Genomic DNA, 453,004 nt, shown 5'->3' on the forward strand with positions numbered 1-453,004 from the left:
ATTCAGGGTCGTGACCTGGAACATCTCGCCGGCGCCCTCGCAGTCCGACCCCGTGATGATGGGCGCGTGCACATGAAAGAATCCCTGCTCGTGGAAGAAGCGATGCACCCCGTAGGACAGCTCAGCCCTGATGCGGTTCAGGGCGCCGAACTTGTTGGTGCGGGGACGCAGATGGGCGATGGTACGCAGATACTCGTCGGTGTGCCGCTTCTTCTGGAGCGGGTAGCTCGGGTCCGTCTCGCCCAGAATTTCCAGGCTGTGGGCCTTGAGCTCCCACTTCTGACCCTGCCCAGGAGATTCCACCAACGCTCCCTCCAGGCGGACCGCCGCGCCCGTCCCGACCTTCTCCATCAGTCCGAACCCCTCAGCCCCGGCATCGACGATGGCCTGCAGGTTCTTCAGGCACGAGCCGTCATTGATCTCAAGGAAGACGAACTCCTTGCTCTCGCGCTTGGTCCGCACCCAGCCCTGGACCACCAGCGACGGCACTTCAGACTCGGACAAAAGGACATCGGCCACTCTGATATTCTTCATTTTTCCCCTCGGGTATGAAACGGCTAGAGCATGTCCACGGGATCGAGATCCACGGACATGCGGACATTTTTTTCCGTACGCAGCGTCTTGCGCATCTCGGCGCACACGCCCCTGATGGCCGGCCAGCTGTCGGCCTTGAGCAGGCACTGGAAGCGCTTTCGCCCGCGCAGCACGGCCAGCGGCGCAGGCGCCGGCCCCAGAACCCTCACACCGGACGCAGCCCCCAGGGCGCGGATGCGTCCCCCGAAGCTCGCCAGCAGTTCGCCCTCGGGCTGGTCCGTTGGCAGGGAGATGCGCACCAGGGCCAGCTTGACGAAGGGCGGATAGCCCATGGCCCGGCGCAGGGCGATCTCCCTGTCGAAAAAACCTTCGTAATCGTTGTCGCGGATATACTGCCAGCAGTAGTGCCCGGGGTTCCTGGTCTGGATCAGCACCCGGCCGGGCTTGTCCCCGCGGCCGGCCCGGCCCGCGACCTGCACGAGCATCTGGAACGACCGTTCCGTAGCCCTGTAATCCGGAAGATTCAAGCCCAGGTCGCCGTCCACGACCACCACCAGGGTCACGTTCGGAAAGTGGTGCCCCTTGCTCAGCATCTGCGTGCCGACCAGGACCTGGGCCTCCTGTCTGGCGAAGGCCGACAAGGTGTCCTGCATGGAGCCCGCCCGGCGGGCCGTGTCGCGGTCCAGGCGCAGGATGCGCGTGTCCTGGGGCAGTTCGTCGCGCAAAAACTCCTCCAGGCGCTCGGTCCCGGCCCCCAGGGGCAGAAACTCGTGGCCTTTGCACGACGGGCAGGACAGGGGAAAGAGCAGCGTGTAGCCGCAATAATGGCACAGCAGTAGTTCGCGCCGCTTGTGCAGCGTCAGGGAGACCTGGCAATGCGGGCACTTGAGAGGCGTGTCGCACGACTCGCAGTAAAGGACGGGCGCGTAGCCGCGCCTGTTGTGCAGGATGATCGCCTGCTCCCCGGCCCGAATCGTCGCCACCAGGGCGTCACGCACGGATGTGGCGAAGGGCCCGTGTTCTGGAGGTTCGGAGCGCAGGTCCACCAGCGTGACCTCGGGCAACCGCGACTCGCCGATGCGGTTTGAAAGAGATTCCACCGCGATGCCGCCGCTGCGGGCCGCATGAAAGACCTTCACGTCCGGCGTGGCCGATCCCATGAGCAGCAGCCCCCCGCTGCGGGAGATACGGCCGTAGGCCAGCTCCCTGGCCTGGTAGACCAGGCCTTCGTCCTGCTTGAAGGAGGCGTCGTGCTCCTCGTCGAGGATGACCAGCCCGGGCTCCAGCGGCAGAAAGAGGCTCGACCTGGTGCCGACGACGATGCAGGGCTCCGTCCTGCCGGCCAGCTCCGCAAACGTCCGCAGCCGCTCCCCGGCGGCCAGGTAGCCGTGAAACAACCGCACCGGCGCCTCGGGCAGGGCCGAGCGCACATCCTCGAAGAGTTTCAGGGCGATGGCCACTTCCGGGGCCAGGAGCATGACATGCCGGCCAGCGCACAGGGCCCGCCTGGCCAGTTCCATGTACACGGCCGTCTTGCCGCTGCCCGTCACGCCGAAAAGCAGTGCCGATTCGGGCGCATCAGCCTGAAGGAGCCCCCAGAACCCGCCCACGGCCCGTTCCTGTTCGGGCGTAAGGGTCAGCCGCACCGGGCCCGACGCGCAGACGTCAGCGATTTCAAACGCGGACTCGACTTCCCGGACCAATCCCTTGCGCGCCAGGGTAGCCAGCACCTGCGCGACGCTTTTGCCGAAATGCCCGGCCAGGGCCTTGGAGGACGACACGCCGTGCACGTCCAGGTAGCGCAGGACGTCGAGCTGGGCCGTGGCCTGCGGGCGGACGGCCCAAGGCGGCTCCGACGTCAGGGAGTAGAGCCGCTCGGTCCGGCGCTGGGCCACGACGGGCGAGAATCCGCCATCCAGCCACGCTGCGGCCAGACCGACGCGGTCCCCGCTCCCGTCCAGTTCGCCCAAGGGGACGATCCGGCCATCGCGGGACCTGAAGGACGGGACCTCGCGCAGCGCCGACGGCAGCACGCGGGCCAGGATCCGTCCCGGCGCGTCCATCTGGCGCACGGAAAGGTCACGAATGAAATCGAGGTAGGCTGGGGAGAAAAAAGGCTCCAGGTCCACGGGCCAGACCACGTCGCGGCACGCGCACCCTTCGGGCTCGGGCACGTCCGTCCCCACGATCACCCCAACCCGCAGCGACCGCCCCAAGGGGACGATGACGCGCACGCCCTCCCGCCACATCTCACTCGGCAGGGACGCGGGCAGGGAATACGTCAGGGCGCTGTACGGGGCGCAGAGGAGGAGGACGGAACAGTACTGACTCATGGGCTCCACGAAAAAGAGAGGGGGAACGGACCGGACCGTTCCCCCGTGAGGATCGGGATGGCGTCTAGCGGGAAGGCGGGATCAGTTCGCGCAGGCGGGCGATGAGGTCGTAGCGCAGATCCTCGTCCTGCAGGGCGAAGTAGATGTTGGCGGTCAGATAGTCCACCCAGTCGCCCACGTCGAAGCGCTGTCCGCGCAGCTTCACGGCCAGAAGGCGATTCTCCCGCGCCATGGACTGCAGGGCGTCGGTCAGCTGGATCTCGCCGGTGTGGTCGGGCTTCAAGCCTTCGAGATGCTTGAAGACCTCGGGCGTCAGCACGTAACGGCCCACCAGGGCCAGCCGCGACGGCGCGCTTTCCATGTCGGGCTTCTCCTTCACGCCGCGGATGCGGTACAGTCCGGGCGCGAACTCCTCGGCGTCGATGATGCCGTACTTGCTGACGCGGTCGCGCGGCACTTCCATGACGCCGACCACGGGCATGCGCTCGTTCTTCCAGACTTCGAGGAGCTGGTTGATGCCGGGGTCACGGTTGAACATGAGGTCGTCGCCAACCATGACGGCGAAGGGCTCGTCCTTGACGACCTCCTTCGCGCAAAGCACCGCATGGCCCAGGCCCAGCTGCTCTTTCTGACGCACGACTATGATGTTGGCCATCATGGCCACCTTGCGCACCTCGGCCAGCAGATCCGTCTGCCCCTTGCGTTCCAGCAACTGCTCCAGGGCGAGGTTGTAGTCGAAATGGTCCTCAATGATGCGCTTGTTCTGGTTGTTGACGAACACCACGTCCGACAGGCCCGAGGCGATGGCCTCCTCCACGATATATTGGATGGAGGGTTTCCGGAACACCGGCAGAATTTCCTTGGGCACATTCTTGGTCGCCGGAAGTGATCTGGTTCCCCACCCTGCCACCGGAATGACAACTTTACGTACCTGCATGGATCGCTCCTTGTTTAAACCCGACGAGGGCGGGCTTCCCCCGCTCCTCAAAAATTGTATTTCAGTCCAGACTCGTCTCCACGGCCTGGGTCAGATCGTCGCACAGGTCGTTGACCAGATATTCATCCTGGGCTTCGACCATGATGCGGGCCAGGGACTCGGTCCCGGAATAGCGCAGCAGAACGCGACCCGTCCTGCCCAGACGCTCCTCCGCGTTCTTCACCGCCGCCTGGATGGAGGGTACGTCGACAAAGGGGACTTTCCGCTTGACCTTCACGTTGACGAGCTTCTGGGGGAAAGGCGTCAACAGCCCGGCAATCTCGGAGATGGAACGCTGTCTGGCGACCATGATGCGCAGCAGCTGCAGCGCCGCCAAGGTCCCGTCGCCCGTGGTCGAATGCTCCATGAAGACCAGATGGCCGGACTGTTCCCCGCCGAGAAGGTACCCGCCCTTGCGCATCTCCTCAACGACATACCGGTCGCCGACCCTGGTCCGCAACAGCCGGCCGCCGCGTTCCTGCATGAAGACCTCCAGGGCCATGTTGCTCATGACCGTGGCGACCAGGGTGTTGCCGGCGAGGGTCCCGCGGGACAGCATCTCGTCCGCGCACACGGCCATGATCTGATCCCCGTCGAGCACGGTGCCGTGCTCGTCGACCACGATGAGCCGGTCGGCGTCCCCGTCCAGGGCCAGGCCGATGTCGGCCCTGTGCTCCCGGATCTTGGCCGCGAGCCCCTCGGGGTGCAGGGAACCGCAGCCCCTGTTGATGTTCAGGCCGTCGGGCTCAACGCCGAGGGTCACGACCTTGGCGCCGAGCTCCTCGAAGATGAGCGGCGCGACGCGGTACGCGGCCCCGTGGGCGCAGTCGAGGACGATGGTCAGGCCGTCCAGGGTCATGCCCGCCGGAAAGCTGTGCTTGAGTTCGACGATGTAGCGCCCCGGGCTATCCTGAATCTTCCTGGCCCGGCCGACCTGATCGTACGCCGGGTAGTCCCAGGCGAAGGCCGGATCCGTGACCATGGCCGCGATCTCGTTCTCCGCCTCGTCGGCCAGCTTGAAGCCGTCCTTGTCGAAGAACTTGATGCCGTTGTCCATGTACGGGTTGTGGGAGGCGGAGATGACCACGCCCAGGTCGGCGCGCATGCTGCGCGTCAGAAAGCTGATGGCCGGGGTCGGCATGGGGCCGACCAGGAAGACGTCCATGCCGGCGGCGCAGAAGCCCGAAGTCAGGGCAGATTCGAAGACGTACCCCGAAAGGCGCGTGTCCTTGCCGATGACGACTCGGTGCCGCCTGCTGCCGTTGCGGAAATACTGGCCCGCGGCCAACCCGAGACGCAGCACGAGTTCCGGCTGCATGGGGTGGCTGTTGACGCGCCCCCTGATTCCGTCCGTTCCAAAAAGCCTGCCCATCCGCTCTCCTCTTATGGGGTCAGCGACTCGTTGCGCCGCACGATGATTTCCACTTCCTCGGGCTTGGACTCCAGCAGCTCCACCCCGTCCGGAAAAAGGCGTTCGGGCTTGACGACGCTCTGCCCGAGGGCCGGATTTCCCCCGGGGTCCACCACCATGCGCAGCTGCTCCCGCCAATCCTTGTCCTTGAGGAGCCGCACCGGCACGAGCAGCCTGACACGCACGAACTTGGGTTCCATGACGTACGTGAAGGCCGGATACTCCACGGCTTCCAGATTCACCTTGATCCAGATTTCCTGCTTGATGTGCCCGAAGTGCACGTCATAGCTGACCGAGGACACCGACGTGCGCACATCCGGGGGAAGCAGCAGGCGGGCCCGGCCCGACGCCGTCAGGCTGCCGTCCTCGGGGACCTGCACGCGCACCGTGGGGATTCTGTCCACCTTCTCCAAGGCGCTGGCGAACCCGGTCACGGTGACCTGATCCGGCACCACGGTGGCGTTCTTGAACTGCGTATCTTCGCCGGGCAGCCCTTCCCAGTCAAGGTGGACCGGCACGCTCTTGGAAACCATGACGTCAGCCACGAGTTCCAGGCGCGTCGGATTGATCTCCACGACCTCCACCGCCGAGGTAATGGCCATGCTCTCGGGCACGAGGGGAATGACGTTGGCCCCGACCTGAACCTTGGCCAGATCGAGCTTGTAGGCCAGCCGGCCCGTGTTCAGGGACCGGACCTGGTTGCTCGTGCCGCGAATGCGCACCTGCAGCTTGTTGACCAGCCCGGAGGTGATCTCCATCTGTTGGGGGAGATTCACGAATTCGAGCGGCACCTCGAGCCACGTCTCGACCTTCTCCTGCCCCGAGACCACGTACCAGCACGCCAATGCCAGAAGCAGGGCCAGCGCTCTGTATTGCCAGTTATTCCACATCATTTCCTCAACGCAGCGGCAAGAACTTTCTTCAGGCGGACCTCATTGAGGCTGCTCGTGATCCGCCCGCCCACGGCCAGGGATATGCTGCCCCGCTCCTCGGACACGATGAGGGCCACGGAGTCGGTCTCCTCGGTCACGCCGATGGCCGCGCGGTGCCGCGTGCCCAGCGCTGCCTCGTGCTTGAGGCCCACGGCCAGGGGCAGGATGCACGCCGCGGCCTCGATGCGGTTGTCGCGGATGATGACGGCACCGTCGTGCAGGGGCGTGTCCTGATGAAAGATGGTCAGGAGCAGGTCCTTGCTGAAGGCGGCGTGTAATTCGATGCCGCCCGAGACCACGTCTCCAAGGGGGATGTTGCGCTCGATGACGATGAGCGCCCCGGTCTTGCTCTTGGCCATCTGCACCAGGGCCAGAATGAGGTCGTCGAGGACCGCCGACTGCACGGTGTCCTTCTTGAAGATCGTGGTCGCGCCCATGACGGCCAGGGCCTTGCGGATGTCCCGGCGGAACAGGATGATGACCACGAGGAAGATGGAGCCCAGAAAATTGCCCAGCAGCCAGTTGAGAGTGTACAGGCCGAATTCCCCGGCCGCGAAGTAGGCGATGACGATGAGCAGCAGGCCGTAGATGACGGAAACGGCGCGGGTGCCCTTGATCAACAGGATGATCCGGAAAAAGATGTAGCCCACCAGCAGGACGTCCAGGATGTCCTTCCAGGTGACTTGCAAATTGCCGATGGTGTAGCTCAGCACCCGTCCTCCCCTTCTCCCGCCAATGCCCGCGCGACCAGCAGGCCGTCGCGCGCCTCACGCACCTCATGCACGCGGTGGATGCGGACCCCCCGACCGTAGAGCGTCACCGTGGCCGCCAGGGTCGGGGCGTTGCGATCCCTGCCGTCGCGCCCAAGCAATCCCTTCCACAGCGACTTGTTGGAAAGGCCCATGTACACCGGCCGCCCGAACTCGAAAAACCGCTCGATATTCCGCAGGATCTCCAGGTTGTGGCCCAGGGTCTTGCCGAACCCGATGCCGGGGTCCAGGACCACGTTCCCCTCGGGTACGCCGGCCCGGACCAGCGCTTCGAGACGTGCGGCGAAAAAAGCCCTGATCTCGTCCACGACATCGTCGTATCTCGGCGCGACCTGCATGTTCCCGGGAGCGCCCTGACTGTGCATGAGCACGTAGCCCGGCTTCAGGTCGGCCACCACGTCCATGAACCCCGGGTCCACGCCCATGGCCGAAACGTCGTTGACGATGACGGCGCCGGCCTCCAGGCAGGCCCTGGCCACGCAGGCCTTGGTCGTGTCCACGGACAGGACCGCGTCCGGGCGTGCCCGGAGCACCCCCTCGACCACCGGCAGGACGCGCTGCAGTTCGACGTCCGCCGGGACCGCTTCGGCGAAGGGCCTGGTGCTCTCGCCGCCAATATCCAGAATGTCCGCGCCCTGGTCAAGAAGATGCAGTGCCTTGTCCACCAGCGCTTCGGTACCGCAGGCGCTGCCGCCGTCGTAGAACGAATCAGGGGTGGCGTTCAGGATTCCGACGACAAAAAAGGGGGCAGGACCGAGGGTCCTGCCCCTGAGCACATCCCAGGAGACGTTCTCTGCTCTCTCCCGGGACATGCGCTACTCGCCCGCCTTGTCGCCCGCGTCCCCCTCGTCCAGGGCGAAGCCCTCCTCGCCCGCTTCCGCGGACGAATCAGCGGCCGCAGCACCGGCCGCGTTCCGGCCGCCATTGCCCTGCGGGGCCAGAGGCTCTCCCTGGATGATCTTGGCCACTTCCTCGCCCGTGAGGGTCTCGCGTTCGATGAGGGACAGGGACAGGGCGTGCAGGAGTTCGATGTTGTCCTGCAGGATGGTCTTGGCGCGGTTGTAGGCGTCGCCCAGGATGCGCTTGACCTCGAGGTCGATGAGCTTGGCGGTCTCGTCGCTGTAGTCCTTGATGTGGGCCATGTCACGGCCCAGGAAGACCTCGTCGTCCTTCTTACCCAGAGCCATGGGGCCGAACTCCTCGCTCATGCCCCACTCGCAGACCATGCGCTTGGCCATGGCCGTGGCGCGCTCGATGTCGTTGCCCGCTCCCGTGGTGATGGAGTTGAAGACGAGTTCCTCGGCCGCCCGGCCGCCGAAGAGCACGGCCAGGTTGTTCTGGAGATAGGTCTTGGAGTAGGTGTGGCGGTCATCCACGGGCAACTGCATGGTCACGCCCAGGGCGCGGCCGCGGGGGATGATGGACACCTTGTGGATGGGGTCCGTGCCCGGCAGGAACTTGGCCACCAGGGTGTGCCCGGCCTCGTGGTAGGCCGTGGTCTTCTTTTCCTCGTCGCTCAGGATCATGGAGCGTCGCTCCTTGCCCATCATGACCTTGTCCTTGGCCTCCTCGAAATCGAGCATGGTGACCTTGTCCTGGCTCAGCTTGGCGGCGTGCAGGGCCGCCTCGTTGACCAGGTTCTCGAGGTCAGCACCGGAGAAGCCGGGCGTGCCGCGGGCCAGGACGTCGAGGTCCACCTCTGGCGACAGGGGGGTCTTTCTCGTGTGCACTTCGAGGATGCGCTTGCGGCCCTTGAGGTCGGGGTTGGGGACCACGACCTGACGGTCGAAGCGGCCCGGACGCAGCAGCGCCGGGTCGAGGACGTCGGGACGGTTGGTGGCGGCGATGAGGATGACGCCCTCGTTGGACTCAAAGCCGTCCATCTCGACGAGCATGGCATTCAAGGTCTGCTCGCGCTCGTCATGGCCGCCGCCCAGACCCGCGCCGCGCTGACGGCCCACGGCGTCGATCTCGTCGATGAAGATCAGACAGGGAGCATTCTTCTTGCCCTGGATGAAGAGGTCGCGCACGCGGGCCGCGCCCACGCCGACGAACATCTCCACGAAGTCGGAACCGGAGATGGAGAAGAAGGGCACCCCGGCCTCGCCGGCCACGGCCCGGGCCAGCAGGGTCTTGCCCGTGCCGGGACCGCCGACCAGCAGCACGCCCTTGGGGATGCGCCCGCCCAGACGCGTGAACTTCTTGGGGTTGCTCAGGAAGTCGACGATCTCCTGCAGCTCCTCCTTGGCCTCGTCCACACCGGCCACGTCGGCGAAGGTGACCTTGGTCTCCTCCTGGGTGACCATTTTGGCCCTGGAGCGGCCGAAGGACATGGCCTTCCCGCCGCCGCCCTGCATCTGGCGCATGAAGAAAATCCACACGCCGATCAGAAGGAGCATGGGGAACCAAGAGATGAGCACCGTCATGTACCAGGGTGCGTCCTCCTCGGGCTCGGCCTTGACCTGCACGTTGTTCTTGACCAGCGTGTCGACCAGGGTCGGATCGTTGGGCGAATAGGAACTGAAGCGCTGGTCGTTGACCAGCACGCCGGTGATTCGCGAACCTTGAATCTTGACGCTGGTGACCTCGCCCTGACGGACCTTGGTCAGAAATTCCGTGTAGTTGAGATCATTGGGCGGCACGGGCGGCTGATTGAACAGGTTGAACAGGACAATCATGACCATGCAGATCGCGGCCCAGAGGACCAGATTCTTGGAAAAACTGTTCAAATGAGAAAACCTCCATAAGCCGGGTCGTCACAGGTCCCTCGCCACCGGCCGTCTTTGTCGTCATAGTGGGTTCATGCTTAGCTGAACGAGATGTGATTGTTAAGTTCAGTTTCAGGAATGACAAGCAAATTTTCGTAGAAATACGCCTTTTTTGAAAGGTCGCCCGAAAACCTTGATCATTGTGCGGGGCATTGATAGATACGTGCCTCCCAAGGGGGGAAGCGTATCGTCACCGGTGTGGCGCCCGGTCTTCAAAACCGGTGGAAGGTCGAGAGGTCTTCGGTAGGTTCGACTCCTATACGCTTCCGCCACCCCTACGCATTGTTCAGCCCGCTCCGCCCGTCTCGCACCTCTCCAGAAACCGACCTTATGCGATAGCCAACCGCTCCGCGCAGTTCGTACGTTCCTCAGCCGTGGAGCGCGTCCGTCGATTGCGGGGTGCTATGCGGCAAAATCCTGCGGGAGAATGGCCCAGGCCGCGCGCCGGCCGGCCTGGAGGCTGCCGTACTCTCCGTCGATGCCGAGGATCTTCGCGGGATTGAGGGTCACCATGGCCAGGAGCTCGACCAGCGGCGTGCTCGAAGACAGCACGGTCTTCACGGCGCGCAGTTCCTCCCACAGGTCCGGATCGGTGTTGGAGGCGAGGGAATCCGTACCCAGGCACAAGGGCACTCCGGCGGCTCGCAGGGCCGCGACAGGAGCCTCGCCCACGCCGATCCGGCTGTTGCTGCGCGGGCACAGGCAGACTCCCGCCCCGCTTCGCGCCAGGATGCCGATGTCGTCCGCGTCGATGTGGACGCAGTGCACGGCCAGCGTCCTGCCATCCAGCAGGCCAAGCTCGGACGCGTACGCAACGGCGCTCATCCCGGGCGAGACGAAGCCTTTGGGCAGGATGCGGCGGGCGCGCACAAATTCGGCAAACGCTCCTCCACACCCCAGGAACAGTTCATTCTCCCCCGGCGCCTCGGCCAGGTGCAGGCTGAAGGGCCGGTCGCGCGAGACGCACCAGCCCTTGGCTTCCCGGGCCAGATCCGAGGCCGTTGAATAGAGGGCGTGCACCGACGGGCTCCAAGGGCCGGGCCAGTCGGCAGAGGTGAAATCGGGCAGACCGCGACGGCCGGACACTTCGCGAAAAAGATGGCCGCCCATTCCTTCGGCCTCCAGGACGCCGCGGACCATCACCGCCTCCCGGCCGACAACGTCCGCCACGAAGCAGGTTCCGGAGTTCCGGGCCGCGGCCACTGCGCCCGCCACATCGGCCCGTGACGCGCGTTGGGCGCGCAGGGCCACGAACAGCCCGTCCGCCCAGGCTTCAAACCCCATGCCGATGGGAATCCTGCCCGCCAGATGTGACAGCTCCAGATGGGCGTGCGCGTTGATCAGCCCGGGCACCAGCGTCACGTCGCCCAGATCACGGCACGGCCCCGACGCCTCCTTCCAGGGGACGACAGCGACGATGCGACCGCCGTCGACCAGGATGCAGCCGTCGACGATCTCGGGGCACCCGGGGTCCATGGTCAGGATGCGCGCCGCACGGTAGGCCGCCGTCATGTCCCCACCATCCCGCAAGGCGGACCATAACAAAAGAGGCGGCCAAGCCGCCTCTTTTCAGAACACGTCGTTCCGCGGTTATTTGTAGATCTTGTCGGCATCCTTCAGCACGTCCTCAGGCACCTTCACGCCCATCTTCGCAGCGGCCTTCTGGTTGAGGTGCAGAACGAGTTCCTGCTGGGTCTCTACGCACGTGGTGCCGGGGTCGGCCTTGTCCACCAGCAGGCGCTTGGCCATGAGGCCCGTCTGATAGCCGTGCTGGTAGTAGTCGAAGGCCAGGGCGGCGACGGTGCCGCGCTGCACGGAATCGACGTCGGCAGAGAAGACGGGCAGCTTTTCCTGCTCACAGACCTTGATCACGGATTCCAGGGCCGAGATAACGGTGTTGTCCGTGGGCAGGTAGATGGCGTCGACCTTGCCGACCAGGGACTTGGCTGCCTGGTAGACGTCGCTGGTCTTGGCCACGGAGGCTCCGACGACCTCGAAGCCGGCCTTGGCACCTTCGGCCTGGACCATGGCCACGGTGGTCTTGGAATTGGCCTCGCCGGCGTTGTAGATCACCCCGAGCTTCTTGAGGTTCGGGAAAAACCGCAGGATCATGGCCATGTGCTTGTCCACGGGCAGCATGTCCGACACGCCCGTGATGTTCTTGCCCGGCTTCTGGAGATCATCCACCAGCCCCGCGCCGACCGGGTCCGTGATGGCCGTGAAGAGCAGCGGCGCCACGGCCAGAACGGGCGATTTCTTGGTCGCCACGGCGCAGGCCTGGGCCGAGGGAGTGGCGACGGCCAGAACCAGGTCCGGCTTCTCGCCGGCGATCTGGGCCGCGATCTGGTTGGCCGTGGCCATGTTGGCCTGGGCGTTGTGCACCGAGTACGTCGCGTTGACGCCCTGGGCCTTCAGACTGTCCTGGAAGCCCTTGAGCACGGCGTCCAGGGATGGGTGTTCAACGAACTGATTCACGGAAATGGAGTACGTGGCGGCATGGCCCTGACAGACAAAGGCCAGGATGCACAGGACCGTCATGATGGCTTTCTTCATAATATTTCCTCGCTTGGATTCGTGGGGACTACCGGATGCGGAACATGTCCACGAGCCCTTTAAGCTGTTCGGAAAGCGCGCGCAACTCCTCGGCATGCTCCCGCACCGTGACGCCGTTGCGGGTCATGTCGGTGGCGGACGAACTCACTTCGGCGATCTGGCTGGTTATCTCGCCGGCCACGCCCGACGTCTGGCTCACGTTGTGGTTGACCTCATCGAGACCCTGGGAGGCCTGTCCGATGTTCTGGGCGATGTCGCGGGTCGTGACGGACTGCTCCTCCACGGCCGCGGCGATGGTCGTGACGATGGCGTCGATGTCGGTGATGACCTTGGTGATCTCGTTGATGCGCGTCACGGTCTGGTCGGTGGCGCCCTGGATGCCGCTGATCTTGCCCCGGATCTCGTCCGTGGCCGAAGCGGTCTGGTTGGCCAGTTCCTTGATCTCGTTGGCCACGACGGCAAACCCGCGTCCGGCTTCGCCCGCCCTGGCGGCCTCAATGGTCGCATTCAGGGCCAGGAGGTTGGTCTGGGACGAGATGGCCGTGATGGTCTGGGTCACGGAATGGATCTCGCGGGCCATGGCGCCCAGGTGGTCGACGTCGGCCGACGTCGCTTCGGCCGTGCTCACGGCCACCGCGGTGATCTCCTTGGCCCTGGCGGTGCTGCGCGAAATCTCGTCGATGGTCGCGCTCATTTCTTCGGAAGCGGCGGCCACGGTCGAGATGTTGACCGACGCCTGTTCGGTGGCCGCGGCCACGGAGCGCATGTTCGTGCTCATCTCCTCGGACGCGGCGGCCACGGCGTCGGAACGGGTCTGGTTGTCCGCAGCCACGTCGGCCACCGTCTCGGACACCGATTTGAGCTGACCCGAAGCCACGGCCAGGGTGCCCACGCCGGAGATGATCTCCTGCATCATGGACCGCATATGATCCGTCATGGAGTTGACGCTCTGGGCCAACTGGCCGATCTGGTCCCGGCTTCTGGTATCCACGTGCACGGTCAGATCGCCCTTGCTGATCTTTTCCGTGGCCTCGGCCACGTCACGGATGGGTACCAGGACGGCCCGCCGGAGGAAAAAGGACAGGCTGCCGAGGAGCACGACCAGGCCCGCGGCCATGATGCCGCCGACCTTGGTCTGGTTGCTCAGCATCGCGTTCATCTGGGGCGAAATGTCCTGGGTCATGACCATGACCCCGAGCACCGGCTGGTTCGACCCGTGACAATGATGGCAGGACTCTTCGTTGGGGATGGACTTGATTTCGAGGAAGGCGGGTTTGCCGTCGATCTTGGTGATGGACTGGCTCATGCAGTCCTTGCGCAGGCAGTCTTCGAGCATGGTGGTCAGTTCCGCGCTCTTGACGACGTCCGTGACCTCCTTTCGCAGGAACTGGTCCGAGGTGGAGTAGGTGACGTTGCCCTTGAAATTGGTCAGGTGGATTTCGATGTCTTCATAGCGCTGCCCCACTTCCGCAAACTTGCCCGTGGTGCCGGCGTTGTCGCCGATGGCCATGGGTTCGCGGATGGCCATGGAGAGCATCTCCGAAATGCGGGCGGCGTTGACCTCGACCTCATGCAGGGTGCTGGCCCGCTGCATGAAAAAGGTTGCCGTGAACAGCGAGCCGAAAGTCAGGATGAGCACCGCAAAGGTGATGCCGAGGATCTTGGCGCCCAGGGATCTGCTGAAGATGTTCATGGCGGCCTCCTAGTGGGCCCCGCCGTACAGCAGGGGCTTGAAGTTGAAGGCCTTGACGCGGCTCTCGTTGTGGCAGCCCTGGCAGTCTTCCATGGTCAGCTTGCCCTTGATGAGCTCCGTATCGCCTCCGCTCTCGACGTGGTCCCGGCCGGGGCCGTGGCACACTTCGCACCCTGCGTCCGCAACATGCGGCGTCTTCTCGTAGCTGACGAACCCGCCGGGCTTGCCGTAGCCGGTAGTATGGCAGCCGTAACACTGGGCCAACTCCGTTTCCGTCAAATCCGACGCCATGATCTTGATGGACTTGTCCGAATGGGCTTTTTTGGCGTATTTCGTGAAGTTGTCGTACTGTTCCTCGTGACAATCCTTGCAGGCCGCCGTGCCTACATACGAATTCTCCGCCAAGGCCGGCACAGGACACAACATGCACGCCAAGAAGACGACATGGCACACCTTGCGAACGATCTGAGCCTTCATCCCACCTCCTCGCATCAAACCGGCACGGTCAGTCCGTTTCCGATAAATTTTAATGCGTGTACGTACATTACCGTATGACGTCAATAACAGCCTAGGATCGCGGTAGAAATATTCGTGCACCGAAAATCCGGGCGCGCAAGGATGACGTGTGTCTGGCGCTGTCCCATCCGCCCCTGTCATACACCACGCGTCGGCGTTGCCCGCACCGTCATGGCGACGCATCGCCGCTACCATCCCGACTTCGCAAGCAGGCGTACGACCGCATATCACCGCCCCTACCCTGCCGGACTTGCCGCCCGTTGAAAAATTAAGCTTCATGTTACGATCCTCCCTTATGGTTCCTGCTCGATGACTTCTTGTTTATTGGAAAGGAGGAGGTGGATGATACTCGAAACAAAACGTATTTTCAGATACAAATGGCTAATTGATTACACGCTGATCAGAACACATAACTACTTATAGATGAGTATGCTACGAACGATGGCAGCCGAACCACGGGTACGAAAAAGCCCCCGTCGACGAAGCGGCGGGGGCTTTCGGCACGACGCGCGAGGCAGTCGGCGCGTTCGTGTGCTGTCCGTCAAAAAACGACGGCGCTAGACTTTCTCCGACAGCCAGGACGCGAGTTCGGAAATCTGCGCGCCGACAGAATCGGGTCCGGTGCCTCCGGGAACGTGCCGGCGGGCGACGGCATTATCGTAGTCGAGCACGGCGAAGACGTCCTCGCCGATGTCGGCCGAGAAACGCCGCAGGTCCTCGATGCTCATGTCCTCGAGACCGATCCCGCGTTCCTCGGCGAAGGCCACGGCCGCGCCGGTGATGTGGTGGGCCTGGCGGAAGGGCACGCCCTTGGCCGCCAGGTAGTCGGCCAGTTCCGTGGCGTTGAGGAAGCCGGCCTTGAGGGCCCGGCGCATGCGCTCGGCGTTGAAACCCAGTTCCGAGAGCATGCCGGCCATGATGGCCAGGGACGGCGACACCGTGTCGTGGGTGTCGAGGAAGGGTTCCTTGTCCTCCTGCATGTCGCGGTTGTAGGCCAGAGGCAGGCCCTTCATGAGGGTCAAGAGGCCCATGAGGTCGCCGTAGACGCGGCCCGTCTTGCCACGCATGAGCTCGGCCACGTCGGGGTTCTTCTTCTGGGGCATGATGGACGAGCCCGTGGAGTAGGCGTCGGGCAGGCGCACGAAGCCGAACTGCGGGTTGGCCCAGATGATGATCTCCTCGCACAGCCGCGAGAGGTGCATCATGACGAGGCTCCCGCAGAACACGGACTCCAGGACGAAATCGCGGTCGGAGACGGCGTCCATGCTGTTGGCGAAAGTACCGCCGAGGTCCAGGGTCCCGGCCACCTGGGCGGGATCCAGCGGGTGCGTGGTTCCGGCCAGGGCCGCCGCGCCCAGGGGTGAAACGCACACGCGCTTCAGGGCGTCGCGCACGCGGTCGTGATCGCGGCGGAACATCTGGGCGTAGGCCAGCAGGTGCTGGGCCAGGCTGACGGGCTGGGCCGGCTGGAAATGGGTGCAGCCGGGCAGCAGCACGCCCTGGTGCTCTTTGGCCCGCTGCACGAGGGTGTCGACCAGCGCCTTCAGGTTATCGGCCCATTCTTCCAGGCAGGCGGCCGTGAAGAGGCGGAAATCGAGCGCCACCTGGTCGTTGCGGGAACGCCCGGTGTGCAGCTTCTGGCCCGGCGTGCCGACGAGCTCCGTCAGGCGGTGCTCGATGTTCATGTGCACGTCTTCGAGGTCCTGCCGCCAGACGAAGGTCCCGGCCTGTATCTCGGCCCGGATCTGCTCCAGCCCCCGGTGGATGGCCTCGCAGTCGGACGGGGTGATGATGCCCTGCTTCGCCAGCATTGAGGCGTGGGCCTTGGAACCGTCGATGTCCTGGGCGCACAGCCGCGAGTCGAAACCCACGGAGCATGTGTAGCGCTCGACCAGGGGGGCGGTGTCCCCGGTGAACCGGCCGCCCCACAATTTCTTTTCCTTGGATGCCGCGCTCATGTCCTAGCCCTTGATCTTGTTCAGGAAAGGCTGGCGGGCCTGCAGGCGCAGACCGTGCAGCTTGATGAAGCCGGCCGCGTCGGCCTGGTTGTAGACCTCGTCCTTCTCAAAGGTGGCCAGCTCCGGGTTGTAGAGCGAGTACGGGGACTTGCGGCCCAGAGGGTACACGCCGCCCTTGTAGAGCTTGAGGCGCACCGTGCCGGTGACCGTCTCCTGGGCCTTGTCCATGAAGGCCTGCAGGGCCTCGCGCTCGGGCGCGAACCAGTAGCCGTTGTAGACCATCTCGGCGTAGCGCGGGATGAGTGTGTCGCGCAGGTGCAGCAGCTCGCGGTCCATGCACACGCCTTCCAGGTCGCGGTGGGCGCGCTGCAGGATGGCCCCGCCCGGGGTCTCGTAAACGCCGCGGGACTTCATGCCCACGAAGCGGTTCTCGACCATGTCCAGGCGGCCGATGCCGTGCCGTCCGCCCAACTCGTTCAGGGCGGCGAGCATCTTCGCCGGCGTGAGGGCCTGGCCGTTCAGGGCCACGGGGTTGCCCTTCTCGAAATCAAGGATGATGACCTCGGCCTTGTCCGGCGCCTGCTCGGGGTCGACGCTCATCTGGTAGGTGCCCGGGCCGGGTTCGGACCACGGATCTTCCAGTTCGCCGCCCTCGAAACTCAGGTGCAGGAGGTTGCGGTCGCAGGAATACGGCTTCTCCTTGGTCACGGGCACCGGGATGCCGTTCTCCTTGCAGAATTCCAGAAGCTGCGTGCGGGAGTTGAGGTCCCACTCTCGCCAGGGGGCGATGGTCTTCAGGTGCGGGGCCAGGGCCAGGGTGGACAGCTCGAAACGGACCTGGTCGTTGCCCTTGCCCGTGGCGCCGTGGGCCACAGCCTGAGCCCCTTCGGCCAGGGCGATCTCGACCATCTTCTTGGCGATGAGGGGCCGGGCAATGGACGTGCCGAGCAGGTAGCCGCCCTCGTAGACGGCGTTGGCCCGGAACATGGGGAAGACGTAGTCGGCGACGAACTCCTCCTGCAGGTCCACCACGTAGGCTTTGGTGGCGCCGGTATTGAGGGCCTTGTCCTCCAGGCCGTCGAGTTCCTCGCCCTGACCCAGGTCGGCGGTCATGGTGACGACCTCGCACTCGTAGGTCTTCTTGATCCACTTGAGGATGGCGGAGGTGTCGAGACCGCCGGAATAGGCCAGCACGACTTTTTCGATCTTGCGCATGAAAACTTCTCCTTTATGTAGAGCGGACTGGCCGCCTCAGCTGTAAATCCATTCCAGGATGGCCTTCTGCATGTGCAGACGGTTCTCGGCCTGGTCGAAAACGATGGACCTGGGCCCCTCGAAGACCTCCTCGCTGACCTCCTCGCCGCGGTGGGCGGGCAGGCAGTGCAGCACCTTGGCCGACGGGTCGGCCAGGGACAGGAGCTCCTCGTTGACCTGATACCCGGCAAAGGCCTTCTCGCGGCGCTTCTGCTCGGCTTCCTGGCCCATGGACGCCCAGACGTCGGTGTTGACGAAATGGGACCCGGCGATGGCAGCCTTGGGGTCGTCGGTGATGTAGACCTTGGCGCCCATCTTGAGGGCTCGTTCCAGAATCTCGGTCCTGGGCATGTAGCCCTCGGGGCAGGCCAGGTTCAGCTGAAAGCCGAAGTAGATGCTGGCGTTGATCCAGGAGTGGGCCATGTTGTTGCCGTCGCCGATCCAGGACACGACGAGGTCTTTGAAATTCGTGGTCCGCTCGAAGATGGTCAGCATGTCGCTCATGACCTGACAGGGGTGGTAGAGGTCCGTCAAAGCGTTGACCACCGGAATGGAGCCCCAGCGCGCCAATTCCTCGACGTTCTTCTGGGCGAAGGTGCGCACGACCATGCCCTGCACGTAGCGGGACAGGACCCGGGCCGTGTCGGCCAAGGGTTCGCTGCGGCCCAGCTGGGAGTCGGCCGGCGTCATGAAGATGGTGCTGCCGCCCAGGTGGCGGATGCCGACGTCGAAAGAAACGCGCGTGCGCGTGGAGGCCTTCTCGAAGATCATGGCCAGGGTTTTGCCGGCCAGCAGCGTGGACCGGTAGTCCGTGTCCTTCATCTCCTTGGCCCGCCGGACAAGGTCCATGGCCTCCGTGGCCTTGAGATCCAGTATGGATAGAAAGTGCTTCATGGTGTCACCCGATCATCCGGAGATACGGTTTGAATGTTGCGTGCGTGAACGCAAAAAAATTTTTTCCTACAAAGCTTGTTCATGGTTTGTAAAGGGAATTGCAACACCACGAAATAAAAATGAAAAAGCCGACGAAAACACGTCGGCTCGCGAGTGGTCGGAAGCTGTGCCGGCGCTATGGGCGCAGGTGGCGGGCGAAGCCGTCGGCCATGCTCAGGGACAGGGCGCGCATGACGGCGTAGGTGGGGTTCTCGGGCAGGCGCACCTGACTGCGAACCACGACGTAGTCCTTGGCAGGCCCGGCCTCCATGGCTGCGGCCTGGGCCGCGGACCAGATCAGGGTCCCGTCGGGCACCCAGTACACCTCGGCCGTGATGCCGACGGATGTCCGGCCCGCGCCGCCGCCCTCGTAGAACTGGGAAACGTTGCCCGTGACCAGAATATTGGCGCCCTTGGCCCTGGCCGCGGACATGGCCGCGTCCAGCCCGGCCCAGGGCTTCGAGGAGTCGTACTCCATGGCCCCGAAGACACGGCGCTCAAGCCACGCGCGCCGGAAGACGTCGGCCATCTCCCGGCCCACGTCCTTGCGCACGGCGATGTCCTGGCGCAGGGCGAAGGGAACGATCAGGGCCCGGTAACCCGTGTCGGGCATGGACGCGGGCGTCACCGCCTCGACCAGTTCGCCCATCAGAATCTCGGCGTCATCCTGATAGTCGATCCCATAAAGGTTCACATCGTAACGATCCATGGACGCGCACCCCGCCACGAGCAGGACGCAGGCGCAGAGAAGGAAAAATTTCATGACAGCATCTCCTTGGCAGGCGATTTCAAGCAAGATAGGTACCAATGGCCCGACAAACCACCCAAGGAGCTTCGACGTGACCCCGACCATGCGCTACCGTCTCGCCCATCAGGACAGTCTCCTGGGCGTGGCCTACTTCACCCCCGAACCCGCCGAACCCCTGACCCTTGAGCAATGCCTGGACCACGTCCGCAGGCTGCCCGGCGACGAGTTCATGCGCGCCCACGTCCGACCGCTACTGGCCGCCATGGCCCCGGCGAAACTGCGCGCCCTCTTCGACGCCGCCGACGAGACGGTCCGCGCCCTGGTCCTCGAAACCGTGCTTCTGACCCCGGGCCTGCGGGACCTGTGGCCGGAAATGCGCCCCGCGCTCGACGGGCTCAAAGGCTGCACGTCCCAGCTCTTCCTGGCCAGCGCCGCCCTGCCCGACCATGACCTGCACGCGGGGACGAGCCGGCTTCTGGCCGCGAACATCTTCGAACACGCCCCCCTGCCCGCCGAGCCGGCCGACGACGCATTGGACTCGGCGCCCGACAACCCGGCGGCGGACCCGGCCCGCATCCGGGCCTCCCTGGAACTGCCCGCCCCTTGCCCCAGGCGGCCCGCCGAAGCCACCCGCGCCCTGGCCGAGGAACGGCTCTACGGCCTGGGCGTCCTGGACGGACCCGAGATGCGCCATCACGCCTCGCTGGCCCCATGGGGCCTGCTGCGCCGCTGGCGGCTGGACCGCGCCACGCGCTGCGGCGCCTTCGACCACCGCCTGCAGGGGCTCATGACCAGCTACGGACGCGGCCTGACCATGGACGACGCCCGCGTCTCCCTGGCCATGGAGATCGTCGAGCGCTACAGTTCCTTCGCCGACATCCGCGACATGCGCGTCTCGGGCAGCCAGGACGACGGAGAGATCCGGGTCGCGCCCTTCGGCGCCCTGGGCGGCGAGGCCCTGGACCCAAACGCCATGCGCCTGGAAGTCCCGTACGCGGACCAGCCCCTGCACTGGATCGCGGGCCGGGGCCGCCGAGGCGAGACCAGGCTCGTCCCGCTGCAGGCCGTGTACCTCTTCACCAACCTCGACGAAGTCCGCCTCTTCAGCGGCCTGGGCTCCACGGGCCTGGCCTCGGGCAACACGCCCGAGGAGGCCAAGGTCAGCGGACTGCTGGAAGTCATCGAGCGCGACGCCGAGGCCGTCAGGGTCTTCGACCCGGCGCGCTGTTTCCGCGTGGAGAGCCGCGACGACGCAGTGCGGGAGCTTCTGGAACGATACCGGGAGCAGGGCGTCGACCCCGTCTTCCAGGATCTGACCACGGAACTGGGCGTGCCCTGCTACAAGTGCTTCGTGCTCCTGGCCGAAGGCGGACTGGTCAAGGCCACGGGCGCGTCCCTCTCGGGCCGCCGCGCCGCGCTCTCGGCCCTGACCGAGACGCCCTTCCCCTTTCCCGGAGGTCCGGCGTCGGCCAAGGGCCCGCGCGACCTTCCGGTCCGCCTGCTCGAAGACCTGCCGGACCACTCGACGGGCTCGGCCGCAGGCGACCTGGCCCTGCTCGAGGCCATCCTGGAGGACAGGGGGTACGAACCCGTCTACGTCAACTTGACAAAGAGGGAACTGCGTTTGCCCGTCTACAGGGCCATGGTGCCGGGACTTGAGATCGTTTCGGATTTCGACCGCTTTACGCGCGTGGGCCCCCGCCTGTGGCGGGACGTGCTCAGATCGAGGGGAAGATGCGGGTGACGGACGTTTCCGGGTCGGGCCGTACCGCGGCCACGGCCAGGTCCGTCAGATCGTCCATCTCCGGGCCGTGGTCGTGGCCCATGAGGTGCAGCAGGCCGTGGGCCAGCAGACGCACGGTGTATTCGTGGGGGTCCTGGTTGTAGAGGCGCGTCTCGCGGGCCAGGGTGTCCACGGACAGGACGAGGTCCCCGAGCCAGTCGTCCCCTCCGCCGGGGAAGCTCAGGATGTTGGTGGGCCCCAGGCAGCCCATGAACGAACCGTTCAGTTCGGCCATCTCCCGGTCGTCCACGAGGCGCAGGGAGAGCTCCCACTCGTCCAGGCCGAAGCACCCGGCCAGGCCCTCGAAAATCTCCATGAGCTCCGGCCCCGAAAGGGGAAAGCGCGGGTCCGCGGGAACGCATTGCTCCAGGTGCAGCATCAGCCCCTGCCCTCCCGGGCCAGCGCGGCCTGACGGTGCCGGTCGTAGGCGCGCACGATGCGCCCGACCAGGGGGTGGCGGATGACGTCGTCCTCGGTGAAGTGGATCATGGCCACACCCTGGACGCCCTCGAGGACCTCCACGGCCTGCACCAGGCCCGAGCCCACGTGGGCCGGCAGGTCGATCTGGGTGACGTCGCCCGTGACCACGGCCCGCGAACCGTAGCCCAGCCGCGTCAGAAACATCTTCATCTGCTCGGGGGAGGTGTTCTGGGCCTCGTCGAGGATGACGAAGGCATTGTTCAGCGTCCGGCCGCGCATGAAGGCCAGGGGCGCGATCTCGATGGCCCCGGCCGCAATCATCTCCTGCACCCGGGCGTAGTCGAGCATGTCGTTCAGGGCGTCGTAGAGGGGCCGCAGGTAGGGGTTGACCTTCTCGACCAGATCGCCGGGCAGGAAGCCGAGCTTCTCGCCGGCCTCCACGGCCGGGCGCGTCAGGACCAGACGCTTGACCTTCTTCTGCAGGAAGAGGGACACGCCCACGGCCACGGCCAAGTAGGTCTTGCCCGTGCCGGCCGGGCCGATGCCCAGGGTCAGATCCAGCTCGCGCATGGCGTGCAGGTACTCGCGCTGGGTCACGGTCTTGGGGCAGACGGTCTTGCGCGGGGAGACCGTGAACAGGGCCTCCTGGTAGTATTTCTTGAGCGGCGTGGAGGGGTCGCGCAGCATGATGCGCAGGCTCTGCTCGATGTCGCGGTCGAAGAGCTGATGCCCGCCGCGGACCAGGTCGTAGATCTGGGCGAAGTAGCGGCAAACCAGATGCACCATGTCATGGTCGTCGCCGAAAACAGAAAGCTCGCTGCCGCGGCTCTCCACGGTCACGCCCGTGATCCCGGCCACGGTCTCGAGATGGGCGTTGCCGGGCCCGAAGACCTCGCGGGCGAAGTCCGGATTCTCGAAGGTTATGTCCTGTCTCTCCATGCGTCCTCATGCTGCGCCGAAAAGGCCGCCCCGGCGGGGCGACGGCCGCGCATTTGCAAAACCGTGCGGAGTTCCGTAGAGGAATTCTTCCGCACCTACATACCGAAAAGTGAAGCATCACAGGCCGCGAAGCCTCATATCATATGAAAGACGACAAACGAACCACTGACAACCTGCCGGCCGTCAGGCCGGAAACGCAGCTTGCTTTCCAGGAAGCAAGAAGCATGGTGAGGAAAGCATTCGTGACGGCCATCAAGACCAATCTCGCATTTCTTGCCTGCTCCGGCCTCTACGCCTACCGCTCCGGGCAGCGCTTCTGGGAACAGAAAGGCAGCTCGTGGTGGGCCAGGACCCGCGCCTTCTCCAAGACCGCGTACCTGGCCCTGCAGGAGGACGCCTTCGGCTCGGACATCCGCATCGAAACCCTCGACTTGGACAAGGTGCTGGAGGGCAGTCGCCCGACCCTGTCCATCCCGGCCACGCCCGAAGCCGTGGACGACCTGATTCGCCCGAAAAAGCCCTAGCCGCCGATGGCCGTCATGGCCCGGTCGCAGACCTGGTTGGTCTGGCGGTCCTGCAGCAGCCTGTAGCCCATGGGCTTCTCCTGATTGGCCCTGGCGAAGAGGTCGAGCAATTCCTGGGTGGAGTGCTGCGGGTCTCGCAGGATGGAGCGCACGTCGTACTCCTTGTCGGAAAAGAGGCACGTCCGCAGCTTGCCGTCCGAGGTGACCCGGAAGCGGTTGCAGCTCTCGCAGAAATGGTTGCTGACAGCCGAAATGACGCCGATGCGCCCGGACCCGCCGGCAATGCGGTACATCTTGGCCGGGCCGCTGTTGCGCGAGGCCTCGCGCACCTCGTCCAGGGGCACGAGCTCTTCCACCGCCGCGACGATGTCCTTGGCCGGCCAGTAGTTGTCGCGACTCCAGCGCGACTGGTAGCCGATGGGCATGAACTCGATGAAACGCACGTCCACGCCGAGATCCCGCGCAAAATCCACGAATTCCGGCAACTCGTCGTCGTTGATGCCCTTCAGGGCCACGACGTTGATCTTGACCCGCATCCCGGCCGCAAGACAGGCGTCGATACCCGCCCGGACCAGTCCATACGCGTCGACGCCGGTGATTTCCTCGAACTTCGCGCGCTGCAGGGTGTCCAGAGAGATGTTCAGACAGGCCACCCCGGCCTCCCGCAGCTCCTGCACACGCCCGGCCAGCATGGTGCCGTTGGTGGTGATGCGCAGGTCAAGGGACGGGTACTTGGCGTGCAGGCGGGCCAGAAAGGGGATGAAGCCCTTGCGGGCGAACGGCTCGCCGCCCGTGAGACGAACCTTCTCGACGCCGGCGATCTTGGCCACGTCCACCAGCTCGAACATCTCCTCGAAGGTCAGAATCTGCTCATGGGGCAGGAATACCCATTCGCTCTGGGGCCTGCAGTACAGGCAGCGCAGGTTGCAACGGTCGGTTATGCTCAGCCGCAGGTAGCTCACCTTGCGGCCGTGGGAATCGATAAGCATGGACACCTCGCAAAGGTAGTGTGGCCGCAAGACCTAAGTCTTCCCGCGGCGCATGTAAAGTCAGCTCCCCATATCGAGGCGCAGCCGCTCTTCGAGGGCGGGATCGATGACCGGCCGGACCATTCGCAGAACCTTGTCGACGCCGACCATGCCCAGGTTCGCCCCCTTGATGGTCCGCACGTCCCTGACCAGGCACAGCAGCACATCGCCGCGGTCGGCCATCTTCAGGTGACTTGCCAGGGCGGCCAGGGCGGCGGCCTCCAGGATGGTCCGCTCGGGGACCTCCTGGGCCGGGAAATCTCGCCTGACCACGACATGGGCGCCGGGTCCGTCCTGGGCGTGCAGCCAGTAGTCAAAGGGGCTGGCCGCCTTGGTCAAAAGCTGGTGATTGGCTTGGGCGCTACGGCCGCGCAGGATGAGGAAGCCGTCGGAGGAGCGGTAGGTCCCGACCTTGATGCCCCTGTATTTGGCGGGCAAAGGGCTCGGCGCGGCTGGCGTCAGGGACGTGTCGGACGGCGTGGCCGGCGCGATGCGGCCCGCCCGCGCATCGTCAAGTTCCCGGCGCAGGGCCTGGGTCCTGGCGGCGACGATGCCCATGCCCCGCTCGCCCTTGGCCGCGCGGGCGAAAAATCTGGTCATGTTCTCACGCACGGTCACTCCGGGATCCAGGCGGAGTTCCACCTCCCCACCATTCCCGTCGCAGAGCCGGACCACTGCCAGACGGGCGTCCTTGTCCAGACCGTGCAGGTGGGCCTGCAACGCGAGCCCCTTTTCACGCATGGCGACCATCTCCCCGAGACGGGACCGGTCCGCCTCCACCCGCGCCAAAGCGCGCTCGATGCGCCGGATGTTGCGGGACCTCGCGTCGTCCTCCCCGCCGTGCGCCCTGGCCATGTCGGCCAGGGTCCGGCCGTGGGCCTGCTGCGCGGCCTCCAGGACGCTCGCGCAGGTGCCGCCGCCTTCGAGGGGCCAGAGGCCGACCTGGCTACGGCCGCGGTGGTCCAGCCCGAAACAAAACGTCCCTACAGCGCCGCTGGCGATGTCCCGCAGCAGGCTCCGCGCCTGGTCCTCGGGGAGGAAACGCAGCCGGTTGCGCAGGGGCGGCGTGAGATGCGGTAGCTCGCGCCACAGCCCGTCTTCGCCGATGATCCGCTCAAGCTCCGGCCAGACGGGCGCCATGCCAAATTCGGGCGGCAGGGAGTCGACCAGCGAAGGCGGGGCCGCGAGATCGAGGATGAGCCAACGCCCTTCGCCGGCGGAAAGCTCCAGGGCCAGACGCCGCCGTGGCCAGTCCGAAACGAGGCCGTGCACGCGCCGGTCACGCAGGCGCTTGCGCAGCCACATGGCCCGGCCCGAAGGGGTCGGGGGATTTTCCGGTTTGTGCGGGGAAAGGAAAAGAAAGGGGGTGGGCTTGCCGGTGCACAGCACGAGATGCCCCGCCCGGCCCATGCTGAAGGTCCAGGTGTCAGGCAGGGGCGCGAAGACCTTTTCGATGCGCAGGCCCCGGATGCGCGCGGCCAGTTCCTCGGCCACAAAGCGAAAAACGCTGGCGTCCATGCGTGTCCTTCAAAAAAACAAAAAAAGCGCGTGCCAGAGCGGTACGCGCCTTGATGAACGTGAAGACCAGGGGGCGGGCCTAATCGCCGCGCAGACGCTCTTCCTCTTCCCTGCGGCTCTTGCACTCGATGCACAGCGTGGTCATGGGACGGGCCTTGAGGCGCGGAATCCCGATGTCCTCGCCGCAGTCTTCGCAGACCCCGAAGGAGCCGTCGTCGATGCGGTCCAGGGCCTCGTTGATCTTCTTGATCAGCTTGCGGTCCCTGTCGCGCAGGCGCAGGGTGAAGGTGCGGTCGGACTCGGCGGAGGCCCTGTCGGCGGGGTCGGAGTAATACTCCACGTTGTCCGACATTTCCTCGATGGTCGCCTCGCCCTGACGCTGGATGTCGTCAATCATCTTGGTCAAATATTCTCTGAAGAACTCAAGGTCCTTGGCTTCCATGATTTGTCCTCCTGCAGGCCAGTTGCCTAGGGAGAGAGTTACTATTCACTGCACACCAAAAAGTAAACCCCCTGCGGACTCCGACGGACAATTTCAATAATAATAAGCTTTCTCGCTTCAGGTGCAAAGAAAAAAACAGATTTTGGTTGACAGCCGACACCGCCCTTTATAAACACGACTCCTCGTTGAGCGGGAGTAACTCAGTGGTAGAGTGCAACCTTGCCAAGGTTGAAGTCGCGAGTTCAAATCTCGTTTCCCGCTCCACAGAAATGGCGGCATAGCCAAGTGGTAAGGCAGAGGTCTGCAAAACCTCCATTCTCCAGTTCAAATCTGGATGCCGCCTCCAAGACTGCGGGAGTAACTCAGTGGTAGAGTGCAACCTTGCCAAGGTTGAAGTCGCGAGTTCAAATCTCGTTTCCCGCTCCAGAAGACAAAGGCCGGTCCAACCGGCCTTTTCTTTTTCCAACGGACGAAAAAAAATGCTTGCATCCCGGATGACGTCCGATTAGGAAAACTCTCTTCGAACGCGGGAGTAACTCAGTGGTAGAGTGCAACCTTGCCAAGGTTGAAGTCGCGGGTTCAAATCCCGTTTCCCGCTCCATGCGACGCTAAAGGCCGGTTTCCCGGCCTTTTTCTTTCCCGCCCATAATGCCGCAGCTACTTGCGGCCCCCGAAGATGGAGCCGAGCACACCGCGCAGGATCTGCCGCCCAAGCTGCGTCCCTATGGTCCGCGCCGCGCTCTTGACCATGGCCTCCCCCAATCCCTGGCGGCGGGAAGTCCCCGTCAGCCAGTCGAAGGCCCCGCCCCGGGCCGCCTCATTCTTCTCACGCGCCTCCGCTTCGGCCCGTCCGCGGGCCTGGTCCGCCATGCTCCTGGCCCTGGCCTGCAGGAGTTCGAAGGCCGACTCGCGGTCGACCATGGCGTCGTAGCGGCCCTTGAGGGGCGAACGGCCGAGGATCTGGGCGCGCTCGGGCTCCGTCAGCGGCCCGATCCGGGACTGCGGCGGACGCACCAGCACCCGCTCGACCATGCCGGGGCGACCCTTGGCGTCGAGGACGGACACAAGGGCCTCGCCCGTCCCGAGCTCCGTGATGGCCGCGGCCGTGTCGAAGGCGGGGTTGGCCCGGAAGCTCTCGGCCACGCTGCGTACGGTCTTCTGCTCCTTGGGCGTGTAGGCCCGCAGGGCGTGCTGGATCTTGAGCCCCAGCTGCCCCAGGACCTCGTCCGGGATGTCGGCCGGCGACTGGGTAACGAAGTAGACGCCCACGCCCTTGGAGCGGATCAGGCGCACGACCTGCTCGATCTTGTCGACCAGGGCCTTGGGCGCGTTGTCGAAGAGCAGGTGCGCCTCGTCGAAGAAGAAGACAAGGCTCGGGCGCTCGGGGTTGCCGACCTCGGGCAGCTGCTCGAAGAGCTCCGACAGCAGCCACAGCAGAAAGGTCGCGTAGATCTTGGGCGAACGGGCCATGAGGCCGGCCGCGTCCAGGATCGAGATCACCCCGCGCCCGGAAAAATCCGTGTGCATAATGTCCGCCAGGGCAAGGGCCGGCTCGCCGAAGAAGACGTCCCCGCCCTGCTCCTCCAGCACCAGAAGCTGCCGCTGGATGGCCCCGACGCTGGCCGGGCTGATGTTGCCGAAGGTCGACCGCAGTTCGGCGGCGTTCTCGGCCATGAAGGCCAGCATGGCCCGCAGGTCCTTGAGATCCAGGAGCAGCAGGCCCTGTTCGTCGGCGATGCGGAAGCAGGCGTACATGATGCCCGTCTGGGTCTCGTTGAGCTCCATGAGCGTCGAGAGCAGCAGAGGCCCCATCTCCGAGACGCTGGTCCGCAGCGGATGGCCCGAGACGCCGAAGACGTCCCAGAAGACCGTCGGGTTGCCCTCGAAGGCGAAGCCGTCGGCCGGCATGAGCGCGAGGCGTTCGTCGATCTTCGGGTGAGGATTGCCGGGCGCGGCGATGCCGGACAGGTCGCCCTTGATGTCCGCGGCGAAGACCGGGACGCCCATGCGCGAGAAGCTCTCGGCCAGGATCTGCAGGGTGATGGTCTTGCCGGTGCCCGTGGCCCCGGTCACCAGCCCGTGCCGGTTGCCCATGGCCGCCAGCTGGTACACGCCAGCCCCGTCCGCCCCACCGAGAAGAAAGCGTTGTCCGTCGATCATGTGACGCTCCTTGTGGATCGAATCGAGAATATTCCCCAAACCCTAGCATACCGCGCGTCGAATACAAAGCCCATTGACTTGTGCGCGAACCCCCGCCAAAACGGCGTTCTGCGGATTCCCCGGCCGGTTCTCCGGGTGCCAGGCACCGCGCCAACCCAAACCGTTTCAATTCGGACCATTATGATCAAAATAAATCCGTGTCCCAAGGGCTACGTCACGGACCTGGACAAGACCTGCACTCCCGAGGAGACCGTAGCCCGGGCCCGCAAGGCCCTGTCCCGCTCCGGCAAAAGCATCCTGGCCCAGACCCGGCGCATCGACACCGGCCGGCTGGGCATCCCCGTGTTCATGTCCATCTGCGGCGAGGACGCGCGCGAGATCATGCCCACCCGCAAGCAGATGGGCAAAGGCGCCTCCCCGGCCCAGGCCGAGGCCTCGGCGCTGATGGAGCTGGCCGAGCGCTTCAGCTACTTCTCCTTCTGGAGCGACCCCTCGAACTTCCGGCCCATGACCTGGTCCCGGGCCCGCGAGATATTCGGGGAGAGCCTGCTGCCCATCTCCTTCCTGATCCAGTCCGTGGCCGACAAGGCCGGCCACGAGGACGCGGCCCGCATCCTGGATCTCCTGCCCTGGCGCTTCGCGCCGGTCACGGATATCGGCACGGGGCACGAATACATGGCTCCCCTGGACTGGTTCAAGAAGCTCAACGAGTTCAACGGCTCCTCGGCCGGCAACACTCTGGAGGAGTCCATGCTTCAGGGCGGCTGCGAGCTGGTCGAGCGCCACGTCTGCGCCGTGGTCGACCGCACGCGGCAGGAGACGCCGAACATCGACCCCGCCTCCTTCACGGACCCGGTCCTGGTCGAGCTGTACGGCAAGTTCATCCGCAACGGCCTCAAGGTCTGGCTCAAGGATTTCAGCCTCGGCCTGCCCGTGCCCACGGTGGCGGCCCTGGTCATGGACCCGGCCACCTTCCCGCACAAAAGCGAGATCGTCTTCACCGCCGGCACGGCCTCGTCGCCCCAGAAGGCGGCCATACGAGCCCTGACGGAGATCGCCCAGCTCGGCGGCGACTTCGAGAGCTGCAGCAACTACGAGGCCTCGGGCCTACCCAAGTTCACCCACCCGGACCAGTTCGACTGGCTCACGTCCGGCCCCACGGTTCCCATCGATTCCCTCCCGGCGAACCAGGACGCGGACATCGCCACGGAGCTCACGAACTTCTGCGCACGGCTCAAGGAGCAGGGCTTCACCTTCTTCTCCGTCGACACCACGCAGCCGGGCCTTGACATCCCGGCCAACTACAACTTCATCCCGGGCTTCCTGTTCCGGGAGCGCACGCCCATGGCCTCCCTGGGCCTCTTCGTCGGCCGCATCCTGGCCGAGGACATGGACCCGGACCAGGCCGAAGCCGGCCTGTCCGTGCTGGAAGAGGTCTATCCCGACGCCCACTACCTGCCGTTCTTCCGGGGCCTGGTGGCCCTGCGCCAGGGCGAGATCGACCGGGCAGCCAGCTGGTTCGCCACGGCCGAGCCGCAGCAGCCCGAGGCCGACGACCGCGGCCTGGCCGCCTTCTATCAGGCCTACGCCCTGTCCCAGCAGGGCCTGTGGGCCGAGACCATCCCGCACCTGGACCGGGCCGTGGGCCACTGCCCCGAGGTCAAGGAGTACTTCAACCTGCGCGGGGTAGCGTACTTCAAGCAACAGCACTACGCGGGCGCCGCGGCCAATTTCGAACTGGCCCTGAACCTGGACAGCGGCTCGGCCATGGACCTTGCAAATCTCGGCCTGTGCCATAAATTCATGAACAACGCGGACAAGGCGCGGGAGCTCTTGGGCGAAGCCCTGCGGCTCGACCCGAACCTTGATTTCGCACGCACCCACCTGAACGAACTGGAAGCCCGATAAGGAGGACTCCATGGACATCAGCAAGAAGATAGCGGAACTCAAGACCGAAACCGGTTTCCGGGAAAACGTGGGCATGGTCCTGGTCCACAACGGCGTGGTCCGGGCCTGGTCGCGCAAGGACAAGGGCAAGGTCGGCCGAGTGAAGATCGAGGTCGATCAGGCCAAGGTCGAGACCATCCGCAAGGAGATCGAGGCGCGCCCCGGCATCTTCCGCGCGGTGGCCGAAGCCAGAAGCGGCGAGTACGTGCCGGGCGACGACCTGCTCTTCCTCATCGTGGCCGGCGACATCCGCGAAAACGTCAAGCCCGCCCTTGCGGACCTTTTGGACCGCGTCAAGGCCGAGGCCGTGACCAAACAGGAACTTTCGGAATAACCGGAGAAACGAACCATGAAGCGTCATCCCCTTGCCACACTGCTCTGCACGATCCTCCTTGGCGCATCCCTTGTCCTGTCCACGGCCGCTTTCGCCGCCACGGACCTGCCGACCCCGACCGGCGGCACCAACTTCGACTACGCCTGGCTCAAGGGCCGCGCCCGTCATCTGGCGCAGCAGCCCTACGTGGACCACGCCGGCGAAATCCCGGAATCCCTCAAGAGCCTGAGCTGGGACGCCTACATGCAGCTGGCCTTCGACTCGGAGCACGCCCTGTGGAAAAGCGATCCGTCCCTGTTCCGGGCCGAACTGTTCCACCTGGGCCTCTTCTTCAAGACGCCCATCACCATCTATGAACTGCAGGACGGGAAGGTCAAAGAGCTCGACTACACCCCCGACCTCTTCACCTACGGCAAGTCCGGCGTCAAAGGGAAGGACCTGCCCAAGAACCTTGGCTTTGCGGGCTTCCGCCTGCGCTACCACACGGACTGGACCCGCGACCTGATCGCCTTCCTGGGCGCGAGCTACTTCCGCGCCGTGGGCGGCGAGATGCAGTACGGCATGTCGGCCCGCGGCCTGGCCGTGGACACGGCCCTGCCGCGTGACGAGGAGTTCCCGACCTTCACCCATTTCTGGCTGGAAAAGCCCCGTCCCGGCAGCGACACGACCACGGTCTACGCCCTGCTCGACTCGCCCAGCGTGACCGGCGCATACCGTTTCGACATCCGCCCCGGTCAGATGCTGACCATGCGCGTCGACGCGGCCGTCTACCCGCGCAAGCCCATCGAGCGCCTGGGCATCGCCCCCCTGACCAGCATGTTCATGGTCGGTGAGAACGACCGCCGCATGAACCACGACTGGCGCCCCGAACTGCACGACTCCGACGGCCTGGCCATGCATAACGGCAACGGCGAGTGGATCTGGCGGCCCCTGAACAACCCGCCCTTCCTGCGTTTCAACGCCTACATGGACCACAACCCGCGCGGTTTCGGCCTCGTCCAGCGCGACCAGAACTTCGACCACTACCAGGATGACGGCGTGTTCTACGACAAGCGCCCGAGCGTCTGGATCGAACCCATCGGCCAGTGGGGCACCGGCTCCGTGCAACTGGTCGAGATCGCCAACCTCGACGAGACCTTCGACAACATCGTGGCCTTCTGGAACCCGGCCGAGCCCGTCCAGGCCGGTCAGGAGCTGCTCTACAGCTACAACATGTACTGGGGCACCACGCCTCCGTCCCAGACGAAGCTGGGCAAGGTCGTGGACACCTTCACGGGCCTGGGCGGCGTGGTCGGCGTCATCCGCAAGTACTACAGCCAGCGCTTCGCCGTGGACTTCTCCGGCGGTGACCTGGCCATGATCGGCAAGGACACCAAGATCACGCCGGTTCTGGAGACCTCGGCCGGCCGCATCGAGATCACCTCGGTCCGTCCGCAGCACGCCATAAACGGCTTCCGCTGCATGTTCGACGTCGTGCCGCCGGACGACACCCAGACCCCCATCAACCTGCGCCTCTACCTGGAGGCCGACGGCCGTCCCCTGACCGAAACCTGGATCTACCAGTGGACGCCCCCGGCCGCAGGCGACCGCCGCCTCTTCAACCCGGGGCACCTGGAAAAACAGCCTGGCGCCAACTAGACGCACGAAAGGGCAGGTCCTCGGGCCTGCCCTTTTCCTTTCCCGCTTCAAAACCCGGGACGCCAGCCGTTCCGACCCTCAGCCCATGAACGGCGCCGCCAGCTCCCGCACCCGCAACGCCTCCTCGTCCTTGCCGTACTTGATGCAGCCCTGGGCGTAGAGCCGGACCCGCTCCCGCAGGGACGCAACGGCCATGGCCCGCTGCTCGGCGGTCAGGTCCATGGTCCGCAACAGATCGACGACGGCGTAGACGCGGTACAGGTCCAGGCCGATGATGCGCCGGGACAGCTGGTCCGCGTGCCCGCCGGTCTTGACGGTCAACGCCTCGGGCACGAGCCCCACTGGATGGCGCGCTCCGACACGCAGCCACAGGCTGTAGTCCTCGCAGGCAGGCAGGCGCTCGTCGAACGGCCCCAGCTCGTCCCACAGCCGACGCGAGAACATGACGCACGACGGGCTGATCAGGCAGAGCTCCAGAGATTTCTCCAGAAACCAGCCGGCTGGCTTGGCGTGCCTGAAGCGCGGGTTGACCCGCACGCCGTCGCGGATCCAGATCTCGTCGGTCTGGCAGATCTCGAAGCCGCTTTCGTCCATGAAGCGGACCTGCCGCTCAAGCTTTTCCGGAAGCCAGTAATCGTCCGAGTCCAGGAGCGCGATGTAGCGGCCGCGACTGGCGGCGATGCCCAGGTTGCGGGCGGAGCTGACCCCTTTATTTTCCTGACGCATTCCCGTAAGCCGGGGATCGTCGAATCCGGCCATGACCTCTGCGGTGCGGTCGGTGGAACCGTCGTCGACGACGATGAGCTCAAGGTCGGGGAGGCTTTGCGCCAGCACCGAGGCTACGGCCCGGCCCAGAACGTCCGCCCGGTTGTGGGTGGGAATAATCACGGAAACACATGTCATGAGATGCATCCAGGTCGTCAATGTGCGGTGGTTCAACGCCACCGCGTGGTACGCCATGTTCCTCGGCCGCCTGCTGATCGAGGCCGGCCACGAGGTGCTCGTTCTCGGTCTGCCCGGCACCCTCTCGGCCCGCAAGGGCGAGGAGTGGGGGCTGCCCATGCGGCTTCTGGAACTGAACACGGCCACGCCCTGGGGCATAGCCGCGCTCTACGCCGAACTCAAGGGCCTGGTGCGGGAGTTCAGGCCCGACGTGGTCAACTGCCACCGCGGCGAATCCTTCCTGCTGTGGGGGCTGCTGCGCAAGGAACTGGGCTCCTTCGGGTTGGTCCGCACCCGCGGCGACCAGCGCCTGCCCAAGGCCAATTTCGTCAACCGCTGGCTGCATAACGATGTCAGCGACGCGGTCATCACCACCAATTCGCCCATGACCCGCCATTTCCTGGACGCCTTCGGCTTGAAGCCGTCCAGACTGCACGAAATCCTCGGCGGCGTGGACACCGCCGCCTTTCACCCCGACGCCGAGGCCAGGGAGCGCATCCGGGCTGAACTGGGCTACGGGGAACACGATTTCGTCGTCGGGCTCCTGGGCCGTTTCGACCGCGTCAAGGGACAGCTTGAGCTGATCAAGGCCGTGAGCCGACTGCGTAGCGAGGGGGCGGGGCGGCTGCGCCTCCTGTTGCTGGGCTTCGACTCGGCCACGCCGGAGGCGACCGTGCGCGGCTGGATCGCCGAACACGGCGTCGAGGACGTGACGACCATCACCGGCAAGCGCCCCGACATCGCGGCCTGCCTGAACGCCCTGGACCTGGGCGTGGTGGCGTCCCTGTGGTCCGAGACCATCGCGCGGGCGGCTCTGGAGATCATGGCCACGGGCGTGCCCCTGATCGGCACGGACGTGGGGGTCATGCCCGACCTGCTCGAACCCGCGGCCCTCTTTCCGGCCGGGGACGAGAAGGCCATGGCCTTGCGCATCCGCGCGGCCATGACGGACCCGGACCTGATGACGACCCTGCGCGAAGGCCAGCGCAAACGCATGGGAGGCCTCTCGGAGCAGGCCTTCCTGACCCGCACCCTGGCCGTGTACGAGGGACTGCGATGAAGCGCGTCGCCCTGCTGCTGCCCACCCTGAGCCGCTACGGAGGAGCCGAGCAGTTCGGTTTCCGCCTGGCCGGATACCTGGCCGCGTGCGGCGACTTCGACGTGACCTTCGTCTGCGCGAAGCAGGACGGAGAGGCGCCCGAGGGCGTACGCGTCATCCGCGTCGGCCGGCCCGTGCCGGGCAAATTCGGCAAGACCCTGTGGTTCGTCCTGGCTGCCGAAGCCGTGCGCCGCAGGGAGAAATTCGACGTGACCATCGGTCTGGGCAAGACGCTCTTCCAGGACATCGCGCGCCTGTCCGGAGGACCCACCGGACCGTTCTGGGACCATTCCATCAAGGCCTTCGACGAAGGGCTGCCGCGCACCGTCAAAAGCCTCTCCCGCCGCCTTTCGCCGGGCAAGCAGCTCTCCGCGGCCGTCGAGCGTCTGATGATTCGCAACACCCGGCTGCTCGTGGCCAACTCCCACTTCGTGCGCGACCTGACCGTGGCGACCTTTCCCTACCTCAAGGCCGAGAACATCCCCGTCATCTACAACCAGCCCGACCTCGGCCGCTTCCGCCCCGGCCGGCCGGAGGACAAACCGGCCCTGCGCGAACGCTTCGGCCTCCCGGCCCAGGGAGAACTGATCGTCACGGCGGGCACCAATTTCCGCCTGAAAGGTGTGCACATCCTCATCCGCGCCCTGAGCAGGCTGCCCGCCTCCTTCCGCCTGGCCGTAGCCGGAGGGCGGGGCAGTTCCGAAATGCTCGCCCTGGCCGGTTCCCTGGGCGTCGCGGACAGGGTCCGCTTCCTGGGCCGCGTCGACGACATGCCGGCCCTGTATCAGGCCGGGGACATCTTCGTGCTGAACACCTTTTACGACGCCTGCGCCAACGCCGTGCTCGAAGCCCTGGCCTGCGGCCTGCCCGTCGTCTCCACGGCCTGCAACGGCAGCTCGGCCTTCCTGCGTCCCGACGCGGTCCTGCCCGACCCGACCGACCACACGGGACTCGCCGGACGCATCGAGGCCCTCGTCCACGGCGGCTCCACGGCCAGAACCGATTTCAACCCGCCCCGCGGCCTCGAGCCCTACGCGGAACTCATCCGGAAGTTTGCATGACGGACCTTTCCTCCTTCAACCCCGCACGCATCCTCGTCTGCCAGCTGCGCCAGATCGGCGACGTGCTGCTGACCACCCCGTCCATCCGCCTGTTGCACGAACGATTTCCTGGCGCGGCCATCGACGTCTTCACCGAAAAGAAGTGCGTCCCGGTCCTGGAAAACAACCCCCACGTGCGCATGGTCTGGGCCCTGGACAAGAAAGCCCTGCCGAACTTCCTGGCGGAGCTGCGCTATTACGCCCGCATCGCCGCCGAAAACTACGACCTCGTCGTGGACTTCCAGCAACTGCCCCGCTGCCGCTTCGTGACCCTCCTGAGCCGCGCCCAGGTCCGCCTGACCTATCCGCCGCCGTGGTACAACCGTCTCCTCTACACCCACTGGGCTCCCCCCACTCCCGGGTATTCGGGCAAATTCAGGGCCGGCATCCTTGCGCCGCTGGGCATCGTCTGGAACGGCCAGGCCCCGGAGCTGTTCCTGGCCGACGAGGAAAAGCGCTGGGCCAAAACCTATCTGGCCGGGTTCGGTCTGGAGTGCGGGCGATTCATCACCCTCGACCCGACCCACCGCCGCTCCACCCGCCTCTGGCCCGCCCGTCACTATGCGGACATGGTCGCCAAGGTCCATGCGGCGCGCCCGGACCTGCGCTTCTTCATCCTCTTCGGTCCCGGCGAGGAAGCCATGGCCCGGGAGGTGCTGGAGCACTGCCCCGTTCCTGAAGCCTGCGTCCTGCCGGACACGGTCATCGGCCTGCGGCAGATGGCGACCGTGCAGTCCATGGCGCGGCTGCACGTGGGAAACTGTTCCGGACCGCGCCACTTCGCGGTCTCCGTGAACACGCCGACCCTGACCATTCTCGGCGCCACGGGCGGAGGCTGGCGCTTCCCCTCCGACGCGCACAGCGACATCTTCGAAGACCTGCCCTGTCGCCCCTGCAACGCAAATTTCTGCGCACGCAAGGACCACGCTTGCCTCGAAAACCTTCCCCCACGCCGTGTCGCCGACCGGGTTCTGGAAATCCTGGGGGACTGAGCGCCCGGGACGGGCGGCGTATTGCCCCCACCACGATTCGCGTCTATTGGTACAGCGGCTGGATGCCACTGCGTCCCGAAATTTCACCCAAGGAGCGACCTCATGAAAAAAACCATCCTCGCCCTCTGCATACTCCTGTGCTGCACGGGCCAGGCCATGGCCGACGCCCTGGACACCTTTCTCGACAACGTGAACGTCCAGGCCGCCGGAGACCGTCATGGCGCCATCGCCAACATCGGCTCCCATTTCGGGGTGCCCTCCTCCGACGTCGAACTTCTCATGGGCACCACCGGCAGCCTGGCCGACGCCTTCATGGTCCTTCAGCTCGGACGCTGGACTGGCCTGAGCCGCGACAGGATCATGGGCGTGTACGGTTCCAGAAAGGGGCAGGGCTGGGGCGTCATGGCCAAGGAACTCGGCATCAAACCCGGCTCGGCTGAGTTCCACGCCCTCAAGAACGGGGACTTCGGCTACGACCCGCGCCGCCCATACGACGACAAGGGTGACGCCTCGAAAAAAGGCGGGGCCGCGGACAGGGGAGGCAAACCGGACAAGGCTGGAAATTCCGACAAGAGCGGCGGCAAAGGGAACAAAAAAGGTCCCGGCAACAACGACAACCTGCTGCCCTCGGACCAGGGCGGCGGCAAAGGAAAGAAGAAGTAACGCCCCGGCCTTTACTCGGGACGGTTTGCACCGTCCCGAGCCGCTTCTCGAGCCGTGTAGCAGACCCCGCACTCGTCGTGGTACTGCTCCCAGATGGCCATGAATTCCTCACGATTCTCCAGCAGGATGTCGACCAGGCACGGGTCGAAATGCCTGCCGCTCTCCTCCAGAAAATGCGCGAACACCTGGTCCCAGTTCCAGGCCTCGTGATAGACCCGCTTGTTGGACAGGGCGTCAAAGACATCGGCCACGGCGACGATGCGGCCGTGGACGTGAATCTCCTCCTCCCTGAGTCCCTGCGGATAGCCGTTGCCGTCCCAACGTTCATGGTGCAGCAGCACGATGCGGGCCGCCGTCTGGATGATGGGGCTCGTTGAACGGCTCAGGAGTTCGTAGCCACGCCGCACGTGGCTCTTGATGACCTCGAACTCCGCGGGCGTCAGGGGGCCCGGCTTGTTCAGGATGGAGTCGGGGATGCCGATCTTGCCCAGGTCGTGAGCCGTGGAGGCGATCTTGAGCATCTCCGCCTCCTCCTCGGGCAGGCCGTACTTGAGAGCCATGAGGCGCACATACTCCGACACGCGGCGCACGTGGCTGCCGGTCTCGGCGGAGCGGCACTCCATGGTTTCGGCGATGTGGAAGATGACCTCCTTCTGCGTGTCCTCGATGCCCTTGTTCAGGAAAAGGTTGTCGAAGGCCAGGGAGACGTTGGTGAAGAAGAGTTCGAGCAGATCGTGGTCGTTCTCGTCCAGTTCCCGGCCGACCTCGAAATAGAGGAAATTTTCCGAACCTGTCCTGCTCTTGAAGTACCAGGCGCACTTGCCGTCCTCGCAATAGAAGCCGTGGGCCCTGTTCCTGGCCCTGTCCAACGCCTTGTGCACCGTCTCCCCACGCACGTCCTCGATGGGGCGCTCCACGAACTCGCAGAACTCCCCCGTGGCCGCCAAAACGATGGAGCGGCCCTTGATCCCCGAGGCGGCAAGGCCCGAGGCGTGGCTGTAGACGGCGTCCTTCCTGAGCTGGAGGATGGCCGTCAGCTGGCTCAGTACCCCGCAGCCGAGCTTCTGCAGGGACTGACGCTCGAAGATGTCCGAGGAGGCTTCGATGATGCGCTTGAGGCCCTGGCGGTTGTCTTCGATGGTCGTGATGAAGCTGTAGCTGCGCAGGGCCGAGACGATGGTCACGAGCATCTTTTCCAGGGTCAGCTCGGTCTTCTCCTTGTAGTCGTCGATGTCGTACTCAAGGATGACCTTGGCCGCGGGCGCCTTGCCCGGCTGGCCCGTGCGCAGGATGATGCGCACCGCCAGGTTTTTGAGCTCCTCGCGGATGTGGCGGACCAGCTGCAGACCGCTGTCGTCGGTCTCCATGACCACGTCCAGGAGGATGACGGCGATGTCGTCGTGCTCGCGCAGCACGGCCTTGGCCTCCTCGGCGCTGTAGGCGTGCAGGAAGCCGAACGCGCGGCCATGGTACTCCTGCCCCGAGAGCATGTAGACGGTGACGCTGTGGACATCGGCCTCGTCGTCCACGATCAGGATCTTCCAGGGCTCCTCGGCCGGCCCCGGAGCCGGTCCGGCCTGCCGCTCCTCTTCCTTGAACAGGATTTCGTCGTTGTCGGTCATGCCTCTCCTTGCCCCACGGGGACACGCACCTGGAATGTCGTGCCGTGGCCCGGCGCGCTGCAGCAGGTGACGGTCCCGCCCAGGGTGCGGGTGACGATGTTGAAGACGATGTGCAGGCCCAGGCCCGTGGAGCCCTTGGCCCGCGCCGTGGTGTAGAACGGTTCGAAAATCTTGTCCTGCACCTCGGGCGGCATGCCCCGCCCGTCGTCGGAATAGGTCAGATTGAGGGAGCCGCCGACCCGCGCGATCCCGATGCGGATGAGCCCGGCCTGACCCTCGTCATAGGCGTGGGTCAGCGAGTTGACGATGAAATTGGTCAGGATCTGCGACAAGGCGCCAGGGTAGCTCTCTACGACCAGGTCCTCGTCGCAGTCCACCTCGACCTTGTGCATGGTCTTCTTGAGCTTGGGGCGCAGGCTCAGGAGCACCTGCCCGACATACTCGCTGACATTGAAACTCCTACGGTTCTCGGAGATCTGGTCCGCGGCGACCATCTTGAAGCTGCGGATCAGGTCCGAGGCCCGGTTCAGGTTGAGCAGGCTCATCTCCAAGCCTTCCCGCGTGGAATCGAGGTATTCCGAAAGGTCCGAACGCTTCATCTCGCCGCGGCCGAAAAGGTCGCTCAGGACGCGGTTCTTTTCGGCCATGGTCGAGGTGGCCGACAGGGCCACGCCCACGGGGGTGTTGATCTCGTGGGCAACGCCCGCCACCAGTCCGCCGAGGGCCGCCAATTTTTCGGACATGACCAGCTGGCCCTGGGCCTGGCGCAGGTTCTCCAGGGCGGACTGCAGGTCCGCGTTGGCCTTGGCTAGTTCCGCGGTGCGCGTGAAGACGCGCTCCTCCAGCTCCGAGTTCAGGAGGCAGCATTCCTCCTCGGCCCGCCTCCTGTCTAAATCGTGCCCTTCGAGGCTCGACGCCATGCGGTCGAAGGCCGCCGCCAGCCGCCCGAGCTCGCCGTCGGTGTGATCAAGGCCAGTGCGGGTGCTCAGATCGCCCGTGCCCAGGCGATCCGTGGCCGCCATGAGGCGATCGAGCCGCCGCAAAATCGCGTGCTCCCCCACGAACCAGGCCGCCGCCAAAGCCAGCGCCGCGGCCAGGGCCAGGGAAACGAAGTTCCAGATCAGCGCCCGCCTGGCCGAGGACAGGGCCTGGCCCTCGGGCTGCCCGAGACGGATCATCAGCCCCTGCAGGGGGGTACCCTCAAAATCGAGACGCTTGAAGCTGTAGAGCCTGCGCACGCCGTCCACGCCCCTTTCCAGGAAGGTGCCCTCCTCTCTGGCGCCCGACATGCGCGCGATCATCCGTGGCAGATCGGGCACCCAGGTGTATTTCTGCGTTTCGGGAAAACGCGTCAGCCGGATACCCTCGACATCCGTCAGCGTGAAGATCGAACCTTCGGGGAGATGGAAGTCGTCGAAAACCTTGCTGAAGTAGTTCAGATCGAAAGAGGCCGCCAGGACGCCGCCCACTCGTCCCGCACGGTCGGCCACGGGCTGGGCGAATTCCATGACGACATGCCGCGTGGCGTTCACCAGGCGGTAGGGACCCATGGCGAAACGGCCGGTCTGCGTGGCTTCCTTGAAAAAAGGCTCGTTTTCGATGCTCGAAAAGGAGTCTGCCGGGGAAACAGCCACGATGCGACCCGTGGTGTCGGACAGGGCCAGGGCCACGTACGCCGGGTGGGCGGAGAGCATTTCTTCGAGCAGAAGCTGGGCGCCCAGGGGATCGAACTGCTGCACCTCGCGCGCCTTGGCCAGGGTCGCCAGCAGGAGACGCGCGTCCGCAATGATCTGCTCATGGTGCCGGGCCATGAGCTGAATCTGCCTCAGGGCCGAGCTCTCGGCGCTTTGGATCGTGTTCTCGCGCAGGGTGTACCCCGTGACGAGCATGACGCCCAGGGCAGGCAGAATGGCCGTCAGAACCAGGAAAATGAGGCTGGCCCGTATGGAGGAGAAGGCAGGAATTCGCATTGTCCCTCCGGCAGACCGCAGAGACCGGTTTCGGTTCTCGAGCGTGTCTGCAGGAAGGATATCGGCCGGAAAGGAATGTCGCAAGACATTCCCGCGCAACGTGCGTCAGGCGGGAATGTTTGTGCGCGTCGGGCGGATCAGCGCTGCATGGCCACGGTGCGGGCGATGGAGTAGCAGTAGTCCCCGATCTTCTCCAGCCTGGCCAGCAAGTTGATGAAGGCCAGGCCGCCCTCGATGCCGCACTTGCCGACCTTCAGGCGCTCGATGTGCGCGTCGCGCATGGTTTCCCGCATGGCGTCGATGGTCCGCTCCGTGTCCTCGGCCCGGGCCATGAGGCCTTCGGGCTGCTTGATGAGAGCCTGGTTGATCATATTCAGGAACTCGTCGACCTTGGCCGAGATGACGAAGAGGTCACCCATGGCGTTCTCGCTGAAGCGCAGCTCCTTGTCCACGATGTCCTCGCACAGGAGGCCAAGAGCCTCCACCGCATCGCCGATCCTTTCGAGGTTGTTGACGATGCGTATCTGCTCCGCGATATCGTTCGAGATTTCCTCGTTGAGCTCGCTTTGCATCGTCTTGGCCAGGAAAGTCGAAATGGCCTTGTGCGCGTCATTGATGTGGGTCTCGAAACGCTGTCGCATCTTCACGGTGCGGTGGTCACGCTTTTCCAGGCTCTCCAGGGCGTTGGCGTAGGCCGCGTTGACCGTTATCGACATGCGGTGGATTTCGCCGCGCACCTGGGCCAGGGCGGCGACTGGGTTGTCCTCCACGTGCTGATCGAAGACCGGCAGGCGGAACAGGTCGTCGCCGGCGGTCTTGTCCTTGGGCGAGCACCAGGTACCCACCCGGATGAGTACAGGCAGGAAAAAGAGAAAGACCACGGCATTGGTCAGGTTGAACAGGGTGTGGCCGTTGGCCAGATATCTGCCGACATGCGGGTACTCCCCATTGACCTGCATGTCCCAAGGCTGCGCGCCGGTCAGATGGACGCTGACCCATTCGACCCCCTGTAGGAAAAACGGGAAGATGGCCAGCATGATGCAGACGCCGAGCACATTGAACATCGTGTTGGACCTGGCCGCCCGGTGGGAGTCGCTGCAGCTCGACCCGATGGTCGCCAGTTCGGCGGTGATGGTCGTGCCGATGTTCTCGCCCAACACCAGGGCCATGGCCGACGGGAAGTCGAGAAGCCCCTGGGTGGCCAGGGTCATGGTCAGACCGACCGTGGCCGACGAGGACTGCAGGATCATGGTCAGGATGCAGCCCGTGGCCACGCACAGAAGCACCCCGCCCATGGAGGACGCGTCGAACTTGGTGAAAAAGGCGATGAATTCGGGATCCGCGCGCAACGGCTTCAACCCGTCGCCCATGACGGTCATGCCGAAGAAGAGCAGGCCGAAGCCGAGGATGACTTCGCCGAGATAGCGATACTTCTTGCGCGGGGAAAAATACTTCAGGGGCACGCCGATGGTGATGGCCGGCAGCGCCAGGCTCGACAGCTTGAAAGCGATGAGCTGGGCGGTCATGGTCGTGCCGACGTTGCAGCCGAGCATGACACCCACGGCCTGGTTCAGGCTCATGAGGCCGGCCGAGACGAAACTTATGAGCATGACCGTGGTGGCCGACGACGATTGGACCAGGGCCGTGACGGCAGCACCCGTGGCGAATCCGACGACCCGGTTGTTGGAGACGGCCTTGAGGACGTTGCGGATCCTGTTGCCCGCGGCCATCTGCAGGCCTTCGGTCATGAACTTCATGCCCAGGATGAAAATGCCGAGGCCCCCAAGGGTCTGAATCAAAACATCAAACATGTGGTATCCGTGATCCTTGTGTTACATTCGTATGACAGCGAACCGAAATCCGAATTCCTGTAGAGTATCTCCGGCGGTAAGAAAAGATTTTTTACGATTCTGAAACAGGCCTGAAACAAAACGGACATTTTCAAAATTTTTCAGCAGGATCAGATTGTTACAACTTGATTACGCGTCCGTTTGCAGCCATTTCCGACAAACCAAATCAGAAAGTTTTCCGGCAAATCGCGCGCCGAGTTGCGAAAATCCCCCGGGGCTGGCATGGTTGAACCGAAAAACCGCAGCCTGATTCGCACCCCAAGGAGGATGCCCGTGGACAAACAACAAGCCTTCGTTCTCTGGTTCGACGAAATCGGTATCGAGGACGTGCCGCTGGTGGGCGGCAAAAACGCGAGCCTGGGCGAGATGTTCCGCAACCTGACGGCCAAGGGAGTGCCCGTGCCCGGCGGATTCGCCGTGACCGCCAAGGGGTACCGGCACCTGCTGGACAGCTCCGGCGCCATGGACAGGATCAAAGGCATCCTGCACGGCCTCGACACCCACGACATGGACAACCTGATGGAACGGGGCAGCCGCATCCGCTCCCTGATCCGCGGCCTTGAATTCCCGGCCGACCTGCAGGGCGCCATCGCCGAGGCCTACCGCAAGCTGGAAGCGCAGTACGGCCAGGGCGTGGATGTGGCCGTGCGCTCCTCGGCCACGGCCGAGGACCTGCCCGACGCCAGCTTCGCCGGCCAGCAGGAGACCTACCTCAACATCCGCGGCGTGGAGGACCTCCTGGACGCCTGCCAGCGCTGCTTCGCCTCCCTTTTCACCAACCGCGCCATCTCCTACCGCCAGGACAAGGGCTTCGACCACTTCTCCATCGCCCTGTCCATCGCCGTGCAGAAGATGGTCCGCTCGGACCTCTCGGCCAGCGGCGTCATGTTCTCCATCGACACGGAGACGGGCTTCCGCGACGCCGTGTTCCTGACCGGCGCCTGGGGTCTGGGCGAGAACGTGGTCCAGGGCGCGGTCAACCCCGACGAGTGGTACGTCTTCAAGCCGACCCTCAGGCAGGGGTTCAAGCCCATCATCATGAAGCGCGTCGGCGGCAAGGCCATCAAGATGATCTACACCACCGACGCCAAGGCCCCGACCAAGAACGTGGCCGTACCCGAGGAGGACCGCCGCCGCCTGGTCCTGTCCGATGACGAGGTCGTGGCCCTGGCCCGCATGGCCTGTACCATCGAGGAGCACTACAGCGCCATCCGCGGCCAGTTCACGCCCATGGACATCGAGTGGGCCAAGGACGGCCAGACGGGCGAACTGTTCATCGTCCAGGCCAGGCCCGAGACCGTACATTCCCTCAAGGACCGGGCCACCCTCAAGAAGTACGTGCTGCAGGAAAAGGGCGAGGTCCTGGTCCAGGGGCAGTCCGTGGGCGAACTCATCGGCCAGGGGCCCGTGCAAGTCATCAAGTCGGCGAGCATGATCCACGCCTTCCGCAAGGGCGAGGTCCTGGTCACGGACATGACGGACCCGGACTGGGAGCCCATCATGAAGATCGCCTCGGCCATCGTCACAAACCGCGGCGGCCGGACCTGCCACGCGGCCATCGTCAGCCGGGAGCTGGGCATCCCCTGCATCGTCGGCACGGGGAACGCCACCACGCGCGTGAACCAGGGCGAGAACGTGACCGTGGACTGCTCCGAAGGGTCCGTGGGCACGGTCTACCGGGGCCTTCTGCCCTTCGAGGTGCAGGAGACGGATCTGGGCGCCCTGCCCAAGCCGAAGACCAAGATCATGATGAACCTGGCCAGCCCCGAGCAGGCCTTCGAGAAGAGCTTCATCCCCAACGAGGGCGTGGGGCTGGCACGCGAGGAGTTCATCATCAACTCCTACATCAAAATCCACCCCCTGGCCCTGCTGAACTACGAGAACCTGCCAGACGAGATTTTAAAGCGCGCCATCGCTGACATGACCTCGGGCTACGCGGACAAGGCCGAATACTTCGTGGACAAGCTGGCCGAGGGTGTGGGGATGCTCGCCGCCGCCTTCCACCCCAAGCCGGTCATCGTGCGCCTGTCGGACTTCAAGTCCAACGAGTACGCCAACCTCATCGGCGGCAAGCTCTTCGAGCCGAGCGAGGAGAACCCCATGATCGGCTGGCGCGGCGCCTCGCGCTACTATTCGGAAGGGTACAGGGAGGCCTTCGGCCTGGAGTGCCGGGCCATGAAGAAGATCCGCGAGGACATGGGCCTGACCAACGTCGAGATCATGATCCCCTTCCCGCGCACCGTGGAGGAGGCCAAAAAGGTCATCGAAACCATGGCCGGGTACGGCCTGAGGCAGGGCGAGAACGGCCTCAAGGTCATCGGCATGTGCGAGATCCCGTCCAACGTCATCCTGGCCGAGGAGTTTCTCGAGGTTTTCGACGGCTTCTCCATCGGCACCAACGACCTGACCCAGCTCATCCTGGGCGTGGACCGGGACTCGTCACTGGTGGCCCACGTCTACGACGAGCGCAACCCGGCCGTGAAAGAGTTCGTGCGGCAGGTCATCGAGGTGGCGGTGAAAAAGGGCAAGTACATCGGCATCTGCGGCCAGGCCCCGAGCGACTATCCCGAATTCGCCGAGTTCGTGGTCGAATGCGGCATCGGGTCCATGTCCCTGAACCCCGACACGGTCATCAAGACGACCCTCATCGTGGCCGAGCTGGAAAAGCGGCTGGGCATTTCCTGACCGGTCCGTCGCGGCCGGCGCCGGAGCCCTCCCTGGGGAGGACGGCGCCGGTCGGGGCGACCTCGACAGCGCCGCCGCGTCAGCGTAGCATTCGGACCTGCAGGCGAAACGGATCCGACTGAACCTCGGCTTCGAACCGGCACGCCCCTTTACACTTTTTTACACCCGCCCGGATGCGGCGGGGGTGCGCCGCGCCGTTTTTTTCCGCATAATCCCGAACATGACCCACCACGCCACCCTCCCATCGGGAAGCAACATCCTCATGGTCGACGACGACCGGGAACTGTGCCGCCTGCTGCAGGAATACTGCGCCATGGAAGGGCTGCCCCTGCGCGCGGTCCACAACGGCGAAGCCGGGGTGCTCATGGCCCTGAGCGGCAGTTTCGACCTCGTCATCCTCGACGTCATGATGCCCGGCATGTCGGGCACGGAGGCCCTGCGCCGCATCAGACTCCAAAGCATGGTGCCCGTACTCATGCTCACGGCCATGGGTGACGACGAGGACCGCATCCTGGGCCTGGAACTGGGCGCCGACGACTACGTACCCAAGCCCTGCACGCCGCGCGAGCTCGTGGCCCGGATCAGGGCCATCCTGCGCCGCATGGGCCAATCCCATGACGGGCTCCAGGACATCCTCTCCAATGGCGACATCCGTCTCTGGCCGGGCAGGCGCACGGCCGAGGTGAACGGGCGCCCCCTGTCCCTGACCGGGGCGGAATTCTCCATCCTCACTGTTCTGACCCGGCGCGCCGGACAGCCCGTCAGCCGCGAAACCCTCTCCGAAGAAGGCCTGGGCCGTCCCGTGACGCGCTTCGACCGCAGCCTGGACGTGCACCTGTCGAGCATCCGCCACAAACTGGGGCCCGGACGGGACGGACGCCCCCGCATCCAGACGCTGCGCGGCCGGGGCTACCAGCTGCTGCAGGACGAATGACATGGGCCGCCTGTTCTGGAAGTGCTTCGCGGCCACGTGGCTCACGCTCATCCTGGCCGGCGCGGCCACCTTCTTCGGGATGCGCCTGTACCGCCTGGCCGAGGACCCCGAACACCTCCTCATGCACGGGCCGAGGGCCGGGTTCGAGCTGGACATGGCGAAGGTCGTGCTCAGACATGCCGGTCCCGAGGCCCTGGCTCACGCCCTGGACGAAACCGGCAGCTCGATGCTGGTCATCGGGCCCACGGGCCTCGACATCCGGGGTCGCGTCCCCGATGCCGGCCTGGCGGCCGCAGCCCTGAACAGTTCCGGGTCATCCCTCCCGGACGGCATCGTCCGCGTCGACACGGCGTCGGGCGTCCACACGCTGCTCATCCCCGGCGCCCCCCCGTCGCTCGACCCCGCGAAAGGCCCGCCCCCGCCTCCCCCGTCGCCAGGGGAGCCCCTGGCCTTCGCGCTCGTGGCCAGCGTCCTGCTCTCGGCCCTGCTGGCCTGGTATCTGGCCCGACCGGTGAAGGAGCTGCGCGGGGCCTTCTCCGCCATGGCCGAGGGCCGCCTGGACACCCGCGTGGGAGATGCCATGCCCCGGGGCGACGAATTTGCCGACCTCGGCCGTTCCTTCGACCGCATGGCCGAAAAGCTGCAAACGCTCATCCTGGCCCAGCGACGCCTTCTCCACGACGTGTCGCACGAGCTGCGTTCGCCCCTGGGCCGGCTGCAGGTGGCCCTGGGCATCGCCCGCCGCGACCCGTCCCGGGCGGACTGCGTCCTGGAGCGCATGGAGCTTGAGGTCGAACGGCTGAGTGGGCTCATCGGCGAGATCCTGTCCCTGACGCGACTCAACTCGGGCGTGGAAACCGAGCCGGCGGAGCGCATCGACCTGGGGGAACTGGCCGAGGGCCTCGTGCACGACGCGCGTTTCGAGGCCAGCGGCAGGGGCTGCGAGGTGCGGCTGGAGGAACTGGCCCGGATTCATGTCCATGGCCGGACTCGCCTCCTTTCCCGGGCGTTGGAGAACGTGATACGCAACGGCCTCAGGTTTTCGCCCCCCGGAGGGGAGCTGACCGTTGAAGTCGGCTTCAGCGACGGGTGGGCCGTGATCCGCGTCAGCGATCAAGGGCCCGGCATCCCGGAAAAGGACATCGCGGCGGTCTTCGAGCCCTTCGCCCGCGGCCGCAACACAGGCGAGGCCGACGGTTTCGGCCTCGGCCTGGCCATCGCGCGAGGGGCCGTCGAGTTGCACGGCGGGACTATCGAAGCGGCCAATCGGGAGGAAGGCGGGCTGCGCGTTGAAATCCGCCTGCCCTCGGTCATCCCTTGAGCAAGAGCGGCCACACGATCCGGGACATGACAACATGCTCCGGAACGGATACATCAGGCCGGAACACAATCTCCGTTCCGTTTCCATGCATACCCGGAGCAATGCATGCCTTCGTCCCGGAACATCCCCCTCGTGACCTACGTACGGCGGACCCTCGTCGCCCGCCTGGCGTTCATGGCCGCGGTCATCGCGCTGGGCATGGCCGTGCTGGCCTATATGGCCGAGGAGCGCATGCTGGCGCGGGAAGTCGTCTTCGAGGCCCGGATCGGGATCGAGGAACTGGCCGACCGCACGCGGGAACTCATGGTCATGGACAACCTGCGGCCCAGGGAGGCCTTCCGCAAGACCCTGGCCGAACTCGCCGCCTCCAGGCCGAAAAGAAGAAACGGCAAAGTCGTCTACGCAGGATTTTCCAAGCCCGACATCGAAGGCGCCGAGGAGTATCTGGACAGGACGTTCGTGCTCCATCAGGCCGTTTGGGATTACGTGCACTCCGGCAGGGCACCGCACGCCGGGCCGGGGGAAGCATGGTCGCAGACGACCGTCATCGCGGACCTGCTCTGCGTCCATGCGGTGCTGCCCCTCGGCGACCCCGCCCGCAACGAGACCGGGCAGGCCGAGATCGTCTTCGTCCCATCCCCGGAAATCCTGGCCGCCATGAGCAGGAAGTCCTTCATGACGGCGGGCATCGTTGTGCTCATCACCCTGGCCACCACGGGACTGCTCTACCCCGTGGTCCTGCGTCTGACCGACCGTCTGGTGGCCTTCTCCCGCAACATGCAGGCCGCCAACTTCGAGACCCTGTCCCTGCTGGGCTGCGTCGTCGCCAAGCGCGACAGCGACACCGACGACCACAACTACCGGGTGACCCTCTACGCCCTGCACATGGGGGAAGCCATGGGCCTGGACGCGGACCAGATGCGAGCCCTGACCAAGGGCGCGTTCCTGCACGATGTGGGCAAAATCGCCATCAGGGACGACATCCTGCTCAAGCCCGGCAGGCTCACCAGGGACGAATTCGAGATCATGAAGACCCATGTCCGCCACGGCCTGGACGTCATCGACCGTTCGACATGGCTGCGCGACGCGCGGGACGTGGTCGGCGGACACCACGAGAAATACGACGGCGAGGGCTACCCCGGCCGGCTGGAGGGTACGGACATCCCCCTGACCGCCCGCGTCTTCGCCGTGGCCGACGTCTTCGACGCCCTGACCTCCCGCCGCCCCTACAAGGCGCCCCTGAACTGCGCCGAGGCCCTGGGCATCCTTGTCCGCGGTCGCGGCAAACACTTCGACCCCGAAGTCGTGGACGTCTTCGCCTCCATGGCCAAAGACCTGCATGAGCGCTATGCGCACAAGACGGGGAGCGACCTCAAGGCCGAACTCATCGACATGTCCTGGAGGTATTTCCAGGCCGACGCGGAAACCCTGGTCTGACACGACGCGACCGCCGCCCGGAGCCCCGCGCGGCGGCCACGCCTGGGGCTCCCTTACGCCCTGATGGAAAACCCGTTTCCCGACAGGGCGGACATGCCGTCCTCCCCCACCATCCTGTACATTTCGTATCTCGAAGCAGCCAATGCCTGCGAGGCGCCCGCCCCGGAAGACGTCCCGCCCCGGCCGGACGCGCCGCGCCCGGCGAACTCGGCCGCCGAGACGAGGCCGTCCCCGTCGGTGTCGAGGGACTGCAGCACCTCTTCCGCATCGACATCCGCGCCGGTGGCCTCGTTCCGCTCAGCCACCGCCGCGGCCAGTTCCGTCGCATCCACCACGCCGTCCTGGTTGGTGTCGGCCGCGTCGAAGATTTCCTGACCGCCGCCCGAAGACGGCATGTTTCCGCCGCCCATGGGCATGTCGGCATTGCCCTGGCGCAGGGACTCGAGCCCGGCCGCATGCTCGGCCTCGGTCACCAGCCCGTCGCCGTCGGCGTCCATGGCGGCGAACAGCTCCGCCGCGTCCACATCCCCGCCCTGGGCCTTGTTTTTGGCGGCCACGGCCGCCGTCAGCTCCTCTTCGGTGATGTTCCCGTCCCCGTCGGCGTCCGTCTGCGCAAAAAGTTCCTGGGCCAGTGACGAGGCGCTCATGCCGAGATTCGTCATCATGCTGGCCTGGGCCAGATCCTTGTGCAATGCGGCCAGGCCTTCCTCGTGTTCGTCCTCGGTCACGAGGCCGTCGCCGTCGGCGTCCAGGGCGGCGAACAGTTCCTCTGCGTCGGACCCCTGTCCGTTCCCGGCTTTGGCCGCAAGCGCCGTCTTCAGCTCCTCCTGGTCGATGGCGCCGCTGCCGTCGGCGTCCGTGGAGGAAAAAAGTTCCTGCGCCATCCTGGACGGGTCGGGCCTGGACCTGCCGCCCCAGATGGACGCCATGCTCTGGGAGAACCCAGACGAGTCTATACCGCTGATCATGACTGACTCCCTTGTCAGAAGTTCATGGGCAGAAAAAGAAGGCCCACGGCGGGCCATCCCTTCCTGCCTGAAAGCGGCAGCAACGCGCGGTCCCATTCAGTGGCCCTGGACGTAAAGTTATCTGAAGCTGGGTAAAGATCGCCGCAAAGACGACGCGAGACGCACATGTTCGTCTGGCGCCGCCGGCATGGCGACGCCCTGCATTCTATATGAACACCCTGTATTTACATGGAAAAATAGGGAGAATAAGGACGCACGAGTTTAACGCCCGGCTCCCGGGCAAGCTGGACGGCCCAAGCTCCTCCTTGCCTGACGCGGTGCACATCCGATAGCACGGCCCATGGGCGCCGTCCGGCGCCCGCAGAATTTCACCGCTCACGCTGCAGGAGGCCGCTCATGTTCGTCGTCATCGTCGATATCGCCGTCAAAAGGGATTTCATCGAGCAGTTCCGGGAGGCGGTCATCCGCCAGGGGAACAATTCATTGACCCTGGAGGAGGGGTGCCTGGGCTTCGACATCCTGCAGGACCCGGCGGACCCTGCCCGCTTCACGCTCTACGAGTCCTATCTCGACAGCCGGACCTTCCACGACGTGCACCGCGCCACACCGCACTTCGCGGATTACGCGGCGACGACCTCGGACTGGGTGGAAAGCAAGAGCCTGAGGGCCATGACCAAGATCTGGCCTCTGGAAGACGATTGACGGGGCCGTCCGCGGTTGCGGACGGCGCTATTTCAGGTATTTGATGGCGGCGAAGCCGAGGACGGCCAGAACCGCGAGAGCCGTGGCGGCCAGTTCGAAATGGCGCTCCATGAAGGGCTTGATGCGCGCGCCGAACATGCGGATGAGCCCCGCCACGAGGAAGAAGCGCATGGACCGGCCCAGGACCGAGGCCAGGACGAACTGCGCCAGGTCGAAGCGCATCATGCCCGAGGCGATGGTGAAGACCTTGTAGGGGATGGGAGTCACGGCAGCGATGAGCACGCCGAAGAATCCGAAGTTCTCGTACCACGCCTTGACCATCTCGACCACGGCCTCACCATGGTACATGCGCACGATGGGCAGGCCCACGGTTTCCCACAGCCCCCAGCCGATGAAGTACCCCAGCAGGCCGCCCACCACGGAGGCGGCCGTGCACCACAGGGCCAGACTGAGCCAGCGGCGCGGGTTGCAGAAGCACAGGGCGATGAGCAGGACGTCCGGCGGCACGGGGAAGAAGGAACTCTCGGCGAAGGACAGGATGATCAGCGCCGGCAGGGCATAGGGCGTGGCCGCCCAGTGCAGGGTCCAGTAGTAGAGCTTGCGCAGGGGGTTGCGCGTGGCGCGGGCCCGGGCCAGGTCGCCCGAAGGGGGTGTGTCGTTGCATCGCATGGCCGCGGCACATCAGCATAAAAGACCGGAAATCACAACTGCAAAGCGCGGTTGCCCGCAACCCTTCGCTTTTCTTTGGATCATCCGGGTTGAGCGTCCAGACTATCATCGGATGCCCACAGACGTCGTTGAACGTTGATCCGAGCGCACCACCACAAGTGAACCGTCATCGCGAGCGCAGCGCGGCCTGGTCGGACAACGCGCGAGATCCATCCTCGACGTGCGCTGGAATACAACCGGAAAAGATCTTGAAAAACTGGATTGCCGCGTCGAAGACTCCTCGCAATGACTGGCTTCCACATTGATTCATCCTGCTTGAACGCGGCCAGAGTTGACCTGTCGCGGCTCACAAACTCATGGACGCTCAAACCCGGAAGAGCCTTTTCTTTTCCCCGCTTTTCCCGCACAGTCCCCGCGAACATTCTCCGCACCCCGAGACCGACATGGCCCCACGCACGTCCACCAATCCCGCCCCCGGCAGCAAGCCCCACAGGCGGGCCTTCGCCCTGCCCTGGCCCCTGCCGGCGCTGCTGACCTGGTCCGCGTGCTGGGCGCTCTTCCTGATCCTGCACGACCTGCAGCTGCCAATGGGATGGTCCGCCGCCGGCGCCACGGTCGTGGGCGTCGCGTCCGGCGCCTTTGCCCGCTCCTCGTGGCGCAGGCTGTTCATCGCCGCAGGCTTTCCCCTGTCCCTGGCCGCGTCGGGGCTGGGCGCGGGTCTCCCGGCCTGGGGCTGGCTCCTGGCCCTTGGTCTGCTCGCGTTGCTCTATCCCATGAAGACGTGGCGCGACGCCCCACTTTTCCCGACCCCGCACGGCAGCCTCGCGGACCTCGACACAGTCGCGCGTCTGCCCGCCGGGGGCCGCATCCTCGACGCGGGCTGCGGCCTGGGCGCCGGGCTGGCCGAACTGCGCAGCGTCTTTCCCGACGCGCAGCTCACGGGACTGGAGTGGAGTTGGCCCCTGCGCCTGGTCTGCGGCCTGCGCTGCCCCTACGCCCGCGTCCGGCGTGGCGATATCTGGAAGGAGGACTGGTCGGGCTACGACCTGGTCTACATGTTCCAGCGGCCCGAAAGCATGGGCCCGGCGGCGGACAAGGCACGCCGGGAACTGCGACCCGGCGCGTGGCTGGTCAGCCTGGAATTCGAGGCCCCGTCCCTGCGCCCAGAGGCCGTGCTGCGCAACGTCCACGGCAAGCCCGCCTGGGTGTACCGCATGAAGTGAGCGCGGCATTGCGCCGGGAACGCGAACCGCGGGACGGAAAATTCTTGGATTCCCGCCTTCGCGGGAATGACGCATGCCTTTTTGCGCGGACAGCGCCCCAGAACGGACTCGCGCAAGGCTGCATTGCGCAGGCGCAAAAAAAACCCCATCACGGTCACGTGACGGGGTTTTGGCTGTTTTTGCGTCCGATCAGGGCGGAATCACTGCCGGCTGGCGACCTCGTGTCCCTTGTGCAGGGCCTTGGACAGGGGGATGATGTCGGAGGCGGAGCAGAACAGGCTTTCCCTGGTCGCGCCTTTCAGGGCCTCGCACAGCACCTCGTCCATGCTTTCAACGAGGACGATCTCCAGATCCTTGAGCACGGCCTTGGGCACTTCCTTGAGGTCCCGCTCGTTCTCCTTGGGCAGGAGCACGCGGGTGATGAGACCGCGGTGGGCGGCCAGAAGCTTCTCGCGCACCCCGCCGATGGGCAGGACCCGGCCGCGCAGGGTGATCTCGCCCGTCATGGCCACGTCGTTCCTGACCGGGATGTCGAGCAGGGCCGAGGCCAGGCAGGTGGCCAGGGTGATGCCGGCCGAAGGTCCGTCCTTGGGCGTGGCGCCCTCGGGCACGTGGATGTGGATGTCCACTTCCTTGTAGAAGTCCCGGCGCAGGCCGAAGAACTCGGACCGCGAACGGATGTAGCTGATGGCCGCCTTGGCCGACTCCTGCATAACGTCGCCGAGCTTGCCCGTGATCTCGATCTTCCCGCCGCCGGGCATGAGCGCCACCTCGACGAAGAGGAGCTCGCCGCCGACCTGGGTCCAGGCCAAGCCCGTGGCCACGCCGACCTGGGCCTCTTCCTCGCGCTGGTCGTGACGGACCTTGGGAATGCCCAGGTAGGTGCCGATCATGGACTTGGACACGGTCACGGTCTTGTCCATGTCGCCGTCTTCCACCAGGGCGCGCGCCACCTTGCGGCAGATGGAGGCCAGTTCGCGCTCCATGTTGCGCACCCCGGCCTCGCGCGTGTAGCGGCGAATGATCTCGAGGACGGCGCCCTTGGACAGGCTCAGGTTCTCAGGCTTCAGGCCGTGCTGCTCCATCTGCTTGGGCAGGAGGAAGTCCGTGGCGATGCGCTCCTTCTCCGTCTCCAGGTAGCCGGGGATGTTGATGATCTCCATGCGGTCCTGCAGCGGCAGCGGGATGGTCTGCAAGGAGTTGGCCGTGGTTATGAAAAACACCTGCGACAGGTCGTAGTCCATGTCCAGGTAGTGGTCGTTGAAGGCGCTGTTCTGCTCCGGGTCCAGGACCTCCAGCAGGGCCGCCGAGGGGTCGCCCCGGAAGTCCATGCTCATCTTGTCCACCTCGTCCAGGCAGAAGACCGGGTTGTTGGAGGACACGCGCTTCAGGGACTGGATGATCTTGCCGGGCAGGGCCCCGACGTAGGTCCGGCGGTGGCCGCGAATCTCGGCCTCGTCGCGCACGCCGCCGAGCGACAGGCGCACGAACTCGCGCCCCGTGGCCCGCGCGATGGACTTGGCCAAAGACGTCTTGCCCACGCCGGGAGGGCCGACCAGGCAGAGGATGGGTCCGCGCAGCTTCTTCACCAGGGCCTGTACGGCCAGGTATTCGAGGATGCGCTCCTTGGGCTTCTCCAGCCCGTAGTGATCGTCGTCGAGGGTCTTCTGGGCCTGCTTGATGTCGATGTCCACGTCGCGGAGCACGTTCCAGGGCAGGGCCAGGATCCAGTCAACGTAGTTGCGCAATACCGCGTATTCGGCCGAGGACGGCGGGGTCTGGCGCAGCTTCTTCATCTCGGCCATGGCCTTGGAGCGTGCGTCCTCGGGCATGTCCTTGGTCTTGAGCTGGCTCTCCAGGTCGTCGACGTCGGCCTTGGGGTCGAAATCCCGGCCCATCTCCTTGTGGATGGCCTTCAGCTGCTCGCCCAGATAATAGTCCTTCTGGTTCTCCTCCATCTGCTTCTTGACGCGGCCCTTGATCTTCTTCTCCAGGGAGAAGACCTCGACCTCCTCCTGAATCAGCTCGTAGACCCGTTCCAGACGGCGCACCGGGTCACGCAGTTCGAGCACGCCCTGCTTGCGGTCGTAGGTGGCCTTGAGGTGCGGCGCGATGCTGTCGGCCAGGCGGCCGGGCTGGTTCACGCTGGTGATGGCCAGGACCGTCTCCTTGGCCAGCTTGCGGTTGACCTGGGCGTACTCCTCGACGGACTCGTGGGCGGCGCGCACCAGGGCCTCGCCCTCCACGGGGTTGCCGTCGACGTCGGGCAGGGCCGTGACGCGCACCATCTGGATCTCGTCCTGGACCACCAGGCCGTAGGCCTGGTCCCAGGAGGCGCGGTACAGGCCCTCGAAGAGAACCTTGATGGTCCCGTCGGGGAGCCGGAGCATCTGCAGGACCTTGCTGACCGTGCCGACGTCATAGAGGCCGTCCACGTCGGGCCGTTCCTGGCTCGGGTCCTTCTGGGCCACGAGGAAGATGCGCTTGTCGTAGGTGTCCAGGGCCCGTTCGATGGCCTTGATGGAGGAATCGCGGCCCACGAAAAGCGGCACGATGGATTTGGGGAACATGACCACTTCACGCAGGGACATGACCGGCAGGGTCAGGCTCCCGGGGTGGTTCTTCTCGAAAATGATGGCATCGGACATGGCTGGTCTCGCTGGTTGAGCCCGAGCGGGGTCAGGCGCTCTTGGCCTCGGGCTTGAAGAGGATGAGGGGTTCCTTGCCCTCCTCCACCACGGCCCTGTTGATGACGCACTCCGTCACGTCCTTCATGGACGGGATGGTGTACATGATGTCGAGCATGATGGACTCCATGACGGAGCGAAGGCCGCGGGCGCCCGTTTCGAGCTTGATGGCCCTGGCAGACAGGGCCTTCAGGGCGTTGGTCGTGAACTTGAGCTCCACGTTCTCCAGCTCGAACATCTTCTGGTACTGCTTGACCAGGGCGTTCTTGGGCTCCTGCAGAATGCGCATCAGGTCGTCCTCGTTCAGCTCCGTCAGGGAGGTGATGACCGAAATGCGGCCCGTGAACTCGGGGATGAGGCCGTAGCGGATAAGATCCATGGGGTGGACCTGACGCAGGAGACTGTCGGTGTTGGAGTCCTCCTTACGGCGGACCTTGGCGCCGAAGCCCATGCTCGAACCCTGCACGCGCTGCTTGACGATGTCCTCCAGGCCGATGAAGGCCCCGCCCACGATGAAGAGGATGTTGGAGGTGTCGAGGCGGATGAACTCCTGCTGGGGGTGCTTGCGGCCGCCCTTGGGGGGGATGTTGGCCACGGTGCCCTCGATGATCTTCAGCAGGGCCTGCTGCACGCCCTCGCCGGACACGTCGCGGGTGATGGAGGGGCTGTCGGACTTGCGGGAGATCTTGTCGATCTCGTCCACGTAGATGATGCCCTTGGCCGCGGCCTCCAGATCGTAGTCGGCGTTCTGCACGAGCTGGACCAGGATGTTCTCCACGTCCTCGCCCACGTAGCCGGCCTCGGTCAGGGTCGTGGCGTCGGCGATGGCGAAGGGCACCTTGAGGATGCGCGCCAGGGTCTGGGCCAGGAGCGTCTTGCCCGAGCCCGTGGGCCCGATCAGCAGGATGTTGCTCTTGTCCAGTTCCACGTCGCCCTTGACCCGGGCGTGGTACTTGATGCGCTTGTAGTGGTTGTACACCGCGACCGAAAGGATCTTCTTGGCGTCGTCCTGCCCGACCACGTAGTCGTCGAGGGCGGCCTTGATCTCCTGGGGCAGGGGGATGTCCGAGGAGTCAAGGTCTTCCTTGCGGTTGTCGTTTTTCAGAATGTCGTCGCACAGGGCGATGCATTCGTTGCAGATGTACACTTCGGGACCGGCGATGAGGCGCTGCACCTCGTCCTGACCCTTGCCGCAGAAGGAGCAGCTCAAATCCTTGCCCGTCCTCTTCTTTCTTTCCGCCATGGGATACCTCGTAAAAACCCGATCAAACCTGTTATTCCAGTTCCTTGCGTGACGCCAGGACCTGATCGATGAGCCCGTATGCGCAGGCTTCCTCGCCGCTCATGAAATAGTCGCGCTCCGTGTCCTGCTCCACCTTCTCCAGGGACTGCCCCGTGTGGTTGGCCAGGATGCCGTTCAGCTCGCCGCGCAGGCGGATGATCTCCTTGGCCTGGATGGCGATGTCCGTGGCCTGGCCCTGGAATCCGCCCATGGGCTGGTGGATCATGATGCGCGAGTGCGGCAGGGAGTAGCGCATGCCCTTGGCGCCGGCGGCCAGGAGCACCGCGCCCATGCTCGCGGCCTGGCCGATGCACAGGGTGGCCACGGGCGCGGAGATGTACTGCATGGTGTCGTAGATGGCCATGCCGGCCGTCACGGAGCCGCCCGGGGAGTTGATGTACATGTTGATCTGCTTCTCCGGGCTCTCGGACTCCAGGAAAAGCAGCTGGGCGCAGATGGAGTTGGCGACGTGATCGTCGATGGGCGTGCCCAGGAGCACGATGCGGTCCTTGAGCAGGCGCGAATAGATGTCGTACATCCGCTCGCCGCGGCCGGTGTTCTCGATGACGAATACGGAATTGCTGACCATGAAAGCTCCTGAAACAAACGGGTGAATGCTGGTACCAAAGATTTGAAAAATAACGATCCGGGGCAGGGTGTCAAGGGCTGGGCGGAAGAGGACGCGGCCGTCCGGTGTCTGCCCGCGCATGGCCTGCCGGGACCGGACGCCGCACCGTAAGGAAAGGGCCGGGACAAGACCCGGCCCTTCGTGAGCTTATGCGTCCTGAGCGTCCTGGGCCGCCGGGGGGACCGGCGTGACCTTGGCGTTCTCGTAGATGAGGTCCATGGCCTTGTCCGCCAGAACCCGATCCTTGAGGGGGATCATCAGGTTGTGCTGTTCGTAGTAGTCCTTGATGGAGTGGAAGTCCTGGCCCGTGGAGGCGGCCATCTTCTGCAGGACCATGTCCACTTCCTGCGGCTCCACCGTCAGGCCCTCGGCCGTGGCGATGGCCAGCAGCACCAGGGAGGACTTGACCACGTCCTCGGCCGCGGGGCGGTTTTCGGCGCGCATTTCGGCGGGCGTCTTGCCCAGGGAGTCGAGGCTCTTGCCCTGGCGTTCCAGGCGGCCCTGCAGCTCCACGATCTGCTTGTCGATCTGCTCCTCGACGATGCTCTGGGGCAGCTCGAAGCTGACCTGGGCCTTGATGCCGTCCAGGAGCTTCTTCTGGGCGTCGCCCTTGACCAGTTGCTTGCGGGTCGAGAGGTAGGACTTCTCGATGGCGTCGCGCAGGTCCTGGACCGAGGAATAGCCGCCGGCCAGTTCGGCGAAGTCGGCGTCGACCTCGGGCAGCTTGCGTTCCTTGATGGCGTGCAGGGTGACCTTCATGGTCACGGTCTGGCCGGCCAGCTTGTCGTTGATGAAGTCGGCAGGGAAGGTCAGTTCCTTCTCCACGGTCTCGCCCGGGGTCATGCCGATGACGATGTCCTCGAACTCGGGCAGGGAGTTGCCCTCGCCCAGGGGCAGCTCGAACTTGTTGGCCGCGATGCCTTCCATGTCCACGCCGTCCTGCATGGCCTGGAAGTCGATGACGGCGATGTCGCCGCTGACGACCTGGCGCTCTTCCCTGATGATCACGGTCTTGGCCATGTTCTGGCGGATGCGCTCGATGACGTCGTCAACCTGCTTGGGATCGACGGCCACCTCTTCCTCCTCGACCTCGAGGCCCTTGTACTCGGGCAGGTCGAAGGCCGGGGCGATCTCGAAGGAGAAGCTGTAGGAGAACTTCTCGTCGCGCTCCATCTCCTTGGCGTCCACGTCGATGCGCGACAGGGGGGAAAGCTTGGTTTCGCCCAGGATCTCGTTGATGTGGTAGTTGATGAGGTCCGTAGTGGCCTCGCCGTAAATCTGCTTGCGGAACTTGGCCTCGATCACGGACGACGGGACCTTGCCCTTGCGGAACCCCTTGATGTCCGCGCCTTTGCGGTACAGGGCCACGGTGGCGGACAGGGCGGCATGCACTTCCTCGACATCCACCTCGACGGTCACCTTGCGCTTGACCGGGGACAGTTCTTCGACTTTGTATTCCATGACTCCACTCCTTGATGATGGGCGCACCCTCGGGGGCCCGGATAGTCTTCTCTGGTGCGGGCGATAGGATTCGAACCTACAAGCTTTTGGCGCCAGCTCCTAAGGCTGGTGCGTTTACCGTTCCGCCACACCCGCAATCCGCAAAAGAGGGTCCATAGACGAGCCTTCACGGGCCTGTCAACGCATGCATTGACCGCAAAAGCCCGCTCTTACCCCCATTTCGCCCGTTTTTCCGGCCTGTTGGGCTATGTTTGACTCTCTTTGGCCAGGCGCACGGCCAGGGAGGTGTGGCGCAGACGGCCGCGCTCGTTGCCCAGCCCCATATGCATGGCTCGGCGCGACCCCATGAGCACGGCCAGCTTCCGCGCCCTGGTCAGGCCGGTGTAGATGAGGTTTCTCTGCAGGAGCATGTAGTGCTGCGTGACCACGGGCATCACCACGGCCGGGTATTCGCTGCCCTGACTCTTGTGCACGCTGATGGCATAGGCCAGGCCGATCTCGTCCAGCTCGTCGAAACCGTACTCCACCTCGCGGCCGTCGAACTCGGCCGTCAGAACCTCGTCCTGGGTGTCGATGCCGGTGATGCGGCCCAGGTCGCCGTTGAAGACGTCCTTGTCGTAGTTGTTCCTGAGCTGCAGGATGCGGTCCCCTTCCCGGTACGTCCGCTGCCCGCGGACAAGCTCGCGGCCGTCGGGGTTCAGGCGCTCCTGCAGGAGGCGGTTCAGGATGAGGGTGCCGACCTCGCCCTTGTGCATGGGAGTGAGCACCTGCACCTCGGTCATTGGGTCCAGGCCGTAGGCCTCGGGGATGCGCTCGCAGACCATGCGCAGGATCAGGGCCTGCAGCTCTGAGAGGTCCTCCTTCTCGACCCAGAAGAAATCGGCCTTGGGCGGCGCGTGGGGGCTGCCCTGGGGAAATTCGCCCTCGTTGATGCGGTGGGCGTTGACCACGATCATGCTCTCGCGGGCCTGGCGGTAGATGTGCGTCAGGCGCACGGCCGGGATGGTCCCGCTTTCGAGCATGTCGCCCAGAACGTTGCCCGCGCCGACCGACGGAAGCTGGTTCTCGTCGCCGACGAAGACCAGGCGGCAGGTCAGGGGCAGGGCCCGCAGCAGGGCCAGGCACAGCCCGCAGTCGAGCATGGAGACCTCGTCCACGACCATGACGTCGGCCGGGAGCTTCTTGTCCTCGTTAAACTCGAAGCCCGAGGCCGGCTGGTAGCGCAGCAGCCGGTGCAGGGTCACGGCCGTGAAGCCCGTGGCCTCGGAGAGGCGCTTGGCCGCGCGGCCCGTGGGCGCGGCCAGGGAGATGCGCAGGCCCAGGGCCTTCAGCGCCCGCACCACCACCCGCGTGATGGTCGTCTTGCCCGTGCCGGGGCCGCCGGTGATGATGGACACCTTGTGACCGCAGGCCGACTCCACGGCCAGGCGCTGCTCGTCGGACAGGGTCAGGGACTGCCGCTGCTCCTCGCGCTCCACGGCGGCCGAGATCTTCTTCGGGTCCATGCGGATGGCGTGGTCCAGCAGGGCCCGCAGACGGGAGGCGATCTCGCGCTCGGTCTTGTAGAAATACGTCAGGTACACGGCCTCGGCCACGCCCTTCTCGGGCAGGGGCTCGATGACCAGACGCTTGCGCTCGACCAGGGCGTCGATCTGCTCCTCGATGAGCTCCAGGTCGTGGCAGCCCAGCAGCCGGGCCGCCTCCTCCGCCAGGACGGGCCGGGGCAGGAAGACGTGCCCGGCCCCCTCGGAGGTCTGGCGCAGGCAGTACTCGACGCCGGCCTCCAGGCGCTGGGGCGCGTCCTCGGCGAAACCGAGTTTGAGGGCCACCTCGTCTGCCGTGCGGAAGCCGATGCCGTGGATGTCGTAGGCCAGGTCGTAGGGGTTGGCGCGCAGGCGCTGCACGGCGCCGGCCCCGTACTGGCGGAAGATGCGGTGGGCGAAGGTCGTGGCCACGCCGTGGGTCTGCAGGAAGAGCATGAGGCCGCGCACCTCGCGCTTCTCCTGCCAGGACAGGACGATGCCCTTGAGCTTGGCCGGGCCGATGCCCTCGATCTCGAGCAGCCGCTCGGGGTCCGAATCGAGGATGTCGAGGATCTGGCTGCCGAAGCGGGCCACGAGCCGGTCCGCCATCTTCTCGCCGATGCCCTTGACCGCGCCCGAGGCCAGGAAGCGCCGGATGCCGCTCAGGGTGGCCGGCATGACGTGCTCGCAGCCCTCGGCCTTGAACTGCCGGCCGAACTTGGGGTGCTCGACCCACTCGCCCGTCAGGCGCAGGGACTCGCCCGGCGCGATGTCGCCCAGGGTGCCGACCACCGTGACCTGGCCCGGCCCGGCCGGGGAGTCCAGCCGGGCGATGACGTACCCGTTCTCGGGGTTGTGGTAGACGACGGTGACGACTTCGCCCTGGACGGTGTGCATGATCCTAGAGCGACTGCCGGTACTTGAGGGACTGTTTGAGGGTTTCGCGGTCCACGTACTTGATCTCGGAGCCCAGCGGGATGCCCTGGGCCAGGCGCGTCACGGAGACCTGGGGGAAGCCGCGCGTGACCAGGCCGTGCAGGTAGGTGCTCGTGGCCTCGGCCTCCATGGTGGAGCCCAGGGCCAGGATGACCTCCCGCACCTCCCCTTCGCGCAGGATGGATTCCAGCCGCGAGATCTCCAGGGAACGGGCATCGACCCCGTCCAGGGGCGAGAGCAGGCCGCCGAGGATGAGGTAGCGCCCCTTGAATATCCCGGACTCCTCCATGACCACGAGGCTGTCCCACTCCGAGACCAGGCAGAGCTGTTCGCGGCTGCGCTTGGGGTCCGCGCAGATGTGGCAGGGGTCCGTGTCGGCCAGGGAGCAGCAGCGCGAGCAGATGTGCAGGGCGCTGCGCAGGTTCTCGATGTCCCGGCCGAAGGCGCGCACGGACTCCTCGGGCCACTTGAGGAGCGTCATGGCCATGCGCAGGGCGCTCTTGGGCCCCACTCCGGGCAGGGCCGAGAACTGGTCCACGATCTTTTGCAGGGGTGCGGGAAGTCGCTGCACGAGGGGTTCCTAGAACAGGCCCGGGATCTTCATGCCGCCGGTGATCTGCGACATCTCGGCCTGCACCGTGTCCTTGCCCTTCTTGATGACCTCGTTGACGGCCGAGAGGATGAGGTCCTGCAGCATTTCCACGTCCTCGACGACCGCAGGGTCGATCTTCACGGACAAGAGTTCGCCCGCGCAGGTGGCCTTGACCGTGACCATGCCGCCGCCGACGCTCGTCTCGATCTCCTTCTTGCCGGTCTCTTCCTGGGCCTTCAGCATCTTCTTCTGCATGAGCTGGGCCTGTCTGATCAGTTCGTTCATATCTCGTTCTCCTGTGCTTTTCCGTTGATCGGGGGCCGGACCTCGACGATCCGGGCCTGAAATTTCTCCTGGGCCTGCCGCACCACGGGGTCGGCCTGGGCCATCTCCTTGAGCTCGGCGCGGGTCTTGCGCGCCTCGGCCACCGGCGTCTCAACCCGCACGTTCACGCCGGGGCCGTAGTAGGCCCGGGCCAACTCCGTCAGCACGGGCAGGCCGGCCCGCAGGCGGTCGCAGAGGAAGGCGTGGGCGCTCGTCAGCACGAGGTCCGCCCCGTTCAGCTCGCCGCGGGCCTTGTCCAGGGCGGGCAGGGGGCGGCTCCCGTCGGGCCGCGCGGCGCAGAAGGCCACGAAACCCGGCCAGGTGCGCGGCCCGGCCGGGGGCGCTGGAATGGACGGGCCGGCCTCGGGACGGGCGCCGAAAGCCGCTCCGTTCTCGCGGACCATGGCCGCCGGGGCCGCAGGCTCACGCACCTCGCGCGGGGCCGCGGCGGCCGGACGGGGCGGTGCCTGGACCTGCGGCTGGGCGGACGGCTGGGGGGCCGGCCGCGGCGCGGGCGCAGGCCGCTGCGGCGCACCGGCGGGGGGGCGCGAAAATCCGTCGGGACGCGGCGCGGGGGACGGGGCCGGAGCCTGGGCGGCGCGCGGCGGCGCGGCCTGGCCGGCGGACGCACCCTGGCCGGGCGCGGCGGCGCCCAGGGCCAGCAGGTCAGGTAGGCAGGCCAGGTTCAGAAGCAGAAGCTCCAGGGCCAGGGCCGGCTCCATGCTGGTCAGGACCTTGCGCTGGCTGTCCATGGTCATCTGCCAGGCCGCGTGCAGGTGCCCCAGGCTGAAGCGCGGCGCGAATTCCGCCCAGACGTCGATCTCCTCGGCCGGCAGGTCCATGAGGCCGCGCGCGGCGTCGCCCATCTGGTTCAGCAGAAAGAGGTTGCGCCAGCACCCGGCCAATTCCCGCAGAAAGAAGCCCAGGTCCGCGCCCTGGTCCAGGACCTCGGTCAGCAGGGCGTGGAGGCCCCGCAGGTCCCGGCCGTGCACGCACTCCACCAGACGCGCGAAGATCTCGCCGCCGGCCAGCCCCAGAACCTCGCGCACGTCGGCCAGGGTCAGGCTCTCGGAGCCCAGGGCCAGGACCTGGCCCAGAAGCGACATGCTGTCGCGCACCGAACCCGCCCCGCGCCTGGCGATGAGGGTCACGGCCGAAGGCTCGGCCGGGGTGCCCTCGCGTTCCAGCACGCCGCCCAGGTGGCGCACCAGGTCGGCCTGGGGCAGACGCTTGAAGACGAAATGCTGGCAGCGGCTGACGATGGTCTGGGGAAATTTTTCGGGCTCGGTGGTGGCCATGATGAAGGTCACGTGCCCGGGTGGCTCCTCCAGGGTCTTGAGGAGCGCGTTGAAGGCCGCCTTGGAGAGCATGTGCGCTTCGTCGATGATGATGACCTTGTAGCGGCACTCCAAGGGGGCGTAGCCCACGTCCTCCTTGAGGCGGCGGACGTTGTCCACGCCGGTGTTGGAGGCGCCGTCGATCTCGACCACGTCCACGGCCGCGCCGAGGGTGATCTGGCGGCAGACCGGGCACTGGTTGCAGGGCTCCTCGGCCGGTCCGTTCTGGCAGTTGAGGGCCTTGGCGAAGATGCGGGCCAGCGTGGTCTTGCCCACCCCGCGCGTGCCGCTGAACAGATAGGCGGGGGCCACCCGGCCCGTGGCCGCGGCGCGGGACAGGATGCGCTTGACGGAGTCCTGGCCGGCCACGCTGGCGAAGTTCTGGGGGCGGTAACGGGCGGTGAGGCTTTCCTGACTCATGATGTGTTCGGCGGGTGCGGAAATTGACGAAACGCCGGGCGCAGGCAGGCCGCGCCCAGCGGGCAATAACGGGAGGCTAGAAGCTGTAGCGGGCCAGCCACTGGCCGTACTTGGGGTTCTCGCCGCGCAGGACCTTGAAGTAGGCGTCCTGCAGGGCCGCCGTGACCGGGCCGCGGCTGCCCTGGCCGATGACGCGGCGGTCCACCTCGCGGATGGGCGTGATCTCGGCCGCGGTGCCGGTGAAGAAGGCCTCGTCGGCGCAGTACAGCTCGTCGCGGGTGAAACGGTCCTCGACCACGGTGTAGCCCAGGTCCTCGGCCAGGATCATGACGGACTCGCGGGTGATGCCCGAGAGGATGGAGCCCAGCGGCGAGGTCTTGATGACGCCCTTGCGCACGATGAAGATGTTCTCGCCCGTGGCCTCGGACACGTAGCCCTCGGCGTCGAGCATGAGGGCCTCGTTGTAGCCGTCGGCCAGGGCCTCGCGCTTGGCCAGCACGGAGTTGACGTAATTGCCGCAGGTCTTGGCCTTGGTCATCATGACGTTGACGTGGTGGCGCGTGAAGGACGAGGTCTTGACGCGGATGCCCTTCTCCAGGGCCTCGGCGCCGAGGTACGCGCCCCAGGGCCAGGTGGCGATGATGGTCTGGATGGGGTTGTCGCCCGGATAGACGCCCATGACGCCCGCGCCGATGAAGGTCAGGGGACGGATGTAGCCCTCGGACAGCCTGTTGACCTTGAGGGTTTCGATGATGGCCGCGCTGATCTGGTCCTGGGTGAAGGGGATGGTCATCTCGTTGATCTTGGCCGACAGGAAGAGGCGCTCCACGTGCTCCTCCAGCCGAAACACGGCCGAGCCGCCGTCGGTGCAGGCGTAGCAGCGAATGCCCTCGAACACGCCCACGCCGTAGTGCAGGGTGTGGGTCAGGACGTGGACCTGGGCTTCGTCCCAGGGCACGAGTTTGCCGTCGAACCAAATCTTGTCTGCTTTCTGAACCATGGAATCCTCCTCGCGGTGGGCGTCGTTGTGGCGCGGCGGGGCGCACGGCCCCGAGCGTCGCGGAACACTAGGTCAAGGCGCATGTCCCGGTCAAGGGAGGCCCCCCAAGGCCGCAGGCCCTTACGAATCCTTGTTGTGACTGGAGCGGAAGATCATGCGGATGGGCGTCTTGTCCATGCGGAAGACCTTGCGCAGCTGGTTCTCCAGGTAGCGCACGTAGCTGCCGCCGAAGAGCTTCTCGTCGTTGACGAAGAAGACGAAGGTCGGCGGCCGGGAGTCGGCCTGGGTCATGTAGTAGATCTTGCCGCGCCGTCCGCCCATGACCGGCGGCTGGTGCCGCTCGGTGACCATCTTGACCAGGCGGTTCAGCTCGCCCGTGGTCACGCGCTGGCCGCACTGCTCCCAGAGCTTCTCAATGAGCGGCAGGAGCCCGCCCAGGCCCGCCATGGACACCGACGACGAATAGAGCACGGGCACATGGCCGCAGAAGGCGAACTGGTCCACCAGGTCCTTCTTGGTCTTGGCCAGTTGGTCCTTGGTCAGGAGGTCGATCTTGTTGACCACGATGATGAAGGGGATCTTCTCCGTGTCCAGAAAGGACAACAGCCGCTTGTCCTGCCCGACCACGCCGTCCATGACGTCGAGCACCAGCACGACCACGTCGGCCTGCTTGGCGGCCTGCATGGAGTGCACGACGCTGAAGTATTCCAGGGAATCGGTGACCTTGGACTTGCGGCGCACCCCTGCGGTGTCGACGAAGGTGTAGGTCTTGCCGCCGCGCTGCACGGTCACGTCCACGCAGTCGCGGGTGGTCCCGGCCTCGGCGCTGACCATGAGCCGCTTCTTGCCCAACAGCGCGTTGATGGTCGAGGACTTGCCCGCGTTGGGCCGCCCGAGCAGGGCGACCTTGAGACCGCCCTGAGGTTGCTCCACGCCCTCGCACAGGTCCTTCGGCAGCGCGGTCTCGATCATGTCGCGCAGATCGCCCATGCCGAAACCGTGGGCCGCGGACACGCACTGCAGGGGAAAACCCAGCGCGTAGAAATCCGCCGCCAGGGTCTCCTCCTGTTCGGGGCCGTCGACCTTGTTGATGATGACGCGCACTTCCTTGCCGCTTTGGCGCAGATACTGCCCGACCTGCTCATCCTGGGGATGCAGCCCGGCGCGGCCGTCGACGATGAACAGGATCAAATCCGCCCCGGCCATGGCTTCCCGGGCCTGCTCGAAGATGCTGATCTCGATCTCGTCGCTGGAGTCAGGGACAAGTCCGCCCGTGTCGATGAGCATGTAGGCGCGCGTTTCACCGCGCACCTCGCTGAAGATGCTGTCCCTGGTCACACCGGCCATGTCGTGGGTGATGGAGACCCGCTTCTTGATGAGGCGGTTGAAAAGGGTGGATTTGCCCACGTTGGGACGCCCGATGAGGGCCACCATGGGAAGCTGCTGGTTCATGGTCTGCGTTCCTGGCCGATGATCTCGGCGATACTCGATGTGTATGGCGGGGAAAGCACCCCGCGTTCGGTGACGATGCCCGTGATCAGGGAGTGATCCGTGACGTCGAAGGCGTAGTTGAAAACCGGGACCCCGTCGGGCGTGATCTGGGTGCCCCCGACGTGGGTCACTTCCAGGGGCGTGCGGTCCTCGATGGGGATGAGGGAGCCCTCGGGCGTGGCCAGGTCGAAGGTGGAGCTGGGCGCGGCCACGTAGAAGGGAATGCCGTAGTGCCGGGCCAGGATGGCCACGCCGGACGTTCCGATCTTGTTGGCCACGTCGCCGTTGGCCACGATGCGGTCGGCCCCGACCACGACCTTCTGCACCAGCCCGCGCTTCATGAGCAGCGAGCAGGCGTTGTCGCAGGCCACGGTCACGGGGATGCCGTCCTTGTGCAGCTCGTAGGCCGTCAGGCGCGCGCCCTGCAGGAAGGGCCGGGTCTCGTTGGCGATGACGGAAATTTTCTTGCCCATGTCCACGGCCCCGCGGATGACGCCCAAGGCCGTGCCGTACCCGGCCGTGGCCAGGGCACCGGCGTTGCAGTGGGTCATGACCGTGTCACCGTCGGCCAGGAGCTCCCCGCCGAAGCGGCCCATGGCCTTGTTCATGGCGATGTCCTCGGCGTGGATCTTCTGCGCCAGGGCGAGCCAGACGTCGCCCAGCTCGCGCGGGTCGGCCACGCCGCTTGCGGCGCCGCGCATCTCGTTCACGGCCCAGGCCAGGTTGACGGCCGTGGGCCGCGCCTGAGCCAGAAAGCCGAGCAGCCGGCCGAGTTCGTTCGTCCAGTAGGCCCCGGCGGCCATGGCCTGCTTCAGGGCGATGCGGCAGCCGTAGGCCGCCGTCACGCCGATGGCCGGCGCGCCGCGTACGACCATGGTCTGCAGGGCGTAGATGACGTCATCCACGGTGCGGCAGGCGAAGGTCTCCTCCACCAGGGGGAGCTTGCGCTGGTCAAGGAGCAGCAGGGCGCAGGCCTCGGCGTCGAATCGGATGTGGTCTTCCATGAGAGTCCTTTTCAAGAGAGAATGGGAATTATGGGAGTCATGAGATGTATGGGGTTTTGTGCATAAGTCCCATGACTCCCATGATTCCCATCCTCTTTTCCCAAAAAAAACCGGGCCACCAAGCAGCCCGGTTTCCACAGACAGGGGCGGAGCCGCTTCTTCAGGAGCGCTCGGTCACTTCCACCAGGTGGTAGCCGAACTGCGTCTTGACCGGTCCGTGGACCACGCCCACGGCTTCGTTGAAGCAGACGTGGTCGAACTCGGGCACCATCTGGCCCGGGCCGAAGGTGCCCAGGTCGCCACCGCGGCGGCCCGACGGGCACTGGGAATAGTTGCGGGCGAGTTCGGCGAAGTCTCCGCCTTCCTCGGTGATCTTCTTCTTCAGGGCCTGGCAGACCTCTTCGGTCGCCACCAGGATGTGACGGGCACGTGCTTTGGCCATGGTGATCTCCTTGATTTTTTCGTGGCCCTAACCCGATGCCCGCCGCTTGGCAAGACGCCTCAGGCGTAGCTCAACATGTGCGCCGCGACCTTGTCCATGTCCACGGGGCGCCGGTACATGGCCCCGTCCCTGCACTGCGGCAGGAGCGTCTCCTTGGACGGCCGCTGCTCGCGGAAGATGACGCCGATGGGGATTTCCTCGCCGAAGAGCATGGCCGTCTTCATGGCCTCGTCCCAGTTCGCGGGGTCGTGGGAGACCTCCTTGCAGCGGGACTTGTACCAGGCGAAGGTGTTGACCTTGTTGAAGGAGATGCACGGCGAGTGCATGTCCACCAGGGAGAACCCCTTGTGCTGCATGGCCGCGGCGATGGTCGCGGCGGCGTGCTCCTTGAGACCCGAAAAGGACCGGGCCACGAAGGAGGCGCGCATGGCCACGGCCACGGCCACGGGGTTGAAGGGCTGGTCGAACACGCCCAGGGGGTTGTTCTTGGTCACGTGGCCCGTCATGGTCGTGGGGCTCGCCTGGCCCTTGGTCAGGCCGTAGATCTGGTTGTTGTGCACGATGAGGGTAATGTCCAGGTTGCGGCGGATGGCGGCCAGCAGATGGTTGCCGCCCTCGCCGTAGGAGCAGCCGTCGCCCGACTCCACGACGACCTTGAGCTCAGGGTTGACGAGCTTCAAGGCCTGGGCCGGCGGCAGGGCGCGGCCGTGCAGGCCGTTGAAGCCGTTGCCCCGCACATAGTGCACGATCTTGGCCGCCTGGCCGATGCCCGAGACCAGGGCGAATTGGTGCGGTTCGAGGTCCTGCCGGGCCAGGGCGTCCTTCAGGGCCAGAAGCACGTCGTGGTTCCCGCAACCCGGGCACCAGGCCGTGACGTGTTCGCCGTATATCGTGCTGTCGATCATAATGCCTCCAGGATGGGAGCCAGGCGCTCCAGGACGTAGCCGGCCGTCAGGGCCCGGCCGTCGTAGCGCAGGACGGAGTTGGCGATGTGGAAACCCGTGGTCTCGCGCAGCAGCCGCGCGAACTGAGCCGTGCTGTTGCCCTCCACGGCCACCACGCATTCCGCCGCGTGCAGGCGCTGCAGGAAGGTTTCGGGCGCCAGGGGCCAGACCTGGGTGAAGCACAGACTCGCGGCTTTGACGCCCCGCCCCTGCAGAAGTCCTGCGACTTCGCGCAGGACTTCGCCAGAAGAGCCCCAGCCCACCAGGAGCAGGTCGGACTCGTCCTCGCCCGTGAAGACGGGCGGCAGGACCTCCGCCTGCAGCACGTCCATCTTGGACAGGCGCTTGTCCTGCATGCGCACGCGGATGTCCGCGGCCTCGATGATGTGCCCCTGCTCGTCATGCTCGTGGCAGTCGGCCAGGACCAGGCTCTTGCCGTGGCCCGGGATGCGGCGCGGCGAAACGGGCGCGGACCAATCGTAACGGTGGTAGCCGTCCGGGTCCGCGTCGCTCAGGTCGGGCTCTGCCACGGACGGCAGGGAGCCGAGGTCGAAGGGCTCCACGGACCGCACGGCGCTGGCCAGGTACTGGTCCGAGAGGATGAAGACCGGCCCCTGGGATTTCTCGGCCAGGTCGAAGGCCTTGTGCGTGAGGTGAAAGCAGTCCGCGACATCGGCCGGAGCCAGGATGGCGCGGTGGAACTCGCCGTGGCCGGCGCGCAGGACCAGCTCCAGGTCGGCCTGCTCCGTGCGCGTGGCCAGGCCCGTGGCCGGGCCGGGACGCTGGGCCACGGCGAAGACCACGGGCATCTCCATGACCCCAGCCAGGCTGACCGCCTCTGTCATCAGGGCAAAGCCGCCGCCCGAAGTGGGCACGATGCTACGGGCCCCGCCAAAGGACGCGCCCAGGGCCATGTTGGCCGCCGCGATCTCATCCTCGGCCTGCTCCACCACCACGCCCATGTCCACGGCCACCTGCGCCAACCCCTCGGCGATGGAGGTGGCCGGCGACATGGGGTAGTAGCCGCAGAAGCGCACCCCGGCGGCCAGGGCGCCCAGAACCAGGGCCTGGTTGCCGTCCATGGCCAGCCGGGTCACGGAGTCGCCCTCGCCCGGCAGGGGCAGGGACGGCGCGTTGTCCGCGGCCCACTGCATGGACGCGGACAGGACACCCAGGTTGCTGGCCACGATCTGGTCGCCCTTGGCCCGGAAGTTTTCCGCCACAAGCTCCCGCAGGATGTCCGCCCCGATGCCGAGCATGGCGCCGAGCACACCCATCAGGGCCACGTTGCGGAAGACGGGCCGCGAGGCCAGTTCGGCGAAGGGGATGCCGATGAGGCCGGGTTCGGGCGGCATGTCCCAGCCGCCGTCGACGAGGATGACGGCCCCGTCTGCGAGCCTGGCCCGGTGCAGTCCCACGCTTTCGCGACTCATGGCCGCCAGCAGGTCGAAGGTGTCGGGCGGACCCTGCACCGGCCGAGACGCCAGGCGCATGCGAAAATTGTTGTGCCCCCCGCGCACGCGGGACATGACGTGCTGCACGGTCAGCAGGTGGCGTCCGGAACGGACCACGGCCTTGCCCAGGAGTCCGGCCACCGTGTCCAGGCCCTGGCCGGCCTCTCCCCCCAGTATCAGATGAAGTTCTTCGCGCACGAATCTCTCCTTGGTTTCCCGTGGTCGCGACAACGCCGCACGGAAGTGAGCATGATGGCCCCTTTCGTTGCACATTTCGGCCATGGAGACAACCGCGGCCTGCCGATTGTCATGAAAATGACCCGGCGCAGGCTTTACGCCATGGCGTGAAATCCTTAATGCAGACCCGTCCGCACACCTTTCAAGGAAACGATCATGTCCTCAGAGCATTTCGTCATCGGCATCGACACCGGCGGCACCTACACCGACGCCGTGGTCCTCGACCGGCGCACCGGCCGGGTCCTGGCCGGTGCCAAGGTGCCGACCACGGCCCACGACCCGGCCCTGGCCATCGGCCGCGCCCTCGCGGACGTCCTGGCCGCTTCGGGCGCGGAACCGGGGCGGATCGGGCTGGTCACGGTGTCCACCACCCTGGCCACCAACGCCCTGGTGGAGGACAAGGGCGCCGAGGTCGGGCTCTTCGTCGTCGGCCACGACAAGCGCCTGCACGTCCCGGCGGCCGACTCGCGCTTCATCCCCGGCGGCCACAAGGCCCGGGGCGTGGAGGTCGAACCCCTGGGCATGGAGTTTCTGCTCAAGGGAATCTCCGCCATGCGCGGCCATGTGGACGCCTACGCCGTCTGCGCCCTGCTGGCCTTCGACGACCCGACCCACGAGCTGGTCGCGGCCAAGGCCATCGAACTGACGGACCCCAAACCCGTGTTCTGCTCCCACCAGGCCAGCAGCCTGCCCGGCATCGAGGAGCGCGCCTCCACGGCCGTGCTGAACGCCCGCCTGCTGCCCGTCATGCAGGACTTTCTGCAGAGCATCGACCGCTCCATGCAGCGCTTGGGCCTCACCTGCCCCGTGCGCATCGTGCGCGGCGACGGCAAAAGCATGGACCTCGACCAGGCCCTGCGCAACTCCTCCTCCACCGTGGCCAGCGGCCCGGCGGCCACGGCCCTGTTCGGCGCCGACGCCGCGGCCGGCGACACGGCCGTCATCGTCGACGTGGGCGGCACAACCACGGACATCACCCTCATTCGCGACGGACGCCCCGTCATCCGCGAGGAAGGCATGACCATCGGCGCCTGGCGCACCCATGTGCAGGCCGTGGAGATGTACACCGTGGGCCTGGGCGGAGACAGCGTGACGCAGGTTTCAAGCGGTCTGATCTCCCTCGGTCCGGCCCGGGTCGTGCCCCTGTCCCAGGCCGGGCTGCATCTGGATGGCGCGGCCCTCGACGCCGTGGAGAACCCGGCGGACTGGCTCGGGACGGACATGCGCGGGCAGTGCGTGCACCTGGCCCCGGGGACCATCCCCGGCGACGACCCGATCCTGCGCCGGCTGGCGGAGCGCGGCCCGGCCACGCCCTGGCAGCTGCGCCGGGACATCGGCATGGCCGAGTCCAGCCTGGAGAAGGCCATCGCCCGGCTGCAGGCGGCACGAAGGGTCGTGTCCTGCGGCTTCACGCCCACGGACGCGCTGCACGTGCTGGGGCGCCTGTCCCTCGGCAACAAGGATGCATCCCTGCGGGGGGCGAAGGTCCTGGCGGAACTGTGTGGCATGGCCCCCGAGGAGTTCTGCCTCCGGGTGCTCGAAAAGGCCGAAGGGACCATCGCCGCCACCATCCTCGAAGCCCTGAGCACGCGCGAGGTCGGGCCGGCCCTGGCCAGGTTCATGGGCCAGACCGGACAGAGCCACCTTCTGGACATCTCCATCCGCCTCAAGGCGCGGATCATCGGCATCGGGGCGGCCGCGCCGTTCCTGCTGCCGGCGGTGGCAGAACGCCTGGGCACGGAGGTCGTTTTCCCGGACCATTACGAAGTCGGCAACGCCCTGGGCGCGGCCGTCATGGACAGCATCAACGCGGAGGCATGATCATGCATTTCAGGGAACAGTGTTTTGCGGCGGCCATGGAAATCTGCAGCGAGAGCGAAGCGGCCGAGGTCGTCCACGGCTGGGTGCCCGGCGGATCCGGTTTCGTGGTCCACGCCTGGGCCGAGGTCGAGGGCGGCGTCTACGACCTGACCGAAAGCGACCGGCCCATGCGCAAGGCCGACTACTACGCGCACATGGGCGTGCGGCCCGAGCTGACCCGGCGCTACTCCCGGGTCGAGTATTTCACCCTCATGGCCGAAACCGGGAGCTTCGGGCCCTTCGACAAGGAGCTCTTCTTCGCCAACGAGACGGCCACGCTGGCCCAGGGATGACCCTGCCCTTCGCCGGTGAGGTCGCGGCCCTGGCCGCGGCCTTCATCTGGTCCGTGGCGACCTTCCTCTACACCCGCACGGGCAACCGCGCCCCGGCCGTGTTCCTGAACCTGGTCAAGGGCGCCGTGGCCGTGGCCATGCTCACGGCGACCATCCTGACCCTGGGCGACGCGGCGCCGGACCTGACGACGGCGCAGTGGCTGTGGCTGGCCGGCAGCGGCGTCGTGGGCATCAGCATCGGCGACAGCGCCTATTTTTCGGCCATCAAGCGCATCGGCCCCAGCCAGACGCTCCTGATCGAGTCCCTGGCACCGCCCCTGACTGGCGTACTCGGCATGCTTTTCCTGGGCGAAGCCATCGGCCTGACGGCCTGGCTCGGCATTTTCCTGACAATGTCGGGCATCCTCTGGGTGGTCACGGAGCACCGGCCACGCCAGCGCCCCAACCTCCCCGGCCTGGCCTTCGCCTCCCTGGCCGCCCTGTGCCAGGCCCTCGGCATGGTCCTGTCCCGGCAGGTCATGGTCACCTCCGAAATCACGCCCCTCTGGGCCGCCCTGGTCCGCCTGGGCGCCGCAAGCCTCGTGCTGTGGGCCGTCCTGCCCGTGATCAGACCGGGCCTGGTGCTGAACCGCGAAACCTGGCGGGCCGTGGGCACGGCGCGCCACGGCTGGGCGCTCTTCGTCCTGGCCGTGTTCCTGGGCACGTTCCTGGGCATCTGGCTGCAACAGGCCTCCCTCAAAATGACCAGCGCGGCCGTGGCCCAGACCCTCATCTCCGTCAGCCCCCTCTTCGCCCTGGGCCTGGCCAGGCTTGGCGGGCACCCCGTGTCGCGGCGCAGCGTCGTCGGCGCCCTGGTCACCCTGTGCGGGGTGGCCCTTTTCTTCCGCTGAACCGACCACTCCCCGCCGCGCCGACGGAGCGCTGGCGGAGCGGCGGGCGGCAGGGCTTGCGTTTTGGCTTCGTCCTGCTATTTCTGACGGCTCCGGACCCGGACATCCATCCCCAGGGGAGCCCCATGACAGATCAGTTTTCCTGTCCCGTGCAGACCCAGGCCGACCCCGTCAGCCTGGTCGTCTTCGGCGCCACCGGGGATCTGGCCATGCGCAAGATCTACCCCGCCCTGGCGTCCCTGTGCCGCAACCAGCTCCTCAGCCACGACACGCGCATCCTGGCCGTGGGCCGCACGGAGATGGACAGCGAGCAGTACAGGCAGCAGCTCGGCGACAGGCTGGCCGGCGTCGTCCCCTCCTCGTGCCTGGCGGATCTTGCCCCCAGGGTGAGCTACCTGCGCATGGACCCCGAAGAACCCGCGTCGGCCCGCTTCCTCGCCCTGGCCCTGAACGAGCTGGACGGCGGCGCCAAGGACCGCCTCTTCTACCTCGCGGTGCCGCCGTCGGCCTACATCCCCCTGGCCACGGCCATCGGCGAGGCCGGCCTGGCCCGGCAGGACGAGGACAGGCGCGTGCGCGTCGTCGTGGAGAAGCCCTTCGGCCGCGACCTGCCCACGGCCCGTGAGCTGGACGATGTCCTGCACCGCTATTTCCGGGAGAGCCAGATCTTCCGCATCGACCACTACATGGCCAAGGAGACGGTGCAGAACGTCCTGCTGCTGCGCTTCGCCAACGCCCTCTTCGAGCCCGTCTGGAACCGCCGCTACATCGACCACATCCGCATCACCGCCGCCGAGGACCTCGGCATCGGCCACCGCGCCGGGTTCTACGACCAGGCCGGGGTCCTGCGGGACATGTTCCAGAACCACATGATGATGCTCCTGGCCCTGTGCGCCATGGAGCCGCCGTCCCTGTTCGACGCCGAACTGGTCCGCGACGAGCGCTCCAAGGTCTTCCGCTCCCTGCGCCCCCTGGACCTGAAGCGCCTGGACGAGCAGCTGATCCTGGGCCAGTACGGGCCGGGCATGGTCGACGGCAAACCCGTGCCCGGCTACCTGCAGGAGCCCGGCGTGCGGCCGGACTCGGCCACGCCGACGTTCGCCTGGATGAAGGTCTATCTGGACAACTGGCGCTGGCAGGGCGTGCCCTTCCATCTCTGCTCGGGCAAGCGCCTGGCGGCCAAGCACACCGAAATAACGGTGCAGTTCAAGAGCGTGCCCGTGTCCATGTTCCGCAAGACCCACGGCGGGGCCATCCCGCCCAACAGGCTGGTCATCGGCATCCACCCCCACGAGGTGGTCCGCCTGGAGGTCCAGACCAAGGGCCAGGGCTCGCGACTGTGCCTGCAGGGCCAGTCCATGGAGTTCTCCTACGGCGCGCAATCCGATCTGGGCCGCCTGGACGACTACGCCAAAGTGCTGCTGGACTGCATCACCGGCGACCAGACCCTCTTCTGGCGCCAGGACGCCGTGGAGCTGTGCTGGGGCTTTCTGACCCCGGTTCTCGACCGCTGCGACTGCGCGGACGACGCCTTGCCCCTGCACACCTACGTCGCCGGAGGGCCCGGACCAAGGGAGGCGGACCGCGCTACGCCCTAAAGGGCCACAATTTTCAGCACAACGGACGCACCACCCGCAACCATCAACCCGACACGCATCAGGAGGACCCATGGCCGGTTTCGAAGGCATCAAATGGGCCGGTTCCCAGGCTCGCTACACGCTCCACGACAAGGCCTTCGCCATGGTGCCCACGGCCGACAAGGTCCCGGCGGTATCCCGTTCCATCCACTACGGGATCTGTCTGGCCTTCGAGGGCATCCGCTACTTCATCGGCCCGGCCGAGGACGGCAGCCTGCACATCCAGTTCCTGAACCTGCACAAGAACCTGCAGCGCTTCCGCCGCTCCATCTCCTTCAACCTCGGCACGGCCCAGCAGGCCATGGTGCCGACCGAAGAGGAGCTTGAAGGCCTGATCCTGCACTACCTGCGCAGCCCCGAGCTGGCGGACTTCATCCGGGAGATGGGCGAGACCGGCGGCCAGGGCTACCTGCGGCCCTTCACCGTGGACGAGTCCCAGTCCATCGGCGTGACCTTCCCCGAACGCCCGTCCATCCGCATGGTCACCTGCACCTACGACCGCTACCTGGGCGAGCCCTTCAGTGGCGTGGTCGTGCCCAACCTGGTGCGGGCCGTGGGCGCCAACGGCACGGGCAACCTCAAGCTCGGCGTGAACTACCTCCTGAGCGTCAAGGCCGTGGACGAGGCCAAGAGCATCCTGCCCGAGGCCAGCTCCGCCCTGTTTCTGGACGACCGCCTGGACCTGCCGCTGCGCGACCGCCGCATCACGGAATGGGATTCGTCCTGCTGCCTCATCGCCATGGCGGACGGCACGGTGGTGAAGATCCCCGAGAGCCCGCTCATCCTGCCGTCGGTGACCATCCAGGGCATCTGCGCCATCCTGCGCGAGGACGGCGTGACCGTGGAGGAGCGGGACATGACCTACGGCGAGTTCATGGCCCGGGCCGAGGCCGGGGAAATCGCGGCCATCGCCTCCATCGGCACGGCCGGCATCCTGAACCGGGCCCAGCGCCTGATCATGGTCGACGAGAACAACGCGCCCTGCTGCGAACTGCGCGCCCAGACCGACCACCCCATGTACCACGCCCTGGGCAAGGCCAGGCAAACCTACTGGGACATCTACCAGGACAAGGCCCCGGTACCCGCGGGCATGACCCTGCAGAGCTACCTGATCTGAAATGCGCCGAAGGCCTGAAAAACGTTCTGGCAAGGCGCGAACCGATTTTGGAGGGCGAAGTGTTGCCGTCTACATGAGCCCTTCAAAATCGGTGAGCAACGCAGTCCAGAACGTTTTTCAGGCCTTCGGCTGTTGACAACCGGGCCCGGACCCCATATCAGGCTTCCCACGCCTGGGGATGTAGCTCAGCTGGGAGAGCGCTGCGTTCGCAATGCAGAGGCCAGGAGTTCGATCCTCCTCATCTCCACCACAGGAAAAGTCAGGGTCTGGATGTAACAATCCAGGCCCTTTTTCTTGGCCGAAATTCCTCCACGCCCCCTTCCGACCTGCCGAAAAACCTCGGCCCACTCACTTCCTGAGAGATTCCCAACGGTTCAGGTTTTTTCCACGCCGTCGGAAGATTCGCTCCAAGCGCAGCATCCCTGACCATCAACCATCCCAGGGGTTTACGAGATGCACTGCGATGCCGGCGAAGTCCTTCACGTTGCGCGTGACCAAAGCCAGTCCGTGCGCCAACGCCGTGGCCGCGAGCAGGCTGTCTATGGCCGGCAGCGGGCGGCCGGCCTCGGCCAGCAGCCTTCCCCAGCGTTCGGCAACAAGTCTGTCCACAGGGAGAATCCGGCCGGAAAAAAAAGCGGGCAGTTCGTTTTCCAGCCAATCCTGCAAGGCGTGCCGACGCCTAATCTCAACGACCCGTTCGACTCCGTGGCGGATCTCTCCCACCGTCAAGACGCTCAGGTACAGGGACGCCGCAGGCTGTTTCTCCACCCAGCCCACGACATGGGGATCGGGCGACTTGCGGCGCAGCTCCGAAAGGACATTCGTATCCAGCAAATGGCTCACAGCAGCGTCTCCCGGCTCAGGCTCGTGTCACGATCCATCTCGACATCATCCAGCCCGTACAACGGCGACCGCCGCATGAACTCCACCAGGTTCCCCTGGGCCTGAGTAAGCCTCTCGAAAGCTTCCCTGGAAAGGACCACGGCCACGGACTTGCCATGCACGGTGATGTTCTGAGGCTGCTTCTGCGCCAGCTTGACCAATTCGGACATTTTGGCCTTGGCTTCCTGGATTTGCCATGTCTGCATATCGGACCTCCAGCGTTCTGACTTGACTAGTCAGAATATAGACAAAAGCCCGCAACCTGACAAGACGCTCCTGTGCGGCAGTCCCGTGTCCGGCATCACGTACTCATCTTTCCGTGACCATTGCGGCACGTTGCCCCGCTCCGGCCGACGAAATCACCTCGATGACTCAAGCGTGTTGCACTCCCCGCGATTCTTCAGCTATGGTCCACGACTGACCCGCCCATCCGCACGATTGCCCTCCCTTCATCGGACGGACGGAACCTCAACCCAGGAGGCATCATGGAACTCTCGGTGAAAACGAAAATCGGCGACCTGCTCGACGCGTACCCTTTTCTGCTCGAATATCTGGTCAAGCAGTCGCCGAAGTTCTCCAAGCTCGAAAACCCCTTCCTGCGCAAGACCGTGGCCGCCGTCGCCTCGGTCTCCAAGGCCGCGGCCCTGGGCGGGCTCGACCCGGACGATTTTCTTGCCGGCATCGCGGTGGAGATATTCAGGAAGTCCAACGACTCCGTCACCATGGTCAACAGCGGCGGGCGGGCGGAGCACGCGCGGGGCGTGTCGCGCGAGGAGCGGATCGAGGCCTTCAAGGGTATCGTCATGCGCCTGCACGGGGGCGAATCCCTCGACAGCCTGCGGCAGGATTTTCACGATCTGCTCAAAGACGTCTCCCCGGCCGAGGTCGGCGCCATGGAGCAGCGCCTCGTGGCCGAGGGCATCCCGGAGTCGGAAATCAAGAAGCTGTGCAACCTGCACGTCGAACTGTTCACCGCCGGTTCCGACAAACCCGAACTGCCGCCCCTGCCCGACGGGCACCCCATCCGCACCTTCCAGGCCGAGAATGTCCTGGCCGAGGAAAAGGCGGCGAATCTGTCCACGATCCTGGGCGGTGTGCGGGACGAACTCGGGTATTCGGGGGCGCGGAATGCCCTGAAGAACGGAGTCGCGGACCTGGCCGCCATCATCCGGCACTACGAGCGCAAGGAAAACCAGCTCTTCCCCATCATGGAGGCCCACGGTCTGACGGCCCCGCCGCAGGTCATGTGGGAGATCCATGACGACATCCGGGCCATGTTCAAGAAGGCCCAGGCCTGCCTGGAGTCCGCGCAGCACGCCCCGGCCGCGGAGGCCGTGTCCGAGCTGGTCCTGGCCGTACGCGACATGGTCTTCAAGGAGGAGCGCATCCTCTTCCCCATGGTCTTCGAGGCCTTTACCGAGGGAGACTGGCGCAAGGTCAGGCGGGGCGAGGCGGAGATCGGCTTCGCCTGGGTGGACCCGGGGAATGCCTGGCTGCCGGCCGAAGGGACGGCTGCCGTCGGCGGAGCCGCAGGCCTGATACCGCTCGACTGCGGACGCATGGAGCCCGAGGTGATCAATGCCCTGCTCAAGCATCTGCCCGTGGACATGACGTTCGTCGGCCCCGACGACCGCGTGCAGTACTTCTCGCAGACCGACGAACGGATCTTCCCGCGCAGCGAGGGCATCATCGGCCGCGAGGTGTCCAAATGCCATCCGCCCAAGAGCGTGCATGTGGTCGAGGAGATTTTGGCCCGATTCAAGAGCGGGGAGCGCGACACGGCTGAATTCTGGATCGAACTGGGTGGACGCTTCATCCACATCCGCTATTTCGCGGTCAGACGCGACGGCCGGTACCTGGGCTGCCTCGAAGTCAGCCAGGACGTCACCGCCATCCGCGCCCTGGAGGGACAACGGCGTCTCCTGGACTGGACGTGACGACTGCACCGCGGGAAGCCCGGACAATCTTTCGAACCGGTTCTCGTGACGCGGCGAGACCTTTGACCGCGCGCAAATCCGTAATTCCACTCTGACCGTTGCCGGGCGGCGTCTCTTTCATGGGACGCTGCCCGTTCCGTTACACGTTCGAGCATCCGGGACGCGAGGCAGGCGACGCCGTGCACCCTTGCGCTTTGTCTTCCGACTCGCGTAAGAAATATCCAGGGCGACGACGCCCACGAGAATTCACCCCCGTCCACACCAGCGAGGCCCAATGTCCCGGAAGCGGAAGGCCAGCATCCCCAGCGCGTTTTTGCGCTTCACATCGATCATCTCGACCGCGAGCCTGCTGCTTCTGGGCGTCTTGTGGGTCTGCGACGACATCTACCATTTCGAAAAGGACAGCGCCGAATACCGGCAGGAATTCCTGGAGACGCGCAAACGCGAAGTCAGACACGAGGTCGACGCCTTTCTGGCCGAAATCGCGGACCGGCGCGGCGCCCTGGAAGAGTCCCTGCGGCGGAACATCCGTGACCGGGTCGACGAGGCCTGGTCCGTGGCCGACAACCTCTACCGGCACAATTCGGGACGCATGGGGCGGAAGGAACTGGCCGGGATGATCCGCGAGGCCCTGCGCCCCATCCGCTACAACGACGGGCGGGGCTATTTCTTCGCCACGGGCCTCGACGGGGTGGAGCAGCTCTTCGCCGACCGGCCGGAGTTCGAGGACCGGAACCTCATGGACATGAAGGACCCGTCGGGAAAACCCGTCATCCGGGACATGATCCGCATCGCCAGGGAACGGGGCGCTGGTTATTACGAATATTTCTGGACCAAACCCGGCAGCCCCGGGCGCGACCACCGCAAGCTCGCCTACATCCGCCACTTTCCCGCGCTCGAATGGCTCATCGGCACCGGGGAATACCTCGAAGACGTCGAGAACGACCTCAAGGCCGAAATACTGCGTCTGCTGGAACGGGAACATTTCGGACAAGGCGGGTACCTCTTCGCCGGCACCCTGGACGGCTTCGGGCTGGCCGGTCCGGCCAAGGGCAGGGACATGCTCGCCATGACCGACGCCAACGAGCTGAAGGTCGTTCAGGAACTCGTCGCCGCGGCCAAGGGAGGCGGCGGCTTCGTCGAATACGTCATGCCGCCCGTCGTGGGCGTCACCCCGCACCGCAAACTGAGCTACGTGGCGCCGGTCAAGGATTGGGGCTGGTTTGTCGGCGCGGGCGTCAACCTTGACGTCGTCGAGGCGGACATCGCGCGCAAACGGCACGTCATCATGACCAACAGCATCAAGCACACCGCCATGCTGCTCGGTCTGCTCGGCCTCATCTTCCTCATCCAACACATTGCGGCCCGACGCGCTACGGCCAGGCTCCGGGAAGGTCTGGCCGCCTTCATGGACTTTTTCAGCCAGGCCGGTAGGTCCGAAGCGACCCTCGCCCCCGGCTCGCAGCCCTACATCGAACTGGAAAAGCTGGCCGCCACGGCCAACTCCATGATCGACGGACGCCTGCGCACCGAAAAGGCCCTGCACGACAGCGAGGCCCGGTATCGGCGTCTGGTGGACAACGCCCTGGACGCCATCTTCCTAGCCGACCGGTCCGGCCGCATCATCGACGCCAACAACGAGGCCTGCCAGAGTCTCGGATACACTTTTGCGGAACTCACGGCCCTGAACGTCTGGGATGTGGACATCCATGCATCGGCCGAAGGTTTCGGACAACTCCTCGACATGCTGAACGAAAAGGGAGCCGCGATGCTCCAGGGCGCCCACCGCAAGAAGGACGGCACCGTGTTTCCGGTGGAGATTCAGACCACCGTCTTCCAGGAGAACGGCGACCTGCTCGTCCTCGGCGTGGCCCGCGACATCTCCGCGCGGATCGAGGTCGAAGAAAAGCTCCGGCAGTCCGAAAAGACGTTCATCCAGCTCTTCCAGTCCTCGCCGGAAGCCATCTTCCTCGTGCAGACGGAGAGCGAACGCATCAGGGAGGTCAACGAGGCCTGCGTGCGCCTCTTCGGCCATGCCCGTGAGGACCTGCTGGGGAAAACCGCCATGGAAGCGGGCCTGCACGCCCGCCAGAGCGATCGTGACACGATTCTCGGCCAGTTGCGCCGGGGCGGGGAGATCAAGGACTACGAACTGCAGATGCGGCACAGGGACGGACGCATCCTGGACTGCGTGCTCTCGAGCCAAGTTCTGAACATCGGGGGCGAACGCCATCATCTGGCATCCTACCACGACATCACGGAACAGAAGAAAATCCAGGAAATGCTGATCCAGTCCGAAAAAATGATTTCCGTCGGCGGCATCGCAACGGGCATCGCCCACGAGATCAACAACCCGTTGGGCATCATCCTGCAGGCGGCCGAGAACCTGGCGCTCAGGACACGGCCCGATTTCCCCAAAAACCTGGAAGCCGCCGAGGCCGTCGGCCTCGATCTCGGGCTCATGGACCGCTACATGAAAGTCCGCAAGCTCGACGTCTTCATCCAGGACATCCGCGAGGCGGGCATCCGGGCGGCCTTCATCGTGCGCAACATGCTCGACTTCAGCCGGCGCGGCGAATCCAGACGCAGCATGTGCCGCATGCGCGACATCACGGAAAAGGCGCTGAACCTGGCCCGCAGCGACTACGACCTGAAGAAGCACTACGATTTCCGCAACATCCGCATCAACATCAAGGAGGAGCCCGATATCCCGGCCGTTTTCTGCAGCGAGACGGAGATGGAGCAGGTTTTCCTCAACCTCTTCCGCAACGCGGCCCAGGCCATCGCCTCCGCCGACATCCCCGCGGGCGAACCGCGCATCGAGGTCCGCATCTCCGTCCCGGCCGAAGGCTGGGTCCGGGTGGAGGTCGAGGACAACGGCCCGGGCATCCCGCCAGAAGCGCGCAGGCGCATCTTCGAGCCCTTCTTCACCACCAAGAAACCGGGGGAGGGAACAGGCCTGGGCCTGGCCGTGAGCTACTTCATCGTGACCAGCGGACACCGCGGAAGGATCCACGCCGCGCAGGGCTCCGCGGGCGGGGCCTGCTTCACCGTGGACTTGCCGGTCCAGCCCGGGAGCACCCCGCAGAACGCGGAGCGCTGACACGCGGAAACGCCGCCTTCCGGCTGGCGCTCGAAGATGCGCATGGGCAGGTCTGCCGCGTAAAATGCGGCAGGCGCTCCGCTCCCGACATTTTTCTTTGCAGAACAAAAAAACCGCGTTAGCGTCCGGTCAGCCCCGCGAGGGCCTTCTCCAAAGAACACTCAGACAGAGCACCGAACATGCGTCCCAAGCTCAGAACGGGTTACCCCGTGACCGTCCACGGCCAGACCTTCACCAAGGTCGGCATCGTCTGCGATGTTTCGACCTACGACCTCGACGGCGCCCTGCAGGTTGTCTATGTGGACGCGGCCTTCAAGGCCCGGCGCACGGTCGTGGTCTGGCGGGACGGCCGCTTCGAGTGGGCCGACCCGTCCACCCCCGGCATCGACGCCGAAAACGACCCCGCCCTCGAAACCTACGTGACCACGGTCAAGAACGGCCGCTACTAGACCCCCTCCAGGCGGCAGTGCTGCTCGTAGAAGGCGCTGCCCCCGCCCATGTCCGTCTCCACCGCCCGGATGATGCGGTTCACCCCGCCCCCGAACCTGCCCCACGGCCCGCGCCTGTAGACGACGCAGCCAGGGTGGACGGCCGCGTCCGCAGTCAAATCCACATCCAGGAACCCGAGTTCCGTGACGATGCGTCCCGGACCGGGCCCCAGCCCCAGGGCGCGCAGCGTGTCCGGATGCACGGCGACCGCTGGTCGCGCGGCGTGATCCTCGGGCAGGATCTGGGAATGAACGAAGCGGCGGTTGATGAGGGTCAAGAGCTGCAGCGGGTACCCGGCCGGCGGGTCCAGGGGCGGGTCCAAGCGGGTGGGCAGGCGGTACAGGCCGTCGGCGTGGCCGAAACGCAGGCCCTCGAAGGCCACGGCCGGATGGGTCGAGCGGGCGTAGCCCGCGACGCGCAACTCCTCCAGGGTCGTATCCAGGGTGCGCGAGCACAGGGCCCGGCGCAGGGCCTCCTCGGGCTTCGGCAACTCCAGGCCGAGCCGGCGCCCGAGGTCCGAGAGGATGTCGTAGTCCGTGCGCACGCCTGCCGGGGGCTCCGCGGCCTTGCCGCTCCACTGCACGTACTCGTGCATGAAGGAGCCCACGGCGTCGTCCTGTTCGAGCATCAGCGCCACGGGCAGGACCAGGTCCGCGACCTCGGCCGTGTCGGTCATGAAGGCGTCGCAGACCACGACGAAATCGAGGCCGTCCAGGGCGCGGGCCACCGCGCCGGCCTCGGGGAACTGGTTGGCCGGGTTGATGCATTCCACCCAGGCCATGCGCACGGGCGGGTCGGCGCGGGCGATCTCGCGGGCCAGGTCGGGCATGAGCAGCGTGCGGCCGTAGCTCGTGGACGCCTTCCAGGGCACGTCGAAGTTGGCCATGGAACTCAGGTTGTAGTAGGCGCCCCCGCCGCTGCGGCCCACCTGCCCAGAGAGCATGGCCAGGGCGTTGACGAAGCGCACGTTCTGCCCGCCGAAGCGGTAGCGCTGCATGCCCCAGCCCAGAAGGGAGGCCACGGGCGAGGGGCCGGCGTACAGCCCGGCCAGGAAGTCCGCGTCCTCGCGGGACGCCCCGCACCACCGAAGCGGTTCATCCCCGCAGCCGTCCAGGAGCGCCCGGAAGGCGGGCAGGTCACGGCAGGCCGCCGCCACCTCCGGCGCCACGCCCTTGCGTCGCAGCACCTCCTGCAGCACGGCCGCGGCCAGGAAACGGTCCGTGCCGGGGCGGATGCGCACGAAGCGGTCGGTGAACCCCTCGGCCGTGTCCGCGCCCGGCGCGATGGTCACCACGGGCACGCCGCCCTTGCGCAGCTGCCGGACCATGGCCGCCGTGTGCACGGAGCCCCGCTTCAGGTCGCGGCCCCAGTTGACCAGGGCCGACGTGCGCAGGATGTCCGTGATGTCGTTGTGGCGCAGGGCACCGAAGTCCTCGACGCAGGCCGATATCCCGGCCTCGTCGCACAGGGAGCCGTGCAGACCCGAGGCGCCCAGGGTGCGGAAGAAGAGCGTCGAGAGGAACTTGACCACGCCCCGGTTGCCCGAGCCGCGCACGTGCAGGATGGAACGGGGCTCGTCCCGGTACAGGTTCATTTTCTCGGCGCAAAGTCCCAGGGCCTCGTCCCAGCCGATGTCCCGCCACGCGCCGTCAACCTTCAGGCGAGGGGAGCGCAGGCGGTGCGGGCTTGCGAGCCTGCGGCGGTGCACGTCGAGCTTGGGGCAGACGAAGCCGCGGGTGAAGGGGTGGTCGGGGTTGCCGCGCAGGCGCAGCCCGCCGGGGCCGTTTTCGGCCACGATGGAGCAGGCGTCGGGGCAATCGAGGGTGCAGGCGGTGATAGTCATGTATTCTCCACAAGGGCCCAGTACCAATGGGCATTTATGCGTGTTCGTCCGATCGTCAGGAGTCGTTCTAATCCCGGCGTTGACGGAAGCCAAGGCCGGCGGCAAGGTCGGACCATGTCGAACATTCTGAACCTGAACCAGACCAGCCGCGACCGGGTCGAGATCCTGGGCCGGGCCGTGAGCGAATCCGAAGGGGCCACGCCCCTGTACCTGGAGCGCATCTCCGCCGGCTTCCCCTCCCCGGCCGACGACTACATCGAAACCGCCCTGGACCTGAACACCTACCTGGTCCGTAACCCGGCCGCCACATTCATGGTCAGGGTCAGCGGCGACTCCATGTCCGGCGCGGGGATACACGACGGCGACATCCTCGTCGTGGACCGCTCCGAGGAGCCCGTTCCGGGCAAGATCGTGGTCGCGGTCCTGGACGGCGAACTGACGGTCAAGCGGCTGGTCCGCAAGGACGGCCAGATTTTCCTCGCCCCAGAGAACCCCCGCTACCGGCCCATCGCCGTGGCCGCCGAGCAGAATCTGCACGTCTGGGGCGTGGTTTCGGGGGTGGTGCGGAGGCTCTAGTGCGCGATTTCTACCTCATGGTGGACTGCAACAACTTCTACGCCTCCTGCGAACGCGTCTTCGACCCGTCCCTGGAAGGCCGGCCCGTGGTCGTCCTGTCCAACAACGACGGCTGCGTCATCGCCCGCTCGAACGAGGCCAAGGCCTTGGGAATAACCATGGGCGAGCCGGCCTACAAGCGCGAGGACTTCTACGCCCGTAGCGGCGTGCGCGTCCTCTCCTCCAACTACGCCCTCTACGGCGACATGTCGGCCCGCGTCATGCGCACCCTGGGCCAGTTTTGCGCCGAGGCCGAGATCTACTCCATCGACGAATGCTTCCTCATGCTGCGGGGCCTGAACAGCGCGAGTCTGCTCGACACGGCCCGCGAAATCCGCGCCACGGTGAAAAAATGGACGGGCATCCCCGTGGGCGTGGGCATCGCCCGGACCAAGACCCTGGCCAAGGTCGCCAACCGCCTGGCCAAGAAGGGCGACGGCACGCGGTTGCTGGAGGACGAGGACGACATCGACCGGGTCCTGCACTCCACGGAACCCGGCGACGTGTGGGGCATCGGCCGCAGGAGCGCGCGCTTCCTGGCCGCTTGCGGGGTGCGCACGGCCCTGGACCTCAAGCGCCGCCCCGACGACTGGGTCCGCCGCCAGCTGACCGTGACGGGCCTGCGCACGGTCCTCGAACTGCGCCAGATCCCGTGCATCGCCCTGGAGGACGCCCCGCCCCCGGCCCGGTCCCTGGTCTGCTCCCGCTCCTTCGGCACGCGCGTCGAGAGTCTGGCGAGCCTGGAGGAGGCCGTCTCGGCCTATGTGCAGCGGGCCGCGGAGAAGTTGCGCCGCAAGGGCCTCGTGGCCGGGGCCGTGCAGGTCTTCCTGGAGACCAACCGCTTCCAGCCGGGGCCCCAGTACTGTGCCAGCCGCGGCCGCGCCCTGCCCGCGCCCACTGCCGACACCCTGGTCCTGCACGGGCCGGCCCTGCAGATCCTGCGCGAGATCCACAAGCCCGGCTACAAATACCAGAAGGCGGGCGTGATCCTGTTGGACCTCGCCCCGGCCGGCCAGCGCCAGCTGTCCTTCCTGGAGCCGAGCGGCGAGGAGAAGACGCGGCGGGACGCCCTCATGCGGGTCATGGACCGCGTCAACACCATGCACGGCCAGGGCACCCTGACCCTGGCCGCCTCGGGCCTGGGCAAGAAGGAATGGCACATGCGCCAGGAGCGCCGCTCCCCCCGCTACACCACATCCTGGGCCGAGCTGCCCGTAGTCCGCTGAAACCGCCACACATCAATTCCGGGCTGCGTTGCTCACCGATTTTGAAGGGCTCATGGGGACGGCTACATTTCGCCCTCCAAAATCGGCTTACCCATGCTGGGCACACCCTCGCCTTGCCAGAATTGATTTGTGGACGGTTTCGAAATGATGAGTCGTCATGAATCTTCCAAATTTCAACCTGCTTCCTCAAGGACCAGTATGCGCTTCGGACTGTGCTGCCTCTTCGTGGCCGAACCCGTGACCTTCCGCACCACCACGGCCAAGGCCCTCTCGGCCCTGAGCCGCCGCGACGCCCTGGCCAAGGCTTCGGGCGTCTGCCTCCACAACGCCCGGAACCTCCTGCTCGCGGTGCAGACGGTGTACCGGCTGGGCATCGGCGCCTTCCGCATCATGTCGCCCCTCTTCCCGCGCATGACCCACCCCGAGGTCGGCTACAATCTGGAGGACCTGCCCGAGGCCGAGGCCATCGCCCGCAACATGGCCGATGTCCGGGACTTCGCGCGGGGCCACGACGTCCGCCTGAGCTTCCACCCCGACCAGTTCGTGGTCCTGTCCTCGCCCCACGCCCACGTCATCGAAAGCTCCGTGCGGGAACTGGAGTACCAGGCCTTCCTGGCGGACCTGACCGGGGCGGACGTCATCAACATCCACGCCGGCGGGGCCTACGGCGACAAGGCGGCCGCCTTGAAACGCCTGTCCGCCGTGGTCCGGGAGCTGCCCGAAGGCGTGTCCTCCCGCCTGACCCTGGAGAACGACGACGTGACCTACTCCGTGCGCGACCTGCTGCCCGTGTGCGAAGATCTCGGCCTGCCGCTGGTCTATGACGCCCATCACCACCGCTGCAACCCGGACGGTCTGGGCGAGGCCGAGGCCACGGACCTGGCCGCCGCCACCTGGAAGGGACGGGAGCAGTACTGCCACATCTCCTCGCCGCGCGAAGGGTGGAAGAACAAGCCCAAGCCCCATGCCGACTACATCGACCCCGCGGATTTCCCGGCCTGCTGGCCGGGCCGCGCCATGACCGTGGACGTGGAGGCCAAGGCCAAGGAGCTGGCCGTGGTCCGCCTCATGCGCGATCTCGCCCCGACCGCCTGAGCGTGGCTAACGCGGAGCGCAAAGGCGCGCCGCGAACATTCTCTCGCCGGCAGCCGTCGGCAGCCTCCGAACATGCGGCACAAACGCGACATGGCAAAATATTTGTCATACGAATCTGGACAAGATTCCGCGCCTGACTTATATGTAAGACAGCCGTTTTTTTCGCCGAAACGGAAGGAGACACGCCATGACCGAAAAACGAAGCGCCACCCGCAAGGCCAGCCTGGAACCGTGCAGCATCGAACTGTACGCGGACGGCAAGGGGCCCCTGCCGTCGCGGGTCATCAATTACAGCCCGGGCGGTCTGATGATCGAACTTGACCACCCCCTGACCAAAGGCGAACCCGTCAAGATCCGTTTCCGTCCCGGCATGGAAAACGCCCAGCGCCTCGGCGAAACCCACTGCGTCGGCATGGTCCGCTGGTGCGCGCCGCAGGAGGGCCTGTACTCCGGCCGGTACGGCGTGGGCGTGCAGATGCCCCAGAGCGTGAGGACAATCAAGGCGGCGTAATACCTGCCAAGATCATCATTTCCGAAATTGCCGGCCCAAGCGGACGAATCCGCTTGGGCCTTTTTTTGTCCGCCGTCCCGGCAGGTCGCACACCTCGGGCGACCAAGGCCGCTCAACCTCCAGGGCATCCCGCTTCGCGATCACGCCATCTTTGCATCCCGGACAAAACGTATTAGGGTCGTAGCGTCCTTCCCCACGCTCCCGGAGCCGCGGCCCATGAAAACCTATCAGGAACTGGCTCGTTCGGCCGGAGGCGGCAGCAAAACCGCCTTTTGCGAGCTCATGCGCCGTTTCTCCGACATGGCCAAAGCCGTGGCCCTGCGCCGGCTGCGCGATCCGTCCCTGGCCGAGGACGCGCTGCAGGACGCCTTCCTGACCGCCTGGCTGCATCTGACCGGCCTGCGCAACCCCGACGCCTTCCCGGCCTGGCTGCGCGGCATCGTGACCAACAGCTGCCGCCGCATGCTCCGCGCCCACCCGCCGGACATTCTGACCTCCGACCTGGACAACATCGAGGACTTGCCCTCCGACGACCTGGACCCTTGGGAACACTACGCCCGCTTCCAGACCCGCGACATGATCCGTTCCCTTCTCGCCTCCCTGCCGGGAGTCTATCGGGAAGCAGCCGTGCAACGCTATCTGCTGGGACGCTCCTACGAAGACATCTCCTCTGCCCTGGGCGTGCCCGTGGGCACCATCAAACGCCGTCTGCACGATACCCGCGAAAGGATGATGCGCGCCATTGCCGACCATGACGCGCAGACCATCCGCGTCGGCTGCCTGCCCATCTCCGACCACCTCCTGCCCATGATCGCCCAGCAGCGTCACGACCAGACCGCCTTTCATGTCAGCCTGCGCAGGTTCATGTCCTGGTCGGAACTGGCCAAAGCCATGGTCAACGAAGCCCTGGACGCGGCCATGATGATGGCGCCCCTGACCATGGTCCTGCACAACCGGGGCGTTCCCCTGAAATGGGCCCTCGACGGACACCACGAGGGCAGCGCCATCACCATGCAGAAATCGATGATCAGGGACGGGGGCAGCCACGGCTTCCCGGGCCGCGATCTTGCCGGGGCAACAATGGGGCTGCCCCACCCTCTGTCCACGCATGGCATGCTGATGCGATCCGTCCTGGGCCTGGGGCCAGGGGGCAGGCCCTTCCGTCCCGTCTATCTCAGCCCCTCCTGCATGGCCCTCCCCCTGGCCCGCAGAAACCTGGACGGTTTCTTCTGCTCCGAACCCTGGGGGCTCATGGCCGAAAACGCCGGGACGGGCTCCGTCCTCATCCGCTCCCGTGACCTGGCGCCGGGCCATGTCTGCTGCATTCTCGCCGTCCGCAGCGATTTCGCGCGCGGCAAGCCGGAACTGCTGGACGGCTACCTGAAGCTGCTCCTGGCCGCCGCGGACTACGCCCATGCGCACCCCATGGAGAGCGCGGCCATCCAGTCCAGCTACACCGGAGTGGACAGGGACACGGCCGCCTCGGTCCTCAAACGAGGCTTCGTGACATTCCACGACCTCGCCCCGAACAGCGTCCGGGCCGGCCAGGTCATGAACATGGCCTTGCAGGCCGGCATGCTCGACCGGCCCTGCGATCTGAACGACCTGCTCCTGCCCCGGACCACCTGATCCTGCTCCCCCGGCAACGGACTTGACCGAACCTTTCTCCACGCGTTCGGCACTCTCCTGCATAGGGATATGCGCCACGTCGGCGCCCAACCCGCAGCAAAGAGGAGTCGCCATGATCGAAATCCGGCTGGTCACCCCCAACAGACGGGAATTCAGACCGGACGTGTATCGCCCGGGGATCATCTCCCTGTCGCGCATCCTGTGGGGCTCCATGGGCGGGGGGATAATCCTGGCCCTCATCGCCCTGGCCGGCACGGCCACGGGCGTCGGCGTCCTCTACCCGCCCCTGGCCGCTACCTGCTTCATCGGCGCCACCTGCAGCTACCTGCGCGTGGCTCGACCCAAATCGGTCATTGTCGGGCACTTCATCGCCACGGTGGGCGGGCTGCTCGGCGTCCACGCCGGCGACCTGCTTGCCGGGGGCACCGCTCTGCTCGTCCCCGTGAAGCTCGGCCTGGCCGTGCTCCTCGCGACCGCGCTCATGCAGCTTCTCGACGCCGACCACCCGCCCGCGGCAGCCACGGCGGCCATTCCGGCCATCCTCCCGCTGCCCGCGCCCGCCATGATCCTGCCCCTGCACATGGCCTGGGGCGCCGTCCTGGCCGTACTCCTGGGCGTCGTTTGGAACCGTTTCTGGTTCGAGTGTCCGCCGCCCGAAGAGGGCTGCGGGCGGTCCTGGTTCAATCTCGGCATGGAGAGAGCGGATATCGTCGGCGCGGGAACCTGCACCGCCGCCGCCCTGCTCATGTGCGCCAGGCCGTGGAGCCGGGCCGTCTACGAAGCGGGGATGTGGGTCATGCTGGCGGGACTGGCCGTCATGTCCCTGCACCATTTCTTCGGCGCGAAGGTGCTCGTGGGGGGAGCCGCGACATGCTGCACTCTCGCCAAACCGGCAACGGGCGGACCCGCCCCGTACCGTGGGTCAACCGAAAAGGAGGAGAAACATGAACGGTAACTGGTATCCGACGGTATGCTACCAATGCAAAGCCGAATGCGCCATCGAGGCCCATGTCGTGGACGGCCGGGTCACGGAGGTGCGAGGCAACCCGAAATTCCGGGGCAAGGCCTGCGTCAAGGGCATGGCCGGCGTGACCCTGCAGTACTCCAAGGACCGGCTGACCAAACCGCTCAAGCGCGTCGGCGAACGCGGGGAGGGCAAATTCGCCGAGATATCCTGGGCCGAGGCCCTCGACACCATCGAAGCGAAACTCAGGAGCCTCTATGATCGAGGCGAAGCCCACAAGCTGACCTACAGCTTCTTCCCGCACGCCCTGACCGACCCCAAATGGCATTTCCTCAACGCCTACGGCGGGTACATCAACACCGGTCTGCCGCACTGCGACTCGGCCAAGATCGTGTCCCAGATCAAGTGCTGGGGCGGCATCCCCAACCACCACATCCCGCCGGCCTGGTTCACCATGCCCAAGGACGGCGTCATGCTCCTGGCCGGCCGCCACGCCTTCGGCTGCCTGGACGACGCCGTGGCCGCGCGCGACATCCTGGAGGCCAAGGACCGCGGAGCCAAGCTCGTCGTGGTCGACCCCATCTTCAGCCCCGACGCGGCCAAGGCCGACTGGTGGATACCCATCAAGCCGTCAGGCGACACGGCCCTGTTCCTGGGCATGATCAACTACCTCATCGCCAACGATCTCTACGACAAGAAGTTCGTCGAGGAATGGGTGCGCGAGGGCGACTTCGAAAAGGTCAAGGCCCACGTGAAAGCCATGACGCCGGAGGCCATGAGCAAAATCTGCGACGTGCCGGCCCGGGACATCGTCAGGCTGGCCGAGATGTGCGCCGCTGCCCCGGCCGTGGGCGTGGACGGCTTCAAGTCCATCATGCTCGGTCAGGCCCTGGATTACGGCCACGCCTGGGCCATCTTCCTGGCCATCACCGGCAACATCGACAACCCCGGCGGCCAGCCCCTGCCGGACCTGACCCCCCTGTCCCCGGTCACACCCCTGCCCAAGGGCCCCGCGCCCCTGCACGACAAGGGCTTCCACCGCACCGGCCCCAACCGCGACAAGTTCGCCAAGTACAGCTTCATCCTGGAACCGACCTGGTACGAGACACAGGCCATCAAGGACGACGGTCTCAAGATCCTCCTGGTCACCGAGGCCAACCCGGCCCTGACCGAAATGGGCAGCAGGGAGTGGCAGAAAGCCGTGTGCATGAAAGACAAGAACGGGAACTACAAGCTGGAGTTCCTGCTCAACACGGACATCATGCTCTCGGAGACGGGCAAGTACGCCGACATCGTGCTGCCCGACCAGACCCATTTCGAACGCTGGGAACTCCTGTACATGCCGTGGTGGTACAACTTCGGACACGGCGTGCTCCTGCGCCAGCCTCTGGTCGACCCTCCGGGCGAGGCCAGACACTCCAACATGGTCTTCATCGAACTCGGCAAGCGCATCTTCCCGGAATACTTCCAGTTCAAGGACGACGTGGAATACTACGACATCCAGCTGAGGGGCCTGGGCCTGTCCGTGAAGAAGCTGCAGGAGATGGGCGGACGGTGGTCGCCCGGCACTTTGGGCTTCCGCAAGTACCGCGAACGGGGCTTCGGCACCCCGAGCAAGAAGGTTCACCTCTACTGGGAGGACTTGGAAGACATCGGCCAGGCCCTGCCCCGGACCATTCTGGCTCCCGAGTACGAGGCGGACGCCGAAAAGTACCCGTTCATCATGATCAGCTACCGCCGCATCCACATCAACGGCACGGGCCCCTGGTCCGTGAACAACGCCCAGCTGCGCGACCCGGCCTCGGGGCAGCCCACCAATCCGGCCATCATCAACCCCGCAGCGGCGGCCAAGCTCGGCATCAAGGACGGCGAGACCGTGACCATCTCCTCGCGCACGGGCAGCGTGACCACCCCGGTCAAGCTGACCGAGCACATCCGGCCCGACTGCATCGGCATCATGCACGGCTTTGGAGCCAGCGTGGGCAGCGTGGGGGCCGGGGCGGGCGTGAACGACAACGACCTCATCCCCGACGCCGGGGCGCATCTGCACTGGCAGGACCTCGTGGGCGGCGAGGCCCATGTCTCCACCCGCGTCCGCGTCAGCAAGTAAGGAGGAAACCATGAAGCAATTAAGCCTCGCCATAGACCTGGACCGCTGCATCGGATGCAAGACCTGCGTGGTGGCCTGCCGCAACAGCCACGGACTCGTGGACCACGAAAACTGCATGCCCGGGGAGATCCCCTACTACCTGCGCGTGGAATCCGAGCGCAAAGGGGTCTACCCCAACCTCTCGGAAACGAGCTGGGTCGTGCCCTGCCAACACTGCAAGAACGCCGCGTGCATCAAGGCGTGCAAGGCCGAAGCCATCGTCAAGGACGCCGAAACCGGCATCGTGCGCATCCTGGCCGACAAATGCGCGGGCGGCCGCGACTGCATCGAGGCCTGCCCTTACGGTGTCATCCAGTTCGACGCGGCCGCAGGCAAGGCCCACAAGTGCGATCTGTGCTGGGACCGCGTCCACATGGGCGAAAAGCCCGTCTGCGCGGAAGCCTGCATGACCGACGCCATCCGCTTCGGGGAGAAGGAAATCCTGAAGATGCAACTTGAGGCAGAAGGGAAGGAGATCGTGATGAAGATGAGCGCCCAGTCCATGCTCTACTTCCGCACGCCCGTATAGAAATCGTGAAGCGCAGCGGCGGGCCGGAAGCGTCCGCCTCCGTCCCGCCGCTGCTTTGGAAGAAACCGGCGCCCCGCATTGACCATGCCCCGCCCTCGCCGCTAGGCTGAAGTCCCGGCCGGACCCGTCCGGCGCGCACCCGTCAACCAACGCAGGGAGCATGATCCACACGACCACCCGACACATCCCCGCCACCGGCCAGAAGCTGTGCTTCGACGCCGCAGGCAACCCAGTGGACTGCAAGGGCAGTGGACAGGACGGCGAGTTCCGGAGCGGGCAGCCTTGGCCCGGTCCGCGTTTTGAGTTGCAGGGAGGCGACCTGACCCAGGACCGCCTGACGGGCCTGATCTGGCCGCGCGTCGCCTCCGTGGGGGATTTCCCCATGTCCTGGGCCGAGGCCCTGGACGCCGTGGCCGCCATGAACCGCGAGCAGGCCTTCGGCCACGCCGACTGGCGGCTGCCCAACCGCCGGGAGCTCCTGAGCGTGGTCAGCCACAACCATCACCGCCCGGCCCTGCCTGCCGGGCACCCCTTCACGGTCAGCCAGACCTGGTACTGGACCTCGACCACGGCCGTCATCGCTCCCGACTGCGCCTGGCGCGTGCATCTGGAAGGCGGCCGCATGTTCTACGGCGACAAGACGCGCGACGCCATGGTCTGGCCCGTGCGCGGGGAAAGCTCGCTCCTGGCATGGACCGGACAGCGCGGGTGTTGGGACTCGGCGGGAAACGTCGTGACGTGCGCAGAGACGGGACAGGACGGGGAACAGCGGCGCGGGTCGCCGTGGCCCGACCCGCGCTTCGCACTGGAGGGAGCTGAAGTGCGCGACCGCCTGACGGGCCTGCTCTGGACCCGCTCGGCGGACCTGCGCGGAATCGGCACGTGGGAGGAAGCTATCCGGGCGGCGCGGGAGCACCGCGCGGGAGGGATTGTCTGGCGGCTGCCGAACATCAGGGAGCTGGAATCCCTGGTCGACGCCGAGCGCCACGACCCGGCCCTGCCGGACGGGCACCCTTTCGAGAACCCGCAGGAGGCCTACTGGTCATCCACCAGCAGCGCCTACTCGCCCGACTGGGCCTACTGCCTGTACCTGCACAAGGGGGCGGTCGGCGTGGGCTTCAAGGCCGGGGCCGAATTCTCGGTCTGGCTCGTGGCAGTGGAATCTACTCCGGGGTGACGCGCACCGCGCAGGCCTTGAATTCCGGGATGCGCGCCAGAGGGTCCAGGGCCGGGTTGGTCAGGACGTTGGCCGCGGCCTCGGCGAAGTGGAACGGGATGAAGACGTGCCCTTCGGCCACGCGCTCCGTGACCTGGGCCCTGACCGAAATCTCCCCGCGCCGCGAGGCCACCCGCACCCGCTGCCCCTGGAGCACGCCCAGACGCGCGGCGTCGGCCGGGTTCAACTCCACGAAGCATTCGGGCACGATGCGGTTCAGCCCCTCGCTTTTGCGGGTCATGGTCCCGGTGTGGTAGTGCTCCAGCACCCGGCCTGTGCCGAGGGTCAAGGGATAGGCCGCGTCGGGCGTCTCGGCCGGCGGCTGCGGGTGCACGGGCACGAAGCGCCCCCTGCCGCGCGGGAAGCTCTCGCGATGCAGGATGGGCGTGCCCGGATGGGTCTTGTCCGGACAGGGCCAGATCAGCCCTTGACTCTCGATGCGGCGGTAGTCGATGCCGCCGTAGATGGGCGCGGCCTGGGCGATTTCGGCCATGACCGCCTCGGGCGAGTCCGGGCCCGGACCCAAGCCCAGGCGTTCGGACAGCATGTTCAGGATGCGCCAGTCCGGCAGGGCCTGCCCCGGACAGGGCACGGCGGCGCGCACGCGCTGCACGCGGCGGTCGGTGTTGGTGAAGGTGCCGTCCTTTTCCAGGGCGGATGCCGCCGGCAGGACCACATCGGCCAGCCGCGCCGTCTCGGTCAGGAAAATGTCCTGCACCGCCAGGAAATCAAGACCTTCAAGCCGCTTCCGCACATGCGAGACATCCGCATCCGACACGGCGGGGTTCTCGCCCATGATGAACATGGCCCGGACCTGCGGGGAGGCGAACATCTCCGTGGCCGTCAGGCCGGGGGTTCTGGACAGGGAGGTCATCCACAGGCTTTCCATCCGGCCCAGGGCCGCTTCGTCGTCCACCCGTCCGTATCCGGGCAGGACGCCCGGCAACCCGCCCATGTCGCAGGAACCCTGCACGTTGTTCTGCCCCCTGAGCGGGTTGATCCCCGCTCCGGGCCGCCCCACCTGCCCGCAAAGCAGGGCCAGGTCGGCCAGGGCCAGGACCGTGTCCGTGCCGCAGGCATGCTGGGTGATGCCCATGCAGTACAGGATGGTCGCCGCCCCGGCGCGGGCGTACAGGCGGGCCGCCCGCTCCAGGTCGGCGGATGGAATTCCGGTCGCGGACTGCACGTATTCGGGGGTATAGGGCTCCAAGGCCGCGCGCAGCTCTTCGAACCCTTCGGTGCGGCTGTGGATGAAGGCCCGGTTCTCCAGGCCCTCGCGCAGGATGACGTGCATGAGGCCGTTGACCCAGGCGATGTCGGTGCCCGGCGCCGGGCGCAGCCAGAGATGGGCGTGCCGGGTCAAGGCGACGGCGCGCGGATCGACGACCACGAGTGTCGCCCCGGCGCGCACGGCACGCTTGACGCGGGCCGCGAAGACCGGGTGCGTCTCGGTGGTGTTGGAGCCCGTGACCAGAATCACCTCGGCGTTGCCCACATCGGCCATGATATTGGTCGGCGAGGCGCTGCCGAAGGCCTGCACCAGGGCTTCGAGGGAAGAGGCATGGCACAGCCGCGCGCAGTGGTCCACGTTATTGGTGCCCAGACGGCGCGCCAGTTTCTGGAACAGGTAGTTTTCCTCGTTGGTGCAGCGGGCCGAGGCCAGAAAACCCAAGGCATCGGGCCCGTGGGCGTCGCGGGCGGCCAAAAGGCGGGCGGCGACCAGCTCGATGGCCTCGTCCCACCCGGCAGGGACCAGCGCTCCGTCGCGTCGGACGAGCGGTGTGGTCAGGCGCTCGGGGTGGGCGGTGAAATCCAGGGCGAAACGCCCCTTGACGCACAGGCTCCCTTCATTGTGGCCGTCCTCGGCCCCCAGCACATGCCGGATGCGGCCGTCCTGAACATACACGTCCATCTGGCAGCCCACCCCGCAATACGGACACGTGGTGCGCACCGGGCGGGTTTCGCACAGGCGCGGTTTGCGGCGGGCGTCCACCATGCTCAGCGCTCCCGTGGGGCAGACCTGCAAACACTCGCCGCAGAACACGCAGTCGGACTCGGCCAGGGCCGTGTCGCACCCGGCCACGATCTTGGCGGCCGCGCCGCGGTAGCCGTAATCGATGGCCTCGTTGACCTGGATCTCGTTGCAGGCCTGCACGCAGCGGCCGCAGAGGATGCACTTGAAAAAATCGCGCACGATGAACGGGTTGCCCGTCTCGGGCCGGTAGCGGGGCCTCGGCCGCTCGAAGGAACCCGTGCCCACGCCGTAGCGGTAGGCCAGGCTCTGCAGGGCGCAGTCCCCGGCCGCCGGGCAGAGCAGGCAGTCGTGGTTCCCGGAGTCGAGCATGAGCCGCAGGATGGCCCGGCGGGCCCGCAGCACGCGGTCCGAATCCGTGTGCACGATCATGCCCTCGGCGGCAGGGGCCGCGCAGGACGCCACCAAGGTGCGCGCGCCCCAGACCTCCACCACGCAGATGCGGCAGGCGCCCGTTGGTGCGCAGTTCGGCAGGTGGCACAGGGTCGGGATGAAGATGCCGTGGGCCTTGGCCACTTCAAGAATCGTCTGGCCGGGCGTGAAGACGCACAGCGTGTCGTTGATGGTCAGTTCCATGGCGTCCCCGTCAGTCGATGCAGTCGAAAGGGCAGGCCTGAAAGCAGGCCAGGCATTGCACGCATTTTTCGCGGTCGATGCGGGCAGTCTGTTTTTTGGCCCAGATCACGGCCCCGGTCGGGCAGGCCTTGAAGCACAGACCGCACTTGCGGCAGCGCGACTCGTCCACCTCGAACTTGAGCAGAGCCACGCAGCGCTTGGCCGGACAGCGCTTTTCGGCGATGTGCGCCTCGAACTCGTCCCGGAAATGGCGCAGGGCCGAAAGGATCGGGTTGGAGGCCGTCTGGCCCAGGCCGCACAGGGACGCGTCGGTGATGACCGCGGCCAGGTCCTCCAGGGCGCGCAGGTCGCCGGGCTCGCCCTTGCCTTCGCAGATGCGGGTCAGGATCTCGAGCTGCCGCCTGGTCCCCTCGCGGCAGGGCGTGCACTTGCCGCAGGACTCGTCCTGGATGAAATCCATGAAGAAGCGGGCCATGTCGACCATGCAGGTGCGGTCGTTCATGACGATGACCCCGCCCGAGCCCATGATGGCCCCGGCCTTGGTGATGGCCTCGTAGTCCACGGGCGTGTCCAGCAGGTGCGCCGGGATGCTCCCGCCCGATGGCCCCCCGAGTTGCACGGCCTTGCATTTCCGCTTGCCGGGCACCCCGCCGCCGATGTCGTTGACCAGCACGGACAAGGGCGTGCCCATATCCACCTCGACCAGCCCGATGTTGTTCACGTCGCCGGACAGGGCGAAGACCTTGGTGCCCGTGCTGCCCTCGGTGCCCACGCCGGCGTGGCAGGCCGCGCCCAGGCGGATGATGGCCCCGACGCCGGCCAACGTCTCGACGTTGTTCAGGACCGTCGGTTTGCCCCACAACCCCTGCTGCGCCGGGAACGGCGGCCGGGGGACGGGCATGCCGCGCTTCCCCTCGATGGAGCGCATGAGGGCCGTCTCCTCGCCGCAGACGAAGGCTCCGGCGCCCTGGTAGATTTCGAGGTCGAAGGAAAAACCGCTGCCCAGGATGTTCTCGCCCAGCAGGCCCAGCTCCCGGGCCTGGCCGATGGCCACGGTCAGGCGATGGATGGCCAGGGGGTATTCCGAACGGCAATAAATGTAGCCATGGCGCGAACCGATGGCCACGGCCGCGATGAGCATGCCCTCCAGCACGGCGTGGGGGTCGGACTCGAGGATGGAGCGGTCCATGAACGCGCCCGGGTCGCCCTCGTCGGCGTTGCAAAGCACGTACTTGACGTCGCCGGGCGAAGCGGCCGCGAACTTCCACTTGAGACCCGTGGGGAACCCGGCCCCGCCTCGCCCGCGCAGGCCCGAGGCGCGTACCTCCTCGACGACGCCCTCGGGGGTCATGTCGAACAGGGCCTTGGCCAGGCCCTGGTAGGCTTCGTGAGCGATGGCGTGGCCGATGTTCTCGGGGTCGATGCGGCCCTTGTTGCGCAGGATCCACGGCCGCTGCAGGGCGAAAAAGGGGATGGAGTCCATGCCCGCCACTGCGTTGCCGTCGGGGTCGCGGTACAGCAGGCGCTCCACGGGCCGCCCCCCGGCCGAGGCGATAACCTCGGCCGCGTCCTGCGCGCGCACCTTGCAGTACAGGACGCCGCCGGGCTGCATGATGACCACCGGCCCCAGGGCGCAGAAGCCGTTGCAGCCCGTCTCGATGACCTGCACGGCGCCTCCCTGCCGCGCGGACTCTTCGCGCAGGGCCGCGATGAGGGGGATGGAGCCCGTGGCGTGGCAGCCGGTGCCGCTGCAGCAGAAGACGCGCGGGGCGAAGGTTTCGAGGGCGGCCCGCTCAAGGTCGCGCATGGCCGTCAGCGCGGCGCGGTCGAGACGGGCGCTCATTCGTACCCCTCCAATATTTTGCAGGCCGAATCGGGCGTGACCCCGCCGTGAACGTCGCGGTCCACGACCATGACCGGGGCCAGGCCGCAGGCGCCCAGGCAGCGCACGGGCTCCAGGCTGAAGCGGCCGCTCTCGCAGGTGCCGCCGGCCTTCACGCCGAAGCGGCGCTCCACCCGGTCCAGGACCTCGCGCACCCCGCGCACGTAGCAGGCCGTGCCCGTGCAGACGCGGACCTGATGCCGTCCCTTGGGTTCAAGAGAAAATAGCGAATAGAACGACACGACGCCGTACACCTTGGCGACGGGAAGGTTCATGCCGCGCGCGATGCGCTCGACGAGTTCCGGCGGGAAATGCCCCGCGATGTCCTGGCACAGCCGCAGGACAGTGATGAGGGAGCCGGGCGTGGCGCGGTGTTCGGCCACGACGGCGTCGGCCTGGGCGAGTTGTTCGGGGGTGAGTGCGTTCAATGGGGCCACGCTGGTTGAAGGTTTGTGCGGTGTTGGGCTTGGGAAAGTCATAGTGCAGGGGGCGGTGATGCGCAAATCGGTTTTGGGGGCATGGGCGGCGGGGTGGACGGTATGGACCGGATGGACGGATGGACGTAATGGACGGTATGGACTGTGACGAATGCGGGCCACGGGACAAGCCGTGGACGGGAGGACAGCATGAAGGCCGACGACCCCTTTGACCTGAACCGATTCCTGCAGGCCCAGGAAGGCGTCTACGCCGCCGCCCTGGCCGAACTGCGCGCCGGGCGCAAGACGTCGCACTGGATGTGGTTCGTCTTTCCGCAAATCGACGGCCTGGGCCGCAGCACCACGGCTCGGCACTATGCGATCAAGAGCCTGGCCGAGGCCAGAGCGTATCTGGCGCACCCGGTCCTGGGCAAACGTCTGCGCGAATGCGCCGCCGCCGTGCTGGGCGTCGGGGGGCGCGCTGCTTCGGAGATTTTCGGCTACCCGGACGATCTCAAGTTCTGCTCCTCCATGACCCTGTTCGAACGGGCGGAGCCGGACTGCGACCTCTTTTCCGGCGCCCTGAACAAATTTTTCGAAGGCGGACGGGACCCGATGACGCTGGAAATACTGGCAGGCATCGGTTCCTGAGCATCGGGCGAAGGCCTGGAGGGCCCCTGAAACGCCGTTGCCGTCGGAGACAAGTTTGCATAGGGATGCCCTCTGCGTTTCAAAGCCCCCGACGACGCCACCGTTCTCGCCCGGCCAGACAGTCGGCAAACCGCCAACGGCGCGACCACATCAGGTCCGCCGCCACGCCAAGGACACGCACGCTATGGCATTCATCGACCCCGACTCGCACCAGGCCATGCTCCGCCACGGCCTGAAAACCGGCATCGCCGCGGTGCTGGCCTACGGCTTGGCCCAACTGGCCGAACTGCAGTACGGCTACTGGGCGACGCTGTCCGCCGTCATCGTCATGCAGGTATATGTCGCCGATTCCGTCCAGATGTGCCTCTACCGCTTCTCCGGCACCGCCGTCGGCGCGCTCATCGGCATGGCCGCCATATCGGTCTTTCCGGCAACGCAGGCCATGACCGTGCTGGCCCTCTTCCTGTCGGTGACCTTCTGCGCCTACATGACCCGCTACAACGCCCGGTACCGCATGGCGGCCATCACCGTGTGCATCGTCATCCTGGCCAGCCTGAATCAGGAGGACAGGCTCGTCTTCGGTCTGCTGCGAGTTGCGGAGATCGGCATCGGCGTGGCCGCGGCCTTCGCGGTCAGCATCGCCCTGTGGCCCGTGCGGGCCGGCAGCGCCCTCAAGGCCCGCCTCATGGAACGCTTCACCGAGTGCGCCCGCAGCTACGAAACCATCATGGAGTCGTTCCTGGCCCTGCAAGCGGGCCTCGACCCGCATCTGCTCGCCGGACTTCAGGCAGACATCCTGAAGGACCGCGCCCTGTTCCAGAAAGTCCTGCATCATGAGCGCAGGATGTACCGCGAGGATACCGACCTGCTGGACCTCAAAATCAGCACCCTCGAACGTTGCGTGGCCCATCTGGAGTCGATGCTCCGCGCGCTCAACAGCGAACAGGACAAGGGCTACGAAATTCTCATGGCGCCCGAACTGCGGCAGCTGTCCACAGTTGCCGTGAACGGGATGCGCGCCATCGCCTCCGGAAGCGTCCCGGACCAGGCGCACCTTTCGCACGCCTTGGATAATGCGGAAACCCGCCTGCTGGAACTTCGGAACGAGGGGGCCACCAAACGCTTCCACCTGCAGAAACTCGTTCAGTTCTTTGCCTTCTACCACGGCGCCCAATCCATGGGGCACGACATTCTTCTCTACTGCCGCAATGCGAAGTTCGACATTGCGCCCTCCTGATGGTAGGAGTTATGCATAAAAATATGCATGCCCCGCATGGGACCACGCCGGATGCCGATTGTCGACCGGCCATTGACTGTCCTGCTGGGCAATTTTATGTAACATCCCGGCAACGTAAACATCTGCCACAAGGAAGGCGAATCATGAAAAAAATACTTCTGACAGTACTTATCGCCGTGTTCGCGGTGAGCGGCTGCGCGACCATGGACCAGCAAACCAAGACCACCAAGGGTGCAGCCTACGGCGCGGGCGGCGGCGCCGTCGCCGGTGCGATATTGGGCGGGATCATCGGACGTGACGTCAAGGGCGCGGCCATCGGCGCGGCGGCCGGCGCGGCCATCGGCGGCCTGGCCGGGGCCGGCGTGGGCCACATGATGGACAAGCAGGAGGCGGAGATGCGCGATGCCCTGGCCACGTCCGAGGAAGTGGCCGTCCGGCGCGAGGGTGATCTCATCGCCCTGACCCTGAAGGGCGACGTATCCTTCGACGTGAACTCCGACGTGGTCCTTCCGGGCTTGTACACCGAACTGGACCGCATCGCGCAGATCCTGGTCAAATACCCGGACACGACCATCGTCATCGAAGGGCACACGGACAGCACCGGCTCCGACACCTACAACCAGGGGCTGTCCGAACGGCGCGCCCTGAGCGTCCAGAGGCTGCTGGTGCAGCGCGGCGTGAGCGAATACCGCATCTCGACCGTAGGCTATGGCGAAACTCGCCCCGTGGCCACCAACAACACGCCCGAAGGCCGCCAGATGAACCGCCGCGTGGAGATCCGCGTCAACCCCAACGCCCAGACCCAGCCCCAGGGTCAGCCGGCTCCGGTGCAGTAATCCCGCCGGGCCTGGCCCGCACTCGCATGCGATACATCGGGCCCGCGTCGCAAAGACGCGGGCCCGATCTTTTCCGGGCAGCCGCCACGTGCATGCGAAGCCTGCAGGCTTTCGGTGCGGCGCGCGCAAGGGGTGAGCCCGACGTTCCCGCCTCGCACGTTACCGTGCAGGATTTGCGCAGCGGACGGCTGGAAAAATTTTCGCGACACGTCCCCGCTTCCTGCAAGCCCCCCCTCGTCCAGTCTCATGGCGGCCGCACGCCGTGCGCCGCAGGGCCGCATCGGCCGGTTTTCCTCGGGCATCGAGGCCGGTTCGCTTTTTGCTTCATACGGGGAAATGGGTCCCGCCTGGAGACGGGACCTGCGGGAGTCCTGCGATACCGTTTCGCAAGGTCACTCCTTAACCCACACACATCATGAAAAAAACACTGGCAGCATTCGTCATTTTTTCCGCCCTCGCGCTTCAAGGATGCGTGGTCGGAGTCAGTTCGGTCCAGCCTCCGCATGTGGGCTTCTATGGGCACCCGTCCCTCGTTGTCATCCCCGGGACCTACGTCTACGCCATGACCGACATCGATGACGACATCTACTTTCACGTCGGCTGGTGGTGGCGGCTGTGGGACGGGCGCTGGTATCGCTCCCACTACTATGACCGGGGCTGGAGCGACTACAGGGGGGTGCCGGCATTCTACCGCGAGGTCGACCCCCGCTGGCGGGACTTCTACAGGCACCGCCGCTGGAACGGACACCCCTGGGAATGCGAACGCATCCCGGCCCCACGGGTCCAGAGCGACTGGGACAGATGGGAGAACACCCGCTACTGGGAGAAGGAGAGAAACTGGGGCGTGAAGGGCTTCCGTCCCGAGCCTTATCGACATGCCGGACTGTCGGGACAGGAGCGGGACGACTCGCGGTTCAGGGACGCGGACAGAAATCGCCAGATCCGGCCCCAATCGTCGCCTGACCGCAGGAGGGAACTCTCACGCGAAAAAGAGGCCTCGCGACCCGGCCTGCCGTTCTTCGGAAACCGCCGGACGGACGACCGGGAAACTCAAAACCTTGAACGGGATCGAACCCATGATCGCCGGACCAGCCGACCGCAGCAGGTCTTCGAACGCCAGCGGCAGGAGGCCGGGGCAGCCGAAGCCCGAAGAGACGAGCGTTACGACGATCGCAGCGGCACGCGGGGCAGACAGACGATTCTCGAACATCAACAGCGGGACGACGAAAAAATCGAGGCACCGCAGAACCGGCAGCCCCGCGAACGGCAGGACTATCGCCGCACCACTCCGTTCTTCAAACAGGGACAGCGGGAATCCGGAGCGACGGACCAGCCGCGGCACGAACAATTCCGCGAGCGCCAGGCTGAAGAAACGGCGACGCCCCTCTTTCAAGGACGGCAACGGGAAGCCAGGTCGGAGCGGCGCCAACTGGACGACTCCGACCGCCGGCAGTTCCGGCCGGCGTCACGGCAGCCGGAAATCGGCCAGGAACGCCCGCAACGTCAGGAACGCAGCCGAGACGGCCGCAAACGCCCCACGCAGGAACTCACCGGCCAAGGGCCTGAAGAATCCGGAGCACCTGCGAGCGGAGTGACCGAAATCATGCAGCCTCAATAAGCATCCCTCGGCGTATCGGGCGTAAGGGGAGAAGGCTCACCAAAGAACAAGGGCTTGGATGCAAATCCAAGCCCTTGATTTTTTTGAGTGGCGGAGAGGGTGTCCCCTAATTTTATTCAATATCTATCTGTTTTTAAATATCTTCCTACTAGAGCGGCAGTTATGTTGCCCCGGAACTTGTCCTTTATTGCTCCCCTCTAGTAACACGAATTTGCAATTAGTAAGAAGCATTGTAAGTAGATGCAACTCGCCTGGCCGCCCGCTCTTCACCACACGCCAGCTTTGTCCAACCACAGATGGTTTTTTCTTGACGGCAAACTTCCAGTTCGACATAAGGTGAAAGATTGGAGGTTCTTACCATGAAGACCATTTCCTGTAGCATGAAAGCCTTAAAGTTCGACGAATACAAGAAGCGAAAGGGCCACGACCTGCGCCAACAGAAGAAGATACCGCGCAACATCGATCCGGCCAGAATTCGCCTTAACACAGTGGTGATTCCGACGCCCTCTGCCAAGGAGGCTTTGTTACTGATAAACAAGATCAAGGCCGAGGTCAGGGCTCGGCAGCGCTTCAATCCTGCCAAGAACAACCTTGTGCATGATGGGATTCTCTCATTCTCCCACGACGCCCAGAAGATCGTCCACGCTTTATCCCCCGAGGAGCAACTGCGAAGAATACTTCAGTCTGTCAACGACGTCTGCGAGCTGCACAAGGGCCGCCTGATCGGCCTCACGATCCATAGGGATGAATACGCGCTCCACATTCACTTTCAGATCCTCGCGGCGGGTGACGACGGGCGATTGCTGCGGATCGGGCCCCGCGACTGCATGCGGCGGCAAGACGTAGCTGCCAGGGCGTGGAACGATCTCGGCATCACAAGGGGGAAAGCCAAGAAGCAGAGGATTGCTGACGGCGAATCATGGCGAAAAACCAACAAACGGAATTTAAAGCAATTGCACGAGGAACTGCCTCGTGAAATTGCAGAACTGGAAGCCCAGAAGGCGGCGCTCACGCAGGAAAGGGACTGGCTCTTTCAGGAGGTCCAGAGGTTTCAGATGGAGCGCACCGCGATTCTCGAAAAGCTTAGGGTCGCCCAAGAGGTCTTCGCGTCTGAAGAAGGGATTAGGGAGCGCCTCACAGCGTCCGAAGTCAGACCAAAAATTGACCTGGCCAAACCAAGGCAATGAAAAAACGCCCGTGGACGGGAGGTTCAATCGTCCACGGGCGCCGGCTTTCCTGGAACGAGCCCGCCAGGTAGGCCGATATATGTTCAACCTAGTCCGAGCATTCTCCTGACTGCGGCCGGATTGCGCCTGATGTGCTGAAAAACCAGCTGCTCGCCCTCGGATCCTGCGAGCTCGTTGGCGAGCGTTCTCTTGTCGAATGCCACAACAGTTTTAGGTGCTTTCTGCCTTTTGAGCGACTCTGCGATTTCGCTCAGCAGGGCATATGTCTTTTCATCGCCCCCGCCAGACTTGACGCCCAGAACGCCGTCTGGACCACGCCGAAGGGGCATGATGGCTTCCGGTCCGGCCTCGGCGAAAATGCCGGCGCCACGCGCAAAGGCAAACATCTGCGGCGTGTGGTAGACGCCCCCGGAGTAGGCCGACAGGCTCGGTGAGTCGTAGACGCCGCCAAGGGCGTTCACTGACATGAAGTGGGAGAGCTCGCCAGCGTAGTTGAAGCCGCCGCGGGCAGATCCTGCGGCTTCGGAGACTCCTCCAGACAAGTAAGAACTGGCCATAGAGAGCCCAGCCTTGATTACTCCACCTAGCCACTCATAGCCATCGGACGCCATGGAGCGGAACGCCAAACGCGCAATCTCCGCGTTGATGCTCGTGACAAGGTCCGCGAACTCCAGCTTGCCGGTCTTCACGAAATCCACAATCATGTCTTCCATGCCTGTGAACGCCATGCCCATGACGTCCTCGACGTTCTTGGCCGCGTTGTCGGCTTCGTCGGTGTAAGACTGCAGCGCCCTGGTAGCCCCGTCCTGCCAGTCCCGGGAAATGGCTAGCTTTTCCTGCGCAACCCACTGAGCTACCGCGATATCAACAGCCCCGGCGGACCGAAAAATCTCAGCCTGACGGTCAATCTGCTCCTTCTTAAACTCCGTCTCGCCAACAACGATCTCGCGGTAGCGATCCGAGAAGTCGAGAAGGATTTCCTCGTTTTTCTCCTGGTCGCTCTTGGCCTTTGTTAGAAGCTCGGCGGCCCGCTTGTCGATATCTCCGAAGTAATCCGCGAGTTCCGCGTTGACGGCATTCAGTGAAATTTCGTCCTGGCGCAGCTTAACCCACTCCTGCAGAAGCGGGTTGGCGCGGCCCAAGCTCTTGGAGTATTCGTCGAATTTCAGGCCCAATTCGTACCGCTCGAAGTCAGACGCCGTCATGGTCAGCCTGGCAATCTCGGATTGCATGGAGGCCACGGCACGGGCGGCTTCATTGGCGGCGCTAGTGGTTTTTGTGGCGGGAACTGAGATGTCCGCAGTGGAAGTTGCCGGGGAGGGGTTAGATGTAGGTGACCCGGGTGTTGCAGACGATACCGAAGCCGCTGTGGCCTTGTAGATGGCTTCTTGCTCTCCCTGGAGGCGGACGATCTCTTTTTGAGCTGAGGCAACTGCTGCCGTGTTCTCCTCGTAGGCCTTGGCGAAGTAGTCAAAGCCCCTTTGAGAATTTTCATTCCCCAGGGCTGCGCCAACGCCGTAGAGGCCCATGCCGACAGCATCCGCCGCCGCGCCTGTTCCATGCAGCACGACCGACATGCCCTGTACAACCTGCGTGACGTCCAAAAACTCATACTTTAGGGCCTTGCTCCACTCGGACACCCCTTTTTTGTTGTTGTCGAGCAGCCCAGCAAACTTCAGCACCTCCCTGTTGACGGTCGGCATTACTTCGTGGCCGATCAGTATCAGCGTATTTGCCAAGGCGTTGCGCATGACAGCATCTGTCGCCTCGCCTGTCTGTCGCCAGTGTTCAAAAGCTTTGTCAGCAGCCCCAGCCTTGGCAGTCATGGCGTCCAGATTGGTATTGTATTGCGCAAACTCCTGTCGAGACAGGGCCGCCACGGCCAGCAGTGCCTCGCTGCTCTCGAATAGCTTGCCCAGTCCCACTCCGGACTGCTCGCTATACTGCTGCAGTCGCTGCAATGTACCCGCCAGACCGAACATCTCCACTGCCTGCTTGCCGGAACTCACACCCAACGCATCCAGGGCTATTTCCATCTTCTCCGTGGGCTTCAGCAGGCTGGTCAGCATGGCCCGGTACTGAGTGCCCGCTTGGCTGGTGCCGCCTGCGGTCTGGGTGACCGCCGCCAGGGCTGCGCCCATCTCGTGCTGGTTAACGGCCACTTCCTTGGAGATCGACGACACATCACCGATGATTGGCACCAGTTCCTGGAAAGAGGTTTGTCCCTGCTTTTCGATGGCGAACAGTAGGTCAGCGGCATCGGACGCTGACGTGATGTCTCCGGCGTACCCGGCCATGGTCTTGGTTAGCGCCTTGATGACCTCGGACTGATCCATGTGCGCGGCCTTGGCGGACTCGGCTGCCGTGGTCAGGGTATCCAAGGCTCTGGCAGGATCAGTCACGCCTGCGCTGATGGTCTGATAATACCCGCGCACCAGTTCAGTCATGCTGCCCAGCTCCGCCGGCATGTCGGACATGCGCGCCGTGATGCTGGCCATGCTTTCTGACGTGACCTTGCCCATATCCGTCAGCGCGGACTCCCACTCGTTGGACAGGCTGCGCACCTGGGCGAAGGCCGCGCCCACGCCCAAGGCGCCAAGTGCCGCCTGTAGACCAAAGACGTGGCGCTGCATGCTCTGCAACTCGGTCCCGAGCCGCCTGCCGGCATCGGCCACGACTCTGGAGAGTTCGTCTTTCCCGCTGATGATTATTTGCGTGGTCGCTGTACCCATGTTGAACCTCAGATAAGAGGCCCCTTGCGGGGCCCTAGTTGAGTACTTCGGGCGTTATCGACCCAGCTTCACGCGGACCGCGGAACCGTTCAAGCCCTTGGCCGCGATGGCGTGACCCATGAGGGTGTTGTCGGTGGCCGTGGCCGTGGCCGCGCCGCTGCCAGCGGTGCCGCCGTAAGGGTCGCCGTCCGCATCCCAGTAAACCGGGGCACCCGCGGTGATGGCTGCAGCAGCAGCCGGCACGTCAAAGACGCCTTCCACGGCCAGTTGACCGGTGGATCCGCTAGCCACGCCGGCCAGGCTGATGCCTACCAGGGAGCCCACCACAACAACTTGGCCAGACTCGATGTCTGCCGAAGCGGTAAAGGAAATCACTTTGCCGTCCTGCACGTAGTTCGTTGCCATAATCAAATCTCCTCAACGGACTTCACGCTTTCCCCAAGCGTGCACAACAGGCAGTCCGGGTTCGTGCATTTATGAAACCTGGTCCTGGTATTTCCGGACCAGGTTTCAGTTTTTGTGACCTGAAGCCGTTTGCCGCAAACGGGACAGTTTGCCTTATCTTTGACAGAGTAGGCCACTCCTGTGCGAGCAGCCTCCACGGCCTTGGCCACAAGCAGGAGCGTTGCTCGATTAAGCGCCACCGTCGTTCTTGTAGAGCGCCCGCCAGTCCACAGCCTTGGCGCCGCAATCAATGCGGACCTTGTATTCCACGCCGTCCATGTTGAAGCCTTCGCGGCTCTCCAGGTAGGGGACCTGGTTTCCGTTCAGGAAGAACACAGTCACGGTCTTGCCCTTGGGGCCGGCCAGATACCAGGCGTTGGCGTCATCGTCGTCCAGTCGCGGATCATAGACGCGGACGAAGTAGTTGCCGGCGTAGGGATTGGCCTTGCCCGGGGCCGCCTGCGTGCCCTCCAGGTTGCTCAAAAAGAGCTGCTCGCAGGCGCCTTCCAGGGCCACAGGGGCAATGAAGAACTGGGGCCGGATGTTCAGGGAGCGAAGGCCAAGAACGTCCTTCTGCTTGCGCATGGCCGCGATGCCGGCGGCCAGGGTAGCAATGGCAACAGCGCCACCCGTGCCGGCCAAGTTGTCGTGGTCGGAGTGAAAGAGGGCTTTCCCGTCGCCCATGGTCTCGTTCCCGGTCAGAACGACATAGGCCACGTCTCCCACCTTGCGGCCGGCGGCTTCACCGTGGGCCTGGGGGATGGTGGTCAGGGCGCCCAGGTCGTCGTTGATAATGGCCTGGCGACTGATCGCGAAGAGCTTGCCGTAGGTGGCAATCTGGAACTGCTCCTGCGCGTCGCCCATGGTCCCGTGGGTGTACTCACCCATTTCGGCCACTTCATCCAGGCCGCTCATTTCCGAGGGCCTGACCAGGGAGTGGGTCTTGAAGTCGTTGGCAACTCCCGTGGCGCACCACTGCATCCAGGTTTCGCTGGAAGTCTCGTAGCCCATGAGCAGGGACTTGTTGGCACTGGCGGCCAGGATCTTGGGAAAGTCGCTCGACGTCAGCGCGCGGCCGATCATTTCGGGGAGGTTGCGGCCGATTCCGCGCTGTCCGGACCGGACCAGGCATTCCCGGGCCAGCTCCCGCAGGGTCAGGGCGGCCAGGTCGTTCTCGGTGGCCGTGACGAGGCCGGCGCGCAGCAGGATGGATTCCTGTGCCGCCAATCTGAACTTTTCGCCCTCGGTCTCGCCAGCTTCCGCGCGGAAGCCAGGGGTCTGGGTCTTGTTGTCCCGGATGCCTTTCAGGACCGTGGACTGGAAGTCCTGCACGCTCTGGCCGTTCTTCACGGCGTCCCTGGCCTGGTCCACGATGTCGAACTCCTGGCCAAGGGCCATGATCTCGTTCACGCGGGCGCGCTCCTGCACCAAAATTTCATTCTTTTCCATGTGAGTCTCCAGTGATCTTGCTTTGGCCTGGCTGTCCGCGCCGATGGGCGTGATGGAAAGTTCCCGCAGGGTCCACTTGGTCGCGACCTTGACCGGGCCTTGAAAATTTCTTCCGCCAACGGACTGGGACTGCCCTTCGGGGATCCAGACCGATTCCTCTACCGCGTAGCCAACAGAAAAGTCTGTGAGGTGACCTTCCTGCACCTTGACCATGGCGTCCTGAGCCCGGGGCACTGAAGAAAACTCCACCAGGCCCAGCAGCTCCAGACCCTGCACCTTGATTGCTGACACGCTCCCCAGGACCGTTTCAACGGTGCTTCTGTCGTGAGAGTCCAGAAGGGGCACCTGCTCTGGGTAGGAAGCACCGCTCATGAGCAGCACCTCTTCAACGATGCCCCGTTCCCAGTCGTAGACGCGTACGGGGTTTTCCGTGGCCATAACCGCCTGAACCTGCCGGGCCTCGGTGTTCATCGTCTTCGGCCCTGTGGTCAGCGGCATTTTGCGAGTTGTGAGTTTCATTCTTCGTCCTCGATGGCGGCCGGATTTCCGGCCAGCGCTGTTGATACTTCACCCCGTGAAAGCCCACGGTCTGCAATCATACGTTCAGCCTCCAGGATCTCGTCCAAGAGCTCTTCGTAGTCCCGGCCGCGGGCGGCCGCGATTTCCTGGGGAGACCGCAGAAGGCTGTTCAGCTGGTCCACATGCGCCTTGGATTCCTTCAGGGGGTCAATGGATTCCATGCCAGGGGAAACCCACTTGGCTTTGCTGTAGCGGGAGGGGTCTGCCCAGTAGTTGGGAAGGGTCAGGCGGCCGGCCAGGACAGCCTGCCTCAGGACTTCGCGGAAGACCGGCATGCAGAGGTGTTCGATCATGCGGCCGTGGTGGATCTTCAAAACCTGGCTCAGGTCGTTCCGGCAAACCCTCATCGTCGAGTAGTTGATGCCGGTGTAATCGCCCGAGAGCATTTCATAGGGAACGCCCGTCGTGACCGAGAGCATGCGCAGGACCAGGCGGACGAACGGGTCAAAATTGTTACCAGGTCGGTTGTGGGATGCCAGATTGATCTTCTCGCCAGGTCGCAGATATTCCAGCACGGCGTTTTCCAGATATTCTTTGCGGGGTGCCACGCCAGGTGCCACGCCGCGCAGATCCTGGAAACCTGACAGGTCGGGGGATTCGATGAAGGCCAGATACTTTGCGGCCATCTTGGCGCCCTCGATTTCGGCCGCCAAGTATTCCCCAAGCTCCAGGGCCGCCAGAACTCCAGGGGCAAAGGGACTGATTCCCCGGAGTTGCCCGGGGCGCTGCATGACATAACCGTGAATCACGTCTGCAACTGCCACGCGCAGGGGGTGTCTTTCGGTCTCGAACCAGTAAGCCAGGACCTCCCCGGTTTCCGGGTTGAATTCCACGCCCTGGTCAATCTTGTTGGTCCTGACAACTGGGGCCCCGTTGGACGTCAGGCGGTCCGCCTCGATGGCCTGCAGGCAGAAGGGCAGAAAGCGCTTAGTGTCCTGGGATTGACGCTTGATCAGGAAATATTCCCCGGTTTCGAGCTCCTGCCGTTTGGCAAGCTGGCAGATCTCGGGAAAGGAAAGCTTGCCCGCTATGTCGGCCTGATCCTGCCAACGCTTGAAGGCGTCCTCGATGGCCGCCCGGACCGCCCGGCTTCCTTCGTCCCCGGGGAGGGCCTGGGACTGAAGGATATAGCCCTGGCCAACTGTCAAGGCCGTCAGCACGTCAATGGCTCGGCCAAAATAGGGGAAGTCTCGGACCAGTTGCCGGACGCGGCGCCGGACCTGGGGGGAGCTGGTACGGATCTCTGTGTTGGCGTCGGAGTCTGTGGGGCTCCATCCGCCGATCCCTGGCTTTGCGGCCGCGTATTGGCGCTTACCCTGGATCAGTTCCCGGGCGGCCATTCTGGACAGCTGCGCCTTGGGGTTGAAAACGCCCACCAAGTTGTCAACAAAGCGGCCGATCACGACGCGCTCCGGGCGTAGGTTCTGCCTAGGGGCCTGGTGGAGATGTTCTCCATGCTTGCCCGACGCTCCACTTCCTTCAGCAGGTCCATGAACTCGGACACACTGCGGCATTCGCGGGTGGTACCATCCGCAGAATAGCTTTTCGTCAGAAAGTTGCCGGAAGCCCAGTCGTTCTTGAGCTGCGCGAGCAGGTCGCTCCAAGTGGTGAAGGCCATAATTGTCTCCTCTGGTGGGAAACCCATACAGCCTTCTATTTTGTAAATCGTCTATTTTGACTTTATTTGCCGTAGGCTTGTTCTAATTTACCGCTATTCGTACCTTGTTAAGCTTGACAGCCTGCGCATTGCCATTGCGACAACTCGGCACATCTGCTTTTTGCTGCGCATAATGCGTTAAAATTTACGCAAAATAGGGGGTAAAAAATAATTGATAAACGGCAACCTACGATGTGCAAATTTTGACAATCCGGTGACCTGACGTTACCGGTGCACGCCATTCGTAGATTCATTATCCGTGTTCTTGGGCTGTTCGTGGGGCGTAGGAGCCAGTGCCTTGCTTCTGGACATTTCAATCCTTTCTCGCTTCCACTCGTCTATCATCAGCCTGTCCGACTCCCAAACACGGCCCAGTTTTGCCGCCGGGAAATCTTCATTTTTGATCCAATCCAGGACTGTGGCCTTGCTCCGCCTGGCATACTGCGAGATCTCTTCCAATCCTGACAGGTTAGTGCTGGGCTTGATAACTTCTACCATAGGCTCGCTCTCCTTGTTGGGCTGATTGGCTTCGAGTTGATTTGCGGGGTTTGGTCTTGGGGGCTTCGCCAGAAGCGGACCCCGAGAATTTCAGCGGCTGCCAAAGAGTAGACGCTGCAGTCCCATAGGTCGCAGCGCTTGTGCCCAGGTTGCCTCCAGATGCCTCGTTCGTCCTGGTACTCCGCGCTCATGTGCTTAATGAAGTCGGCACTTGGATCCTTGTGCAGGGTCATGCCGCCGACGTTACCGGCTCCCACGGCCAGCTTTCCGGACAGCAGCGTCTTGAAATGGTTCGTATCCACCCTGATCAGTTGCAGGCCGCGGGGAACTGGATATTGCTTGCCGTCGCGTCCGGGTATCTTGTCCAGGACGGTTGAAGTCCATGGCGCGCCGCTCAGGCGCTGTTCACCCTTGAGGGGTCTGGTTTGCGGACGTTGCCGGCACCAGTCGTAAACTTCGGCTGTTCGGTGGCCCTGGCTGTCGATCAAAGCCAAGCGCACAGGGTGCGTCCGTCCCTCCTGGTCCTGGTAGTGGGCCGTCCAAAGGATGGAATCGAGAAACAGCAGGTCCGGGGCAAAGCCTTCTCGGACCAAGTGACCGGTCAAATCCTGGTCCCAGGACCAAATGGCAAACCAGAATCCTGTATCCTGGGTGTCGATCCCGGCAGTAAGGGCCACGGTGTCGGCCGGGACCACGCCGGACGGAAGTTCCACCTCCAGGGCCAAGATGGCTTCCGGTTCTTTGGCCGACTGCTGCCGATCCTCCCAGGGCTCTGCCAAAGAGCTATTGACGAAGTTGTGCAGGCTGCCGGTATTGCCCTGCGTGGCCTCCTTGGTGGCCCGCATGAACTTAGCGGCCAGGCTACCCCATGTGGTCCATGGGCTGTACAATTCGCTCAAGTGATAGCTCAAGCGGTCCTCCGGGGCATCCTGGTTCTCGGCTATCCATTGGCCAGCCTCAAGCATCAGGGCCTTATGTCGCTCAGTGATGGCGCCCTGACAGTGAGGGCACTCCAGCCAAGTCTGATCCACCACGGCTTTGGCGTCCGAGGCCTCGGGCCATTTGACCTGCTGCCACCTCAGCACGAAAAGCGCCCCGCAGTACGGGCACGGCACGTGATAGCGCCGCTGATCCCCAGCCTTGAAAGCTTGCCAGATCGGGCCACGGGCAATTGTCGGGGTGCTGGCCAGGATGGCCTTGTGGTTTCGGAAAGACTTCGTTCGCTCCATGGCCAAGCTCAGGGCGTCGGCTTCTTTCTTGGATTCGTCTGGCCACTTGTCCACTTCGTCTGCCAACAGGTATCGGATAGGCCTGCTGGCCAGCTGGGCAGGATTACCGGCGCCCTGCAGATAGATGCTGCAGTTATCCAGCCGCATTTCCGCCGCTGAAAAGTCAAACCTGTCCCCTGTCTTGTGCTTGGCAAGGGCCGCGCAATCATCAAGCAATGGCTGCAGACGGTTCTTGCTGAAGCTTCTGGCGGCATCCATGCTGCTTTGGACCAGCAGGACGGGGCCGGGATCCTGGTCAACGGCATATCCCAGCATGACGAGCATGGTCATGGTTTTCGAACTCTGTGCCGACCAGCAAAGGCTGATCTGGCGTATTGCAGGATCCTTGAAGGCCTCCAGCACTTCCCGGACATAGGGCGTCTGCTCGGTGCTGTAGCGGCCGGGAAAGGCCGTGGCGCGGTTGGACAGTTCAAGGTTGGCCTCCGCCCATTGCCACGGATTCAGGTTCGCCGGAGGCTTCCAGGCCTCCAGCCATAGGGGCGTCAATGTCGGATGAAAGTTTGGCGAGAGCACTTTGTATTTCCTCTTCCAGCTTCCTCTGGATCTGGGGCCAGGGCAGCCCCTCCAGCTGAGGAGCCAGCTTGCCGGGAAGGTTGGTCAGGGTGGCCTTGGCGCTGATGATCTGCCGAAACAGCCAGGTCTTCACTTCGTCCTTGGCAAGGAGCTCGCGGCGCTCCTTTTGAAGATCCAGTAGATTCTTTTCCGCCTTGCGAAGCAACTCCATGGATTGGCTGTAACTTCTGAATGTTTGGGCGTTTGGCTCATCCATCCACTTTTGGTAGCCAAGAGCCTCTGATTGACGAAGGCGGACAAGGGCTGCGTCGAGGCCTACGTTTCCGCAAACCTCGACGCGGGCTTGGTCGCCCCTGTCTGCGGGCGCGGGTCTTGAATTTGCTTCGGGAACTGAAAGGGCTGGATTCACCAGCTGCCAGTGGTCGCGAGCGTACTCCAGGGCTGCATCCATGGGAAATTCACCGGCGGCGTTCGTCCGGATCCTTCCGGCCTTGGCGTGCCGATAAACCGTTGCCCTGGTGCAGTTCCACCCTTTGGAGAGCAGGAACTGATAAAGACGGTTGTAATTGGGCAACGCAGCACCAGACGTAGCATTGTCTGGAATTTGAATCATAAAATGCTGCATTTGCATCATTTCTTGTCTCATTTTTGTTTCATCGTGTCGCATGGTGAAACATCGCGCTCATAGCGACCCCTGTCAGGCCAGGTCCGGGGGAAGGACCCACGATTGACCGCCGTCATAGCCAGCACTTCATTCACCATGTCCATCTTCACTTACAGCTTGCGAGCCAGACGCTTCATTTGCCCTACATCGATTACGTTGATCGTTGATGCCCATACCGTTGATTGTGCTGTTCGAGCACATCACCCGGGGCTCGACCTTGCGGGTGTTATGCTTGAACATGGTGAGGTGTGCCCGGATCAGGTCTGACGCATCCTTGATGCGGCCTTCCAGATCCTCCACGGTCCTGAGTGCCCCGCTCGGGGCGGATGCGATGGTATCAGCGCAATACCGGGACAGCTTGTCCAGTTCAGCCAGCGCCCCATCCACGCCGGCTTGAAACTCAAGAAATGATTGTGTCGTCACTAAGTCCATTCCATCCTCCGTTATGCGAAACTCCCAGTACAAAACGATCTTCCCGGAACCTCTCGTCAGCTATCACTCTTTATTTACTTACTTTATATCCTTATTTGGGAAGATGGGAAGATGTAGGCATATATACACGCGCGCGCGTATGTGTGCGTGGGTGTACGCGCGGGGTGTATAGGCTGAACCTCCCAACCTCCCAATGTCGAACAAAAGCCAAAGATCCCGGAAGATTGCGTTCCGCAGTCATGGGAATTTCCGTGGGACCTTGGGAGTTTGTACGGGGAGAGCGCCATTTTATTGTCCTACTTTGTGCGTAACGATCGTAGCTTCCTTTAGCTGAACGCCAATGTAAAGAATCTTATTGCTCTTCTTCCTATTAAAATACAGACCAAACACACGCCCAAACCGAACTTTTGATATAATGGCTACATCGTTAAATCTGCACCAATTCACGAAAGAATCATATAGCAAATCAGCTCTAACATGTATGGAATCGTCAACTTTGACACATTTATCGTTGATGAATTTTTTTATAAACAAATCGTCATCAACAATATTCCTAGATTCGACAATTTTACACAGCAATACATACTTTTTTAGCAATTTCGCATCGTCCACATCACCATAGCTACCACATAGCCTAGAAGCTATTTCAAGAATCTTTACCCTTGATGACCTGCACAGATTGTTGCTTGAAGCCTTTATACTCAAAAAATGTAAATTAGTATCAATATTTGGCATTAATATCAACCTTACATTATGAGGCTGGTTACTTCATTATCTCTGTACGACTATCTGCCCACTCGGCCAGTGTACGCAACTGGTAGAAAACTCTGCGAGCATGGCGAACATATTCCGGACCACCGCCCCTGCATCGGAGGGTTTCCAGGTAGGATGGACGAAGCCGGAGAATTCCGGCTGCTTCCTTAGTAGTGACAAGCCCATCAGGGTATCGTTGCGTATAGGCTTCGAAAATGGCCTGTCCAATAGTTCCGAGTGTCCCAGTCATCTGCGTATCTCCTCGCCAAGCATTACACGGCGGAGCTGCCCCAATCTCTCCGACACAAGTATCATCATCTCTGCCCGCGTTTCCTTGTGAATATCTTCAAAATTGTTATTAACAAGCCCTACAAGATCCGACATAAAGCCAAGTTCCTTTGCCATTTCAGAAGCGTTCATGCTACCTTCCTCCTGGATTGCTGAAGTTCTCCCCTGATTATGCCTGAACGAAACGCTAACTCGTCACGAATCAACCGGGCCAGCATCGAAATGCATTCGTCACTTACGAAATCGGCTGCTTCTTTGTTGTAAATCAGCTCAAGGGCTTCTATCCCGGTATCAATAGCGGTCAAGGCTTCCTCAATACAGCTCATGCGTCCCTCCTGGGGGTTTCGGTTAGAATGATGTGCGGCCTGCCATTCACGATAATACCCCGGACACGCGGGGCGTGTCGCTTCACGAGCTCACGCCAGACGCCAGCAGTTAGGGGCAACTGGGCTGGTCTTCGCGGCTTCATGGCCGCCCTGCCCGCCGCCGATCCTTTTCCAGGTCGGCCAATTGAATCCTCTCCCCCGGCCTCTGCGTGCCGTTCTCAAGTAACTTACGAATATCCCGCACCCTCCATGCGCTGGTGCGACCCAACTTCACAGGCGCCGGGAAAGTCCCGTCTGCAACTCCAGACCACCAGGCAGACTTGCGGAGAGGGATCAAGTTTTCAAATTCAGAAAACCTGAGCAGCGCCTCGTCTGGCAAGTCCGAAAAACTCATCCCCCTAATTTCGCTCATGCTTCTCCCTCTCTGAGATAATTTCCTGAGCCACTCTGCCCATGTTGGTATGCCTTGGCATACCCTTGCTTTGGTATGCTCTAGCATACCGACAGTGTCAATAAAAATATGCTATGATATACCAAAAATATTAGCTTGGAGGCGATATGCTCACGAGTAATGTCAAAAAAATCATGGATTCTAAAATGTTACGGATAAAACCGTTTGCCGAGCAGAACGGATTTAGCCATATCACCATCCTGGCCGCCAGAGACCGTATCGAGACATGCAAGCTAGGCACACTGGAGAGACTGGCGCGAGCTCTAGGCGTAAGCGTTCACGATCTCTTTGATGATGAATTTGCCCGAAAATGACCCAGATGGCACAAAAAGGCCTGTTCCGTTATTTTTTGGAACAGGCCAGTAAATGCCCCATCAGCTATTTTCTGAAAATTGATTCTATAAATGATTGTAAAATCTGCTTTTCCGATGGCGTAGAATAATAGAAAAAATATGTTCTCCTAATTGGCTTAAATAATTATCACAAGACTAATGCCCGTTAGGAACCAATGGAAAAAAATATATATATTTCTGCACGTTATTTTTTCTATAAAATCAAAACGCCGCTTTTTTATATAAAAAAATAGCATGAAATTAGTCATCTGGGACAAGTTTTTGTCCCTCAATAATTCCTGAACGCACTCGATTGCCAAATGCCGAACTATCCATTCGTTCTCTAGTCAAGTTGCCTACATGTGAAACACTTCTACCCTTGCGCCGATCGCACAAGGGCATTCCAAGACAATCTGTCCAAATTTCCCTTACAATCGTGTAAAACACACCAATGTAATACTTCTGGCCGTCGCTGCTTGTCTCAACAATATTCTTCCATACAGAAGGCATTGATTTATAGTCTGGCACTCTTTTATCTTTTTCGGCACTGAATTCTTCAAAAATGCAAGCTAAGTCATAATATAATTTTTTCTCAGGAGATAAGCGCAATATTTTATTTTTTTCTGAAATATTCCTATCTGGATGCGCATTCCGGAGAAACTGAACACTGATTCCATGCCAAACTGAACACGCGTTCCGGCTGAAACTGACCAGGAAATCGAAGCGAAGCGACGCTGGTTTTGGAACGCTATGGGAACTGGTCAGTTGGGGTCAATGATGGATTTCATCTTCCGCATGGATTCTCCTTTGAGGTTGAGCTGGTAGGCGTTGTGGACGAGACGGTCGAGAATGGCGTCGGCCATTGTCGCGTCAGCGAGGTAGTCGTGCCAGGCCGCGACGGGCAGTTGGCTGGTGACGATGGTCGAATGCCTTCCGTGACGGTCTTCGAGCAGTTCAAGCAGTTCCCTGCATGCGGCTGGGGTCATCGGAGCCAGCCCCCAGTCGTCGAGCACGAGCAGAGGGGTTTTGGCAAAGGACCGCATGAGCTTTCCGTACCGGCCGTCGGCTTTGGCGATCAGCAGATCCTCCATGAGCCGAGGCAAGCGCATGTACAGGGCGTCGAAGCCTTCCAGACAGGCCTTGTGAGCCAGGGCGCAGGCCAGAAAGCTCTTCCCTACGCCGGTCGGTCCAGTGATGAGCACGTTGTGTCCCTTGCCGATCCAGGAGCAGGAGCCCAGGCCCATAACCAAGGGTTTGTCGAGACCCCTTGGAGTGTGGAGGTCGATGTCCTCGAAGCAGGCCGCGTGCCTGAGCTTTGCCCTCTTCAGTCTGGTCGTAAGACGGCGGTTCATGCGGTGCATCTTTTCGCGGTCGATGAGAAGCGCCAAGCGCTCTTCAAAGGACAGTTCTTCGATGCCCTGCATGGCCCGCTGTTCCTCCAGAGCCCTGGCCATGCCGCCAAGGCCGAGGGCATTGAGAGTCTGCGTGGTTGGGTGACTCAGCATGAGGCCTCCTTGCGATAGTATTCCGGGCCGCGCACGTTGTCGTGGTGTATGGAGGTCTGATCAGCGTTGCGGATCGGCAACGGCAGACGGTCCAGTCCGGTCTTGAGGATGGACTTGAGGCTTTTCTGAGAAAGGGCGCCCAGATGCAGCGCCCGTTCGCAGGCCGCGTCCAGGCGTTCGGGACCGTGCTCCTTGGCCAGCCCAATGACGCCCAGGCAGGATCTGTAGCCCTGCACAGGATGTTTGCGCGAGTCTATGATGGCCTCGGCCAGCGCAAAGACATTGGGGCCGAGCTTCCGTGCCCATTCCATGATGCGCTCCGGGGTCCAGCCCGCGTATTCTTGGTGGCTCTTGGGCATGTGTTCCATCACGGTCGTATGCCGTCCTTTCTGCATGGACCTAGGATGCACGGACACGCGCTGGCCCTTGTGGAAGCATTCCACGCTGGTGGCCGTGATCCGAACGTCGACACGTTTTTTGATGAGGCTGCACGGCACGGAGTAATAATGCCCGTCCACTTCGACATGGTAGTCGATGTTGACCGTGGCCTGCTTCCACTCGGCAAAGACGTAAGGGGCGCACGGCAGCGGGAGGAGTGCTGGCTTGTCGAGGGTTTCGAAAGCCTCCCTTCGGCTGCCCGGCAGCTTTTTGAACGGTCGGGAGTTGAGGTCGGCTACCAGGGCGGCGATGGCAAGGTTGGCTTCGTGCAGGGACAGAAAGATCCGGTTGCGCAGTCTGGCCAGAATCCAACGCTCCACAATCTGCACGCCGACCTCAACCTTGGCCTTGTCCTTGGGCTTGCGCACCCTGGCCGGGATGACGGCCGAGCCGTAGTGTGCAGCCATGTCGTCGTAGGTCGGATTGATGTCGGGCTCGTAGCGGCAGGCTTTGTTGACGCCCGACCGCAGATTGTCGGGGACAAGCAGATGCGGGGCGCCGCCGAAAAAGGTGAAGGCGCGGACATGGGAGCCGATCCAGTCCGGCAGGCCCTGCGTCCACGTGGCCTCGGCAAAGGTGTAGTTGCTGGCACCAAGCACGGTCACAAAGATCTGGGCCTCGCGAACCTTGCCGCTGAACGGGTCCTGGATGGGAAGGGTCTGGCCGGCGTAGTCAATGAAAGCCTTTTCCCCGGCCAGATGGATTTGGCGCATGGATGGCTTGAGTTTGCTGACGAAGGCGCGGTAGCGGTCGCAGAAGCAACTGTATTGCAAGCCGTCGGGTTGCTCTGCCTTGTACTCCTCCCAGAGCAGAAGCAGGGTCACAGAGCGTCGTTTGCGCTCTATGTGGACGTCGGCCCAGTTCGGCTCCGGCCGCTTCACAGTGCTCGGCGGCAGGGGCGGAAAGAGCAGGCTCTCAATATCCGAGTCGGACAAGCCGGGCGGCAAAGGCCAACCTATATTGGCCGCCCGAGATCGACGCAGATACTCGATTGCGGTGTTGTGTGAAATGCTGAGGCTCTGACCGATCTGTCGCACGGTCAGCCCTGATTGAAAGTGAAGTCGTAAGACGTCTTTGATCTTGCGCATGGATAACCTCGAATTGGCCATGGGCACCTCCTGAAAAGGAGTATGCCCGAGTTATCCAGCGCCGCACCCGCTGAGGAAATTTTTCCCGTGGGATCGAACACGACCCGGTGTTCAGTTTGTTCCGGAATCGGTGTTCAGTTTCCCATGGATTCCGTGTTCAGTTTGCCGCGGAATCGGTGTTCAGTTTGCTCCGGAATCCATGTTCAGCTTGGATCGGAATACGCATATCTGGATTAGCAACCGCGCATAGCTCAATAGCTTCATCAATCCCTTTTGAAATGTTCATTCTTACATTAGAGAATCCATTATCATACCACCATGGAAGACGTGGCGCGTTTTCAAGGGCAAGCTTTAAACTGTTAGCTTTCGATATGATGTTCTGAATTCTTGATATATCTTCGACAAATCTTTTTTCCCATTCTTCAATATTAATAGCGTCACGATAATTATTACACGCAGTATATATTTTTTTCATCCATGGGGCAGATGATAGCCCTATAGTTTGAGGAGATAACAACGATATGGATGAAATTGTATCTTTAATTTTATGAATCAACATTGTTACAGCTCCTTATTTTCGCAAATATTCCAAATAGTCAGCCCACGCCTGCATCATGCGCCGCCGTTCTTCTAAGAACTCAGCCTTATTATACACGGCCCGTATCTTGTTTTGCTCCGCGTGGGCAAGCTGCCGCTCTATGGCGTCCGAGGACCAGCCTTGTTCGTTCAGGAGGGTGCTGGCCATGTGCCGAAAACCATGGGGCACAATGTCCTCATTGGAATAACCAAGGCGGCGTAGTGCGCTACGCACAGTGTTTTCGCTCATGGGGCCGCCGGAGTTCCCCCTTGCGGGAAAGACGTAGCGGCCTCGCCCGGAAAGGGCGCGTGTTTCCTTCAGGATCTCGACTGCCTGACGCGGAAGTGGCGTAATGTGGTCTGGCCTCTTGCGGACCTTTTGGCCCTTCATTTTTTCCCCGCTGATTCGCCACAAAGCGCCGTCCAGGTCAATGTCTGCCCATTCTGCCTGTCGCAAGTTTCCGGGCCTAAGAAACACTATGGGGGAAAGTCGTAGAGCCTGCCTGGTGATGAAAAAGCCGGGGTAATTGTCAATGTCGCGAAGGAGCTTGCCGATCTTGGCCGGCTCCAGAATTGTGGGAAAATTGCGGGGAATGGGTGGGGCTATCGCGCCACGCAGGTCGGCCGTTACATCTCTTTGTGCACGACCCGTGGCCACGGCGTAACGCCAAACCTGCCCACAGATCTGCTTTGTCCGCCTAGCAAGTTCCAGATGCCCCCTGGACTCGATACGCCGCAGACAGGCAAGCAGGTCCAGCGGCTCGATGTCTTTAATGGCGCGAGGTCCGATCATGGAAAAGACGTTGCTCTCCAGACGATAAATGACTGTGACTGCGTGCTCGGGTGTCCATTGGTGCTTAAACTTCTCGAACCATTCTCGGCCGATGATTTCCACCGTTTCTTTGGTCTGGGCCCTAGTTTCGGCTTTTCTGGCCTTTCGCTCCTCTGATGGATCAATTCCCTCCAGGAGCAACAAGCGAAATTCCCGCGCCTTGTCCCTTGCGTCCTTGAGGCTGACATCGGGATAGATCCCGAGCGAAAGGCGGTTTTCTTTGTAGCGAAAGGTGTACTTGAAGCGCCACCTTTTGGACGTAGCCGTGACTTCCAGATAGAGGCCGTTTCCGTCAAAGAGCTTGTAGCTCTTACGGCCGTCAGACGGCGGCTGGGCACTCTTAACTTGGGCATTGTTGAGCATCGCAAAACCTCCATGGTTTCGTCCGGTGCCAGATCCAAGTTGCCCCGAGTAATCGGCCCAAAATGCATGGGACCGCTTAACCCGCGTCCCAAGGGGCAACTTTTGAAGGAAACAGACGGCCGGAAAACAGGTTGCCCTGATCGTTGCCCCACTTAAATTTGGAATTCAAAGAAATGGACTAGAACAAAGTGAACCAGACATAACGAATAAACCCCGGTTTTCCTTGGATTTCGGAAAACCGGGGTTTGCTCTGGAATATGAAATGGCGGAGAGGGTGGGATTCGAACCCACGTACCGGTGATTAGCCGGTAACTCGATTTCGAGTCGAGCGCGTTACGGCCGGACTTCGCTACCTCTCCGCGAGGTTTTTGGAAATTTTCTTTTCCTGGCGGCGCTTCCGGAAGAAGCCGCTCAGGACGGAGCTGCACTCCGCTTCGAGGACACCGCCCAGGGCCCAGAAGTGATGGTTGCTCCAGGGCAGGTCCGTGCCGCTCATGCGGCTGACCAGGCAACCCGCCTTGGGGTCCGCGGCGGCGTAGACCACTCCGGCCAGCCGGGCCTGGATGACGGCGCCCAGGCACATGATGCAGGGCTCCAGGGTCACCACCAGGACCGCATCGGTCAGGCGGTGGTTGCCGACCTGCCGGGCGGCTTCGCGCAGGGCCAGGATCTCGGCGTGGGCCGTGGGATCGTTGTCCCTGATCGTCCCGTTCTCGCCGCGGCCCAGGATGCGGCCGCTGCCGTCCACGATCACCGCGCCCACCGGCACGTCTCCCCGCTCCTCGGCCGCAAGGGCCAATTGCAGGGCCTCGTTCATGAAGGGCTCCCAGACGCTGATTTCGTCCGGGTCCGGCGTCAGGGAAGGGGCACAGTAGAAAGTCATGGGTCCGCTGTCAATGCTCTTTGCAGCTCCCGGCCACGTCCCCGGCCTACCGGGCCTTGAGGTAGTCCACGCCGCCCTTCAGCAGGGCCGTGCCGAGGGTGGACGTCTCGCCGCGGGTCCAGCGCGGGTGGTTGGTCGGGTGATTGTAGGCCTCGGGGTGCGGCATGAGGCCCAGAATCCGGCCCGACGGGTCCGTCAGGCCCGCAATGCCCAAGGGAGAGCCGTTGGGGTTGGCCGGGTATTCCTGGGTCACGGCCTTGGTCGACGGGTCCACGTATTGCAGGGCGATGAGATTCTGCTCCTGCAGGCGCGCAAGGGTCGTCTCGTCGCCGGGCACGAGCTTGCCCTCGCCGTGGCGCACGGGAATATAAAGGTAATCGAGGCCCTTGGTGAACACGCAGGGCGAGTCCTGGTTGATCTTGAGCGTCACCCAGCGGTCCTCGTACTTGGCCGAATCGTTGTGGCTCAAGGACACCTGGCGGGTGAAGTAGGCCCCGTCCAGGGCCGGCAGCAGACCCAGCTTCACGAGAAGCTGAAAGCCGTTGCAGATGCCCAGGATCAGGCCCCCGGCGTCGAGGAAGCCCTTGAGTTCCTCCATGAGGGAGCGGCCGCTGGCGGTTTTCATGTGCCGCCAGCGCAGGGCCGCGGCCTGGGCCGAGCCCAGATCGTCGCCGTCGAGGAAACCGCCGGGCAGGATGAGAAAATTGTAGTCGGCGAGCCGCACCTTGTCCGCCGTCAGGTCCGAGAAATATACGATGGTCGTCTGGTCCGAACCGGCCTGGTCCGCGGCAAAGGCGCATTCCCGCTCGCAATTAGTCCCGTATCCGGTGATCACCAATGTCTTGACCTGGGCCATCTTCCCTCCAAAAAAGCGGCCGCAGCCGCGCTGTGTTTTCACGTAAGGAAGGCCATTACAGGCCAAGCAAACCCGGCGCAAGCCCGAAAATGACCCCTTGCCGCTGTTTGCACTCCGCCCGGTTTCTGCTATGCAGACCCGAGGTGTTTGCAGGACACCAGGGCCGCTTGACAAGCCGGAAGTCCGCTGCCAAATGACCCGGCGGACATATTGGTTGTCGAATTTCGGGCTGCCGGCAGGTGGCCCATTTGTTTTGTGAACCACGGATTCCGCGCACCCGCGCGGACGATGGCAGAAGAACTTTCAGGCGCACGAGGACGTGATGAACACCAAATTCATTTTTGTGACCGGAGGGGTGCTCTCCTCCCTGGGAAAAGGGCTGGCCGCCGCCTCCATCGCGGCCCTGCTCAAGGCGCGGGGCCTTAGGGTTACCATTCAGAAGCTCGACCCCTACATCAACGTCGACCCGGGAACCATGAACCCCTTCCAGCACGGCGAAGTGTACGTCACCGACGACGGCGCCGAGACGGACCTGGATCTGGGCCACTACGAGCGCTATCTCGGCACGAGCATGCACCAGCGCAACAACTATACCTCGGGCCGCATCTACAACACAGTCATCACCAAGGAACGCCGCGGCGACTACCTCGGCGGGACCGTGCAGGTCATCCCGCACATCACCGACGAGATCAAATCATCCATCCTGAGCCTGGCCAGCGACGACCTCGACGTGGCCCTGGTCGAGATCGGCGGCACCGTCGGCGACATCGAGGGCCTGCCCTTCCTGGAAGCCATCCGCCAGCTACGCGCCGACCTGGGCAAGGACAACGTCCTCTACATTCACCTGACCCTGGTGCCCTTCATCAAGGCCGCAGGCGAACTGAAGACCAAGCCCACGCAGCACTCCGTCAAGGAACTGCGCAGCCTCGGCATCCAGCCCGACATCATCCTCTGCCGCTCCGAGGTGAACCTCGGCGACGACATCAAGCGCAAGATCGCCCTCTTCTGCAACGTGGACCGCGACGCGGTCTTTACCGCCATCGACGTCAATCACATCTACGAACTGCCCCTGACCCTCTACAACGAGGGCGTGGACCAGAAGATCGCCATACTGCTGCGCCTGGCCGCCAAAAACCCGGACCTGCAGGCCTGGAAGGACCTCGTGTACAACCTGCACCATCCCAGGACCCAGGTCACCATCGCCATCGTCGGCAAGTACGTTGACCTCAAGGAAGCCTACAAGAGCCTGCACGAGGCCCTGACCCACGGCGGCGTGGCCAACCACGCGGCCATCCGCTTCCTGTACGTCAACTCCGAGGAGATCACGTCCGAGAACGTGGCCGAGAGGCTGGCCGCCGCCGACGGCATCCTCGTGCCCGGCGGCTTCGGCATCCGCGGCGTGGAAGGCAAGATCGCGGCCATCACCTACGCCCGCGAGAACAAGGTCCCCTTCTTCGGCATCTGCCTGGGCATGCAGTGCGCGGTCATCGAGTACGCCAGGAGCGTCATGGGCCTGGCCAAGGCCAACTCCGAGGAGTTCGACCTGACCACGCCGGACCCGGTCATCTATCTGATGAAGGAGTGGTTCGACTTCCGCAAGAAGTGCGTGCAGCGCCGCGACATGGCCAGCGAGAAGGGCGGCACCATGCGTCTGGGCGCCTACCCCTGCGTCATCGAGAAGGACACCCGCGCCTTCGAGGCCTACGGCCAGGCCGAGGTATCGGAACGCCATCGCCACCGCTACGAATTCAACGGCGCCTACCAGAAGCGCTTCGAGGAGGCCGGCCTGACCATCAGCGGCACCTCGCCCGACAAGAGCCTGGTGGAGATCGTGGAGATCAAGGACCACCCGTGGTTCCTGGGCTGCCAGTTCCACCCCGAGTTCACCTCCCGGCCCATGCTGCCCCACCCGCTGTTCCGCGAGTTCATCGCCGCGGCCGTGGCCAACAAGAAACCCGAGCAGGAACCATGATCGACTGCGCCGAGCTGGTCGCCGACCGCCCCTTCCTCATCGCCGGACCCTGCGTCCTGGAGAGCCTCGACGTGGCCATGACCGTGGCCGTGGAGCTGCAGGCCATCTGCGCGGAGCTGGGCCTGCCGCTCATTTTCAAGAGCTCCTACGACAAGGCCAACCGCACCGCGGGGGGGAGCTTCCGGGGGCCGGGGCTGGACACCGGGCTCGACTGGCTGGCCCAGATCAAGAGCCGCACGGGCCTGCCCATCATCACGGACATCCACGAGCCGCGCCAGGCCTCCCTGGCCGCCGAGGTGGCCGACGTGCTGCAGATCCCGGCCTTCCTCTGCCGCCAGACGGACCTGCTGCTGGCCGCGGCCCGCACCGAGCGCGTCGTGAACATCAAGAAGGGGCAGTTCATGGCCCCGTGGGACATGCGCGGCCCGGTCGAGAAGATCCGCTCCGAGGGGTTCACGCGCATCTGGCTGACGGAGCGAGGCTCCATGTTCGGCTACAACAACCTCGTGGTCGATTTCCGGTCCCTGGTCATCATGAAGCAGTTCGGCTGCCCGGTCATCTTCGACGCCACGCACTCGGTGCAGCTGCCCGGCGGTCAGGGCACGTCCTCGGGCGGCCAGCGCGAGTTCGTGCCGCCCCTGGCGCGGGCGGCCGTGGCCAGCGGCTGCCAGGGCCTGTTCATGGAGATCCACCCGGACCCGGACAAGGCCCTGTGCGACGGCCCCAACTCCTGGCCCCTGGCCAAGGCCCGCACCCTGCTCTCGGAGCTGGCGGCCATCTGGAGCGTCCCCAATGAATGCTGAGAGCCTGGCCCGTGACGTGCGCCTCATGATCCTGGACGTGGACGGGGTGCTGACCGACGGCGGCCTGTACTACGACGAATCCGGCTGCGTCATGAAGCGCTTCAACGTCCAGGATGGTCTGGGCATCAAGCTCGGACCCAAGGCCGGCATCGAATTCGCGGTCATCACGGGCCTGGAGTCCCCGGCCGTGAAGCGGCGCGTGACGGAACTGGGCATCGGCCACTACTATTACGGGCACCACCGGAAGGTGCCGGCCATGCGCGAGATTTCCGAGAAGACCGGTATCCCCTTCGAGCACATGGCCTACGTGGGCGACGACTGGGTCGACGCCGCGCCCATGTCCATGGTCGGCTTCCCCATCGCCGTGCCCAACGCCCGTCCCGAGATCCTCAAGCTCGCGGCCTGGACCACCCGGGCCATGGGCGGCCACGGGGCCGTGCGCGAGGCCCTGGACTTCGTCCTGCGCGCCCAGGGCAAGCTCGACGCCATGTGGCGGGAGTGGCTGACGGCATGAAGCGAGCCCTGGCGGCCCTGCTGACCCTTCTCGTCCTGGCCGGCATCGCCGTCCTGGGTTGGCGCATGCTGTGGCCCGAGCGTCTGGGCCCCGACATCGCCCGCAACGTGGACGTGGACCTGAGCCTCAAGGGCGTGAACCTGAGCCAGGGCAAGGACGGCAAAAAGCTCTGGAACCTGAGCGCTGCCGGGGCGGACTACGCCGAGGCCGGAGACGAGCTGATCCTGACGGACCCCGTCATCACCTACTGGGGCGAGGACGGCGAGGACCACGTCGAAGTCACGGCGCCCAAGGGGCAGGTCTGGCAGAAGGAGGACCGCGCCAGGATGTGGGACGGCGTCAACGCCACCCGGGGGGAATACCGCATGCGCGCCGACACCCTCGACTACACGGGCGGCAACCGCACCTTGGTTCTGTCCGGCCACATCGATATTTCAAGCGATTCCATGCAGGGCAGTTCCGACGCCCTGACCTATTTCCTGGACACGGGCGACATCCTGGCCCGCGGCAACGTCCAGGTCACCCTGAACTGACGAGCGGGAACATCTATGCGTTCACTCATTCTGATTCTCCTCCTGGCATGGGCCGCCCCCCTGTGGGCGGCGGAGCAGACCGTGCCGGTCAAGATCACGTCCGACACCATGACCTACACCCAAAAAGGCGACCAGGTGCTCTTTTCCGGGTCGGTGCACGTCATCCGCCAGGACGTCGAGATGTGGTCCGACACCCTGACCGTGTTCCTCGACAAAAAGCAGGGCGGAGGCAACTCCACCCAGACCGCCATGGACCAGCAAAGCTCCATCAAGAAAATCGTCTCCCAGGGCAATGTCCGCCTGAAGGCCGACAAGGGACGCTCCGGCACCTGCGCCAAGGCCACATACGAAACGGCCACGGAGATCCTGACCCTCGAAGGCGACCCCGTGCTCATGGAAGGCGCCAACAAGATCCAGGGCGAGGTCATCAAGCTCTACATGCGGGAGAACCGCAGCGAAGTCCTGGGCGGCAAGCAGCGGGTCGAGGCCATCTTCAACACCCCGGCCGACACCAAGGAGCTCAAGCCGTGACGATCCTGTCCGGCCGCCAGCTGGCCAAACGCTACGGCGCCCGCGACGTTGTCCGCGACATCGACCTCGACGTGCGCCAGGGCGAGGTCGTCGGCGTGCTCGGCCCCAACGGCGCCGGCAAGACCACGACCTTCTACATGCTCGCCGGCATCGTCTCGCCCACGCGCGGGGAGGTCACCCTGGACGGCGTGGACATCACCCGCTGGCCCCTGCACAAGCGCGCCCGCCTGGGCATGAGCTACCTGCCCCAGGAAAGCTCCATCTTCCGCAAGCTGACCGTGCGCCAGAACCTGCAGCTCATCCTGGAATACTCCGGCCGCACGGCCGAGGAACAGAAACGCACGGCCGACAGGCTCCTGGACGAACTCGGCATCACCCGCCTGCAGGACCAGCAGGCGGCCTACCTGTCCGGCGGCGAGCGGCGCAGGCTCGAAATCGCCCGCGCCCTGATCCGCGACCCGAAGTTCATCCTGCTGGACGAACCCTTCGCCGGCATCGACCCCCTGGCCGTGGACGACATCCAGACCATCATCGAGGGCCTCAAGGCCAAGGGCATCGGCGTGCTCATCTCCGACCACAACGTGCGCGAGACCCTGCAGATCTGCGACCGCGCCTACCTGGTGTATGACGGCCGCATCATCCTGAGCGGCAGCCCCGACGAAATCGTCGCCGACCCCGGGGCGCGCAAGGTCTATCTCGGCGAGGGTTTCAGCCTTTAGCGGCGTGCCGATTTCCCAAGGATTGCCACGACCTGCCTTCTGTGGCAAAGTCTTTGCTGGATGAATCCGCCGACGACAACACTGCATTTTACGCGTAGACGACAGAGACACTATGGGCCTTGAACTTCGACAGAACCTCAAGCTGACGCAGCAGCTGGTCATGACCCCGCAGCTGCAGCAGGCCATCAAGCTGCTTCAGCTCTCCCGATTCGAGCTCCTCGAAGCCGTTCAGCAGGAACTGCTGGAAAATCCGATGCTTGAGGAAGCGCCGCGGGAACTCTCCGAGGAGGTCGAAGCCCAGGCCCCGCCCGCCGAGCAGCGGGCCGACGTGTCCTTCGACGACGCCGAACTCATGCGCAACGCCGACTGGGAGAACTACCTCGGCGACTTTTCGAGCACGACCAAGCAGGTGCAGTTCAAGGAGACCGAGGCCCTCGAAGAGATGATGTCCTACGAGGCCAGGCTCTCGGGCAAGCCATCCCTGGAAGGGCATCTCCTGTGGCAGCTCTGCCTCTCCAACATCACCGAAGAGGAAGAGGCCATCGGCGAGGCCATCATCGGCAATCTGGACTCCCTGGGCTACCTGACGACCAGCGCCGAGGAGATCGCCTCCGAGACCCTTTCGCCCCTGGCCCTGGTCAAGTCCGTCCTGCACCGCCTGCAGCGCTTCGACCCCGTGGGCGTAGCCGCCCGTTCCCCCAAGGAGTGCCTGCTCATCCAGCTGGAGGTCCTGGGCCAGGACGACCCCATCCTCATCTCCCTGGTCGACGAGCATCTGGAGGACATCGAGAAGCGCCGCTACAAGCCGCTCCTGCGCAAGTTCAAGATCCAGATGGAGGACCTGAAGGCCTACCTGGACATCATCCAGACCCTGGACCCCATGCCCGGAGCGAGCTACGGCAGCGACAACACCGTCTTCGTCAGCCCCGACGTCTTCGTCTACGAGTACGAAGGCGATTTCGTCATCGTCATGAATGACGACGGCCTGCCCAAGCTGCAGCTCAGCCCCTACTACATGGAAGACACGAGCCTGGCCGTGAAGGGCCCGGACCGGGAGTACTTACACGACAAGATGCGCTCGGCCATGTGGCTCATGAAGAGCTTGCACCAAAGGCAGAGAACCTTGTATAAGGTGGTCGAGAGCATCGTGCGGTTTCAGCGGGCCTTCTTCGAGCACGGAGTGACCAAGCTCAAGCCCCTGATCCTCAAGGACGTGGCCGACGACATCGAGATGCACGAATCCACGGTCAGTCGCATCACCACGAGCAAGTACGTGGCCACACCGCACGGCATCTTCGAACTGAAATTTTTCTTCAATTCCGCGCTGGAGATGGACGACGGCACCCAGGTGGGCTCCGAATCCGTCAAGGCCATCATCAAGAAGATGGTCAGCGAGGAAGACCCCAAGCACCCCTACAGCGACGAGAAAATCGCAGCGGTGCTGAAGGAAACGCTGGATGTGAACATCGCCCGCCGCACGGTGGCAAAATACCGCGCCGTTCTGGGCATCGAGTCGTCATCCAAGCGCAAGCAGGTGTTTTGATATCCCACCCCGCGCCGCCCTTCGGGGAAGACGCGGGGTTGACCCTCAACTGACGAGGAGGATTCCATGAGGATAGTCTTCAACTTCAAGAACTTCGACCCTTCCGACCACCTGCGCAAGTACGCCAAGGACCGTTTCGGCAAGCTCGGCAAATTCATGGCCGGCACCCCTGACGCCGAACTGCAGGTCAACCTCGAAGTCGAGAAATTCCGCCATATCGCCGACGTCGTCCTGACCGGCAAGAACGTGCACATCTCCGCCCGCGAGGACAGCGAGGACATGTACTCCACCGTGGACATGGTGTGGGACAAGCTCGAAGCCCAGATGCGCAAGATCCGCGACAAGGACAAGAGCAAGCGCAAGGCCGGCGGCGAGACCGTGCGCATGGACGTCATCAGCTTCGACGAGGACACCACGGGCAAGCGCAGACAGAGCATCCAGCAGACCGACCACTTCGAGCCCAAACCCATGGTCGTCGAAGAGGCCGCCATGCAGCTCGGCAAGACGGAGAACGAGTTCCTCGTCTTCCTGAACGCCGAGAACGAACGCGTCAATGTCATCTACCGCCGCAAGACCGGCGACTTCGGCCTCATCGACCCTGGGGTATAAGGGCATGAAGCTTGCCGAATATCTGGACAAGGACCTGATCATTCCCGACCTTTCGGCCAGGACCAAGAAGGAGGTCCTGGCCGAACTCGTTTCGTCGCTTCCGGCCAAATTTCCCGGCGTGGACGCCAATCGCGTGGCCCAGGTGCTCATGGACCGTGAGCTGCTCGGCACCACGGGCATCGGCGACGGCATCGCCATCCCCCACGGGAAGCTGGACAGCCTCGGCCAGGTCATGGTCATCGTGGGCCGCAGCCGCGAGGGCGTCGATTTCGCCAGCCTGGACCACAAGCCGGCCACCATCTTTTTCACGGTCTTGGCCCCTTCCAACGTGGTGGGCCTGCACCTGAAGATCCTGGCCACAATCTCGCGCCTGCTCAAGGACACCGGCTTCCGTCAGGCTTTTTCCGACGCCGCCGACGGCGAAAGCCTGTGGCGGCTGCTGCAGTCCGTCTGAAAACCGCGCAGGGCACGTCACACATGGAGAAGCGCAGCGAACTCAAAAACGTCGTCATCGTCTCGGGCATGTCGGGCTCGGGCAAGAGCACGGCCCTGCGTGTCTTCGAGGACATGGGCTTCTTCTGCGTGGACGGCCTGCCGGCCCGCATGGCTCCGGCCCTGATCGAGCTGTTCTTCTCGTCCCCGTCCAAGGACTACCCGGGCCTGGCCATGGGCATGGACCTGCGCCAGCCCGACTTCGCCGGGCAGTGGCGTGAAGTGCTGCAGGACATGGAGAAGCTGTCGGTGCGCCCGACCATCCTCTTCACGGACTCCTCGGACCAGGTTCTGCTGCGCCGCTACGCCACCACGCGCCGGCCCCACCCCCTGGCCACGGGCAACCTGGGCCTGGAAGCCGCCCTGGACCGGGAGCGGGAGATTCTGGAGCCCATCCGCAACCAGGCCGACCTGGTCGTCGACACGTCCCACTACTCGGTCCACGACCTGCGCCGCGTCATCCAGGACAAGTGGGCCAGCATCGCCAGCCAGAGCCAGGGCATGCGCGTGCACCTCATCTCCTTCGGCTTCAAGTACGGGGCCCCGGCCGAGGCCGACGCGGTCATGGACCTGCGTTTCCTGCCAAACCCCTATTTCGTCGAGGACCTGCGTCCCCTGTCCGGACAGGATGAAGCCATCGCCCGCTACGTCCTGGACGGCGAACCCGGCCGGGAGTACCTGAAGAGGCTCTTGGAGTTCCTCGACTTCACCGTGCCCCTCTACGCCAGGGAAGGGCGCTACCGCCTGACCATGGCCTTCGGCTGTACCGGCGGACGCCACCGCTCCGTGGCCGTGACCGAAGCCGTGCTTGCCCACCTGAGGGCGTGCGGGTACACCGTCTCGGTGGAGCATCGACATTTCAGTCTCGGATAACGCTTTCTGGAGGAAGAATGGTTGGAGTGATTCTGGTGACCCATGGCCAGTTCGGCCAGCATCTGCTGGAGGCTGCCCAGACCATCCTGGGGCCGCAGGAACAATGCGCCCACCTGGCGGTGGAAGGCGCGGTGGACATGGCCACCCTGCTGACGGACCTGAAAAGCGCCGTCAAACGGATGGAGACGGGCGAAGGCGTGATCATCCTGACCGACATGTTCGGCGGCACGCCGTCCAACATCAGCCTGTCCCTGCTCCAGCCCGGCAAGGTCGACGTCCTGACCGGCGTCAACCTGCCCATGCTGCTGCGCATCCTCGGCATGCGCGACCAGGAGCTGACACAGTTGGCCCAGAATGCCAAAAACGCAGGCATCCAGGGCATCGTGCTCGCGGGCGAGGTGCTGACCCGCAAGATCGGCGAGGCCTAGACGTGCTCTGGTTCCGCATCGACAACCGACTGGTCCACGGTCAGGTCATCGAGGCCTGGCTGCCGCACATCAGGGCCAAGACCCTGGTGGTGGCCAACGACGACCTGGCCTCCGACGCGCTCAGGCAGGAAATCATGAGCCTGGCTGTCCCGAGCGACGTGTCCTTCGTCTGCTGCACCGTGGCCGAAACGCCCGACGTGCTGCGACGCGTCTTCAAGGGGAACGCCTCACAGCACGTCATGGTGCTGTTTTCGACCTGCGCCGACGCAAGGTCCGCGCACATGGCAGGGCTGTCCTTCTCCCAGGTCAACATCGGCAATCTGCACTACGGGCCGGGCAAGGAGCAGGTCTGCGAACATATCGCCCTGGGGCCTGACGACCGCAACTGCCTCAAGTATTTCGCGGACCACGACGTGGAAATCGACTTTCGCTGCGTGCCCACGGCCACGCCAAAGGTCAACCTATGAACCACCCGGAACCGTCATGATCACCCTGCACGACTTCACCATTCTGGCCGGAGGTGGTTTTTTTTTGCCCTGCTCTGGCTGACCCGCTTCGCCCTTGACCTGGGCTTCGTCCACCGCCCCCTCTTCGCCGCCATGCTCTGGGCGCTCCTGACCTTCAGGCTGCAGCCGGCCCTGAGCGCCGGAATCTTCTTCGAACTCCTGTGGCTCGACCTCTTCCCGGCCGGCACCTTCATCCCGCCCCACGGCCTGCTGGCCCTGACCGCCACCCTGGGCGCCCTGGCCTGCGTGCCCGAGGCGGACATGCGCCTCTCGGCCCTCATTCTGATTCTCTCCCTCCCCCTGGCCTACCTGGGCGCCTGGGTGGAACAACGCTACCGCAAACGCCAGAACCTGAGCTACAACAGGCTCATCATCTGGAACAGACGCGGCATGAACCAACCCTATACGCCGGACCGCCTTGTCTTCCAAGCCCTGGGCGAGATGTTCGCCCTGGGTTTCGCCCTCTACCTGTCCTGCACCGCGGCCCTGCTGGCAATCGTCAAACTGGTCGCCCCCTGGGTGGCCGGGGGGCCTCAGCCCACGTGGTCCATGCTCTGGATCGGGGCCTGCGCCGGGGCCGTCCTGGCGCTGCGCCTGCCCCGGGCTTACGCTCTGGCCGGCGCGAGCCTCGTGCTCGGCGTTCTACTTACGCTCTGACCCTTGACAATATCTTCACAATGTTCTCTCTTGGCAGCCGCGAATAATTGTGATATTTGGCACAAACTTATTGTTGGTCAATAAACCCTTGTAGGAGGAATACCATGTCCGTTTATGTTTTCGGTCACAAGAATCCTGATTCCGACACCATCTGCAGCGCTATCGCGCTGGCCGACCTGAAGAGCAAGCTGGGCGTGGCCTGCACCCCGGCCGCCCAGGGCGAGCTTCCCCCCGAGACCAAGTTCATCCTGGAAAAGTTCGGTGTTGCCGCTCCTGCCGTGAAGACCGCCTTTGCCGGCGAAAAGGTTTTCCTGGTCGACACCTCCGATCTGGCTCAGCTCCCCGACGACATCAAGCAGGCTGAAGTCCTGGGCATCGTCGACCACCATAAGCTGGGCGACCTGACCACTTCCAGCCCGCTCGAGTGCTGGATCTGGCCCGTGGGCTGCACCGCCACCGTCATCACCGCCATGTACAAGTACTTCGGCGTCGAGATCCCCAAGAACATCGCCGGCATCATGCTGTGCGCCATCCTGAGCGACACCGTCATCTTCAAGTCCCCGACCTGCACCCCGGCCGACAAGGAAGCCGCTGCCGAACTGGGCAAGATCGCCGGCATCGCCGACCTGGCCGCCCTGGGCATGGAAATGTTCAAGGTCAAATCCGCCGTTGAAGGCACCCCGGCCCGCGAGCTGGTCCTGCGCGACTACAAGGACTTCAACATGAACGGCACCAAGGTCGGCATCGGCCAGTTGGAAGTCGTCGACCTGTCCATCCTCGACGCCGTCAAGGGCGACCTGGCCGCCGACATCGCCAAGCTGAAGGCCGAGAAGGGCAACCACTCCGTGTTCCTGCTGCTGACCGACATCATGAAGGAAGGCTCCGAGATCCTGATCGCCTCCGACGACGCCTCCGTGGTCGAGAAGGCCTTCGGCGCCAAGCCCGTGGACGGAAAGGCCTGGCTGCCCAAGGTCATGTCCCGCAAAAAGGACGTCGTGCCCAAGTTCGAGAAGGTCTTCGCCTAAGCCGCGACCGCTTCGAAATGAAGAAGCCCGTCCAGGTTCGCCTGGGCGGGCTTTTTTTCGTTCGAGCGCACGTGCCTGCCGCAAGAAACCGCAGTAAGGCGCGGCCGCAGGGCGTTCATGCGCGGCGACGCAGATGATGAAGAGAGAACCGCGTACCTATGCGTCATTCCCGCGAAGGCGGGAATCCATGCATTTGATTGCATGGGAAGCAAGATGGATTCCCGCCTTCGCGGGAATGACACGTAGACAGGGCGTGAAGTTTGACATGACCCGAAAGCCCGAGCGGCAAATCAGGGAACGCCCATATTTCGCCTTCACATCGGGATATCGACGATAACCGCCGTGGCCTACTGCACCTTCTCCCCGGTCACTTCCTCGCGCAGCGCGTCCACCTTGCCGCGCAGGTAGGCGGCCACCAGGTCGCCCATGTCGTCGCTGCCCGAGTGTTTGAGGGCGTAGGCGCGCAGGTCTTCTTCGGCCTGCTTTTCCATGCGCTCGGATTCCATGAACATGAGAAAGACCAGGCCCATGGCGGCGTTGTTTTCCGCGGTGCCGTCGCAGAGATGCTGGATCTGCTCGTCGGGAATGGTGTCGAAGAGGCGGTCGGCGAACTCGCCGATCCATTTGGAGTAGAGTTCCGGCATGAGGTCCGGAATGAGGACGGCCAGGCGGTCGGCGGCCTCCTGGGAGACGTTGGGCATGGTCACCAGGAAATATTCCGCCAGGGCTTCGCGGCGGCGCTCCTCGGTGTTCGAGAACTTGTCGAGAATGACCAGAAAGATGTGGGCCCGCATCTGGGCTTGGGTCAGGGGCATATGTCCTCCTACACGCCGAACGGTTCGAGGCAGCGGGGGTTCTCCGCCACGGCGGCCATGACGATGCGGGCGCAGGCCTCGGCGTCGGAGCCGGCGTGGTGGTGGTTCAGGGCCAGGCCCAGGTGGCGGCAGACGTCGGGCAGCTTGGTCGGCCGCAGGTTCCACTGGTTGCGGGCCAGGTTCACGGTGCAGACGAAGGGCAGGCGCGGGGCGGGCAGGCCGGCCATGGTGCAGCAGGCCCCGAGCACGCCCTTGTCGAAGCTCGCGTTGTGGGCGGCCAGGAAATCCGCGTCCTCCAGAAAGCCGGCGTTCTCGATCCAGAAGTCCCGGAAACCCGGGCTGTCCTTGACGTCGGACCAATGGATGCCGTGCACGCCGACGCAGAACGGCGAAAAGCGGGAGCGCGGCGGCCGGATGAGCCCGTACAGGGAGTCGACGACGGCTCCGCCGCGGACCTTGGTCAGGCCCACGGCGCAGGCGCTGTCGCGGCGCGAGTCCGCGGTCTCGAAGTCGATGGCGACGAAGGTGCGGGTCATGTCAGCAGATGCGCGGCAGCTGTTCGCCCTCGAGCATGTCCATGAGGCGCGTGCCGCCAAGCGGCGTCTCCAGCACGACCTTGCCGGGGTGTTCGGCGCGCACCGTGCCGATCTGCACCGCATCGCGGCCCAGCGGGTCGGCGCGCATGACCGACAGGGCCGCCTCGGCGTGCTCCTGGGGCAGGATGCACAGGAACTTGCCCTCGTTGGCCAGATAGAGCGGGTCGAGGCCGAGGAAGGAACAACCGCCGCTGACCTCGGGCCGCACGGGGATGCTCGACTCCAGAATCCGGCACTCCACGCCCGACTGCCCGGCGATCTCGTTCAGGGTCGTGGCCACGCCGCCGCGGGTGGGGTCGCGCAGGACATGCACCTCGGGGACGGTTTCCAGCAGGCGCACGATGAGATGATTGAGGGAGGCGCAGTCCGAGAGCACGGGCGCCTCGAAGGTCAGCCCTTCGCGCTTGGACAGGATGGCCAGGCCGTGATCGCCGACGAAGCCGCTGACGAGAATGGCGTCGCCGGGGCGGGCGCGATGGCCGCTCGGGGCCTCGGGCACGAATATCTCGCCGATGCCGGTGGTGTTGATGAAGATCTTGTCCACGGCGCCCCTGGGCACGACCTTGGTGTCGCCGGTGACGACCAGCACCCCGGCTTCGCGGGCCGCCCGGCCCATGGACTCCACGATGCGCTCCAGGTCGGCCATGGGCAGCCCCTCCTCTAGGATGAACCCGCAGGTCAGGTAACGGGGCCGGGCGCCGAGCATGGCCACGTCGTTGACCGTGCCGTGCACGGCCAGGGAGCCGATGTCGCCGCCGGGAAAGAAGATTGGGTCGACGGTGAAGGTGTCGGTGCTCACGGACAAAGGCCCGCTCATCTCCAGGAACGCCGCGTCGTCCAGGCGGTCCAGGACCGCGTTGCCCAGATATTTCAGGAACAGCTCGCCGATGAGCCGATGCGAAGCCTTGCCGCCGCTGCCGTAATCCAGAAGAACCCTGTCCACTCGCTTCTCCCTTGTTGAGATGCCTATTCAAAATTCTGGCCGAAAGAAAAACCGTCGGCGACCGTCGAAAATTGATTCTGGCAAGGCGCGAGCCGGTTTTGGAAGGTGAAGTATAGCCGACTACATGAACCTTTCAAAATCGGTGAGCAACGCAGTCCAGAATCAATTTTCGGCGGTCGCCCCTAGACTTTGTACTTGTAATAGGCGGCGCACGACCCCTCGGTCGAGACCATGCACGGCCCCACGGGTGCGGCCGGGGTGCAGGCCTTGCCGAAGAGCGGGCACCCGTCGGGCGAGAGCTTGCCCTTGAGCACGTCGCCGCAACGGCAGCCCTTGATGGCCGGGACATCCCTGAGCTCCATGCCGAAGACGCGCATGGCGTCGAAGGCCGCGTACTCCTCGCGCACGGTCAGGCCGCTGCCCGGGATGAGGCCGATGCCGCGCCACAGGGCGTCGGCCGGCTCGAAGACCTCGTGCATGATCGACACGGCCTTGGGGTTGCCGGCGTCGGACACGACACGGGTGTAGGCGTTGACCACTTCGGCCCGCCCTTCATTGCGCATGGTCACGAAGAGGTGCAGGGCCTGCAGGATGTCCACGGGCTCGAAGCCGGCCACGACCGATGGCAGGCCGTGCTTCTCGGCCAGAAAGCGGTAGGGCTCCACGCCGATGATGGCCGAAACGTGGCCCGGCAGCAGAAAGGCCTGGACCTTGAGCTCCGGGTCGCCCACCAGGGCGTCCAGGGCCGGCGGCACCAGCTTGTGGAAGCAGAGCACGGAAAAATTGGTGATGCCCTGATCGCGCGCCACCTTGACCGTGGCCGCGATAGCCGGGGCCGTGGTCTCGAAACCCACGCCCAGGAACACGACCTTGTCGCCGGGGTTGTCCTGGGCCAGCTTCAGGGCGTCGAAGGGCGAATAGACGACCTTGACCCGGGCGCCTTCGGCCTGGGCGCTCTTGAGGCTCTTCTTGTCCGGGCCGGGCACGCGCATGAGGTCGCCGAAGGTGGCGATGATGGCGTTTTTGCCGGCCAGTTCCAGAAACGCGGCCACCTCGCTGTCGTGGGTCACGCAGACCGGGCAGCCTGGGCCCGAGAGGTGCACGACCTTGTCCGAAAGCAGGGAACGCACGCCGCTGCGGAAGATGGAGACCGTATGGGTCCCGCAGACCTCCATGAAGCGCAGTTCGCCGTCCAGTTCCTTGTGGATGCGGTCCAGCAGGGCCTTGCACAGTTCCGGGTCCTTGAAGTTGTCAAATAAGCTCAACGTTCAGCCCTTCCTCGAAAAGTTTCAGGGTGGCGACGGCTTCCTCCCGGTCCAGCCGGGTCAAGGCGAAGCCGGCGTGGACGATGACGAAATCGCCCACTTCCGGAGATTCGGAAATCAGATCCAGCCGGACCGTCTGGCGCGTCCCGCCGACCTGCACCTCGGCGCTTCGGCCGTCGATCGTCAATACTTCCATTGGAATAGCCAGGCACATGGGGCACATCTCCCGCTTTGCTTTTTGTCACCGCTGTTGCTAAATCCCTGCCTGTTCCGTGTCAATGAACACTTCCCGCGCCCGCTCCAAACCCCAAGGCCCGCAGCATGAACGATCTCCCACCTACCCCCATCTCCGACCACGCCGGAGGGCATATTCCCTCGGATGCGGAGTGCCGCGTATGGTGGGACGAGTACGGCATGTACGACCATATCAAGATGCACAGCGAACTGGTCGCCGCAGTGGCCACGTCCCTGGCGGAAATGGCCGCCGACAAGGGACTGGGCAACCCCGACGGGCTCTCCCGTGACGACTTCGTGCAGTCCGTACGCGCCGCTGGCCTGCTGCACGACCTGGGCAAGACGTGGTCCATCGTCCACGGCGGCAACCACAGCCAACTCGGCGCGGCCTGGACCATGGAACTGACGCGCAACCCGCGCATCGCCCAGGGCGTCGTCCACCACGTGCACTGGCCGGGAGAACTCGACGCGGAGAATTTTTTCCTGCCTCTGGCCGTCATCTACGCCGACAAACGGGTCAAGCACGACAAGATCGTCAACCTGCACGAACGCTTCGAGGACCTCTTCGCCCGCTACGGACATACGGAGCGCAGCCGCGCCCTGGTCCGGCGCGCCCACGACCAGGGCAAGGCCATCGAACACCTCTTCAGCACCATTCTCGGAGAAGAAATCCATGAATATCCTTTTGATCGCCGGCGGCTGGTCCGGTGAACGCGAGGTGGCCTTAAGCGGCGCCCGCCAGATCGAAAAGGGCCTGACCGCCCTGGGCCACACCGTCACCCTCTTCGACCCGGCCCGAGACCTGCGCGGCCTCTACGCCGCAACCCAAGGGCACGACTTCGCCTTCATCAACCTGCACGGTTCGCCCGGCGAGGACGGACTCATCCAGTGCCTGCTGGAGCGCATCGGCATGCCCTTCCAGGGCTCGGACGCCCGTTCGTCGCTCCTGGCCCTGAACAAGGCCGTGGCCAAGCAGATCTTCGAGGCCGCCGGGCTGGACACCCCGCAGTGGGAGTTCGTCCCGGCCTGCCACGTCAATGAATGGCGCCCCCTGCTGCCCTTCCCCATCGTGGTCAAGCCCAACACCGGCGGCTCCAGCCTGGGCGTGGGCATCATCGGCGACGAAGAGGAGCTCGACGCCTACCTCGCCACGCCGGAGATCGCAGGCCAGGACCTGCTGGCCGAGGTGCTGATCCGCGGCCAGGAACTGACCTGCGGCGTGCTCGACGGCGAGACGCTGCCGCCCATCCTCATCCGCCCCAAACGCGGGGAGTTCTTCGACTACGACAGCAAGTACCTGCCCGGCGCCACCGAGGAGATCTGCCCGGCGCCCGTGTCGGACGAGCTGACGGCGCGCCTGCAGTCCATGGCCCGCGCCGCCCACGACGCCCTGGGCCTGTCCGACTACAGCCGGACGGATTTCATGCTCGCGGCCGACGGCACGCCGTACCTGCTGGAGGTCAACACCCTGCCCGGCATGACGGCCACGAGCCTGCTGCCCCAGGAAGCCCAGGCCGTGGGCCTGTCCTTCGAACAGCTCCTGGCGCGGCTCATCGAGCTGGGCCTGCGCAAGAAACGCTGATGCCCCTGGCCCGGAACCTGATGCCCGCCGCCGCGCGGCGCGCCTTGAGCGCCCTGTATGCCCTGCTGTGGTGCTCGGCCGGGCCCCTTCTGTTCCTTTCGCCCAGGATGCGCCAGTGCTGGCGTCAGCGCCTCGGCTTCGGCCGCCCCGCGCCCTGCGACGTCTGGGTCCAGGGGGCCTCGGCAGGGGAGTGCGCTCTGGTGGCGAGCCTACTGGAACATCTGCCAGGCGTCCGGGTCCTGGCCACGTCCTGCACCAGCCAGGGCCTCGACGTGCTGCGCAAGGCGAACGCGTCAGGCCTGCAGGCCCGCATGCTGCCCCTGGACCTGCCGTGGCTCATGGGTCGGATGCTGGACCGGGTCCGGCCCCAGGCCGTGGTGCTGCTGGAAACGGAGATCTGGCCCGGCCTGCTCATGGCCTGCGCGGACCGCAAGGTGCCCGTGATCGTCGTCAACGCGCGCATGACGCCCAAGTCCCTGGCCGGCTACCTGTTTTTGCGCCCGTGGCTGCGTTCCTTCGCCCCGACGGCGGTCGGCGCCATCGCCCCGGCCGACGCCCGACGCTTCGGGCTGGTCTTCGGTTCCGGGCGGACGAGCGTGACCGGGAACATCAAGTTCGACCGGGCCATGAACGCGCCCTTCCTCTCGCGCCCCGACAACCCCCTGGCGGCCTTCGTGCCCGAGGATCGCTCATTTCTCGTTCTCGGGTCCGTACGCGAGCAGGAGGAGACCGCCGTTCTCTACCTCATGGAGCGCCTGCATGCCGCAGACACGCAGTGCGTCATCGGCCTGTTCCCGCGCCACATGCACCGCATCTCCGCCTGGGAAGCGCTGTTGACCAAGGCCCGCGTTCCCTGGACCCGCCGCAGCGCCCTGACTGGCCCGGCCGCGCCGGGCGTCATCCTCTGGGACGCCTTCGGGGAGCTCGGACAGGCCTATGCCCTGGCCCGGCGCGCCTTTGTCGGCGGCAGCCTGGCCCGGCTCGGCGGCCAGAATTTTCTGGAGCCACTGGCCCAGGGCGTGCTGCCCTGCGTCGGCCCCCACACCCGCAATTTCGACTGGGTGGGCGGCGAAATCTTTGGCGACCTGGTTTTCCGCAGCCCGGACGTGGCCGAACTGACCCGCTTCCTGCTCGAACCCGCCCCCCCCAGGGACACGGTCCGGGCCAAAGCCCTGGACTACGTGCGTGCGCGCCAGGGCGCCTCGGCCGCGTCCGCCGCCCTCGTCGCGCCATTTCTTTCACGGAGGGATCATGACTGACGTCTACGCCATCATCCCGGCCAGGTACGAAAGCTCGCGCTTTCCGGGCAAGCCCCTGGCCCTCATCCACGACAAACCCATGTTCTGGCACGTCATGCACCGCGCGTCCCTCTGCCCGCTGGTCGGGACCGTGGCCCTGGCCACGGACGACGAGCGCATCCTGAGGGCCGCCCGGGACCTCGGCATGAAGGCCCTCATGACCGGCCGCGACCACGCCAGCGGCACGGACCGCGTGCTGGAAGCGGCCCGGATGCTCGGCGCGTCGCCGGACAGCGTCGTCGTCAACGTCCAGGGCGACGAGCCGGCCCTGAACCCCGAGATGCTGACCGAGCTGATCCGGCCCTTCGAGGACCCGCTCATGCAGGTCACCACCCTCGGGCACGTCATCGACGCCGAGGCGGCCCAGTCTCCGGACCGGGTCAAGATCGTGCGCGCGGCCGACGGCCGGGCCCTCTACTTTTCGCGCGCGCCCGTGCCCTTCGGCCGCGACAACCAGCCGGAATATCTGGGGCACATCGGCCTGTACGGGCTGCGCATGCGCATCCTTGAAAAATTCAGCGCTTTGGGCGAGAGTCCGCTGGAGCGGCTGGAAAAGCTGGAACAGCTCCGCCTGCTCGAAGCCGGCATCCCCATCCATGTGGCCCTCACGCGGCACGCAAGCCACGGCGTGGACCGCCCCGAAGATCTGCAAACAGTCAGCGCACTCATGCGAGGAGAAGAGTATATATGAAAGCGATTCTGGCCCTTGAGGACGGCACCTGGTTCGCCGGGCAGTCCTTCACCGGCCCCGGCGAGGCCGGCGGCGAAGTCATCTTCAACACCGGCATGTCCGGCTACCAGGAAATCCTGACGGACCCGTCCTACTACGGGCAGATGGTCTGCATGACCTACCCGCTCATCGGCAACTACGGCGTGAACCTGGAGGACGTGGAGTCCTCGCGCGTCCACTGCCCGGCCTTCATCGTCAAGGAGTGCTGCAAGAAGCCGTCGAACTGGCGCGCCACCGAGAGCCTGCCGGACTACCTCGTGCGCCACGGCGTCATGGGCCTGGAAGGCATCGACACCCGCGCCCTGACCCGCCACCTGCGCATCAACGGCGCCATGCGCGGCATCATTTCGACCGAAGACCTGACGCCCGAGGAGCTCGTGGCCAAGGCCAAGGCCCTTCCGTCCATGGAAGGCGCCAACCTGATCGATTTCGTGGCCCCCAAGGAGCCCTACTACTGGACCGGCACCGAACCGGCCCCGGCGAAGATGGACGGCGATCTGCCCCTGTGGCCCGAAGGTTCCGAAGGCACCGTGCGCGTGGTCGTCTACGACTACGGCATCAAGTGGAACATCCTGCGCCTGCTGGCTGCCGAAGGCCTGACCATCCTGGCCGTGCCCCCGAAATTTCCGGCGGCGCTCGTCAAAAAATTGTCCCCGAGCGGCGTCTTCCTCTCCAACGGCCCCGGCGACCCGGCAACCCTCAAAGACGAGATCGCCATCATCAAGGAGCTGTGCGAGCACTTCCCCGTGGGCGGCATCTGCCTCGGCCACCAGCTCCTGGGCATCGCCCTGGGCGGCACGAGCTTCAAGCTGAAGTTCGGCCACCACGGCATCAACCATCCGGTACAGGACGACATAACCCAAAAGATCGAAATTTCTTCACAAAACCACGGTTTTTGCGTAGACATATCGAGTCTCGATTTTCTGGAGCAGACGCATCTCAACCTGAACGATCGGACCCTGGAAGGTTTTCGGCACCGGACCAAGCCTATTTTCAGCGTGCAGCACCACCCCGAGGCGGGCCCCGGCCCCCACGACAGCCAGTACTTCTTCGCACGCTTCCGGCGCATGCTGGAGACCGGCAAGGTTCAATAACCCCAGACCGCGCACCACGCGCAAGGAGCGCCCATGTCGGCAGAGATTCTCAAGGCGAAGAAACAGCTTGGAGAAACCAGCATGCTGCTGAAACAGGGAAAGCTCCTTGCGGCCGTGGCCAACCTGCACGAGGCCGTTGGCTTCATCCTCAAGGCCTCGCTCATGAAACACGAGTTGCAGGCCTTCACCGAAGCCCTGGACAGGGCGGCCTACAGCCTGGCCAACGACCGCGAACTCAAAAAAATCTATCCACTACAGATCAGCTACAAGCCGGGCGAGGAGAAGGAACTTCTTGCCAGCCTTTACGCCTTGCTGGCCTTCCTCCAGGAAAATCTTGCCGAAGAGGCCAACACCCACCTGGCCGCCCTGGCCGAATACCGCCGCAAGCAGCTCGAACTGGCCAGGAAGCACCTGCAGGAAGACGACCCCGCCAAGGCGAAGCAGGTTTGCGACCGCCTCATCGACGCGGCCCGCACGGACACGGAACTCAAGGTCACCGTGGCCGACATGTTCCTGGAATTCGGCAGATACGACGAGGCCCTCGAATACCTGAAATCCGCCTACGCCGACAATCCGGACTCGGCCCACATCTTCAACAAGCTCGGCATGGTCCTGCGCAAGTCCGGCCGCCTCGAAGAGGCCGAGAAATTCTACATCCAGGCCCTGGAGCGCCAGACCAAGGACGAGGCCATCTACTTCAACCTCGGCCGCGTCTACCTCGACCAGAAACGCTGGAAAAACGCCATCGCCGCCGCCGACCGCGCCCTGGCCATCAACGCGGAGTTTGCCGAGGCGCGGAAGATGAAGTTGTACGCGACAAAACAGATGGGGGGATGAGCGGCGCAACCATGCTCACCGAAAAGCAGTACACCACGCTCGTCGTCCCGCGCGAGTACCTCTGGTGGGATATCGCGAACAAACGTCATTTATCCCTGGAAAGCGTGGTCGAAGGCATCCTGACCAAAGGCGACCTCGATGACGTCAAATGCCTGCTGGCCGAGGTCGGCATTCATGAAGTCCGCAGCATCTTCGAACGCCAGATCGGCAAAGAACGCTGCAATTACCGCCCGCCCACCATCAACTACTTCTCGCTCTATTTTGCCCGCCATGCATGAAGAGATTCTGAGTGCGGCCCAAGCGACACTGGCCGAGACAGTCTTGGCCGATTTCCCGAATTTCTATCTCTGCGGCGGAACCGCGCTGGCCCTGCAGATCGGACATCGAAAATCCATCGACTTCGATTTGGCCACTTCCGCAGAAATCAAACCGGAAGCAATCCTGCGTTCCCTCCAACGCAAAGGACTCGTCCCTGAACACACACTGACGGCAACGAGCGACGAACTCACCATCATTGTCCAAGGCGTCAAACTGACATTCTTTTCCTTCCCGTTCCCTGTTCGTGGAACCGTCGAATGGCCCCGCGCAAGAATCTCAATGCCTGCCATACTTACCATCGGAGCAATGAAAGCCTACGCGCTGGGCCGCAGAAGCAAGTGGAAGGATTACGTGGACCTCTATTTTCTGCTCCGCAACCACGCCACCCTTCCCGAACTCATCCAGGCCGCCAGAACGATCTTCCGCGGCGCCTTCAACGCGAAGCTCTTTCTGGAGCAGCTCTGCTATTTCGATGACGTGGACCTGACCGAGCAGGTCGAGTTCGTGCATGAAGTCGTTCCGGATGCGACAATCAAGGAATGGCTGATCCGGCAGGCGATGTCCGTATAACAAGGACTTACCTGCAACCTATTAATTCCTCGACAACGCGCCCCTCCCCGACAAGCCCATTGGCACGCCAAGTGCTTTCCGCTTTCAGACAGCCCCAGGCTGCGGAAATTTTGACACCTCTTGCCAGGAAGGCGGGAAAGACATGCACTTACGAAAACGCGTCCTCGTAACTGGCGGATCCGGTTTTTTAGGATCCCACCTCTGCGAACGTCTGCTCCAAGAAGACTGCGAAGTCATATGCGTGGACAACTTCTTCACCAGCTCAAAGCAGAACATCGAGCACCTCCTCCCCAACCCCCGCTTCGAAGTCATCCGCCACGACATCACCTTCCCGCTGTACGTCGAGGTGGATGAAATCTACAACCTGGCCTGCCCCGCCTCGCCCATCCACTACCAGTTCGACCCGGTACAGACGATCAAGACATGCGTGCACGGGGCCATCAACATGCTGGGACTGGCGAAACGGTTGAGGATTCCGATCTTCCAAGCCTCGACTTCGGAAGTGTACGGCGACCCGGAAGTGCACCCGCAGCCGGAGTCGTATTGGGGGAACGTGAACCCGATAGGATACCGCTCATGCTATGACGAGGGGAAGCGTTGCGCAGAATCATTATTTTTTGCCTACCAGAGACAACACGGCTTGGCTGTTAAGGTTGGCCGCATCTTCAACACATACGGTCCTCGCATGCATCCCAATGACGGTCGAGTGGTTTCAAATTTCATCATGCAGGCAATTCAGGGAAAACCAATCACCGTTTATGGGGATGGATCACAAACAAGAGCGTTCTGCTATGTAGATGATCTGATCGAATTGATGATACGTTTCATGCGAAATGATCACAATTTCTGCGGTCCGCTCAATATGGGCAACCCCAATGACTTTACAATACTCGAACTTGCCCAAAAAATCATCAAATTAACGGGCAGCAGATCACATATATCATTTGAACCACTTCCAAACGACGATCCAAGTCAGCGTAAGCCTGACATCGCCATCGCGTATTCAAAATATAAATGGGAACCACAAACTCAATTGAATGAAGGGCTATTGCAAACTTTGAATTATTTCAATAAATTCATATAACAATCTATAAATATAAAAATTATATATATAAAATAAATAGAAACAGACACTATAGGTTCATATTATGGAAAAATTAGAATTTGAAATATCTTTTGCTAAAGATTTTAGAGCCAGATTTGACGAATTAAATTTTATGTTATCAATCATAAATATAAAAAAAAGTGGAATTGCGCTAGACGTAGGCGCACACCATGGCCACACATCGATTTCTCTTGCAATGCATGGATACAAATGCTTCTCTTTTGAACCAGACCCAATTAATAGAGAAATATTGAAACGTAAATGCGCTGGCTACCCTATCACAATAGACGAAAGAGCAATATCGCATAAAAGTTGCCTTAGCAATTTTTATAAATCGCCAGAAAGTTCCGGAGTAAGCTCACTATCTCCATTTACTACTAGTCATAAAAAATTTTGTTCGGTAAAAACGACAACAATTAAAGAAGTGTGCAAAAATTATGACATTAAGCATATTGATTTTTTAAAAATAGATGCAGAAGGCTATGATTTAATGGTTTTACTAGGCATTCCTTGGAATTATATAAAGCCAGATGCCATCCTCTGCGAGTTTGAAGACAAAAAAACACTGCAGCTTGGGTACAACTATCACACGATAGCTTCATTTTTGTCAGACATTGGATACAATGTATTTATAAGCGAATGGCATCCAATCATTCGGTACGGGCTCACTCATTACTGGAATACTTTTAAAAAATACCCATGCGACATAAAAAATATGAATGCCTGGGGCAATATTATTGCACTTAAAGAATTGCCATCAAAACAAAACATATACGAAAATATAATAAAAAATATTAAACTTTCAAATGAAGGCGAAGATAAGCAGCAAAAAAATTGCAAAGTGACAGAGAAAACAAATAAAAAAGCAGAAGATATTAATTATAAAAAAATAACAGCTTTCAAAAACATCCATAAAAGCAAAAGATGCTTTATTGTTGGAAATGGTCCAAGTCTCAACAAAATGGACTTATCATTCCTAAAATACGAATATTCATTTGGATTAAATAGAATATACCTCCTATTTGATCAAATAAAGTTTGAAACAACATACTATGTATCTGTGAACAAACTTGTCTTACAACAAAGCCACAAAGATATTTTAAACATAAATTGTCCTAAATTCATAAGCCACAAAGGCGCACCGTACTTCCCAAATCCACCTGAAAATATGGTGTTCATAAAAAGCACTCCAGAATGGATTTTTTCTACGGAACCGCTAAATGGATTGTGCGAAGGTTGGACTGTTACATATTTTACAATGCAAATTGCTTACTATATGGGATTTGATGAAGTGATTTTGATTGGCGTTGATCACAATTTTGCCACAAAAGGAAAACCAAATCTTGAAATTACTTCAGAAGGACCAGATCAAAATCATTTTTCAACAGAATATTTTGGAAAAGGATTTAAATGGAACCTCCCTGATCTACAGCGATCTGAAGAGTCATACAAAATCGCTAAAAAAGCTTACGAAGATGCCGGAAAAGTCATACTAGATGCAACTGTAGATGGAAAATTAACAATTTTTGAAAAAATAGATTATAAAAAACTCATACGATAATGGCAAAATTATGAAAAAAAATATTTTGAATCAATATTATCAAGAAAGAATGGGTTTTACGGAAAATATCATTGACGTAAAACCAATGGAATTTGTAGGCAAAACCGAATCATGCTACTCAGCTCTGAACAATTATGAAATCAGAGACATAGGAATCGGCTTTAACGCCATAGCAAAAATAATAAATCACATTTTCCAAACTAAACTCAAGAAAAACATATTATGGAACGATAGCATTTTCCAAAAATGTGTTGTTGTTGAAGCAAAAAGCAAAATAATCGACATAAAATCAAACAAAACATATTCCAAACTTAAACCAAAGTCACTACATGATATTAATAGGTATTTTGAATCAAAAGAACACACAACGAGATCTTCTGATATAAATAAGTATAAAAAATTAATTATAAACAATAATATACTGCCACCTCCACTTTTCATATCAGGAGAAACATTAAATAATTTAGGCGCAAATATAAATCCATATTCAATATATATGATCGATGGAGCAAGAAGAATTTGCGCACATGCAATTACACATCATGAGTTTATTAATATAAAATTAATTGTTACGGAAAAGGAATTTTCAAATTTCGTTGAAGAGAAAGAAACTATATTAATAAAAAACAAGATTGACTCAATACCTTGGTTTCCAAACTACCAATCAATACCATTAATCGGCTTAAAAGGGGATAGATCTACAAAACGATTTGAACTATTTGATAATAGTATCCTTATGAATCAGACTATATTTGATTTTGGATGTAATACAGGGCAAGCATGCATAACAGCGGCACTAGCAGGCGCCAAAGAAGTCTGGGGAATAGAGGGTATTTTCGAAACATATAATGTAGCGAAACAGATCGCGAAAATTACCAAAATCAGCAATTTAAATTATCTCAATATAGACTTCAATGATTTCAATTTTGAGTCTGAAATAGACAAATATACACCAGAGTTTTGCGATTATTCATTTTTCTTCTCTGTCTATAGAACAAAAGAACTTACGAACAGAGACAAGCTGTTCAAATATATAATAAATAAAACGAGTAAAGGAATTTTTTTTGAAGGCCATGCTCATAAAAAAATTGACACAATAGAGTATTACGACTGGCTATTCAGCTCATTTAGTTTAAAATACAATTTTTTAGGGTTTAGTGAAAAAGATACTAGACCATTATTTTTTATAGATACACAAAAACAAAACACGAAATTGTATTTAAAAAAAGCAGACAAAAATAACACCATGAAAGACAATAAATATACCATATCTGCCATTGTCTCTACATATAAAAGCGAAAAATTCATTAAATCAAGATTAGATAACTTACTATCTCAAACAATCGCTGATAAAATCGAAATCATTGTTTTAGACAGCAACTCACCTGAAAATGAAAAAAAAATTGTTAATGACTTTCAACTAACTAATGAAAATATTAAATATTTTCGAACAATCGAAAGAGAAACTGTTTACCAAGCATGGAATCGAGCAATAAAAATATCTACGGGAAAATACATTATAACGGCAAATTCGGATGATATCTTGAGAGACGACGCGCTAGAAATTATGTCAAATGAACTAGACAACAACCCATCAACTGCTTTAGTATATGCAGATTATTTTATAACTAATATAGATAATCAAAACTTTTACAAGCACATTAGAACAGGATACAGTATCAAACCTGATTATTCTCCAGACATCATGCTCTCAGGTTGTCACATAGGCCCACAGCCACTGTGGCGGAAATCTATACACAATAAAATTGGTTATTTTGATGAGTCACTGATATCTGCTAGCGATTATGAATTTTGGTGCAGAATAGCCACTCAATACAAAATGAAACATATTAATGATTTTTTAGGTTTATATTACCATAACCCTAACGGAATCGTAAACAAAAATAGCAACGTTAACAATATTGAAACATCAATTATCAAGCAAAAATATGTTAACGCTTTTCCACGCCCCAAATCGTTCATCACTGGACATTACTATAAAAAACACACGCCAAAGAATAAATACGTCAATATATGCATGATCACGCACAACCGGCTTGATTTTACACAACAATCCATTGATAGTATTTTAAAACACACAATTTTTCCATATACTTTAACCGTGATAGATAATAACAGCAACTCGGATACAAAATTATACCTTAACAAACTTAAGCAAAAAGGTATAATTAAAAATCTTATCTTGCTTGATAAAAATATTGGAGTTGCCAAAGCGTCAAATTTAGCATGGAGCCTTGAACCAAATGCAGATTACTATTTAAAAATTGATAATGATATTGTAATAAATAAGTATGAATGGCTGAATAATCTCGTAGATATTGCTGACAATATCGCCGAATGCGGAGCAGTTGCATACAACTTTGAACCTGTCAGCTACCCAATTCATGTGATCAACGGCAGAAGAATTCGAATTAAAATTCCAGGCAACCTGGGAGGCGCCTGCATACTCATACCCCGAAGAACACACGAAATACTTGGCTTTTGGTGCGAAGACTATGGACTATATGGCGAAGAAGATGCTGACTATGGCGCACGCATACTATTATCAAAAAAACTTAATATATACATGGAAGATGAAAACATTGGCATCCATTTGCCAGGCGGCAAAGCTGCCATAATTGATCCTAAAACATTTGTTGCACTCGATGAGAAAGAAAATTGTACACATTATGATTACAGAAAATGGAAAGATGAACAGAGATTAAACAACATTAAAAGCGGAAAACTTCATAGCAACATCTCAAATTACATTAATAATAATAGCAACCTATATTTTAATTCAAATTTTGCCGAAACGCTCACCAAGAACAAGCTTGTAACGATCATTATTCCTGTATTTAACAATGCAAATTTAACCAAAAACTGTATTAACTCTATATATAAACACACTACAAATTTTGAACTTATAATAATTGACAACGGCTCAACAGATCAGACAAGCTCAATTCTTAAGCAGTACAATAGTAATATAAAAGTAATCTCAAACATCGATAATCGAGGATTCGCAAGGGCTTGCAACCAAGGCGCCCACGCCGCAGACACAAAATATTTACTATTCCTCAATAACGACACTATTGTAACAGAGAATTGGCTCACATATTTGCTCCTGACAGCCGAATCAGATGAATCTATCGGGTGCGTAGGATCAAAATTATTATACATGGACAATACAATTCAGCACTGCGGAGTTGTATTTGACACTGCAAATCGACCTTACCATATTTACCAAGGACTATCGTCACAGCACCCCGTCGCAAATAAAAAACGCACTTTTAAATCTATAACAGGCGCTTGTTTATTAATTTCTAAGAAATTGTTTTTTGAATTTGGCCCATTTGATGAAAACTTTACAAACGGTTTCGAGGATGTAGATTTATGTCTTAAATTACATAAAAATGGACATGCAATTTATTATGAACCAAAATCTGTTGTCTTTCACATTGAATCTCAAACAGAGGGACGTTTTTTACACTCAATCGACAACACCAATTATTTTTTATCAAAGTGGAATGATTTGAATTTATGTGATGAAAATTATTACTACGATAACGATGAAATTACAGTCGAAATTATTCACAAAGACAACATTGATGTAATAGAATACGTGGATGACAAAAATATAACTACTATCGCAAACAATATTTTGAAATATACACAATGCTCCGATGATTACGAGAGAAAACTCATTGAGTGCACTCAATTAAATCAATATGCAAAAAACAATCTTACCATTTTCAAATTACTTGCAGACTATTATATATCTTGTAATAAATTTATACACGCAGAAGAAACATACAAAATGATTGCTCAAATCGAACCGACTAAAACAAACTATATTCATTTAGCTAATATACAGAAACAGCTTAATAAGTTTAATGAAGCAATAAATACGCTAAAAAGCATCGCATAGTTTTCAAACTCTGAAATTATACGAGCCAACACCTCATAGAACCATTTTTCGATTCAAGAAAATGAGCAGACCACAGATGAGTGTAGAAACGCGCTTTCAACTGCGCACATTTTTACACACAACAATCTAAAATTATAAATGAAACCCTGCATTCCATCAAAAAGAGATTTTCCTTCGCTCGTGAGCGACCACAAGCCTAGCCGATTGATTCCATCTCGCCCGGGACTTATCCCTGTACACATGCTGGGGCAAGCTGGTTGCCGCTTGGACTTCCCCGATGCCACCATATATATTGATCCATATCTTTCGAACTCGGCTCAGGAGCTTGATGCCCCTGATTTGGTGCGGCAATTGCCAATTCCCTATCCGCCAGAGACTATTTGCGATGCCGACTGGATACTCATTACCCATGACCACATTGATCATTGTGATCCCCACACATTGCCAAAACTGGCCAAAGCGTCACCTCAAGCACTCTTCGTAGGGCCAGCGTCCGTCTTAGCCAAACTTCGAGATTGGGGCATAACTGATGACCGCATTTTTCTTGCCAAGGAAGCCTGGTTTAATCTTACTTCCCACCTCAGGTTACATGCCATCCCAGCAGCCCATCCGGATATAAATCGCGATATGGAGGGCAATTTATCCTGCGTAGGCTATTTACTTGAATTCTCAGGCCAACGTATTTATTTCGCAGGAGACACTTCAGTCTGCCAAGAAATTCTCGACGCTCTCAATGCATTGCAACCTATTCATACAGCATTTCTTCCCGTCAATGAGCATAATTTTTTTAAAGGACAACGAAACATAGTCGGGAACATGTCCGTACGAGACGCAATGCATCTGGCGCAGGAAATCGGTGTCAAGCAGCTCGTACCGATTCATTGGGACATGTTTCCTTGTAACGCAGTTAGCGAAGACGAGATTCTACTGGTTTACAGACAATTTCGAACCAGTTTCCGATTAGCGCTTAATCCACGGCGACTTTCCCTGACGGAGAACAATGTTAGCATCATCATTAGGACCCTGAATGAATCCCGCTATTTAGGCGAACTTCTAATGGCCATCGAGAACCAGTCATGCCCTGGCCTTCGCCCGGAAGTCATTGTCGTGGACTCGGGATCGACTGACGGGACACTAACTATCGCCCATCGGCATGGATGTCGGGTACAAACCATAGATCGCTCTGAATTTTCTTTTGGCAGATCTTTAAATCGAGGTTGCTCCAGCGCACAAGGCGAAATCCTTGTTATCATCAGTGGACATTGCGTTCCCTCGGATACACATTGGCTGAGTAGGTTATGCGAGCCACTTTATGACGGTTTGGCAGATTATGTCTATGGGGGGCAAGCTGGCGGTTCGGGTAGCCGATGGAGTGAGCATCGGATTTTCGCCAAGTATTTTCCGAATTTTTCCAGAATTCCAACGGGAGAATTTTATTGCAACAACGCAAATTCAGCGATTACCCGTGAAGCATGGGCGAAGTATGGTTTTGACGAAGATTTGACCGGCTTGGAAGATATGGAACTCGCTCAGCGATTGCTTCGAGATGGCGGGCGCATAGGATATGTCGCGGAAGCCCAAGTGATACACCATCATTGCGAAACCTGGAGCGCTGTTCGCCGTCGTTTTGAGCGTGAGGCTATCGCTTTGCAACGGATCATGCCGCAGGTGCACGTCGGCGCGTTGGATATGATCCGCTATTTTTTTACCAGCATAGCCAAAGACATGGGAGCCGCTCTAGCACAAGGTGAGTTGCGGACAAATTGCTTGGATGTTGTAGCCTATAGGTGGAATCAGTATCTAGGCACCTACTTGGGAAATCGCGAACTACGGAAACTCTCGCATGCCGAAAAGGAAAAATATTTTTATCCAGTTTGAAAGAAAGGTTGTGGAATGAAAAATGAACGCATAGTTGCTCTGTTGCCCATGAAAGCAAACAGTGAGCGTGTCAAAGGCAAGAATTTCCGCTCTTTTTGCGGAAAGCCGTTATTTCGCTGGATCCTCGACACGTTGCTCGATGTGCAGGAAGTCGACCAGATTGTCATTAATACCGACGCGCGACATATCTTGGCGGACAATGGCCTCGTTGAGACTGATCGCATTATGATTCGCGACCGAAAGTCCGAAATTTGCGGGGATCATGTATCAATGAATTTGGTCTTGGCGGATGACGTTGCAAATGTTGATGCCGACATATACCTGATGACCCACACCACGAACCCTCTGATGAGCGCTGATACCATCCGCAAGGCGCTGGCCGAATTTCGTGAGGCCAAAGCGGCCGGCAAGGCTGATTCCTTGTTTACTGTGGACAAGGTGCAGACTCGTTTCTACCGTGCGGACTGCACCCCTGTGAACCACGATCCGGACAATCTGATTCCAACCCAGCACCTCGAACCATGGTTCGAAGAAAATTCCAACCTGTACATTTTTACGCGCGACAGTTTCAGCAAGACGAAGGCCCGCATCGGCAAGCAGCCAATGATGTATGAAGGCCCATTTTTTGAATCCATCGATATCGATACGCCCGCCGACTGGGATTTTGCCGTTGTCGCCGCTCGTTACCTCCTGGAACAACAAGGAAATACATAATGAAAATATTGGTAACCTGCCCTCCCATGCTGGGAATGATCGACAGCTTTCGTCCCTTGTTTGAGAAATACAACGCCGAAATCACCATCCCAAATGTGGTGCAGACCTTGAGCGTTGCAGAGCTCGTGCAGCTCGTTCCCCACCATGATGGCTGGATAATCGGAGACGATCCCGCTACCAGGGAAGTTTTTGTCGCAGGCAAGGCGGGACAGCTCAAGGCTGCGGTCAAATGGGGCATTGGCGTTGACAACGTTGATTTTGAAGCTTGCAAGGAGCTCGAAATCCCCATCACCAATACTCCCAATATGTTCGGTGCCGAAGTAGCCGATATCGCCATGGGCTATATTGTGGCCCTAGCTCGCGAAACATTCCAGATTGATGACGGAGTCCGCCGGGGCCAGTGGTCCAAGCCACGAGGAATCTCCCTTGCCGGCAAGTCGGTCGCTCTCGTTGGCTATGGCGATATCGGAAAGAGTGCAGCCAGGCGCATGCTTGCAGCTGAGATGAAGGTCATCGCCTATGACCCCGTTGCTCCTGACAGTGCCGACCTGCCGACCGTTGAACGCGCCGATTGGCCGAACCAGGTGGAAAAAGTCGATTTCATTGTGGCAACATGCTCGCTGACTCCATCAAGCCGTCACATGATCAACGCCGAGGTGCTGGCCAAAGCCAAGCCAGGAGTGCGTGTCATCAATGTTGGCCGCGGCCCGGTCATTGATGAACCAGCCCTTGAGGCCGCTCTGCAATCTGGACAGGTATATTCGGCAGCCCTAGACGTCTTTGAAGTCGAACCGCTGCCTATGGACAGCTACTTACGTACTCATTCGAGATGTATTTTCGGTTCGCACAATGCCTCGAACACGACGGACGCCGTGACACGGACTAGCAAAATAGCTATTGCCAAGCTCATGGCGTTTCTTGGGAGAGAATAAGTTGGGAAAGATCTGTCTCATCACGGGCATAACAGGCGGAATAGGCACTGCCTTGGCAAAGGTTTTTCATGACGCGAACTATAGTATCGTTGGCACCGACAGGGCTGAAAATTCATCCAGCCTTCCGTGTGACGCCTACATTCCCATGGATTTGGAGCAATATGCCGAAGATGAGACGTACGCCGCTTCGAAAAATCTTCTTTTTCGAACGGTCTTTGACGGGAGGCTCGATGTTCTCATCAACAATGCGGCTGTCCAAATTCTAGGTGGCGCAGACAACCTTACCCGACAAGATTGGAGCACGACGTTGCGGGTAAACTTGCTTGCACCTTTCCTGCTTATTCAACACTTTTTGCCTGAACTGGAAGCGGTTCACGGGTGTGTGGTTAACATTGGGAGTATTCACTCGCGTCTGACCAAAAAGAATTTCGTCGCGTATGCTACCAGCAAAGCCGCTTTATCAGGAATAACCCGTGCATTGGCCGTTGATCTTGGACCGAGAGTACGGGTCAATACAATCGAACCTGCAGCCATTGAAACGCAGATACTTAAGGCCGGCTTTATCAAAAATCCGCGACTCTATGCCAAACTGGAGTCATATCATCCACAGCTACGTATCGGTAGCACTATAGAGGTCGCGCGGCTAGCTTTGGCTATCGCAGAAGGCGGGATGGATTTTTTGCACGGTGCTTGTATTGGAATTGATGGGGGCATTTCTGGATTACTTCATGATCCGGATTAAATGCGAAAGTATTCTTTTTGAACGCTTAGTACACCCTTTATTTTTTTAAATTATCTTTTCTATCGTTTGATGTGGAATTCACACGACTGGCTACACAAACTGATTGGGTTTGGTCAATCCCACATCAAACGATGAAGAACCAAAAAATATTGCGCAACCTCCGCGCCTTGCTGAAGGACTAATATTGTGATTTAAAGCGAATAAATTCGATATTTATGTCAAACTTGTGATGCCCCTCCAATATTGCCTGCCGCCCATCGCCTGCAGATCTCAATGAGAACGTCATCGCGAGACTCCAGGGCCCACTGCTGAATGCCCATGAATCTCCTCAGCACTTCCTTGGAAGCCGCCTCCCGCCGCAATCCGTCGAGGGTATTGCGGCAATTGGCCAGGAGAGCGGCATCCCCCAGCCTGCTGGCCACCCTGGCCAAATCCGTGACAACCTTTTCCGTCGAAAAGAAAGACTGCTGGAGCTGAAGCACATCCAGCGCGGCGCTCCACAACCTCTGTTTGAAAAAAAGCTCGACCAGACGCTCGTAACCTTCTTCCCATAACGGCTCAGCCTGTATTTCCCCCCACAGGCGCTCCATACCGAACCCTTTCGTTTCATCTTCGGGACGAACCCGAACAATGTTGGCCGTAAGTGTCGGTGTGAGTCTGAGTTCATAGCCGTCGGCATGGGCGAAGCGGTGCATGTCCGGATGGAATGCGCCTTGGCAGCGACGGGCCAGGACGTGCGCGTTATGGCTTTCGGCATCGAAGCGACCCGGAGTCTGGCTGGTCAGATGGTATATTCGACTTTCGGGCACGCAACGGAGCGTCAGACCCAACGCACGAATTTGCCAGCACAAATCCAAATCCTCATACCCGTTTCGGTACTCTTCCCAGAACCGTTCGGCTCTCCCAAAAATCTCCGCGGGGATCATGAGGGCCGCGCCGGTGATGGCCTGCAGTTCCCGGCGCACGGAGACCACCGGGTGCGTCGCGGGCAGACAGTGATAGAGATGCGTAACGTGGTTGGTCGGAGTGAACGTCACGCCCAGATGCTGGATGCGATCCCTGTCCGGATACAGCAGCAGCGGACCCGACGCGCCGCAACTGGGACTGTCATCGAACGCGCCCAGGAGAGGCGCAAGCCAACCCGGAGTCAGCAGGGTGTCATTGTTGAGGAAGAACAGAAATTCGGCGTCGGCCCGGCTCGCACCAAGGTTGCAACCCGGCCCGAAGTTGATGTTCTCCTCCAGCCGCACATGCTCGAACCGTTCGCCGAACAACCCCCTTCCCAGCGGCCCGCAACCCAGGGCCGTCTCGTCCGTCGAGCCGTTGTCCACCACGATGACCTGCACGTCCTCGCGCGGCGTGTGCTCGCGCAGACTGCGCAGGCACCCCTCCGTGAGGGCCCATTGATTGAAGACCGGTATGATGACCGCAACCGTGTAGCGTGGCATGCCTCCCCCTCTATCCCAATTCCCGGAAATCCCGGGCCATCCGGTCCATGACCGACCGGTAATCGCTCCCAAGACGCCGCGTCAGGTACGCATTTTCCGCGGCCGCCGCCTTACCCAGGAACCCGGCCACTTCGCGAGCCGTGGAATGGTACCTGTGCCGGATCACCACTTGGTGGTCCACCACGCAGGAAAATCCGAACTCTACCGACCGGCTCGAAAACCATACGTCCACGCCATAGCCGTAAGGGTTACCTTCATGGTCGAGCCCCCCGGTCTTCCGCCAGAACTCGAGGCTGACCAGGGGCGCTATCCCGTCCACATAGCGCGTCTGGCGGAACTGGCCGCCGCGCAGTTCGACCATCTGCGGGTGGTACGGATTGGTCGTCACGGCCGGAGAATAGACTCCGACCGGACCGAGCAACCGCTCCGCCCTGGCCAGACGTTCGCGCACCCTCCCGATGACCGGAGGTCTGGTCATGAATTCCAGGTCATTGTTCAGAAACCAGACATGCGTCGCACCTCTCGCGGCGAGGGTTTCAACGGCTGACTCGAACGCCCCGGCCCAATAGAGGTTGCGATCGGAGCGAATCCAGGCCTGATGGTACGGCTGTGCGGCACTGTTGTCGAAAACCAGAATCCTGTCCCGCTCCCCGGGATCGCTTGCGAGCAACTGGCGATGCAGGCGCATGGTCAGATCCACCGCCCCGTAGTGCAATATGACGGTAAAGAGGTTCATGCGGGCGTCCCGAACATGTCCCGCATGTGTTTGCAGATGCTCGCCACGCGATGGGCGTAGGAGTGCTCCCCCTCGATACGTCTCCTGGCCCTGGCGGCAATGCGCAACCTGGCGACCGGATTACCGAGGTAATGCCGCACGAGATCGCCGATTTCCTCGGGCGAATCGTAGCAGACGACCTCCGTGCGCTCCTCGAAGGCCGCCGCCATCTGGTCGCGCCTGTCGGTCAGCAGAAAGCCGCCGCTGGCGGGCACGTCAAACACGCGCTGATTGAGGGCGCCTTTCATCTGCATGCTAGTCGTGTTGAAATTGATTCCGGTCAGCCGGTAGAAAACGGGAAGGTCCGCATAGTAGTTCAAGGGTCCGCCATGCGTCCACGACCCGTGGCCGAGCAGTTCCGGCCACCGGGCGTCGCCCGCCACAACGGGGGCAAAGGGGAGCAGTGCGCGCACGCAGCGGGTTCGGTAGTGCTGGGTGGAACGCCAGTACAGGAACGCATCCAGGGCCGACGCCTCTTCGCCATCCAGAGCGAGCCGGCACTCCCATGCTTCTGGCCATTCCTGCCGCAGATACTCCCCGACATTCCTCAGTTCGCTGACGGCAAAGCCCACGGCTCGCGAATCCCAGAAAGCCCGCTCGCCCTCGGGCCGACCGGACGCATCCCAACTCCTCTCCGCGGCGGCCTGCATGGAGTTGCCCACGAATGCCACGTCACGCTCATGACGCGCCTGCGGCAGGAATTCGATGCGAGACAGATCCGCGCCCAAGGGCAGATGGAACACGCGGCCCCCGGCCATGGCCTCAAGCCCGGAGACGGCGTCGGCATCCCAGACCGCGTAGGCCAGATACGGGTTCTCAAGGTTGGCGTACGCCGGCAGGAACAGCTCGGGCCGATCCACGAACCAGCTGAGCAGAGGCATCCGAATGTGCCTGCATATCCCGCTGACGAGCCCTTCCCGGTCCAGACCCGAATGATTGATGGTCAGCAGAAAGTCCGGTCGAAGCGCGTTCATGGCCGTCAGGAGGCGCGTTTCCAGTTCGGCGGCCGACGAGACATCGCCCAGAAATAGGCTGGCGTGTTCGATGCCGACAGCGCGGCATCCTGCGGCCAGTTCGGCCATGAGATGCTGCCGCGCGGACAGCAGCAGAATCCTGGGCAGCCTGCGCAGTCCATGATTCATGGTCTGCCCGCCGTCAGCGTGCGCTCCGTGTCCAGCGCCGCCAGGATCTCCGCTGCTTGCGAACAGGCATCGTACGCCGCAGCGCACGCAGCGCCGTTCTGCGCCACGGAGAGCGCAGTGTCGCCAGCAAGTCTCGCCTCCAACGCCCTCTCCAATCCCAACACCGCGCCCAGCACATCCCCGTCCGCCGACCACCAGCCGTTACCGCCCCAGGGGACGCCTCTGAGCATGTACCCCTGCGGCGAAAAGCTTCCGTCTTCGACCTGCCGCATGTAGTCCCACCCGCCGAAGCCGGCAAAACCGGCGCACAGGCAGCCGCAAGCCATGGCCTCCAACGGTGGCAGGGCGAAGCCCTCGGGAAAACCCGTGGCCAGGAATACGTGGCACGATCGCAACATCCCGGCCACCCCATCCCTGTCCAGGCCCTGAATAGGCACCCACTCCACATCCGCCCCGGGGTTTCTCTCCTCGAAAATGCGCCGGACCTGATCCGCCAGGGCCTTGTTCTTGCGCGGCATGAAACCGACACGCACCGGCCCTTCGGGCTTGGACGCCCCTGGATGGAACACGGACGCGTCGATGGCCGGACGGACGACGGCCGGCCGTCTGCCCAGCACCTGTTCCAAATGCCAGGCCACGGGGTCGGATACGGCCAGGAACTCCACGGGCAGATCGCGCCAGCGCACGCCGGCGTCCAGTCCATGAAAAAGATAGGCCCAGTTCTGGCAGTAGACCACAGTCCGGCACCGTGCGCGGAATCCGAAAACCAGGGCGTTGGGCCAACCTTCGGGCGCCAGGAAGACATCCTCAGGGGCCAGGCGGGCCTGTCCTGCGCGCATCCACGGGAGGTCAACGAAATCAGGCCCCTTGGGCGCAGCCTCCCAATACAGGACGCCGCCAAGGCGCCCCATGGCCAGCAACTGGCGGGCGATCTGCAGGAGCACCATGCACCCGCCGGACATGGTCTTGAGGGGCGGATAGAAGATCCATGCCTTCATGAATCGCTCCGTGTCACACGGGGCGGAAAATTGACCAATGACGATGCCATGCGTCCAAGTGAGCAAAAAAAAGGCCATACTCACGCATGGCTAAACGCTAACAAACCGGTAATCATTTCTGGTTAAACCGCCGTTACGGAATTTCCGTTACGGAACTGTCGTAACGGAAATTCCGTAACAATCACGCAACCACAAACAATCTTCGTATAAAAAAGGCCACGCAACCGCATGGCCTCAAAATCAATCCCCCCTACCCGGGTCAAGGGGCTCGCCCCTTGCGGGGCGCGGGGCAGCGCCCCGCTCTCTTCCCTCCCCCTACGCCTGGTCCTTGGCCCGGATCTCGGCGCGTTTGATCTTGCCGCTGATGGTCTTGGGCAGTTCCTTCACGTATTCGACGATGCGCGGGTACTTGTAGGGCGCGGTCACTTTCTTGACGTGGTTCTGGAGTTCCTTGGTCAGGGCGTCGGACGGCTCGTAGCCGGCTGCCAGGGTGACGGTGGCCTTGACGGCCTGGCCGCGATCCGGGTCCGGCACGCCGGTGACGGCGGCTTCGACCACGGCCGGGTGGGTGATGAGGGCGCTTTCGACCTCGAAGGGCCCGATGCGGTAGCCCGAGCTCTTGATGAGGTCGTCGATGCGGCCCAGGAACCAGAAGTAGCCGTCCTCGTCCATCCAGGCCTTGTCGCCGGTGCGGTAGAAGCCGCCGTGCATGACGCTTTGGGTCTTGGCTTCGTCTTGCAGGTAACAGGAGAAGAGGCCCACGGGGCGGATGGGGTCGATGCCGATGCAGATTTCGCCTTCCACGCCGGGCGGGCAGGGCTCGTCGTTCTCGTCGAGCAGGCGGATGTCCCAGCCTGGGCAGGGCTTGCCGATGGAGCCGGCCTTGGGCTTCATGAAGGGGAAGGTGGCGATCTGCAGGGTGGTCTCGGTTTGGCCGTAGCCTTCGTAGATGGGCATGCCGAGCTTCTCGACCCAGGTGGTGAAGACGCTGTCGTTCAAAAGTTCGCCGGCCGTGGTGCAGTGGCGCAGGGCCGAGAGGTCGTAGGCCGAGAGGTCCTCGCGGACGAGGAAGCGGTAGACCGTCGGCGGGGCGCAGAAATTGGTGACCTTGTGGTCGGCGATGATCTTCAGGAGCCTGGCCGGCTCGAACTTGCCGCGGAAATCCCAGACAAAGACCACGCCGCCGGCCAGCCACTGGCCGTAGAACTTGCCCCACACGGACTTGGCCCAGCCCGTGTCGGCCAGGGTCAGGTGCAGGTTGCCGGGCTCGATGTCGTGCCAGTAGGAGCCGGTCATGATATGGCCGAAGGGGTAGTTGAAATTGTGCAGGACCATCTTTGGGTGTCCGGTGGTGCCGGAGGAGAAGAAGATGGTGGCCGGGTCCTCGCCGCAGGCCGCGTCGGCCGGGCGGGGGAAGCTCGGGGAGGCCTTGGCGGCGATTTCGGAGAAGCTCTGCCAGTTCCCTTCGGCCTGCTCCAGGCCGGCCATGACCAGCGTGGTCAGGGACGGGCAGTCCGGCTGGGCGGCCTCCACGGTGGCGCGCACGGAAGTGTCGACGATGGCGCCCTTGATGGAGGCGAAATTGACGCGGTAGGTAATGTCCTTGGCCGTCAGCAGGGCCGGGGACGGAACGCCGAGGGCGCCGAGCTTGTGCAGGGCGAGCATGACGGTCCAGAACTCCACGCGGCGGTGCAGGATGATCATGACCTTGTCGCCGCGGCCGATGCCCAGGCTTTTCAGGGCGCCAGCCAGCCGGGAGGACTGCTCGGAAAAATAGCCGAAGGTGTATTCGCGGCGCACGTCGGCGTCATCGACGTGAACCATGGCCAGGCGGTCCGGGTCCTGGGCGGCCGCGACGTCGACCATGTCGAAGGCGAAATTGTATTTGGCGGGAATGTCCAGGGCGAAGGAGGCCTGGAACTCTTCATAGGACGTGGGGCGCAGTTTGGTGTGCATATGTGCTCCGGTGGTGGTGGATTCAGGAGTTCGGGACGATGCGGCTCAGGGGGACAGGCACGGGCCTGGCCCCTAGATAATCACGTCCAGAAACTCGGCCGGCCGGCCATCCAGACCACGCAGGGCGTGCGGGGTGCGCGAGGTGAAGTAGAGGCTGTCGCCGGGCTCCATGACATGGACGGCGTCGGCCAGTGTGATTTCGAGCTTGCCCGCCAGCACGTAGATGAACTCCTGCCCGGGGTGCTCGTTGAACTTGAGTTCGGACTTTTCCTTGGGGGGGACGGTGACGATGAAGGGCTCCATCTTGCGGCCGACGAAGCGGTAGGCGAGACTCTTGTAGTCGTAGTCCTTGCGGCGCTCCACGCTCATGCCCTTGCCCTTGCGGACCAGGGAGGCGGTGTGCAGGTGCGCCTCCTTGCCGGACATGAGCACGGTCAGGTCGACCTGGAAGGCCTGCGCCACGTTGAAGAGGTAGCTGACCGGAATCTCGTGCCCGCCCGATTCGTAGTTGCGGACGTCGTCGGCCGAGGCGCCGACCTGGGCGGCCACCTCCTCCACGGTCATGTCCATGGCGTCACGGAGCCCCCTCAACCGGGGCGCGATATCCTTGTAGGCGGGTTGTTGCGCGTCCATAGCCTGCTCCTTGTGTACGAGTGTGAAAACAGGGCAGAACTACGGTTTTCAGGGCCAAAAAGCAATCGCCAAGCGATAATCGAGTAACGAGAATCCGCGCGCGATCACACTTCGACCACGGAATTCTCGCAGTTGCCGAACTCGCTGTAGCAATACGTGTCGGCGTTCCAGTCGTTCTCCCAGCGATCGTCGTCGAGCAGGTAGCGGAACTGGTAGGCCGCGCCTATGGGCAGGTCCACCTCGACCTTGAAGGAGCCGTCCTTGAGCCGCTTCATGGGCGTGGCATGCATGGACCAGTCATTGAATTCCCCCACCAGGAAGGCGGTTTTGGCCTCGCCGGCCGCATCCGACGGGATGCGGAATGTCGTCCGGCATACGTTCTTGGTCTTCAGATACTTCTTCTCTATGCTCATCGTATCCTCCACTGTGATGCGAGGTCCCCGTGCAGGGACGCGTAGACATCCATATACTTTCGTGCCGATTGTTCCCAGGAAAAATGCGTCTGCATGGCGTTGACCTGGATCCGCCGCCAGGCGGCCCGGTCCTCCCAGACGCGCACGGCCTCCCGCACGGCCGCAAGCAGGGCCGCGGGCGAGGGGCTGTCGAAAATGAAACCGTTAGCGCCATCGGCCGGATAGGGAACGATGGTGTCGCGCAGGCCGCCGACGGCCGTGGCCACGGGCGGGGTGCCGTAGCTCAGGCTGTACATCTGGGTCAGGCCGCAGGGCTCGTAGCGCGACGGCATGAGAAAGATGTCCGAGCCGGCCTGAATGACGTGGGACAGTTCCTCGGTATAGCCGATGATGGCCGAGACCCGCGTCGGGTAGTCCTCCATGATGCTCATGAGGCGCGCCTCGTACTCGGCCTTGCCCTCGCCCAAAACCACGAGCCCCACGTTGAGCTTCATGAGCTCCGGGACGATGTCGAGGACGATGTCGATGCCCTTCTGCCCGCGGAGCCGGCCGATGAAGCCGAGCACGGGGCGATGTTCGAGCCCCGGCGAAAGACCGAGCATATCGAGCAGATAGGCCTTGCAGTCCTGTTTGCCGTCCGGATTGAGGGCCGAATAGGTGCACTCCAGGACCGGGTCGTTCTCGGGGCTCCAGATGGAATAGTCCGCGCCGTTCAGGATGCCGACGAGGTCCGCGCTGCGGCGCGAGAGGATGCCCTCCAGGCCGCACCCGAACTCCGGGGTCATGATCTCGCGGGCGTAGCTGGGGCTGACCGTGGTGATCTTGTCGGCGTAGGCGATGCCGGCCTTGAGCAGGTTGAAACTGTTGTAGAACTCGACCCCCTCCATGTTCCAGGCTTCCAGAGGCAGGCCCGACTGCTCGAACAGACGGTAGGAGAAGCGACCCTGAAAGGCCTGGTTGTGGATGGACATGACCGTGTGCACCCCGGTCCAGAAGGGGTCGCTGCGGCGCCAGAAGGCGATGTACGCCGCGGCCAGGGCGGCGTGCCAGTCCTGGGCGTGGACGATGCGCGCGTGCATGTCCAGGTGCCGGATGGCGCTCAGGGCGGCGCGGCAGAAAAAGATGAAGCGCTCGCAGTTGTCGAAGTAGTCGCCCTTTTCGGTGCAGTAGTAGTTGCGGCGGTCGAAATATTCGCCGCGTTCGACGAAATAGACGGGCAGACCGTGGTAGTCGGCCTGATAGATGTCCGCCGTGGTATCCGGCCACGGGTAGCCCACCGGGCAGTTCTCGTGGACCAGATGCACGGGGTACTGACCCGTGGACAAGCGTCCGTAGAAAGGCGTGATGACGGCGACGCGCACGCCCAGTCGCGAGAGGGTCAGGGGCAGGATGCCCATGACGTCGGCCAGTCCTCCGGATTTGGAGAAGGGATAGATTTCCGACGTCAGAAAGACGATGTCGTGTGGCGGCGTGATCATGGGTTGGCTGCGAGCCTCCTGGCAAAGTCGTCGACGATTCGGCGGTGGTCGAAGGCCATGTCGGGTAGCCCGTCCAGGGGGAAGAACCGCGCGTTCCCGGCGTCGTCGCCGGCCTGCGGAGCCTGGTCCCCGTCGGCCACGGCGATGAAGGCCACGCTCAGCGTATGAAAGCGCGGATCGCGGTCGGGGTCGGAATAGACGCCCAGCAAGCCGGTGAGGCGCACCGTGAGGCCGGTTTCCTCCAAGGCCTCGCGGATCGCGGCCTGCTCAGCGCTCTCGCCGTAGTCGACGAACCCGCCGGGCAGGGCCCAGCCGTGGGGCGGGTTGCGGCGTTCAATGAGCAACACCCCCTGGCCTTCGCGATAGAGCACGATGTCCACCGTGGGGAAGGGATTTCGCGGCACGGCAGGTTCGCCGCACTGCGCGCAGGGCACTGCGAAGAGCGGCGCTGCGGCCCGCCCGGGCGATTTCCGGTTCTGATCCTGTTTCATGCTGACTCATGGTTAGCACCATTTTTTCAAGACTTGAAGCGGGAAAGTTGCGTGCGCGGAATCGTAACACAATGTCGCGGAAAGGGCGCCGTGCCCGGAGAATGCGCGTACGGGGCCGTGAGGTGCGCGGCCTGAGTACGGGAGGCCAATGCAGGGGGCTCAAACAAAACCGGCCCCCGGACCTTGCGGTGCGGGAGCCGGTTTTGGCAAAAAGAGGAAGTTATGAAGGTATTAGCAAGGGGCGGGCCAAAACGGCCACAACGTCTAAAATAAAAAAATTACGCCCTAATCTACTGAAATATCTAGATTCATATCTTGCGCACCCAAAGCCCTTTCCGACAAAACAAATTCAAATTTTTTAACCGACATTTCCTCAGCCCGCGCGGGCTGCCAACGGCAATTCAAGAATTTTTACTCGGCAAGCACATCGAATCCGGCTTTTTCGAGGCGTGCGGCCGACACGGCGCCTTCGCGCAGGATGCGCACCGCGTTCCCACCGACGACTTCGGCCAGCGTCGAGGGCAGGCCCCCGGCGGGCCAAGGCGTCGCATCCATCACCAGGGCCCCAGATGCGCGCAGGAGCTCGGGATCGAGATCCCCGGGACGGCAGGCCGGGGGACGTCCGCTCATGTTGGCACTCGAGGAGATGAGCGGGGCTCCGGCTTCGAGGCACAGGCGCGCGGCCACGGGATGCGGGCTCATGCGCACTGCGGACCGGCCATGCCGATCACGGGCCAGGGGACTGACCGCAGCGTCGACCGGAACGATGATGGACAGGGAACCGGGCCAGAACGCATGGGCCAGTTCGAGTGACGCCCCGTTCAAGCGCAGGTAGCGCGCGGCCATGTCCCAGCCCGAGATGATGATGGGCAGCGGCTTGCCGTCAGGCCGGCCCTTGGCGGCCGTGACGCGCTCGACGGATGCGTGCAGGGTGGCCAGGCAGCCCAGCGCGTAGAATGTCTCGGTCGGGTAGACCACCAGGCCCCCGCCGAGCAGCGTACGGACTTCGCTCTCCCACATCAGGGCCACGGGAACCCCGCCGCCGCGCGCATTGACCGCAGTCCCGCACGGCTGGTAGGGGACAGGAGACACAGCGGATGGCCGCCCCCGGCAAACCTTGCCCACACGGACAAACGAAAATCTTCCGATTCAGTATGTTGCGACATAATCCGATCTTGGCAGGGACTTTGCTTCATTGGGTTGAAAAAGGAAGGAGATGGCCATGAAAATCACCTCGGATCAATTGGCTGCCCTGCAGCTCCAACAAAAAAACGCGGCCCGGAACACATCCGGCGAAGGGTTCGCGCAGGCCCTGGCCCAGGAGCTCCAGTCGGGCTCCGTCACGGCCGGTACGGGCGCAACACCGACCGGTCCGATGGTACGGCTCGACCAGGCCCTGCAGGCCGCCATGCTGACCCAACCCACAGAGCAGACGATCATGGACAAGATGAGTTCCCTGCTTTCAAAATGGGAAAATTATTCCCAGATCATCGGCGCGGCGGACGGCGACCTGCGCGAGGGCTACAACCTCCTCGCGGACATTCGTCAGGACATCCGGGATGTCAAATCGGACCTGGCCCACAAACCAGGGCTGGGGCAGAACCTCGAAGGCATGGTCGAAGAGCTCGACATCCTGGCCACCACGGAAGAATTCAAATTCAACCGCGGCGACTACCTGAACTGACACCCGGTTCCGAGGCCACTTCTCCCGTTTTTTGCGGCGCTTCGTCAGAGGCGCCGTTTTTCATGCGCGAGCCAGGCCGGAAATGGCGGCCTGAACGCTCTGCACCTTAATCTCCCGGCGCTGCCCCTGAAACAGGAAGACGCGGCTCCAGACCCGGTCGAAACACTTCCAGGCCATCCAGACCGTGCCGACGGGCTTCTCGGGACTGCCGCCGCCGGGTCCGGCGATGCCCGAGATGGCCACGCCCACGGGCACGCGCATGAGATCGCACACGCCCAGGACCATGGCCTCGACACACTCCCGGCTGACGGCGCCGTGGCGGACAAGGACCTCCTCCGGCACGGCCAGCAGACGCATCTTGATGCGGTTGTCGTAGGCCACCACGCCACCCTCGAACCAGTCCGAACTCCCGGCCACGTCCGTCAGGGTGCTGGCCGTCAGGCCGCCCGTGCAGGATTCGGCCGTGGCCATGCGGCAACCGCGGCCGCGCAGAACATCACCCAGGGACAGGACCAGCCCTTGCGTATCGAGATCCATGCATCTCCTTTGCGCCCGCGCAGTGCCATCTGCGTCTGCGGCGTCACGTACTCATCATTCACCGGACAATCCCGCGAGAGCGCCCGCAGCTGAAAAACGCATCCTGTCCGACGTATCCATTGCGTGTACCTGCGCTTTCCAGGGCAACGCAAGTCTTGAATTCGCCACCGACAGGTGACAAGAGTGCCCTATCGCAGCTCGTCTTCGCCGAAGACGTTCGCAGCGGTTCCCACACCCTCAGACAAAGCGGACACCACGTGAACATATCCCCCGCCCTGCCATGGTCCTCCCGACTCGGATTCTGCGCAATACTGGTCCTTTTCGCCCCCGCGGCCGCCCTGGTGTTCGGGATGCAGCCGCCTGAGCCCTTCCCGGCCACGCCGACGGCCATGGCCATCCTGGCCGGAGCCATCGGGTTGCTGTCCGCGGCCGGACTCACGCTGATCACCACCCACCGTCTGCCGAGCCTGTCGGCGGCGCTGTGCGACTTCCTCATCCCGGCCGTGCTGACGCTGGCGATGAATCCCCACGTCACGATCTGGCAGGCTCCGGCGGCCTGGTCCGACCTGCTCAGGCTTGGCCCCCTGTGCGCCGCGTTCTTCGCCCTGGCCCAGATTCTTCTGGTGTCCATCACCCTGGCCCGCAAGGGACGGCACCCTTCCATGCTGGCCCAGGCCAGCCTCCTGGCCGTGCCCTTCGTCTTCAACTGGCTCCTGCTCCTGCAATCGCCGCACCTGCTCCAGCAACTGGCAGGCTCGCTGCCAGCCGTCAACGCACTGCCCCCCCGCGCCATGGAACTCGGCGGGCGGGTCATGGTCCTGGCCGTGTTCAACACCTTCTCGGCCGTCATCCTCAACGCCCTGTGCATCGGCGGCCTGCTGCGCGAACCGAAGACCTTCGTCCTGCTGGCCGGCAGCGCCGCCCTGGCCGGCCTGAGCCCCCTGGCCGCCGACCTGGGCTCGTCCCAGGCGGCCGCGTCCCTGCCGCTCGGCCTGTCGGTCCTGGCCGCCATCGCCGCCGTGGCCGTGGCCCAGGCCGGGTTGTGGAGCCAGACCTTTCTCATGACCGGCCTGCTCATGGACGCCTTGAAGGGCCGGCGACCCGCCGGGTACTGGGGGGCGCACCACTTCCGGGAGGGCCTGGGCAAGGGCGCGGTCTACAGCGCCCTGTTCCTGGGGCTCTTGTTCCTGGTCCAGGCCATGGCCGACTCGTCCCTGCTGGAGGCGGCCAGACTGACCATCCCCCTGGCCACGCACCTGGCCGTGGGCGCCGCGCTCATGCCCCTGGCCAAGACCATCCTCGAAACCTTCGACGGCAGCCCGGCCTTCTTCTCCCGCCTCCTGGGCAACGCCTGCCGCCCCCATCTCTACCTGCGCGGGGCGCTGCTGGGGCTCGGCCTGCATCTCGTCCCGGTCCAGACGCTGATGCACGAAACACCGGGCACCCGCTTCCTGCTCGGGGCGGGCATGGGGGCCGTGGCCTTTGCCGGCGCCGGCATGCTCATGGACCTGCTGGAAAAGGTCCGGGGCAGACGGCAGCGCCTGCAAAGCTGGCGCGTCTACCTGAACGGGACCCTGCTGGGCGGCTTCGTGGGCGGGGCCATCGCCTGGTACGTGGACCCGAGCCAGTCCGCGGTGGTGCTGAACAAATTCCGCATGTACGTCACCCTGCACGTCCAGAACCCGCAGGACTACGTCATCTATCCCCTGTTCAGCAAATGGGGGGCCATGAACCTCGGGCCCCAGACCGGCAGCGCACGGCTGCTCTTCAACGAGTCCGTGTCGGGCGTGATCAACTGGTCCCTGGCCGCCCCGCTCTTCAGCGTCAATTTCTTCTTCCTGACGGCCCTCTTCGCCCGCAGTTGGGCGCCGGTGCGCCTCATGGCCAGCCGCCAGGGCGTCGTCGCCATCGCCGAGCAGACCGTGCGCGTGCTGCGCTGGGGCCTGTGGATGGCGCCGGTCATCTACTCCCTGCTACGCATCTCACCCGACCCCACCTGGTACAACCAGGACGGAGCCTTCCGCACCCTGGCCGCCATCTGGCAGAGCATCGTCCTCACGCCCGAGGCCTTCCGGGGCTGGAGCATCGAAACCTTCCTGCACCTCCTGGCCTACGACTGGGTGCGCATCCTCATCTGGTTCGACCACATGGGCCTGCGCGTGGCCACCCTGGTCAACCTGTCCTTCGTCGGCGGCGACGCCTTGGACGAACTGCTGGCCCGTTTCCAGGGCCACGCCGGCCGCACGCGCTGCATCCCCGAGGCCCTGCGCCGCTTCGCCACCTGGGCCCCGCTGCTCATCCCCTTCTTTCTGCCCATGGGCGCGGACTGGGCCCATGTCTGGGACGGGGCCGAAGCCATCCAGAAAACGGGCCAGGGCCAGGCCTCGCCCCTGGTCGCGCTCATCGCCGTCTTCGCCGTCACCGCTTTCGCGGTCAGCATCGTCAGGGTACGCCACCGCAAGCAGCCGACCGGCGACATGTGCGTGGCCTGCGGCCTGCAACGACCCGGCTTCCGACCTGCGGACGAGATCACCCTGTGCAACGGCGTGTACACGGCAGTCTTCACCCAGGACGGCCGGGGATACAGCCGCGTCTTCAGCTCCGTCAGGCACGGCGCGGAGTACGATCTGACCAACCGTCCCACGTCCCGCGCCCACAACGCAGGCAAATTCCTCTACCTGCAGGAGGAAGGCCGGGAGCCGTGGACCCTCGGCTTCCGCCCCATTACGCGCGACGACGCCCAGACCACCGTCGAGCGCACCTCGCCCCTCTCGGTCAGCCTGAGCTGCCGGTGCCAGGACATCGAGGCCGAAGCCGACGTGAACGTCCCGGCGGACCTGAACGCCGAGATCTGGAGCATCCGCCTGACGAACACGGGGACGGAAGTCCGGCGGATCGATCTGGTTTCCTACCGGGAAATCTGCCTCAACGACCCCAACCCACAGCTGCGCCACCCCTTCTACAACAGGCAGCACATCGCGACCTGGTTCGTGCCGGTGCTTGGGGCCGTCTTCGCCCGCAACCGGATGATCAAGACCTCCGGTTCCTCCTCCGGCGGCCCGCGGCCTTCGCCCGAAGTCTACTTCCATGCGGCGCAGGTCACCGATTCCCGGGTTTCGCTGCGCGGCTACCAGGACAGCCGCATGGCCTTTGTCGGCGACAGGACCCTGCGCGACCCCGACGGATTGAACCGTCCGCCGCTGCAGGCCGACGACACGGGCCTGCACTACACCTTCGACCCCATCGCGAGCCTTTTCCTGCGCTTCGAACTCGAACCCGGCGAAACGGTCGAGGCGGTATTCGTGGACGGGTACGCCGCGTCGGCGGAGGAAGGGGAACAGATGCTACGCCGAATCCTGAACCCGGCCGGCGAAGCCCAGCCCCATCCGCTCAAGCCCGACTGCAAACCCCGGGCAATCCGGGAGCCCTCGGTCGAGGAGATGCTCCACCCGGCGCCGGAGAGCGCCTACAGCTTCTCGGAGGACGGAGAGGAGCTTCATTTGGGATGGAAGACCCCGCGCCGCTGGGCCCACCTCATGGTCAACGAACTGGGGTACGGGACGCTGGTGACCAACGACGGAGCGTTCACCTCCTTCATGGGCAACTCGCAGCAGAACGCCCTGACCCCATTCGCCCCGGACTCCATGACCACCCAGGACCCCGGACAGGTCCTTTTCCTGCGCGACACGGCCACGGGCGACATCACCTCGCCGACATACATCCCCTTCCGGGAGAGGAAGGCTGAGCTGAACGTGACCTTCGGCCTGGGATACTGTGTCTTCCGCAAGTCCATGGGCCCCGTCACGACGGAACTGACGTCCTTCGTCCTCCACGACCAGCCCATGGAGGCCCGGCTCCTGCGCATCGTCAACTCCGGACAGAGCGCGGTGACCTACGACGTGACCTTCTTCGCGCAGATCATCCTGGCCGACGTGGCCATCGACTCCCTCGGCCAGATCGTCACGGAGGAGGACCGCGAGGGCGGCGTCATCTTCTTCAGCCGCCCGGAGAACAGATTCCAGCGCGGTTGGGCCTTCGTGTCGTCAAGCCTGCCGTGCACGGCCATGGAGACCAGTCTGAACCGGTTCATGGGCGCCGGACGGACCATTTTCGCGCCATGGATGGTCGAAACGGGCGAGCCCGACCTGGAGCAGGATGACGACGGGTACCGCGTGGCCGCGATTTCCGGCCGCATCACCGTGCCAGCCGGCGGGGAAGCCCACATGCACGTGCTCATGGGACAGGCCCCTGAACAGGGGGATTGCCGCCGGATGATGGCGTCCATGCGCCGCGGCGACGACGTGCTGGCCGCGCTGCGGCGGACGAAAGCCATGTGGCGGGAAACGCTCGGGACGATCAGGGTCGAAACGAGCAGCCCGGCCTTCGACCGACTGGTCAACACCTGGCTCCCCTACCAGGCCCTCACGGCCCGCCTCTGGGGGAGACTGGGCCCGCATCAGCGCAGCGGCGCCTACGGCTTCCGGGACCAGTTACAGGACGTCCTGCCCCTGACCATGCTGCGTCCCCGCCTGGCCCGGGCCCAGATTCTGCTGCACGCGCGCCAGCAGTTCCTGCGCGGCGACGTGCTGCAGTGGTGGCACCAGACCTGGGACGGCCGCACGGGCCTGGGCATCCGCAACCGGGCCTCGGACCCGCACCTGTGGTTGGCCTACATGACGTGCCGCTACGTGGAGGTCACGGGCGACCGCGCCATCCTGTCCGAACCGATCCCGTTCATCGAAGGCCCGTCCATCCCGCGCGGCCAGGAGGGCATCGCCTTTGTGCCGCGGCCCTCGCGTGATCAGGGCACCCTGCTCGACCATTGCGTGCGCGGTATCGACCTGACCCTCTCGAGGCTGGGCGCCAACGGCCTGCCCCTCATGGGCGCCCACGACTGGAACGACGGCCTCTCGGCCGTGGGCCCCCACGGCAAGGGCACGAGCGTCTGGCTCGGCTTTTTCCTGCACGACGTGCTGCGGACCATCACCCCGCTGGTGGAGGAGCGCTACGGCAAGGCCAAGTCCGAAGGGTATCGCTCCCAGGCCGCCAGATTGCGCGAGGCCCTGGACAGGATGTGGCAAGACGACCACTTCGTGCGGGCCGTTTCCGATTCCGGCGAGGTCCTGGACTACGCCGACGCCCTGTGCTCCTCGTGGCCCCTGCTGTCAGGGGCCACGGACCCGATCAAGGGCGAGGCGGCCCTGCGCTCGGGCCTGAAACATCTGGAGAAGGAGAACATGGTGCTGCTTCTGACCCCGTTCTTCGATGAAGACTCCAAGCCCTACCCCGGCCGCATCGCCGACTACCCTCCGGGGGTGCGCGAAAACGGCGGCCAGTATTCCCACGGCGCATCCTGGCTGGTGGACGCCCTGACCATCCTGGCTCGGCGGGCGTCGGAGGCCGGGGACGCACAGGCGGCAGCCCGCTGGCGCCGCGACGCCCTGCGGGTCTGGCTGAAGATATCGCCCCTGGCCCATGCCCGTGCGGAGGAGCTGCAGACCTACGGCCTGCCGCCCCACCAGCAGCCGGCCGACATCTTCCACGGCCCGGGATTCGAGGGCCGCGGCGGGTGGAGCTGGTACACGGGCGCAGCCGCGCGGATGCTGTGGGCCGCCTATGGGCTCCTGGGAATCGGTACACAGGACGGCAAGCCGCATCTGGACGCCACGATGCTCGAAGCCGACGGCGTCCTGGACGTGCGCAGGGTGTGGATGAACGGCAAGGAAGTCTTTACCGGAGGAAAGAAGCATGACTGAGACCGGCGCCGTCCCGAACACGGTGCGCTCCGGCCGCTACCGCCACTTCAAGGGCGGCGAATACGAGGTCCTGGGCACGGCCCGGCACAGCGAGGGCCTCGAAGACATGGTCGTCTACCGTCCCCTCTACAACGACACGGGCCTGTGGGTCAGGCCCGTGTCCATGTTCCTGGAAAACGTCGAGCGCGAAGGACGGCTGGTGCCGCGCTTCGCGCTCATCAATGAAGGCTGACCTGATCACCGATCACCTTCCGGACCGCCAATGACCCGAAATTCTCCCCCCGCCCCCCTGAACGGGGTGCAGGGGACGAGTCCCCCGCCCGCCGGAGGCATCTTCATCCTCTAATCCTTCTTCCGGACCAACCTCGGCTTGCTCCCGTCCTGGGGCCCGATGACGCCGTCCATCTCCATCTGTTCGATGAAGCGGGCGGCGCGGTTGAAGCCGATGCGCAGGCGGCGCTGGATCATGGATATGGAGGCGCGGCCCTGTTCGGTGACGAACTCGATGGCCTCGGCGTACTTCGGGTCGTCGAGGACGTCGCTGGCCCCGCCGCTGCCTTCGCCGCCGTTCTCCCCGCCCGTGTTCCAGTCGGCGAAATCCAGCTCGAAGCGCTGGGGGCGCTGCTTTTCCCAGTACTTCACGACGCGGGCGATCTCGTCGTCGCCGACGAAGGCGCCGTGCACGCGCTGGATGTTGCCGCCGCTCTGCTTGAAGAGCATGTCGCCGTGGCCCAGGAGGTATTCGGCGCCGACACCGTCGAGGATGGTGCGGGAGTCGTGCTTGGAGCTGACCTGGAAGGCGATGCGGGAGGGAAAGTTGGCCTTGATGATGCCCGTGACCACGTCGACGGAGGGGCGCTGGGTGGCCAGGATGAGGTGGATGCCCGATGCGCGGGCCAGCTGAGCCAGGCGCACGATGCTGCCCTCGACTTCCTTGGCCGCGGTCATCATCATGTCGGCCAGTTCGTCGACGACGATGACGAGGTAGGGGAAGGGCTTGAGGTCCCGCATGTCTTCGGGGATGTCGTCGCCCATCTCGGAAAGCTTCTGGTTGTAGGTCGTGATGTGGCGCACGCCGGTGCGGGCCATGGCCTCGTAGCGCTGCTCCATCTCGTACACGGCCCACTCCAGGGCGTTCTTGGCCAGGTGCATGTCCGTGACCACGGGGTGCACGAGGTGCGGCAGGGAGCTGTACACGGCCAGCTCGATGCGCTTGGGGTCAACGAGCAGGAGTTTCACGTGTTCGGGGTCGTTGCGGTAGACGAGGCTCAGAAGCAGACAGTTCAGGCACACGGACTTGCCCGCACCCGTGGCGCCGGCCACGAGCAGATGCGGCATCCTGGCAAGGTCGGCGATGCGGGGGACGCCCTGGATGTCCTTGCCCAGGGCCAGGGGCAGCTGGGCCTTGGCCTCGGAGAAGGACGGGTCCTCGATGATCTCGCGCAGGTAGACGGTCAGGCGCTGCTCGTTGGGAATCTCGATACCGACGGTGTCGCGGCCGGGCAGGGGCGCGACGATACGCACGGCGCGGGCCTTGAGGGCCAGGGACAGGTCGTCGCCCATGCCGGCGATGCGGCTGACCTTGATGCCCGGCGCGGGCTTGTATTCGAACATGGTGATGACGGGCCCGGGCTGAACGCCCTGGACTTCGCCCTGGATGCCGAAGTCCGCGAAGCAGGCGGTCAGGGCCTGGGACTGCCGGTCGAGGACGGAAGCGGAGACGGTGATGCGCGAGGCGGGGACCTGGGCCAGGAGATCGATGGGCGGCAGGCTTGCGCCGGATACAACGGTCCGCGGGGCGGTCGCCGGCTTCGGGGCCTTCGGCGGCGCGGGCGCAAGGGGGGCCATGGGCACCGGCGAGTCCTTCTGCGGCTTGTCCTCGACCAGGCGGACCTTCGGGGCTCTCGGCTTCGGCCGCTCTTCCTGGCGCACGGCCGGGGCGGCGGTTCCTGACTTCGCGGGCTTGAGCCATGCCCCGACCCTGGACGCGAAGCCCCGGACCACCGCGATCCAGGCCGCAGCCTTGTCCACGGCGACGCGGTACGGCATGCCGACGAGCAGCCGCAGGCCGATCATGGTCAGGCAGGCCGCCACCAGGACAAAGCCGTAGTCGCCGAAGACCCGTTGCAGCAGGGCGTAGAGTGAGCGCCCGACGAAGCCTCCGCTGGCCATGCCCGTGCCGGGCAGCCCCATGTTCACGACAGCGTAATGTATCCATACCGGCAGCAGCACGCCAAGCAGGATGCCACCGGTCCAGCGCAGCCAGGACGGCCGGAAACGGGGGAAGAAGAGCATGCCGGCGGCCAGGGCGAAAAAGACCGGCCACAGCCAGGCGGCCGCGCCGCAGAGGTCCACCAGCCCGCCAGCGACGTACGCCCCCAGGGTGCCGACCAGGTTGCGCGTCGTGTGTCCGGCCATGGCCTGATGGTTGAAACTCGCGTCTTCGGGCGAGAAGGAGTACAGGGCCAGCGTGGCCAGCGCCAGGGAGCAGGCGAAGACCAGGGCGCAGATTTCCCGCAGGAGTTTGTTGCCGTCAGTTGTCATGCGAATTTTTCCATACAGGGGGGCGTCGAAAAACAAAAGGCCACAGAGCGCTCTCCATGGCCTTTGGTCCGTTGGTGCTCCGGGAGGTTATTCGCGGCCGAGGTATTCGCCCGTTTCCGTGTTGACCTTGATCTTGGTGCCGATCTCGACGAAGAGCGGCACGTTGACCACCAGGCCCGTTTCGAGCGTCGCCGGCTTGGACGCGCCGGTGACCGTGTCACCCTTGATGCCGGGGTCGGTTATGGTCACTTCCAGGACGACCGAACCGGACAGTTCGATATCCAGGGGGCGCCCTTCGTACAGCATGACCTTGTAGGCTTGGGCTTCCTTGAGGAAGCCGCCCTTGCCGCCGATGATGCTGTTCGGGATGGAAATCTGCTCGTAGGTGGTCATGTCCATGAAGGCGTAGCCGTCGCCCTCGTTGTAGAGATACTGCATCTCGCGGACTTCCAGGTCGGGCCTGGGAAACTTGATGCCGGAGCGGAAATTCTGCTCGACCACGGCTCCGGTGATCAGGTTACGGTACTTGGTGCGCATGAACGCCCCGCCCTTGCCCGGCTTGTAGTGATTGCACTCCAGAATCTCGCAGGGTGCACCGTCAATCTCTATCTTTCTGCCTTTCTTGAAATCGCTTGTCGCTAACATGCTTGCCTTGGTTCCTCCATTGATGTGTCCCTTGCCGGTCAGGCTTCAGGGCTGCCCAGACGCTGCCAGAGCGCCTGGACTGCGAGCGCATAGCTCATAATGCCGAAACCGGCAATAGCCCCGATGCAGTGCCTGGCGATGAGGCTCTGGTGGCGGATGGCCGAGGCGCGGGCGTGCACGTTGCTCAGATGCACCTCCACGCAGGGAATCCTGATCCAGGCCAGACAGTCGGCCAGGGCCAGGCTGGTGTGGGTGTACGCCCCGGCATTGAGGATCAGGCCGTGGACGTTGGCTTTCCAGGCCTCTTCGAGACGATCAATGAGGGTGCCCTCGCTGTTCGACTGGAACAGCGTCAGGGTGACATGACGCGCACTCTCCCCGAGCAGGCGTTGCACCAGTTCGGGGAGAGCGTCCATGCCTTGTGATCCGTAGACCTCGGGCTGACGTTGCCCGAGATACCCGAGATTGGGGCCGTTAACGACGAGGATGTCCATGCCTATTTCGTTTCCGAAGGCTCCTGCACCTTGTCGGAACTCGGCGGCAGGACGACCACGGTTTCGGGCTCACCCTCGGCCAGGGTCGAGCCGGGCTCCAGGGCCGCCACATCGACGTTCATGAGAAAAATGCGGTCGCCGGACTCGATCTCGCGGTTGCTGACGAGGATTTCGAGGGTGCACAGCGTGCCGGTGGTGCCTCCCTGCTCCTTAGGCAGCGCCACGGTGCCCTGCTTGATCTGCTTGATCTCGGCCATGCCGATGACGCGCAGGAAGCTGCTCCCCAATTCCTTGGCCGGCTCGGCGATGACGACATGGCTCGGGACGCTTTCCGGCACGGCCTGGTAGAGCATGGCGTAGGCGATGTCGCTCGATCCGGCGATGAACCGGTCCTCCTCCAGGGTCAGGATCTGCCCCCCGGACGCGAGGTCGCCGGCAAACGAGGCAGAGACCATGAACGTCTGCACGGTGTCTCCGGTCTCGGAGTCGCTCTCGGTTGTCAGCATGCCGCTCTCGGTGTACTCGCCGAAGCCCCCGCCCAGAGCAGCCCCGCCGGGGGTGGGGATAAGGAGCAGGTCCTTGTTCAGGATCTTGTTGCAGACCTTGATCAGGCCGGCGGTCCTGGCCTCTTTCCAGATGCCGTCTTCGACATCGGTGAACCTGAGCAGATCGGCCTTGCTGAGCCGCAGTTCGACGCTGGCCTGCTCCTCGACCACCGTGGAGTCGATGTCACTGGGGGTGGAAACCAGCTGCACTTCCTTGGCACACGCAGAGAGCAGAAAAACGGCGCTCAAGAGTACGAGCAACGCACGCATAGTAAGCCTCCAATTAAATATTGATCACCAAGACAATTCTTTCTATCACTGCCTGATCAAAACGCATTTCGTCAAGAACCCTCTTCCCCGGAAATGGTAGTTTCATGCCCAGCACCGTAATTTTGGAAAAGACCGTCTACACCATCGATCAACTCGGCGAGATGCCGCTTCCCCAACTCGCCCTTGCCGGTCGCTCCAATGTCGGCAAATCGTCGCTCCTGAACAAGCTGACCGGGAGAAAAAATCTGGCAAAGACCAGTTCCACACCGGGCAAGACGCGCAGCCTGAACTTCTTCAGGGTCGAGCCCGAAAACTTCTACCTCGTCGATCTCCCCGGCTACGGGTACGCCCGCTGCTCCAAGACAGAACGCGACAAATGGGCGGCGCTCATCACCAGATACCTGCAGAACAACTCGCGCCTTTTCGGCGTCGTCGCACTTCTGGACTCCCGCCTTCCCCCGCAGGCCCTGGATATTGACCTGATCAACTACATCAAATCCCTCGGCATAGAGGTTTTCCCCGTGCTGACCAAGGCCGATAAATGCAAACAGCCTGTCCGAAAATCTAGCCAGGCGGCATGGCAACGTCTTTTAGGTACGCAAAATCCGCCCATGTTGATTTCGAGTCATTCCGGCATGAACATCGACAAGCTCTGGCAGTTTTTTCTGGACCGATTCGCCGCAGTGCACAGCGGTTCATAGCACGGAAGTGCAGATTGAATACGCAATTATTTCCATTTTGAACAGTTTTTTATACCCCTTAATCCTAAAAAAACCTTACGATATCATGCCACTTTATCTTAATAAGCGTGCAGCATGACCGCAGCATGCCGTGTCTTTTCTGAATGAGCGGGCGCACTGTTTCCTCGCGTCGTCGAAAGGCCCTGCAACTTCCGTCGCAGACAGCCTGTATGACTGCACCACCGTGTCGATGACTGAGGCGCAGGCAATCGTCCCGACCCCGAAGGCCATCCTGCAGTCGAATGCAACGGACATTTGGGACGGATTGTTGCGGAACGGCCGCCTCGGGGTTTTCGCGGGACCCCGGCGGACGAACAGCTTGACCGATGCGAAGGCCGGAGCATAGGAAGGTCCTCGCATCGCGAAGACACGGCACACCACCCTACAGCCCAGGCAAGGAGAGACTCTCATGGCAGTTTACGTGGCGGAACACCCCCTGATCAGGCACAAACTCGGGCTCATGCGCAAACACGACATCAGCACCAAGAATTTTCGGGAGCTCGCCTCGGAAATCGCCAGACTGCTGACCTACGAAGCCACCAAGGACCTGGAGACGGAAAAGAAGGTCACCCAGGGATGGGCAGGCCCGGTGGAGGTCGACGTCATCAAGGGCAAGAAGATCACCGTGGTGCCGATCCTGCGCGCAGGGCTCGGCATGCAGGACGGCGTGCTGGATCTGGTTCCCGGCGCCAAGGTCAGCGTGGTCGGATTCTACCGCAACGAGGAGACCCTGCAGCCCGTTGAGTACTACGTAAAGCTGGCCAAGAACATCAACAAGCGCATGGCCATCATCCTCGACCCCATGCTGGCCACGGGCGGGACCCTCGACGCCACCATCCGCTGTCTGAAGAACGCCGGCTGCACGAGCATCCGGGGCCTGTTCCTGGTGGCCGCACCTGAAGGGCTCAAACGGATCACCGAGGCTCACCCCGACGTGGACATCTACGTCGCGGCCGTGGACGAGCGGCTGAACGAGAACGGCTACATCCTGCCAGGCCTCGGCGACGCCGGGGACAAGATTTTCGGCACGAAATGATGCTCGGGCGAAACGCCCTGACGGATATCGACGCAACGAAAAACGCCCGGTCCAGCCGGGCGTTTCTCATTTTTTCCAAGGCGGAATGAAGCTAGGCCTGTACGGCGAGCCAGTCCAGGGCGGCTTTCAGGTCGAGGCTGCCGGCGTAGATGGCCTTGCCGGTCACGATTCCGGCCAACCCCTTCTCGCGCAGAGGGAAGACGGCCTGCACGTCCTGCAGGGTGGAAATGCCGCCGGCGATGAGCACCGGCAGCCGCGTCATGCCAAGGAGGGCTTCGAGGGCCGGGATGTTCACCCCGGACTGCATACCGTCGCGGCTGATGTCGGTGTAGATGAAAAACGACGCGCCCGCGGCCTCCAGTTCCGGGACCACGTCGGCCACGGTCTTGCCCGCGTCCTCGACCCAACCCTTGGTCTTCAGATGGCCGTCGCGGGCGTCGAGTGACACGCCGAAGCGGCCGGGGAAGGCTGCGCACAGCTCACGGAACAGGGGCGGGTCCTCAAGGGCGACGGTGCCGATGATGAGGCGCTCCACGCCGGCTTCGAGATACTTCGCCGCGACGTCGACGCTGCGGATGCCGCCGCCGAGCTGCACCGGAACAGACACGCCGGCGCACAGCTCGCGAATCAGGTCCATGTTGCGCGGGACGCCGCTGAAGGCCCCGTCCAGATCGATGACGTGCAACCAGCGGGCCCCGACCGCCACCCACTGGCGGGCCATGGCCGCCGGGTCGTCGGAAAAAACCGTGACCTGATCCTCGACGCCCTGTCGCAGGCGGACGCACTTGCCGTCCTTGATGTCAACTGCCGGAAAGATGTTCATAACCCAAGCGCCTTCGTACCTTCTTCGATTGCTTCCGCCGCGATCTCCAGCGGTGTGACCCAACGTCCCTTGCGCTTCACGAAGCGCCTGCCCTGGAGCAGATTCTCGGCCAGCCCCTTCTGCTCCTCCTCGAAATGATACCTTCTCAACTCGCCACTGGCCGTGGCGATCAGGTACAGGTCCATGGTCAGGCTGGCCGGGCGCGTCACGCCCCACTCGCCGCCCTCACGCTCCTGCCAGCGCGTGACGAACGGCACGAGCAGATAGTCGGCCTTCATGCACGTGCCGACTTCCTTCCAGTACTGGACAGACTCGAACGTGCGACGTTCCTTGCTCGCCGTCACGATCTCCTCGCACTGCCGGACCATGGCCTGGCTCATCACCACGCGTCCGGGGGCCTTCGCCAAGGCGGAAAGCAGTTGTCCGTCCATGGCGTCCATGGACTCGGGCGCGATGACTGACGGCTCATCAGGCAGGACCCCGGCCATGAGTTCCCAGTCGTTTTCGGGATGGACGAAATGCGCCACCGCCAGCGTCGCCGCAGGCGGCACGGCCTGCCACTGCGTCGGCTTGGCGCAGGCGGTGCAGAGCAGCACGAGTGCCACGAGATAGTATTTCATGCGTCAAGACCTCCCTTGGTGCTGAGCACATCCTCACGCTCCAGCCGGACCGCCTGCCGCAGGGCAAGCCCCAGGCCCTTGAAGACCGATTCGAGCAGATGGTGTCCGTTCTGGCCGTAGAACATGCGGACGTGCAGGTTCATGCCCGCCTTGGAGGAAAGCGATTTCAGAAACTCCCTCCACAGATCCTTTTCCTGTCCGGCGATGATGGCGGGCAACACGGCCTCTTCGTACACCAGATATGAGCGGCCGGAAAGGTCGAGACACACTTCGGTCAGCGCCTCGTCCATGGGCACCTTGGCGCACCCGACACGGGCGATGCCCTTGCGATCCCCCAGGGCAGCGCTGATGGCGCTTCCCAGGCACAGACCGATATCCTCGAGTGAATGATGGGCGTCGATATGCATGTCGCCTTCGCAGGAAATGTCGAGATCAAAGCCGGCCCAGTGGCCCATCAGATCGAGCATGTGGTCCGCAAAGCCGAACCCCGTGCCTATGCGGCAGGCACCCGTTCCATCAAGATTCACGGCCACGGAGATCTTCGTCTCGCGGGTTTCGCGATCCATTCTTCCAGTACGAACGTTCATGGCGTCTCCTTGTCAAAGCAAACGGGCAGGTCCTGTGGCCTGCCCGTTCTTCCTGCGACCTACGATGCAGCAGCCTCTGCCTCTGGTTCCTTCGGCTTCTTGCCGAAAATGTAGGCCACCCAGATGCCTATCTCGTAGAGAATGCACAAGGGGCCGGCCATGAGACACTGCGAAACCACGTCGGGCGGGGTCAGGATGGCCGCCACGACAAAATTCCCGAGAATGGCGAACTTCCTGTATTTCCGCAGGGTCTTGTGCGTAACGATGCCCATGACGGACAGGAAGAACATGAACAGAGGCAGTTCGAAAATGAACCCGAAGGCAAAGAGCATGCTGGTTGAAAAGCTGAAATACTCTTTGACCGACGGCATGGGCTTGATGAAGTCCGAGGCGTAGCCCAGGAAAAACTGGAAGCCGAACGGAAAGACGACGAAATAGCCGAACATCGCGCCCGACACGAAGCACAAGGCCGAGAAGAAGGCGATGGGAATCATGTACTTGCGCTCACCTTCATACAGGCCGGGCGCAATGAACATCCAGAGCTGATAGAAGATGTAGGGACTGGCCACGAACAGCCCGGCAATGGCCGCGACCTTCAGGTGCGTGAAGAACGCCTCGGGCAGCCCCGTGTAGATGAGCGAGCCGCCCGTGGGCTGGAGCAGATCCATCAGGGGCTTCATGAGCAGCGCGAAGAGCTGTTCGGCGAAGCCGTAGCAGACGAGAAATCCCACGAAGGCGCCGATGATGCACCGCACCAGACGAACTCGCAGTTCGTTCAGGTGCTCGGTGAAGGTCATCTCATGGACTTCCTCCTCGCCGGCATCGGCTGATGCGTCAGGGGGGTCGCCTGCGGCGTCCGTCACGGGTTCGGGGCTGCCTTCCGCCTGCTTAGCGGGAGCGCTCTCCCCGGCCGGAGACGACTCCGGAGCGGAATCAGGGCCGGGCTCGTCAGGCCCGGCGCCTTCGGGCTGCCGGTCGACCGCAGGCACCGTTTCTTCCGAACCGGTACCGTCCGGGGATGTCAGCTCATCCCGTTCCGTGGTCCGCTCCTCGCTCATGCCTTGTCCTTATCGGGCCCCGCGGCCTGAGCTTCGGCCTTGTCCTTGTCGGTCCCCGCGACCTGCGCTTCCGCCTGGTCTTTTGCGGGGGCCTCGTCCTTCTGGGCCGCCGCTGATGCGGCCGCCTCAGGGAAGAGCTCTTTCTTGGCCTGATCGGTGCGGGCCTTCTGGTCTGCCTGTTCGGCCTCCATCTCGATGGTCCGCTTCACGTCGGTGCTGACGCGGCGGAATTCGCCGAGGGCCTTGCCCAGCGACCTGGCCATTTCGGGAAGCTTGGCCGGGCCGATGACGATCAGCGCGACGATAAGAATGACGATGAGTTCCGTGGAACCGATTCCAAACATAAGCGCGTCTCCGGAAAAGGATTGTTACGGCCGGCTATTCCCACTCGATGGTGCTCGGCGGCTTGGACGAAATGTCGTAGACCACTCTGTTCACACCTTTGACCTCGTTGATGATCCGGCTGGAGATCCGTCCGAGGATCTCCGAAGGGACTCTGGACCAATCTGCAGTCATGGCGTCGATGGAGTCGACGATGCGCAGGGCGATGACGTGCTCGTAGGTCCGCTCGTCGCCCATTACGCCAACGGTCTTCAGTGGCAGCAGCACGGCGAAGCCCTGCCAGACCTTGTAGTACCAGTTCGAGGCCATGAGCTCGTGCTGCACGATCTTGTCGGCCTGGCGCAGGATTTCAAGGCGCTCGTCGGTGATCTCGCCGATGACGCGGATGGCCAGGCCGGGGCCGGGGAACGGATGCCGCCAGACGATGAAGTCCGGCAGACCCAGCTCCTGGGCGACCTTGCGCACCTCGTCCTTGAAGAGTTCCCGCAGGGGCTCCACCAGGGCCAGATCCATCTTTTCAGGCAGGCCGCCGACGTTGTGGTGACTCTTGATGACGGCCGAGGGGCCCTTGAAACTGACGGACTCGATGACGTCCGGGTAGAGTGTGCCCTGGGCCAGGTACTTGACGCCAGGAATCTTCTTGGCTTCCTCCTCGAAGACCTCGATGAAGGTGTAGCCGATGATCTTACGCTTCTGCTCCGGGTCGTCGAGGCCCTCCAGGCGGGACAGGAACCTGTCCTGGGCCTGCACGTAGTGGAGATTCAGGTCGAAGTGCTCGCGCAGGTAGCCGACAACCTCGTCACCCTCGCCGGCGCGCAACAGGCCGTTGTCGACGAAGATGCAGTGCAGGTTCTTGCCGATGGCCTTGTTCAGGAGCACGGCCACCACCGTGGAGTCGATGCCGCCCGACAGGCCGCAGACGACCTTGTCCTCGCCGATCTGGACGGGCAGGGCGTGCAGCATGGAGTCCACGAAGGAGGACATGGTCCAGGTCGACTTGAGGCCGGCCACGTGAAAGAGGAAATTGCGCAGGATTTCGTCGCCCTGCTCGGTGTGCGCCACCTCCGGGTGGAACTGCAGCGCATACATCCGGCGCTCGACGTCGGCCATGGCCGCGATCTCGATGCTCTGGGTCTTGGCCGTGACCGTGAAGCCGGGCGGGACCTCGAGGACATGGTCGCCGTGGGACATCCAGACTGTGAGCTTCTCGGCGTCGGCGACGCGGTCCCACAGGGGGCACTGCTGCTGGAAGCGCAGTTCGCTGCGGCCGTATTCGCGGTCCAGGGAGGGGTTGACCTTGCCGCCCAGAACATGGGCCATGAGCTGCATGCCGTAGCAGATGCCCAAAACCGGCAGCCCCCAGCTGAAGATGACCGGGTCCACGCCGGGGGAGTCTGCACTCGTGACCGAGGCGGGGCCGCCGGACAGGATGATGGCGCTGGGCTGCATGGCCTTCAGTTCGGCCGCGCTGATGGTGCAGGGGTGAATCTCGGAATAGACGCCGGATTCGCGCGTGCGGCGGGCAATGAGCTGCGTGTACTGCGACCCGAAATCAAGGATGATGACTTTTTCTTGAATATCCATGTGGTTCCTCCATCCGTTATGCGGATGGTCATGTTCTCGAAAATTCTAGTACGCGTCCACCCTGTAATTGGGCGCTTCCTTGGTGATGATGACGTCATGGACGTGGCTTTCGCGCAGGCCCGCGGCCGAGATCTCCACGAACTGGGCCTTGTCCCGCAGGGCCGGGATGTCCCCGGTGCCGAGATAGCCCATGCCGGAACGCACGCCGCCGACCAGCTGGTCGATGGTTTCCAGCACCGACCCCTTGTAGGGCACCCGGCCGACGATGCCCTCGGGCACCAGCTTCTTGGAGCCTTCCTGGAAATAGCGGTCGCTGCTGCCGTCCTTCATGGCGTCGATGGAGCCCATGCCGCGGTAGATCTTGTAGGTGCGGCCCTGGTAGAGGATCTTCTCGCCCGGGCTCTCCTCGGTGCCGGCGAACATGGAGCCCATCATGACCGTGTCGGCCCCGGCCACCAAGGCCTTGACCACATCGCCCGAGAACTTGACCCCGCCGTCGGCGATGCAGCAGCGCTCGGCCTCGCGGCAGGCCCGCACGCACTCCATGATGGCCGTGATCTGCGGTACGCCCACGCCGGCCACGATGCGCGTGGTGCAGATGGAGCCTGGGCCGATGCCGACCTTGACGGCGTCCACGCCGGCCGCGATCAGGGCCTTGGCGCCTTCGTAGGTCGCCACGTTGCCGCCGATGATCTGGGCGCTCGGCCATTCGGAGCGCGTGGCGCGCACGGCGTCGAGGATGTTTTTGGAGTGACCGTGGGCCGAATCGAGGACGATGACGTCCGCGCCGGCCTTGATCAGGGCCTCGACGCGTTCGGCCCGGCCCTTGCCCACACCCACCGCGCCGCCGACGCGCAGACGGCCGAGGTCGTCCTTGCAGGCGTTGGGATACTTGCGGACCTTGTCGATGTCCTTGATGGTCAGCAGGCCTTTGAGCTTGTTGCTCTCGTCGACGACCAAGAGCTTCTCGATGCGGTTCTCGTGCAGGTGGCGCTTGGCCTCCTCCAGGGAGATGCCCACCGGCACGGTGACCAGGTTGCGGCTGGTCATGACGTCCCGCACCAGCGTCGACATCTCGGTGACGAAGCGCACGTCGCGGTTGGTGACGATGCCGACCAGATGGTCCCCTGAAATGACGGGCAGGCCGGAAATGCGGTAGTCCCGCATGAGTTCCAGAGCGTGCCCGACGGTGTCGTCGGGGTCCACGGTGATGGGGTCGACGATCATGCCGGATTCCGACTTCTTGACCTTGACGATCTCCAGGGCCTGCTGCTCGATGGACATGTTCTTGTGCACGATGCCAATGCCGCCCGACCGGGCCAGGGAGATGGCCATGCGCGACTCGGTGACCGTGTCCATGGCCGCGCTCAGGAACGGGATGTTGAGCTCGATGGAGGCGGTGAGCCTGGTGTGCAGGTTGACCTGGTCCGGCAGGACTTCGGAGTACGCCGGTACAAGCAGGACATCGTCAAAAGTCAGAGCCTTGCCGAGAAATTTTTCCATATTCCACCTCTCCCGATACGCGGGAACAAGGGTTTTTTTGTTGATGAACCGGGGCGTCTAGAGCCCCAGATAGGCCTTCTTGACATCCTCGTTGGCCAGGAGCGCCGCGGCCGTGTCCTCGAGGGTGATGCGCCCGTTCTCCATGACGTAGGCACGGTGGGCGACCTTGAGGGCCTGGTTGGCGTTCTGCTCGACCAGGAAGACCGTGGTCCCGGACTCGTTGACCTTGCGGATGATGTCGAAAATCTGTGCGATGATGATGGGCGCCAGGCCCAGGGACGGTTCGTCCAGAAGCAGCAGCCGCGGCCGCGCCATGAGCGCGCGGGAAATGGCCAGCATCTGCTGCTCGCCGCCGGACAGGGTGCCGCCCATCTGCTTGCGGCGTTCGGCCAGGATGGGGAAGAGCTCGAAGACGTATTCCAGGTCCTGGGCGATGCCCTTCTGGTCGTTGCGCAGGAAGGCTCCCAGGTCCAGGTTCTCCATGACCGACATGTCCGGGAAGATGAGCCGGCCTTCGGGCACCTGGGAAATGCCCATGCGCACGATGCGGTCGGCCTTGAGGGCCTGGATGGGCTGGCCGTCGAAGATGATCTCACCGCTGCGGGGCGGCACGCCGCCGCAGATGGACATGAGGGTCGTGCTCTTGCCTGCGCCGTTGGCGCCGATGAGGGTCACGATCTCGCCCTTGCCGATCTTCAGGGAAATCCCGTGCAGTGCCTGGATGTTTCCGTAGAAGGTGCTGACGTTCCTGAGCTCAAGCATGGGCTTCCTCCCCGAGGTAGGCTTTGATGACCCGCGGGTCGCTGCTGACCTCCGCCGGGGTGCCGTGGGCGATGAGACACCCGTATTCCATGACGTAGATGCGCTCGGAAAGGCTCATGACCATGCTCATGTCGTGCTCGATCAGCAGAATGGCCATGTCCATCTCGTCGCGGATCTTGAGCACGAGGTGCTTCAGGGACTCGGTTTCCTGCGGGTTCATGCCGGCGGCCGGCTCGTCGAGCAGCAGCAGCGTCGGGTCCGTGGCCAGGGCGCGAGCGATCTCCAGCCTGCGCTGGGCGCCGTACGGCAGGTTGCAGGCCTGCTCGTTGTAGAATTTGTGCAGCCCGATGTACTTGAGGAGTTCGTAGCTGCGGTCGACGATCTCTTTCTCCTCCCGGCGCACGGCGGGCGAGCGCATCAGCGCGCCGAGGATGCCGCTTTTGGTGCGGCAGTGCCTGGCGATCATGACGTTTTCCAGCACGCTCATGTTCTTGAAGAGGCGGATGTTCTGGAAGGTGCGGGCCATCCCCAGCGCCGTGACCAGGTTTGGCTTCATGCCGTTGACCTTGGTCCGGGTCCCCTGCTTGGGCGTGAACCAGACTTCGCCTTCGGTTGGGGTGTAGATGCTGGTTATGCAGTTGAAGAACGTGGTCTTGCCCGCGCCGTTGGGCCCGATGAGGGCAACGATCTCGCCGGAGTTGACCTTCAGCTCCACGTCGTTCAGGGCCCGCAGGCCGCCGAAGTTCATGGACACGGCGGTGACGTCGAGTACCGGTTGCATCTAGTTCTGCCCTCCTGTGGCCGCGTTCAGTTCGGGGTCCGACACCGTGTAAGTCTTGCGCTTCTCGGGAATGAGCCCCTGCGGCCGGAAGACCATCATCAGCACCATGGCCGTGGCGAAGAGGATCATGCGGTACTCGGAGAAGGCGCGCATGTATTCGGGCAGAAGCACCAGGAAGGCCGAACCGAGAATGACGCCCAGGTTGGAGCCCATGCCGCCCAGAACGACGATGGACAAAATGATGGCCGATTCGAAGAACGTGAAGCTGGCCGGGTTGATGAACGTCGTCTTGGCCGCGAAGACCACGCCGGCGAAACCGGCCCAGGCCGTGCCGAGGCCAAAGGCCATGAGCTTCACGCCGACCCGGTCGATACCCATGGCCTCGCAGGCGATCTCGTCCTCGCGCAGGGCCTGCAGGGCGCGGCCGATGCGCGAATCCTTGAGCCGCGTGACGGCGACGATGGTCACGATGGCCAGGGCCAGCACGATGTAGTAGATGTAGATGTTGGCGCCGGCCACGGACAGCTGCATGTCGAACAGGCCTGGACGGGGTATGTTGGACACGCCCGACGGCCCGCCTGTGATGTCGCTGAAGTTTTCAAGCAACAGCCGCACGATCTCGCCGAAGCCGAGGGTGACGATGGCCAGGTAGTCGCCGCGCAGCCGCAGCACCGGGAAGGCCAGGGCCACGCCGGCCAAGGCGGCCACCACGCCGCCGATGGGCAGCGCCACCCAGAACCCGAGACCGAAATACTGATTCAGCAGGGCGTAGGAATACGCGCCAATGGCGTAAAACGCGGCATGACCGAGGAAGAGCAGGCCGGCCACGCCGACGATGACGTTCAGGCCCAGGCCCAGCACCACGTACAACAGGAACGAGATGAGGATGTTGGTCTGGTATGTGGTCACGAACCAGGGAACGACGCAGAACGCGGCCAGCAGGCCGACTTGCAGCGGCAGTCTCAGCGCTGGATTTTCCAGCATGGCGGAGAACCGTCCGGCCTCCTGCCCGCCGGCAGCGGCCACGGCCTCCCCGGCTTCCTTGCGGCGCAGAGCCCAACGCCAGATGAAGGACAGCACGAAGCTGCCGACGCCGACCAGCGCCAGGTTCTCCCAGCGCCAGATCACGGACTTCTCGATGGCGTTCACCCGGATGACCATGATCGGGAAGGTCAGAAACATGAACCAGATACTGACCTGAATTGATTTGATGAGTTCGTTCATTATCGTCTCCGTCCGTCGTGGGAATGCCGCCAGCCGATCATACCTTTTCCACCTTGGCCTTGCCCATGATGCCCGAGGGCCGGAAGATCAGGAAGACCACCAGCAGGGTGAAGGCGAAGACGTCCTCGTAGTCGCTCGAAATGTATCCCGTGGCGAAACTCTCGGACAGCCCGAGGAAAAGGCCGCCGAGCATGGCGCCGGGGATGGAGCCTATGCCGCCCAGGACCGCCGCCGTGAAGGCCTTGATGCCGGCCAGGAAGCCGATGGCGAAGTTGACCATGCCGACATGGGAGGCGATGAGCACGCCGCCGAGGGCCGCCAGGGACGACCCGAGCAGAAATGTGATGGAAATGACCTTGTCCGAGTCGACTCCGAGGAGCATGGCCATCTTGCGGTTCTGGGCCGTGGCGCGCATGGCCTTGCCCATCTTGGTGTACTTGATGAAAACCGTCAGTCCGGCCATGAACAGCGCGCTGGTCACGACGATGACGAAGTCCGAGGAACCGAAGACGTGGGCCACGGGCTCCAGGAACTCGAAGTCCGGGATGAGGCGCGGAAAGGGCAGGAAGTCCGAGGTCTGGGCCAGGATGATGTAATTCTGCAGGAAGAGGGACATGCCGATGGCGGAAATGAGCGGCGAGAGGCGCCCGGCCCCGCGCAGGGGCTTGTAGGCGATCTTCTCCATGGTGTAGCCGTAGCCGGCGCAGTAGATGATGGCCACGACCGCGGCGATGACCAGGATGGCCGGGGCCGGAAACCCGAGGATGCCCAGCACGCCGGCCACGATGAGCCCCATGAAGGCTCCGAGCATGTAGACCTCGCCATGGGCGAAGTTGATGAGCTCGATGATGCCGTAGACCATGGTGTAGCCGATGGCGATCAGCGCGTAGATGCTGCCGCGCGTCAAACCGCCTAGAAAAAGTTCGGAAAAATACTGCCAGTCCATGTTTCCTCGTCCGATCCGGGCCGGATCGCTCCTTGCCGTCCTGTTGAAAGAACCGAGGGACAGGCTAGCCTGTCCCTCGGTTGAATCTCGATAACCCTGAAGACCTCTACTTCAGTTCCACGTACGCGCCGTTCTGGACCTGGTACATGGAGAAGCCCACACCCTCGGCGTCGCCGCGGGCGTCGAACTTGATGGTGCCGACGGTGGTGTCGACCTTGTCCGTGCGCAGCACGTTCATGATCTTGTCGGACTCGGTGGAGTCGGCCTTATCGATGGCGTTGACCAGGGCCTGCATGGCCGCATAGGCGGCGTCGAAGAACGCGCCGGGCTCGGTGCCGAACTCGGTCATGTGGGCGGCGCGGGCGGCCTTGTTCATTTCCAGGCCGCTGACGTCCTGGGGACCGGAAGCGTACACGCCCTCGGCGTCGGCGCCGGCGACCTTGATGAAGGTGTCGTCCTTGACGCCGTCATCGGAGATGAACTTCACGTCGACGCGCTTCTTCTTCAGCTGGGCTACGATCTTGGAGGCTTCCGGGTGGTAGCCGCCGAACATGACGGTGTCCGCGCCGGACTGGCGGATCTTCTGGACCACGGAGGAATAGTCCACGGCGCCGGGGGTCACGCCCTCGAACAGCACCACTTCGGCCTGGCCGCCTTCCTTGATGAACTTCTGGGCGTATTCGGCATAACCCTTGCCGTAGTCGCCCTTGTCGTGCAGCACGGCGATCTTCTTGGCGCCCAGCTTGGCGAGGGCGAAATCAACGCCGAGCTTGGCCTGGGCGTCGTCAGAGGCGATGGTGCGGAAGAAAGTCGGGTACTGGCCGCTCTGGGTCAGTTCGGGGTTGGTCGCCGACGGGGACATGGTCACGACCTTGGCCTCGGTGTAGATGGGCAGGGCGGCCTTGGTGGCGCCGGAACAGATGTGGCCGAGGACGACGACAGCGCCGTCGGAGACCAGCTTGGTCGCGGCGTTGGTGGCCTTCTCGGGCTTGCACTCCTCATCCTGAACCAGAAGCTCGATCTGCTTGCCGTCGATGCCGCCCTTGGCGTTGACGTCTTTGGCCACCAGCTTGGCGGCGTTGACCGTGGGCAGGCCGTAGGAGGCCAGGTCACCGGTGTGGGCGCCCGCAACGCCGATCTTGATGGTATCGGCACCGAAGGCCGAACTGGTCAGCAGGGACAGACACGCAGCGATCACGAGACCAGAAAAACGTTTCATCAGTTCCTCCACAATGTTCGGGTTAAGGGCAACAGATCACGGCTCGGTTCGAGCCTTTGTTCACGCGGCATCGAATCGAAACCCGTTAGCATCAGCCCCTTGCCGGTGTCAAACAGGATGGGTGACGCCCCCCATACCGCTCGCGCATGGGGAGCCGAAGAGCGGCCGGCACGACACGCCGGCCCGTGGGCATCACTTCCCGGACAGTTCGCGGCGGGCGTTCTCGACCAGCTCGGGGTCGTCGGGAGCGGCGTCGACAACGGCCTGGAAATGCGCCGCGGCCTTGTCCGGCTGCGCGAGGTAGTGCTTGTAGATGACGCCCAGGTTGTAATGGGCGTGAAAATTCCCGGTCTCAATGGTCAGCATGCGTTCGAAGAGCTCGGCCGCCTCGGCGTACTTCTTGAGCTCGAACAGGCAGAACCCTTTCTGGTTGAGCGCCATGACGTCATCCGGGTGCTTTTCGAGGACCATGTCCCAGAAGGACATGGACTTCTCCCAGGCCTGCATCTCCATGAAGGCCATGCCGAGACCGCGCATGGCCTCGACATCTTCGGGGTTGGCCTGCAGCTTCTGCATCATGGACGAGATGCCGGACATGTCCCCGCCCATCTGTCCCATGCCCCCGGGCATCTCCCGGCGCTCCTCGTGCTGCACGATGGACGGGTTTTCCACCCGGTAGACCACGGCGGCAAAGACCATGACGCCCAGGCAGGCCAGAAGGAAAAAGACGGTCCTGCGGCGGGCGGCCTGGGGAAAGGCGTTATTCGTCTGCATCGAGTATCTCCAGCTGCCGAACGCGGCGCTCCAGCACGCTGTGCTGTCGGGCCAGGAAAAGGACATATCCCCCGACGCCCAGCCAGATGCACACATTGGCGATAAAAAGGTAATTCATGACAGTCCTCTCATTGCAAGGTCTTTTCCTGAATCCTGACCAGGGCGGCCTCGACCCGGCGCGCGAACCCCGCGCCGTGGTAGCGGGCCAGGACAAGGGCCGCGAACAGCGCGCCCCAGGCCAGGAGGTTGATCCACACCGTTGTCCACATCTCGGGTTCCAGCCCCCCGCTGCGCGAAGCGAGGACCGCCGGATGGATGGAACGCCACAGCCGGGCCGACAGAAACACCAGCGGGACGTCCACGAAGGCGACGATGCCGAGCACCGCCCGCATCCTGGCGCCCTTGGCGCCGCCTGCGTCAGCGGCCCGCAGGACCAGATAGCCCGAATAGACGAACCACATGACCAGCGTCGTGGACAGCCTCGGGTCCCAGGTCCACCACGTGTTCCAGGCCGCCCGGCCCCAGATGGAGCCGGTGATCAGGGCCAGGCCGCTGAAAAGCACCCCGGCCTCGGCCAGCACCCCGGCCAGCACGTCCCACTTCTCCTTGCCGGTCCACAGGACCATGACGCTGGCCGCGAAGACGCCGAAAAAGGCGACAAAGCACCACCAGGCCAAAGGCAGGTGGAAGTAGAAGATCTTCTGCACCAGGCCCATGGTCATCTCTTCGGGCGCGTAGAACCAGATGGCATACTGCCCGACGGTCATGAGCACCATGGCGGCGGCAGCTAAAAAAGTAAGCATTCTCGGATAGATGCGAAACATGTCAACCCCTTCATTCGCCCCGGAAAACATGGGGAAAGAGAAATAGCGCCGCGCCGGAAAAGACCGCGTCGAACGCCAGGACAAGCCCGAACCATTCCCCCAGGTCGGACATGGGGACGCCCTGCATGAGGCCGACGCCGATGCGGATCCCCCCCAGCAGCAGCGGGACCTGCAGCGGGAAGACGATGATGGTCAGGAGCGCGTCCTTGGCGCCCTGCCCGTGCCCCATGGCGCCGATGAGGCCGCCCAGGATGCACAGCCCGAGATCCACGCCCAGGGCCATGAGCGCGAGCCCGCCGAGGCTCCCGCCGGGGTCGAGACCCAGAAAGACCAGGGCCGCCGGAAAAAAGAAGACCTGGCACAGGGCGAGCAGGGCGAGCCCGGCCAACGTCTTGCCCAGCCACAGGCCCTGCACCGGCAGCGGGGACAGCAGCAGGGCCGTGGCCGTGTCGTTCTCCTCCTCGAAGCGGAAGAGAAGGGAAAAGATCAGGACCACGGCAAAGGAACTGCACAGCCAGAAGATGGCCATGGCCTGCTGCGGCGAAAAATGCTCGCCCGGCGCCGCGGAAAGGCTGAAGATGAAGACCAGCAGAAGCCCCAGCAGCACGGCCTGCACCGGTCCCTGCCCCCCGGCGAAGGCCAGGCGCAGGTCCTTGGCCGCGATGGCCAGCCAGGGCGCGGTCACGCCGCCTCCCTGGGGAATTCCCCTGCCGGACCGAAATAGGTCATGGCCCGGCCGGAAAGCCGCAGCACCGTGTCCGCCCGGCCCAGATCCCGCTCCAGGTCGTGGGAGATCCAGACGATGCCGGCCCCTCTGGCCCTGGCAGCTTCGAGCTCGGCGTGCAGCAGGGCCTGGGAGGCCGTGTCGAGGCCCGTGGACGGCTCGTCCAGAAACAGCAACTGTGGCTCGACGAGAAGCACCCGGGCCAGGGACAGACGCTGAGCCATGCCCCGCGAGAACGTGCCCGCGGCCTCCAGGGCGAAGCCTTTGAGCCCCACCCGTTCAAGAAGCCCGAGCAGGCCCGCGTCGTCCAGACCGCGCCCGTAGACGCGGTTCCAGAACTCCAGATTGCCCAGGGCCGAAAGTGCCGGATAGACGAAGGTCTGGTGCCCCATGAAGGCCATGGCCCGGTCCTCGACCCGGCGCTGCACGGTGCCGGATCGCGGCGGCAGCAGGCCGGCCATGATCTTCAGGAGTGTCGACTTGCCCGCGCCGTTGGGGCCGGCCACGAGCATGATGCTCGCCGGCTCCAGGACGCAGGACACGCCCTTGAAGATCAGCCGCGAGCCGAAGAAGTGGCTGACGGCGCGCAGGTCGAGAAGCGTCCCGGAAGCCATCATCGGCGCTCGATCTTTCTCCAGCACAGGAAGGCGATCAGGCAGGACAGGGTGCCGCCGATCCAGATCCAGTTCACCAGCGGGTTGAGGCTGACCTTGAGGCTGACCTCGCCGGCCTCGTTGAAGCCCAGCAGGGTCGAGTAGATCTCCTCGCCCAGGGAAGGGATTACCGAGACCTCGGCGAAGGTTGACTGCTGGAAACTGGCGTAGAGGCGCTTCTCCGGGGCCAGCTTGCCCACCTCGCGGCCGTCGCGCAGCACGGTCAGTTCGGCCGAGTGCATATCCATGGCCGGGTTGTCGTGATGGTGCCGCAGTTCGTCGAAACGCACTTCGTAGGCGCCGACGGTCATGGACTGGCCCTTGGTCAGCACCGCCTCCTCCTCAACCTTGTACGGCCCTGAGAAGGCCACACCCACGACCATCATCGCCACGCCCAGATGCACCCCGTAGGCGCCCCAGGACGGCATGAAGGACCGCAGGCCTTTGGTGCGCACGAAGACCAGGCCCACGGAGACCGCGATCATGATGCCCGACACGGCGGCAAGGAGCGCCAGGGGCTGCCTGTAGCCCAAGGCGAAGATGACGGCGCCCGACGCGGCTCCGGCCCCGAGCACCAGGCCGAGGGCGAGCTTGTCGCTGACGCCGCTCTTCTGGGAGAACCAGGGGCACACGGACATGATGAAGGCCAGGACGCTGAAGAGGGGCAGGCAGACCCGGTTGTAGAACCCGGCGTCGAGGCCGACGGGGTTCTCGCTCCAGATGCTGCTGATGACCGGCCAGAGCACGCCCAGGAAGACGATGCCGGCCAGGCAGAGAAAGAGCCAGGAAGCCAGGAAGAGCATGCCGGGCCGGCTGGTGAAGTCATCGATGGCCGTCGTGTCGTCCTTGCGCGGCACCAGGCAGACGTACAGGGTCAGCGCGGAACCCGCCACGAGGAAGACGAGCAGCGGGATGCCCATCTTGCTGCCACCGAAGGCGTGCAGGGATTCGATCATGCCGCTGCGCACGACGAAGGTCGCGAAGAAGCACAGCAGGAAGGTCAGGGCGACCATGAACACGTTGGTGCGCAGCAGGGTCTTGCGCGTGCGCCCGACGATGGCCGTGTGGACGAAGCCGGTGCCGGCCAGCCAGGGGATGAGGGAGGCGTTCTCGACCGGGTCCCAGGCCCAGTAGCCGCCCCAGCCCAGTTCCATGTAGGACCACCAAGCCCCGAGGATGATGCCCGCGGTCAGGAAGATCCAGGCCACGATGTTCCAGTTGCGGCACAGGTCCAGCCACTCGCGGCCGTTGCCCGAGAGGCGCGAGGCCAGGGCCAGGCAGCACGGGATGGTGTACCCGGCATAGCCGAGGAAAAGCAGGGGCGGATGGAAGATCATGCCCGGGTTCTGTAGCAGGGGGTTCAGGCCGTGCCCGTCGGCCGGGCCGGGGTCGAGCTTGGTGAACGGGTTGCTCGGCCCGGTCAGGGCAAAGAGGAAAAATATCTCGACGAGGAAGAAGAGAATCCAGAAATAGACCTTGGTCCGGTTGTCCAGGTGCGAGTAGCCCGGCGTGTAGATCATGCACCAGCCCATGAGGGCCACGCACAGGTACCAGAACAGGAAGGACCCGTTCTGCCCGGCCCAGAAGGCCGTCACGGCGTAGAACATGGGCAGCAGGTTGTCGGTGTAGTCGCGGACGTAGACGTAGGAAAAGTCCCTGACGACCAGGGCCTGGAGAAGAATGACGGAGACGCCGAGAACGACCATGGTCAGAAGGATCTGGCCCTTCTCGAACAGGGCCACGGTGCCGTAGTCGTCTTTGAGGGCCTTCATTCCGGCCACGGCGGTCAGACCGACGGCGGCCAGCATGCTCAGGAGAAGTGCGGTGAAGCTGATGGCGTGCATGAAACGGGGTATCCTCGCGGGGTTCTGGTTGCGGAAGAGAGAGGCGGGCCTAGCCCTGGTATCCGGGAGGGCGCATCTGCCCCTTCTCGTTCTTTTCGTATTTGGAGGGGCACTTGGTCAGCAGGGTCGTGGCTTCGAACTGCTTTGCGCCGGCCTTGAAGCGGCCTTCGAGGATGACTTCCACGCCGGCCTTGAAGGTGTCGGGGACGGTGCCGCGATAGGTGACGCGGATGGTCTTGGTCGGGTCGTCCTTGTCCTGGACGGTGAAGTCCACGCCCATGGACGCGGGGTCGCGGACGATGTCCTCGGCCGCCACGTTCCCGAAGAGCCGGGCCTGGGTCAGTTTCTCGGCCGGCATGGCCAGCGCCTCGGAAACATTGAGGAAGTAGACGGAATTCTGGGACAGCCCGCTGAAGATCAGGTACCCCACTCCGGTCGCGACCAGCAGGACGGCGGCCAGATAGACCCATTTCTGATTCTTGGAAGTGCTCATGCAATCTCCGGTTTCAATGTGCCCCGGCTCCTAGCATGAACCGGCGCGACCTGTCACGACGCGAAGCGCGCTCGTCGCACGCGCTATCCACAACCAGACCCGTTTCGTCAACATTTTCGTCCGCGGACCCCGGAAACCCGGTCCGGCCGGGGCCATTTCCTTTCTTGACCTGCATGGATGAACCGATCAAAAAAGCCCGACACGAGCTTTTTCAAGGATACGCATGACCCGCATCGAAACGATCCTCCTCGACCGCGACGGAACGCTGATCGAAGAGCGCCACTACCTGCGCGACCCGCAACTGGTCGCCCTCATCCCCGGCGCGGCCGCTCCCATGCGCCGTCTGGCGGAGCTGGGCTGCCGCTTTTTCCTGGCCAGCAACCAGAGTGGCATCGGCCGCGGGCTCCTGACGCCGGAAGACTATTTCGCCGTGCACGCCAGGCTGGAGGAGTTGCTGCGGGCCGAAGGCATCGCCCTCGGCGGCGCGGCGTTCTGCCCCCACGGCCCCGGAGAGGATTGCGGCTGCCGCAAGCCCCGCACCGGCATGTGGGACGACCTCGCGGCCCGCTTCGGCCTGCGGCCCGAAACCACGGTCATGGTCGGCGACAAGATCGCGGACATCGCCTTTGGCCAGACGGCGGGCTGCGCCGAGACGGCCTTGGTCCTGACCGGCCACGGCCTCTCGGAAGCGGCCAGGCTCGGGCTCGAGCCCGTGCCGGCTGGCGTGCGGCCCTGTCTTCCCGGACCGGGCCGGCCGGACTGGATCGCCCGGGACCTGGGCAGCTATCTCGACCTGCTTGTGCAAAACAAGGGGCTTGTGCATGCACATCGGCTTTGACGGCAAACGCTTCTTCCAGAACGTCACGGGCCTGGGCAACTACGCCCGCAGCACGGTCCTCGGCCTGGCCGAAAACTTCCCGCAGCACCGCTACACCCTCTACGCGCCGCGGCTGGGCGGGCCATTTTGCACAATGCCCCTGCCGAACGCCCTGCATGTGCAGGAAGCGTGCCCGGTAGGCCGCGCCTTCCCGGCCCTCTGGCGCAGCCTGGCCATCCCCGTCGCGGCCTCCCGCGACCGCGTCGACATCTACCACGGCCTGTCCCACGAGCTGCCGCTGACGAATTTTCCACCGCAGGTCCGCACCGTGGTCACCATGCATGACCTCCTGTTCCTGACGCACCCCCACCTCTACCCCTGGGCCGACCGCAAGCTCTACGCCTGGAAATACCAGCGCAGCTGTCTGCGGGCGGACCTCGTCGTGGCCATCAGCACCCGGACCGCAGATGACGTGCAAGAGTTCTTTGGCGTCAGCCCCGACCGCATCCGCGTGGCGTACCAGAGCTGCGACCCCGCCTTCTCGGCGACCATGGACGCATCAAGTCTGGACGGCCTGCGCTGCCGCCTCGACCTGCCCAGGGATTTCGTCCTCTTCGTCGGCTCCCTCATTGAGCGCAAGGGCGTTCACACCCTGATCGAGGCGGTTTCCCACCTCCCGCAGGGCGACCATCCGTACCTGGTCATCGCGGGCACGGGCCCCCTTGAAGCGGCCCTGCGCGAACAAGCCAGGTCCGCCGGGCTCGAAAGCCGAACCCGCTTCCTCGGCCGGGTGGCCGACGCGGACCTGCCCGGCCTCTACCGGCTGGCCCGCGTCTTCGCCTACCCATCCGTTGGCGAAGGCTTCGGCATCCCCATTCTCGAAGCCCTGGCCAGCGGCACGCCCGTCGTCACCTCCACCGGTTCCTGCTTCGCCGAGGCGGGTGGCGACGCGGCCCTCTACGCCGCGCCCACGGACGCCGGGGAACTGGCCGCGGCCCTGGCGCACACCCTGGGCGACGAAGAACTTCGCCGCGACATGATCGAACGCGGGCTGCGCCACGCGGAAAATTTCCGGATCGAGCGCACCTCGGCCCGGCTCATGGACATCTACGCGGAACTGGCCGCAAGGGGAAAGGCCCGATGACCGCGCGCCTGTCCAACCGGGAATGCGTGGCCGTGCGCCTGAGCGCCCTCGGAGACGCCATCCTGACCACTGGCGTCCTCGAATACTGGCGGCAGCAGGCCGGGCTGACCTTTCACGTGCTGACCAGGCCCGCCCTGGCCCCGGTCTTCGACCGCCACCCGGCCGTGCGCCGGGTGCTGACCGTGGGCGAGGAGGATCTGCGCGGCCTGCGCTGGGCGCGCTTCTGCCTCGGCCTGGCCCGCACCCACGGGCACATGCCGCTCATCGACCTGCACTCGAACCTGCGTACCCTGGTCCTGCGCACCCTGTGGCCCGGCCCCACCCGGACCTACGCCAAGCGCTCCCTGACGCGGCGGCTTTTCCTGGCCACGCGCCACCCGTCCCTGGCCGCGCGCCTCGGGCGCGAGAACGTGCCCCAACGCTACAGCCTGGCCCTGGAGACGGCGGCCCCGGACGCCGCGCTCCTTCGCCCGCGCATCTTCCTGGACCAGGACGAGACCGCCCGCGCCGGGGAAACCCTGGCGCGCCTGGGGCTTTCGAACCCCGTGGCCGTACACCCCTATGCAACCCACCCGGCCAAGAGCCCGTCACCCGACGTCTGGCGCGCGGTGATCCAGGAACTGGAAAGCCGGGGCAGGGAGGTCCTGGTCATCGGCCGCAACCCGGCCCCGCTCCTGCCCGGCTCTCCGCACGACCTGACGAACGCCACAGACCTGCGGGCCACGGCCGCCCTCATCGCCGGATGCCGCTGCCTGGTCACGGGCGACTCAGGCCCCATGCACCTGGCCACCGGCGTAGGAACGCCCGTCGTCGCCCTCTTCGGCCCCACCACCCGGGAATGGGGCTTCTACCCCTCGGGCCCCCGCGACATCGCCCACCAGATCGCCTGCCCCAAGGCACCCTGCTCCCTGCACGGGCAGGATGCGTGCGACCTCGGCAACGCCTGCATGAAAAGCGTGGAGCCTTCGCTTCTCATTGAACTCCTTGATTCTTTGGATTCCCTCAACTAATTTCCCGTTCTTCTTGACGCCGCACCGGGATTTTATTAGTAATAATTATTAAATTTTGACCGAGGTGCCCCATGAAGGAACTTTTGGGTAAAGACATGCGCCTGACCAACCAGCGCAAAATCATCATGGAACAGCTTCAGTCCGTGACATCCCACCCCACGGCCGATGAAATCTACGGCATGGTCCGCGAAAAGATGCCGCGCATCAGTCTCGGCACCGTCTACCGCAACCTCGAAGTGCTGAGCACGCTGGGTCTGGTGCGCAAGCTCGAGAACGCGGCCGGCCAGAAACGCTTCGACGGGGACATGTCCCCCCACCACCATATCCGCTGCCAGGTCTGCGGCAAGGTCGGCGACATTTTCGACGCTCCGGACATTTCCGGAATCGAGGACGGGCTGACCACGGATTTCGAAATCACCGGCGTCAGCCTGGAATTCTCCGGGATCTGCCCCGAGTGCCGCGCCTCCCGCGACCCCGAGCAATAGCCTCATTTTCGCGGCCAAAGCCGCTCAAACGCAAGAATGACTGGAACAGTATGCCGTTCTCTGCTACAGGTCCGGTGTAATCCATCTTTTCGAATTCCACGGAGGTACAAAATGGCTGAAAGACTTGAAGTTTACAAATGCGAGCTGTGCGGGAATATCATTGAAGTCATGCATGGCGGCGGCGGGACCCTGGTTTGCTGCGGCGAGGACATGAAGCTCATGGTCGAAGGCACCGTTGATGCGGCCCGCGAGAAGCACGTCCCGGTCATCGAGAAGACCGCGACCGGCTACAAGGTCAAGGTCGGGGCGGTGGCCCACCCCATGATCGACACCCACTGGATCGAGTGGATCGAGCTCATCGCCGACGGCAAGGTCTACCGCGAGTACCTGAATCCCGGACAGGCCCCCGAGGCCGAGTTCTGCGTGCAGGCCTCCAAGGTCACGGCCAGGGAATACTGCAATCTTCACGGACACTGGAAAACCGAAAACTAGGAGAAACCCGACATGGACAAATACGTTTGCACTCTCTGCGGCTACGTCTACGACCCCGCCATCGGCGACCCTGACAGCGGCGTAGCGCCCGGAACCAAGTTCGAGGACATCCCCGACGACTGGACCTGCCCGGTCTGCGGGGCTGGCAAGTCCGATTTCGTCAAGGAAAGCTGATCGACGCTTCCTCTCAGCCCAGGCCTTCCTGGGCTGAACTTGTTTGCAGCGCAACCATTCCCCCCGCCCGCGGCGGGTTAACATATCCATAAGGAACACCAACCATGCCTGTCACCGAGATCAAGAAAGACGTCTACTGGGTCGGCGTCGTCGACTGGAACATCCACGACTTCCACGGCTATTCCCGGTCGCCGCAGGGCACGACCTACAACGCCTACCTGGTCGTGGACGAGAAGATCACCCTGTTCGACTCAGTTCCGGCCAAGTTCCAGATGGACCTGTACCATCAGATTCGCTCCATCATCCCCTTGGAGAAGATCGACTACATCGTCTGCAACCACATCGAGCCCGACCACTCCGGGGCCATGCCTTTCCTCATGGAGAAGATCCAGCCCGAGAAGGTCTTCTGCTCCAAGCTGGGCCACCGCATGCTGCTCGACCATTTCCACCAGCCCGACTGGCCGTACCATCCGGTCCAGACCGGCGACTCCATCAGCCTGGGCAAGCGCACGGTGCAGTTCATGGAAGCGCGGATGCTGCACTGGCCCGACTCCATGTTCTCCTACATCCCCGAAGACAAGCTGCTCATCTCCAACGACGCCTTCGGCCAGAACATCGCCTCCAGCGAGCGCTTTGACGACGAGGTCGACCTGGCCATGCTCATGAGGGAGAGCTCCCACTATTACCACAACATCATCCTGCCATACTCCCAGCGGGTCACGGCGGTGCTCGACGACGTGGCCAAGATGGGCCTTGAGATCGACATGATCGCCCCGGACCACGGCATCATCTGGCGCTCCAACGTGCCGCTCGTCCTGCAGGCCTACCGCGAGTACGCCGAGCAGCGGCCCAACACGAAGGCCGTCATCGTCTACGACACCATGTGGCACTCCACGGAGAAAATGGCCAAGGCCATCGCCGAAGGGATCATGGAGGAGGGCGTGTCCGTCAAGATCATGGCCCTCAAGCAGTACCACCACAGCGACGTCATGGGTGAACTGGCCGACGCCACGGGCATCGTCTGCGGCTCGCCGACCCACAACAACGGCATCATGCCGCTGATGGCGGACTTTCTGACCTACATGAAGGGCCTGCGCCCCGTGGGCCGCGTTGGAGCCGCCTTCGCCTCCTTCGGCTGGAGCGGCGAGTCCCTCAACATCCTGACGGATTGGCTCAAGTCGGCCAAGGTCGAGGTCGTGGAGCCGGGCGTGAAGGGCAAGAACGTGCCCGACCACGCCAAGCTGGCCGAGTGCAAGGAACTCGGGCGTCAGGTGGCCAGGGCCATCAAGGCCAAGGTCGCCGAGGCCGAAGCCTAGGAGATGGATATGGCACGGGGCAGGGAACTCAAACGGCGCATCCATGACCTCCTGGCCGGCGACGGCTGGGAGGACGGGCTGTCCGGACTGGCCGAACTGGGCCAGCAGGCCGTGGCGCCGCTGTTCTCGGCCCTGTGCAGCTCCTCGCCCCTGCTGCGCTGGCGGGCCGTGACCGCCTTCGGGACGGTCGTCGCCGCGCTGGCCGCACGCACGCCGGAAAAGGCGCGCGTGGTCATGCGGCGCTTCATCTGGAGCCTCAACGACGAGTCCGGCGGCATCGGCTGGGGCGCGCCTGAAGCCATGGCCGAGATCACGACCCAGAGCCCCCTCGTGGCCGCCGAGTACCACAACCACGTCCTGGCCTACATCCACGAAGACCACTGCCGGCCCGACTGCTACCTGGAACACGCCCCACTGCGCCGCGGGGCGGTGTGGGGAGTGGGCCGGCTGGCCCAGGTCCGGCCGGACCTGGCCGGTTCGGCCGAACCGGATCTGCTCTGCGCCCTGGGCGACTGCGACGCGGGCATCCGCGGCCTGGCGGCGTGGGCCTGCGGCCTCCTGGGCCTCACCTCGGCCCTGCCGCGACTGGAGGCCATGACCGCAGACGCCTCCGCTCTCGAAATCTATCGCGACCGGGCCCTGGCGGAGACCTCCGTCGGGGCGCTGGCCACCGAAGCCATCACGCGGATCACGGGTTCCTCACCCGCACACAACTAAAGGAGACTCACTATGGATGTGCTCATGTTATCCAGGCTTCAGTTCGCCATGGCCACCATGTTCCACTTCATCTTCGTGCCCCTGACCCTCGGTCTCTCCATTCTGGTGGCCATCATGGAGACCAAGTACGTCCGCACCGGCGACGAGACGTACAAGCGCATGACCAAGTTCTGGGGCAAGCTCTTTGTCATCAACTTCGTCCTGGGCGTGGTCACGGGCATCACCCTGGAGTTCCAGTTCGGCACCAACTGGTCGCGCTACTCCGAATACGTGGGCGACATCTTCGGGTCGCTTTTGGCCATCGAGGCCACAGTGGCATTCTTCCTCGAATCCACGTTCCTGGGGGCCTGGATCTTCGGCTGGAACGTGCTCTCGCCCAAGATGCACGCCCTGTGCATCTGGCTGGTGGCCGGCGCGTCCAACCTCTCGGCCCTGTGGATCCTCATCGCCAACGGCTTCATGCAGAACCCCCTGGGTTACGTCATCCGCAACGGCCGGGCCGAACTGGCCGACTTCTTCGCCGTGGTCGGCAACCCCTTTGCCTGGCAGCAGTACGTGCACGTCCTGAGCGGCGCCTTCGCCTTGGCCGGCTTCTTCGTCATGGGCGTCTCCTCGTACCATCTGCTCAAAAAACAGAACGTCGACTTCTTCACCCGCTCCTTCAAGCTGGGCATGGTCTTCGGCCTGGTCTTCTCCGTTCTCGTCGCGGTCCAGGGCCATCACCACGCCCAGGAAGTGACCAAGATCCAGCCCGCCAAGCTGGCGGCCATGGAATCCCTGTGGGAAACCCATGAGGACGGAGCGCCCATGTACCTGCTGGTCGTGCCCGACGAAAAGAACGAGAAGAACGCCGTCGAACTTTTCGGCATCCCCGGCGGCCTGTCCTTCCTGGCCCACAACGACTTCAAGGCCCCGGTCCAGGGCCTCAAGGACTGGCCGGCCGACGAACGCCCGCCCGTCATGCTGACCTTCCTTTCCTTCCGGGCCATGGTGGGCCTTGGCACCCTCATGCCGCTCCTGTGCATCTGGGCCTTCCTGCGCCGCAACAAGCTGACCGAGACGCCCAAGCTCCTGAAGGCCATGCTCTTCGCCATCCCCGTGCCCTACCTGGCCATCGAGGCGGGCTGGGTCGTGGCCGAGGTGGGCCGGCAGCCGTGGATCGTCAACGGCCTGATGAAAACTGCCGACGCGGTCTCGCCCATCGTCACATCCCAGGTGGCCTTCTCCCTGGTGGCTCTGACCCTGCTCTACGCCCTGCTGGGGGCCGTGGACATCTACCTCTTGTTCAAATTCGCCAAGAAAGGCCCGGCCGAGGCGTAACCGTTCGGATCACAAGGAGGATTGACTCATGCTCGAAACCATCTGGTTCCTACTCTGGGGTGTGCTCTGGGCCATCTACTTCATTCTTGACGGCTACGACCTGGGCATCGGGACCCTGCTCCCGTTCCTCGGCAAGTCCGACACGGACCGCCGCATCATGCTCAACTCCATGGGCCCCTTCTGGGACGGCAACGAGGTCTGGCTGATCACCGCCGGCGGCGTGACCTTCGCCGCCTTCCCCAAGGCCTACGCGGTCATGTTCAGCGGGCTCTACACCCCGCTCATGCTCCTGCTCTTCGCCCTCATCATCCGCGGCGTGTCGCTGGAGTTCCGCCATCAGGTCGACAGCCCCGCCTGGCGCAGGGTCTGGGACTGGGGCGCGACGATCGGCAGTTTCCTGCCCGCCCTGCTTCTGGGCGTGGCCTTCGCCAACATCTTCATGGGCCTGCCCCTCGATGAAAACGGCGTGTTCCAGGGCAACCTCTTCACCCTGCTGAACCCCTACGGCCTGGCCGGCGGCGTGCTTTTCGTGCTGCTCTTCGCCATGCACGGGGCCCTGTGGCTGACCATCAAAAGCGAGGGGGACCTGCAGCGACGTGCCGCAAGCCTGGCCCGCAAGCTGTGGCCCGTGCTCGTGGTCCTCATCGGGGCCTTCGTGGTCCTGACGGTGATCTACACCAACCTGCTGTCCAACTACCTGGCCAACCCGCTGCTCCTGGTGCTGCTGGTCGCGCCTGTCCTGGCCCTGCTCCTGCTGCGCCAGCAGATCGGCAAGGAGGACTGGTGGTTCGCCTGGGGCCTGTCCGCGGCCATGATCACCGGCCTGACCCTCTTCGGCGTGGTCGGGCTGTACCCGGCCCTGCTGCCTTCGAGCATCAACCCGGACTACTCCATCACCATCGCCAACGCCGCCTCCAGCACCCTGACCCTGTCCATCATGCTGGGCGTGGCCCTGGTCTTCGTACCCATCGTTGCCGCCTACCAATTCTGGCTGTACCGCACCTTCTCCCACAAGGTGACCGAGAAGGAACTGGGCCACGACGGCGCGTACTAGCTCCCGCCCCTGTTTGAAACGCACATGAAAAAAGGGTGGCCTCGCGAGAGGTCACCCTTTTTTTCTGCACAACCCAGGCACTGTCCTGCGCATTTCTGAAGAACGGATCCTGACGGACAGAGCTCCGCCCGCAGTACCGCATCCTCGCATCACCCAAATGTCATTGCGAGGAGTCTTCGACGAAGCAATCCATCTTCATTGCGCATGCCCACACGGAAGCCGCAAAAATGGATTGCCGCGCTTCGCTCGCAATGATGGGATAGACCCGCCCCCCATATGCCCATGGCATAACGGCATCGAATGTGCCATAAGTGAGTATCTCCAAACACTTAATCTGGGAGGCGGGTCATGAAACAAGTATGCCGTATTGGGCTTGATATCGCAAAGCATAAATTCCAGGTGCACGGCGTGGACAAGCACGGAAAAGACGTTTTCAACAAGCAGCTGAACAGAAAGGATGTTCTGGCGTTTTTTGCCAACCTTCCCGTTTGCACGGTGGGCTTGGAAGCCTGCGGAGGTGCGCATTACTGGGGGCGGGAGATACAGAAACTGGGACACACTGTAGGTTTGATTTCGCCTCGCCACGTGAAGCCGTTCGTTATCAACAATAAAACTGACGCTGCGGATGCCCGGGCCATCTGTGAAGTCGCAGGACGACCGTCAACACGTTTTGTGTCGGTCAAAACTGAAGAGCAGCAAGACATGTCTGCCTGGCATTGTGTCCGTGAGCGGTTGCTCAAAAGCCGAACCGCCCTTGCGAACCAGATACGCGGTCTTCTGTCCGAAAAAGGAATCATTTTGCCTCAAGGCATCACCCATGTACGCAAGCGCTTACCGGAAATTGTGGAAGATCCTCAGAACGGATTAAGCATCAAGGCTCGTGATTTATTCTCCGACCTCTACACAGAACTCCATGAGGCTGACGAACGTCTTGCCGAATTGGATCACAAGATGGAGGCAATCACAAAAGCCAACGAGCATTGCACTCGACTGATGAAGGTACCTGGTATTGGCCCAGTGACAGCCTCCGCGCTTGTTGCCCATGTGGGCGATGCCAAACAGTTCAAAAACGGCAGAGAGCTTGCTGCATACTTGGGGTTGACGCCCAGAGAGCATTCTTCCGGCGGAAAACAGAAACTTCTTGGCATCACCAAACGAGGCAACACATACATCCGCAAACTGTTGATACAGGGGGCTCGGAATGTTTGCCGGGCTTGGTCCGGCATTGTGGAAACAGCCAATGATAAACGCAAGGCGTGGCTTCAAGGAGTGGTTGCTCGACGAGGGCAATTTGTGGCCTCAGTGGCTCAGGCGAACAAAACCGCTCGAATTGCCTGGGCGGTATTGGCACGAGGCGAGGAATATCAGGCAGCAAAGGCAACGAACTGAGATATGCCGGGGCTGTCACGGCCCTTGCTATGCGACATTTTTTTGGATGTCCCACGCAAGGGCCGCGCCAGCCAACTGTGGATAAACGCGGAAAAACTCATCCTGTGGAGTGCCGCAAAACATGATGCACAAACGGTCGAACCGGCTTTGGGAAACTCCGGAAGCGTCATCGGCAGAAACATGCCGTCGCAATGTTTGGATTCCAAAGCGCGGATTTCATCAGGGCACGGTCTCAGTGACCAGATGCCGGATACATGACTGCATTCCTCTCGTTTGTTGCAAAATGTTTTGACACTGAGGGCGGGTCTATACATGACGAACAATACGAAGTCATTGCGAGCGAAGCGCGGCAATCCATCCCACCTTCTTCCGCATACCGGTGACGCGGAAGGCTCTCCATGCGGGAAGAGCGGGTCCTGCCAGCTAACCTAAAACACCCTGGCCGCGATCCAGCTCCCCGAGACGAAGACGCCGATGGTCGCGCCCAGGTTGGCGAAGATGACCACCAGCAGGATGCGACTGACCGGGTTCGCCCAGAAGCCCTTGACCGTCATGACGCTCGTCGGCAGCTCTTCGAGGTCCGAGACCGTGGGCTTCTTGACCCAGGCCTGGACCAGGCCGGCCACCCAGCCCGCCGCGATCAGGGGGTGCAGAGTGGTCACGGGCGCGGCCAGGAAACTCGACAGGATGGTCAGCGGATGGCCCAGGGCCGCCAAGGACCCGAGGGCCGCGCCGAGGCCGGTCACCAGCACCCAGATGGAGAGGGCGTCCACGGAGGTGTCAGCGCCGCCGCGGAAAAACCCGATGACCAGCAATGCGACGAAAAAACCGGGCAGCCCCCATTTCCAGAAGGCGCCCCACCGCGACGGCGGCGGCAGCTCCTCCAGCGGAGCCAGGTCGACGTCATGTCCGAAGTGGAGCTGCATGCCCGGCACGTGCCCGGCGCCGACCACGGCCACGATGTTCTCGCCCGGGGCCTTGCGGATCTTCTGGGCCAGATAGATGTCGCGCTCGTCGATGAGGCGCTCCTTGATCTGGGGGAAGTTCTCGGCAAAGGCGCCCATGATGGCGGCCAGCTGGTCCTTCTTCTTCATGTCCTCGATGAGGTCCTTGTCCACGTCGTCGTCGACGAAGATGCTGGTCAGCATCTGGGTCAGGAGCTGGCACTTCTTCCAGAAACCCAGATACCCCCAGACCCGCTTCAGGGTGACCTGCACGTCGCGGTCGGCCAGGACCAGGGTCGCCCCGGTTTCCTCGGCCAGTCGAACTCCCTCCATCATCTCGGCGCCGGGCTGCACGCCCAACTTGTCGCCGATCTTGCGGTAGAAGGCCTGCAGCACGAGCTGGATCATCAGGAAGACGGCCTTGCCATCCTTGATGACCTTGTAGATGTCCATGCGCTTCCAGTCGTCGCGCCGGGTCATGGCCTGGTGGCGGGCCGGGCAGAGTTCGACGCAGATGGAATCGGGCCGGACGATCTCCACCGTCCGCCGTACGTCCTCGACACTTTCCTGGGATACGTGGGCCGTGCCGACGAGGAAGAAGCGCTTTCCCCCCTCCTCGACCACGGTCACGCTCTCGGGCAGATTTTCAAATTCCACGCAATACCTCACGGGCCTGGCCCCGGAAAACGTTCCGGACAGGGCCCTGTTGTGTGATCAGGATGGGTTCCGTTATCCGGCCGCCCGGGGGAAAGCAAGCCCGCCGGGGTGCCGTCGCCGGCATGCAACATTTTTCCTTGTCAAATTGCGCACCCTGAAGCATGCCGTCACATGCAGCACCCGGAGAAGACATGAGCGATTTCGACCGCCGCATGGAGCGCGCCCCCTACTCGACCATCTGGAACCTGGCCTGGCCCCAGGTCGTCATGATGTTTTTCCACTTCCTGATCGGCTTCGTCGACGTCTGGGTGGCCGGCCGCATCGGCCGCGAGACCCAGGCCTGCATGGGCGTCATGAGCCAGGCAATGTTCTTCTTCATGGTCGTGGCCATCGCCCTGGCCAACGGCAGCGTAGCCGCCATCAGCCAGAGTTCCGGTGCCGGGCTGCCGCGGCGCATCAAGCGCTTCGTGGGCTTGGGGGTGGGCCTGGGGGTGGTCACAGGCCTGGCCATCCTCATTTTCGGGCTATGGTTCGACGAACGCTTCCTAAACCTGCTGCAGATACCGCCGGAGCTCATGCCCATCGCCAGCTATCTGCTGGAGGTCAGCCTCTACCTCATGCCGGCCTACTACGTCTTCACCATCACCAACGCCTTCTTCCGGGCCCAGAAGATCGTGACCCTGCCCCTGTATTCCATGATCCTGGTCACGGGCGTGAACACGCTGGGCGACCTGGGTCTGGGCCTGGGCCTGTGGGGCCTGCCCGAACTCGGGTACAAGGGCATCGCCTGGGCCACCTTCGGCTCCGTCGTCTGCGGCACGATCTACAACGTCGTCATGCTGAACCGCTGCGGCCTGCTCTGCGCCCAGTGCTTCGCACCCTGGCGCTGGACGCGCCTGGCCCTGCCCTACCTCATCAAGGTCGCCTGGCCTGCCGGGCTCATGCAGCTGGTCTGGCACTCGGCCTACATGGTCCTCTACGCGATCACCGCGAGCCTCCCCGAGGGCAGTGTCGTGGCCATGGCCGGCATGAGCGCCGGCATCCGCGTCGAGGCCGTGCTCTTCCTCCCGGCCATGGCCTTCAACTTCACGGCCTCCATCCTCGTCGGTCACTACCTGGGCCAGGACCGCCGGGCCGAGGCCAAGCGCGTGGGCTACCGCATCATGGCCGTGGGAGTGGCGGTCATCAGCGTCTTCACGGCGCTGCTGTGGACGGTCATCGGGCCGGTCACGGCCTTCATCGCCCCGGACCCCGAGGTGCAGGCCGAGGCCATGAACTACCTGGCCTGGAATATGACCGCCCAGCCGCCCATGCTGGCCGCCATGATTCTGGGCGGGGCCTTCACCGGCGCCGGCGCGACCATGTACCAGGCGATCATCTTCGGCACTTCGGCGTGGCTGGTGCGCCTGCCCCTGGCCTACGTGCTGGGGCACGTCGTGCTGCGCTCGTCCGACGGCGTGTGGATGGCCATGTTCGCCTCGGTGCTGGTGCAGTGCGGCACCATGTTCTATTTCTACCAGTGCAAGGACTGGTTCCGCTTCACCCTGCGCAAAAACAGGAGACCCGCGTGAGAGAATTGCCCGGACACTACCTCGGCTCCGTAGCCAACTACGCAGCCGACACGCCTTGGGACCTGGAGTATTCCCTGACCCTCGACGCCCACGGCCACTACCAATTCTATTCGCGCAATTCTGAAGGCCTGGTCCGCCTGCGCCATGCAGGCACCTCGGGCCGCGCCTTTGCCCAGTTCGCCGTACAGAACGGCTTCGACATCGACGACCTCCAGCGGGACCTGCGCTACATCGACAGCGGTTTCGCCGCAGACTTCTCGGCCTTCATGAACCAGCGCAACACCAGGGCCTGACCCATGACCGAAGCCATCGAAAGGACGTCCCCGACCGTCCCCGCAGCCAGAAACGAAGCCCCGCGCCGCGACCAGGACCGCCCATCCCCGACCCCGCCCGAACCCACGCGTCCCTCCCACGACCCGCACAAGGGTTCCCTCGTGGATGTCTTCGCCTGACCCGCCCACGGCCAAGAAAGAATTGACGCTCCAGACAGCCCTGTATATTTGAAAAAACTCCCTGCCCGGGTGGTGGAATTGGTAGACGCCAGGGATTTAAAATCCCTTGATCTTCGGATCGTGCGGGTTCAAGTCCCGCCCTGGGCACCATTAAAAACAGAGGCTTGCAGATAAATTCTACAAGCCTCTTTTTTTCTCACGGCTTAACAATCAATCCTCTCCTCTTCATTTGGACACAAGAAGAGGTGCTCCCCAATCATTGGACAGGGGATCGCCGTTATTAACTCGACTTTCGGGGTTGTTAGTAAAGTCGCTGAAAAAGAAATCTATCGAGAATAATTGAATATTTTGATTGAGGGGATCCTCCTTCTGTAGTAGTTCTTTTGTTACCACACAACAGAACACAAAAAAAGGAATCCCCGCATGCAAACTACAAATAATGCCATCGATTTGCAACTCATTAAAAACGAGTGTGAGAGCAGAATCGATTCGTTTTTCAGTCAGTTCGGAATTGCGACCATTGCGCGAAATTCAAGTATCAAGAAAGCAAGAGGATATTCTGCTTTGACTATTCTTCTGAACATTTTTGTTCTTCCGTTCATTGGAAAGAATATCTATCGAAGCATCGTCATCAATCCTAAAAGCGATGTCGGAAAAGATGCCATCTATGAGTTTATGCGCTCAAGCAATTTCGGTTGGAGAAGATTCTTGCTCAAACTGGCCTTTGGCGTTCATGAATTTATAGACGGGTTGACCAGCAAAGATCGCGAATCCGTGCTTATTCTTGATGATTCCACCATTGAGCGTCCCAGATCGAAGAAGGTTGAACTGTTGGCCAAAGTTCATGACCATACGACTGGGCGATTCCTCAAGGGTTTCAAATTGCTCACCTTGGCATGGTCCGATGGATCAACCCTTTTACCTCTGGACTTTGCGCTGCGCTCTTCTGCGAACAAAAAGCAACGATACCAAGAAGTTTCCAAAGACCTTGATAAAAGATCATGCGGTGCGCGGCGGCGTCAGGAGGCTGTGACCAAATCGACAGAACTGGTTGAGCCCATGATTGTGCGTGCGCTGAAGGCCGGCATCAAGGCCAAGTACCTCCTCATGGACAGTTGGTTCGCCATGCCCACCCTGATCTCCGATGTGTGCAAGCACATCCCCGTCATCTGCATGGTCAAACGCACGCCCAAGATCCACTACATCTTCGAAGGACAGAAGATGGACGTGACGCAGATTTACAGCCAGATCCGCAAACGCAGAGGCAGAGCCAAGATCCTGGCCAACGCCCAAATTGAGTTCAAGGATGGCCTCAAGGCCAAACTCGTCTTCGTGCGAAACAAGCACAAGAAAGACTGGCTGGCCGTGCTTACCACTGACCTCACCATTGCCGATGAAGACGTTGTCCGCATTTACGGCAAGCGTTGGGACATCGAAGTATTCTTCCGCACGGCCAAGCAGCATCTGGAACTGGAGAAAGGCTGCCAAAGCCGGGACTTCGATGCCCTCATCGCCCACACGACCATCGTGATGACCAGATACATTTTTCTGAGCATCGAGAAGCGCAGGACGGAAGATCCAAGAACCCTCGGTCTGCTGTTCCATCGTTGTTGCGAAGAGGCAGAGGACTGCAATCTCGTCAAGGCACTGTGCCAAATCCTAGGCATCACCCTGGAAAACCTAAAGAAACTTGGCGAAGCTCAGAGCCAGACAGAACGCATACTGCTTGAGGCTTTCCAACAAGGAATGCGTAGTTTGGGGCACAATTTCGATTATATTTTCAATGAACAAAGGTTGTTAGCTGCTAATTGCTAACCCCGAAAGTCGAGTTATTAAGCTTGAGAACTTTCGTCAGGCCGGCTAGCGCTGGCGCATGCACAGCACCCCGCCGCTGTAGAGGATGAGGGAACCGCCCAGCCCCATGCTGGGCGCCGTGCCGGCGAAACAGCCGAGCAGGCCGATGGTTGCGACGATGAGCGGGAACGGTTTGTAAATGAAATCCGGCAACCAGACGCGCATGAAGACCTCGCTGATCTCGTTCCGTCTGAATCGGACACGCCGCATCCACTCTCCTTCACCATGGCACGGCCGATCCAGGCATTTATCCCGACAGACACAACAAAAGCATCACGCAATCATTTACATGAATAGCGCTCATTTCATCAAGCACAAATGTACTATTAGTGAATATTTTGAGATATGATTTTCATGCAGAAATGATTCGCAACGCGATATCATGTCTGAAGATTGGTCATACAAAAGGAGATTAACGTGCGTGCTCTTTCAGGCTCTCCATAATATCTTGTTAAATTTTATTATCAAAAACTAAACATGTCATACATCACGCTGAAATCAAAAGAATCATACCAGCGCATCATTCCGGCATGTCATACAAAAATTGTTGTTGGAATAATGACATGAAAAATCATGATGATACCATCAGGGCAGCATCATGATTATCAACCGACATCGAAAAGCTCCCCACCATCGGCGTCCAATACTGCCCCCTCCGGGGGCACCTGACCCGGTCAATGTCTGCGATCCAAGCCGGGCAGCCTCACGATGTCTGCTCGTGCGCCCTGCTGACGCAAGACACTCCGCCATATGATACGACGTCGGAGTCGGCGTGCATGTATTACACACAATGCAAGAAAGACTTCTCGACAAAATCCTTGTGCGCGGGTTTACACTCGTGTACATATCGCAAATTCATTTTCCCATCGATCATCATGCAGCGTTCAGTACAAATGCATTACTGTCATACATTATCGAGATAAAAAATAATCATTATTATTAATAGAATCTCAGCAACGCTCCGACGGAAACAGATCATCTTCCAGCAACATCAGGCAGTGGACAACCGGTAAACGCATGAACATGAAAATCAGGACCAAGCTCATCCTCGTTGTATTCTTTCTGTGGGTCTTTGGATCCGCACTTCTTGTATTCCTGTCATACAACACCGCCAGGGAACAGCAGATAGAAAGCATCCGGACCAGAGTCCGGGACTATGCCGCCTTGGGCGCCATGAGCGTCGCGGCCGAAGACCACGCCCGGCTTCAGGTTCCCGAGGATGCGTATTCCGATCCAAGCTGAACATGGATTCCGGAGCAAACTGAACACCGATTCCGCGGCAAACTGAACACGGAATCCATGGGAAACTGAACACCGATTCCGGAACAAACTGAACACCGGGTCGTGTTCGATCCCACGGGAAAAATTTCCTCAGCGGGTGCGGCGCTGGATAACTCGGGCATACTCCTTTTCAGGAGGTGCCCATGGCCAATTCGAGGTTATCCATGCGCAAGATCAAAGACGTCTTACGACTTCACTTTCAATCAGGGCTGACCGTGCGACAGATCGGTCAGAGCCTCAGCATTTCACACAACACCGCAATCGAGTATCTGCGTCGATCTCGGGCGGCCAATATAGGTTGGCCTTTGCCGCCCGGCTTGTCCGACTCGGATATTGAGAGCCTGCTCTTTCCGCCCCTGCCGCCGAGCACTGTGAAGCGGCCGGAGCCGAACTGGGCCGACGTCCACATAGAGCGCAAACGACGCTCTGTGACCCTGCTTCTGCTCTGGGAGGAGTACAAGGCAGAGCAACCCGACGGCTTGCAATACAGTTGCTTCTGCGACCGCTACCGCGCCTTCGTCAGCAAACTCAAGCCATCCATGCGCCAAATCCATCTGGCCGGGGAAAAGGCTTTCATTGACTACGCCGGCCAGACCCTTCCCATCCAGGACCCGTTCAGCGGCAAGGTTCGCGAGGCCCAGATCTTTGTGACCGTGCTTGGTGCCAGCAACTACACCTTTGCCGAGGCCACGTGGACGCAGGGCCTGCCGGACTGGATCGGCTCCCATGTCCGCGCCTTCACCTTTTTCGGCGGCGCCCCGCATCTGCTTGTCCCCGACAATCTGCGGTCGGGCGTCAACAAAGCCTGCCGCTACGAGCCCGACATCAATCCGACCTACGACGACATGGCTGCACACTACGGCTCGGCCGTCATCCCGGCCAGGGTGCGCAAGCCCAAGGACAAGGCCAAGGTTGAGGTCGGCGTGCAGATTGTGGAGCGTTGGATTCTGGCCAGACTGCGCAACCGGATCTTTCTGTCCCTGCACGAAGCCAACCTTGCCATCGCCGCCCTGGTAGCCGACCTCAACTCCCGACCGTTCAAAAAGCTGCCGGGCAGCCGAAGGGAGGCTTTCGAAACCCTCGACAAGCCAGCACTCCTCCCGCTGCCGTGCGCCCCTTACGTCTTTGCCGAGTGGAAGCAGGCCACGGTCAACATCGACTACCATGTCGAAGTGGACGGGCATTATTACTCCGTGCCGTGCAGCCTCATCAAAAAACGTGTCGACGTTCGGATCACGGCCACCAGCGTGGAATGCTTCCACAAGGGCCAGCGCGTGTCCGTGCATCCTAGGTCCATGCAGAAAGGACGGCATACGACCGTGATGGAACACATGCCCAAGAGCCACCAAGAATACGCGGGCTGGACCCCGGAGCGCATCATGGAATGGGCACGGAAGCTCGGCCCCAATGTCTTTGCGCTGGCCGAGGCCATCATAGACTCGCGCAAACATCCTGTGCAGGGCTACAGATCCTGCCTGGGCGTCATTGGGCTGGCCAAGGAGCACGGTCCCGAACGCCTGGACGCGGCCTGCGAACGGGCGCTGCATCTGGGCGCCCTTTCTCAGAAAAGCCTCAAGTCCATCCTCAAGACCGGACTGGACCGTCTGCCGTTGCCGATCCGCAACGCTGATCAGACCTCCATACACCACGACAACGTGCGCGGCCCGGAATACTATCGCAAGGAGGCCTCATGCTGAGTCACCCAACCACGCAGACTCTCAATGCCCTCGGCCTTGGCGGCATGGCCAGGGCTCTGGAGGAACAGCGGGCCATGCAGGGCATCGAAGAACTGTCCTTTGAAGAGCGCTTGGCGCTTCTCATCGACCGCGAAAAGATGCACCGCATGAACCGCCGTCTTACGACCAGACTGAAGAGGGCAAAGCTCAGGCACGCGGCCTGCTTCGAGGACATCGACCTCCACACTCCAAGGGGTCTCGACAAACCCTTGGTTATGGGCCTGGGCTCCTGCTCCTGGATCGGCAAGGGACACAACGTGCTCATCACTGGACCGACCGGCGTAGGGAAGAGCTTTCTGGCCTGCGCCCTGGCTCACAAGGCCTGTCTGGAAGGCTTCGACGCCCTGTACATGCGCTTGCCTCGGCTCATGGAGGATCTGCTGATCGCCAAAGCCGACGGCCGGTACGGAAAGCTCATGCGGTCCTTTGCCAAAACCCCTCTGCTCGTGCTCGACGACTGGGGGCTGGCTCCGATGACCCCAGCCGCATGCAGGGAACTGCTTGAACTGCTCGAAGACCGTCACGGAAGGCATTCGACCATCGTCACCAGCCAACTGCCCGTCGCGGCCTGGCACGACTACCTCGCTGACGCGACAATGGCCGACGCCATTCTCGACCGTCTCGTCCACAACGCCTACCAGCTCAACCTCAAAGGAGAATCCATGCGGAAGATGAAATCCATCATTGACCCCAACTGACCAGTTCCCATAGCGTTCCAAAACCAGCGTCGCTTCGCTTCGATTTCCTGGTCAGTTTCAGCCGGAACGCGTGTTCAGTTTGGCATGGAATCAGTGTTCAGTTTCTCCGGAATGCGCACCCGAGGACGAGCAGGGCGAGGCCTACGCCCGGATTGCCGAAACCCTTCGCGGCATCAAGGCCAACAGTTCGGACATCCAGTTCGTCTACACGTTCAGGCGCAGCGCCGACGGGTCCATCGTCTTCGTCGTCGATGCCGACGAGGAGGAAAAATCCCATCTCGGCGACGTCTACGACGACCCCACCCCCCTCATGGAGCAGGCGGCCCAGAGCCTTGCCGCGCCGGCAGTGGAAAAGGACTTCTACGAAGACCAGTGGGGGACTTTCCTGAGCGCCTACGCGCCCATCAAGACCCCGGACGGCAGGCTGGACGCCGTCATCGGCGTGGACATCACCGCCGGGAGCGTCCGGGCCATGTCCATGAGCCTGCTTTGGCACATGACCCTGTGTTTCGCCGTCATCACGGCGGCCATGATCCCCGGCATCATCTTCTTCGCCAGGAGAATGATCCGGCCCATCACCGACTGCGTGGGGTTCACGGGCCACCTCGCCCAAGGGGATTTTTCCCGGGACGTTCCGGATACGATCCTGGCGCGTGTGGACGAGATCGGCGACCTGGGGCGGGCCTACGGGTCCATGATCGCAAACACCCGGGGCCTGCTGCGCAACATGCAGGAGGGCGTGCAGACCCTGACCGCGTCCGTGGAGAACTTCTCCGCCTTCGCCGCCCAGACCACCTCCGGCATCCACATCCTGTCCGACAACACGACCGCCGTGACGGTTGCGGCCCGTGAAATGAACGCCGGCACCGTGTCCGTGGCCGCGAGCATGGAACAGACATCGACCAACCTCGCCTCCGTGGTCGGCGCCACCGAAGAGATGACCTCGACCATCGCCGAGATCGCGGAAAACTCCGAACGGGCCCGCGTGACGACGGACAGCGCGTCCGCCCAGGTCGAAAGTTTCGCCAGGGTGCTGCGGGAGCTCGGCGCTTCGGCCGACGAAATCGGCAAGGTCACGGCGACCATCGCCGACATCTCCAGCCAGACCAACCTGCTGGCCCTGAACGCCACCATCGAGGCGGCCCGGGCCGGCGACGCCGGCAAAGGGTTTGCCGTGGTCGCCAACGAGATCAAGGAACTGGCCCGCCAGGCCGCACAGGCCACGGACGACATCAGGGCCAAGATCGAGTCGATCCAGGGCGCGACGGGCAGCGCCGTGGCCAACATCGAGGGCATCGTGCGGGTCATCGGCGATGTGAACAGCTTCGTGGTGTCCATCGCGGCGTCCATCGACGAACAGTCGGCCGTGACCCGCGAACTGGCCACGAACATCGCCGAGGCCACAGGTGGGGTCCGGGACGCCAACGGACGCACGTCGAACATGTCGGCCGCTTCGGGCGAGATCGCCGCGGACATCGCCGCGGTGGACGCAGTCGCCTCCGACATCCGCTCCGGCTGCTCGCTGGTCCGTGACAACCTGTCGGATCTCTCCAGGCTGGCCGCGCAATTGCGGGAGATGGTCGGCCGCTTCACGATCTAGGCAAGGGCAAAAAAAGAACGCCGCGGACGGTCAGGGGCGACCGGTCGCGGCGTTCTTGCGCGTCAGAGGGAAAGAGTTCCCGCCGAAGGGGACGCAAGCGGATCAGACGGCCGTTTCCCGCGGCTTGTCCTGCGGCTGGGGCTTTGGGGAGGGCCCGGTCCCGTTGTGCGGTTCGACCATCTCGAGCCATTCCAGAAACGGCATGAGAAAGCGCATGAACTCCCCGACGGGCACGCCCTTATCCTGCAGCCAGCGGAAGAAGGCCTCGGGAATGCCGGTCAGCTCGGCGGCCATGCGGATGCCTTCCTCGCGCCAGCCTTCGAGCTTCGCGTCCTTTTCCGGGTCGGCTGCGGCCAGGACGATCAAGCCGTCCCGGCCTGTCCGGCTCTCCCCGGAGGCACGTTCACCCCAAGACCAGGACTCGGACACGGCCTGCGAATAAGCGCCCAGCGCAGCTTCAGGCACGATGCGTGGAACGGGTTGACCGCGTTCCTCCTGGCCGCCTGAAGCATCCATCGGCTCCCTGGAATCGTCCCAAGACACGGCCGCAACGCCCACGCAGGCGACGATGAGCGCGCCGGCGAGCAGACGTCTCGGCCAGCCCGCACCGCCATGTCGGTGAGAGGTGTTGTCTTCCTGCAACGATCCGCCTTGGCGGGGTGTTTCCTTCATGCTTCCTCCAGTGTCGAACGATGCTCAGCTCCGCATACGGCGATCCCACTGGAAATCGCGGCTGGTGACCACGTCCTCCATGCGCCGAAGCCTCCGGTCCAGGCTCTCGAACTTGCGCTTGATGCGCTCCAGGGCGCCGGTTCTGGAGGTGGAATAGGAATCGTAGAATTCCTGCTCGTCGGTGTTGCGGATGGGCACCACGGGCTCCATCTTCATAACCAGGGCCGCGATGAGGTACAAGAGCCCGACGGGCCAGATGCCCGTGATCAGGAACAGGACGACCACGATGGCACGCAGGAGTCCCACCGACAGGTCGAACTGCCTGGCCAGCCCCGAGCACACGCCCAAAAACATCCCGTCGCGCGCGCGGTACAGCCTGCGCCGTTCCTCGATGGGCCGACGCCAGCGCGAGCCGAAGCCCCTCTCGCGGCCCATGCGGCGGCCTCCGTATCCGTATGCCTTCACGACTGCTTCTCCTTCTCCAGCAGGATCGTCTCAAGGGTCTCGATGCGCTCTTCCATGCGCGCCAGGCCCTGATACATCTCCTGGATCATCTGCGCCTCGCTTTCGCCCCCTTCGCGGCCAGTGCGCGTGAACAGACGGATGATCCCGAAGATCACCGCGCCGATCAGCAGCAGGCCCGCCGCCATGAGGATGACGAAAAAGCTCAAAAGATGTTCCATGCGCGTACTCCTTGGATGTTCGTTCCTGCGTAGCCGAAGCCGCCGCCCGAGCCAAACACAATTTCACGAACCGTCATTTCTGTCTGGAGGAGCGCATGGCCGCCAGCTGCTCCTCGATCTCGTCCCCGCCTTCGAGCAGCGCGAACTCCTGTTCCAGATCGCGTCCGCGGCGCGGCGCCGCCAGCTCGGCCTCGGCCTCCATGCGCTCGATGCGCTGCTCGAACTGGTCGAACCGCATGAGCACCCCGGCGGACTGCGCGCGGGTGGCGTTGGCGCGGGCCTTCAGGCGCTGATCGGCGCGGACCACGCGCTTGGCCAGGCTGCGCTGCCGCTCCTTGGCCGATTCGAGCTTGGCCTCCAGAAGATCGATATCCTCGCGGGCCTGCTCGATGAGCACGGAAAAGCGCTCCACTTCGCGCTCCAGGCCGTCGCAGGCGCGCTCGGCCGCGAGCTTTTCGGCCAGGGCCTCGCGGGCCAGATCCTCGCGACCCCGGTCCATGGCCAGGCTGGCCCGCCCGTCCCAGAGCCCGATGCCGGCGCGGGCCTGATCCTGCTCGCGCACGATGCGCTTCTGATCAGCCATGAGGCCGGCGCATGAGGCCTTCAGCTCCACAAGGGTTTCCTCCATCTCCTGGATCATCAGCCGGATCATCTTTTCGGGTTCTTCGGCCCTGTCCAGCATGGAATTGATGTTCGCGCTGACGATATCCTTGAACCGGGTGAAAATGCTCATGTCGTCCTCCCATGATGCCAGTTGCTGTCTTCGATCGCAGCTGATCAAGCATGACACGTGCCATGGCCGGCTTATTCGCAACACATTGAAATTACGGCACGCTGGAGAATCATCAGCAAGGGCGATCGGCTATTTATTGCAATATTTGGCTAAATAAACCATAATATGGTTATGAATACCATATCGAGACATCCGCCTCTGGAAGCCCTCGGACAATCCGACGCGTTCCTGCACTTCCAGGAACGCCTATCCAAGGTCGCGCGCGTGGACCGGCCCGTTCTCATCATCGGGGAGCGCGGGACCGGCAAGGAACTCGCCGCGGCGCGACTGCACTATCTGTCGACGCGCTGGCAGGGCCCTTTCGTCACGCTCAACTGCGCGGCTCTGGCCGAATCCCTTCTGGACTCCGAACTGTTCGGGCACGAGGCCGGGGCCTTCACCGGAGCCGTGACCAGGCGCAAGGGGCGCTTCGAGAGCGCCGACGGCGGCACCCTCTTTCTGGACGAGATCGCCAACCTGTCCATGGAGGCCCAGGAAAAAATTCTGCGCGTGGCGGAATACGGAACCTTCGACCGCGTTGGCGGCGGCGCATCCGTCGAAGTCAGCGTCCGCCTGATCGGCGCGACCAACGCCGACCTGCCGACGCTGGCCAGGGAGGGGAAATTCAAGGAGGACCTGCTGGACCGACTGAGCTTCGAGGTCCTGACCATCCCGCCTCTGCGCGAACGCGAGGGGGACGTGGAACTGCTGGCCGGACACTTCGCATCGCGCATGGCCGTGAGCCTGGGCCTGGCCGAACGCCCGGCCTTTTCGGACGGGGCCATGGCGGCGCTGCTACGCCATGCCTGGCCGGGGAATGTGCGGGAGTTGCGCAACGTGGTGGAACGGGCCGTCTACCGGGCCGAAGGCATGGCAGTGACCGATGTGGACTTCGACCCGTTCGGTTCGGGCACCAGGGCAACGTCCCACAGACCGTTGCCGACGCCCCCGGATCACGCCGCCGGCAACGAGCCGCGCCTTGCAGACCTTGGCCTGCCGTTGCCGGAGGCCCTGCGCGAGGTCGAGGCATCCTACCTGCGCATCGCGCTGGAACGCAGCCGTCACAACCAGAAACGCGCCGCGGAACTTCTCGGGCTGACCTACCACCAGTTCCGGGGTTTGTTCCGCAGACTCAGGGATACGCTGTGACCGCTCGCGCCGCCGGACCCAAAATGCTCATCAGGCGAGAGCGTACAAGCTATCACCCGATACCCACTGACGTCGCTGACCGTTGAGCACGGGACATACCCACAGGAGTCCCGTCGCCGTCATCGCGAGCGCAGCGCGGCCTGGTCGGGCAACGCGCGAGATCCATCTTCGGCTTGCACCGAAATTTCAACCAAAAAAACAGTGAAAAACTGGATTGCAGCGTCGATGACTCCTCGCAATGACTGGCGTCCACGACGAGCCATCCCAACTGAACGAGTCTAAAAGCCGACCTGTCGCGATGCATAAGCCCATGGACGCGCGACCCGGTTGCCCCCAAAAAAAACCGCCCCCGTGAGGGAGCGGTTTGAAACTCGTCCTGGCATTCCGACCGGGCTCGAAGAACCTGGCCGGAAACTACGGGAACTAGTTGGCGGTGGCCTTGAACTCGCAGCGTCTGTTCTTGGACCAGGCTTCTTCGTTGGCGCCGGCGACAGCGGGACGCTCTTCGCCGTAGCTCATGATGCTCAGTCTGGTGGGCTCGATGCCCATCATGACCAGGTAGTCATAGGCAGCGCGGGCGCGGCGCTCGCCGAGGGCCATGTTGTATTCGTTGGTGCCGCGCTCGTCACAGTGACCCTCGACCAGCAGGGACAGGGCCGGGAAAGACTTCAGCAGCTCGGACTTCTCGGTCAGGATCTGGCGGGACTCTTCGGTCAGATCGCTCTTGTCGAAGGCGAAGTAGATGCGGTCGGCGCCGATCTTGTCGATGGCCTTGAGCTGGGCGTCATTCACGCCACTCGGAGCGGCGGCGGAACCTTCGCCGGCGCCGGAGGCGGTGGTGCCCGCCGGGGTGGAGGCAACTTTCTTCGCACAACCGCCGGCCATGGCCAGCGCAAACACCAGCATCAACAGTACAGTCAACTTCCTCATGAGATTCCCCTTTTTGCAAAAACAGTTTAAATTGTGAAAATGGAATAAATCGATGCGTGGGAAAGTACACTATTTCTTTTTCGTTGAATAGATGGAATCTGCATGGTTGCCGCATTTTTTTTGCCCGGGATGGCCCGCAGGCGCACGGCTCGGGCCAGTCGGGCAGGGGGGAGGGACGAACTGCCCGGCAATGAGGGCCCGCCGTGTTTTCGGCAGCTCATCCTTGCAATGATTTTCAGCTGTGGTAATTTCTGTGCATGGAACAGACCATACACACAAATGAAATAATTACCGGGAGGTAGAGCCATGAGCATGTTCAAGAAAATTCTCTGCCCTGTGGATTTTTCGGACGCCAGCGCGGCCATCGCCAGGACTGCCCGCGAGTTCGCCCTCAAATTCGGCTCCGACGTCCTCGTGGTCTACGTGGCGCCGTCCATGATCCAGTACGAGATCTTCGACCTGCCCGCGGCGTCCCTGCCGCAGCTCGTCGGTGACATCGTCAGCGGCGCGGAGAAGACCATGGGGGACTTCGTGGCCAAGCACTTCGAGGGCGTCAGCGCCACGGGCAAGGTCGTCAGCGGCGACGCGGCCGAGGCCATCGTCAACCTTGCGGAAGCGGACAAGGCGGACATCATCATCATGGCCACCCATGGCCGGCAGGGCCTGAACCGCCTTCTCTTCGGCTCCGTGGCGGAGAAGGTGGTCAAGACATCCCCCGTGCCGGTCATGACCCTGCGCCCCGAATGATTTCCACCCTGCGGCCTTCGGGCCGCAGGACCCCTTTTCCATGGACACCGGCTCTCCGCTCTCTCGCCTGCGCTGCCGCTGCGGCACGCCCTGCGCCGTCTGCGCGTATGTCCTGACCATGCTCGGCGTGGCCTGGGCCGTCCTCGGCGGCGCGGAAACCATGGGCTATAACTGGCAGTGGTACCGTGTCCCGCGGTTCATCCTGCTGCCCGACGGGAGCCCCGGACCTCTGCTGCAGGGGGCGGGCGTCACGCTGCTGGTCTCGGGCCTGGGTCTGGCCGGCGCCGCGGTCCTCGCCTTGGGCACGGCGTTGCTGCGCCTGTCCGGCTCCCTGGTCGGCCGGGCCCTGGCCCGCGTCTACCTGGAACTGATCCGCAACACGCCCCTGCTGGTCCAGATCTTCTTCATCTACTTCGTCCTCGCCCCGGCCGTTGGCCTGGGCCGCCTGGCCTCGGCGGTGCTGGCCCTGTCGCTGTTCGAGGGGGCCTACGCGTCCGAGATCATCCGCGCGGGCATCCTCGCCATCCCGCGGGGGCAGTGGGAAGGCGCCCTGAGCCTGGGCATGACCAGGGGCGCCATCTACCGCCAGGTCATCCTGCCCCAGGCCCTGCGCAACATCCTGCCACCGCTGACCAGCCAGGGCGTGTCTCTGATCAAGGACTCCGCCCTGGTCTCGACCATCGCCATCTACGACCTGACCATGCACGGCCAGGCCATCGTGGCCGAAACCTTTCTCAGCTTTGAGATCTGGTTCGTCGTTGCCGCCATTTACCTGCTTTTCACCGGCATCCTGTCGTCGCTGGCCAGACTTCTGGAAAGGCAGTCACCTACACCCCATCTGGAGGACTCATGTACAGAATGATCCTTATACTGCTGTGCAGCCTGATTCTCGGAACATTTCCCGCAGACGGGCGGGCCGCAGAAAAAAGCGTACTGGACCAGGCCCTTGAGCGCGGGGTGCTACGCGTGGGCTTCGACACCTTCGTGCCATGGGCCATGAAGGACAAGAACGGCGAGTACATCGGCTTCGAGATCGACGTCGCCCGCCGCCTGGCCGCGGACATGGGCGTGCAGGTCGAGTTCGTGCCCACCAAGTGGTCGGGCATCATCCCGTCGCTGCTAACCGGAAAGTTCGACATCATCATCGGCGGCATGGGCATCCAGCCGGCCCGAAACCTCAAGGTCAACTTCAGCAACCCCTACGAGTTTTCGGGCATGTCCATGGTCGCCAGCACGGCGGCCGCGCCGGGGCTGTCCGCCCTGGCCGACTTCGACAAGCCCGAGATCGTCCTGGCCGCCAAGACCGGAGCCACGTCCGTAGCCGCGGCCAAGAAGCACATGCCCAGGGCCACGGTGCGCATGTTCGACGACGAGGCCCAGGCCCTGCAGGAGGTCCTGAACGGCCGGGCCCACGCCATGGTTGCCTCGGCCCCCTTCCCGGAGCAGCAGGCCATCCGCAACAAGGACAAGCTCTACCTGCCCCTGGCCGGGGATACGTTCACCAAGGAGCCCATCGGCTTCGCCGTGCGCAAGGGCGACGCCGACTTCCTGAACTTCCTGAACAACTGGATTCTGGTGGCCGAGTCCGAGGGGTGGCTTGCCGAACGCTATAACTACTGGTTCAAAACCGTGGACTGGGAAGCGCAGATCAAGTGAGGCCAGCAACGCGCCCGGATTCCGCAGGCGCGCCCCGCCCGGGGGGACGCCGCCGGCCGGGCCTGAACCGGCTTGATTTCGTTTTGCTGGGACTGCTGACGGCAGGTCTGGCGTTTGTCGTCTGGCGGGTGCAGGCCCTCGGCGGCGCGGCCTGGGAATGGCACGTGCTCGGGCACTACCTGCTGCGGGAGGATGGACGTCCGGGCCTGCTGCTCCAGGGCGTGTTCACGACCATCCGCCTGACTTGCTGGTCCGCCGTCATCGCCCTGTTCCTGGGCGTGTGGGCCGGCATGGCCCGAACAAGCCCCAGCCTGTACCTGCGCCTGGTGGGCGGCACCTATGTCGAACTGTGCCGCAACTTGCCGCCCCTGGTGCTCGTCTTCCTGTGCTATTTCTTCCTGGCCGACCAGATCGCCCCGGCCATCGGCTTGCAGGACGCCCTGCGCACGGCCCCGGAGTGGGTCAAGGCCATAGCCGGCGTGCTCGTCGGACGCATCGACCAGGTCGACGCGTTCGTCACGGCGGCGTTCACCCTGGGGCTCTACGAAGGCGCCTACGTCGCGGAAATCGTGCGCGGCGGCGTGTCCTCGGTCGGCGCGGGACAGTGGGAGGCGGGACGCGCCCTGGGTTTCCCGCGCCCGCAACTGCTGCTGTTCATCATCATGCCCCAGGCCGTGCGGAACATGATCCCGCCCCTGGCCGGCCAGATCATCTCCACCATCAAGGACTCGGCCATCGTCTCGGTCATCTCCATCCAGGAACTGACCTTCCAGGGGATGCAGCTCATGGCCACGACCTACCTGACCATGGAGGTCTGGACCTGCGTGGCCCTGCTGTACTTCGCCCTGACCTTCTCCTGCTCCCTGGCCGCAACCCGTCTGGAACAGCGCCTGCAAAGAAGATACACGGTCTGATCGCCCCCCTCGCTCATGGATTGGCGAAGAACGGCGGCAGTCCAGAACCCGCCCGGATGTAAGGCAAGCGATCAAAGCCCCTTTGCTGCCCATAAGGATGAACCGACCGGCGGCCGTTCAGAACGTGTTCTGGCAAGGCGCGAGCCGATTTCGGGGGGTGAAGTGTAGCCGACTACATGAACCTTTCGAAATCGGTGAGCAACGCAGTCCAGAACGCGTTCTGAACGGCCGCCTAGAATTCGCAGCGGACGCCAGCGTAGTACCCGCGCCCGCTCACGAACCCCTGCAGGCCCGCCGCATCGGCGACACCCGTGTGCGGGTCCGCACTGAAGACGTTGTACACATCAAGCAGCAGGCTCACGGTCAGGAGCTCTTCCTTGAGGACATCGAACTCCAGGGAGACATCCGTGATAAGTCCGCCGGATATGACGCCCCCCCTGTAGGCCTGGTTGTAACCGCCGTCGGCGTTGAGCCACTGGGAGCTCTCGGTTGTCGGCTTGGACGCCGTGGTCCCGTAGGGCGTGTCTGCCGCGACGCGCTTGTCGGCCACCAACCCGGTTGTGGAATCCCGCCACCGGGAAACGCAGTTGAGGCGCAAGCGCTCGTCGTAGAAGCTGCCGAGCCAGTCCAGCGTCACGACCAACGGCGCATTGAAATCATCCCCCGGCAGGTCGCTGCGGGCGATAAGCTGGCCTTCGTAGTAGACCCTGTCGTAATCGTACGGATAGCCGCCAGAGATCAGATTGACATTCGTGTCGCCGTCGTACGCGCCATCGAACGTCTTCAGCCGTGACTTTGTGGCGCCGAGTGTCACCGTATGCGTGCCAAAGCGCTCCGTTTCGAACGCCCGGGACAGGCTGGCGGTTATGCCGTCATACGTGCTCTTGCCGTCATTGGTCAGCTGGTAGGTCTCCTTGTCTTCTGTCTTGCTGACCAGCTGATCCCGGTGATCGCGATGCACCAGTTCAAGCGAGTAGTCGAATCCGGCCGCCATGCCGACGAATCCGCCCATGAGTTCATCCGAATGGGGGGTATTCAGCCCCTTGGCCTCGTAGTTCCGGTCATTGCCGACGACAAGGCGCTGGATACCCGTAACGCGGTTGGTCGACGTGGTGTAGTTCGGCCTGTAGCGGTCGAATGCGTAGGCCCTCAACTGGCCGCCGTAATAGCGGCTGGCTCCGGCCACCAGGGTCAGGGTCCCGTCGCCCATCGTGTCGAGTTCCGCCTTGAAACGGGGAGCGACGTTCCTGTTGAACGAGAAATCGTCGTAGTCGAGCCGCAGTCCGGGAGTGAGGGTCAGCCGCCCCCATTCAACTTCGGCCTGGAGATAGCACCCGACGGTGTTGAGCGTATTTTCCTGGTCATACTCGAAATAGTCGATGACCGTCGCGGTCTTCGCGGTCAAGCCTTCGACTCGGGCGGCCTCGTTCCACAGGTTCGTCGTCACGTTGGCGACGTCAACTCCTGTCGATAGGCGCCAAAAAACATCGCCGGTGGCCAGTTCCGGCAGTTCGAGTTCCAGGCCCGCATCCAGATTGCGGTCCCGGGAAGTGCCATCCCCCACCCCTCCGCGCTTCTCGTTCGTCAGCGCGTCGCTGTACCAGACGTTGCTCTTGGAGTCGCGGCTGAACCCGCTCTGCGCATATGCGGCCCGCCCGGTCAGGGTGCCCCAGTCCGCACGCACCTTGGCCGAGCCGCCCAGACGCAAGGCTTCGTTCCCCATCGCCCAGTCGCTGTCGAGCCATGACGGTCTCCACCGGGCCTCGGAATACGGGGCGTAGGTTGCGTCCAGCGTGATCGTCAGATTCGACGCGGGCTCCAGGAGCGCCTTGGCGAAAAAATTCTCGCTCGTGCGATGCTGGGAGCGTTCGCTGTAGCCGTCAGCCTCTTCGTATCGCAACGGAATATCCGACCATCTTCTGGCATAGGCGAACAAAAGGGACAACCTGTCCGTGACCGGCCCGTCGGCCGACGTCTGCAAACTGTGGATACGAAACTTGGGCTGATTCTCCGCCGAATCCGAATCCTCATCCACCCCCCTGAGATCGAACCATTCACTGCGCGTATGGCGTCCCTCGACAAGAGCGTGCCACCTGTCCGTGCGAGGCCGTCTGGTTTCGGCGTCCACGACTCCGCCGATGAAATTGCCATATTTTACCGGCACGTTGCTCGTGTACACCGTCACGGAATCAAGCAGGAGCTCGTCATGAAAAAACGTCTGGTCCGCGCCGCCCATGTCCAGGTTCGTCCAGCTCGGGACATCACCGTACTTGTCGATCCCGGACGGATCGAGCGTGTTGCTGACGCTCATGCCATCGACACGAAAGTTGTTCTCATAGGGTTTGGCGCCGGAAATGGAGACTCGCGGCGGCCTGACCTCACCCATGGTCAAGGAACCGGATTCCTCGTTGGAAAACTGCACGTTCGGCAGGACCTTGAGGGCTTCCGTGATGGTGCCCGTTCTCGAGGGCATGGACTGCAACTCAGCCCCCTCGATGGTCGATTTGCCGAGCACGGGTCTGTCCGCGACGACATTGACCGCATCGAGTCTGTACACAATGCCCACATCACCGGTTCGATTCTGCCCCCCCTCCGTGGCGGGATCTTCCACGTTGTCCGCGCCGGTCACCACCCCCTGAACCGGGAGAGGCGGCTCTTCGGAAAATGCGGTTGCAACAGGTCCGGCCACGGCAAGCAGCCAAAGCGCCAGAAGTGCCGCACCGAATTTTTTACGCACGTTTTTCTCCACGAGGCCAGGGGGGGCCTGGATTTGGCTACTCGACACGCCCTGTTGCTTGAGGCATGAGTAGAAGATTCACAATTACGAATGTCATACAAAATATCAATAGCAATGCGCACCCTGATTTTTGCCCTCATCCTGATCATTTCGCCCATCGCCGCAGGCGCGTTTGAGGACATACCCTTAGGCGTGGACCAGATCGATGTGTCCGCGAAACGCGCCAGTTTCAACACCGTCATTGGCGCCGCGCAGGATTCCGACGGCTATGTCTGGCTCGCGGCCCTTCCCGGATTGTACGTGTATGACGGCAATCTTGTGCGCCCCGTCCTGGAGGACATTCTCGGGGGCACCCGCATCCGATCCCTGCATATCGACTCCGGCGACACGCTCTGGCTGGGCACCAACTCAGGGGTTCTCGCGTATTCGCTGAAGACACAGACCGCCCGTTGGCATCGCGCGACGAACTCGACCTACGGCCTCACCTCGGACATCGCCCACACCATGTACGAGGACTCAAGGGGGACACTGTGGGTCGGAACAGCTGATCGGCTCACCAAAGCCGGCCAGCAGGGGGCGGAGGCGCCCTCTACACTCCACCGCTACGAGCCGTCCTTCGGCAGGTTTGAACGTGTCCAGGGCCTTGGCTTTTCCGCGGACGCCAACCCGGCCATCCTGGATATCGGCGAAGACGCCCACCGCAACATGTGGCTGGCCACGGACCGGGGACTCTACCGGCTCAACGGGAACCAGGGACCGGCCACGTTCGTGCCCCTGTCTTCACACGAAGAGTATTCCGCAAAAAAGATCGGCTTCGATTACGCCGGCAACCTCTGGGTCAGCGTCTCGAAACGCGGCCTGTGGACGCTTCCGGCCGATGCGCCCATGACAGAACTCCACAGGGCGACCGAAATCCCGGCGGATCATATCCAGGACCTTCTCGTCGATTCGGACGGCGACGTCCTGATTTGCAGCAACAAGGGGCTGTTCCGCTATGCGGCCAAGGAAAGGAGTTTTTACCGGCATCCATTCGTTTTTCCGGGACAACCGCGCCAGAATCCCGAATACATCATGTCCATCCTGGAAACGTCGTCCGGCAACCTCTGGATCGGGACCATCAACCAGGGCGTCCTGCGTCACACGGCGCATCCCGGCGCCAGGATCACAAAGCTGACCGCGCAGGCCCGGGGTGCAGGACAACCCCCCGCAGAACTTTCCGACATCATTCATGTCACCTCCGCCCCGGACGCCAGGATGTATGTCAGCCCCAAGAGCGGAGGCATTTTCAGGTCGAGTGGCCCCGTCACGCTCAACAGGTTGAACTATTCATCGAAGATCGAATTCGAAACGGTCCTGGCGAAGTCCAGGGTCAAGTCCATGGACTGGGCCCCGGACGGCTCGCTTGTTTGCGGGCTGCACAACGCCGTGCTGCGCATAGCGCCGGATGGCGCCAGGGAAAACCTCCAGGTCGAGCCCAACCCCGAAGCCAGCTTCTCCGACAAGGATATCGAACACCTGGCCTGCATGGGCGACGGACGCGTCTGGTTCGCCACGAAATTCAAGCTTTTTTCATGGAAACCAGGCACTCCTGAAGAAAATCCAGAGGACCTGAATCTTGAAGGAGGGTCGATCACCTGCCTGCAACGCTTCCGGGATACCGTCTGGGTCGGCCACGGCCGAAACGTCACCGTCATCGACACGGTGTCCGGAAAGCGAACCAGGCTTGACGTCCCCCCGGCGGCCTGGGCCGACAATGCCACCATCAAGGGCATTCTGGTCGAAAACCCTGCAACGGCCTGGCTCGCCACGACAAAGAACGTCATGCGTTTCGACATGCGAACCGGCAGTCTGACGCCCATACTTTCGGCAGCCCAGCAACGGATCCCCATGGCCCTGTCCCTGTGGCGAAACCCCGATGGCGCCATCTGGCTGCATACCCAGGAAAAGGTATACAGAATTTCGCCGGGCTCGGACCGGGGCGAAGAAGTGCTGCTCGGCGCGGACCACCCGTCCGTCAGCATTTCCGCCGGCCCGGCGCTCGTGGCCGGACAGGTCCTCGCCTACGGGCACTCCGACGGGCTGCTGCTCATCGACCCTCAAAGAATCGGCAGGAGCGCGCGAATCGCCCCGAAAATATCCGATATCCGCATTTTCGGCACGTCGCTGCCGGCGACGCAACTCGGCAGAATCCCCGAGCACCTCGATGTCGACCATCACCAGAACTATCTGACCTTCTCCTTCACGCTGCCCGAAGCGAGCGCGTTCCGGCCTCCCCGCTTCTTCTACTTCCTGGAGGGCGTGGATTCCGCCTGGAACGACGCCGGTTCCCAGACAACCGTCAGCTACGCCCACCTCAAGCCCGGCCGCTACACCCTGCATGTCAAAGACGGATTCGACGGTGAGCACATCTCCTCCCTGGGCATCGACATCCGCGCGCCGTGGTGGATGACCACCTGGGCCAAGGCCGGGTACGCCCTGGCCTTCGTCCTGGCCCTGCTCACGGCCTCGCGCGTGTTCACCCACGTGCAGACCACGCGGATCCGCAAGGAGATGCTCGAAACCCTCGTCATGCAGGACCCCCTGACCGAGGTGCCCAACAGGCGCAAGTTCAAGGAGGTGCTGGCCGCGGAAAAAAGCCGCTGCAAGCGCAGCAACCATCAGATCTCCGTGCTCATGATCGACATCGACTTCTTCAAGGGGTTCAACGACCGGTTCGGTCATCAGGCGGGGGACAAGGCGCTGAAACGGGTGGCGCAGACCGTGAGTTCGGCCCTCAGGCGGCCTGAGGATTTCGTGGCCAGGTTCGGCGGTGAGGAGTTCGTGGTGGTGCTGCCAAGCACGAACAGGGCGGGGGCGGAGCGCGTGGCCCAGAAAATTCAGGACGCCATCTTCATGGCCGACATCCCCTACCCCGGATCACCGCTCTCGGACAGGATCACCCTGAGCATCGGAATTTCGACTTTCAGCCCGCAAAGCGACCTGCACATCGACTCGGGGCTCTTCTCGGCCGACCAGGCCCTCTACCAAGCCAAACGCAACGGCCGCAACTGCGTCTTCTACAAGGACCACTGCCTGGCCCTAACGCCCGTGCGGCAGTGACAGGAAGTCGTCCATGCCGCACAGCCCGCAGGCCTGACAGCCATCCTGCGGGCATGGCGGCGTGACCATTCCGCGCCGGTACTTGACCCACTCCGAATACAGAAACTTCCGCGACACCCCGATCTCCAGCCGGTCCCACGGAAAAACAGCATCGCGGTCGACGTGGCGGCTCAGGACGTCGAGCACCAGAGCATCGTATTCCCGCATGGCCGCTGGCAGGCCGATTTCCGCAGCGCGTTCCAGGCAGGGGAAGATTTCCTCCCCGCCACGGGCCAGAAACATCTGCACCCGGGCCTGGGCCGGGTTTTCCCCGGCAAAGCGCATGCCCTTGTGCCGCCCCACGATCGCCTTGAAGCGCTTCATGGCGGCCTTGAGCCGGTCCTCGTCCGGCGTGTCGGCCCACTGCAGGGGAGTCCAGGCCTTGGGCACCAGGCAGCTGACCGAAAGGGAGACAAGCTCCACACCCTTCTTGCGCGCGCCCTGGCCGGCCTTCCGCGCCGCGTCTATGCAGGACATGAACTCCTCGAACTCGGCCCAGTCCTCCTCGCCCTCGTCGGGCCAGCCCGTGATCATGTAGAGCTTCAGCGTCCCGAACTGCAGGCGGCTGATGCGGGCCACGGCCTCCAGGAAGGCCTCCTCGGAAAAGTGCTTGTTCATGGCCCGACGCAGACGGCGGCTCGCGCCCTCCAGGGCCAGGGTCACGGAGCGGGTCCCGGTGTGCCGCAGGAAACCGAGCAGCTCGTCCGTAAGGCCATCGGCCCGCAAGGAGGACAGGGAGAATTTGACCTTGCGCTCCGCCAGCCAGCGCAGGAAGGGGAGCAAGTCCGGCCAGTCCGTGAGCGCCGTGCCCACGAGGCCGACCTTGTGCGGTTCGCAGCGTTCGACAATGTCCTGCAGCACGGCCATCTCTGCGTGGCGGGGCGGCTTGTAGATGCTGCCGGCCGCGCAGAAGCGGCACCCGTACGGGCACCCGCGATTGACCTCCAAGAGCAGCATGTCCCTGAACTGGGCTTCGGAACTGATGAAACAGGAAAAGGCCGGGCGGCCCAGCACGTTCGAGGAGCCGACGACAGCCCTCCGCACGGGCTCCGGACTTTTACCCGGAACCAGGACCCCCGGCAGGGGCGCTATGGCACCCAGGGCGGAATCCTTCCCGCCGCCTTCGATCCATGTCCTGGCGATGCGCTCCACGACATCGTCAAGGCCGGCTTCGGCTTCACCGACAAAAAGCCCGTCCAGTGCGGGCAGCATGGGAAATGGGTTCAGGAAGGCCACGGGGCCGCCCGCCAGGACCACCGGCCATGACGGGCGCTGCGCCGCGCGGACGGGGATGTCCGCATCCATCAGCAGCTTGAGCGCATTGGGAAAGTCGCCTTCGAAATTGAGGCTGAAGAGAACAAGGGGGAAGAGGCCCAGGTCGCGTCCGGAGTCGACGGACCTGGGCCTCGGGGAAGTGGAATCCCAGAAGAAACGCTCAACGGCCAGCCGCTCGTTTGCCGCGAGCAGCCGGTAGACAACCTGCCACCCCAAGGTGGAGAGGCCGTGCTCCGCGGCCTCGGGGAACACGAGGGCCACGGGCAGCCGCCCGCCCCAATCCCTGAGCGGAGGGGACGAACGACCGCAGTACAGCTCGGACACACTCACCTCCTGGCGCGCAGGCGTCTCGGGTCGGGGAGGACCCTAGTCGGCCTGCATGCGGATGAAGGAGGGAATTTCGAATTCCTCCTCCTCGAACAGGAACTCGGCGTCATCGCCGCCGTTGACGATCTTGCGCGGCTCGTGGCGGCGATCTTCGACACCGGGCTGGCTTCTGGCCGCGCGGATGTAGGTCGGGACGCTCAGGTCGGCGGCGTCGTTAACCGAGATCTTGCGGGTGCGCGGGCGGATGATCAGGCCCTCGCTTTCGGCAGACTGCCGCCCGCCGGCGGGCGCGGGACTGATGACCGAAATCTTCCCGCCCTTCTCCACCGGCACGTTGCCGTCCTGGATGCCGGTGGCGATGACGGTGATGCGCATCTCGTCCACGCAGTCCATGTCGAAGACCGTGCCGAAGTAGATCTTGGCGTCCTCGTGGGCGGCTTCGTGCACGATGCTGGCCGCTTCGCTCACTTCCTCGATGGTCAGGTCCGGACCGCAGGTGATGTTCATGAGCACGCCGCGGGCGCCGTCGATGGTCACGTCCTCCAGCAGCGGGCTGGTGATGGCCTTCAGGGCGGCCTCGCGGGCGCGTCCGTCGCCCGAGGCGATGCCCGTGCCCATCATGGCCAGGCCCATCTCTTCCATGACGGCCTTGACGTCGGCGAAGTCGAGGTTGATGAGGCCGGGCACCATGATCAGGTCGGAAATGCCCTTCACGGCGTGAAAGAGGACCTCGTCGGCCTTGCCCAGCATGTCGACGAAGGAGGCCTTCTTGGAGGCCAGGGTCAGCAGGCGGTCGTTGGGGATGGTGATTATGCTGTCGACGATGTCGCGCAGCTCCTTGATGCCCCGCTCGGCCTGCTGCTGGCGGCGCTTGCCTTCAAAAAAGAACGGTTTGGTCACGACCGCCACGGTCAGGGCGCCCATGTCCTTGGCCACCTGGGCGATGACCGGGGCCGCGCCGGTACCCGTGCCGCCACCCATGCCGGCGGTGACGAAGACCATGTCGCAATCGCCCAGCACGTCGCGGATCTGGGACTGGCTCTCGAGCGCAGCGTCGCGCCCCATGTCGGGGTTGGCGCCCGCGCCCAGGCCCTTGGTCAGCTTGTCGCCGAGCTGAATCTTGAACTCGGCCTTGGAGTGCTTCAGCGCCTGCATGTCCGTGTTGGCCGCGATGAAGGTCACGCCCTGCATGGCGGCCTTGATCATGTTGTTGACCGCGTTGCCGCCGCCTCCGCCCACGCCGATGACCTTGATCAATGCATTGTCTTCGCGTTCGATTTCCAGGAAATCCATACTTCCCCCTAAAACGTTGACGTTGTTCCCTGTCTCCGATTTCCCCGTGTCCCCGATGCCACTCAACTGATGTCGGCGAACCACTTCTTCATGCGCGCCAGAATGGAGTGGAAGATGTTCTTGTCGCGGATGCGGATCTTGTTGTCCCGCCCGTGCTTTTCCGCGCCGTAGAGCAAGAGTCCCACCGCCGTCGCGTACATGGGACTGTCCACCACGTCCTTGAGCCCGCCGACTCCGGCAGGCGAGCCCGTTCTGGTCGGCAGGTTGAAGACCTGCTCCGCCAGCTCCTGTATCCCTTCGATGCGCGACGCGCCGCCCGTCAGGACAACGCCCGCGCCGATGAGCTTCTTGTACCCGGACCGGATCAGCTCCTGGTCCACCAGCGCCAGGAGCTCCTCCATGCGCGGCTCGCAGATCTCGGCCAGGACCTGCCTGGTGAGCTTGCGCGGCTCGCGCCCTCCGACGCTGGGTACTTCGATGATCTCGTCCTTCCTGACCAGCTCGGCCAGGGCGCACCCGTACTTGATCTTGATCTTTTCCGCCGCCTGGGTCGGCGTGCGCAGACCGAAGGCGATGTCGTTGGTCAGGTTGGTCCCGCCCAGGGCGATGACCCCCGTGTGCTTGATGGAATTGCCGTGAAAGATGGCGATGTCCGACGTGCCGCCGCCGATGTCGACCAATGCCACGCCGATCTCGCGCTCCTCGTCCGTCAGCACGGCCTTGGAGGAGGCGAAGGCCTCCAGCACGATGTCTTCGACGTCCAGGCCCGACTTGTGGCAGGACTTGACGATGTTCTGGGCGCTGGTCACCGCGCCGGTCACGATGTGGACCTTCACCTCCAGGCGCACGCCGGCCATGCCCAGGGGATCGGCGATGCCGGACTGGTCGTCGACGATGTACTCCTGGGGCAGGATGTGGATGACCTCGCGGTCCAGGGGGATGGCCACGGCCTTGGCCGCGTCGATGACGCGCTCGATGTCGCGCGCCGTGACCTCGCCACCCTTGACGGCGATGACGCCGTGGCTGTTGAAGCCCTTGATGTGGCTGCCGGCGATGCCGGCGTACACGGCCCTGATCTCGCAACCGGCCATGAGCTCGGCTTCTTCGAGGGCCTTCTTGATGGACTGCACGGTCTGCTCGATGTTGACCACCACGCCCTTGCGCAGGCCCGTGGACGGGCTGGTGCCGATGCCGATGATGTCGACCACCCCGTCGGTGCCCACTTCGCCCACGACGGTGCATATCTTGGTCGTTCCGATGTCCAGACCGACGATCAATTCAGACTTGCCCATACTTTCCCTCGTCTCCCGGCGCAGGGCCGGCATGAAATCCTAGAGTGTTTGATCCGCGTTCAACCTGACCCAGGCCCGTTCCGGCGTGACGAACATCAGGGCCGCGCGGCCGAGCTCGCCCCGACCGTCCAGGTCGGCCCACAGTTTTCCCAGGCACGCCAGGGTGGCGCGCAGATCCGTCCCATCCAACTGTACGAGAACCCTCGGTCTTTCCAGAAAAATGCTGAACTGTTCGTCGCTGTCCTGACGAAGCCAGGCGATCTGGCTCATGCCGAAGGGCAGCGCGTTCCGCGAAACTTCCTCCACCAGCCGGCGCACGCCCGGCCCCACCGGGACGCCTTCCTCCTTTTCCAGAAGGGGCAGGGAGATGAACTTCTCCACGCCCACGGCCACGAAGGGCTGCCCGCTCGCGTCGGCGTAATAGAGCTGCTCGTCGCGGCGGACCAGGAAGGCCGGTACGTGCTCCCTGATCTCGATGGTCAGGCCGTCGGGTAGGATCCGCGTCACGGACACGCTCTCCACCCACTCGCTGGCGGCGATGCGGCGCTGCACCTCGGCGATGTTGATGCCGAGCACGTTCTGTCCAGCGCTTACGCCGCCCAGGGCGGCGATTTCATCGGAACTCAGACGCCGGCCGCCCTCGATGTGCAGGTTGGCCAGGGCAAAGAACTCATGGGCCGTGACCCAGCGGTAGGACAGCAGGATGGCGAAGCTGACCGCCAGGACAAGGGAAATGCCCAGCGACCACTGAATCAGCGCGAACACGGTGCGTCCCAGGCCCAGGAATACCCCGCCGACCACCGCCCCCGTCTGCACGGGTTTGCGGCGCTCGGTCCTGCGGTGTACGTTCCTGCGTACTTTCTTGCCCAGTACGGCCGTGCTCATGTCCTTATGCCTTGTCCTCAAGATAGTTCTGCCCCACGGTCCAGATGCTGCCTGCGCCCAACGTCAGAAAAAGGTCGCCCTCGCGCAAAATTCCGCCCAGGGCGGCCTGCATGGACGCGAAATCCTCGAAAAACTGCACCGGCGTGGAGGTCACCTGCCTGATGGCCTGCGCCAGGCTCTGGCCGCTGACCCCGGGGATGGGCGATTCGCTGGCCGGGTAGATCTCCGTCAGCAGCAGCTGGTCCACGCCTTCAAACACCTTGGAGAACTCGCCGAACAGGGCCTTGGTCCGGGTGAAGCGGTGGGGCTGGAAGGCCACCACGAGGCGCTTGTGCGGGTAGCACAGGCGCGCCGTCTCCAGGGTGGCGGCGATCTCCGTGGGGTGGTGCCCGTAGTCGTCGACCACGAGCACGCCGCCGCGCTCGCCCTTGTGCTCGAAGCGCCGCCCGACACCCCCGAAGGCGCCAAGGCCCCGGATGATGTCCTTTTTGGGCACGCCCGCCTCCATGGCCATGCCGATGGCGGCCAGGGCGTTCAGCACGTTGTGCCGTCCGGGGTGGGTCAGGGAGACCTCGCCCCAGAGGTCGCCGCGATTGTAGACCCTGAAGCGCGACCCCGCCTCGCAGGTGATGATCTCGGCCCGCAGGGCGTTGCCCTCCTCGAACCCGTAGGTCAGCACCGGCCGGCGCACGCGCGGCAGCACGGACTGCACGCCCGGGTCGTCGCCGCAGACCACGTTCAGCCCGTAGAAGGGAACGCTGTTCATGAAATCGACGAAGCTGTCGCGGATTTCGTCCAGGTCCTTGTAGTAGTCGAGATGGTCCGCATCAATGTTGGTGACGATGGACATGCGCGGCAGCAGGCACAGGAAGGACCCGTCGGATTCGTCGGCCTCGGCGATAAGGTAGCGGCCCTGGCCGAGCATGGCGTTGGTGCCGTAGGCGTTCAAACGGCCGCCGATGATGACCGTGGGGTCGAGGCCGGCCTCCATGAAGATGGTGGCCAGAAGCGACGTGGTCGTGGTCTTGCCGTGGGTGCCGGCCACGGCCACGCCGGTCTTGAGACGCATGAGCTCGGCCAGCATCTCGGCCCGCGGGATGATGGGCACGCCTTTGGACCGGGCCTCGACCAGTTCGGGATTATCGTCGCGCACCGCCGTGGAGCGGACCACGACCTGCGCGTCGCGCACGTTCTCACGGGCGTGGCCGGCGTGCACCGTCGCGCCCAGGGATTCGAGCCGCTGGGCCGCCGCACCCTTGACCAGGTCGGAGCCCGAAACCTCGTAACCCAAGGTCAGGAGCACCTCAGCGATGCCGCACATGCCTGCGCCGCCGATGCCCACCATATGTATTCTCTTGATCTTCGATTTCATGCTCACTTGTGTCCGCCTCTCTGCCCGGCAAGTTCCAGGAGCTGCTTCACCACTCGCTCGCCGGCGTCGGGGATGCCCATGTCGCGCGCGGCCCGGGCCATTCTGGCCAGGGTTTCGGGCATCTGGAAGAGATCGCCCACCGCCGCGGAAAGATTCAGTTCGTCCAGCTGCCGCTGCTGAAAGACCAAGGCCGCGCCCGCCTTCTCCAGTGACCTGGCGTTGTTGAGCTGATGGTCGTGGGTGGCGTAGGGGAACGGCACCAGAATGCTCGGCTTGCCCGCGGCCGTCAGCTCGGCGATGGTCGTGGCCCCGGCCCGGCAGATGACGAGGTCGGCGAACCGGTAGGCCTCGTGCATGTCGGAGATGAAGGGCTCCACCCGCGCCAGCGGGTACTTCTGCGCGTAGGCCGCCTTCACGGTCTCGAATTCATCCTTGCCGGTCTGGTGCCAGATGCCCAAACCCAGGTTCTTCAACCCGTCGAGCTCCCGCAGCATGAAGCTGTTCAGGGCCGATGCGCCCTGGCTCCCACCGACGACCAGGATGTTGCGGCCGAGCACCCGCGGTTCGTCCCGCAAACGGCGGATCTCCGCACGCACGGGGTTGCCCGTCAGCACGGCCGGGGGCGTCGAAAAAGCGGGGGCGTCCATGTCCTTGAAGCTAACCAGGACGCGACCCACCCTCTTGGCCAGCACCCGGTTGGTCACGCCCGGCACGCTGTTCTGCTCGTGGATGGCCGCGGGGATGCCCATGAGGGAGGCGGCCAGCGTGCAGGAGAAACCGGCATAGCCGCCAAGCCCCAGCACGACGTCAGGCCGGATGGACCGCAGGAGCTTCCAGGAACGCAGCAGGCTGCGGCCCAGCCACCAGGCCGTGGACACGCTTTTCAGGCCCCTGCCCACGACGCCTTGGGCCGGCAGGGCCACGAACTCGATGCCCGCCCTGCGCACCCACTGTCCCTCGGGGCCCTTGGTGCCGCCGACGAACAGCACTTCGCAGCCCGGGACCATCTCGCGCACGGTTTCGGCCACGGCCAGGGCCGGAAAGATGTGGCCGCCCGTGCCGCCGGTTGTCAGGATGAGCCGCTTCATGCCTTCACCTTTCGCGACAGGTTGAGCAGCACACCCGCGCAGAAGAAACCCGCGACCAGGTGACTGCCGCCGTAGCTGACGAAAGGCATGGGCACGCCCTTGGGCGGAATGGCGCCCATGACCACGCCCATGTTCAGGATGCTGCCGATGACCAGGATCGCGCCCATGCCGAAGGCCGTGATGCGGTCGTGCATGGACTCCTGCCGGATGCTGATCAGGATCGCCCGCCACAGGATCACCCCGACGAGGATGATGACCAGGGATATGCCCACGAAGCCCAGTTCCTCTCCGATGACCGACATGATGAAATCGTTGTGCGCCTCGGGCAGGAAAAAGAGCTTCTGCTTGCCTTCGCCCAGGCCCTGTCCGAGCCAGCCGCCCGAACCCAGGCCGTAGAGGGACTGCACGAGCTGGTAGCCGGAGTTCTGCGCGTCCTTGAATGGGTCGAGGAATGAGAAGACGCGCCGGAAGCGGTACGGAGAGTTGACCACCAGCAGCGCGGCCGACACGAGCCCGAGCATCCCGGCCGAGGCCAGAAAGATGATCCGCGTTCCGCCCACCAGGCACATCAGGAAAAGCAGGGCCGACAGGAACACCGCGCCGCCGAAATCAGGCTGCAGGAGGAGCAGGAAGCACAGGCCGCCGGTCATGATGATGGGCGGCAGGAATCCCACGCTGAAGGTTTTGACCAGTTCCTGCTTGTTGGCGAAGAAATAGGACAGGTAGAAGACGAGCGCGATCTTGGCCGCCTCAAGGGGCTGAATGGAGAACGGCCCGAGCCTGAGCCACCGGCTTGCGCCGCCCGCCGTGGTCGAGAAGGGCGAGAAGATCGTCAGGATCAGCAGGCCCGCGGCCAACAGCAGCCAGATGTACGTGTTGCGGTAGAAGAACGCCATGTTCGAGCGGGCGGCGAAAATCAGCACCGAGAACCCGGCGCTCATGAACAGGACCTGCTTCCAGAACAGGGCGTACTTGTCGCCGTAGACCTTCTCGGCCATGATCCCGCTGGCGCTCAGGACCATGATCAGACCCAGGGACGCCAGGCTGATGACCGCGCCCAGCAGGACGATGTCGTAACTCATGAGCTGCTTCGCCGCTTCGCGCTGGGTGATCTTCATGCCGTTCCCTCCACCCATTCGCGCACGGCGCGCTGGAAGGCCTTGCCCCGCTCCTTGTAGTTGGCGAAGAGGTCGAAACTGGCCGTGGCCGGGGACAGGAGCACGCACTCGCCCGGCCTGGACTCGGAAGCGGCCCGGAACACCGCCTCTTCCAGCGTCGGATCCCAATGGATCTCCAAACCGCAGCCGGACCAGGCTCCTTCGAAAATTTCCCGCGACTTCCCGAACAGGTAGATGCCGCGCACGCGCTCGCGGATATGCGGCAGCACCGCGCCCAGGTCCCCGCCCTTGAACACCCCGCCGGCCAGCAGGCGCACGGGGCGGTCCTGACTCTTCAGGGCGGCAATCATGGAATCGATGGTCGTTGACTTGGAGTCGTCGACGAACGTGACATCGCGATGCTCGGCCACGGCCTCCAGACGGTGCGGCAGAGACGCGAAGCCCTCAATGCCGTGGCGCACGTCGTCCTCGCTCAGGCCCAGGTGACGACAGGCCAGGTATGCGGCCTCCATGTTCTCGCGGTTGTGCTCGCCGGGCAGGCCGGGGCATTCGAACCTCCGGCTGGCCACGAAATAGACCCGGTTCGCTCTGGTGAAGGAGCGCCCTTCCAGTACGTCCTTCATGGACAGCGGCGCCACGGCCAGGTCCCGCGCGTCCATATGCCCGAACATGCTGAGCTTGGCGTCGAGGTACTCCTCCATGGTCTCGTGGTAGTCCAGGTGGTTGGCCGAAAAATTGAGCAGCACGGCGACATGGGGATGGAAGGATGGGGAGTTCTGGAGCTGGAAGCTCGACACCTCGAGCACCAGGACATCGGCCCGATCCCCGCCCATGACATAGTCGCTGAGCGGAGTGCCGATGTTCCCGCCGACAAAGACGCTGCAGCCGCTTTGTTCCAGAATGCGGCCAATGAGCGTGGTCGTGGTGGTCTTGCCGTTGGTTCCGGTCACGGCGACGATGGGCTCGGACACGAACCAGCTGGCCAGTTCCAGTTCGGACACCACCTGCGCGCCCTCGGGCAGCAGGGGGGCGACCTTGGCCCTGGGGATGCCGGGGCTCAGCACGACGAGGGTCGCGTCCTGGAAATCTTCGGGCCTGTGCTGCCCGCCGCGGACTTCGAAACCCTGGTCCGCCGGGACGGAGGCGGCCACGGACTCGCTGCGCTCAAGCAGCCGCACCGTGGCGCCGAGGCGGACCAGCAGGCGCGCGGCCGCGATCCCGGACGAACCCGCGCCGAGCACCACTGCCGTGTGCCCGCGAAGCTGATCGCCGTGAATGAACTCGCGCATGACCGTCCTACCTCAGCTTGAGCGTTCCCAAAGCCATGACCGCCAGAAGCAGCGACAGGATCCAGAAACGGATGATGATTTTCGACTCGTGCACACCCTTCTTCTCGAAATGGTGGTGCAAGGGGGCCATGCGGAAAATGCGTTTGCCGCCGCTGACCTTGAAATAGCCGACCTGCAGGATGACCGACAGGGTCTCGACCACGAACAGACCGCCCACGACGACCAGCAGCAGCTCCTGCTTGCACAGCACGGCGATGAACCCGAGGGTGCCGCCGATGCTCAGGCTGCCCACGTCGCCCATGAAGACCTGGGCCGGGAACGCGTTGAACCACAGGAACCCGAGGCCCGCCCCGACCATGGCCCCGCACAGGACCGCCACCTCGCCAACGCCGGCGATGTAGGCCACTTGCAGGTAGTTGGCCATGTTCACATGCCCGGCCACGTACACGAAGACGGCGAAGCACCCGGCCGAAACCACGGCGGGCCCGATGGCCAGACCGTCCAGGCCGTCGGTCAGGTTCACGCCGTTGGAGGCGCCGATCATGACAAACACGCCGAAGGGCACGTAGAACCAGGACAGGTCGGGGTTCACGTTCTTGAAGAACGGCACCATCAGCTTGGCGGAATATTCCGGGAAGGAGACCAGGAGCGTCACCGCACCGATGCTGACCACGAGCTGGCCCAGCAGTTTGGCCCGCGCCGAGAGGCCGTCGTTGTGCTTGCGCACGACCTTCAGGTAGTCGTCGGCGAAACCAACGGCCCCGAAGCCCACGAAGACCAGGATCGTCAGCCAGACGTACTTGTTGGTCAGGTCGCTCCACAGCAGCACGCTCAGCAGCATGCAGAACCCGAAGAGCAGCCCGCCCATGGTCGGGGTGCCGCTCTTGGCCTGATGGTCCGGACCGCCCTCCTTGATGTACTGCCCGAACTTCAGGCGGCGCAGCCAGCGGATGCACAGAGGGCCGATGATAATCGACAGGATGAGCGCCGTCAGCATGGCGTAGATGGAGCGGAACGTGATGTAGCGGAACACGTTCAGCATGCTGATCTGGTCGCTCAAGGGGTACAGCAGATGGTAGATCACGCCCAGGCCCTCTCCATGAAAGAATAGTATTGCTCCATCCTGCACCCGCGCGAACCCTTGAAGAGCATCACGCCGCCCTCGCCGCGCAGAGACGCGACGGCCTGCAGCAGTTCCTCTCCGGAGTTCACGGCCGAAAACACGCCATGATGCTCACCCAGGCCGGACTGCACGTCCGACACGTGTCGGCCATGGAAAAAACAGTGCGTGGCCGAAGTGGAAGCCACGAGGGCGCCCAGTTCGCGGTGGGCCCTGGCGCTGTCTTCGCCGAGTTCGCGCATCTCGCCCAGGACCAGGACCAGCCGCCGCCCCTGGGCGATCCGCTCGGCCTCGCGGATGGATTGGGCCATGGAAACGGGATTGGCGTTGTAGGTGTCATCAATAAACAGCCACGCACCCACCCGATTCTGCACGAAACGCTGCGCCACAGGGCTGAAGGCCGCCAGGCCGGCCTCGATGGTCCGCGTCGGGACGCCGAGTTCCAGCGCCATGGCCGTGACCGCGGCCACGTTCTCGGGCACGTGCACCGTGGCCGAGACGTGCAGGCGGATATCCCGGCCCTTGGCCCGCAGGGCGTAGAGAATGCCGTCCGGGGTGTTCTCCTGACCGGTGCAGGAATAGTCGGCATCCGCGCCGCAGCCCGAAAATGTGACCTGCCGCAGGGAACGTTTCGCGCACTCCGTGGCCAGGAGGGGGTAGTCGGCGCTGACGCAGGCGAACCCGCCGGGCCTGACGTGGTCCAACAGAACGCTTTTCTGTTCGGCCACACCGTGAAGACTTCCCAGACCCTCCAGGTGACACCCTCCGATGTTGATCAAGAGCGCCGCGTCCGGGGCAAGGATGTAGCCGAGCTCGTCCATGTCGCCGGGACGGCTGATGCCAAGCTCCAGAACCCAGAAATCTTCCTGGCCCGACATTTCGAGGATGGACAGGGGCAGGCCGATCTGGTTGTTCAGGTTGCGGAAATTCTTGGAAGCCGAGCCGTGCAGGGACAGGACCTGCGCCAGCATCTCCTTGACCGTGGTCTTGCCGGCCGAACCGCTCACGCCCACGACCCGGGCCGCGGTGCGCTCGCGCCAGCTGCGGGCGAGGCGCCCAAGGGCCAGCGTCGTGTCCCGCACCAGCAGCACCGGCACGGGCAGCTCCAATGGCGTGCTGGCGACCACGGCGACAGCGCCGTTGTCCACGGCCTGGCGGGCGAACTCGTGCCCGTCGAGCTTCTGGCCGACGATGCAGAAAAAAAGGTCGTCCGGCTGCACGGCGCGGCTGTCGATGCTGACCCGCCGGATCACGCGCTCGTGATCCTGGTCGATGCTCGCGCCCATGGCGGCGGAGATGTCCTGCAGGGTCATGTTCATGCCAGGTGCTCCAGAACCGCTTCGAAATCCGAAAAATGCCGCTTCTCCGTGCCCACGATCTGATAGTCCTCGTGACCCTTGCCGGCGATGAGCAGCGCGTCGCCGGGACGCATGGCCTCGATGGCCAGCCCGATGGCCTTGCGGCGGTCGGCCTCGCGCAGGACCTGTCCGGCGCCGTTCAGCCCCGGTTCGATCTGGTCGAGGATGGACTCCGGGTCTTCGGTCCTCGGGTTGTCCGAGGTCACGACCACCACGTCGGCGTGGCGCGCCACGGCCCGGCCCATGAGAGGACGCTTGGTGGCGTCGCGGTCCCCGCCGCAGCCGAAGACCGTGATGAGACGGGCGAAGCCCATGGCCTTCAGGGCCACGGACACCTTTTCCAGCGCGTCGGGCGTGTGGGCGTAATCGACGAAAATATCGAGGCCGCGATCGTTGGGCACCCGCTCCAGCCGCCCGGGAGCGCCGACGGCGTGAGCCAGGCATTGCAGCGCTTCGACGTCCAATCCCAGCAGGAGCCCTGCGCCCATGGCCGAGAGCAGGTTGTAGGCGTTGTGCCGGCCGACCAGGGGAGTCTTCAGCTCGAACCTCGCATCGCCGTGACTCACGGCCAGCTGCATGCCCCACGAGCCGAAAGACCTGATCTCGGCCCGCAGCTGCGCGTCGGCGGCCTCGATGCCGAACCCGAGCAGGTCGGGACGCGCGGCCTTGAGACGGCGGCCGTACTCGTCGTCCATGTTGACCAGCCCCGTGGCGCAGCGTTCCTCGCCCAGGAACAGGCGGGCCTTGGCCTCGAAATACCGCTCCATGTCGCCGTGGTAGTCCAGATGGTCCTGGGTCAGGTTGGTGAAAATGCCGACTTCCACGGGCAAGCCCGCCAGGCGCTGCTGATCCAGGGCATGGGAGGACACCTCCATGACCAGGCACTCGACGCCGTCGCGCGTCATGCGGCCGACCAGTTCGTGCAGGCTCAGACAGTCCGGGGTGGTCATGGACGCCGTAATGTCCGTGCCCGGCCAGGAACAGCGCACCGTGCCGATGAGGCCTGCGGGGATGCCGTTTTCCCCCAGCAGGTGATGCACCAGATGGGCTGTCGTCGTCTTGCCGTTGGTGCCGGTCACGCCGATGACCCGCGGCAGGCGGTCTTCCGTACCGAAAGCCGCGCGCGCCAGCAGGCCGAGGGCCTTGGCCGGGTCGGCCACAGGCACAAAGGCCACGCCCTCGCGCGGCGCCACTGCGGCGGCCGGGCCGTGCACCACGACGCGCGCGCCGCGGGCCACGGCGTCGTCGATGAAGCGAGCCCCGTCAACCTTCGTGCCGGAAAGCGCGACAAAGACGTCGCCGGCCTGCACCCTGGCCGAGTGGGTGCGCAGGCCGGTTCCGTTTCTGAGCTTGTCCAGCACGTCTTCAAAATTCATGTCGATGTCCTAACCTGGTTGATAGGCCAGCCAGAGCTGACACTGCTTGTCCGCCGGCCATTTCTCGCCGGGGAGGGGTTTCTGTTTGCCGACGATGACGCCCTGTCCGCTGATCCTGGGCACGATCCCGTGCCCCACCAAAATTTCCAGCGCTTCGCGCACGGTGGCGCCCTGCAGGTCGGGCATGGCTTCGGCATCGGCCGCGATGATCGGCTGGCGCTCCACCGGAGCCGCGAAACGCTGCGACTGGGCGTGCGCCTGGGCGACCTGTACCGCCGGCGGTTCCGCCGGGGCCGTCAGCATGCCCGTCGCGGTCAGGAGCTGCACGCCGACGTTGCGCACCTCCGGAGCCACCAGCACGCCGCCGTAGTGCCCGGCCTGCGGCTCGTCAACGAGCATGTAGACCAGGTAGCGTGGCTTCTCGGCCGGAAACACCGCGACGAAGGAGGCCACGTACTCCCCGCCGTAACCGCCCGTGGGGCTCGCCTTCTGGGCCGTGCCCGTCTTGCCGGCCATGCGCACGCCATCGATGCGCGCCTGGGTGCCGGTTCCGTCCATCTGCACCACCTCTTCGAGCATGGCCATGACTTGGGAGGTCACTTCCCGATCGAAAACGCGCACGCCCTCGACGGGGCGGTCGGGCTCGTACAGCAGGCGCAGCGGGATGCGCACGCCGCCGTTGGCGATGCACAGGTAGGCCCCGGCCATCTGCAGCATGGTTACGCCAAGCCCCTGCCCGAAGGCCATGTTCGCCAGTTCGACTTCGCGCCACTGACGGGCAGGCCTGAGCAGCCCCGCCGACTCCCCGGCCAGGGGCAGGCCCATGGGCCGACCGAAACCGAGCGCCTGAAGGTACCGGCTGTATTTCTCCGCCCCCATGGCCAGACCGATCTTGGCCGACCCGATGTTGCTGGAGTAGCGGACGATCTCGTTCACGGTCAGGTTTTCGTACTTGTGCGTGTCCTTGATGCGGCGGCCCTTGAGGCTCCACTTTCCGTTCTCGCAGTAGAACCTGGTGGTGGGCTGGCAGACCTTTTCCTGCAACGCCGCCGCGACCATGATGGGCTTCATGGTCGACCCGGGTTCGAAGATGTCCACGGCGATGCGATTCTTCCACTCCCCGCTGGCCTTCTGCACCGAGTTGGGGTTGAAGAGCGGGTAGTGCACCCAGGCCAAAATTTCACCCGTAGGAACATTGACCACCAGGGCCATGCCGGTCTTGCCCTTGGCCCTGGCCACGCTGCGGGCCAGGGCGTCCTCGGTGGCCAGCTGCACCTGGCTGTCGATGGTCAGCCGCAGGTCCTGGCCGTCGAAAGATGCCCTGTCCTCCCCTTCGATCGAGGACAGGCGGTTGCCGGCGGCGTCGCGCTGGACCGTGTACTTGGTCGAGGACGGGGCGAGGTGGTCGTTGAAGGCCTTTTCCAGCCCCTCGATGCCCTTGCCGTCCATGTTCACGAAACCGAGCAGCTGCCCGGCCATGTGCCCCTGCGGGTACTGGCGGGAATTCTCGGCCTCGAGGTACACGCCGGGCAGGCCTTCCTCGCGCACGGCCGAGGCCTGCGCGTCGCTGATCTTCCTGGCCACCCACACGAAGCGCTTCTTGGTCTTGAGCTGTCCGGCCACGTCGCCGGGGTTCAGGCCAAGAATCTTGCCCAGTCGCTGGGACACCGCCCAGACGTCGCCGACCTCGTTCGGCCGCACGTAGACCGAAGGACTGGCGATGGACTTGGCCAGCAGCAGGCCGTTGCGGTCGAAGATCTCGCCGCGCTTGCCCGACACCGTCTCCGAGGCCCAGTACTGCCGATTGGCCATCTTGGCGTATTCAGGCCCCTTGATCACCTGCACGTGGTAGGCGCGCGCCCAGAGCCCCATGAGGGCCAACGCGAAAAGAACCCCGGCAAAGATGATCTTGCCACGGCTCCAGTCCCTGGGTGTTTTGCTACCTGTCTTGGCCACGATTGCCTCGCCTATTCCTGCAGGGTGCGGATCTGGTCGCGGTGCGGCGGACGCAGCCCGGCCCCTTCGGCCCTGGCGCGCAGCGTCGGCGGCGCCAGCAGATACTGGCGCTCCACCTGCAACTTCGAATGCTGATCCCGCTTTTCCTGAAGTTCACGCTCCAGGGTCTTGAGCTCATAGGCCAAGTCGACCCTCTCGATGTTGACCCAGACGAGCCCCAACCCCAGAACGATGGTCATCACGAACACGAGTCCCAGGCCCAGATACCCCGAGCCCAAGCCCTTCACTCCCCACCCCCTGCGATACGCTCGGCCACGCGCAGCTTGGCGCTGCGGCTGCGGCTGTTGGCCCGCATCTCCTCGTCTCCCGGCAGCAGGGGCTTGCGGAAAGGCAGGCGGAGCCTCTTCTCGTGGCCGCACGTGCACACGGGGTACTCCCGCGGACACAGGCAGCCGGTGCTCTCCGTACGGAAGGCGCGCTTCACGATGCGGTCCTCCAGGGAGTGGAAGGAAATGACGCAGATGCGCGCGCCTGGGCGCAGGTAATCGACGACGCGCGCCAGAAAATTCTCGACCTCTCTCAGTTCCTGGTTGACTTCCAGGCGCAGGGCCTGGAACGTCTTGGTCGCGGGGTGATTGCGGGCCAGGGCGCGGCGCTTGGCCGGGTAGGCCGCGGCCACGATGCGGGCAAGCTCCAGGGTGGTCTCGATGGGGGCCTTTTCCCTGATCTCGACGATGGCGCGCGCGATGCGCCCGGCCATGGGCTCCTCGCCGTAGTCCCACAGGAGCTGGCGCAGACGTTCGAAGGAGGCGCCGTTGACGATGTTCGACGCGGGCTCACCGCCTGACCCCGGATCCATGCGCATGTCAAGGGGCCCGTCGTGCAGGAAGGAAAACCCCCTTTCGGGGCTGTCGAGCTGCAGGGACGAAACCCCGAGATCGGCCACGACGCCGTCCAGGAAGTCCCAGCCGAGTTCCCGCAACGCGCCGGAAAAATTCTGGAACGAGGTGTGCGCCAGATGCACGTTCTCCCCGTAGCGGGAGAGCCGTTCGCCCGCCTTCTGCAGGGCCTGCCTGTCGCGGTCCAGGCCCAGAAGGTGCGCCTGGCCGCCGGTCAGTTCCATGAGCCGCGACGCATGGCCGCCAAGGCCAAGGGTGGCGTCCATGTAGAAGCCGCCCGGCTTGGGGTCGAGCCAGTGCATGACCTCTTCGATCATGACCGGGATGTGTTCGGAGTATGCGTCCATGGGCCCCTTCGGATCAGAACCGGAGTTCAAAGCCGTTGCCGGCCAGATCGTCCATGACCTGGTCGAAATTCTCCTGCATGGCCGTGCGCTGCGCCTCGAACCGCCCCAGGTCCCAGATCTCGAACTTGCGGCCCACGCCGGCCAGGACGATGTCCTTCTGCAGTCCGGCGTAGCTGCGCAGATGGGGCGGAATGAGGACGCGGCCCTGCTTGTCCAGGGTCACCTCGACGGCTCCGGAGATGAAGAACCGGTGGAAGTCCCGCACGCGACGGTCGGCCATGTTCAGCTTGGAAAAACTCTGCTCGATCTGCTCCCACTCGGGCAGGGGGTAGGCGGCCACGCAGTCGTCGAAATTCGTCAGGATGAGCTTGCCCTCGGGCGACTGGGCGAACACCTCGTCGCGAAACTCCGGGGGCAGCATGAGCCGCCCCTTCGGGTCCTGCGTACGATGTGAATGCCCTCTGAACATGCCCAGCCCTCACCTTTTTCCACTTTTTACCACTTTTTACCACCCTTACTCACGCACCTCCCGGAGAGTCAAGCCATTCCACCACTTTTTGCTCAAGTAGGGAGCGAAAAAATGCGGCCATCTCCCTGCGCCGATGCGGCGCGCTTTCGCGGGCCAAGCGAGATACGCCCCACCGCGCCCCTTCGCCGCGCCCAGCCTTCGGCGAGACGCGCCTGACACGGGCGTCGGGATGCGACCGTTCGTGACGGCCGACGCAAAAATTTCCGCCGCTCCCACTCAATTCCTTGACTCGCAATTTTGAGAGGCATATCCACTGAAGTGGAAAAGATAACCTATGCTCTGCGGCTGGAAATGCCAGACCCATCGCAGTTCATGATTTTCGACATGCACGAATGCAGATTCGGACATGTCGAGAGGATGCAATGCGCCACATGATGAACTCTTCCACAAGCCACCCTGAAGCGACGCAACGCAATCCTTCGAATAAATAGAACAAACAGGACATTGTTCCCGACGTACAAGAATGGACATTGCTGTTCTTCTCTCTTGCGCAGCAGCAGGGATGCTTGCAGGAATTGGTGCAAGTCATTCCTTTCCACGCGGGTGGCTGACCGCCACTCTCGGAGGCACAGTGTGCGCCCTCCTTGCCGCGGGTCTGGTCCTGTCCGGACAACCTGTCTGGGAGTGGCGCAGCGCATGGGCGGTCGGGGGCGAGCGTCTGCTCGTGCGACTCGACGAAATCAGCGCCTTTTTCCTGCTCCTGCTCGGCGTCGTCGGATTTGCGGGCGCAATCTACAGCCGTGGATACTGGAACGAAGGCCGTCACCCGCGCTCGGCCCGCTCCGGGCGGCTGTGGTGGAACGCGATGCTCATGAGCATGGGGCTGGTACTGACGGCCGGCAACGGCCTGCACTTCCTCCTGGCCTGGGAATGCTTCGCCGTGAGCGCCTATTTCCTCGTCACCCTGGACCGCGCGAATCCCGAGGTCCGCGCCGCAGGCTGGATCTACCTGGCCGCCTCCCACGCCGGTACCCTGGCGCTCTTCGCCCTTTTCTCCACCCTGGCCGCGCGCACGGGGACCTGGGAACTGGGGCCCGTCCGCCATCTCGCGGGCCTTGCCCATCTCTACTGGCTTGCGTTGCTGGGCTTCGGCATCAAGGCCGGCGTCTTCCCCCTGCACATCTGGCTGCCCTCGGCCCACGCCAACGCCCCGAGCCACGTTTCCGCCCTCATGTCCGGCATGGCCATCAAGATGGGCGTGTTCGGCCTGGTCCGTTTCGGGTCTTGGCTGCCCATGCCCATGGGCGCGGGCTGGGCCGTAGCCGGGCTGGGCTGCGCCAGCGCCGTACTCGGGGTCGCCTTCGCCCTGGGGCAGCACGACCTCAAACGACTGCTGGCCTACCACAGCGTGGAGAACATCGGCATCATCCTCATGGGCCTGGGCTTCGCCATGATCGCCGCATCCCAGGGCCGACCGGAGTGGGGCGTCCTGGCCTTGGCCGGCGGCCTGCTCCACGTCTGGAATCACGGACTGTTCAAGGCCCTGCTCTTCCTGGGGGCCGGCTCGGTGCTCCATGCCGTGGGGACACGCGAAATGAGCCGTCTGGGGGGCCTGTGGAAGGCCATGCCCTGGACGGCAGGATTTTTCACCCTCGGGGCCATGGCCATCTGCGGCCTGCCGCCCCTGAACGGCTTCGTCAGCGAATGGCTGGTCTTTTCGGGCCTGTTCGACGCAAGCCGGTATCAGACCGGGGCGATCCTGGGCGCGGTGCCCGCGGCCATCCTGCTGGGGGCCACCGGCGCCCTGGCCCTGGCCTGCTTCATCAAGGTCTGCGGGGTCGTCTTCCTTGGCGCGCCCCGGACCGAGGCCGCCGGAAAGGCGCACGAATGCGGTCCCGGCATGCGCGGGGCCATGGCCGTCCTGGCGGGCGGGTGCCTGGTCATCGGCCTCGCCCCGGCCCTCCTCTGGCCGACGCTCATGCGCGTGGCCACGGCCTGGTTCGGACTCGCGGCGCCCCTGGACATCCCCAACCGTCTGACGCCGCTGGGCGCGGCCCATGTCCTGATCGCCCTGCCCGCCCTGGCTGCCGGGGCCCTGGCCTACCGGCTCCTGCGGCAACGCACGGCCCGGGCCCTGACCTGGGATTGCGGCTACGCCGAACCCACGCCGCGCATGCAGTACACCGCCGGGTCCTTCGCCGGCATCATCACCGGCTGGTTCGACTGGATTCTGCGGCCCATGGTCCACGCGGACCCGCCCGCGGATTTCTTTCCGGCCCATGCGTCCCGGACCTCGCACACGCCCGAGACGGTCCTCGAACGGGTCGTCAGCCCCTGCGGACTGGCCATCCTCAGGCTTTCGGATCTGGTCAGGGGCTTCCAGCACGGCCGGACCCAGGCCTACATTCTCTACCTGTGTGCGGCCATCCTCGCGCTGGCCCTGGCCATCCCCTTCAGCGGCGGGACGGCGCCCTGATCCATCAACCTTCACGCATCGACAACAGACATGTATCTCAACCTCATTCAGATCGCCGAGTCCTTTGGGGTCTCGGAACAACTCGTCCTCGAGTGGGTCAGAAACGAAGGCATGCCCCACGTGCATGACCGCGACCGCATCCTCTTCGAGCAGGACCAGGTCATGACCTGGGCGGCCCGCAACGGGCTGGCGGCCAACACGGGCTTCCTCGCCCAGCCGACGCCCGCCTTGGCCTCGAACCTGGACCTCGCCGCATTGGTGCGGCGCGGCGGAATCTGGCGCGACGTTGCGCCGGACGGCCTCACAGGCGTTCTCGAGCGCATCGTCCGCAGCCTGCCAGGCGTCCAGCCCGCAGTCCTCGACATGCTCGCCCGCCGCATCTGCACCCCGGAAGGGCTGACCATGGCCCCGACCGGCGGGGGCTTTGCCCTGCCCCACCCGGCCCGCGGCGTCTTCCTCGGCGAAGCCTGCGCCCTGGTCGCGGTCATCCTGCTGAACGCCCCTCTCGAAGGGACCAAGGGACCGGACAAAATCCCCGTCACACGGCTGCTTTTCTTCATCTCGCCCACACCGCGCCTGCATGTGGACATGCTCGGACTGCTGGCCCGCAGCATCGCTTCGGGCGTGTTGAGCGCGGCGCTGGATCAGGCTGCCGACGACGAGGCCCTGCAGCAGGCCCTCATCGAAGGCAGCGGACACGCCGTGCCCTTGAGACCCGGAGGGAGACGATGACCTCCGCATTGCTCGGAACGGCCGCCCTGGCCCTGGTCCTGGCCTGCGCCCTGGGGGCGCGTCCGCGCCTCTGGCTTGCGCTCAACAGCCTCGGCGCCCTGGCCGGCCTGGGCTCGGCGGCAACTGTCCTGACAGGCGGCCGGGAATGGGCCTTGAGGAGTTCCCTGACCCTGGGCGGGGAAAACGTCTTCTTGACCCTCGACGCCTTGAGCGCCCTCTTCCTGACGCTGGTCTGCCTGGTGGGCGGACTCGGGGCGCTCTATGCCTCGGAATACTGGCCCGACGAACACTTTCCGCGCTCCGCGCCCCGGGGGCGGTCGTGGTGGAGCGCCCTCGTGCTGTCCATGGGCCTGGTCCTGACCTGCGCCAACGGGCTGCACTTCCTCTTCGCCTGGGAAGCCTTCGCGCTGAGCGCCTACTTCCTCATCACCCTGGACCGGGAGCGCTCCGAAGTGCGCCGGGCCGGCTGGCTCTATCTGGCCGCCTCCCACGCCGGGACCATGGCCCTCTTCGCGTTTTTCTCGGCCCTGGCCGCGGGCGTCGGGACCTGGGACCTGGGCCCCCTGCGCGACCGGCCCGACCTGGCCCCGCTCTTCTGGCTGGCGCTGGTGGGCTTCGGGGTCAAGGCGGGCATGTTCCCCCTGCACATCTGGCTGCCCTCGGCCCACGCGGGCGCGCCGAGCCACGTCTCGGCCATCATGTCCGCCGTGGCCGTCAAGATGGGCGTGTATGGCATCGTCCGCTTCTCCGGCTGGCTGCCCGTGCCCGACGGCGCGGGTTGGGCGGTGCTCGGCATCGGCTGCGCAAGCGCCCTGATGGGCATCGTCTTCGCCATGGCCCAGAACGACATCAAGCGTCTGCTGGCCTACTGCACCGTGGAAAACGTCGGCATCATCCTCATCGGCCTGGGCCTGGCCCTGCTGGCCGCTGCCAACGGGCACCCCGCCTGGGGGCATGTCGCCCTGGCCGGGGCCCTGCTGCACGTCTTCAACCACTGTCTGTTCAAGACCCTGCTCTTCTTCGGCGCAGGCTCGGTCCTCCATGCCACGGGCACCCGCGACATGAGCCGCCTGGGCGGGCTGTGGCGAACCATGCCGTGGACCGCGGCCCTCTTCGCCGTCGGCGCGGCCGCCGTGTCCGGCCTGCCGCCGCTCAACGGCTTCGTCAGCGAGTGGGCCATCTACCAGGGCTTGCTCAAAGCCGTGGCCCAGAAGGGCGAGACCTTCGGCGTGCTGCCGGCCGTCATCGTCCTGGCCGGGACCGGCGCCCTGGCCCTGGGCGCGTTCGCCAAGGCTTCGGCCATCGTCTTTCTCGGCGCGCCCCGCGGCAAGACCTCGGGACACGCTGCCGAATGCGGCTTCGCCATGCGCGCGGCCATGGTCGTACCGGCAGCCGTCATGCTCTGCGCCGGCCTCATGCCCGGCTATTTTTTTAATATGGTGCAAGCCTGCATCGCGGCCTGGACGCCGCAGTGGGCCCCAGCCGCGCCCCCCATCCCGGTCCGGGCCATCGGCGGGGCGCACACGGCCCTGGCCTGCGCCCTGGCCGCCGCCGCGATCCTCGCCCTGCGCAAGGTGCGGGCGGGCGGCATCCGCCGGGGACCGACCTGGGACTGCGGCTACGCAGCTCCGAGTGCGCACATGCAGTACACCGGCGGGTCCTTCGCCGGCATCGTGACCGGCTGGTTCCGGTGGGCCCTGCGCCCCGAAAGGCGCATCCGCCGGGTCCGCGGCTATTTCCCGGAATCGGCCCTGGCCCTGGAGAGGGTCCCGGAAACCGTTCTGGAAAAGGGGATCGGACCCGCCGCCAGAACCGTCATGCTTCTGGCCGACGCGGCGCGGAGCCTGCAGCACGGACGACTGCACCTTTATATTCTGTATGTATTCCTCGGGGTCACGGCGCTGGGGATACTGGTCTTCCAGGGAGGGATGTGATGTCCGCGATCATGGATATTTTGCTGCGCCTGCTGGCCTGGCTGGTCCTGGCGCCGCTCGTTCCCGGCGTCATCAACAAGGTCAAGGCCTGGGTGGCCTGCAGGCAGGGACCGCCCGTGCTCCAGCTCTACTACGACCTGGCGCGCCTGTGGCGCAAAGGCGTGGTCGTCAGCACCCTGGCCTCGCCCGGCTTCGTCATCGCACCGGCCGTGGCCTGGGTGGCGGTGGTCGGCGCAGCCCTGCTGCTGCCCCTGGCCGGGGCCGGGGCGCCCGTGTCCTTCGACGGCGACGTGCTGCTCCTGATCTACCTCCTGGCCCTGGCCCGCTTCTGCACGGCCTGGGGCGCCATGGAAACGGGATCGGCCTTCGAGGGCATGGGCGCGGCCCGCGAGGTCAGCTACGCCGTGTTGGCCGAGGTCGGCATCATCACTGCCGTCCTGACCCTGGTGGTGCAGTCGGGCAGCATCTCCCTGTCGTCCATGTTCGCGCCGCTGCCCGGACCCAGCGCCGCCCTGTTGGCCGTGGGGCTCTTCATCATCCTGCTGGCCGAAAACTGCCGCGTGCCCTTTGACGACCCCAACACGCACCTGGAGCTGACCATGATCCACGAGGTCATGGTCCTGGACCACAGCGGGCCGCCCCTGGCCATGATCCTGCACGGCGCGTCGATCAAGCTGATGCTCTTCGCCGCCCTCCTGGCCCAGACCGTGCTGCCCCTGGCGGAACTGCCTCTGGCTGCGTCCGTCGCCGTCCTGGCCCTGGCCGTCCTGCTGACGGCCGTGGCCGTGGGTCTGGTGGAGTCCCTGACGGCACGCCTGGCCTTCCGCCGGGTACCGCTCCTGCTGACCATCGGTTTCCTGTTCTGCCTCTTTCCGCTGCTGCTGACATGGATGGGTGACATATGAACGATTCCCTCAATCTCCTCATCGGCCTGGCCATGGGCCTCAACCTCCTGGCCCTGGGCACCAGCCGGCTGCCCGTGCTGATCCGCGCCGTTGGCGCCCAGGGCGTGCTCCTGGGGCTGGTGCCGCTGGTCCTCGAAGCCCACGAACTGGACTGGCGCCTGGTGCTCATCACCCTGGCCACCGTGGCCGGCAAGGGCTTCCTCATCCCGGGGCTGCTGCACCGCGCCATGCGCACGGCCAACATCGCCCGCGAGCTGGAACCCTACATCGCCTACATCCCGTCCCTGCTGCTGGGGGCCGGGGCGACCATCGCGGCCGTGTCCCTGGCCCGCCACCTGCCGCTCCTGCCAGAGCACGCCGGGACCCTGCACGTGCCCGGGGCCATCGCCCTGATCCTGACCGGTTTCATCCTGCTCATCGGCCGGACCAAGGCCATCTCGCAGGTCTGCGGCTACCTGATCCTGGAAAACGGCATCTACCTCGCCGGCCTCCTGCTCATCCGCTCGACCCCGATCCTGGTGGAGTTCGGCATCCTGCTCGACGTCACCGTCGGCATCTTCGTCATCGGCATCATCGTCGACCGCATCCAGCGGGCCTTCGATTCCCTGGACACACGCAAACTCACGGCGCTGCACGAATGAACTCCATGCTTCTGATCCTCATCCCCGTGGTCGGCGCGGCCCTGGCGGCCATCTGGCCCGACAGGCGCACGCGCCCCCTGCTGCTGCCTGTGGTCGGCGCCGCGCACTTCGCCCTGTGCCTGTGGCTCATGGCCGCACCGGCGGCCGTAGACCCGGCCGCGTGGCTGGCCTTCGACCCCCTGGCCCGGGCCATCCTGCCCGGCGTGTCCCTGCTCTTCCTGGTCTGCGCCTGCTACGCGGCCAGCTACCTCCGGCTCAAGGAGCAGGGAAACAGGGTCTTCGTCGCGGCCCTGCTCCTGGTCCTGGGCCTGCTGAGCGCGGGGCACCAGGCCCGGCACCTGGGCATTCTGTGGATCGCCACCGAGGCCGTGACCCTGGCCTGCGTGCCCCTGATCCATTTCACGGGCACGCCGCGCGCCTTTGAGGCGACCTGGAAATACCTGCTGGTGGGCGGAACGGGCATCGCCCTGTCCCTGCTCGGATCCATCTGCCTGGGCTACGCCTCCCTGCACGGCGGCGGGTCCGGCGACATCACCTTCACGGCCCTGCTGGCCCACGGCCCGAGCCTGTCCAAAGCCTGGGTCCTGACGGCCTGGGTCCTGCTGCTGGTCGGGTACGGCACCAAGATGGGCCTGGCCCCCATGCACACCTGGAAGCCCGACACCTACGGCGAGAGCCCCGGTCTGGTCGGCGCGCTGCTGGCGGGCGGGGTCACGTCCGTGGCCTTCACGGCCATCCTGCGCGTCAAGTCGGTCATCGACGCGGCCGGGGAAGGGACCATGGCCGACCGCAGCCTTCTGGCCCTGGGCCTCTTCTCGACCCTGACCGCGGCCCTCTTCCTGCTGCGCACACGGGATTTCAAGCGCATGCTCGCCTATTCGAGCATCGAGCACATGGGCATCCTGTGCATCGCCTCGTCCTTCGGCAGCGCCGGAGTTTGGGCGGCCCTCTTCCATGTCTGGAGCAATGGCCTGACCAAGGGCACCCTCTTCCTGAGCGCCGGCAACCTGCAACGGGCCGCGGGGTCGGCCTCCATGGACGACGCGCGGGGCATGTCCAAAATCCTGCCGCACAACTCCAGGATATTCGTCGCGGGCATGTTCGCCATCACGGCCTGCCCGCCCTTCGGCCCCTTCTTCAGCGAACTGCTCATTGTCCGCACCGGCCTGGCGAGCGGCCACCCATGGGCCATCGGCCTTTTCCTGGTCTGCCTGCTGCTGGCCTTCTTCGGGCTGTCCCACGTGGTCTTCGCCATCGTCGACGGCCGGCCGCGCCTGAAGAAGCCCGACCCGGCCCACATCCGGGAGACCGCAGGCCTTGTCCTGCCGCCGCTGGCGCTGCTGGCCGCATCGCTCTGGCTCGGCCTCTTCACCCCGGCCATCCTCAAGGATGCCTGGTCCGCAGCAGTCCTTCAACTCTTCCCACTGCCATGAACACACTCGCACCGTTTTTCTCCTTCGCCAACGCATCCAGAGTCTCCTGGGCCTCGGTCCCGGTCTTTTCGGTGACCAAGCTCGTCCGCCTGACCGGCGAACTGATCCGGGGCGGCGCGCGCCTCGTGGCCTGGTTCGGGGTCCCGGACCATGACGAGACGACCCTGGTCGCCATCCTGGCCATGGACGACGACAGCATCCTCGGCGTGGCCCGCAGCGAACCCGTCAGCGGCTCGTACCCGTCCCTTACGCCCAAATACCCCCAGGCCCATCTTTTCGAGCGCGAGGTCTGGGAACAGCACGGGCTGGTCCCCGTCGGCCACCCGTGGCTCAAGCCCGTGCGGCACACCAACGGCGACGCGCCGGCCAACGCCCCCTTCTTCCGCGTGGAAGGCGGCGAGGTGCACGAAGTGGCCGTGGGGCCGGTCCACGCCGGAGTCATCGAACCCGGACACTTCCGCTTCCAGTGCGCCGGCGAGGAGGTCATGCATCTGGAGATCGCCCTGGGCTACCAGCACCGCGGCGTGGAGGATGCCCTGGCCGGCGGTCCCCACCGCGGCACCGTGTTCCAGATGGAGGCCGTGGCCGGAGATACGACCATCGCCCATGCCACGGCTCACGCCATGGTCATGGAGGCCCTGGCCGGCGTCGAGGCGCCCTTGCGCGCCCAGTGGCTCAGAGCCGTGGCCCTGGAACTCGAGCGCCTGGCCAACCACACCGGCGACATGGGCGCCCTGGCCATGGACGTGGCCTTTCTGCCGACCTCGTCCGCCTGCGGCAAGATCAGGGGCGACTTCCTGAACCTCACGGCGCTGCTGTGCGGCAACCGCTTCGGCCGCGGCCTGGTCCGCCCCGGCGGGTGCATGCACGACCTGGAGCCGGAGCGCCTGGCCACCCTGGTCGAACGGCTGAAAACCCACATGGCGGATGTCGAGCAGGCCATGGCCTGGTTCTGGGACGCGGCTTCGGTGCGCGTGCGCTTCCGTAACGTCGGCGTCGTGCACCCGCCCCAGGCCGTAAACATAGGGCTGGTCGGCCCCGCGGCGCGGGCCTGCGGGCTGGTCCGGGACGTGCGCTTCGACCACCCGGCGGGCTGGCACCGCTTCTCCCAGGCCCCTGTGGCGGTCTGGCCCAGCGGCGATATCTTCGCCCGGGCCCGCGTGAGGTCCCTGGAAGTGCAGCGTTCGGGCCGCTATCTTTTCGAACAGCTGGCCGAACCCGTGGACGGCGAACTGCGCACCGCACTTGGAGCACCCCAGCCCGAAGCCCTGGCCGTGGCCCTGGTGGAGGGATGGCGCGGCGAGGTCTGCCACGTGGCCCTGACGGGCCATGACGGACGCTTCCGGCGCTACAAGATCAAGGACCCGTCCTTCCACAACTGGTCCGGCCTGGCCCTGGCCCTGCGCGGCACGGCCGTCTCGGACTTTCCCATCTGCAACAAGAGCTTCAACCTGTCCTACTGCGGGTTCGATCTGTAAGGGGAGCGCTCATGTACATTTTCGACACCCTCATGAACCGCATGCGCCGCGGCTGCCAGACCATGGCCTACCCCCACGGCCCGGCCCCGGCCCTGCCCGACCGCCACGGCGGCGCCCTGCGCCTGGATGCCTCGGCCTGCCCGGCAGGCTGCGACGCATGCGCCGAAGTCTGCCCCACGGGCGCCATCTCGCGGCAACCCGGATCGAGCACAACACTGGACCTCGGCCGCTGCCTGTTCTGCGGGGCCTGCACCAAGGCCTGTCCCCACGGCGCCGTGACGCGCACAAGCGACCACCGCCTGGCGGTGCGTCGCCGGGACGACCTGCTCCTGGGCAAGCCCGGCGAGGAGGAGTTGCGCCTGGCCGAAGCCCTGGACAAAAAGATGAAGAGCCTCCTGGGACGCTCCCTGCGCCTGCGGCAGGTCAGCGCCGGCGGGTGCTGCGCCTGCGAGGCGGACATCAACGTGCTCGGGACCATCGGCTGGGACCTGGGCCGCTTCGGCATCCAGTACGTGGCCTCGCCGCGCCACGCCGACGGCGTGCTCATCACCGGCCCCGTGACCAAGGGCATGGAGCTGGCCCTGCGCAAGACCTGGGAGGCCGTACCCGAACCGCGCATCGCCATCGCCCTGGGCGCCTGCGCCATCAGCGGCGGGCCCTTTATCGGCCACCCGCAGCACAACGGCGGGGCCGACCCGGTGGTGCCCATCGACCTCTACATTCCCGGCTGCCCGCCCCACCCCCTGACCATCCTCGACGGGTTCCTGCGCCTGCTGGGGCGCCTCGAAGAACAGAAAGGCTGATCTTTCGGGACGCAACTCCCTGGAAAAAAGACGCAAAAAAGGGCCGGGATCGCTCCCGGCCCTTTTTTTGGCTATGGCAAATCGGCTTAGTACATGCCGCCCATGCCGCCCATGCCGCCACCGGGCATGGCCGGGGCAGCCTCTTCCTTGGGCTTCTCGGCGATGGCGCACTCGGTGGTCAGCAGCAGGGAGGCCACGGAAGCGGCGTTCTGCAGGGCGATGCGGGTCACCTTCTTGGGGTCGATGACGCCGGACTTGAGCAGGTCTTCGTACTCGCCGGTGGCGGCGTTGTAGCCGAAGTCTTCCTTGCCGTGGCGGACCTTGTCGATGACCACGGCGCCTTCGACGCCGGCATTGCCGCAGATCATGCGGATGGGCTCCTCGATGGCTCGGCGGATGACCTGGACGCCTGCGGCCTCGTCGTCATCGGCGGGCTTCACGGAATCCAGGACGGCCTGGCAGCGCACCAGGGCGACACCGCCGCCGGGCACGATGCCCTCTTCAACGGCGGCGCGGGTGGCGTTCAGGGCGTCTTCCACGCGGGCCTTCTTTTCCTTCATCTCGGTCTCGGTGGCGGCACCGACGTTGATCACGGCGACGCCGCCGACGATCTTGGCCAGGCGCTCCTGCAGCTTCTCACGGTCGTAATCGGAGGTGGTCTCCTCGATCTCGTTGCGGATCTGCTTCACGCGAGCCTTGATGGCTTCGGCTTCGCCGGCGCCGTCGACGATGGTGGTGTTTTCCTTGTCGATGACCACGCGCTTGGCGGAACCGAGCTGGTTCAGGGCGATGCTTTCGAGCTTGACGCCCAGATCATCGGACACGACTTCGCCGCCGGTCAGGATGGCGATGTCCTGCAGCATGGCCTTGCGGCGCTCGCCGAAGCCGGGGGCCTTGACGGCCACGACCTGCAGGGTGCCGCGCAGCTTGTTGACGACCAGCGTGGCCAGGGCTTCGCCTTCGATGTCCTCGGCGATGATGACCAGGGGCTTGCCCATCTTGGCGGCCTGCTCCAGAACGGGGAGCAGTTCCTTCATGTTGGAGATCTTCTTCTCGTTGATGAGGATCAGCGGGTTGTCCATTTCGCAGACCATCTTGTCGGGGTTGGTCACGAAGTAGGGGGACAGGTAGCCGCGGTCGAACTGCATGCCTTCGACGACGTCAAGGGTGGTTTCCAGGCCCTTGGCCTCTTCAACGGTGATGACGCCTTCCTTGCCGACCTTGCTCATGGCCTCGGCAATGATGTTGCCGATGGTGGAGTCGTTGTTGGCGGAAATGGTGCCGACCTGGGCGATTTCCTTCTGGTCGCGGGTGGGCTTGGCCAGCTTGTCCAGGCTCGCGATGACGGCCTCGACGGCCTTGTCGATGCCGCGCTTGATGGACATGGGATTGCGGCCGGCTGCGACCAGCTTGATGCCCTCGTGGAAGATGGCCTGGGCCAGGATGGTGGCGGTGGTGGTGCCGTCACCGGCGATGTCGGAAGTCTTGGAGGCAACTTCCTTGACCATCTGGGCACCCATGTTCTCGAACTTGTCTTCCAGTTCGATCTCCTTGGCCACGGTCACGCCGTCCTTGGTGATGATGGGGGAGCCGAAGGACTTTTCGATGACGACGTTGCGGCCCTTGGGTCCGAGGGTGACCTTGACGGCATCGGCCAGGGTGTCCACGCCCTTCTTCAGTCTTTCACGGGCCTTGGCGTCGAACTTGATAACTTTAGCAGCCATGTGTGCGTCTCCTTGTGTAATGAAAGATTAGGCTTCGATAACGGCGAGGATGTCGTCCTCGCGCATGATGAGCAGTTCTTCGCCGTCGATCTTGACTTCGGTGCCGGCGTACTTGTTGAAGATCACCTTGTCGCCGGTCTTGACGCCCATGGGGATCTGCTTTCCGTCATCGGCGACCTTGCCGGGGCCGGCGGCAACCACTTCACCCTTGATGGGCTTTTCCTTGGCGGAGTCAGGGATGATGATGCCGCCTTTGGTTACCTGTTCCTCTTCGAGACGCTTGACCAGGATACGGTCGTGCAACGGTCTGAGCTTCATGTTTTCCTCCAAGATGTTTAAGAATTGCTTCCGAATAGATAAAATTTCTGGCACTCTTCACCAACAAGTGCCAACACGCGGGCCTGTTCGTTCCTCGCCGGTCCGCGCAAGACAGAGGCCCAAATAATCCCTGCCCCGGTGAAGTCAAGGGCGACCGCGCAAAAAAATTTCATGAGCATCTGGATTTTTCCGCGGCCGGCCTGCGCGTCTTGTGATTCCGGCCGAGGCAGGCTATTGATTTCGCCTTGAAAACGCGTCCCGGCCCGGACGGGACGACACCGCAGACAAGGACACGCCCATGCTCGACATCAAATTCGTTCGCTCCAATACCGACGACGTCAAGGAAGGCCTGCGCAAAAGACGCAGCAAGCTCGACCTCCACGAGTTCCTGGCCATCGACCAGAAGCGCCGCGATCTCCTGCTGGAGGCCGAGGAACTCAAGGCCCGCCGCAACCAGGCCTCGGGAGACATCGCCCGCATGAAGAAGACCGGCGAGAACGCCGACGCCCTCCTGGCCGAACTCGGGGCCATGTCAGTCCGCATCAAGGCCCTCGACGAGGAACTGAAGGACATCGACGGCCAGACCGAGCAGTGGGTCATGTCCATCCCCAACGTGCCGCACCCCTCGGTCCCCGAGGGCGTGGACGACGCGGACAACGTGCAGGTCCGTACCTGGGGCGCCAAGCCCGAGCTGGACTTCGCGCCCAAGGAGCACTGGGAGCTGGGCACGGCCCTGGGGGGCCTGGACTTCGAGACCGCGGCCAAGATCACGGGCAGCCGCTTCGTGCTCCTGAAGGGCTGGGCCGCGCGCATGGAGCGGGCGCTCATCAGCCTCATGCTCGACGTGCAGACCATGGAGAACGGCTACGACGAGGTCATGCCGCCGGTCATCGTCAACCGCGAGAGCCTCCTGGGCACGGGGCAACTCCCAAAATTTGAAGAGGACCTCTTCCGCCTGGGCGACTCCAACTACTACCTCATCCCCACGGCCGAGGTCCCGGTGACCAACATCTACCGCGACACGACCCTGGCCGAAGGCGCCCTGCCCATCGCCCACTGCGCCTACACGGCCTGCTTCCGCTCCGAGGCCGGGTCCTACGGCAAGGACACCAAGGGCATGATCCGCCAGCACCAGTTCGACAAGGTGGAGCTGGTGCGCTTCGTCCACCCGGACACGTCCTACGACGAACTGGAAAAGCTGCTGGGCCACGCCGAGAGCATCCTGCAGAGGCTGGGTCTGCACTACCGGGTGGTCACGCTGTGCGCCGGAGATTTGGGCTTTTCATCCGCGAAAACTTACGATATAGAAGTTTGGTTGCCCGGTCAGGACAAGTATCGCGAGATCTCGTCCTGCTCCAACTTCGAGGACTTCCAGGCCCGCCGGGCCGGGATCCGCTTCAAGCCGGCAGCCTCGAAGAAGAGCAGGCTGGTGCACACCCTGAATGGCTCGGGTCTGGCCGTCGGCCGGACAATGGTAGCGATTCTGGAGAATTACCAGCAGGCCGACGGGTCGGTCATCGTCCCCGAAGCCCTGCGTCCGTACATGAACGGACAGGAAAGGATCGAACTGAAAAAAGGGTGACTTTCCGGCTTGACAAGCAGATGGCCCGACTATAGAAGCGTCTTCTCTTTCGGGCCGTTAACTCAGACGGTAGAGTATCTGCCTTTTAAGCAGAGAGTCGAAGGTTCGATCCCTTCACGGCCCACCAAAACCTTGCGTCCCCATCGTCTAGTGGCCTAGGACGGCGGCCTCTCACGCCGCTAACAGGGGTTCAAACCCCCTTGGGGACGCCACTTTTTTTTCATCGACGCGAATCATGCGTCCCCATCGTCTAGCTAGGTCCAGGACACCGGCCTTTCACGCCGATAACAGGGGTTCAAATCCCCTTGGGGACGCCACTTTTTTTTGGGCGATCGTTCAACGGCAGGACAGCGGACTCTGACTCCGTCAATCTTAGTTCGAATCTAAGTCGCCCAGCCACGTCCCCATCGTCTAGCTAGGTCCAGGACACCGGCCTTTCACGCCGATAACAGGGGTTCAAATCCCCTTGGGGACGCCATCTTTTCTCTCGCAGGCCCCGGGCTACCGCCCGGGGCCTTTTGCGTTCTCCGCCCGCCCCAACCCTTCCCGACAGACAGCGTCCGAAATCCCGGCAACTTTTGACGCGTACCGTCAAATTGTTTATCGTCATCAGTGCCGGCGCACCTGTCGCTGCCAGACCCGGACTTCAAACACGGAGAACAACCATGGACCCAACCCGGCTCATTCCCCAAGCCCTCCCCATCCCCGTGGAGTGGGGATGGTTCTACCTTTTCCAAGTACTGACCTTTATACTCCACATCCTGGTCATGAACGTCATGCTGGGCGCGTCCATCATCGCCCTGGTCCACCACCTGCGCGGAAAGCGCGAAACGGAGCCCCTGACCAGGACCATTTCCGTGAAACTGCCCTTCACCGTCGCCTTCGCCGTCAACTTCGGCGTGGCGCCGCTGCTCTTCATGCAGGTCCTCTACGGCCAGTTCCTGTACACGAGCAGCGTGCTCATGGCCGTCTACTGGCTGGCCGTCGTCGGGCTGGTCATCGCCGCGTACGGGAGCGCCTACATCTATGACTTCCGCTACGTATCCCTGGGCGGACTGAAGACCGCGTTCATCGGCCTGACGACGCTATGCCTGCTGGCCACGGGCTTCATCTTCACCAACAACATGACCCTCATGCTCAACCCCGAGACGTGGGCTACGTATTTCGACAACCCCGGCGGAACGATCCTCAATCTTACCGACCCGACGGTGCTGCCGCGCTATCTGCACATCGTCGCCTCGTCCACGGCTCTGGGCGGCCTGGCCCTGGCCCTGCTGTACCAGCGCCGCACGGATGACCCGCAGGCTGGCCGCTGGGTACGCCACGGCATGAACTGGTACGCATTCTCGACGGTCGTGCAGATGGCCCTGGGGCTGTGGTTCCTCACGGCTTTGCCCGCGCGGGTCTCGCAGCTTCTGCTTGGCGGGTCCCTGCCGCACACCCTGGTCTTCGCCGCCGGGGCCGTGCTCGGCATATTCAGCATCAGCAACGCCTTGCGCTACAACGTCCGCACCACCGCCATCATTTCCGTGACCACCATCTCCCTCATGGTCTATCTGCGCGACATGGTCCGCGACGCCTACCTGAGCCCGTACTTCCAGGTCAGCGATCGCGTCGTGACCGGCGAATACTCTCCCTTCGTCCTCTTCGTCCTGACCCTCGTCGCCGGAATCGCCATCATCGTCTGGATGCTCAGAACCGCGTCCACCGACACGGAGGTGCGCTCATGAACTTTCCGATCTGGGAACTCCACTGGGCGGGCGGCGGCCTGCTCATCGCCCTGATTTCCGTCTTCCACGTCTATATCGCCCATTTCGCCGTGGGCGGCGGCCTGTTCCTCGTGCTCACGGAACTGCTCGCCTACCGGCGCGACTCCCCGGAAATCCTGGCCTACGCCAAGCGGCACACCAAGTTCTTCCTGCTCGTGACCATGGTCCTGGGCGGCATCACGGGCGTCGGCATCTGGTTCATCATCTCGCTCGTCGCACCGGCGGCAACGGCGAGCCTCATCCACACCTTCGTTTTCGGCTGGGCCATCGAGTGGGTCTTCTTCCTGAGCGAAATCGTATCCCTGTTCATCTACTACTACACTTTCGGCAGGATGAGCAGGCGCAACCACCTCGCCATGGGCTGGCTCTATTTCTTCTTCGGATGGATGTCGCTCTTCATGATCAACGGCATCATCGGCTTCATGCTTACGCCCGGCGACTGGCCGGCCACGAGGAGCTTCTGGGACGGGTTCTTCAACCAGACCTTCTGGCCGGCCCTGGCCTTCAGGACCTTCATCGCCGTGATGTTCGCCGGGCTCTACGGCTTCGTCACCGCCACCTGGGAGAAGGACGCCCCGACCCGCGAGGCCATGGTCCGCTACAGCGCCCTGTGGCTTCTCCTGCCTTTCGCCCTGCTGCTTCTGTCGGGCTGGTGGTACATCCAGGTCCTGCCCGCAGGCCCCAAGGCCATGATCCTCGGGGCCAACCCCGAAATCGTCCCCTTCCTCGAGGGTTTCATCCAGATCTCGGCCGTCCTCTTCGTGGGCGGCCTGATCATGGCGATCAAGATGCCGGCCGCGGTCAAACGGCCCATGGCCGTGGCCCTGCTCGTCGTCGGCCTCATGTACATGGGCTGCTTCGAGTGGATGCGCGAAGCCGGACGCCGGCCGTACCTCATCTACGGGCACATGTACTCCAACGCCATCCTGGCCGGGACCGAGGACGCCATCGCCGAGCAGGGCTTCCTGGCGACCTCGGGCTGGAACCGCTACCAGGAGGCCACCCCCGAGAACGCCCTGGACGCCGGGCGGGAGATCTTCCGCGGCCAGTGCTCGTCCTGCCATTCCATCGGCGGCCCACTAAACGATATCAAGCCCCTGACGGCGGCGTTCGACCAATTCGGCATGGAGTCCATGATCCGGGGCATGGGCACGGTCCACGCCTACATGCCGCGCTTCGCGGGCACGGCCCGGGAGCGCGAAGCCCTGGCGTCCTACATCGTGCAGAAATTGAACGGGCGGACGCCCGCGGCCGAGCCTCCCGCGCCGCCAGCCTTGGCAGGGCCGGAAATTCCGCCCTTTGATGCGGAAAACGGGGAATATGTTCTGCTGGCCTGGTGCACGCTTGGCGAAAAGTGCATCTCGGACTGCGACGCGCATCTCTCCTTTCTCCCGCCCGGCAGCGTCCTGACGGCCCAACTCGTGCGTCGCGACCCGCGTCCGGAGATCGTGACCCAGGGCGTAAAGATCTCCTTCATCCCTCCCGCGGGCTTCGAAAACCCGAGCAGGCACGTGGACTTCTGGCAATACGCGCCGTCACTGGTCGGCAAGGAACTCCCGGAAAACGTCAGCGCCAAGGGACTCGGCCTGTCCGGGGACATGAAGCTCAACGAAAAGAACCTGACCTTCGTGGCCGACGGCATCCCGGTGCTGCCCTACACGGACGACGGCGGCGTCAACCCGTACCCAGTCTTCACTATCGAGGCCCGGGACGCCGCCCGCGGCGAACTCCTGGCCACGACCAGGGTCGTGGCGCCCGTGTCCACGGAGATCGGGTGCAAGCACTGCCACGGCGGCGAGTGGAGACGCGACGACGTCACGGGCATCTCCGCCGCGACCGCCTCGGACGTCCTGGCCCGCCATGACCGCCGGCACAAGACCGACCTTCAGGCCCAGGCCGCGAGCGGCCGGCCCGTGCTCTGCCAGAGCTGTCACCCCGACCCGCTGCTGAACGCCGCAGGCCGCCCGGAACTGCTCAACCTGCCGACGGCCATACACGGGTTTCATGCCAATTACATGACCGGCATGGAGGGGGCTCAGGCCTGCCGCGCCTGCCATCCGGAAAGCTTCACCCGTTGCGCCCGCGGCGTGCATGCCACGCAGGCCGGGCTGACCTGCGTCAACTGTCACGGCACCATGGAGGACCACGCCCTGTCCCTGCTCAAGGCCGAAAAAGAGGCGGGCAAGGCCAAGGCCGAACGGCTCATGCGGCACGTCAGGCCCAGACTCGTGGCCACGGTGGATGAAATCGTGCCGCGCCAACCCTGGAAGGACGAGCCCGAGTGCCTGACCTGCCACGTGGACTTCGCCCCCCCGCAGGGCGACCAGGCCTTCAACCAGTGGGTGCGCGGCCCCGAGGGGCTCTACCGTACCCGCACCGACGACGCGGGGCTGATGTGCGAGGCCTGCCACGGGCCGACCCACGCCGAATACCCGGCCGTGAACCCGTTCCACCCCGACCTCGACGCCATCCAGCCCCTGCAGTACCAGGGCGCGCCCGGCCCCATCGGCTCGGGAGGCAACTGCGCCGTGTGCCACACCGAGGAAATGCTGGACGAGTTCCACCACCCCAACATCCTGGGCGGCAACTGATGAACCCGTCTGCCCGGACCGGACACGGTCCGGGCAGACGCCTTTCCGGAAAGGTGCGACTCCAGCGCACCTGCCGCCGCGAATCAGAATTTCCTTTACCCTCCCGCGGCCTTGGGTTAGCCTTCGCGCAAGGTTCCACCGGAATCCCGTCGCGCCCGACGCTTCCCCCCCACACAGGAGAACCGCCATGACGTATCTCCCCTGCGTTGGATGCGGGTGGTGCTGCATGCACGATCAGTGCACCGACTCACTGCGTCGGCACGGGTATCTGCCGCGCTGTCCCGAGCTTTTCTGGAGCGACGAGGCCGGGCGCTACCTCTGCCGGACCATGCTCGAAGGCGATACGGGAGACGCGATCAGGCGCAACCAGCATACCGGCAAAGGATGCTGCGCCCCCCTCAATTCCTGGCGCATGGACGTCCACAACCGGGACACATGAAACCGCATCGACCGGACCACGCATGAGCCACGCCTCGCCCGAGACGGACACGTCAGCCGAACCCGTCAGAAAAATCCCCTCCCCCAGAATGATGAGCGGGCAGCTCACCGTCCTGACCATCCTGGTGGCCATGGTGCCCCTGGTGTGCCTGGGCACCCTCGGCTACGTCTTTTACGACTCGGCCTACAGGACCAATGCCCGCGCCGTCCTCGGCAAACAGGCCATGAGCGCGGCCCAGAGCGTGAACGCCTTTCTCGAAGAGAAAATCTCAAACCTCCGCCAGGAGGCGGGGACAGCCGGCTTTGCCCAACTGTCCGATCCAGCCCGCCTGCGCGACAGGCTGCACATGCTGCAGGACGCCTACCAAGGGGTCTTTCTCGGTCTCGATGTCCTCGACGCCTCGGGCATGATCGTCGCCGACACCGGTCCCACCCCGGCCGCAGCCGACGCGCCGTGGTTCCAGCAGGCCATCAGCCGGCCGCAATTCGTCAGCAGCCTCGACATGAGGGACTCCCAGCTCTTCATCACCGTGCGCGTCGCCTCGGGTCAGGCGCCCTGGCTCCTGCGGGCGCACCTGGACCCGGCGCAGATCGACGACAGAATCCGGATCTTTCAGCCCGCCGGGCCGGGCGGCTCGTTCTTCCTCGACCGGCACGGCGCGCCCGACCCGTCCGCGAGCGGAACGAGCACGCGGGAAACGACGGCGATCCTCGCCGGACAGGTCTTTCCCGAAGGGCGGCCCGTGGTCATCGAAGCGCGCGACGACAGAAACGAAATGCGCATGTACGGATGCGCCCCGGTCAAGGCCTCGGGCGGCATCCTGGTCATCCATCAGGCCATGGACGACGTCCTGCGCCCCCTGGTCAACGCCCGCATGCTGGGGCTGGCCATCGTGCTCCTCGGGGCGGCCGGCATCGTCGCCACGGCTCTAGCCCTGGCCCGCCGCACCGAGCAGCGGCTGCTCAAGGCCGAGCTCACCCAGCAACACATGCAGCGGCAGCTGGTCGAGGCCGGCAAGCTCGCAGCCATCGGCGAACTGGCCGCAGGCGTGGCCCACGAGATCAACAACCCCCTGGCCATCATGATGGAAAACGCCGGCTGGATCGAGGACCTGCTGGCCTCGGACGATCCCTACAGCGTTGAAAACGTCACGGAAATCCGTTCCTCGCTGCAGACCATCACTATTCAGGGCCACCGCTGCAGGGAGATCACGCACAAGCTCCTGAGCTTCGCGCGCAAGACCGACACCACTGTGCGGGCGGTGCGGGTCAACCCGCTGCTCGAAGACATCGCGGGCTTCGCCCGGCAGAAGGCCAAATACCGGGAGGCCGAAATCCGGCTCGCCCTGGACCCCGACGTCCAGGAGGTCTCGGGTTCCCCCACCGAGCTGCAGCAGATCCTCCTCAACCTGGTCAACAACGCCATCGACGCCATCGACAGGCCCGGCGGTCTGGTCGAACTTCGCTCCCTCCGGGAACCCGACGCGGTCTGCATCACCGTCAGCGACAACGGACAGGGCATCCCCGCCGACGTCCTGCCCCGCATCTTCGACCCCTTCTTCACCACCAAGGCCGAGGGTCAGGGCACGGGCCTGGGCCTGGCCATCTGCCGAGACATCCTGTCCAAGATGAACGGCACCATCAGCGTCGAATCGACGCCCGGCAAAGGCTCCGCCTTCCGCATCCGCCTGCCCCTGCGGGACGAGGTATGACACGCGGACAAAACACCAGGGCCTTTCTCTACCCTGCCTGTTTGACTCGACTTATTTCTGCGGATAATAGCCTGGCGAATCCATCAACCCTCTCTGTGGAGCACTCATGTCCGAGGCCGGCACGACACGTCAGACGTCAGCTCACGGTGAGCTCATCGACATCCTCATCAAAGAAGGCCTGCTGACGGAAAAGCAGGCCGTGCATGCCTCCAGGCTGCGCAGCAAGCTCACCCGGCCCAAACCGCTCCTCGAAATCGTCAAGGAGCTGGGCTACGTCACCGACGAGCAGGTCACGGCCGCCATCCGCAAGAACAAGCTGTCCATGCGCATCGGCAGCCTGCTGGTGGAGCTCGGGCTCATCAGCGAGGCCGACCTGGAGTCCGCGTTCCAGATCCAGCGCGCAAGCCAGACTCCGCAGAAGCTCGGCGAGGTGCTGGTCAAGAACAACTTCATCAAGGAATTCAAGCTCCTCGAAGCGCTGTCCCTGCAGCTCGGCTACCCGTTCATCGACCCGCGCTTCACCAACCTGGATCTTTCCCTGCTGCATCAGGTGCCCTCGACCTACCGCGCCAAGGGTGCGTACATCCCCATCGGGCGTGTCGAGAACAGAATCGTCGTGGCCTTCGCCAACGTTCTGGACCAGGAGGAACTGGACGAGGCCCGCACCATGTTTCCCGAGGGGATCAGCCCAGCCATCGCCACCCAGGAGGCCATCGTCGAAGCCTACCAGCGCTTCGAACGCGGGGCGCAGTCGCGGGAAACGAGCGAGGAGGACTCGGCCGCGGGCATCGTCGAGCGCATCATCCTCGACGCCATCGATTTCAATGTCAGCGACATCCACATGGAGCCCCTGCCGGACAGGCTGCGCGTGCGCTTCCGGCGGGACGGCGTGCTCGAGCCGTACAAGGAGTTCCCCCGCGAGATCATCCCCAACATTTCGAGCCGCCTGAAGATCATGTGCAAGGCGGACATCGCCGAGAAGCGCCGCCACCAGGGCGGCCGCATCCTTTTCGAGTACCCGGGCGGCGAACTCGACATGCGCGCCTCCTTCTACGTGACCATCCACGGGGAGGCCATCGTCCTGCGCCTGCTGAACCGCCAGGGCAACCTCATCGACATCACCGGCATCGGGATGTACCCGAAGATCCTCAAGCGCTTCATTGAAAGCGCCCTCTCGCGGCCAAGCGGCGTCGTCATCGTCACCGGCCCAACGGGCTCGGGCAAGACGACCACGGTCTACAGCTGCATCCACCACCTGAACACGCCGCTCTTGTCCATCATCACGGCCGAGGAGCCCGTGGAGTACGTCATCCCGGGCATTTCCCAGTGCTCCATCGACCCCAAGATCAACCTGACCTTCGAGGAAACCCTGCGCCACATCGTGCGCCAGGACCCGGACGTCATCCTCATCGGCGAGATCCGCGACAACTATTCGGCCGAGGTGGCCGTGCAGGCCGCCCTGACCGGGCACAAGGTTCTGACCACGTTCCACACCGAGGACTCCATCGGCGGCCTCATCCGCCTCATGAACATGGACATCGAGGCCTTCCTCATCTCCTCGACCGTGGTCAGCGTCGTGGCCCAGCGCCTGCTCCGCCGCGTCTGCCCGGAATGCTCCAAGCCCTACAAACCCACGCCGGGCGAACTGCAGATGTTCGGGTACACCCAGGCCATGGTGCAGGGCGCGAACTTCCGCAAGGGCGCCGGCTGCTCCCACTGCCGCTACACGGGCTACCGCGGGCGGGTCGCGGTCTTCGAACTGCTCATCCTCGACGAGATGGTCCGCAACGCCATCCTGGAGCGGCGCACCAGCTTCGACATCCGCAAGATCGCCCTGGAGAGCGCCGGGCTCGTCACCCTGTTCGAGGAGGGCCTGGTCAAGGCCTCCGAAGGCGTCACCTCCCTGGAGGAGGTCATGCGCTGCCTGCCCCTGGTCCTCAAGCCCCGCTCCCTCGAAGAAACCCGCCGCCTGCTCGGAGTCTGAACATGAACCAGGAAAAATCCTTCCTCGACAGCCTGAAGGAGCACGTGGTCTCGGGCAAGGCGCAGCTACCGGCCTTCGACCGCACGGGCCTGGCCATCCAGGAGGAGATGGCCAAGCCGGACCCGGACATGCAGGCCATCGAAAAGCACATCCTGCGCGACCCGGCCCTGACCAGTCAGCTGCTCAAAATGGCCAACTCGTCCTTCTACCGCGGCATGCTGGAGATCACCACGGTCCGCAACGCCATCGTCCGCCTGGGCCTGGCCGAGGTGTCGGGCCTCGTGACCATGCTGACCCAGAAGAAATCCTTCGCCACCCAGGACCCGTTCATCCGCGAGTACATGGACGAACTCTGGATCCACTCCGTGGCATGCGCCCTGGGCGCCAAATGGATCGCCAAGGAGTGCCGCCTGCCGAGCAAGATGAACGAGGCCTTTTTCGCCGGGCTGCTGCACGACATCGGCAAGGCGTTTCTGCTGCTGGCCATCTCCGACATGAAGAAAAACGGGGAGCTGGGCGAGACCGTCCCCCGCACCTTCATCGAGGAGGCGCTGGATTCCCTGCACGCGGCCCTGGGTGCGCAGCTCCTCAAGACCTGGAACCTCCCGGACGTGTACTGCATGGTAGCCAGACACCATCACGACGAGGACATGCAGGACCGCGACGTCGTCCTGCTCATGGTCAGCCTGGCCAACAAGGTCCTGGCCAAGGCCGGCATCGGCATCACCCGCACCCCGGACATCGACCTTGCCACCAGCCCCGAGGCCATCCAGCTGGACCTGTCCGAGATCAAGGTCGCGGAACTGGAGCTGACCATGGAGGATTACGTGGCCTTCATCCAGGAAGGGGAAGCCTAGCCCCGCCGCACCCCCCGCAGTTCAAGCAGATCGGGCCGGCTCCTTTCAGGAACCGGCCCGATCTCGTTTCTACCAGCCGCCGCCTCCGCCGCCGCCACCGCCGCCACCGGAGGAGCCGCCCCCTCCCATTCCCGAAGAGCTCCCGGGAGCGGAAGAGGCCGAGGACACGGCCGACGACACGCCGCTGCCCAGACCCGTCGCGAAGCCGCCGGGGTGCAGGGAGTTCCAGTGTCGCCCGGCATACCAACCCGGCTCGTACCCCGCCCGGCTCAGGATGCCGGCGAACCGTTCGCCCCACTCGTTCTCCACATCCAGGGCCATGGCGTAGGGCAGGAACTTCTCGAAGAGCTCCGGCGTCTCGTCGGGCGGGTGGATGAAATTGAGGCGGTCCTCCTCGGCCACGGACAGGTAGCGCCGAAACCCCTCGATCTCGTCGAGGACGCGGCGACCGGCCTGGGTCGGGGCCTTGAGCAGTTCGTAGAAGACGGCGTTGGTCAGTATCATCCCCAGAAAGACGGCGCCCGGCGCGAGGCCGGTCTGGCTGAGCAGGAAACTCAGGCCCATGACCTCCCCGCCCAGGAAAGGCAGGGAAAAGGCCAAAAGCGCCATGGCCCCGACCTTGCCCATGACGCCCCGCGCCTGCCAGGCGGCAAAAGCCTTGCGCAGCAGCGTGACGCAGCCGAAGGTCCAGCCCGTCAGCCAGACGCAGAGGAAAAGAACCACGGGCGGAACGTCCGCGCCGAAGGCCATGGCCCCGACCGTGGCCAGAGTGATGACCACGCCGGGGGCCACCCAGCCCGAATTGGCCAGGAAGTACGTGGAGGACAGCTCCTTGCCGAGCTTGTCCTTCATGGCCTGCCTTGCGCGGCCCACGACCTTGTGGTTGGTGTTCTTCAACTCGGCGGAAGAGCCGGCCGTGCGCAGCTCATCCCAGACCGCCCGTTCCCCGGCGGACAGGTCGGCCGGGGCCCGCTCGGCGAGTTCGAGCCGCACGCTGGCGTTGTCCGCTATCCTGAGACCGCCCTTGACCGCGATGTTCACGATGCCCGCCGTGAAGGCCGTGTTGTCGAATTTCATGCGCCACAGCATGCGCACCATGGCCGGCGAAAAACCCTTGGGCGGGGCGAAGCGCGGGATGATCACGCCCTTGGCCGGGTCCCGGCCGACCCTGAGCCAGGCCAGCAGGTAGTAGGTTAAGAGCAGCGCGGCCCCGAAGCCGACGAACACAAGGCTTCCGCCCTCGGCCATGATTGTCTCGGCCACGCCCGGCGCCGGTGGTTCGGCCACGAAGCCCTTGGGCCAGGACACGGCGATGGTCAAGCCCTCGCCGGGATCGTACGGCCGGGACGAGGCGAAGACGACGCGGTTCTCCCCGGCCGCGAAGGTCCGGCTGTCCGTGCTGCCCTGTGGCCCCTCGTAGGCCACGGCCTCAAGGGCCGCGGCCCCGCCCGGCAGGTGCACGACGCAGCCGACCCGGTCCAGGGGCAGCCGCCAGCCGTTGCCGTTGACGTTCCAGTAGAGTTCGTCGTGATCGCGAAAGAAGCCCAGCTGGCGGGTCGTCGAGTACGTCAGGGTGTACGTGTAGGTGCCGGGCGCAAGGATGACGTCCTTCTGCCCGATGTAGATCGCCACACCGTTGGACCTGTTTTCCGTGTGGTAGGGCTCGGGCCGCCCGTCGCGCCGGACGTCGGCGAGGGTGAAGCCCACCCGCACGGTCTTCCCGTCCGCGCCCTGGTACGTGGTCGGAAACTCGCGCACGATGCCGCGCCTGATCTGATCCCCCGTCGCCAGGACCGTGATGTTCTCCGTGACCACCATGGACCCGTCGGGGTCGATGACGACCGTGGAGGCGAAGTCGAGGATGCGCTCCGGCTGGGCGTACAGCGGACAGGCGGCGACGAGGGTCAGCAGGAATGCGAGAACCAGTCTGATGCGCATGGCCGCCGCCTAGAACGAAACCGTCGGCACGGCCCGCTCAGCCGCGCTCTCCAGTTCGAAGAACTCGGCCTTGGCGAACCCGAAGCGCCCGGCGACCAGGTTGGAGGGAAAGGACTCCACGGCGATGTTCAGGTTGCGCACGGCGCCGTTGTAGTATCGCCGGGCCAGCTGGATCTGTTCCTCGATCTCGCCGAGGGTGGCCTGCAGCTGGGCGAAGTTGGCGTTGGCCTTGAGGTCCGGGTAATTCTCGGCCAGGGCGAAGAGCTTGCCCAGGGCCGCTCCCAAAAGCCCCTGGGCCTGGGCCGTCTCGCCCACGCCGTGGGCGTTCTGGGCCAGGCCGCGCAGCCGGATGACCTCCTCCAGCGTGCCCTTCTCGTGGGCCGCGTAGCCCTTGACCGTGGACACGAGGTTGGGAATCAGATCCGTGCGCCGCTTGAGCTGCACATCAATGCCGCTCCAGGCTTCCTCCACCATGTTGCGCATCCGCACCAGGCCGTTGTAGATCATGACCGCCCACAGGACCACAGCCGCGACCAGGGCGGACACCACAATAAGACCGATCATAAGCCCTCCGAAAGCATGCCGTTTATGCAGTCCTTCTAGGACAAAGGGCCCTCCTTGAAAAGCGCGTCCTTGCTTTTTGGACCGGACCTTGCCAGACCATGGGCACCAGACACCCTTCAGCCCGCGCGAGGTGATCATGTCCGCCGCAAAGAACTGGGTCATCGTCCTGCTCCTGCTCGTCGTCGCCGTCCAGACCTGGCTGCTCCGGGACCGCTATTTCCCCCCCGCGCCGCAAGAGCTGGCCGTGAGCGCCGTCAGCCTGGACAGTGCCATGCGCACGACCATCGCCGTGGAATTCGACCGCGCCGTGCCGGACGCCAGGCGCGCCATGCCCGCGCCGGCCGCCATCGCCCCCGCGGCCCAAGGGCAGTGGGTCTGGACCAACCCCTTCACCCTCAAGTTCCTGGCCCAGACCCCGCTGCCCCTGGACATGCAGTACACCCTGATCCTGAGCCCCGAGGTCTTCCCAGCGGATGTCCTGGCTGGCGGACGCGACCTCGTCATGCGCACAGGCAGCTTCGAGGTCCGCGAACTGACGGTGAACGAGCTGGCCTCGGAGGCCGGGGCCGACATGGTCGAACTGGAGGGCAACATCACCTTCAACGCGCCCGTGGACCCGCAGCAGCTCCTGCCCGCCCTGCGCCTGACCGAGGGCAACGGCACGCAGGTCGAGCTCGTCCTGCAGACCCGCTGGCGCTCCACGAGCTTCGGGTTCCGCAGCGTCCCCGTGCGCAAGACCCCCCAGGCGCGGACCCTGACCCTCGGCCTCGACCCGGCCCTGACCGTGGCCGGCAAGAGCCTGACGCTGGGCCGGGAGTTCCGGCGCGAGATCGTCCTGCGCCTGGACCCGGTGCTGCGCGTGGACGGCGTCTTGCCCCAGTCCGACAAGGGACAGGCGCGCATCCAGATCGAGTTTTCCGCGCCGGTCGACGCGGCCGCCCTGCGGGAACGGCTGCGCGTCGACCCGCTGGCCGAGGTTTCGGTTTCAGCCCGCGGGCGGACCGCGACCGTGAGCGGGGCCCTGGCCCCGGGCCGCCAGTACGTGCTGCGCATCGCCAAGGGTCTCAGGGCCGCGGACGGGGCGGAGCTTTCGGCCGACCACGAAACGCCCGTGCGCATGCCCGACCTGCCGCCGAGCGTGGACTTCTCGGCCACGGGCATGTTCCTGCCCCGCCAGGGCAGCGGGCTGCTTGGCGTGGAGCATGTCAACGCCGACAGCGCGGACCTGACCGTCAGCCGCGTTTTCCTCAACAACCTCGGCCCACTCTTCCAGGACTACGGGTATTCGATCTTCGACGGCGGCGGTGCCAGGGACACGGTGCCCTACCACCTGGGCACGGAGATCCTGCGCGAGACCGTGGCCCTCACGTCCGCGCCCAACGAGGTGCAGGAACGGACCCTGTCCCTGTCGGAGCTCATCCCCGACGGCCGGCCCGGCCTCTACAAGCTGGGCCTGAGCCTGCCGGGCGACTATCGCGGCGCCACGCGCTGGGTCCTGCGGACGGACATCGGCCTGGTGGCCAAGCAGGAGGCGGCCGGATTTCTGGTCTGGGCCGCGTCCATCGAGGACCTGCGGCCTCTGGAGGGCGTCGAGGTGCGTCTCGTCAGCAGCCGCAACCAGGTCCTGGGCACGGTCCGCACCGACGCCGCGGGCCTGGCCCGCATCCCCTCCTCCGGCAATGACGAGGATGGCGAGCCGGCCATGATCCTGGCCTCATCGGGCGAAGACTTCAGCTTCATCTTCCTGGAGCGTTTCCGCGTCGACACCACGGGCCTCGACGTCAGCGGTGCGAGCATCGGCGGGGCCGACCTGCAGGCCTATGTCTACGGCAAGCGCGACATCTTCCGGCCGGGCGAAACTGTCGACGGCGCGGTGCTAGTCCGCGACGGCCGCATCGGCACGCCGCCCGACCGCCCCCTGACCATGGAGCAGCGCGACCCCGAGGGGCGCCTGCTGCGCACCCTGAACCTGGCCCCGGACCGGGGCATGACCTCCTTCAGCCTGGACGTCCCCGACTGGTCCCTGACCGGGCGCTACCTGCTGCAGGCCATGAGCGCGGGCCAGGCCATCGGGTCCTGGACCTACCAGGTCGAGGAGTTCATCCCCGACCGCATCAGCGTTGAGATCGCCACGAACAGCACCGGGGCCGCGCCCGGCCGGGTCCTGCCCTTTGAAGTGGCTTCGCGCCACCTCTTCGGGCCGCCGGCCTCGAACCTGTCCGCAAGCGTCAAGGCCAGGCTCGTGGCCGCGGGCTTCGCGCCCAAGGGCTTCGAGGCCTACGCCTTCGGCGACCCAGGGCGCACGTTCGAGCCCCTGGCCATCATGGCGACCGAAACCAGGCTGGACCGCGAAGGCCGCGCCGTCTTCACCGTCGACATCCCCAAAGATCTCACCCCGCCCCTGGCCCTCGAAGCCGAGCTGACGGGCCGCGTGCGCGAGCAGGGCGGACGCGGGGTCACGGCCAGGCGGCGCGTGCCGGTGCACGCCTACAGCCTCTACCCGGGCCTCAAGCGGCCCGAGTCCGCGGAGCTGGAACCCCGCAAGACGGCGGTCTTCGAATTCGTGACCGTGGCCCCCGACGGATTGCGCACGAAGCACCCGGAGCTGGTCGCCACCCTCTTTCAGGACCGCTGGCAGACGATCATGCGGCGCACGGAGGAAGGCTTCGCCTACGAGTCCGTACGCAACCCCGTCGAAGTTTCGACCCAGCGCGTGGCCGCAGGCGATGGTGCGGGCTCCTTCAGCGTGGTCCCGCCGGACTACGGCTCCTACCGAGTGCGCCTGGCCGACCCGCAGGGCGGGGCCGTGGCCGAGGTCGAATTCTACTGCGGCGGGTGGGGCTACTCGCCCTGGGCGGTCAAGAACCCGGCCCGCCTGGAGCTGATTCCGGACAAGGAAGGGTACAGGGCCGGCGAGACGGCCTCGGTCCAGATCCGCGCCCCCTTCCCGGGCAAGGCCCTGGTCACGGTCGAGGGGCGCGGCGTGGAGCACCTCGAAATCGTCGAACTGACGGGCAACACGGGCCAGCTGCGTATCCCCGTGCGCGAGGACTGGCAGCCCAACGTGCACCTCACGGCCACCCTGGTCCGCCGGGCCGGGGACATCCTGCCCGGCACCCCGGGCCGCGCCTTCGGCGCCATTCCGCTGTTCGTGGACAGCCTGTCCAACAGGATGGACGTGCGCGTGGACGCCCCGGCCGAAACGCGCCCCGAGACGGACCTGCGCATCACGGTCCAGGCCGAGCCCGGCGCACGCGTGACCGTGGCCGCCGTGGACGAGGGCATCATGCAGCTGGCCGGCGGCCGCAACCCCGACCCCTTCGGGCACTTCTACGCCAAGCGGGCCCTGGACGTGGCCAGCTTCGACAACTTCGCCCTGCTCTTCCCGCACCTGGCCCTGCACCGGCCCCTGGCCGGCGGCGGCGACGCCCTGGCCGGGGCCTCGTCCTTCATGCGCACCGAAGGCATCCGCAGGGTGCGCCCCGTAACCTTCTGGTCCGGCGTGCTCACGGCCGGGGCCGACGGTTCCGTGACCCACAGCCTGCGCCTGCCCGACTTCCAGGGCGCCCTACGCATCGTGGCCGTGGCCAACCGCGACCGCGCCTTCGGCACGGGCACGGCCATGACCCGCGTGCGCGGCCCCCTCGTCCTGACCCCGACCCTGCCGCGCTTCCTGTCGCCGGGCGACACCGTCGAGATTCCCCTGACCCTGCGCAACGACACGCCGACGGCCGGGGAATTCCGCATCACCGCCACGGTTTCCGGCCCGGCCGGCCTGGGCGACATGCCCGCCCCCCTGCCCCTCGATCCGGGACGCGAAGGCACCGTGTACGTGCCCCTGCGCTGCGGCGCCGATGAGGGCAAGGTCAGCCTGGCCTTCACGGCCGCCGGGAACGGGGAGACGGCCTCGGGCAGAGAGGAGCTCGACCAGCGCTCGCCCCTGCCCGTGGAGCGCCTGCTGGAAAACACGGCCCTCGGGGAGGAGTCGGGGCGGATCGCCGGGCCGGCCCCGGACAGGCTGATCCCCGGCACGGTCAGGCGCACCGTGCGCCTGTCCACGTCGCCGCTGACGCGCTTCGCGGGACAGCTGGAGAACCTGCTGGGCTACCCGTACGGCTGCGCCGAGCAGACCGTGTCCAAGGCCTTCCCGCTGCTCCACTTCGCGGCCCTGGCCGCCGATCTTGCGCCCGGGCGGTTCAACGCCGCCGGCCCGGCCGGCCTGGTCCAGACGGCCATCCGCCGCCTGCAGACCATGCAGACCCCGTCCGGCGGCTTCGGCTTCTGGCCCGGCGACACGGAGCCCAACCCCTGGGTCTCGGCCTACGTCTGCCATTTCCTGCTGGAAGCGCGCCAGGCCGGCCACACCGTACCCGGAGACATGCTGGGCGGCGGCCTCGGCTACATCGCCACCCTCGCCGCCCCGGAACCCGGCAGCCCGCCGGACAAGGTCGAGCAGGCCGCCTACGCCCTCTATGTCCTGGCCCTGGGGCAAAGACCCGACCTGGGCAGCCAGGACTACCTGCGCGCCACCTTCGGCAAGACCCTGAGCGGAGTAGCCCGGACCCTCCTGGCCGGCGCCTATCTCGCGTCGGGGAACCAGGCCCCGGGCTTCGAACTCCTGCACCTCGCGCCAACCTTCGACGACGCCAGGCGCGAGAGCGGGGCCAACCTCGGCTCGGGCCTGCGCGACAGGGCCCTGACGGCCCTGGTCCTGCTGGCGGCCATGCCCGACGACCCGCGCCTGCCGGACCTCATGAACCGGCTCGGCCAGGACCTGGGCGCGAACGTCTGGTACTCGACGCAGGAGACGAGCCTGGGATTCATGGCCCTGGGCAAGTACCTTTCCGGCCGGGACGACGACCGCCCCTTCGCCGGCTCCATGACGTGGGCCGGCGGGGCGCGGGACTTCGACGAAACGCGGCTCCTCGTGGTCCGGGACATCGCCGCGGCCGAAGCCGTCGAGCTGAGCAAGACCCCGGCCGACCGCGTGGTCTACGCGAGCGTCCTGACCTCCGGCACGCCGCACAGGGACGCCCATGCGCCGCGCTCCGAAGGCCTGGAGGTCGAACAGACCTTCCTGGACGAGGGCGGGCGGCCCCTGGACCTGGCCGCCGTGCGCCAGGGCCAGCTCGTCGTCATGAAGACGCGGGTCCGCAGCACCACCGGCCGCGTGGACAACGTGGTCGTGCAGAGCCTGCTGCCCGCGGGCCTGGAGGTGGAGAACCCCCGCCTGGCCACGACCGAGCGCCTCGACTGGATGCAGGAGGAAAAGACGCTGGAAGGCTACCAGGACCTGCGCGACGACCGCATCCTGGTCTTCACGGACCTGCGCGACGGCGACTGGCACGTGCGCCACGCCGTGCTGCGGGCCGTGACGCCGGGAACCTTCGCCTGCCCGCCGGTCCAGGCCGAGGCCATGTACGTCCCGAGCCTGCGCGCAAGCGGCCCCGTGGGTGAAATCCGCGTCGTGCGCGACGAACCGGTCCCATGACGAAACGCTCCCGGACGGCGGCCGCCCTGCGACGGGCGGCCGCCGTCTCGTCCCTTTGCCTCGTGCTGGCCGCTCTGCTCGGGGTCATTCTGGACCGGCTCTTCCCCTTTCAGGAGGAACGCCTCGAACCGCCCTTCTCCGCGCGCGTCCTGGACCGCGGCGGCCGCCCCCTGCGCTTCTTCCTGGCCGAGGACGGCATGTGGCGCTTCCCCTTGAGTCTGGACGAGATCTCGCCGGAGCTGACCGCGGCCCTGATCGACTCCGAGGACCGGCATTTCTACCGCCACCCAGGCGTCAACCCCGTCGCGGCCCTGCGCGCCCTGTGGACCAACCTGCGCGCGGGCCGCATCGTCAGCGGCGCGTCGACCATCCCCATGCAGGTCGCCCGCCTGGCCGACCCGCGACCGCGCACGGCTACGGCCAAGCTGATCGAATCCTTCCGGGCCCTGCAGCTCTGCGCCCGCCATTCCAAGGCCGAAATCCTGCGCTGGTACGTGAACATGGCGCCCTTCGGCTCCAACGTGGTCGGCGTGGGGGCCGCGTCATGGCACTATTTCGGCAAGGACCCGCGCGCCCTTTCCCTGGGCGAGATCGCCCTGCTCTCGGTCCTGCCGCGTTCCCCCTCCCGCTACAACCCGCTGCGAAACCCCGAGGCGGCCCGCGCCGTGCGCGACAGGGTGCTGGGGCGGTTCGCGGCCCACGGCGTCTTCGAGCCCGGCCGGGTGGCCGAGAGCATGGCGCTGCCGCTCCTGGCCTCGCGTTCCCCGGTGCCGCAGGGCGCGCCCCACTTCAGCCGCTGGGTGCGCTCGCGGCTGCCCGGCGAGAGCGTCATCCGCACGAGCCTTGACGCCCGCATGCAGGGCATCGCCGAGGCCCTCGTGGCCGGACGGATGGAGGGCCTGCGGCGCGAGGCCGTGGGCAACGCCGCCGTGGTCGTCATGGATGTCGAAAGCCGCCGCATCCTGGCCTGGGTTGGCTCGGCCGACTTCTGGGCCGCCGGGGAGGGCCAGGTCGACAACGCGCTGTCGCGGCGATCCCCAGGCTCGACCCTCAAGCCGTTCCTCTACGCCCTGGCCTTCGACCGCGGGGAGCTTGTTCCCGACTCCATGCTCCTCGACGTGCCCACGGACTTCTCCGGCTACGCACCCGAAAACTACGGACAGAACTTCCAGGGCCTGGTCAGCGCGCGCACGGCCCTGGCCGGATCCCTGAACGTCCCGGCCGTGCGCCTCCTGCACCGTCTGGGCACCGCGCCGTTCCTGGACCTGCTGCGTAGCGGGGGCCTGTCCACCCTGGAGCGGCCGGCCGGGCACTACGGGCTGCCCCTGGCCCTGGGCGGCTGCGAGGTGCGCCTGCTGGAGCTGACCAACCTCTATGCGTCCCTGGCCGCGGGAGGCGTGTTCAAGCCGGTCGAACCCCTGGCCGGACAGCCGGAAAAATCCGGGAGCGCGGAGCGGCTCTTTTCCCCCGAGGCCGCGGCCATGGTCCTGGACATCCTGGCCTCGACGAGGCGGCCCGACCTGCCCGACGCCTGGCAGTTCACCGTCGGCGCCCCGGCCGTGGCCTGGAAGACGGGGACGTCCTTCGGCCACCGCGACGCCTGGGCCGTGGGCGTGAACCGCGACCTGGCCATCGGGGTCTGGACGGGCAACCCTGACGGCTCCCAGTGCGCGGGCATCTCGGGCACGCGCCACGCCGCCCCGCTGCTCTTCGACCTCTTCCGGACCCTGGCCCCGGGCGGCGGACGCCTGCCGGACTTCCCGGCCCCTGGCCTGACGCGAACGGACGTCTGCGCCGACAGCGGGGACAGGCCGGGCCCCTTCTGCCCCACGGTCTCAAGCCCGGCCATCGCCGGCGTGACGCGTCTGCCGGTCTGCGCCATGCACCGGCAGATCTTCACGTCGCCGGAATCGGGCCTGCGCCTGCACGGGGACTGCCTGCTGCACCGCCCGTCGCGGGCCGAGACGGTCCTGGTCTGGCCGGCCGAGCTGGTAGCCTACAGGCAGGCCCAGGGGGCGCCGCTGCCCGCCCTGCCGCGCATGGACCCCGAGTGCCTCGACGTGCCCGCGGAAGCCGGACCCGTCATTTTGTCCCCGGACCCGGACACCCCGTATCTGACCCGCCCCGACGTGCCGCCCGATTTCCAGCGTCTGGCGTTGTCGGCCGCTCCCGGCGCAGGGACGACGACGCACGTCTGGTACGTGGACGGTCGCTTCGCCGGCCAGGGGCCGCCCGACAGCCCGTGCTTCGTGCCCCTCGCGCCCGGCAGGCACGAGGCGACGGTCACCGACGATCTGGGCCGCAGCGCCCGCGCCGCCTTCACCGTGCGGACCCCGGCCGGTCTTGGCAGCGCAGGCGCCCCCTGATAGGCAGGGGCACGGAGGCACCATGCCCATCAAGCTCCACCTCGTCTTCCGCGACCGCGTCGGCATCGTCGCCGACCTGTCGCGGCGCATCGCCGACCGCATGTTCAACATCGTGTCCATGGAAGTGGACCGCGTGGACGATCTGGCCCATGTCTACGTCGAGGTCGAGCACCGCGAGGCCGACGCCGCCCCGACGGACCTGGCGCAGTCCCTGGCCGACATCCCGGGGCTGACCAGTTCGCGGCCCATCGACACCCTGCCCCAGGAGGAGCAGGCCCGCAGGCTGCGCGTGGTCCTGGACAACATCGCCGACTGGGTCATCGCCGTGGACGCCGCGGGTCGCGTCACGACCATGAACGCCGTGGCCTGCGAAATCCTGGGCCTGGAGCAGGACGAGGTCCTGGGGGGCGACCTGCGCGAACTGGGCCTGTCCGACGCATCCATCCTCGAAGGCCTGCAGGGCCGCGAGTGGGCGGACGTGAAGAAGACCCTGGTCACGCCGTCGGGGCGCTTCCAGTACTTCGCCACCTGCCGCCCCATCCGCGACGGCGGCGGGCACATCATCGGCGCCGTTGAGATCGCCCGGGACATGCAGGAGATTCGCATGCTGGCCCGCAGCATCTCCGAGCCCTCCCAGATCAGCTTTTCGGACATCGTCGGCCAGGACCAGGCCATCAACAACCTCATCGGCTACGCCCAGCTCATCGCAGCCACGGACTCCATCGTCTGCATCCGCGGCGCCTCTGGCACGGGCAAGGAGCTCTTCGCCCGGGCCATGCACACGGCCAGCCGCCGCACCGGGCCCTTCGTGCCCATCAACTGCGCGGCCCTGCCCGAGCATCTGCTGGAGAGCGAACTCTTCGGCTACGTCGGCGGCGCCTTCACGGGCGGTCTCAAGGACGGCAAGGCCGGGCTCTTCGAGGTGGCCGGCGAGGGCACGGTCTTTCTGGACGAGATCGGAGACATGCCGCTGTCCTCCCAGGCCAAGCTCCTGCGCGTCATGCAGGACCACTGCGTGCGCCGCATCGGCGGGTCGCGGGAGATTCCCATCCGGGCCCGGATCATCACGGCCACCAACCGCAACCTGGAAAAGATGGTCGAGGACGGCTCCTTCCGCCAGGACCTCTACTACCGCATCAACGTCCTGCCCATCCACATCCCGCCCCTGCAGGAGCGCCCCGGCGACATCGGCCTGCTGGCCGAGCACTTCCTCTTCACCCTGGCCTCGCGCATGGGCCGTCCGGCCAAGGCCATCGCGCCCGAGGGCCTGGCCAAGCTGCGCGCCCACCACTGGCCGGGCAACGTGCGCGAACTCAAAAACGTCATGGACCGCGCGGCCATCCTCTGCCCCGACGACGTCATCGGCGAGCGCTTCGTCATCCTGGCCCACGAACTGGGCGACCGTGTCCCCGGCCAGGCGGCCCCGGCCGTGCGCCCCGAACCGGGCCAGGCCCTGAAGACGCAGCTGGACAGGCTGGAAAAGGACATCCTGGAATCGGCCCTCAAACGCGCCCGCAGCGTGCGCCAGGCGGCCCGGGCACTCGGGCTGTCCCACACGGCCATGCTGAACAAGATCAGAAAGCACGCCCTGCGGGTGACGCGGCCCCTGCGTATCGAGTGAGGCGCCGTCGACCCGAGACTTGCCAAGCCCATGCCTTCGTGGTCATAGCGACCGCATGACCGCTCGCCGCCGCCCTTTCCTCTTCCGGACCCGTCGGCACAGGCTTCTGCGCCTCTACCGGACCGTGGCCGATTTCACCTACGACCTCGAAGTCTGGATCGGCCCCGCCGGGGACCTGCTCTACATCTCCCCGTCCTGCAGCCGGGTGACGGGCTACGAGGCCGAAGACGCCCTGCGCGATCCGGGGTTCTTCGAGCGCATCATCGCGGCCGACGACTTCCCGCGCTGGCGGCAGGCCATGGACGTGCGCGGGGACATTTCCTCCATGGATTTCCGCATCCGGCGTCTGGACGGGACGGAGATCTGGCTGGCCCAGGAGACGACGCGGGTCTTCGACCCCGGAGGCCGCTTCCGGGGCTGGCGCCTGTCCCTGCGCGACGTCACGGACAGGGTCAGGACCCGCATGTTCCTGGACCAGGCCAAGCTGCATCTGGAGGAGAGGGTGCGGGAAAGAACCGAGGAGCTCGAAGTGTCCCGCGAACGCTACCGGGCCCTGTCGGGCTACCTGCAGGACAGCATCGAGAAGGAGCGCGGCCGCATCTCCCGCGAGATCCACGACGTGCTCGGCCAGGACCTGACCGCCCTGAACATGGGGCTGCACCGCCTGGAGCGCTCCTTCCCGGCAGGGGACGCCCGTCAGGGGCAGGTCGCCGAACTGCGCGGCCTGGTGGCCGGCACCCTGGAGACCGTGCGCCGCATCTCCCGCGAACTGCGGCCGCCCATGCTCGACGAGCTGGGCTTCGCCGAGGCCGTGGCCTGGCTGACGCGGACCTTCGCCCAGAGCTCGGGCCTGCGCATCGACCTCAAGGCCGGCCCCATCCCCGACCTGTCGGCGGATCAGTCCACGGCCCTGTACCGGGTCCTGCAGGAGGCCCTGACCAATGCGGCCAGGCATTCCGGCGCCACCCGCATCGACGTGCGCGTGCAGGCGTCCGGAGCGGCCCTGACCCTCGACGTATCAGACAACGGCGTCGGCATGTCTGCTGGCCGTCCCGAATCATCCGGCTCTCTGGGCCTCATGGGCATGCGGGAACGCATCCGCATGGTCGGGGGCACCCTTGAGATCACCGCCCCGAAGGCTGGCGGAACAACCATTTTGGCCAGGATTCCCCTGGCAGGCGAGGCCAGGCCATGCGCATCCTGATCATCGACGACCACGCCGTGGTCCGCCGCGGCACCATGAACATCATCGCCGACCGCTTTCCCGAGTGCGCCTTCTCCGAGGCCGGGACCCTGCACGAGGCGCGGCTCGTCCTGGAGAGCGCGACCTTCGACCTCATCATCCTCGACATTTCCCTGCCCGACGGCAGCGGCCTGGATTTTCTGGAACTCGTGCACCACGCGCGGCCGGGACTCCCCGTCATCGTCCTGTCCATGCACCACGAGACCGAATACGCCCAGCGCTGCATGAGCCTCGGCGCCCGCGGCTACCTGAGCAAGAACTCGGCCCCCGAGGAGCTGGAGGAGGCCATGACCTCGGTCCTGGACGGCGGGATGTTCGTCAGCCCGTCCCTGCTCGGCACGGGGGAGCGGATGGACGCCCTGGACGGCCTTTCGCGCCAGGAGCGTGAGGTCGCCCGCCGCCTGGGCCGGGGCGAGACCATGACCCAGATCGCGGCGGCCCTGGGCGTCAGCGTCAAGACCGCCAGCACCTACCGCACCCGCGCCATGCGCAAGCTGGGCATCGCCACCACATCCGCCCTGATCCGCTATCTCCTGGAACGCAGAATCCCCGGCCTGTAGCCCTGTCGGAATCGTCCGACAAGATTGCGTCCCGCCGGCCCGCGGCTATCCTCCCCGCAAACAGGAAGGATGTCATGGAACAGATCGGTACGCTTCTTCTGCTGGCCGGGGCCCTGGGCCTCGTGCTGTCGTTGTGTCTGCTGGGACGCCGCAGGCCGGCCAGGCTGCTGAACCGGAGTTTCGATTTCGGCGAGGCCAAACGATTCGAGAATTCGCGGTGAGCATGACCGACGAGGAATTCGAGGTACTGGCCTTCGACCCGCCGCACCTGGGCATGCCGGGCAGGCCGTCGTCCTGCGGGCGCAACGAGGACGACGGACGGTTCGTGGAGATATTTCTGACCGTGGAGGACGGGCGGGTCATCGACGCGGGCTTCCTGACGAACATCCCCGGCGACGGTCTGGTCTGCGCGTCCCTGTGCTGCGATGCGGCCCTGGGCCGCACGATACAGGACGCGGCAGCCTTGGACGAGGAGGCGTGCCTGGCCAGGTTGCCCGACAACTGCAGGCGCAGGGTGTCCGCGGCCGGCCTGCCGGATTTTTGCCTGCAGGCCATGCGCCGGGCGATCCGCCCGGCCGACTGAAACGCATGCGGCGTACGCGCCTGCCCCTTCTTTGCCTTCCCCTGCTCGGCCGCAGGGGGAAACAGACCCTGACTCCACGCTTCCAGTCAAGACACTGCCATTGCATCGCTGTGCAGCGTTCCCCGGAACTGCCCGGCATCATCAATCTCGACTCCTGACCTGGAAATGTCCTGGAACAGAGCGCCCTGCTTTTAGCGACAACAGAGAGCGCCAGCATTTCACCGCCGATTCCAGGCGAAGATGTCAAGAAAACTTGATAGTCTCAAAAAATTGATATCCCGCCGCAGCCCGCGCCCTGCCTGACGACAACCGCCATTACCCTCCGCGCGCATCAAGATTGATTGATGCCCCGCCGCTAGGCCTCGCGCCCTTCACGGGCCCAACTAACTGTATTTACGGATATTACTGAAAAACTCCCTGCTGGCACTCCTCTTGATCAAAGGGAAAGCCGGGATTCACGCGTCGTGCGTGTCGATGCCTGACTCCCGGCCCCCATTGTCCTCTTCCCACGGATGGAATGGGACTCATCCGAACCACAACCCAGACGCTGCATTAAGGAACGCCTCGTGAAAAATATCAAACTCGGCCCGAAACTCATCGGAGGATTCTGCCTGACGGCCATCGTCGCCCTGGCCATAGGTCTATCCGGCATTTCAGGCATGCGCGATCTCTCCGAAAACATGGACGACATCGGCCATGTTTCCCTGCCCTCGGTCGAATACCTGCTACGCACCAAGGGCAGCCTCGCCGATCTGCCCACGAACCTGCCCTTCAAGCCGGGACAGCTCCTGGCCGTGGCCAAAAAACTGCTGCGATGACCGCGACCCGAAGAAGAACCGCACCGGACACCCTGCACGACGCCGGAAAGAGCGGAGTTCCAGGGGAAAGCCACGTAACGAGGTCATGAAATGACGCAGTCAGCCACCAATACATATCGCCTGGCCGCAAGGTTTGTCCTGTTGATGCATGCCGTCGGCTTCGCCGTCGCGCTGTTCGTCCTTGCAATGGCGGCTTCGCCGGCGAAAGCGGGCGAAGGGCCCGATGCAGAAGAGCGGACGGGGATTTCAGAGCATCGCGACGCGTTCGGGTCATCGCCCGACGCGCGCATCCAGCCGGAGGGGCTTGCGGGGGGCGATGGCGTGATTCCGCCGAAATTCTGCGCCTTCCTCCTGCCCGAGGAAAAAAGGTTTCTGCAGTTCGCGCTGGGCGGCCTGCTGCCCGTGCTTTTCGTGCTGACGGCAACAGCGGTGGTACTGCGGAACCGTCTCGCGCGCAGGGAGAAGGCCCTCCACGCCGCCGCGGCCGAAATACGGGACCAGGCGGAGCGGCTCGACCTGGCATTGAAGGGGACCCAGACGGCCGTCTGGGAGTACTGGCCCCAGACCGGCAAGGCGGCTTTCAGTGCTGAATGGTTCGCCACCCTCGGCTACATACCCGACGACGTCCCGTCCAGTTTCGCCGGCTGGGCGTCCCTGACGCATCCCGACGACGCGGAGTCGGTCGCACAGGCCATGGACGACTACATACGGGAAGGCGGGATCGGCATCGTCGAAACCCAGTTCCGCATGCGCACCACGGCCGGGGAGTGGCGCTGGATCATGGGGAAAGGACGGGCCGTGTCCTGGAATGAAGACGGCAGTCCCAGCCGGATCATCGGCATGAGCGTGGACATCCACCGGCAGAAAACCGTGGAGCACGAACTTCGGGCAACAGAAGCCATCTCGTCGGCCCTGTTCAGCCAGGCCTTCAACCTGTTCGCATTGCTGGATCTGGACGGCCGCATCCTGAGGATCAATCGGTCGGCCATCAATACCCTGCGCCATGAACAGGAGGTTCTGGGGCAATGCTTCTGGGAAGCGCCCTGGTGGCCGGACAAGGAGGAGGGTCGGCGCATCGGAAAGACGGCCATGGCCATCGCGACGGGGGGAGGGGTGTACTGGAGCGATGCCGTGCATGTCAGCCGGACCGGCGAGGAACGCTATATCGACTTCGCGTGTTCCGCCCTGAAGAACGAACACGGACAATGCACGTACATCATCGCCGAAGGCAGGGACATCACCGAATACAGAAACATCCTGAAAACCAAGGAGAACAGCGAGCGCCGGTTCAAGTCGATCTTTGACCACGCCCCCTGCGCCATCGTCATCAACGACATGGAAAACGGACGCTTCCTGGAGGTCAACGACGCCTTTGTGAAGAGCACGGGTTTTTCCAGGGAAGAAGCGTTGCTCATGCTGGCCAAGGAGTTCACCGGTTCCACGCCCGAACAGTGCCGGGCCATCCGGGGCACTATCCGCCAGGGCGGAATTTTCAATCGGGAAATCGAATCACGCAGATCCGACGGGAAAACAGCCCACCTGCTCTTCTCCTCGGTTCCGGTGCCGTACGGGGACACGGACGCCATCCTGTCCATGGTCCTGGACATCACCGACAAGAAGCGCGCCGAACTCGCCCTGGCCGAGAGCGAAAAGAAGTACCGGGACATCTTCAACAACGCCCCCATCGGCATCTTCCGCTCAACCCTCGACGGCCGTTTCCTGGATGCCAATCCCACGCTGGCAAGAATGTTCGGATACGAAAACCCCGCGCACATCATCCGGGAAGTGAAGGACATCGCCCGGGACATATATCCTCGGCCCCAGGCCCGGCAGAGGTTCCTGAAAGCGCTGCGCCGAAACCCCGAGGGCGCCACCATGGAAGTGGAGTTCAGGCGCAGGGACGGCTCCCCTCTCTACGGGGTCATGCATGCCACCCTGCAGGCGGGGGAAGAAGGGGGCTTCGCGCACCTCGACGGGACCGTCGAGGACATCACCGAACGCAAACGCGCCGAGGAAGCCCTCAAGGCATCGGAAAGGACATTTTCCGAACTTTTCATGCTCAGCCCCGACTGCATCGTCCTTTCCAATCTCGAAACAGGCAGGATCATCCAGGTCAACGAAGGGTTCCTGGCCATGCTGGGGTACGATCGCGCGGAAGTCCTCGGCCTGACGCGCGACGAACTCGGACTGCACTCCGACCTTCGACAGCTGGAAATGCTGACGGAACAGGTCCGGCAACACGGAAAGTTCCACAACGTCGAAATGCAATTCTACCACAAGGACGGCCACTCCTCGACCCATCTCGTTTCAGCGAAGTCGATCATGATCTCCGGTCAGGCCGCCATCTTGTCCATCAGCCGGGACGTGACGGAGATGCGCAAGATCCAGGCAATGATGGTCCAGTCCGAAAAAATGGTCTCCCTCGGGGGCATCGCCGCCGGCGTCGCCCATGAGATCAACAACCCCCTGGGCATCATCGTGCAGGCGACGCAGAACCTGAAACAGCGCAGCCGGCCGGACTTCCCGAAGAACATCGAGACTGCCGAGGAGCTGGGCCTGGATATGGCGGCCATGGACCGGTACATGCGCGCCAGAAAACTCGACGAGTTCATCGACCACATCCAGAGCGCGGCCTTGCGGGCGTCGGAAATCATCACGCGCATGCTCCTCTTCAGCCGCAAGAGCGAATCCAGAAGGCAGACGTGCGATGTCCGCAAGATCATCGATGAGGCGGTCGCCCTGGCCAGAAACGACTACGACCTGAAAAAGGCCTACGACTTCAAGCAGATCGCCGTGAGCATCGTCGTCAAAGAGCCCGTTTCGAACATCATCTGCACGGAAACGGAAATTGAGCAGGTCATTCTCAACATACTGCGCAACGCAGCCCAGGCCATGGCCGAAGTCTCCCCTGCGCCGAGGGAGCCCAGAATCGACATCAACGTCCGCGTCCACGGCGGATTCCTGCGCATGGAAGTGCGCGACAACGGCCCCGGCATGACGCCGGACGTGCAGAAGCGGATCATGGAGCCGTTCTTCACGACGAAACCGACCGGCATCGGCACCGGGCTTGGACTTTCGGTGTCGTACTTCATCATCACCACGGGTCATGGCGGACGTTTTTCGGCGTCGTCGGAACTCGGGAAGGGCACGGTCTTCTATATCGACCTGCCCATTGCGGGGTGAGTAAAGGCGGGAACGCACGAACCCACGTCGACCAGGACCCTGACACGAAAATGCCGCGAAACGGCGCAAGTGGCACAGCGCCCCATGGCGGCCCCGTGGCGGAAGAACCGTGGGGCGGAACTCGACGGTCGTCTGCCGGGGACGTCAGGACGCCGGAGCGCCGGACGGTAGGGAAGCCCTTCTCAGAGAAGCCTCAGCCGTCCCTGAACCGGGACGCGCTTTCCCCCATGCGCACAAGGATCTTCTGCAGGGCCACGCGCGAAAGGCCCGAAACGCGGGCGGCCTCGGACACGTTGCCCCTGGTCTGGGCCAGCAGGTCGCGGACGTAGCCTTCGGTGAAGGCGCTGACGACCTCGGCCTTGGCGGCCTTGTACTCCCCGAGCTGGGAGCCCGGCACGCGGGTGCACCCTTCGGGCTGAACGGACGCCCCGGCACCCTGACAGACGAGACGGATCAGGTTCATGTCCACCCGTTCCGACGTGGCGAAGACCGTCATGCGCCGCACGAAGTTCTGCAACTCGCGCACGTTTCCCGGCCACGGGTTGCCGGCCAGCCAATGCATGACCTCGGGGTCGACCTCCTTCTCGGCCAGGCCCATCTCGCGACAGGCCACCCGGAAGAAGTGCGCGGCCAGCAGCGGGATGTCCTCGGTCCTGTCGCGCAGCGGGGGCAACGTGATGGCCAGTACGTTCAGGCGGTAGTAGAGGTCTTCGCGGAAGGTCCGGGCCTTCATGGCCGCTTCCAGGTCCTGATTGGTGGAGGCGATGAGGCGCACGTCGACCTGCATCGTCGAATTCGACCCCACGGGGCGGACTTCGCCGTCCTGCAGGACCCGCAACAGCTTGGTCTGCACGGAAGACGAGATGTCCCCGATCTCGTCGAGGTGCATCGTGCCCTTGTCAGCCGCGGCAAAGAGGCCCTTGTGGTCCCGGTCCGCCCCCGTGAAGGCGCCCTTGACGTACCCGAACAGCTCGCTCTCCAGCAGGTTCTCCGGGATGGAGGGGCAGTTCACGGACAGGAACGCGCGGGCCGCCCTGGATCCGAGGCGGTGGATGAGCCGCGCCACCAGTTCCTTGCCCGTGCCCGACTCCCCGCGGACGAGCACCGTGTACTCGGACTGGGCCACGGCCGCCACGGTCCGCTTGAGCTGACGCATGGCCCGGCCCTCGCCGACCAGTTCCCCGCCGGCGTCCTGCCGGGCGAGTATCTCGCGCAGGCGGTTGTTCTCCTCCAGCAGCCTGCTGCGCTCGAGCCCCTTCTCCACCACCCTGAAGAGCTGCTCCGGCTCGATGGGCTTGGTCAGAAAGTCATAGGCCCCGATCCGCAGGGCTTCCACCGCGGTCTCGATGGTCCCGTACGCCGTCAGCACGACCGTGCTGAGGCCCGGGTTTACGGCCAGGGCTTCCGTCAGGAGCTGCATGCCCGTCATTTCGGGCATGCGCAGGTCCGTGATCATCAGCTGGACAGGGCCCTCGGCCATGACCCGCAGGGCTTCGCGGCCGCTTTGGACCGCGACGACGTTCAATTCCGGAAAATGGCCGCCAATGAGGCGGGCCAGGCCGCGGGCGAAATCCCCTTCGTCGTCGGCGACGACGATCCGGTACTCCCGGACGCGGTCCGGTGCTGCAACTCCATTCATGACGTACGTCCTCGATATCCGGATTGCGTCTGCGGGGCGCCGGGCTGGGCTGGCAGGGTCACGACGAACCGCGCTCCTCCCAGGGGCGAACGTTCGATGACGACCGTCCCGCCCACGTCCCGGATCATCCCGTAGACCACGGCCAACCCCAGGCCCGTGCCCGCGCCGATGGCCTTGGTGGAATAAAAGGGGTCGAAAATGTGCGGTTCATCGGCCGCCGCGACGCCCGGCCCGTTGTCGTCCACGACGATGTTCACGCAGTCCCCGTCTGGCGCCACGCTGATCACGATCTCGCCGCTCCCTTCATCGACGGCGTCGAGGGCGTTGATGACCAGATTGCTCACGACCTGCTCCAGTTCACCGATTCCCAGCCGCACGAAAATCGGCCCGGGCGAGCTCTCCATCTTCAGTCCCACCCGTTTCTTGGCCGCCTGCACGGAAAAGACGTCGCGCACGGACGCGGCCACGGAGCAGGCGTCCGAGGTTCCGGACCCTGCGGCCTTGGGCCGGGCGAAATTGAGCAACTCCTGCAGGACCCGCTGGGCCTGGCGGGTGTGCCGCTCGATGATGTCCAAATCCGCGGCCTGCTGCGGCTCCGTGACGGTCTGGCGCAAAAGGCCCGCGTAGCAGAGGATGACGCCCAGGGGGTTATTGATCTCGTGGGCCAGGCCGGCCGTGAGCTTGCCAACGGTCGCCATCTTCTCCGAATGCCAGACCTGGGCGCGCATGCGCTTCTCCATGGTCGTCTCGCGTACGTAGACCACGACGCGGTCGGCCTGGGCCTCCTGGCTGCGCACCGGGTACATGGACAGGGAAAAGGACCTCCCGCCGGGCAGTTCCACTTCGCGCTGGTCCGGCGCGCCGCTGCGGATGGCGTCGAGCATGGGGCAATTGCCCGCTTCGGTGTCGAAGAAGATGGCCAGCATGTTCCCGTCGGTGCGTGCGCCGTCCGTCAGTTCGGATGTCAGCTGCCGGGCTGCCTGGTTCACGGTCAGCACCGCACAGCTCGAATCCATGAGGGCCAGCGGGTCGGTGATGCCCTCGACGATGGTTTCAAGGACCCGCATCTGCCGCAGAAGGCTGTCTATGGCCGTGAGGTTCTCGGCGGCCGTGCCGAGCTGTCGGCCCAGGGCCAGCATGACGCCGCGGTCGTGGCTGGCGGCCTCCTCCTCGCTGTCCCAGGTCAGGCAAAGGATGCCCTCGGCGTTGCCGGAACTCGACTCGACGGGCACGAAGATGCGCGCCCCGGTCTGAATGCAGGCGCTGCCTGTCAGCACGTCCACGAAGTCGGCCGGCAGAACTGGCGCCCCCATGCTTTCGGGCCAGACGTAGTAATTCTGGGAGGCCATGGTGCAGACATAGGCGATGCCGCGCGCGCCGAAACGCGTGCAGATCTGGGGCAGCGCGTAATTCCACAGTTCGGCGCGGGAACTGCTCTGGCGCATGTCCTCGAGCAGGCGCACGAACAGGCGCACATCGGCCTGCCTCGCCTCCGCCTCGCGCGACAGCGCCTCGGTGCGTTCGTCGACCATCAGGCGCAGGTTTTCCGCATAATCCTGGAGCTGCCGCCGGGCCTCGAAAAGGTGGTCGCCCATCTGCTCCATGCCCTCGACGAGTTCCTCGATCTCGTCCCCCTGCTCGAGCCTGCTCAGCAGGTCCGAGCCCTCGGCATCGGCCACGTTGCGGCGGAAGACGCTGCTCAGCCGTTTGAGGTTGTTGACCACGAGCACCCGAAACAGGATGTTGGTGGCGGAGAAGAAAAAGAGCGCGCCCAGGGCGAAGAAGGCGAAATACGTCAGGATGGTCTGCTGCACCCGGCCGACGCTGCTGTGCACCGAGATGCCGACGAAATCCACCCCCGCGATGGCCCCGAGCTGCTTGCCGAAGCCGCGCACCCCGTAGAGGGCGATGAGTTCCTGCGGGGCGTTTTCCGGCTGGCCGTGGCAATACATGCACGACTCCTCGAAGCGCACGGACCGCACCTTGAGATAGTACCGTTCCCCATCAATCACCCTGTAGCCCTGCCAGAACTCTTCGTCGGGGTTGGCTCGGAAATACTTGATCAGCGCGCGCTCGTGCTCATTGGCCTCGTAGGCGGGGTTGCGTGCGTCGATGGCCACGCGGCGGTAGATCGTCCCGTCCCGGTCATCGTTGACCGGAGCCATGATGGCCCGGGAAACGAAGGAGGACGACATGGCCTCGATGACGAAGGAGGACGGCAGCCGTTCGTACATCGTCGGCCGCAGCACATCCCGCACGTAATGCTGGATGGAGTCCACATGGGTGAAGATGAGCAGGGCCTTGTCCCGCACCTCCTCCTCCAGGACGTTCTTCATGTGTACGTAGAACCCCACGGAAAAGGCGATTCCCAGAATGATCGAGGCCACGAGAAGCCCGGAGATGAACTTGGTCTGGATCTTTGACGGCTTGGGGATGTGCATGTCCTGGCCTGGGATGAAGCGGAGCCCGCAGCGCGGGAAAATGGCTTCGGGATTGGGGTGCCGAGGCGGGCCGCCCGGACGTCGCGGCGCCCCTCCATCGAAGCGTACGGGACTGCAATAGGATGGAAGCGCCTCCCGATCAAGACGCTTGAAAAGGGCCGCCCCCGGAACGGGGCGAGGGCCCCGCTATTTCTCTTCGAGGGCGAAGCGCAGGTATTCCTCCCCTTCCTTCACCTGCTCCACGTCGGTGTAATAGTACCGGGTCGGGTCGATGCCGTTGTTGTCCAGGTACACGGACATGCGGTGCAGCACGCCGCAGGAGTTGGTCAGCAGGGGCAGGAAGAGGTAGACGAAGGCCAGGGCCGTGCCCGTGGCCAGGATGAAATTCTTGAGCCGCACCGTCAGGCTTTTCTCGTTCATGGCAAATCCTGTGACAGGCAGGGAGGACGCGTCCTCCCTGCCTGATTGATGTTTAGATCTTGGCCGTGATCTCAGGGAAGACCACGTAGAACATGATGTAAGCCATGGTCAGGGTCAGGGCCAGGTTGAAGCTCTGGCCGCAGACGTACAGGATGAGGGGCTTGCCGCCCTTGAAGTACTTGGCCAGCTCACGGAAGTTGGTCGACAGGCCGATGGCCGCGAAGGACAGGGTGAAGAACCAGTCGCGAAGCAGCTTGGTCCCGCCGCGCACGATGCCGTACTCCATGACGGAATTGCCCAGATCCTTGCCCATGCTCTGGTCCAGGATGGAGAAGATGATGGACGCGCCGATGAAGCCCAGCACGAACTTCGGGAAGCGGTGCCAGATCTCGCCGGCGCCGACGCTGTGGCCGGAGTCGGTAGCCTCGACCTTGGTGACCCAGTAGATGGCCACGCAGAAGGCGGTCACGCCGATCATGACGTTCTGGATCATCTTGATGGTCGCGGCCACGTACATGGCCTTCTGGCCCAGGAACGCGCCGGCCGCGGCCACGGCGCCCGTGGAGTCGATGGTGCCGCCCATCCAGGCGCCGCCCAGGATCTCGGGGATGCCCACAGCCTTGATGAAGGCCGGCATGGCGATCATCATGATGGCGGTGAAGACCAGGGACAGGCCGATGGACAGGGTCAGTTCCTCCTTCTTGGCCCGGCAGGCCGCCGCCGTGGCGATGGCCGCGGAGGTGCCGCACACGGACATGTCCGCGGAGATGACGATGTTGAGGGTCTTGGAGGGCATCTTCAGGATGGTCTGGCCGAAGGCGTAGGTCACGACGATGACGATGGGCGTCACGACCCAGGCCACGAAGATGCCGGGGATGCCGATGGCCACGATCTTGTTGAAGAGGACCTCGGCGCCCAGGAGCACGAGGCCGGTCTTGATGAAGAATTCCACCTCGCAGGCCGGGAGCACCCACTTCGGCGTACCGATGGTGTTGGCGATGAGCATGCCGAGCACCACGCCCCAGGCCTCGGCGCCGAAGCCGTACTGCTTGGAGATGGACTGGCCGCCGAGCATGTAGGCCAGCACGGCCACCAGGAAGACGATGGTGAAGCCCTGCATGAAGGCGGGCATGCTCTTGCCCATCATGGCGATGCCGACGCCGAAGATGGCGGCCAGGAAAACGCACAGGCCGATCAGGGTCGGGAGGTAGTTGTAGGGCTTGTTCTCGGCCTTGGACTTGGCTTCGCCCGCGGCCTTCTGGGCCGTACGCCATTCGCCGATCTTGGCGGAGGCGTCATCATTCAGGGCCTTGTCCTGGAAGGACGCGCCGGCGGCGGCTTCCTCGGCGGCCACGGCAGCGGCCAGTGCGGCCTCGGCCTTGGCCTTGGCCTCTTCATACTTGGGCATGGCCTTCTCGTTCAGGGCCTGAGCCTGGGCCTCGCTGCGGATCAAGGCGTCCATGGGATTGGTCTTCCAGGAACCCGGAGTCGTGGTCCAGTGGGTCATGAACTTGCCGAAGGGGGTGCCGGTGCCCTTGAGCTTGCCCTTGTCGTCCTGGGCCTTGTGCCAGGCGATGGTCTTGAACGGAGCCTTGGCCAGTTCAGCCTCCTGAATCTGGCTGGCGGCGGCGATCTTTTCGGCGAACTCGGCCTTGGGGCCGAAAGTAGTGTACGCCAGGATGCTCACGACGATGATGATGAAGCCGAGCCAGATGGCCAGGTAGTCCTCTTTTTTCCACAAGTCCGACCACTGGCTCTTGCCGTGATCGATGACGACGTTGCTGTCTTGGGCCATGGGTGTTTCTTCCTCCTTGCTTGTTTCAAATACATCCCCTCTGGGGGGCACCTTTTCGAAGCGTCAGCTAACAAAAGCCATGCCACGAAACGCATCCGGCACCGCTTTGCAATTTCAGCCCGTTACAAGCAAAGAGCACTCGACAAGCGCAAACACGACTTGTCACCTGCAAACTCAAGTTAGCACGCCACCTGTCATCTGAAGCGCAGAAATGGATGCGTGAAGAAGGTGCCGGCCCAGACGACGGACCCGTCGGGGCCGGCCGGGAAGGCTATTTGGCGATGTCGAGTTCGCGCTTCTTGGCATAGACGAAGCGCACCAGTTGGTACTCGAAGGGGCTTCCGGTTTCGTAATACCGGAATTTGACCTGGTGCCGGGCGTCCACGGCCTTCACGCCGTACACGCCCGTGGTCGCCGTGCCCCGGGCAGCCCACCCCATGCCGTCAAAGAGGAAGTTCGCGGGGTTGAGGGTCAGGACCGCGTCGAAGGCCGTGCCCCCGGCGTCCCGCAGGCCCGAAGGCCCGAGGACGGGCAGGACTAGGTACGGGCCGGAGGACACGCCCCAAACGCCCAGGGTCTGCCCGAAATCCTCGTTCTCCTGCGGGATGCCGCCCTTGCCCAGCACATCGACCAGACCGCCCAGGCCGATGGTCGTGTTGAAGACGAAACGCCCGAGCGAAACCGAGGCCTTCTTGGGGTTGCCCTGCAGGACCGAGTTGACAAAAATCGGTATTTCCTTGAAATTATTGAACACATTGGAAACGCCCTGCTGCACGCTGTCCGGCAGGACCGCCTCGTAGAAGCGAAGCACCGGCAGATAGACATAGCGGTCCAGCTGGGCATTGAAATGATACATCGAGCGGTTGAACCCCTCCCAGGGGTCCTCGACCAGAAAGAGCCGCTCGACCTCCGGGTCTTCGGAAAGGCCGCGGTGCACGGGCGCCTGGAAAGGACCGGGCTGGTGCTGCGGAGTGGTGGCGCAGCCGCAGGCCAGGACGAGAAGAAGAAGGAGAAGAACGCGCATGGGTCGCCTCATTTGCGGAAGAAATCGAGCATGGCCGCCACATTGTCCCTGAAGCGCAGGTTGCCGCAATGGCCGCCGGCGGGAAAGACGGTCAGGCGCGACCCGAACGTGTTCTCCAGGAAGGCGAAGTTTTCCGGCGTCAGGATGGGGTCGTCGGCGTTGGTCATGACGGCGATGCCGCCGGCGCCGCGCAGAAACGGGCCAATGGCCTCCAGGCTGCAGGCCGCGACGGCCTTTTCCGCGGTGATCGCCGGGTCATGGAACCGCAGAAAGGGCAGCAGGTACTCCCGAACGTAGTCCTCGAAGCTCACGCCCACGGCCGAATCGAGATAGGGGGCCAGGGACTCGTCCTTCACGATCCGGTGCCCCCGCGGCACGATGTACCCCGCGCCCGTGCACGTGTCGCTGGTGAAGACCATGGACGCCAGCGACAGGCGGAAGGCCACGCCGATGAGGATCTTGAGTTCCTTCTCGGAGATGGAGCGGTTGCGGTGCAGGGCGAAGAGGAACTCGTCGCCGAAATTCACCTGGTCGCTGGACCGGTACGCCTCGGAAAGCTGGCGCACCAGCCCGGCCACGGTGCGCGCTGCGTCGGCCCGGTCGGCCACGTTGTCGGACAGCAGATGATCGAGGCGGATGGCCGAGGTCATGAGGTTCACGGCCGGGTTCAGCAGCAGCACCTTTTCAAAGCCGAAGCGCTTCTCGCGGGTGTCCAGTTCGGCCAGGAAGGCCGCCTGAGTCCCGCCGAGACTGTAGCCGGCGAGGTGGAAGGACGTGATCCTGTCCCTCCCCATCTGGGCCGCGATGGCGTCCATGGCCTGATAGAGGTCGGCCACATCGTAGGGGATGTAGCCCGGCACCTGGGTGGTCGAGGCGCTGACCACGAAGTTGGGGTAGGTCGGTGAGGACAGCGTGACCACGTGGAAACCGGCCCGGTGGAAGACGCGCTGCAGGAAGCTGCACGTGGCCGACTCGTGGGAGGAGCCGGTGCCGGCCAGAATGAACATCAGAGGCGCGTTGCCCCGCTGCTGCGCCAGCGTGTACTGCAGGGTGTCGTCGTACCACAGGATCTCGGGCACGGGACGGTCATGCAGGAGCATTTCCCTGCCGCGCACCGCGCCGAGGTCCCGCAGGGGGTTCAGATCCGAAAGGCCGGCCGGCCGCACGGACGCCAGATCGAACTCGTCCTGCGGCAGCGTGCCGAAAACCGTGGCCTCGTAAGGGTTCGTGAACGGATAGTCATAGGCCTGCGCGGAAAACGCCGCGGATAGGATGAGCAGGCAGAACAGAACGACGCGGTGCATGCCGGGCCTCCACGTAAGGAAAAGGTTGCGGTCTTCTAGCCCCGGGCTTGCGGCGAGGCAAGTCCGGCAGTGGACTGGCCGGCGGGGTCCGTGCACGGAGGTTCAGGATTCCCGGGCGGCGGTCCCGTCGGGCCCGATCGTGGAACGGATTTTTCCAAGGGCTGTCCGGGCCTGCTCAAATTCCGGGTCGCTTTGCAGGGCGGCCCGCATGTACCGGTCCGCATCCTCGAACCTCTTCATCTGAAGATAGACCATGCCGATATTGAACGGGATGAGCGGGGACTCCTGCAGGATTTCGGGCCTGGCGGCCACGGCCTTTTCGAACTGCTTGACGGCCTTCAGGTGCTCCTTGCCCTGGAAATAGGCCATGCCCATGTTGTAGTGGAGCCCCGGTTCGTCGGGGATGACCTGCAGGGCCTTCTGGTACGCGTCCACGGCGCCCTGCCAGTCGCCCTGCTTGCGCAGGGACAGGCCCATCTCGTTGACCATCCACAGGTCTGCGCGCGAAAAATCGCTGCCCTTGCTCTCCAGGGCCTGGCGCATGAATGCGAGCCCCTGCTCCGGGTTGATCTCGCGCAGCTTCACGCCGATCTCCATGTACGTCGAGGCCAGCATGTCGTTGGCCTGAGCCCGCACGATGCCCAGGGCCTCCTGATAGTACTTCTGGGCGGCCTCCTCTTGGCCGTTCTTGCTGTACTGCTCGCCGATGCTGATCTTGCGCTCGTGGTTGAGAGGGGAAATCTTGTCCATGAGAAGCAGGTATTTAAGATACTTCTCCGCGTCATCAGTCTCCAGATAGAGGTTGGCCAGCCGTTGCAGAGGCTTCAAATTCAGGCGCGACCCTTTCGACGCCTCCTTGTAGTAGTGCTCCGCGTTGCCGAAATCCATCTTGCTCTTGAAGATGTCTCCCTTGAGCATCATGCAGATGGAACTGCTCGGCTTCTCATTGAGAAGCAACTCTATCTTCGGCATCGCCTCCTCGTACAGGCCTTGGTCGATCAGCTTCTTGATCTGCTCCACCTCGACAAAAAAGCTGTTGCTCGGCCTGATGGCGAAGGCGATCTTCTGAATGAGGTTGTTTATGGAGATGGGCTTGACGATGATCGAGTCCACATCGTTCTCCGCGATGAAGGACACATGCTCTTCGGACACCTCCGGCGTCAGGCAGATGATCTTGACCTTGTCCCCGAAGCTCTCCTTGATGCGCTTGAATTCGTAGACGTTGGACTTGCCGCTGATCTTCGACTCGATGAAGAGCACTATCTGCGCGTAGGCATTCAGCAGATCCCTGCACTTCCTCACGACATCGGCAGAAACATGCGCCACGGCGAGGGAATCATAATTGAACCCGATGAAACGCATTGCGCCGCGGACGGTCTTAACGAACATTTCATCATTTGTGACAAGAAAGAAAGATCCGTTCTGGTTCTTCAGATAGTTTGAAACCATCTGGTCATAAACGACGACCTCTTCTTTGCGGATAAGCTTATGCGACATATTTCCTCTTTCAAATCCAAGATGCATGTACGCCCAGATCGTTGCGCGCGCAGTGGGCCAACGTATCCATGGATAGCCCACAAAGGCCACCACATCAAGGACGCACCGTCCGCCACACGCAACCGTGCGGACGCATGGACTTTTTCCCGGAATGGCGACACGAACGTAGCGAAAAGCCTGCCGGCAAGGGCGCGCACAGCCCCCCAAAAAAGGCCGCGGGGATGGCGCGCCAGCCCTCTGGTCGCGCCATCCCCGCGGGGGAGTGGCAGTGCCTCCGACGCAGCGCCGGAATCAGCGTTCGTCGAAATAGACCTTGTGCTTGATGTTCACGCCCTGGGTGATAAAGACCACGGACTCGGCGATGTTCGTGGCCAGGTCCCCGATGCGCTCAATGCGGCGGATGAGGATGATGGTGTGCACGGAGCGCTCGATGGCCGGGGTGTCGTGGATCATGTACTCGATGACCTCGCGCATGTTCTTGTGGTTGAGTACGTCGACCTCGTTGTCCAGCTTGCAGACCTCCAGGGCCTCCTCGACGTTGCCCGAGGAGAAGGCCTGGGCCGCGTGCCGCAGCATGGCCAGAGCCTTGCCGCCCATCTCGCGGACGTTGTCCTGGAACGGCAGCGCCGGACGGGAGCTGAGCATGATGGAACGCTCGGCGATGTTGACCGCCTCGTCGGCGATGCGCTCCAGGTCGACGCTGATGCGCATGCACCCCAGGATGAAGCGCAGATCTCCGGCCACGGGCTGCTCCAGGGCCAGAAGGCGCAACCCCAGTTCATCGATCTCCACCTCCAGCCGGTTGACCTCGACATCCCCGTCCTGGACCTCTTCGGCCAGGTACAGATCCTTGTTCACGTAGGCCTTGATGGACTTCTCGACGGCGTCCTCGGTCAGGGCCACCATCTTCAGGACCTTCAGCTTCAATGTCTCTATCTCTTCATGCAAATGCGTATACATACTTCACTTCCTTTGAAATTTTCGCGAATTGCCGTTTCACCGGGGCACACATCAACCGAAACGCCCGGTGATGTAGTCTTCGGTCTGCTTGTTCTCCGGCCTGGTGAACAGCTTGTCCGTGGGGCCGACCTCGATGAGGCGTCCCATGTAGAAAAAGGCGGTCCTGTCCGAGACGCGGGCGGCCTGCTGCATGGAGTGCGTCACGATGACGATGGTGAACTTGCTCTTGAGTTCGTGGATGAGCTCCTCGATCTTCTGGGTCGCGATGGGGTCCAGGGCCGAGGCAGGCTCGTCCATGAGCAGCACCTCGGGCTCCACGGCCATGGCCCGGGCGATGCACAGGCGCTGCTGCTGCCCGCCCGACAGGCTCAGGCCCGACTGGTCCAGGCGGTCCTTGACCTCGTCCCACAGGGCGGCGAGCTTGAGGCTCTCCTCCACGCGGGCGTCGATGAAATCCCGGTCCCTGACTCCGTTGACGCGCAGCCCGTAGGCCACGTTCTCATAGATGCTCTTGGGAAACGGGTTGGGCTTCTGGAAGACCATGCCCACGCGCCGGCGCAGCACGACGACGTCATGGGACGGGTCGTTCAGGTCCTGCCCGTCCATGGCCAGCGCGCCTTCGATGCGCGTTCCGGCGATGAGGTCGTTCATGCGGTTGATGCAGCGCAGAAACGTCGACTTGCCGCAGCCCGACGGCCCGATTAGGGCCGTGGCCTGATGCTCGAACATGTCGAAGGAGATGTCCTGCAGCGCGTGAAAGTCCGAATAGTAGAAGTTGAGATTTCTGGACGAAATCTTGACCGTATCTGCCATGTCTATTCCTCTGATGTCCGCCCCGCGACGGGGAGGGTGATGATGAAGCGGGAGCCGGTCCCGGTTTCGGGCACCGGGCTCTGGACGGTGATCCGCCCGCCGTGGCTGACCATGATGTGCCGGCAGATGGCCAGGCCCAGGCCCGTGCCGCCGATGGAGCTGTTGCGGTCCTTCTCCACCCGGTAGAACCGTTCGAAAATCCTGCCCTGGTCCTCGGCCGGGATGCCGGGGCCGTTGTCGTCGATGAACACGGACAACTCGCGTCCCGAGGCTTCCGCGTGGACCCTGATCCGGGCCGTGTCGTCGGGCACGTACTTGAGGGCGTTCTCCAGCACGTTGCGGAAGACCTGCACCAGCTGCTCGAAGTTGGCCCGCACGGCGGGTGCGCCCTGGGAGAGGTCGTTGACGAAATCGACCTTCTTGCGCAGGGGATGGCAGCTCTTCCAGGCCGAATACAGGGCCGAGGCCGGGTCCACGGAAACCATGTCCACCCGCTGCTTGCCGTGCTCCAGGCGGGAGAGCTGCAGCAGTTCGTCCAGCATGGTGTTCATGTGGTTGGCGTTGCGCTGGATGACCTCCAGAAAGGTGCGCGTCTGGCCCGGATCGTAGCTGTCCAGGCCCAGGAGCGTCTCGGCGTATCCCTTGATGGACGTCAGGGGCGTACGCAGCTCGTGCGACACGTTGGCCACGAAATCGCGGCGGATCTGTTCCACCCGCCGGATCTCGGTGATGTCGTGGAAGACCATGATGACACCGAGTTCCGCGTCGCCCTTGATGGGCACGATGGACACGTCGAAGCTCCTCCCGCTCTGGAGTGCGACCACGACGTTGCCCTGCGAAAAATCGCCAGCCTTGCGTTTCTGCAGGGCGGCGTCGCAGGCGTCCTGCAGGTCCTGCAGGAGACAGAGTTCCATGGGCTTGCGCCCGGCGAAAGTCGAGAGACCGGGAAAGATCTCCTGGGCCGCGTAGTTGCCCCGCAGGATGTGTCCCCGGCCGTCGAGGACGATGAGGCCCGCCTTCATGCCGTTCAGCAAGGCTTCGGACTCCATCTTCTGCTTGACGATGGTCTGCATGTTGGACTCGATGCGCTCCAGCATGTTGTTGAAGGCATTGACCAGCGGCGTCATTTCCGTGCTCGGGGAGAAGCGGATGCGCTTGCCTGGCCCGCCCTGCCCGATGTCGGCCGCGGCCTGGGCGACGCTGGAAATGGCACGCGCAATTTGGCGCGACGTCAGCGAGACCAGCCCAAAGGCCAGCAGGACGCTGAAGCCGTAGACCCAGCCCGTCCGCCCGTAGAGGCGGTCCAGCGTCTTGCGCAGCTGGCTCTGGGGCCGGGCCACGCGCACGATCCCTTCCGGGACAGCGGCGTTCCCGCCGAACTTGCGGGCGACATAGAGCAGGTCCTGGCTCAGGGTGTCACTGTAGCGCAGGCTCGTGCCGATTTCGCCATTCAGGGCCTGCAGGACTTCCGGCCGGCCGGCATGGTTCTCCAGAAGGCCAACCTGCTGCGCCGCCACGCCGGAATCCGACAGCACGACGCCGTCCAGGGCGATGTAGGTGATGCGGATTTCCATGCGTGCCGCGAGTTCACGCAGGACGTTGCCCAGTTCGGAGCGCTCGGCCACGCCGGACAGGGTCCATTCGATGGTTTGCAGGTCGCGCAGCGCGGCCTCCCGGGCCTCACGCTCGATGGTCTGCCCCAGGTTCTGGTGCAGGTGGTACGCCGGCAACCCCACGGCCAGCAGCAGAATGATCCCGAAGGCCAGGAGCAGCCGCAGACGCAGGGAAAGAGTTGGTGTGGTCATGTCGTTCCTAGTCGGCCTGGTTTTCTCGTTTCATGCGGTACCCGATGCCGCGGACCGTCTCCAGCCAGTCGGCATAGGGGCCCAGCTTCTTGCGCAGCCGCCGCACGTGGGTGTCCACAGTGCGCGAATAGCCCTCGAACTCGTAGCCCCAGGCATTGCTCAGGAGCTGTTCGCGGGAGAGCACCTTGCCCTCGTTGCGCACGAATTCACCGAAAAGGTTGAACTCCGTGGGCGTGAGATGCGCGTCGGCCCCGTCCACCAGAAGGGTAAAGGCTTCGAAATCGGCCGCCAAACCCTCGCGCTGCCAGTGGGCGACCTTGGGCATGACGTGCACGTTGCGGCGCAGGACCGTCTTGATGCGCAGCATCAGCTCCCGCGGGCTGAAGGGCTTGATGACATAGTCGTCGGCCCCCAGCTCGAAGCCGAGGATCCGGTCGACCTCGTCCCCGCGGGCCGTGAGCATGATGATCGGTATGTGGGCGCATTCGGAGCTGCCCTTGATGGCCTTGCACACGTCCGTGCCGCTCATGCCGGGCAGCATGAGGTCCAGCAGGACCAGGTCCGGCCGTTCGCTCTGCACCAGCTGCAGGCCCTTCCTGCCGTCGCGGGCCACGAAGCAGTCGTAGCCGCCCGACTTCAGGTGAAAGGCCAGCAGGTTCGCGATATCCGGTTCGTCTTCGATGACGACGATCTTGTGAGCCATTGTTCCCCCTTTTTTCCGCAGCGGCCGCGGGTGACGCCGACCGTACTCTGGCGGGTTACCGACCTTTCGTGACAGCATTGTGACAGCGGCATGAAATTCCTGTAACATTCCCGATTTGACGACTCAACAACGTTGCCGCCGCTTCTTCACGCTTTCGTCGCAATTCCGAAACACATATCGCACAAGAGGGCAGTCACACGCCGCCAGCGTGCATGCCGCACGCTGCGCCGGCCCATTGAGGAAAACGACATGCTCCAAGCCCACACCGCCATCCCGCCTGAAGCGCCCCAGCCCATCCGCGAAATCAGAAGGTTCCTGCACATGCATCGGGCACTGAGCATCTTCGTCTGCCGACTCAAGGATTTCACCCTCTGCCGGGAACTCTACGGCACGCACGTCACCGAAGAAATCGAAAACCTCCTCGTGACCGCCCTGGATGCCTACGCCCAGGCCAACCCGGCGCTGAACGCCCGGCATGCCCTGCGCATCGGGTCCGGCGAGGCGCTGCTGCTGCGTAACCTCTGCCCTCTGGGCGAAGATCGCCTCATGGACCAGGCGTTCAGCCTGAAGATGTCCCTGCAGGCCGCCTTGCGCAAGCACACCATCTCATCTCTCGGCAGGGAGTTCGACATCGAGGTCGGGTTCTCGGTCCTGCACGAATCCCCACTCACGGACAAGGAGCGCGCCCTGCACGAGGCCATCGGGGACGCCAGACGGATGACGCAGGGAGCAGTCAACCTCGAAGCCATCAAGCTGTCCTCCGTCTTCCGCTCCATCGTGCGCAACGGGCAGATCCATGTGCTCTTTCAGCCCATCTACGACTTCAAGAAGGGCACGGTTCTGGCATGGGAGGCCCTGTCCCGCGGACCTCGCGGGTCGGAGTTCGAGTCCCCCGCCCTGCTCTTCGACTTCGCCGAGCAGACCGGGCAGCTCTTCGTCCTGGAACAGACCTGCCGCGCCAAGGCCATCGAAACCGTAGGCGCCCTGGCCCCGGGGCAGAGGTTGTTCCTGAACATCCACCCCCGGGCCGTGGTCGACCCGACCTTCGCCCCGGGCAGGACCCTGGAGCTCATCCAGGCGTACGGCCTCGAACCCGAAAACATCGTCTTCGAGATCACCGAGCGTCATTCCATCAAGGACTTCAGCTCGTTCCACAAGACCCTGGACCACTACCGCAGCCAGGGGTTCAAGGTCGCGGTGGACGACGCGGGAACGGGCTACTCGGGCCTTTCGACCATCGCCGCCCTGCAGCCGGACTACATCAAGGTGGACATGTCCCTGGTGCGGGACATCGACAAGGACCCGGTGCGCCGGGCCCTGATGGAAACCATGGTCACCCTGGCGGGACGCATCGGATCGGAAATCATCGCCGAGGGCATCGAAACCAAGGGCGAGGCCGGCGCCCTGATCGAGATCGGCGTCCACTACGGCCAGGGCTACTTCCTGAGCCGGCCGCATTTCCCCAAGCCCGAGACGCACCTGGACATCAGGGATCTGGTCCCCCTGCGACAGGACGCGCTCAGCCGGCTGTCCTGCTCCATCCCCATCGGCCAGCTGGCCCAAAAGACCATGACGGTCAGCCCGCGCACCCCGGTGCAGTCGGTGCAGCGCATCTTCTCCACCAACCCCGCCCTGACGAGCGTCGTGGTCGTGGAGGACGGCCAGCCCCGCGGGCTGGTCATGGGGTACAGCCTGGACCGGCACCTGGCCACCCTTTACGGCCGGGCGCTGTACGCGGAAAAGCCCGTGTCCCTGCTCATGGACACGGAGCCCATGATCGCCGACGAGCGGGAGCCCGTGGAGTCCGTGGCCAAGAACGCCAACACCAGGGAGATGCTCAAGGCCTACGACGAGGTCATCGTCACCCGCGGCGGCGATTTCCTCGGCGTGGTCACGGTGCAGAAGATGCTGACCACCCTGGCCCAGGTGCAGGTCGAGATGGCCAAGGGCACCAACCCCCTGACCGGCATCCCGGGCAACGTCGCCCTGGAGAAGGAAGTCGAGGCCACGCTGCGCAAGGGCAGGCCCTTCGCCATGCTCTACGCGGATCTGGACCATTTCAAGGTCTTCAACGACGTCTACGGCTTCAAGGACGGCGACCTGGTCATCCTGCTGCTGGGGCGCATCCTGACCTGGGCCATCGCCCGCCACGGCAGCACGGGCGACTTCCTGGCCCACATCGGCGGGGACGACTTCGTGGCCATGGTCTCGCCCGAAAGGGCCGAGCGCATCTGCCAGGCCGTGGTACGCTGCTTCAGGCGGCTCATCCCCCGCTACTACCACCCGCAGGACCGCGAACGCGGCTGGATTCAGGGCAAGGGCCGCGACGGCAGGGAGCAGCGCTTCCCTTTGGTCTCCGTGTCCATCGGCATCGTCGAGTGCAGCGAGAACATCCGGGGGTGCAGCCTGCAGCTTCTCGGGGAAAAGGCGGCGCAGGTCAAAAGCTACGCCAAGTCCCTGCCTGGCAACGTCTATGTCCGCGACCGGCGCGGACACTCGTGCACCGCAGCCCAATAGCGTCGTTATGATAGGGCCGTCTTTTCAGGGCATGGGTGCGCCGGAGCGCAGTTCCTCGACGCCGCAGAGCATGAAGCCGAGGATGGGGCGGCATTTTTCCGCGCATGGCGCGAAGAAGCGCCCGTGGCTCCGGGTGCCCGACCGGTTCTCCCGGCCGACGTAGAACTCGGCCAGGGCCCGGGGGACGAGGCCGTGCAGGGCGGCGTGATGCAGGAGCTTGGGCGCGCAGCACTCGCCGGTGCCCGTGGGCATGGCCCGGCCGAGGAAGACGTCGCGCAGGGGCCGCCGCTGTCCCCGGAAATTGGCCGGCCGGTAGAGCTCGAAAATGCGCTCCATCAGGCCCGCGGACAGCGCCCGGCGTTCGGCCAGGAGATCGCGGCGCAGGGGGCTGTCGGGCGGCAGCGCTTCGATGCGCCGGGTCAGGGCCTTGATGCGCGGCTCGTCGTCGCGGATCGTGCGCCCGAACTCCTCCGGATCGACGACGGGCTGCACCCAGCCCGGCACCTCCCAGACGCCGTTGTACTGTCCGGAGAAGGCCTTCAGCACCACCTCGTTACCCCTCCCGTCCCGGCAGACCAGCACCCCGAACATCTGGCCGCGGGCCGGCCCGAAAAGATAATCGAGGCCAAGGCGCGGATCGTCAATGCCAGGCGGCGCGATGCCGCCCCGCTCCTCGATTTCCCCCATGAGGGCCAGGGCGTGCGGCATCGCGGGAGCGGCCGGGAGGGCGTGCTCCCTCCCGCAGTCCCGGCAGAACCCGACGCAGTCCTCGTCGGACCGGGTCATCCGTCCGCCTGCAGCCCGAAACGCTTCATCTTCCGCCACAGGGAGGCCCGGTCGATGCCCAGGAGCCGCGCGGCCACGGTGCGGTTGCCGTCGACATGGGCCAGGGTCCACTCGATCTGCTCCCGCTCGCACTCCTCCAGGGTCATGGGCTGGCGCTCGCCGGCCCGGACCAGATGGCGCGGGGCTTCGAGCAGTTCGGGCGACAGGTGCACCGGCAGAATCTCGTCACCCGTGCAGAATACCGCCGCGCGCTCGATGATGTTCTGCAGTTCGCGCACGTTGCCCGGAAAGGCGTAGCGGGACAGGATGTCGAGCACTTCGGCCGAGACGCGCGGCGCGGGCCGCCCGCTCTCCCTGGCCGCCTTCTCGGCGAAGAAGTGGGCCAGCAGGGGCAGGTCCTCCAGGCGCTGCGCCAGGGGCGGCATGTCCAGCACCAGGACGTTGAGCCGGAAATAGAGGTCCTGGCGGAAGCGGCCGGCCTCGACCTCGGTCCGCAGGTTCTTGTTCGTCGCCGCCACCAGCCGCACGTCCACGGGGATGTCCGCCGTGCCGCCGACGCGGCGGATGGTCCTCTCCTGCACGGCCCGCAGCAGCTTGACCTGCATGGCCAGCGACATCTCCCCCACCTCGTCGAGGAAGAGCGTGCCCCCCTCGGCGGCCTCGAACAGTCCCTTCTTCTGCCGCGTGGCACCCGAAAAGGCGCCCTGCTCGTGCCCGAACAGCTCGCTCTCCAGCAGCTCCTCGTTGAAGGCGCCGCAGTTGATGGCCAGGAAGCGCGCCTCGGAGCGGCGGCTGAAGAGGTGGACCATGCGCGCGGCCACTTCCTTGCCCGTGCCCGTCTCGCCGAGGATGAGCACCGTCACGTCGGACGGGGCGATGCGCGCGATGGTGCCCTTGAGCTCGCGCATGCAGGGAGCCTCGCCCAAGAGCGGCACGGGCAGGGTCCGATCCTTGAGCTGCTCGCGCAGGCGCGCGACCTCAAGGCGCAGGCGGCGCTTCTCCAGGGCCTTGTGCACCAGGAGCCGGGCCTCGTCGAGGCGGTAGGGCTTGGCCAGATAGTCGTAAGCGCCTGCACGCATGGCCTCCACGGCCGTGTCCACGGTGGGGTAGCCGGTGATGACCACGATCTCGATGTCCGGGTGCCGCTCCTTGGCCGCCTTCAGCAGGGCCAGGCCATCCATGCCTTCCATCATGAGGTCCGTCAGGATCAGGTCGAAGTCGGCGCCCTGCAGAAGCTCCAGCGCCTCCTCCCCACCCCCGGCCGTGACGGTCTCGTGTCCCTGTCGGGCCAGGGCCAGGGCCAGGTTGTCGCGGGAGATGACCTCGTCGTCGACCACGAGGATCCTGGCGGCCCGCTCCGCCGCCCCCCCGTCCCCGGCCCGCGCGGCCCCGCGCGCCGGGCTCATCGCGCGCCCTCGGCGGCACCGGCCAGGGGCAGCCGGACGGTGAAACACGTGCCCCGGCCCGGTTCGCTCTCCACCCCGATGGACCCGCCGTGCTTCTTGATGATGCCGAAGACCACGGCCAGGCCGAGGCCCGTGCCCGTCTCCTTGAGGGTGAAGAACGGGTCGAAGATGCGGCCCATGTGCTCGCGCGGGATGCCGGCGCCCGTGTCCCGGATCTGCAGCACAGCCAGGGGTGCGGACGGGTCCTTGTGCGCGGATAGGGTGATGGTGCCGGGCGGCGTGATGGCCTGGATGGCGTTGATCATCAGGTTGAGGAGCACTTCCTGGAAGCGCTGGCCGTCCAGGGGCAGCTCGATGTCCGGCGGAATGTCGGTCACGATGTTCACGCCCGACGGCACCTCGCTCGACACCAGGCTCACGGCCCGCTGCACGACCTGGTGCAGGGACGTCGCCTTCAGGCTGAAGTCCGTCTCCCGCGCGAACTCCAGCAGTCCCTTGACGATGTCCCGCGAGCGGCTGACCTCCTGGTAGATGTTGTCGAGCATGTGCCGGGTCAGGGTGGGATCCGGCGGCTGGGGCGCGTCGAGGTCCTCCTGCAGAATCTGGCAGGACGTGGAGATGTTGTTCAAGGGGTTGTTCAGCTGGTGGGCGATGCCCGAGGTCAGCACGCCCAGGGAGGCGAGCTTCTTCTCCTGCAGGAGCTGGCTCTGCCTGCGGTCCAGTTCGACGATCATGTGGTTGAAGGCCTCGACCACGCCGCGGGTCTCGTCGCTGGTGTCGGGCAGGGGCAGGGCCTCGAAATTGCCCTGCACGATCTGCCGCGCCGAGCGCTCGATGACGCCCAGCGCCCCGAAGATGCGCCGCCCCACGAGCCAGGAAAAGAAGGCCGCCACGCCAGTGAAGGCGGCGATGGCCAGGACCAGCTGGTGCTTGAGGGTCGCGACGATGCCCAGGATCCTGGCCCGCTGCGTAGCCACGAACCTGTGGACCAGGTCCACGAGGTCCTTGCCCTGGTCGCGCAGGTGCGGGTCGGAAGTCGAGGACTGGACCATGGCGTGCGCATTGCCGTCCGTTTTCAGACCGGCGAAGGTTTCCTTGTAGGAGCTCAGGTCCTGCCGCAGTTCGAACAGCGTCGCACGCCCCTCGCGGTCGGAGCTGCTCAGCCCGCCCTCGGGGTTCTCGATGCGGTCGATGATGCCCAGGGCGCTGTCGCAGTAGCGCAAGGTCTCCACGTAGTCGGCCTCGCCCATGTAGAGGAGGTAGTTCTTCTCGTAGCGGCGGATTTCGAGGATGTCGCTGCTCAGGTCGTCCACGACCTCGGCCAGGGCCAGGGCTTCCTCGATCTGCAGCAGGTACTTGTAGGAGATGCCGCCCAGCACGGAAAACCCGAGGATGCTCAGAATCATCCCGAACAGGACGATGCGGCGGATCTTGCCGCTGGCGAAGCGGGAAATCAGTCCGTACATGCGCCACCTCCCTTGTCGTCCAGGACCACGGCCAGGGCCTGCTCCACCCGCTCGACCAGCGTGACCGGCGGCAGCTCCCCGACGCTCTCGCGCAGGGCCTCCACATCGGCCGCGTTGGCCGCGGGCAGGACGACCATGGCGGCCCGTCCGCGCAGGGCCGCCAGAATCTTCTCGCGCACCCCGCTGACCGGCAGCACCCGGCCCACCAGGGACAGCTCGCCGGACAGGGCCACGTCGGAGCGCGCCGGCCGGCCCGTAAGCAGCGACACCAAGGCCACGGCGATGGTCAGTCCGGCCGAAGGCCCGTCCTTGGCCACCCCGCCGGCCGGGATGTGGATGTGGATGTCGTGGCCCTCGAAGAAATCCTCGGCCACGCCCAGGGCCACGGCGTTGCTGCGGATGAAGCTCAGCGCGATCTGGGCCGACTCCTTGAGCACCCCGCCCAGGGAGCCCGTCAGGATGAGCTGGCCGGGCCCGGTCATGCGCGTGGCCTCGACGAAGATGATCTCGCCCCCCGTCTCGGACCAGACCAGTCCCGTGGCCGTGCCCACGATGGCCCCGGCGGCGGCCGCGTCGTGGCGGAAACGCGGCGGCCCGAGGAGCACCGCCGCGCCTTCGGCGCCCACGGGCGCGGCCACGGCCTCGACCCCGCCGTCCAGGCGCAGACGGGCCAGCTTGCGGCACAGGCGGGCAATCTCGCGCTCCAGGCCGCGCACGCCGGACTCGTTGGTGTATTCGCGGACAATACGCACCAGGGCCTCGGGCAGGATGTCCGGGTACGGGTTGACCAGGCCGTGCTCGCGCAACTGGCGCGGCAGCAGGAAGCGGGATGCGATGTCCATCTTCTCGGCCTCGGAGTAGCCCGAGAACTGCACGACCTCCAGCCGGTCCAGCAGAGGGCCGGCCAGGCGTTCCACGCCGTTGGCCGTGGCGATGAAGAGGACCTCGGACAGGTCGAAGGGGATTTCGAGATAGCGGTCCACGTAGCGCGCGTTCTGCTCGGGGTCGAGGATTTCAAGCATGGCCATGGCCGGGTCGCCCTTCACGTCCTGGCCGATCTTGTCCATCTCGTCGAGCATGAAGACCGGGTTGCGCACGCCCACGCCCCTGAGGGCCTGGAGGATGCGGCCGGGCATGGCCCCGACGTAGGTCCGCCGGTGGCCGCGCAGCTCGGCCTCGTCGCGCAGGTCGGCCAGGGACATGCGGTAGAAGCGCCGCCCCAACGCCTCGGCGATGGCCCGACCCACGGACGTCTTGCCCACGCCGGGGGGGCCGACGAAGCACAGGATGGGCGCCCGGCTGGTGTAATGGCGCGTGCGGGACTGCAGGGCCGTGCGCACGGCCTCGCGCAGCTCGCTCAAGTCGATGGGTTTGGACAGGTAGTGCACGGCCCCGGTTTTGAGAGCGCGTACGGCCGTGTCCACCGTGGCGTAGCCCGTGACAAGGATGAACTTGGCTTCCGGGGCAACCTCCCTGGCCGCCTCCAGGAGCTGCATGCCGTCCATGCGCTCCATCTTCAGGTCCGTGACGATGCAGTCGAACTCCTTGCGCCTGAGCAGTTCCAGGGCCTCCTCGCCGTTGGCCGCGACGTCCACGTCGTAGCCCTCGCGGCCGAGCACGTGCCGCAGGTTCGAACGGGCGATGGGCTCGTCGTCGACGACCAGCAGCGAGGCCTGGCGCTTGGTCTGCAGCACGCGGGAAGCCAGGTGCTCCAGCACCCGCTCCCGGACCTGCCCCAGGCCCGCGTGACTGCCGTCGAAGACCTTCGCCGCCTGCCCCAGGTCGAGATTGTCCTGGGTCAGGGCGCTCCACGGCAGGGCCAGAATCGTTTCCACGTAGTTCAGGGCGATGGAGTATTCCCCCACGGACGAGTCGGTCTTCTCCATCCGGCCGATCTCTGACTCCAGCACCGCCCGCACGTTCTCGGGCACATCGGCCTGCCGGCATTTTTCCCGAAGTCCCGTAGGGTCCTCGGTCTGGGCCGGCGCCTCAACTTCCTGCTTGCGAAAAAACATCGGTCAATCCCCTGCCTGGCGCCCTGTCGTGTCCCGTCGCTGCAATCTGCAACACCGCTGCAATCTGCAGCACCTCCGGCAAACCGGGCTTGTTATAGATTTCACGTTCTCGGCGTTGTAATTTGCAACATCGCACAAAACCCCGCAATTCTTCCACTCAAAATTACAGCCCTGATTTCAGCATGTTATAAAAAAACAAACTTCTGGCACGGGCCTTGTTTAAGGCCAGGCATCACTTTTAACGCGAGGTTAGCAAAATGAGCACCATCCGAGAAACGATTGAAGACACCTACGCTGCCAATGCCTTTGCCGAACGGGGCCTGACCAAGGAAGCCCAGATTCTGCTCAAGGGTGAAAGCCGCCAGACGGCGGTCAAGGCCGATGCCGTCAAGCAGGTCGAAAAGCGCCCGCGTCCCACGCTCCACGCCAAATAGGCCCACCAACCGCGCAGGAGCGAACAGATGCCTCGAAACTGGTTACGAAACACGTTGCACCCGGGCACGCCCAGCCTGCGGCGCGCCAAATCCGTCGAAGACCGCCTGGCCGACTACACCGAAGCCGTGGCTCTGGCCGAGGCCGGGGAACAGATGCTCGCCTCGGACATCATCCGGCACAGCGGCACGGGGCGCAGGCGCATTCTGGTCATCGGGCACGGCTGCACCTTCTCCTCGCACCTGGGGGAATACGCCCTGAGCGTGGCGGAGCGGATGGGCAGCGACCTGCTCTTCCTGAGCGTCGGCCTGCCCAAGAAAGACCCGAACTGGCGGGAGTCGTTCAGCCAGCTGGCGGACAACGCGGCCGGCCACTGGCGGGAAGCCGCGGAGCGGCAGAATCTGAATGTCCAGCACGAAGTGCGGTTCGGCACCGTGGACGAGGCCGTGAGCGAGCTCGTCCGCAGCTGCGGCCGCATCGAATTCATTCTCAGCGAACCTGAAGAAGGCGAGCAGGTCCTCGGCCAGACAGGTCTGGCGCTTTTCACGGTGAAGTGACGGCCGTCCCGAAGACGGGATCGATCCAACGCAACTCAACCGCTGCAAGCGGATACAACCAACATGGAGAACACAATGGCCTCATCTGAAAAGACATCGAAACCCCTCGGAAAGACTCTTGTCTTCGGCGCCTTGACCGCAGCCTTCTACACGGGATTTTTCGCTTACGGCGACGCCATCGCGGCCCAATTCGCGCAGGGTTCTTTCTGGGCGGCAGGACCCATCGCCACGGTTTTCGCCGTGTCCTACCTGCACGGCGAATTCGCCAGCAACCTGTGGGCGACCCTGGGCGTTTCCGCGATCCGCAAGGATACGCGCAAGACCGCGGAAGCCACCAAGCGTCCGGCCCAGCGCCCTGTCCTCAACGCCTGATCCCACGTCACGAAGGAGACATCGTAATGGATATCTTAAGCCTCGATCCCACCAAGTTCATTGACCTCAACACCATGGCCGTCATCTTCCTCTTCCTGGTCGGCTTCATCGGCGGCCTGGTCAGCGGCTTCATCGGCTCCGGCGGCGCCTTCGTGCTCACCCCGGGCATGATGAGCCTAGGCGTGCCCGGCACCGTGGCCGTGGCCAGCAACATGTGCCACAAGTTTCCCAAGGCCCTGGTCGGCGCCATCAAGCGCTACCGCTACGGCCAGGTCGACGTGAAGATGGGCCTGATCATGGCCGCTTCGGCCGGCATCGGCGTGCAGATCGGCATCAAGATCCAGCAGGTCATCCTGGCCATGTGGGGCCAGGCCGGGTCCGACCTCTACGTCAGCCTGTCCTTCGTCTTCGTGCTGGTCTTCGTGGGTGGCTACGTCATGAAGGACGCCATCAAGTGCGCCCGCTGCGGCGGCGAGGAAGAGACCACCGCCCTGGCCAAGCGCCTGCAGAAGATCGAGCTGTGGCCCATGATCAACTTCCCGCGCTCGGGCCTGCGCATCTCCCTGTGGTTCACCCTGCCCGTGGGCTTCGCCACCGGCATCCTGGCCGCCACCATCGCCGTCGGCGGATTCGTGGGCGTGCCCGGCATGATCTACGTCATGGGCGTTCCCGGCCTCATGGCCTCGGCCACGGAACTGGTCATCGCCTTCGTCATGGGCCTTGGCGGCTCCATCAACTGGGCCATGCACGGCATGGTCGACATCCGCCTGGTGCTCATCATCCTCGGCGGGTCGCTCCTGGGCGTGCAGCTCGGCGCCATCGGCACGACCTACGTGCGGCCGCACATGATCAAGATGGTCATGGCCACCATCATGCTCATCGTCGCCGTCAGCCGCGGCCTGGCCCTGCCGACCTACCTGGTCAAGCTCGGTTTGATGGAACTTCCCGAATCGGCCCTGAGCCTGCTCAAGAACGTGAGCTTCGCCTCCATGTGCCTGGCCCTTCTGGTCGGCTCCGTCATCATCCTCGGCAGCATGTGGAACGGCCGCAAGGCCCAGGCCGGCGCCGCGAGCTGAGCGTCCTTCCTGTCCCGAAGTCGACAAGCGAGCCCCCTCGAACCGGGGGCTCGCTTTTTTTCGCACTGCGCGGCAATTTCCGGCAACCCGCTTTTCATGGCGCCCGACATGAGCTATCAGTCAAGAAGGAATTCGCGTCCCTCGCTGTCACATCTCCGTCACAATCGCCTCAACATCCTGTAACATTGCGCGCCTAGTTACTCCTCCAACGCATGATGCGAAACTCAAGTTTGAAACATCGCCAAGGAGGCACCGTTATGAACCGTTTCCTGAAGAAAGCCGTTTTCACCCTGGCCCTGCTCGTCGTCGGCAGCGGCATGGCCCAGGCCCGCGACCAGGTCAAAATCACCGGCTCGTCCACCGTCTTCCCCTTCTCCAGCTATGTGGCCGAAGAACTGGGCGCCACCACCAAATTTCCCGCCCCCGTCGTCGAGTCCACGGGTTCCGGCGGAGGCCACAAGCTGTTCGGCGCCGGCATGGGCCCGAACACCCCCGACATCGCCAACTCCTCCCGCCGCATGAAGGACAGCGAGTTCGAGACCGCGACCAAGAACGGCGTCGTCGACATCACCGAGGCCAAGATCGGCTTCGACGGCATCGCCATCGCCCAGAACAAGGAAAACCCGGCCATGAGCCTCTCCCTGGAGGAGCTGGCCTCCGCCGTGGCGGCCGACATCCTCGTCGACGGCAAGCTCGTTCCGAACCCCTACACGATGTGGAACGAGATCAACCCGAGTCTGCCCGCCCGCAAGATCGTCTTCTACGGCCCGCCGACCTCCTCCGGCACCCGTGACGCCTTCGAGGAAATGGTCGTCGAGAAGGTTTTCGGCAAGAAGGAAGGCTACCCCAAGGATTACAAGAAGATCCGCCAGGACAGCGCCTACGTCCCGGCCGGCGAGAACGACAACCTGATCGTGCAGAAACTGGCCAAGGACAAGGACGCCTTCGGCATCTTCGGCTACAGCTTCCTGGAAGAGAACGCCGACACCATCCAGGCCGCGGCCGTGAACGGCGTCGTGCCCGGTCCCGAGAGCGTCGCCTCCGGCAAGTACCCCATCTCCCGTTCCCTGTACTTCTACATCAAGAACGCCCACTACGACGCCGTCCCCGGCCTGAAGGAATACGTGGAGCTGTTCATGAGCGAAAAGATGATCGGCAAGGACGGACTGCTGAAGGGCATCGGCCTCATCCCGCTGCCTGACGACGCCCGCGCCAAGGTCCGCGAGGACGTGCTGGCCAAGAAGAAGCTGACCCTGGACGACCTGAAGAAGTAAGCACCGGGCTCAATCATGTCCCCGAAGGGCCGAGCCGTTATCCGACGGACCGGCCCTTTGCCGCGACCGACACAAAGCGAGGAATCTCGTGACCACAACCTACCTGGCCCAATACCTGTTCGCAGGACTCCTGCCCCTGGCGCTCTTCGGCTATCTCGCGGGCCGCAGAAAGATCCGCGCCCAGCAGGACCCCAGCGCCAGATACAAGGCCTCCGAAAACCTGTTCGGCTGGTACGCCGTAACCAGGATGCTCCTGCCCGCCGTCATCGTCAGCGCGGGCGCGACGATTCTGGACCTTTTCGACCTCATTGACGTCCCCTGGCCCATGGTCGCGGCCACGGCGCTGCTGCTTGGCGCCGGAGCCATGTGGATCGGCCTCAAGGCCATCGCCCCGGGGCTGCGCGTGCGCACGGCTCTGGAGAAGACCATCGTCCGCATCCTGCTGCTGGCCTCGCTCATCTCCATCCTGACGACCATCGGCATCGTGCTGTCCATCGTCTTCGAGGCCGTCCACTTTTTCCGCATCGTCAATTTCTGGGACTTCCTGACGGGCACAACCTGGAACCCTGACGGGGCCACCATCGGCGAGGGCGGCGCGCAGCACCTCTTCGGTTCGGTGCCGCTCTTCGCCGGCACCTTCATGATCACGGCCATCGCCATGTGCGTGGCCATCCCGGTGGGGCTCTTCTCGGCCATCTGCATGTCCGAGTACGCATCCCTGCGCGTCCGGCGCATCGCCAAGCCCGCCCTGGAGATCCTGGCCGGCATCCCGACCGTGGTCTACGGCTTCTTCGCGGCCATCACGGTCAGCCCCTTCATCGTGCGTCTGGCCGAAAGCGTGGGGCTGCAGGCGGATTTCACCAACGCCCTGAGCCCGGGCCTGGTCATGGGCATCATGATCATCCCGCTGGTCTCGTCCCTGTCCGACGACGTCATCAGCTCCGTGCCCCAGAGCCTGCGCGAGGGTTCCCTGGCCCTGGGCGCGTACCCGTCGGAAACCATCAAGCGGGTCGTGCTGCCGGCCGCGCTGCCGGGCATCGTCTCGGCCTGCCTGCTGGCCATCTCCCGCGCCGTGGGCGAAACCATGATCGTGGTCATGGCCGCCGGCCTGCAGCCCAACCTGACGTGGAACCCGCTGCAAGGGATGACCACGGTCAACGTGCGCATCGTCGACGCCCTGACGGGCGACCAGGCCTTCGACAGCCCCGAGACCCTGGCGGCTTTCGGCCTGGGCCTGGTCCTGCTGGTCCTGACCCTGTGCCTGAACATCGTGTCCCTGACCGTCATCCGCAAGTTCCGTCAGAAATACGAGTAGGAGAAACCATGAGCATCCACATCGACCCGCGCAGCCTACGCAGGCGCAAGAACCGCGAAGCCCAGTTCAAGGCCCTCTCCTACATGGCCATCTCCGTGGCCGGCATCTTTCTGGTCATCTTCTTCGCCGACATCGTGCGGCAAGGCTACACGGCCTTCCAGCAGACCGAAATCGCCGTCGAGATCACCTACACCCAGGACATCTACGACAACCCGCGCTCGGCCATCGACGCAAAGATTGCGCCCCTGATCAGCCGGGGCGTGACCCGCATCCTGCCCATGCACCTGCGCGAAAACCCGCAGCTCATGGGCAAGACGGAAAAGCTCTGGGTCCTGGCCAACGCAGAGGTAGACCAGCACGTCAAGGGCAAGGCCAACCGGCTCAAGCCGCGAGAAGTCACCCTGGTCGACGAAATGCGCGCGGCCGGGGAAATCAGGAAGGCCTTCAACACCGGCTTCTTCACCAACGGCGACTCCAAGCTGCCGGAAATGGCGGGCATCCTGTCCGCGGCCGTGGGCACCCTCTACCTTCTGGCCATCACCTTCGCCTTCAGCTTCCCGGCCGGTGTCATGGCCGCCATCTACCTGGAGGAATTCGCGCCGGACAACCGGCTGATGCACATCGTCGAGGTCAACATCAACAACCTCGCGGCCATCCCGTCCATCCTCTTCGGCCTGCTGGGTCTGGCCATCTTCATCAACTTCATGGGCTTCCCCCGCTCCTCGGCCCTGGTGGGCGGCCTGACGCTGGCGCTCATGACCCTGCCGGTCATCATCATCGCCACCCGCGCGGCCATCCGGGCCATCCCGGACTCCATCCGCGAGGGAGCCCTGGCCCTGGGCGCCACCCACTGGCAGGTGGTCTGGGATCACGTCCTGCCCCTGTCCCTGCCGGGCATCCTGACGGGCACCATCATCGGCCTGGCCCGCGCCATCGGCGAGACGGCGCCGCTTCTGATCATCGGCATGGTGGCCTACATCCAGGACATGCCCCGCGGCGTGACCAGCGCGGCCACGGTCCTGCCGGCCCAGATCTACGTCTGGTCGTCGGAGTCCCTGCGCGCCTTCACCGAGCGCACTTCTGCCGGCATCATCGTGCTGCTGGCGGTACTCCTGTCCATGAACGCCGTGGCCATCATGCTGCGCAACAAATACGAACGGAAATGGTAGCCGCGGCCTGACCGCAGCGACGGCGCGCCATCTCCGCCATGCCGGGGCCGCTGCTTGACGATGTCAGCCCGTCAAGATAGCGGCCTTCGGTGTCTTTGCCCCCTTCCGAAACGTCATCGAGGCCGACATGTCGCAGCGCAGCACCATCAGCTACTTTCTCGAATCCATCATCCTTTCCGTCCTCGGTCTGGCGGTCGCCTTCTTTCTCGGCTTCCAGTCCGGGGGCATGTCCGGCGCCCTGGCCTTCCTACTGACCACGACCCTGCTGGCCTGCCTTGAAACGTCCGTCTCCCTCGACAACGCCGTGGTCAACGCGACCGTGCTGCGGGTCATGACACCCTTCTGGCGCATCATGTTCCTGACGGTCGGCATCGCCATCGCGGTGTTCGGCATGCGCATCCTCTTCCCCATTCTGATCATCTCCGTGGCCGGGAACATGGAGTTCGGACAGGCCTGGCTCATCGCCACCACCCGGCCCGAAGAGTACCGGCACATCATGGAAGGCAGCCATCTCGGCATCATGGGCTTTGGCGGCACGTTCCTGCTCATGGTCGCCCTGACCTACTTCCTGAACAAGGAGAAGGAGACGCACTGGCTGCCCGTGGTCGAGAAGATGCTGATCAAGGTCGGGGGCGTGGACAACGCCGCGGCCAGCATGGCCATCGGCCTGGTCATGGCCACGACCATGTTCATCCCGTCCACGGAAAAATACGTCTTTCTGATCAGTTCCCTGAGCGGGTTCGCGGTGCACGCCCTCATCGACGTGCTCAAGCATGTGGTGGGCGGTGGCGACATCGCCACCGTAGCGGGCAGGAACGGGCTGGTGGGCTTTCTGTACCTGGAGGTGTTGGACAGCAGCTTTTCCTTCGACGGCGTGGTGGCGGCCTTCGCCATCACCAACAAGTTCTGGCTCATCGCCATCGGCCTCGGGATAGGCGCGCTCTTCGTGCGCTCCATGACCGTGTATCTGGTGGAAAAGGGCACCCTGGAGCAATACAAGTACCTGGAGCCGGCCGCCTTCTGGGCCATCGGATTTCTGGTCCTGGTCATGTTCATGTCGGCCGCGGGGCACCATCTGCCCGGCGGCGAGGTGACCACGGGCCTGGCCAGCATGGTCATCCTCGGGGCGGGCGTGCTGACGAGCGTCATCCAGAAGCGGATCGAAGACCGGCTGCGCGAGTGCAGACAGGACCGGGGCTGATTCCCGGAAGCCGAAAAAGCCAGGAGTGATGCGTGTGATGCCGACTCTTCCCGAAGATGAACAGGTCCGAGGCGGGGTGTACCTCTGCCAGACCGGCCAATGCGTGTCCTGCGGCAGCTGCTGCGGGCTCTACAACGTCCGCGGCCTGTCGCGCGAGGGCCTGCGGGACATGCTGGACGACCGCCGCCGGGCTTTCGCCGCGGTTCCGCGCACCATCGACGCCATCCTGGCCTTCGAACAGGAACGCCTGGCCCTCGAAGGCCGCGACCATCCCATTCCGGATTTTCACCACTGCGCCTTCGTCGGCCTGATCCGCGACGGCGGCGAGCGCGTGGGCTGCCTGCTCCACCCCCTGGCCGACGGCAACGCCGGCGTGGACTGGCGGGGCCTGAGCTTCTACGGCGGGGCGGCCTGCAAGCTTTTCTTCTGCCCGACCTACGACCGGCTGGAAGCGAGATGGAAGCGCCTGGTCCGCCACGTCATCGACGACTGGTTCGCCTACGGCCTGATCATCCCCGAGCACCGCCTCCTGGCCGCCCTGCTCGGCGCCGTCGAGGCTCGCCTGGGACGCGAACTGGACCCGGACGCGCTCTCCCGCGACGGCCAGGCCGCCCTGGCCGAACTGCTGCGCATCAAGCTCGACTGGCCGCTGCGCGCCCCGGACGCGCCCCTGGCCTGGAACTTCTTCAGCACTCGCGGGACCGAACGGACCGGATTCAACGCCGATCAATCCGGCGACCCGCTGCTCTTGCTGGCCCTGCACGAACTGGACACCCTGCCGGAACACGCCGCGCAGGCCCTCGCGCGCCTCGAAGCACTCCTCGACAGCGCGGTGGTCGCCCTCTCCCGGAAATGAAAGGACCGGCGCGAAGCCGGTCCTTGGGGTGAGGGGCGGGTCATCCGCCGACGGTCACTCGACGTGGATGTCTATGGCCTTGGGCCGCGTCTTCTCGGTCTTGGGCAGATGCAGGTGCAGCATGCCGTCCTTGAAGACCGCCTTGATGCCGTCCGGGTCCACGTTGTCCGGCACCGTGAAGCGCCGCACGAAGGTGCCCGTGAACCGCTCCACGCGGTGATACTTCCTGTCCTTTTCTTCCTTCTCGGTCTTGCGCTCACCCTGGATCGTCAGCACCCCGTTCTCAACGGACACCTTGACATGGTCCTTCTCCACGCCGGGAATATCGGCCTTGATCAGAAACTCGGTTTCGGTCTCGGCAATATCCACCCGCGGAGTCCAGTCGCTGGAGGAGAGCGCCTCCTGCCCGCCGCGCGGCCATCCCACGGCCTTGGTATACCGATCGAACATGTCCTCGATTTCCCGCCAAGGATCCCATTTCATCAGTGTCATGGCCAACCTCCTTCCGTGACCTGTCTTCAATGTGTTCCACGGTCCCGGATCGCTCCCGGGTCAAAGAACAGTTAAGACGGCAGCACGGACAGTCAAGGACCGGAGGCCTTTTCCCATGCGCATTCTCTTTATTATTTCAATATATTGAGCCACTGCAGGCCATTACATCCGGCCGAAGGAGAAAAAGAGATGTTCGGCCGGGGCGCGTGTTCACGCATCCGTGCCGGCCAGATAGGCGGCCAGAGCCAGGGCGTAGAACTTGGAGCGGTCGGAGTCCCCGCGCGACGGGACGACCAGGGGGCAGCTCGCGCCAACGACGATGCCGGCCATGGGCAGGTCCATGAGGCTGGTCACGGCCTTGTAGAGCACGTTGCCGGTGACGATGTTGGGCGCGCAGAGAATGTCCGCGCAGCCGGCCACGGGGTGGTCCACTCCCTTGGCCCGGGCCTTGTCCCGGGAGACGGCGATGTCCAGGGCGAAGGGGCCGCCGATGACGGCGTCGCCGAAGATGCCCATGCGCGAAAGCCTGGCCAGGATGTCGGCGTCCTTGCTGGAGACCATGTCATTGTAGGAGACCTTTTCCGTGGCCGAGAGCACGGCCACCTTGGGCGGGTCCATGCCGAGGCGCTTGGCCACGTCCACGGCGTTCTTGATGATGTCGATCTTGCGCGTCAGGGTCGGCGAGATGTTCACGCCCGCGTCGGTGACAATCAGAAGCCGCTCCTCGCGCGGGTGGGGGAAGACGCCGATGTGGCTCAGCAGGCCCTCGCCGCGCTTGCGGCCGAGCACCGCACGCAGCAGCACGTCGGTCTTGACCCCGCCTTTCATCAGGAACCCCGCCCGCCCTTCCTGCAGAAGGTCGAGGGAGAGTTTGAGGGCGGCGGCCGTGTCGGGTTCGTGCAGGCACTCGAAGCCGGAAAAATCCGTTCCCGCCAGCTCCGGCAGGGTCTTCATGCGCTCCACATCGCCGACGAAGACCGGCTCGGCCAGGCCCTGGCGGTGGGCCTCCAGGCCGGCCAGGACCGCGTTGGCCTCGGCGCAGGCCGCGATGACCACGCGCGCGGCCGTGCTGCGGGCGCGGACCAGCTCGACCATGCGGTCGAGTGTGGTCACGGCGGCCATCAGCCGTCCCCCCGCGACAGGGCGATGAGACCCGTACGGCTCAGGGACTGGATGCCGTGGGGCGCCAGGGTGCGGATGAGGCCCGCGACCTTGCCCTGGGGAGCGGCGAGCTCGGCCGAGATGGTCTCGTTGCCCATGTCGATGACGTTGGCGCGGAAAACCTCGAAGATCTGCAGAATCTGGCTGACGGACGCCGGGGTGATGCGCACCTTGATCATGACCAGCTCGCGGTCCATGAGGTCGCGGTCCGAAAGGTCCTCGAGGCGCAGGACAAAGCCAAGGGATTCGATCTCGCGGGTCACGTCGCCGACCTTTCCGTCGCCGGCCTCGACGCAGATGATCATGCGCGAAACGTCCTCGCGCTCGGTCTCACCGCAGGAGATGGAGCGGATGTTGATGTCGTGGCGCTCGAAAACGTGGGCCATGGCGGCCAGGACGCCGGGCTTGTTCTGGACCAGGGCGGAGATGGTGTGGCGCATGGGGGCTCCTTGGATGCGTTGCGTACGTACCTGCCGCATATGTCAGGGCTTGGCCGTCGAGGCAAGGCGGCCGCGGATGCTTCAGGCCTGGACGGAAAGGCATGGATTCCCGCCTTCGCGGGAATGACACCGGGGCGAGGTGGCCAACCTTTGCGGGTAAGGCACCAAGGGCTTCAGATTCTGCTCCGGCCTCCCGCACAGCCGACACGTCATCCCCGCGAAGGCGGGGATCCATGCCTTTGTATCCTTTCCGTCAACAGCCCCGCATCAGGCGTTCCAGTCCAGGATGACCTTGCCGGACTTGCCCGAGCGCATGACGTCGAAGCCTTTCTGGAAGTCCTCGGCCGCGAAGTTGTGGGTGATGACCGGGGCCATGTTCAGGCCGCTCTGCAGCATGGCCGTCATCTTGTACCAGGTCTCGAACATCTCGCGTCCGTAGATGCCTTTCAGCTTCAGGCCCTTGAAAACGACCTGGCCCCAGTCGATGGCCGTGTCGCCGGGCATGATGCCCAGCAGGGCCACGTGGCCGCCGTGGTTCATCTGAGCGAGCATCTCGCGGAAGGCGGCGGGGCTGCCGGACATCTCCAGGCCCACGTCAAAGCCCTCGGCCATGTGCAGGTCGGCCATGACCTCGGACAGGGATTCACTGGCGACGTTGACGGCGCGGCTGACGCCCATCTTGCGGGCCAGGTCCAGGCGGTAGTCGTTGACGTCGGTGATGACCACATGGCGCGCCCCGCAGAAGCGGGCGATGCCGGCGGCCATGACGCCGATGGGGCCGGCGCCGGTGATGAGCACGTCCTCGCCGACCAGATCGAAGGACAGGGCCGTGTGCGTGGCGTTGCCCAAGGGGTCGAGCATGGCGGCCACGTCGCCGGAGATGGTGTCGGGCACCTTGAAGGCGTTGACGGCCGGCACGCAGAGGTATTCGGCGAAGCAGCCGGGGCGGTTGACGCCCACGCCGATGGCGTTGCGGCAGAGGTGGCGCTTGCCGGCCTTGCAGTTGCGGCAGTGGCCGCAGGTGATGTGCCCCTCGGCCGAAACCCGGTCGCCGACCTTGAGGCCGCGCACCTCGGAACCGATCTCGACGATGCGGCCGACGAACTCGTGGCCCACGGCCATGGGCACCGGGATGGTCTTCTCGGCCCAGGCGTCCCAGTTGTAGATGTGGATGTCGGTGCCGCAGATGGCGGTCTTTCCGACCTTGATCAGAATATCGTTATGGCCGACCTCGGGCACCGGGATCTCTTCCATCCAGATCCCGACCTCGGCCTTGGCCTTCACCAGCGCTTTCATCTTTTCCATTTCTTTATCCTCGCATCTCTCTGAAATTTAATTCTCAACGTCACAAAATCTTGAAGATGGATTCCCGCCTACCCATGCTGGGCACACGTTCGCGGGAATGACGGGAGTGGCAGCATCCGCGACCTCACTTACGACAACCCGACATAACGTGAACGACGTAAGGGACAACGCTCAAGGCTTTGCGGTTCGCCGGGATGGCGGGTCGTCGACTGTCTGACTGAGCCAGGCATCGTTTGTCGCATTGTCGCCTTTCGCTCGAAGAGCAGGCCTGCGTTCGGCAGCGGCGACAATGCGACTCTACGAGGCCGGCGAAGGAGTTTCGACGATCCGCCATCCCGGCGAACCGCAAAGCCTCCCCCGTCATGCCTGAGCCCTTCTCCCATCCCAGTTCTCCAGCTAAATCACTCCCAATTCCTTCCCAACCTTCACGAACGCCGCCACGGCCCGCTCCAGATGCTCCCGCGTATGCGCCGCGCTCATCTGCGTCCGGATTCTCGCCTGCCCCTTGGGCACCACCGGGAAGCTGAAGCCCACGACATAGATCCCCTCCTCCAGCATCCGCGCGGCCATGCGCTGGGCCAGCACCGCATCGCCGAGCATGACCGGGATGATGGGGTGCTCGCCGGGGACCAGGGTGAACCCGGCCTCGGTCATGGCCTTCCGGAAATACTGGCTGTTCTCCACGAGCCTCGCCCGCAACTCCGGCTCACGCCGGACCAGGTTCAGCACTTCCAGCGACGTGGCCGCAATGACAGGGGCCAGGGTGTTCGAAAACAAGTACGGCCGCGAACGCTGCCGCAGCCATTCGACGATCTCTTTGCGCCCCGAGGTGTAGCCGCCCGAGGCCCCGCCCAGGGCCTTGCCCAGGGTGCCGGTGATGATGTCCACGCGGCCCATGACCCCGCAGTGCTCGTGGGTGCCGCGGCCGTGCTCGCCCATGAAGCCCACGGCGTGGGAGTCGTCGACCACGACCAGGGCGTCGTGGCGGTCGGCCAGGTCGCAGATGGCCTTCAGGTCGGCGATGCTGCCATCCATGGAAAAGACGCCGTCCGTGACGATGAGCCGGTACCGGCAATCTCCTGCCGCCTTGAGCTGCGCTTCCAGGTCGGCCATGTCGCCATTGGCGTAGCGGAAGCGTTTGGCCTTGCAGAGGCGCACGCCGTCGATGATGGAGGCATGGTTCAGGGCGTCGGAGATGACGGCGTCCTCGGCCCCGAGCAGGGTCTCGAAGAGGCCGCCGTTGGCGTCGAAGCAGGAGCTGTAGAGGATGGTGTCGTCGGTGCCCAGGAACTCGGACAGGCGGTCCTCCAGCTCCTTGTGCACCCCCTGGGTGCCGCAGATAAAGCGCACCGAGGACAGGCCGTAGCCCCAGCGGTCCAGGGCCTTGTGCGCGGCCTCGGTCAGGCGCGGGTCCCCGGCCAAGCCGAGATAGTTGTTGGCGCAGAAGTTGAGCACCTCGCGGCCGCCGGCCACGGTGATGCGCGCGCCCTGGGTCGAGGTGATGACCCGCTCCGCCTTGTACAGGCCGTTGTCCCGCAGCTCGGCCGTCTGCCGCGCCAGATCCTCGAGTATCCGTTTCATGCCTTCCCCTCCGATAAATTTCGATTTGCGTAATTTTATCGCGATAAAATTTCTTGTCAAGAAATCAGGGGACAATATATTGCTGAATGCGCGAAACACACCCTCTGCCAAGGCCGCCACAAAAACTTGCCGGCCGGGAAGGGGTCACGTAAGAGCGTCGCGGGAGAAGAACGTGAGTGAAAAGGACTTGAATCTCGACCAGATGGACCGGCAGATCATCGACGCCCTGCAGAAGAACGGGCGCGAATCCTACAAGAGCATCGCCCAGAAGCTGGGCGTGTCCGACGGGACGGTGCGGCTGCGCACGGAGCGCATGATCAGAAGCGGGTACCTGCGCATCTCGGCCTCGGTGAACCCCATGTTCTTCGAGGACGGCCTGACGGCCACGGTGGGCGTGAGCCTGGAGGGCCGGGCCAACGCCGAGATCATGCGCGCCATCGCCGCCCTGGACGGGGTGCAGTCCGTGGCCAACGTCTCGGGGCGCTTCGACCTGCTGGTGGAGATACACGTCTCCTCGCGAAATGACCTGCGCCGCTTCCTGGTCGACGACCTCTCGGCCCTGGGCGGCATCCAGAACACCGAGACGTTCCTCTATCTCGAAACCATCGACAAGTGGGTGCGCCAGCGCTCCGAAGGAACCGAATGAGCCATATCCTGCACGGGTTCACGGACCCGAAATATCTCGACGTCATGATCGCCAAGGCCGAGACGCAGCTGAAAGAGGCGGAAAACGAAGAGGACCGGCAGCGTTTCGCCGCCTACCTGGAAGTTCTCAAGGGCTGGAAGGGCAAGCTCGCCGCCAGCCGCGACGTCTGCACGCCCGAAACCCCGGAATAGCACGGGTCCGCGGCACCAAGGCCCCCGCCCATGAGAAGGGCCGTCAGTTCGCCCCGGTCCAGCCTGGTTTCGTACCCCTCCCCCAGCATCCGCAGCGCATCCCTGCGCGCATCCCGGCCATGCAGCTCGGCCCAGCACCTGAACACGTCCCGGGCGCGGCCGCGTAGCGTCTCTTCGGGCGCCCTTGCGGCCGCGGCATGGAGCGCCTCCATCGCCTCCGGCTCGGGCAGCCGGGCCAGGCGATCGGTGAAGAGTCTTTTGTAGCGTTCCAGGGACGCGGCCACATGGCTCTCCTGAACCACGGACAGCCCCGACCACCCGGCCCGCATCCACTGGAAGACCCCGCTGACGACCGCACCCTCCCCCTGCAGATAGACGCCGACGGACACGTTGGTCTGGATGCGCGACGACACCCAGCCAAGCCCCGTCCTGGTCAGCCCCTTCTCCCCGGTGTAGACGTAGCGGCCGTCCCCGTCGTTCCCCAGAGCATACCCCTTGGTGCCGACCTCAGAATCCCCGGCCTGTACGCTGACGGACAGCACTGCCCCTTCCTCGGGAAGCAGGATGACGGCGCGGCGCAGCGTCATGCCGTAGCACCCGCCGGTGGACGGGTCGGGCGTGGTCCGGTCGTACTGCTCGCCGCGCACGATGACCGGGCCGGACGGTGGCCACGGATCGGCCCACAGGCGCCGCTGCCGTTCATCCGCCCCGGGCGTGGTCCAGACGGACGAGCGGATGGAAAAGGGCTTGACGACCTCCTGGGGGATCAGCGGGTTGTAGAGGTAGCGCAACAGGCGCCGCAGAGGCATGCGGATGGGGAAGCCCTGGAAGGCCCCCGGAGCATCCTGGTACCTGGGCAGGCTCGTCGCGGCGTCGGCGTTGGCGCGCACATGGGCGAGGACCGGCGCGATGCGGGACGGATCGGGCTCGCCACCGGCCAGGAGTTCCGTGCAGAGGTAGTCCACGGCCGCCTGCAACCCAGCGGGCACAGTCGGCCCTTCCTGCGCCTCCGCCGGACCGGCCGCCACGAGAAGGACGAGGGCGAGCCCCACGCCCCACCCTCTTCCGAAGCGGGATGAGGCGCTCACGCTAAATTTCCCCTTCCCTGACCGCGAAGCGCACCACGGAATCCGTGACGGAGCTGCGCCCCGTATACAGAAACACGGCCAGGAACACGCCCTGCAGCAGGAGCAGCACGGGCAGACTCCACAGGGCGGCGACCCCTCGGCCGAGATGCGCCTGGACCCCGGACGCATCGAGCATCAGGGCCGGGACCAGCCCGTACAGCACACCGAGACCGGCCATGATCTGATAGGCCGAAATCTTGCGTTCGCCCCGGTAGTCGGCCCGAAGAAACTCGGAAACGACGCGCCAGACCTGCGTGGTCACCAGGGGCAGGACCATGGCCATGGAGAAGTTCCCGGCCGCGAAGAAGGCCATGCCGAGGCAGGCCGCGCCGCAGTAGAGGTAGGCCGTCAGAAGCTGCACCGGCACCAGCCTGTGCCCGCACAGGCCGTGGGCGTAGGCGGCCTTCTTGGTCTTCCCCTCGAAGACGATGTTCCATCTTTCAAACAGGCCGCGCCACGGCGCGGGCAGCGTGTCCACGGGGCGGCCGTAGCAGCACCCGAAGCTCAGGCAGGCCATGCGGCCCACGCCCTCGCCCACGGCGTAGGCCACGGACAGGGCCGCCAGGGCCGGCAGCACGGCCCCGGAACCCGTTGCGCCGACCACGGCCCAGGCCACGAAAGGCGCGACGACGATGCCGACGAAGACCGCCCCGCCCACGGTCAGGGTGTTGCGCTTGCCCTCCACCAGCCGGGCCACGATCTTCGAGGCCGGGATGCACAGTCCGAGCATGCCCGCGACCATGAGGCAAAGCCCCGCCAGGCCCATGCCCACGGAGGCCAGCAGCGTCACGGCCACGGCCGTGGCCAGTGCGTAGGCCAGGGCGCTCAGGACCCCGTACCAGGTCAGGTTGAGGCCCCGCCAGGAGCCGTCCTCGTTCCTGGTCAGCGGGACGCTGGCCAGCATCTGCCAGCGCTCGCCGGGCAGCGTGCGGCCGCCCCAGGCGATGAAGGCGAAGAGCGCCGCCCCGAAAGCGATGATTCCCGGATATTCCATGAGTTCAATCCTGTATGGTTGAAGTGACGACCCGGCCGATGGTCTGCCGCACCCGCACGTCCGTCTCCACCCACGGGCGGCCCAGCCAGTCGGAGAACCGGCTGCCCACATCGGCGCGGAACTGGTTGGCGACGAGGTCGGCGCTGAACGCGACCCGGCCCGGCTGGAAGAAAAGCACGTCCAGGGAGCTGCCAGGCCGGTACAGGCTCTTGGGCTGCCCCTTGCACAGGAAGAGGCCCGGATGCATGGGCTCGGCCGGCTCGTAGCCCTCCTCGGCGTAGGCCTGCACGATCTGCCCGATCATCAGGGCCGCCACCTCGACCATGGTCACCAGGCCGCACCCGCTCCCGCCGGCCACGTCCGTGTCGATGACCGTCACGGCCCGACGGTTGCGGGAGAACGGCGTGGCCTCGGAGATGACCGCGGACGGATTGCAGGAGTGGAACGCGCCCTCGATCTCGTAGAAGTCGCGGACCACGCCGCTGACCGGCACGTGGTTGTAGTGGTACTTGTCCGGAGTCAGCCGGAACACGGCGAACTCGCCCCCGGCAAAGGCCTCGACCCACTGGCGGCGAGCCAGGAACTCCTCGAAGGAAAAGAACTTGTCCTTGATGAAAAGCACCGCCCCTTCGCTCAAGGACCCGGCGAACATGCGCGAGTCCGCCGGAGAGACGACGGCCTCCGGACTTTCGTCCATGGGCCGGACCTCGGCGTAGCGGATGCGACGCTCGAAGATGCGGCGCGGGGTGTCGTAGTGGGCGGCCTCCTCCACGCATTCGCCCAGGTCGATGCCGAGCCTGCGGATCAGAGCCTGGGCCCCGGAAAGCCTGGCGCCCAAGGGCAGATCGTAGTTGAGAAAGCCCAGCAGGCTGGAGGCGCGCCCCGAAATCACGGCCTTGAACACGGCCGGGGCCTGCTCCCGGATGCGGGAGTAGAGATAGCCGACGATCCGGTCGCAGAAGAGTTCCTCGTCTCGGACCCGGCCGTCGCAGACATATTGATGCGTCATGATTTCCTTCCACGGATGCGTGCGTTGTCGCGGTGCATGCCGACGACCAGCAGCAGGAGCTGCGTCAGGGTCCGGCGGCAGGCGCTCAGTTCCCCGGTCAGCCGCAGTTCCTCGTCGGCCTCCCGGATGAAATCGAGGATGTCGCGGCCGCCGAGCAGCGCAGCCAGGCCGCCGCGACAGAACTGATCGGGCAGGCAGCCGAAATCGCGCACGGTCGCGCAGTCCTCGCGCAGATACTCCAGGGCCTCGGCCAGGTACGAACGGCGCAGCCCGTCGCGGTAGACGTCCTCGGCGGCCATGTTGAACTCCCGCCCCCGCAGGGACAGGGGCGAACGCGCCCCGGTCCTGTCCAGGACGCGCCGCGTAAGCTTGCCCGCGGCCCCGAGCCGCGGGTCCAGGATGCGGGCGCGCAGATCGGCCAGCAGCCCCGCCGCGCCGAACAGCTCGACCAGGTCCGCCCCTTCCCGCTCGATGAAGTCCAGCAACGCCAGGCGGTATTCCGGCACATGGGCCCGCACGTGACCGGGGTAGCGGCGGCTGGGCCGCACGCGGTCTGCGCGCGAGACCAGGTCCAGGAGAAAGGCGTTGCCCGAGTCGCGGCGCACGAAGAACGTGGGCAGCGAGATGGCCGTGGCGAAGAAGATCTGCCGCCGCTCGCTCTCGACCTCGGGCGTGTCCGGGATGGCGGCGCGCGTGACGCGGCCGGAGAGGATCAGCTTGCAGGCCAGGGCGCTCAGGAGCTGCTGCAAGGTCGCGGCGGGCCGCATGTCCTCCTCCAGGGAGTCGAACAGGCTGTAGAAGCGGCCCTCGAAGCCGGAGAAGCCCATGGTCGCGAAGGCGCGCTGCTTGTAGAGGAGATAGGTCGACATGGACTCGTGGAACACGCCCATGGACGCCAGCTCCCGCTTGAGCCGCAGGTCGTTGCCGAGTTCCCCGTTCAGGACCGGGCAGCGGTGGGTGCTCATGAGGGTCGTCATGTAGTCGAGCAGCCTGAAGTCCGGGATGAAGTCCCCCTTGAGCCGGAACAGCCGGGCGACGGCCCGGTCCATGAGGGGCGGCCCGAAGGGCGTCAGGGGCTGGCCGAAGACCTTGAGCCTGGCCTTCTTCTTCCAGCGCCGCCAGATCATGCGCAGGTGGGAGTAGTCGAGTTCGTGGGGCAGGAAACCCAGGGCCTTCTCCGGGTGGAAATCCTCGAAGTCCATGCGCAGGGGCGCGGCGCTGTACGTGCCGACGAAGAGGGGCAGAAAGTGCTCGACGATCTTGATGGTCAGGTCGCCCAGGTACTTCTCCTCGGCCGGGCCGAAGTCGCCCCCGCCCTGCATCAGCTCGCCCAGGCGCGCGCTGCCCAGGGAGATGTGCGTGCCGTTGTTGGCCAGGCAGGTGTTCGACGTGTTGGGCAGCACGACCAGGTTGTTGGTCAGGATGCCGGACTCGCGCAGTTTGGCGATGGTGTTCAGCTGGCTGCGCGAGAGGATGCGGTGGCACAGCCCCATGTACTCCTTCTTGGTCTCGCCGCGGTCCCAGCCCGACAGGCAGGGGTTCATGAACAGATCGCGGTAGTGGGCGTCGGGGATGAGTTCGTTCAGCCGCTTCTGCCTGGCCGGGGGCATGGGCGCGAAGTAGATCATGGCGCGCTGCCCGTGCTCGAGCAGACCGAAGCTTTCGTTGGCGTGGTCCAGCAGGAGCTGCGACAGGAGGAAACGCTGGCTCGTCTCACGGGCGACGCCCCGGCCGCCCCGGAAGGCGGCGTTCATGGGCGCGGGATAGAAGGAGAAGGTCTCGGGGGAGGTGTTGTCGTTCAGGAAGTGGTCGAGGAACTTCTCGGCCAGCCTGCGGACCGGGGGCTGCACGCCGGAGCCGGCCAGGTCGGCCAGGGAGAGCTTGAGCAGGTAGCTGATGGGCACCCGCAGCCACTCCTGGCCGTTCCGGATGAAGAAGAAATCGGGGCTGTCCTTGCGCCGGCCCGAATCCGGGTCGGCCTTGTCGGCCAGCAGGTCGCGATCCAGGGTATGGCGGGCGAAGGCGCCGAGGCGATCCAGGGGGAAGCGCACCCAACTGTTCTCCCACACCGCGTCCGGACCGCCCTGGAGATAGCGCTCCAGCTCCACGAGCGACGCGCCCGCCGTGTCGCCCGATGCCGTGCGCCGCGTCAGGTTCTGGTAATGACTCGATTCCCGGATCATGATGGGCAGGTCCACGTTCTCGGGACTGCCCATGACCGCGACCTGCAGTTCGCTCTCGCTGCCCGCCGTGGCGTCGTCCGGGGCGAACGGCAGCGCGCCGAGGGATCTCTCGTTCCAGGCGCCCTCGAAACCCATCACCATGCCCAGTCTCGTTTCCATGCCGGCCCACGTCATTGTTTCGTCAAAAAACATATGCACCGCCTTGTTTGCCCAGCATTCACCAGACCAATGTGGAGACGGTGCGAAGACGGGGTGACCGGAGCGTGACAGAACGTCCCTGCGCTGCAGACCGTCACCGGGATGTCACCGACGCGTCACTGCGGACGGCACTCCGCATGGCAGGTTCGGCCCATGGACATGGAAACCATCGCCCGTTTCGGACCGGCAGCCATCGCGCTGGGAACTTTTCTCGAGGGTGAGACCACGGTGCTCCTGGCCGGCGCGGGCCTGGCCCTGGGGGTCTTCGATTTCTGGACCGTGGTGCTCTCGGCCCTGGCCGGCAGCCTGGCCGGGGACCAGTTCTTCTTCTGGCTCGGCAGGCTCAAGGGGGCGGTCTGGCTGAACGGCCATCCCCGTTTCGGCGCAGCCGTGGGCAAGGCCACGCGCATGATGGTCCGCCACCGCCTGCCGCTGCTCTGCGCCTACCGCTTCATCTACGGGCTGCGCGGTGCCATCCCCTTCGCCTTCGGGGTGTCCGGCATCTGCTGGCGTTTTTTTCTGCTGGCCAACGTGGTCACGGCGGCCCTGTGGTCCGTGCTCGTCACCATGCTGGGTATGCATGCCGGGAGGTTCCTGACCGATGCGGACATGCTCGCCCGGCTGCCCCTGTTCGGCGCCGTGGCGGCTGTCGCGTTCGGCCTGGCCGTCGTGGTTCGCAGGCGACGAAAAAGCGGCGGGGAACCTACCTGAAGGATGCGGCGAGCTCGGGTTCGGATGCGGGGCCCGCGAAACGGGCCAGCCGCTCCGGCCGCATGGGTCTCGTGCCGTCGAAGGTGTCGCAGGCCAGATAGTAGCGCAGGTCCGTCAGCCAGGTGCCGAAGGCGCCGGGCGTCGCGGCGAAATTCCGCAGCACGGCGAAAGGGTTGCGCAGCGCGGCCCCGAAGGGCCCGAAGAGCTCGGACGGGTCGCGGAAACATTCCCAGTCGCAACGCCGGCACACGGACCCGTCTTCGGGCAGGTCGCGCATTTCCCAGAACGGCCCCATGTCGTCGCCGCTGCGGTAGCCGCAAGGATAGGCGTGCCCCCGGGTCGCGTCGACGAAGAAGAAGTCCGTCCCGCCCCGGCACGGGTAGGTCCGCTCCGCGCCGCCGTCGATCTGGCGGATGAGCGCGTCGAGGGCGGACAGGGGCGTGAAGAGGCGGATGCGCGGCCGGAAATCGGGCACGACGCTCCGCAGGGCCTGCAGCATGGCTTTCTTCTCATCCGCGGTGAAGGTGATGAAGTGGTCCGACGAGGTGGCCCGGTAGACGGCGTTCTCCTCCTCGCTCATGGGATAGCAGCAGTTGGCGATGGTAAACCCGAGATCGAGGGCGAAGGAGAAGAAGCGGGCGAAGGCCTCGGCAAAACCCTCCCGGAAGGCGTCGGGCTCGAACTTCCCCTGCAGGGCCCCGATGCGCCCGCCGCAGAGGCGGTTGATGCCGAGGTTGACCGAGGGGTAGAGGCCGCGCTCGTGGAAGACCGGGAGCGCCTTGCCCATGCCCCGGACCACGCCGGGCAGGCCGCGGTTGGCCTCGTGGATGGCCGGGTCGCAGGAGTCGAGGCTGACCCAGAAGTTGCGGATGCCGCTCGCAAGCAGTTCCTCGGCCATGCGCGCCATGCGGTCGCGGAAATCCGGCGCCTCGTGGCGCTGGAAGATGAAGCCGTTGGTGCCGGTGCGGATATAGGGGATGCCGAGCCGTTTGGCCCGGCGGATCATGCGGGTCAGGCGCGGGAAGTCGAGGAGCGGCTCCCCGCCGGTGAAGGATACGGCCTGCATGCCCAGACGCGAGACGGTGTCGAGGATCCTGTCCACGACGTCCGGGTCGAGGCTGTGCCTGGCAAAGGCGTTGTCGGCGCTCATGCCGCACTGGACGCAGCGGGCGTTGCAGCGCGTGGTGACCTGGATCACGGCCTGGCCGGGCAGACGTCCCCTGACGAGACGGCGGATGGCGCCGAAATGGCTCATGCGTTCCTCCTTGTGCCGCCCCATGGTGCCGGCGCCCCGTTACCGCTCCGCGACGGACTCGTGACCCGGCGGCGTCAGCCTCGTGAGTTGACAAGAGCTCGCATCTCGTCGGCCATGGCGAAGCGGACTCGCCGGCCCGCCGGGATCAGGACCGCAGCGCCGGTGCGGGGATTCCTGCCTTGCCGGGCGGCGAAGTCCCTGACCTTCAGTACGCCCAGGCCAGGCAGGCGCACATCCAGGCCTTCCCCCAGGGCTTCGCGAACGACGGCGAACAGCGCCCTCACGGCCGGACTCGTGAGATTCGGCCGCGAGGGACATGGCGCGTCTGCGCCTAGCAGGCATGCCGGGTCCGCGCAGGGCGCAGGCACATGGCCTTCCGTTGCGGCTTCCTCCGGAACTCCGCCTTGCCCCGCCGCGTCCGTGCCGTCATCCGGTGTCAGTTCATTTTTTTTTTTGCCGCGTCATCCGCCGGGGAATCCGCTTGGGCCACGAGGTGGGTCAGGGGCTGCATCCTGTTGGGCGCCCAGGAGAGCTTGACTTCGACCTTCTCCTTGTCGCTCTTCTGCTTGATTTCGAGCTCCGCTTCGATGGAGTCGGACGGGCGCAGGATGAGCGGACGCTCCTCGCTGTCGAGAATGAGCGAGCCCTGCCTCAGGCCGACGAGAATTGTTTCCAGGTACGCGGCCGCTTCGTCCCTGGTCATGATGCTCTTGAGTTTGAGCTTGTCCTTTCCCATATGATCCTCCGAGGTTGTGTCACACCAGGGAAATGAGCGCCTGGCAGAGTAGATGCGGGTCGATGGCTCCGGTTTCCGGGACCGTGAGGGGCGTCCTGATGACCTGAACTCCCAGAGGGGCCAGCTCACGTTCGGGGTTTGCGGCGCCGGGGTATGCGATTGCGGGATCGAGCAGGACGAAGTCCAGCACGTCGCCGATGGCGATGGTGTCGGGGTCGTCGGCCCGCAGGTGGCGCAGCAGCGTGCGCACCTGGTTTTCCAGGGACATGCCGATGCTTTCGGGATCGTGAAACGTGTTGGGGATGAAGACCTTGGGGCAATGGGTCTGGCTGACGGCCTTGCCCACGCCAGCGGGCAGCAGCGTGGCGATCAGGGAGCTGTAGAAGCTGCCGACGGGATAGCAGATCAGGTCGCAGGCGCCTATGGCCGCACGGATTTTGTCGCGGATCATGGGCCGCACGGGCGCATTCCCCCTGGCCGGGTCGACGAGGGACAGTTCGGCGATGGGCTTGGTCAGGGGCGGGGTTTCCTTGCCCGTGATGAGATGCTGGCCGATGAGGTGCCCTCCCCCTTCGAGCTGGGCCCTGAGCTGCAGATTCGAGTTGATGAGCAGCCGCACCTCGCCCCGGACCTGCACGAGCTTGGAATAGATGAAGACGATGGGGTCGATATGCCGCCTGCTGTCCAGATAGCCGGCCGTGAGGATGAGGTTGCCGACGCTCGCCCCGCGCAGGTCGAAGTCGCCGCCGGCGGCCTTGGCGAAGATCTGCAGGTGGTGGCGGATGATCTTGCGCATGGGGTCCGAAACCTTGGCGATCAGCGGGTGCACGCCGTTCGCCAGGGCATCGAGTTCCGCCCGGAGCTGGTCGGGGCTCGACGTCTTCGGCAGACGATGGGCGAAGAGGCTGTAGATCTCCGGGTACCCGTGCAGGCTCCGGTCGGCCAGGGCCATGAGCCGGCTGCGCAGGTCCCCGACGGCCGGCATGTCGAAGTGGCGGCGCAGCGCGGCCGAACTTCCCCCCGAATCAAAGGGCGTGACCAGGTGCACGGAGTTGTGGGTATACTCCACCAGAGCCTGGCTCGTCTCCCTGAGGGCCGTCCCGCCCGTGAAAAACAGGATGCGCGGACCGAGGTCCGGACTGCGCCGGGTCCTGACCACGCGGATGGGGTCCGGGATGCGGATGGCGCGGGTGACGCGGATGGGCGCCCTGCTCATGCCGTTTCCAGAAGCCGCAGGCACCCCGCGGCAGCGAAGTCGAAATCGACGCCTCCGCTGATCTCGAAGACCCGGCAGCCGTCCAGGGCCCTGGCATAGTCCGAGGCCGTCGGCGCGTAGTCGCCCTCGGCCACGAAAAAAAGCCCCGTGTCCTTCATGAAGGCGGCCAGGAGGTCGTGGCGGGCGTGCACGTCGATCTCCTCGAAGCGGGTTGCCGTGATGTCCCGGTTCCAGTTCAACAGCACCAGATAGCGCATGGGGCTCTGCAGGATGAAGCGGTCGGACCCGAAGATGCGGTCGATGAGGGCGTCGTACTTGTGCTCCAGATTCCAGAGCTCCTCGGGCGTCATGCGCAGGAAGCTCTCCCTGTCCTCGTCGGTGATGATGCTTGCGAGGTCCGGGTTGTGCAGGGCCGTGCCGGGGTTGATGCGCGGATGCTTGGCCACGCCGAACATGGCCGGACAGGGGGCGCCGGGGCGGACCATGAGCCGGTCGTTGCTGACGAAGGTCACGCCCTTGCTGACCAGATGCAGGGCCAGGGTGGACTTGCCCATGCCCGAGAAGCCGGCCAGGGCCATGCCCGTCTCGCACAGGGCTACCCCGGCGGCGTGGGCCAGGAGGCAGCCGTCGTGCAGCTTGCGCTCGATGAAGCGGTTGTTGACGAAATTGACGATCTGGTTGGGGTTGGCCTCGCAGTCGCCCACGGCCAGGTTCCGCCCTCCCCCGAAAAGGAAGTGCAGTCCGGTCAGGCGCTTGCGCACGACGCGGCCGCCCGGCAGATCGGCCCATTCCTCCTTGACCTTGGTCTTGCCCGGGTCGGGTTCCTTGACCTGAAAGGTCAGCCCCAGGTCCGGGACGGGTCCCTGCAGGGCGGTCACCGCGATGTCGGTGGCACCGGGGGAACAGAGGAACGGCGCGAAGTATGTCGTCAGCTCGCCTGCCAGGGTCTCGGAGTTGGTCTCGACCCGGAAGCGGCAGTCGCCCATGGCCAGGAAGACGCGGTGCGGGGTGTCGGCGCCCGCGGTCAGACGGTCGATGAGGTCCGAGCAGTGCATTCTAGCTTCCACGGATCTTCTCCATGACGTAGTCGGTGTACATGGCCGCGGCGTCCAGGCCGCAGGCTTCCTGGATGCCCCGGAAGCCGCCGAAGGCCGAGACTTCGAAGACCACGGGCCCGGCGGCCGTCTCCACCACGTCCACGCAGGTGAAATCGAGGTCGAACAGCGCCTGAGCCTTCTGCGCGACAGCCAATGCCTCGGGCGAAGGGACGGCCGACGCGTATCTGCCCCCCGACTCGGTGGTCGTGTTCCAGGCCCCGGTTCCGCAGCGCGCGTAGGTGGTCATGTAATTGCCGCCCAGGAAGACGATGCCCAGATCCTGGCCGGGCAGCTCGATCTTCTGCTGCAGGTACATGATGGGGTTCTCGGCGTGGAAGGCCTCGACGGCCTCGCGCGCCGCGGGCCCTTCCGCAATGACGGTCATGCCGCGGGCCTTGGAGGTGAAGAGTGGCTTGAAGACCGCCTCCCCGTAGCGCCCGACGGCGGCCAGGGCCTCGTCCACGGACTCGGTGATGGTCGTCGGCGGCATGGGGATGCCGCCCAGACGCAGGGTCACGGTGCAGCTCAGCCGGTCCAGGACGCGCATGATGGACAGGGGCGCGGAAAAGATGGGCAGCCCGCGCTCGGCCAGGAAGCGCAGCAGCTCAAGCCGGTCCAGCAGGTCCGGGGAGTAGCGCGCGCCGATCTTCTTGACGATGAGGCCGTCGAGGCCGGCCAGATCCACGCCCTGGAACCTGGCCGAGCCCGCATCCAGGTCCAGGCAGACCTGCTCCATGTCCACCAGCAGGCGGTATCCCGTCCTGGCGGCCACCGTGTCCGCCAGCAGCTCCGAGGACCAGCCTCCGCGCGTGCCGACAACTCCTATTTTCATGATCGCACCTAATAGTAGAGTATTTCCAGGGGGAAGGAAAAGCCGGCAAGCTCTTCCGGGGCCTTCTCCGTGAGCCGTTCCATGAGGAAGAGCCCGCGGTTGTACATGTCGTGGGCAAAGGACCGGTTCAGTTCGAACCGGGTGGAGGTGTAGAGCGACCGGGCCACCCCCAAACCCAGGCGGATGTCGAAACTCGGGTCGTCGTGGGCCTGAGCGAAGGATTTGGCGAAGGCGTAGAAGCTGGCGATGGTCTGGTTGATGCGCCCACGCGACAGGGGGTCGAAGGCCGACAGCCGGAAGTTGGAGACCAGGAAGACGGAGACGTCCTGCACGTAGTCCGCGTGCTGGGAACGGTGCAGGTCGATGAAGTAGACCTTCTGATTCTGGTGGTTGTAGATGACGTTGTTGATGTTGAAGTCGCCGTGGGTGAAGACCGAGAAAGGCGCGGGGTACCTGGCCTCGATGTCCATGCAGCCCTTGATCAGCTCCCCGGCCGAGGGGATGGGCTGGGAGCCGATGCCCAGGGGCGGCCGCATGAGTTCAGGGTGAACCTGCAGGATGGAGGACATGCGGTCCCCGACCTGGCGCATCATGTTCGTCGGCAGTTCGAATCTGTTCAGGGTCTGCTCCCAGATGTGCTGCAGGGTCTGCTCGAAGATGAACAGGGCGTTCTCGAGGATCTCCTCGTCGGGGTTGAAGATGGCCTCGTCCAGGGTGCACCCGGCCAGGAACTCCGTCAGCAGGGAGGCGTTCTCGCCCTCCTCCTGATAGCTGAACACGCGGGGCACCAGGCCCGGGAAAATCTCGTTCCAGCATTCGAGGTTGATCTTCTCCTGCCTGATCTTGCGCAGGTTGCCCTCCTTGAAGATGGAGTCGCGGGCCTGGGGGGTGTTCTTCCCCTCCACCCGGGCGATGCGGCAGCCCGAGCGCGACCCCCAGATGCCCTGGAAGTCCACGTCCGTGACCTCGCCCTGCAAGCCCGACTTGGTCAGGTTGCGCTGCAGGGCCTGGAACTGCTGGATCTTGATGCGCTCGCCGATGATGACGAAGAGCAGGGCCTCGCCGATGTTCAGCAGGCTGTCGCCGATGCGCTCCAGGTAGCGGATGATGAAGAGCGAGGTGATGTGGTCCTCCACGTTGCGGCCGATGCGCAGGTGGATCATGATCTTGTCGAAGTTCCCCTTGTACATGGCGTCCAGCTCGGCCTCCATGCGGCAGATGGCCAGGGCGCCGGACAGGTTGGCCTTGTGCAGGGTCGGCAGGATGTCGCTTATGGTCTGGTGGATCTTGAGGAAGCTCTCGCGGTAGTCGAAATTTTCCAGAAAGCGGGGGCTCGAAAGGTAGCCCATCTGCTTGGCGATGTTCACGCAGTAGTCGCCGATGCGCTCCAGGTTGATGGAGATGACGTGCACCGCGCGCAGGTACTTCATCTGCTCGGCCGAGAGCTTGGTCTGGCTCAGGGTCGTGAAGCACGTGTTCTCGATGACGTTTTTGAGGTTGTCGATGTAGTCGTCCTTGTTGATGATCTTGTCGTAGGTGCCCGGCGTGGGGGCGAGCAGGAACTCGATGGTGGCCTTGATCTGGTTCTGGACTTCCAGGATCAGGAACCGGAAATTCTCGTCCAGGCCTTCGAAATGTCTGTGCATGGGAATTCCTAGGAAGAAATGGAGATGGTTCCCGATTCCGCAGCCTGGTCGTCCCTGTCCTTCCAGCCGACCTTGATGGCCAGCTTGTTTTCCTGGCCCTTCTTCTTCACCGTCACTTCGAACTTCATGTAGCCCGTAGGGTGCAGGACGATCTCCGACCCTTCGGCGGAAAGCACGAGGCGGCCCTGGTCGAAGCCCTCAAGCAGGGCCTGCAGGTATTTCTGGATGGTCCGGCAGTCCTGGACGGACTCGAACTCGAATTTTTCATCTTGAGACATGGCGTTTCCTTGTGGATGTCAGCCTAGGAGGCGGTCGCGGTATTCGCGGATGGCGATTTCGCGGCTCATGCCCGAGAGGATGAGGCGCTTGGAGATTTCCAGGTCGTCCCAGGCCGGCTGGTAGCCGATCTCGCGGCCCACCTTCTCGAGATTCTGCTCGGCGACCGCCTTGACCTTCTCGCCCATGTGCGTGTCATCGCCCATGAAGACGAGCTTGCGGCGCGACGACGGCCCCAGGCAGGAGTTGGCGCGGCCCACGGTGGTGATGAGGAAGTCGGTGTAGCGCTGGGACTGGGGGTTCCAGACCTCGTAGCCGTCCACGTCGTAGTCGGCCAGGAGGATGGGCCAGAACTGTTCGGGGTGAGGGATGATCACGCCGGCGCCAAGGGCCCTGGCCTCCTCGATGACCTCGGAGGTGCGGTAGAAGTAGCGCAGGGTGAAGTGACGCTTGACGATGGCCTTGACGGCCGAGAGGTAGGTCTGGATGCGATCGATGAGGCCGCCGTCGAAGCGGGGGCGCAGGGCGTCGAAGTAGTTGCGCAGCAGCTTGTTCTTCAGGGCGTCCTCGGAAAGCTCGTGACGGCGCTCCTCGACCATGCGCTGGATCTTGCCCACGTGATGGCGCACGAACTCGACCAGGTCGAGATCCGCGCCCGTGGTGCGAGCGGCCTCCTCGATCCTGTCCTCCATGGGCGCAGTGATGGTGTGCATGAAGTCGAAGAGCTGGGAGACGCGGTAGGTCCTGGTGTGCCGGAGCATGGCTTTGAGCGTGTGGGCGCTTTCCAGGCGGGAGGCCCGGAAGTGCAGCAGCAGCTGCACCTTCTGGTTGAAGCCGTGGGAGTAGCAGTCCACCTCCACGCCGCTGAACTCGTCGTCGTAGGTCATGATCTCGTTGTGCTGGGTGGGGATGACGAGGCTCTCGGCCATGTTCGGGTACATGCTCTCCACCCGCTGCCTGACGACCGGCATGGGCACGAACTCGGGGTGCCAGTGCACGGCCATGACGCTGCGCTGTCCGGGCAACACGAGTTGCGGGTCGGCCAGGGAGGCCAGCGTCCCGTCGCTCAGGTCAATGCTCGTCACGCGCAGGAAGAGGGCCTCGTCCTCTTCCGTGACGGCCGAATCCCAGGCGGCGGGATTCATGGGGTCGGTGGTGCGCATCGGTTGACCCGCCCCCTATTTGTAGCGAGCGTGGCAATTCTTCTTGGCCTCGGCCAGTTCGCCGATGGCCGCGCCGGTCCCCGCCAGGTCCTCGGCGTCCACGGCTTCGCGCAGCCGCCGGCAGATGTCCGCGTAGGCCGGGTAGAACTCGTCTCCGTACCCGGGGTAGGCCAGCATCTTCTCGGAGTCCGAGAGAAAGACCGAGACGATCTCCCTGGACGGCATGACCCCGGCCGTGACGCTCTCGCGCAGGGCCTTGAAATAGACCTGCATGCGCTTCTTGAGGGACGAATATTTTTCGCACACGCCGCTCGATCCGCACGACTCCTCTCCCCCGCAGACCTTGGCCCCCTTGCCGGTGAACTTGACCTCCATCGACTCGGTGGCGTCCAGATCGATCTTGATCTTGAACTTGATCAGTTCGGCCAGGCTGATGCCGTAATGCTCCACCTCGCCGGAGCCGGTTTCCAGGGTGTCGGCCACCCTGCGCAACAGATCGGCCGCCTCCGCCCGGGAGAGGTTCCAGCTGTACTTCCGTTTTGAAGTCATATTCGTGTCCTTTTTGAAAAGTGGAGGAAAATGAATATCGTCTGCGACAACCCCTATTTAAAGTCAATCTCAAAACCGTGTCGTTTGTGTCACAACAATGTTACAAACCACACAGGAGCAGGCGTAGCAAAATTTTCGATGCATTATCGACACGATACCGTCACAGAAAATACTCAAACCAGAGATATGGGGTGTAAACCATAGCGAGGTAGAACATGGCCCCCATGCGCAAAGCGGATCTGCACGTGCATTCGAAGTATTCCAGCCGACCGTCCCAATGGATCCTCAAGAAACTTGGCTGTCCGGAGAGCTTCACCGAACCGGCCTTCATCTACGACAAGGCCCGGGCCGTGGGGATGGATTTCGTGACCATCACCGACCACAACGTCATCGACGGCGCCCTCGAAATCGCCCACCTGCCCGGGGCTTTCGTTAGCGAGGAGGTTACGGCCCACTTCCCCGAGGACAAATGCAAGGTGCACGTCCTGGTCTACGGTATCACCGAGGCCCAGCACCGGGAGATTCAGCGCATCCGCGAGAACGTCTACGACCTCTGCGGCTATCTGCGCCGGGAGCGCCTGCCGCACGCCCTGGCCCACCCGCTCTTCGCCGTGAACGACAAGCTGCAGGTGGATCATTTCGAAAAGTGCCTGCTGCTCTTCGACCTCTTCGAGGCCAACGGGTGCCGTGACGCCATGCAGAACCGCGTACTGGAAGGGATTCTGAAGGATTTGGACAAAGTGACCATGGACATGCTGGCCGACCGGCACGGTCTGGCGCCCCTCGGGGAAACGCCCTGGAAAAAAGGCATGACCGGAGGGTCCGACGACCATTCCGGCCTCAACATCGCGAGCATGCACACCCTGGCCGCAGGGGACGACGCCGCTGGTTTCCTCGAAGCGGTGCGCGCGGGCGGAGGCCGGCACGCCGGCACCCCGGCCACGGGGCACGCCCTGGCGCGCAATCTCTATTCCATCGCGTACCAGTTCTACCGCAACCGCTCGGGGATGGGGCAGGCCGCATCCAAGATGCTATGCATGCACTTCGCCGAGCGGATGCTCGGCAGCGCCCACGAACGCGAGAGCGGCATCCTCTCGAGAATCCACTCGGCCATCGGCAAGCGCAAAAGCTCGGCCTGGCTGAAACTCTCCGACGCCGACGGCATCAAGGCGCTCCTGCTGAAGGAGGGAACGCGCATCATCGAGGCAGACCCAGGCTTCTCGGCCCTGGCCAGGGGAGAAGGCGGCGCCGACATGGACCGCGAGTGGTTCCGCTTCGTGGGCCGCGCCTCGGACGAGCTATTCTCGAATTTCCTGAACCGACTCCTGACCGGTGCCGTGGGCGCGGACATCTTCGACATCTTCAGCACCATCGGCACGGCCGGGTCCCTCTACGCCCTGCTGGCCCCGTATTTCGTGTCCTTCGGTCTTTTCGCCCGGGAACGCGGATTCAGCCGCCGGTGCGCCCGCGCCTTCGGCCAGGAGGTCGAAGAGCCATGGAACATGGCTCATTTCACGGACACCTTCGAGGACGTCAACGGCGTGTCCTGGACCATCCGCCAGCAGCTGGAGCTGGCCCGCGAGAACGGCAAGGGCATGACCGTGATCACCTGCGGCCAGGGCCAGGACGGGCCGGGCCTCAAGACCTTCGGCCCCACCGGGACCTTCGCCGCGCCGGAATACCCGGAGCTGTCCGTGGCCTATCCTCCCTTCCTGGCCATGCTTGAACACTGCCTGGAACTGGACCCGGCCCTCATCCTGGCCGCCACGCCGGGCCCCGTGGGTCTGGCGGCCCTGGGCATCAGCCGCATCCTGCAGATCCCCATCCACGGCACCTACCACACCGCCTTTCCGCAGTACGTCGGCTCCCTGACCGGGGACGCGGGCCTTGAGGACATGACGCGCAGGTACATGTCGTGGTTCTACAGGCAGATGGACACGGTCTACGCCCCGTCCCGGGCCATCGCCCTGGAACTCGAAGCCCTCGGGGTCGCCCCGGGGGCCATCAGGGTCTACCCGCGCGGCGTGGACACGGCCCGCTTCGACCCGGCCAAGCGCAACGGCTTCTACCGTCCGTGGAACGGCGCGGATGCGTTCAAGCTCCTCTATGTCGGCCGCGTCTCCCGCGAGAAGGACCTGGACGTGCTGGCCGCAGCCTTCCGCCAGGCACAGGATCTTCTGGACGGCCAGGACGTGCGCCTGGTCATCGTCGGCGACGGACCCTACAGGGAGGAGATGGAGCGGGAACTGGCCGGCCTGCCGGCGATCTTCACCGGCATGCTGCACGGCGAGTCCCTGGCCGCGGCCTACGCCTCGGCTGACCTTTTCGTCTTCCCCTCGACCACGGACACCTTCGGCAACGTCGTACTGGAGGCCCAGGCCTCGGGGCTGCCGGTCATCGTCAGCGACAAGGGCGGCCCCATGGAGAATATCGAAACCGGCGAGACGGGCCTCGTGGTCCCGGGCCGGGACGCCGGTGCCCTGGCTCGAGCCATGGCCGAACTCTGCGCCGACCGCACCCGGCTGAAGGCCATGGGCCTGAGCGCACGGGCCTTCGCCGAAAGTCGGAGCTTCGACTCCGCCTTCATGACCATGTGGGAGATGTACAGGGATGGCGCCGCATCCGCGGCCTGACGTGACGAGACGAAAGGCGGGACCGGCGCCGAACGCGCCACCCGCCCTCCGCACGTCGTTCTAGAGTCCGGTCCTGATGACCATGTCCGTGATGGGCCCGCGTGAGCGCTCGCCCTTGAGCACGATGTGGCCGTAGCCGGGCAGGCCTTTGAGCATCTTCACGGTCCAGTTCAGGCCGTTGTTGGATTCATTCAGGTAGGGGTTGTCCACCTGGCGAGTGTCGCCCAGGCAGATGCACTTCACGTTCTCACCCATGCGGGTCAGCAGGGCCCTGGTCTCGGCGCGGGACAGGTTCTGCATCTCATCGACGATGACCACGGCGTTCTCCAGGTTCATGCCCCGGATGAAGGCGATGGGCAGGATCTCGAAGCGCTTGGGGTTGAAGCGGAAATTGCCGCCCTCGCTGTCCATGAAGATGCGGTTGGCCGGGCGCAGGTCGTGCAGCTTCATGATCAGGTCGCCGACGTAGCGCACGTAGGGCGCCATCTTCTCCTCCAGGTCGCCGGGCAGGTAGCCGAGCTTGGCCCCGATCTCGATGACGGGCTTGACCAGGTAGATCTTGCGGTAGGGGTTGTCCTTCTGCTCCAGGGCCAGGAACAGGGCCGCGGCCAAGGCCAGGAAGGTCTTTCCGTAGCCGGCCTCCGACTGCAGGGTGACCAGGTTCACGGCGTGGTCGAGCATCAGCTCCAGGGCCAGGTTCTGGTAGACGTTGCGCGGCCGCACGTTCCAGACGCTGTGCTGGTAGTCGATGAAACGCGGGCCCGAGGCGGCGTGCATGTAGGGCTGGCCGCCGACCCAGGCGAAGCTGTTGGGGATGGGTTCCTCGCCCTCGCGCACGAAGCCCGTGTAGGACTGGGACTCGGAGCGGAAGGGGTTGGAGTCGCGGAAGCCTTCGCTGGCGATGGCGTGGATGCGGGCCTTGAGCTGCAAGATGCGGTCGTTGGTAACCAGGATGGGGGCATCCACCCCGCTGTCCTTCAGCTCCTCGAGGATCAGATCGTCGCCGACCTTGCTTTCGGCGTCGTCAAAGGCCCGCGGCGGCAGAAAGAGGATGTCGGGGTCGTCCTGAAGGACGGCGATGGCCTGGGCCACGATGTGGGACACCCGCGGCTCGCGCTTGAGCTTGTCCAGCTCGCGCAGGACCGTGTACGGCAGGATGACGCGGTTCTCCTGGCCGTTGCGCAGGGTGCGGATGCAGGAAGGGTTGTCGAGGAGCACATTGGTGTCGAGGACGTAATTCTTCTGCATGGACGGAAGCAATCCTTAGGGGCCGAGAACCCCGGTCAGGACCGTTGAGGGAAAGGCGGCCGGCCTCAAACCGCTGCCAGCACCCCGCCCCCTATCCCGGTGCGTCCGAACTCGCCGGGGTGCGCGTCGATCATCTCCTGGCACTCGATGCAGTAGCGCGCGCTCGGGATGGCCAGCAGCCTGCGGCCGGAAATGTCGTCCCCGCAGAGCTCGCACACCCCGTAGGAATCGTTGTCGATGGCCTTGAGGGCGACGGCGATGTCTTTGAGCAGCTTCACGTTGCGATTGAAGCGTATCATGTTCCAGTCCTGGGAGGAAGCAGTGCAGGCCTGGTCGGCCGGATCGGGCTCCAGGGCGCGGTCCTGACGCATAACTTCCCGAAGATCTTCGATTTCACGCTCGATTGTGACGTACTTTTCCCGCAGCTGACGTTCGATGCCCTGATGCATGTTCCTGCAATGCGACATGGGGGAGCCTCCTGGATTGTGGTCGCCAGGACCCTCCGGCCCGCCCGGAGGAAACCTTCCAACCGTTGGCTCACCCTATGCCCCGCATGTTGCGGATCGGCGACGGCGGCGAGGAGGCTCCATGACAACCCTAGGGGGCCGCGGCACGAAGGCGGTCCGCGATGAGCCGCTCCATGGCCGGGTCGTCCTGCAGGGTCGGCTGGACGACGAACTGAAGTCCCGGCATCTCCCGGCGCAGCTCGGCGATCATTTCGGGGATGTCCTGCTCGATGTGCACGCCGTTGTAGAGAAAGTACTGCATGATGACGATCCGCGAGCAGCCGCCCGAGGCCAGCTTGCGCACCTGGTCGGCCAGGGTCGGCTCGCCCAGGGAGAAGAAGGCCGGCAGCACCGTCATGCCCGGCAGTTGCCGCGCCACCCGCCCGACCATGGCGGTAAAGGCCTCGCCCACTTCCCTGCGCCGGCTGCCGTGGCCGAGGACGATCATTCCCGTCGTGTCCATGCGTCTCTCCTTGGAAAAAGGAAGGGCCGCCCTCCCGTGGTCAGGCGGCCCGATTTCTCGCCGTTGCCTCTAGTGCTTGTGGTCCTCGTGGACCGGAGCGTCCTTCTCGTCATGGGTGTGGTCGTGAGCGTGGTCGTGAGGGTGACTGTGGGTCAGGTCACCGTGGGAATGTTCGTGATCGTGCTTGACCACCGTCGTGGTGGCCTTGCCGCGCAGGCATCCGCATCCTTTGCACATATGAGCCTCCTTGCACCTGTTTCCAGGCAAATTGCTGTGTGATGACGCCATGATCGTAATCCTTTCCCGCACGAAGGCAAGACCGGGGAGACGGCGGCCTGTTTGCACAATGCGACAACTTGTGCAACAAGATGCACAAAAACCACCCTCCAAGGCTACCCTCTTTTTGCAACCATTCGAATTTACAAAATATTCAACAATGGCACACACGATGCTATACGCAGTCCAACATCACACCACTACCTCCACAGTGTGACAGGAGCATTCATGTACGCAAGACACCTCATCCTCTCCCTCCTTCTGGTCCTCATCCTCGCTGCCGGGGCCCAGGCTTACAAAGGCGGCTGTCCGGGACAGGGACACTACCAGGACTTCATGTCCGGCCTGACCCCCGAGCAGCAGGAAAAGGTCCAGAAACTGACCGACGTGCATCACGAACAGCTCTTTGCCCTCCACAAGGAGCTGAAGGCCAAGCACGACGCCATGGAAGCCCTGTTCGCCGCAGTACCGGTGGACAAGGCGGCCGTGGATAAGGCCATGGCCGAAGTGAACGAACTGCAGGCGAAGAAGGCCAAGCTCAATGCCGACTACCGCATCGAGCTGACCGAAATCACCGGCAAGCCCGTTCCCTTGGAATCCCAGAGAGGCTGCGCAGGCGCAGCCGGGTGCGGAGCATACTCCAGCGGCGCCGGGACCGGCGCCGGCGACGCACCCGCCTCTCCAGCCCAAACCCTGTAACCGCTCATCCCCTCCCCCCTACCTGGCAAAGGCCGCACCCCCTGCGGCCTTTGCCTTTTCAAGCCAGGAGCCGGCCATGGACATCGCCCTCCCACCCCGCAGCAGCCGCACCGTCACGCTCATGGCCACCATGGCCGTGTTCGTCCTCGGCCTGGCCCTGAGCTTCTCCACCTGGCGCAACCTGCGGCAGCAGCAGGAATCCTTCCGCGAGCATGCCGTGGTCACGGCCAGGGCCATCGCCGCCGGCATCGAGATCAACCTGCGCAGGGAACTGCGCCTGCCGCCCTCGCCCGAGCACGCCACCGCCCTGCTCAATCTCCAGCGCGCCCTGGCCAAGGACCTCCTCAAGGACTACATCACCCGCTCCGACGCCCGTTTCATCGGCCTCTACAACCCCATGGGGCACATCCTCTTCTCCTCCCACGACGACCCCAAGGCCATCAACGAGCAACTGCCGACCATCGCCTGGGCGAGCATGGGCAATGCGGGGGAATGGAGCGGCGAGATGAATTTCGAGGGCCGCCCCATCATGGTCCTGGGCCGGATCAGCCACCTGAGCGCGGACCTGGACTGTCTGGACGACCAGTGTCCGCCCGAGCGCAAACCGCCGATGCTCCTCATCGGCGTGGACATGACCCAACATCTCGAAGCCTTCGGCAAGTACAGGCGCACGGCCATCCTGCAGACCGGCTACATCCTGGCCGTGACCATCGTCTTCTGGCTGCTGCTCATGGGCGTCTTGCAGCGCAAGGAGCAGGGACGGCGGCTGGCGCGATTGGAATCCTTCAACGCGCGCCTCCTGGACAACATGCCCGACGGCCTGCTGACCCTGTCGGCCGAGGGGACCATCGTGGCCGCCAACCCCGCAGCCCAGAGCCTCATGGACGGCTTCATGCTCATGGGCGAACCCCTCGCGACAATACTCGACAGCCTCGGACTGCCGCCCGAAAAGATCGGCTCCCAGGAATGGACGACCCTGACGACGGGCGACAAGCACCTCGAAATCCGGCAGCTGCCCCTGCGGGACGGCTCGGGCCAGAGCCTCGTGCTGCTGCGCGACCGCACCGAGCTGGCCGGCCTGGAACGTGAACTGCATCTGAACGAGAAGCTGGCCGCCATCGGCCGCATGGCCGCGGGCGTGGCTCACGAGATCCGCAACCCCCTCTCGGCCCTGCGCGGCTTCGCCCAGTTCTTCGCCAAGAAGCTGGCCGGCAAGGACCCCGAAGAACTCTACGCGCGCACCATGGTCCAGGAGGCCGACCGCCTGAACCGCGTCATCACGGACCTCCTCTTCCTGGCCCGGCCCCGACGGCTGACCTTCGACCAGGTCCCCCTTGCGGAGGTCTTCGGGGAGGTGCATACTCTCTTGTCCATGGACGCCCAGGCGAAAAACGGCAGGCTGGAACAGGATCCTGCGGCCGGGACCGTCACGGCGGACCGCGACGCGCTCAAGCAGGCCCTCATCAACCTGACCATGAACGGCATCGAGGCCCTGCCCGAAAGCGATGGCCTCATCCGGCTCCAAAGCCGCGAGGACGACAGGGGTACGTGGGTTCTGGTCCGGGACAACGGCCGCGGCATGACGGCCGAGGAGCGCGAGCACGCCCTGGAGCCGTTCTTCACCACGCGCGACAAGGGCACGGGATTGGGCCTGGCCATCGTGCACACCATCATGCAGGAACATGGGGGCACCATCGACATCGAAACCGCCCCGGACGGCGGCACCACCGTGGCCCTCTTCTTCCCCCGCAACCACAGCCAATCGGAGAGCCCGTCATGACCCCCACCGTGCTCATCATCGACGACGAACCCGCGCACCGGCTCATGGTCCGCGTCGTCCTGGGCGATGCCGGCTTCAAGGTCCTGGAAGCCGACAACGGCCCGGCCGGGTTGGCCGCAGTGCGCACCCGGCCCGTGGACGTGATCCTGTTGGACATGCGCATGCCCGGCATGAGCGGCCAGGAGGTGCTGCAGCGCCTGCAGGAAAGCGGCAGCTGCCCGCCGGTCATCATGCTCACGGCCTTCGGCAGCGTGGGCAACGCCGTGGAGGCCATGAAAGCCGGGGCCTGGGACTACCTGACCAAGCCCACGGACAACGACGAGCTTCTGGCCGTGGTGCATAAGGCCTACGACCATGTGCGCCTGACGCGGGAAAACAGCGATCTGAAGAAGCAGATCGGCCAACTGCGGAATACCCGTCTCATCGGCGACAGTCCGGCCATGCGCCGGGTTGTGGAGCTCATCGAGCAGGTGGGGCCCAGCGAGGCCAACGTGCTCATTCTCGGCGAGTCCGGCACCGGCAAGGAGCTGGTGGCCCAACTGCTGCACGAGCACAGCCTGCGCAAGGACGGGGCGCTGGTGAAGGTCAACTGCGCGGCCCTGCCCGAGACGCTGCTCGAAAGCGAACTCTTCGGCTACGTGCGCGGCGCCTTCACCGGCGCCACCCAGGACAAGCCCGGTCGCTTTCAGCTCGCCGCCGGAGGCACCCTTTTCCTGGACGAGATCGGCGAGCTGCCCATGACCCTGCAGGCCAAGATCCTGCGCGCGCTGCAGGAGCGCATCGTCGAGCCGCTGGGCGGCGTGAGCCCGGTCAGCGTGGATGTGCGCTTCATCGCCGCCACCAACCGTGACCTGCAGGCCATGATCGCCGACGGCAAATTCCGCGAGGACCTCTACTACCGCCTCAACGTCCTCGAAATCCGCATCCCGCCCCTGCGCGACCGGACCGAGGACATCGCGTTGCTGACGGACCACCTGCTGGCCAAGCTCTGCCGCAAGAACAACCGTCCCGTGCGCTCCGTGAGCCGTGACTTCCTCGACGCCCTCACGCGCCACGAGTGGCGGGGCAACGTGCGCGAGTTGGAGAACGTGCTCGAACGCTGCCTCATCCTCTGCCGCGGCGACGTCCTCGACGTGCGGGACCTGCCGGAGCACCTGCTCTCCCCCGCCCGCACGACCGCCATGTCCGCCGCGACAACGCCGGCCGAAAACCCTCTGGAAGCCGCCGAGCGGCACGCCCTGGAAGAGACCCTGCGCAGGTATGCCGGGCACCGGGAACGCACGGCCCAGGCCCTGGGCATCAGCCGCCGCACCCTGCAATACCGTCTGAAGAAATACGGCCTGACCACCAGATGAAAGAAGCCGGCCCCCGAGGGAGCCGGCTTCTGCATTTCATACGTCCGTCGGGATTCAGATCCCGCAGGCGTCCCGCAGGTACTTGTAGCGCAGGTTGCGCGTGACCAGCACCGGGCAGTTGGCCCCTTCCAGCACGCGCGTGACCACGCTGCCCATGATCACGTTCTCCAGGACCGAGAGGCCGCGGGAGCCGATGACGATGAGGTCGCAGTCCAACTCGTCCTGGACGTTCAGGATGACATAGTCCGGGCGGCCGCTGCGGGAGATGAGTTCGACCTCCATGCCGCAGGGCTCGAGCATCTTCTTGTATTCCTCAAGCATGGCCATGGACGAGGCCTGGGCGCTCTGGCGCAGCTTCTCGGCCATCTCGCCGCCGATGGTCATGTTGACGGGTTCCCAGACGTTCAGCAGGTATATCTTGGGGTTGCGGGCATTGACCAGCATGGTCCCGTACTTGGCCGCGTTCCTGGAGGAATCCGACCCGTCAACCGGGATGAGCACTTTTTCAACTTTGATCATCTTCTTGTCTCCAGTGTGTTTGCAGCGACGTTAGAAGAAAAGAACGGTCATGAGCACGAAGCTCGGGATCAGGATGCCCACGGACCAGGCCATGTAGCCGAAAAAACTGGGCATCTTGATACCGGACGATTCCGCGATGGACCGGACCATGAAGTTCGGGGCATTGCCGATGTACGTGTTGGCGCCCATGAACACCGCGCCCGCCGAGATGGCCATGAGGGTGTGCACATGCTCCATGAGGAAGGACGCGTCGCCGCCGGCGGTGTTGAAGAAGACCAGATAGGTCGGGGCGTTGTCCAGGAAGCTCGAAAGCGCCCCGGTCAGCCAGAAGTACATGGCGTTGTTGGCTACGCCGTCGGTGGAGACCAGGGCGATGATGCCCGACAGGGCGCCGTCCATGCCCGCGCGCAGGATGGCGATGGCCGGGATCATGGTCAGGAAGATGCCGGCGAAGAGCTTGGCCACCTCGATGATGGGCTCCCAGTTGAACTCGTTGCGGCGGCGGATGTCCAAGGCCGTGGTCTTGAGGCTGACGCCGGCGAGGATGAGGAGCAGGACGTCGCGGGCGACGTTCTGCAGCTCCACGTGCACGTGGTAGAGGGTGAACCCGCCTTCGGGCTTCCACATGCCGCTCATGAGCACGCCGGCGACCACGCCGCCCAGCAGGAGCAGGTTCAGGGAGCCTTCGAGGCGCAACTTGCCGTCCTGGCCCGCGTCAGGAGACTGGGGACGGCCTTCCTTGCCGAACAGCACCGTGTCGATGATGAAGTACAGGGTCAGCAGGATGGCCGACATGGCCGCAAAGGGCATGAACAGGTGGACCGTGGTCCAGAAGAAGGACACGCCCTTCAGAAAGCCCAGAAACAGCGGCGGGTCGCCCAGGGGCGTCAGGCTGCCGCCGATGTTGGCCACCAGGAAGATGAAGAAGACGATGGTGTGGACCTTGTACTTGCGGTGCGAGATGGCCCGCATAAGGGGACGGATGAGCAGCATGGCCGCGCCGGTGGTTCCCATCCAGCTCGCCAGCAGAGTGCCGATGAGCAGGATGACCGTGTTGACCTGCGGCGTGCCCACCAGGGAGCCGCGCAGGCACACGCCGCCGGCGATGGTGAAAAGGGAGAAAAGCAGTATCAGGAACGACACGTATTCCAGGGCGATGGTGTGGACCACGGAATACGTCGCCAGCTCGAAGCCGTGAAACAGGGCGAAAGGCAGCAGAAATGCGACGCTCCAGAAAGCGGCCACCTTGCCGTAGTGGTGGTGCCAGAAGTGCGGGACGGCCAACGGCATGACGGCGATGGACAGGAGCATGCAGGCGAAGGGCACGACCCACAGGACGCCCAGGTGCTTGCCGATCTCCTCGGCCTCATGATGCAGGTCGCCGCCGGAAGCCCACACGTCCGGCAACACTCCAAGAACTGCCAGGGCGACGACCGCCAGGCAAAAAAACCAGACAGAACTCTTGCGCATCCCTTGTTCTCCTTTTGGGCCGCCGCCGAAAGCGGCGTCCCGTTCGCGTGAACGTTCAGGGCATCGTGACCAATGCCCAGCCTCTCCTCTCCCTTTTCCAAAAAAACAGGCCCCTGGTCGCCCATTTCCCAATCATGGACTCCAACGGCCGAAGGGCGAAACCCGGCAACGCATCCTGCGCCTCCCACCCGGCTTTCGTCCATGCGCAAGGCCTCCTGCGTCAACGCGCATTCACGGACCTTTTTCACGCACGGCGGGTGCATATGCCATATCGGCCGCTGGAGCAATACCCCCCGCCGGTCGGCGGTCTGTCTGGCTCGCCGGGCGCGGACGGCGGAAATCGTCCCGGGACGGAGGGAATTGTTTGCGCCCAAACTTCTCAAAGCCATGTGGCCGGAATCATTCCGAGCTTGCCGGTCAGAAAAAAGGCCGCCCCCCTTGCGGGAGACGGCCTCGGATCGGCGCGACGCGAAAGGCGTCTACAGTCCGCAGGCGTCCTGCAGGTACTTGAGGCGCAGGTTGCGCGTGACCAGCACCGGGCAGGTCGCTCCCTCCAGCACGCGCGTGACCACGCTGCCCATGATCACGTTCTCCAGGACCGAGAGGCCGCGGGAGCCGATGACGATGAGGTCGCAGTCCAGTTCTTCCTGGACGTTCAGGATGACATAGTCCGGACGGCCGCTGCGGGAGATGAGTTCGACGTCCATGCCGCAGGGTTCGAGCAGCTTTTTGTACTCCTCCAAAAGCGCCATGGACTTCTCGTGGGCATTCTGACGAAGCCGTTCGGCCATCTCGCCGCCGATGGTCATATTGACCGGCTCCCAGATGTTCAGCAGGTATATCTTGGGGTTGCGGGAATTGACCAGATGCGCGCCGTACTTGGCCGCGTTCCTCGACGAATCCGACCCGTCCACCGGGATGAGCACTTTTTCGACTTTGATCATGATTCTCTCTCCATGGCGATCATCACGCCTTTGATTCTTCTGATTAATGGAAGAACAGGAAGTTCATCAAAAGGAAACAGGGGACGAGGATGCCCACGGACCAGGCCATATAGCCGAAGAAACTGGGCATCTTGATGCCGCCGGACTCGGCGATGGACCGGACCATGAAGTTGGGGGCATTGCCGATGTACGTGTTGGCGCCCATGAACACCGCGCCCGCCGAGATGGCCAGCAGGGTGCCCACCTCCGACATGAGGCGCTGCGGGTCGCCGCCCGCCGTGTTGAAGAAGACCAGGTAGGTCGGGGCGTTGTCCAGGAAGCTCGACAGCACGCCCGTCAGCCAGAAGAACATGGTGTGGTTGTCCAGGCCGTCGGCCGTCTTGACCATGGAGATGAGGCCCTGCAGGGCGCCGTCCATGCCCGCGCGCAGGATGGAGATGGCCGGGATCATGGAGATGAAGATGCCGGCGAAGAGCTTGGCCACCTCGCGGATGGGCTCCCAGTCAAACTCGTTGCGGCGCCGGATTTCGGGGGCCGTGACCTTGAGGCTCACGCCGGCCAGGACCAGGAGCAGGACGTCGCGCACGATGTTCTGCAGCTCGATGTGCACATGGTAGACCGTCACGCCGCCTTCGGGCTTCCATATGCCGCTCATGAGCACGCCGGCGACCACGCCGCCCAGCAGCAACAGGTTGAAGGTGCCTTCGAGGCGCAGTTTGCCGTCCTGGCCCGCGTCTGGGGATTCGGGGCGGCCCTCCTTGTTGAAGAGGAAGGTGTCGATGGCGAAGTACAACACCAGCAGGATGGCCGACAGGACCGCGAAGGGCACGAACATGTGGACCGTGGTCCAGAAGAAGGACACGCCCTTCAGAAAGCCCAGGAACAGCGGCGGGTCGCCGAGCGGCGTGAGGCTGCCGCCGATATTGGCCACCAGGAAGATGAAAAAGACGATGGTGTGGACCTTGTACCTGCGGTGCGCGATGGCCCGCATCAGGGGCCGGATGAGCAGCATGGCCGCGCCGGTGGTTCCCATCCAGCTCGCCAGCAGCGTGCCGATCAGGAGGATGACCGTGTTGACCTGCGGCTTGCCCACCAGGGAGCCGCGCAGGCACACGCCGCCGGCGATGGTGAAGAGGGAGAAGAGCAGGACGATGAAGGAGATGTATTCGAGAAACAGGGTATGGGCCACGGAGTACGCGGCCAGTTCGAACCCGTGCACGATGGCGAAGGGCACCAGGAAGGCCAGCCCCCAGAAGGCGGACACTTTGCCGTAGTTGTGGTGCCAGAAATGCGGCACGGCCAGGGGCATGACGGCGATGGACAGGAGCATGCAGGCGAAGGGCACGACCCACACGACGCTCAGCTCCTTGCCGATCTCCTCGGCGGCGTGGTGCAGGTCGCCGCCCGCGGCCCAGGCTTCGGGCAGAATGCCGAGCGTTCCCAGGCCGAGGACGGCCAGGAAGAAAAACCACACTGAACTTTGTCGCATCCGATGTTCTCCTTTTCGGGCCGCCGTAGCGACCCGGGTCGTTTGCGGCGGAGAGCGGAGAGCATCACCTGCGATGCCCTGCCACCACCCTCACCAAGGAAGTGGTCAATACGGCCAGGTCCTGGTCGTCCATGATGAATGGGGGCATCACGTACACCAAACGGCCAAAGGGACGAACCCAGACGCCTTCTTCGACAAAAGCGGTCTGAATTTCGGCCATGCGCACCGGCTCCTTGAGCTCCACCACCCCGATGGCGCCCAGGGTGCGCACGTCCACAGTGTAGGACAAATCGGCGCACGGGGCAAGGCCGTCCGCCAACAAACGCCCGATCCGCGCCACTTGCGCGGCCCAGTCGTTACTTTCCAGCAGGTTGAGGGACGCCCGCGCCACGGCGCAGGCCAGGGGATTGCCCATGAACGTGGGGCCGTGCATAAACACGCCGGGCGAGCCTTCGCACACGCCCTCGGCCACGCGCTCCGTGGCCAGGGTGGCGGCCAGGGTCATATAGCCGCCGGTCAGGGCCTTGCCCAGGCACATGATGTCGGGGCACACCCCGGCGTGCTCGCAGGCGAAGAGCCGGCCCGTGCGGCCGAAGCCCGTGGCGATCTCGTCGGCGATGAGCAGCACGTCGAAGGCGTCGCACAGTTCGCGTACCCGCCGCAGGTACATGGGATGGTAGAAATGCATGCCCCCCGCGCCCTGGACCACGGGTTCGAGGATGACGGCCGCGATCTCCCGGTGGTGGCGCTCCAGGGCCTCGCGCATGGGGGTGATGTCCTCTTCGTCCCAGTCATCCCCGAAGCGGCAGCGCGGACGGGGCACGAAAAGGTGGTGCGGCAGGACATTGGCGAAAATCTCATGCATCCCGTTCACGGGGTCGCAGACGCTCATGGCCGCGAAGGTGTCGCCGTGGTAGCCGCCCCGGATGGCCAGCAGCCGGCTCTTCTCGGGCCGTCCCCGGCAGATCCAGAACTGGAAGGCCATCTTGATGGCCACCTCCACGGCCACGGAGCCCGAATCGGCCAGGAAGACGCGGGTCAGGGGCGCCGGGGTCATCCCGACCAGCTTGCGGCACAGCTCCACGGCCGGCTCGTGGGTCAGGCCGCCGAACATGACGTGGGCCATGCGGGCGAGCTGGTCCGTCACGGCCGCGTTGAGCGCGGGGTGGTTGTAGCCGTGGACGGCGGCCCACCACGAGGACATGCCGTCGATGAGTTCGCGGCCGTCGGCCAGCTTCAGCCTCACGCCCGAGGCCGAGACGACCTGGCGCACGGGCAGGGGCGCGGTTGTGGACGTGTAGGGGTGCCAGATGTGCCGGCGGTCGAAGTCGAGAATGTCGTTGTTCATGGGTGAAGCCTGTTTTGGGCTGTTGGCGGGAATTGCGCTTCCGGTCCGCTTGGACTAGCAGCACGTGGACACGAGGAAAAACATGACGACTATCCCCGAGGAATTCAATCTTCAATCCTACGATTTCGACCTGCCCGAGTCCCAGATAGCCCAGGACCCTGCCGAGCGGCGCGGGGCGTCGCGGCTGCTGGTGCTCGACCGCGCCAGCGGCGAGGTGCGCGACTGCATGTTCGCGGACATCGCGCAACTGCTGCCCAGGGACGCGCTGCTGGTGGTCAACAACACCAAGGTCCTCCCGGCCCGGCTCATCGGACGCAAGGAGTCGGGCGGCAAGGCGGAGTTCCTGCTCCTCACGCCCCTGTCCCTGATCGAGCCCGAAGCCCGCACCGACGGTTGGAGCACGGCCGAAGTCGAAGGTCTGCTCAAGGCCTCCAAGGGCCCCAGGCCGGGCGAGCGTCTGCTTTTCGACGGCGTGGAACTCCTGGTGCTGGAAAAGGGCGAGTTCGGCCGCAGCCGCGTCCGCCTGAGCTGGCGGGGAGAGCTGGCCGACCACTTCCTGCGGCAAGGGCACATCCCCCTGCCCCCCTACATCCGCCGCGAGGACACGAGCGCGGACCGCGACCGCTACCAGACCGTGTACTCCCGAGAGGACAAGCTCGGCTCCGTGGCCGCGCCCACGGCCGGCTTGCACTTCACGCCGGGCATCATGGCCGCCCTGGAAGAACGCGGCATCCGCACGGCCGAGGTCACGCTCTACGTCGGCTACGGCACCTTCAGCCCGGTGCGCTGCGACGACATCCGTGAACACGTCATGCACGCCGAGTACGCCGAGGTGCCGGAGGAAACCGCCGCGGCCATCGCCAGGGCCAGGACCGAAGGGCGTCCCGTGGTGGCAGTGGGCACGACCACGACCCGCACCCTGGAGAGCATGGCCTCGCACCTCGGAGAGATCGGCCCCTTCCGGGGCTGGACCGACATCTTCATTCGCCCGGGCTACAGCTTCAAGGTGGTGGACCAGCTCATCACCAACTTCCACTTGCCCCGCTCATCCCTAATCATTATGGTCAGCACACTCGCGGGCAGGCGACAGATTATCGATGCCTACAACCACGCGGTACGGCAGGGCTTCCGCTTTTTTTCCTACGGCGACGCCATGCTGATCCGCTGACCCCGCAAGCTCCGTTCACCATCATCCCCCCGTGGAGGTATTCCATGCCTAGCAGAGTCGAGTTCCGGGAGGACCGCTGCAAGGGCTGCCTGCTCTGCACCGAAGTCTGCCCGACCGGCATCATCCATCAATCGAGTCGGTTCAACCAGAAGGGGTACAAGGTCGTGGAGATCACCCCCGAAAAAATGAGCCAGTGCAAGGGCTGCGCGTTCTGCGCCATGATGTGCCCTGATTTCTGCATCAACGTCTTCACGGCGAAGCAGGCCAAAGGAGGGAAGAAATGAGCACCCCCAAGCGCATCTTCGTCAAAGGCAATGAGGCCATCTCCCGCGGCGCCCTGGCCGCCGGGATGAAGTGCTTCTTCGGCTACCCCATCACGCCCCAGAACGACATCCCCGAATTCCTGTCCCAGGCCCTGCCCGAGGCGGGCGGCGAGTTCGTGCAGGCCGAGAGCGAAGTGGCCGCGGCCAACATGCTCATGGGCGCGGCGGCCTGCGGCATCCGGGCCATGACGTCCTCGTCGAGCCCGGGCATGTCCCTCAAGCAGGAGGCCATCTCCTACATGGCCGGCAGCGAGATCCCGGGCGTCATCGTCAACGTCAGTCGCGGCGGACCGGGCCTGGGCGACATCGGCCCGTCCCAGGGCGACTATTTCCAAGCCGTCAAGGGCGGCGGACACGGCGACTACAAGCTCCTGGTCCTGGCTCCCGGCACGGTGCAGGAAGCCTATGACCTGACCATCAAGGCCTTCGATCTGGCCTTCAAGTACAGAAATCCGGTCATGGTTCTGGCCGACGCCATCATCGGCCAGATGAAGGAGCCGGTGGTGCCGTGGGTGCCCGAGAAACGGGACCCCGCCGAGGGTCAGGATTGGGGTCTGCAGGGCGCGGTGAACCGCGGCCCGCGGCTGATCAAGTCCCTCTTTCTCGACGACGGGGCCCTGGCCGGCCAGAACCTGAAGCTCCAGGCCAAGTACCAGGCCATGCAGGCCGAGGTGGACCAGGAGCTCTTCCTGACCGAGGACGCCGAGCTCATCGTCGTGGCCTTCGGGTCCATCGGCCGCATCGCCAAGAGCACCGTGCGCAAGCTCCGCGCCCAGGGCAAGAAGGTCGGCCTGGTGCGGCCCATCACCCTGTTCCCGTTCCCGTCGGACGTGCTGCTGGGCCTGGCCAGGCAGGGCAAGCGCTTCCTGACCATCGAGCACAACATGGGGCAGATGGTCGAGGACGTGCGCCTGTCCATCCGCACCGTGGCGGATTCGGCGTTCCACGCCCAACTTCCGGGCAACCTGCCGACGCCGGACGATTTCGAAGAACCCATCTTGAAGGCGCTGGAGGGCTGAGCATGACCCAGGAAATTCGCGTCACCAACTACCCCGAGGTCCTGACCGACCGGCCGACCCACTACTGCCCCGGCTGCCACCACGGCACGGCGCACCGCCTGGTGGCCGAGGCCATCACAGATCTGGGCCTGGTGGACAAAAGCATCCTCATCGGCTCCATCGGCTGTTCGGTCTTCATCTACAACTACCTGACGCTGGACGCCATCGAGTCGCCCCACGGCCGCGCCCCGGCGGTGGCCACGGGCGTCAAGCGCGCCCGGCCCGACAAGATCGTCTTCACCTACCAGGGCGACGGCGACCTGGCCTCCATCGGCATGGCCGAGATCATGCATTGCGCCAACCGCGGCGAGAACATCACCACGATCTTCGTCAACAACACGGTCTACGGCATGACCGGCGGCCAGATGGCCCCGACCACCCTGGTCGGCCAGAAGACCACCACCTGTCCCGGCGGCCGCTGCCGCGAGAACGAGGGCATGCCCATCCGCATGACCGAGATCATCGCCTCCTTGGGCGGCGTGGCCTATGCCGAGCGCGTGGCCGTGAACAACGTCAAGAACATCATGAAGGCCAAGAAGGCCGTGGCCAAGGCCTTCGAGTACCAGACGAAGGAGATCGGATTCTCCTTCGTGGAGATCCTGGCCACCTGCCCGACAAACTGGCACATGACGCCGCTGCAGGCCAACAAGCGCGTGGAAACGGAAATGATCCCCTACTTCCCCCTGGGCAACTTCAAGGACGTGCTGGCAAAGGAGGAGAAATGAGCATTTACCAGGATGCAATCATCGCCGGGTTCGGCGGCCAGGGCGTCATGCTCATCGGCAACCTCCTGGCCTACGCGGGCATGGATGCTGGGCTGAATGTGACCTACATCCCGGTCTACGGCCCTGAGATGCGCGGCGGCACGGCCAACTGCACCGTCGTGGTCTCCGACGACGTCATCGGTTCGCCCATCATCCGCTCGCCCGTGAGCCTCATCATCATGAACGGCCCGTCCCTGGACAAGTTCCAGCCGCAGCTGCAGGACGGCGGCGTCATGATCCTCAACTCGTCCCTCATCGACCCGGTCAAGACCGAGAAGGACCGGGTCAAGGTCTACGCCGTGCCGGTCAACGAGATCGCCGACGGCCTGGGCAACGCCCGCATGGCCAACATGGTGGCCATCGGGGCCTACGTGCAGGCCACGGGCGTCCTGCCGGTCAAGCAGGTCCAGGACAGCCTCGGGTCGGTCATCTCGGCCCACTACAGCCACATGATCCCCAAGAACGCGGCGGCCATCCAGGCCGGCGCGGACTACGTCATCGCCAACGGCCAGTACAAGTAGCACCGCCGGGGCCCTCGCGGCCCCGGCTTTTTTGTCCTCGCGGCCCCGTCTCTCCACCCGAACCGCCCGAGGTGCGACATGCTTCTTCTCGGCATCATCGGCCACCCCCTCTCCCATACCTTGAGCCCAGTCCTGCACAACTGGGGATTCCGCGAACTGGGCATCCAGGCCTCCTACCACGTCTGGGACACCCTGCCGGATAAGCTCCCGGCCTTCATGTCCGCCCTGCGCACCCTGCCCATCCACGGCGCAAGCGTCACCATCCCCCACAAGGAACCCGTCATGCCCCTCGTGGACAGGCTGACGGCCAACGCCCGGGAGATCGGCGCCGTCAACACCCTGTACTGGGAAGACGGAAGGCTGTGGGGGGAAAACACCGACGTCACGGGCTTCATGGCCCCGCTTCTGGAGCGCGGCACGCCTCCCGGCACGGTCCTGGTCCTGGGTGCGGGCGGCGCGGCCCGCGCGGCGGTCTGCGGCCTGCACCGGGCAGGGTGGAATGTCCTTCTCTCGGCCCGCACGGGCACAAGGGCCGACAGGCTGGCCCACTCCTTCCAGGCCGAACACGTGCCGTGGAGCGAGCGGCACGAAGTGCGGCCGGATCTGCTGGTCAACACCACGCCCCTGGGCATGTCGGGCCCCTTCCAGGGCCTCTCGCCGTGGAAAGGCCCCCTTGCCGGCGTGTCCCTGGTCTACGACCTGGTCTACAACCCGCGGGAGACCCCGCTGCTGCTCCAGGCCGAGCGCGAAGGCGTGGACGTCGTGCACGGCCTGCCCATGTTCGTGCACCAGGCCCTGGCCCAGTTCGAACTCTGGACCGGCCGGCGCTTTCCGCTGCCGCAGGCCATGGTCCTCTTGGAGGAAACCCTGGCGTCCAGGGGCAAGGCGTGATCCGCTGCCCCTGGGTCGACCAGGCAAAGCCCGACTACGTCCGCTACCATGACGAGGAGTGGGGCGTGCCTGTCCGCGACGACCGCACGCTGTTTGAATACCTGGTCCTCGAGTCCGCCCAGGCCGGGCTTTCCTGGTACACGGTGCTGCGCAAGCGCGAGGGCTACCGGGCGGTCTTCGCCGGATTCGACCCGCAGGCCGTGGCAGCCTTCACCCCGGCCGACGTGGAGCGGCTCATGGCGGACCCCGGCATCATCCGCAACCGCCGCAAGATCGAGGCCGCCGTCGGCAACGCCCGCGCCTTCCTGCGGGTGCGGGAGAGTTTCGGCTCCTTCGCCGAGTACCTGTGGCGGTTCGTGGACGGACGTCCCATTGTTCACACCCTGCGCACCCTGGCCGACTATCCCGTGACCATCGCCCAGTCCGACGCCCTGGCCAGGGACCTCAAATCCAGGGGCTTCGCCTTCCTCGGCTCCACCACCTGCTACGCGCTCATGCAGGCCACGGGCCTGGTCAACGACCACAGCCTCGACTGTTTCCGGCGGCGCGAGCTGCTGGACGCGCCCGCTGGGCCCTGAGGCCGCAGACGGCGACCGAGCGCTCGCCACGCACGCCGAAACAAAGTTATGTCTGGCTTTGCCGGGAAAAATCGTATATTTTCCACGCAGTTTCTCTTTCCCTGAGCCGGCTGGACCGTGCCGGTAACTTCCGCGGAGGGATGCGGCATGAGCTTTACGGAACTGCGCAAATTCGTCGCACCTGAAACGATCTTCGGCGTCGGCGCCCTGCTCGTGGCCGGGCAGTACGCCAGCAAGTTCGGCATGATGCGCCCCCTCGTGGTGACCGATCCGGGAATCGTGGAGGCGGGTTGGGCCGGCAAGGTTCTGGAGAGCCTGGCGGCCTTCGACATCGAAGGGGTCCTCTTCTCCGCGGTGTCGCCCAATCCCAGGGCCGAGGAAGTCATGGCCGGGGCCATGACGTACATGGAGCACGGCTGCGACGGCCTGGTGGCCGTGGGCGGTGGCAGCCCCATGGACTGCGCCAAGGGCATCGGCATCGTGGTTTCCAACGGCGGCCACATTCTCGATTACGAGGGCGTGGACAAGATCATCGTGCCCATGCCGCCGCTCATCGGCATCCCGACCACGGCCGGCACCTCGGCCGACGTGTCGCAGTTCGCCATCATCAACGACACCGAGCGCAAGACCAAGATCGCCATCATCAGCAAGACCATCATCCCCGATGTGGCGCTCATCGACCCGCAAACCCTGACCACCAAGAGCCCCTACCTCGTGGCCTGCACCGGCATGGACGCCCTGGTCCACGCCATTGAGGCCTTCGTCTCCAGCGCCCATTCGCCCATGAGCGACCTGCACGCCCTGGAGGCCATCCGGCTCGTGACGAGCAGCCTCCTGGCCTCCCTGCAGAACCCCGGCGACATGGAACTGCGCGCCAAGACCATGCTCGGCAGCATGCAGGCCGGCCTGGCCTTCTTCAACGCCAGCCTCGGGGCGGTCCACGCCATGGCCCACAGCCTGGGCGGCTACAAGGACCTGCCCCACGGCGAGTGCAACGCCATGCTCCTGCCCCACGTCATCGACTTCAACTTCCCGGCGGCGCCCGAGCGCTTCCGCGTCATCGCCGAAACCATGGGCATCGACTGCCGCGGGCTGAACACCAAGGAAATCCGGACGCGCCTCCTGCAGGCCATGATCGAGCTGCGCAACGCCGTCGGCATCCGCGAGCACCTCGGGCAAAAGGGAATCCGCACCGGCGACATCCCGGTGCTCTCGGCCAAGGCCGTGCTCGACCCGTGCCTGGTGACCAACCCCAAAACCGCCACCACCCGCGACATCCAAGTCATCTATGAAGAAGCGACCTGACGAGCAGGCGGCCGATACGACGTCCCTGCGCGACAAGATTGTCGGCCTGAGCGAGTCCTCGGGCCGCAAGAGCTATTATCCCATGCTGCAGCAGAAGATCCGGGAGCTGCAGAACGAGATATCCGAACGGTGGCGCGCGGAAAACACGCTGCGCCAGACCCTGGCGCGCATCAGCCGGCAGCAGGCCGTCATGGCCGAGATTTCGACGGACCCCAACGTGTTCCACGGCCGGCTGCGGGACGCGGCCCCCATGATCACCGTCAAGATGAGCCATGCCCTGGAGGTCAGCCGGACAGGCCTCTGGATCAGGCAGGGCGAACGGTTCATCTGCCTGGACAAGTTCGATGCCCGCTACGACGCCCACAGTTCGGGCCAGATTCTCAAACTCGAAGAGTTCCCGACATACCACGCGGCCATAGTCCGGGAAGTCGTGGCCGTGGACAACGTGCACACGGACCCCCGGACCATGGCCTTCGCCTCGTCCTACCTCGCTCCCCACGGCATCGAGTCCATGCTCGACGTGCCCGTGCAGATCGAAGGCGAAATCGCCGGCATCATCTCCTTTGAGCACACCGCAAGTCCCCGCGCGTGGCAGCCCGACGAGATCACCTTCGCCGGCCGCGTCGCCGACCAGGTGGCGCTGATCATGGAGAACAAACGCAGGCGCATGGCCGAGGAGCGGCTCAGGGAGGCCCATGCCGAACTGACCAGGAACTTCCGCTTCACGGAGGTTCTCCTCGACGCCATCCCCATCCCCCTGTTCTACAAGGACTCGAGCCTGCGCTATCTCGGCTGCAACCGCGCCTTCACCGAGGTCATGGGCGTAAGCCGCGAGGAACTGCAGGGAAAGACCACACGGGACCTATGGCCGGACCTTTCGACCACATATGAGGAAAACGACCACTCCCTGCTGCGCGGCGCGCCCAGGAGCACATACGAGGCCAAGGTCCGTGGCAAGGACGGACAGCTGCGCGAGGTCATCTTCGCCAAGCAGGTCTTTTTCGACGAGCGCAACCGCACGGACGGCATCATCGGCTCCTTCGTGGACATCACGGAGCGCATCCGCTCGGAAAAGGAGTCGCAGCGTCTGCGGACACTGCTGTCGAACATCATCAACTCCATGCCGTCCATGCTCATCGGCGTGGACGCCGACGGCCGCATCGCACAATGGAACCAGCAGGCCGCTCGCGTGACGGGCGTCTCCGAAGAAGAAGCCCGCGGCAAGCCCCTCGGGGAGATCGTGCCGTGGCTCGAACCGGAGATGCGCAGAATCCGTCAGTCCATCGCCGACAAGAAGCCCTTTTTCGAGGGGAAACTGCGCAGAATCGTGGACGGGGAGACGCATTTCGAGGACGTGACCATCTATCCCCTCATCAGCAACGGCGTGGAGGGCGCGGTCATCCGCATCGACGACGTGACGGACAAGGTCCGCATCGAGGACGTGCTGGTCCAGTCGGAAAAGATGCTCTCCGTCGGCGGGCTTGCCGCCGGCATGGCGCACGAGATCAACAATCCGCTGGCATCCATCATGGGCAACGCGCAGGTCCTGGAGACGCGCCTGACCCATCCCCCTGCCGCAGAACGCGGCCGCGGCACGGGACGCAGGCATCTCGATGGAGGCCCTGCGCACGTACCTCGAGTTGCGGGGAATTCCGAAAATGCTCCTGTCCATCCGCAGCTCCGGGGCCCAGGCGGCGCAGATCGTCAGCAACATGCTCAGCTTCAGCCGCAAGAGCGACGCGACCCTTGTCCCGGAGGACATCACCGCCATCGTGGACAAGACCCTGGAACTGGCCAGTACGGACTACAACCTGAAAAAGAACTACGACTTCAAGAAAATACAGATTATCAGAGAGTACGAACCAGACCTGCCCAGAATTCTGGGCTCCGTAAGCAAGCTGCAGCAGGTCTTCCTGAATCTGTTCCGGAACGGAGCCGAGGCCATGGGGGAGAAGAGATATCCCGGAGGGCAGGGACCACGCTTCACCCTGCGGGCGCGGAACAACCCGCCCTGGGTGCGGATCGAACTGGAGGATAACGGACCGGGACTCGAAGAACCGGTACGCAAGCGCATCTTCGAGCCGTTCTTCACCACCAAGCCCGTGGACAAGGGCACAGGCCTCGGCCTGTCGGTGTCCTATTTCATCGTCACCGAGGACCACGCCGGCGTGATGAGCGTGCAGACGGCCCTGGGCGAATGGACACGCTTCATCATCGACCTGCCCGTCGCGCCATCCACGAAATAAAAACGGCAGGCCCGAGGGCCTGCCGCAATCTGACGCAAGAACGACCGCAGAAATTAGCGGGAATAGACCTTAAGCTGGTCGCCGGGCCGGATATGGGTGTTGGCCGCCAGCTTGTTCCAGCTGAGCAGATCCTGCGCACTCACGCCGAAACGCTTGGCGATGGACCACAAGGTATCGCCCTGCCGAACCTGGTAGCTGACGAGATCCTTGCGCACGGTATCCGCCTGGGCCTGGGCCTTTTTGGTCTCCGCGCGGCCCGCATCGGGTACGAACAGCTTCTGGCCGACCTTGAGGGTCGTTGAGCCGCGCAACCCGTTGGCCTGCAGCAGGGTCGAGGGGTCCGCCTCGAACTGCTTGGCGATGGACCATACGGTATCGCCCTGGCGGACCACATAGTTGGCCCGCTTCGAAGCCCACATCTTCGTCTCCGCCACGGCAGGAGCCTCTTCGCCCGACGACTGGCCGGGCACGCGCAACACCTGCCCCACGCTCAGCTTCCTGACCGTGTTGGCCTTCTGCAGATCCTTGACCGGGATGTTGAACTTCTTGGCCACGCCCCACCAGGTATCGCCAGGCTGCACCCTGTGGCTGGCGTACTCCGTGCGTTTGACGATGATCGGCTTCTTCAGGAACTCTTGGGCCTGGGCCACGAGATGGCCGGGCACCGCGATCTGTATGGTCCGCGTGGGCGGAGCCTCCTGCTTGCGCAGGGCGGGGTTCAGCTCCCGGAAGGACTTCCAGTCTACGCCGATGCTTCGGGCCATGGCCTGCAGATCCGTACCCGGCGCGGCCTTCAGCTTTGAGGGCGTCGCGGTCCGCCTGTCGAGATCGAGGGGCTCAAAGCCCAGCTTCTCCAGGTTCCTGGCCACTTTGACTAGGGCGAGAAACTTGGGAACGTACAGTTTCGTTTCCTGCTTCAGGTCGTCAGAGGCCTCACACAGGGAAAAGTAGTCCTCGCTTCCGGTCTTCTTCAAGGCCCGACCGACCGCACCCTCGCCGGCATTGTACGCCGCCAGGGCCAAAGGCCAGTCCCCGAACTCCGCATACAGCTTCTTCAGGTACGCGATGGCCGCCTCGGTGGCCATGTACGGGTCGCGCCGCTCGTCCACCCAACTGTCCACGGTCAGCCCGTATATCCGGCCGGTCTGGGGCATAAACTGCCAGATGCCGCCGGCGCCGGCCGAAGAGACGGCAAAGGGGTTGAACCCGCTCTCGGCGAAGGGCAGGTAGATGAGGTCCTCGGGCAGGCCTTCGGCCAGAAAACGCGCCCTGATGTGCGGCAGGTAGTTCTGGGCCCGCTTGAGCCACCCCTCCATGGTCCCCCGGTGGGTGTGGGCGTAGTAGTGAAAATAGCGCTGGACTTCCGCATTATCATCGGTATCCAAGGCGACAGGAAAGGACATCTGCGCATCGAGGATGCTTTTTTCCTCGGCGGACAGCACGCTGTCCGCGGGGAGGTCCTCCCGGCCCTGCAGAACATCGACGTACTCGGAGTCCTCGTCCTGGGCGGAAGCTTCCTGGGTTGCGTTGCCGGAGTCGGCGGATGCGTCCGCACCCTCTCCGGCGTCCTGCGCCGTCACGTCCACACCCGGTCCGACAGAGGCCGGGTTCTGGGCCTGCTTGGCGGGCATACACCCGGCAAGAGCCAGCAGGACGGCGAGCAGGATCACTCGTATATCGACTGTCAAAACAATCTCCTGGTCAAATGTTGGCCCCTGGGACGCGAAAAATCCGTCCCAGCGAGATCGAGCATTTTGCCCTGCTACAGAAAAAAACCCGAAATTGCAAACCCGCCAGCCCGGCTCATCACGGATCAGCACATGAACGACAATCCCGACCTCAGAAGCCACCTGACCCCCGGCCGCAAGCCGGTTCTCGAACTTCTCCGCTCACGGCCCGAGACCCTCGACACGGTCTTTCTGGCCGAGGACGCGCCTGGGCTCGGGGACGTCCTCGGGCAATGCAAGGAGGCAGGCGTGCGCTTCCGCAAGGTGCGACGCGCCGAACTGGACCGCATGTTCCCCGGCAACCACCAGGGCGTTGTCGGCCGCCTGCGGGGACGGCAGCTCATGGATCTGGACGCCCTCATCGCCGAAACCGGCCGCTGCTCCTTTCCCCTCATCCTGGCTCTCGATCAGGTCCAGGACCCCGGCAACGTCGGCACCCTGGCCCGCACCCTGCTCGCCCTGGGCGGAGCCGGCCTTCTTTTTCCGCGCGACCGCACGGCCTTCATCGGACCGGCCGCGGCCAAGGCGGCGGCAGGAGCCCTGGACCGGCTGCCCCTGTGCCAGGTGGTCAACCTGGCCCGGGCCCTGGACGCCTGCGCCGAGGCGGGGCTGACTATCTACGGCTCCGCCGCCGGACCGGCGAGTACGGACCTCTTCACGGCCAGGCTCGATTTCCCGGCGGTGCTGGTGCTCGGCAACGAGGACAAGGGAATGCGCCCGAACGTGGGCAAGCGCTGCGCGGCCATGCTCTCCATCCCCATGCGGGGCGGGTTCGATTCCCTGAACGTGGCCCAGGCGGGGGCCATGATCATGACGGAGATGCTGCGCCGCAGAAGCTGAAGGCGGGAGACTACTTGATGTACTGCGGGAAGTTCAGGAACACGTCCTGGGTGAAGGTGATCATCTTGTCCATGATCCAGGGGAAGGAGATGAGCAGCGCCACGAAGACGGCGATGATCTTGGGCACGAAGGTCAGCGTCATCTCCTGAATCTGGGTCGCGGCCTGCAGGATGCTGACCAGCACGCCGACCCCCAGGCCCACGCCCAACATGGGCAGGGAGATGGCCAGGGTCAATTCGATGGACTGCCGCGCGAAACCTATCACGAATTCGGGGGTCATGGGTTCACTCCTTGACTCGGGCTAGACGAAACTGTTGACGAGGGAGCCGACGAGCAGGTTCCAGCCGTCGACCATGACGAAGAGCAGGATCTTGAACGGCAGGGACACCATGACCGGCGGCAGCATCATCATGCCCATGGACAGCAGGATGCTCGCCACGACCATGTCGAGGATCAGGAACGGGATGTAGATCAGGAACCCGATCTGGAAGCCCGTCTTGAGTTCGCTGATGACGTAGGCCGGAACCAGGACCATGGTCGGGACGTCTTCCTTGCTCTTGGGCCGCTCCAGGCCCGTGATGGAAAAGAACACGGACAGGTCCTTCTCGCGTGTATGCTTGAACAGGAACGTCCTGAGGGGCGTCTCGGCTCGGCCGATGGCCACGTCGTACCCGATCTCCTCCTTCAGGTAGGGTTGCAGGGCCGTATCGTTGATGGTCCTTCCCGTGGGCATCATGATGACCACGGTCATGAAAATGGCCAGGGAGGCCAGAACCTGGTTCGGCGGCATCTGCTGCGTGCCCATGGCCTGCCGCAGGAAATGAAAGACGATGATGATGCGGGTGAAGGACGTGACCGTCAGCACGATGGCCGGGGCCAGGGACAGGACCGTCAGCAGAGCCATGACCTCCAGGGCCACGGCCACCTTCTGGGGCTCAGCCTGGGCGCTGGACAGGGACAGGGACAGGGACGGGACGCTCGGGACCTGCTGGGCCAGGGCCGCCAGGGGGAAAAGCAGGAAAAGACTAGGAAGAAGGATCCTGGCCGCTTTCACGCTCCAGTGCTGTCTGAAAATCCGGGGTGGGGTCATGGTCTGCCTTGTGCTCCGCGATCAGGTTGATGCCGGCGTCGGTCACGCCCAGCACCAGAAGCCTATTCAAGAAGCGGACCACCACCAGCTGTTTGCGCGGACCAAGGGCCACGCGTTCCTCGACCCGCAGGGAGCCCGCCCCGCGGCCCTGCAGGCGTGAGGCCAGCCCGAAGCGCTTGAGGAGCGCAAAAGCCAGAAAAATGAGCCCGAGGATGAGCAGCAGCGCCGCGGCCATCTTCACGGCGGCCAGCCCCAGCCCGGCGCCCGCGCCTGTCAGGGTTGCGTTATCCAAGCTGCTTCACCCGCTCGATGGGACTGATGATGTCCGTCAGGCGCACGCCGAATTTCTCGTTGATGACCACGGCCTCGCCGCGCGCCACGAGCTTGCCGTTGACCAGGATCTCCAGGGGTTCGCCGGCCAGCTTGTTCAGTTCGATGACCGATCCCTGCCCGAGCTGCAGCAGCTCGTTGATGAGGAGCTTGGTGCTGCCGAGCTGGGCCGAAACCTCCAGCGGGATGTCGAGGATGAAGTCCAGATCCTTGCGCAGGTTGTCGGGTTTGGGCGCCTTGGCCTCGGCCGTCAAATCTTTGTATTCAAAATCCCGACTCTGGGCGGAAAGCTGCTTCTGCTTCTTCTCGCGCTGGATCTTGCCCTCCTCCTCGTCGGCCAAAGCCTTGGCCCACTCCTCAGCCAGGGCCTGGTCCGAGCCGCCCGGCTCCTGCTCCTTGAGGGCCGCGCTCCAGGCGTCGGCAAGATCCTGCTCGCCACCGCCGGCGGACTCCGCGGTGCTCTGCTCTTCAAGGGCCGCGGCCCACTCCGCCGCCAGTTTGTCCTGATCTTCGACCATACCGTTCCCCTAGTAATTGAGTTCCTGTTCCTTGATGACCTTGAAGGCCTTGTTTCCCTTGACGAAGCCCGGATGTCCCAAAAATTTGAGCACGCCCTGGATGCGCGCAGTGAGGAGATCGTCCTCGTCCTGATCCAAGAGCAGGATGTCCCCGACCTTCAGGTCGAGAAGCTGGCGGCCGGTCATCTGCGTCGTGCCGAAAGTCACGCCCACGTCCACGGGCGTCTCCATCAGCCGGTCCCGGAAGCGGGAGATCCAGGCGTGGTCGATCTCCAGGCGTTCGGTCTGGAAGGCGGCGTAGAGCTTGGAACGGATGGGTTCGATGGTCGCATAGGGCAGGGCCAGGACCATGGAGCCCAGGGCGTTCTCCAACTCCACCTCGAAGGAGATGACCACGACCACGTCGCTGGGCGGGACGATGGTCGCGAACTGCGGGTTGATCTCCGAGCGCAGGAGTTCGATGCTGACCTCGTGCACCGGCCGCCAGGCGTCCTCCAGGTTGGCCAGGATGATCTTGACGACCTTGACGATGATGGACTGTTCGATGGGCGTGAAGTCGCGCCCCTCGATCTTGGGCTGGCTGCCCGCCCCGCCGAAGAAGTTCTCGACCAGGGAGAAGACCAGGCGCGTGTCGACCACCAGCAGGGCGTTGCCGCGCAGGGGGTCGATCTTGAAGATGTTGATGCTCGTTGGCACGGGCAGGGAGCGCATGAAGTCCCCGAACTTGGACATGTCGATGGAGATGGGGTTCACGTCCACCCGCTTGCGCATGGTGTTGGCCAGGGCGCTGGTGCACAGGCGCGAGAAGCGGTCGTTGATGATCTCGAGCACCGGCATGCGCCCGCGGATAATGCGGTCCTGGTTGGCCAGGTCGAAGGACACGACGCCGCTCTGATCCTCGACGACCTCCTCCTCGGTCTCGATCTCCCCGCCCGAGATGCCCCGCAACAGGGCATCGACCTCGTCCTGGTTCAGGATCTTGCTCATAGACTTCCCGCAGGCCCTACTGGACCACGAATTCCGTGAAATAGACGTTGCGCACCTTGCCCTTGCCCAGAATCTGGTTCAGGCGCTCAACGATCTGGTTCTTGAGTTCGATCTTGCGATCCATGCTGCTGATCTCCTCGAAGGTCTTGCTCGACAGCAGGAGCAACAGCGTGTCCTTGACCTTGGGCATGGCCGCGGTCAGTGCGGCCGCGGCCGCGGCGTCGGCCACTTCCACGTCCATGGTGGTCTTCAGGTATCGCCGGCCCATGGGATCGGACAGGTTGACCACGAAGGCGTCGAGAGTGACCAGCTGGCCGCCTGTTGCGGGCGCCGCGGCGTCCTTCTTCTCCCCTTCGGCCTTGCCTGCCGCGGCCGTCTCACCTTCGGCCGACGCTTCGTGCCCGGCCGCCGCGTCTCCCGCCAGCTTGGGCTGCAGATAGAACTTCCAGGCCGCAAACCCGCCGCCGCCCAGCACGGCCAGCACCAGAACCAGGATGATGATCAGCTTGAGCTTTCCGCCCTTTTTTTTGGCTTCCTTTTCCGGGGCCTGCGCTTTTTTGTCGGCCATTTGTTCCTCCTTCGTCGTTCATGCGAAAACCGGGCCTAAAGATACGTTCTGCCTGTGGTTTTCAGCAATATTTCCACGCGCCTGTTCCTGGCCCGGCCTTCGGGCGTGGCGTTGTCGCCCAAAGGAAAGGCCTCGCCATAGGCGGAAACCGAAAACCGTCCGGGATCGAAACCCGTCTGCAGAAAAACGCCGAGCACGGCCATGGCCCTTTCCGCAGACAAGGTGTAGTTGTCCTTGGTTGTTCCGGGCACGCTGTCCGTATACCCGGCCACGTTGACCGGCATGGTCGTCGTGGCCAGAAATCTGGCGAACTCGGCCAGCAGCTTGCGGCTGCCTTCGCTGAGTTCGCTCCCGCCGGTCTCGAAGAGCAGCCCGTCGGACAGCACCAGGGCCAGCCCTTCGGGCCTCGCCAGGATCTGAAGATTGGCGTTCAGGGTGCTTCTGGACATGCCCTCGGGCAGGACCTCATCGGGAAAAAGCAGGTCCTTGATACGCTGCGGATTCTCCAGCACGTCGGCCGGATTCTCGATGGCCATCTGCACGAGGGTGAAGCGCGTCGGAATCCTGCCTGCGCCCTTCTTCGGGGCCAGGCCCATGTCGCCCGCGAAATTCGAGACCACGTCGCGCAGCACAGACCTGTCCATGGAGGACATGGACAGGAGCAGCACGAAGAAGGCCAGCAGGAGGGTGACCATGTCCGCGAAGGTGACCATCCAGGCCGCTCCCGGCGCCAGGCTCCGGTAGGGTTTGCGCTTGAGGGCCATCTCAGGGCTTCCCCGGCAGGTCGAAGCGGAAGAGGAAATCGTCCACGCTGAAGCTGTCCTTCACGCGCGCCTTCTCTTCCTCCAGCGCCTTCTGCGCGGCCAGTTCGGCGCTCCAACTGCCGATGCGGTGATCCAGCGTGAGCTCCACCCTCCGGTTGGCCTGCCTGCCTTCACGGCTGTCCCCGCCGACACGCGGCCGAAAGCGCCCGTAGGCTTCCAGGCGCAGCTTGTCCTGCGGGATGCCGGCTTCGAGGAAATAGCGGTACACGGCCACAACCCGGGCCAGAGAGAGTTCCCAGGAGAAATCGACCTTGACCCACGGTTTGGGCAGATAATCCGGCCCGTATTCGTCCATGCCTTCGGCGGTGTGCCCCGACAGCCCCATGGGGTACGCGCTCGCGGCCACCACGGGCAGGACCTTGGCCAGCAGGGCGCGCCCATGCTCGGTCAATTCGGCCGTCCCGGGCGCGAACAGGGCCGCGGCGTCCATGGACAGGCGCTGGATGAACCGGTTGGACTCGAAGCGCAGATCCTTGTCCGGGTCTTCCTGCAGCCGCTCCTTGACCGGCGAAAGGTCGTGAAAAACATTGATCGGACCGGGATCGACGCGCGTACGGGTGTCGGAGATGGTCAGGTCATCCAGGCTGGGAGCGCCCGTCCCGAAGGTGCCGGAAACCGAGCCAAGCGCCACCTTGCGCTTGTAGACGTCCGTCATGGAGGCCATGGACACCAGCACGATGAAAAACGTCATCATCAGGGTGACCATGTCCGAAAAGGTGATCATCCAGGACGGGAGCCCGGAGTCGGGTTCCTGGCGCTTTTCCCTGCGTTTGAGCATGGCGTTCCCCGGCCGTCCTTCAGGGTCTGAACCTGCGCTCCTTGGGCGGCAGGTAGCTGTTCATCTTCTCTTCGAGGATGCGCGGGTTCTCGCCCCGCGAGATGGACATGATCCCCTCGACGATCATGGTCCGCACCAGGACTTCTTCCCGGCTGCGGGCCCGGAGCTTGCCGGCCATGGGGTTGAAGACGAGGTTGGCCAGGATCGCCCCGTAGAACGTGGTCAGCAGGGCCACGGCCATGGCCGGCCCGATGGTGCTGGGATCGTTCATGCGCTTGAGCATGAGCACCAGGCCAATGATGGTGCCGACCATGCCCATGCCCGGGGCCAGGCTCCCGAACGTCTGCAGGATCTCCGCGCCCTTGAGGTGGCGCTCTTCCAGGCAGGCGATCTCGGTCTCCAGAATCTCCTGGATGAGCTGGGGGTCGAGGCCGTCGACGGTCAACTGCAGGCCCTTGCGCAGAAAGTCGTCGGGAATGCTCTTGAGATGCGCCTCCAGGGACAGGATGCCCTCGCGCCGCACGCGCGTGGCGTAGTCCGTGAACTGGGCGATGAGCTCCCCAGGCTCCTGGGCCTTGGAGGTGAAGGTCTTGCCCATGATGCGCGCCACGCCGAGCACGCTCTCCAGCGGGTACGTCACCAGCACCGCGCCGAGGGTGCCGCCGAAGACGATGAGGACCGAGGAGAAATCGAAGAAGAGCATGAAGTCCCGGCCCAAGGCGGCGATGACCAGCCCGAAGGCAACCAGGATTCCGATGATGGTGGCCAGATCCATAAGACAAGCTTCCCCTTTGGCCGTTAGTTCGTGTCGCGTTCCCCGAATATCCGCGTGCCGATGCGCACCAGCGTGGCCCCTTCCTCGATTGCGGCCTCGAAATCCCCGGTCATGCCCATGGACAGGTCCGGGAGCGGGAGCCCGAAGCCTGCGCGCAGGGACTCGGCCAGGCCGCGCAGGCGCGCGAACCAGGGGCGCGCCCGCTCCGGGTCGTCGAAGAACGGAGGCATGAGCATGAGCCCGCGCCACTGCAGATGCGCCGAGCCCGCCAGGAACTCCGCCAGCGGCGGCAAATCCCCTTCGAGGATGCCGCTCTTCCGGCTCTCGCCGGCCAGATTGACCTGCACGAGCACGTCCTGGACCAGGTCCATGGCCCGGGCCCTGTCATGCAACGAACGAGCCAGCTTCAGGGAATCTACGCCGTGGATCAGACTGAAACGCCCCACCACGTTCCTGGCCTTGTTCGTCTGTAGATGACCGATGAAGTGCCATGAAATTTCCGGGGGCAGGACGGCCATCTTGGCCTCGGCCTCCTGCACGTAATTCTCCCCGAACTCACGCTGGCCCGCCTCGTACAGGGCCCTCACGGCGTCGGCGGGATGCAGCTTGGACACGGCCACGAGGCGCACGTCACCCGCCTCGCGCCCGGCCGTACGGGCCGCCGCGTCCATGCGCTCCAGCACTTCGCGCCACCTCTGCCTCATCTCCGCCGCTTCCATGCCCGCCCTCCTCAGGACCCCAGGCCCAGGGAGATCATGAACTGGCCGTCCTCGGTCCAGCCCTCGCGGACCTTGACCCACAGCTCCAGGTGGACCTTGCCGCCCAGCAGACCCTTGATCTCCTGACGGGCCAGCTGGCCGACCTTCTTGAGATTCTGCCCCTGCCGGCCGACGATCATGCCCTTGTGACTGTTTTTTGACGTATAGATCGTGGCCGAGATCATGGTCATGTTCTCTTCCGGGATTTCCTCCCAGCTCTCGATCTCCACGGCCACGTTGTAGGGCAATTCCTGTTCGAGGCCCAGAAAAAGCTTCTCGCGGATGATCTCCGAAGCCAGGAAGCGCACCGAGGCCGTGCTCAGCTGGTCCTCGGGGAAGAGCGGCGGACTGACCGGCAGGAACTCGCGGATGATCTTCAGAAGCGTCTCCAGGCCCTCGCCGGTCCTGGCCGAGACGGGGACGAGTTCGACGCCCGGCCAAAGGGCGGCGCAGTCGGCCAGCAGGCCCAGCAGGCGTTCCTTTGGCTTGATCTGGTCGACCTTGTTCAGGGCCACGGCCATGGGCACGCCCAGGGTACCGAGCTTGGCCGCCATGGGCCGCAGGTCGCGTTCGAGGGCCTTGGCGTTGCCCGCGTACTTGGAGCCGTCGAGGAACAGCACCACGCCGTTGGCCTCCTGCACCGCGCCCCAGGCCGCGTCGACCAGGAAGCGGTTCAGCTTGCCGCGGGCGGCGTGGATGCCGGGCGTGTCCAGAAAGACGATCTGCTCCTCGGCCGTGGTGCGGATGCCGGTGATGCTCGTGCGGGTGGTCTGGGGCTTGGGCGAGACGATGGCGATCTTCTCTCCCAGGACGGCGTTCAGAAAGGTGGATTTCCCGGCGTTGGGGGGCCCGATGAGGGCGATGAAGCCGGCTTTGTATGTGCTTTGCGTCATTTCCATGCAATCTTTGTAAAAGGATATTGCCGGGTTGAAAACCCGTCACGGGGATAAGCACGGGAATGTCGGGAAATACCCCTTGCCCTGCGCTTCGGAATCTGGATATAGGCCCCAAACATTATGGGCAAGGACTTAATCATCGTCGAATCACCCGCCAAAATCAAAACCATCAAGAAGTTTTTGGGCAGCGGTTACGAAGTGGAAGCGTCCGTGGGTCACGTGCGGGATCTCCCGGCCAAGACCCTCGGCGTGGACGAGGAACACGACTTCACGCCGGAGTATCAGATCATCCCCGGCAAAGCCAAGGTCGTCAGCAAGCTCAAATCCGCAGCCAAGGCGGCCGACACGGTCTACCTGGCCCCGGACCCCGACCGCGAGGGCGAGGCCATCGCCTGGCACGTGGCCGAGATCATCAAGGGCTCCAACACCAATCTCAAGCGCATCCAGTTCAACGAGATCACGGCCAAGGCGGTCAAAGAGGCCCTGGCCCACCCGACCGAACTGCGCAAGCCCCTCTTCGATTCCCAGCAGGCCAGGCGCATCCTGGACCGGCTCGTGGGCTACAAGATTTCTCCGCTCCTCTGGAAGAAGGTCAAGCGAGGACTGTCCGCCGGCCGAGTCCAGTCCGTGGCCCTGCGCCTCATCGTGGACCGCGAGCGCGAACGCCAGGCCTTCGTCTCCGAGGAGTACTGGCTCTTCAAGGTCACGCTGGAAGGCGCCACGCCCCCGCCCTTCGAGGCCGACCTGTGGAAGGTCGACGGCGCCAAGCCCGTCATCGGCGACGAGGACGCGGCCCTGGCCCTGGAAGGACGCATCGCGGGACAGCCGTTCCTGGTGGAGGACGTGGTCGAGAAGGAGCGCCAGCGCCAGCCGCGCCCGCCCTTCATCACTTCCACCCTGCAGCAGGACGCCAGCAACAAGCTCGGCTTCAACGCCAAGCGGACCATGTCCGTGGCCCAGCGCCTCTACGAAGGCGTGGAACTGGGCGAACGCGGCACCACGGCGCTCATCACCTACATGCGTACCGACTCGGTGCGCGTCTCCGACGAAGCCCGCGACGCAGCCCGCGAGTGGATCACGGCCAACCTCGGCCCGGATTTCTACCCCCAGACCGCCAGGGTTTACAAAAGCAAGGGCTCGGCCCAGGACGCCCACGAAGCCATCCGTCCCGTGGACCCGTCCCTGACCCCGGACTCCATCAAGAACGCCCTGCCCCCGGAGCAGTACAAGCTCTACCGCCTCATCTGGGAGCGCTTCATGGCCTCGCAGATGGCCTCGGCCCGCTTCTGGGACACGGTCGTGACCGTGGCCAGCGGCCCGGCCCAATGGCGGGCCAAGGGCGAACGCCTCATCTTCCCGGGCTTCCTGCGCGTCTGGCCCCAGGTCGAGGACTCGGCCACGGCGACCCTGCCGGGCCTGGAAAAGGGCCAGGGGCTGCGCCTGGACAAGCTGCACAAGGAGCAGAAGTTCACCCAACCTCCGGCCAGATTCTCCGAAGCTTCCCTTGTTCACAGGCTGGAAGAACTGGGCATCGGCCGCCCGTCCACCTACGCCGCCATCATCTCGACCCTGACCGAGCGCGACTATGTGCGCATGGCCGAAAAGCATTTCGAGCCCACGGACCTGGGCGTCATCGTCTGCGACCTGCTGGTGGAGCATTTCGGGCAGCTCATGGACGCCGGTTTCACGGCGCGCATGGAAGAGGGCCTGGACCACGTGGCCGAGGGCGACACGGACTGGGTGGAACTGCTGAAGGATTTCGCGAAGGATTTCTACCCCACCCTGGACAAGGCCCGCGAGACCATGGCCCAGATCAAGGCCGGCATGGACACGGGACTTTCGTGCCCGCAGTGCGAGGACGGCCGGCTTGTCGTCAAATTCGGCAAGAACGGCACGTTCCTGGGCTGCACCAACTATCCCGCCTGCGCCTTCACCAGCAACTACACGCGCGACGCCGCCGGACAGATCCAGCTGGTCAAGGAGGAGCCCCCCGAGGAACTCGGCCTGTGCCCCAAGTGCAAGACCGGCCGCCTCGTGGTCAAGAAGACCAAGACCGGCGGACGTTTCGTGGCCTGCTCCAACTACCCGGAATGCCGGCACGCCGAATCAGTCGGCACCGGCGTGGCCTGCCCCCGCGAAGGGTGCGACGGGGAACTGGTGGAAAAGACCAGTCGCCGCGGCAAGCCCTTCTACTCCTGCAGCAAGTACCCCAAATGCGACTACGCGGTCTGGGACTACCCTGTGGCCAAGCCGTGCCCCCTCTGCGGGTCCAAGATCCTCGTGCGCAAGGAGTCCAAGGCCAAGGGCCCCCACCTGGCCTGCCCGAAGAAGGAATGCGGCTACTGGGAGAAGATCGAGCAGCCGGCTTAGCCGCGCAGACAGACCGAATACTTCTTCAAAAAGTCCAACGGGTTGTAGCTCATCTTCGCCTTGCGCAGACCCTCGTCGCCCAGATCCTGCTCCCTGTTGACGACCCGGAACCCCTGGCAGCACCGCTCCAGGAACATCTGGTTGATGGCCTGGTACACCCCCTTGAAATTGGGACACCCCTTTTCGAAGTGGATGACGACGCTCGTCTCGTCCAGTGCCTCGGCGATGGTGTAGGCGATCATCTTGTCGTCGACCACCAGTCCGGCGCCGATGAGGCCGTGCAGGCGCGACCAGTCGTGCATGACCTTGACGATGGCCAGGTTTTCGGCCTCCAGGGTCCGGTCGTTCTCGGTGTTTCGCCACAGGAACCAGTCCGTCTGCAGGGCCAAGGCGCACTCCACGGTCTTCTCGTCCAGCAGCACGAAACGGGCGTCATAATCGCGCAGGAACTGGTTCAGCAGGTTCTTCTTCTTGTGGAACTTGCGCCCCTTGAGCTCGACGAGTTCGGCCACGTCGTAGAGATAGTCCCAATGGTCGCGGCACTCCTCGACCCGGATGCCGGACATCGTCGTCTCCCAGATGATCTTGAGATGCTCGGGGATGCGGATGAAGCAGGCGTCGCCGGGCAGGGTCTCGCGCAGCGACACCCAGTCCACGCCCGTCCAATCCCCGACCGGCGCCCAATAAAGGGTCTGGGGAAAGGTCTGCCGGATGAGCACGCACCCTTCGAGGAAAGCCCATTCCAGTCCGTATTCCCGGCCCCATCCCCACAGGTTGACGAAACTGTAGTCAGACGGCTTCTGACCGCACAACGCCAGATGCCGGTTGTATTCTGTCTGCCCCTCCAGGGAGATGGGGCTGAATGTGATGTCCATGAAACCTCGCAGGTCAAGATAGGCAACAATTACGGCCGGTTTGAGACGGATCAAAAATTCAAGAAATCAAAGCTCTTGCAGTCGAGCCAAAAACAATTATACTTTGTGGCCCTTGACTGTCAAAGCGTCAATCACCGTTTTTCTGGATAGGCCATGTCGGAAAACCAGCCCACCTGGAGGCTCAAGACCCCACCGCCCGAGGCGGCCCTGCCCCGGGCCGAGCAGGAGCGGATTGCCCAACGCCTCGAGGTCAGCCCGTTGCTCGTCCATCTGCTGTCCCTGCGCGGTCTGGCTTCCGAACGGGACATGGACAAGTTCCTGAGCCCCGGCCTGCGCTATCTGCACCCCCTGGACAGATGGCCCGGCGTCGAGGCGGGCGCGGAACTCATGCGCCAGGCCGTCGAGGAAGGACGCAGGATCGCCGTGTGGGGCGACTACGACGTGGACGGCATCACTGCCACGGCCCTGGTCAAGGATTTCATGGCCGCCCGGGGCGTCGACATCCTGCACTTCATCCCCGACAGGCTCGACTTCGGCTACGGTCTGCACCTGGACGGCATCCGGGATCTGGCCGACAAGGGCGTCGGGCTGCTGCTGACCGTGGATTGCGGCATCGCCAGCACGGAAGAGATCCGCGCGGCCAAGGATCTGGGCATGCAGGTCATCGTCACCGACCATCATCTGCCCGGGCAGGAGCTCCCTGGCGCCGACATCATCATCAATCCCAAGCTTGGCGGCTGGCCCTCCCCCAATCTTTCCGGCGTGGGCGTGAGTTTTCTGCTCATGGGCGCCCTGAACCGCATTCTGCCCGGCCCCCAGGTCGACATCCGGGATTTCCTGGACCTTGTCGCTCTCGGCACCGTGGCCGACGTGGTCCCGCTTGACGACCAGAACAGGATCCTGGTCAAGAACGGTCTGCTCCTCATCAAGGAAGGCCGCCGCTTCGGCATCCAGGCCCTCAAGGAAATCAGCGGCCTGACGCCGGAGGAGAGCGTCGGCACCGGGGCCATCGGCTTCGCCCTGGCCCCGCGCATCAATGCCGCCGGGCGCATCGGCGACCCGGACCTGGCCGTGCGCCTGCTTCTGGAGAAAAACCGCGACGAAGCCCGCATCATGGCCGAGCAGCTCGACCGGCTCAACACCAAGCGCAAGGTCGAGGAGCAGCGCATCCTCGAGGAGGCCATCATCCAGGCCGAATCACAGCTCCATCTGCCGGGACTGGTCCTGCACTCGGAGCACTGGCACTCCGGCATCATCGGCATCGTCGCCTCGCGTATCGTGGAGCGCTTCCACCGCCCCTGCCTCATCCTGACCAAGGAAAACGGCATCTTCAAGGGGTCCGGCCGCTCCACGCCGACCTTCGACCTCTACCAGGCCCTGCTGTCCTGCAAGCAGTGCCTCTACAAGTTCGGAGGACACCGCCAGGCTGCGGGCCTCAAGCTCGAGCCATTCCAGCTGGCCAACCTCAAGAATCTCTTCGCCTGGGCCGTGGAGGAGCAGCTCGGGGCGAATCCGGCGCCGCCCATACTGGAGCTGGACGCCGAACTGCCCTTCTCGTTCATCGACCATACCTTTCTCAAGGAGCTGGAGCTGCTGCAGCCCTACGGCCAGGGCAATCCGAGACCCATCTTTCTCTCGCCGCCCCTGAATATCCTGCGCCACCGCTTTTTCAGCCAGAAGAAGCATCTGGAACTCCACCTCTCCGACACCACCGACCAAACGAGCATGCGCGCCGTTGCCTGGCGCCAGGGCGAACGCTGGCAGGACACATCACTTGAAGGCCGAAGGGTCAAGATCGCCTACACCCCCCGCTTGTCAAAGTTCAACGGTCTGATGCAGATCGAGCTGTCCGTCCAGGAGATCCTGGCCGTCGAGTGAACGCCCTTTCCTTTGGGCCTGAAAACACGTAGAAGACGGAAAAAACGGAGGAATGACCTATGAAAGCCATACGGAATATGGCCATTCTCCTCGTGCTGCTGTGCACGGGATGCGCGGCCGTCGTGGTCGGCGGCGCGGCTGCGGTGGGGACATACACGTATGTCGCAGGCCAGTTGAAAAAAACCTACAACGTGAATCTCGACGGGGCATATCGGGCGTCCATCGCAGGCTGCGAATCCCTGGGACTCCCTGTGCTCGAACGCGAAATGCAGTTGAGCCAGGCGACGGTCAAGACCAGGGACGGAGAGCGTGAGGTGTGGATCAATCTCAAGACGCAGAGTTCGACAACCACCGAGATTTCCATCCGCGTGGGATACCTGGGAGACGAACAGGCGTCACGGCGCATTCACGACGCCATCGGCGCCAAGCTGTAGTAGCCCGACGGCACCCGCGGCTCGCCGCTACGTCCATGCAAAGCGCATGGCCTTCATGAACGCGGGGCCGAAATCATCCCTTTCCACCAACGACTCCACCCTGACCAACGGGGGCAACCCGGCGAGCCACCGCCGGGTTCCCTCATCGCGCAAGGCCAGCATGGTCCCCGCCAACGACGTGTTGCCGGCCATCGTGACCCGGTCTTTCCACACCTCCGGCAGGAAGCCCAGGGCGACCAGATCCTCGGTCTGCGAGTGCTCCCCGAGGGCGCCGGCCAGATAGACCGCCGCCACGTCCCCCTCGGCCAAGCCCGCAAGCCCGACCAATGTCCTGAGACCGACATTGACGCCGGCCTTGGCCTTCAAAAACTCCTCGACATCCCGTTCCGCCAGGAAAACATCTCCATCCAGCTCGAAGATCCTGCCCAAGGGATGTTCGCGCACCCGTGTCCCGACCTTGCGCGCCAGGGGCATGGATCCCGCCCGGAAGTGTCCGTCCATGCCGACAAGCCCCAGCCGGAGCAGCAGAGCCAGCAGCGACATGTAACCCGTCCCGGAGATGCCCGTCATGTTCCGCGTATCCCACCGCAGGCCGCCCGGTGTCAGTTCGGCCCTGCTCAGGACGCCCTCCCCGGCTGCGGCGCCGCAGCACAGCCCCACGCCCTCGATGGCCGGTCCCATGGGCACGCTGCACGCGAAATACCGTCGTTCATCCACGGCGAGGACGAACTCGCCGTTTGTCCCAAGATCGGCGAGTATATAGGGGTAGCGGGGGCGTTGCGCGGTAATGCAGGCCAGGCCGGCGCTGACGTCGGCCCCGATGAATGGCCCCAGCAGGGGCGGAATGTACGCCGGCGGCAAGTCCGGACCGAGATCGACGACCTCGCCGCCCCGCCATGGCAGGCTGTACGGCGCGTAGGCCAGGCCAGTCAGGGAAACGTCGAGCAGGAGGGAGACCATGGCGCTGTTCGCGGAAAGGGCCATGGCCGTAGCGCCGCTCGCTCCGACCACATCCCGCAGCACCCGCAGTACGGATTCCCGGAGATGACTGCGTCCGGCCGGGGACGCAAGAGCGTAGCGCAGCCTGGACATGATTTCGCTGCCAACGGCCATCTGCGGATTGAACACCGCATATTCGCGGCCATGCTCATCGCCTCGCCGGAGAGCCCATTTGATACGCGTGGTCCCGACATCGATCGCCACCCCGTCTGCACGACCAAACTTCGGCATGGCCGGCGGCGGGCCGGGATCCTCTATCCGACAGGAAACTGTCGCCTCATGCCGGCAGGACAGGCGCCATCCGGCAGCCACCTCGTCCGCCCCAAGGCGCAGAAAGTCCTCGGGACACGGCGAGGGCGCCGACGTCAAAAAGCGGATTCTGCATTTGCCGCACAGCCCGCTTCCACCGCACACGAGTCGGCCACGGCCGACGCCGGCCTCGAACAACGCGTTCAGGAAGGAACGGCCCGACGCGACGCTAATGGATTCAACTTCGCCGGAATGCTGTCGTATTTCGATCGTCAGCACAGGACAAGACGCCTGCCGTCGCTTCTCTGTCGCTCGACGCCACCGATGATCGCGGCCATTTCGCCCTGCGCCGTAAGCCATGCGCGCACCTCGTCGACCAGTTCCTCTGGCACGGCCAGCACCATACCGCCCGAGGTCTGCGCGTCGAACATGAGGTCCACCGTAATCGGGTCAAGCCCAGGAATCTGCATGACGGTCTTGTCACAATAATGCCTGTTGGCATGGCTGCCGACCGGCAAGAGGCCGATTCCGGCCAGTTCCGCCGCGCGACCCATGATGGGCACGGCACCGGTTTGCAGACGGACAGTACATCCCGAGGCCGTGGCCATTTCAAGCAGGTGCCCGCCCAGCCCGAACCCGGTTACGTCCGTTGCCGCGCGCAGGCCGAATGCGGCGATCGCCGCCCCCGCGGTCCGGTTCAACCGCGCCGCCCACGTGAAGAGCTCCTCTTCGTCGGCTTCCGCACCGTCCCAGCCGGCCTTGATGGCCGTCGCCAGGACTCCCGAACCGATGGGCTTCGTCAGGATCAGGGTATCGCCGGGACGCAGCCCGGCATTGGTCGCGTACCGCTCCGGATCGATGATCCCGGACACCGAGAGGCCGTATTTGAGTTCCTTGTCCTGGACGCTGTGCCCACCGACGAGCATCGCGCCCGCCTCGCGGATCTTGACCAGGCCGCCGCGCAGTATCTCGCGCAGCACCGAAATTTCCATCGACGACGACGGGAAGCACACAATGTTCATGACCGCATAGGCTTCCCCCCCCATGGCGTAGACATCCGACAGGGAGTTGGCCGCGGCGATCTGACCGAACCGGAATGGATCGTTGACGATGGGCGTGAAGAAATCGAGAGTCTGGACCAAGGCCTTGCCGGGAGGGAAAAGGACGACGGCCGCGTCCTCGCTGTTTCCCAGCCCCGTAAGGATTCGGTCGTCCGGACTCACGTCGAGCCCGCTAAGCGCCTGCTCCAGGTCCCCTGGAGAGAGCTTGGAGGCTCAACCCGCGGCAGTGACTGTCTGTACAAGAGGCGTCTTGTTCACGACTGTGTCCTCACCTGATTTTCAGCGTTGTTTTTGAGATATTCTATCAGCTTCAGGGCTGCCGGAAAGAGGGAACGCTTCGTGTTGAACACGACGTAAAACGAGCGTTCCATCTGCAGATCGGGCAAATCCAAGGCGACCAGGCGCCCTGTTCGCAATTCGGGGCCAACGGTGATCGCGGAGGTTATTGCGGCGCCCATCCCGGCCGAGAGACAGCGCGCCATGGCGCCGGCATTGCGGACCATCATGACGGTGCGCAGCGAATTCACGTCGATGGAGAAGCCGGCCAGACTCGCCGCCATTGCCATCCTCGTGCCGGAGCCCTCCTCGCGCATGACCCACGGCAGGCTGCGCAGCAACTCCTCAGGGGGAAGATGCGCGGTGCGATCTCTCAGGGCCGGTGTCATGACAAGCACGAGGGAGTCCGTGGCGATAGGCTCGAAATGAAGGTCGGGAGACTCGAAATGGCCGCCGACCACCCCGAGCATCAACGCGTTGTCGCGAACCCGGCTGACGATGTCTTCGGAGTCTGCGATGTGCAGGTCCATGATGACCTCTGGGTAGGTCTGCCAGAATCCGGCCAGAAGAGGCGGCAGGATGTAATTGGCCGGAATGGTGCTTCCGCCGAGGTCGAGCTTGCCGGTGATGCGATCCTGCAGCTTCCGGATTTCGGAAATGGCAAGTTCAGATGCTTCGAATATGCGCTTGGCATGCTGATAAAGCACGTCTCCGGCCTTGGTTGGCACCACGGTTCGACCGATGCGGTCGAAAAGCTGCACTTCGAGTTCCTGCTCAAGCGATGCGACATGCGCGCTGATGGTCGGCTGGGAAAGATACAGCTCCTTCCCGGCCCGAGAAAAACTCCGGTTTTCATACACCTTGGAAAACGCTTCAATCTTCCGTATATCCATAATGAGCAATCCTTGGCATAGATAAAAGCGATAGGTATGGTTAAAAAATAAGGCAGCCGTGCTGCCTTATTTTTGCTCAACTATTCTTCGCTCTTGCCAGTTTCCTCAGCAGGTGCGGATTCGGCCAGTCGAGTGAATTCGATCATGGCCATGGGGGCACTGTCACCGACGCGCGGGATGCCGAACTTGACCACACGCGTGTAACCGCCGGGGATTTCCTTGAAGCGCGGGCCGATCTCGTTGAAGAGCTTCTGCACGCTGTGATGGCTGCCCAGTATCGCATAGGCTTGACGGCGGGCGTGCAGGCTATCCACGAGGGCCATGGTGACCAGCTTGTCGGCCAGGATGCGCAGTTCCTTGGCCTTGGCTTCCGTGGTCCGGATGCGCTCGTGCTCGACCAGGGAACGGGCCATATTCTTCATCAGGGCCTTGCGGTGTTCCCACGTGCGCCCCAGTTTTCGACCAGAGTTTCTATGCCTCATCTTCTTCGTTCCTCTTTAACCAATCCTGGTACAATTCATCGAAATTATCGACTCTGATGCCAAAATCCAGGCCCATGCTCTCCAGCACCCGGCGGATGTCCTCAAGGGACTTGCGGCCGAAGTTCTTGGTCTTGAGCAGGTCGGCCTCGGTCTTCTGAACCAGTTCACCGACGATATGGATGCCGGCGCTTTTGAGGCAGTTGCTTGCCCGCACGGGTAATTCCAGATCCTCGATGTTCTTGAACAAGTTCTCGTTGACCTTGTCCTGAGGCTTGGTCTTGGCCTTCTCGATGTCGGCCGACCCTTCGTCAAAATTGATGAAGACGGTCAGCTGTTCCTTCAGAATCTTGGCGCTGTAGGCAAGTGCATCGTCAGGCGTGATGGAGCCGTCCGTCCACACTTCCATGATCAGCTTGTCGTAGTTGGTCATCTGACCGACACGCGCCTGCTCCACGGCATACGCAACCTTGCGGATGGGGGAGAAGCTCGAGTCAAGAGTGATCACGCCAATTTCGTTGTCCAGATCCTCATGCATTTCGGCAGGCACGTATCCCTTGCCCATGCGAATCTCCAGGTCCATGACGAGGTCGATGTCCTCGGACAGGGTGGCGATGTGCAGTTCGGGGTTGAGGATTTTGATGTGCTGGTTCTCTACAATGGCCGAGGCCTTGACCTCGCCCTTTGCGTTGGCAATGAGCTGAACCCGCTGGGGTTCAGGGGTGTTCATGGCCACGCGCAATTGCTTGAGGTTAAGGACGATGTCCGTGACATCTTCATTCACGCCCGGGATGGTCGTGAATTCGTGCTGAATGCCCTGAATCTTGACCGATACGGGCGCAGCGCCCTGCAAGGAGGACAGCAGCACCCTACGCAATGCGTTTCCGATGGTGGTCCCGAACCCCCGTTCAAGGGGTTCGCAGACGAACCGCCCGTACATGGCGTCGCTCTTCGAATCCTTTTCCAGCTGTTCGGGCCTGACAAGCTCTGCCCAATTCCGGACGTAAACCTTTTTGTCTCCGCTATACGTAGAACTCATGTTTACCGCCTGCTATTTGGAGTAGAGTTCAACAATCAACTGCTCCGTCATCGGGAAAGTGATATCTTCTCTGGTCGGGAAAGCCTTGACGGATCCCTTCAGGGCAGGAGCATCAATCTCGAGCCATGCAGGCACGCCACGACGGGCGACAACTTCCAAAGCTTCGTTAATGACGAGGTTCTTCTTGGTGCGGTCGCGCACTTCAAGAACGTCACCCGGCTTCATCTGAATCGACGGCACGCTGACGCGACGGCCGTTCATGAGGAAAATCCCATGCCGAACCATCTGACGGGCCTGGCTGCGCGAATTGGCGAAACCGAGCTTGTACGCGACGTTGTCGATGCGCGTTTCAAGCAGGGTCAGCAGATTCGTACCGGTGACACCCTTGCGGCGTTCGGCTTCCTCGAAATAACGGCGGAACTGGCCCTCGAGAATGCCGTACATCTTTCTCACCTTCTGCTTCTCGCGCAGCTGGAGAGCGTAATCACTGGGTTTCTTGCGCGCTTTGCCGTGATCGCCGGGCGCATAGGCGCGACGCTCGAAAGCACACTTGTCCGTGTAACATCTATCGCCTTTCAGAAAAAGCTTTCCGCCTTCTCTACGGCAAATCCTGCATTTTGGGCCTGTATATCTAGCCAAGGTAAAACCCCCTATACTCTACGACGTTTGGGCGGACGACAACCATTGTGCGGAATCGGCGTGACGTCGCGGATAAAGGCGACTCGCAGGCCGACGGCGTTGATGGCGCGCATGGCGGACTCACGTCCGGAACCGGGTCCCTTCACGAGAATGCCGACGGTGCGCATGCCGCAGTCCATGGCTTTGCGGGCAGCGGTCTCCGCTGCTTTCTGAGCCGCGAAGGGGGTGTTCTTGCGGGACCCCTTGAACCCGGATGCACCGGAACTCGCCCAGCTGATGACGTTCCCCGTGGGATCGGTGAACGTGATGATCGTATTATTGAACGTGCTGTTCACATGAGCGATACCCGTGGGGATATTTCTCTTTTCCTTTTTCTTGATGACTCTCTGAGGTCTTGCCATGTGTCTGTCTCCACCCAGTTACTTTTTCTTCTTACCAACAATGGCTCTGCGTGGACCCTTGCGTGTGCGCGCGTTGGTATGCGTGCGCTGTCCGCGACAAGGCAAGCCGCGTCGATGTCTCAGTCCTCTGTAGCAACCAATGTCCATGAGGCGCTTGATGTTGGCAACGACTTCGCGACGCAGATCACCCTCGACCTTGTAATTGGCCTCAAGTTCTTTGCGCAGGATGTTGACGTCGTCCGCAGTGAGGTCATCACTGTTCTTGGTCCAATCAATGCCCGTAGAATCAAGGATTTTGAGAGCTGTAGCCCGGCCGATCCCGTAAATATATGTCAATGCAATATCGAGCCTTTTATTTCTCGGCAAATCTACACCAACTAATCTTGCCACAATATCCCCCTATCCTTAACCCTGTCTTTGTTTATGCCGCGTATTGTCGCAGATCACACGAAGCACGCCTTTGCGCTTGATGATCTTGCATTTGGGACAAATCTTGCGAACTGAAGGTCTAACTTTCATTGAATCCCCCGAAGCTTTTCAATTGGATCCCAGTCGGCTTACACCTGGCTGAGAATGATTGGTCCGTCCTTGGTAATCGCCACAGAATGTTCAAAATGAGCTGACAGGCTTCTATCTTTGGTTACAGCGGTCCACCCGTCGGAGAGGATTTCGACCTGGTCGGACCCCATGGCAACCATTGGCTCAATGGCGAGCACCATACCCGGCTTCAAAGGCAGTCTCGAGCTGTCCCGCGGCACGAAATTGGGGATTTCCGGCTTCTCATGAAGCATCCGGCCAATTCCATGCCCTACGAAACGCTTGACTACGGAGTACCCTTGAGCTTCGACACATTCCTGTACAGCCCGTGAAATATCGTAAAGGTCGTTTCCTGGCTTGGCCTGGGCAATCCCTCTATACAGGGAGTCCCGGGTGACTTCCAGCAAACGGGCCGCGCCCTCACTGATATTTCCTACAGGAAAGGTCCTTGCGGTATCACCGTAAAAACCCTGAAACTTCACACCAAAATCTATGGACAGAATGTCTCCGTCCCGCAAAGGCGCCTTGGTGGGAAAACCGTGCACGACCACTTCGTTGAGCGAGCAGCAGAGCGCGTACGGAAAACCAAGATACCCCTTGAACGCCGGAACAACCCCGTAGTGAGCACAGAGGTCGTTCGCCTTTTCCTCAAGGTCCCAGGATGAAACTCCGGGAGCCACCATCTGCCCGAGTGCATCGAGAATAAGAGCACCGATGCGGTTGGCTTCCCGGAGTAGAGCTATCTCCTGATCATTTTTCAGGAAGATGCCTCTATGCTTTTTCAACCCTGTCTGCCCTTGATCTTTGCCTTGGCCAACAGGCCGTCATAACGCCCCGAAATGAGATGGGACTGGACCTGGGCCATGGTGTCCATGGCTACGCCCACGACAATGAGCAGCGACGTGCCGCCATAATAGAAGGGCACATTGAACTGCTTCATGAGCACCATGGGCAAAACGCAGACGGTGGAGATATACAAAGCGCCCCACAAAGTCAAACGCGTCAGAACCTTGTCGATATACTCGTTCGTCTTGAAACCAGGACGGATGCCTGGAACGAAAGCCCCTTGTTTCTTGAGGTTTTCGGAGATTTCCTTGGGATCGAAGACGATGGCGGTATAGAAGAAGCAAAAAAAGACGATGAAGCCGACAAAACAAATGTTATAGAGCAACGAATCGGGCCGGAAATAATCGGACATGCGATTCAGGAACTCGACATGGGAGAAGTTAGCGATCGTCGCAGGAAACATCAGAATCGAAGAGGCGAAGATCGGCGGAATGACACCGGCGGTATTGATGCGCAGAGGAAGGTGACTCGTCTGCCCACCGTACATTTTCCGCCCGACCATCCGTTTTGCGTAATGGATGGGGATTCTGCGCTGCGCACGTTCCATGAACGTAATGCCCACGAGCACTCCGGCCATGACGACCAGAACGAGCAGCACAGTGAACAGGGATACGTCGCCCGCCGTAAACAGGCGGAACGACTTTCCGATCCCGCTGGGCAGACCTGCGATGATGCCAGCGCAGATAATGAGGCTGATGCCGTTGCCGATCCCTTTTTCCGTGATCTTCTCGCCGAGCCACATAATGAATATCGTCCCGGCCGTAAGGGTCAGGACGGTGATCAGACGGAATCCCCAGCCGGGCATATACACGATGGCAGCCCCGGTGGGGCTGGTCATGCTTTCGACGCCAACGGCGATTCCAAGACCCTGGATGACGGAAATGAGAACAGTGCCATATCTGGTGTACTGAGTGATCTTCTTCCGTCCGGCAGCTCCCTCCTCCTTGCTCAGTCTCTTGAGTTCGGGACTGACAACGGTCAGGAGCTGCAGGATGATGGAAGCGGAGATGTACGGCATGATGCCCAAGGCGAAAATGGACAGATTCTTGAGACCGCCGCCCGAGAACATGTCAAAGAGACCGAAGAGCGTGTTCTGGGCGTTGGCAAAGAAGTCCGCCAGGGCGTTACCGTCAACACCGGGTATCGGCAGATGCACACCGACACGGTATACGGCCAGAAGAAGAAAAGTCCAGATGAACTTGCTTTTCAGCTCCGACGTGCCAGTGTTTGCGCCTTTGGATATACTCACAATAGTTATCCTTCGATGGAGATTGCTTCACCACCAGCGGCAGTGATCTTCTCGACGGCCTGCTTGCTGAACTTGTGTGCAGTGATCTTCAGCGCCTTGCCGGCCTCACCGTCGCCGAGGATCTTGACGGGCATGTTGCGATCGACGAGACCGGCAGCATACAAATCCTCGATGGTCACTTCGCTCTTGTCGGCGAAAGCGGCGTACACTGTGGACAGGTTCAGGCCCTGGTACACGACACGGAAGGGATTCTTGAACCCACGCTTGGGCAATCGGCGATAAAGGCGCATCTGGCCGCCTTCAAACCACGGAGCCACGCCGCCGCCGGCGCGGGCGTTCTGACCCTTGTGGCCCTTGCCGGAGGTTCCGCCCTGGCCGGACGCGGTGCCGCGGCCAATTCTCTTCACCTTGGCGCGTTCCTCGGGAAACGGATAGAGTTCGTGCAGGTTCATTATTGAATAACCTCGACAAGATGCTTGACTTTATTGATCATCCCGCGAACGCATTCGTTGTCGGGAAGCGTACGGACCTGGTTGAGCTTGGTGAAACCGAGAGCCTTCACGGTGCGCTTCTGAGCGGGATTCTGCGTGATCAGGCTCTTTGTCAGTTTAATCGTGATCATAACTGCACCTATTTTCTCTTGATGGTGAGGGACTTGCCCCTCATCCGTCCGACGTGTTCGGCGCTACGAAGCGAGCGCAATCCGGCAAACGTGGCGCGAAGAACATTGTGCGGATTGTTCGTGCCAATGGCCTTGGTCAGGATGTCATGGACGCCGACGGCCTCCATGACAGCACGAACCGGTCCGCCGGCGATGATGCCGGTACCTGCGGACGCGGGCTTGAGGAGCACGTGCCCGGCGCCGAAGTTCCCAACGATCTCGTAGGGAATGGTGCCATCCAGAAGTTCAACCTTCTGCATGCTTTTCCTGGCACGGTCGGTAGCTTTCTTGATGGCGTCCGGCACCTGGTTGGCCTTACCCAGGCCGAATCCGACGGTACCCTTGCCATCGCCGACGACGACCAGAGCGCTGAAACTGAATCGGCGGCCACCCTTCACAACTTTGGCGACGCGATTGAGATAGACTATTTTCTCAATGAGTTCAAATTCGTTCTGTTGCATGGATGTCCTCTATTAAAAATTTAAGCCGCCTTCTCTGGCTCCATCGGCAACGGCCTTGATCCGGCCATGGTACACGAAGCCGTTGCGATCAAAGACCACGGAAGTGATGCTCTTCTTGATCGCCTCTTCGGCAACTTTCTTTCCCACCAACTTCGCGTTCTCGACAGTCAGGCGAGTGTTGTCGCCTTCCAGGCTCAGCGTGGAAGCAGAAGCCAGGGTCGCGCCGGCAAGATCGTCGATGATCTGGGCGTAAATGTGCTTGTTAGACCGGTAAACAACCAGACGCGGACGGTCGGGCGAGCCGTTGACCTTTTTGCGAATCCGGGTCTTGCGGTTCTTACGGGCTTCTTCACGTGATAATTTCATGGCGTATCCTATTTCTTGCCGCCGGATTTGCCGGCCTTGCGACGGATAGTCTCATCAGAGTACTTAATGCCCTTGCCCTTGTACGGTTCCGGCGGACGCACACGACGAATCTGAGCGGCCACTTCGCCGACAACCTGCTTGTCGCAACCGGAAATGGTGATCTTGGTGTTGTCCACCTTGGCCTGTACCCCGGCGGGGAGCACGAAGTTGACCGGATGCGAAAAGCCGACATTAAGAACGACCGTGTTACCCTGGACGTTGACCTTGTAGCCGACACCAATGACGTCGAGAGTCTTCTCGAAGCCCTTGGTCACGCCGGTGACGGCGTTGGCCAGCAAGGTTCTCCGCAGCCCGTGCTGCTGACGAGCAATGCGGGTGTCTTCCGCAGGGGTCACGAAAATCGTGTTGTTTTCGACCTTAACTTCAATGGCGGGGTGCGTGGCCAGGGAAAGAGCGCCCTTGGGCCCCTTCACTTCGATCACGCCCTCCGCAATTTTGAAATCAACACCGCTGGGGATGCTGATGGGCTGTTTTCCTACACGAGACATAGCGATCTCCTACCAAATCTCACAAAGAAGTTCGCCGCCAACGCCGATTTCGGCAGCCTTTTTGCCTTCAAGGATGCCCTTGGAGGTCGACAAGATGCAGATGCCGAGGCCATTCTGGACAGAAGGAATCGACTTAGCACCGACATAAATACGGCGGCCGGGCTTGCTGATTCTCTTCAGACCAGCGACGACGGGCTTGTTCTCGTGGTATTTCAGATCGACCAGGAGAGCTTCGTTCTCCTTGGCATACCCGTTGATATAGCCTTCTTCGTTCAATATTTTAAGCAGCGCCTCGCGGGTGCGACTGGGCGGAACGGAGACACTGGAATGCATCGCCTTGTATGCATTACGAATTCGAGTCAACAAATCTGCGATAGGATCTATGACAGACATGAGCGTACCTCATTTACCAACTAGATTTTCTTACGCCTGGCAATTCACCGGCAAGGGCCATATTCCTGAAGCAGATTCTGCAAATGCCAAACTTGCGCATAAAGGCCCTGGGACGGCCGCAAATAGGACACCTGTTGTACTGGCGTGTGGAAAATTTGGGCTTCCGCTGCGCCTTGACCATGAGTGATGTGCGAGTCAAGTTACACTCCTCCTTACTTCTTGAAGGGCATTCCAAGAAGCTTCAACAGCGTCTTGCCTTCTTTGTCAGTCTGGGCAGTAGTTACGACTGTAATATTCATACCCACAGGCTTCTCGATCTTGTCCATTTCAATTTCCGGAAAGATCGTATGTTCCTTGATGCCCAGGGTATAATTTCCACGTCCGTCAAAGCCTCTGTCCGGAACACCGCGGAAGTCGCGGACTCGGGGAAGGGCGATGACAATGAGCTTTTCGAGGAAAGCCCACATTGCGTCTCCGCGAAGCGATACACGGCAGCCTACAGGCATTCCCTCGCGCAGCTTGAAAGCGGCGATGGACTTCTTTGCCCGCGTTACAACAGCCCGCTGACCAGCAATCAGAGACAAATCGCGTACAGAATCCTGAATGATTTTGTTATTCTGGCTACCCTCACCAAGTCCCATGTTCAATGAGACGCACTTGATCGAAGGAATCTGCATTACAGACTTGTAATTGAATTCCTTCGCGAGTTCGGGAGCGACTTTATCTTTGTAGATCGTTTCGAAACTACTCATTGCTGCACCTTAGCTGATCGTTTCATTGCATTTTTTGCAATAACGAACTTTCTTGTTATCGTCGGTAATCTTGTAGCCGAGGCGAGTCGGCTTGGAGCAGGCGTTGCAAATCACCTGAACATTGGAAATATCCAGGGGCATTTCCTTCTCGACAATCCCACCCGGCTGGTTGTTGTAGGGATTGGGCTTGGTGTGCTTCTTCACCATGTTAGCCTTCTCGACAATAACCTGCTTCTTGCTGCGCAGAATCTTGACAACCTTACCGATCTTGCCCTTGTCTTTTCCGGCAAGAATAATGACGTTGTCATCTTTGTGAATTTTCCAAACCTTGGTAGACATAACTTACAACACCTCGGGGGCTAAAGATACGATCTTCATAAAGTTCTTCGCCCGCAATTCACGCGCAACAGGTCCAAAAATACGAGTACCCATAGGCTCAAGGTTCTTATTCAGCAGCACTGCCGAATTGTTGTCGAAGCGGATGAAGGTTCCGTCGGGGCGTCCAATCTCCTTTGTTGTTCTGACAACTACTGCCTGGAGAACATCGCCCTTCTTGACCTTGCCATGAGGGATGGCTTCTTTGACGGAGACCATGATAATGTCGCCGACACGAGCATAGCGCCTCTTGCTACCGCCTAGCACCTTGATGCAGGCAACCTTTTTGGCTCCGGAATTGTCTGCGACATCCAAAGTCGTCTGCATTTGAATCATTTTGCAATCCCCTACAAAGCTCTTTCAATGATTTTGACCAGATGCCAATTCTTCCGCGCACTCAAGGGGCGGTGTTCGACGATCTGAACCTTATCCCCAATGTGACATTCATTGTTGGGGTCATGAGCCATGAATTTCTTTCTGCGGCGGATATATTTTTTAAGAACAGGATGTTTGACCAGAGTCTCGACACGGACGACTATAGTCTTGTCGTTCTTATCGCTCACTACGAAGCCAACAAGAGTTCTCTTGTTTGATGTCTTTCCGCTGTTACTCATCACCTGTCTCCATGTCCTTCGCTTTCATAATCGTCAAAATCCGAGCAATGGATTTCTTAACAAGCGGTATTCTCTGACTATTTTCAAGCTGCGCCGTCGCGTGCTGAAAACGAAGATTCATCAATTCCTTGCGAAATTCACCAAGCTTTTCCTGGAGTTTCACAGAATCCAATTCACGTAACTGTTGAGCATTCATCCTGTCTTACTCCTTTTCGACTATGAGAGTCTTGATAGGCAGCTTGTAGGCAGCTCTTTGCAATGCTTCTTTGGCCAGCTCAACATCCACGCCTTTAATTTCGTAAATAATGCGACCTCTCTGCACAGGAGCGCACCAGCCTACCGGAGAACCCTTACCTTTACCCTGACGTACTTCCAGGGGCTTGGCAGTGATCGTCTTGTCGGGGAAGATTCGAATGAAGACCTTACCGCCTCTCTTGATATGTCGCATCATAGCGATACGAGCGGCTTCGATCTGCTGGCTCGTGATCTTTCCACACTCCATAGCCTTCAAACCGATATCACCAAAAGCAACCGTGGTCGCACGCTGCGCTAAGCCGCGAATACGACCCTTCTGCTGCTTCCGAAATTTGACTTTCTTGGGACTCAGCATCAGTTATCCACCTCGCTCAGGATCTCTCCCTTGAACACCCACACCTTGATGCCAATGACGCCGTAGGTGGTCTTGGCCAACGCTACGCCGTAATCGATGTCGGCACGAAGGGTGTGCAAAGGCACCCGGCCTTCTCTCGCCCACTCGGTGCGAGCGATTTCCGCACCACCCAGACGACCGCCACACTGCACCTTGATGCCCTGGGCGCCGAACTTCTGGGCCATGCCCAGAGTCTTCTTGATGGCGCGGCGGAAAGCCACGCGGCGCTCAAGCTGCTGGGCAATGGACTCGGCGACGAGCTGGGCGTCGGTTTCGGGGCGGCGGATTTCATTGACTTCGATCACGAACTCGCGACCGAACTTACCTTTCAGTTCAGCCCGCAGCTTTTCAATTTCAACGCCTTTCCGTCCGATAACAATACCGGGGCGCGCAGTGAAAAGAATCAAACGAACCTTGTCGGCAGCTCTTTCGATTTCGATCTTCGCAATGCCGGCGTGAAAGAGCTTTTCCTTCACGTATTTCCGAAGCTTGCTGTCCTCGAAAACATACTCGGCATACTTCTTGTCGCTGAACCAACGGGACTTCCAGTTTTTGTTGTACCCTAAACGGAATCCGTAAGGATGAACTTTATGACCCAAAGCACTGCCCTCCTAGAGTTCATCGACAACCACAGTAATGTGGCTGGTGCGCTTGATAATTCTGTAAGCCCGGCCCATCGCTCGCGACTGTATGCGTTTCCAGCTCGGGCCGCCGTCGATGCGAACTTCCTTTACATAGAGGTTGTCGACGTTCAGCTTGTAGTTGTGCTCGGCATCGGCAATCGCAGTCGTCAGGACCTTCTCGATCAGACGGGCAGCTTTCTTCGGGGTGAATTTCAGGACATTCAACGCATCCTCGACAGGCTTGCCGGTCACGTTACGTGCGACCAACCTGGCTTTCTGCGGAGAAACGCGTATAAACTTGGCAACAGATCTTGCTTCCATGTGAAACTTCCTGCCTATTTCTTCTTCTTATCAGCAGCGTGGCCAAAATATGTCCGGGTGGGTGCGAATTCACCAAGTTTGTGACCGACCATATTTTCGGACACAAACACCGGGATAAACTTCTTACCGTTATGCACAGCAAAGGTAAGACCGACCATCTCGGGAATAATCGTGGACCGGCGGGACCAGGTCTTGATCACCTGACGGCTTCTTTCAGCGTTGGACTTCTCCACCTTGGCGATAAGATGGCCGTCCACAAAGGGGCCTTTTTTCAGAGACCTTGGCATATCAACTCCTACTTAGTTCCGCGGCGTTTGACGATAAGCTTGGAAGAACTCTTCTTGGGCGAACGGGTCTTGTAACCCTTCGTGGGCTTGCCCCAAGGAGTCACGGGGTGACGTCCGCCGGAGCTTCTGCCCTCGCCGCCGCCAAGCGGATGATCGACCGGGTTCATGGCCACGCCACGGACCTTGGGCCGCTTGCCGAGCCATCTGTTGCGGCCGGCCTTGCCGATGGAAACGTTCTCGTGTTCGATATTGCCGACCTGTCCGACAGTGGCCGAGTTCACGGCCAGCACCTTGCGGACTTCACCGGACGGCAGTCTCAAGAGGACATACTTGTCTTCCTTGGCGATAACCTGAGCGTAGGAACCGGCGGAACGGACAAGCTGTCCGCCGCGACCCGGGTAAAGCTCCACGTTGTGCACGAGGGTACCCAAGGGAATCCTGGCCAGAGGCAGCGCGTTGCCGGGCTTGATGTCGGCCTTTTCGCCGGCCAGAATCTGGTCACCGACATTGATGCCGACAGGACAGATGATGTAACGCTTCTCGCCGTCTGCGTAATGCAGCAGGGCGATGCGAGCGCTTCTGTTCGGATCGTATTCGATGGTGGCAACCTTGGCGGGAATGTCCAACTTGTTGCGCTTGAAATCGATCAAGCGATACAGCGACTTGTTTCCACCGCCGCGACGACGCATGGTCACGCGGCCAAAATGGTTGCGACCGCTTTTCTTGGTCAAACCCTTGGTCAGGGACTTCTCAGGGGTCGTACGGGTGATCTCATCATACGTGAGCACCGTCATCGACCGGCGTCCGGCAGATGTGGGTTTAAGCTTGCGAATTGCCATGGTTATACCCCTTCAAAGAAATCGATCTTTTCGCCGGCAGCGAGAGAGACGTAAGCTTTCTTGTAACCGCTGAGCTTGCCGACCGCGCGACCGAACTTCTTTTTGGTCCGCGGACGGTAGTTAACGATGTTCACCGCAGTGACCTTCACGTTGAAGACATCTTCAACGGCCCGCTGAACATCGATCTTGTTCGCGGCAGTATGCACATAAAAAGCAACCTGATTGCCAAGCTCCTTGAGGCCCGTGGATTTCTCCGAGATCAGCGGCCTGAGTAATACTTGCGTGCTTTCCATTATTTCAACCTCTCCTGCAACACGGCGACAGCGCCCTGGTCCAGGACCATCTGAGGATACTTGAGGATTTCGTAGACGTTGACCGATTGCGGATCCAACACGAGAATGCCAGGAACGTTCCTGGCCGAAAGAGCAAGGTTGGTATCTTTTTCGGCAACAACAATCAAGGCTTTTTTCAGACCCAAGGTATTCTTGCAGGCCACGAAGTTCTTGGTCTTGATGTCGTCGAAGCGGAGCTGGTCGACAACGAGCAGGCTGTCGGTCGTGAACCTGGAGGACAGCGCCATCTTCAGGGCCAGCTTGCGGACCTGCTTGTTGATCTTGAAGCCGTAACCCCGAGCCTGCGGTCCGTGCACGATGGCACCGCTGCGCCACAGAGGGGAGCGGCTGGATCCGGCGCGGGCACGGCCGGTGCCCTTCTGGCGCCAAGGCTTCTTGCCGCCGCCGCTGACCAGGCCGCGGGTCTTCACGCCGACGGTGCCGGCGCGGAGCTTGGCCAGGTGGGAGCGCACGGCGAGGTGCAGCAATTCAGGCTTGACCTCGACCTGGAAGACATCGTCAGCCAGGGAAATCTCGCCGACTTCCTTCCTGTTCTGATCATATACTTTCGCGTTTGCCATTATCTTCACCCCTATTTCATCTTGCTGAGGACAACGATCCCCTGCTTGGGTCCCGGGACCTGGCCGCGAACCAACACGACATTGTCCTCAGGGCGGACGTCGACGATCTCGATGTTGAGCATGGTCGCCGTCTTGTTTCCGAGCTGACCCGGAAGCTTCTTGCCCTTGAATACCTTGCTCGGCCAGGCGCACTGGCCAATGGAACCGGGCTTTCTGTGAACCTGCTCATGTCCGTGCGTGGCCGGAGCGCCGGCGAAGTTCCAACGGCGGATGACGCCCGCGAAGCCGCGACCCTTGGAGGTGCCGGTCACGCGAACCTTTTCACCGGGGGTGAACATTTCGACAGTCAGTTTCTGTCCGATTTCATATTCATCGACGTTACCGAGACGGATTTCCTTCAGCATTTTGTAAAAGCCACAATTTGCCTTCTGCTGATGGCCCTGCTCAGGTTTGTTCAGACGATGCGCAGCAACTTCTTCGAAACCTACCTGCAAAGCAGTGTAGCCGTCTTTTTCACTGACCTTTTTGTCAATAACAGGACAAGGACCGGCTTGGATGACCGTGACAGGAATGACGTTGCCGTCAGCTCCGTAAATCCTGGTCATACCGATCTTGCGCCCAACAATTCCCAAAGTCTGTTTCATGATAGCCTCTCGTTATCCCTACAGCTTGATTTCTACATCAACGCCAGCGGGAAGATTCAGCTTGCCCAGCGCATCAACTGTCTGTTGGGTGGGTTCAAGAATGTCTAAAAGGCGCTTGTGCACACGCATTTCAAACTGTTCACGAGATTTCTTGTCCACATGCACAGACTTCTGAATGGTCTGCTTATGGATACGAGTCGGCAACGGAATCGGGCCGGCAATGGATGCGCCGGTGTTACGTGCGGAGTCAACGATCTCGGCAACAGCCTTGTCCAAAATGCGGTAGTCGTACGCTCTCAACTTAATGCGAATTTTATCACTGTTCATGATGGCTTTGCCCCATTACTCCTGAATTTCGGAAACAACGCCGGCGCCGACGGTACGGCCGCCTTCACGGATGGCGAAGCGCAGGCCCTTTTCCATGGCGATCGGGTTGATCAGGTGCACATGGAACGTCGTGTTGTCACCGGGCATGATCATCTCGACACCTTCGTCCAGGGTCACAACGCCCGTGATGTCCGTGGTGCGGAAGTAGAACTGCGGACGGTAGCCCGAGAAGAACGGAGTGTGACGGCCGCCTTCTTCCTTGCTCAGAACGTACACTTCGGCGGAGAACTTCGTGTGCGGGGTGATGCTGCCCGGCTTGGCCAGAACCTGACCGCGCTCGACTTCGTCACGCTTCACGCCGCGAAGCAGCGCGCCGATGTTGTCGCCGGCCTGGCCTTCGTCCAGCAGCTTGCGGAACATTTCAACGCCCGTACAGGTCGTCTTGCGGGTGTCGTTGATGCCGACGATTTCCACTTCCTCGCCCACGCGGACAATGCCGCGCTCGACACGGCCGGTCACGACGGTGCCGCGGCCGGAGATGGAGAACACGTCTTCGATGGGCATCAGGAAGGGCTTGTCCGTCTCGCGCACCGGCTCGGGAATGTAGGCGTCGCAGGCGTCCAGCAGCTCGAGGATGCACTTGGCGTCATCGGCGTCGGCGCTGTCGCTCTCCAGGGCCTTCAGGGCGGAGCCACGGATGACCGGAACGTCGTCACCCGGGAATTCGTACTTGGACAGCAGTTCGCGGACTTCCATCTCGACCAGCTCGATCAGCTCCTCGTCGTCGACCAGGTCGACCTTGTTCAGGAACACGACCAGGTAGGGCACGCCGACCTGACGGGCGAGCAGGATGTGCTCACGGGTCTGGGGCATGGGGCCGTCGGTGGCCGCGACAACGATGATCGCGCCGTCCATCTGGGCCGCGCCGGTGATCATGTTCTTGATGTAGTCGGCGTGACCGGGGCAATCCACGTGGGCGTAGTGACGCTTGGCGGTTTCGTATTCGACGTGCGCGGTGGCGATGGTGATGCCGCGCTCCTTCTCTTCGGGAGCCTTGTCGATCTCGTCAAAGGCGACGAAGGAACCGCCGCCCTTGAGGCTCGCGATCTTGGTGATCGCCGCGGTCAGGGTCGTCTTGCCGTGGTCGATATGACCAATGGTACCGATATTGACGTGCGGCTTCTTTCTTTCAAATTTCTGCTTGGCCATGATTCATCTCCATTCTCATTTCTTGGTCAATTCTTCGGCAAGACTCGCGGGCACGCGGTCATAGTGGTCGAACAACATGGTGTACGTCGCCCGCCCCTGGGTCTTGGAACGCAGATCCGTCGCATAGCCGAACATGCTGCTCAACGGCACGTTTGCGCGGATGATCTGCATCCCGTGCCGCATTTCGAGGCTCACGATCCGGCCGCGACGGCCGTTCAGATCACCCATGACGTCGCCCATGTAATCGTCGGGAGTCAGCACTTCGACGAACATGATGGGCTCCAGAAGAACAGGGGCCGCCTTATGACAGGCTTCCTTAACGGCCATGGATCCGGCGATGTAGAACGCCTGCTCCGAAGAGTCGACTTCGTGGTAGGAGCCGTGGACCAGCTCGACCTTGATATCGACCATGGGGAAACCGGCCATGACGCCGTTCAGCAGGGCGTCCTTGATGCCCTTGTCGATGGCGGGGATGTATTCCTTGGGAATGACGCCGCCAACGATACCGTTCACAAATTCATAACCTGCGCCGGGTTCCTGCGGGTAGACCTTGATGACCACGTGGCCGTACTGGCCACGTCCGCCGGACTGCTTGGCGTACTTGAGATCCTTCTCGCTGGGCTTGGAGATGGTCTCGCGGTAGGCGACCTGGGGCTGGCCGACATTGGCGTCGACCTTGAACTCGCGGGTCAGACGGTCAACGATGATTTCGAGGTGCAGCTCGCCCATGCCGGCGATCAGGGTCTGCCCGGTCTCCTCGTTGGTCTTGACCCTGAAGGACGGGTCTTCCTTGACCAGCTTTCCGAGGGCCTGACCGAGAGCGTCGCGGTCGGTCTTGGTCTTGGGCTCGATGGCGACTTCAATGACCGGTTCCGGGAAGTCCATGGACTCCAGGAGCACCGGACGCTTCAGGTCGCACAGGGTCTCGCCCGTGGCGGTCTGCTTCAGGCCGACGGCGGCGACGATGTCACCGGCGTGGGCTTCCTTGATGTCTTCACGCTTGTTGGCGTGCATCTTCAGCAGGCGGCCGACGCGCTCCTTCTTGCCGGAAGCGGCGTTCAGGACCGTGACTCCGGTTTCCAGCACGCCGGAATAGATGCGCAGGAAGGTCAGGTGCCCGATGAACGGATCGGCCATCAGCTTGAAGGCCAGCGCGCTCAGGGGCAAATCGTCGGAGCATTCGCAGACGATCTCGTTTCCGGTGTCGGGATCGGTGCCCGTCATGGCCGGAATGTCCACCGGTGAAGGCAGGTAGTCCACAACGCAGTCGAGCAGAGCCTGAACGCCCTTGTTCTTGAACGCGGATCCGCAGATGACCGGGCAGATCTTCATGCCGATGGTCGCGGCGCGAATGCCCGCCATGATTTCTTCCGGCTGAAGTTCCTCGCCGCCGAGGTATTTCTCGAGCAGGCTCTCGTCCTCTTCGGCAATGGCCTCGACGAGATTCATGCGCCACTCGTCGACAAGGTCGATCATGTCTTCGGGGATGTCGCGCACGTCGATGGACTCGCCCTTGGAGGCCTCATCATAGAAAAGGGCCACCTTGCGCACGAGGTCGATCTGTCCCTGGAAGTTCTCTTCGGAACCGATCGGCAGGTGCAGCGGCACGGGCTTGGCCTTGAGACGATCCTTGATCATGTCGACGACTCGGTAGAAATCAGCGCCCGAGCGGTCCATCTTGTTGACAAAGGCGATGCGGGGGACACGATATCTGTCCGCCTGGCGCCACACGGTCTCGGACTGGGGCTCGACACCGCCGACGGCGCAGAAAACGGCGACGGCGCCGTCGAGGACGCGCAGCGAGCGCTCCACTTCAACGGTGAAGTCGACGTGGCCGGGAGTATCGATGATGTTGACCCGGCAATCGCGCCAGAAACAGGTCGTCGCAGCGGAAGTGATCGTGATGCCACGCTCCTGCTCCTGCTCCATCCAGTCCATGGTCGCCTGACCGTCATGCACCTCGCCAAGCTTGTGGGAGACACCGGTATAATAAAGGATACGCTCGGTAGTCGTGGTCTTGCCCGCATCGATGTGGGCCATGATACCGATATTGCGCTGATTTTCTATTGGGACTCGTTTAGACACGAAAAGAACCTCTTTTACCAGCGGTAATGCGCGAAAGCCTTGTTGGCTTCGGCCATTCTGTGGGTGTCCTCACGCTTCTTGATGGCACCACCGCGATCGTTGAAAGCGTCAAGGAATTCAGCAGCCAGGCGCAGGACCATGCCCTTTTCGCCGCGAGTGCGGGAGTAGTTGACCAGCCAGCGGATGGCCAGGGCTTCCTGGCGGGCCGGACGAACTTCCATGGGAACCTGGTACGTGGCGCCGCCGACACGACGGGATTTGACTTCCATCTGCGGCTTAACCTTCTCGATAACCTGCTCGAAGGCCTTCAGAGGCTCGCTGTCAGTGCGCTTCCCCAGCTCTTCAATGGCATCATAGAATATCTTCTCGGCAACGCTTTTCTTGCCGTCATACATCATCTGGTTCACAAACTTTGTGACCACCCGGCTTCCGTACTTCGGATCCGGCAGCACTTCACGCTTCGGCGTGGCTCCCTTGCGAGGCATACGTCAATCTCCTTGTACCTATTTAGGACGTTTGGCTCCGTACTTGGAGCGGCTCTTCCGGCGATCCTGAACACCGGCCGCGTCCAGCGTACCTCTGATAATCTTGTAGCGGACACCGGGCAAATCCTTGACACGACCGCCGAGGATCATGACCACGGAGTGCTCCTGCAGGTTGTGCCCTTCGCCGGGGATGTACGAAGTCACTTCGATTCCGTTGGTCAGTCGCACTCTCGCGACCTTACGAAGAGCCGAGTTCGGCTTCTTGGGCGTCGTGGTATACACGCGCACACAAACTCCCCGACGCTGCGGGCATCCCTGCAGCGCGGCTCTTTTTGTGCCTTTCACCTGGAGGACCCGCGCCTTGCGGACCAACTGATTGATAGTGGGCATTTCAAACTCCATGAATAAACTTTTTGAGAAGGGGGTTCATAATCGAACTCCCCTCCCCTTGTCAACTCGACACTCTGGCCAGATCAAACTTACTGTTCCATGAAAAAAGGATCTTTTTCCAGGTCCTCCAGGAACTTGTCGGGACTTTCCGGCTGGTCCGGAACAATGATGTCATTTTCGATGTAGGCCCTGAAGCCCGTGCCGGCATTGACCAGCCTGCCGACGATGACGTTTTCCTTCAGGCCGTAGAGGTAATCCTTCTTACCGATCAGGGCGGACTCGGTCAGGACCTTGGTCGTCTCCTGGAACGACGCCGCGGAGATGAAGGATTCCGTGGACAGCGACGCCTGGGTGATGCCCAGAACCAGAGGCTCGGCCACCGCCGGCTGCATTCCCGTGGCCATGCACGTGGCGTTGGTGTCCGTGAACCGCATCTTGTCCACCTGCTCGCCCATGAGGAAACCGGTGTCGCCGGGATCCAAAATAGAGAGCTTCTTGAGCATCTGGCGGACAATGATCTCAATGTGCTTGTCGTTGATGTAAACGCCCTGGAACCGGTACACGTCCTGCACGCCGTCGACCAAGTAGAAGGCCAGATACTTCTCGCCCTTGATCTTCAGCAGATCGTGCAGGTCCGGCGTTCCTTCGGTCAGCAGTTCGCCGCTCTCGACGAAGTCGCCCTCGCCGACACTGATGTGCTTGCCCTTGGGAATCAGGTACACGCGCGCCTCGCCGACTTCGGGCTCGACGATGAGCTTGCGCTTGCCCTTGGAGTCCGGACCGAAACTCACGATGCCGTCGATCTCGGACAGGATGGCCTGGTCCTTGGGTTTACGGACTTCGAAGAGCTCGGCGACGCGCGGCAGACCGCCGACGATGTCCTTGGTCTTCATGGTTTCGCGCGGCTTACGGGCGATGATGTCGCCGGGCTGGACCGAGTCGCCGTCATTGACCATGACGATGGCGCCCACAGGCAGGGTGTAGGATGCCTGGGTCCCGGTGTCCGGCTTGGTCTTGCACACGCCGTTCTCGTCGCAGATGGAGATGCCGGGGCGGAAGCTCGACGAACGGAACTCGATGACCGTCAGCGTCGACTTGCCCGTGGCCTCGTCGATGCGCTCCTGCACCGTGCGGCCTTCGATGATGTCCGTGAAGTGGACGACACCCTCGACGTCCGTGACGAACGGCTCGTTGAAGGGGTCCCACTCGGCCAGGCGCTCGCCCTTCTTCACCTCGGCCCCGTTCTCGAAGTACAGCTTGGCGCCTGAAGGCAGCGCGTACTTCTCGCGCTCGACACCCTGGTCGTCCACGATGCGCAGTTGGCCGCTCTTGCCCAGCACCATGCGCTCGCCACGGTTGTTGGTGACGGTGCGCACGCGGGACAGCACGATGCGGCCCTTGTTCATGGCCTCGTATCGGCTCTGTTCGATCTCCTTGGAGGCCGTGCCGCCGATGTGGAACGTTCTCATGGTCAGCTGGGTGCCCGGCTCGCCGATGGACTGCGCGGCGATGATGCCGACGGCCTCGCCCACGTTGACCAGGTGCCCGCGGGCCAGGTCGCGGCCGTAACAGAGCGCGCATACGCCGTGCTTGGCCTTGCAGGTCAGGGCCGAGCGGATGGTGATGGTCGCGATGCCGCGACGCTCGATCTCCTGCACCAGCTCTTCGTTGATGATGGTGTTGGCCGGGATGAAGACCTCGCCCGTATCGGGATCGAGGACATCGTACATGGCCACGCGGCCGAGCACGCGTTCGCTCAGGCGCACTGTGATCTCACCGCTCTTGGTCACGTGGGACAGCTCGATGCCGTCCACGGTCTTGCAGTCATGCTCGCTGACGATGACATCCTGCACGACGTCGACCAGACGACGGGTCAGGTAACCCGAGTTGGCGGTTTTGAGCGCCGTGTCGGCCAGACCCTTGCGTGCGCCGTGCGTGGAGGTGAAGTACTGCAGAATGGTCAGGCCTTCACGGAAGGACGACGTGATGGGCGTCTCGATGATCTCGCCCGAAGGCTTGGCCATCAGGCCGCGCATGCCGGCCAGCTGGCGCATCTGGTCCTGGTTGCCTCGTGCGCCGGAGTTGGCCATCATGAAGACCGAGTTGAAGCTGTTGCAGCGCTCCTCCGGTGCCGAAGACACATGCCAGCGAAGCGCATGCTTCCGCTCGACCGCCGCGTCCTGGTTCGGATTCGGTACGGTATCGTACTTCAGCTCGCGCATCATGGCGTCAGCCACTTCGTTGGTCGCCTTGGTCCAGACGTCGACCACCTTGTTGTATTTTTCCGTGCGGGTGATGATGCCCTCGCGGTACTGCTGCTCGATGTCGGCCACCTCGGTGTGCGAACGGTCGAGAATGCCCGACTTGGCAGGCGGGATGGTCAGGTCCTTTACGCCGACGGTGATGCCGGCCTGGGTCGAATATTCAAAGCCCAGGTCCTTCAGCTTGTCGCAGAGAATGACCGTGGCCTTGGTGCCGGCCAAACGGTAGGCCTCGCCCACCAGACGGCCGATGACCTTCTTGCTCATCTCGCGGTTGTAGACGTCGAAGGGCACCTCGACGGGCACGATCTCGCGGATGATGATGCGGCCGGGCGTGGTGTTGACGAGCTGGCCGTCGATGCGGACCTTGACGCGGGCGTGCAGCTCCACGTGACCGGAGTCATAGGCGCAGATGACCTCCTCCGGGTCGGCGAAGATCATGCCCTCGCCCCGCTCGAAGGGACGCTCCACGGTCAGGAAGTACAGGCCCAGGACGATGTCCTGGGACGGCACGATGATCGGGGAGCCGTTGGCCGGCGACAGAATGTTGTTCGTGGACATCATGAGCACGCGGCACTCGATCTGCGCCTCGACAGACAGGGGCACGTGCACGGCCATCTGGTCACCGTCGAAGTCGGCGTTGAAGGCCGTACAGACCAGCGGGTGCAGGCGGATGGCCTTTCCTTCCACCAGAATGGGCTCGAAGGCCTGGATGCCGAGACGGTGCAGAGTGGGCGCGCGGTTGAGCAGAATGGGGTACTCGCGCACGACCTCTTCGAGGATATCCCAGACCGCCACTTCCTCGCGCTCGACCATCTTCTTGGCGCTCTTGATGGTGCTGGCGTAGCCGCGTTCCTCGAGCTTGGAGTAGATGAACGGCTTGAACAGCTCCAGGGCCATCTTCTTGGGCAGACCGCACTGGTGCAGCTTGAGGTACGGGCCGACCACGATGACGGAACGGCCGGAGTAGTCGACGCGCTTGCCCAGCAGGTTCTGGCGGAAGCGGCCCTGCTTGCCCTTGATCATGTCCGACAGGGACTTCAGGGGGCGGCCGTTGGTTCCGGTGATGGCCCGGCCGCGGCGGCCGTTGTCAAACAGCGCGTCCACGGACTCCTGCAGCATGCGCTTTTCGTTGCGGATGATGATGTCCGGGGCGCCCAGTTCGAGGAGGCGCTTCAGGCGGTTGTTGCGGTTGATGACGCGGCGGTACAGATCGTTCAGGTCAGACGTGGCGAAACGTCCGCCGTCCAGGGGAACCAACGGGCGAAGTTCGGGCGGAATGATCGGGATCACGTCCATGATCATCCACTCGGGCTTGTTGCCGGACTCCAGGAACGCCTCGACAATCTTCAGCCGTTTGGCGAGCTTCTTCTTCTTGGTCTGGGACCGGGTGGACTGGGATTCCTCGCGCAGCTCCACGCGCAGGCTGGCCAGATCAATCTCCTGCAGCAGGATCTTGATGGACTCGGCGCCCATGCCCACGGTGATGGCGTTGTCATTGTAGTGGTCGAGGATCTGAAAGTACTGCTCCTCGGAGATGACCTGCTTCTTCTGCAGGGTCGTCTCACCCGGATCGAGGATGATGTAGGAATCGAAGTACAGCACCTTCTCCAGATCGGCCATGGTCATATCCAGCAGGGTGCCGATCTTGGAAGGCAGGGACTTCAGGAACCAGATGTGCGCCACGGGCGCGGCGAGCTCGATGTGGCCCATGCGCTCGCGGCGGACCTTGGAGGCAATGACCTCGACGCCGCACTTTTCGCAGACGATGCCGCGGTGCTTCATTCGCTTGTATTTGCCGCAGTTGCACTCATAGTCCTTCACGGGACCGAATATCTTGGCGCAGAACAGGCCGTCCCGCTCCGGCTTGAACGTGCGGTAGTTGATCGTTTCGGGCTTCTTGACCTCGCCGAAGGACCATTCGCGGATCTTTTCCGGAGAAGCGACGCTGATGCCGATCGCCTTCAGGTTCTGGCTGTTGAAAGAGCTGGTCGCACTGCCCCGTTGTGTAAAAAGATCATCAAGACTCATCGTATATTCCTCATTCTGTGGTCGAAGTGAAAATCCGTTGCCGCAGGCAGGGTCTACCTCTTGCGCGGACGCTTGCGGTCATCCTCGACGAGGGTGACCTCCAGACCCAGGGCCATCATTTCCTTGACCAAGACGTTGAATGATTCGGGCATGCCGCTTTCGAGGAAATTGGATCCCTTCACAATCTTTTCGTACATTTTCACGCGCCCGTTCACGTCGTCGGACTTCACCGTCAGGAATTCCTGCAGCAGATAGGCCGCGCCGTAGGCTTCCAGAGCCCAGACTTCCATTTCGCCCAGACGCTGTCCGCCGAACTGGGCCTTGCCGCCCAGGGGCTGCTGCGTAACCAGGGAGTAGGGACCCGTGGATCGGGCGTGGATCTTCTCGTCGACCAGGTGATGGAGCTTCAGGTAGTACATGTAGCCCACGGTGACCCGGTTGTGGAATGGGACGCCGGTACGGCCGTCGAAGAGACGGGCCTTGCCGTCCTCGGGCAGGCCGGCCCGCTTGAGCAGCCCCCAGATTTCGCTTTCATCGGCGCCGTCGAAGACCGGGGTCTTCATGACGATGCCCTTGTTCAGGGCCCGCGCCGACTCGATGACCTCGTCGTCACTCATGGAGTCGATCAGGGCCGAGGTTTCGGGAGAATCGAAGATGTCCTTGATTTCCCTGCGCACCATGGCGGCGCCTTCGGCGACCATGGCAGCGATCTGCTGACCCAGGGTCTTGGCGGCCCAACCAAGGTGTGTCTCCATGATCTGGCCGATGTTCATGCGCGAAGGCACGCCCAGAGGGTTCAGCACGACATCCATGGGGGTCCCGTCGGCGAAGAACGGCATGTCCTCTTCCGGCAGGATGTTGGACACGACGCCCTTGTTGCCGTGACGGCCGGCCATCTTGTCACCGACGTTGAGCTTACGCTTCACAGCCACGTACACCTTGGCCATCTTGATCACGCCGGGGGGCAGATCGTCACCCTCGGTGACCTTGCCGCGCTTGTTCTCGTAGACGTCCTTGATGAATTTGAGCTGCAGGTCGAAGTAATCGAGCTGCGCCTTGACCGCCTCGTTGACCTCCTTGGCAGCGAAAGCGCCGGCGAGCTTCTTCAACGGGATCTCGGCGAACACGTCTTCCCTGATAGGCTGGTTGGCTTCGAGAAGCACCTCGCCCTTGCGCTTGCCCATGATGGTCTTGGCCACGCTCTTGCCCTTGCAGGCTTCCCAGATCTTGCGACGGGTAGCCTCGGTCAGGGCCGCGGCGTGCTGACGTTCGCGGACGTCTATCCCTTCGAGTTCATAGTTCTCGATCTGGCGGGTGCGCTCATCCTTGTCGCCGGAACGACGGTTGAAGACCTTCACGTCGATGACTGTGCCCTCGATTCCCGGCGGGACCTTGAGGGAGGTGTTCTTCACGTCGCGCGCCTTGTCGCCGAAGATGGCCCGCAGCAGTCGTTCCTCGGGAGTAAGCTGCGTCTCGCCCTTGGGCGTGATCTTGCCGACGAGGATATCGTCGGGTTTGACCTTGGCGCCGATGCGGATGATGCCGCTTTCGTCAAGGTTGCGGAGCATCTCCTCGCCGACGTTGGGGATGTCGCGGGTCACTTCCTCGGGCCCGAGCTTGGTGTCGCGGGCGAAGACGTCGAACTCCTCGATGTGGATGGAGGTGTAGATGTCCTCCTTCACCACGCGCTCGGAGATGAGGATGGAGTCTTCGTAGTTGTAGCCGCACCAGGGCATGAAGGCCACCAGCAGGTTCTTGCCCAGGGCCAGCTCACCGTCGCTGATGGCGGGGCCGTCGGCCAGGACCACGCCCTTGCGGACAGTGTCGCCGATCTGAACGCGGGGCTTCTGCCCGAAGCAGCTGTTCTGGTTGGACTTGTGATATTTCTGCAGATCATAGAACCGCACGCCGCCCGACTCGGGGTACAGATCGCCCGAGTAGGCCACGATGACGCGGTCCGCATCGACGTACATCACCTCGCCGTCGCCCTCGGACATCAGGCAGCTGCCGGAATCCTGAGCCACCTTGCCCTCGATGCCGGTGCCGACCAGCGGCTCCTCGGTCACGAGCAGCGGCACGGACTGACGCTGCATGTTTGATCCCATGAGGGCGCGGTTCGCGTCGTCGTGCTCCAGGAACGGGATGAGCGCCGAGGAGATGGACACGATCTGTCCCGGGGAAATGTCCATGAGGGTCACTTCCTCGCGGGGCACAATGGCGAATTCACCTTCCACGCGGGCCTCGACAAGGGGGTTCACGAATCGCCTGTCGTCGCCGAAGATGGCGTTGGCCTGGGCGATGATGTGCCCGGACTCCGTGGACGCCTCCATGTACTGGACGTCGTCGGTGACGTACCCGTCCTTGACCACGCGGTACGGGGTTTCGATGAAACCGTAGTCGTTCACCAGGCCATGAGTGGTCAGAGACACGATCAGACCAATGTTCGGACCTTCGGGAGTCTCGATGGGACAGATGCGGCCGTAATGGCTGAGGTGAACGTCGCGGACCTCGAAACCGGCCCGTTCACGCGTCAGACCGCCGGGCCCGAGGGCGGACAGGCGGCGCTTGTGCGTGACCTCGGACAGGGGGTTGGTCTGGTCCATGAACTGGGACAGCTGCGACGTGCCGAAGAACTCCTTGAGCACGGCCGTGACCGGCTTGGGGTTGACCAGGTCGTGGGGCATGAGCGTGGCGACTTCCTGCAGGCTCATGCGCTCCTTGATGGCGCGCTCCATGCGAACGAGGCCGATGCGGTACTGGTTCTCGACCAGTTCGCCGACCGGGCGGACGCGACGGTTTCCGAGGTGGTCGATGTCATCGGCCGGACCGTGGGAGTCCTTGAGCTGAACGAGCTTCTTGACCGACCGAAAAATGTCCTCGTTGGACAGGGTGCGGTGGTCGATGGGCAGGTTCAGGCCAAGACGGGAATTAAGCTTGTACCGCCCCACCGGCGAAAGGTCGTAATAGTCGGGGTTGCGGAACAGGTTGTCGAAAAAGCTGGCTGAAATCTCGGCGGTCGGCGGGGAGCTGGGGCGCAGGCGCTTGTAGATGTCGATCTGGGCGCTTTCCATGTCCTCGCACTTGTCCATGGCCAAGGTGTCGCGCATGCACGAGGACACTTCGGCGCCGGAGGAAAAAATGCCGTTCAGCTCGATTATCCCGGCAGCCTGGCATTTTTCGACAGCCGAGGCGGTCAGGGGGTCTCCGGCTCGCAGCACGACCTCGCCGGTCTGCGGGTCCACGATGTCCACGGCGGCGAATTCCGTCTCCAGGGATTCAGGGCGGACCTCGTAGTATTCGACGCCGGCCTTGATCATGCGCCGCCACATGGCCTTGGTCATGGCCTTGCCGGCAGCCACGACAACAGTGCCATCGGGTGCAACGATATCGGCCTGGGAAACTTCCTTGCGGAAATTATACTCCTCGACCTTGCGCAGGACCCTGGTCCCATCGAGGCGGAACGTGTCCTTGTCGTAGTAGAAGGCCAGAATGTCCTCACTGGTCATGCCCATGGCCTTGAGCAGGATCGTGGCGGGCATCTTCCGTCGACGGTCGATGCGGACATAGAGGATGTCCTTGTGGTCGAAATCGAAATCGAGCCAGGAACCGCGCATGGGAATGATGCGACAGCTGTAGAGGATCTTGCGGCTGGAATGGGTCTTGCCCGAGTCGTGTTCGAAAATGATACCGGGCGAACGCTGCAGCTGGTTGACGATGACCCGTTCCGTGCCGTTGATCAGGAACGTTCCCTTCTGGGTGATGAGGGGAATGGTTCCGAAATATATGTCCTGTTCCTTGATGTCATGGATGGTGCGGCTGCCGGACGCTTCGTCCACATCGTAGACGGCGAGGCGGACCTTGATGCGCAGGGGTGCTTCAAAGGTCAGGCCCTTGGCGATGCACTCGTCGACGTCATACTTGGGCTTGCCGATTTCGTAGCTGACGTATTCGAGGGTGGCAGTCTTGTTGAAATCATGAATGGGAAAGACAGAACGAAACACGCCTTCGAGCCCGATGTCCGTGCGCATGCTGGGGGGAACGTCGGTCTGGAGAAATTTGTTGTAGGAATCAAGCTGAAGGCTTAAAAGATGAGGGATCTCAATGGAATCTTTGATTCGTCCGAATTTCTTGATCAGTTTGTTCATCGTTTCCCCTCAGGAAATGGGAGGTTGCTGGGCAGGCAAAGCGTTTCAGCCAGGATAGGCTGCTATATATGAAAGCCTCGTTCGGGCGCGGGCGCGGCCCGTGAAGCGTGGAATTACATAAAAAGGCGTAAAGAGTGTAAGAGGTTTTCTCCCCTTACACTCTTTACGGAAAGTCAGGCAAGAAGCAAAAAACTACTTGATTTCAACCTTTGCGCCGGCTTCTTCAAGCTGCTTTTTGGCGTCGTTGGCGGCGTCCTTGGCAGCGGCTTCCAGGATCACGGAAGGAGTCTCGTCGACCTTGGCCTTGGCTTCTTTCAGCCCGAGGCTGGTCAGAGCGCGGACGACCTTGATGACGCCGATCTTGTTGGCGCCGGCTTCCTTCAGGATGACGTCGAATTCGGTCTTTTCCTCTTCGGCGGCTTCAGCGGCGGCCACGGGGGCGGCGGCGAAAGCGGCGACAGGGGCGGCGGCGGAAACGCCGAACTTCTCTTCCAGTTCCTTGATGAAACCAGCCAGCTCCAGCACGGTCATGTTGGAGATGAATTCGACGACCTGTTCTTTGGTGATATCAGCCATTTTGTCCTCCTAAATATGTAGCAATTGGCTCATTCTTCTTTTTTGTCTTTGAGGGCGTTCAACACGTTGAGCATCCCCCGAATCACATTGGCAAAGAGAGACACGAAATTCTGCGGCACGGCGTTCATGGTGCCCAGAACAGTCGCGAGCAACTGTTCGCGGCCCGGCAGTTCGGAAAGGGCCTTGATGGACGCCTCTTCCAGGAACTTGCCTTCCAGGCTTGCGTAACGCACAGAAAACTTGTCGTTCTTCTTTGCAAACTCAACCAGGACCTTCGCAGCGACGACAGGGTCGTCATAGCCAAAAGCCACGGCGCAGTTGTACTTCAAGTGATCGTTGAGTACGACATGCGGTCCTTCCTCGAAGGCTTTGCGTGCCAGAGTGTTCTTCACGACCTGATAGTCGCACCCCGCCTCGTGCAGTTTCGCACGCAGGGGAGTCAGCTCTGCCACCTTGAGCCCATGGAAGTCCGTGACAATGGCGATGCTCGCCTTGTCAGCCTTCTCCTTCAGGCCATCGATGATTTTTGCTTTTTCTGCCCTATTCACCACGTACCTCTCTATAGCTAGGCAGAATGAGCCAAAGCCGTCTGTGCAGGATATTAAGGAATGTCCACCTGCATTCTCTGACTCATCTACTTGTTATGAAACTTATTCTCCCGTTTTACGCAGGGAAGCGGCGTCGACCTTGACGCCCGGGCCCATGGTGGAAGACAGAGAGACGGCCTTCACATAGGTACCCTTGGCGGTGGAGGGTTTGAGCTTGATCAGCGCATCGACCACGGTCCACAGGTTGCCGAGGAGCTTCTCGGAACCAAAGGAGACCTTGCCGATGGGGGCGTGAATCACGCCGGCCTTGTCCACGCGGAACTCGACCTTGCCTGCCAAGAGCTCGCCGATGGCTTTCTCCAGGTCAGGGGTGACGGTGCCGGTCTTGGCGTTGGGCATCAGGCCGCGCGGGCCCAGGATCTTGCCGATCTTTCCGACATGACCCATCATGTCGGGCGTGGCAACGGCCTTGTCGAAATCGAGCCAGCCGCCCTTGATCTTTTCGACCAGTTCGTCGCCGCCGGCATCGATGGCACCGGCATTGCGGGCCTTCTCCTCGTTCTCGCCCTTACAGAAGGCGACAACGCGAACCGTCTTGCCCAGGCCGTGAGGCAGGGACACGGCGCCGCGGACCATCTGGTCGGAGTACTTGGGGTTGACACCCAGGTTCACCGCGACATCGACGGTCTCGTCAAACTTGGCGAAAGAGCTCTTGAGAACCAACTCGACAGCTTCAGCCACATCGTACATCTTGAGGCTGTCAATGGCCTCGCATGCTTTCGTGAATTTCTTTCCGTGCTTGGGCATGGCTAGTTCTCTCCCCTTATTCCACTTCAATTCCCATACTGCGAGCGGTACCCATGATGGTCTTGCACGCAGCAGGCAGATCATAGGCAGACAGATCAGGCATCTTGATTTTGGCGATTTCCTCGATCTGGGCCATGGTCACCTTGCCCACCTTCTTCTTGTTCGGCTCTCCGGAACCCTTCTGCAGCTTGGCGGCTTTGACCAGAAGGACGGCGGCCGGAGGAGTCTTGGTGACGAAGGTGAAGGAGCGGTCCTGGAAGACCGTGATCTCGACAGGAATGATCATCCCCTTGTCGTTCATGGTCTTGGCGTTGTACGCCTTGCAGAACTCCATGATGTTCACACCGTGCTGACCCAGGGCGGGACCGACCGGCGGAGAGGGATTCGCAGCTCCTGCGGGAAGTTGCAGCTTGATTATTGCAGTTACTTTTTTGGCCATAACACTACCTCATCTCTAAAAATTATCAGCCTTTCGTCACCTGGACAAAGTCCAGCTCAACCGGCGTTTGTCTTCCGAAGATCGAAACCGAGACGCGCAATTTGCCTTTATCATAGTTCACATCTTCAACCGTGGCATTGAAGTTTGCGAACGGGCCATCGATCACGCGCACGTCATCGCCACGTTCAAAATGAAATTTTGGTCTGGGCTGTTCTTTCCTGCTCTCGATGGTCGCCAGGATGCGCTGCGCTTCCTTGTCGGTCAGGGGCACCGGGCGGCTCTTGCCGCCGATGAAGCCCGTGACCTTGGGAATGGACTGAATCATGTGCCATGAATCGTCCGTGAAGACCATCTTGACCATCGCGTACCCGGGATAAAACTTGCGCGTGGACGTACGTTTCTGTCCTTTGATCAGTTCGACAACCTTCTCTGTGGGAACGATGACATCCTCGACCAGGCCCTTGGCCTGTCCAGTACGGATCATCTCCTTGATCGTCTGCTCAACGCGCTGCTCGAATCCCGAATACGTGTGAATGATATACCAGCGAGCCTTTGGATCGTCGTTCATGAGGCCCCCACCTAGGACAGAATGGCAGCAATGATTTTGGTCAGGACCAAATCGACGATGCCGAGAAAAAATGCCATGACGACGACCAACAACAAAACAGCCGAACTGGTACTGATGGTTTCCTGCTTGTCAGGCCAGACGACCTTCTTCAGTTCCATTTTTGCCTGGTCAAAGAACACGCGAAGCTCATGGAACTTCTGCGCCATTCCCTGCTTGGGCATTTCTGTTTCGGCATTTTTTTTCATTTTATCCATCGCTAGGAGATAAAGTGGCAGGCCAGGAGGGATTCGAACCCCCAGCCCTCGGATTTGGAGTCCGATGCTCTACCGTTAGAGCTACTGGCCTGCGTGTCGGAAATTTTCACTACGGATGCCGCGTTCGCGGCACCCGCGTGAGACTATTTGGATTCGCGATGCTTGGTGTGCTTACCGCAAAAAGGGCAGAACTTGCTGAGCTCAAGCTTGGCAGTCGTGTTCTTTTTGTTCTTCTGGCTCGCGTAGTTTCTACGCTTGCACTCGCCACACGCAAGAAGGATATTGATGCGCATTGATTACTCCTGAATTTCGGAAACAACGCCGGCGCCGACGGTACGGCCGCCTTCACGGATGGCGAAGCGCAGGCCCTTTTCCATGGCGATCGGGTTGATCAGGTGCACATGGAACGTCGTGTTGTCACCGGGCATGATCATCTCGACACCTTCGTCCAGGGTCACAACGCCCGTGATGTCCGTGGTGCGGAAGTAGAACTGCGGACGGTAGCCCGAGAAGAACGGAGTGTGACGGCCGCCTTCTTCCTTGCTCAGAACGTACACTTCGGCGGAGAACTTCGTGTGCGGGGTGATGCTGCCCGGCTTGGCCAGAACCTGACCGCGCTCGACTTCGTCACGCTTCACGCCGCGAAGCAGCGCGCCGATGTTGTCGCCGGCCTGGCCTTCGTCCAGCAGCTTGCGGAACATTTCAACGCCCGTACAGGTCGTCTTGCGGGTGTCGTTGATGCCGACGATTTCCACTTCCTCGCCCACGCGGACAATGCCGCGCTCGACACGGCCGGTCACGACGGTGCCGCGGCCGGAGATGGAGAACACGTCTTCGATGGGCATCAGGAAGGGCTTGTCCGTCTCGCGCACCGGCTCGGGAATGTAGGCGTCGCAGGCGTCCAGCAGCTCGAGGATGCACTTGGCGTCATCGGCGTCGGCGCTGTCGCTCTCCAGGGCCTTCAGGGCGGAGCCACGGATGACCGGAACGTCGTCACCCGGGAATTCGTACTTGGACAGCAGTTCGCGGACTTCCATCTCGACCAGCTCGATCAGCTCCTCGTCGTCGACCAGGTCGACCTTGTTCAGGAACACGACCAGGTAGGGCACGCCGACCTGACGGGCGAGCAGGATGTGCTCACGGGTCTGGGGCATGGGGCCGTCGGTGGCCGCGACAACGATGATCGCGCCGTCCATCTGGGCCGCGCCAGTGATCATGTTCTTGATGTAGTCGGCGTGACCGGGGCAATCCACGTGGGCGTAGTGACGCTTGGCGGTTTCGTATTCGACGTGCGCGGTGGCGATGGTGATGCCGCGCTCCTTCTCTTCGGGAGCCTTGTCGATCTCGTCAAAGGCGACGAAGGAACCGCCGCCCTTGAGGCTCGCGATCTTGGTGATCGCCGCGGTCAGGGTCGTCTTGCCGTGGTCGATATGACCAATGGTACCGATATTGACGTGCGGCTTCTTTCTTTCAAATTTCTGCTTGGCCATAATTACCCCCTAATGAAATTACGTGTACTATATATAGTTATGTTCGATTGCGGATCAGTGCAGGCGGGACAATTCGAGGGCGCAGGACTTACGAGACGAGGTAATGGAGCGGGAAACGGGACTCGAACCCGCAACCCTCAGCTTGGAAGGCTGATGCTCTAGCCATTGAGCTACTCCCGCATTTCATCTCAGTAGTCGAGCGACAGCCTAGACTGCCTCCTACTGTTTCTCACGGTACTATCTGGTGGAGGGGGGAGGATTCGAACCTCCGAAGTCGTTCGACGACAGATTTACAGTCTGTTCCCTTTGGCCACTCGGGAACCCCTCCGCTCACCCTGGAGCTGGCGATGGGACTTGAACCCGCAACCTGCTGATTACAAGTCAGCTGCTCTACCATTGAGCTACGCCAGCCCGTGAGAACGCATCCAATATGAGCATTCATTTCCGATGGCAAGCATTTTTTTGTCCAACGGCAAAAAAAAAGCGCCTCGCGGCGCTTTCGGCTCATGCCCAGGCGGGCACACCCACTGGAACAATTTCGGGTTCATGCTTGCGCGATGCGGACGATCCCCCCTCCACATTCACAAACTCGAGATATTCCGAGCTGTTGTCGAAAAGATAGCGCATGAAGCGATTGTTGAAGTCATGGCCGGAACACGAAACCTCGAAATGTCCCCACAGACGACGCTTGCCAACCGCAATGTCGCCCATGAAGTCGAGTATCTTGTGCCGCACCATTTCGTCCTCGAAACGCAGCCCTTCCGGGTTGACCACCCCATAGTCGTCGAAGACAACGGCGTTTTCGAGAGTCCCACCAAGGGCCAGGCCGTTCTTCTGCAGCCACTCCACATCCTTCATGAACCCGAAGGTCCGGGCCCGCGCGATGCGATAGGAGAAAGAGAGCGGCGAAGACTCGAAACTGTATGTCTGGTCGCCGATCATCGGATGGGCAAAGGAAATGGCGTAGTCGATCCGCAGACCGTTGTATGGCTTGACGCTGACGCGCTTGCCGCCCTGCTCGAACACCAGGGGCCGCACGACCTTGGCGACGCGCCGGGGCCGATCAAGCAACCGGATGCCGGCGGAGTTGATGAGATAGACGTAGACCGAGGCGCTGCCGTCCAGGATCGGGATCTCCTCGCCATCGACCTCGACGATGACGTTGTCGATCTCGAGGCCGACAAGGGCAGCCAAAAGGTGCTCCACCGTGGAGACCTTGGCCTGGTCGGTGCCAAGCGTCGTGGCCAATCCGGTCCCGACGACACGGCCGGGCTCGGGAACAACCATGTGCCGACCGGACGTGTTGCAGAGGGAAAACACAACACCCGTATCCGCCGGAGCTGGCTTGAGGACCATCTCGACCTTCTGACCGCTGTGCAGCCCGACTCCGGAGCACCGAATTTCTTTTTTGAGGGTCGTCTGTTTCATGTCATGCCAACATCAATTATCATGCCACCGCGACTTGCAAAGTAATGTCTTGAAATAAAAGACTGCACCAGGCGAGACCAGGGATTTGTCAGCCTGTCGTTTGTTTTGAACAACATGACAGGTGCTAAAAAACAACAACCACGAGCCGATCAAAGCCTGCATGATCTGCGTGCACACTTACGTGCCGGGCCATCGCGGCAAACAGTTCGATCATGGCATCCCTTTGGGAATGATCGATTTCACAGAGCAGCATCGTGCCCGCACTCACCCGCCCCCGAAGGTCTGCTGCGAGCCGGCGGTAGAGGTCCAGCCCGTCACGACCGGCGAACAGGGCCAACCAGGGCTCATGTCCGAGAACTTCGGAACTCATCGACTCGCGGGTGTCTTCCGGCACGTACGGGAGATTGGCCAGGATGATGTCGATACCGCCCACATCAATGCCCAGGACAAGGTCACCGCGCACAAATGCGATGCGCCTCTCGACGCCGTGCTTTCGCGCGTTACGCCTGGCCGTGGCCAGCGCGTTTGGCGAGATGTCGACGGCCGTGACGTGAAAACACGGGAACATCGCTGCGCAGGTCACGGCCAAGGCGCCGCTTCCGGTTCCAATATCCAGCACCCGGAGGTCGGCGTCTCGGGCAACCTTCCCCAGCAGGTGGTCGACCATGAGTTCCGTTTCGGGCCGGGGAATGAGCACGCTGGGGTTCACTTCGAAATCGAGCCCGTAGAATTCCTTGTGTCCAAGCAGATAGGCGACAGGCACGCCGCGAAGCCTGCGCACCGCAAGAGATTCAAAGGCGGCTAATGCCTCCGCGGAAACTTCTGAACGAGAGTCGAGAAGCATGTCCAAGCGGGAAAGATTCAGAACATGGGCAAGAAGAACCTGTGCGGAAAGGCGGGGAGAATCGATCCCGGCCGCGTCGAATCGGGCTTCCCAGAGAGCGACTGTTTCGCGGCGGGAGTTCATGGCGCAAGAAAAAAGCCGAGTTTCCTCAGCTTTGTTTCATGGCTTCGGCCTGATAATGCTGGACGAGGCCGTCAATGATCTCATCGATGTGCCCGTCCATGGCCTGATCAAGATTGTAGAGCGTCAGGTTGATGCGATGGTCGGTTATCCGTCCCTGCGGGTAATTGTAGGTCCGGATTCTTTCGGAGCGGTCGCCCGTGCCGACCTGAGCCTTGCGGTTGTCGTCGTAGGCCTTTTTCGTTTCGTCCTGAACTGCCTGCAGCAGGCGCGAGCGCAGTACCTTCAAGGCCTTGGCCTTGTTCTTGTGCTGCGACTTCTCATCCTGGCACGTCACGACGAGGCCCGTCGCCAAGTGCGTGATACGGATGGCCGAGTCCGTGGTGTTGACCGACTGCCCGCCTGGACCCGACGACCGGAAAACATCGACCCGGATGTCGCTCGGGTCAATCTTCACATCGACCTCTTCGGCCTCGGGCAGGATCGCCACGGTAATGGCCGAGGTATGGATGCGCCCCTGGCTTTCCGTGGCCGGCACCCGCTGCACGCGGTGCGCACCGGACTCGTACTTGAGCTTGCTGTAGACGCTGTTGCCCGAGACCGAAGCGACGATTTCCTTGAAACCGCCCGTGCCGGTGTCGCTGCTGCTCAGCACCTCGACGCGCCAACCGTGCAGCTCGGCGTATCGGGAATACATCCTGAACACGTCGGCCACAAAGAGAGCGGCTTCCTCACCGCCGGTGCCCGCCCGTATCTCCAGGATGATGTTCTTCTCGTCCAGGGGATCCTTGGGCGTCAGCAACTGCTTGAGCAGGCGCTCCTGCTCCTCGATCCGGCTCTTGAGCGCCGGGATTTCGGCCTGGGCCAACTCGCAGAGCTCCGGGTCAGGGTCCTTGGCAAATTCCTGATTCTCGGAAAGTTCGCGCAGAAGTGTCTTGTAGCGCTCGAACGCCTTCACGACCTCATCCAGCTCGGCATGCTTCTTGGCGATCTTGATATAGCGATCCTGATCCTGAAAAATCTCAGGAGTGCTCAGTTCACGCTCAAGCTCGCGATATTTTGCTGCCAGGCTTTCAAGCTTTGTGATCATAAAGGCCTACGATATTTTCAACCAGCTGAAAAACTACTTATTCAGACCGGCGTACTTCTTGCGGAAACGGTCGATGCGGCCAGCGGAGTCGATAAAACGCTGCTCACCGGTGAAAAACGGGTGGCAGTGGGAACAAATTTCGATCCCCAGCTCGGGCCCGATGGCCGTGCGGGTGACAAACTCATAACCACAGGCGCAACGAACCTTGGTTTCGTAGACTTTGGGATGCAGATCTTTTTTCATGAGAACCTCCAGTTTCAAAAGAGAGAGGACAACTATACCACTCGAAGACGATTGGCAAGTCGAATTTGTGGGATTTCACATCCCGGCCTGCAAAGGTTCTATGAGATCCCTTTGGCCTGATTGAGGGAAATGTTGAACGCGACAGAAAAAATGTGGTGCATGAAATCCACATATTCCACGGCCACGTTTTCCGGAGCGGTTATGCGGGCGGGTGCGAAGTTGACGATGCCGCGGACACCGGCCTCGATCAGATAGTTCGCAGCACGCTGGGCGCGCTCGGGGGGAGTCGTGATGATGCCGATTTCAATGTTGAGTTCGTGGACTTTTTCCTTGAGGCGCCTGGAACAGACGACTTCAAGGCCGGCCACTTCCTCGCCGATCTTGAAGGGATCGCAATCGAACGCGCCGACAAGGATGAACCCGCGGCGCCTGAAAATCCCGTGCCGCAGCAAAGCCCGGCCCAGGTTGCCGACGCCCACGAGGGCGACGTTCCAGGTCCGGTCTATGCCCAGGGACTGCTTGATCGCCGTGAGGAGGTCCTGAACGTAGTACCCGACCCCGCGCACGCCAAACTCTCCGAAGTAAGCCAAATCCTTACGGATTTGAGAAGGATTCACACCGCAGGCGCGAGCCAGCCCGTCGGAGGAGATGACGGAGTCACCCTCCTGCAAAAGCGTTTCAAGGACCTGGACGTAGACGGCCAGTCTTTGAATGGTGGCGCGTGGGATGTGAGCGCTTTTCAAAATAACTCCAATAACTCTCTTCGCGTTCTGCGTGATGATGCTAAAAAAAGGGGAGGTGGCACCTCCCCTTTATTACGCAAACAGTTAGCCGACGAAGGGGTTGGCGAACAGCAGGATCAGGTTGACGACCAGGGCGTAGATGGCCAGAGATTCGATCATGGCCAGACCGATCAGCATGGTCACGGTGATCTTGCCGGAAGCTTCGGGGTTGCGGGCGGTGCCTTCGCAAGCAGCCTTCAGGCCCAGGCCCTGAGCGATACCGCAACCGGCGGCGGCGATGGCCATGCCGAGGGCGGCGGCCCAGGAGATGGTGGAGATGACTTCAGGAGCGGCTTCGGCAGCGAAAGCGCAGGAAGCGACGGCGACCAGGGCGACAGTGGCCAGAACGGAAACGAACTTCTTACCCATGATGAAAATCCTCCAAATAAAGTATAATGTTTTGGTCGAATGACCATTTCCCCCGAATTAGTGAGCTTCTTCGAATGCGCCCTTCAGATAGAGCATGGACAGCATGAAGAAGACGAAGGCCTGGATGACGTCGGCCAGCATGAACAGAAAGTACATCGGAACCGTGGAGACGATGGGCGCCAGCATGAACAGCAGGGCCAGAACGATGTCCTCACCGCGGATGTTTCCGAAAAGACGCAGCGACAGCGAGAGCATGCGCGCGAAGTGGCCGATGACCTCGATGGGGAACATCAAGGGCGCCATCCAGATCATGGGGCCGGTGAAATGGTGGATGTAATGGGTGCCATGAATCTTGAAGCCCCAGTACTGGTAATACACGAAGACGAACACGGCCATGGAGGCAGTCGTGTTGATGTTCGCCGTAGGCGCGTCGTTACCGGGGAACAGGCCGCCCAGGTTGCAGGTCAGGATGTAGATGAAAAGCGTCGCCAGAACGGGAAACACCTTCCGGCCGTCCTCACCCATGTTCGCGACCACGAAATCTTCCAGCCCGCCGACCAGCAACTCGAAAAAGTTCTGCAGCCCCCTCGGGACCAGCGAAATCTTCTTGGTGGCCATGGTCGAAACGAGAATCAGGATGATCATGAATGTCCAGGAGTAGAGGACATTGCCCGGTATCAGGCTGTGGCCGTGCGCATCGACGAGTCCAATGGCCTTGACCGCTTCCTCGACTAAGAAAATAGGATGTAAACCCCCTGCCATCTTTACGCCTCCTTAGAAGTTTTCCCCAAAATTTGTGACATTCCCCAAAGCAAAATATTTATCAGAACGGTTGAAAAACCGATCAGCAACCAAACTACCGAGGAGCCGTTCATGACGACCAGGACGTAGATGGCCAGGGCCGTCAGGGCGAGTCGTCCGTAGAAGCTGAACATCTGGACCGCCACCGCGCCCTTGCGGACGTATACCAACTCCTGGATCAACCGGGCCAAGGCCAGAAAGTTCAACGTCCCCAGCACTACCCCCGCGGCGAAGTCCACCCCGCGGGAACCCAGCGCCAGCGCCGGCACCGCCGCGAAAAGGAAGTATACCTGCTGAGCCGCCATCCTGCGCACCTCGGGCACATGAAACCCACGTACGTACAGGGCGCGCTCAATCCTTTTCGTCAGCGTCCGGAGCATCGGCTTCCGCTTCCTTTCTCTGGATACGCCCCATTTCCCGGAACATGTTCCTGTAGCCGGCGATGATGCCGAAAATCAGGAAAAGGAGCGTCAGCCAAGGCTTCGTGTCAAAAAACCTGTCCAGATAGTATCCCATCGCCATGCCAACGATCACGCCGGACACGAGGTGGATCCCCATCATGGAAGCTAGACCCAATGACTGGAAATGCTTATTTTTTTTCTTACCGAAAAACATTGGGTCATCTCAGAGGGCCGCCAGGGCCCAAGCATTCGTGCAATAAATCACAAACCGAAAATGGGGCTACCACAGCCCCCAACTTCGCGTCAATCAAAGTTTTGCGCAAAACCGAATTCTCCTGTCCCGCCGCCGGGAAGCCTCACGCCGCGACGGGCCCGCGGCTTGGCGCCCGACCCGGGCGGCTTGCAAGCCGCGTTCATTCGCACTATGCGGACACAAAATCAATAACCTGGGGGCAGCCCCGCACCGAGCACCGATGAAAAACACCGCCGAACTCAAAGTCCGCCAACTCGCCATAGAGCCCAACCCGCGAAGAATCCTGCGTGGTTCCGACATCCGCAACGACGTCAATCCCGTCTGCCTCTTCCAGAACAGGGCCCGCAAGGCCCTGGAGATGGCCCTGTCCATCCCGGGCCTGGAGTACAACATATATGTCGCCGGCGAACCGGGACTCGGGCGGACCTACCTCGTCGAGAACTTTCTCCTGCCGCAGGCCCGCACCGCGCCCACGCCGCCCGACCTGGTCTACCTGAACAACTTCGAGAACCCGGACAAGCCGGTTCTGGTCAGCCTGGCCGCCGGCCAGGGCAAGATATTCAAGGATTACATGCAGCGCATGGTCAAGCGGCTGCGCCGCGACCTGCCCCGCCATTTCGAACAGGCCACCTATCTGCGCCTGCAAAACAAGCTGTTCACGAAGCTTGCCGTCGTGCGCGACGACCTGATGGACAAGATGGAGGAGGCTGCCCAGCGGAAAGGGTTCAGCCTGAACATCGACGAGGCGGGCGCCGTCTCCCTGACTCCGCTCTTGGACGGCAAGGTTCTCAGCTCCGAGGACTTCGAGCGCCTTGATTCCTCCCGCAAGAAAGTCATCAAGGACCAGAGCAGTTCCGTCCTGAACACCATCGCCGACCTTTCGCGCCAGGTGAACCGCAGCGAGCAGGAGTTCCGGGCCAAGGAACTGCAGCTGGCCCAGGAACATGCCGCGGGCCTGGTGGACCGCCTGCTCGGCCCCATCCGCAAGAAATTCTCCGAGAACAAGGCTCTGAAGGTCTACTTCGACGCGTTCAAGGAAGACGTGCTCGAAAACCTGTCGCACTATCAGGGACGCCCGGAGCGCGAACAGCGCTCCCCGTCGGACCAGCAGGGCGAAAACATTTCAGAGTCCTACTTCCAGCGCTACGACGTCAACCTCTTCGTGGACAACTCCACTCTGACCGGCGCGCCCGTGGTCAAGGAGATCAACCCGGGATTCTTCAACCTCCTCGGCTGCATCGAACGCGAAACCGAATGGGGCACCTACTACACGGACTTCTCCCTCATCCGGGCCGGCGCCGTGCACCGCGCCAACGGGGGGTTTCTCATCCTCCGCGTGGAGGACCTCCTGGCCCATCCCGTCGCCTGGGAAGGGCTGCTCCGCTGCCTGCGCAACCGGCATTCGAACCTGGATGACCCCACGGACCATTACGACATCCTGCGGACCAGGACCATCAGCCCGGACCCCATCCCGCTCTCCCTCAAGGTCATCCTCATCGGCGATGACGAGACCTACGAACTGCTGTACATGCACGACGAGCGGTTCCGGAAGATATTCAAGATCAAGGCCCACATCCAGGACACCGTGGAACGCACGGCCGAGTCCATCACGGGCTACGCCCAGACCCTGGACCGCGCCGCCCGAGAAAGCGGCCTGCGCGGCTTCACCAAGGACGCCTATGCGGAACTGGTGGACTACTCCACGCGCATGGCCGAAGACCGTGAACGCCTCTCGCTGCACTTCTCGCACCTGCGGGAGATCATGATCGAGGCCAACGCCATCGCCGCGGGCCAGGACAGGAAGACCATCGACGCCCCCATCGTCAAGCAGGCACTGGACGAACGCGAATACCGCACCAACCTCTATCAGGAGGAGTTCCTGCGCGAGTACGACCGCAAGTCCATCAAGGTCCGGACCCAGGGCGAAGGGGTCGGCGTGGCCAACGGCCTGTCCGTGACCCAGGTCGGCGACTACGTCATGGGCTTGCCGCACCAGATCTCCTGCACCGTGGGCGTCGGCCACGGCGGCATCATGGACCTCGAACGCGAGGCGGAACTCGGGGGGCCCATCCATACCAAGGGTATGATGATCCTCAAGAGCTACTTCGTGAATCTTTTCGCCCGCAACAAACCCATCGTGCTCACCGGAAGCCTGTGCTTCGAGCAGAGCTACGCCCATGTGGACGGGGACTCGGCTTCTGGCGCCGAACTGGCCGCCCTTCTCTCGGCCCTCTCGGGGGTGCCCATCCGCCTGGACCTCGCCTTCACCGGGGCTGTGTCCCAGTCCGGGGCCATCATGGCCGTGGGCGGGGTGACGCACAAGGTGGAGGGGTTCTTCGAAGTCTGCCGCCGACGCGGGCTGACGGGACAACAGGGCGTCCTGCTGCCCAGGGACAACATCGTCCACCTGGTCCTGCGCGAAAACGTCCTGCAGGCCGTCAGGGACGGACAGTTCCACATCCACCCCGTGAGTACCATCGAGGAGGCCATGGAGATTCTGACGGGCATGCGCGCGGGCACGCGCCTCAAGGACGGCCGGTTCTCGCCGAAGTCCCTGTATGGCGCCGTGGACGAAAGGCTGTCCGAGCTGGCGGTCCTGGCCGACAAGAAATGCGCCATGCCCAGGCGCAAGGCCGCAAAAAAGCCCGGGGCCTGAGGGCACCCGGGCTCTGACGTTCATTTTTCCGCGTATGGCCGCTTACCGGGGCAGCAGCTCGGCGTTCTTCTCGCCCATGGCGCCGTACAGACCGGCCACGGCCCGCTCGTAGGCGGACATGGCCCCGTTCAGGCTCGCTTCCGCCTGGGTCTGTGACGCCTGGGCGTCGAGAACGTCCGTGTTCGTACCGACCTGGGCCTCGTACCGGGCCACAGCCATGCGATAGCTCTCCTTGGCGGCCACAAGACCCTCCTTGGCGGCGGCGATGCGCTTCTCCGTCTCCTTGATCTGCAGGAAGCTCTCCTTGACCGCAAACGTCGCCTCGTTCTCCAAATTCTGATATTCCTGCATGACCCGGGACACGTTCTTCTTCGCGCCCTTTTCCGCGTAGTAGGTCTTGCCCCACTCGAAAAACGTCCACTTCATGCCGACCTGCGCATTCCACTCGCTGGGCGTGTGATAGTCCCCTCCGTCGACCGCAGGATTCTCGCCGGCCCGGACATAGTTGAAGTCGGCCCCGACCTGCGGGTAGTACGGCACGGCCGCAAGCTTGGCATCCTTCTCGGCCACCATGACGGTCTGACGGGCGATGGTCAGATCCGGCCTGTTCTTCAACGCCCGCTCAAGACAATCCTCAAGGCTCAGGTTCACGGGAAAATATTCCAGCGCACCGACATACTCCACCTCCGCGCTGGCGTCCCGACCGATCAGGGTGTTGAGCTGCGCCGAGAGGGTGTCGACGCTGTTCTGGGCGGCCAACAGCAACTGCTCGGCCGTGGCCACGTCCACCTGGGCCTGCAGCATGTCGAGCTTCGGACGCAGCCCCACTTCGTAGAAGGCGGTATTGACCTTCAACTGCGAACGCAGGCGAACCAGCGAGTCCTCGGCGGAACGCACGTTCTCCCGCGCCTGCAGCAGCCGCAGAAACGCGTCCTGGATGGCCACGGTCAGCTGCAGTTCGGCGTTGTCGATCTGCGACGCGGCCTGCTCCTTTTGCAGCAGGGACTTCTCATAGGTCGTCAGCAGGTTGAAGCCGGTGAAGAGGGGCTGGTGCACGTTGAAGGCCAGTTCCCAGTTGTCCAGGGTCCCCACGGTCCGGCCGTAGGACATCGGACGCTCGTCAAGGCGCGTGTAGCCGTACTGCGTGCTGAGCGCGGGTCCGAAGGCCGCCTTGGACGACCTCACCGCGTAATCGGCGGCCATGAGGGCTTCCCGCGCAGCGAGGATGGATGGGTTGTGGCTGAGCCCAGCCGCCACCGCGTCCTTCATGGTCATGGTTTCAGCCGCAGCCGTCTGCACGGCCAGGAACAATGCGGCGACGAGAAATGCGCAGATCCGTGATATTCTCATAAAACGTGCTCCAAAATCGTTTGCCTGCGGGAGTGTGTAACGCATCGAACGTCCTGTACTCCCCATGAAGCGAAAAGGCCACCTCGGCGGCCGGGCCAAGACTTGTGAAGAAAAGAACTTGAAGTCAAGCAGGTTCTGCCATATATTTTGGGATCAGATCAATATCAAGAGGAGGCATCCCATGTTTTCAGGACTCATTCTCGGCCTGGGTCTCGGCATCGTCGGACTGATCGTCTACTTCCTGCACAAGGAACACGGCCCCACGAAGCATCACTAATCACGTCAACCGCGATTTCCGCCTCGGTTCAGAAGCCTGACGGATCTCGAATTCGCCCGGCGCACGCTTGCCTCCCGCAGGTCGTGCCCAGACCATGACCGGATCGCGGGACAGGGTGCGAAGACTTTTGGCAGGAAATACGTTCGGAACGAAAATTCCTGCTTGCCTTCGCCCAGAGCTTTGCATAAAAGCGCTTCTCACCCAACGACGCCGGGGTAGCTCAGTCGGTAGAGCAGGGGACTGAAAATCCCCGTGTCGGCAGTTCAACTCTGTCCCCCGGCACCACGAGATCAAGGCCGCTCATCGAGCGGCCTTTTCCTTCGCTGAGAGGCGGCGGCATGGCGTCCCCGAAACAGCACGGAACGGGTGGGCGCGCCAAAGCGGCCAAAGTGCATTTTTCGACTTGCCAAAGACGTTGGTTTTCCATAGTAACGGGCTTCCGTTGCGCCGGGGTAGCTCAGTCGGTAGAGCAGGGGACTGAAAATCCCCGTGTCGGCAGTTCAACTCTGTCCCCCGGCACCATGTACGCAAGGCCGCATTACGCGGCCTTTTTTCGTTTCCAGGCCTCGGCGAAGCCCCTCTGCCGCGCATCACGCCTTGACGAACCCGCCGCATCGACCTACCGCCTCTCCATGCACAGCTTGCGATTCAGGAGACTTTGGCCATGAACATCACCCAGCGCAGCTACTCCACCACCATCACCTTCGACTTCGAGCAGGACGCTCTGACCTACACCAGAGCCGACGCCTACGGTTCCCACTCCTTCCAGCTGCCTTACGGCTCCATCGGGATGGACCCACGCATGACGTCGGAACGAAACGGCACGCTCTTCAGCGGCGCGATCCTGCTTGCGGCATGGGGAATGGCCCAGGCCGCGTACACCATGATCCGCGGCGACCTCCTCGGCGCCATCTTCATGCTGCCAGGGGGGCTGTGTTTCCTGCTGCACGCCGCCCTCAAGACGAACATCACTTCCCTGAATTCCGATGAAGGCGAAATCGCCATCATGCATGACGGAAACTTCGAGCGCATCATGTCGGAAATCCGGGAACGCAGAAAAAAGCAACTGCTGGACTGGTACGGCAACATCGACTTCGGCAACGATCCCGAGGAGGAAATCCAGAAATTCGAATGGTTGCACTCGCAGCGGATCATCACTTCGGACCAGTTGCAGCGCATCGTGAACACCATCCGCAACGCCGACACCGGTGATCAGGACCGGTTCGAAGATCCCGCGCCGCCGCACCAGTAAGCCTGCGCAAACCCCTCGCCGAGCGTAAGACCGGACACCTGCCGTGACTTCTCGACGGCGAGCCGCCTCAGGCGTGTCCACCAGCGGTTAGCCGCCCGTCGGAAACAGCATGACCACACCCGCAACCCCCATCGTCCGGGAACTCCGAATCCCGGACCCGGAACGCCTCGCCAGTGCCCTGCGCGCCCCGGACCTCGGCCCCCGCATCCTCTTCTTCACCGGCGGCACGGCGCTCACCGATACAAGCCGGGCGCTGGTCGCGTACACCCGCAATTCAGTACACCTTGTCACCCCCTTCGACTCCGGTGGCAGCTCGGCGGTCCTGCGCCGACACTTCGGGATGCCGGCCGTGGGCGATCTGCGCAACCGGCTCATGGCTCTGGCCGACCGCACCCTGCACGAGTTTGCGGAAATCTACGAACTCTTCGCCCATCGGCTGCCCAAGAACGCACCCCAGGCACAGCTCTGGGCCGAACTGGAAACCCTGGCGCACGGAAGTCACCCGCTCATCGCCAATGTTTCTGCTCCCTTGCGTGAAATCGTACGGCACCATCTGCAGATCTTCCAGCGGGCGGCCGGCCCGCAATTCGACCTTCGCGGCGCCTGCATCGGCAACCTTTTCCTCACTGCCGGCTACCTGGAAAACGGGCGGAACCTCGATCCCATCGTCGGCATCTTCTCCGAGCTTGTCCAAGCACGGGGCGAAGCGAGGCTCCTGCTCGACTCGAATCTGCATCTGCGAGCCCGGCTGCAAGGCGGCGAGCTCATCATCGGCCAGCACCTCATCACCGGCAAGGAAACCAGACCCCTGGGCAGGGCCATCCGTGAGCTGTGCCTCGTGGACCAGGCCTTGGACAACGCTCCCGTCCGCCCGCCGATCCGCGGGGAAATCCGGGCCTGCATCGGCGGCGCCGACCTCATCTGCTACCCCATCGGCAGCTTCTACAGCTCCCTCGTCGCCAACCTGCTCCCTGCGGGAGTGGGCGCGACCATAAGCAGGACGCCCTGCCCCAAGGTCTTCGTTCCCAACACCTTGCCCGACCCGGAAGCGATCGGACTGTCCCTGGCGGACCAGGTCCGCACCCTGCTCCGCCACCTGCAGGCCGACGCCCCGAACGCCATCGCCGTTGGCGACGTCCTCGACGCCGTCCTGCTCGACCCATGCATCACCTATCGCGGCGCCGAGAATCTGGAACTCGAACTGGCAACCCTGGGCCTGAGAATCATCAAGACGTCACTAACGGTCCGTGAAACAGGCGCCATCGACCCCCATCTGCTCTGCCAGGCCCTGATCTCCCTGGCATAAAAAAGCAGGCCGACACGCTCTGCGAACGCATCGGCCTGCATCATACGGCCCCCCCCCGCTACAACGTCATATCCGAGCGCAACGCCCTCCACCCGCCGCAAGCGCGCAGGTGGTCGAGGAATCTGGCGACGCCGTCGGCTTCGCAGGGCCCGATAGTCCAGTCCGCGCCGAGCCTTGCGCCCTCGGTGGCACCGGCCACGGCTGCGCAGACGCCGCACATGGCGAACATGGGCTCGTCGTTTTCCGTGTCGCCGATGGCGATGGAATGCAGGACCGGCCAGTTCCGGCCCTCCAGGACCGTGCGCACTGCCAGTCCCTTGTTTCCGGACCGGGGGAGAAACTCCAAAAAATGTCTGTCGCTGCGGCAGCAATCCACACCCGCCTCGGCCGCCAGTCGCCGAAGTTCCGCCTCCCGTCGCAGGTCGTCGCCGTCCGTGATGCAGAGGATCTTGAGAACCCGGCCGGACAAGGGCGTGCGCACGGGCCGGATTTCCGCGTAGCGGTCGAAGACCTCGTCCAGGGCGCCGTCCCACATGCGGCCGGGTTCGATGCCGTCCTCGCGGTAGACGGCGATGATCAGCCCCATGCCTTCAAGAACTGCGCGCAGGCGCTCGCCCGCCTCACCGAGATGATCCAGGACCGTCACCCCGCCAGCGCCCAGCAGGCAGGTTCCATTGGCCGCGATCTGATCCGAGGCAAGCCCGAGTTCCCGGACCAGCGATTGGATGCTCAGCGGGTGCTTGCCTGTGGCCAGGGAAAACTCCCCACCGGCCTGCCGGTACGAGCCGACAGCGGCCCTGGCGGCATCCGAGAGGCCGTCGCCCGGCCGGATGAGCGTGTTGTCCACGTCGCAGAAGACCCACGGCAGCGGGCGCTCCAATCCCATAGCCTCGGCCTGCCCCAGAAACCAGTTGCGAACCTCCCCGACCATGATCCCGGCCCGACGGACCTTGTCCGGGTTATGCGGGTTGCGCACGGCGATGTCCTGGAACCGTCTGGCAAAGGACACCCGGCCCCCGACCCCGGCCGCGCGCCAGTCGGCCACGGTCACGGCGCGCACCAGCCAGTCGGCCTCGGGAAGCGGCGTGCGAATCGCGTATTCCTCGGTCACGCCCGGAAACCGGTCGGTCTTCCTGTCCGCCTGGGAGTGGCGCAGCACGCCCTCCACGACCCAGGGGTGCTCCCCCTGCCCGTCCAGAAAAAGGGCCCCGTCCAGGGGATGATAGCCGAAACGGCGCAAGGCTGGCGCATAGCCGATATCGTGCAGCAAGGCGGAACGTTCGAGCAGGGCGCCGTGCCCGGCTTCCAGGCCGAAGACGGGCCGTAGGTCGCGGGCAAAGATTTCTGCGTCCCGCATGTGCGCCAAACGAGGCTCGTGGCCTTCGAAAAGGCTATCCAAGGCGCATATGTCAAAACCCGGATTTGGCCGGGTGAATGTCTGTGGCATGTGATTCTTTTGGGGATGAGGGTTTGCGACGTGTTTGACGGTACCGCAGACACGGCACAGAAAGGCATTTCGCGTTTACTTTTAGCAGAATTCAACGTATTATTATAAGGTTACGCCAAAGGTTCGCGTTACGGACCGCTGCGAAACATGCAGCGCCAAACCGGCCATTTTCAGAGAGCGGGGTGTTCGCACCCCGCCGCTGCTGCCGGAGATGGCCGAGAACAACGCCGGACCTTTTCTTCCAACACGAGGATCACCATGGCTTCAAAACCGAGTCTTTTCACACGAGTCCTCCAGGCCATCATCCACCGGGTCTGGACCGTACTGTTCTTCCTGACCGCCTTTTCCCTGGCCACTCTGGTCAACCACTGGTGGGACGCCATCGCGAACGTCGGCCGCCTGGCCATGTCCGCCATCGAACTGCTCCGCCAATAGCGGGGTCAGCCCTCCTCGTCCACCAGCCGCTCCGCCGTGTGGATTTCGTTCCATGCGGCTGAGCCGGGAGTCGTCTCCCTCATGCGGGGGCGGACCCGGCCGACGGGTTTGGACTCGGCCGTCTCTTCCTCGATCCGGCGCCTGGCCTCGAAGTTCCCCAGGATTCCTTCCGCTTCGATGATCTTCCCGCTCATGTCAGATATCCAGGGCTTCGGGGACGCGTTCAACGTGGGTGATGGACAAGGCGTCCGGACCGGCCTGCGGCATCGCGGCAGGGACGGTTCGCGGCTGCTCGCAAAGCGGCGTCGGCACATCGGCCCTCAGCGGCGCCGACGTCTCCCGCGGCGCGGCACAGACATCCCCGAGGCCGGGCAGGGGCCGCACCTGCTGCGAAACCAACGGTTGCGCACAGGCGGCAACCGCCTCGGCATCCCGATACGGATGCGCCGGGCATGCAGGCTGGCCGCCCATGGGCCTGTCGGCGCTGCATTCACGCACGGATTCGGCGTCTCCAGCGCACACCAGGCAAAAATTCCGGATGCATTCCTGCAACTCCGCGTCGTTTCCGTCCTCCTCCAGGCGGCAAGCATGCAGGGGGCAGGAAACCTGGGCGCATTCCCTGACACGCATCCAGCTCTTTCCCTGGCACCACAGACAAATCCTCCGGACGACCCCGGACATTCCTTTCCTGGCGGCCATGCGCACCACTCCTTGGTCCTGGCGGAACGAACCGCCATGACTTTACGCACGAAAGCCCCGCGCAGCAACGCCTAAATGCATGCGGACACCTCCGGGCCCCGGGACACAAAAAAACGCGGCAAAAAAATGACCGGCGGTCATAAAAGCCCTTGACAGCATGACTCCAACCTGAGTACTCACGCAATCGTTATGACAAACTTCTCCCTCAAGCACAGCCTGTACTTTTTTTGGTACTTTTATTTTAGCAGAGCCTGTGGTCTGAGGGGACTGCTTTAGCCATATTGACGAAAGCACAACAACCAAAGGGCCGCAGGCGACAAGCCGGCGGCCCTTTTTGATTACGGACCGCCGAAAGCCCGGCCGCAACCGGAGGACATCATGAACATCGGCAAAAGCGTACGACTGGAACGCATCTTCAACCGCAACACGGGGCGCAGCATCATCGTGCCCCTGGACCACGGGACCACCGTCGGCCCCATCGCCGGCCTGGTGGACCTGCGCGACACGGTCAACAAGGTCGCCGAGGGCGGCGCCAACGCGGTCCTGATGCACAAGGGCCTGCCCCGCTGCGCCCACCGCGGCCACGGCCGCGACGTCGGCCTCATCATCCACCTCTCGGCCAGCACGACCCTCTCCCCCTTCCCCAACGCCAAGATTCTGGTCAGCTCCGTGGAGGACGGTATCAAGCTCGGCGCCGACGCCGTGTCCGTGCACCTGAACCTGGGCGACGAGTCCGAGCGGGACATGCTGCGCGACATGGGCGAGGTGGCCTCCAAGTGCAACGAATGGGGCATGCCGCTTCTGGCCATGATCTACGCCCGCGGCCCCAAGGTGAAGTCCGAATGGGACCCGGCCACGGTGGCCCACTGCGCCCGTCTGGGCGAGGAACTCGGTGCCGACGTGATCAAGGTCGTGTACACCGGCGACGTGGATTCCTTCGCCCGGGTGACCGAGGGCTGCTGCGTGCCCGTGGTCATCGCCGGCGGCCCGCGCATGGACTCCCCGCGCGACATCCTGCAGATGGCCCACGACTCCATCGTGGCCGGCGGCGCGGGCCTGTCCATGGGCCGCAACATCTTCCAGGCCGACGACCCGACCCGGCTGGTGCAGGCCCTGCACTCCGTGGTGCACATGGACTACTCCGTCGATCAGGCCCTGGCCCTGCTCGAAGAACCCAAAATCTAAGGCCGGGACATGAAAAACGTACTCTTTTGCGCCGTGCCCTTCGACAAGGGCGAGGTCACTCTGGCCCTGGAGTCCGGAGTCGACGCCGTCATCACGGAGCGCGAACACGTCGCCGCCGTGCAGGCCCTGAGCAAGACTCCGGTCCTGGCCGCCGAGGACCAGCCCTACGTCCTGCTCGACAGCAAGGCGGACGAGGAGGAGGCCGTGCGCCTTCTCGCCCAGGGCAGGGACGTCATCCTGCGCGAAGGCTGGGAAATCATTCCCGTGGAGAACATCCTGGCCCAGTCCGACCGCCTGGCCGTAGAGGCCGCGAGCCTGGAGCGGGCGCGCCTGGCAGCGGGCATCCTCGAACGCGGCGTCAAAACCGTCGTCGTCCTGCCCTCGGCCGCGGCCGACCTGAAGGCCATCGTGCGCGAACTCAAACTGAGCCAGGGAACCATGGAACTGGAAGCCGCCACCATCACCGCCGTGACCTCCGCCGGCCTGGGCCACCGCGTCTGCGTCGACACCATGAGCCTTTTGAAATCCGGCCAGGGCATGCTGGTCGGCAACTCCAGCGCCTTCACCTTCCTGGTCAACGCCGAGACCGAGTCCAACCCCTACGTGGCCCCGCGCCCCTTCCGCATCAACGCCGGCGCCGTGCACGCCTACGCCGTCATGCCCGGGGACCGCACCACCTATCTCGACGAGCTGAAAACCGGCTCCGAAGTCCTCGTCGTCGGGGCAGACGGCTCCACCACCCTGGCCACCGTGGGCCGCTGCAAGGTCGAGATCCGGCCCATGCTGCTCATCGAGGCCGAGTGCGGCGGACGCAAGGGCACCGTCTTCCTGCAGAACGCCGAGACCATCCGCATGGTCCGCGCCGACGGACGCCCCGTCAGCGTGGTGGACCTCCAGGTCGGGGACAAGGTGCTCTGCCGCACGGACCAAGCGGGGCGGCACTTCGGAATGCGCATCACCGAGGAGATCAGCGAATGACCTCCGCCACGCAGCGCCTGACCGAGATCCGCGAACAGATCGACGCCCTGGACGAGAAGCTTCTCGACCTGCTGAACAAGCGCGCGGCCCTGAGCCGCGAGGTGGGGCAGATCAAGTCCGACTCCCTGGACGTCGTGTTCAAGCCCTTCCGGGAGAAAGAGGTGTTGAACCGCCTCCTGGCCATGAGCCCCGGCGTCCTGCCCGAAGACCACCTGCGCGCCATCTACCGCGAGATCCTGTCCTCGTCGCGCCGCCTGCAGCAGCCCCAGACCGTGGCCTACCTCGGGCCCGAGGGCACCTTCACGCACCTGGCGGGCCTGGAGTACCTGGGACGCTCCATGGACTTCACCCCCTGCCCGACCCTGCACGACGTGTTCCTGACCGTGGCCTCGCGCAAGGCCGACCTGGGCGTCATCCCGCTGGAGAACTCCCTGCAGGGCAGCGTCGGCCAGAGCCTTGACCTCTTCCTGCAGTACAACGTCTACATCCACGCCGAACTCTTCAGCCGCATCAGCCACGCCCTGCTGGCCACGCGCACGGATCTGGCCGCCATCCGCACGGTCTACTCCCACCCCCAGGCCTTGGCCCAGTGTTCGGGGTGGCTCAGAACCAACGTGCCCCAGGCCGCCGTGGTCCCGGTGGAGAGCACCGCCGCCGCGGCCGCCCGCGCCGAGCGCGAGGGCGAAGGCGCGGCCGCCATCGGCCACCCGCGCCTGGTGGAGCGCTGCGGCCTCAAGGCCGTGGCCCTGGACATCCAGGACCTGCCCGACAACTGGACGCGCTTTCTGGTCATCGGCCCCACGCCCACGGTCGGCAGCAGCCGCGACAAGACGTCGCTGCTTTTCACCACGCCCGACCGCCCCGGCGCCCTGGCCGCCATCCTGAACCTGCTGGCCGACCAGGGGCTCAACCTGACCAAGCTGGAGTCGCGGCCGCTCAAGGGCGAAAAGTGGAAATACGTCTTTTTCATGGACGTGGAGTGCGACCTGTCCCAGGAACAGTACGAGAACACCATGAAGCACCTGACCAGCCTCTGCCACACCATGCGCGTGCTGGGCAGCTACCCCACGGGCCCGCACCTCTACGGCGCCGGGATGACGCAGGAACAGCCATGATCGCCGTCATCGACATCACCGCGCCGTCGTCCAAGTCCCTGTCGCACCGGGCGCTCATCTGCGCGGCCCTGGCCGAGGGCGAGTCCCTGCTCGAAGGCGTCCTCGACAGCCAGGACCTGACCCGCACGGCCCAGTGCCTGCGGCAGCTCGGCGCGCTCATCGAACCCCGCGGGGAGAAGCTTTTCGTGCGCGGCACCGGCGGCAGGGCCTTGCCGGACGCCTCCGGCGTCATCTCCATGAACGTCGGCGAGTCCGGAACGACCTGCCGCCTTATGGCCGGCGTGGTCACGGCCATCCCCGGCGCCTACCGCATCCACGGCGAGGGACGCATGCATGACCGGCCCGTCCGGCACCTGACGGACGCGCTCATCCAACAGGGCGTGGACGTGACCTTCGAGGAGAAGGACGGGTTCCCGCCCGTGGTCCTGACCAGCCGGGGCCTTGCGGGCGGCGAGGCGACCATCAATCTGGAGCAGAGCAGCCAGTACCTCTCGGGCCTGCTCCTGGCCGCCCCGCTGGCGGCGGGGCCGACGGTCATCCGGCTCATGGGCCGGTCCGTCGCCTCCTGGCCCTACGTGGCCCTGACGCTCGATTCCATGGCCCGCTTCGGCGTACCCGTGGGCCTTGAGCGCCGCACCGCAGGCGGCTGGACGCCCTGCACCCACGTCGGCGCTGCAAACCTTCCGCCCGTGGACATCCGGCTCGTCGTCCATCCGGCGCCCTACCGGTCCGGCGCCATGCGCGTCGAGGGCGACTGGTCCAACGCCTCCTATTTCCTGGCCGCCGGGGCCGCTGGCAAGGCGCCCGTGCGCATCGCCGGCCTGAACCGCTATTCGGCCCAGGGCGACCGCTTCATGCTCGACATCCTGGAGCGCATGGGTGGGCGCGTGAAGTGGGAGGGCGACGCCGTCACGGTCTTCCCGTCGACCCTGCGCGGCGCGAAGATCGACATGAACGCCTGCCCGGACATCGTGCCCACGGTGGCGGCCATGGCTGCCTTCGCAACCGGCGAGACGGTCATTTCCGGCGCGGCGCACCTGGCCCTCAAGGAATGCGACCGCATCCAGGGACCGGTCACGGAGTTGTCCAAGGCCGGCGTGGCCATCGAAGCCAGGCCCGACGGCATGGTCATCCGCGGCACCGGAACTCTTCCGCAGCGTAGCGTCGACCTGTGCACCTACGGCGACCACCGCATGGCCATGAGCCTGTCCCTGCTGGAACTGGCCGGTATCGCCGTGCGCCTGGACACCCCCGGCTGCGTGGCCAAATCCTTCCCCGGATTTTGGGCTGTGTGGGCCAAGATCCGCCTCGGCAACGGCATCGGAGCGCATCATGCTGCGTGACTCGTCCTCCCCCGTGGTCGTCATCGGCGCCAAGGGGCAGATGGGCGCGCGTTTCGCGCGCGCCTTCCGCGACGCCGGGCACCCGGTCACGGAATTCGACCACCCGCTGGACCTGGATGCGCTGCCGCAGGCCGTGCGCCAGGCCGGGCTGGTGCTCCTGTGCGTGCCCATCACGGCCATGCGCGAGGTGGTCACGGTCGTTGCCCCGCACCTGACGGAAGAGACGATCCTGGCCGACATCTGCTCCGTGAAGGTCCAGCCCCTGCACGAAATGCTCGACGCCACCACCACGCCCGTGGTCGGCACGCACCCGCTTTTCGGCCCCCAGACACTTGACGCGGAGCTGCGAATTGCCGTAACTCCAGGCCGTGGCCAGGAAGCGACCGATAATCTATCGAACTGCTTCCGCAACCTGGGGTTCGCCCCCTTCACCACGACGGCCGATGAGCATGACCGTGCCATGGCCTACATTCAAGGACTCAACTTCGTGACAACCGTCGCCTACCTTTGCGCCTCCCCCCTGGAAACCGGAATCGAGCGGTTCTTCACGCCCTCGTTCGGTCGGCGCATGGAAGCGGCCACGAAGATGATCACCGAGGACGCATCCCTCTTCTCCACCATGTTCGAAGCGAACCCCCACAGCCTCGAGGCCGTACGCATGTTCCGTTCGTACCTGAACGTCGCCGCCGGCGGCGATCTGGAACTCTTAAGCCAGAAGGCGCTTTGGTGGTGGCGCAGGCAGCATGACGCAGGGGGACCCGCTTCCTGACGGCATGCAGTGCCGTCGGTAAAGGTACAAAAGGCTTGAAAGGCCGGATCCTCCTGCAGGATCCGGCCTTTTTTTTATCCGAATAACGCAACCAATCGACGATGGAGACACCATGATCACCCTACCGCAACAGGGAACCTGGCTCCCGGCGGACACCCAGACGCCCATCTCCCTGTACCTCACGCTGGTGCGGGACAAGCAGGGGTTCCTGCTGGAGAGCACCGAGGTCGACGGCCGTCTGGGCCGCTACAGCCTCATCGGCTGGGACTACCGGATGATCCTGTCCTGCGTGGACGGCAGGCTCGACGTGCAGAGCTACGACCCGCGCCTGCACCCGCTCAAGGAATTCAGCGGGCGGGAATACGTGCAGGGCCTGCGCGACTGCCTGAACGCCCTGACGGTTACGGGCCCCGAGCACCTGGGCACGCTCCCGGCCGTGACCAGGAGCGTGTGCGGCTACATGGCCTACAACATGGCCGGGATCTTCGAACCGGCCCTGGCCGACAAGCTGCCCCCCGAACAGGGGCGCTCCATCATGGTCCTGCCGGGCAAGGTCATCCTCTTCGACCACCTGCACCACCGCTGCTGCTACCTGACGCTCGATTCGACCACCAACCTGAACGGCTGCCAGCGCCCGAGCACCCCGGCCCCGCCCATGGTCGGGGCCATCACCACCACGCCGGGCCAGGATGAATTCCTGCGCCGGGTGGGCCGGGCCAAGAATCTGATCACCGAGGGCGAGGCCATCCAGATCGTGCTCTCGACGCGCTTCTCGGCCCCTTTCTCGGGCTCGCCCTTCGAGCTGTACCGCCGGCTGCGCCAGATCAACCCCTCGCCCTACACCTTCTTCATGTCCTTCGGCGACCTGACGATCATGGGCTCCTCGCCGGAACTGCTCATCCGCTGCGAGGACGGCCTGCTCCAGCTTCGGCCCATCGCCGGCACCCGCGTGCGCGGCGCCACCGAGGCCGAGGACCAGGAACTGGCCGAGGACCTGCTGGCCGACGAGAAGGAGCGCGCCGAGCACGTCATGCTCGTGGATTTGGGCCGAAACGACCTGGGCCGCATCGCCGCCCCCGGCACGGTGCATGTCGACAGGTACATGCAGGTCGAACGTTTCTCCCACGTCATGCACCTGACCTCCTACCTCTCGGCCCGTCTGGCTGAAGGGCTCGACGCCATCGACGTGCTGAAGGCCGGCTTCCCGGCCGGAACGGTCTCGGGCGCGCCCAAGATCCGGGCCATGCAGATCATCGCCGACGAGGAGAAGCTGGATCGCGGGCCCTACGCCGGCGGCATCGGCTGGATCGGTCTCGATCAGGGGCAGGTCAACCTCGACACGGGCATCACCATCCGCTCCCTGTGGGTCGAGAACGGCCAGATCCACTGGCAGGCGGGCGCGGGACTGGTCTTCGACTCGGACCCCGAAAAGGAATGGCAGGAGTGTCACAACAAGGCCAGGGCGATTTTGAAGGCCATCACCAGCACCGGAGGCGGCGATGATTTTACTGATAGACAACTTTGACTCGTTTACTTTCAACCTGGTTCAGGTTTTCCAGTCTTTGGGCGCAAACCCCTTGGTGCTGCGTAACAACGAGCCGGAAATCCTGAAGCTGGCCGCAAGCCCGGACCTGCGGGGCGCGATCATCTCCCCCGGCCCGAGCCACCCGCGCAACACGGGGCTGTGCCTGCAATTTCTCGACCTGGTGCCCCGGACCACGCCGATCCTGGGCGTATGCCTTGGGCACCAGACCCTCTCGCACCACAGCGGCGTGACCGTGGGCCAGGCCCGGCGCATCATGCACGGCAAGACCTCGGACATCCGCCACGACGGGACCGGCCTCTTCGAGGGTTTGCCGAACCCCATGCAGATCGGCCGCTACCATTCCCTGGCCGTGCATGAGGACGGCCGCACGGACCTGCCCTTCGACATCACCGCCCGCACGGAAAACGGCGAAGTCATGGCCCTGGCCTTCCGGGACCGGCCATGGGTCGGCGTGCAGTTCCACCCCGAATCCGTGCTCACGCCGGATGGCCCCAAGCTTCTCAAAAACTTCCTGAACATGTGCGACGCCAAGGAGTAAGCCATGAACACCATTAGCCATATTCTCGAACACCTGACCACGGGCGCGGACCTCTCCGCTCCCCAGGCCAGGGAGGCCTTCGACCTTCTGCTGACCGGCGAAGTCTCCCCGGTGCAGGCCGGGGCCTTCCTCATGGGCCTGCGCGCCAAGGGCGAGACCGCCGCCGAGCTCTCTGCCGCGGTGGACGCGGCCCTCGGCCAGGCCCGGCTCATCCCCGGCCTGTCGGGCAAGCGCATCGACACCTGCGGCACGGGCGGCGACGGCCAGCACAGCTTCAACTGCTCCACAGCCGTATCCTTCTTCCTGGCCGACATGGGCTACCAGGTCGTCAAGCACGGCAACCGCGCCGTGTCGAGCACGTGCGGCAGCGCCGACGTGGTCGAAGACCTGGGCTACCCGCTGGTCACGGACCCCGAGGCGGCGCGGGACGAACTGGCCAGGCGCAACTTCGTCTTCCTCTTCGCCCCGCACTTCCACCCGGCCTTCCGGCACGTGGGGCCGGTGCGGCAGCAGCTCGGCGTGCGGACCATCTTCAACCTCATGGGGCCGCTCCTGAACCCGGCCATGCCCACGCACCAGATCCTGGGCGTGCCGGACTTCCGCTTCGCGCCCATGATCGCCCAGGTCCTGGCCGGCCGGAAGGGGCTCGAACGCGCGGCCATCGTCCACGGCGCGGGCGGCTTCGACGAGCTGACCCCCTGCGGTCCGGGGCAGGTCATCTTCGTCGAGCACGGCACGATCCGCGAGGCGGTCATTGACCCGGCCGACTTCGGGCTGGCGACCTGCGTGCCCCGTGACCTGGCCTGCGAAAGCAAGAAGGAGGCCCTGAAGCTGCAACGCCGGGTCCTGGCCGGACAGGGGCCGAAGTCCCTCCGGGACATGGTCACCCTGAACCTCGGCGTGGCCCTGCACCTGCTTGAAGACAATCTGCCCCTGGATATGGCCATGGATATGGCCCAGGCCAAGGTCGAACAGGGCCTGTCCAGCGGAGCGCTCCATGCTTGAAAAATTCCGGGCCGCCAAACAGGCCGAAATCGATGAACTGAAGCGCCTGCGCGACGCAGAATCCACGCACGCGGCCTATGCCGGGCACAGACCGGGCTTCGGAGCCGCCCTGACCGCCCCCGGTTCGTCCGGCATCATCGCCGAATACAAGCGCGCCTCCCCGTCCAAGGGCGACATCAACCTCGGCGTCCCGCCCCACGAGACGTGCGCGGGCTACGCCAGGGCCGGGGCCTGCGCCCTGTCCATCCTGACCGAGAGCCGCTACTTCAAGGGCGACCTGGCCTTCCTGGCCGAGGTCGCGCCCGTCGGCCTGCCGCTGCTGCGCAAGGACTTCATCGTCGACCCGCTGCAGGTGGAGGCTACGGCCGCCACGCCGGCCTCGGCCATCCTGCTCATCGTGCGCATGTTCGAGGACCAGGACGACCTGGCCTATCTGCACGGGCTTTGCGTCTCCCTGCGCCTCGAACCAGTCGTGGAGGTCTTCGACGAGCGGGACCTGGACCGGGCCAAGGAGCTCGGGGCGCGCATCATCCAGGTCAACAACCGCGACCTGGGCACCCTGGCCACGGACCTGAACCGCTGCCTGGACATGGTGCGGCGCAAGGAGGAAGGTGAAATCTGGATCGGGGCCAGCGGCATATCGACCCCGGAACAGGTCCGCGAGCTTCGGTCCGCCGGGCTCGACGCCCTGCTCATCGGCACGGCCCTCATGCAACACGGCGACCCGGGCCGCGGGCTGGCCCTACTGGCGGGAGGACGGTCATGATCGTCAAGGTCTGCGGCATGACGCGTCCCGAGGATGTTGAATTCTGCGACGCCCTGGGCATTGACCTGCTGGGTTTCATCTTCCACGTCCCAAGCCCGCGGAACGTCGCTTCCGGCTGGGTCGCGACGCAGAAACCCAGGCATGGCCTCAAGACCGGCGTCTTCGTACGCCAGGGCGTGGATGAGATCGATCGAATAGCCCGCGAGGCGGGACTCGACCTGCTCCAGCTCCACGGCGGGCACACGCCGGAGCAGTGCCGGGCTCTGGGGCCCGAGCGTGTCATCAAGGCCCTGTGGCCCAAGCGCTACGCCACGATCGAACTGCTGCTCGCGGACATGGAGCTTTTCGCCCCGGTCTGCCGGGCCATTCTCCTGGACAGCGGCACCAGCGGCGGCGGCCACGGCACGAGCCTCGACCCCGCGGAGCTGCGGCAACTGAAGTGCCCTCACCCCTGGTATCTGGCCGGGGGCTTGGGGCCGCACAATCTTGAAACCATGAAAACCACCGGCGCGGTCGGCTTCGACCTCAATTCCGGCGTGGAAAGCGCGCCCGGAATCAAGGACCACGAAAAGGTCCGCCGCTCCGTCAACATATTGCGAGGAAAACCATGAGCAGAATATCCGACATGCTCCCCCGTCACTTCGGCCCCTACGGCGGCCGCTATGTGCCCGAAATGCTCATCCCGGCCCTGGAGGAACTTGAGCAGGGCTACCTGCGGTACAAGGACGACCCCGAGTTCACGGCCGAACTGGCCGACCTCTACCAGAACTACTGCGGCCGCCCCACGCCCCTGTACTTCGCCGAGAACCTGACCCGGGAGCTTGGCGGCTGCAAGATCTACCTCAAGCTCGAAGGACTGGCCCACACCGGCGCGCACAAGATCAACAACGCCCTGGGCCAAGCCCTGCTGGCCAAGCGCCTGGGCAAGACCAAGGTCATCGCCGAGACGGGCGCGGGCCAGCACGGCCTGGCCTCGGCCACGGTGGCCGCGCGTTTCGGCCTTGAGTGCAAGGTCTTCATGGGCGAGGTCGACGTCCGCCGCCAGTACCCCAACGTCTACGCCATGAAACTCCTGGGCGCCGAGGTCGTGCCCGTCACCGACGGCACGAAGACCCTCAAGGACGCGGTCAACGCGACACTGAAATACTGGATCCAGAATTTAAAGGACACGCACTACATCCTGGGTTCGGCCTTGGGGCCCTTCCCGTACCCGGTCATGGTCCGCGACTTCCAGTCCGTCATCGGCCGCGAGGTGCGCGCCCAGATCATGGAGCGCGAAGGCCGCCTGCCCGACCACCTGGTGGCCTGCGTGGGTGGGGGTTCCAACTCCATCGGCCTCTTCCACCCCTTCCTGGAGGAAGAGGGTATCCGCTTCCACGGCGCAGAAGCCGGTGGACGCGGACCGGCCGTGGGCGACAACGCGGCCCGGTTCGGCTCCGCGCCCAAGGTCGGCATTGTGCAGGGCTACAAGAGCTATTTCCTGCAGAACGAGAGCGGCCAATTGCAGGACACACACTCGGTCTCGGCCGGGCTCGACTACGCGGGCGTAGGGCCCGAACTGGCCTGGCTCTACGACCGCAAGGTCATCGAGTTCGCGCCCATCACGGACGTATTGGCTCTGGACGCCTTCAAACGGCTGACCCGGCTCGAAGGCATCATCCCGGCCCTGGAGTCGTCCCACGCCGTGGCCAGGGCCATGGAACTGGCCCCGACCCTGCCCAAGGACGAAATCATGGTCGTCAACATCTCCGGACGCGGCGACAAGGACATCTTCATCACGGCCATGGAACTCGACCGCGACAACTGGATCGCCTTCCTGGAGAACGAGGTGCGTCATGGAAAATAGAATCGACAAGGCGCTCGAAGGCGCCAAAGGCATCCAACTCATGACCCACGTGGTTGCGGGCTACCCGAGTCTGGAAGCCAACGAGGAACTTATCCGGCTCATGGCCTGTCGCGGCGTGCGGCTCATCGAGATACAGATCCCCTTCACGGATCCCCTGGCCGACGGCCCGACCATCATGCGCGCCAACCAGGCGGCGCTGGACTCCGGCGTCACGCCCGAACACTGTTTCGAGCTCTGCGAAAAACTGTCCAGGGAACTCGACGTGGCATTCATGTTCATGACCTACGCCAACATCCCCTTCGCCATGGGGATGGAGCGGTTCCTGGACCAGGCGGCGGCCAGCGGGGCCAGCGGCGTGATCCTGCCGGACCTGCCCTGGGACGAAGCTGACGGGGATTATGCGGAAATGGCGCGGGCGCACGGCCTGCACCCGGTCATGGTCATTTCGCCCGACACCGAAGGCCCGCGGCTGGACGCCGTCCTGAAACGCGCCTCGGGCCTGGTCTACACGACGCTGAAGGTCGGCATCACCGGAGCCGGCGCGGGCATGGACCAGGCCGGGATCGATTATGTGCGGGGTCTGAAAACAAGGGCCGGTCTGCCCATCGCCGCGGGGTTCGGCATCTCCAGACCCGAACACGTGCGCATGTTGGACGGCCTGGCCGACGCGGCCGTCATCGGCAGCCACATCATCAATCTGATGGATGCCGGAGGGTTGGCGGCTGTGGACGAATTCCTGGCGGCGTGTGTGAGGACATGATTGCGCTGGCGACGGCCCGCAATGCCGTGCGGGGGGGCGGAACACATGTGACAGGTCAGGGCGGACACATGCGGCAGAGGGCGGACACGTAGGTCCGCCCCTACAATTCATCGGATTGACCATCATGTAACGCATGCACCCATGCCGCCGTAGGGGCGGACCTACGTGTCCGCCCCCATCCGGCCCGCCCCCGACCTACACGTCCGCCCCGTTCGCCCCGTTCGCCCCGCCCTGCCCCACGTGTCCACCCCCTGCATTTCATGCCATCACGAACCGCCATTCATTTCCCAATTTTGCAAAATCCCACCCCGCACGAGACAACCGCCCCTCTCTTTGCTAGCACAACGGGAAATCATCCTGTGGAGGATCCGCATGCCCGAATATCCCATCTTCAACTGCAAGAATTCCGACGACGTCATCAAGGCCGTGCGTGAGCACCGGGTCGAGCTGGTCCAGTTCTGGTTCGTGGACGTACTGGGGACGCTGAAGAGTTTCCAGGTTCTGCCAGGAGAACTGGAGGCCGCCTTTGAGGAGGGCATGGGTTTCGACGGCTCGTCCCTGGAGGGTTTTTGCAGAATTGAAGAAAGCGACATGATCGCCATTCCTGACCCGGCCACGTTCCAGCTGGTCACCTGGCGGCAGACCGCCGCGCCCATCGCGCGCATGTTCTGCGACATCCTGGAGCCGAGCGGCCAGCCCTTTGCCGGGGATAGTCGCCATTGCCTGAAGCGCAACTTGCAGGCGGCCGCGAGCAAGGGCTACTCCTTCTATGTCGGCCCTGAGCTGGAATTCTTCCTCTTCGAGAGCGCCACCTCGCCCAAGCCCCTGGACGCGGGCGGCTATTTCGACGCCCCGCCCCTGGACCTGGCCGGGGACATCCGCCGCGAAACCATCTCCTGCCTGCGCTCCATGGGCATCGGCGTCGAGTACGGCCACCACGAGGTCGCGCCCAGCCAGCACGAACTGGCCCTGCGCTACGCCGACGCCCTGAAGATGGCCGACACGGCCATCACCTACCGCGTAGTGGTCAAGGAGATCGCCCGCCAGAACGGCTGCTACGCGACCTTCATGCCCAAGCCCCTGTTCGGCGAGAACGGCAGCGGCATGCACGTCCACCAGTCCCTGTTCAAGAACGGCCGCAACCTCTTCTACGACGCCGACGGCGATCACCACCTGAGCCGCGAGGCCCGGGCGTACATCGCCGGACTCCTGCGCCACTGCAAGGAATTCACGGCCATCACCAACCAGTGGGTCAACTCCTACAAGCGGCTCGTGCCCGGCTTCGAGGCGCCGACGAACATCGCCTGGGCCCGCCGCAACCGCTCGACCCTGGTCCGCGTGCCCATGTACAAGCCCGGCAAGGAGGCCGCCACCCGCGTGGAACTGCGCTCCCCGGACCCGGCCTGCAACCCCTACCTGGCCTTCGCCTGCATGCTGGCCGCGGGCCTGAAGGGCATCGAGGAGAACTACGCCCTGCCTGCACCCGTGGAAGAGGACATCTACGTCATGTCCGCCACCCAGCGCCGGGACCGCGGCATCGAAAGCCTGCCCGGAACCCTGGAGGCGGCCCTGGAGGCCATGGAAGGCAGCGCCCTCATCCGCGAAGCCCTGGGCGAGCACATCTTCACCAAGTTCGTCGAGAACAAGCACGTGGAATGGGACCAGTACCGCTCCCAGGTGACGAACTACGAGCTGGAGCGCTACCTGCCCAGACTGTAGGGAAGGAGAGCCGGATCAGGACCCGCCGCCAGGCGCAAGAAGCCGCTGCCCGGCGCCCTTCGAGACAGGCTCCGCGCCCATCTGCCTGAGCATGTCCGCGACTGGCGTGCCCTCGGCGTTCGTGGCCTGCGGGTTGACCCGCAGGAGTTCCTGCCAGGCCTTGATGGCGCCGGCCTTGTCGCCCATATCGTGAAAGAGGACCACGCCGGTGTTCATCCGGGCAGTCTCGTGGCCGGGGTCGATGGCAATGGCCTTGGCGAAGCATTCCAAGGCCTTCTGGTACTCGCCCAGAGAGCGGTGCATAACGCCCTTGTCCGTCAGGACATTGGGGTTGTTCGGGTTGATTTCCAGGGCCCGGCCGTAGGCTTCGATGGATTTCTCGTGCTGGTGCGTGTCGAAGTAAAGGTTGCCGAGGGTGACCCAGGCCTTTTCGTCGCCGGGGTTCCGGGCCACCCGGTCGGCATGGACCGCGATCTGGTCCTCCAGACTGTTCCCCTGCTGCGTCTGGACGGGCGCTTTCTCTGCGGTTGTATGCACCGCCGTCGTCAATGCCCCTCCGATAAGTGCCCCCGCGATGAGAAAAACCACGCCGTAGACCAGCGGGTTGTTTTTTTGGGCGGGCGGTGATGCGTCCTTTTTTCGGCTTTTCGCCATATCTCCTCCTTGCAAAATTGGCTCACGGCGATGATACGCTGCGGCCTCGCGCAAAGCACGATTCACACCAACGGGGGAATCAAGGCGCCACGCGCCCTGATGCGGGCGTGCACGCATGGAAACGCGCAGCAACCTGCACAAGACGGCCTTGTCCTGCCGAAAAATGCACATCGGGAGTCAGCGCATGAGCAGCAGGCTCAGCGCCATGACGACCATGCCGCCCAGCAGGCCGAAGAGACTGTCGTGCCCCTGGCCGTAGGCCCGGCTGGTGGGGAGGAGTTCGTCGAGACTGATGTAGACCATGATCCCGGCCACCCCGCCGAAGAGGATGCCCGTCAACTGCGGGGGCAGCACGCCACCGGGTCCGCCAGCGAAAAAGAGGATGGCCAGGTAGGCGATGCCCGCCCCGACGGGCTCGGCCAGACCGCTCAGAAAGGAATAGAGAAAGGCCTTCCGGCGCTTCCCGGTGGCGAAGTAGATGGGCACCGAGACGCTCACGCCCTCGGGGATGTTGTGCAGGGCGACGGCCACGGCGATGGCCACGCCCAGTTGCGGATCCTGCAGGGCCGCCAGGAACGTGGCCAGACCTTCGGGAAGGTTGTGGATGCCGATGGCCAGGGCCGTGAAAAGGCCCATGCGCATGAGCTTCTTCTCGTAGCCGGGCAGGGGCTGGGCTGGGGCCGTGGACGGAGTGCGGCTGTTCTTGGTGATCTCCCACAGGGACGAACTTTTGCCATGCACTTTGTCGGCCTCGGCCTCGGGGGGGATTTCGTGGGGGTTGGCCTCCTCGGGAATGAAATTGTCAATGAGGCCGATGACGAGCATCCCGCCGAAAAACGCCGCCGCATTGACCCAATGCCCGAGCGGATCACCGTAGTGGCCGACCAGAACGGCCTGTCCCTTGAAGAATATCTCCACGAAAGAGACGTAGAGCATCACCCCGGCCGAAAAACCCGTGGCCACGGACAGAAATCGGTAGCTGGAGAGCTTGGCCGTGAAGGCGATGATGCTGCCGATTCCCGTGGCCAGACCGGCGAAGGCCGTCAGGCCCAGAGCGAACCAGACTTCGGACATACGTGCTCCTTGGTGCGTCGGGGCGCGCGGGGCTTCAGTTCGGGATCATGATTCCGGATGGAATCGCATGCAGGCCGGAGCGCGGGCACAAGACGCCGCTCCGGCGGCAACGATTTTGCAGCACGGACGGGCTCAAACGTCGCCCGGAACCGCCGCTCCGGCAGTCTGATCAGGGTCCTTGGGCAAGGTCAGCAGAAACGTCGCGCCCTGTCCCGGACTCGTCTCCAGCAGGATGGAGCCTTTGAGCGTCTGGGTGACGAGATTGTAGACGATGTTCATGCCGAGCCCCGTGCCTCCCGACCCGCGCTTGGTGGTGTAGAACGGGTCGTAGATGCGGTCCCGCTGCTCCTTGTCCATCCCGACGCCGGTGTCCCGGTAGGACAGCGCCACGGCCTCGCCCACCGGCTCGACCTTGATGAAGATTTCCCCGGGCAGGCCGTCGGCGAAGCCGTGGATCAGGGAATTCATGACCAGATTAGTGAGGATCTGCATGACGGCCCCAGGATAGGAGTCCAGGACCAGGCCCTCGGGACAGTCCGTATGCACCTTGTGCGGGGTGCGCTTGAACTGCGGGCGCAGGCTGACCAGGATCTGCTCCAGGTAGCTCTTCAGCTCGAAGGACCGTTTCTCCTCCGAGCTCTGGTCTGCGGCGACCTTCTTGAAACTCTGCACCAGTTCGGCGGCCCTCTCCAGGTTGGTCAGCACCGAGGCCGACGACTCCTCGGCCAGCGCGAGATATTTTTCCAGGTCCGAGCGCTTCATCTCCCCCCTCTCGTACAGGTCCCGAAGCTGACGGGTCCGCTCGGCGAGAAAGGACGACGCGGTGACGCAGACCCCGATGGGGGTGTTGACCTCGTGGGCCACCCCGGCCACCAGATCGCCAAGTGCCGCCATCTTGGCCGAGTGGATCATCTCCTTCTGGGTGCGGTGCAGCTTGTCGAGGGATTCCTCCAGACTCTGCTGGTATTCGCGGTTCTGGCGCAGCAGCCGGGCCCTGTCCAGGCAGGATTGCACCGAATGCACCAGAATGTTCATGTCCTGGATGGGCTTGATCAGGTAATCCCACGCCCCGCGGCGCAAGGCCTCGACCACGTCGCGGATGTCGCCCGCGCCGGACACGACCATGATGGGCGTTTCCGGGGCGATCTCCCTGACCTTGGCCAAAACCTGCAGCCCGTCCATGCGCGGCATGCGCAGGTCCACCATGACCATGTCCGGACGGTTCGCGGCAAAGACCTCAAGCCCCTCCTCGCCATCCCTCGCCTGCAGCACGGTGAACCCGAAATCCTCGAGGAAGTTGGCCAGGCTCTCGCGGACGAACTGGTCGTCGTCGATGCTCAGCACCACGGGTTGCGCTTCGGTAGTCATGAACCAGCCTCCGCCAGTTTCTGCCGGATGGCCCGCTCGAACACGGACATGTCCAGGACCGGCTTGAAAATCACCTCGCACTCCGTCAGTCCGATGGCGCGCAGTTCCGGGTCCAGCTGAAAGTCCGTGGAGCCCGTGTGGATAAGGAAACGAACGTCTGGTCGGAGCGCGTGGAGCGCCTTGATGAACTCGATCCCGTCCATGCCCCCGAGACGGATATCGACCACCGCCACGGCAACGGCGTCCAGACCGTCCATGACGAGGGCCTCTTCGCCGCTCTCGGCCTGCAGGGTCGCAATGCCACAATCCTCCAGATACTCGCCCAGGCTCTCCCGGATGGTCGGCTCATCGTCCAGGAGGAGCACACTGCGGCCTGCCGCCCCCGCGGTCATCGCAGATCCCCCTCAACGAGCTTGACGCCAGGAGTCAGCGGCAGGAGGACGATGAACGTCGTGCCCTGCCCCGGGATGGACTCCACCTCCATCTGGCCGCCGTGATTCTCCACGACGATGAAATACGATACCGACAGTCCCAACCCCGTCCCCTCACCCACCTTCTTGGTGGTGAAGAACGGCTCGAATATCCGTTTGCGCAGTTCTTCGGACATGCCAGGCCCGTTGTCCGCGATCTCGATGCGCACGGCATCGCCCGATGATCTGGCGCGCAGCACGAAGCAGGCGTCGCCCTGCCGCGACGCCATGGCCTGTGCACCGTTGCGGATGAGGTTGAAAAAGACCTGCTGGATCTTGCTCTCCTCGCACGACACGAAAGGCAGATCGGCTTCGTACTCACGGATGATCCGGATTCTGCGAAAATCGTACTGCCTTTTCAGGTCGTAGTCGTTGGCGGCCAGTTCCACGGTCCGGTCAAGCAGGGCGCAGACGTCCACCTTGGCCATCTCGACGTTGCTCTTGCGGCTGAAGGACAGCATGTTCTCGACGATGCGCGCGGCGCGCTGTCCGGACTCCATGATCGAATCCATCATGCGCAGGCAGCCCCGGCGGTCGAGGTAGGCGTGCAGGCTCTCCAGGTCGATCCCGACATCCCCTGCCGCCGAGCTGTTGGCTGGCAAGTCCGGCGAGATGCGGTTGCGGATGACCTGCGCGTTCTGCAGGATGCCGGCCAGGGGGTTGTTGATCTCGTGGGCCATGCCTGCGGCCAGGCCGCCGATGGAAACCATCTTTTCGGACTGGATCATCATCTCCTCGAGGCGCACCCTCTCCGACACGTCGTCGATGCGCACCACGGCGCCCCGCACGCTGCCGGTCTCCAGAGGGTAGACCGTGACGTCCACGTATCCGACCACGTCGCCGTCCTTGCGCGGCACCTTGGCCTCCTTGACCGGGACGTTGCCCGTCACCGCGGCCCTGATCCGCTCCATGTCCAACGGAGCCTCGGGATACACGTCGGCGAACCGGCGCCCCAGCGCGTCCCCGGCCGGCACCCCCGTCGTGCGCGCGGCCTCCTGGTTCCACTGGGTGACGCGGCCCTCTTCGTCCACAGCGATGAGGATGGACGGCATGGAGTCGAGGATGTTGCGGGTGTACCCCTCCGCCGCCTTGAGCTTCGCTTCTGCCTCCTCCTTCTGGCGGATGTCCCGCAGCAGGTTCTCGCGCATGGCGTTGAAGGCGTTGACCACGATGTCGATCTCGTCGGGCGTCCCGGAAGCCTTGTCCAGCACCAGGGGCTCCTGCAGCCTGTCGATGTTCAGCTCCGAGGTGTAGAGGGCCATCCTGCGCAGATGCCGGGTGACGAGCATGTGGACGATGGCCACGATGAGCACGGCCACGAGCATGAACTGCACGCCCTGGGTGACGACGATGACCAGGATCTTGTCCTTGATCCGGCCCAGGACAGCGCTTCTGTCCCCGGCCACGGTCAGGGTCCCGATCTCCTCGATACGATCGAAGGCCTGGTAGAGCAGGGGGAATTTGCGGATGACGAGAGTCTGCTCCTCTGCCTCCTGGCCGCGGAAGAACACCAGCCCGTCCGGGGTGACCACGCGGGCGTACTTCACGTCGCGCAGGTCGAGGATGCCTTCGAGCTGGGATATGACCTGCGCCTCGTCGAGATGCCAGAGGGAGCTTGTCAGGCTGGGCACGCGCGAGGAGCGGACCTGGTCGAGCTGCCCTTCGAGGACCTGCAGGTCCTTGCGGTAGTCGATGGTCAGCTGGATCATGGTCCCCAGGGCGGTGAAGAAGACGATGCCCAGCAATATCCTGATCAGAAGCCGGCGGCCAAGCCGCCCGGCCCCGTGCGATCTCAGATAGTGGGACAATAACGTCATCCGCGCACCTGTAGTCCTTTACGCAAAAATCGGCCGGGACATCCCGGCCATTTCCCTCAGGAATCTAAACACATCGCACGGGATTTGAAAAGCAAAACTCTATCCGGCGACAAACAGACGCATCAGCCCGAAAAGGCCGAAAGGAGCACGATGAAGACAAGCGACGGCAGGAGGCTCGAAAGCCGGATGACGGTCAGCCCCAGCAGGTTGATGCCGATGCCCAGGATCAGGGTGCCGCCCGTGGCAGTGAGCTGGGCGATGAGGTAGTCTGAGAAGAGTCCCTGGAACGAGCCGGCAAAGATGGTCAAGAGCCCCTGATAGACGAGCACCGGAAGGGCGGAAAAGAGCACGCCGGACCCGTAGGTCGAGGCCAGGGCGATGGAGGCAAAGCCGTCCAACAGGGCCTTGGTGAAGAGGATCGAATGGTCGCCGCGGATGCCTTCATCGAAGGATCCCAGAATGGCCATGGCCCCGATGCAGTAGATCAGCGATGCGTTGACCATGCCGTCCACAAAGCGGGTGTTGGAGGAGCGCACCAGTCCCTTGAGCTTGTCGGCCAGCCCGGCGAAACGGTCCTCGAGGCTCAGGGCTTCGCCCACGACGCCGCCGATGAGGACGCTCAGCACCACGAGCAGCCCGTTCTTGCCCTGCAGGGCCATCTGCACGCCGATGACCAGGACGCACAGGCCCAGGCCCTGGAAAACGACCTGGCGCATCTTTTCCGGAAGGCGGCCGTGCAGCAGCAGGCCCAACGCGCCACCGACCAGGATGGCCAGGGCGTTGATAACGGAACCGAGTGGGAAAACCATGGCATAAACTCCGTGTGATGCGATGAAAAAAAACCGCCCCGTTCCATGAAAGGGGAACGGAGCGGGGACATAGAAACGTCGGACGACTTCAGGATTTGCCAGACCCGCCAAGGGCGAAGCGTTCCAGCTTCTTCTTGTAGGCCACCACGCCTGAGGCCAGGCCCCTGGCCATGGAGGCCAGATACGCATCTGAACCGAGCTTGGCCGCCTCCTCGGGGTTGGTCAGGTAGCCGATCTCCACGAGAATGGACGGCATCCGCGCCCCGGTCAGCACGTAGAAGAACGCGCCCTTGGCCCCATGGCTCGCCAGCGAATACTTGGGACGCACGGCGCGCAACGTCTCCTGCTCGACCAGGGAGGCCATCTGGCGGGACTCGTTGATCTTGGAGTTGAGCATGAGATCCGAAAGAATGAACTGCATGTCGCTGATCTTTTTGGCCGAAACCCCGTTCTCCCTTGCCGCGACGCGCACGGCCTGCGCGTCGGTCGCCAGGTTCAGATAGTAGACCTCGAGGCCTTTGACCGAGGCGTCCTTGATGGCGTTGCAGTGCAGGGAAATGAAGAGGTCGGCGTTCTTGGCGTTGGCCATGGCCGTGCGCTCCTCGAGGGGTATGAACTTGTCGCCCGTGCGCGTGAAGTGCACCTCGAAGCCCTGCTGTTGCAGCTCGCGGCCCAAAATCCTGGCCATGCGCAGGTTGATGTCCTTCTCCTCGTGGCCGTTGGCCACGGCGCCGGGGTCCTTGCCGCCGTGCCCGGCGTCGATCATGATCGTGCGGACCTTGAGGCCGAGTTGTTCGACCAGGGAGCCGGCGTATTTCTTCTGCTTGGGCGAGACATCGATCTGCGGGGACTCCTCCTTTGCCTCCGCGACCGGCGCCGGAGAAACGGACTGCTTTCCGCTTTTGGCCTGTTTCTGCGCCTTGGCCGGCTCGGGCACCGGCTTCACGGCGGGCGCACCCTTCTTTGCAGCGTTTTTGGCCTCCAGTTCGGCCAGAGCCCGCTGCACGTGGTCGACTTCGGGCTCCTGTTTCCCGGGAGCCTCCTCCGCCTGAGCCGTCGCGGCATCCTTTGCGCGCACCCCGTTTCCGCCGGTGGCATAGATGTCGAGCACCACCCGGTAGGGTTCCGGCAGGGTGAAGACCCGGTAATGATCCATCTGCATGAGGTCGAACGTGATCAGCGCGGCGCCTGTTGAATCCGGGCTGACCAGAATCTGCGACAGGATGCCGTCGTCGACGGTCCGTTCGGGCATGACGTCGGCCGCGATATCGGTCCGTTGCAGGGTGATCTGCAATTGCTTGTTGCCGTCCTTGGCCTTTTCGACCAGGGCGCGCTCGTACTTCACGTCGCCCGCCATATCCATGACCACGCGCGTGTAGTCGCTGCTCGACCAGTGCCGGATGCCCAGAAGAGTCGACTCTCCCTTGGCTGGAACGGCCTTGGTCGCCGACGCCGGGGCGGGCTTGGACGAGGGCGCAGGGGCGGGAGCGCCGGCCTGGGACGCGGGCGGGGATACGGGCTGTTTCGGCGCGGCCTGAGCCGGCGCGGCGCCGGCCATTTGCGCCAGCATCTCGCGGGCCCTCGGCGCCATGTCGCCTTTGGGGTATGCCGCTGCGACGCCCTTGAAAAACCCTTCGGCCTGGACCGGATCCTTGGCCAATTCCAGCCAGACCATCCCCTTTCGGAACATCGCGTCATCAGCCCAGCCATGCTTCGGGAAGGCCTTGAGCAGCCGGTCGTAGGCTTCCAGGGCGCTCGTGCGATCGGCCTTGGCGAACGAACGTCGGGCCAGTTCCTCGAAGGAGCGCCCCAGAAAAAACATGCACTTCGGCGCATACGCCCCTTTGGGCTCCGCCGCCAGGGATTGCTCGAAATGCTTCATGACCGCGAGCCACTCGGCCCGCAGGCCCGCCCGCTTCTCGTTCCCCACGAGCGAGTTGAAGGCGCTCACCCCGCGGGCGTAGTCGTCCTTTGCCGCAGCCGAAACGGCCACGGCGAACCCGAGGACCAGTACGGCCGTCAAAACTGCTTTCAACGCAAAACGCACGAAGATCACTACTCCACAGTCACGCTTTTGGCCAGGTTCCGGGGCTGGTCCACATCCTTGCCCAAGTACACGGCCATTTCATAGGCGAAAAGCTGCACTGCTGGCAGCACCAGGAAACTCTTGAGCGGCCCCCAGACCTCGGGCAGCACCCACGAGTCTTCGACGGCCGGGGCTGCGCCCGGGTTGACCAGGGCAATGATGCGCCCGCCCCGGGCCTGCACTTCCTGCAGGTTCGAGGCCACCTTCTGCAGCAGCTCGTCGCCCAGGGCCATGGCGAAGGTCGGGAAGTGCGGGTCGATGAGGGCGATGGGCCCGTGCTTCATCTCGCCGGCGGCGTAGCCTTCGGCGTGGATGTAGGAGATCTCCTTGAGCTTGAGGGCGCCCTCCAGGGCCATGGG

At 63.6% G+C, this 453,004-nt stretch carries 424 protein-coding genes and 20 tRNA genes (2 of these 444 only partly in view); 183 read left to right on the forward strand and 261 right to left on the reverse strand.

The window, feature by feature from the left end:
- From asnS to ftsH, 8 genes are all read right to left on the reverse strand, one after another.
- Window positions 1-534, reverse strand: partial view of an asparagine--tRNA ligase gene (asnS, locus tag ACYQ3G_RS15750; RefSeq protein WP_459827258.1) — the start only. Its footprint begins 849 nt before the window's first position; the window shows 534 of its 1,383 coding nt (coding positions 1-534); it begins with the start codon at window positions 532-534; its stop codon lies beyond the left edge, outside the window.
- A 23-nt stretch (window positions 535-557) separates the two neighbouring features.
- Complete coding sequence (priA, locus tag ACYQ3G_RS15755; RefSeq protein WP_459827261.1) at window positions 558-2,867, reverse strand: replication restart helicase PriA; 2,310 nt, start codon at window positions 2,865-2,867, stop codon at window positions 558-560.
- A gap of 64 nt (window positions 2,868-2,931) precedes the next feature.
- A complete protein-coding gene (galU, locus tag ACYQ3G_RS15760) occupies window positions 2,932-3,804 on the reverse strand; it encodes a UTP--glucose-1-phosphate uridylyltransferase GalU (protein WP_028577908.1) in 873 nt (290 codons plus the stop codon).
- A 61-nt stretch (window positions 3,805-3,865) separates the two neighbouring features.
- Complete coding sequence (gene glmM / locus ACYQ3G_RS15765) at window positions 3,866-5,215, reverse strand: phosphoglucosamine mutase (RefSeq protein ID WP_459827266.1); 1,350 nt, start codon at window positions 5,213-5,215, stop codon at window positions 3,866-3,868.
- A gap of 11 nt (window positions 5,216-5,226) precedes the next feature.
- A complete protein-coding gene (locus ACYQ3G_RS15770) occupies window positions 5,227-6,144 on the reverse strand; it encodes a CdaR family protein (protein WP_459827269.1) in 918 nt (305 codons plus the stop codon).
- Window positions 6,144-6,899 (reverse strand): diadenylate cyclase CdaA, encoded by a 756-nt coding sequence (gene cdaA, locus ACYQ3G_RS15775; protein ID WP_028577911.1) that lies wholly within the window; start codon window positions 6,897-6,899, stop codon window positions 6,144-6,146. The genes ACYQ3G_RS15770 and cdaA overlap by 1 nt, the downstream gene beginning before the upstream one ends.
- Window positions 6,893-7,768 carry a dihydropteroate synthase gene (folP, locus tag ACYQ3G_RS15780; RefSeq protein ID WP_459827273.1) on the reverse strand — a complete coding sequence of 292 codons (876 nt, stop codon included), beginning with the start codon at window positions 7,766-7,768 and terminating at the stop codon, window positions 6,893-6,895. The genes cdaA and folP overlap by 7 nt, the downstream gene beginning before the upstream one ends.
- Window positions 7,769-7,771: 3 nt before the next feature.
- A complete protein-coding gene (ftsH, locus tag ACYQ3G_RS15785; protein ID WP_459827276.1) occupies window positions 7,772-9,685 on the reverse strand; it encodes an ATP-dependent zinc metalloprotease FtsH in 1,914 nt (637 codons plus the stop codon).
- Between the two features lie 217 nt (window positions 9,686-9,902).
- Here ftsH and ACYQ3G_RS15790 point away from each other — a divergent pair.
- Window positions 9,903-9,996 (forward strand) — tRNA-Sec (locus tag ACYQ3G_RS15790).
- Between the two features lie 130 nt (window positions 9,997-10,126).
- Here the strand turns inward: ACYQ3G_RS15790 and ACYQ3G_RS15795 are convergent.
- From ACYQ3G_RS15795 to ACYQ3G_RS15830, 8 genes are all read right to left on the reverse strand, one after another.
- Window positions 10,127-11,236 carry an amidohydrolase family protein gene (locus ACYQ3G_RS15795; RefSeq protein ID WP_459827278.1) on the reverse strand — a complete coding sequence of 370 codons (1,110 nt, stop codon included), beginning with the start codon at window positions 11,234-11,236 and terminating at the stop codon, window positions 10,127-10,129.
- A gap of 78 nt (window positions 11,237-11,314) precedes the next feature.
- Window positions 11,315-12,277, reverse strand: a complete 963-nt coding sequence (locus tag ACYQ3G_RS15800; RefSeq protein WP_459827281.1) for an ABC transporter substrate-binding protein — start codon at window positions 12,275-12,277, stop codon at window positions 11,315-11,317.
- A gap of 28 nt (window positions 12,278-12,305) precedes the next feature.
- The gene (locus ACYQ3G_RS15805; protein ID WP_459827284.1) at window positions 12,306-13,970 is read right to left on the reverse strand and encodes a methyl-accepting chemotaxis protein; all 1,665 of its coding nucleotides are present in this window, start codon (window positions 13,968-13,970) and stop codon (window positions 12,306-12,308) included.
- A gap of 9 nt (window positions 13,971-13,979) precedes the next feature.
- Window positions 13,980-14,447, reverse strand: coding sequence for a cytochrome c family protein (locus ACYQ3G_RS15810; RefSeq protein WP_028577917.1), 468 nt, complete (start codon window positions 14,445-14,447; stop codon window positions 13,980-13,982).
- 596 nt (window positions 14,448-15,043) lie between these two features.
- On the reverse strand, window positions 15,044-16,444 hold the full coding sequence (gene argH, locus ACYQ3G_RS15815; protein ID WP_459827287.1) for an argininosuccinate lyase: 1,401 nt from the start codon (window positions 16,442-16,444) through the stop codon (window positions 15,044-15,046).
- Window positions 16,445-16,447: 3 nt separating this feature from the next.
- Window positions 16,448-17,659 carry an argininosuccinate synthase gene (locus ACYQ3G_RS15820; protein ID WP_459827289.1) on the reverse strand — a complete coding sequence of 404 codons (1,212 nt, stop codon included), beginning with the start codon at window positions 17,657-17,659 and terminating at the stop codon, window positions 16,448-16,450.
- 36 nt (window positions 17,660-17,695) lie between these two features.
- On the reverse strand, window positions 17,696-18,592 hold the full coding sequence (argF, locus tag ACYQ3G_RS15825) for an ornithine carbamoyltransferase (RefSeq protein ID WP_028577920.1): 897 nt from the start codon (window positions 18,590-18,592) through the stop codon (window positions 17,696-17,698).
- Between the two features lie 175 nt (window positions 18,593-18,767).
- On the reverse strand, window positions 18,768-19,394 hold the full coding sequence (locus ACYQ3G_RS15830) for a hypothetical protein (protein ID WP_459827293.1): 627 nt from the start codon (window positions 19,392-19,394) through the stop codon (window positions 18,768-18,770).
- Window positions 19,395-19,470: 76 nt separating this feature from the next.
- On the opposite strand from ACYQ3G_RS15830, the gene ACYQ3G_RS15835 reads away from it, so the two are divergent.
- Window positions 19,471-21,123, forward strand: a complete 1,653-nt coding sequence (locus tag ACYQ3G_RS15835; protein WP_459827296.1) for a YcaO-like family protein — start codon at window positions 19,471-19,473, stop codon at window positions 21,121-21,123.
- Here the strand turns inward: ACYQ3G_RS15835 and ybeY are convergent.
- Both ybeY and ACYQ3G_RS15845 read right to left on the reverse strand, forming a co-directional pair.
- Entirely contained in the window at window positions 21,098-21,541 is a 444-nt protein-coding gene (gene ybeY / locus ACYQ3G_RS15840) for an rRNA maturation RNase YbeY (RefSeq protein ID WP_459827299.1), read from the reverse strand. The genes ACYQ3G_RS15835 and ybeY overlap by 26 nt on opposite strands.
- The gene (locus ACYQ3G_RS15845; RefSeq protein ID WP_459827302.1) at window positions 21,541-22,521 is read right to left on the reverse strand and encodes a PhoH family protein; all 981 of its coding nucleotides are present in this window, start codon (window positions 22,519-22,521) and stop codon (window positions 21,541-21,543) included. The genes ybeY and ACYQ3G_RS15845 overlap by 1 nt, the downstream gene beginning before the upstream one ends.
- Before the next feature lie 224 nt (window positions 22,522-22,745).
- Here ACYQ3G_RS15845 and ACYQ3G_RS15850 point away from each other — a divergent pair, with 224 nt between their 5' ends.
- On the forward strand, window positions 22,746-23,045 hold the full coding sequence (locus ACYQ3G_RS15850; protein WP_028577925.1) for a hypothetical protein: 300 nt from the start codon (window positions 22,746-22,748) through the stop codon (window positions 23,043-23,045).
- Here ACYQ3G_RS15850 and moaA read toward each other — a convergent pair.
- The 3 genes from moaA to dksA all read right to left on the reverse strand — a co-directional run bounded on the left by moaA (window position 23,042) and on the right by dksA (window position 26,033).
- Complete coding sequence (gene moaA / locus ACYQ3G_RS15855) at window positions 23,042-24,034, reverse strand: GTP 3',8-cyclase MoaA (RefSeq protein ID WP_459827305.1); 993 nt, start codon at window positions 24,032-24,034, stop codon at window positions 23,042-23,044. The two genes, ACYQ3G_RS15850 and moaA, sit on opposite strands and share 4 nt — an antisense overlap.
- Before the next feature lie 60 nt (window positions 24,035-24,094).
- A complete protein-coding gene (locus ACYQ3G_RS15860) occupies window positions 24,095-25,591 on the reverse strand; it encodes an NFACT RNA binding domain-containing protein (RefSeq protein ID WP_459827308.1) in 1,497 nt (498 codons plus the stop codon).
- Between the two features lie 79 nt (window positions 25,592-25,670).
- Window positions 25,671-26,033 (reverse strand): RNA polymerase-binding protein DksA, encoded by a 363-nt coding sequence (dksA, locus tag ACYQ3G_RS15865; RefSeq protein WP_028577928.1) that lies wholly within the window; start codon window positions 26,031-26,033, stop codon window positions 25,671-25,673.
- A gap of 189 nt (window positions 26,034-26,222) precedes the next feature.
- Here dksA and ACYQ3G_RS15870 point away from each other — a divergent pair.
- The 4 genes from ACYQ3G_RS15870 to ACYQ3G_RS15885 all read left to right on the forward strand — a co-directional run bounded on the left by ACYQ3G_RS15870 (window position 26,223) and on the right by ACYQ3G_RS15885 (window position 26,634).
- Window positions 26,223-26,297: transfer RNA gene (locus ACYQ3G_RS15870), tRNA-Gly, on the forward strand.
- A gap of 7 nt (window positions 26,298-26,304) precedes the next feature.
- A tRNA-Cys gene (locus ACYQ3G_RS15875) sits at window positions 26,305-26,379 on the forward strand.
- Window positions 26,380-26,384: 5 nt separating this feature from the next.
- Window positions 26,385-26,459: transfer RNA gene (locus ACYQ3G_RS15880), tRNA-Gly, on the forward strand.
- A 100-nt stretch (window positions 26,460-26,559) separates the two neighbouring features.
- Window positions 26,560-26,634 (forward strand) — tRNA-Gly (locus ACYQ3G_RS15885).
- 56 nt (window positions 26,635-26,690) lie between these two features.
- On the opposite strand, the gene ACYQ3G_RS15890 is transcribed toward ACYQ3G_RS15885, so the two are convergent.
- Window positions 26,691-28,193 carry a helicase HerA-like domain-containing protein gene (locus ACYQ3G_RS15890; RefSeq protein WP_459827311.1) on the reverse strand — a complete coding sequence of 501 codons (1,503 nt, stop codon included), beginning with the start codon at window positions 28,191-28,193 and terminating at the stop codon, window positions 26,691-26,693.
- A 180-nt stretch (window positions 28,194-28,373) separates the two neighbouring features.
- Between ACYQ3G_RS15890 and ACYQ3G_RS15895 the strand changes: the two genes are divergently transcribed.
- Genes ACYQ3G_RS15895 through ACYQ3G_RS15905 form a run of 3 tightly spaced genes read left to right on the forward strand, consistent with a single transcriptional unit; the run spans window position 28,374 to window position 32,112 of the window.
- The gene (locus ACYQ3G_RS15895; RefSeq protein ID WP_459827314.1) at window positions 28,374-30,101 is read left to right on the forward strand and encodes a YcaO-like family protein; all 1,728 of its coding nucleotides are present in this window, start codon (window positions 28,374-28,376) and stop codon (window positions 30,099-30,101) included.
- Window positions 30,102-30,111: 10 nt separating this feature from the next.
- Window positions 30,112-30,474 (forward strand): molybdenum cofactor biosynthesis protein MoaE, encoded by a 363-nt coding sequence (locus ACYQ3G_RS15900; protein WP_459827317.1) that lies wholly within the window; start codon window positions 30,112-30,114, stop codon window positions 30,472-30,474.
- Between the two features lie 15 nt (window positions 30,475-30,489).
- A complete protein-coding gene (locus tag ACYQ3G_RS15905; RefSeq protein WP_459827320.1) occupies window positions 30,490-32,112 on the forward strand; it encodes an OpgD/OpgG family glucan biosynthesis protein in 1,623 nt (540 codons plus the stop codon).
- A gap of 78 nt (window positions 32,113-32,190) precedes the next feature.
- Here ACYQ3G_RS15905 and ACYQ3G_RS15910 read toward each other — a convergent pair whose 3' ends face one another.
- Window positions 32,191-33,015, reverse strand: coding sequence for a glycosyltransferase family 2 protein (locus ACYQ3G_RS15910; protein WP_459827323.1), 825 nt, complete (start codon window positions 33,013-33,015; stop codon window positions 32,191-32,193).
- Here ACYQ3G_RS15910 and ACYQ3G_RS15915 point away from each other — a divergent pair.
- From ACYQ3G_RS15915 to ACYQ3G_RS15930, 4 genes are all read left to right on the forward strand, one after another.
- A complete protein-coding gene (locus ACYQ3G_RS15915) occupies window positions 33,014-34,114 on the forward strand; it encodes a glycosyltransferase (RefSeq protein WP_459827326.1) in 1,101 nt (366 codons plus the stop codon). The genes ACYQ3G_RS15910 and ACYQ3G_RS15915 overlap by 2 nt on opposite strands.
- Entirely contained in the window at window positions 34,111-35,214 is a 1,104-nt protein-coding gene (locus ACYQ3G_RS15920; protein ID WP_459827329.1) for a glycosyltransferase family 4 protein, read from the forward strand. The genes ACYQ3G_RS15915 and ACYQ3G_RS15920 overlap by 4 nt, the downstream gene beginning before the upstream one ends.
- Window positions 35,211-36,245, forward strand: a complete 1,035-nt coding sequence (locus ACYQ3G_RS15925; RefSeq protein WP_459827331.1) for a glycosyltransferase family 9 protein — start codon at window positions 35,211-35,213, stop codon at window positions 36,243-36,245. Before ACYQ3G_RS15920 ends, ACYQ3G_RS15925 begins: the two co-directional genes overlap by 4 nt.
- Window positions 36,246-36,347: 102 nt before the next feature.
- On the forward strand, window positions 36,348-36,908 hold the full coding sequence (locus ACYQ3G_RS15930) for a hypothetical protein (RefSeq protein WP_459827334.1): 561 nt from the start codon (window positions 36,348-36,350) through the stop codon (window positions 36,906-36,908).
- A gap of 11 nt (window positions 36,909-36,919) precedes the next feature.
- Here the strand turns inward: ACYQ3G_RS15930 and ACYQ3G_RS15935 are convergent, their stop codons facing one another.
- The 3 genes from ACYQ3G_RS15935 to ACYQ3G_RS15945 all read right to left on the reverse strand — a co-directional run bounded on the left by ACYQ3G_RS15935 (window position 36,920) and on the right by ACYQ3G_RS15945 (window position 42,311).
- Window positions 36,920-38,530 (reverse strand): DUF3369 domain-containing protein, encoded by a 1,611-nt coding sequence (locus tag ACYQ3G_RS15935; protein ID WP_459827337.1) that lies wholly within the window; start codon window positions 38,528-38,530, stop codon window positions 36,920-36,922.
- Window positions 38,527-40,500 (reverse strand): sensor histidine kinase, encoded by a 1,974-nt coding sequence (locus tag ACYQ3G_RS15940; protein ID WP_459827340.1) that lies wholly within the window; start codon window positions 40,498-40,500, stop codon window positions 38,527-38,529. The genes ACYQ3G_RS15935 and ACYQ3G_RS15940 overlap by 4 nt, the downstream gene beginning before the upstream one ends.
- Before the next feature lie 137 nt (window positions 40,501-40,637).
- Entirely contained in the window at window positions 40,638-42,311 is a 1,674-nt protein-coding gene (locus ACYQ3G_RS15945) for a Na/Pi cotransporter family protein (protein WP_459827343.1), read from the reverse strand.
- A 312-nt stretch (window positions 42,312-42,623) separates the two neighbouring features.
- On the opposite strand from ACYQ3G_RS15945, the gene ppsA reads away from it, so the two are divergent.
- From ppsA to ACYQ3G_RS15965, 4 genes are all read left to right on the forward strand, one after another.
- A complete protein-coding gene (gene ppsA / locus ACYQ3G_RS15950; protein WP_459827346.1) occupies window positions 42,624-45,035 on the forward strand; it encodes a phosphoenolpyruvate synthase in 2,412 nt (803 codons plus the stop codon).
- A gap of 220 nt (window positions 45,036-45,255) precedes the next feature.
- Window positions 45,256-45,969 carry a response regulator gene (locus ACYQ3G_RS15955; protein WP_051307177.1) on the forward strand — a complete coding sequence of 238 codons (714 nt, stop codon included), beginning with the start codon at window positions 45,256-45,258 and terminating at the stop codon, window positions 45,967-45,969.
- 1 nt (window position 45,970) lies between these two features.
- Window positions 45,971-47,290, forward strand: coding sequence for a HAMP domain-containing sensor histidine kinase (locus ACYQ3G_RS15960; protein ID WP_459827349.1), 1,320 nt, complete (start codon window positions 45,971-45,973; stop codon window positions 47,288-47,290).
- 105 nt (window positions 47,291-47,395) lie between these two features.
- Complete coding sequence (locus ACYQ3G_RS15965; RefSeq protein ID WP_459827352.1) at window positions 47,396-48,727, forward strand: HD-GYP domain-containing protein; 1,332 nt, start codon at window positions 47,396-47,398, stop codon at window positions 48,725-48,727.
- A 53-nt stretch (window positions 48,728-48,780) separates the two neighbouring features.
- Here ACYQ3G_RS15965 and ACYQ3G_RS15970 read toward each other — a convergent pair whose 3' ends face one another.
- On the reverse strand, window positions 48,781-49,695 hold the full coding sequence (locus ACYQ3G_RS15970; RefSeq protein ID WP_459827355.1) for an EF-hand domain-containing protein: 915 nt from the start codon (window positions 49,693-49,695) through the stop codon (window positions 48,781-48,783).
- A 396-nt stretch (window positions 49,696-50,091) separates the two neighbouring features.
- Here ACYQ3G_RS15970 and ACYQ3G_RS15975 point away from each other — a divergent pair, with 396 nt between their 5' ends.
- Complete coding sequence (locus tag ACYQ3G_RS15975) at window positions 50,092-50,397, forward strand: putative quinol monooxygenase (RefSeq protein WP_028577946.1); 306 nt, start codon at window positions 50,092-50,094, stop codon at window positions 50,395-50,397.
- A 27-nt stretch (window positions 50,398-50,424) separates the two neighbouring features.
- On the opposite strand, the gene ACYQ3G_RS15980 is transcribed toward ACYQ3G_RS15975, so the two are convergent.
- The gene (locus ACYQ3G_RS15980) at window positions 50,425-51,066 is read right to left on the reverse strand and encodes a YqaA family protein (RefSeq protein ID WP_459827359.1); all 642 of its coding nucleotides are present in this window, start codon (window positions 51,064-51,066) and stop codon (window positions 50,425-50,427) included.
- Window positions 51,067-51,509: 443 nt separating this feature from the next.
- Between ACYQ3G_RS15980 and ACYQ3G_RS15985 the strand changes: the two genes are divergently transcribed.
- Window positions 51,510-52,289, forward strand: coding sequence for a class I SAM-dependent methyltransferase (locus tag ACYQ3G_RS15985; protein WP_459827362.1), 780 nt, complete (start codon window positions 51,510-51,512; stop codon window positions 52,287-52,289).
- A 200-nt stretch (window positions 52,290-52,489) separates the two neighbouring features.
- Here the strand turns inward: ACYQ3G_RS15985 and lon are convergent, their stop codons facing one another.
- The 15 genes from lon to ACYQ3G_RS16060 form a co-directional block, all read right to left on the reverse strand.
- The gene (lon, locus tag ACYQ3G_RS15990; RefSeq protein ID WP_459827365.1) at window positions 52,490-54,937 is read right to left on the reverse strand and encodes an endopeptidase La; all 2,448 of its coding nucleotides are present in this window, start codon (window positions 54,935-54,937) and stop codon (window positions 52,490-52,492) included.
- Between the two features lie 31 nt (window positions 54,938-54,968).
- Window positions 54,969-56,219: an ATP-dependent Clp protease ATP-binding subunit ClpX gene (gene clpX / locus ACYQ3G_RS15995; RefSeq protein ID WP_459827367.1), complete on the reverse strand. Its 1,251-nt coding sequence runs from the start codon at window positions 56,217-56,219 to the stop codon at window positions 54,969-54,971.
- 31 nt (window positions 56,220-56,250) lie between these two features.
- Complete coding sequence (gene clpP / locus ACYQ3G_RS16000; RefSeq protein WP_459827369.1) at window positions 56,251-56,847, reverse strand: ATP-dependent Clp endopeptidase proteolytic subunit ClpP; 597 nt, start codon at window positions 56,845-56,847, stop codon at window positions 56,251-56,253.
- Window positions 56,848-57,033: 186 nt separating this feature from the next.
- Window positions 57,034-58,347 carry a trigger factor gene (gene tig, locus ACYQ3G_RS16005; protein ID WP_028577952.1) on the reverse strand — a complete coding sequence of 438 codons (1,314 nt, stop codon included), beginning with the start codon at window positions 58,345-58,347 and terminating at the stop codon, window positions 57,034-57,036.
- Between the two features lie 52 nt (window positions 58,348-58,399).
- Window positions 58,400-58,482, reverse strand: a tRNA-Leu gene (locus ACYQ3G_RS16010).
- A gap of 110 nt (window positions 58,483-58,592) precedes the next feature.
- Window positions 58,593-60,767 carry an SF1B family DNA helicase RecD2 gene (recD2, locus tag ACYQ3G_RS16015; protein WP_459827372.1) on the reverse strand — a complete coding sequence of 725 codons (2,175 nt, stop codon included), beginning with the start codon at window positions 60,765-60,767 and terminating at the stop codon, window positions 58,593-58,595.
- 4 nt (window positions 60,768-60,771) lie between these two features.
- Window positions 60,772-61,377, reverse strand: a complete 606-nt coding sequence (recR, locus tag ACYQ3G_RS16020) for a recombination mediator RecR (protein ID WP_028577954.1) — start codon at window positions 61,375-61,377, stop codon at window positions 60,772-60,774.
- 9 nt (window positions 61,378-61,386) lie between these two features.
- On the reverse strand, window positions 61,387-61,683 hold the full coding sequence (locus ACYQ3G_RS16025) for a YbaB/EbfC family nucleoid-associated protein (RefSeq protein ID WP_459827377.1): 297 nt from the start codon (window positions 61,681-61,683) through the stop codon (window positions 61,387-61,389).
- Window positions 61,680-63,479, reverse strand: a complete 1,800-nt coding sequence (gene dnaX / locus ACYQ3G_RS16030) for a DNA polymerase III subunit gamma/tau (protein ID WP_459827380.1) — start codon at window positions 63,477-63,479, stop codon at window positions 61,680-61,682. Before dnaX ends, ACYQ3G_RS16025 begins: the two co-directional genes overlap by 4 nt.
- A gap of 76 nt (window positions 63,480-63,555) precedes the next feature.
- Window positions 63,556-64,479, reverse strand: a complete 924-nt coding sequence (locus ACYQ3G_RS16035; protein WP_459827383.1) for a branched-chain amino acid transaminase — start codon at window positions 64,477-64,479, stop codon at window positions 63,556-63,558.
- A gap of 120 nt (window positions 64,480-64,599) precedes the next feature.
- On the reverse strand, window positions 64,600-65,931 hold the full coding sequence (der, locus tag ACYQ3G_RS16040; protein ID WP_459827386.1) for a ribosome biogenesis GTPase Der: 1,332 nt from the start codon (window positions 65,929-65,931) through the stop codon (window positions 64,600-64,602).
- Window positions 65,928-66,974 carry an S-methyl-5-thioribose-1-phosphate isomerase gene (mtnA, locus tag ACYQ3G_RS16045; protein ID WP_459827389.1) on the reverse strand — a complete coding sequence of 349 codons (1,047 nt, stop codon included), beginning with the start codon at window positions 66,972-66,974 and terminating at the stop codon, window positions 65,928-65,930. Before mtnA ends, der begins: the two co-directional genes overlap by 4 nt.
- A 160-nt stretch (window positions 66,975-67,134) precedes the next feature.
- Window positions 67,135-67,416 (reverse strand): peptidylprolyl isomerase, encoded by a 282-nt coding sequence (locus tag ACYQ3G_RS16050; RefSeq protein ID WP_028577960.1) that lies wholly within the window; start codon window positions 67,414-67,416, stop codon window positions 67,135-67,137.
- A gap of 59 nt (window positions 67,417-67,475) precedes the next feature.
- A complete protein-coding gene (locus tag ACYQ3G_RS16055; protein ID WP_459827392.1) occupies window positions 67,476-68,321 on the reverse strand; it encodes a thiamine pyrophosphate-dependent enzyme in 846 nt (281 codons plus the stop codon).
- A complete protein-coding gene (locus tag ACYQ3G_RS16060) occupies window positions 68,318-70,012 on the reverse strand; it encodes a 2-oxoacid:acceptor oxidoreductase subunit alpha (RefSeq protein ID WP_459827395.1) in 1,695 nt (564 codons plus the stop codon). Before ACYQ3G_RS16060 ends, ACYQ3G_RS16055 begins: the two co-directional genes overlap by 4 nt.
- A gap of 195 nt (window positions 70,013-70,207) precedes the next feature.
- Between ACYQ3G_RS16060 and ACYQ3G_RS16065 the strand changes: the two genes are divergently transcribed.
- The 6 genes from ACYQ3G_RS16065 (at window position 70,208) to ACYQ3G_RS16090 (ending at window position 76,098) form a co-directional block, all read left to right on the forward strand.
- On the forward strand, window positions 70,208-71,872 hold the full coding sequence (locus tag ACYQ3G_RS16065) for a hydantoinase/oxoprolinase family protein (RefSeq protein WP_459827398.1): 1,665 nt from the start codon (window positions 70,208-70,210) through the stop codon (window positions 71,870-71,872).
- A gap of 2 nt (window positions 71,873-71,874) precedes the next feature.
- Window positions 71,875-72,204, forward strand: a complete 330-nt coding sequence (locus ACYQ3G_RS16070) for a hypothetical protein (RefSeq protein WP_459827401.1) — start codon at window positions 71,875-71,877, stop codon at window positions 72,202-72,204.
- Complete coding sequence (locus ACYQ3G_RS16075) at window positions 72,201-73,094, forward strand: DMT family transporter (protein ID WP_459827404.1); 894 nt, start codon at window positions 72,201-72,203, stop codon at window positions 73,092-73,094. The genes ACYQ3G_RS16070 and ACYQ3G_RS16075 overlap by 4 nt, the downstream gene beginning before the upstream one ends.
- Window positions 73,095-73,219: 125 nt before the next feature.
- Window positions 73,220-74,692 carry a glucose-6-phosphate dehydrogenase gene (gene zwf, locus ACYQ3G_RS16080; RefSeq protein WP_459827407.1) on the forward strand — a complete coding sequence of 491 codons (1,473 nt, stop codon included), beginning with the start codon at window positions 73,220-73,222 and terminating at the stop codon, window positions 74,690-74,692.
- A 70-nt stretch (window positions 74,693-74,762) separates the two neighbouring features.
- Window positions 74,763-75,848 carry an aminotransferase class IV gene (locus ACYQ3G_RS16085; RefSeq protein ID WP_459827410.1) on the forward strand — a complete coding sequence of 362 codons (1,086 nt, stop codon included), beginning with the start codon at window positions 74,763-74,765 and terminating at the stop codon, window positions 75,846-75,848.
- Between the two features lie 174 nt (window positions 75,849-76,022).
- Window positions 76,023-76,098, forward strand: a tRNA-Ala gene (locus tag ACYQ3G_RS16090).
- 179 nt (window positions 76,099-76,277) lie between these two features.
- Here ACYQ3G_RS16090 and ACYQ3G_RS16095 read toward each other — a convergent pair.
- A complete protein-coding gene (locus tag ACYQ3G_RS16095) occupies window positions 76,278-76,691 on the reverse strand; it encodes a type II toxin-antitoxin system VapC family toxin (RefSeq protein WP_459827412.1) in 414 nt (137 codons plus the stop codon).
- Window positions 76,688-76,936, reverse strand: a complete 249-nt coding sequence (locus ACYQ3G_RS16100; protein ID WP_459827414.1) for a type II toxin-antitoxin system prevent-host-death family antitoxin — start codon at window positions 76,934-76,936, stop codon at window positions 76,688-76,690. Before ACYQ3G_RS16100 ends, ACYQ3G_RS16095 begins: the two co-directional genes overlap by 4 nt.
- A 279-nt stretch (window positions 76,937-77,215) precedes the next feature.
- Between ACYQ3G_RS16100 and ACYQ3G_RS16105 the strand changes: the two genes are divergently transcribed.
- From ACYQ3G_RS16105 to ACYQ3G_RS16115, 3 genes are all read left to right on the forward strand, one after another.
- Window positions 77,216-78,667: a DUF438 domain-containing protein gene (locus ACYQ3G_RS16105; protein ID WP_459827417.1), complete on the forward strand. Its 1,452-nt coding sequence runs from the start codon at window positions 77,216-77,218 to the stop codon at window positions 78,665-78,667.
- A 274-nt stretch (window positions 78,668-78,941) separates the two neighbouring features.
- Complete coding sequence (locus ACYQ3G_RS16110; protein ID WP_459827419.1) at window positions 78,942-81,770, forward strand: cache domain-containing protein; 2,829 nt, start codon at window positions 78,942-78,944, stop codon at window positions 81,768-81,770.
- 179 nt (window positions 81,771-81,949) lie between these two features.
- A complete protein-coding gene (locus ACYQ3G_RS16115) occupies window positions 81,950-82,219 on the forward strand; it encodes a hypothetical protein (protein WP_459827422.1) in 270 nt (89 codons plus the stop codon).
- On the opposite strand, the gene ACYQ3G_RS16120 is transcribed toward ACYQ3G_RS16115, so the two are convergent.
- Window positions 82,216-84,102: a molybdopterin-dependent oxidoreductase gene (locus ACYQ3G_RS16120; RefSeq protein ID WP_459827425.1), complete on the reverse strand. Its 1,887-nt coding sequence runs from the start codon at window positions 84,100-84,102 to the stop codon at window positions 82,216-82,218. The two genes, ACYQ3G_RS16115 and ACYQ3G_RS16120, sit on opposite strands and share 4 nt — an antisense overlap.
- 114 nt (window positions 84,103-84,216) lie before the next feature.
- Between ACYQ3G_RS16120 and ACYQ3G_RS16125 the strand changes: the two genes are divergently transcribed.
- From ACYQ3G_RS16125 to ACYQ3G_RS16165, 9 genes are all read left to right on the forward strand, one after another.
- A complete protein-coding gene (locus tag ACYQ3G_RS16125) occupies window positions 84,217-84,678 on the forward strand; it encodes a LexA family protein (protein WP_459827427.1) in 462 nt (153 codons plus the stop codon).
- Complete coding sequence (locus ACYQ3G_RS16130) at window positions 84,678-85,943, forward strand: Y-family DNA polymerase (protein ID WP_459827429.1); 1,266 nt, start codon at window positions 84,678-84,680, stop codon at window positions 85,941-85,943. The genes ACYQ3G_RS16125 and ACYQ3G_RS16130 overlap by 1 nt, the downstream gene beginning before the upstream one ends.
- Window positions 85,944-86,141: 198 nt before the next feature.
- Window positions 86,142-87,038 (forward strand): UV DNA damage repair endonuclease UvsE, encoded by an 897-nt coding sequence (uvsE, locus tag ACYQ3G_RS16135; protein ID WP_459827431.1) that lies wholly within the window; start codon window positions 86,142-86,144, stop codon window positions 87,036-87,038.
- Window positions 87,039-87,225: 187 nt separating this feature from the next.
- Complete coding sequence (locus tag ACYQ3G_RS16140; protein ID WP_459827434.1) at window positions 87,226-87,549, forward strand: PilZ domain-containing protein; 324 nt, start codon at window positions 87,226-87,228, stop codon at window positions 87,547-87,549.
- 216 nt (window positions 87,550-87,765) lie between these two features.
- Window positions 87,766-89,178: a sigma-70 family RNA polymerase sigma factor gene (locus ACYQ3G_RS16145; protein WP_459827437.1), complete on the forward strand. Its 1,413-nt coding sequence runs from the start codon at window positions 87,766-87,768 to the stop codon at window positions 89,176-89,178.
- A 112-nt stretch (window positions 89,179-89,290) separates the two neighbouring features.
- The gene (locus ACYQ3G_RS16150; RefSeq protein WP_459827440.1) at window positions 89,291-90,133 is read left to right on the forward strand and encodes an HPP family protein; all 843 of its coding nucleotides are present in this window, start codon (window positions 89,291-89,293) and stop codon (window positions 90,131-90,133) included.
- Window positions 90,123-92,252, forward strand: coding sequence for a molybdopterin-containing oxidoreductase family protein (locus ACYQ3G_RS16155; protein ID WP_459827443.1), 2,130 nt, complete (start codon window positions 90,123-90,125; stop codon window positions 92,250-92,252). Before ACYQ3G_RS16150 ends, ACYQ3G_RS16155 begins: the two co-directional genes overlap by 11 nt.
- A 10-nt stretch (window positions 92,253-92,262) precedes the next feature.
- Window positions 92,263-92,820 (forward strand): 4Fe-4S dicluster domain-containing protein, encoded by a 558-nt coding sequence (locus tag ACYQ3G_RS16160; RefSeq protein ID WP_459827446.1) that lies wholly within the window; start codon window positions 92,263-92,265, stop codon window positions 92,818-92,820.
- 160 nt (window positions 92,821-92,980) lie between these two features.
- Window positions 92,981-93,997: an Lcl C-terminal domain-containing protein gene (locus ACYQ3G_RS16165; protein WP_459827449.1), complete on the forward strand. Its 1,017-nt coding sequence runs from the start codon at window positions 92,981-92,983 to the stop codon at window positions 93,995-93,997.
- Here ACYQ3G_RS16165 and fdhF read toward each other — a convergent pair.
- Genes fdhF through ACYQ3G_RS16180 form a run of 3 tightly spaced genes read right to left on the reverse strand, consistent with a single transcriptional unit; the run spans window position 93,984 to window position 98,954 of the window.
- The gene (gene fdhF / locus ACYQ3G_RS16170; protein ID WP_459827452.1) at window positions 93,984-96,644 is read right to left on the reverse strand and encodes a formate dehydrogenase subunit alpha; all 2,661 of its coding nucleotides are present in this window, start codon (window positions 96,642-96,644) and stop codon (window positions 93,984-93,986) included. The genes ACYQ3G_RS16165 and fdhF overlap by 14 nt on opposite strands.
- 10 nt (window positions 96,645-96,654) lie before the next feature.
- Window positions 96,655-98,487, reverse strand: coding sequence for an NADH-quinone oxidoreductase subunit NuoF (gene nuoF, locus ACYQ3G_RS16175; protein WP_459827455.1), 1,833 nt, complete (start codon window positions 98,485-98,487; stop codon window positions 96,655-96,657).
- Window positions 98,484-98,954, reverse strand: a complete 471-nt coding sequence (locus ACYQ3G_RS16180; RefSeq protein ID WP_459827458.1) for an NADH-quinone oxidoreductase subunit NuoE family protein — start codon at window positions 98,952-98,954, stop codon at window positions 98,484-98,486. The genes nuoF and ACYQ3G_RS16180 overlap by 4 nt, the downstream gene beginning before the upstream one ends.
- A gap of 198 nt (window positions 98,955-99,152) precedes the next feature.
- Between ACYQ3G_RS16180 and ACYQ3G_RS16185 the strand changes: the two genes are divergently transcribed.
- From ACYQ3G_RS16185 to ACYQ3G_RS16205, 5 genes are all read left to right on the forward strand, one after another.
- Window positions 99,153-99,593 (forward strand): DUF1810 domain-containing protein, encoded by a 441-nt coding sequence (locus tag ACYQ3G_RS16185; protein ID WP_459827461.1) that lies wholly within the window; start codon window positions 99,153-99,155, stop codon window positions 99,591-99,593.
- 184 nt (window positions 99,594-99,777) lie between these two features.
- Window positions 99,778-100,830 carry an FUSC family protein gene (locus ACYQ3G_RS16190; protein ID WP_459827464.1) on the forward strand — a complete coding sequence of 351 codons (1,053 nt, stop codon included), beginning with the start codon at window positions 99,778-99,780 and terminating at the stop codon, window positions 100,828-100,830.
- A gap of 143 nt (window positions 100,831-100,973) precedes the next feature.
- Entirely contained in the window at window positions 100,974-101,666 is a 693-nt protein-coding gene (locus tag ACYQ3G_RS16195) for a YiaD family glycine zipper/OmpA-like lipoprotein (RefSeq protein WP_459827467.1), read from the forward strand.
- 472 nt (window positions 101,667-102,138) lie between these two features.
- The gene (locus ACYQ3G_RS16200; protein WP_459827470.1) at window positions 102,139-103,284 is read left to right on the forward strand and encodes a hypothetical protein; all 1,146 of its coding nucleotides are present in this window, start codon (window positions 102,139-102,141) and stop codon (window positions 103,282-103,284) included.
- Between the two features lie 359 nt (window positions 103,285-103,643).
- Window positions 103,644-104,471, forward strand: coding sequence for a plasmid recombination protein (locus tag ACYQ3G_RS16205; protein WP_459827473.1), 828 nt, complete (start codon window positions 103,644-103,646; stop codon window positions 104,469-104,471).
- Between the two features lie 83 nt (window positions 104,472-104,554).
- Here ACYQ3G_RS16205 and ACYQ3G_RS16210 read toward each other — a convergent pair whose 3' ends face one another.
- From ACYQ3G_RS16210 to ACYQ3G_RS16265, 12 genes are all read right to left on the reverse strand, one after another.
- Window positions 104,555-107,203 carry a phage tail tape measure protein gene (locus ACYQ3G_RS16210; RefSeq protein ID WP_459827476.1) on the reverse strand — a complete coding sequence of 883 codons (2,649 nt, stop codon included), beginning with the start codon at window positions 107,201-107,203 and terminating at the stop codon, window positions 104,555-104,557.
- Between the two features lie 54 nt (window positions 107,204-107,257).
- Entirely contained in the window at window positions 107,258-107,608 is a 351-nt protein-coding gene (locus ACYQ3G_RS16215; protein ID WP_459827479.1) for a DUF2190 family protein, read from the reverse strand.
- 2 nt (window positions 107,609-107,610) lie between these two features.
- Window positions 107,611-107,847, reverse strand: coding sequence for an ogr/Delta-like zinc finger family protein (locus ACYQ3G_RS16220; RefSeq protein ID WP_459827481.1), 237 nt, complete (start codon window positions 107,845-107,847; stop codon window positions 107,611-107,613).
- The gene (locus ACYQ3G_RS16225; protein ID WP_459827484.1) at window positions 107,837-109,615 is read right to left on the reverse strand and encodes a phage major capsid protein; all 1,779 of its coding nucleotides are present in this window, start codon (window positions 109,613-109,615) and stop codon (window positions 107,837-107,839) included. The genes ACYQ3G_RS16220 and ACYQ3G_RS16225 overlap by 11 nt, the downstream gene beginning before the upstream one ends.
- The gene (locus ACYQ3G_RS16230; protein ID WP_459827486.1) at window positions 109,612-111,078 is read right to left on the reverse strand and encodes a phage portal protein; all 1,467 of its coding nucleotides are present in this window, start codon (window positions 111,076-111,078) and stop codon (window positions 109,612-109,614) included. The genes ACYQ3G_RS16225 and ACYQ3G_RS16230 overlap by 4 nt, the downstream gene beginning before the upstream one ends.
- Window positions 111,075-111,293, reverse strand: a complete 219-nt coding sequence (locus ACYQ3G_RS16235; RefSeq protein WP_459827489.1) for a hypothetical protein — start codon at window positions 111,291-111,293, stop codon at window positions 111,075-111,077. The genes ACYQ3G_RS16230 and ACYQ3G_RS16235 overlap by 4 nt, the downstream gene beginning before the upstream one ends.
- 264 nt (window positions 111,294-111,557) lie before the next feature.
- A complete protein-coding gene (locus tag ACYQ3G_RS16240; RefSeq protein WP_459827492.1) occupies window positions 111,558-111,830 on the reverse strand; it encodes a helix-turn-helix domain-containing protein in 273 nt (90 codons plus the stop codon).
- Window positions 111,824-113,632 (reverse strand): terminase gpA endonuclease subunit, encoded by a 1,809-nt coding sequence (locus tag ACYQ3G_RS16245; RefSeq protein WP_459827495.1) that lies wholly within the window; start codon window positions 113,630-113,632, stop codon window positions 111,824-111,826. Before ACYQ3G_RS16245 ends, ACYQ3G_RS16240 begins: the two co-directional genes overlap by 7 nt.
- Window positions 113,529-114,299: a hypothetical protein gene (locus tag ACYQ3G_RS16250; protein ID WP_459827498.1), complete on the reverse strand. Its 771-nt coding sequence runs from the start codon at window positions 114,297-114,299 to the stop codon at window positions 113,529-113,531. Before ACYQ3G_RS16250 ends, ACYQ3G_RS16245 begins: the two co-directional genes overlap by 104 nt.
- An 84-nt stretch (window positions 114,300-114,383) precedes the next feature.
- Complete coding sequence (locus tag ACYQ3G_RS16255) at window positions 114,384-114,728, reverse strand: hypothetical protein (protein ID WP_459827501.1); 345 nt, start codon at window positions 114,726-114,728, stop codon at window positions 114,384-114,386.
- Between the two features lie 999 nt (window positions 114,729-115,727).
- Entirely contained in the window at window positions 115,728-115,901 is a 174-nt protein-coding gene (locus ACYQ3G_RS16260) for a hypothetical protein (RefSeq protein ID WP_459827504.1), read from the reverse strand.
- The gene (locus tag ACYQ3G_RS16265; RefSeq protein WP_459827507.1) at window positions 115,898-116,095 is read right to left on the reverse strand and encodes a hypothetical protein; all 198 of its coding nucleotides are present in this window, start codon (window positions 116,093-116,095) and stop codon (window positions 115,898-115,900) included. The genes ACYQ3G_RS16260 and ACYQ3G_RS16265 overlap by 4 nt, the downstream gene beginning before the upstream one ends.
- Before the next feature lie 558 nt (window positions 116,096-116,653).
- On the opposite strand from ACYQ3G_RS16265, the gene ACYQ3G_RS16270 reads away from it, so the two are divergent.
- Window positions 116,654-116,860 (forward strand): helix-turn-helix domain-containing protein, encoded by a 207-nt coding sequence (locus ACYQ3G_RS16270; protein WP_459827510.1) that lies wholly within the window; start codon window positions 116,654-116,656, stop codon window positions 116,858-116,860.
- Between the two features lie 779 nt (window positions 116,861-117,639).
- Here ACYQ3G_RS16270 and istB (ACYQ3G_RS16275) read toward each other — a convergent pair.
- The 7 genes from istB (ACYQ3G_RS16275) to ACYQ3G_RS16305 form a co-directional block, all read right to left on the reverse strand.
- Window positions 117,640-118,383 carry an IS21-like element helper ATPase IstB gene (gene istB / locus ACYQ3G_RS16275; protein WP_459822251.1) on the reverse strand — a complete coding sequence of 248 codons (744 nt, stop codon included), beginning with the start codon at window positions 118,381-118,383 and terminating at the stop codon, window positions 117,640-117,642.
- On the reverse strand, window positions 118,377-119,909 hold the full coding sequence (gene istA, locus ACYQ3G_RS16280; RefSeq protein WP_459822249.1) for an IS21 family transposase: 1,533 nt from the start codon (window positions 119,907-119,909) through the stop codon (window positions 118,377-118,379). Before istA (ACYQ3G_RS16280) ends, istB (ACYQ3G_RS16275) begins: the two co-directional genes overlap by 7 nt.
- Window positions 119,910-120,066: 157 nt before the next feature.
- The gene (locus ACYQ3G_RS16285) at window positions 120,067-120,468 is read right to left on the reverse strand and encodes a hypothetical protein (RefSeq protein ID WP_459827513.1); all 402 of its coding nucleotides are present in this window, start codon (window positions 120,466-120,468) and stop codon (window positions 120,067-120,069) included.
- A gap of 12 nt (window positions 120,469-120,480) precedes the next feature.
- Window positions 120,481-121,680 (reverse strand): tyrosine-type recombinase/integrase, encoded by a 1,200-nt coding sequence (locus tag ACYQ3G_RS16290; RefSeq protein WP_459827515.1) that lies wholly within the window; start codon window positions 121,678-121,680, stop codon window positions 120,481-120,483.
- A gap of 263 nt (window positions 121,681-121,943) precedes the next feature.
- Window positions 121,944-122,039, reverse strand: a tRNA-Ser gene (locus ACYQ3G_RS16295).
- The gene (gene tadA, locus ACYQ3G_RS16300; RefSeq protein WP_459827518.1) at window positions 122,030-122,563 is read right to left on the reverse strand and encodes a tRNA adenosine(34) deaminase TadA; all 534 of its coding nucleotides are present in this window, start codon (window positions 122,561-122,563) and stop codon (window positions 122,030-122,032) included. The genes ACYQ3G_RS16295 and tadA overlap by 10 nt, the downstream gene beginning before the upstream one ends.
- Window positions 122,564-122,609: 46 nt before the next feature.
- Window positions 122,610-123,419 carry a phosphoribosylformylglycinamidine synthase subunit PurQ gene (locus ACYQ3G_RS16305; RefSeq protein WP_459827521.1) on the reverse strand — a complete coding sequence of 270 codons (810 nt, stop codon included), beginning with the start codon at window positions 123,417-123,419 and terminating at the stop codon, window positions 122,610-122,612.
- 322 nt (window positions 123,420-123,741) lie between these two features.
- Between ACYQ3G_RS16305 and pyrG the strand changes: the two genes are divergently transcribed.
- The 14 genes from pyrG (at window position 123,742) to ACYQ3G_RS16375 (ending at window position 134,624) form a co-directional block, all read left to right on the forward strand.
- Window positions 123,742-125,391, forward strand: a complete 1,650-nt coding sequence (gene pyrG, locus ACYQ3G_RS16310) for a CTP synthase (RefSeq protein WP_459827524.1) — start codon at window positions 123,742-123,744, stop codon at window positions 125,389-125,391.
- A complete protein-coding gene (gene kdsA, locus ACYQ3G_RS16315) occupies window positions 125,388-126,194 on the forward strand; it encodes a 3-deoxy-8-phosphooctulonate synthase (protein ID WP_459827527.1) in 807 nt (268 codons plus the stop codon). The genes pyrG and kdsA overlap by 4 nt, the downstream gene beginning before the upstream one ends.
- Window positions 126,184-126,708 (forward strand): KdsC family phosphatase, encoded by a 525-nt coding sequence (locus ACYQ3G_RS16320; RefSeq protein WP_459827530.1) that lies wholly within the window; start codon window positions 126,184-126,186, stop codon window positions 126,706-126,708. Before kdsA ends, ACYQ3G_RS16320 begins: the two co-directional genes overlap by 11 nt.
- The gene (gene lptC / locus ACYQ3G_RS16325) at window positions 126,705-127,241 is read left to right on the forward strand and encodes an LPS export ABC transporter periplasmic protein LptC (RefSeq protein WP_459827533.1); all 537 of its coding nucleotides are present in this window, start codon (window positions 126,705-126,707) and stop codon (window positions 127,239-127,241) included. Before ACYQ3G_RS16320 ends, lptC begins: the two co-directional genes overlap by 4 nt.
- A 15-nt stretch (window positions 127,242-127,256) precedes the next feature.
- Entirely contained in the window at window positions 127,257-127,772 is a 516-nt protein-coding gene (locus tag ACYQ3G_RS16330; protein ID WP_459827536.1) for an LptA/OstA family protein, read from the forward strand.
- The gene (gene lptB / locus ACYQ3G_RS16335) at window positions 127,769-128,491 is read left to right on the forward strand and encodes an LPS export ABC transporter ATP-binding protein (RefSeq protein ID WP_459827539.1); all 723 of its coding nucleotides are present in this window, start codon (window positions 127,769-127,771) and stop codon (window positions 128,489-128,491) included. Before ACYQ3G_RS16330 ends, lptB begins: the two co-directional genes overlap by 4 nt.
- 112 nt (window positions 128,492-128,603) lie before the next feature.
- Window positions 128,604-130,034, forward strand: a complete 1,431-nt coding sequence (rpoN, locus tag ACYQ3G_RS16340) for an RNA polymerase factor sigma-54 (protein ID WP_459827542.1) — start codon at window positions 128,604-128,606, stop codon at window positions 130,032-130,034.
- 66 nt (window positions 130,035-130,100) lie between these two features.
- The gene (gene hpf, locus ACYQ3G_RS16345) at window positions 130,101-130,643 is read left to right on the forward strand and encodes a ribosome hibernation-promoting factor, HPF/YfiA family (RefSeq protein WP_459827545.1); all 543 of its coding nucleotides are present in this window, start codon (window positions 130,101-130,103) and stop codon (window positions 130,641-130,643) included.
- A gap of 4 nt (window positions 130,644-130,647) precedes the next feature.
- Window positions 130,648-131,097 (forward strand): PTS sugar transporter subunit IIA, encoded by a 450-nt coding sequence (locus ACYQ3G_RS16350; RefSeq protein ID WP_028578428.1) that lies wholly within the window; start codon window positions 130,648-130,650, stop codon window positions 131,095-131,097.
- Between the two features lie 23 nt (window positions 131,098-131,120).
- Window positions 131,121-132,008, forward strand: coding sequence for an RNase adapter RapZ (rapZ, locus tag ACYQ3G_RS16355; protein WP_459827549.1), 888 nt, complete (start codon window positions 131,121-131,123; stop codon window positions 132,006-132,008).
- Between the two features lie 17 nt (window positions 132,009-132,025).
- Complete coding sequence (locus ACYQ3G_RS16360; protein WP_028578426.1) at window positions 132,026-132,436, forward strand: PTS sugar transporter subunit IIA; 411 nt, start codon at window positions 132,026-132,028, stop codon at window positions 132,434-132,436.
- A gap of 2 nt (window positions 132,437-132,438) precedes the next feature.
- Window positions 132,439-132,903 carry a PTS sugar transporter subunit IIB gene (locus ACYQ3G_RS16365; protein ID WP_459827552.1) on the forward strand — a complete coding sequence of 155 codons (465 nt, stop codon included), beginning with the start codon at window positions 132,439-132,441 and terminating at the stop codon, window positions 132,901-132,903.
- Between the two features lie 132 nt (window positions 132,904-133,035).
- A complete protein-coding gene (locus tag ACYQ3G_RS16370) occupies window positions 133,036-133,599 on the forward strand; it encodes a hypothetical protein (protein WP_459827554.1) in 564 nt (187 codons plus the stop codon).
- A gap of 104 nt (window positions 133,600-133,703) precedes the next feature.
- Entirely contained in the window at window positions 133,704-134,624 is a 921-nt protein-coding gene (locus ACYQ3G_RS16375; protein WP_028578423.1) for a manganese-dependent inorganic pyrophosphatase, read from the forward strand.
- Window positions 134,625-134,971: 347 nt separating this feature from the next.
- Here the strand turns inward: ACYQ3G_RS16375 and ACYQ3G_RS16380 are convergent, their stop codons facing one another.
- From ACYQ3G_RS16380 to ACYQ3G_RS16400, 5 genes are all read right to left on the reverse strand, one after another.
- Window positions 134,972-135,439, reverse strand: a complete 468-nt coding sequence (locus ACYQ3G_RS16380) for a hypothetical protein (protein WP_459827557.1) — start codon at window positions 135,437-135,439, stop codon at window positions 134,972-134,974.
- A gap of 8 nt (window positions 135,440-135,447) precedes the next feature.
- Window positions 135,448-135,975: a 3'-5' exonuclease gene (locus ACYQ3G_RS16385; protein WP_459827560.1), complete on the reverse strand. Its 528-nt coding sequence runs from the start codon at window positions 135,973-135,975 to the stop codon at window positions 135,448-135,450.
- 1 nt (window position 135,976) lies between these two features.
- Window positions 135,977-136,978, reverse strand: coding sequence for a hydrogenase expression/formation protein HypE (hypE, locus tag ACYQ3G_RS16390; RefSeq protein ID WP_459827563.1), 1,002 nt, complete (start codon window positions 136,976-136,978; stop codon window positions 135,977-135,979).
- A 182-nt stretch (window positions 136,979-137,160) separates the two neighbouring features.
- Window positions 137,161-138,243, reverse strand: coding sequence for a hydrogenase formation protein HypD (gene hypD / locus ACYQ3G_RS16395; protein WP_459827566.1), 1,083 nt, complete (start codon window positions 138,241-138,243; stop codon window positions 137,161-137,163).
- Entirely contained in the window at window positions 138,230-138,457 is a 228-nt protein-coding gene (locus ACYQ3G_RS16400) for a HypC/HybG/HupF family hydrogenase formation chaperone (protein ID WP_028578418.1), read from the reverse strand. The genes hypD and ACYQ3G_RS16400 overlap by 14 nt, the downstream gene beginning before the upstream one ends.
- 107 nt (window positions 138,458-138,564) lie before the next feature.
- On the opposite strand from ACYQ3G_RS16400, the gene ACYQ3G_RS16405 reads away from it, so the two are divergent.
- The 15 genes from ACYQ3G_RS16405 (at window position 138,565) to ACYQ3G_RS16475 (ending at window position 155,769) form a co-directional block, all read left to right on the forward strand.
- Window positions 138,565-139,188 carry an HD domain-containing protein gene (locus ACYQ3G_RS16405; protein ID WP_459827568.1) on the forward strand — a complete coding sequence of 208 codons (624 nt, stop codon included), beginning with the start codon at window positions 138,565-138,567 and terminating at the stop codon, window positions 139,186-139,188.
- Window positions 139,151-140,059, forward strand: a complete 909-nt coding sequence (locus tag ACYQ3G_RS16410) for a D-alanine--D-alanine ligase family protein (RefSeq protein ID WP_459827570.1) — start codon at window positions 139,151-139,153, stop codon at window positions 140,057-140,059. Before ACYQ3G_RS16405 ends, ACYQ3G_RS16410 begins: the two co-directional genes overlap by 38 nt.
- Window positions 140,059-141,318: a 3-deoxy-D-manno-octulosonic acid transferase gene (locus tag ACYQ3G_RS16415; protein WP_459827573.1), complete on the forward strand. Its 1,260-nt coding sequence runs from the start codon at window positions 140,059-140,061 to the stop codon at window positions 141,316-141,318. The genes ACYQ3G_RS16410 and ACYQ3G_RS16415 overlap by 1 nt, the downstream gene beginning before the upstream one ends.
- Entirely contained in the window at window positions 141,311-142,048 is a 738-nt protein-coding gene (kdsB, locus tag ACYQ3G_RS16420; RefSeq protein ID WP_459827576.1) for a 3-deoxy-manno-octulosonate cytidylyltransferase, read from the forward strand. Before ACYQ3G_RS16415 ends, kdsB begins: the two co-directional genes overlap by 8 nt.
- On the forward strand, window positions 142,045-143,181 hold the full coding sequence (gene carA, locus ACYQ3G_RS16425) for a glutamine-hydrolyzing carbamoyl-phosphate synthase small subunit (RefSeq protein WP_459827578.1): 1,137 nt from the start codon (window positions 142,045-142,047) through the stop codon (window positions 143,179-143,181). The genes kdsB and carA overlap by 4 nt, the downstream gene beginning before the upstream one ends.
- A 33-nt stretch (window positions 143,182-143,214) precedes the next feature.
- On the forward strand, window positions 143,215-144,018 hold the full coding sequence (locus tag ACYQ3G_RS16430; RefSeq protein WP_459827581.1) for a tetratricopeptide repeat protein: 804 nt from the start codon (window positions 143,215-143,217) through the stop codon (window positions 144,016-144,018).
- An 11-nt stretch (window positions 144,019-144,029) separates the two neighbouring features.
- Entirely contained in the window at window positions 144,030-144,296 is a 267-nt protein-coding gene (locus ACYQ3G_RS16435; protein WP_459827584.1) for a hypothetical protein, read from the forward strand.
- A 43-nt stretch (window positions 144,297-144,339) separates the two neighbouring features.
- A complete protein-coding gene (locus tag ACYQ3G_RS16440; RefSeq protein WP_459827587.1) occupies window positions 144,340-144,906 on the forward strand; it encodes a nucleotidyl transferase AbiEii/AbiGii toxin family protein in 567 nt (188 codons plus the stop codon).
- 142 nt (window positions 144,907-145,048) lie between these two features.
- Window positions 145,049-145,990, forward strand: a complete 942-nt coding sequence (locus tag ACYQ3G_RS16445) for a UDP-glucuronic acid decarboxylase family protein (protein WP_459827590.1) — start codon at window positions 145,049-145,051, stop codon at window positions 145,988-145,990.
- A 64-nt stretch (window positions 145,991-146,054) separates the two neighbouring features.
- Complete coding sequence (locus ACYQ3G_RS16450; RefSeq protein WP_459827593.1) at window positions 146,055-147,572, forward strand: FkbM family methyltransferase; 1,518 nt, start codon at window positions 146,055-146,057, stop codon at window positions 147,570-147,572.
- Between the two features lie 10 nt (window positions 147,573-147,582).
- Window positions 147,583-151,503 carry a glycosyltransferase gene (locus ACYQ3G_RS16455; RefSeq protein WP_459827596.1) on the forward strand — a complete coding sequence of 1,307 codons (3,921 nt, stop codon included), beginning with the start codon at window positions 147,583-147,585 and terminating at the stop codon, window positions 151,501-151,503.
- A 180-nt stretch (window positions 151,504-151,683) separates the two neighbouring features.
- On the forward strand, window positions 151,684-153,381 hold the full coding sequence (locus tag ACYQ3G_RS16460) for an MBL fold metallo-hydrolase (protein WP_459827599.1): 1,698 nt from the start codon (window positions 151,684-151,686) through the stop codon (window positions 153,379-153,381).
- A 15-nt stretch (window positions 153,382-153,396) separates the two neighbouring features.
- Window positions 153,397-154,095, forward strand: coding sequence for an acylneuraminate cytidylyltransferase family protein (locus ACYQ3G_RS16465; protein ID WP_459827602.1), 699 nt, complete (start codon window positions 153,397-153,399; stop codon window positions 154,093-154,095).
- On the forward strand, window positions 154,095-155,027 hold the full coding sequence (locus tag ACYQ3G_RS16470) for a phosphoglycerate dehydrogenase (RefSeq protein ID WP_459827604.1): 933 nt from the start codon (window positions 154,095-154,097) through the stop codon (window positions 155,025-155,027). The genes ACYQ3G_RS16465 and ACYQ3G_RS16470 overlap by 1 nt, the downstream gene beginning before the upstream one ends.
- A 1-nt stretch (window position 155,028) precedes the next feature.
- A complete protein-coding gene (locus tag ACYQ3G_RS16475; protein ID WP_459827607.1) occupies window positions 155,029-155,769 on the forward strand; it encodes an SDR family NAD(P)-dependent oxidoreductase in 741 nt (246 codons plus the stop codon).
- Between the two features lie 218 nt (window positions 155,770-155,987).
- On the opposite strand, the gene ACYQ3G_RS16480 is transcribed toward ACYQ3G_RS16475, so the two are convergent.
- From ACYQ3G_RS16480 to ACYQ3G_RS16525, 10 genes are all read right to left on the reverse strand, one after another.
- Window positions 155,988-157,217 (reverse strand): glycosyltransferase family 2 protein, encoded by a 1,230-nt coding sequence (locus tag ACYQ3G_RS16480; protein WP_459827610.1) that lies wholly within the window; start codon window positions 157,215-157,217, stop codon window positions 155,988-155,990.
- A 10-nt stretch (window positions 157,218-157,227) separates the two neighbouring features.
- Entirely contained in the window at window positions 157,228-157,953 is a 726-nt protein-coding gene (locus ACYQ3G_RS16485; protein WP_459827613.1) for a glycosyltransferase family protein, read from the reverse strand.
- Window positions 157,950-159,134 carry a glycosyltransferase family protein gene (locus ACYQ3G_RS16490; RefSeq protein ID WP_459827619.1) on the reverse strand — a complete coding sequence of 395 codons (1,185 nt, stop codon included), beginning with the start codon at window positions 159,132-159,134 and terminating at the stop codon, window positions 157,950-157,952. Before ACYQ3G_RS16490 ends, ACYQ3G_RS16485 begins: the two co-directional genes overlap by 4 nt.
- Window positions 159,131-160,132: a glycosyltransferase gene (locus ACYQ3G_RS16495; RefSeq protein ID WP_459827624.1), complete on the reverse strand. Its 1,002-nt coding sequence runs from the start codon at window positions 160,130-160,132 to the stop codon at window positions 159,131-159,133. Before ACYQ3G_RS16495 ends, ACYQ3G_RS16490 begins: the two co-directional genes overlap by 4 nt.
- A 315-nt stretch (window positions 160,133-160,447) precedes the next feature.
- Complete coding sequence (locus ACYQ3G_RS16500) at window positions 160,448-162,088, reverse strand: AMP-binding protein (protein WP_459827627.1); 1,641 nt, start codon at window positions 162,086-162,088, stop codon at window positions 160,448-160,450.
- A 72-nt stretch (window positions 162,089-162,160) separates the two neighbouring features.
- The gene (locus ACYQ3G_RS16505) at window positions 162,161-162,721 is read right to left on the reverse strand and encodes a helix-turn-helix domain-containing protein (protein WP_459827630.1); all 561 of its coding nucleotides are present in this window, start codon (window positions 162,719-162,721) and stop codon (window positions 162,161-162,163) included.
- Between the two features lie 104 nt (window positions 162,722-162,825).
- Window positions 162,826-163,134, reverse strand: coding sequence for an isoamylase early set domain-containing protein (locus ACYQ3G_RS16510; RefSeq protein ID WP_459827633.1), 309 nt, complete (start codon window positions 163,132-163,134; stop codon window positions 162,826-162,828).
- Entirely contained in the window at window positions 163,131-164,612 is a 1,482-nt protein-coding gene (gene glgA, locus ACYQ3G_RS16515; protein ID WP_459827636.1) for a glycogen synthase GlgA, read from the reverse strand. Before glgA ends, ACYQ3G_RS16510 begins: the two co-directional genes overlap by 4 nt.
- Window positions 164,609-165,103, reverse strand: a complete 495-nt coding sequence (locus ACYQ3G_RS16520) for an NUDIX domain-containing protein (protein WP_459827639.1) — start codon at window positions 165,101-165,103, stop codon at window positions 164,609-164,611. Before ACYQ3G_RS16520 ends, glgA begins: the two co-directional genes overlap by 4 nt.
- 411 nt (window positions 165,104-165,514) lie before the next feature.
- A complete protein-coding gene (locus ACYQ3G_RS16525; RefSeq protein ID WP_459828338.1) occupies window positions 165,515-166,123 on the reverse strand; it encodes an L-threonylcarbamoyladenylate synthase in 609 nt (202 codons plus the stop codon).
- Between the two features lie 202 nt (window positions 166,124-166,325).
- On the opposite strand from ACYQ3G_RS16525, the gene ACYQ3G_RS16530 reads away from it, so the two are divergent.
- Window positions 166,326-166,787: a hypothetical protein gene (locus ACYQ3G_RS16530; protein ID WP_459827642.1), complete on the forward strand. Its 462-nt coding sequence runs from the start codon at window positions 166,326-166,328 to the stop codon at window positions 166,785-166,787.
- A gap of 60 nt (window positions 166,788-166,847) precedes the next feature.
- Here ACYQ3G_RS16530 and ACYQ3G_RS16535 read toward each other — a convergent pair whose 3' ends face one another.
- Window positions 166,848-167,324 carry a CinA family protein gene (locus ACYQ3G_RS16535; protein ID WP_459827645.1) on the reverse strand — a complete coding sequence of 159 codons (477 nt, stop codon included), beginning with the start codon at window positions 167,322-167,324 and terminating at the stop codon, window positions 166,848-166,850.
- Between the two features lie 257 nt (window positions 167,325-167,581).
- Here ACYQ3G_RS16535 and ACYQ3G_RS16540 point away from each other — a divergent pair, with 257 nt between their 5' ends.
- Both ACYQ3G_RS16540 and ACYQ3G_RS16545 read left to right on the forward strand, forming a co-directional pair.
- Complete coding sequence (locus ACYQ3G_RS16540; RefSeq protein WP_459827648.1) at window positions 167,582-173,080, forward strand: GH36-type glycosyl hydrolase domain-containing protein; 5,499 nt, start codon at window positions 167,582-167,584, stop codon at window positions 173,078-173,080.
- Window positions 173,073-173,312, forward strand: coding sequence for a DUF1653 domain-containing protein (locus tag ACYQ3G_RS16545; RefSeq protein WP_459827651.1), 240 nt, complete (start codon window positions 173,073-173,075; stop codon window positions 173,310-173,312). Before ACYQ3G_RS16540 ends, ACYQ3G_RS16545 begins: the two co-directional genes overlap by 8 nt.
- A 110-nt stretch (window positions 173,313-173,422) precedes the next feature.
- On the opposite strand, the gene ACYQ3G_RS16550 is transcribed toward ACYQ3G_RS16545, so the two are convergent.
- From ACYQ3G_RS16550 to ACYQ3G_RS16565, 4 genes are all read right to left on the reverse strand, one after another.
- A complete protein-coding gene (locus tag ACYQ3G_RS16550; protein WP_459827654.1) occupies window positions 173,423-175,624 on the reverse strand; it encodes a DNA translocase FtsK in 2,202 nt (733 codons plus the stop codon).
- A gap of 87 nt (window positions 175,625-175,711) precedes the next feature.
- The gene (gene efp / locus ACYQ3G_RS16555; RefSeq protein WP_028576453.1) at window positions 175,712-176,269 is read right to left on the reverse strand and encodes an elongation factor P; all 558 of its coding nucleotides are present in this window, start codon (window positions 176,267-176,269) and stop codon (window positions 175,712-175,714) included.
- A gap of 38 nt (window positions 176,270-176,307) precedes the next feature.
- Window positions 176,308-176,763 (reverse strand): type II 3-dehydroquinate dehydratase, encoded by a 456-nt coding sequence (locus ACYQ3G_RS16560; protein WP_459827658.1) that lies wholly within the window; start codon window positions 176,761-176,763, stop codon window positions 176,308-176,310.
- 2 nt (window positions 176,764-176,765) lie between these two features.
- The gene (locus ACYQ3G_RS16565; protein WP_459827660.1) at window positions 176,766-177,578 is read right to left on the reverse strand and encodes a hypothetical protein; all 813 of its coding nucleotides are present in this window, start codon (window positions 177,576-177,578) and stop codon (window positions 176,766-176,768) included.
- A 122-nt stretch (window positions 177,579-177,700) separates the two neighbouring features.
- Here ACYQ3G_RS16565 and yihA point away from each other — a divergent pair, with 122 nt between their 5' ends.
- Together yihA and upp are read left to right on the forward strand one after the other, a co-directional pair.
- Window positions 177,701-178,279 carry a ribosome biogenesis GTP-binding protein YihA/YsxC gene (yihA, locus tag ACYQ3G_RS16570; protein WP_459827663.1) on the forward strand — a complete coding sequence of 193 codons (579 nt, stop codon included), beginning with the start codon at window positions 177,701-177,703 and terminating at the stop codon, window positions 178,277-178,279.
- Window positions 178,280-178,727: 448 nt separating this feature from the next.
- Window positions 178,728-179,354, forward strand: a complete 627-nt coding sequence (upp, locus tag ACYQ3G_RS16575) for a uracil phosphoribosyltransferase (RefSeq protein ID WP_459827666.1) — start codon at window positions 178,728-178,730, stop codon at window positions 179,352-179,354.
- 91 nt (window positions 179,355-179,445) lie between these two features.
- Here upp and hisA read toward each other — a convergent pair whose 3' ends face one another.
- The 19 genes from hisA to ACYQ3G_RS16670 form a co-directional block, all read right to left on the reverse strand.
- A complete protein-coding gene (gene hisA / locus ACYQ3G_RS16580; RefSeq protein WP_459827669.1) occupies window positions 179,446-180,177 on the reverse strand; it encodes a 1-(5-phosphoribosyl)-5-[(5-phosphoribosylamino)methylideneamino]imidazole-4-carboxamide isomerase in 732 nt (243 codons plus the stop codon).
- Window positions 180,174-180,797, reverse strand: a complete 624-nt coding sequence (locus ACYQ3G_RS16585) for a hypothetical protein (protein WP_459827672.1) — start codon at window positions 180,795-180,797, stop codon at window positions 180,174-180,176. The genes hisA and ACYQ3G_RS16585 overlap by 4 nt, the downstream gene beginning before the upstream one ends.
- Complete coding sequence (gene hisB / locus ACYQ3G_RS16590; protein WP_459827675.1) at window positions 180,794-181,384, reverse strand: imidazoleglycerol-phosphate dehydratase HisB; 591 nt, start codon at window positions 181,382-181,384, stop codon at window positions 180,794-180,796. Before hisB ends, ACYQ3G_RS16585 begins: the two co-directional genes overlap by 4 nt.
- Before the next feature lie 59 nt (window positions 181,385-181,443).
- Complete coding sequence (gene tatC / locus ACYQ3G_RS16595) at window positions 181,444-182,181, reverse strand: twin-arginine translocase subunit TatC (RefSeq protein ID WP_459828340.1); 738 nt, start codon at window positions 182,179-182,181, stop codon at window positions 181,444-181,446.
- A 257-nt stretch (window positions 182,182-182,438) separates the two neighbouring features.
- A complete protein-coding gene (tatB, locus tag ACYQ3G_RS16600) occupies window positions 182,439-182,786 on the reverse strand; it encodes a Sec-independent protein translocase protein TatB (RefSeq protein WP_459827678.1) in 348 nt (115 codons plus the stop codon).
- Between the two features lie 34 nt (window positions 182,787-182,820).
- Window positions 182,821-184,368, reverse strand: coding sequence for a glutamine-hydrolyzing GMP synthase (gene guaA, locus ACYQ3G_RS16605; RefSeq protein WP_459827681.1), 1,548 nt, complete (start codon window positions 184,366-184,368; stop codon window positions 182,821-182,823).
- 45 nt (window positions 184,369-184,413) lie between these two features.
- Entirely contained in the window at window positions 184,414-185,871 is a 1,458-nt protein-coding gene (guaB, locus tag ACYQ3G_RS16610; RefSeq protein WP_028576463.1) for an IMP dehydrogenase, read from the reverse strand.
- 57 nt (window positions 185,872-185,928) lie between these two features.
- On the reverse strand, window positions 185,929-186,633 hold the full coding sequence (locus tag ACYQ3G_RS16615; RefSeq protein WP_459827684.1) for an ABC transporter ATP-binding protein: 705 nt from the start codon (window positions 186,631-186,633) through the stop codon (window positions 185,929-185,931).
- Window positions 186,626-187,414 carry an ABC transporter ATP-binding protein gene (locus ACYQ3G_RS16620; RefSeq protein ID WP_459827686.1) on the reverse strand — a complete coding sequence of 263 codons (789 nt, stop codon included), beginning with the start codon at window positions 187,412-187,414 and terminating at the stop codon, window positions 186,626-186,628. The genes ACYQ3G_RS16615 and ACYQ3G_RS16620 overlap by 8 nt, the downstream gene beginning before the upstream one ends.
- Window positions 187,415-188,638 carry a high-affinity branched-chain amino acid ABC transporter permease LivM gene (livM, locus tag ACYQ3G_RS16625; RefSeq protein ID WP_028576466.1) on the reverse strand — a complete coding sequence of 408 codons (1,224 nt, stop codon included), beginning with the start codon at window positions 188,636-188,638 and terminating at the stop codon, window positions 187,415-187,417.
- A 37-nt stretch (window positions 188,639-188,675) separates the two neighbouring features.
- A complete protein-coding gene (locus tag ACYQ3G_RS16630) occupies window positions 188,676-189,584 on the reverse strand; it encodes a branched-chain amino acid ABC transporter permease (protein WP_028576467.1) in 909 nt (302 codons plus the stop codon).
- Between the two features lie 106 nt (window positions 189,585-189,690).
- Window positions 189,691-190,803 (reverse strand): branched-chain amino acid ABC transporter substrate-binding protein, encoded by a 1,113-nt coding sequence (locus tag ACYQ3G_RS16635; RefSeq protein ID WP_459827691.1) that lies wholly within the window; start codon window positions 190,801-190,803, stop codon window positions 189,691-189,693.
- 192 nt (window positions 190,804-190,995) lie between these two features.
- Window positions 190,996-191,577 carry a tetratricopeptide repeat protein gene (locus ACYQ3G_RS16640; RefSeq protein WP_459827694.1) on the reverse strand — a complete coding sequence of 194 codons (582 nt, stop codon included), beginning with the start codon at window positions 191,575-191,577 and terminating at the stop codon, window positions 190,996-190,998.
- Complete coding sequence (locus ACYQ3G_RS16645) at window positions 191,564-191,695, reverse strand: CcmD family protein (protein ID WP_084435280.1); 132 nt, start codon at window positions 191,693-191,695, stop codon at window positions 191,564-191,566. Before ACYQ3G_RS16645 ends, ACYQ3G_RS16640 begins: the two co-directional genes overlap by 14 nt.
- 10 nt (window positions 191,696-191,705) lie before the next feature.
- The gene (locus ACYQ3G_RS16650; RefSeq protein WP_459827698.1) at window positions 191,706-192,401 is read right to left on the reverse strand and encodes a cytochrome c biogenesis protein; all 696 of its coding nucleotides are present in this window, start codon (window positions 192,399-192,401) and stop codon (window positions 191,706-191,708) included.
- A 10-nt stretch (window positions 192,402-192,411) separates the two neighbouring features.
- Window positions 192,412-193,086, reverse strand: a complete 675-nt coding sequence (locus tag ACYQ3G_RS16655; RefSeq protein WP_459827701.1) for a heme exporter protein CcmB — start codon at window positions 193,084-193,086, stop codon at window positions 192,412-192,414.
- Complete coding sequence (locus tag ACYQ3G_RS16660; RefSeq protein ID WP_459827704.1) at window positions 193,083-193,742, reverse strand: ABC transporter ATP-binding protein; 660 nt, start codon at window positions 193,740-193,742, stop codon at window positions 193,083-193,085. The genes ACYQ3G_RS16655 and ACYQ3G_RS16660 overlap by 4 nt, the downstream gene beginning before the upstream one ends.
- Window positions 193,739-195,622: a heme lyase CcmF/NrfE family subunit gene (locus tag ACYQ3G_RS16665; RefSeq protein ID WP_459827707.1), complete on the reverse strand. Its 1,884-nt coding sequence runs from the start codon at window positions 195,620-195,622 to the stop codon at window positions 193,739-193,741. Before ACYQ3G_RS16665 ends, ACYQ3G_RS16660 begins: the two co-directional genes overlap by 4 nt.
- Before the next feature lie 49 nt (window positions 195,623-195,671).
- Window positions 195,672-196,115, reverse strand: a complete 444-nt coding sequence (locus ACYQ3G_RS16670) for a cytochrome c maturation protein CcmE (protein ID WP_028576474.1) — start codon at window positions 196,113-196,115, stop codon at window positions 195,672-195,674.
- Between the two features lie 223 nt (window positions 196,116-196,338).
- Here ACYQ3G_RS16670 and ACYQ3G_RS16675 point away from each other — a divergent pair, with 223 nt between their 5' ends.
- The 11 genes from ACYQ3G_RS16675 to ACYQ3G_RS16725 all read left to right on the forward strand — a co-directional run bounded on the left by ACYQ3G_RS16675 (window position 196,339) and on the right by ACYQ3G_RS16725 (window position 206,033).
- A complete protein-coding gene (locus ACYQ3G_RS16675) occupies window positions 196,339-196,953 on the forward strand; it encodes a D-glycero-alpha-D-manno-heptose-1,7-bisphosphate 7-phosphatase (protein WP_459827711.1) in 615 nt (204 codons plus the stop codon).
- Complete coding sequence (locus ACYQ3G_RS16680; protein WP_459827714.1) at window positions 196,937-198,076, forward strand: glycosyltransferase family 4 protein; 1,140 nt, start codon at window positions 196,937-196,939, stop codon at window positions 198,074-198,076. The genes ACYQ3G_RS16675 and ACYQ3G_RS16680 overlap by 17 nt, the downstream gene beginning before the upstream one ends.
- Window positions 198,073-199,086 carry a glycosyltransferase family 9 protein gene (locus ACYQ3G_RS16685; RefSeq protein ID WP_459827717.1) on the forward strand — a complete coding sequence of 338 codons (1,014 nt, stop codon included), beginning with the start codon at window positions 198,073-198,075 and terminating at the stop codon, window positions 199,084-199,086. The genes ACYQ3G_RS16680 and ACYQ3G_RS16685 overlap by 4 nt, the downstream gene beginning before the upstream one ends.
- A 71-nt stretch (window positions 199,087-199,157) precedes the next feature.
- Window positions 199,158-199,571, forward strand: a complete 414-nt coding sequence (locus tag ACYQ3G_RS16690) for a Fur family transcriptional regulator (RefSeq protein WP_028576477.1) — start codon at window positions 199,158-199,160, stop codon at window positions 199,569-199,571.
- A gap of 111 nt (window positions 199,572-199,682) precedes the next feature.
- Complete coding sequence (locus ACYQ3G_RS16695; RefSeq protein WP_459827721.1) at window positions 199,683-200,063, forward strand: desulfoferrodoxin; 381 nt, start codon at window positions 199,683-199,685, stop codon at window positions 200,061-200,063.
- A gap of 12 nt (window positions 200,064-200,075) precedes the next feature.
- The gene (gene rd, locus ACYQ3G_RS16700; protein ID WP_084435282.1) at window positions 200,076-200,237 is read left to right on the forward strand and encodes a rubredoxin; all 162 of its coding nucleotides are present in this window, start codon (window positions 200,076-200,078) and stop codon (window positions 200,235-200,237) included.
- A 104-nt stretch (window positions 200,238-200,341) separates the two neighbouring features.
- Window positions 200,342-201,553: an FprA family A-type flavoprotein gene (locus ACYQ3G_RS16705; RefSeq protein ID WP_459827726.1), complete on the forward strand. Its 1,212-nt coding sequence runs from the start codon at window positions 200,342-200,344 to the stop codon at window positions 201,551-201,553.
- Window positions 201,554-201,562: 9 nt separating this feature from the next.
- Entirely contained in the window at window positions 201,563-202,270 is a 708-nt protein-coding gene (locus ACYQ3G_RS16710) for a DVU0298 family protein (protein WP_028576480.1), read from the forward strand.
- Window positions 202,271-202,282: 12 nt separating this feature from the next.
- Window positions 202,283-203,590: a cytochrome ubiquinol oxidase subunit I gene (locus tag ACYQ3G_RS16715; protein ID WP_459827729.1), complete on the forward strand. Its 1,308-nt coding sequence runs from the start codon at window positions 202,283-202,285 to the stop codon at window positions 203,588-203,590.
- Between the two features lie 28 nt (window positions 203,591-203,618).
- Window positions 203,619-204,644 carry a cytochrome d ubiquinol oxidase subunit II gene (cydB, locus tag ACYQ3G_RS16720; protein ID WP_459827732.1) on the forward strand — a complete coding sequence of 342 codons (1,026 nt, stop codon included), beginning with the start codon at window positions 203,619-203,621 and terminating at the stop codon, window positions 204,642-204,644.
- A gap of 348 nt (window positions 204,645-204,992) precedes the next feature.
- Window positions 204,993-206,033 carry an IS110 family RNA-guided transposase gene (locus ACYQ3G_RS16725; RefSeq protein ID WP_459822339.1) on the forward strand — a complete coding sequence of 347 codons (1,041 nt, stop codon included), beginning with the start codon at window positions 204,993-204,995 and terminating at the stop codon, window positions 206,031-206,033.
- 428 nt (window positions 206,034-206,461) lie between these two features.
- On the opposite strand, the gene ACYQ3G_RS16730 is transcribed toward ACYQ3G_RS16725, so the two are convergent.
- A complete protein-coding gene (locus ACYQ3G_RS16730; RefSeq protein WP_459827735.1) occupies window positions 206,462-207,634 on the reverse strand; it encodes a TraB/GumN family protein in 1,173 nt (390 codons plus the stop codon).
- Between the two features lie 191 nt (window positions 207,635-207,825).
- Between ACYQ3G_RS16730 and ACYQ3G_RS16735 the strand changes: the two genes are divergently transcribed.
- From ACYQ3G_RS16735 to ACYQ3G_RS16755, 5 genes are all read left to right on the forward strand, one after another.
- Window positions 207,826-209,205, forward strand: coding sequence for an MATE family efflux transporter (locus ACYQ3G_RS16735; protein ID WP_459827738.1), 1,380 nt, complete (start codon window positions 207,826-207,828; stop codon window positions 209,203-209,205).
- Window positions 209,202-209,498, forward strand: a complete 297-nt coding sequence (locus tag ACYQ3G_RS16740; RefSeq protein WP_459827741.1) for a hypothetical protein — start codon at window positions 209,202-209,204, stop codon at window positions 209,496-209,498. Before ACYQ3G_RS16735 ends, ACYQ3G_RS16740 begins: the two co-directional genes overlap by 4 nt.
- 3 nt (window positions 209,499-209,501) lie before the next feature.
- The gene (locus ACYQ3G_RS16745; protein ID WP_459827744.1) at window positions 209,502-209,657 is read left to right on the forward strand and encodes a hypothetical protein; all 156 of its coding nucleotides are present in this window, start codon (window positions 209,502-209,504) and stop codon (window positions 209,655-209,657) included.
- Between the two features lie 63 nt (window positions 209,658-209,720).
- Window positions 209,721-209,807, forward strand: a tRNA-Leu gene (locus tag ACYQ3G_RS16750).
- Between the two features lie 273 nt (window positions 209,808-210,080).
- Entirely contained in the window at window positions 210,081-211,472 is a 1,392-nt protein-coding gene (locus tag ACYQ3G_RS16755; RefSeq protein WP_459827746.1) for an IS4 family transposase, read from the forward strand.
- Between the two features lie 45 nt (window positions 211,473-211,517).
- Here ACYQ3G_RS16755 and ACYQ3G_RS16760 read toward each other — a convergent pair whose 3' ends face one another.
- On the reverse strand, window positions 211,518-211,721 hold the full coding sequence (locus ACYQ3G_RS16760) for a hypothetical protein (RefSeq protein ID WP_459827749.1): 204 nt from the start codon (window positions 211,719-211,721) through the stop codon (window positions 211,518-211,520).
- A gap of 807 nt (window positions 211,722-212,528) precedes the next feature.
- On the opposite strand from ACYQ3G_RS16760, the gene ACYQ3G_RS16765 reads away from it, so the two are divergent.
- The 4 genes from ACYQ3G_RS16765 (at window position 212,529) to ACYQ3G_RS16780 (ending at window position 216,826) form a co-directional block, all read left to right on the forward strand.
- Window positions 212,529-212,753, forward strand: a complete 225-nt coding sequence (locus tag ACYQ3G_RS16765) for a hypothetical protein (protein WP_459827752.1) — start codon at window positions 212,529-212,531, stop codon at window positions 212,751-212,753.
- 203 nt (window positions 212,754-212,956) lie between these two features.
- A complete protein-coding gene (gene istA, locus ACYQ3G_RS16770; RefSeq protein ID WP_459822249.1) occupies window positions 212,957-214,489 on the forward strand; it encodes an IS21 family transposase in 1,533 nt (510 codons plus the stop codon).
- On the forward strand, window positions 214,483-215,226 hold the full coding sequence (istB, locus tag ACYQ3G_RS16775; protein ID WP_459822251.1) for an IS21-like element helper ATPase IstB: 744 nt from the start codon (window positions 214,483-214,485) through the stop codon (window positions 215,224-215,226). Before istA (ACYQ3G_RS16770) ends, istB (ACYQ3G_RS16775) begins: the two co-directional genes overlap by 7 nt.
- Before the next feature lie 70 nt (window positions 215,227-215,296).
- Entirely contained in the window at window positions 215,297-216,826 is a 1,530-nt protein-coding gene (locus tag ACYQ3G_RS16780; RefSeq protein ID WP_459827755.1) for a methyl-accepting chemotaxis protein, read from the forward strand.
- A 102-nt stretch (window positions 216,827-216,928) separates the two neighbouring features.
- Here the strand turns inward: ACYQ3G_RS16780 and ACYQ3G_RS16785 are convergent, their stop codons facing one another.
- The 4 genes from ACYQ3G_RS16785 to pspA all read right to left on the reverse strand — a co-directional run bounded on the left by ACYQ3G_RS16785 (window position 216,929) and on the right by pspA (window position 218,914).
- Window positions 216,929-217,498 (reverse strand): hypothetical protein, encoded by a 570-nt coding sequence (locus tag ACYQ3G_RS16785; RefSeq protein WP_459827758.1) that lies wholly within the window; start codon window positions 217,496-217,498, stop codon window positions 216,929-216,931.
- Between the two features lie 24 nt (window positions 217,499-217,522).
- The gene (pspC, locus tag ACYQ3G_RS16790; RefSeq protein ID WP_459827761.1) at window positions 217,523-217,963 is read right to left on the reverse strand and encodes an envelope stress response membrane protein PspC; all 441 of its coding nucleotides are present in this window, start codon (window positions 217,961-217,963) and stop codon (window positions 217,523-217,525) included.
- The gene (locus ACYQ3G_RS16795; protein WP_051306921.1) at window positions 217,960-218,181 is read right to left on the reverse strand and encodes a hypothetical protein; all 222 of its coding nucleotides are present in this window, start codon (window positions 218,179-218,181) and stop codon (window positions 217,960-217,962) included. The genes pspC and ACYQ3G_RS16795 overlap by 4 nt, the downstream gene beginning before the upstream one ends.
- Window positions 218,182-218,254: 73 nt before the next feature.
- Window positions 218,255-218,914, reverse strand: coding sequence for a phage shock protein PspA (gene pspA / locus ACYQ3G_RS16800; RefSeq protein ID WP_459827765.1), 660 nt, complete (start codon window positions 218,912-218,914; stop codon window positions 218,255-218,257).
- Window positions 218,915-219,085: 171 nt separating this feature from the next.
- On the opposite strand from pspA, the gene pspF reads away from it, so the two are divergent.
- Window positions 219,086-220,102 (forward strand): phage shock protein operon transcriptional activator, encoded by a 1,017-nt coding sequence (pspF, locus tag ACYQ3G_RS16805; RefSeq protein ID WP_459827768.1) that lies wholly within the window; start codon window positions 219,086-219,088, stop codon window positions 220,100-220,102.
- A 423-nt stretch (window positions 220,103-220,525) separates the two neighbouring features.
- Here the strand turns inward: pspF and pal are convergent, their stop codons facing one another.
- Entirely contained in the window at window positions 220,526-221,032 is a 507-nt protein-coding gene (gene pal / locus ACYQ3G_RS16810; RefSeq protein WP_459827771.1) for a peptidoglycan-associated lipoprotein Pal, read from the reverse strand.
- 306 nt (window positions 221,033-221,338) lie between these two features.
- On the opposite strand from pal, the gene ACYQ3G_RS16815 reads away from it, so the two are divergent.
- From ACYQ3G_RS16815 to ACYQ3G_RS16830, 4 genes are read left to right on the forward strand one after another with little or no spacing between them, the layout of a single operon-like run.
- The gene (locus tag ACYQ3G_RS16815; protein WP_459827773.1) at window positions 221,339-221,779 is read left to right on the forward strand and encodes a universal stress protein; all 441 of its coding nucleotides are present in this window, start codon (window positions 221,339-221,341) and stop codon (window positions 221,777-221,779) included.
- Window positions 221,780-221,819: 40 nt separating this feature from the next.
- A complete protein-coding gene (locus ACYQ3G_RS16820) occupies window positions 221,820-222,641 on the forward strand; it encodes an amino acid ABC transporter permease (protein WP_459827775.1) in 822 nt (273 codons plus the stop codon).
- Window positions 222,629-223,435 carry a transporter substrate-binding domain-containing protein gene (locus tag ACYQ3G_RS16825; RefSeq protein ID WP_459827778.1) on the forward strand — a complete coding sequence of 269 codons (807 nt, stop codon included), beginning with the start codon at window positions 222,629-222,631 and terminating at the stop codon, window positions 223,433-223,435. The genes ACYQ3G_RS16820 and ACYQ3G_RS16825 overlap by 13 nt, the downstream gene beginning before the upstream one ends.
- Window positions 223,432-224,349 carry an amino acid ABC transporter permease gene (locus ACYQ3G_RS16830; protein WP_459827781.1) on the forward strand — a complete coding sequence of 306 codons (918 nt, stop codon included), beginning with the start codon at window positions 223,432-223,434 and terminating at the stop codon, window positions 224,347-224,349. Before ACYQ3G_RS16825 ends, ACYQ3G_RS16830 begins: the two co-directional genes overlap by 4 nt.
- A 232-nt stretch (window positions 224,350-224,581) precedes the next feature.
- Here ACYQ3G_RS16830 and ACYQ3G_RS16835 read toward each other — a convergent pair whose 3' ends face one another.
- Window positions 224,582-227,086 (reverse strand): TonB-dependent receptor plug domain-containing protein, encoded by a 2,505-nt coding sequence (locus ACYQ3G_RS16835; RefSeq protein WP_459827784.1) that lies wholly within the window; start codon window positions 227,084-227,086, stop codon window positions 224,582-224,584.
- A gap of 114 nt (window positions 227,087-227,200) precedes the next feature.
- Between ACYQ3G_RS16835 and ACYQ3G_RS16840 the strand changes: the two genes are divergently transcribed.
- A complete protein-coding gene (locus ACYQ3G_RS16840) occupies window positions 227,201-230,185 on the forward strand; it encodes a diguanylate cyclase (RefSeq protein WP_459827787.1) in 2,985 nt (994 codons plus the stop codon).
- Here the strand turns inward: ACYQ3G_RS16840 and ACYQ3G_RS16845 are convergent.
- From ACYQ3G_RS16845 to mraZ, 15 genes are all read right to left on the reverse strand, one after another.
- Window positions 230,165-231,823 (reverse strand): radical SAM protein, encoded by a 1,659-nt coding sequence (locus ACYQ3G_RS16845; RefSeq protein WP_459827790.1) that lies wholly within the window; start codon window positions 231,821-231,823, stop codon window positions 230,165-230,167. The two genes, ACYQ3G_RS16840 and ACYQ3G_RS16845, sit on opposite strands and share 21 nt — an antisense overlap.
- A 42-nt stretch (window positions 231,824-231,865) precedes the next feature.
- Window positions 231,866-233,119, reverse strand: coding sequence for a cell division protein FtsZ (gene ftsZ, locus ACYQ3G_RS16850; protein WP_028576502.1), 1,254 nt, complete (start codon window positions 233,117-233,119; stop codon window positions 231,866-231,868).
- Between the two features lie 62 nt (window positions 233,120-233,181).
- On the reverse strand, window positions 233,182-234,411 hold the full coding sequence (gene ftsA, locus ACYQ3G_RS16855; protein ID WP_028576503.1) for a cell division protein FtsA: 1,230 nt from the start codon (window positions 234,409-234,411) through the stop codon (window positions 233,182-233,184).
- Window positions 234,412-234,450: 39 nt separating this feature from the next.
- Window positions 234,451-235,296 (reverse strand): cell division protein FtsQ/DivIB, encoded by an 846-nt coding sequence (locus ACYQ3G_RS16860; RefSeq protein ID WP_459827794.1) that lies wholly within the window; start codon window positions 235,294-235,296, stop codon window positions 234,451-234,453.
- A 4-nt stretch (window positions 235,297-235,300) separates the two neighbouring features.
- A complete protein-coding gene (gene murC / locus ACYQ3G_RS16865) occupies window positions 235,301-236,668 on the reverse strand; it encodes a UDP-N-acetylmuramate--L-alanine ligase (RefSeq protein WP_459827797.1) in 1,368 nt (455 codons plus the stop codon).
- Window positions 236,669-236,670: 2 nt separating this feature from the next.
- Window positions 236,671-237,756 (reverse strand): undecaprenyldiphospho-muramoylpentapeptide beta-N-acetylglucosaminyltransferase, encoded by a 1,086-nt coding sequence (gene murG, locus ACYQ3G_RS16870; RefSeq protein ID WP_459827800.1) that lies wholly within the window; start codon window positions 237,754-237,756, stop codon window positions 236,671-236,673.
- Window positions 237,753-238,874 carry a putative lipid II flippase FtsW gene (ftsW, locus tag ACYQ3G_RS16875; RefSeq protein WP_028576507.1) on the reverse strand — a complete coding sequence of 374 codons (1,122 nt, stop codon included), beginning with the start codon at window positions 238,872-238,874 and terminating at the stop codon, window positions 237,753-237,755. Before ftsW ends, murG begins: the two co-directional genes overlap by 4 nt.
- Window positions 238,871-240,163, reverse strand: coding sequence for a UDP-N-acetylmuramoyl-L-alanine--D-glutamate ligase (gene murD / locus ACYQ3G_RS16880; protein WP_459827804.1), 1,293 nt, complete (start codon window positions 240,161-240,163; stop codon window positions 238,871-238,873). Before murD ends, ftsW begins: the two co-directional genes overlap by 4 nt.
- 7 nt (window positions 240,164-240,170) lie before the next feature.
- Window positions 240,171-241,247, reverse strand: coding sequence for a phospho-N-acetylmuramoyl-pentapeptide-transferase (mraY, locus tag ACYQ3G_RS16885; protein WP_028576509.1), 1,077 nt, complete (start codon window positions 241,245-241,247; stop codon window positions 240,171-240,173).
- Window positions 241,244-242,602 (reverse strand): UDP-N-acetylmuramoyl-tripeptide--D-alanyl-D-alanine ligase, encoded by a 1,359-nt coding sequence (locus ACYQ3G_RS16890; RefSeq protein ID WP_459827808.1) that lies wholly within the window; start codon window positions 242,600-242,602, stop codon window positions 241,244-241,246. Before ACYQ3G_RS16890 ends, mraY begins: the two co-directional genes overlap by 4 nt.
- Complete coding sequence (locus tag ACYQ3G_RS16895) at window positions 242,599-244,017, reverse strand: UDP-N-acetylmuramoyl-L-alanyl-D-glutamate--2,6-diaminopimelate ligase (protein WP_459827811.1); 1,419 nt, start codon at window positions 244,015-244,017, stop codon at window positions 242,599-242,601. Before ACYQ3G_RS16895 ends, ACYQ3G_RS16890 begins: the two co-directional genes overlap by 4 nt.
- 9 nt (window positions 244,018-244,026) lie before the next feature.
- Entirely contained in the window at window positions 244,027-245,973 is a 1,947-nt protein-coding gene (locus ACYQ3G_RS16900) for a penicillin-binding transpeptidase domain-containing protein (RefSeq protein ID WP_459827813.1), read from the reverse strand.
- Between the two features lie 11 nt (window positions 245,974-245,984).
- Entirely contained in the window at window positions 245,985-246,260 is a 276-nt protein-coding gene (locus ACYQ3G_RS16905; protein WP_043774661.1) for a hypothetical protein, read from the reverse strand.
- On the reverse strand, window positions 246,257-247,219 hold the full coding sequence (gene rsmH, locus ACYQ3G_RS16910) for a 16S rRNA (cytosine(1402)-N(4))-methyltransferase RsmH (RefSeq protein ID WP_459827817.1): 963 nt from the start codon (window positions 247,217-247,219) through the stop codon (window positions 246,257-246,259). Before rsmH ends, ACYQ3G_RS16905 begins: the two co-directional genes overlap by 4 nt.
- A gap of 13 nt (window positions 247,220-247,232) precedes the next feature.
- The gene (gene mraZ, locus ACYQ3G_RS16915) at window positions 247,233-247,688 is read right to left on the reverse strand and encodes a division/cell wall cluster transcriptional repressor MraZ (protein WP_028576515.1); all 456 of its coding nucleotides are present in this window, start codon (window positions 247,686-247,688) and stop codon (window positions 247,233-247,235) included.
- A 631-nt stretch (window positions 247,689-248,319) separates the two neighbouring features.
- On the opposite strand from mraZ, the gene ACYQ3G_RS16920 reads away from it, so the two are divergent.
- From ACYQ3G_RS16920 to ACYQ3G_RS16955, 8 genes are read left to right on the forward strand one after another with little or no spacing between them, the layout of a single operon-like run.
- A complete protein-coding gene (locus ACYQ3G_RS16920) occupies window positions 248,320-250,164 on the forward strand; it encodes a proton-conducting transporter transmembrane domain-containing protein (protein ID WP_459827821.1) in 1,845 nt (614 codons plus the stop codon).
- Window positions 250,165-250,194: 30 nt separating this feature from the next.
- Window positions 250,195-250,896 carry a hypothetical protein gene (locus tag ACYQ3G_RS16925; protein ID WP_459827824.1) on the forward strand — a complete coding sequence of 234 codons (702 nt, stop codon included), beginning with the start codon at window positions 250,195-250,197 and terminating at the stop codon, window positions 250,894-250,896.
- A complete protein-coding gene (locus tag ACYQ3G_RS16930) occupies window positions 250,893-252,830 on the forward strand; it encodes a proton-conducting transporter transmembrane domain-containing protein (RefSeq protein WP_459827827.1) in 1,938 nt (645 codons plus the stop codon). Before ACYQ3G_RS16925 ends, ACYQ3G_RS16930 begins: the two co-directional genes overlap by 4 nt.
- A complete protein-coding gene (locus ACYQ3G_RS16935; RefSeq protein ID WP_459827829.1) occupies window positions 252,830-253,735 on the forward strand; it encodes a respiratory chain complex I subunit 1 family protein in 906 nt (301 codons plus the stop codon). The genes ACYQ3G_RS16930 and ACYQ3G_RS16935 overlap by 1 nt, the downstream gene beginning before the upstream one ends.
- Entirely contained in the window at window positions 253,732-254,376 is a 645-nt protein-coding gene (locus tag ACYQ3G_RS16940) for a hydrogenase (RefSeq protein WP_028576519.1), read from the forward strand. The genes ACYQ3G_RS16935 and ACYQ3G_RS16940 overlap by 4 nt, the downstream gene beginning before the upstream one ends.
- The gene (locus ACYQ3G_RS16945; RefSeq protein WP_459827833.1) at window positions 254,373-255,809 is read left to right on the forward strand and encodes a complex I subunit 5 family protein; all 1,437 of its coding nucleotides are present in this window, start codon (window positions 254,373-254,375) and stop codon (window positions 255,807-255,809) included. The genes ACYQ3G_RS16940 and ACYQ3G_RS16945 overlap by 4 nt, the downstream gene beginning before the upstream one ends.
- Complete coding sequence (locus ACYQ3G_RS16950; RefSeq protein ID WP_459827836.1) at window positions 255,806-257,287, forward strand: hydrogenase large subunit; 1,482 nt, start codon at window positions 255,806-255,808, stop codon at window positions 257,285-257,287. Before ACYQ3G_RS16945 ends, ACYQ3G_RS16950 begins: the two co-directional genes overlap by 4 nt.
- Window positions 257,288-257,298: 11 nt before the next feature.
- Entirely contained in the window at window positions 257,299-258,090 is a 792-nt protein-coding gene (locus ACYQ3G_RS16955; RefSeq protein ID WP_459827839.1) for an NADH-quinone oxidoreductase subunit B family protein, read from the forward strand.
- Between the two features lie 86 nt (window positions 258,091-258,176).
- Here the strand turns inward: ACYQ3G_RS16955 and groL are convergent, their stop codons facing one another.
- Together groL and groES are read right to left on the reverse strand one after the other, a co-directional pair.
- Window positions 258,177-259,814, reverse strand: coding sequence for a chaperonin GroEL (gene groL, locus ACYQ3G_RS16960; RefSeq protein WP_028576523.1), 1,638 nt, complete (start codon window positions 259,812-259,814; stop codon window positions 258,177-258,179).
- 27 nt (window positions 259,815-259,841) lie between these two features.
- Window positions 259,842-260,132, reverse strand: coding sequence for a co-chaperone GroES (groES, locus tag ACYQ3G_RS16965; protein WP_028576524.1), 291 nt, complete (start codon window positions 260,130-260,132; stop codon window positions 259,842-259,844).
- Window positions 260,133-260,430: 298 nt separating this feature from the next.
- Here groES and serS point away from each other — a divergent pair, with 298 nt between their 5' ends.
- The 12 genes from serS (at window position 260,431) to ACYQ3G_RS17025 (ending at window position 271,065) form a co-directional block, all read left to right on the forward strand.
- The gene (gene serS, locus ACYQ3G_RS16970) at window positions 260,431-261,714 is read left to right on the forward strand and encodes a serine--tRNA ligase (protein ID WP_459827843.1); all 1,284 of its coding nucleotides are present in this window, start codon (window positions 260,431-260,433) and stop codon (window positions 261,712-261,714) included.
- Window positions 261,715-261,765: 51 nt separating this feature from the next.
- Window positions 261,766-261,841: transfer RNA gene (locus ACYQ3G_RS16975), tRNA-Lys, on the forward strand.
- 9 nt (window positions 261,842-261,850) lie between these two features.
- A tRNA-Glu gene (locus tag ACYQ3G_RS16980) sits at window positions 261,851-261,926 on the forward strand.
- Between the two features lie 27 nt (window positions 261,927-261,953).
- Window positions 261,954-262,031: transfer RNA gene (locus ACYQ3G_RS16985), tRNA-Glu, on the forward strand.
- An 8-nt stretch (window positions 262,032-262,039) separates the two neighbouring features.
- Window positions 262,040-262,113, forward strand: a tRNA-Gln gene (locus ACYQ3G_RS16990).
- 1 nt (window position 262,114) lies between these two features.
- Window positions 262,115-262,192 (forward strand) — tRNA-Glu (locus ACYQ3G_RS16995).
- Window positions 262,193-262,379: 187 nt separating this feature from the next.
- Complete coding sequence (locus tag ACYQ3G_RS17000; RefSeq protein ID WP_459827846.1) at window positions 262,380-263,444, forward strand: hypothetical protein; 1,065 nt, start codon at window positions 262,380-262,382, stop codon at window positions 263,442-263,444.
- Window positions 263,441-266,074 (forward strand): cytochrome ubiquinol oxidase subunit I, encoded by a 2,634-nt coding sequence (locus ACYQ3G_RS17005; RefSeq protein WP_459827849.1) that lies wholly within the window; start codon window positions 263,441-263,443, stop codon window positions 266,072-266,074. The genes ACYQ3G_RS17000 and ACYQ3G_RS17005 overlap by 4 nt, the downstream gene beginning before the upstream one ends.
- 187 nt (window positions 266,075-266,261) lie before the next feature.
- Complete coding sequence (locus tag ACYQ3G_RS17010; protein WP_028576531.1) at window positions 266,262-266,513, forward strand: hypothetical protein; 252 nt, start codon at window positions 266,262-266,264, stop codon at window positions 266,511-266,513.
- Between the two features lie 22 nt (window positions 266,514-266,535).
- A complete protein-coding gene (locus ACYQ3G_RS17015; protein WP_459827852.1) occupies window positions 266,536-268,224 on the forward strand; it encodes an ATP-binding protein in 1,689 nt (562 codons plus the stop codon).
- 106 nt (window positions 268,225-268,330) lie between these two features.
- Window positions 268,331-270,208 carry a GspE/PulE family protein gene (locus tag ACYQ3G_RS17020; protein ID WP_459827855.1) on the forward strand — a complete coding sequence of 626 codons (1,878 nt, stop codon included), beginning with the start codon at window positions 268,331-268,333 and terminating at the stop codon, window positions 270,206-270,208.
- Window positions 270,209-270,210: 2 nt separating this feature from the next.
- Window positions 270,211-271,065 carry an HDOD domain-containing protein gene (locus tag ACYQ3G_RS17025; RefSeq protein ID WP_459827858.1) on the forward strand — a complete coding sequence of 285 codons (855 nt, stop codon included), beginning with the start codon at window positions 270,211-270,213 and terminating at the stop codon, window positions 271,063-271,065.
- 69 nt (window positions 271,066-271,134) lie between these two features.
- Here ACYQ3G_RS17025 and ACYQ3G_RS17030 read toward each other — a convergent pair whose 3' ends face one another.
- Complete coding sequence (locus ACYQ3G_RS17030) at window positions 271,135-273,003, reverse strand: DUF2207 domain-containing protein (protein WP_459827861.1); 1,869 nt, start codon at window positions 273,001-273,003, stop codon at window positions 271,135-271,137.
- 9 nt (window positions 273,004-273,012) lie between these two features.
- Window positions 273,013-273,567, reverse strand: coding sequence for a LemA family protein (locus ACYQ3G_RS17035; RefSeq protein ID WP_459827864.1), 555 nt, complete (start codon window positions 273,565-273,567; stop codon window positions 273,013-273,015).
- Between the two features lie 136 nt (window positions 273,568-273,703).
- Here ACYQ3G_RS17035 and ACYQ3G_RS17040 point away from each other — a divergent pair, with 136 nt between their 5' ends.
- The 9 genes from ACYQ3G_RS17040 to ACYQ3G_RS17080 all read left to right on the forward strand — a co-directional run bounded on the left by ACYQ3G_RS17040 (window position 273,704) and on the right by ACYQ3G_RS17080 (window position 289,432).
- On the forward strand, window positions 273,704-279,058 hold the full coding sequence (locus ACYQ3G_RS17040) for an alpha-2-macroglobulin family protein (RefSeq protein WP_459827868.1): 5,355 nt from the start codon (window positions 273,704-273,706) through the stop codon (window positions 279,056-279,058).
- The gene (gene pbpC / locus ACYQ3G_RS17045) at window positions 279,055-281,424 is read left to right on the forward strand and encodes a penicillin-binding protein 1C (protein WP_459827871.1); all 2,370 of its coding nucleotides are present in this window, start codon (window positions 279,055-279,057) and stop codon (window positions 281,422-281,424) included. The genes ACYQ3G_RS17040 and pbpC overlap by 4 nt, the downstream gene beginning before the upstream one ends.
- A 22-nt stretch (window positions 281,425-281,446) precedes the next feature.
- Entirely contained in the window at window positions 281,447-283,045 is a 1,599-nt protein-coding gene (locus ACYQ3G_RS17050; protein ID WP_459827874.1) for a sigma 54-interacting transcriptional regulator, read from the forward strand.
- Between the two features lie 55 nt (window positions 283,046-283,100).
- Entirely contained in the window at window positions 283,101-284,249 is a 1,149-nt protein-coding gene (locus ACYQ3G_RS17055; RefSeq protein ID WP_459827877.1) for a PAS domain-containing sensor histidine kinase, read from the forward strand.
- Window positions 284,237-284,848 (forward strand): response regulator transcription factor, encoded by a 612-nt coding sequence (locus ACYQ3G_RS17060; protein ID WP_459827880.1) that lies wholly within the window; start codon window positions 284,237-284,239, stop codon window positions 284,846-284,848. The genes ACYQ3G_RS17055 and ACYQ3G_RS17060 overlap by 13 nt, the downstream gene beginning before the upstream one ends.
- A 74-nt stretch (window positions 284,849-284,922) precedes the next feature.
- Window positions 284,923-285,069 (forward strand): hypothetical protein, encoded by a 147-nt coding sequence (locus tag ACYQ3G_RS17065; protein WP_459827883.1) that lies wholly within the window; start codon window positions 284,923-284,925, stop codon window positions 285,067-285,069.
- Window positions 285,070-285,071: 2 nt separating this feature from the next.
- Window positions 285,072-285,431, forward strand: a complete 360-nt coding sequence (locus ACYQ3G_RS17070; RefSeq protein WP_459827886.1) for a hypothetical protein — start codon at window positions 285,072-285,074, stop codon at window positions 285,429-285,431.
- Window positions 285,432-285,997: 566 nt separating this feature from the next.
- Complete coding sequence (locus ACYQ3G_RS17075; RefSeq protein ID WP_459827889.1) at window positions 285,998-286,249, forward strand: MCP four helix bundle domain-containing protein; 252 nt, start codon at window positions 285,998-286,000, stop codon at window positions 286,247-286,249.
- A 90-nt stretch (window positions 286,250-286,339) separates the two neighbouring features.
- Window positions 286,340-289,432, forward strand: coding sequence for a PAS domain-containing sensor histidine kinase (locus tag ACYQ3G_RS17080; protein ID WP_459827892.1), 3,093 nt, complete (start codon window positions 286,340-286,342; stop codon window positions 289,430-289,432).
- A 193-nt stretch (window positions 289,433-289,625) separates the two neighbouring features.
- On the opposite strand, the gene ACYQ3G_RS17085 is transcribed toward ACYQ3G_RS17080, so the two are convergent.
- The 11 genes from ACYQ3G_RS17085 to ACYQ3G_RS17135 all read right to left on the reverse strand — a co-directional run bounded on the left by ACYQ3G_RS17085 (window position 289,626) and on the right by ACYQ3G_RS17135 (window position 303,833).
- A complete protein-coding gene (locus ACYQ3G_RS17085) occupies window positions 289,626-291,071 on the reverse strand; it encodes a sigma-54-dependent transcriptional regulator (protein ID WP_459827895.1) in 1,446 nt (481 codons plus the stop codon).
- Window positions 291,068-293,512, reverse strand: coding sequence for a c-type heme family protein (locus ACYQ3G_RS17090; RefSeq protein ID WP_459827897.1), 2,445 nt, complete (start codon window positions 293,510-293,512; stop codon window positions 291,068-291,070). The genes ACYQ3G_RS17085 and ACYQ3G_RS17090 overlap by 4 nt, the downstream gene beginning before the upstream one ends.
- Before the next feature lie 186 nt (window positions 293,513-293,698).
- The gene (locus tag ACYQ3G_RS17095) at window positions 293,699-293,932 is read right to left on the reverse strand and encodes a hypothetical protein (protein ID WP_028576546.1); all 234 of its coding nucleotides are present in this window, start codon (window positions 293,930-293,932) and stop codon (window positions 293,699-293,701) included.
- Between the two features lie 52 nt (window positions 293,933-293,984).
- Window positions 293,985-295,727, reverse strand: coding sequence for a YeiH family protein (locus ACYQ3G_RS17100; protein WP_459827900.1), 1,743 nt, complete (start codon window positions 295,725-295,727; stop codon window positions 293,985-293,987).
- Window positions 295,728-295,998: 271 nt separating this feature from the next.
- Complete coding sequence (locus ACYQ3G_RS17105) at window positions 295,999-296,751, reverse strand: MlaA family lipoprotein (RefSeq protein ID WP_459827903.1); 753 nt, start codon at window positions 296,749-296,751, stop codon at window positions 295,999-296,001.
- 8 nt (window positions 296,752-296,759) lie between these two features.
- The gene (locus ACYQ3G_RS17110; protein ID WP_459827906.1) at window positions 296,760-298,055 is read right to left on the reverse strand and encodes an alpha/beta fold hydrolase family protein; all 1,296 of its coding nucleotides are present in this window, start codon (window positions 298,053-298,055) and stop codon (window positions 296,760-296,762) included.
- 102 nt (window positions 298,056-298,157) lie between these two features.
- Complete coding sequence (locus tag ACYQ3G_RS17115) at window positions 298,158-299,417, reverse strand: tetratricopeptide repeat protein (RefSeq protein WP_459827909.1); 1,260 nt, start codon at window positions 299,415-299,417, stop codon at window positions 298,158-298,160.
- A 426-nt stretch (window positions 299,418-299,843) separates the two neighbouring features.
- On the reverse strand, window positions 299,844-300,512 hold the full coding sequence (gene phoU, locus ACYQ3G_RS17120) for a phosphate signaling complex protein PhoU (protein ID WP_028576551.1): 669 nt from the start codon (window positions 300,510-300,512) through the stop codon (window positions 299,844-299,846).
- 51 nt (window positions 300,513-300,563) lie between these two features.
- Window positions 300,564-301,325: a phosphate ABC transporter ATP-binding protein PstB gene (gene pstB / locus ACYQ3G_RS17125; protein WP_459827913.1), complete on the reverse strand. Its 762-nt coding sequence runs from the start codon at window positions 301,323-301,325 to the stop codon at window positions 300,564-300,566.
- 2 nt (window positions 301,326-301,327) lie between these two features.
- A complete protein-coding gene (locus tag ACYQ3G_RS17130) occupies window positions 301,328-303,130 on the reverse strand; it encodes an ATP-binding protein (protein WP_459827916.1) in 1,803 nt (600 codons plus the stop codon).
- A gap of 7 nt (window positions 303,131-303,137) precedes the next feature.
- The gene (locus ACYQ3G_RS17135; protein ID WP_459827919.1) at window positions 303,138-303,833 is read right to left on the reverse strand and encodes a response regulator transcription factor; all 696 of its coding nucleotides are present in this window, start codon (window positions 303,831-303,833) and stop codon (window positions 303,138-303,140) included.
- 249 nt (window positions 303,834-304,082) lie between these two features.
- Between ACYQ3G_RS17135 and ACYQ3G_RS17140 the strand changes: the two genes are divergently transcribed.
- Window positions 304,083-306,350, forward strand: a complete 2,268-nt coding sequence (locus tag ACYQ3G_RS17140; protein ID WP_459827922.1) for a GGDEF domain-containing protein — start codon at window positions 304,083-304,085, stop codon at window positions 306,348-306,350.
- A 24-nt stretch (window positions 306,351-306,374) separates the two neighbouring features.
- Here the strand turns inward: ACYQ3G_RS17140 and ACYQ3G_RS17145 are convergent, their stop codons facing one another.
- From ACYQ3G_RS17145 to ACYQ3G_RS17160, 4 genes are read right to left on the reverse strand one after another with little or no spacing between them, the layout of a single operon-like run.
- The gene (locus tag ACYQ3G_RS17145) at window positions 306,375-307,136 is read right to left on the reverse strand and encodes a hypothetical protein (protein ID WP_459827924.1); all 762 of its coding nucleotides are present in this window, start codon (window positions 307,134-307,136) and stop codon (window positions 306,375-306,377) included.
- A complete protein-coding gene (locus tag ACYQ3G_RS17150; RefSeq protein ID WP_459827927.1) occupies window positions 307,133-308,542 on the reverse strand; it encodes a sigma-54-dependent transcriptional regulator in 1,410 nt (469 codons plus the stop codon). Before ACYQ3G_RS17150 ends, ACYQ3G_RS17145 begins: the two co-directional genes overlap by 4 nt.
- The gene (locus ACYQ3G_RS17155) at window positions 308,539-310,008 is read right to left on the reverse strand and encodes a sensor histidine kinase (RefSeq protein ID WP_459827930.1); all 1,470 of its coding nucleotides are present in this window, start codon (window positions 310,006-310,008) and stop codon (window positions 308,539-308,541) included. The genes ACYQ3G_RS17150 and ACYQ3G_RS17155 overlap by 4 nt, the downstream gene beginning before the upstream one ends.
- Window positions 309,996-312,023, reverse strand: coding sequence for a S16 family serine protease (locus tag ACYQ3G_RS17160; RefSeq protein ID WP_459827932.1), 2,028 nt, complete (start codon window positions 312,021-312,023; stop codon window positions 309,996-309,998). The genes ACYQ3G_RS17155 and ACYQ3G_RS17160 overlap by 13 nt, the downstream gene beginning before the upstream one ends.
- Window positions 312,024-312,280: 257 nt before the next feature.
- Here ACYQ3G_RS17160 and ACYQ3G_RS17165 point away from each other — a divergent pair, with 257 nt between their 5' ends.
- The 9 genes from ACYQ3G_RS17165 (at window position 312,281) to ACYQ3G_RS17205 (ending at window position 320,275) form a co-directional block, all read left to right on the forward strand.
- Window positions 312,281-312,457, forward strand: coding sequence for a hypothetical protein (locus ACYQ3G_RS17165; RefSeq protein WP_459827935.1), 177 nt, complete (start codon window positions 312,281-312,283; stop codon window positions 312,455-312,457).
- 27 nt (window positions 312,458-312,484) lie between these two features.
- Complete coding sequence (locus tag ACYQ3G_RS17170; RefSeq protein ID WP_459827937.1) at window positions 312,485-313,012, forward strand: hypothetical protein; 528 nt, start codon at window positions 312,485-312,487, stop codon at window positions 313,010-313,012.
- Window positions 313,013-313,087: 75 nt separating this feature from the next.
- On the forward strand, window positions 313,088-313,384 hold the full coding sequence (locus tag ACYQ3G_RS17175; protein ID WP_459827940.1) for a hypothetical protein: 297 nt from the start codon (window positions 313,088-313,090) through the stop codon (window positions 313,382-313,384).
- 26 nt (window positions 313,385-313,410) lie between these two features.
- A complete protein-coding gene (locus ACYQ3G_RS17180; RefSeq protein WP_459827943.1) occupies window positions 313,411-314,460 on the forward strand; it encodes a sulfite exporter TauE/SafE family protein in 1,050 nt (349 codons plus the stop codon).
- A gap of 257 nt (window positions 314,461-314,717) precedes the next feature.
- Window positions 314,718-315,734, forward strand: coding sequence for a PstS family phosphate ABC transporter substrate-binding protein (locus ACYQ3G_RS17185; RefSeq protein ID WP_459827945.1), 1,017 nt, complete (start codon window positions 314,718-314,720; stop codon window positions 315,732-315,734).
- 88 nt (window positions 315,735-315,822) lie between these two features.
- Window positions 315,823-317,049 (forward strand): phosphate ABC transporter permease subunit PstC, encoded by a 1,227-nt coding sequence (pstC, locus tag ACYQ3G_RS17190; RefSeq protein WP_459827948.1) that lies wholly within the window; start codon window positions 315,823-315,825, stop codon window positions 317,047-317,049.
- Between the two features lie 8 nt (window positions 317,050-317,057).
- The gene (gene pstA, locus ACYQ3G_RS17195) at window positions 317,058-318,218 is read left to right on the forward strand and encodes a phosphate ABC transporter permease PstA (RefSeq protein WP_459827950.1); all 1,161 of its coding nucleotides are present in this window, start codon (window positions 317,058-317,060) and stop codon (window positions 318,216-318,218) included.
- A 127-nt stretch (window positions 318,219-318,345) separates the two neighbouring features.
- Window positions 318,346-319,419 (forward strand): DUF475 domain-containing protein, encoded by a 1,074-nt coding sequence (locus tag ACYQ3G_RS17200; RefSeq protein WP_459827953.1) that lies wholly within the window; start codon window positions 318,346-318,348, stop codon window positions 319,417-319,419.
- Window positions 319,420-319,453: 34 nt separating this feature from the next.
- Entirely contained in the window at window positions 319,454-320,275 is an 822-nt protein-coding gene (locus ACYQ3G_RS17205) for a hypothetical protein (protein WP_459827956.1), read from the forward strand.
- A gap of 54 nt (window positions 320,276-320,329) precedes the next feature.
- On the opposite strand, the gene ACYQ3G_RS17210 is transcribed toward ACYQ3G_RS17205, so the two are convergent.
- The 5 genes from ACYQ3G_RS17210 to ACYQ3G_RS17230 form a co-directional block, all read right to left on the reverse strand.
- Window positions 320,330-320,767 carry an Hsp20/alpha crystallin family protein gene (locus tag ACYQ3G_RS17210; protein ID WP_459827958.1) on the reverse strand — a complete coding sequence of 146 codons (438 nt, stop codon included), beginning with the start codon at window positions 320,765-320,767 and terminating at the stop codon, window positions 320,330-320,332.
- A gap of 210 nt (window positions 320,768-320,977) precedes the next feature.
- Window positions 320,978-321,889 carry a phosphate acyltransferase gene (locus ACYQ3G_RS17215; RefSeq protein ID WP_459827961.1) on the reverse strand — a complete coding sequence of 304 codons (912 nt, stop codon included), beginning with the start codon at window positions 321,887-321,889 and terminating at the stop codon, window positions 320,978-320,980.
- Window positions 321,889-322,368, reverse strand: coding sequence for an acetolactate synthase small subunit (ilvN, locus tag ACYQ3G_RS17220; protein WP_459827964.1), 480 nt, complete (start codon window positions 322,366-322,368; stop codon window positions 321,889-321,891). Before ilvN ends, ACYQ3G_RS17215 begins: the two co-directional genes overlap by 1 nt.
- 267 nt (window positions 322,369-322,635) lie before the next feature.
- The gene (gene tdh, locus ACYQ3G_RS17225) at window positions 322,636-323,673 is read right to left on the reverse strand and encodes an L-threonine 3-dehydrogenase (protein WP_459827967.1); all 1,038 of its coding nucleotides are present in this window, start codon (window positions 323,671-323,673) and stop codon (window positions 322,636-322,638) included.
- Between the two features lie 396 nt (window positions 323,674-324,069).
- Window positions 324,070-325,254: a glycine C-acetyltransferase gene (locus ACYQ3G_RS17230; protein ID WP_459827970.1), complete on the reverse strand. Its 1,185-nt coding sequence runs from the start codon at window positions 325,252-325,254 to the stop codon at window positions 324,070-324,072.
- A gap of 172 nt (window positions 325,255-325,426) precedes the next feature.
- On the opposite strand from ACYQ3G_RS17230, the gene ACYQ3G_RS17235 reads away from it, so the two are divergent.
- Together ACYQ3G_RS17235 and ACYQ3G_RS17240 are read left to right on the forward strand one after the other, a co-directional pair.
- Window positions 325,427-325,900, forward strand: a complete 474-nt coding sequence (locus ACYQ3G_RS17235) for an Lrp/AsnC family transcriptional regulator (protein WP_459827973.1) — start codon at window positions 325,427-325,429, stop codon at window positions 325,898-325,900.
- A complete protein-coding gene (locus ACYQ3G_RS17240; protein WP_459827976.1) occupies window positions 325,897-326,091 on the forward strand; it encodes a hypothetical protein in 195 nt (64 codons plus the stop codon). Before ACYQ3G_RS17235 ends, ACYQ3G_RS17240 begins: the two co-directional genes overlap by 4 nt.
- Here the strand turns inward: ACYQ3G_RS17240 and ACYQ3G_RS17245 are convergent.
- Genes ACYQ3G_RS17245 through ACYQ3G_RS17260 form a run of 4 tightly spaced genes read right to left on the reverse strand, consistent with a single transcriptional unit; the run spans window position 326,013 to window position 331,563 of the window.
- Window positions 326,013-327,179 (reverse strand): hypothetical protein, encoded by a 1,167-nt coding sequence (locus ACYQ3G_RS17245; RefSeq protein WP_459827979.1) that lies wholly within the window; start codon window positions 327,177-327,179, stop codon window positions 326,013-326,015. The genes ACYQ3G_RS17240 and ACYQ3G_RS17245 overlap by 79 nt on opposite strands.
- 1 nt (window position 327,180) lies before the next feature.
- A complete protein-coding gene (locus ACYQ3G_RS17250; protein WP_459827982.1) occupies window positions 327,181-328,212 on the reverse strand; it encodes a prolipoprotein diacylglyceryl transferase family protein in 1,032 nt (343 codons plus the stop codon).
- A 4-nt stretch (window positions 328,213-328,216) separates the two neighbouring features.
- Complete coding sequence (locus ACYQ3G_RS17255; RefSeq protein ID WP_459827985.1) at window positions 328,217-329,221, reverse strand: phosphatidylserine decarboxylase; 1,005 nt, start codon at window positions 329,219-329,221, stop codon at window positions 328,217-328,219.
- Entirely contained in the window at window positions 329,218-331,563 is a 2,346-nt protein-coding gene (locus ACYQ3G_RS17260) for a hypothetical protein (protein ID WP_459827987.1), read from the reverse strand. Before ACYQ3G_RS17260 ends, ACYQ3G_RS17255 begins: the two co-directional genes overlap by 4 nt.
- 192 nt (window positions 331,564-331,755) lie before the next feature.
- On the opposite strand from ACYQ3G_RS17260, the gene ACYQ3G_RS17265 reads away from it, so the two are divergent.
- Window positions 331,756-332,313: a DedA family protein gene (locus ACYQ3G_RS17265; protein WP_459827990.1), complete on the forward strand. Its 558-nt coding sequence runs from the start codon at window positions 331,756-331,758 to the stop codon at window positions 332,311-332,313.
- Here the strand turns inward: ACYQ3G_RS17265 and ACYQ3G_RS17270 are convergent.
- The 10 genes from ACYQ3G_RS17270 to ACYQ3G_RS17315 form a co-directional block, all read right to left on the reverse strand.
- The gene (locus ACYQ3G_RS17270) at window positions 332,306-333,568 is read right to left on the reverse strand and encodes a radical SAM protein (RefSeq protein ID WP_459827993.1); all 1,263 of its coding nucleotides are present in this window, start codon (window positions 333,566-333,568) and stop codon (window positions 332,306-332,308) included. The genes ACYQ3G_RS17265 and ACYQ3G_RS17270 overlap by 8 nt on opposite strands.
- Window positions 333,569-333,642: 74 nt before the next feature.
- Window positions 333,643-333,852 carry an HU family DNA-binding protein gene (locus ACYQ3G_RS17275; RefSeq protein WP_459827996.1) on the reverse strand — a complete coding sequence of 70 codons (210 nt, stop codon included), beginning with the start codon at window positions 333,850-333,852 and terminating at the stop codon, window positions 333,643-333,645.
- 152 nt (window positions 333,853-334,004) lie between these two features.
- Window positions 334,005-334,304, reverse strand: a complete 300-nt coding sequence (locus ACYQ3G_RS17280) for an amphi-Trp domain-containing protein (protein ID WP_459827998.1) — start codon at window positions 334,302-334,304, stop codon at window positions 334,005-334,007.
- Between the two features lie 19 nt (window positions 334,305-334,323).
- Window positions 334,324-335,520: a GAK system CofD-like protein gene (locus ACYQ3G_RS17285; RefSeq protein ID WP_459828000.1), complete on the reverse strand. Its 1,197-nt coding sequence runs from the start codon at window positions 335,518-335,520 to the stop codon at window positions 334,324-334,326.
- Window positions 335,517-336,587 (reverse strand): HprK-related kinase B, encoded by a 1,071-nt coding sequence (locus ACYQ3G_RS17290; RefSeq protein ID WP_459828003.1) that lies wholly within the window; start codon window positions 336,585-336,587, stop codon window positions 335,517-335,519. Before ACYQ3G_RS17290 ends, ACYQ3G_RS17285 begins: the two co-directional genes overlap by 4 nt.
- Entirely contained in the window at window positions 336,577-337,449 is an 873-nt protein-coding gene (locus ACYQ3G_RS17295; protein ID WP_459828006.1) for a GAK system ATP-grasp enzyme, read from the reverse strand. Before ACYQ3G_RS17295 ends, ACYQ3G_RS17290 begins: the two co-directional genes overlap by 11 nt.
- Window positions 337,450-337,457: 8 nt before the next feature.
- Window positions 337,458-339,095, reverse strand: a complete 1,638-nt coding sequence (locus ACYQ3G_RS17300) for a phosphate signaling complex PhoU family protein (protein ID WP_459828008.1) — start codon at window positions 339,093-339,095, stop codon at window positions 337,458-337,460.
- An 8-nt stretch (window positions 339,096-339,103) separates the two neighbouring features.
- Window positions 339,104-339,373, reverse strand: coding sequence for an amphi-Trp domain-containing protein (locus tag ACYQ3G_RS17305; protein ID WP_459828010.1), 270 nt, complete (start codon window positions 339,371-339,373; stop codon window positions 339,104-339,106).
- An 18-nt stretch (window positions 339,374-339,391) separates the two neighbouring features.
- A complete protein-coding gene (locus ACYQ3G_RS17310; RefSeq protein ID WP_459828013.1) occupies window positions 339,392-340,534 on the reverse strand; it encodes a hypothetical protein in 1,143 nt (380 codons plus the stop codon).
- A 15-nt stretch (window positions 340,535-340,549) separates the two neighbouring features.
- Complete coding sequence (locus tag ACYQ3G_RS17315) at window positions 340,550-341,083, reverse strand: GAK system XXXCH domain-containing protein (RefSeq protein ID WP_459828015.1); 534 nt, start codon at window positions 341,081-341,083, stop codon at window positions 340,550-340,552.
- Window positions 341,084-341,298: 215 nt separating this feature from the next.
- Here ACYQ3G_RS17315 and ACYQ3G_RS17320 point away from each other — a divergent pair, with 215 nt between their 5' ends.
- Window positions 341,299-343,716 carry a glycosyltransferase gene (locus ACYQ3G_RS17320; protein ID WP_459828017.1) on the forward strand — a complete coding sequence of 806 codons (2,418 nt, stop codon included), beginning with the start codon at window positions 341,299-341,301 and terminating at the stop codon, window positions 343,714-343,716.
- A gap of 60 nt (window positions 343,717-343,776) precedes the next feature.
- On the opposite strand, the gene ACYQ3G_RS17325 is transcribed toward ACYQ3G_RS17320, so the two are convergent.
- From ACYQ3G_RS17325 to ACYQ3G_RS17340, 4 genes are all read right to left on the reverse strand, one after another.
- Window positions 343,777-344,964 carry a PhoH family protein gene (locus ACYQ3G_RS17325; RefSeq protein ID WP_459828020.1) on the reverse strand — a complete coding sequence of 396 codons (1,188 nt, stop codon included), beginning with the start codon at window positions 344,962-344,964 and terminating at the stop codon, window positions 343,777-343,779.
- A gap of 65 nt (window positions 344,965-345,029) precedes the next feature.
- A complete protein-coding gene (locus ACYQ3G_RS17330) occupies window positions 345,030-345,431 on the reverse strand; it encodes a TraR/DksA family transcriptional regulator (RefSeq protein ID WP_459828022.1) in 402 nt (133 codons plus the stop codon).
- Window positions 345,432-345,561: 130 nt separating this feature from the next.
- Window positions 345,562-345,933: a sirohydrochlorin chelatase gene (locus ACYQ3G_RS17335; protein WP_459828024.1), complete on the reverse strand. Its 372-nt coding sequence runs from the start codon at window positions 345,931-345,933 to the stop codon at window positions 345,562-345,564.
- Between the two features lie 69 nt (window positions 345,934-346,002).
- Window positions 346,003-346,170 (reverse strand): hypothetical protein, encoded by a 168-nt coding sequence (locus ACYQ3G_RS17340; protein ID WP_156902426.1) that lies wholly within the window; start codon window positions 346,168-346,170, stop codon window positions 346,003-346,005.
- A 267-nt stretch (window positions 346,171-346,437) separates the two neighbouring features.
- On the opposite strand from ACYQ3G_RS17340, the gene ACYQ3G_RS17345 reads away from it, so the two are divergent.
- The 3 genes from ACYQ3G_RS17345 to ACYQ3G_RS17355 all read left to right on the forward strand — a co-directional run bounded on the left by ACYQ3G_RS17345 (window position 346,438) and on the right by ACYQ3G_RS17355 (window position 350,043).
- On the forward strand, window positions 346,438-346,908 hold the full coding sequence (locus tag ACYQ3G_RS17345) for a periplasmic heavy metal sensor (protein ID WP_459828027.1): 471 nt from the start codon (window positions 346,438-346,440) through the stop codon (window positions 346,906-346,908).
- Window positions 346,909-346,984: 76 nt separating this feature from the next.
- Window positions 346,985-348,688 (forward strand): two-component system sensor histidine kinase NtrB, encoded by a 1,704-nt coding sequence (locus ACYQ3G_RS17350; protein ID WP_459828030.1) that lies wholly within the window; start codon window positions 346,985-346,987, stop codon window positions 348,686-348,688.
- Complete coding sequence (locus ACYQ3G_RS17355; RefSeq protein ID WP_459828032.1) at window positions 348,685-350,043, forward strand: sigma-54-dependent transcriptional regulator; 1,359 nt, start codon at window positions 348,685-348,687, stop codon at window positions 350,041-350,043. The genes ACYQ3G_RS17350 and ACYQ3G_RS17355 overlap by 4 nt, the downstream gene beginning before the upstream one ends.
- A gap of 54 nt (window positions 350,044-350,097) precedes the next feature.
- Here the strand turns inward: ACYQ3G_RS17355 and ACYQ3G_RS17360 are convergent, their stop codons facing one another.
- The 5 genes from ACYQ3G_RS17360 to bioA form a co-directional block, all read right to left on the reverse strand.
- A complete protein-coding gene (locus ACYQ3G_RS17360) occupies window positions 350,098-350,562 on the reverse strand; it encodes a universal stress protein (protein ID WP_459828035.1) in 465 nt (154 codons plus the stop codon).
- Between the two features lie 30 nt (window positions 350,563-350,592).
- A complete protein-coding gene (locus ACYQ3G_RS17365) occupies window positions 350,593-352,032 on the reverse strand; it encodes a sodium:proton antiporter (protein ID WP_459828038.1) in 1,440 nt (479 codons plus the stop codon).
- 479 nt (window positions 352,033-352,511) lie between these two features.
- Window positions 352,512-352,976, reverse strand: a complete 465-nt coding sequence (locus tag ACYQ3G_RS17370) for a universal stress protein (protein ID WP_028576579.1) — start codon at window positions 352,974-352,976, stop codon at window positions 352,512-352,514.
- A gap of 43 nt (window positions 352,977-353,019) precedes the next feature.
- Complete coding sequence (locus ACYQ3G_RS17375) at window positions 353,020-354,465, reverse strand: sodium:proton antiporter (RefSeq protein ID WP_459828041.1); 1,446 nt, start codon at window positions 354,463-354,465, stop codon at window positions 353,020-353,022.
- Between the two features lie 64 nt (window positions 354,466-354,529).
- Complete coding sequence (gene bioA / locus ACYQ3G_RS17380) at window positions 354,530-355,813, reverse strand: adenosylmethionine--8-amino-7-oxononanoate transaminase (protein WP_459828044.1); 1,284 nt, start codon at window positions 355,811-355,813, stop codon at window positions 354,530-354,532.
- An 82-nt stretch (window positions 355,814-355,895) separates the two neighbouring features.
- Between bioA and queA the strand changes: the two genes are divergently transcribed.
- The 10 genes from queA to ACYQ3G_RS17430 all read left to right on the forward strand — a co-directional run bounded on the left by queA (window position 355,896) and on the right by ACYQ3G_RS17430 (window position 364,667).
- Entirely contained in the window at window positions 355,896-356,981 is a 1,086-nt protein-coding gene (gene queA, locus ACYQ3G_RS17385) for a tRNA preQ1(34) S-adenosylmethionine ribosyltransferase-isomerase QueA (protein ID WP_459828046.1), read from the forward strand.
- A gap of 44 nt (window positions 356,982-357,025) precedes the next feature.
- The gene (locus ACYQ3G_RS17390) at window positions 357,026-357,265 is read left to right on the forward strand and encodes a 4Fe-4S dicluster domain-containing protein (RefSeq protein ID WP_459828049.1); all 240 of its coding nucleotides are present in this window, start codon (window positions 357,026-357,028) and stop codon (window positions 357,263-357,265) included.
- Complete coding sequence (locus ACYQ3G_RS17395) at window positions 357,262-358,323, forward strand: 3-methyl-2-oxobutanoate dehydrogenase subunit VorB (RefSeq protein ID WP_459828052.1); 1,062 nt, start codon at window positions 357,262-357,264, stop codon at window positions 358,321-358,323. Before ACYQ3G_RS17390 ends, ACYQ3G_RS17395 begins: the two co-directional genes overlap by 4 nt.
- Before the next feature lie 2 nt (window positions 358,324-358,325).
- Window positions 358,326-359,087 carry a thiamine pyrophosphate-dependent enzyme gene (locus ACYQ3G_RS17400; RefSeq protein WP_459828055.1) on the forward strand — a complete coding sequence of 254 codons (762 nt, stop codon included), beginning with the start codon at window positions 358,326-358,328 and terminating at the stop codon, window positions 359,085-359,087.
- Complete coding sequence (locus tag ACYQ3G_RS17405) at window positions 359,084-359,647, forward strand: 2-oxoacid:ferredoxin oxidoreductase subunit gamma family protein (RefSeq protein ID WP_459828058.1); 564 nt, start codon at window positions 359,084-359,086, stop codon at window positions 359,645-359,647. Before ACYQ3G_RS17400 ends, ACYQ3G_RS17405 begins: the two co-directional genes overlap by 4 nt.
- Before the next feature lie 78 nt (window positions 359,648-359,725).
- Window positions 359,726-360,538: a shikimate dehydrogenase gene (gene aroE, locus ACYQ3G_RS17410; RefSeq protein ID WP_459828061.1), complete on the forward strand. Its 813-nt coding sequence runs from the start codon at window positions 359,726-359,728 to the stop codon at window positions 360,536-360,538.
- Entirely contained in the window at window positions 360,535-361,116 is a 582-nt protein-coding gene (locus ACYQ3G_RS17415; protein ID WP_459828064.1) for a DNA-3-methyladenine glycosylase I, read from the forward strand. Before aroE ends, ACYQ3G_RS17415 begins: the two co-directional genes overlap by 4 nt.
- Window positions 361,117-361,263: 147 nt before the next feature.
- Window positions 361,264-362,421, forward strand: coding sequence for an alcohol dehydrogenase-like regulatory protein ErcA (gene ercA / locus ACYQ3G_RS17420; RefSeq protein WP_459828067.1), 1,158 nt, complete (start codon window positions 361,264-361,266; stop codon window positions 362,419-362,421).
- A complete protein-coding gene (locus ACYQ3G_RS17425; RefSeq protein ID WP_459828070.1) occupies window positions 362,405-364,459 on the forward strand; it encodes a PAS domain-containing protein in 2,055 nt (684 codons plus the stop codon). The genes ercA and ACYQ3G_RS17425 overlap by 17 nt, the downstream gene beginning before the upstream one ends.
- The gene (locus ACYQ3G_RS17430) at window positions 364,365-364,667 is read left to right on the forward strand and encodes a sensor histidine kinase (RefSeq protein ID WP_459828073.1); all 303 of its coding nucleotides are present in this window, start codon (window positions 364,365-364,367) and stop codon (window positions 364,665-364,667) included. The genes ACYQ3G_RS17425 and ACYQ3G_RS17430 overlap by 95 nt, the downstream gene beginning before the upstream one ends.
- 53 nt (window positions 364,668-364,720) lie before the next feature.
- Here ACYQ3G_RS17430 and ACYQ3G_RS17435 read toward each other — a convergent pair whose 3' ends face one another.
- Window positions 364,721-366,355, reverse strand: coding sequence for a LysM peptidoglycan-binding domain-containing protein (locus ACYQ3G_RS17435; protein ID WP_459828076.1), 1,635 nt, complete (start codon window positions 366,353-366,355; stop codon window positions 364,721-364,723).
- 132 nt (window positions 366,356-366,487) lie between these two features.
- Between ACYQ3G_RS17435 and ACYQ3G_RS17440 the strand changes: the two genes are divergently transcribed.
- Window positions 366,488-367,234: a TrmH family RNA methyltransferase gene (locus tag ACYQ3G_RS17440; RefSeq protein WP_459828079.1), complete on the forward strand. Its 747-nt coding sequence runs from the start codon at window positions 366,488-366,490 to the stop codon at window positions 367,232-367,234.
- Between the two features lie 10 nt (window positions 367,235-367,244).
- On the opposite strand, the gene fliQ is transcribed toward ACYQ3G_RS17440, so the two are convergent.
- Genes fliQ through era form a run of 11 tightly spaced genes read right to left on the reverse strand, consistent with a single transcriptional unit; the run spans window position 367,245 to window position 374,755 of the window.
- The gene (gene fliQ, locus ACYQ3G_RS17445; RefSeq protein WP_028576592.1) at window positions 367,245-367,514 is read right to left on the reverse strand and encodes a flagellar biosynthesis protein FliQ; all 270 of its coding nucleotides are present in this window, start codon (window positions 367,512-367,514) and stop codon (window positions 367,245-367,247) included.
- 21 nt (window positions 367,515-367,535) lie between these two features.
- Window positions 367,536-368,324, reverse strand: a complete 789-nt coding sequence (gene fliP, locus ACYQ3G_RS17450; protein ID WP_084435303.1) for a flagellar type III secretion system pore protein FliP — start codon at window positions 368,322-368,324, stop codon at window positions 367,536-367,538.
- Window positions 368,260-368,616 carry a flagellar biosynthetic protein FliO gene (fliO, locus tag ACYQ3G_RS17455; protein WP_156902430.1) on the reverse strand — a complete coding sequence of 119 codons (357 nt, stop codon included), beginning with the start codon at window positions 368,614-368,616 and terminating at the stop codon, window positions 368,260-368,262. The genes fliP and fliO overlap by 65 nt, the downstream gene beginning before the upstream one ends.
- Entirely contained in the window at window positions 368,609-369,172 is a 564-nt protein-coding gene (gene fliN, locus ACYQ3G_RS17460; RefSeq protein WP_028576595.1) for a flagellar motor switch protein FliN, read from the reverse strand. Before fliN ends, fliO begins: the two co-directional genes overlap by 8 nt.
- 9 nt (window positions 369,173-369,181) lie before the next feature.
- Entirely contained in the window at window positions 369,182-370,159 is a 978-nt protein-coding gene (gene fliM / locus ACYQ3G_RS17465; RefSeq protein WP_459828084.1) for a flagellar motor switch protein FliM, read from the reverse strand.
- Between the two features lie 16 nt (window positions 370,160-370,175).
- Window positions 370,176-370,727 carry a flagellar basal body-associated FliL family protein gene (locus ACYQ3G_RS17470; RefSeq protein WP_459828087.1) on the reverse strand — a complete coding sequence of 184 codons (552 nt, stop codon included), beginning with the start codon at window positions 370,725-370,727 and terminating at the stop codon, window positions 370,176-370,178.
- Between the two features lie 35 nt (window positions 370,728-370,762).
- A complete protein-coding gene (locus tag ACYQ3G_RS17475) occupies window positions 370,763-371,491 on the reverse strand; it encodes an OmpA/MotB family protein (RefSeq protein ID WP_459828090.1) in 729 nt (242 codons plus the stop codon).
- A 1-nt stretch (window position 371,492) separates the two neighbouring features.
- Window positions 371,493-372,329 carry an OmpA/MotB family protein gene (locus ACYQ3G_RS17480; protein WP_043774685.1) on the reverse strand — a complete coding sequence of 279 codons (837 nt, stop codon included), beginning with the start codon at window positions 372,327-372,329 and terminating at the stop codon, window positions 371,493-371,495.
- A 19-nt stretch (window positions 372,330-372,348) separates the two neighbouring features.
- Window positions 372,349-373,104, reverse strand: a complete 756-nt coding sequence (locus ACYQ3G_RS17485) for a motility protein A (protein ID WP_028576599.1) — start codon at window positions 373,102-373,104, stop codon at window positions 372,349-372,351.
- Between the two features lie 23 nt (window positions 373,105-373,127).
- Complete coding sequence (locus ACYQ3G_RS17490; RefSeq protein ID WP_459828094.1) at window positions 373,128-373,823, reverse strand: YggS family pyridoxal phosphate-dependent enzyme; 696 nt, start codon at window positions 373,821-373,823, stop codon at window positions 373,128-373,130.
- 11 nt (window positions 373,824-373,834) lie between these two features.
- Window positions 373,835-374,755: a GTPase Era gene (era, locus tag ACYQ3G_RS17495; RefSeq protein WP_459828097.1), complete on the reverse strand. Its 921-nt coding sequence runs from the start codon at window positions 374,753-374,755 to the stop codon at window positions 373,835-373,837.
- A gap of 123 nt (window positions 374,756-374,878) precedes the next feature.
- On the opposite strand from era, the gene topA reads away from it, so the two are divergent.
- On the forward strand, window positions 374,879-377,128 hold the full coding sequence (topA, locus tag ACYQ3G_RS17500; protein WP_459828100.1) for a type I DNA topoisomerase: 2,250 nt from the start codon (window positions 374,879-374,881) through the stop codon (window positions 377,126-377,128).
- Here topA and ACYQ3G_RS17505 read toward each other — a convergent pair.
- Entirely contained in the window at window positions 377,125-378,003 is an 879-nt protein-coding gene (locus tag ACYQ3G_RS17505) for a DUF2156 domain-containing protein (RefSeq protein WP_459828103.1), read from the reverse strand. The two genes, topA and ACYQ3G_RS17505, sit on opposite strands and share 4 nt — an antisense overlap.
- Before the next feature lie 153 nt (window positions 378,004-378,156).
- Between ACYQ3G_RS17505 and recJ the strand changes: the two genes are divergently transcribed.
- Together recJ and ACYQ3G_RS17515 are read left to right on the forward strand one after the other, a co-directional pair.
- Complete coding sequence (gene recJ, locus ACYQ3G_RS17510; protein WP_459828105.1) at window positions 378,157-379,881, forward strand: single-stranded-DNA-specific exonuclease RecJ; 1,725 nt, start codon at window positions 378,157-378,159, stop codon at window positions 379,879-379,881.
- 59 nt (window positions 379,882-379,940) lie between these two features.
- Complete coding sequence (locus tag ACYQ3G_RS17515) at window positions 379,941-380,315, forward strand: DUF3568 family protein (RefSeq protein ID WP_028576605.1); 375 nt, start codon at window positions 379,941-379,943, stop codon at window positions 380,313-380,315.
- A 27-nt stretch (window positions 380,316-380,342) separates the two neighbouring features.
- Here ACYQ3G_RS17515 and ACYQ3G_RS17520 read toward each other — a convergent pair whose 3' ends face one another.
- From ACYQ3G_RS17520 to ACYQ3G_RS17810, 59 genes are all read right to left on the reverse strand, one after another.
- On the reverse strand, window positions 380,343-381,923 hold the full coding sequence (locus tag ACYQ3G_RS17520) for an ASKHA domain-containing protein (RefSeq protein WP_459828109.1): 1,581 nt from the start codon (window positions 381,921-381,923) through the stop codon (window positions 380,343-380,345).
- Window positions 381,836-382,882, reverse strand: a complete 1,047-nt coding sequence (gene selD / locus ACYQ3G_RS17525; protein WP_459828112.1) for a selenide, water dikinase SelD — start codon at window positions 382,880-382,882, stop codon at window positions 381,836-381,838. Before selD ends, ACYQ3G_RS17520 begins: the two co-directional genes overlap by 88 nt.
- Complete coding sequence (locus ACYQ3G_RS17530) at window positions 382,879-383,793, reverse strand: selenium metabolism-associated LysR family transcriptional regulator (RefSeq protein WP_459828115.1); 915 nt, start codon at window positions 383,791-383,793, stop codon at window positions 382,879-382,881. The genes selD and ACYQ3G_RS17530 overlap by 4 nt, the downstream gene beginning before the upstream one ends.
- Window positions 383,794-383,873: 80 nt before the next feature.
- On the reverse strand, window positions 383,874-384,275 hold the full coding sequence (rplQ, locus tag ACYQ3G_RS17535; protein ID WP_028576609.1) for a 50S ribosomal protein L17: 402 nt from the start codon (window positions 384,273-384,275) through the stop codon (window positions 383,874-383,876).
- Entirely contained in the window at window positions 384,265-385,311 is a 1,047-nt protein-coding gene (locus tag ACYQ3G_RS17540; RefSeq protein ID WP_028576610.1) for a DNA-directed RNA polymerase subunit alpha, read from the reverse strand. The genes rplQ and ACYQ3G_RS17540 overlap by 11 nt, the downstream gene beginning before the upstream one ends.
- A 12-nt stretch (window positions 385,312-385,323) precedes the next feature.
- Window positions 385,324-385,950: a 30S ribosomal protein S4 gene (gene rpsD, locus ACYQ3G_RS17545; RefSeq protein WP_459828119.1), complete on the reverse strand. Its 627-nt coding sequence runs from the start codon at window positions 385,948-385,950 to the stop codon at window positions 385,324-385,326.
- Between the two features lie 11 nt (window positions 385,951-385,961).
- Window positions 385,962-386,351 (reverse strand): 30S ribosomal protein S11, encoded by a 390-nt coding sequence (gene rpsK / locus ACYQ3G_RS17550; RefSeq protein ID WP_028576612.1) that lies wholly within the window; start codon window positions 386,349-386,351, stop codon window positions 385,962-385,964.
- A gap of 18 nt (window positions 386,352-386,369) precedes the next feature.
- Window positions 386,370-386,741 (reverse strand): 30S ribosomal protein S13, encoded by a 372-nt coding sequence (rpsM, locus tag ACYQ3G_RS17555; RefSeq protein WP_028576613.1) that lies wholly within the window; start codon window positions 386,739-386,741, stop codon window positions 386,370-386,372.
- A 15-nt stretch (window positions 386,742-386,756) separates the two neighbouring features.
- The gene (rpmJ, locus tag ACYQ3G_RS17560) at window positions 386,757-386,870 is read right to left on the reverse strand and encodes a 50S ribosomal protein L36 (protein WP_084435309.1); all 114 of its coding nucleotides are present in this window, start codon (window positions 386,868-386,870) and stop codon (window positions 386,757-386,759) included.
- Between the two features lie 38 nt (window positions 386,871-386,908).
- Window positions 386,909-387,673, reverse strand: coding sequence for a type I methionyl aminopeptidase (gene map / locus ACYQ3G_RS17565; RefSeq protein WP_459828124.1), 765 nt, complete (start codon window positions 387,671-387,673; stop codon window positions 386,909-386,911).
- A complete protein-coding gene (gene secY, locus ACYQ3G_RS17570; RefSeq protein ID WP_051306939.1) occupies window positions 387,670-388,983 on the reverse strand; it encodes a preprotein translocase subunit SecY in 1,314 nt (437 codons plus the stop codon). The genes map and secY overlap by 4 nt, the downstream gene beginning before the upstream one ends.
- Before the next feature lie 5 nt (window positions 388,984-388,988).
- Entirely contained in the window at window positions 388,989-389,435 is a 447-nt protein-coding gene (gene rplO, locus ACYQ3G_RS17575; RefSeq protein WP_459828126.1) for a 50S ribosomal protein L15, read from the reverse strand.
- Window positions 389,435-389,605, reverse strand: a complete 171-nt coding sequence (gene rpmD, locus ACYQ3G_RS17580) for a 50S ribosomal protein L30 (protein WP_028576617.1) — start codon at window positions 389,603-389,605, stop codon at window positions 389,435-389,437. Before rpmD ends, rplO begins: the two co-directional genes overlap by 1 nt.
- A gap of 8 nt (window positions 389,606-389,613) precedes the next feature.
- On the reverse strand, window positions 389,614-390,105 hold the full coding sequence (gene rpsE / locus ACYQ3G_RS17585) for a 30S ribosomal protein S5 (RefSeq protein WP_028576618.1): 492 nt from the start codon (window positions 390,103-390,105) through the stop codon (window positions 389,614-389,616).
- Between the two features lie 12 nt (window positions 390,106-390,117).
- Entirely contained in the window at window positions 390,118-390,471 is a 354-nt protein-coding gene (rplR, locus tag ACYQ3G_RS17590) for a 50S ribosomal protein L18 (RefSeq protein ID WP_028576619.1), read from the reverse strand.
- 8 nt (window positions 390,472-390,479) lie between these two features.
- Window positions 390,480-391,019 carry a 50S ribosomal protein L6 gene (rplF, locus tag ACYQ3G_RS17595; protein WP_028576620.1) on the reverse strand — a complete coding sequence of 180 codons (540 nt, stop codon included), beginning with the start codon at window positions 391,017-391,019 and terminating at the stop codon, window positions 390,480-390,482.
- 9 nt (window positions 391,020-391,028) lie between these two features.
- Complete coding sequence (gene rpsH, locus ACYQ3G_RS17600) at window positions 391,029-391,412, reverse strand: 30S ribosomal protein S8 (protein ID WP_028576621.1); 384 nt, start codon at window positions 391,410-391,412, stop codon at window positions 391,029-391,031.
- Between the two features lie 13 nt (window positions 391,413-391,425).
- Window positions 391,426-391,611 (reverse strand): type Z 30S ribosomal protein S14, encoded by a 186-nt coding sequence (locus ACYQ3G_RS17605; RefSeq protein WP_015774926.1) that lies wholly within the window; start codon window positions 391,609-391,611, stop codon window positions 391,426-391,428.
- 13 nt (window positions 391,612-391,624) lie between these two features.
- Window positions 391,625-392,164: a 50S ribosomal protein L5 gene (rplE, locus tag ACYQ3G_RS17610; RefSeq protein WP_028576622.1), complete on the reverse strand. Its 540-nt coding sequence runs from the start codon at window positions 392,162-392,164 to the stop codon at window positions 391,625-391,627.
- A gap of 9 nt (window positions 392,165-392,173) precedes the next feature.
- Window positions 392,174-392,503, reverse strand: coding sequence for a 50S ribosomal protein L24 (gene rplX, locus ACYQ3G_RS17615; RefSeq protein WP_028576623.1), 330 nt, complete (start codon window positions 392,501-392,503; stop codon window positions 392,174-392,176).
- A gap of 3 nt (window positions 392,504-392,506) precedes the next feature.
- Window positions 392,507-392,875, reverse strand: a complete 369-nt coding sequence (gene rplN / locus ACYQ3G_RS17620) for a 50S ribosomal protein L14 (protein WP_028576624.1) — start codon at window positions 392,873-392,875, stop codon at window positions 392,507-392,509.
- An 11-nt stretch (window positions 392,876-392,886) separates the two neighbouring features.
- A complete protein-coding gene (rpsQ, locus tag ACYQ3G_RS17625; RefSeq protein ID WP_028576625.1) occupies window positions 392,887-393,153 on the reverse strand; it encodes a 30S ribosomal protein S17 in 267 nt (88 codons plus the stop codon).
- Window positions 393,146-393,349 (reverse strand): 50S ribosomal protein L29, encoded by a 204-nt coding sequence (gene rpmC, locus ACYQ3G_RS17630; protein ID WP_028576626.1) that lies wholly within the window; start codon window positions 393,347-393,349, stop codon window positions 393,146-393,148. Before rpmC ends, rpsQ begins: the two co-directional genes overlap by 8 nt.
- A 6-nt stretch (window positions 393,350-393,355) precedes the next feature.
- Window positions 393,356-393,763 carry a 50S ribosomal protein L16 gene (gene rplP / locus ACYQ3G_RS17635; RefSeq protein WP_028576627.1) on the reverse strand — a complete coding sequence of 136 codons (408 nt, stop codon included), beginning with the start codon at window positions 393,761-393,763 and terminating at the stop codon, window positions 393,356-393,358.
- Entirely contained in the window at window positions 393,763-394,401 is a 639-nt protein-coding gene (rpsC, locus tag ACYQ3G_RS17640) for a 30S ribosomal protein S3 (protein WP_028576628.1), read from the reverse strand. Before rpsC ends, rplP begins: the two co-directional genes overlap by 1 nt.
- Before the next feature lie 12 nt (window positions 394,402-394,413).
- Entirely contained in the window at window positions 394,414-394,746 is a 333-nt protein-coding gene (rplV, locus tag ACYQ3G_RS17645; RefSeq protein ID WP_028576629.1) for a 50S ribosomal protein L22, read from the reverse strand.
- 14 nt (window positions 394,747-394,760) lie between these two features.
- The gene (gene rpsS / locus ACYQ3G_RS17650; RefSeq protein ID WP_028576630.1) at window positions 394,761-395,033 is read right to left on the reverse strand and encodes a 30S ribosomal protein S19; all 273 of its coding nucleotides are present in this window, start codon (window positions 395,031-395,033) and stop codon (window positions 394,761-394,763) included.
- Window positions 395,034-395,041: 8 nt separating this feature from the next.
- Complete coding sequence (gene rplB / locus ACYQ3G_RS17655; protein ID WP_028576631.1) at window positions 395,042-395,872, reverse strand: 50S ribosomal protein L2; 831 nt, start codon at window positions 395,870-395,872, stop codon at window positions 395,042-395,044.
- A 2-nt stretch (window positions 395,873-395,874) separates the two neighbouring features.
- Window positions 395,875-396,165 carry a 50S ribosomal protein L23 gene (gene rplW, locus ACYQ3G_RS17660; protein ID WP_028576632.1) on the reverse strand — a complete coding sequence of 97 codons (291 nt, stop codon included), beginning with the start codon at window positions 396,163-396,165 and terminating at the stop codon, window positions 395,875-395,877.
- Window positions 396,165-396,785, reverse strand: coding sequence for a 50S ribosomal protein L4 (gene rplD / locus ACYQ3G_RS17665; protein WP_459828139.1), 621 nt, complete (start codon window positions 396,783-396,785; stop codon window positions 396,165-396,167). Before rplD ends, rplW begins: the two co-directional genes overlap by 1 nt.
- 11 nt (window positions 396,786-396,796) lie before the next feature.
- On the reverse strand, window positions 396,797-397,429 hold the full coding sequence (gene rplC, locus ACYQ3G_RS17670) for a 50S ribosomal protein L3 (RefSeq protein ID WP_459828141.1): 633 nt from the start codon (window positions 397,427-397,429) through the stop codon (window positions 396,797-396,799).
- An 18-nt stretch (window positions 397,430-397,447) separates the two neighbouring features.
- Window positions 397,448-397,756, reverse strand: a complete 309-nt coding sequence (gene rpsJ, locus ACYQ3G_RS17675; protein WP_028576635.1) for a 30S ribosomal protein S10 — start codon at window positions 397,754-397,756, stop codon at window positions 397,448-397,450.
- A 15-nt stretch (window positions 397,757-397,771) separates the two neighbouring features.
- Complete coding sequence (gene tuf, locus ACYQ3G_RS17680; RefSeq protein WP_459828145.1) at window positions 397,772-398,965, reverse strand: elongation factor Tu; 1,194 nt, start codon at window positions 398,963-398,965, stop codon at window positions 397,772-397,774.
- Window positions 398,966-398,980: 15 nt separating this feature from the next.
- Entirely contained in the window at window positions 398,981-401,050 is a 2,070-nt protein-coding gene (gene fusA, locus ACYQ3G_RS17685; protein WP_028578497.1) for an elongation factor G, read from the reverse strand.
- 14 nt (window positions 401,051-401,064) lie between these two features.
- Window positions 401,065-401,535: a 30S ribosomal protein S7 gene (gene rpsG / locus ACYQ3G_RS17690; RefSeq protein WP_028578496.1), complete on the reverse strand. Its 471-nt coding sequence runs from the start codon at window positions 401,533-401,535 to the stop codon at window positions 401,065-401,067.
- An 18-nt stretch (window positions 401,536-401,553) separates the two neighbouring features.
- The gene (gene rpsL / locus ACYQ3G_RS17695) at window positions 401,554-401,925 is read right to left on the reverse strand and encodes a 30S ribosomal protein S12 (RefSeq protein WP_028578495.1); all 372 of its coding nucleotides are present in this window, start codon (window positions 401,923-401,925) and stop codon (window positions 401,554-401,556) included.
- An 89-nt stretch (window positions 401,926-402,014) separates the two neighbouring features.
- The gene (gene rpoC, locus ACYQ3G_RS17700) at window positions 402,015-406,217 is read right to left on the reverse strand and encodes a DNA-directed RNA polymerase subunit beta' (protein WP_028578494.1); all 4,203 of its coding nucleotides are present in this window, start codon (window positions 406,215-406,217) and stop codon (window positions 402,015-402,017) included.
- Window positions 406,218-406,270: 53 nt separating this feature from the next.
- Entirely contained in the window at window positions 406,271-410,362 is a 4,092-nt protein-coding gene (rpoB, locus tag ACYQ3G_RS17705) for a DNA-directed RNA polymerase subunit beta (protein ID WP_459828151.1), read from the reverse strand.
- Window positions 410,363-410,554: 192 nt separating this feature from the next.
- Window positions 410,555-410,938, reverse strand: coding sequence for a 50S ribosomal protein L7/L12 (gene rplL, locus ACYQ3G_RS17710; RefSeq protein WP_028578492.1), 384 nt, complete (start codon window positions 410,936-410,938; stop codon window positions 410,555-410,557).
- Between the two features lie 29 nt (window positions 410,939-410,967).
- Window positions 410,968-411,486 carry a 50S ribosomal protein L10 gene (gene rplJ, locus ACYQ3G_RS17715; protein WP_028578491.1) on the reverse strand — a complete coding sequence of 173 codons (519 nt, stop codon included), beginning with the start codon at window positions 411,484-411,486 and terminating at the stop codon, window positions 410,968-410,970.
- A 102-nt stretch (window positions 411,487-411,588) separates the two neighbouring features.
- Entirely contained in the window at window positions 411,589-412,293 is a 705-nt protein-coding gene (gene rplA / locus ACYQ3G_RS17720; protein ID WP_028578490.1) for a 50S ribosomal protein L1, read from the reverse strand.
- 16 nt (window positions 412,294-412,309) lie between these two features.
- Window positions 412,310-412,732: a 50S ribosomal protein L11 gene (gene rplK, locus ACYQ3G_RS17725; RefSeq protein ID WP_028578489.1), complete on the reverse strand. Its 423-nt coding sequence runs from the start codon at window positions 412,730-412,732 to the stop codon at window positions 412,310-412,312.
- A gap of 25 nt (window positions 412,733-412,757) precedes the next feature.
- On the reverse strand, window positions 412,758-413,300 hold the full coding sequence (nusG, locus tag ACYQ3G_RS17730; protein ID WP_028578488.1) for a transcription termination/antitermination protein NusG: 543 nt from the start codon (window positions 413,298-413,300) through the stop codon (window positions 412,758-412,760).
- An 11-nt stretch (window positions 413,301-413,311) separates the two neighbouring features.
- Complete coding sequence (gene secE / locus ACYQ3G_RS17735; RefSeq protein WP_028578487.1) at window positions 413,312-413,545, reverse strand: preprotein translocase subunit SecE; 234 nt, start codon at window positions 413,543-413,545, stop codon at window positions 413,312-413,314.
- Between the two features lie 24 nt (window positions 413,546-413,569).
- Window positions 413,570-413,645 (reverse strand) — tRNA-Trp (locus ACYQ3G_RS17740).
- A gap of 52 nt (window positions 413,646-413,697) precedes the next feature.
- Window positions 413,698-413,847 (reverse strand): 50S ribosomal protein L33, encoded by a 150-nt coding sequence (rpmG, locus tag ACYQ3G_RS17745; RefSeq protein ID WP_028578486.1) that lies wholly within the window; start codon window positions 413,845-413,847, stop codon window positions 413,698-413,700.
- A gap of 3 nt (window positions 413,848-413,850) precedes the next feature.
- On the reverse strand, window positions 413,851-415,044 hold the full coding sequence (gene tuf, locus ACYQ3G_RS17750) for an elongation factor Tu (RefSeq protein ID WP_459828145.1): 1,194 nt from the start codon (window positions 415,042-415,044) through the stop codon (window positions 413,851-413,853).
- 104 nt (window positions 415,045-415,148) lie between these two features.
- Window positions 415,149-415,224: transfer RNA gene (locus ACYQ3G_RS17755), tRNA-Gly, on the reverse strand.
- A 62-nt stretch (window positions 415,225-415,286) separates the two neighbouring features.
- Window positions 415,287-415,372, reverse strand: a tRNA-Tyr gene (locus tag ACYQ3G_RS17760).
- Window positions 415,373-415,380: 8 nt separating this feature from the next.
- A tRNA-Thr gene (locus tag ACYQ3G_RS17765) sits at window positions 415,381-415,455 on the reverse strand.
- Window positions 415,456-415,548: 93 nt separating this feature from the next.
- Window positions 415,549-416,472, reverse strand: coding sequence for a UDP-3-O-acyl-N-acetylglucosamine deacetylase (gene lpxC / locus ACYQ3G_RS17770; RefSeq protein ID WP_459828159.1), 924 nt, complete (start codon window positions 416,470-416,472; stop codon window positions 415,549-415,551).
- A gap of 124 nt (window positions 416,473-416,596) precedes the next feature.
- A complete protein-coding gene (prmC, locus tag ACYQ3G_RS17775; protein WP_459828162.1) occupies window positions 416,597-417,439 on the reverse strand; it encodes a peptide chain release factor N(5)-glutamine methyltransferase in 843 nt (280 codons plus the stop codon).
- Between the two features lie 25 nt (window positions 417,440-417,464).
- Window positions 417,465-418,526, reverse strand: coding sequence for a peptide chain release factor 1 (prfA, locus tag ACYQ3G_RS17780; RefSeq protein WP_459828165.1), 1,062 nt, complete (start codon window positions 418,524-418,526; stop codon window positions 417,465-417,467).
- Window positions 418,527-418,559: 33 nt separating this feature from the next.
- Window positions 418,560-418,769 (reverse strand): 50S ribosomal protein L31, encoded by a 210-nt coding sequence (gene rpmE, locus ACYQ3G_RS17785; protein ID WP_028577812.1) that lies wholly within the window; start codon window positions 418,767-418,769, stop codon window positions 418,560-418,562.
- Window positions 418,770-418,867: 98 nt separating this feature from the next.
- Window positions 418,868-419,512 carry a redox-sensing transcriptional repressor Rex gene (locus ACYQ3G_RS17790; RefSeq protein WP_028577813.1) on the reverse strand — a complete coding sequence of 215 codons (645 nt, stop codon included), beginning with the start codon at window positions 419,510-419,512 and terminating at the stop codon, window positions 418,868-418,870.
- A gap of 84 nt (window positions 419,513-419,596) precedes the next feature.
- Entirely contained in the window at window positions 419,597-419,920 is a 324-nt protein-coding gene (atpE, locus tag ACYQ3G_RS17795; protein WP_028577814.1) for an ATP synthase F0 subunit C, read from the reverse strand.
- A gap of 57 nt (window positions 419,921-419,977) precedes the next feature.
- Entirely contained in the window at window positions 419,978-420,682 is a 705-nt protein-coding gene (gene atpB, locus ACYQ3G_RS17800) for a F0F1 ATP synthase subunit A (protein ID WP_028577815.1), read from the reverse strand.
- A 2-nt stretch (window positions 420,683-420,684) separates the two neighbouring features.
- Window positions 420,685-421,026 carry an ATP synthase subunit I gene (locus tag ACYQ3G_RS17805; RefSeq protein ID WP_043775758.1) on the reverse strand — a complete coding sequence of 114 codons (342 nt, stop codon included), beginning with the start codon at window positions 421,024-421,026 and terminating at the stop codon, window positions 420,685-420,687.
- 46 nt (window positions 421,027-421,072) lie between these two features.
- Entirely contained in the window at window positions 421,073-421,336 is a 264-nt protein-coding gene (locus ACYQ3G_RS17810; protein WP_459828171.1) for an AtpZ/AtpI family protein, read from the reverse strand.
- Between the two features lie 259 nt (window positions 421,337-421,595).
- Between ACYQ3G_RS17810 and ACYQ3G_RS17815 the strand changes: the two genes are divergently transcribed.
- A complete protein-coding gene (locus ACYQ3G_RS17815) occupies window positions 421,596-424,031 on the forward strand; it encodes a Lon protease family protein (protein ID WP_459828174.1) in 2,436 nt (811 codons plus the stop codon).
- Between the two features lie 42 nt (window positions 424,032-424,073).
- On the opposite strand, the gene ACYQ3G_RS17820 is transcribed toward ACYQ3G_RS17815, so the two are convergent.
- The gene (locus ACYQ3G_RS17820; protein WP_459828176.1) at window positions 424,074-425,381 is read right to left on the reverse strand and encodes a TolC family protein; all 1,308 of its coding nucleotides are present in this window, start codon (window positions 425,379-425,381) and stop codon (window positions 424,074-424,076) included.
- 486 nt (window positions 425,382-425,867) lie between these two features.
- Here ACYQ3G_RS17820 and ACYQ3G_RS17825 point away from each other — a divergent pair.
- The 4 genes from ACYQ3G_RS17825 (at window position 425,868) to ACYQ3G_RS17840 (ending at window position 428,216) form a co-directional block, all read left to right on the forward strand.
- Window positions 425,868-425,943: transfer RNA gene (locus ACYQ3G_RS17825), tRNA-Phe, on the forward strand.
- Window positions 425,944-426,104: 161 nt separating this feature from the next.
- Window positions 426,105-426,180 (forward strand) — tRNA-Phe (locus ACYQ3G_RS17830).
- A 142-nt stretch (window positions 426,181-426,322) separates the two neighbouring features.
- Window positions 426,323-426,910 carry a hypothetical protein gene (locus tag ACYQ3G_RS17835; protein ID WP_459828179.1) on the forward strand — a complete coding sequence of 196 codons (588 nt, stop codon included), beginning with the start codon at window positions 426,323-426,325 and terminating at the stop codon, window positions 426,908-426,910.
- 109 nt (window positions 426,911-427,019) lie between these two features.
- Window positions 427,020-428,216: a GAK system CofD-like protein gene (locus ACYQ3G_RS17840; protein ID WP_459828182.1), complete on the forward strand. Its 1,197-nt coding sequence runs from the start codon at window positions 427,020-427,022 to the stop codon at window positions 428,214-428,216.
- A gap of 58 nt (window positions 428,217-428,274) precedes the next feature.
- Here the strand turns inward: ACYQ3G_RS17840 and ACYQ3G_RS17845 are convergent, their stop codons facing one another.
- A complete protein-coding gene (locus ACYQ3G_RS17845) occupies window positions 428,275-429,573 on the reverse strand; it encodes an HAD-IIB family hydrolase (RefSeq protein WP_459828184.1) in 1,299 nt (432 codons plus the stop codon).
- Between the two features lie 348 nt (window positions 429,574-429,921).
- Here ACYQ3G_RS17845 and ACYQ3G_RS17850 point away from each other — a divergent pair, with 348 nt between their 5' ends.
- The gene (locus ACYQ3G_RS17850) at window positions 429,922-430,098 is read left to right on the forward strand and encodes a hypothetical protein (RefSeq protein ID WP_459828187.1); all 177 of its coding nucleotides are present in this window, start codon (window positions 429,922-429,924) and stop codon (window positions 430,096-430,098) included.
- A gap of 5 nt (window positions 430,099-430,103) precedes the next feature.
- Here ACYQ3G_RS17850 and ACYQ3G_RS17855 read toward each other — a convergent pair whose 3' ends face one another.
- Window positions 430,104-430,292: a hypothetical protein gene (locus ACYQ3G_RS17855; protein ID WP_459828189.1), complete on the reverse strand. Its 189-nt coding sequence runs from the start codon at window positions 430,290-430,292 to the stop codon at window positions 430,104-430,106.
- A gap of 1 nt (window position 430,293) precedes the next feature.
- Window positions 430,294-430,728: a hypothetical protein gene (locus tag ACYQ3G_RS17860; RefSeq protein ID WP_459828192.1), complete on the reverse strand. Its 435-nt coding sequence runs from the start codon at window positions 430,726-430,728 to the stop codon at window positions 430,294-430,296.
- Window positions 430,729-431,175: 447 nt separating this feature from the next.
- Here ACYQ3G_RS17860 and ACYQ3G_RS17865 point away from each other — a divergent pair, with 447 nt between their 5' ends.
- The 13 genes from ACYQ3G_RS17865 to ACYQ3G_RS17925 all read left to right on the forward strand — a co-directional run bounded on the left by ACYQ3G_RS17865 (window position 431,176) and on the right by ACYQ3G_RS17925 (window position 444,367).
- Window positions 431,176-431,982, forward strand: a complete 807-nt coding sequence (locus tag ACYQ3G_RS17865; protein ID WP_459828195.1) for a 2-amino-3,7-dideoxy-D-threo-hept-6-ulosonate synthase — start codon at window positions 431,176-431,178, stop codon at window positions 431,980-431,982.
- A gap of 9 nt (window positions 431,983-431,991) precedes the next feature.
- Window positions 431,992-432,960, forward strand: coding sequence for a 3-dehydroquinate synthase II family protein (locus ACYQ3G_RS17870; RefSeq protein WP_459828198.1), 969 nt, complete (start codon window positions 431,992-431,994; stop codon window positions 432,958-432,960).
- Window positions 432,957-434,075, forward strand: coding sequence for a prephenate dehydratase (gene pheA / locus ACYQ3G_RS17875; RefSeq protein ID WP_459828201.1), 1,119 nt, complete (start codon window positions 432,957-432,959; stop codon window positions 434,073-434,075). Before ACYQ3G_RS17870 ends, pheA begins: the two co-directional genes overlap by 4 nt.
- Window positions 434,072-435,418, forward strand: coding sequence for a 3-phosphoshikimate 1-carboxyvinyltransferase (aroA, locus tag ACYQ3G_RS17880; RefSeq protein WP_459828204.1), 1,347 nt, complete (start codon window positions 434,072-434,074; stop codon window positions 435,416-435,418). Before pheA ends, aroA begins: the two co-directional genes overlap by 4 nt.
- Window positions 435,408-436,187: a prephenate dehydrogenase/arogenate dehydrogenase family protein gene (locus tag ACYQ3G_RS17885; RefSeq protein WP_459828207.1), complete on the forward strand. Its 780-nt coding sequence runs from the start codon at window positions 435,408-435,410 to the stop codon at window positions 436,185-436,187. The genes aroA and ACYQ3G_RS17885 overlap by 11 nt, the downstream gene beginning before the upstream one ends.
- A gap of 112 nt (window positions 436,188-436,299) precedes the next feature.
- Window positions 436,300-437,712 (forward strand): anthranilate synthase component I family protein, encoded by a 1,413-nt coding sequence (locus ACYQ3G_RS17890; RefSeq protein WP_459828210.1) that lies wholly within the window; start codon window positions 436,300-436,302, stop codon window positions 437,710-437,712.
- Window positions 437,687-438,271 (forward strand): anthranilate synthase component II, encoded by a 585-nt coding sequence (locus ACYQ3G_RS17895; protein WP_459828213.1) that lies wholly within the window; start codon window positions 437,687-437,689, stop codon window positions 438,269-438,271. The genes ACYQ3G_RS17890 and ACYQ3G_RS17895 overlap by 26 nt, the downstream gene beginning before the upstream one ends.
- 3 nt (window positions 438,272-438,274) lie before the next feature.
- Window positions 438,275-439,276, forward strand: coding sequence for an anthranilate phosphoribosyltransferase (gene trpD, locus ACYQ3G_RS17900; RefSeq protein WP_459828215.1), 1,002 nt, complete (start codon window positions 438,275-438,277; stop codon window positions 439,274-439,276).
- The gene (locus ACYQ3G_RS17905; RefSeq protein ID WP_459828218.1) at window positions 439,269-440,042 is read left to right on the forward strand and encodes an indole-3-glycerol phosphate synthase TrpC; all 774 of its coding nucleotides are present in this window, start codon (window positions 439,269-439,271) and stop codon (window positions 440,040-440,042) included. Before trpD ends, ACYQ3G_RS17905 begins: the two co-directional genes overlap by 8 nt.
- Window positions 440,039-440,653: a phosphoribosylanthranilate isomerase gene (locus ACYQ3G_RS17910; protein WP_459828220.1), complete on the forward strand. Its 615-nt coding sequence runs from the start codon at window positions 440,039-440,041 to the stop codon at window positions 440,651-440,653. Before ACYQ3G_RS17905 ends, ACYQ3G_RS17910 begins: the two co-directional genes overlap by 4 nt.
- The gene (trpB, locus tag ACYQ3G_RS17915) at window positions 440,650-441,888 is read left to right on the forward strand and encodes a tryptophan synthase subunit beta (RefSeq protein WP_459828223.1); all 1,239 of its coding nucleotides are present in this window, start codon (window positions 440,650-440,652) and stop codon (window positions 441,886-441,888) included. The genes ACYQ3G_RS17910 and trpB overlap by 4 nt, the downstream gene beginning before the upstream one ends.
- On the forward strand, window positions 441,878-442,648 hold the full coding sequence (trpA, locus tag ACYQ3G_RS17920) for a tryptophan synthase subunit alpha (RefSeq protein ID WP_459828226.1): 771 nt from the start codon (window positions 441,878-441,880) through the stop codon (window positions 442,646-442,648). Before trpB ends, trpA begins: the two co-directional genes overlap by 11 nt.
- 372 nt (window positions 442,649-443,020) lie before the next feature.
- The gene (locus ACYQ3G_RS17925; RefSeq protein ID WP_459828229.1) at window positions 443,021-444,367 is read left to right on the forward strand and encodes a glutamine synthetase family protein; all 1,347 of its coding nucleotides are present in this window, start codon (window positions 443,021-443,023) and stop codon (window positions 444,365-444,367) included.
- 15 nt (window positions 444,368-444,382) lie between these two features.
- On the opposite strand, the gene ACYQ3G_RS17930 is transcribed toward ACYQ3G_RS17925, so the two are convergent.
- From ACYQ3G_RS17930 to glmS, 8 genes are all read right to left on the reverse strand, one after another.
- The gene (locus ACYQ3G_RS17930; RefSeq protein ID WP_459828232.1) at window positions 444,383-444,904 is read right to left on the reverse strand and encodes a tetratricopeptide repeat protein; all 522 of its coding nucleotides are present in this window, start codon (window positions 444,902-444,904) and stop codon (window positions 444,383-444,385) included.
- A gap of 294 nt (window positions 444,905-445,198) precedes the next feature.
- Window positions 445,199-446,095 carry a zinc transporter ZupT gene (gene zupT, locus ACYQ3G_RS17935; protein WP_028577836.1) on the reverse strand — a complete coding sequence of 299 codons (897 nt, stop codon included), beginning with the start codon at window positions 446,093-446,095 and terminating at the stop codon, window positions 445,199-445,201.
- A 132-nt stretch (window positions 446,096-446,227) separates the two neighbouring features.
- The gene (locus ACYQ3G_RS17940; protein ID WP_459828236.1) at window positions 446,228-447,463 is read right to left on the reverse strand and encodes a sensor histidine kinase; all 1,236 of its coding nucleotides are present in this window, start codon (window positions 447,461-447,463) and stop codon (window positions 446,228-446,230) included.
- Window positions 447,460-447,855: a response regulator gene (locus ACYQ3G_RS17945; RefSeq protein WP_459828239.1), complete on the reverse strand. Its 396-nt coding sequence runs from the start codon at window positions 447,853-447,855 to the stop codon at window positions 447,460-447,462. Before ACYQ3G_RS17945 ends, ACYQ3G_RS17940 begins: the two co-directional genes overlap by 4 nt.
- Window positions 447,852-449,741 (reverse strand): ATP-binding protein, encoded by a 1,890-nt coding sequence (locus ACYQ3G_RS17950; protein ID WP_459828242.1) that lies wholly within the window; start codon window positions 449,739-449,741, stop codon window positions 447,852-447,854. Before ACYQ3G_RS17950 ends, ACYQ3G_RS17945 begins: the two co-directional genes overlap by 4 nt.
- A gap of 131 nt (window positions 449,742-449,872) precedes the next feature.
- Window positions 449,873-450,559 carry a DUF554 domain-containing protein gene (locus ACYQ3G_RS17955; protein WP_459828244.1) on the reverse strand — a complete coding sequence of 229 codons (687 nt, stop codon included), beginning with the start codon at window positions 450,557-450,559 and terminating at the stop codon, window positions 449,873-449,875.
- A gap of 88 nt (window positions 450,560-450,647) precedes the next feature.
- Window positions 450,648-452,606 carry an N-acetylmuramoyl-L-alanine amidase gene (locus ACYQ3G_RS17960; protein WP_459828247.1) on the reverse strand — a complete coding sequence of 653 codons (1,959 nt, stop codon included), beginning with the start codon at window positions 452,604-452,606 and terminating at the stop codon, window positions 450,648-450,650.
- 8 nt (window positions 452,607-452,614) lie between these two features.
- A protein-coding gene (gene glmS, locus ACYQ3G_RS17965) for a glutamine--fructose-6-phosphate transaminase (isomerizing) (protein ID WP_459828249.1) crosses the window boundary here: on the reverse strand, window positions 452,615-453,004 show its 3' portion. It continues 1,428 nt past the right edge of the window; only the last 390 of its 1,818 coding nucleotides appear in the window; its start codon lies beyond the right edge, outside the window — the gene reads right to left on this strand; its stop codon occupies window positions 452,615-452,617.

It is taken from the genome of Desulfomicrobium salsuginis (genome assembly GCF_054657795.1).

Bases quoted from the DNA above. Each gene is read 5' to 3' on its own strand.
- priA (WP_459827261.1), bottom strand. From the start codon at position 2,867: ATGAGTCAGTACTGTTCCGTCCTCCTCCTCTGCGCCCCGTACAGCGCC.
- galU (WP_028577908.1), bottom strand. From the start codon at position 3,804: ATGCAGGTACGTAAAGTTGTCATTCCGGTGGCAGGGTGGGGAACCAGA.
- glmM (WP_459827266.1), bottom strand. From the start codon at position 5,215: ATGGGCAGGCTTTTTGGAACGGACGGAATCAGGGGGCGCGTCAACAGC.
- ACYQ3G_RS15770 (WP_459827269.1), bottom strand. From the start codon at position 6,144: ATGTGGAATAACTGGCAATACAGAGCGCTGGCCCTGCTTCTGGCATTG.
- folP (WP_459827273.1), bottom strand. From the start codon at position 7,768: ATGTCCCGGGAGAGAGCAGAGAACGTCTCCTGGGATGTGCTCAGGGGC.
- ACYQ3G_RS15795 (WP_459827278.1), bottom strand. From the start codon at position 11,236: ATGACGGCGGCCTACCGTGCGGCGCGCATCCTGACCATGGACCCCGGG.
- ACYQ3G_RS15800 (WP_459827281.1), bottom strand. From the start codon at position 12,277: ATGAAGAAAGCCATCATGACGGTCCTGTGCATCCTGGCCTTTGTCTGT.
- ACYQ3G_RS15805 (WP_459827284.1), bottom strand. From the start codon at position 13,970: ATGAACATCTTCAGCAGATCCCTGGGCGCCAAGATCCTCGGCATCACC.
- ACYQ3G_RS15810 (WP_028577917.1), bottom strand. From the start codon at position 14,447: ATGAAGGCTCAGATCGTTCGCAAGGTGTGCCATGTCGTCTTCTTGGCG.
- argH (WP_459827287.1), bottom strand. From the start codon at position 16,444: ATGAGCGCGGCATCCAAGGAAAAGAAATTGTGGGGCGGCCGGTTCACC.
- ACYQ3G_RS15820 (WP_459827289.1), bottom strand. From the start codon at position 17,659: ATGCGCAAGATCGAAAAAGTCGTGCTGGCCTATTCCGGCGGTCTCGAC.
- argF (WP_028577920.1), bottom strand. From the start codon at position 18,592: ATGAAGCACTTTCTATCCATACTGGATCTCAAGGCCACGGAGGCCATG.
- ACYQ3G_RS15830 (WP_459827293.1), bottom strand. From the start codon at position 19,394: ATGAAATTTTTCCTTCTCTGCGCCTGCGTCCTGCTCGTGGCGGGGTGC.
- ybeY (WP_459827299.1), bottom strand. From the start codon at position 21,541: ATGCTGCACCTGGAGCAATGCGTTCCCGCGGACCCGCGCTTTCCCCTT.
- ACYQ3G_RS15845 (WP_459827302.1), bottom strand. From the start codon at position 22,521: ATGGAGAGACAGGACATAACCTTCGAGAATCCGGACTTCGCCCGCGAG.
- ACYQ3G_RS15850 (WP_028577925.1), top strand. From the start codon at position 22,746: ATGGTGAGGAAAGCATTCGTGACGGCCATCAAGACCAATCTCGCATTT.
- moaA (WP_459827305.1), bottom strand. From the start codon at position 24,034: ATGCTTATCGATTCCCACGGCCGCAAGGTGAGCTACCTGCGGCTGAGC.
- ACYQ3G_RS15860 (WP_459827308.1), bottom strand. From the start codon at position 25,591: ATGGACGCCAGCGTTTTTCGCTTTGTGGCCGAGGAACTGGCCGCGCGC.
- dksA (WP_028577928.1), bottom strand. From the start codon at position 26,033: ATGGAAGCCAAGGACCTTGAGTTCTTCAGAGAATATTTGACCAAGATG.
- ACYQ3G_RS15890 (WP_459827311.1), bottom strand. From the start codon at position 28,193: ATGATCGACGGACAACGCTTTCTTCTCGGTGGGGCGGACGGGGCTGGC.
- ACYQ3G_RS15895 (WP_459827314.1), top strand. From the start codon at position 28,374: ATGATCAAAATAAATCCGTGTCCCAAGGGCTACGTCACGGACCTGGAC.
- ACYQ3G_RS15900 (WP_459827317.1), top strand. From the start codon at position 30,112: ATGGACATCAGCAAGAAGATAGCGGAACTCAAGACCGAAACCGGTTTC.
- ACYQ3G_RS15905 (WP_459827320.1), top strand. From the start codon at position 30,490: ATGAAGCGTCATCCCCTTGCCACACTGCTCTGCACGATCCTCCTTGGC.
- ACYQ3G_RS15915 (WP_459827326.1), top strand. From the start codon at position 33,014: ATGAGATGCATCCAGGTCGTCAATGTGCGGTGGTTCAACGCCACCGCG.
- ACYQ3G_RS15910 (WP_459827323.1), bottom strand. From the start codon at position 33,015: ATGACATGTGTTTCCGTGATTATTCCCACCCACAACCGGGCGGACGTT.
- ACYQ3G_RS15920 (WP_459827329.1), top strand. From the start codon at position 34,111: ATGAAGCGCGTCGCCCTGCTGCTGCCCACCCTGAGCCGCTACGGAGGA.
- ACYQ3G_RS15925 (WP_459827331.1), top strand. From the start codon at position 35,211: ATGACGGACCTTTCCTCCTTCAACCCCGCACGCATCCTCGTCTGCCAG.
- ACYQ3G_RS15930 (WP_459827334.1), top strand. From the start codon at position 36,348: ATGAAAAAAACCATCCTCGCCCTCTGCATACTCCTGTGCTGCACGGGC.
- ACYQ3G_RS15935 (WP_459827337.1), bottom strand. From the start codon at position 38,530: ATGACCGACAACGACGAAATCCTGTTCAAGGAAGAGGAGCGGCAGGCC.
- ACYQ3G_RS15940 (WP_459827340.1), bottom strand. From the start codon at position 40,500: ATGCGAATTCCTGCCTTCTCCTCCATACGGGCCAGCCTCATTTTCCTG.
- ACYQ3G_RS15945 (WP_459827343.1), bottom strand. From the start codon at position 42,311: ATGTTTGATGTTTTGATTCAGACCCTTGGGGGCCTCGGCATTTTCATC.
- ACYQ3G_RS15955 (WP_051307177.1), top strand. From the start codon at position 45,256: ATGACCCACCACGCCACCCTCCCATCGGGAAGCAACATCCTCATGGTC.
- ACYQ3G_RS15960 (WP_459827349.1), top strand. From the start codon at position 45,971: ATGGGCCGCCTGTTCTGGAAGTGCTTCGCGGCCACGTGGCTCACGCTC.
- ACYQ3G_RS15965 (WP_459827352.1), top strand. From the start codon at position 47,396: ATGCCTTCGTCCCGGAACATCCCCCTCGTGACCTACGTACGGCGGACC.
- ACYQ3G_RS15970 (WP_459827355.1), bottom strand. From the start codon at position 49,695: ATGATCAGCGGTATAGACTCGTCTGGGTTCTCCCAGAGCATGGCGTCC.
- ACYQ3G_RS15975 (WP_028577946.1), top strand. From the start codon at position 50,092: ATGTTCGTCGTCATCGTCGATATCGCCGTCAAAAGGGATTTCATCGAG.
- ACYQ3G_RS15980 (WP_459827359.1), bottom strand. From the start codon at position 51,066: ATGCGATGCAACGACACACCCCCTTCGGGCGACCTGGCCCGGGCCCGC.
- ACYQ3G_RS15985 (WP_459827362.1), top strand. From the start codon at position 51,510: ATGGCCCCACGCACGTCCACCAATCCCGCCCCCGGCAGCAAGCCCCAC.
- lon (WP_459827365.1), bottom strand. From the start codon at position 54,937: ATGTCCGATGCCATCATTTTCGAGAAGAACCACCCCGGGAGCCTGACC.
- clpX (WP_459827367.1), bottom strand. From the start codon at position 56,219: ATGGCGGAAAGAAAGAAGAGGACGGGCAAGGATTTGAGCTGCTCCTTC.
- clpP (WP_459827369.1), bottom strand. From the start codon at position 56,847: ATGGTCAGCAATTCCGTATTCGTCATCGAGAACACCGGCCGCGGCGAG.
- tig (WP_028577952.1), bottom strand. From the start codon at position 58,347: ATGGAATACAAAGTCGAAGAACTGTCCCCGGTCAAGCGCAAGGTGACC.
- recD2 (WP_459827372.1), bottom strand. From the start codon at position 60,767: ATGCACACCGTCCAGGGCGAAGTCGTCACCGTCGTCTACCACAACCCC.
- ACYQ3G_RS16025 (WP_459827377.1), bottom strand. From the start codon at position 61,683: ATGAACGAACTGATCAGACAGGCCCAGCTCATGCAGAAGAAGATGCTG.
- dnaX (WP_459827380.1), bottom strand. From the start codon at position 63,479: ATGAGTCAGGAAAGCCTCACCGCCCGTTACCGCCCCCAGAACTTCGCC.
- ACYQ3G_RS16035 (WP_459827383.1), bottom strand. From the start codon at position 64,479: ATGGTTCAGAAAGCAGACAAGATTTGGTTCGACGGCAAACTCGTGCCC.
- der (WP_459827386.1), bottom strand. From the start codon at position 65,931: ATGAACCAGCAGCTTCCCATGGTGGCCCTCATCGGGCGTCCCAACGTG.
- mtnA (WP_459827389.1), bottom strand. From the start codon at position 66,974: ATGGAAGACCACATCCGATTCGACGCCGAGGCCTGCGCCCTGCTGCTC.
- ACYQ3G_RS16050 (WP_028577960.1), bottom strand. From the start codon at position 67,416: ATGGCCAAAGCACGTGCCCGTCACATCCTGGTGGCGACCGAAGAGGTC.
- ACYQ3G_RS16055 (WP_459827392.1), bottom strand. From the start codon at position 68,321: ATGATCGACAGCACGATATACGGCGAACACGTCACGGCCTGGTGCCCG.
- ACYQ3G_RS16065 (WP_459827398.1), top strand. From the start codon at position 70,208: ATGTCCTCAGAGCATTTCGTCATCGGCATCGACACCGGCGGCACCTAC.
- ACYQ3G_RS16070 (WP_459827401.1), top strand. From the start codon at position 71,875: ATGCATTTCAGGGAACAGTGTTTTGCGGCGGCCATGGAAATCTGCAGC.
- ACYQ3G_RS16075 (WP_459827404.1), top strand. From the start codon at position 72,201: ATGACCCTGCCCTTCGCCGGTGAGGTCGCGGCCCTGGCCGCGGCCTTC.
- zwf (WP_459827407.1), top strand. From the start codon at position 73,220: ATGACAGATCAGTTTTCCTGTCCCGTGCAGACCCAGGCCGACCCCGTC.
- ACYQ3G_RS16085 (WP_459827410.1), top strand. From the start codon at position 74,763: ATGGCCGGTTTCGAAGGCATCAAATGGGCCGGTTCCCAGGCTCGCTAC.
- ACYQ3G_RS16100 (WP_459827414.1), bottom strand. From the start codon at position 76,936: ATGCAGACATGGCAAATCCAGGAAGCCAAGGCCAAAATGTCCGAATTG.
- ACYQ3G_RS16105 (WP_459827417.1), top strand. From the start codon at position 77,216: ATGGAACTCTCGGTGAAAACGAAAATCGGCGACCTGCTCGACGCGTAC.
- ACYQ3G_RS16110 (WP_459827419.1), top strand. From the start codon at position 78,942: ATGTCCCGGAAGCGGAAGGCCAGCATCCCCAGCGCGTTTTTGCGCTTC.
- ACYQ3G_RS16115 (WP_459827422.1), top strand. From the start codon at position 81,950: ATGCGTCCCAAGCTCAGAACGGGTTACCCCGTGACCGTCCACGGCCAG.
- ACYQ3G_RS16120 (WP_459827425.1), bottom strand. From the start codon at position 84,102: ATGACTATCACCGCCTGCACCCTCGATTGCCCCGACGCCTGCTCCATC.
- ACYQ3G_RS16125 (WP_459827427.1), top strand. From the start codon at position 84,217: ATGTCGAACATTCTGAACCTGAACCAGACCAGCCGCGACCGGGTCGAG.
- uvsE (WP_459827431.1), top strand. From the start codon at position 86,142: ATGCGCTTCGGACTGTGCTGCCTCTTCGTGGCCGAACCCGTGACCTTC.
- ACYQ3G_RS16140 (WP_459827434.1), top strand. From the start codon at position 87,226: ATGACCGAAAAACGAAGCGCCACCCGCAAGGCCAGCCTGGAACCGTGC.
- ACYQ3G_RS16145 (WP_459827437.1), top strand. From the start codon at position 87,766: ATGAAAACCTATCAGGAACTGGCTCGTTCGGCCGGAGGCGGCAGCAAA.
- ACYQ3G_RS16150 (WP_459827440.1), top strand. From the start codon at position 89,291: ATGATCGAAATCCGGCTGGTCACCCCCAACAGACGGGAATTCAGACCG.
- ACYQ3G_RS16155 (WP_459827443.1), top strand. From the start codon at position 90,123: ATGAACGGTAACTGGTATCCGACGGTATGCTACCAATGCAAAGCCGAA.
- ACYQ3G_RS16160 (WP_459827446.1), top strand. From the start codon at position 92,263: ATGAAGCAATTAAGCCTCGCCATAGACCTGGACCGCTGCATCGGATGC.
- ACYQ3G_RS16165 (WP_459827449.1), top strand. From the start codon at position 92,981: ATGATCCACACGACCACCCGACACATCCCCGCCACCGGCCAGAAGCTG.
- fdhF (WP_459827452.1), bottom strand. From the start codon at position 96,644: ATGGAACTGACCATCAACGACACGCTGTGCGTCTTCACGCCCGGCCAG.
- nuoF (WP_459827455.1), bottom strand. From the start codon at position 98,487: ATGAGCGCCCGTCTCGACCGCGCCGCGCTGACGGCCATGCGCGACCTT.
- ACYQ3G_RS16185 (WP_459827461.1), top strand. From the start codon at position 99,153: ATGAAGGCCGACGACCCCTTTGACCTGAACCGATTCCTGCAGGCCCAG.
- ACYQ3G_RS16190 (WP_459827464.1), top strand. From the start codon at position 99,778: ATGGCATTCATCGACCCCGACTCGCACCAGGCCATGCTCCGCCACGGC.
- ACYQ3G_RS16195 (WP_459827467.1), top strand. From the start codon at position 100,974: ATGAAAAAAATACTTCTGACAGTACTTATCGCCGTGTTCGCGGTGAGC.
- ACYQ3G_RS16205 (WP_459827473.1), top strand. From the start codon at position 103,644: ATGAAGACCATTTCCTGTAGCATGAAAGCCTTAAAGTTCGACGAATAC.
- ACYQ3G_RS16210 (WP_459827476.1), bottom strand. From the start codon at position 107,203: ATGGGTACAGCGACCACGCAAATAATCATCAGCGGGAAAGACGAACTC.
- ACYQ3G_RS16215 (WP_459827479.1), bottom strand. From the start codon at position 107,608: ATGGCAACGAACTACGTGCAGGACGGCAAAGTGATTTCCTTTACCGCT.
- ACYQ3G_RS16225 (WP_459827484.1), bottom strand. From the start codon at position 109,615: ATGAAACTCACAACTCGCAAAATGCCGCTGACCACAGGGCCGAAGACG.
- ACYQ3G_RS16235 (WP_459827489.1), bottom strand. From the start codon at position 111,293: ATGGCCTTCACCACTTGGAGCGACCTGCTCGCGCAGCTCAAGAACGAC.
- ACYQ3G_RS16240 (WP_459827492.1), bottom strand. From the start codon at position 111,830: ATGGTAGAAGTTATCAAGCCCAGCACTAACCTGTCAGGATTGGAAGAG.
- ACYQ3G_RS16250 (WP_459827498.1), bottom strand. From the start codon at position 114,299: ATGCGACACGATGAAACAAAAATGAGACAAGAAATGATGCAAATGCAG.
- ACYQ3G_RS16255 (WP_459827501.1), bottom strand. From the start codon at position 114,728: ATGGACTTAGTGACGACACAATCATTTCTTGAGTTTCAAGCCGGCGTG.
- ACYQ3G_RS16260 (WP_459827504.1), bottom strand. From the start codon at position 115,901: ATGAACGCTTCTGAAATGGCAAAGGAACTTGGCTTTATGTCGGATCTT.
- ACYQ3G_RS16265 (WP_459827507.1), bottom strand. From the start codon at position 116,095: ATGAGCTGTATTGAGGAAGCCTTGACCGCTATTGATACCGGGATAGAA.
- ACYQ3G_RS16270 (WP_459827510.1), top strand. From the start codon at position 116,654: ATGCTCACGAGTAATGTCAAAAAAATCATGGATTCTAAAATGTTACGG.
- istB (WP_459822251.1), bottom strand. From the start codon at position 118,383: ATGCTGAGTCACCCAACCACGCAGACTCTCAATGCCCTCGGCCTTGGC.
- istA (WP_459822249.1), bottom strand. From the start codon at position 119,909: ATGCGCAAGATCAAAGACGTCTTACGACTTCACTTTCAATCAGGGCTG.
- ACYQ3G_RS16285 (WP_459827513.1), bottom strand. From the start codon at position 120,468: ATGTTGATTCATAAAATTAAAGATACAATTTCATCCATATCGTTGTTA.
- ACYQ3G_RS16290 (WP_459827515.1), bottom strand. From the start codon at position 121,680: ATGCTCAACAATGCCCAAGTTAAGAGTGCCCAGCCGCCGTCTGACGGC.
- tadA (WP_459827518.1), bottom strand. From the start codon at position 122,563: ATGACTTTCTACTGTGCCCCTTCCCTGACGCCGGACCCGGACGAAATC.
- ACYQ3G_RS16305 (WP_459827521.1), bottom strand. From the start codon at position 123,419: ATGGCCCAGGTCAAGACATTGGTGATCACCGGATACGGGACTAATTGC.
- pyrG (WP_459827524.1), top strand. From the start codon at position 123,742: ATGAACACCAAATTCATTTTTGTGACCGGAGGGGTGCTCTCCTCCCTG.
- kdsA (WP_459827527.1), top strand. From the start codon at position 125,388: ATGATCGACTGCGCCGAGCTGGTCGCCGACCGCCCCTTCCTCATCGCC.
- ACYQ3G_RS16320 (WP_459827530.1), top strand. From the start codon at position 126,184: ATGAATGCTGAGAGCCTGGCCCGTGACGTGCGCCTCATGATCCTGGAC.
- lptC (WP_459827533.1), top strand. From the start codon at position 126,705: ATGAAGCGAGCCCTGGCGGCCCTGCTGACCCTTCTCGTCCTGGCCGGC.
- ACYQ3G_RS16330 (WP_459827536.1), top strand. From the start codon at position 127,257: ATGCGTTCACTCATTCTGATTCTCCTCCTGGCATGGGCCGCCCCCCTG.
- rpoN (WP_459827542.1), top strand. From the start codon at position 128,604: ATGGGCCTTGAACTTCGACAGAACCTCAAGCTGACGCAGCAGCTGGTC.
- hpf (WP_459827545.1), top strand. From the start codon at position 130,101: ATGAGGATAGTCTTCAACTTCAAGAACTTCGACCCTTCCGACCACCTG.
- ACYQ3G_RS16350 (WP_028578428.1), top strand. From the start codon at position 130,648: ATGAAGCTTGCCGAATATCTGGACAAGGACCTGATCATTCCCGACCTT.
- rapZ (WP_459827549.1), top strand. From the start codon at position 131,121: ATGGAGAAGCGCAGCGAACTCAAAAACGTCGTCATCGTCTCGGGCATG.
- ACYQ3G_RS16360 (WP_028578426.1), top strand. From the start codon at position 132,026: ATGGTTGGAGTGATTCTGGTGACCCATGGCCAGTTCGGCCAGCATCTG.
- ACYQ3G_RS16370 (WP_459827554.1), top strand. From the start codon at position 133,036: ATGCTCTGGGCGCTCCTGACCTTCAGGCTGCAGCCGGCCCTGAGCGCC.
- ACYQ3G_RS16375 (WP_028578423.1), top strand. From the start codon at position 133,704: ATGTCCGTTTATGTTTTCGGTCACAAGAATCCTGATTCCGACACCATC.
- ACYQ3G_RS16380 (WP_459827557.1), bottom strand. From the start codon at position 135,439: ATGCCCCTGACCCAAGCCCAGATGCGGGCCCACATCTTTCTGGTCATT.
- ACYQ3G_RS16385 (WP_459827560.1), bottom strand. From the start codon at position 135,975: ATGACCCGCACCTTCGTCGCCATCGACTTCGAGACCGCGGACTCGCGC.
- ACYQ3G_RS16400 (WP_028578418.1), bottom strand. From the start codon at position 138,457: ATGTGCCTGGCTATTCCAATGGAAGTATTGACGATCGACGGCCGAAGC.
- ACYQ3G_RS16405 (WP_459827568.1), top strand. From the start codon at position 138,565: ATGAACGATCTCCCACCTACCCCCATCTCCGACCACGCCGGAGGGCAT.
- ACYQ3G_RS16410 (WP_459827570.1), top strand. From the start codon at position 139,151: ATGAATATCCTTTTGATCGCCGGCGGCTGGTCCGGTGAACGCGAGGTG.
- ACYQ3G_RS16415 (WP_459827573.1), top strand. From the start codon at position 140,059: ATGCCCCTGGCCCGGAACCTGATGCCCGCCGCCGCGCGGCGCGCCTTG.
- kdsB (WP_459827576.1), top strand. From the start codon at position 141,311: ATGACTGACGTCTACGCCATCATCCCGGCCAGGTACGAAAGCTCGCGC.
- carA (WP_459827578.1), top strand. From the start codon at position 142,045: ATGAAAGCGATTCTGGCCCTTGAGGACGGCACCTGGTTCGCCGGGCAG.
- ACYQ3G_RS16430 (WP_459827581.1), top strand. From the start codon at position 143,215: ATGTCGGCAGAGATTCTCAAGGCGAAGAAACAGCTTGGAGAAACCAGC.
- ACYQ3G_RS16435 (WP_459827584.1), top strand. From the start codon at position 144,030: ATGCTCACCGAAAAGCAGTACACCACGCTCGTCGTCCCGCGCGAGTAC.
- ACYQ3G_RS16445 (WP_459827590.1), top strand. From the start codon at position 145,049: ATGCACTTACGAAAACGCGTCCTCGTAACTGGCGGATCCGGTTTTTTA.
- ACYQ3G_RS16450 (WP_459827593.1), top strand. From the start codon at position 146,055: ATGGAAAAATTAGAATTTGAAATATCTTTTGCTAAAGATTTTAGAGCC.
- ACYQ3G_RS16455 (WP_459827596.1), top strand. From the start codon at position 147,583: ATGAAAAAAAATATTTTGAATCAATATTATCAAGAAAGAATGGGTTTT.
- ACYQ3G_RS16465 (WP_459827602.1), top strand. From the start codon at position 153,397: ATGAAAAATGAACGCATAGTTGCTCTGTTGCCCATGAAAGCAAACAGT.
- ACYQ3G_RS16470 (WP_459827604.1), top strand. From the start codon at position 154,095: ATGAAAATATTGGTAACCTGCCCTCCCATGCTGGGAATGATCGACAGC.
- ACYQ3G_RS16480 (WP_459827610.1), bottom strand. From the start codon at position 157,217: ATGCCACGCTACACGGTTGCGGTCATCATACCGGTCTTCAATCAATGG.
- ACYQ3G_RS16485 (WP_459827613.1), bottom strand. From the start codon at position 157,953: ATGAACCTCTTTACCGTCATATTGCACTACGGGGCGGTGGATCTGACC.
- ACYQ3G_RS16490 (WP_459827619.1), bottom strand. From the start codon at position 159,134: ATGAATCATGGACTGCGCAGGCTGCCCAGGATTCTGCTGCTGTCCGCG.
- ACYQ3G_RS16495 (WP_459827624.1), bottom strand. From the start codon at position 160,132: ATGAAGGCATGGATCTTCTATCCGCCCCTCAAGACCATGTCCGGCGGG.
- ACYQ3G_RS16500 (WP_459827627.1), bottom strand. From the start codon at position 162,088: ATGCACACCAAACTGCGCCCCACGTCCTATGAAGAGTTCCAGGCCTCC.
- ACYQ3G_RS16505 (WP_459827630.1), bottom strand. From the start codon at position 162,721: ATGGACGCGCAACAACCCGCCTACAAGGATATCGCGCCCCGGTTGAGG.
- ACYQ3G_RS16510 (WP_459827633.1), bottom strand. From the start codon at position 163,134: ATGAGCATAGAGAAGAAGTATCTGAAGACCAAGAACGTATGCCGGACG.
- glgA (WP_459827636.1), bottom strand. From the start codon at position 164,612: ATGATCACGCCGCCACACGACATCGTCTTTCTGACGTCGGAAATCTAT.
- ACYQ3G_RS16520 (WP_459827639.1), bottom strand. From the start codon at position 165,103: ATGAAACAGGATCAGAACCGGAAATCGCCCGGGCGGGCCGCAGCGCCG.
- ACYQ3G_RS16525 (WP_459828338.1), bottom strand. From the start codon at position 166,123: ATGTGGGAGAGCGAAGTCCGTACGCTGCTCGGCGGGGGCCTGGTGGTC.
- ACYQ3G_RS16530 (WP_459827642.1), top strand. From the start codon at position 166,326: ATGAAAATCACCTCGGATCAATTGGCTGCCCTGCAGCTCCAACAAAAA.
- ACYQ3G_RS16535 (WP_459827645.1), bottom strand. From the start codon at position 167,324: ATGGATCTCGATACGCAAGGGCTGGTCCTGTCCCTGGGTGATGTTCTG.
- ACYQ3G_RS16545 (WP_459827651.1), top strand. From the start codon at position 173,073: ATGACTGAGACCGGCGCCGTCCCGAACACGGTGCGCTCCGGCCGCTAC.
- ACYQ3G_RS16550 (WP_459827654.1), bottom strand. From the start codon at position 175,624: ATGACAACTGACGGCAACAAACTCCTGCGGGAAATCTGCGCCCTGGTC.
- efp (WP_028576453.1), bottom strand. From the start codon at position 176,269: ATGTTAGCGACAAGCGATTTCAAGAAAGGCAGAAAGATAGAGATTGAC.
- ACYQ3G_RS16560 (WP_459827658.1), bottom strand. From the start codon at position 176,763: ATGGACATCCTCGTCGTTAACGGCCCCAATCTCGGGTATCTCGGGCAA.
- ACYQ3G_RS16565 (WP_459827660.1), bottom strand. From the start codon at position 177,578: ATGCGTGCGTTGCTCGTACTCTTGAGCGCCGTTTTTCTGCTCTCTGCG.
- upp (WP_459827666.1), top strand. From the start codon at position 178,728: ATGGCAGTTTACGTGGCGGAACACCCCCTGATCAGGCACAAACTCGGG.
- hisA (WP_459827669.1), bottom strand. From the start codon at position 180,177: ATGAACATCTTTCCGGCAGTTGACATCAAGGACGGCAAGTGCGTCCGC.
- ACYQ3G_RS16585 (WP_459827672.1), bottom strand. From the start codon at position 180,797: ATGAAATACTATCTCGTGGCACTCGTGCTGCTCTGCACCGCCTGCGCC.
- hisB (WP_459827675.1), bottom strand. From the start codon at position 181,384: ATGAACGTTCGTACTGGAAGAATGGATCGCGAAACCCGCGAGACGAAG.
- tatC (WP_459828340.1), bottom strand. From the start codon at position 182,181: ATGACCTTCACCGAGCACCTGAACGAACTGCGAGTTCGTCTGGTGCGG.
- tatB (WP_459827678.1), bottom strand. From the start codon at position 182,786: ATGTTTGGAATCGGTTCCACGGAACTCATCGTCATTCTTATCGTCGCG.
- guaA (WP_459827681.1), bottom strand. From the start codon at position 184,368: ATGGATATTCAAGAAAAAGTCATCATCCTTGATTTCGGGTCGCAGTAC.
- guaB (WP_028576463.1), bottom strand. From the start codon at position 185,871: ATGGAAAAATTTCTCGGCAAGGCTCTGACTTTTGACGATGTCCTGCTT.
- ACYQ3G_RS16615 (WP_459827684.1), bottom strand. From the start codon at position 186,633: ATGCTTGAGCTCAGGAACGTCAGCACCTTCTACGGAAACATCCAGGCA.
- ACYQ3G_RS16620 (WP_459827686.1), bottom strand. From the start codon at position 187,414: ATGCAACCGGTACTCGACGTCACCGCCGTGTCCATGAACTTCGGCGGC.
- livM (WP_028576466.1), bottom strand. From the start codon at position 188,638: ATGAACGAACTCATCAAATCAATTCAGGTCAGTATCTGGTTCATGTTT.
- ACYQ3G_RS16630 (WP_028576467.1), bottom strand. From the start codon at position 189,584: ATGGACTGGCAGTATTTTTCCGAACTTTTTCTAGGCGGTTTGACGCGC.
- ACYQ3G_RS16635 (WP_459827691.1), bottom strand. From the start codon at position 190,803: ATGAAACGTTTTTCTGGTCTCGTGATCGCTGCGTGTCTGTCCCTGCTG.
- ACYQ3G_RS16640 (WP_459827694.1), bottom strand. From the start codon at position 191,577: ATGCAGACGAATAACGCCTTTCCCCAGGCCGCCCGCCGCAGGACCGTC.
- ACYQ3G_RS16645 (WP_084435280.1), bottom strand. From the start codon at position 191,695: ATGAATTACCTTTTTATCGCCAATGTGTGCATCTGGCTGGGCGTCGGG.
- ACYQ3G_RS16650 (WP_459827698.1), bottom strand. From the start codon at position 192,401: ATGTTTCGCATCTATCCGAGAATGCTTACTTTTTTAGCTGCCGCCGCC.
- ACYQ3G_RS16660 (WP_459827704.1), bottom strand. From the start codon at position 193,742: ATGATGGCTTCCGGGACGCTTCTCGACCTGCGCGCCGTCAGCCACTTC.
- ACYQ3G_RS16665 (WP_459827707.1), bottom strand. From the start codon at position 195,622: ATGCACGCCATCAGCTTCACCGCACTTCTCCTGAGCATGCTGGCCGCC.
- ACYQ3G_RS16670 (WP_028576474.1), bottom strand. From the start codon at position 196,115: ATGAGCACTTCCAAGAATCAGAAATGGGTCTATCTGGCCGCCGTCCTG.
- ACYQ3G_RS16675 (WP_459827711.1), top strand. From the start codon at position 196,339: ATGACCCGCATCGAAACGATCCTCCTCGACCGCGACGGAACGCTGATC.
- ACYQ3G_RS16680 (WP_459827714.1), top strand. From the start codon at position 196,937: ATGCACATCGGCTTTGACGGCAAACGCTTCTTCCAGAACGTCACGGGC.
- ACYQ3G_RS16685 (WP_459827717.1), top strand. From the start codon at position 198,073: ATGACCGCGCGCCTGTCCAACCGGGAATGCGTGGCCGTGCGCCTGAGC.
- ACYQ3G_RS16690 (WP_028576477.1), top strand. From the start codon at position 199,158: ATGAAGGAACTTTTGGGTAAAGACATGCGCCTGACCAACCAGCGCAAA.
- ACYQ3G_RS16695 (WP_459827721.1), top strand. From the start codon at position 199,683: ATGGCTGAAAGACTTGAAGTTTACAAATGCGAGCTGTGCGGGAATATC.
- rd (WP_084435282.1), top strand. From the start codon at position 200,076: ATGGACAAATACGTTTGCACTCTCTGCGGCTACGTCTACGACCCCGCC.
- ACYQ3G_RS16705 (WP_459827726.1), top strand. From the start codon at position 200,342: ATGCCTGTCACCGAGATCAAGAAAGACGTCTACTGGGTCGGCGTCGTC.
- ACYQ3G_RS16710 (WP_028576480.1), top strand. From the start codon at position 201,563: ATGGCACGGGGCAGGGAACTCAAACGGCGCATCCATGACCTCCTGGCC.
- ACYQ3G_RS16715 (WP_459827729.1), top strand. From the start codon at position 202,283: ATGGATGTGCTCATGTTATCCAGGCTTCAGTTCGCCATGGCCACCATG.
- cydB (WP_459827732.1), top strand. From the start codon at position 203,619: ATGCTCGAAACCATCTGGTTCCTACTCTGGGGTGTGCTCTGGGCCATC.
- ACYQ3G_RS16725 (WP_459822339.1), top strand. From the start codon at position 204,993: ATGAAACAAGTATGCCGTATTGGGCTTGATATCGCAAAGCATAAATTC.
- ACYQ3G_RS16735 (WP_459827738.1), top strand. From the start codon at position 207,826: ATGAGCGATTTCGACCGCCGCATGGAGCGCGCCCCCTACTCGACCATC.
- ACYQ3G_RS16745 (WP_459827744.1), top strand. From the start codon at position 209,502: ATGACCGAAGCCATCGAAAGGACGTCCCCGACCGTCCCCGCAGCCAGA.
- ACYQ3G_RS16755 (WP_459827746.1), top strand. From the start codon at position 210,081: ATGCAAACTACAAATAATGCCATCGATTTGCAACTCATTAAAAACGAG.
- ACYQ3G_RS16760 (WP_459827749.1), bottom strand. From the start codon at position 211,721: ATGCGGCGTGTCCGATTCAGACGGAACGAGATCAGCGAGGTCTTCATG.
- ACYQ3G_RS16765 (WP_459827752.1), top strand. From the start codon at position 212,529: ATGAACATGAAAATCAGGACCAAGCTCATCCTCGTTGTATTCTTTCTG.
- istA (WP_459822249.1), top strand. From the start codon at position 212,957: ATGCGCAAGATCAAAGACGTCTTACGACTTCACTTTCAATCAGGGCTG.
- istB (WP_459822251.1), top strand. From the start codon at position 214,483: ATGCTGAGTCACCCAACCACGCAGACTCTCAATGCCCTCGGCCTTGGC.
- ACYQ3G_RS16785 (WP_459827758.1), bottom strand. From the start codon at position 217,498: ATGAAGGAAACACCCCGCCAAGGCGGATCGTTGCAGGAAGACAACACC.
- ACYQ3G_RS16795 (WP_051306921.1), bottom strand. From the start codon at position 218,181: ATGGAACATCTTTTGAGCTTTTTCGTCATCCTCATGGCGGCGGGCCTG.
- pspA (WP_459827765.1), bottom strand. From the start codon at position 218,914: ATGAGCATTTTCACCCGGTTCAAGGATATCGTCAGCGCGAACATCAAT.
- pspF (WP_459827768.1), top strand. From the start codon at position 219,086: ATGAATACCATATCGAGACATCCGCCTCTGGAAGCCCTCGGACAATCC.
- pal (WP_459827771.1), bottom strand. From the start codon at position 221,032: ATGAGGAAGTTGACTGTACTGTTGATGCTGGTGTTTGCGCTGGCCATG.
- ACYQ3G_RS16815 (WP_459827773.1), top strand. From the start codon at position 221,339: ATGAGCATGTTCAAGAAAATTCTCTGCCCTGTGGATTTTTCGGACGCC.
- ACYQ3G_RS16820 (WP_459827775.1), top strand. From the start codon at position 221,820: ATGGACACCGGCTCTCCGCTCTCTCGCCTGCGCTGCCGCTGCGGCACG.
- ACYQ3G_RS16825 (WP_459827778.1), top strand. From the start codon at position 222,629: ATGTACAGAATGATCCTTATACTGCTGTGCAGCCTGATTCTCGGAACA.
- ACYQ3G_RS16840 (WP_459827787.1), top strand. From the start codon at position 227,201: ATGCGCACCCTGATTTTTGCCCTCATCCTGATCATTTCGCCCATCGCC.
- ftsZ (WP_028576502.1), bottom strand. From the start codon at position 233,119: ATGGATTTCCTGGAAATCGAACGCGAAGACAATGCATTGATCAAGGTC.
- ftsA (WP_028576503.1), bottom strand. From the start codon at position 234,411: ATGGGCAAGTCTGAATTGATCGTCGGTCTGGACATCGGAACGACCAAG.
- ACYQ3G_RS16860 (WP_459827794.1), bottom strand. From the start codon at position 235,296: ATGAGCACGGCCGTACTGGGCAAGAAAGTACGCAGGAACGTACACCGC.
- murC (WP_459827797.1), bottom strand. From the start codon at position 236,668: ATGAAATCGAAGATCAAGAGAATACATATGGTGGGCATCGGCGGCGCA.
- murG (WP_459827800.1), bottom strand. From the start codon at position 237,756: ATGAAGCGGCTCATCCTGACAACCGGCGGCACGGGCGGCCACATCTTT.
- ftsW (WP_028576507.1), bottom strand. From the start codon at position 238,874: ATGAAGATCACCCAGCGCGAAGCGGCGAAGCAGCTCATGAGTTACGAC.
- murD (WP_459827804.1), bottom strand. From the start codon at position 240,163: ATGCGCGAGTTCATTCACGGCGATCAGCTTCGCGGGCACACGGCAGTG.
- ACYQ3G_RS16890 (WP_459827808.1), bottom strand. From the start codon at position 242,602: ATGAACATGACCCTGCAGGACATCTCCGCCGCCATGGGCGCGAGCATC.
- ACYQ3G_RS16895 (WP_459827811.1), bottom strand. From the start codon at position 244,017: ATGAATTTTGAAGACGTGCTGGACAAGCTCAGAAACGGAACCGGCCTG.
- rsmH (WP_459827817.1), bottom strand. From the start codon at position 247,219: ATGGACGCATACTCCGAACACATCCCGGTCATGATCGAAGAGGTCATG.
- mraZ (WP_028576515.1), bottom strand. From the start codon at position 247,688: ATGTTCAGAGGGCATTCACATCGTACGCAGGACCCGAAGGGGCGGCTC.
- ACYQ3G_RS16925 (WP_459827824.1), top strand. From the start codon at position 250,195: ATGTATCTCAACCTCATTCAGATCGCCGAGTCCTTTGGGGTCTCGGAA.
- ACYQ3G_RS16930 (WP_459827827.1), top strand. From the start codon at position 250,893: ATGACCTCCGCATTGCTCGGAACGGCCGCCCTGGCCCTGGTCCTGGCC.
- ACYQ3G_RS16935 (WP_459827829.1), top strand. From the start codon at position 252,830: ATGTCCGCGATCATGGATATTTTGCTGCGCCTGCTGGCCTGGCTGGTC.
- ACYQ3G_RS16940 (WP_028576519.1), top strand. From the start codon at position 253,732: ATGAACGATTCCCTCAATCTCCTCATCGGCCTGGCCATGGGCCTCAAC.
- ACYQ3G_RS16945 (WP_459827833.1), top strand. From the start codon at position 254,373: ATGAACTCCATGCTTCTGATCCTCATCCCCGTGGTCGGCGCGGCCCTG.
- ACYQ3G_RS16950 (WP_459827836.1), top strand. From the start codon at position 255,806: ATGAACACACTCGCACCGTTTTTCTCCTTCGCCAACGCATCCAGAGTC.
- ACYQ3G_RS16955 (WP_459827839.1), top strand. From the start codon at position 257,299: ATGTACATTTTCGACACCCTCATGAACCGCATGCGCCGCGGCTGCCAG.
- groL (WP_028576523.1), bottom strand. From the start codon at position 259,814: ATGGCTGCTAAAGTTATCAAGTTCGACGCCAAGGCCCGTGAAAGACTG.
- groES (WP_028576524.1), bottom strand. From the start codon at position 260,132: ATGAAGCTCAGACCGTTGCACGACCGTATCCTGGTCAAGCGTCTCGAA.
- serS (WP_459827843.1), top strand. From the start codon at position 260,431: ATGCTCGACATCAAATTCGTTCGCTCCAATACCGACGACGTCAAGGAA.
- ACYQ3G_RS17000 (WP_459827846.1), top strand. From the start codon at position 262,380: ATGGACCCAACCCGGCTCATTCCCCAAGCCCTCCCCATCCCCGTGGAG.
- ACYQ3G_RS17005 (WP_459827849.1), top strand. From the start codon at position 263,441: ATGAACTTTCCGATCTGGGAACTCCACTGGGCGGGCGGCGGCCTGCTC.
- ACYQ3G_RS17010 (WP_028576531.1), top strand. From the start codon at position 266,262: ATGACGTATCTCCCCTGCGTTGGATGCGGGTGGTGCTGCATGCACGAT.
- ACYQ3G_RS17015 (WP_459827852.1), top strand. From the start codon at position 266,536: ATGAGCCACGCCTCGCCCGAGACGGACACGTCAGCCGAACCCGTCAGA.
- ACYQ3G_RS17020 (WP_459827855.1), top strand. From the start codon at position 268,331: ATGTCCGAGGCCGGCACGACACGTCAGACGTCAGCTCACGGTGAGCTC.
- ACYQ3G_RS17025 (WP_459827858.1), top strand. From the start codon at position 270,211: ATGAACCAGGAAAAATCCTTCCTCGACAGCCTGAAGGAGCACGTGGTC.
- ACYQ3G_RS17030 (WP_459827861.1), bottom strand. From the start codon at position 273,003: ATGCGCATCAGACTGGTTCTCGCATTCCTGCTGACCCTCGTCGCCGCC.
- ACYQ3G_RS17035 (WP_459827864.1), bottom strand. From the start codon at position 273,567: ATGATCGGTCTTATTGTGGTGTCCGCCCTGGTCGCGGCTGTGGTCCTG.
- ACYQ3G_RS17040 (WP_459827868.1), top strand. From the start codon at position 273,704: ATGTCCGCCGCAAAGAACTGGGTCATCGTCCTGCTCCTGCTCGTCGTC.
- pbpC (WP_459827871.1), top strand. From the start codon at position 279,055: ATGACGAAACGCTCCCGGACGGCGGCCGCCCTGCGACGGGCGGCCGCC.
- ACYQ3G_RS17050 (WP_459827874.1), top strand. From the start codon at position 281,447: ATGCCCATCAAGCTCCACCTCGTCTTCCGCGACCGCGTCGGCATCGTC.
- ACYQ3G_RS17055 (WP_459827877.1), top strand. From the start codon at position 283,101: ATGACCGCTCGCCGCCGCCCTTTCCTCTTCCGGACCCGTCGGCACAGG.
- ACYQ3G_RS17060 (WP_459827880.1), top strand. From the start codon at position 284,237: ATGCGCATCCTGATCATCGACGACCACGCCGTGGTCCGCCGCGGCACC.
- ACYQ3G_RS17065 (WP_459827883.1), top strand. From the start codon at position 284,923: ATGGAACAGATCGGTACGCTTCTTCTGCTGGCCGGGGCCCTGGGCCTC.
- ACYQ3G_RS17070 (WP_459827886.1), top strand. From the start codon at position 285,072: ATGACCGACGAGGAATTCGAGGTACTGGCCTTCGACCCGCCGCACCTG.
- ACYQ3G_RS17080 (WP_459827892.1), top strand. From the start codon at position 286,340: ATGACGCAGTCAGCCACCAATACATATCGCCTGGCCGCAAGGTTTGTC.
- ACYQ3G_RS17085 (WP_459827895.1), bottom strand. From the start codon at position 291,071: ATGAATGGAGTTGCAGCACCGGACCGCGTCCGGGAGTACCGGATCGTC.
- ACYQ3G_RS17090 (WP_459827897.1), bottom strand. From the start codon at position 293,512: ATGCACATCCCCAAGCCGTCAAAGATCCAGACCAAGTTCATCTCCGGG.
- ACYQ3G_RS17095 (WP_028576546.1), bottom strand. From the start codon at position 293,932: ATGAACGAGAAAAGCCTGACGGTGCGGCTCAAGAATTTCATCCTGGCC.
- ACYQ3G_RS17100 (WP_459827900.1), bottom strand. From the start codon at position 295,727: ATGGCCCAAGACAGCAACGTCGTCATCGATCACGGCAAGAGCCAGTGG.
- ACYQ3G_RS17105 (WP_459827903.1), bottom strand. From the start codon at position 296,751: ATGCGCGTTCTTCTCCTTCTTCTTCTCGTCCTGGCCTGCGGCTGCGCC.
- ACYQ3G_RS17110 (WP_459827906.1), bottom strand. From the start codon at position 298,055: ATGCACCGCGTCGTTCTGTTCTGCCTGCTCATCCTATCCGCGGCGTTT.
- ACYQ3G_RS17115 (WP_459827909.1), bottom strand. From the start codon at position 299,417: ATGCGTTTCATCGGGTTCAATTATGATTCCCTCGCCGTGGCGCATGTT.
- phoU (WP_028576551.1), bottom strand. From the start codon at position 300,512: ATGTATACGCATTTGCATGAAGAGATAGAGACATTGAAGCTGAAGGTC.
- pstB (WP_459827913.1), bottom strand. From the start codon at position 301,325: ATGGCAGATACGGTCAAGATTTCGTCCAGAAATCTCAACTTCTACTAT.
- ACYQ3G_RS17130 (WP_459827916.1), bottom strand. From the start codon at position 303,130: ATGACCACACCAACTCTTTCCCTGCGTCTGCGGCTGCTCCTGGCCTTC.
- ACYQ3G_RS17135 (WP_459827919.1), bottom strand. From the start codon at position 303,833: ATGGCTCACAAGATCGTCGTCATCGAAGACGAACCGGATATCGCGAAC.
- ACYQ3G_RS17140 (WP_459827922.1), top strand. From the start codon at position 304,083: ATGCTCCAAGCCCACACCGCCATCCCGCCTGAAGCGCCCCAGCCCATC.
- ACYQ3G_RS17145 (WP_459827924.1), bottom strand. From the start codon at position 307,136: ATGACCCGGTCCGACGAGGACTGCGTCGGGTTCTGCCGGGACTGCGGG.
- ACYQ3G_RS17150 (WP_459827927.1), bottom strand. From the start codon at position 308,542: ATGAGCCCGGCGCGCGGGGCCGCGCGGGCCGGGGACGGGGGGGCGGCG.
- ACYQ3G_RS17155 (WP_459827930.1), bottom strand. From the start codon at position 310,008: ATGTACGGACTGATTTCCCGCTTCGCCAGCGGCAAGATCCGCCGCATC.
- ACYQ3G_RS17160 (WP_459827932.1), bottom strand. From the start codon at position 312,023: ATGTTTTTTCGCAAGCAGGAAGTTGAGGCGCCGGCCCAGACCGAGGAC.
- ACYQ3G_RS17165 (WP_459827935.1), top strand. From the start codon at position 312,281: ATGAGCACCATCCGAGAAACGATTGAAGACACCTACGCTGCCAATGCC.
- ACYQ3G_RS17170 (WP_459827937.1), top strand. From the start codon at position 312,485: ATGCCTCGAAACTGGTTACGAAACACGTTGCACCCGGGCACGCCCAGC.
- ACYQ3G_RS17175 (WP_459827940.1), top strand. From the start codon at position 313,088: ATGGCCTCATCTGAAAAGACATCGAAACCCCTCGGAAAGACTCTTGTC.
- ACYQ3G_RS17180 (WP_459827943.1), top strand. From the start codon at position 313,411: ATGGATATCTTAAGCCTCGATCCCACCAAGTTCATTGACCTCAACACC.
- ACYQ3G_RS17185 (WP_459827945.1), top strand. From the start codon at position 314,718: ATGAACCGTTTCCTGAAGAAAGCCGTTTTCACCCTGGCCCTGCTCGTC.
- pstA (WP_459827950.1), top strand. From the start codon at position 317,058: ATGAGCATCCACATCGACCCGCGCAGCCTACGCAGGCGCAAGAACCGC.
- ACYQ3G_RS17200 (WP_459827953.1), top strand. From the start codon at position 318,346: ATGTCGCAGCGCAGCACCATCAGCTACTTTCTCGAATCCATCATCCTT.
- ACYQ3G_RS17210 (WP_459827958.1), bottom strand. From the start codon at position 320,767: ATGACACTGATGAAATGGGATCCTTGGCGGGAAATCGAGGACATGTTC.
- ACYQ3G_RS17215 (WP_459827961.1), bottom strand. From the start codon at position 321,889: ATGGCCGCCGTGACCACACTCGACCGCATGGTCGAGCTGGTCCGCGCC.
- ilvN (WP_459827964.1), bottom strand. From the start codon at position 322,368: ATGCGCCACACCATCTCCGCCCTGGTCCAGAACAAGCCCGGCGTCCTG.
- tdh (WP_459827967.1), bottom strand. From the start codon at position 323,673: ATGGAAAAGATGAAAGCGCTGGTGAAGGCCAAGGCCGAGGTCGGGATC.
- ACYQ3G_RS17230 (WP_459827970.1), bottom strand. From the start codon at position 325,254: ATGAAACGGATACTCGAGGATCTGGCGCGGCAGACGGCCGAGCTGCGG.
- ACYQ3G_RS17240 (WP_459827976.1), top strand. From the start codon at position 325,897: ATGAGCCATATCCTGCACGGGTTCACGGACCCGAAATATCTCGACGTC.
- ACYQ3G_RS17250 (WP_459827982.1), bottom strand. From the start codon at position 328,212: ATGGAATATCCGGGAATCATCGCTTTCGGGGCGGCGCTCTTCGCCTTC.
- ACYQ3G_RS17255 (WP_459827985.1), bottom strand. From the start codon at position 329,221: ATGACGCATCAATATGTCTGCGACGGCCGGGTCCGAGACGAGGAACTC.
- ACYQ3G_RS17260 (WP_459827987.1), bottom strand. From the start codon at position 331,563: ATGGAAACGAGACTGGGCATGGTGATGGGTTTCGAGGGCGCCTGGAAC.
- ACYQ3G_RS17265 (WP_459827990.1), top strand. From the start codon at position 331,756: ATGGACATGGAAACCATCGCCCGTTTCGGACCGGCAGCCATCGCGCTG.
- ACYQ3G_RS17270 (WP_459827993.1), bottom strand. From the start codon at position 333,568: ATGAGCCATTTCGGCGCCATCCGCCGTCTCGTCAGGGGACGTCTGCCC.
- ACYQ3G_RS17280 (WP_459827998.1), bottom strand. From the start codon at position 334,304: ATGGGAAAGGACAAGCTCAAACTCAAGAGCATCATGACCAGGGACGAA.
- ACYQ3G_RS17285 (WP_459828000.1), bottom strand. From the start codon at position 335,520: ATGAGCAGGGCGCCCATCCGCGTCACCCGCGCCATCCGCATCCCGGAC.
- ACYQ3G_RS17295 (WP_459828006.1), bottom strand. From the start codon at position 337,449: ATGAAAATAGGAGTTGTCGGCACGCGCGGAGGCTGGTCCTCGGAGCTG.
- ACYQ3G_RS17300 (WP_459828008.1), bottom strand. From the start codon at position 339,095: ATGCACAGACATTTCGAAGGCCTGGACGAGAATTTCCGGTTCCTGATC.
- ACYQ3G_RS17305 (WP_459828010.1), bottom strand. From the start codon at position 339,373: ATGTCTCAAGATGAAAAATTCGAGTTCGAGTCCGTCCAGGACTGCCGG.
- ACYQ3G_RS17310 (WP_459828013.1), bottom strand. From the start codon at position 340,534: ATGCGCACCACCGACCCCATGAATCCCGCCGCCTGGGATTCGGCCGTC.
- ACYQ3G_RS17315 (WP_459828015.1), bottom strand. From the start codon at position 341,083: ATGACTTCAAAACGGAAGTACAGCTGGAACCTCTCCCGGGCGGAGGCG.
- ACYQ3G_RS17320 (WP_459828017.1), top strand. From the start codon at position 341,299: ATGGCCCCCATGCGCAAAGCGGATCTGCACGTGCATTCGAAGTATTCC.
- ACYQ3G_RS17325 (WP_459828020.1), bottom strand. From the start codon at position 344,964: ATGCAGAAGAATTACGTCCTCGACACCAATGTGCTCCTCGACAACCCT.
- ACYQ3G_RS17330 (WP_459828022.1), bottom strand. From the start codon at position 345,431: ATGTCGCATTGCAGGAACATGCATCAGGGCATCGAACGTCAGCTGCGG.
- ACYQ3G_RS17335 (WP_459828024.1), bottom strand. From the start codon at position 345,933: ATGGACACGACGGGAATGATCGTCCTCGGCCACGGCAGCCGGCGCAGG.
- ACYQ3G_RS17340 (WP_156902426.1), bottom strand. From the start codon at position 346,170: ATGTGCAAAGGATGCGGATGCCTGCGCGGCAAGGCCACCACGACGGTG.
- ACYQ3G_RS17345 (WP_459828027.1), top strand. From the start codon at position 346,438: ATGTACGCAAGACACCTCATCCTCTCCCTCCTTCTGGTCCTCATCCTC.
- ACYQ3G_RS17350 (WP_459828030.1), top strand. From the start codon at position 346,985: ATGGACATCGCCCTCCCACCCCGCAGCAGCCGCACCGTCACGCTCATG.
- ACYQ3G_RS17355 (WP_459828032.1), top strand. From the start codon at position 348,685: ATGACCCCCACCGTGCTCATCATCGACGACGAACCCGCGCACCGGCTC.
- ACYQ3G_RS17360 (WP_459828035.1), bottom strand. From the start codon at position 350,562: ATGATCAAAGTTGAAAAAGTGCTCATCCCGGTTGACGGGTCGGATTCC.
- ACYQ3G_RS17365 (WP_459828038.1), bottom strand. From the start codon at position 352,032: ATGCGCAAGAGTTCTGTCTGGTTTTTTTGCCTGGCGGTCGTCGCCCTG.
- ACYQ3G_RS17370 (WP_028576579.1), bottom strand. From the start codon at position 352,976: ATGATCAAAGTCGAAAAAGTGCTCATCCCGGTGGACGGGTCGGATTCG.
- ACYQ3G_RS17375 (WP_459828041.1), bottom strand. From the start codon at position 354,465: ATGCGACAAAGTTCAGTGTGGTTTTTCTTCCTGGCCGTCCTCGGCCTG.
- bioA (WP_459828044.1), bottom strand. From the start codon at position 355,813: ATGAACAACGACATTCTCGACTTCGACCGCCGGCACATCTGGCACCCC.
- queA (WP_459828046.1), top strand. From the start codon at position 355,896: ATGACGACTATCCCCGAGGAATTCAATCTTCAATCCTACGATTTCGAC.
- ACYQ3G_RS17390 (WP_459828049.1), top strand. From the start codon at position 357,026: ATGCCTAGCAGAGTCGAGTTCCGGGAGGACCGCTGCAAGGGCTGCCTG.
- ACYQ3G_RS17395 (WP_459828052.1), top strand. From the start codon at position 357,262: ATGAGCACCCCCAAGCGCATCTTCGTCAAAGGCAATGAGGCCATCTCC.
- ACYQ3G_RS17400 (WP_459828055.1), top strand. From the start codon at position 358,326: ATGACCCAGGAAATTCGCGTCACCAACTACCCCGAGGTCCTGACCGAC.
- ACYQ3G_RS17405 (WP_459828058.1), top strand. From the start codon at position 359,084: ATGAGCATTTACCAGGATGCAATCATCGCCGGGTTCGGCGGCCAGGGC.
- aroE (WP_459828061.1), top strand. From the start codon at position 359,726: ATGCTTCTTCTCGGCATCATCGGCCACCCCCTCTCCCATACCTTGAGC.
- ercA (WP_459828067.1), top strand. From the start codon at position 361,264: ATGAGCTTTACGGAACTGCGCAAATTCGTCGCACCTGAAACGATCTTC.
- ACYQ3G_RS17425 (WP_459828070.1), top strand. From the start codon at position 362,405: ATGAAGAAGCGACCTGACGAGCAGGCGGCCGATACGACGTCCCTGCGC.
- ACYQ3G_RS17430 (WP_459828073.1), top strand. From the start codon at position 364,365: ATGGGGGAGAAGAGATATCCCGGAGGGCAGGGACCACGCTTCACCCTG.
- ACYQ3G_RS17440 (WP_459828079.1), top strand. From the start codon at position 366,488: ATGAACGACAATCCCGACCTCAGAAGCCACCTGACCCCCGGCCGCAAG.
- fliQ (WP_028576592.1), bottom strand. From the start codon at position 367,514: ATGACCCCCGAATTCGTGATAGGTTTCGCGCGGCAGTCCATCGAATTG.
- fliP (WP_084435303.1), bottom strand. From the start codon at position 368,324: ATGACCCCACCCCGGATTTTCAGACAGCACTGGAGCGTGAAAGCGGCC.
- fliN (WP_028576595.1), bottom strand. From the start codon at position 369,172: ATGGTCGAAGATCAGGACAAACTGGCGGCGGAGTGGGCCGCGGCCCTT.
- fliM (WP_459828084.1), bottom strand. From the start codon at position 370,159: ATGAGCAAGATCCTGAACCAGGACGAGGTCGATGCCCTGTTGCGGGGC.
- ACYQ3G_RS17470 (WP_459828087.1), bottom strand. From the start codon at position 370,727: ATGGCCGACAAAAAAGCGCAGGCCCCGGAAAAGGAAGCCAAAAAAAAG.
- ACYQ3G_RS17475 (WP_459828090.1), bottom strand. From the start codon at position 371,491: ATGGCCCTCAAGCGCAAACCCTACCGGAGCCTGGCGCCGGGAGCGGCC.
- ACYQ3G_RS17480 (WP_043774685.1), bottom strand. From the start codon at position 372,329: ATGCTCAAACGCAGGGAAAAGCGCCAGGAACCCGACTCCGGGCTCCCG.
- ACYQ3G_RS17485 (WP_028576599.1), bottom strand. From the start codon at position 373,104: ATGGATCTGGCCACCATCATCGGAATCCTGGTTGCCTTCGGGCTGGTC.
- ACYQ3G_RS17490 (WP_459828094.1), bottom strand. From the start codon at position 373,823: ATGGAAGCGGCGGAGATGAGGCAGAGGTGGCGCGAAGTGCTGGAGCGC.
- era (WP_459828097.1), bottom strand. From the start codon at position 374,755: ATGACGCAAAGCACATACAAAGCCGGCTTCATCGCCCTCATCGGGCCC.
- topA (WP_459828100.1), top strand. From the start codon at position 374,879: ATGGGCAAGGACTTAATCATCGTCGAATCACCCGCCAAAATCAAAACC.
- ACYQ3G_RS17505 (WP_459828103.1), bottom strand. From the start codon at position 378,003: ATGGACATCACATTCAGCCCCATCTCCCTGGAGGGGCAGACAGAATAC.
- recJ (WP_459828105.1), top strand. From the start codon at position 378,157: ATGTCGGAAAACCAGCCCACCTGGAGGCTCAAGACCCCACCGCCCGAG.
- ACYQ3G_RS17515 (WP_028576605.1), top strand. From the start codon at position 379,941: ATGAAAGCCATACGGAATATGGCCATTCTCCTCGTGCTGCTGTGCACG.
- ACYQ3G_RS17520 (WP_459828109.1), bottom strand. From the start codon at position 381,923: ATGGCTTACGGCGCAGGGCGAAATGGCCGCGATCATCGGTGGCGTCGA.
- ACYQ3G_RS17530 (WP_459828115.1), bottom strand. From the start codon at position 383,793: ATGGATATACGGAAGATTGAAGCGTTTTCCAAGGTGTATGAAAACCGG.
- rplQ (WP_028576609.1), bottom strand. From the start codon at position 384,275: ATGAGGCATAGAAACTCTGGTCGAAAACTGGGGCGCACGTGGGAACAC.
- ACYQ3G_RS17540 (WP_028576610.1), bottom strand. From the start codon at position 385,311: ATGAGTTCTACGTATAGCGGAGACAAAAAGGTTTACGTCCGGAATTGG.
- rpsK (WP_028576612.1), bottom strand. From the start codon at position 386,351: ATGGCAAGACCTCAGAGAGTCATCAAGAAAAAGGAAAAGAGAAATATC.
- rpmJ (WP_084435309.1), bottom strand. From the start codon at position 386,870: ATGAAAGTTAGACCTTCAGTTCGCAAGATTTGTCCCAAATGCAAGATC.
- rplO (WP_459828126.1), bottom strand. From the start codon at position 389,435: ATGAACCTGCACGAACTCTATCCGTTTCCCGAGGAACGCGCCAAGGTG.
- rpmD (WP_028576617.1), bottom strand. From the start codon at position 389,605: ATGATCACGATTAAACTGACAAAGAGCCTGATCACGCAGAATCCCGCT.
- rpsE (WP_028576618.1), bottom strand. From the start codon at position 390,105: ATGCAACAGAACGAATTTGAACTCATTGAGAAAATAGTCTATCTCAAT.
- rplR (WP_028576619.1), bottom strand. From the start codon at position 390,471: ATGAAATTATCACGTGAAGAAGCCCGTAAGAACCGCAAGACCCGGATT.
- rplF (WP_028576620.1), bottom strand. From the start codon at position 391,019: ATGTCTCGTGTAGGAAAACAGCCCATCAGCATCCCCAGCGGTGTTGAT.
- rpsH (WP_028576621.1), bottom strand. From the start codon at position 391,412: ATGTCTGTCATAGATCCTATCGCAGATTTGTTGACTCGAATTCGTAAT.
- rplE (WP_028576622.1), bottom strand. From the start codon at position 392,164: ATGAGTAGTTTCGAAACGATCTACAAAGATAAAGTCGCTCCCGAACTC.
- rplX (WP_028576623.1), bottom strand. From the start codon at position 392,503: ATGTCTACCAAGGTTTGGAAAATTCACAAAGATGACAACGTCATTATT.
- rplN (WP_028576624.1), bottom strand. From the start codon at position 392,875: ATGATTCAAATGCAGACGACTTTGGATGTCGCAGACAATTCCGGAGCC.
- rpsQ (WP_028576625.1), bottom strand. From the start codon at position 393,153: ATGAGTAACAGCGGAAAGACATCAAACAAGAGAACTCTTGTTGGCTTC.
- rpmC (WP_028576626.1), bottom strand. From the start codon at position 393,349: ATGAATGCTCAACAGTTACGTGAATTGGATTCTGTGAAACTCCAGGAA.
- rplP (WP_028576627.1), bottom strand. From the start codon at position 393,763: ATGCTGAGTCCCAAGAAAGTCAAATTTCGGAAGCAGCAGAAGGGTCGT.
- rplV (WP_028576629.1), bottom strand. From the start codon at position 394,746: ATGGAAGCAAGATCTGTTGCCAAGTTTATACGCGTTTCTCCGCAGAAA.
- rpsS (WP_028576630.1), bottom strand. From the start codon at position 395,033: ATGCCAAGGTCTCTGAAAAAAGGCCCCTTTGTGGACGGCCATCTTATC.
- rplB (WP_028576631.1), bottom strand. From the start codon at position 395,872: ATGGCAATTCGCAAGCTTAAACCCACATCTGCCGGACGCCGGTCGATG.
- rplW (WP_028576632.1), bottom strand. From the start codon at position 396,165: ATGGAAAGCACGCAAGTATTACTCAGGCCGCTGATCTCGGAGAAATCC.
- rplD (WP_459828139.1), bottom strand. From the start codon at position 396,785: ATGGCAAACGCGAAAGTATATGATCAGAACAGGAAGGAAGTCGGCGAG.
- rplC (WP_459828141.1), bottom strand. From the start codon at position 397,429: ATGAAACAGACTTTGGGAATTGTTGGGCGCAAGATCGGTATGACCAGG.
- rpsJ (WP_028576635.1), bottom strand. From the start codon at position 397,756: ATGAACAGTGATAAAATTCGCATTAAGTTGAGAGCGTACGACTACCGC.
- tuf (WP_459828145.1), bottom strand. From the start codon at position 398,965: ATGGCCAAGCAGAAATTTGAAAGAAAGAAGCCGCACGTCAATATCGGT.
- rpsG (WP_028578496.1), bottom strand. From the start codon at position 401,535: ATGCCTCGCAAGGGAGCCACGCCGAAGCGTGAAGTGCTGCCGGATCCG.
- rpsL (WP_028578495.1), bottom strand. From the start codon at position 401,925: ATGCCCACTATCAATCAGTTGGTCCGCAAGGCGCGGGTCCTCCAGGTG.
- rpoC (WP_028578494.1), bottom strand. From the start codon at position 406,217: ATGAGTCTTGATGATCTTTTTACACAACGGGGCAGTGCGACCAGCTCT.
- rpoB (WP_459828151.1), bottom strand. From the start codon at position 410,362: ATGAACAAACTGATCAAGAAATTCGGACGAATCAAAGATTCCATTGAG.
- rplL (WP_028578492.1), bottom strand. From the start codon at position 410,938: ATGGCTGATATCACCAAAGAACAGGTCGTCGAATTCATCTCCAACATG.
- rplA (WP_028578490.1), bottom strand. From the start codon at position 412,293: ATGCCCAAGCACGGAAAGAAATTCACGAAAGCATGCGAGGCCATTGAC.
- rplK (WP_028578489.1), bottom strand. From the start codon at position 412,732: ATGGCCAAAAAAGTAACTGCAATAATCAAGCTGCAACTTCCCGCAGGA.
- nusG (WP_028578488.1), bottom strand. From the start codon at position 413,300: ATGAACGACGATCCAAAGGCTCGCTGGTATATCATTCACACGTATTCG.
- secE (WP_028578487.1), bottom strand. From the start codon at position 413,545: ATGAAAAAAAATGCCGAAACAGAAATGCCCAAGCAGGGAATGGCGCAG.
- rpmG (WP_028578486.1), bottom strand. From the start codon at position 413,847: ATGCGCATCAATATCCTTCTTGCGTGTGGCGAGTGCAAGCGTAGAAAC.
- tuf (WP_459828145.1), bottom strand. From the start codon at position 415,044: ATGGCCAAGCAGAAATTTGAAAGAAAGAAGCCGCACGTCAATATCGGT.
- lpxC (WP_459828159.1), bottom strand. From the start codon at position 416,472: ATGAAACAGACGACCCTCAAAAAAGAAATTCGGTGCTCCGGAGTCGGG.
- prmC (WP_459828162.1), bottom strand. From the start codon at position 417,439: ATGAACTCCCGCCGCGAAACAGTCGCTCTCTGGGAAGCCCGATTCGAC.
- prfA (WP_459828165.1), bottom strand. From the start codon at position 418,526: ATGATCACAAAGCTTGAAAGCCTGGCAGCAAAATATCGCGAGCTTGAG.
- rpmE (WP_028577812.1), bottom strand. From the start codon at position 418,769: ATGAAAAAAGATCTGCATCCCAAAGTCTACGAAACCAAGGTTCGTTGC.
- atpE (WP_028577814.1), bottom strand. From the start codon at position 419,920: ATGGGTAAGAAGTTCGTTTCCGTTCTGGCCACTGTCGCCCTGGTCGCC.
- atpB (WP_028577815.1), bottom strand. From the start codon at position 420,682: ATGGCAGGGGGTTTACATCCTATTTTCTTAGTCGAGGAAGCGGTCAAG.
- ACYQ3G_RS17805 (WP_043775758.1), bottom strand. From the start codon at position 421,026: ATGGCGGCTCAGCAGGTATACTTCCTTTTCGCGGCGGTGCCGGCGCTG.
- ACYQ3G_RS17810 (WP_459828171.1), bottom strand. From the start codon at position 421,336: ATGTTTTTCGGTAAGAAAAAAAATAAGCATTTCCAGTCATTGGGTCTA.
- ACYQ3G_RS17815 (WP_459828174.1), top strand. From the start codon at position 421,596: ATGAAAAACACCGCCGAACTCAAAGTCCGCCAACTCGCCATAGAGCCC.
- ACYQ3G_RS17820 (WP_459828176.1), bottom strand. From the start codon at position 425,381: ATGAGAATATCACGGATCTGCGCATTTCTCGTCGCCGCATTGTTCCTG.
- ACYQ3G_RS17835 (WP_459828179.1), top strand. From the start codon at position 426,323: ATGAACATCACCCAGCGCAGCTACTCCACCACCATCACCTTCGACTTC.
- ACYQ3G_RS17840 (WP_459828182.1), top strand. From the start codon at position 427,020: ATGACCACACCCGCAACCCCCATCGTCCGGGAACTCCGAATCCCGGAC.
- ACYQ3G_RS17845 (WP_459828184.1), bottom strand. From the start codon at position 429,573: ATGCGGGACGCAGAAATCTTTGCCCGCGACCTACGGCCCGTCTTCGGC.
- ACYQ3G_RS17850 (WP_459828187.1), top strand. From the start codon at position 429,922: ATGGCTTCAAAACCGAGTCTTTTCACACGAGTCCTCCAGGCCATCATC.
- ACYQ3G_RS17855 (WP_459828189.1), bottom strand. From the start codon at position 430,292: ATGAGCGGGAAGATCATCGAAGCGGAAGGAATCCTGGGGAACTTCGAG.
- ACYQ3G_RS17860 (WP_459828192.1), bottom strand. From the start codon at position 430,728: ATGCGTGTCAGGGAATGCGCCCAGGTTTCCTGCCCCCTGCATGCTTGC.
- ACYQ3G_RS17865 (WP_459828195.1), top strand. From the start codon at position 431,176: ATGAACATCGGCAAAAGCGTACGACTGGAACGCATCTTCAACCGCAAC.
- ACYQ3G_RS17870 (WP_459828198.1), top strand. From the start codon at position 431,992: ATGAAAAACGTACTCTTTTGCGCCGTGCCCTTCGACAAGGGCGAGGTC.
- pheA (WP_459828201.1), top strand. From the start codon at position 432,957: ATGACCTCCGCCACGCAGCGCCTGACCGAGATCCGCGAACAGATCGAC.
- aroA (WP_459828204.1), top strand. From the start codon at position 434,072: ATGATCGCCGTCATCGACATCACCGCGCCGTCGTCCAAGTCCCTGTCG.
- ACYQ3G_RS17885 (WP_459828207.1), top strand. From the start codon at position 435,408: ATGCTGCGTGACTCGTCCTCCCCCGTGGTCGTCATCGGCGCCAAGGGG.
- ACYQ3G_RS17890 (WP_459828210.1), top strand. From the start codon at position 436,300: ATGATCACCCTACCGCAACAGGGAACCTGGCTCCCGGCGGACACCCAG.
- ACYQ3G_RS17895 (WP_459828213.1), top strand. From the start codon at position 437,687: ATGATTTTACTGATAGACAACTTTGACTCGTTTACTTTCAACCTGGTT.
- trpD (WP_459828215.1), top strand. From the start codon at position 438,275: ATGAACACCATTAGCCATATTCTCGAACACCTGACCACGGGCGCGGAC.
- ACYQ3G_RS17905 (WP_459828218.1), top strand. From the start codon at position 439,269: ATGCTTGAAAAATTCCGGGCCGCCAAACAGGCCGAAATCGATGAACTG.
- ACYQ3G_RS17910 (WP_459828220.1), top strand. From the start codon at position 440,039: ATGATCGTCAAGGTCTGCGGCATGACGCGTCCCGAGGATGTTGAATTC.
- trpB (WP_459828223.1), top strand. From the start codon at position 440,650: ATGAGCAGAATATCCGACATGCTCCCCCGTCACTTCGGCCCCTACGGC.
- trpA (WP_459828226.1), top strand. From the start codon at position 441,878: ATGGAAAATAGAATCGACAAGGCGCTCGAAGGCGCCAAAGGCATCCAA.
- ACYQ3G_RS17925 (WP_459828229.1), top strand. From the start codon at position 443,021: ATGCCCGAATATCCCATCTTCAACTGCAAGAATTCCGACGACGTCATC.
- zupT (WP_028577836.1), bottom strand. From the start codon at position 446,095: ATGTCCGAAGTCTGGTTCGCTCTGGGCCTGACGGCCTTCGCCGGTCTG.
- ACYQ3G_RS17940 (WP_459828236.1), bottom strand. From the start codon at position 447,463: ATGACTACCGAAGCGCAACCCGTGGTGCTGAGCATCGACGACGACCAG.
- ACYQ3G_RS17945 (WP_459828239.1), bottom strand. From the start codon at position 447,855: ATGACCGCGGGGGCGGCAGGCCGCAGTGTGCTCCTCCTGGACGATGAG.
- ACYQ3G_RS17955 (WP_459828244.1), bottom strand. From the start codon at position 450,559: ATGGTTTTCCCACTCGGTTCCGTTATCAACGCCCTGGCCATCCTGGTC.